At 66.8% G+C, this 455,671-nt stretch carries 453 protein-coding genes, 1 tRNA gene, 10 pseudogenes, 1 riboswitch and 1 other annotated feature (2 of these 466 only partly in view); of the genes and pseudogenes, 182 read left to right on the top strand and 282 right to left on the bottom strand.

Annotated elements, in window-relative coordinates:
• Positions 1–4,161 carry the 3' portion of an ATP-dependent helicase gene (locus tag K0O64_RS07185; protein ID WP_220046492.1) on the top strand. 351 nt of this gene lie to the left of the window's left edge, so only the last 4,161 of its 4,512 coding nucleotides appear in the window; its start codon lies off the left edge, out of view; it ends in the stop codon at positions 4,159–4,161.
• Positions 4,162–4,332: 171 nt separating this feature from the next.
• A protein-coding gene (locus tag K0O64_RS07180; protein WP_096310544.1) for an IS3 family transposase occupies positions 4,333–5,594 on the top strand; the annotation gives its coding sequence in 2 pieces (ribosomal slippage) (positions 4,333–4,636 and positions 4,636–5,594; 1,263 coding nt in all).
• Positions 4,632–4,763: a sequence feature (AL1L pseudoknot), on the top strand. It overlaps the preceding gene by 132 nt.
• A 244-nt stretch (positions 5,595–5,838) precedes the next feature.
• Here the strand turns inward: K0O64_RS07180 and K0O64_RS07175 are convergent.
• The 4 genes and pseudogenes from K0O64_RS07175 to K0O64_RS29840 form a co-directional block, all read right to left on the bottom strand.
• Positions 5,839–6,667: pseudogene (locus tag K0O64_RS07175) on the bottom strand (IS110 family RNA-guided transposase); the annotation flags it as partial.
• 34 nt (positions 6,668–6,701) lie between these two features.
• Positions 6,702–7,634 carry an IS3 family transposase gene (locus K0O64_RS07170; RefSeq protein WP_096310542.1) on the bottom strand — a complete coding sequence of 311 codons (933 nt, stop codon included), beginning with the start codon at positions 7,632–7,634 and terminating at the stop codon, positions 6,702–6,704.
• On the bottom strand, positions 7,631–7,921 hold the full coding sequence (locus tag K0O64_RS07165) for a transposase (RefSeq protein ID WP_096310540.1): 291 nt from the start codon (positions 7,919–7,921) through the stop codon (positions 7,631–7,633). Before K0O64_RS07165 ends, K0O64_RS07170 begins: the two co-directional genes overlap by 4 nt.
• Before the next feature lie 48 nt (positions 7,922–7,969).
• Positions 7,970–8,221 (bottom strand): annotated as a pseudogene (locus K0O64_RS29840) (IS110 family RNA-guided transposase); the annotation flags it as partial.
• 110 nt (positions 8,222–8,331) lie between these two features.
• Here K0O64_RS29840 and nei2 point away from each other — a divergent pair.
• The gene (gene nei2, locus K0O64_RS07160) at positions 8,332–9,099 is read left to right on the top strand and encodes an endonuclease VIII Nei2 (protein WP_096310538.1); all 768 of its coding nucleotides are present in this window, start codon (positions 8,332–8,334) and stop codon (positions 9,097–9,099) included.
• Here nei2 and K0O64_RS07155 read toward each other — a convergent pair.
• Genes K0O64_RS07155 through K0O64_RS07140 form a run of 4 tightly spaced genes read right to left on the bottom strand, consistent with a single transcriptional unit; the run spans position 9,068 to position 13,697 of the window.
• Positions 9,068–9,625: a DUF1269 domain-containing protein gene (locus K0O64_RS07155; protein WP_071947135.1), complete on the bottom strand. Its 558-nt coding sequence runs from the start codon at positions 9,623–9,625 to the stop codon at positions 9,068–9,070. The two genes, nei2 and K0O64_RS07155, sit on opposite strands and share 32 nt — an antisense overlap.
• Positions 9,626–9,657: 32 nt before the next feature.
• Positions 9,658–10,530 carry a pseudouridine synthase gene (locus tag K0O64_RS07150; protein ID WP_096310536.1) on the bottom strand — a complete coding sequence of 291 codons (873 nt, stop codon included), beginning with the start codon at positions 10,528–10,530 and terminating at the stop codon, positions 9,658–9,660.
• Positions 10,527–12,272 (bottom strand): glycerol-3-phosphate dehydrogenase/oxidase, encoded by a 1,746-nt coding sequence (locus K0O64_RS07145; RefSeq protein ID WP_220046242.1) that lies wholly within the window; start codon positions 12,270–12,272, stop codon positions 10,527–10,529. The genes K0O64_RS07150 and K0O64_RS07145 overlap by 4 nt, the downstream gene beginning before the upstream one ends.
• 9 nt (positions 12,273–12,281) lie before the next feature.
• A complete protein-coding gene (locus tag K0O64_RS07140) occupies positions 12,282–13,697 on the bottom strand; it encodes an NAD(P)H-quinone dehydrogenase (protein WP_071950038.1) in 1,416 nt (471 codons plus the stop codon).
• Between the two features lie 100 nt (positions 13,698–13,797).
• Here K0O64_RS07140 and K0O64_RS07135 point away from each other — a divergent pair, with 100 nt between their 5' ends.
• Complete coding sequence (locus tag K0O64_RS07135) at positions 13,798–14,280, top strand: gamma-glutamylcyclotransferase family protein (RefSeq protein WP_071947138.1); 483 nt, start codon at positions 13,798–13,800, stop codon at positions 14,278–14,280.
• On the opposite strand, the gene galE is transcribed toward K0O64_RS07135, so the two are convergent.
• The 3 genes from galE to K0O64_RS07120 are packed head-to-tail and all read right to left on the bottom strand — an operon-like array spanning position 14,277 to position 17,589.
• Positions 14,277–15,236: a UDP-glucose 4-epimerase GalE gene (galE, locus tag K0O64_RS07130; protein ID WP_071947139.1), complete on the bottom strand. Its 960-nt coding sequence runs from the start codon at positions 15,234–15,236 to the stop codon at positions 14,277–14,279. The two genes, K0O64_RS07135 and galE, sit on opposite strands and share 4 nt — an antisense overlap.
• Positions 15,236–16,405: an amidohydrolase gene (locus K0O64_RS07125; RefSeq protein ID WP_071947140.1), complete on the bottom strand. Its 1,170-nt coding sequence runs from the start codon at positions 16,403–16,405 to the stop codon at positions 15,236–15,238. Before K0O64_RS07125 ends, galE begins: the two co-directional genes overlap by 1 nt.
• Positions 16,402–17,589 (bottom strand): M20 family metallopeptidase, encoded by a 1,188-nt coding sequence (locus K0O64_RS07120; protein WP_096310532.1) that lies wholly within the window; start codon positions 17,587–17,589, stop codon positions 16,402–16,404. Before K0O64_RS07120 ends, K0O64_RS07125 begins: the two co-directional genes overlap by 4 nt.
• Positions 17,590–17,626: 37 nt before the next feature.
• Between K0O64_RS07120 and K0O64_RS07115 the strand changes: the two genes are divergently transcribed.
• Positions 17,627–18,412 carry a purine-nucleoside phosphorylase gene (locus K0O64_RS07115; RefSeq protein WP_220046241.1) on the top strand — a complete coding sequence of 262 codons (786 nt, stop codon included), beginning with the start codon at positions 17,627–17,629 and terminating at the stop codon, positions 18,410–18,412.
• Here the strand turns inward: K0O64_RS07115 and K0O64_RS07110 are convergent.
• Positions 18,331–19,443 carry an AbrB family protein gene (locus K0O64_RS07110; RefSeq protein ID WP_071947143.1) on the bottom strand — a complete coding sequence of 371 codons (1,113 nt, stop codon included), beginning with the start codon at positions 19,441–19,443 and terminating at the stop codon, positions 18,331–18,333. The genes K0O64_RS07115 and K0O64_RS07110 overlap by 82 nt on opposite strands.
• Before the next feature lie 86 nt (positions 19,444–19,529).
• On the opposite strand from K0O64_RS07110, the gene K0O64_RS07105 reads away from it, so the two are divergent.
• Together K0O64_RS07105 and K0O64_RS07100 are read left to right on the top strand one after the other, a co-directional pair.
• On the top strand, positions 19,530–19,964 hold the full coding sequence (locus tag K0O64_RS07105) for a MarR family winged helix-turn-helix transcriptional regulator (RefSeq protein WP_071947144.1): 435 nt from the start codon (positions 19,530–19,532) through the stop codon (positions 19,962–19,964).
• Entirely contained in the window at positions 19,961–21,553 is a 1,593-nt protein-coding gene (locus K0O64_RS07100) for a phospho-sugar mutase (protein ID WP_071947145.1), read from the top strand. Before K0O64_RS07105 ends, K0O64_RS07100 begins: the two co-directional genes overlap by 4 nt.
• Here the strand turns inward: K0O64_RS07100 and upp are convergent, their stop codons facing one another.
• The gene (upp, locus tag K0O64_RS07095; RefSeq protein ID WP_071947146.1) at positions 21,554–22,177 is read right to left on the bottom strand and encodes a uracil phosphoribosyltransferase; all 624 of its coding nucleotides are present in this window, start codon (positions 22,175–22,177) and stop codon (positions 21,554–21,556) included.
• A gap of 21 nt (positions 22,178–22,198) precedes the next feature.
• The gene (locus tag K0O64_RS07090; RefSeq protein ID WP_096310530.1) at positions 22,199–22,771 is read right to left on the bottom strand and encodes a YdcF family protein; all 573 of its coding nucleotides are present in this window, start codon (positions 22,769–22,771) and stop codon (positions 22,199–22,201) included.
• Positions 22,772–22,815: 44 nt separating this feature from the next.
• On the opposite strand from K0O64_RS07090, the gene satS reads away from it, so the two are divergent.
• The gene (satS, locus tag K0O64_RS07085) at positions 22,816–24,078 is read left to right on the top strand and encodes a protein export chaperone SatS (protein ID WP_096310528.1); all 1,263 of its coding nucleotides are present in this window, start codon (positions 22,816–22,818) and stop codon (positions 24,076–24,078) included.
• Here the strand turns inward: satS and K0O64_RS07080 are convergent, their stop codons facing one another.
• Positions 24,079–27,171, bottom strand: coding sequence for an MMPL/RND family transporter (locus K0O64_RS07080; protein ID WP_344791486.1), 3,093 nt, complete (start codon positions 27,169–27,171; stop codon positions 24,079–24,081).
• Positions 27,172–27,390: 219 nt separating this feature from the next.
• A pseudogene (locus tag K0O64_RS07075) lies at positions 27,391–29,258 on the bottom strand (heavy metal translocating P-type ATPase); the annotation flags it as partial.
• Between the two features lie 91 nt (positions 29,259–29,349).
• On the opposite strand from K0O64_RS07075, the gene K0O64_RS07070 reads away from it, so the two are divergent.
• Positions 29,350–29,685, top strand: a complete 336-nt coding sequence (locus tag K0O64_RS07070) for an ArsR/SmtB family transcription factor (protein ID WP_096310522.1) — start codon at positions 29,350–29,352, stop codon at positions 29,683–29,685.
• Here the strand turns inward: K0O64_RS07070 and K0O64_RS07065 are convergent.
• The 3 genes from K0O64_RS07065 to K0O64_RS07055 are packed head-to-tail and all read right to left on the bottom strand — an operon-like array spanning position 29,664 to position 32,445.
• Positions 29,664–30,752: an adenosine deaminase gene (locus K0O64_RS07065; protein WP_096310520.1), complete on the bottom strand. Its 1,089-nt coding sequence runs from the start codon at positions 30,750–30,752 to the stop codon at positions 29,664–29,666. The two genes, K0O64_RS07070 and K0O64_RS07065, sit on opposite strands and share 22 nt — an antisense overlap.
• Positions 30,749–32,035 (bottom strand): thymidine phosphorylase, encoded by a 1,287-nt coding sequence (locus K0O64_RS07060; RefSeq protein ID WP_071947153.1) that lies wholly within the window; start codon positions 32,033–32,035, stop codon positions 30,749–30,751. Before K0O64_RS07060 ends, K0O64_RS07065 begins: the two co-directional genes overlap by 4 nt.
• Positions 32,032–32,445, bottom strand: a complete 414-nt coding sequence (locus K0O64_RS07055) for a cytidine deaminase (protein WP_071947154.1) — start codon at positions 32,443–32,445, stop codon at positions 32,032–32,034. Before K0O64_RS07055 ends, K0O64_RS07060 begins: the two co-directional genes overlap by 4 nt.
• Positions 32,446–32,625: 180 nt before the next feature.
• Between K0O64_RS07055 and sdhC the strand changes: the two genes are divergently transcribed.
• The 4 genes from sdhC to K0O64_RS07035 are packed head-to-tail and all read left to right on the top strand — an operon-like array spanning position 32,626 to position 36,049.
• Entirely contained in the window at positions 32,626–33,048 is a 423-nt protein-coding gene (sdhC, locus tag K0O64_RS07050) for a succinate dehydrogenase, cytochrome b556 subunit (protein ID WP_071947155.1), read from the top strand.
• The gene (locus K0O64_RS07045; RefSeq protein ID WP_071947156.1) at positions 33,045–33,506 is read left to right on the top strand and encodes a succinate dehydrogenase hydrophobic membrane anchor subunit; all 462 of its coding nucleotides are present in this window, start codon (positions 33,045–33,047) and stop codon (positions 33,504–33,506) included. The genes sdhC and K0O64_RS07045 overlap by 4 nt, the downstream gene beginning before the upstream one ends.
• 18 nt (positions 33,507–33,524) lie before the next feature.
• Entirely contained in the window at positions 33,525–35,279 is a 1,755-nt protein-coding gene (gene sdhA / locus K0O64_RS07040) for a succinate dehydrogenase flavoprotein subunit (RefSeq protein ID WP_220046240.1), read from the top strand.
• Complete coding sequence (locus K0O64_RS07035; protein WP_071947158.1) at positions 35,279–36,049, top strand: succinate dehydrogenase iron-sulfur subunit; 771 nt, start codon at positions 35,279–35,281, stop codon at positions 36,047–36,049. The genes sdhA and K0O64_RS07035 overlap by 1 nt, the downstream gene beginning before the upstream one ends.
• Here K0O64_RS07035 and fadD1 read toward each other — a convergent pair.
• Genes fadD1 through K0O64_RS07000 form a run of 7 tightly spaced genes read right to left on the bottom strand, consistent with a single transcriptional unit; the run spans position 36,021 to position 42,430 of the window.
• Positions 36,021–37,613: a fatty-acid--CoA ligase FadD1 gene (gene fadD1, locus K0O64_RS07030; protein WP_220046239.1), complete on the bottom strand. Its 1,593-nt coding sequence runs from the start codon at positions 37,611–37,613 to the stop codon at positions 36,021–36,023. The genes K0O64_RS07035 and fadD1 overlap by 29 nt on opposite strands.
• Complete coding sequence (locus K0O64_RS07025) at positions 37,610–38,017, bottom strand: Zn-ribbon domain-containing OB-fold protein (protein WP_096310516.1); 408 nt, start codon at positions 38,015–38,017, stop codon at positions 37,610–37,612. Before K0O64_RS07025 ends, fadD1 begins: the two co-directional genes overlap by 4 nt.
• Positions 38,017–39,219 carry a thiolase family protein gene (locus tag K0O64_RS07020; RefSeq protein WP_096312738.1) on the bottom strand — a complete coding sequence of 401 codons (1,203 nt, stop codon included), beginning with the start codon at positions 39,217–39,219 and terminating at the stop codon, positions 38,017–38,019. Before K0O64_RS07020 ends, K0O64_RS07025 begins: the two co-directional genes overlap by 1 nt.
• Positions 39,216–39,653 (bottom strand): MaoC family dehydratase, encoded by a 438-nt coding sequence (locus tag K0O64_RS07015; protein ID WP_096310514.1) that lies wholly within the window; start codon positions 39,651–39,653, stop codon positions 39,216–39,218. Before K0O64_RS07015 ends, K0O64_RS07020 begins: the two co-directional genes overlap by 4 nt.
• Positions 39,650–40,147 (bottom strand): MaoC family dehydratase, encoded by a 498-nt coding sequence (locus tag K0O64_RS07010; protein WP_071947163.1) that lies wholly within the window; start codon positions 40,145–40,147, stop codon positions 39,650–39,652. The genes K0O64_RS07015 and K0O64_RS07010 overlap by 4 nt, the downstream gene beginning before the upstream one ends.
• A complete protein-coding gene (locus tag K0O64_RS07005) occupies positions 40,144–41,250 on the bottom strand; it encodes an acyl-CoA dehydrogenase family protein (RefSeq protein ID WP_096310512.1) in 1,107 nt (368 codons plus the stop codon). Before K0O64_RS07005 ends, K0O64_RS07010 begins: the two co-directional genes overlap by 4 nt.
• 1 nt (position 41,251) lies before the next feature.
• On the bottom strand, positions 41,252–42,430 hold the full coding sequence (locus K0O64_RS07000) for an acyl-CoA dehydrogenase family protein (protein WP_096310510.1): 1,179 nt from the start codon (positions 42,428–42,430) through the stop codon (positions 41,252–41,254).
• Positions 42,431–42,523: 93 nt separating this feature from the next.
• Between K0O64_RS07000 and K0O64_RS06995 the strand changes: the two genes are divergently transcribed.
• The gene (locus tag K0O64_RS06995; RefSeq protein ID WP_071947166.1) at positions 42,524–43,102 is read left to right on the top strand and encodes a carboxymuconolactone decarboxylase family protein; all 579 of its coding nucleotides are present in this window, start codon (positions 42,524–42,526) and stop codon (positions 43,100–43,102) included.
• Positions 43,103–43,223: 121 nt separating this feature from the next.
• Positions 43,224–44,966 carry an APC family permease gene (locus K0O64_RS06990; protein WP_096310508.1) on the top strand — a complete coding sequence of 581 codons (1,743 nt, stop codon included), beginning with the start codon at positions 43,224–43,226 and terminating at the stop codon, positions 44,964–44,966.
• Here K0O64_RS06990 and K0O64_RS06985 read toward each other — a convergent pair.
• A complete protein-coding gene (locus K0O64_RS06985) occupies positions 44,963–46,492 on the bottom strand; it encodes a gamma-glutamyltransferase family protein (RefSeq protein ID WP_096310505.1) in 1,530 nt (509 codons plus the stop codon). The two genes, K0O64_RS06990 and K0O64_RS06985, sit on opposite strands and share 4 nt — an antisense overlap.
• Positions 46,493–47,995, bottom strand: a complete 1,503-nt coding sequence (locus K0O64_RS06980; protein WP_096310503.1) for a gamma-aminobutyraldehyde dehydrogenase — start codon at positions 47,993–47,995, stop codon at positions 46,493–46,495.
• 206 nt (positions 47,996–48,201) lie between these two features.
• Here K0O64_RS06980 and K0O64_RS06975 point away from each other — a divergent pair, with 206 nt between their 5' ends.
• The 7 genes and pseudogenes from K0O64_RS06975 to K0O64_RS06950 all read left to right on the top strand — a co-directional run.
• A complete protein-coding gene (locus tag K0O64_RS06975) occupies positions 48,202–48,633 on the top strand; it encodes an Lrp/AsnC family transcriptional regulator (RefSeq protein ID WP_096312737.1) in 432 nt (143 codons plus the stop codon).
• Positions 48,630–50,009 (top strand): aspartate aminotransferase family protein, encoded by a 1,380-nt coding sequence (locus K0O64_RS06970; protein WP_071947170.1) that lies wholly within the window; start codon positions 48,630–48,632, stop codon positions 50,007–50,009. Before K0O64_RS06975 ends, K0O64_RS06970 begins: the two co-directional genes overlap by 4 nt.
• Entirely contained in the window at positions 50,006–50,998 is a 993-nt protein-coding gene (locus K0O64_RS06965) for an SMP-30/gluconolactonase/LRE family protein (protein WP_425574776.1), read from the top strand. Before K0O64_RS06970 ends, K0O64_RS06965 begins: the two co-directional genes overlap by 4 nt.
• Positions 50,999–51,065: 67 nt before the next feature.
• On the top strand, positions 51,066–52,301 hold the full coding sequence (locus K0O64_RS06960; RefSeq protein ID WP_071947171.1) for a D-alanyl-D-alanine carboxypeptidase family protein: 1,236 nt from the start codon (positions 51,066–51,068) through the stop codon (positions 52,299–52,301).
• Positions 52,302–52,394: 93 nt separating this feature from the next.
• Positions 52,395–52,748, top strand: a pseudogene (locus K0O64_RS30150) (helix-turn-helix domain-containing protein); the annotation flags it as partial.
• 50 nt (positions 52,749–52,798) lie between these two features.
• Positions 52,799–54,060 (top strand): IS3 family transposase gene (locus K0O64_RS06955; protein ID WP_096311544.1). Its coding sequence is split into 2 segments (ribosomal slippage): positions 52,799–53,087 and positions 53,087–54,060, totalling 1,263 coding nucleotides; the frame shifts between segments, so codons are not numbered across the junction.
• A gap of 46 nt (positions 54,061–54,106) precedes the next feature.
• Positions 54,107–55,012 (top strand): annotated as a pseudogene (locus K0O64_RS06950) (IS30 family transposase); the annotation flags it as partial.
• A 149-nt stretch (positions 55,013–55,161) separates the two neighbouring features.
• On the opposite strand, the gene yhjD reads toward K0O64_RS06950, so the two are convergent.
• Entirely contained in the window at positions 55,162–56,199 is a 1,038-nt protein-coding gene (gene yhjD / locus K0O64_RS06945) for an inner membrane protein YhjD (RefSeq protein WP_071947172.1), read from the bottom strand.
• Positions 56,200–56,219: 20 nt separating this feature from the next.
• Positions 56,220–57,236 (bottom strand): tryptophan--tRNA ligase, encoded by a 1,017-nt coding sequence (trpS, locus tag K0O64_RS06940; RefSeq protein WP_071947173.1) that lies wholly within the window; start codon positions 57,234–57,236, stop codon positions 56,220–56,222.
• Between the two features lie 48 nt (positions 57,237–57,284).
• On the opposite strand from trpS, the gene K0O64_RS29830 reads away from it, so the two are divergent.
• The 3 genes from K0O64_RS29830 to K0O64_RS06930 are packed head-to-tail and all read left to right on the top strand — an operon-like array spanning position 57,285 to position 59,343.
• Entirely contained in the window at positions 57,285–57,962 is a 678-nt protein-coding gene (locus K0O64_RS29830) for an esterase/lipase family protein (RefSeq protein WP_225933647.1), read from the top strand.
• Entirely contained in the window at positions 57,962–58,318 is a 357-nt protein-coding gene (locus K0O64_RS29825; protein WP_225933646.1) for a hypothetical protein, read from the top strand. Before K0O64_RS29830 ends, K0O64_RS29825 begins: the two co-directional genes overlap by 1 nt.
• Positions 58,318–59,343: an esterase/lipase family protein gene (locus tag K0O64_RS06930; RefSeq protein ID WP_083542704.1), complete on the top strand. Its 1,026-nt coding sequence runs from the start codon at positions 58,318–58,320 to the stop codon at positions 59,341–59,343. Before K0O64_RS29825 ends, K0O64_RS06930 begins: the two co-directional genes overlap by 1 nt.
• Positions 59,344–59,354: 11 nt before the next feature.
• Here the strand turns inward: K0O64_RS06930 and K0O64_RS06925 are convergent, their stop codons facing one another.
• Both K0O64_RS06925 and K0O64_RS06920 read right to left on the bottom strand, forming a co-directional pair.
• On the bottom strand, positions 59,355–63,104 hold the full coding sequence (locus K0O64_RS06925; RefSeq protein WP_096310499.1) for a right-handed parallel beta-helix repeat-containing protein: 3,750 nt from the start codon (positions 63,102–63,104) through the stop codon (positions 59,355–59,357).
• A gap of 17 nt (positions 63,105–63,121) precedes the next feature.
• A complete protein-coding gene (locus tag K0O64_RS06920) occupies positions 63,122–68,350 on the bottom strand; it encodes a right-handed parallel beta-helix repeat-containing protein (RefSeq protein WP_125477402.1) in 5,229 nt (1,742 codons plus the stop codon).
• Positions 68,351–68,596: 246 nt separating this feature from the next.
• On the opposite strand from K0O64_RS06920, the gene K0O64_RS06915 reads away from it, so the two are divergent.
• Complete coding sequence (locus K0O64_RS06915) at positions 68,597–68,827, top strand: hypothetical protein (protein WP_071947177.1); 231 nt, start codon at positions 68,597–68,599, stop codon at positions 68,825–68,827.
• Here K0O64_RS06915 and K0O64_RS06910 read toward each other — a convergent pair.
• A complete protein-coding gene (locus K0O64_RS06910; RefSeq protein ID WP_071947178.1) occupies positions 68,824–69,627 on the bottom strand; it encodes an exodeoxyribonuclease III in 804 nt (267 codons plus the stop codon). The genes K0O64_RS06915 and K0O64_RS06910 overlap by 4 nt on opposite strands.
• A 51-nt stretch (positions 69,628–69,678) precedes the next feature.
• Between K0O64_RS06910 and K0O64_RS06905 the strand changes: the two genes are divergently transcribed.
• Positions 69,679–70,518 carry an epoxide hydrolase EphH gene (locus K0O64_RS06905; RefSeq protein WP_096310495.1) on the top strand — a complete coding sequence of 280 codons (840 nt, stop codon included), beginning with the start codon at positions 69,679–69,681 and terminating at the stop codon, positions 70,516–70,518.
• Between the two features lie 82 nt (positions 70,519–70,600).
• Here the strand turns inward: K0O64_RS06905 and K0O64_RS06900 are convergent, their stop codons facing one another.
• Positions 70,601–72,826 carry an NADP-dependent isocitrate dehydrogenase gene (locus tag K0O64_RS06900; protein WP_071947180.1) on the bottom strand — a complete coding sequence of 742 codons (2,226 nt, stop codon included), beginning with the start codon at positions 72,824–72,826 and terminating at the stop codon, positions 70,601–70,603.
• Between the two features lie 176 nt (positions 72,827–73,002).
• A riboswitch (SAM riboswitch) is annotated at positions 73,003–73,121 on the top strand.
• Positions 73,122–73,164: 43 nt separating this feature from the next.
• On the opposite strand from K0O64_RS06900, the gene K0O64_RS06895 reads away from it, so the two are divergent.
• Genes K0O64_RS06895 through K0O64_RS06885 form a run of 3 tightly spaced genes read left to right on the top strand, consistent with a single transcriptional unit; the run spans position 73,165 to position 76,390 of the window.
• Complete coding sequence (locus K0O64_RS06895; protein WP_071947181.1) at positions 73,165–74,514, top strand: bifunctional o-acetylhomoserine/o-acetylserine sulfhydrylase; 1,350 nt, start codon at positions 73,165–73,167, stop codon at positions 74,512–74,514.
• A gap of 11 nt (positions 74,515–74,525) precedes the next feature.
• Positions 74,526–75,659, top strand: coding sequence for a homoserine O-acetyltransferase MetX (metX, locus tag K0O64_RS06890; protein WP_096310493.1), 1,134 nt, complete (start codon positions 74,526–74,528; stop codon positions 75,657–75,659).
• A 5-nt stretch (positions 75,660–75,664) separates the two neighbouring features.
• Positions 75,665–76,390 (top strand): class I SAM-dependent methyltransferase, encoded by a 726-nt coding sequence (locus K0O64_RS06885; protein ID WP_425574753.1) that lies wholly within the window; start codon positions 75,665–75,667, stop codon positions 76,388–76,390.
• Here K0O64_RS06885 and K0O64_RS06880 read toward each other — a convergent pair.
• From K0O64_RS06880 to K0O64_RS06865, 4 genes are all read right to left on the bottom strand, one after another.
• Positions 76,374–77,882 (bottom strand): FAD-dependent oxidoreductase, encoded by a 1,509-nt coding sequence (locus K0O64_RS06880; protein ID WP_096310491.1) that lies wholly within the window; start codon positions 77,880–77,882, stop codon positions 76,374–76,376. The genes K0O64_RS06885 and K0O64_RS06880 overlap by 17 nt on opposite strands.
• A complete protein-coding gene (locus tag K0O64_RS06875; protein WP_071950043.1) occupies positions 77,879–78,487 on the bottom strand; it encodes a TetR/AcrR family transcriptional regulator in 609 nt (202 codons plus the stop codon). Before K0O64_RS06875 ends, K0O64_RS06880 begins: the two co-directional genes overlap by 4 nt.
• Before the next feature lie 133 nt (positions 78,488–78,620).
• Positions 78,621–78,926 (bottom strand): DUF3017 domain-containing protein, encoded by a 306-nt coding sequence (locus tag K0O64_RS06870; protein ID WP_425574752.1) that lies wholly within the window; start codon positions 78,924–78,926, stop codon positions 78,621–78,623.
• Between the two features lie 20 nt (positions 78,927–78,946).
• Positions 78,947–79,795, bottom strand: a complete 849-nt coding sequence (locus K0O64_RS06865) for a bifunctional methylenetetrahydrofolate dehydrogenase/methenyltetrahydrofolate cyclohydrolase (RefSeq protein ID WP_071947185.1) — start codon at positions 79,793–79,795, stop codon at positions 78,947–78,949.
• 69 nt (positions 79,796–79,864) lie between these two features.
• Here K0O64_RS06865 and K0O64_RS06860 point away from each other — a divergent pair, with 69 nt between their 5' ends.
• Together K0O64_RS06860 and K0O64_RS06855 are read left to right on the top strand one after the other, a co-directional pair.
• Positions 79,865–81,064, top strand: a complete 1,200-nt coding sequence (locus tag K0O64_RS06860; RefSeq protein WP_071947186.1) for an NADH:flavin oxidoreductase — start codon at positions 79,865–79,867, stop codon at positions 81,062–81,064.
• Between the two features lie 37 nt (positions 81,065–81,101).
• Positions 81,102–83,675, top strand: a complete 2,574-nt coding sequence (locus tag K0O64_RS06855; RefSeq protein ID WP_071947187.1) for an ATP-binding cassette domain-containing protein — start codon at positions 81,102–81,104, stop codon at positions 83,673–83,675.
• Positions 83,676–83,794: 119 nt separating this feature from the next.
• Here the strand turns inward: K0O64_RS06855 and K0O64_RS06850 are convergent, their stop codons facing one another.
• From K0O64_RS06850 to K0O64_RS06825, 6 genes are all read right to left on the bottom strand, one after another.
• Complete coding sequence (locus K0O64_RS06850; RefSeq protein WP_071947188.1) at positions 83,795–84,346, bottom strand: pentapeptide repeat-containing protein; 552 nt, start codon at positions 84,344–84,346, stop codon at positions 83,795–83,797.
• Between the two features lie 8 nt (positions 84,347–84,354).
• Entirely contained in the window at positions 84,355–84,930 is a 576-nt protein-coding gene (locus tag K0O64_RS06845) for a GTP-binding protein (RefSeq protein WP_071947189.1), read from the bottom strand.
• Positions 84,911–85,267: a DUF742 domain-containing protein gene (locus K0O64_RS06840; RefSeq protein WP_071947190.1), complete on the bottom strand. Its 357-nt coding sequence runs from the start codon at positions 85,265–85,267 to the stop codon at positions 84,911–84,913. Before K0O64_RS06840 ends, K0O64_RS06845 begins: the two co-directional genes overlap by 20 nt.
• The gene (locus K0O64_RS06835) at positions 85,264–85,677 is read right to left on the bottom strand and encodes a roadblock/LC7 domain-containing protein (protein WP_071947191.1); all 414 of its coding nucleotides are present in this window, start codon (positions 85,675–85,677) and stop codon (positions 85,264–85,266) included. Before K0O64_RS06835 ends, K0O64_RS06840 begins: the two co-directional genes overlap by 4 nt.
• Positions 85,674–88,259, bottom strand: coding sequence for a sensor histidine kinase (locus K0O64_RS06830; protein ID WP_071947192.1), 2,586 nt, complete (start codon positions 88,257–88,259; stop codon positions 85,674–85,676). The genes K0O64_RS06835 and K0O64_RS06830 overlap by 4 nt, the downstream gene beginning before the upstream one ends.
• 210 nt (positions 88,260–88,469) lie before the next feature.
• Positions 88,470–89,075, bottom strand: a complete 606-nt coding sequence (locus tag K0O64_RS06825) for a class I SAM-dependent methyltransferase (protein ID WP_071947193.1) — start codon at positions 89,073–89,075, stop codon at positions 88,470–88,472.
• 32 nt (positions 89,076–89,107) lie between these two features.
• Here K0O64_RS06825 and K0O64_RS06820 point away from each other — a divergent pair, with 32 nt between their 5' ends.
• The gene (locus tag K0O64_RS06820) at positions 89,108–89,572 is read left to right on the top strand and encodes a tRNA (cytidine(34)-2'-O)-methyltransferase (RefSeq protein ID WP_071950045.1); all 465 of its coding nucleotides are present in this window, start codon (positions 89,108–89,110) and stop codon (positions 89,570–89,572) included.
• Positions 89,573–89,582: 10 nt separating this feature from the next.
• Here K0O64_RS06820 and K0O64_RS06815 read toward each other — a convergent pair whose 3' ends face one another.
• A complete protein-coding gene (locus K0O64_RS06815) occupies positions 89,583–90,224 on the bottom strand; it encodes a nitroreductase family protein (RefSeq protein WP_071947194.1) in 642 nt (213 codons plus the stop codon).
• 23 nt (positions 90,225–90,247) lie between these two features.
• Here K0O64_RS06815 and K0O64_RS06810 point away from each other — a divergent pair, with 23 nt between their 5' ends.
• Positions 90,248–90,658: a TIGR03667 family PPOX class F420-dependent oxidoreductase gene (locus tag K0O64_RS06810; protein WP_071947195.1), complete on the top strand. Its 411-nt coding sequence runs from the start codon at positions 90,248–90,250 to the stop codon at positions 90,656–90,658.
• Between the two features lie 103 nt (positions 90,659–90,761).
• Entirely contained in the window at positions 90,762–92,045 is a 1,284-nt protein-coding gene (locus K0O64_RS06805) for an HNH endonuclease signature motif containing protein (RefSeq protein WP_071947196.1), read from the top strand.
• A gap of 1 nt (position 92,046) precedes the next feature.
• Here the strand turns inward: K0O64_RS06805 and K0O64_RS06800 are convergent, their stop codons facing one another.
• A complete protein-coding gene (locus tag K0O64_RS06800; protein ID WP_071950046.1) occupies positions 92,047–95,343 on the bottom strand; it encodes an error-prone DNA polymerase in 3,297 nt (1,098 codons plus the stop codon).
• An 86-nt stretch (positions 95,344–95,429) separates the two neighbouring features.
• On the opposite strand from K0O64_RS06800, the gene helR reads away from it, so the two are divergent.
• The 8 genes and pseudogenes from helR (at position 95,430) to K0O64_RS06760 (ending at position 104,146) form a co-directional block, all read left to right on the top strand.
• On the top strand, positions 95,430–97,631 hold the full coding sequence (gene helR, locus K0O64_RS06795; RefSeq protein WP_174714168.1) for an RNA polymerase recycling motor ATPase HelR: 2,202 nt from the start codon (positions 95,430–95,432) through the stop codon (positions 97,629–97,631).
• A 233-nt stretch (positions 97,632–97,864) separates the two neighbouring features.
• Positions 97,865–98,698, top strand: coding sequence for a hypothetical protein (locus tag K0O64_RS06790; protein ID WP_096310486.1), 834 nt, complete (start codon positions 97,865–97,867; stop codon positions 98,696–98,698).
• A gap of 127 nt (positions 98,699–98,825) precedes the next feature.
• The gene (locus K0O64_RS06785; RefSeq protein ID WP_096310484.1) at positions 98,826–99,668 is read left to right on the top strand and encodes a hypothetical protein; all 843 of its coding nucleotides are present in this window, start codon (positions 98,826–98,828) and stop codon (positions 99,666–99,668) included.
• A gap of 195 nt (positions 99,669–99,863) precedes the next feature.
• On the top strand, positions 99,864–100,691 hold the full coding sequence (locus K0O64_RS06780; protein WP_071947197.1) for a hypothetical protein: 828 nt from the start codon (positions 99,864–99,866) through the stop codon (positions 100,689–100,691).
• Between the two features lie 230 nt (positions 100,692–100,921).
• A complete protein-coding gene (locus K0O64_RS06775) occupies positions 100,922–101,776 on the top strand; it encodes a hypothetical protein (RefSeq protein ID WP_096310482.1) in 855 nt (284 codons plus the stop codon).
• A 58-nt stretch (positions 101,777–101,834) separates the two neighbouring features.
• Entirely contained in the window at positions 101,835–102,665 is an 831-nt protein-coding gene (locus tag K0O64_RS06770) for an ATP-binding protein (RefSeq protein WP_096310480.1), read from the top strand.
• 67 nt (positions 102,666–102,732) lie between these two features.
• Positions 102,733–103,424, top strand: a pseudogene (locus K0O64_RS06765) (DUF899 domain-containing protein).
• Positions 103,421–104,146: a VIT1/CCC1 transporter family protein gene (locus K0O64_RS06760; RefSeq protein WP_071947202.1), complete on the top strand. Its 726-nt coding sequence runs from the start codon at positions 103,421–103,423 to the stop codon at positions 104,144–104,146. Before K0O64_RS06765 ends, K0O64_RS06760 begins: the two are co-directional and overlap by 4 nt.
• A gap of 22 nt (positions 104,147–104,168) precedes the next feature.
• On the opposite strand, the gene K0O64_RS06755 is transcribed toward K0O64_RS06760, so the two are convergent.
• Positions 104,169–105,038, bottom strand: a complete 870-nt coding sequence (locus K0O64_RS06755) for a MaoC family dehydratase (RefSeq protein WP_096310476.1) — start codon at positions 105,036–105,038, stop codon at positions 104,169–104,171.
• A gap of 93 nt (positions 105,039–105,131) precedes the next feature.
• Between K0O64_RS06755 and K0O64_RS06750 the strand changes: the two genes are divergently transcribed.
• The 5 genes from K0O64_RS06750 (at position 105,132) to K0O64_RS06730 (ending at position 111,943) form a co-directional block, all read left to right on the top strand.
• The gene (locus K0O64_RS06750) at positions 105,132–105,839 is read left to right on the top strand and encodes a histidine phosphatase family protein (RefSeq protein WP_071947204.1); all 708 of its coding nucleotides are present in this window, start codon (positions 105,132–105,134) and stop codon (positions 105,837–105,839) included.
• Position 105,840: 1 nt separating this feature from the next.
• Positions 105,841–106,248 carry an acyl-CoA thioesterase gene (locus K0O64_RS06745; RefSeq protein WP_071947205.1) on the top strand — a complete coding sequence of 136 codons (408 nt, stop codon included), beginning with the start codon at positions 105,841–105,843 and terminating at the stop codon, positions 106,246–106,248.
• 31 nt (positions 106,249–106,279) lie between these two features.
• Positions 106,280–108,169: an SDR family oxidoreductase gene (locus K0O64_RS06740; RefSeq protein WP_096310474.1), complete on the top strand. Its 1,890-nt coding sequence runs from the start codon at positions 106,280–106,282 to the stop codon at positions 108,167–108,169.
• Between the two features lie 60 nt (positions 108,170–108,229).
• The gene (locus K0O64_RS06735) at positions 108,230–110,842 is read left to right on the top strand and encodes a helix-turn-helix transcriptional regulator (protein ID WP_220046237.1); all 2,613 of its coding nucleotides are present in this window, start codon (positions 108,230–108,232) and stop codon (positions 110,840–110,842) included.
• Between the two features lie 96 nt (positions 110,843–110,938).
• The gene (locus K0O64_RS06730; protein WP_230986027.1) at positions 110,939–111,943 is read left to right on the top strand and encodes a nucleoside hydrolase; all 1,005 of its coding nucleotides are present in this window, start codon (positions 110,939–110,941) and stop codon (positions 111,941–111,943) included.
• Positions 111,944–111,957: 14 nt separating this feature from the next.
• On the opposite strand, the gene K0O64_RS06725 is transcribed toward K0O64_RS06730, so the two are convergent.
• On the bottom strand, positions 111,958–113,544 hold the full coding sequence (locus tag K0O64_RS06725; protein WP_220046236.1) for a DNA polymerase Y family protein: 1,587 nt from the start codon (positions 113,542–113,544) through the stop codon (positions 111,958–111,960).
• Position 113,545: 1 nt separating this feature from the next.
• Complete coding sequence (imuA', locus tag K0O64_RS06720) at positions 113,546–114,232, bottom strand: DnaE2-dependent mutagenesis accessory factor ImuA' (RefSeq protein WP_220046235.1); 687 nt, start codon at positions 114,230–114,232, stop codon at positions 113,546–113,548.
• Between the two features lie 155 nt (positions 114,233–114,387).
• On the opposite strand from imuA', the gene K0O64_RS06715 reads away from it, so the two are divergent.
• Entirely contained in the window at positions 114,388–115,287 is a 900-nt protein-coding gene (locus K0O64_RS06715; RefSeq protein ID WP_217353577.1) for a fructose bisphosphate aldolase, read from the top strand.
• A gap of 10 nt (positions 115,288–115,297) precedes the next feature.
• Here the strand turns inward: K0O64_RS06715 and K0O64_RS06710 are convergent, their stop codons facing one another.
• Together K0O64_RS06710 and guaA are read right to left on the bottom strand one after the other, a co-directional pair.
• Positions 115,298–116,116, bottom strand: coding sequence for a PPE family protein (locus K0O64_RS06710; protein ID WP_125477401.1), 819 nt, complete (start codon positions 116,114–116,116; stop codon positions 115,298–115,300).
• A 72-nt stretch (positions 116,117–116,188) separates the two neighbouring features.
• Complete coding sequence (guaA, locus tag K0O64_RS06705) at positions 116,189–117,757, bottom strand: glutamine-hydrolyzing GMP synthase (protein ID WP_096310463.1); 1,569 nt, start codon at positions 117,755–117,757, stop codon at positions 116,189–116,191.
• A gap of 62 nt (positions 117,758–117,819) precedes the next feature.
• On the opposite strand from guaA, the gene K0O64_RS06700 reads away from it, so the two are divergent.
• The 3 genes from K0O64_RS06700 to K0O64_RS06690 are packed head-to-tail and all read left to right on the top strand — an operon-like array spanning position 117,820 to position 121,977.
• Positions 117,820–118,806 carry an alpha/beta hydrolase gene (locus tag K0O64_RS06700; protein ID WP_096310461.1) on the top strand — a complete coding sequence of 329 codons (987 nt, stop codon included), beginning with the start codon at positions 117,820–117,822 and terminating at the stop codon, positions 118,804–118,806.
• Between the two features lie 40 nt (positions 118,807–118,846).
• Positions 118,847–119,626, top strand: coding sequence for a beta-phosphoglucomutase family hydrolase (locus K0O64_RS06695; protein ID WP_096310459.1), 780 nt, complete (start codon positions 118,847–118,849; stop codon positions 119,624–119,626).
• Positions 119,623–121,977, top strand: coding sequence for a glycoside hydrolase family 65 protein (locus K0O64_RS06690; RefSeq protein ID WP_071947215.1), 2,355 nt, complete (start codon positions 119,623–119,625; stop codon positions 121,975–121,977). Before K0O64_RS06695 ends, K0O64_RS06690 begins: the two co-directional genes overlap by 4 nt.
• 3 nt (positions 121,978–121,980) lie before the next feature.
• Here K0O64_RS06690 and K0O64_RS06685 read toward each other — a convergent pair whose 3' ends face one another.
• The 3 genes from K0O64_RS06685 to guaB all read right to left on the bottom strand — a co-directional run bounded on the left by K0O64_RS06685 (position 121,981) and on the right by guaB (position 126,443).
• Positions 121,981–123,717 carry a GMC family oxidoreductase gene (locus K0O64_RS06685; protein WP_071947216.1) on the bottom strand — a complete coding sequence of 579 codons (1,737 nt, stop codon included), beginning with the start codon at positions 123,715–123,717 and terminating at the stop codon, positions 121,981–121,983.
• Positions 123,718–123,829: 112 nt separating this feature from the next.
• Positions 123,830–124,957, bottom strand: coding sequence for a GuaB3 family IMP dehydrogenase-related protein (locus tag K0O64_RS06680; RefSeq protein ID WP_096310457.1), 1,128 nt, complete (start codon positions 124,955–124,957; stop codon positions 123,830–123,832).
• A gap of 19 nt (positions 124,958–124,976) precedes the next feature.
• Complete coding sequence (guaB, locus tag K0O64_RS06675) at positions 124,977–126,443, bottom strand: IMP dehydrogenase (protein ID WP_096312731.1); 1,467 nt, start codon at positions 126,441–126,443, stop codon at positions 124,977–124,979.
• A gap of 210 nt (positions 126,444–126,653) precedes the next feature.
• On the opposite strand from guaB, the gene K0O64_RS06670 reads away from it, so the two are divergent.
• Positions 126,654–127,058, top strand: a complete 405-nt coding sequence (locus K0O64_RS06670; protein WP_036340680.1) for a DUF5319 domain-containing protein — start codon at positions 126,654–126,656, stop codon at positions 127,056–127,058.
• A gap of 37 nt (positions 127,059–127,095) precedes the next feature.
• On the opposite strand, the gene K0O64_RS06665 is transcribed toward K0O64_RS06670, so the two are convergent.
• From K0O64_RS06665 to K0O64_RS06655, 3 genes are all read right to left on the bottom strand, one after another.
• Positions 127,096–128,361 (bottom strand): anti-sigma-D factor RsdA, encoded by a 1,266-nt coding sequence (locus K0O64_RS06665; protein WP_220046234.1) that lies wholly within the window; start codon positions 128,359–128,361, stop codon positions 127,096–127,098.
• A complete protein-coding gene (locus K0O64_RS06660) occupies positions 128,354–128,932 on the bottom strand; it encodes a sigma-70 family RNA polymerase sigma factor (protein ID WP_071947219.1) in 579 nt (192 codons plus the stop codon). The genes K0O64_RS06665 and K0O64_RS06660 overlap by 8 nt, the downstream gene beginning before the upstream one ends.
• An 87-nt stretch (positions 128,933–129,019) precedes the next feature.
• Entirely contained in the window at positions 129,020–129,829 is an 810-nt protein-coding gene (locus K0O64_RS06655) for a tetratricopeptide repeat protein (RefSeq protein WP_220046233.1), read from the bottom strand.
• A gap of 378 nt (positions 129,830–130,207) precedes the next feature.
• On the opposite strand from K0O64_RS06655, the gene K0O64_RS06650 reads away from it, so the two are divergent.
• Entirely contained in the window at positions 130,208–130,498 is a 291-nt protein-coding gene (locus K0O64_RS06650; RefSeq protein WP_071950050.1) for a WhiB family transcriptional regulator, read from the top strand.
• Positions 130,499–130,549: 51 nt separating this feature from the next.
• Here K0O64_RS06650 and K0O64_RS06645 read toward each other — a convergent pair whose 3' ends face one another.
• Both K0O64_RS06645 and K0O64_RS06640 read right to left on the bottom strand, forming a co-directional pair.
• Complete coding sequence (locus K0O64_RS06645; RefSeq protein WP_071947221.1) at positions 130,550–131,299, bottom strand: SDR family oxidoreductase; 750 nt, start codon at positions 131,297–131,299, stop codon at positions 130,550–130,552.
• Between the two features lie 61 nt (positions 131,300–131,360).
• Positions 131,361–132,998, bottom strand: coding sequence for a CocE/NonD family hydrolase (locus K0O64_RS06640; RefSeq protein WP_220046232.1), 1,638 nt, complete (start codon positions 132,996–132,998; stop codon positions 131,361–131,363).
• A gap of 321 nt (positions 132,999–133,319) precedes the next feature.
• On the opposite strand from K0O64_RS06640, the gene K0O64_RS06635 reads away from it, so the two are divergent.
• On the top strand, positions 133,320–134,972 hold the full coding sequence (locus tag K0O64_RS06635; protein ID WP_220046231.1) for an Ig-like domain-containing protein: 1,653 nt from the start codon (positions 133,320–133,322) through the stop codon (positions 134,970–134,972).
• Positions 134,973–135,002: 30 nt separating this feature from the next.
• On the opposite strand, the gene K0O64_RS06630 is transcribed toward K0O64_RS06635, so the two are convergent.
• Positions 135,003–135,911, bottom strand: a complete 909-nt coding sequence (locus tag K0O64_RS06630) for a DUF4349 domain-containing protein (RefSeq protein ID WP_220046490.1) — start codon at positions 135,909–135,911, stop codon at positions 135,003–135,005.
• A gap of 30 nt (positions 135,912–135,941) precedes the next feature.
• Positions 135,942–136,613, bottom strand: coding sequence for a VldE C-terminal domain-containing protein (locus K0O64_RS06625; RefSeq protein WP_220046491.1), 672 nt, complete (start codon positions 136,611–136,613; stop codon positions 135,942–135,944).
• 116 nt (positions 136,614–136,729) lie between these two features.
• On the opposite strand from K0O64_RS06625, the gene K0O64_RS06620 reads away from it, so the two are divergent.
• From K0O64_RS06620 to K0O64_RS06605, 4 genes are all read left to right on the top strand, one after another.
• Entirely contained in the window at positions 136,730–138,247 is a 1,518-nt protein-coding gene (locus tag K0O64_RS06620) for a PucR family transcriptional regulator (RefSeq protein ID WP_225933645.1), read from the top strand.
• Between the two features lie 134 nt (positions 138,248–138,381).
• Positions 138,382–139,647 carry an NAD(P)/FAD-dependent oxidoreductase gene (locus tag K0O64_RS06615; RefSeq protein WP_220046230.1) on the top strand — a complete coding sequence of 422 codons (1,266 nt, stop codon included), beginning with the start codon at positions 138,382–138,384 and terminating at the stop codon, positions 139,645–139,647.
• A 121-nt stretch (positions 139,648–139,768) separates the two neighbouring features.
• On the top strand, positions 139,769–140,254 hold the full coding sequence (locus K0O64_RS06610; protein ID WP_071947227.1) for a GreA/GreB family elongation factor: 486 nt from the start codon (positions 139,769–139,771) through the stop codon (positions 140,252–140,254).
• Between the two features lie 130 nt (positions 140,255–140,384).
• Positions 140,385–141,134, top strand: coding sequence for a class I SAM-dependent methyltransferase (locus tag K0O64_RS06605; RefSeq protein ID WP_071947228.1), 750 nt, complete (start codon positions 140,385–140,387; stop codon positions 141,132–141,134).
• Here the strand turns inward: K0O64_RS06605 and K0O64_RS06600 are convergent.
• From K0O64_RS06600 to K0O64_RS06590, 3 genes and pseudogenes are all read right to left on the bottom strand, one after another.
• Complete coding sequence (locus K0O64_RS06600; protein WP_071947229.1) at positions 141,131–142,165, bottom strand: zinc-binding dehydrogenase; 1,035 nt, start codon at positions 142,163–142,165, stop codon at positions 141,131–141,133. The two genes, K0O64_RS06605 and K0O64_RS06600, sit on opposite strands and share 4 nt — an antisense overlap.
• Before the next feature lie 34 nt (positions 142,166–142,199).
• The gene (locus tag K0O64_RS06595) at positions 142,200–142,676 is read right to left on the bottom strand and encodes an HD domain-containing protein (RefSeq protein WP_225933644.1); all 477 of its coding nucleotides are present in this window, start codon (positions 142,674–142,676) and stop codon (positions 142,200–142,202) included.
• 128 nt (positions 142,677–142,804) lie between these two features.
• Positions 142,805–143,742 (bottom strand): annotated as a pseudogene (locus tag K0O64_RS06590) (oxygenase MpaB family protein).
• Between the two features lie 138 nt (positions 143,743–143,880).
• Here K0O64_RS06590 and K0O64_RS06585 point away from each other — a divergent pair.
• Positions 143,881–144,447: a TetR/AcrR family transcriptional regulator gene (locus K0O64_RS06585; protein WP_096310450.1), complete on the top strand. Its 567-nt coding sequence runs from the start codon at positions 143,881–143,883 to the stop codon at positions 144,445–144,447.
• Here K0O64_RS06585 and K0O64_RS06580 read toward each other — a convergent pair.
• Positions 144,444–144,995 carry a TetR/AcrR family transcriptional regulator gene (locus tag K0O64_RS06580; protein ID WP_096310447.1) on the bottom strand — a complete coding sequence of 184 codons (552 nt, stop codon included), beginning with the start codon at positions 144,993–144,995 and terminating at the stop codon, positions 144,444–144,446. The genes K0O64_RS06585 and K0O64_RS06580 overlap by 4 nt on opposite strands.
• Positions 144,996–145,112: 117 nt before the next feature.
• Between K0O64_RS06580 and K0O64_RS06575 the strand changes: the two genes are divergently transcribed.
• Complete coding sequence (locus tag K0O64_RS06575) at positions 145,113–145,487, top strand: hypothetical protein (protein WP_096310446.1); 375 nt, start codon at positions 145,113–145,115, stop codon at positions 145,485–145,487.
• A gap of 81 nt (positions 145,488–145,568) precedes the next feature.
• On the top strand, positions 145,569–146,051 hold the full coding sequence (locus K0O64_RS06570; protein WP_225933643.1) for a hypothetical protein: 483 nt from the start codon (positions 145,569–145,571) through the stop codon (positions 146,049–146,051).
• On the opposite strand, the gene K0O64_RS06565 is transcribed toward K0O64_RS06570, so the two are convergent.
• Positions 146,044–146,667, bottom strand: a complete 624-nt coding sequence (locus K0O64_RS06565; protein ID WP_225933642.1) for a hypothetical protein — start codon at positions 146,665–146,667, stop codon at positions 146,044–146,046. The two genes, K0O64_RS06570 and K0O64_RS06565, sit on opposite strands and share 8 nt — an antisense overlap.
• A gap of 17 nt (positions 146,668–146,684) precedes the next feature.
• On the opposite strand from K0O64_RS06565, the gene K0O64_RS06560 reads away from it, so the two are divergent.
• Entirely contained in the window at positions 146,685–147,149 is a 465-nt protein-coding gene (locus K0O64_RS06560) for an OsmC family protein (protein ID WP_096312728.1), read from the top strand.
• Here the strand turns inward: K0O64_RS06560 and K0O64_RS06555 are convergent.
• The 12 genes from K0O64_RS06555 to alr form a co-directional block, all read right to left on the bottom strand.
• On the bottom strand, positions 147,146–147,508 hold the full coding sequence (locus K0O64_RS06555) for an Rv1352/Rv1906c domain-containing protein (RefSeq protein WP_096312727.1): 363 nt from the start codon (positions 147,506–147,508) through the stop codon (positions 147,146–147,148). The two genes, K0O64_RS06560 and K0O64_RS06555, sit on opposite strands and share 4 nt — an antisense overlap.
• Before the next feature lie 30 nt (positions 147,509–147,538).
• The gene (locus tag K0O64_RS06550; protein ID WP_096310444.1) at positions 147,539–149,083 is read right to left on the bottom strand and encodes an adenylate/guanylate cyclase domain-containing protein; all 1,545 of its coding nucleotides are present in this window, start codon (positions 149,081–149,083) and stop codon (positions 147,539–147,541) included.
• Positions 149,084–149,136: 53 nt separating this feature from the next.
• Positions 149,137–149,772, bottom strand: a complete 636-nt coding sequence (locus tag K0O64_RS06545; RefSeq protein ID WP_096310442.1) for a class I SAM-dependent methyltransferase — start codon at positions 149,770–149,772, stop codon at positions 149,137–149,139.
• Positions 149,773–149,905: 133 nt separating this feature from the next.
• Positions 149,906–151,528: a chaperonin GroEL gene (gene groL / locus K0O64_RS06540; protein WP_096310440.1), complete on the bottom strand. Its 1,623-nt coding sequence runs from the start codon at positions 151,526–151,528 to the stop codon at positions 149,906–149,908.
• Between the two features lie 86 nt (positions 151,529–151,614).
• Entirely contained in the window at positions 151,615–151,917 is a 303-nt protein-coding gene (groES, locus tag K0O64_RS06535; RefSeq protein ID WP_036346100.1) for a co-chaperone GroES, read from the bottom strand.
• Between the two features lie 185 nt (positions 151,918–152,102).
• The gene (locus K0O64_RS06530) at positions 152,103–153,119 is read right to left on the bottom strand and encodes an alpha/beta fold hydrolase (protein WP_071947241.1); all 1,017 of its coding nucleotides are present in this window, start codon (positions 153,117–153,119) and stop codon (positions 152,103–152,105) included.
• Positions 153,119–154,159, bottom strand: coding sequence for a tRNA (adenosine(37)-N6)-threonylcarbamoyltransferase complex transferase subunit TsaD (gene tsaD / locus K0O64_RS06525; protein ID WP_096310438.1), 1,041 nt, complete (start codon positions 154,157–154,159; stop codon positions 153,119–153,121). The genes K0O64_RS06530 and tsaD overlap by 1 nt, the downstream gene beginning before the upstream one ends.
• A complete protein-coding gene (gene rimI, locus K0O64_RS06520; RefSeq protein WP_071947243.1) occupies positions 154,156–154,611 on the bottom strand; it encodes a ribosomal protein S18-alanine N-acetyltransferase in 456 nt (151 codons plus the stop codon). The genes tsaD and rimI overlap by 4 nt, the downstream gene beginning before the upstream one ends.
• Positions 154,608–155,246 (bottom strand): tRNA (adenosine(37)-N6)-threonylcarbamoyltransferase complex dimerization subunit type 1 TsaB, encoded by a 639-nt coding sequence (gene tsaB, locus K0O64_RS06515; RefSeq protein WP_096310436.1) that lies wholly within the window; start codon positions 155,244–155,246, stop codon positions 154,608–154,610. Before tsaB ends, rimI begins: the two co-directional genes overlap by 4 nt.
• Entirely contained in the window at positions 155,243–155,716 is a 474-nt protein-coding gene (tsaE, locus tag K0O64_RS06510; protein ID WP_096310435.1) for a tRNA (adenosine(37)-N6)-threonylcarbamoyltransferase complex ATPase subunit type 1 TsaE, read from the bottom strand. Before tsaE ends, tsaB begins: the two co-directional genes overlap by 4 nt.
• On the bottom strand, positions 155,709–156,752 hold the full coding sequence (locus tag K0O64_RS06505) for an alpha/beta fold hydrolase (protein ID WP_225933725.1): 1,044 nt from the start codon (positions 156,750–156,752) through the stop codon (positions 155,709–155,711). Before K0O64_RS06505 ends, tsaE begins: the two co-directional genes overlap by 8 nt.
• A gap of 145 nt (positions 156,753–156,897) precedes the next feature.
• The gene (alr, locus tag K0O64_RS06500; RefSeq protein WP_096310433.1) at positions 156,898–158,085 is read right to left on the bottom strand and encodes an alanine racemase; all 1,188 of its coding nucleotides are present in this window, start codon (positions 158,083–158,085) and stop codon (positions 156,898–156,900) included.
• A 95-nt stretch (positions 158,086–158,180) separates the two neighbouring features.
• On the opposite strand from alr, the gene K0O64_RS06495 reads away from it, so the two are divergent.
• Together K0O64_RS06495 and K0O64_RS06490 are read left to right on the top strand one after the other, a co-directional pair.
• Positions 158,181–158,996 carry a GntR family transcriptional regulator gene (locus K0O64_RS06495; RefSeq protein WP_220046228.1) on the top strand — a complete coding sequence of 272 codons (816 nt, stop codon included), beginning with the start codon at positions 158,181–158,183 and terminating at the stop codon, positions 158,994–158,996.
• 43 nt (positions 158,997–159,039) lie between these two features.
• A complete protein-coding gene (locus K0O64_RS06490; RefSeq protein ID WP_220046227.1) occupies positions 159,040–160,269 on the top strand; it encodes an HNH endonuclease signature motif containing protein in 1,230 nt (409 codons plus the stop codon).
• On the opposite strand, the gene K0O64_RS06485 is transcribed toward K0O64_RS06490, so the two are convergent.
• Positions 160,266–161,006, bottom strand: coding sequence for an HAD family hydrolase (locus K0O64_RS06485; RefSeq protein WP_220046226.1), 741 nt, complete (start codon positions 161,004–161,006; stop codon positions 160,266–160,268). The two genes, K0O64_RS06490 and K0O64_RS06485, sit on opposite strands and share 4 nt — an antisense overlap.
• A 68-nt stretch (positions 161,007–161,074) precedes the next feature.
• Here K0O64_RS06485 and K0O64_RS06480 point away from each other — a divergent pair, with 68 nt between their 5' ends.
• Together K0O64_RS06480 and K0O64_RS06475 are read left to right on the top strand one after the other, a co-directional pair.
• Positions 161,075–161,995: a phosphotransferase gene (locus K0O64_RS06480; protein ID WP_096310427.1), complete on the top strand. Its 921-nt coding sequence runs from the start codon at positions 161,075–161,077 to the stop codon at positions 161,993–161,995.
• 16 nt (positions 161,996–162,011) lie between these two features.
• Positions 162,012–164,468, top strand: coding sequence for a GcvT family protein (locus K0O64_RS06475; protein WP_096310425.1), 2,457 nt, complete (start codon positions 162,012–162,014; stop codon positions 164,466–164,468).
• Here K0O64_RS06475 and K0O64_RS06470 read toward each other — a convergent pair.
• Positions 164,449–164,946, bottom strand: a complete 498-nt coding sequence (locus K0O64_RS06470) for a nitroreductase/quinone reductase family protein (RefSeq protein ID WP_071947251.1) — start codon at positions 164,944–164,946, stop codon at positions 164,449–164,451. The genes K0O64_RS06475 and K0O64_RS06470 overlap by 20 nt on opposite strands.
• Before the next feature lie 79 nt (positions 164,947–165,025).
• On the opposite strand from K0O64_RS06470, the gene K0O64_RS06465 reads away from it, so the two are divergent.
• Entirely contained in the window at positions 165,026–166,426 is a 1,401-nt protein-coding gene (locus K0O64_RS06465; protein WP_096312725.1) for an FAD-dependent oxidoreductase, read from the top strand.
• Between the two features lie 6 nt (positions 166,427–166,432).
• Here the strand turns inward: K0O64_RS06465 and gad are convergent, their stop codons facing one another.
• Positions 166,433–167,812, bottom strand: a complete 1,380-nt coding sequence (gad, locus tag K0O64_RS06460; RefSeq protein ID WP_096310423.1) for a glutamate decarboxylase — start codon at positions 167,810–167,812, stop codon at positions 166,433–166,435.
• Between the two features lie 11 nt (positions 167,813–167,823).
• Positions 167,824–169,245, bottom strand: a complete 1,422-nt coding sequence (locus tag K0O64_RS06455) for an NAD(P)H-hydrate dehydratase (RefSeq protein WP_220046225.1) — start codon at positions 169,243–169,245, stop codon at positions 167,824–167,826.
• A gap of 62 nt (positions 169,246–169,307) precedes the next feature.
• Here K0O64_RS06455 and K0O64_RS06450 point away from each other — a divergent pair, with 62 nt between their 5' ends.
• Complete coding sequence (locus tag K0O64_RS06450; protein WP_096310421.1) at positions 169,308–169,691, top strand: nuclear transport factor 2 family protein; 384 nt, start codon at positions 169,308–169,310, stop codon at positions 169,689–169,691.
• Here the strand turns inward: K0O64_RS06450 and glmS are convergent.
• The gene (gene glmS, locus K0O64_RS06445; protein ID WP_071947256.1) at positions 169,678–171,546 is read right to left on the bottom strand and encodes a glutamine--fructose-6-phosphate transaminase (isomerizing); all 1,869 of its coding nucleotides are present in this window, start codon (positions 171,544–171,546) and stop codon (positions 169,678–169,680) included. The two genes, K0O64_RS06450 and glmS, sit on opposite strands and share 14 nt — an antisense overlap.
• A 54-nt stretch (positions 171,547–171,600) precedes the next feature.
• Between glmS and K0O64_RS06440 the strand changes: the two genes are divergently transcribed.
• Positions 171,601–172,452, top strand: coding sequence for a dienelactone hydrolase family protein (locus K0O64_RS06440; protein WP_220046224.1), 852 nt, complete (start codon positions 171,601–171,603; stop codon positions 172,450–172,452).
• 42 nt (positions 172,453–172,494) lie between these two features.
• Entirely contained in the window at positions 172,495–173,535 is a 1,041-nt protein-coding gene (locus K0O64_RS06435; protein WP_071947258.1) for an LLM class F420-dependent oxidoreductase, read from the top strand.
• Positions 173,536–173,622: 87 nt separating this feature from the next.
• On the opposite strand, the gene K0O64_RS06430 is transcribed toward K0O64_RS06435, so the two are convergent.
• From K0O64_RS06430 to K0O64_RS06400, 7 genes are all read right to left on the bottom strand, one after another.
• A complete protein-coding gene (locus K0O64_RS06430) occupies positions 173,623–174,969 on the bottom strand; it encodes a hypothetical protein (RefSeq protein WP_220046223.1) in 1,347 nt (448 codons plus the stop codon).
• Positions 174,966–175,247: a type VII secretion target gene (locus tag K0O64_RS06425; protein WP_220046222.1), complete on the bottom strand. Its 282-nt coding sequence runs from the start codon at positions 175,245–175,247 to the stop codon at positions 174,966–174,968. The genes K0O64_RS06430 and K0O64_RS06425 overlap by 4 nt, the downstream gene beginning before the upstream one ends.
• Before the next feature lie 48 nt (positions 175,248–175,295).
• Positions 175,296–176,633 (bottom strand): phosphoglucosamine mutase, encoded by a 1,338-nt coding sequence (gene glmM, locus K0O64_RS06420; RefSeq protein WP_220046221.1) that lies wholly within the window; start codon positions 176,631–176,633, stop codon positions 175,296–175,298.
• Positions 176,634–176,786: 153 nt separating this feature from the next.
• Positions 176,787–177,254 (bottom strand): hypothetical protein, encoded by a 468-nt coding sequence (locus K0O64_RS06415; RefSeq protein WP_071947262.1) that lies wholly within the window; start codon positions 177,252–177,254, stop codon positions 176,787–176,789.
• A gap of 307 nt (positions 177,255–177,561) precedes the next feature.
• Positions 177,562–178,065, bottom strand: coding sequence for a 30S ribosomal protein S9 (gene rpsI / locus K0O64_RS06410; protein WP_425574749.1), 504 nt, complete (start codon positions 178,063–178,065; stop codon positions 177,562–177,564).
• On the bottom strand, positions 178,062–178,505 hold the full coding sequence (rplM, locus tag K0O64_RS06405) for a 50S ribosomal protein L13 (protein WP_071947263.1): 444 nt from the start codon (positions 178,503–178,505) through the stop codon (positions 178,062–178,064). The genes rpsI and rplM overlap by 4 nt, the downstream gene beginning before the upstream one ends.
• Positions 178,506–178,694: 189 nt before the next feature.
• Entirely contained in the window at positions 178,695–179,594 is a 900-nt protein-coding gene (locus K0O64_RS06400) for a PaaI family thioesterase (protein ID WP_220046220.1), read from the bottom strand.
• 112 nt (positions 179,595–179,706) lie between these two features.
• Here K0O64_RS06400 and K0O64_RS06395 point away from each other — a divergent pair, with 112 nt between their 5' ends.
• Positions 179,707–180,351, top strand: coding sequence for a GNAT family N-acetyltransferase (locus K0O64_RS06395; protein ID WP_071947265.1), 645 nt, complete (start codon positions 179,707–179,709; stop codon positions 180,349–180,351).
• A gap of 7 nt (positions 180,352–180,358) precedes the next feature.
• Here the strand turns inward: K0O64_RS06395 and K0O64_RS06390 are convergent, their stop codons facing one another.
• The 4 genes from K0O64_RS06390 to K0O64_RS30145 are packed head-to-tail and all read right to left on the bottom strand — an operon-like array spanning position 180,359 to position 186,291.
• Positions 180,359–181,438 (bottom strand): hypothetical protein, encoded by a 1,080-nt coding sequence (locus K0O64_RS06390; RefSeq protein WP_071947266.1) that lies wholly within the window; start codon positions 181,436–181,438, stop codon positions 180,359–180,361.
• Positions 181,439–181,442: 4 nt separating this feature from the next.
• Entirely contained in the window at positions 181,443–182,657 is a 1,215-nt protein-coding gene (locus K0O64_RS06385; protein WP_071947267.1) for a cytochrome P450, read from the bottom strand.
• Positions 182,658–182,669: 12 nt separating this feature from the next.
• A complete protein-coding gene (locus K0O64_RS06380; RefSeq protein ID WP_071947268.1) occupies positions 182,670–183,056 on the bottom strand; it encodes a (deoxy)nucleoside triphosphate pyrophosphohydrolase in 387 nt (128 codons plus the stop codon).
• Positions 183,057–183,066: 10 nt separating this feature from the next.
• Positions 183,067–186,291, bottom strand: coding sequence for an Ig-like domain-containing protein (locus tag K0O64_RS30145; protein WP_220046219.1), 3,225 nt, complete (start codon positions 186,289–186,291; stop codon positions 183,067–183,069).
• A 191-nt stretch (positions 186,292–186,482) separates the two neighbouring features.
• Here K0O64_RS30145 and K0O64_RS06370 point away from each other — a divergent pair, with 191 nt between their 5' ends.
• Positions 186,483–186,767 (top strand): 4a-hydroxytetrahydrobiopterin dehydratase, encoded by a 285-nt coding sequence (locus K0O64_RS06370; RefSeq protein WP_071947269.1) that lies wholly within the window; start codon positions 186,483–186,485, stop codon positions 186,765–186,767.
• Here K0O64_RS06370 and K0O64_RS06365 read toward each other — a convergent pair.
• On the bottom strand, positions 186,742–187,878 hold the full coding sequence (locus K0O64_RS06365) for a mannosyltransferase (RefSeq protein ID WP_230986026.1): 1,137 nt from the start codon (positions 187,876–187,878) through the stop codon (positions 186,742–186,744). The two genes, K0O64_RS06370 and K0O64_RS06365, sit on opposite strands and share 26 nt — an antisense overlap.
• A 251-nt stretch (positions 187,879–188,129) precedes the next feature.
• Here K0O64_RS06365 and K0O64_RS06360 point away from each other — a divergent pair, with 251 nt between their 5' ends.
• Genes K0O64_RS06360 through K0O64_RS06350 form a run of 3 tightly spaced genes read left to right on the top strand, consistent with a single transcriptional unit; the run spans position 188,130 to position 191,293 of the window.
• On the top strand, positions 188,130–188,735 hold the full coding sequence (locus K0O64_RS06360; protein ID WP_125477400.1) for a hypothetical protein: 606 nt from the start codon (positions 188,130–188,132) through the stop codon (positions 188,733–188,735).
• 14 nt (positions 188,736–188,749) lie between these two features.
• Positions 188,750–189,844 carry an Rv1157c family protein gene (locus K0O64_RS06355; RefSeq protein WP_071947272.1) on the top strand — a complete coding sequence of 365 codons (1,095 nt, stop codon included), beginning with the start codon at positions 188,750–188,752 and terminating at the stop codon, positions 189,842–189,844.
• Positions 189,845–189,901: 57 nt separating this feature from the next.
• On the top strand, positions 189,902–191,293 hold the full coding sequence (locus K0O64_RS06350) for a WS/DGAT/MGAT family O-acyltransferase (RefSeq protein WP_071947273.1): 1,392 nt from the start codon (positions 189,902–189,904) through the stop codon (positions 191,291–191,293).
• Positions 191,294–191,366: 73 nt separating this feature from the next.
• Here the strand turns inward: K0O64_RS06350 and K0O64_RS06345 are convergent, their stop codons facing one another.
• Both K0O64_RS06345 and K0O64_RS06340 read right to left on the bottom strand, forming a co-directional pair.
• Positions 191,367–191,513, bottom strand: coding sequence for a hypothetical protein (locus K0O64_RS06345; protein WP_005147085.1), 147 nt, complete (start codon positions 191,511–191,513; stop codon positions 191,367–191,369).
• Between the two features lie 43 nt (positions 191,514–191,556).
• Positions 191,557–192,132: an HhH-GPD-type base excision DNA repair protein gene (locus K0O64_RS06340; RefSeq protein ID WP_071947274.1), complete on the bottom strand. Its 576-nt coding sequence runs from the start codon at positions 192,130–192,132 to the stop codon at positions 191,557–191,559.
• A gap of 40 nt (positions 192,133–192,172) precedes the next feature.
• Between K0O64_RS06340 and K0O64_RS06335 the strand changes: the two genes are divergently transcribed.
• The 7 genes from K0O64_RS06335 to K0O64_RS06305 all read left to right on the top strand — a co-directional run bounded on the left by K0O64_RS06335 (position 192,173) and on the right by K0O64_RS06305 (position 199,621).
• Entirely contained in the window at positions 192,173–193,354 is a 1,182-nt protein-coding gene (locus K0O64_RS06335; protein WP_071947275.1) for a sensor histidine kinase, read from the top strand.
• Positions 193,355–193,362: 8 nt separating this feature from the next.
• A complete protein-coding gene (locus tag K0O64_RS06330) occupies positions 193,363–194,142 on the top strand; it encodes a LytR/AlgR family response regulator transcription factor (RefSeq protein ID WP_071947276.1) in 780 nt (259 codons plus the stop codon).
• Positions 194,135–194,515, top strand: coding sequence for a hypothetical protein (locus tag K0O64_RS06325; protein WP_071947277.1), 381 nt, complete (start codon positions 194,135–194,137; stop codon positions 194,513–194,515). Before K0O64_RS06330 ends, K0O64_RS06325 begins: the two co-directional genes overlap by 8 nt.
• Positions 194,512–196,242, top strand: coding sequence for a sodium/solute symporter (locus K0O64_RS06320; RefSeq protein WP_071947278.1), 1,731 nt, complete (start codon positions 194,512–194,514; stop codon positions 196,240–196,242). The genes K0O64_RS06325 and K0O64_RS06320 overlap by 4 nt, the downstream gene beginning before the upstream one ends.
• Before the next feature lie 129 nt (positions 196,243–196,371).
• Positions 196,372–196,722: a DUF485 domain-containing protein gene (locus K0O64_RS06315; RefSeq protein ID WP_071950056.1), complete on the top strand. Its 351-nt coding sequence runs from the start codon at positions 196,372–196,374 to the stop codon at positions 196,720–196,722.
• Entirely contained in the window at positions 196,719–198,353 is a 1,635-nt protein-coding gene (locus tag K0O64_RS06310; RefSeq protein WP_071947279.1) for a monocarboxylic acid transporter, read from the top strand. The genes K0O64_RS06315 and K0O64_RS06310 overlap by 4 nt, the downstream gene beginning before the upstream one ends.
• Before the next feature lie 65 nt (positions 198,354–198,418).
• Positions 198,419–199,621 (top strand): MFS transporter, encoded by a 1,203-nt coding sequence (locus K0O64_RS06305; protein WP_071947280.1) that lies wholly within the window; start codon positions 198,419–198,421, stop codon positions 199,619–199,621.
• On the opposite strand, the gene K0O64_RS06300 is transcribed toward K0O64_RS06305, so the two are convergent.
• Together K0O64_RS06300 and K0O64_RS06295 are read right to left on the bottom strand one after the other, a co-directional pair.
• Complete coding sequence (locus K0O64_RS06300; protein ID WP_096310413.1) at positions 199,618–199,794, bottom strand: DUF5302 domain-containing protein; 177 nt, start codon at positions 199,792–199,794, stop codon at positions 199,618–199,620. The two genes, K0O64_RS06305 and K0O64_RS06300, sit on opposite strands and share 4 nt — an antisense overlap.
• Positions 199,795–199,815: 21 nt before the next feature.
• Positions 199,816–200,259, bottom strand: coding sequence for a PPOX class F420-dependent oxidoreductase (locus K0O64_RS06295; protein ID WP_071947281.1), 444 nt, complete (start codon positions 200,257–200,259; stop codon positions 199,816–199,818).
• A gap of 31 nt (positions 200,260–200,290) precedes the next feature.
• Between K0O64_RS06295 and K0O64_RS06290 the strand changes: the two genes are divergently transcribed.
• On the top strand, positions 200,291–200,812 hold the full coding sequence (locus K0O64_RS06290; RefSeq protein WP_071947282.1) for a DUF1697 domain-containing protein: 522 nt from the start codon (positions 200,291–200,293) through the stop codon (positions 200,810–200,812).
• Positions 200,809–201,636, top strand: coding sequence for a class I SAM-dependent methyltransferase (locus tag K0O64_RS06285; RefSeq protein WP_071947283.1), 828 nt, complete (start codon positions 200,809–200,811; stop codon positions 201,634–201,636). Before K0O64_RS06290 ends, K0O64_RS06285 begins: the two co-directional genes overlap by 4 nt.
• A 4-nt stretch (positions 201,637–201,640) precedes the next feature.
• Here K0O64_RS06285 and K0O64_RS06280 read toward each other — a convergent pair whose 3' ends face one another.
• Positions 201,641–202,006, bottom strand: a complete 366-nt coding sequence (locus K0O64_RS06280) for an Rv1152 family transcriptional regulator (RefSeq protein WP_071947284.1) — start codon at positions 202,004–202,006, stop codon at positions 201,641–201,643.
• Between the two features lie 37 nt (positions 202,007–202,043).
• Between K0O64_RS06280 and K0O64_RS06275 the strand changes: the two genes are divergently transcribed.
• Positions 202,044–202,760, top strand: a complete 717-nt coding sequence (locus K0O64_RS06275) for an NAD-dependent deacylase (RefSeq protein ID WP_071947285.1) — start codon at positions 202,044–202,046, stop codon at positions 202,758–202,760.
• Here the strand turns inward: K0O64_RS06275 and K0O64_RS06270 are convergent.
• Positions 202,750–203,388, bottom strand: coding sequence for a class I SAM-dependent methyltransferase (locus tag K0O64_RS06270; RefSeq protein ID WP_071947286.1), 639 nt, complete (start codon positions 203,386–203,388; stop codon positions 202,750–202,752). The genes K0O64_RS06275 and K0O64_RS06270 overlap by 11 nt on opposite strands.
• 173 nt (positions 203,389–203,561) lie before the next feature.
• Between K0O64_RS06270 and K0O64_RS30140 the strand changes: the two genes are divergently transcribed.
• Positions 203,562–203,693: a hypothetical protein gene (locus tag K0O64_RS30140; protein WP_096312721.1), complete on the top strand. Its 132-nt coding sequence runs from the start codon at positions 203,562–203,564 to the stop codon at positions 203,691–203,693.
• An 85-nt stretch (positions 203,694–203,778) separates the two neighbouring features.
• Here K0O64_RS30140 and K0O64_RS06265 read toward each other — a convergent pair whose 3' ends face one another.
• Genes K0O64_RS06265 through K0O64_RS06255 form a run of 3 tightly spaced genes read right to left on the bottom strand, consistent with a single transcriptional unit; the run spans position 203,779 to position 206,667 of the window.
• Positions 203,779–204,780, bottom strand: a complete 1,002-nt coding sequence (locus K0O64_RS06265; RefSeq protein WP_071947287.1) for an NAD(P)H-dependent flavin oxidoreductase — start codon at positions 204,778–204,780, stop codon at positions 203,779–203,781.
• Between the two features lie 4 nt (positions 204,781–204,784).
• Positions 204,785–205,537: a 3-hydroxyacyl-CoA dehydrogenase gene (locus K0O64_RS06260; protein WP_071947288.1), complete on the bottom strand. Its 753-nt coding sequence runs from the start codon at positions 205,535–205,537 to the stop codon at positions 204,785–204,787.
• A gap of 44 nt (positions 205,538–205,581) precedes the next feature.
• Entirely contained in the window at positions 205,582–206,667 is a 1,086-nt protein-coding gene (locus K0O64_RS06255; RefSeq protein ID WP_096310411.1) for a CaiB/BaiF CoA transferase family protein, read from the bottom strand.
• A 97-nt stretch (positions 206,668–206,764) separates the two neighbouring features.
• Between K0O64_RS06255 and K0O64_RS06250 the strand changes: the two genes are divergently transcribed.
• From K0O64_RS06250 to tet(V), 3 genes are all read left to right on the top strand, one after another.
• Entirely contained in the window at positions 206,765–207,571 is an 807-nt protein-coding gene (locus K0O64_RS06250; protein WP_096310409.1) for an enoyl-CoA hydratase, read from the top strand.
• Positions 207,572–207,797: 226 nt separating this feature from the next.
• A complete protein-coding gene (locus K0O64_RS06245; RefSeq protein ID WP_096310407.1) occupies positions 207,798–208,148 on the top strand; it encodes a type II toxin-antitoxin system HicB family antitoxin in 351 nt (116 codons plus the stop codon).
• A gap of 49 nt (positions 208,149–208,197) precedes the next feature.
• A complete protein-coding gene (gene tet(V) / locus K0O64_RS06240; protein ID WP_096310406.1) occupies positions 208,198–209,484 on the top strand; it encodes a tetracycline efflux MFS transporter Tet(V) in 1,287 nt (428 codons plus the stop codon).
• Between the two features lie 6 nt (positions 209,485–209,490).
• Here the strand turns inward: tet(V) and K0O64_RS06235 are convergent, their stop codons facing one another.
• The 4 genes from K0O64_RS06235 to K0O64_RS06220 form a co-directional block, all read right to left on the bottom strand.
• Positions 209,491–210,192, bottom strand: coding sequence for a CPBP family intramembrane glutamic endopeptidase (locus K0O64_RS06235; RefSeq protein ID WP_071947293.1), 702 nt, complete (start codon positions 210,190–210,192; stop codon positions 209,491–209,493).
• On the bottom strand, positions 210,189–211,331 hold the full coding sequence (locus tag K0O64_RS06230) for an NAD(P)H-binding protein (RefSeq protein ID WP_096310404.1): 1,143 nt from the start codon (positions 211,329–211,331) through the stop codon (positions 210,189–210,191). Before K0O64_RS06230 ends, K0O64_RS06235 begins: the two co-directional genes overlap by 4 nt.
• A 69-nt stretch (positions 211,332–211,400) precedes the next feature.
• Positions 211,401–211,922: a gamma carbonic anhydrase family protein gene (locus tag K0O64_RS06225; RefSeq protein ID WP_071950057.1), complete on the bottom strand. Its 522-nt coding sequence runs from the start codon at positions 211,920–211,922 to the stop codon at positions 211,401–211,403.
• A 24-nt stretch (positions 211,923–211,946) separates the two neighbouring features.
• Entirely contained in the window at positions 211,947–212,903 is a 957-nt protein-coding gene (locus K0O64_RS06220) for a GlxA family transcriptional regulator (protein ID WP_096310400.1), read from the bottom strand.
• Positions 212,904–212,985: 82 nt separating this feature from the next.
• On the opposite strand from K0O64_RS06220, the gene K0O64_RS06215 reads away from it, so the two are divergent.
• Together K0O64_RS06215 and K0O64_RS06210 are read left to right on the top strand one after the other, a co-directional pair.
• Positions 212,986–214,245, top strand: a complete 1,260-nt coding sequence (locus K0O64_RS06215) for an MFS transporter (RefSeq protein ID WP_096310398.1) — start codon at positions 212,986–212,988, stop codon at positions 214,243–214,245.
• Between the two features lie 120 nt (positions 214,246–214,365).
• Positions 214,366–215,124, top strand: coding sequence for a fasciclin domain-containing protein (locus K0O64_RS06210; protein WP_096310396.1), 759 nt, complete (start codon positions 214,366–214,368; stop codon positions 215,122–215,124).
• Between the two features lie 12 nt (positions 215,125–215,136).
• On the opposite strand, the gene K0O64_RS06205 is transcribed toward K0O64_RS06210, so the two are convergent.
• Positions 215,137–215,733, bottom strand: a complete 597-nt coding sequence (locus tag K0O64_RS06205) for a TetR/AcrR family transcriptional regulator (RefSeq protein ID WP_071947298.1) — start codon at positions 215,731–215,733, stop codon at positions 215,137–215,139.
• Positions 215,734–215,816: 83 nt separating this feature from the next.
• Here K0O64_RS06205 and K0O64_RS06200 point away from each other — a divergent pair, with 83 nt between their 5' ends.
• Positions 215,817–216,686: an alpha/beta fold hydrolase gene (locus K0O64_RS06200; RefSeq protein ID WP_096310394.1), complete on the top strand. Its 870-nt coding sequence runs from the start codon at positions 215,817–215,819 to the stop codon at positions 216,684–216,686.
• On the opposite strand, the gene K0O64_RS06195 is transcribed toward K0O64_RS06200, so the two are convergent.
• From K0O64_RS06195 to K0O64_RS06175, 5 genes are all read right to left on the bottom strand, one after another.
• Positions 216,683–217,480, bottom strand: coding sequence for a crotonase/enoyl-CoA hydratase family protein (locus tag K0O64_RS06195; protein WP_096310392.1), 798 nt, complete (start codon positions 217,478–217,480; stop codon positions 216,683–216,685). The two genes, K0O64_RS06200 and K0O64_RS06195, sit on opposite strands and share 4 nt — an antisense overlap.
• Positions 217,480–218,625, bottom strand: a complete 1,146-nt coding sequence (locus K0O64_RS06190; protein ID WP_096310391.1) for a thiolase family protein — start codon at positions 218,623–218,625, stop codon at positions 217,480–217,482. Before K0O64_RS06190 ends, K0O64_RS06195 begins: the two co-directional genes overlap by 1 nt.
• Positions 218,626–218,694: 69 nt before the next feature.
• Positions 218,695–220,434, bottom strand: a complete 1,740-nt coding sequence (locus K0O64_RS06185) for a DUF3556 domain-containing protein (RefSeq protein WP_096310389.1) — start codon at positions 220,432–220,434, stop codon at positions 218,695–218,697.
• A gap of 67 nt (positions 220,435–220,501) precedes the next feature.
• Positions 220,502–221,017: a DoxX family protein gene (locus K0O64_RS06180; protein WP_096310387.1), complete on the bottom strand. Its 516-nt coding sequence runs from the start codon at positions 221,015–221,017 to the stop codon at positions 220,502–220,504.
• A gap of 41 nt (positions 221,018–221,058) precedes the next feature.
• Positions 221,059–222,315 carry a WS/DGAT domain-containing protein gene (locus K0O64_RS06175; protein ID WP_321189722.1) on the bottom strand — a complete coding sequence of 419 codons (1,257 nt, stop codon included), beginning with the start codon at positions 222,313–222,315 and terminating at the stop codon, positions 221,059–221,061.
• A 26-nt stretch (positions 222,316–222,341) separates the two neighbouring features.
• Between K0O64_RS06175 and K0O64_RS06170 the strand changes: the two genes are divergently transcribed.
• Positions 222,342–223,145 carry an SDR family NAD(P)-dependent oxidoreductase gene (locus tag K0O64_RS06170; protein ID WP_425574748.1) on the top strand — a complete coding sequence of 268 codons (804 nt, stop codon included), beginning with the start codon at positions 222,342–222,344 and terminating at the stop codon, positions 223,143–223,145.
• Here the strand turns inward: K0O64_RS06170 and K0O64_RS06165 are convergent.
• The 4 genes from K0O64_RS06165 to K0O64_RS06150 all read right to left on the bottom strand — a co-directional run bounded on the left by K0O64_RS06165 (position 223,132) and on the right by K0O64_RS06150 (position 225,837).
• Complete coding sequence (locus tag K0O64_RS06165; protein WP_096310385.1) at positions 223,132–224,046, bottom strand: alpha/beta fold hydrolase; 915 nt, start codon at positions 224,044–224,046, stop codon at positions 223,132–223,134. The two genes, K0O64_RS06170 and K0O64_RS06165, sit on opposite strands and share 14 nt — an antisense overlap.
• 15 nt (positions 224,047–224,061) lie before the next feature.
• The gene (locus tag K0O64_RS06160) at positions 224,062–224,670 is read right to left on the bottom strand and encodes an Rv1363c family protein (protein ID WP_096310383.1); all 609 of its coding nucleotides are present in this window, start codon (positions 224,668–224,670) and stop codon (positions 224,062–224,064) included.
• On the bottom strand, positions 224,667–225,284 hold the full coding sequence (locus K0O64_RS06155; RefSeq protein ID WP_096310381.1) for an Rv1363c family protein: 618 nt from the start codon (positions 225,282–225,284) through the stop codon (positions 224,667–224,669). The genes K0O64_RS06160 and K0O64_RS06155 overlap by 4 nt, the downstream gene beginning before the upstream one ends.
• Before the next feature lie 79 nt (positions 225,285–225,363).
• Entirely contained in the window at positions 225,364–225,837 is a 474-nt protein-coding gene (locus tag K0O64_RS06150) for a VOC family protein (RefSeq protein ID WP_096310379.1), read from the bottom strand.
• 109 nt (positions 225,838–225,946) lie between these two features.
• Here K0O64_RS06150 and K0O64_RS06145 point away from each other — a divergent pair, with 109 nt between their 5' ends.
• Positions 225,947–226,804: an alpha/beta fold hydrolase gene (locus tag K0O64_RS06145; protein WP_096312718.1), complete on the top strand. Its 858-nt coding sequence runs from the start codon at positions 225,947–225,949 to the stop codon at positions 226,802–226,804.
• Here the strand turns inward: K0O64_RS06145 and K0O64_RS06140 are convergent.
• The 3 genes from K0O64_RS06140 to K0O64_RS06130 all read right to left on the bottom strand — a co-directional run bounded on the left by K0O64_RS06140 (position 226,801) and on the right by K0O64_RS06130 (position 231,359).
• Positions 226,801–227,712, bottom strand: a complete 912-nt coding sequence (locus K0O64_RS06140) for a 2-hydroxyacid dehydrogenase (protein WP_096310377.1) — start codon at positions 227,710–227,712, stop codon at positions 226,801–226,803. The genes K0O64_RS06145 and K0O64_RS06140 overlap by 4 nt on opposite strands.
• Before the next feature lie 8 nt (positions 227,713–227,720).
• Positions 227,721–230,342, bottom strand: coding sequence for a helix-turn-helix transcriptional regulator (locus tag K0O64_RS06135; protein WP_096310375.1), 2,622 nt, complete (start codon positions 230,340–230,342; stop codon positions 227,721–227,723).
• An 84-nt stretch (positions 230,343–230,426) separates the two neighbouring features.
• Entirely contained in the window at positions 230,427–231,359 is a 933-nt protein-coding gene (locus tag K0O64_RS06130; RefSeq protein ID WP_096310373.1) for a hypothetical protein, read from the bottom strand.
• A gap of 34 nt (positions 231,360–231,393) precedes the next feature.
• Here K0O64_RS06130 and K0O64_RS06125 point away from each other — a divergent pair, with 34 nt between their 5' ends.
• Positions 231,394–232,182, top strand: a complete 789-nt coding sequence (locus K0O64_RS06125) for an adenylate/guanylate cyclase domain-containing protein (protein ID WP_096310371.1) — start codon at positions 231,394–231,396, stop codon at positions 232,180–232,182.
• Here K0O64_RS06125 and K0O64_RS06120 read toward each other — a convergent pair.
• Positions 232,179–232,346, bottom strand: coding sequence for a hypothetical protein (locus tag K0O64_RS06120; RefSeq protein WP_096310369.1), 168 nt, complete (start codon positions 232,344–232,346; stop codon positions 232,179–232,181). The two genes, K0O64_RS06125 and K0O64_RS06120, sit on opposite strands and share 4 nt — an antisense overlap.
• Positions 232,347–232,383: 37 nt before the next feature.
• Between K0O64_RS06120 and K0O64_RS06115 the strand changes: the two genes are divergently transcribed.
• Positions 232,384–233,064 carry a guanylate cyclase gene (locus K0O64_RS06115; RefSeq protein ID WP_096312717.1) on the top strand — a complete coding sequence of 227 codons (681 nt, stop codon included), beginning with the start codon at positions 232,384–232,386 and terminating at the stop codon, positions 233,062–233,064.
• Positions 233,065–233,136: 72 nt separating this feature from the next.
• On the opposite strand, the gene K0O64_RS06110 is transcribed toward K0O64_RS06115, so the two are convergent.
• Together K0O64_RS06110 and K0O64_RS06105 are read right to left on the bottom strand one after the other, a co-directional pair.
• Positions 233,137–233,661: a DUF1942 domain-containing protein gene (locus K0O64_RS06110; RefSeq protein ID WP_096310367.1), complete on the bottom strand. Its 525-nt coding sequence runs from the start codon at positions 233,659–233,661 to the stop codon at positions 233,137–233,139.
• A 9-nt stretch (positions 233,662–233,670) separates the two neighbouring features.
• A complete protein-coding gene (locus tag K0O64_RS06105; RefSeq protein WP_096310365.1) occupies positions 233,671–234,081 on the bottom strand; it encodes a VOC family protein in 411 nt (136 codons plus the stop codon).
• Positions 234,082–234,200: 119 nt separating this feature from the next.
• Here K0O64_RS06105 and K0O64_RS06100 point away from each other — a divergent pair, with 119 nt between their 5' ends.
• Positions 234,201–234,884 carry a class I SAM-dependent methyltransferase gene (locus K0O64_RS06100; RefSeq protein ID WP_096312716.1) on the top strand — a complete coding sequence of 228 codons (684 nt, stop codon included), beginning with the start codon at positions 234,201–234,203 and terminating at the stop codon, positions 234,882–234,884.
• On the opposite strand, the gene K0O64_RS06095 is transcribed toward K0O64_RS06100, so the two are convergent.
• From K0O64_RS06095 to ychF, 5 genes are all read right to left on the bottom strand, one after another.
• On the bottom strand, positions 234,875–235,234 hold the full coding sequence (locus tag K0O64_RS06095; RefSeq protein ID WP_096310363.1) for a hypothetical protein: 360 nt from the start codon (positions 235,232–235,234) through the stop codon (positions 234,875–234,877). The genes K0O64_RS06100 and K0O64_RS06095 overlap by 10 nt on opposite strands.
• Positions 235,235–235,282: 48 nt before the next feature.
• Positions 235,283–236,971 (bottom strand): sensor domain-containing protein, encoded by a 1,689-nt coding sequence (locus K0O64_RS06090; RefSeq protein WP_164520028.1) that lies wholly within the window; start codon positions 236,969–236,971, stop codon positions 235,283–235,285.
• Positions 236,972–237,096: 125 nt separating this feature from the next.
• Positions 237,097–237,654: a dihydrofolate reductase family protein gene (locus tag K0O64_RS06085; RefSeq protein WP_071947317.1), complete on the bottom strand. Its 558-nt coding sequence runs from the start codon at positions 237,652–237,654 to the stop codon at positions 237,097–237,099.
• A gap of 149 nt (positions 237,655–237,803) precedes the next feature.
• Complete coding sequence (locus tag K0O64_RS06080) at positions 237,804–238,400, bottom strand: HNH endonuclease (RefSeq protein WP_071947318.1); 597 nt, start codon at positions 238,398–238,400, stop codon at positions 237,804–237,806.
• A 43-nt stretch (positions 238,401–238,443) separates the two neighbouring features.
• Positions 238,444–239,523, bottom strand: a complete 1,080-nt coding sequence (gene ychF, locus K0O64_RS06075) for a redox-regulated ATPase YchF (protein WP_096310359.1) — start codon at positions 239,521–239,523, stop codon at positions 238,444–238,446.
• Positions 239,524–239,616: 93 nt separating this feature from the next.
• On the opposite strand from ychF, the gene K0O64_RS06070 reads away from it, so the two are divergent.
• Positions 239,617–240,768: a DUF6542 domain-containing protein gene (locus K0O64_RS06070; protein WP_096310357.1), complete on the top strand. Its 1,152-nt coding sequence runs from the start codon at positions 239,617–239,619 to the stop codon at positions 240,766–240,768.
• Between the two features lie 6 nt (positions 240,769–240,774).
• On the opposite strand, the gene K0O64_RS06065 is transcribed toward K0O64_RS06070, so the two are convergent.
• Positions 240,775–241,776, bottom strand: a complete 1,002-nt coding sequence (locus K0O64_RS06065) for a 4-hydroxy-3-methylbut-2-enyl diphosphate reductase (RefSeq protein WP_071947321.1) — start codon at positions 241,774–241,776, stop codon at positions 240,775–240,777.
• 53 nt (positions 241,777–241,829) lie between these two features.
• Between K0O64_RS06065 and K0O64_RS06060 the strand changes: the two genes are divergently transcribed.
• The 4 genes from K0O64_RS06060 to K0O64_RS06045 are packed head-to-tail and all read left to right on the top strand — an operon-like array spanning position 241,830 to position 244,995.
• Entirely contained in the window at positions 241,830–242,399 is a 570-nt protein-coding gene (locus tag K0O64_RS06060; protein ID WP_071947322.1) for a lipid droplet-associated protein, read from the top strand.
• Positions 242,396–243,646 carry an exodeoxyribonuclease VII large subunit gene (gene xseA, locus K0O64_RS06055; RefSeq protein ID WP_096310355.1) on the top strand — a complete coding sequence of 417 codons (1,251 nt, stop codon included), beginning with the start codon at positions 242,396–242,398 and terminating at the stop codon, positions 243,644–243,646. The genes K0O64_RS06060 and xseA overlap by 4 nt, the downstream gene beginning before the upstream one ends.
• Positions 243,630–243,869: an exodeoxyribonuclease VII small subunit gene (locus K0O64_RS06050; protein ID WP_071947324.1), complete on the top strand. Its 240-nt coding sequence runs from the start codon at positions 243,630–243,632 to the stop codon at positions 243,867–243,869. The genes xseA and K0O64_RS06050 overlap by 17 nt, the downstream gene beginning before the upstream one ends.
• A 52-nt stretch (positions 243,870–243,921) precedes the next feature.
• Positions 243,922–244,995, top strand: coding sequence for a 3-beta-hydroxysteroid dehydrogenase (locus K0O64_RS06045; RefSeq protein WP_198044437.1), 1,074 nt, complete (start codon positions 243,922–243,924; stop codon positions 244,993–244,995).
• Here K0O64_RS06045 and K0O64_RS06040 read toward each other — a convergent pair.
• The 5 genes from K0O64_RS06040 to K0O64_RS06020 are packed head-to-tail and all read right to left on the bottom strand — an operon-like array spanning position 244,992 to position 249,017.
• Positions 244,992–245,741 (bottom strand): nuclear transport factor 2 family protein, encoded by a 750-nt coding sequence (locus tag K0O64_RS06040; RefSeq protein ID WP_071947326.1) that lies wholly within the window; start codon positions 245,739–245,741, stop codon positions 244,992–244,994. The genes K0O64_RS06045 and K0O64_RS06040 overlap by 4 nt on opposite strands.
• A 9-nt stretch (positions 245,742–245,750) precedes the next feature.
• The gene (locus K0O64_RS06035; protein ID WP_198044307.1) at positions 245,751–246,386 is read right to left on the bottom strand and encodes a TetR/AcrR family transcriptional regulator; all 636 of its coding nucleotides are present in this window, start codon (positions 246,384–246,386) and stop codon (positions 245,751–245,753) included.
• On the bottom strand, positions 246,364–247,551 hold the full coding sequence (locus K0O64_RS06030; protein WP_220046217.1) for a sulfotransferase family protein: 1,188 nt from the start codon (positions 247,549–247,551) through the stop codon (positions 246,364–246,366). The genes K0O64_RS06035 and K0O64_RS06030 overlap by 23 nt, the downstream gene beginning before the upstream one ends.
• Positions 247,548–248,579, bottom strand: a complete 1,032-nt coding sequence (locus K0O64_RS06025; protein WP_096310348.1) for a DUF1214 domain-containing protein — start codon at positions 248,577–248,579, stop codon at positions 247,548–247,550. The genes K0O64_RS06030 and K0O64_RS06025 overlap by 4 nt, the downstream gene beginning before the upstream one ends.
• 33 nt (positions 248,580–248,612) lie before the next feature.
• A complete protein-coding gene (locus tag K0O64_RS06020; protein WP_096310346.1) occupies positions 248,613–249,017 on the bottom strand; it encodes a hypothetical protein in 405 nt (134 codons plus the stop codon).
• A 60-nt stretch (positions 249,018–249,077) separates the two neighbouring features.
• Between K0O64_RS06020 and K0O64_RS06015 the strand changes: the two genes are divergently transcribed.
• The 4 genes from K0O64_RS06015 to K0O64_RS06000 all read left to right on the top strand — a co-directional run bounded on the left by K0O64_RS06015 (position 249,078) and on the right by K0O64_RS06000 (position 253,265).
• Positions 249,078–250,103, top strand: coding sequence for a hypothetical protein (locus K0O64_RS06015; RefSeq protein WP_096310344.1), 1,026 nt, complete (start codon positions 249,078–249,080; stop codon positions 250,101–250,103).
• A 149-nt stretch (positions 250,104–250,252) separates the two neighbouring features.
• Positions 250,253–251,320: an NAD-dependent epimerase/dehydratase family protein gene (locus K0O64_RS06010; RefSeq protein ID WP_071947332.1), complete on the top strand. Its 1,068-nt coding sequence runs from the start codon at positions 250,253–250,255 to the stop codon at positions 251,318–251,320.
• Positions 251,317–252,090 carry an SDR family NAD(P)-dependent oxidoreductase gene (locus tag K0O64_RS06005; protein WP_220046216.1) on the top strand — a complete coding sequence of 258 codons (774 nt, stop codon included), beginning with the start codon at positions 251,317–251,319 and terminating at the stop codon, positions 252,088–252,090. Before K0O64_RS06010 ends, K0O64_RS06005 begins: the two co-directional genes overlap by 4 nt.
• A gap of 5 nt (positions 252,091–252,095) precedes the next feature.
• Complete coding sequence (locus K0O64_RS06000; RefSeq protein WP_220046215.1) at positions 252,096–253,265, top strand: AI-2E family transporter; 1,170 nt, start codon at positions 252,096–252,098, stop codon at positions 253,263–253,265.
• Here the strand turns inward: K0O64_RS06000 and K0O64_RS05995 are convergent.
• The gene (locus K0O64_RS05995) at positions 253,262–254,167 is read right to left on the bottom strand and encodes a DUF4436 domain-containing protein (RefSeq protein ID WP_071947335.1); all 906 of its coding nucleotides are present in this window, start codon (positions 254,165–254,167) and stop codon (positions 253,262–253,264) included. The two genes, K0O64_RS06000 and K0O64_RS05995, sit on opposite strands and share 4 nt — an antisense overlap.
• Before the next feature lie 53 nt (positions 254,168–254,220).
• Positions 254,221–255,675 (bottom strand): HNH endonuclease signature motif containing protein, encoded by a 1,455-nt coding sequence (locus tag K0O64_RS05990; protein ID WP_071947336.1) that lies wholly within the window; start codon positions 255,673–255,675, stop codon positions 254,221–254,223.
• A 120-nt stretch (positions 255,676–255,795) separates the two neighbouring features.
• Between K0O64_RS05990 and K0O64_RS05985 the strand changes: the two genes are divergently transcribed.
• From K0O64_RS05985 to K0O64_RS05975, 3 genes are read left to right on the top strand one after another with little or no spacing between them, the layout of a single operon-like run.
• Complete coding sequence (locus K0O64_RS05985; RefSeq protein ID WP_071947337.1) at positions 255,796–256,119, top strand: hypothetical protein; 324 nt, start codon at positions 255,796–255,798, stop codon at positions 256,117–256,119.
• A 49-nt stretch (positions 256,120–256,168) separates the two neighbouring features.
• Positions 256,169–257,476, top strand: a complete 1,308-nt coding sequence (locus K0O64_RS05980; RefSeq protein ID WP_071947338.1) for an adenylate/guanylate cyclase domain-containing protein — start codon at positions 256,169–256,171, stop codon at positions 257,474–257,476.
• On the top strand, positions 257,473–257,928 hold the full coding sequence (locus tag K0O64_RS05975) for a pyridoxamine 5'-phosphate oxidase family protein (protein ID WP_071950062.1): 456 nt from the start codon (positions 257,473–257,475) through the stop codon (positions 257,926–257,928). The genes K0O64_RS05980 and K0O64_RS05975 overlap by 4 nt, the downstream gene beginning before the upstream one ends.
• On the opposite strand, the gene K0O64_RS05970 is transcribed toward K0O64_RS05975, so the two are convergent.
• On the bottom strand, positions 257,929–258,726 hold the full coding sequence (locus K0O64_RS05970; RefSeq protein WP_096310342.1) for a dienelactone hydrolase family protein: 798 nt from the start codon (positions 258,724–258,726) through the stop codon (positions 257,929–257,931). It lies immediately after the preceding gene.
• Between the two features lie 13 nt (positions 258,727–258,739).
• Positions 258,740–259,435: a DUF4245 domain-containing protein gene (locus tag K0O64_RS05965; protein ID WP_096310340.1), complete on the bottom strand. Its 696-nt coding sequence runs from the start codon at positions 259,433–259,435 to the stop codon at positions 258,740–258,742.
• Between K0O64_RS05965 and glpX the strand changes: the two genes are divergently transcribed.
• Genes glpX through K0O64_RS05950 form a run of 3 tightly spaced genes read left to right on the top strand, consistent with a single transcriptional unit; the run spans position 259,434 to position 262,985 of the window.
• The gene (glpX, locus tag K0O64_RS05960; RefSeq protein ID WP_071947341.1) at positions 259,434–260,465 is read left to right on the top strand and encodes a class II fructose-bisphosphatase; all 1,032 of its coding nucleotides are present in this window, start codon (positions 259,434–259,436) and stop codon (positions 260,463–260,465) included. The two genes, K0O64_RS05965 and glpX, sit on opposite strands and share 2 nt — an antisense overlap.
• 12 nt (positions 260,466–260,477) lie before the next feature.
• The gene (locus tag K0O64_RS05955) at positions 260,478–261,890 is read left to right on the top strand and encodes a class II fumarate hydratase (protein ID WP_071947342.1); all 1,413 of its coding nucleotides are present in this window, start codon (positions 260,478–260,480) and stop codon (positions 261,888–261,890) included.
• Between the two features lie 39 nt (positions 261,891–261,929).
• Positions 261,930–262,985 (top strand): YihY/virulence factor BrkB family protein, encoded by a 1,056-nt coding sequence (locus K0O64_RS05950; protein WP_096310338.1) that lies wholly within the window; start codon positions 261,930–261,932, stop codon positions 262,983–262,985.
• On the opposite strand, the gene K0O64_RS05945 is transcribed toward K0O64_RS05950, so the two are convergent.
• The 6 genes from K0O64_RS05945 to K0O64_RS05920 all read right to left on the bottom strand — a co-directional run bounded on the left by K0O64_RS05945 (position 262,956) and on the right by K0O64_RS05920 (position 270,210).
• On the bottom strand, positions 262,956–264,167 hold the full coding sequence (locus K0O64_RS05945) for a cation:proton antiporter (protein WP_096310336.1): 1,212 nt from the start codon (positions 264,165–264,167) through the stop codon (positions 262,956–262,958). The two genes, K0O64_RS05950 and K0O64_RS05945, sit on opposite strands and share 30 nt — an antisense overlap.
• Before the next feature lie 13 nt (positions 264,168–264,180).
• Positions 264,181–265,062, bottom strand: a complete 882-nt coding sequence (locus K0O64_RS05940) for a polysaccharide deacetylase family protein (RefSeq protein ID WP_071947345.1) — start codon at positions 265,060–265,062, stop codon at positions 264,181–264,183.
• Positions 265,063–265,108: 46 nt separating this feature from the next.
• Positions 265,109–266,395 (bottom strand): RNA 5'-3' helicase PhoH2, encoded by a 1,287-nt coding sequence (gene phoH2 / locus K0O64_RS05935; protein ID WP_425574751.1) that lies wholly within the window; start codon positions 266,393–266,395, stop codon positions 265,109–265,111.
• A gap of 218 nt (positions 266,396–266,613) precedes the next feature.
• Complete coding sequence (locus K0O64_RS05930) at positions 266,614–267,441, bottom strand: acyl-ACP desaturase (protein ID WP_096310334.1); 828 nt, start codon at positions 267,439–267,441, stop codon at positions 266,614–266,616.
• A gap of 61 nt (positions 267,442–267,502) precedes the next feature.
• On the bottom strand, positions 267,503–268,969 hold the full coding sequence (locus K0O64_RS05925) for a glycine hydroxymethyltransferase (RefSeq protein ID WP_096310332.1): 1,467 nt from the start codon (positions 268,967–268,969) through the stop codon (positions 267,503–267,505).
• 23 nt (positions 268,970–268,992) lie between these two features.
• Positions 268,993–270,210: a DUF885 domain-containing protein gene (locus K0O64_RS05920; protein ID WP_220046214.1), complete on the bottom strand. Its 1,218-nt coding sequence runs from the start codon at positions 270,208–270,210 to the stop codon at positions 268,993–268,995.
• Positions 270,211–270,240: 30 nt separating this feature from the next.
• Here K0O64_RS05920 and coaA point away from each other — a divergent pair, with 30 nt between their 5' ends.
• Positions 270,241–271,179, top strand: coding sequence for a type I pantothenate kinase (coaA, locus tag K0O64_RS05915; protein WP_071947350.1), 939 nt, complete (start codon positions 270,241–270,243; stop codon positions 271,177–271,179).
• Here the strand turns inward: coaA and K0O64_RS05910 are convergent.
• From K0O64_RS05910 to K0O64_RS05890, 5 genes are all read right to left on the bottom strand, one after another.
• Positions 271,176–271,595, bottom strand: coding sequence for a hypothetical protein (locus K0O64_RS05910; RefSeq protein ID WP_071947351.1), 420 nt, complete (start codon positions 271,593–271,595; stop codon positions 271,176–271,178). The genes coaA and K0O64_RS05910 overlap by 4 nt on opposite strands.
• A 10-nt stretch (positions 271,596–271,605) precedes the next feature.
• A complete protein-coding gene (locus K0O64_RS05905; RefSeq protein ID WP_096310328.1) occupies positions 271,606–271,998 on the bottom strand; it encodes a hypothetical protein in 393 nt (130 codons plus the stop codon).
• A 45-nt stretch (positions 271,999–272,043) separates the two neighbouring features.
• Positions 272,044–272,457 carry a hypothetical protein gene (locus K0O64_RS05900; protein WP_225933639.1) on the bottom strand — a complete coding sequence of 138 codons (414 nt, stop codon included), beginning with the start codon at positions 272,455–272,457 and terminating at the stop codon, positions 272,044–272,046.
• 69 nt (positions 272,458–272,526) lie between these two features.
• On the bottom strand, positions 272,527–273,897 hold the full coding sequence (locus tag K0O64_RS05895) for a phosphatidylglycerol lysyltransferase domain-containing protein (protein WP_220046486.1): 1,371 nt from the start codon (positions 273,895–273,897) through the stop codon (positions 272,527–272,529).
• A complete protein-coding gene (locus K0O64_RS05890; RefSeq protein WP_071947355.1) occupies positions 273,897–274,691 on the bottom strand; it encodes a (2Z,6E)-farnesyl diphosphate synthase in 795 nt (264 codons plus the stop codon). The genes K0O64_RS05895 and K0O64_RS05890 overlap by 1 nt, the downstream gene beginning before the upstream one ends.
• 55 nt (positions 274,692–274,746) lie before the next feature.
• Between K0O64_RS05890 and trhA the strand changes: the two genes are divergently transcribed.
• Positions 274,747–275,487 carry a PAQR family membrane homeostasis protein TrhA gene (trhA, locus tag K0O64_RS05885; RefSeq protein WP_071947356.1) on the top strand — a complete coding sequence of 247 codons (741 nt, stop codon included), beginning with the start codon at positions 274,747–274,749 and terminating at the stop codon, positions 275,485–275,487.
• On the opposite strand, the gene K0O64_RS05880 is transcribed toward trhA, so the two are convergent.
• Genes K0O64_RS05880 through mca form a run of 4 tightly spaced genes read right to left on the bottom strand, consistent with a single transcriptional unit; the run spans position 275,488 to position 278,998 of the window.
• Positions 275,488–275,853 (bottom strand): nuclear transport factor 2 family protein, encoded by a 366-nt coding sequence (locus tag K0O64_RS05880; RefSeq protein ID WP_071947357.1) that lies wholly within the window; start codon positions 275,851–275,853, stop codon positions 275,488–275,490. It lies immediately after the preceding gene.
• A 10-nt stretch (positions 275,854–275,863) separates the two neighbouring features.
• Positions 275,864–277,864, bottom strand: coding sequence for a thioredoxin domain-containing protein (locus tag K0O64_RS05875; RefSeq protein ID WP_220046213.1), 2,001 nt, complete (start codon positions 277,862–277,864; stop codon positions 275,864–275,866).
• Positions 277,848–278,129 carry a hypothetical protein gene (locus tag K0O64_RS05870; protein WP_220046212.1) on the bottom strand — a complete coding sequence of 94 codons (282 nt, stop codon included), beginning with the start codon at positions 278,127–278,129 and terminating at the stop codon, positions 277,848–277,850. Before K0O64_RS05870 ends, K0O64_RS05875 begins: the two co-directional genes overlap by 17 nt.
• Positions 278,126–278,998, bottom strand: a complete 873-nt coding sequence (gene mca, locus K0O64_RS05865; protein WP_096310320.1) for a mycothiol conjugate amidase Mca — start codon at positions 278,996–278,998, stop codon at positions 278,126–278,128. The genes K0O64_RS05870 and mca overlap by 4 nt, the downstream gene beginning before the upstream one ends.
• 141 nt (positions 278,999–279,139) lie before the next feature.
• On the opposite strand from mca, the gene K0O64_RS05860 reads away from it, so the two are divergent.
• The 3 genes from K0O64_RS05860 (at position 279,140) to K0O64_RS05850 (ending at position 280,975) form a co-directional block, all read left to right on the top strand.
• Complete coding sequence (locus K0O64_RS05860; RefSeq protein WP_071947361.1) at positions 279,140–279,577, top strand: DUF4307 domain-containing protein; 438 nt, start codon at positions 279,140–279,142, stop codon at positions 279,575–279,577.
• A 231-nt stretch (positions 279,578–279,808) separates the two neighbouring features.
• The gene (gene greA / locus K0O64_RS05855; RefSeq protein WP_071950063.1) at positions 279,809–280,303 is read left to right on the top strand and encodes a transcription elongation factor GreA; all 495 of its coding nucleotides are present in this window, start codon (positions 279,809–279,811) and stop codon (positions 280,301–280,303) included.
• 12 nt (positions 280,304–280,315) lie between these two features.
• The gene (locus tag K0O64_RS05850; RefSeq protein WP_071947362.1) at positions 280,316–280,975 is read left to right on the top strand and encodes a GPP34 family phosphoprotein; all 660 of its coding nucleotides are present in this window, start codon (positions 280,316–280,318) and stop codon (positions 280,973–280,975) included.
• Here K0O64_RS05850 and K0O64_RS05845 read toward each other — a convergent pair.
• The 5 genes from K0O64_RS05845 to K0O64_RS05825 form a co-directional block, all read right to left on the bottom strand.
• A complete protein-coding gene (locus K0O64_RS05845; protein WP_071947363.1) occupies positions 280,967–282,139 on the bottom strand; it encodes a cystathionine gamma-synthase in 1,173 nt (390 codons plus the stop codon). The two genes, K0O64_RS05850 and K0O64_RS05845, sit on opposite strands and share 9 nt — an antisense overlap.
• Positions 282,140–282,166: 27 nt before the next feature.
• Entirely contained in the window at positions 282,167–282,781 is a 615-nt protein-coding gene (locus K0O64_RS05840) for an Rv1078 family RDD domain-containing protein (RefSeq protein ID WP_071947364.1), read from the bottom strand.
• Between the two features lie 13 nt (positions 282,782–282,794).
• Positions 282,795–283,442, bottom strand: coding sequence for an Rv1078 family RDD domain-containing protein (locus tag K0O64_RS05835; RefSeq protein WP_071950064.1), 648 nt, complete (start codon positions 283,440–283,442; stop codon positions 282,795–282,797).
• A gap of 137 nt (positions 283,443–283,579) precedes the next feature.
• The gene (locus K0O64_RS05830; RefSeq protein ID WP_071947365.1) at positions 283,580–284,974 is read right to left on the bottom strand and encodes a cystathionine beta-synthase; all 1,395 of its coding nucleotides are present in this window, start codon (positions 284,972–284,974) and stop codon (positions 283,580–283,582) included.
• 33 nt (positions 284,975–285,007) lie between these two features.
• On the bottom strand, positions 285,008–286,060 hold the full coding sequence (locus tag K0O64_RS05825; RefSeq protein WP_071947366.1) for an alpha/beta hydrolase: 1,053 nt from the start codon (positions 286,058–286,060) through the stop codon (positions 285,008–285,010).
• A gap of 191 nt (positions 286,061–286,251) precedes the next feature.
• Between K0O64_RS05825 and K0O64_RS05820 the strand changes: the two genes are divergently transcribed.
• Together K0O64_RS05820 and K0O64_RS05815 are read left to right on the top strand one after the other, a co-directional pair.
• Positions 286,252–287,217, top strand: coding sequence for an SGNH/GDSL hydrolase family protein (locus K0O64_RS05820; RefSeq protein ID WP_071947367.1), 966 nt, complete (start codon positions 286,252–286,254; stop codon positions 287,215–287,217).
• Between the two features lie 37 nt (positions 287,218–287,254).
• Complete coding sequence (locus K0O64_RS05815) at positions 287,255–288,472, top strand: acetyl-CoA C-acetyltransferase (protein ID WP_071947368.1); 1,218 nt, start codon at positions 287,255–287,257, stop codon at positions 288,470–288,472.
• Positions 288,473–288,603: 131 nt separating this feature from the next.
• On the opposite strand, the gene K0O64_RS05810 is transcribed toward K0O64_RS05815, so the two are convergent.
• Positions 288,604–289,452, bottom strand: coding sequence for a Bax inhibitor-1/YccA family protein (locus tag K0O64_RS05810; RefSeq protein ID WP_096312714.1), 849 nt, complete (start codon positions 289,450–289,452; stop codon positions 288,604–288,606).
• Between the two features lie 208 nt (positions 289,453–289,660).
• Between K0O64_RS05810 and K0O64_RS05805 the strand changes: the two genes are divergently transcribed.
• Genes K0O64_RS05805 through K0O64_RS05795 form a run of 3 tightly spaced genes read left to right on the top strand, consistent with a single transcriptional unit; the run spans position 289,661 to position 293,213 of the window.
• A complete protein-coding gene (locus K0O64_RS05805; protein WP_096310318.1) occupies positions 289,661–290,704 on the top strand; it encodes an enoyl-CoA hydratase/isomerase family protein in 1,044 nt (347 codons plus the stop codon).
• A gap of 7 nt (positions 290,705–290,711) precedes the next feature.
• Entirely contained in the window at positions 290,712–291,494 is a 783-nt protein-coding gene (locus K0O64_RS05800) for an enoyl-CoA hydratase (RefSeq protein WP_096312713.1), read from the top strand.
• Positions 291,495–291,503: 9 nt separating this feature from the next.
• A complete protein-coding gene (locus K0O64_RS05795; protein ID WP_225933638.1) occupies positions 291,504–293,213 on the top strand; it encodes an alpha/beta hydrolase in 1,710 nt (569 codons plus the stop codon).
• On the opposite strand, the gene K0O64_RS05790 is transcribed toward K0O64_RS05795, so the two are convergent.
• The gene (locus K0O64_RS05790; protein WP_096310316.1) at positions 293,197–293,598 is read right to left on the bottom strand and encodes a rhodanese-like domain-containing protein; all 402 of its coding nucleotides are present in this window, start codon (positions 293,596–293,598) and stop codon (positions 293,197–293,199) included. The genes K0O64_RS05795 and K0O64_RS05790 overlap by 17 nt on opposite strands.
• Before the next feature lie 4 nt (positions 293,599–293,602).
• Positions 293,603–294,163: a cysteine dioxygenase gene (locus K0O64_RS05785; RefSeq protein WP_071947373.1), complete on the bottom strand. Its 561-nt coding sequence runs from the start codon at positions 294,161–294,163 to the stop codon at positions 293,603–293,605.
• Between the two features lie 115 nt (positions 294,164–294,278).
• Between K0O64_RS05785 and lpqV the strand changes: the two genes are divergently transcribed.
• From lpqV to K0O64_RS05770, 3 genes are all read left to right on the top strand, one after another.
• A complete protein-coding gene (gene lpqV / locus K0O64_RS05780; RefSeq protein ID WP_096310314.1) occupies positions 294,279–294,722 on the top strand; it encodes a lipoprotein LpqV in 444 nt (147 codons plus the stop codon).
• 166 nt (positions 294,723–294,888) lie between these two features.
• On the top strand, positions 294,889–295,074 hold the full coding sequence (locus K0O64_RS05775) for a hypothetical protein (RefSeq protein WP_071947375.1): 186 nt from the start codon (positions 294,889–294,891) through the stop codon (positions 295,072–295,074).
• 80 nt (positions 295,075–295,154) lie between these two features.
• Positions 295,155–296,207, top strand: coding sequence for a patatin-like phospholipase family protein (locus K0O64_RS05770; RefSeq protein WP_096312712.1), 1,053 nt, complete (start codon positions 295,155–295,157; stop codon positions 296,205–296,207).
• Here the strand turns inward: K0O64_RS05770 and K0O64_RS05765 are convergent.
• Positions 296,188–297,039, bottom strand: coding sequence for a patatin-like phospholipase family protein (locus K0O64_RS05765; RefSeq protein WP_071947377.1), 852 nt, complete (start codon positions 297,037–297,039; stop codon positions 296,188–296,190). The two genes, K0O64_RS05770 and K0O64_RS05765, sit on opposite strands and share 20 nt — an antisense overlap.
• A 189-nt stretch (positions 297,040–297,228) precedes the next feature.
• Here K0O64_RS05765 and K0O64_RS05760 point away from each other — a divergent pair, with 189 nt between their 5' ends.
• A complete protein-coding gene (locus K0O64_RS05760; RefSeq protein WP_096310310.1) occupies positions 297,229–299,094 on the top strand; it encodes a carboxypeptidase-like regulatory domain-containing protein in 1,866 nt (621 codons plus the stop codon).
• On the opposite strand, the gene K0O64_RS05755 is transcribed toward K0O64_RS05760, so the two are convergent.
• The 4 genes from K0O64_RS05755 to K0O64_RS05740 all read right to left on the bottom strand — a co-directional run bounded on the left by K0O64_RS05755 (position 299,078) and on the right by K0O64_RS05740 (position 302,558).
• Positions 299,078–299,713, bottom strand: coding sequence for a TetR/AcrR family transcriptional regulator (locus tag K0O64_RS05755; protein WP_096310308.1), 636 nt, complete (start codon positions 299,711–299,713; stop codon positions 299,078–299,080). The genes K0O64_RS05760 and K0O64_RS05755 overlap by 17 nt on opposite strands.
• Positions 299,714–299,830: 117 nt before the next feature.
• Complete coding sequence (locus K0O64_RS05750) at positions 299,831–300,304, bottom strand: SRPBCC family protein (protein ID WP_096310306.1); 474 nt, start codon at positions 300,302–300,304, stop codon at positions 299,831–299,833.
• A 15-nt stretch (positions 300,305–300,319) separates the two neighbouring features.
• Complete coding sequence (locus K0O64_RS05745; protein WP_096310304.1) at positions 300,320–301,378, bottom strand: NAD(P)H-dependent amine dehydrogenase family protein; 1,059 nt, start codon at positions 301,376–301,378, stop codon at positions 300,320–300,322.
• 79 nt (positions 301,379–301,457) lie between these two features.
• The gene (locus K0O64_RS05740) at positions 301,458–302,558 is read right to left on the bottom strand and encodes a PE-PPE domain-containing protein (RefSeq protein ID WP_220046211.1); all 1,101 of its coding nucleotides are present in this window, start codon (positions 302,556–302,558) and stop codon (positions 301,458–301,460) included.
• A 175-nt stretch (positions 302,559–302,733) separates the two neighbouring features.
• Here K0O64_RS05740 and K0O64_RS05735 point away from each other — a divergent pair, with 175 nt between their 5' ends.
• Positions 302,734–303,930, top strand: coding sequence for a lipid-transfer protein (locus K0O64_RS05735; RefSeq protein ID WP_096310300.1), 1,197 nt, complete (start codon positions 302,734–302,736; stop codon positions 303,928–303,930).
• Positions 303,931–304,173: 243 nt separating this feature from the next.
• Here the strand turns inward: K0O64_RS05735 and rpsR are convergent, their stop codons facing one another.
• From rpsR to rpmB, 4 genes are read right to left on the bottom strand one after another with little or no spacing between them, the layout of a single operon-like run.
• A complete protein-coding gene (gene rpsR, locus K0O64_RS05730) occupies positions 304,174–304,425 on the bottom strand; it encodes a 30S ribosomal protein S18 (RefSeq protein WP_096310296.1) in 252 nt (83 codons plus the stop codon).
• Complete coding sequence (rpsN, locus tag K0O64_RS05725) at positions 304,419–304,724, bottom strand: 30S ribosomal protein S14 (protein ID WP_096310294.1); 306 nt, start codon at positions 304,722–304,724, stop codon at positions 304,419–304,421. Before rpsN ends, rpsR begins: the two co-directional genes overlap by 7 nt.
• A gap of 1 nt (position 304,725) precedes the next feature.
• A complete protein-coding gene (gene rpmG / locus K0O64_RS05720; protein ID WP_071947386.1) occupies positions 304,726–304,890 on the bottom strand; it encodes a 50S ribosomal protein L33 in 165 nt (54 codons plus the stop codon).
• Positions 304,890–305,126: a 50S ribosomal protein L28 gene (rpmB, locus tag K0O64_RS05715; protein ID WP_071947387.1), complete on the bottom strand. Its 237-nt coding sequence runs from the start codon at positions 305,124–305,126 to the stop codon at positions 304,890–304,892. The genes rpmG and rpmB overlap by 1 nt, the downstream gene beginning before the upstream one ends.
• 114 nt (positions 305,127–305,240) lie before the next feature.
• Here rpmB and mrf point away from each other — a divergent pair, with 114 nt between their 5' ends.
• Entirely contained in the window at positions 305,241–306,437 is a 1,197-nt protein-coding gene (mrf, locus tag K0O64_RS05710; RefSeq protein ID WP_096312711.1) for a ribosome hibernation factor-recruiting GTPase MRF, read from the top strand.
• Complete coding sequence (locus tag K0O64_RS05705; protein ID WP_096310292.1) at positions 306,434–306,697, top strand: type B 50S ribosomal protein L31; 264 nt, start codon at positions 306,434–306,436, stop codon at positions 306,695–306,697. The genes mrf and K0O64_RS05705 overlap by 4 nt, the downstream gene beginning before the upstream one ends.
• On the opposite strand, the gene K0O64_RS05700 is transcribed toward K0O64_RS05705, so the two are convergent.
• Both K0O64_RS05700 and K0O64_RS05695 read right to left on the bottom strand, forming a co-directional pair.
• Entirely contained in the window at positions 306,681–308,312 is a 1,632-nt protein-coding gene (locus tag K0O64_RS05700) for a long-chain fatty acid--CoA ligase (RefSeq protein WP_096310290.1), read from the bottom strand. The genes K0O64_RS05705 and K0O64_RS05700 overlap by 17 nt on opposite strands.
• Positions 308,313–308,358: 46 nt before the next feature.
• The gene (locus tag K0O64_RS05695; RefSeq protein WP_164520025.1) at positions 308,359–309,414 is read right to left on the bottom strand and encodes an alpha/beta fold hydrolase; all 1,056 of its coding nucleotides are present in this window, start codon (positions 309,412–309,414) and stop codon (positions 308,359–308,361) included.
• A 62-nt stretch (positions 309,415–309,476) separates the two neighbouring features.
• Between K0O64_RS05695 and K0O64_RS05690 the strand changes: the two genes are divergently transcribed.
• Positions 309,477–309,806, top strand: coding sequence for a YnfA family protein (locus tag K0O64_RS05690; RefSeq protein ID WP_096312710.1), 330 nt, complete (start codon positions 309,477–309,479; stop codon positions 309,804–309,806).
• 49 nt (positions 309,807–309,855) lie between these two features.
• Here K0O64_RS05690 and mbp1 read toward each other — a convergent pair whose 3' ends face one another.
• On the bottom strand, positions 309,856–310,089 hold the full coding sequence (gene mbp1 / locus K0O64_RS05685; protein ID WP_071950066.1) for a microaggregate-binding protein 1: 234 nt from the start codon (positions 310,087–310,089) through the stop codon (positions 309,856–309,858).
• Between the two features lie 250 nt (positions 310,090–310,339).
• On the opposite strand from mbp1, the gene K0O64_RS05680 reads away from it, so the two are divergent.
• A complete protein-coding gene (locus K0O64_RS05680) occupies positions 310,340–310,654 on the top strand; it encodes a hypothetical protein (protein ID WP_096310286.1) in 315 nt (104 codons plus the stop codon).
• Here the strand turns inward: K0O64_RS05680 and K0O64_RS05675 are convergent.
• The 3 genes from K0O64_RS05675 to K0O64_RS05665 form a co-directional block, all read right to left on the bottom strand.
• Positions 310,651–311,037: a nitroreductase/quinone reductase family protein gene (locus K0O64_RS05675; RefSeq protein ID WP_096310284.1), complete on the bottom strand. Its 387-nt coding sequence runs from the start codon at positions 311,035–311,037 to the stop codon at positions 310,651–310,653. The genes K0O64_RS05680 and K0O64_RS05675 overlap by 4 nt on opposite strands.
• A 21-nt stretch (positions 311,038–311,058) precedes the next feature.
• Positions 311,059–312,198, bottom strand: a complete 1,140-nt coding sequence (locus K0O64_RS05670; RefSeq protein ID WP_125477399.1) for a YncE family protein — start codon at positions 312,196–312,198, stop codon at positions 311,059–311,061.
• Positions 312,199–312,688: 490 nt separating this feature from the next.
• Positions 312,689–313,687, bottom strand: a complete 999-nt coding sequence (locus K0O64_RS05665) for an oxygenase MpaB family protein (protein ID WP_096312709.1) — start codon at positions 313,685–313,687, stop codon at positions 312,689–312,691.
• A 98-nt stretch (positions 313,688–313,785) separates the two neighbouring features.
• Here K0O64_RS05665 and K0O64_RS05660 point away from each other — a divergent pair, with 98 nt between their 5' ends.
• On the top strand, positions 313,786–314,382 hold the full coding sequence (locus K0O64_RS05660) for a TetR/AcrR family transcriptional regulator (RefSeq protein ID WP_096310280.1): 597 nt from the start codon (positions 313,786–313,788) through the stop codon (positions 314,380–314,382).
• Positions 314,383–314,396: 14 nt separating this feature from the next.
• Here K0O64_RS05660 and K0O64_RS05655 read toward each other — a convergent pair whose 3' ends face one another.
• Positions 314,397–314,870 carry a hypothetical protein gene (locus K0O64_RS05655; RefSeq protein WP_198044310.1) on the bottom strand — a complete coding sequence of 158 codons (474 nt, stop codon included), beginning with the start codon at positions 314,868–314,870 and terminating at the stop codon, positions 314,397–314,399.
• Positions 314,871–315,036: 166 nt separating this feature from the next.
• Here K0O64_RS05655 and K0O64_RS05650 point away from each other — a divergent pair, with 166 nt between their 5' ends.
• Positions 315,037–315,705 carry a DUF3060 domain-containing protein gene (locus K0O64_RS05650; protein ID WP_220046210.1) on the top strand — a complete coding sequence of 223 codons (669 nt, stop codon included), beginning with the start codon at positions 315,037–315,039 and terminating at the stop codon, positions 315,703–315,705.
• A 60-nt stretch (positions 315,706–315,765) separates the two neighbouring features.
• On the opposite strand, the gene K0O64_RS05645 is transcribed toward K0O64_RS05650, so the two are convergent.
• Positions 315,766–316,215, bottom strand: coding sequence for a cupin domain-containing protein (locus K0O64_RS05645; RefSeq protein WP_220046209.1), 450 nt, complete (start codon positions 316,213–316,215; stop codon positions 315,766–315,768).
• 157 nt (positions 316,216–316,372) lie between these two features.
• Between K0O64_RS05645 and K0O64_RS05640 the strand changes: the two genes are divergently transcribed.
• The 4 genes from K0O64_RS05640 (at position 316,373) to K0O64_RS05625 (ending at position 319,502) form a co-directional block, all read left to right on the top strand.
• A complete protein-coding gene (locus K0O64_RS05640; protein ID WP_425574750.1) occupies positions 316,373–317,782 on the top strand; it encodes an amino acid ABC transporter substrate-binding protein/permease in 1,410 nt (469 codons plus the stop codon).
• Positions 317,779–318,552, top strand: coding sequence for an amino acid ABC transporter ATP-binding protein (locus tag K0O64_RS05635; RefSeq protein ID WP_071947400.1), 774 nt, complete (start codon positions 317,779–317,781; stop codon positions 318,550–318,552). Before K0O64_RS05640 ends, K0O64_RS05635 begins: the two co-directional genes overlap by 4 nt.
• An 85-nt stretch (positions 318,553–318,637) precedes the next feature.
• Positions 318,638–319,063 carry a MarR family winged helix-turn-helix transcriptional regulator gene (locus tag K0O64_RS05630; RefSeq protein ID WP_096310274.1) on the top strand — a complete coding sequence of 142 codons (426 nt, stop codon included), beginning with the start codon at positions 318,638–318,640 and terminating at the stop codon, positions 319,061–319,063.
• Positions 319,064–319,079: 16 nt separating this feature from the next.
• Complete coding sequence (locus K0O64_RS05625) at positions 319,080–319,502, top strand: organic hydroperoxide resistance protein (protein ID WP_071947402.1); 423 nt, start codon at positions 319,080–319,082, stop codon at positions 319,500–319,502.
• A gap of 3 nt (positions 319,503–319,505) precedes the next feature.
• On the opposite strand, the gene K0O64_RS05620 is transcribed toward K0O64_RS05625, so the two are convergent.
• Together K0O64_RS05620 and K0O64_RS05615 are read right to left on the bottom strand one after the other, a co-directional pair.
• Entirely contained in the window at positions 319,506–320,576 is a 1,071-nt protein-coding gene (locus tag K0O64_RS05620) for a sensor domain-containing diguanylate cyclase (protein ID WP_096312708.1), read from the bottom strand.
• A 121-nt stretch (positions 320,577–320,697) separates the two neighbouring features.
• Positions 320,698–321,480, bottom strand: coding sequence for a DUF427 domain-containing protein (locus tag K0O64_RS05615; protein WP_225933637.1), 783 nt, complete (start codon positions 321,478–321,480; stop codon positions 320,698–320,700).
• Positions 321,481–321,586: 106 nt separating this feature from the next.
• On the opposite strand from K0O64_RS05615, the gene K0O64_RS05610 reads away from it, so the two are divergent.
• Positions 321,587–322,342: a dienelactone hydrolase family protein gene (locus K0O64_RS05610; RefSeq protein ID WP_220046206.1), complete on the top strand. Its 756-nt coding sequence runs from the start codon at positions 321,587–321,589 to the stop codon at positions 322,340–322,342.
• A 12-nt stretch (positions 322,343–322,354) separates the two neighbouring features.
• Positions 322,355–322,627: a DUF6295 family protein gene (locus tag K0O64_RS05605; RefSeq protein ID WP_071947406.1), complete on the top strand. Its 273-nt coding sequence runs from the start codon at positions 322,355–322,357 to the stop codon at positions 322,625–322,627.
• A gap of 22 nt (positions 322,628–322,649) precedes the next feature.
• Here the strand turns inward: K0O64_RS05605 and K0O64_RS05600 are convergent, their stop codons facing one another.
• Both K0O64_RS05600 and K0O64_RS05595 read right to left on the bottom strand, forming a co-directional pair.
• On the bottom strand, positions 322,650–322,985 hold the full coding sequence (locus tag K0O64_RS05600) for a hypothetical protein (protein ID WP_220046205.1): 336 nt from the start codon (positions 322,983–322,985) through the stop codon (positions 322,650–322,652).
• Positions 322,986–323,031: 46 nt separating this feature from the next.
• Positions 323,032–324,894 (bottom strand): glycoside hydrolase family 2 protein, encoded by a 1,863-nt coding sequence (locus K0O64_RS05595; RefSeq protein WP_220046485.1) that lies wholly within the window; start codon positions 324,892–324,894, stop codon positions 323,032–323,034.
• A gap of 482 nt (positions 324,895–325,376) precedes the next feature.
• Here K0O64_RS05595 and K0O64_RS05590 point away from each other — a divergent pair, with 482 nt between their 5' ends.
• Positions 325,377–326,414 carry a CobW family GTP-binding protein gene (locus K0O64_RS05590; protein ID WP_225933636.1) on the top strand — a complete coding sequence of 346 codons (1,038 nt, stop codon included), beginning with the start codon at positions 325,377–325,379 and terminating at the stop codon, positions 326,412–326,414.
• A 3-nt stretch (positions 326,415–326,417) separates the two neighbouring features.
• Here K0O64_RS05590 and K0O64_RS05585 read toward each other — a convergent pair.
• From K0O64_RS05585 to K0O64_RS05575, 3 genes and pseudogenes are all read right to left on the bottom strand, one after another.
• Positions 326,418–328,165: pseudogene (locus K0O64_RS05585) on the bottom strand (MOSC domain-containing protein).
• A 5-nt stretch (positions 328,166–328,170) separates the two neighbouring features.
• Positions 328,171–328,809: a pyridoxamine 5'-phosphate oxidase family protein gene (locus K0O64_RS05580; RefSeq protein ID WP_096310266.1), complete on the bottom strand. Its 639-nt coding sequence runs from the start codon at positions 328,807–328,809 to the stop codon at positions 328,171–328,173.
• A 22-nt stretch (positions 328,810–328,831) separates the two neighbouring features.
• Positions 328,832–329,293, bottom strand: a complete 462-nt coding sequence (locus tag K0O64_RS05575) for a nuclear transport factor 2 family protein (RefSeq protein ID WP_220046204.1) — start codon at positions 329,291–329,293, stop codon at positions 328,832–328,834.
• Between the two features lie 119 nt (positions 329,294–329,412).
• Here K0O64_RS05575 and K0O64_RS05570 point away from each other — a divergent pair, with 119 nt between their 5' ends.
• Positions 329,413–329,907: a MarR family winged helix-turn-helix transcriptional regulator gene (locus K0O64_RS05570; protein WP_071947412.1), complete on the top strand. Its 495-nt coding sequence runs from the start codon at positions 329,413–329,415 to the stop codon at positions 329,905–329,907.
• Here the strand turns inward: K0O64_RS05570 and K0O64_RS05565 are convergent.
• Positions 329,898–330,644 (bottom strand): SDR family oxidoreductase, encoded by a 747-nt coding sequence (locus K0O64_RS05565; protein WP_071947413.1) that lies wholly within the window; start codon positions 330,642–330,644, stop codon positions 329,898–329,900. The two genes, K0O64_RS05570 and K0O64_RS05565, sit on opposite strands and share 10 nt — an antisense overlap.
• 150 nt (positions 330,645–330,794) lie before the next feature.
• Between K0O64_RS05565 and K0O64_RS05560 the strand changes: the two genes are divergently transcribed.
• From K0O64_RS05560 to K0O64_RS05550, 3 genes are read left to right on the top strand one after another with little or no spacing between them, the layout of a single operon-like run.
• Positions 330,795–331,580: a prolipoprotein diacylglyceryl transferase gene (locus K0O64_RS05560; protein ID WP_071947414.1), complete on the top strand. Its 786-nt coding sequence runs from the start codon at positions 330,795–330,797 to the stop codon at positions 331,578–331,580.
• Positions 331,577–332,050, top strand: a complete 474-nt coding sequence (locus tag K0O64_RS05555) for a hypothetical protein (RefSeq protein WP_225933635.1) — start codon at positions 331,577–331,579, stop codon at positions 332,048–332,050. Before K0O64_RS05560 ends, K0O64_RS05555 begins: the two co-directional genes overlap by 4 nt.
• Before the next feature lie 11 nt (positions 332,051–332,061).
• Positions 332,062–333,621 carry a radical SAM protein gene (locus K0O64_RS05550; RefSeq protein ID WP_220046482.1) on the top strand — a complete coding sequence of 520 codons (1,560 nt, stop codon included), beginning with the start codon at positions 332,062–332,064 and terminating at the stop codon, positions 333,619–333,621.
• On the opposite strand, the gene sodC is transcribed toward K0O64_RS05550, so the two are convergent.
• From sodC to K0O64_RS05495, 11 genes are all read right to left on the bottom strand, one after another.
• The gene (gene sodC / locus K0O64_RS05545) at positions 333,599–334,438 is read right to left on the bottom strand and encodes a superoxide dismutase[Cu-Zn] (protein WP_071947415.1); all 840 of its coding nucleotides are present in this window, start codon (positions 334,436–334,438) and stop codon (positions 333,599–333,601) included. The genes K0O64_RS05550 and sodC overlap by 23 nt on opposite strands.
• A 39-nt stretch (positions 334,439–334,477) precedes the next feature.
• Complete coding sequence (locus K0O64_RS05540; RefSeq protein WP_174714107.1) at positions 334,478–334,855, bottom strand: hypothetical protein; 378 nt, start codon at positions 334,853–334,855, stop codon at positions 334,478–334,480.
• Positions 334,852–335,607 carry a hypothetical protein gene (locus K0O64_RS05535; RefSeq protein WP_225933634.1) on the bottom strand — a complete coding sequence of 252 codons (756 nt, stop codon included), beginning with the start codon at positions 335,605–335,607 and terminating at the stop codon, positions 334,852–334,854. Before K0O64_RS05535 ends, K0O64_RS05540 begins: the two co-directional genes overlap by 4 nt.
• A 95-nt stretch (positions 335,608–335,702) precedes the next feature.
• Positions 335,703–336,860 carry an outer membrane porin GjpA gene (gjpA, locus tag K0O64_RS05530; RefSeq protein ID WP_071947417.1) on the bottom strand — a complete coding sequence of 386 codons (1,158 nt, stop codon included), beginning with the start codon at positions 336,858–336,860 and terminating at the stop codon, positions 335,703–335,705.
• Between the two features lie 263 nt (positions 336,861–337,123).
• Entirely contained in the window at positions 337,124–337,987 is an 864-nt protein-coding gene (locus K0O64_RS05525; protein ID WP_071947418.1) for a L,D-transpeptidase, read from the bottom strand.
• A 58-nt stretch (positions 337,988–338,045) separates the two neighbouring features.
• Positions 338,046–338,867, bottom strand: a complete 822-nt coding sequence (locus K0O64_RS05520; protein ID WP_071947419.1) for a CbtA family protein — start codon at positions 338,865–338,867, stop codon at positions 338,046–338,048.
• Entirely contained in the window at positions 338,858–339,082 is a 225-nt protein-coding gene (locus K0O64_RS05515) for a CbtB domain-containing protein (RefSeq protein WP_071947420.1), read from the bottom strand. The genes K0O64_RS05520 and K0O64_RS05515 overlap by 10 nt, the downstream gene beginning before the upstream one ends.
• Before the next feature lie 19 nt (positions 339,083–339,101).
• Complete coding sequence (locus K0O64_RS05510; protein WP_071947421.1) at positions 339,102–339,425, bottom strand: nitrile hydratase accessory protein; 324 nt, start codon at positions 339,423–339,425, stop codon at positions 339,102–339,104.
• Positions 339,422–340,042 (bottom strand): nitrile hydratase subunit alpha, encoded by a 621-nt coding sequence (gene nthA, locus K0O64_RS05505; RefSeq protein WP_220046202.1) that lies wholly within the window; start codon positions 340,040–340,042, stop codon positions 339,422–339,424. Before nthA ends, K0O64_RS05510 begins: the two co-directional genes overlap by 4 nt.
• On the bottom strand, positions 340,039–340,776 hold the full coding sequence (nthB, locus tag K0O64_RS05500; protein ID WP_071947423.1) for a nitrile hydratase subunit beta: 738 nt from the start codon (positions 340,774–340,776) through the stop codon (positions 340,039–340,041). Before nthB ends, nthA begins: the two co-directional genes overlap by 4 nt.
• Positions 340,776–341,306, bottom strand: coding sequence for a DUF1097 domain-containing protein (locus K0O64_RS05495; protein ID WP_071947424.1), 531 nt, complete (start codon positions 341,304–341,306; stop codon positions 340,776–340,778). Before K0O64_RS05495 ends, nthB begins: the two co-directional genes overlap by 1 nt.
• A 321-nt stretch (positions 341,307–341,627) precedes the next feature.
• On the opposite strand from K0O64_RS05495, the gene K0O64_RS05490 reads away from it, so the two are divergent.
• Both K0O64_RS05490 and K0O64_RS05485 read left to right on the top strand, forming a co-directional pair.
• Positions 341,628–342,626: a GlxA family transcriptional regulator gene (locus K0O64_RS05490; protein WP_220046481.1), complete on the top strand. Its 999-nt coding sequence runs from the start codon at positions 341,628–341,630 to the stop codon at positions 342,624–342,626.
• Positions 342,627–342,842: 216 nt separating this feature from the next.
• A complete protein-coding gene (locus K0O64_RS05485; protein WP_220046201.1) occupies positions 342,843–343,472 on the top strand; it encodes a hypothetical protein in 630 nt (209 codons plus the stop codon).
• 15 nt (positions 343,473–343,487) lie between these two features.
• On the opposite strand, the gene K0O64_RS05480 is transcribed toward K0O64_RS05485, so the two are convergent.
• Positions 343,488–344,078 carry a DUF4232 domain-containing protein gene (locus K0O64_RS05480; protein WP_071947427.1) on the bottom strand — a complete coding sequence of 197 codons (591 nt, stop codon included), beginning with the start codon at positions 344,076–344,078 and terminating at the stop codon, positions 343,488–343,490.
• Between the two features lie 83 nt (positions 344,079–344,161).
• On the opposite strand from K0O64_RS05480, the gene K0O64_RS05475 reads away from it, so the two are divergent.
• Positions 344,162–344,395 (top strand): hypothetical protein, encoded by a 234-nt coding sequence (locus K0O64_RS05475; protein ID WP_220046200.1) that lies wholly within the window; start codon positions 344,162–344,164, stop codon positions 344,393–344,395.
• Between the two features lie 51 nt (positions 344,396–344,446).
• Here K0O64_RS05475 and K0O64_RS05470 read toward each other — a convergent pair whose 3' ends face one another.
• The 3 genes from K0O64_RS05470 to K0O64_RS05460 are packed head-to-tail and all read right to left on the bottom strand — an operon-like array spanning position 344,447 to position 346,605.
• Positions 344,447–345,241: a glycoside hydrolase family 16 protein gene (locus K0O64_RS05470; RefSeq protein WP_071947429.1), complete on the bottom strand. Its 795-nt coding sequence runs from the start codon at positions 345,239–345,241 to the stop codon at positions 344,447–344,449.
• A 51-nt stretch (positions 345,242–345,292) separates the two neighbouring features.
• Positions 345,293–345,682, bottom strand: a complete 390-nt coding sequence (locus K0O64_RS05465; RefSeq protein ID WP_220046199.1) for a YchJ family protein — start codon at positions 345,680–345,682, stop codon at positions 345,293–345,295.
• A 20-nt stretch (positions 345,683–345,702) separates the two neighbouring features.
• Positions 345,703–346,605: an NAD-dependent epimerase/dehydratase family protein gene (locus tag K0O64_RS05460; protein ID WP_220046198.1), complete on the bottom strand. Its 903-nt coding sequence runs from the start codon at positions 346,603–346,605 to the stop codon at positions 345,703–345,705.
• Between the two features lie 166 nt (positions 346,606–346,771).
• Here K0O64_RS05460 and K0O64_RS05455 point away from each other — a divergent pair, with 166 nt between their 5' ends.
• The gene (locus K0O64_RS05455) at positions 346,772–347,587 is read left to right on the top strand and encodes a mycofactocin-coupled SDR family oxidoreductase (RefSeq protein WP_096310239.1); all 816 of its coding nucleotides are present in this window, start codon (positions 346,772–346,774) and stop codon (positions 347,585–347,587) included.
• A 72-nt stretch (positions 347,588–347,659) separates the two neighbouring features.
• Here the strand turns inward: K0O64_RS05455 and K0O64_RS05450 are convergent, their stop codons facing one another.
• The gene (locus K0O64_RS05450; RefSeq protein WP_220046197.1) at positions 347,660–348,877 is read right to left on the bottom strand and encodes a hypothetical protein; all 1,218 of its coding nucleotides are present in this window, start codon (positions 348,875–348,877) and stop codon (positions 347,660–347,662) included.
• A 714-nt stretch (positions 348,878–349,591) separates the two neighbouring features.
• Between K0O64_RS05450 and K0O64_RS05445 the strand changes: the two genes are divergently transcribed.
• On the top strand, positions 349,592–350,071 hold the full coding sequence (locus K0O64_RS05445) for a hypothetical protein (protein WP_220046196.1): 480 nt from the start codon (positions 349,592–349,594) through the stop codon (positions 350,069–350,071).
• A 6-nt stretch (positions 350,072–350,077) separates the two neighbouring features.
• Here the strand turns inward: K0O64_RS05445 and K0O64_RS05440 are convergent, their stop codons facing one another.
• A complete protein-coding gene (locus tag K0O64_RS05440) occupies positions 350,078–350,623 on the bottom strand; it encodes a hypothetical protein (protein ID WP_220046195.1) in 546 nt (181 codons plus the stop codon).
• Entirely contained in the window at positions 350,623–351,786 is a 1,164-nt protein-coding gene (locus tag K0O64_RS05435; RefSeq protein ID WP_220046194.1) for an NHL repeat-containing protein, read from the bottom strand. The genes K0O64_RS05440 and K0O64_RS05435 overlap by 1 nt, the downstream gene beginning before the upstream one ends.
• Before the next feature lie 2 nt (positions 351,787–351,788).
• On the opposite strand from K0O64_RS05435, the gene K0O64_RS05430 reads away from it, so the two are divergent.
• The 3 genes from K0O64_RS05430 to K0O64_RS05420 all read left to right on the top strand — a co-directional run bounded on the left by K0O64_RS05430 (position 351,789) and on the right by K0O64_RS05420 (position 354,570).
• Complete coding sequence (locus K0O64_RS05430; protein ID WP_220046193.1) at positions 351,789–352,148, top strand: DUF732 domain-containing protein; 360 nt, start codon at positions 351,789–351,791, stop codon at positions 352,146–352,148.
• Between the two features lie 553 nt (positions 352,149–352,701).
• Positions 352,702–354,072 carry an ApeA N-terminal domain 1-containing protein gene (locus tag K0O64_RS05425; protein ID WP_220046192.1) on the top strand — a complete coding sequence of 457 codons (1,371 nt, stop codon included), beginning with the start codon at positions 352,702–352,704 and terminating at the stop codon, positions 354,070–354,072.
• A gap of 183 nt (positions 354,073–354,255) precedes the next feature.
• Entirely contained in the window at positions 354,256–354,570 is a 315-nt protein-coding gene (locus K0O64_RS05420) for a hypothetical protein (RefSeq protein ID WP_220046191.1), read from the top strand.
• A 10-nt stretch (positions 354,571–354,580) separates the two neighbouring features.
• On the opposite strand, the gene K0O64_RS05415 is transcribed toward K0O64_RS05420, so the two are convergent.
• Positions 354,581–354,865 (bottom strand): site-specific integrase, encoded by a 285-nt coding sequence (locus K0O64_RS05415; RefSeq protein WP_425574747.1) that lies wholly within the window; start codon positions 354,863–354,865, stop codon positions 354,581–354,583.
• A 394-nt stretch (positions 354,866–355,259) separates the two neighbouring features.
• On the opposite strand from K0O64_RS05415, the gene K0O64_RS05410 reads away from it, so the two are divergent.
• Together K0O64_RS05410 and K0O64_RS05405 are read left to right on the top strand one after the other, a co-directional pair.
• The gene (locus tag K0O64_RS05410) at positions 355,260–355,622 is read left to right on the top strand and encodes a hypothetical protein (protein ID WP_220046190.1); all 363 of its coding nucleotides are present in this window, start codon (positions 355,260–355,262) and stop codon (positions 355,620–355,622) included.
• On the top strand, positions 355,622–356,473 hold the full coding sequence (locus K0O64_RS05405; RefSeq protein WP_220046189.1) for a hypothetical protein: 852 nt from the start codon (positions 355,622–355,624) through the stop codon (positions 356,471–356,473). Before K0O64_RS05410 ends, K0O64_RS05405 begins: the two co-directional genes overlap by 1 nt.
• 261 nt (positions 356,474–356,734) lie before the next feature.
• Here K0O64_RS05405 and K0O64_RS05400 read toward each other — a convergent pair.
• Together K0O64_RS05400 and K0O64_RS05395 are read right to left on the bottom strand one after the other, a co-directional pair.
• A tRNA-Leu gene (locus K0O64_RS05400) sits at positions 356,735–356,808 on the bottom strand.
• Positions 356,809–356,892: 84 nt separating this feature from the next.
• On the bottom strand, positions 356,893–358,269 hold the full coding sequence (locus tag K0O64_RS05395) for a cation:dicarboxylate symporter family transporter (RefSeq protein WP_096310228.1): 1,377 nt from the start codon (positions 358,267–358,269) through the stop codon (positions 356,893–356,895).
• 104 nt (positions 358,270–358,373) lie between these two features.
• On the opposite strand from K0O64_RS05395, the gene K0O64_RS05390 reads away from it, so the two are divergent.
• From K0O64_RS05390 to mmsB, 5 genes are all read left to right on the top strand, one after another.
• On the top strand, positions 358,374–359,906 hold the full coding sequence (locus tag K0O64_RS05390) for a sensor histidine kinase (protein WP_096310226.1): 1,533 nt from the start codon (positions 358,374–358,376) through the stop codon (positions 359,904–359,906).
• Complete coding sequence (locus K0O64_RS05385) at positions 359,903–360,586, top strand: response regulator (protein ID WP_071947441.1); 684 nt, start codon at positions 359,903–359,905, stop codon at positions 360,584–360,586. Before K0O64_RS05390 ends, K0O64_RS05385 begins: the two co-directional genes overlap by 4 nt.
• 85 nt (positions 360,587–360,671) lie before the next feature.
• Complete coding sequence (locus K0O64_RS05380) at positions 360,672–362,192, top strand: CoA-acylating methylmalonate-semialdehyde dehydrogenase (RefSeq protein ID WP_096310225.1); 1,521 nt, start codon at positions 360,672–360,674, stop codon at positions 362,190–362,192.
• A complete protein-coding gene (locus tag K0O64_RS05375) occupies positions 362,189–363,355 on the top strand; it encodes an acyl-CoA dehydrogenase family protein (RefSeq protein ID WP_096310223.1) in 1,167 nt (388 codons plus the stop codon). Before K0O64_RS05380 ends, K0O64_RS05375 begins: the two co-directional genes overlap by 4 nt.
• A gap of 16 nt (positions 363,356–363,371) precedes the next feature.
• Positions 363,372–364,241 carry a 3-hydroxyisobutyrate dehydrogenase gene (mmsB, locus tag K0O64_RS05370; protein WP_096310221.1) on the top strand — a complete coding sequence of 290 codons (870 nt, stop codon included), beginning with the start codon at positions 363,372–363,374 and terminating at the stop codon, positions 364,239–364,241.
• Here mmsB and K0O64_RS05365 read toward each other — a convergent pair.
• The 10 genes from K0O64_RS05365 to secY form a co-directional block, all read right to left on the bottom strand.
• A complete protein-coding gene (locus K0O64_RS05365; protein WP_071947445.1) occupies positions 364,238–364,747 on the bottom strand; it encodes a MarR family transcriptional regulator in 510 nt (169 codons plus the stop codon). The genes mmsB and K0O64_RS05365 overlap by 4 nt on opposite strands.
• A 39-nt stretch (positions 364,748–364,786) precedes the next feature.
• Positions 364,787–365,818, bottom strand: coding sequence for a pyridoxal phosphate-dependent aminotransferase (locus K0O64_RS05360; RefSeq protein ID WP_071947446.1), 1,032 nt, complete (start codon positions 365,816–365,818; stop codon positions 364,787–364,789).
• Complete coding sequence (locus tag K0O64_RS05355) at positions 365,818–366,840, bottom strand: 3-oxoacyl-ACP synthase III family protein (protein ID WP_071950074.1); 1,023 nt, start codon at positions 366,838–366,840, stop codon at positions 365,818–365,820. Before K0O64_RS05355 ends, K0O64_RS05360 begins: the two co-directional genes overlap by 1 nt.
• An 8-nt stretch (positions 366,841–366,848) precedes the next feature.
• Positions 366,849–367,514 (bottom strand): DUF8713 domain-containing protein, encoded by a 666-nt coding sequence (locus K0O64_RS05350; protein ID WP_071947447.1) that lies wholly within the window; start codon positions 367,512–367,514, stop codon positions 366,849–366,851.
• Positions 367,495–369,204 carry a thiamine pyrophosphate-binding protein gene (locus K0O64_RS05345; RefSeq protein ID WP_096310219.1) on the bottom strand — a complete coding sequence of 570 codons (1,710 nt, stop codon included), beginning with the start codon at positions 369,202–369,204 and terminating at the stop codon, positions 367,495–367,497. Before K0O64_RS05345 ends, K0O64_RS05350 begins: the two co-directional genes overlap by 20 nt.
• Before the next feature lie 133 nt (positions 369,205–369,337).
• Positions 369,338–370,042, bottom strand: a complete 705-nt coding sequence (locus tag K0O64_RS05340) for an anti-sigma factor family protein (RefSeq protein ID WP_071947449.1) — start codon at positions 370,040–370,042, stop codon at positions 369,338–369,340.
• A complete protein-coding gene (locus tag K0O64_RS05335; protein WP_071947450.1) occupies positions 370,039–370,554 on the bottom strand; it encodes a sigma-70 family RNA polymerase sigma factor in 516 nt (171 codons plus the stop codon). Before K0O64_RS05335 ends, K0O64_RS05340 begins: the two co-directional genes overlap by 4 nt.
• Before the next feature lie 140 nt (positions 370,555–370,694).
• A complete protein-coding gene (map, locus tag K0O64_RS05330) occupies positions 370,695–371,492 on the bottom strand; it encodes a type I methionyl aminopeptidase (RefSeq protein WP_071947451.1) in 798 nt (265 codons plus the stop codon).
• Positions 371,493–371,498: 6 nt separating this feature from the next.
• The gene (locus K0O64_RS05325) at positions 371,499–372,044 is read right to left on the bottom strand and encodes an adenylate kinase (protein WP_071947452.1); all 546 of its coding nucleotides are present in this window, start codon (positions 372,042–372,044) and stop codon (positions 371,499–371,501) included.
• Positions 372,041–373,366 carry a preprotein translocase subunit SecY gene (secY, locus tag K0O64_RS05320; protein ID WP_071947453.1) on the bottom strand — a complete coding sequence of 442 codons (1,326 nt, stop codon included), beginning with the start codon at positions 373,364–373,366 and terminating at the stop codon, positions 372,041–372,043. The genes K0O64_RS05325 and secY overlap by 4 nt, the downstream gene beginning before the upstream one ends.
• A gap of 309 nt (positions 373,367–373,675) precedes the next feature.
• Between secY and K0O64_RS05315 the strand changes: the two genes are divergently transcribed.
• From K0O64_RS05315 to K0O64_RS05300, 4 genes and pseudogenes are all read left to right on the top strand, one after another.
• Positions 373,676–374,596, top strand: coding sequence for a class I SAM-dependent methyltransferase (locus K0O64_RS05315; protein WP_083542714.1), 921 nt, complete (start codon positions 373,676–373,678; stop codon positions 374,594–374,596).
• Positions 374,593–375,499 (top strand): annotated as a pseudogene (locus K0O64_RS05310) (class I SAM-dependent methyltransferase). The gene K0O64_RS05315 and the pseudogene K0O64_RS05310 overlap by 4 nt, the downstream one beginning before the upstream one ends.
• A 4-nt stretch (positions 375,500–375,503) precedes the next feature.
• The gene (locus K0O64_RS05305; protein ID WP_071947455.1) at positions 375,504–376,421 is read left to right on the top strand and encodes a class I SAM-dependent methyltransferase; all 918 of its coding nucleotides are present in this window, start codon (positions 375,504–375,506) and stop codon (positions 376,419–376,421) included.
• 8 nt (positions 376,422–376,429) lie between these two features.
• Entirely contained in the window at positions 376,430–377,344 is a 915-nt protein-coding gene (locus tag K0O64_RS05300; RefSeq protein ID WP_071947456.1) for a class I SAM-dependent methyltransferase, read from the top strand.
• Here K0O64_RS05300 and sppA read toward each other — a convergent pair.
• Positions 377,325–379,130, bottom strand: coding sequence for a signal peptide peptidase SppA (gene sppA, locus K0O64_RS05295; RefSeq protein ID WP_096310215.1), 1,806 nt, complete (start codon positions 379,128–379,130; stop codon positions 377,325–377,327). The genes K0O64_RS05300 and sppA overlap by 20 nt on opposite strands.
• A gap of 59 nt (positions 379,131–379,189) precedes the next feature.
• On the opposite strand from sppA, the gene K0O64_RS05290 reads away from it, so the two are divergent.
• Positions 379,190–380,116, top strand: coding sequence for an LLM class flavin-dependent oxidoreductase (locus K0O64_RS05290; protein WP_220046188.1), 927 nt, complete (start codon positions 379,190–379,192; stop codon positions 380,114–380,116).
• A 29-nt stretch (positions 380,117–380,145) separates the two neighbouring features.
• On the opposite strand, the gene K0O64_RS05285 is transcribed toward K0O64_RS05290, so the two are convergent.
• Entirely contained in the window at positions 380,146–380,559 is a 414-nt protein-coding gene (locus tag K0O64_RS05285; RefSeq protein WP_220046187.1) for a hypothetical protein, read from the bottom strand.
• On the opposite strand from K0O64_RS05285, the gene K0O64_RS05280 reads away from it, so the two are divergent.
• Positions 380,540–382,147, top strand: a complete 1,608-nt coding sequence (locus K0O64_RS05280; protein ID WP_220046186.1) for a hypothetical protein — start codon at positions 380,540–380,542, stop codon at positions 382,145–382,147. The two genes, K0O64_RS05285 and K0O64_RS05280, sit on opposite strands and share 20 nt — an antisense overlap.
• Positions 382,148–382,194: 47 nt before the next feature.
• Here the strand turns inward: K0O64_RS05280 and rplO are convergent, their stop codons facing one another.
• The 26 genes from rplO to K0O64_RS05150 form a co-directional block, all read right to left on the bottom strand.
• On the bottom strand, positions 382,195–382,638 hold the full coding sequence (gene rplO, locus K0O64_RS05275; protein ID WP_071947460.1) for a 50S ribosomal protein L15: 444 nt from the start codon (positions 382,636–382,638) through the stop codon (positions 382,195–382,197).
• The gene (gene rpmD, locus K0O64_RS05270) at positions 382,635–382,817 is read right to left on the bottom strand and encodes a 50S ribosomal protein L30 (protein WP_071947461.1); all 183 of its coding nucleotides are present in this window, start codon (positions 382,815–382,817) and stop codon (positions 382,635–382,637) included. The genes rplO and rpmD overlap by 4 nt, the downstream gene beginning before the upstream one ends.
• Positions 382,818–382,819: 2 nt before the next feature.
• Positions 382,820–383,530: a 30S ribosomal protein S5 gene (rpsE, locus tag K0O64_RS05265; protein ID WP_174714106.1), complete on the bottom strand. Its 711-nt coding sequence runs from the start codon at positions 383,528–383,530 to the stop codon at positions 382,820–382,822.
• A 25-nt stretch (positions 383,531–383,555) separates the two neighbouring features.
• Complete coding sequence (rplR, locus tag K0O64_RS05260) at positions 383,556–383,963, bottom strand: 50S ribosomal protein L18 (protein WP_071947462.1); 408 nt, start codon at positions 383,961–383,963, stop codon at positions 383,556–383,558.
• Between the two features lie 3 nt (positions 383,964–383,966).
• Positions 383,967–384,506, bottom strand: a complete 540-nt coding sequence (gene rplF, locus K0O64_RS05255; protein ID WP_071947463.1) for a 50S ribosomal protein L6 — start codon at positions 384,504–384,506, stop codon at positions 383,967–383,969.
• Positions 384,507–384,518: 12 nt separating this feature from the next.
• Complete coding sequence (gene rpsH, locus K0O64_RS05250; RefSeq protein WP_071947464.1) at positions 384,519–384,917, bottom strand: 30S ribosomal protein S8; 399 nt, start codon at positions 384,915–384,917, stop codon at positions 384,519–384,521.
• A gap of 73 nt (positions 384,918–384,990) precedes the next feature.
• The gene (locus K0O64_RS05245; protein ID WP_005143893.1) at positions 384,991–385,176 is read right to left on the bottom strand and encodes a type Z 30S ribosomal protein S14; all 186 of its coding nucleotides are present in this window, start codon (positions 385,174–385,176) and stop codon (positions 384,991–384,993) included.
• A 4-nt stretch (positions 385,177–385,180) separates the two neighbouring features.
• Positions 385,181–385,744 (bottom strand): 50S ribosomal protein L5, encoded by a 564-nt coding sequence (rplE, locus tag K0O64_RS05240; RefSeq protein ID WP_071947465.1) that lies wholly within the window; start codon positions 385,742–385,744, stop codon positions 385,181–385,183.
• A 5-nt stretch (positions 385,745–385,749) separates the two neighbouring features.
• Positions 385,750–386,067, bottom strand: coding sequence for a 50S ribosomal protein L24 (rplX, locus tag K0O64_RS05235; RefSeq protein WP_071947466.1), 318 nt, complete (start codon positions 386,065–386,067; stop codon positions 385,750–385,752).
• The gene (gene rplN / locus K0O64_RS05230) at positions 386,068–386,436 is read right to left on the bottom strand and encodes a 50S ribosomal protein L14 (RefSeq protein WP_014814254.1); all 369 of its coding nucleotides are present in this window, start codon (positions 386,434–386,436) and stop codon (positions 386,068–386,070) included.
• A 249-nt stretch (positions 386,437–386,685) separates the two neighbouring features.
• Positions 386,686–387,603 carry a type IV toxin-antitoxin system AbiEi family antitoxin gene (locus K0O64_RS05225; RefSeq protein ID WP_220046185.1) on the bottom strand — a complete coding sequence of 306 codons (918 nt, stop codon included), beginning with the start codon at positions 387,601–387,603 and terminating at the stop codon, positions 386,686–386,688.
• An 81-nt stretch (positions 387,604–387,684) separates the two neighbouring features.
• Entirely contained in the window at positions 387,685–388,563 is an 879-nt protein-coding gene (locus K0O64_RS05220) for a formylglycine-generating enzyme family protein (protein ID WP_220046184.1), read from the bottom strand.
• 4 nt (positions 388,564–388,567) lie between these two features.
• Positions 388,568–389,272: a hypothetical protein gene (locus tag K0O64_RS05215; RefSeq protein WP_220046183.1), complete on the bottom strand. Its 705-nt coding sequence runs from the start codon at positions 389,270–389,272 to the stop codon at positions 388,568–388,570.
• Between the two features lie 21 nt (positions 389,273–389,293).
• Entirely contained in the window at positions 389,294–391,645 is a 2,352-nt protein-coding gene (locus K0O64_RS05210) for an arylsulfatase (RefSeq protein WP_220046182.1), read from the bottom strand.
• A gap of 131 nt (positions 391,646–391,776) precedes the next feature.
• Positions 391,777–392,073, bottom strand: a complete 297-nt coding sequence (gene rpsQ / locus K0O64_RS05205; protein WP_071947470.1) for a 30S ribosomal protein S17 — start codon at positions 392,071–392,073, stop codon at positions 391,777–391,779.
• Positions 392,073–392,306: a 50S ribosomal protein L29 gene (gene rpmC / locus K0O64_RS05200; RefSeq protein WP_047329110.1), complete on the bottom strand. Its 234-nt coding sequence runs from the start codon at positions 392,304–392,306 to the stop codon at positions 392,073–392,075. The genes rpsQ and rpmC overlap by 1 nt, the downstream gene beginning before the upstream one ends.
• A complete protein-coding gene (gene rplP / locus K0O64_RS05195) occupies positions 392,306–392,722 on the bottom strand; it encodes a 50S ribosomal protein L16 (protein ID WP_071947471.1) in 417 nt (138 codons plus the stop codon). Before rplP ends, rpmC begins: the two co-directional genes overlap by 1 nt.
• Positions 392,723–392,725: 3 nt before the next feature.
• A complete protein-coding gene (rpsC, locus tag K0O64_RS05190) occupies positions 392,726–393,568 on the bottom strand; it encodes a 30S ribosomal protein S3 (RefSeq protein ID WP_071947472.1) in 843 nt (280 codons plus the stop codon).
• Positions 393,568–394,053: a 50S ribosomal protein L22 gene (gene rplV, locus K0O64_RS05185; protein ID WP_220046181.1), complete on the bottom strand. Its 486-nt coding sequence runs from the start codon at positions 394,051–394,053 to the stop codon at positions 393,568–393,570. The genes rpsC and rplV overlap by 1 nt, the downstream gene beginning before the upstream one ends.
• Complete coding sequence (gene rpsS, locus K0O64_RS05180; RefSeq protein ID WP_003892827.1) at positions 394,050–394,331, bottom strand: 30S ribosomal protein S19; 282 nt, start codon at positions 394,329–394,331, stop codon at positions 394,050–394,052. The genes rplV and rpsS overlap by 4 nt, the downstream gene beginning before the upstream one ends.
• A 15-nt stretch (positions 394,332–394,346) precedes the next feature.
• The gene (gene rplB, locus K0O64_RS05175; protein ID WP_071947474.1) at positions 394,347–395,183 is read right to left on the bottom strand and encodes a 50S ribosomal protein L2; all 837 of its coding nucleotides are present in this window, start codon (positions 395,181–395,183) and stop codon (positions 394,347–394,349) included.
• A gap of 35 nt (positions 395,184–395,218) precedes the next feature.
• Positions 395,219–395,521 carry a 50S ribosomal protein L23 gene (rplW, locus tag K0O64_RS05170; RefSeq protein WP_047329104.1) on the bottom strand — a complete coding sequence of 101 codons (303 nt, stop codon included), beginning with the start codon at positions 395,519–395,521 and terminating at the stop codon, positions 395,219–395,221.
• Positions 395,521–396,168, bottom strand: coding sequence for a 50S ribosomal protein L4 (rplD, locus tag K0O64_RS05165; protein ID WP_071947475.1), 648 nt, complete (start codon positions 396,166–396,168; stop codon positions 395,521–395,523). The genes rplW and rplD overlap by 1 nt, the downstream gene beginning before the upstream one ends.
• Positions 396,165–396,818 carry a 50S ribosomal protein L3 gene (gene rplC, locus K0O64_RS05160; RefSeq protein WP_071947476.1) on the bottom strand — a complete coding sequence of 218 codons (654 nt, stop codon included), beginning with the start codon at positions 396,816–396,818 and terminating at the stop codon, positions 396,165–396,167. Before rplC ends, rplD begins: the two co-directional genes overlap by 4 nt.
• 19 nt (positions 396,819–396,837) lie before the next feature.
• Positions 396,838–397,143: a 30S ribosomal protein S10 gene (gene rpsJ, locus K0O64_RS05155; protein ID WP_003883485.1), complete on the bottom strand. Its 306-nt coding sequence runs from the start codon at positions 397,141–397,143 to the stop codon at positions 396,838–396,840.
• Between the two features lie 387 nt (positions 397,144–397,530).
• Entirely contained in the window at positions 397,531–398,214 is a 684-nt protein-coding gene (locus tag K0O64_RS05150; protein ID WP_071947477.1) for a hypothetical protein, read from the bottom strand.
• A gap of 115 nt (positions 398,215–398,329) precedes the next feature.
• On the opposite strand from K0O64_RS05150, the gene K0O64_RS05145 reads away from it, so the two are divergent.
• The 4 genes from K0O64_RS05145 to K0O64_RS05130 are packed head-to-tail and all read left to right on the top strand — an operon-like array spanning position 398,330 to position 401,248.
• Positions 398,330–399,391: an NAD(P)H-dependent amine dehydrogenase family protein gene (locus K0O64_RS05145; RefSeq protein ID WP_071947478.1), complete on the top strand. Its 1,062-nt coding sequence runs from the start codon at positions 398,330–398,332 to the stop codon at positions 399,389–399,391.
• 3 nt (positions 399,392–399,394) lie between these two features.
• The gene (locus tag K0O64_RS05140) at positions 399,395–399,865 is read left to right on the top strand and encodes a VOC family protein (protein WP_269147156.1); all 471 of its coding nucleotides are present in this window, start codon (positions 399,395–399,397) and stop codon (positions 399,863–399,865) included.
• Positions 399,849–400,637: an SDR family NAD(P)-dependent oxidoreductase gene (locus K0O64_RS05135; RefSeq protein ID WP_225933632.1), complete on the top strand. Its 789-nt coding sequence runs from the start codon at positions 399,849–399,851 to the stop codon at positions 400,635–400,637. The genes K0O64_RS05140 and K0O64_RS05135 overlap by 17 nt, the downstream gene beginning before the upstream one ends.
• Entirely contained in the window at positions 400,634–401,248 is a 615-nt protein-coding gene (locus K0O64_RS05130; RefSeq protein ID WP_071947481.1) for a TetR family transcriptional regulator, read from the top strand. Before K0O64_RS05135 ends, K0O64_RS05130 begins: the two co-directional genes overlap by 4 nt.
• On the opposite strand, the gene K0O64_RS05125 is transcribed toward K0O64_RS05130, so the two are convergent.
• Positions 401,245–402,831, bottom strand: a complete 1,587-nt coding sequence (locus tag K0O64_RS05125) for a carboxylesterase/lipase family protein (RefSeq protein ID WP_071947482.1) — start codon at positions 402,829–402,831, stop codon at positions 401,245–401,247. The two genes, K0O64_RS05130 and K0O64_RS05125, sit on opposite strands and share 4 nt — an antisense overlap.
• Positions 402,832–403,008: 177 nt before the next feature.
• Between K0O64_RS05125 and K0O64_RS05120 the strand changes: the two genes are divergently transcribed.
• Positions 403,009–404,259, top strand: coding sequence for a cytochrome P450 (locus tag K0O64_RS05120; protein ID WP_096310188.1), 1,251 nt, complete (start codon positions 403,009–403,011; stop codon positions 404,257–404,259).
• Here K0O64_RS05120 and K0O64_RS05115 read toward each other — a convergent pair.
• A complete protein-coding gene (locus K0O64_RS05115) occupies positions 404,225–404,875 on the bottom strand; it encodes a TetR/AcrR family transcriptional regulator (RefSeq protein ID WP_071947484.1) in 651 nt (216 codons plus the stop codon). The two genes, K0O64_RS05120 and K0O64_RS05115, sit on opposite strands and share 35 nt — an antisense overlap.
• 93 nt (positions 404,876–404,968) lie before the next feature.
• Here K0O64_RS05115 and K0O64_RS05110 point away from each other — a divergent pair, with 93 nt between their 5' ends.
• On the top strand, positions 404,969–406,633 hold the full coding sequence (locus K0O64_RS05110) for an MFS transporter (RefSeq protein WP_220046178.1): 1,665 nt from the start codon (positions 404,969–404,971) through the stop codon (positions 406,631–406,633).
• Here the strand turns inward: K0O64_RS05110 and mftG are convergent.
• The 7 genes from mftG to mftA form a co-directional block, all read right to left on the bottom strand.
• Positions 406,526–407,968, bottom strand: coding sequence for a mycofactocin dehydrogenase MftG (mftG, locus tag K0O64_RS05105; RefSeq protein ID WP_220046177.1), 1,443 nt, complete (start codon positions 407,966–407,968; stop codon positions 406,526–406,528). The genes K0O64_RS05110 and mftG overlap by 108 nt on opposite strands.
• Before the next feature lie 4 nt (positions 407,969–407,972).
• On the bottom strand, positions 407,973–409,385 hold the full coding sequence (mftF, locus tag K0O64_RS05100) for a mycofactocin biosynthesis glycosyltransferase MftF (protein ID WP_071947486.1): 1,413 nt from the start codon (positions 409,383–409,385) through the stop codon (positions 407,973–407,975).
• Positions 409,382–410,125: a mycofactocin biosynthesis peptidyl-dipeptidase MftE gene (gene mftE / locus K0O64_RS05095; protein ID WP_071947487.1), complete on the bottom strand. Its 744-nt coding sequence runs from the start codon at positions 410,123–410,125 to the stop codon at positions 409,382–409,384. Before mftE ends, mftF begins: the two co-directional genes overlap by 4 nt.
• A gap of 126 nt (positions 410,126–410,251) precedes the next feature.
• On the bottom strand, positions 410,252–411,445 hold the full coding sequence (gene mftD / locus K0O64_RS05090; RefSeq protein WP_220046176.1) for a pre-mycofactocin synthase MftD: 1,194 nt from the start codon (positions 411,443–411,445) through the stop codon (positions 410,252–410,254).
• A gap of 3 nt (positions 411,446–411,448) precedes the next feature.
• Positions 411,449–412,618 carry a mycofactocin radical SAM maturase gene (gene mftC, locus K0O64_RS05085; RefSeq protein ID WP_071947489.1) on the bottom strand — a complete coding sequence of 390 codons (1,170 nt, stop codon included), beginning with the start codon at positions 412,616–412,618 and terminating at the stop codon, positions 411,449–411,451.
• Entirely contained in the window at positions 412,615–412,929 is a 315-nt protein-coding gene (mftB, locus tag K0O64_RS05080) for a mycofactocin biosynthesis chaperone MftB (RefSeq protein ID WP_225933631.1), read from the bottom strand. The genes mftC and mftB overlap by 4 nt, the downstream gene beginning before the upstream one ends.
• Before the next feature lie 2 nt (positions 412,930–412,931).
• Positions 412,932–413,027, bottom strand: coding sequence for a mycofactocin precursor MftA (gene mftA / locus K0O64_RS05075; protein ID WP_071947491.1), 96 nt, complete (start codon positions 413,025–413,027; stop codon positions 412,932–412,934).
• Positions 413,028–413,120: 93 nt separating this feature from the next.
• On the opposite strand from mftA, the gene mftR reads away from it, so the two are divergent.
• The 3 genes from mftR to K0O64_RS05060 are packed head-to-tail and all read left to right on the top strand — an operon-like array spanning position 413,121 to position 415,521.
• Positions 413,121–413,744 (top strand): mycofactocin system transcriptional regulator MftR, encoded by a 624-nt coding sequence (mftR, locus tag K0O64_RS05070; protein WP_071947492.1) that lies wholly within the window; start codon positions 413,121–413,123, stop codon positions 413,742–413,744.
• Between the two features lie 41 nt (positions 413,745–413,785).
• A complete protein-coding gene (locus K0O64_RS05065; RefSeq protein WP_071947493.1) occupies positions 413,786–414,301 on the top strand; it encodes an RNA polymerase sigma factor in 516 nt (171 codons plus the stop codon).
• Positions 414,298–415,521: a VOC family protein gene (locus tag K0O64_RS05060; protein ID WP_071947494.1), complete on the top strand. Its 1,224-nt coding sequence runs from the start codon at positions 414,298–414,300 to the stop codon at positions 415,519–415,521. The genes K0O64_RS05065 and K0O64_RS05060 overlap by 4 nt, the downstream gene beginning before the upstream one ends.
• Here the strand turns inward: K0O64_RS05060 and K0O64_RS05055 are convergent.
• Together K0O64_RS05055 and K0O64_RS05050 are read right to left on the bottom strand one after the other, a co-directional pair.
• On the bottom strand, positions 415,518–416,705 hold the full coding sequence (locus K0O64_RS05055; protein ID WP_071947495.1) for an NAD(P)/FAD-dependent oxidoreductase: 1,188 nt from the start codon (positions 416,703–416,705) through the stop codon (positions 415,518–415,520). The two genes, K0O64_RS05060 and K0O64_RS05055, sit on opposite strands and share 4 nt — an antisense overlap.
• A 59-nt stretch (positions 416,706–416,764) precedes the next feature.
• On the bottom strand, positions 416,765–417,211 hold the full coding sequence (locus K0O64_RS05050; RefSeq protein ID WP_220046174.1) for an Rv2324 family transcriptional regulator: 447 nt from the start codon (positions 417,209–417,211) through the stop codon (positions 416,765–416,767).
• 124 nt (positions 417,212–417,335) lie between these two features.
• On the opposite strand from K0O64_RS05050, the gene ddaH reads away from it, so the two are divergent.
• Together ddaH and rocD are read left to right on the top strand one after the other, a co-directional pair.
• Positions 417,336–418,181 (top strand): dimethylargininase, encoded by an 846-nt coding sequence (gene ddaH, locus K0O64_RS05045; protein ID WP_071947497.1) that lies wholly within the window; start codon positions 417,336–417,338, stop codon positions 418,179–418,181.
• Positions 418,178–419,413, top strand: coding sequence for an ornithine--oxo-acid transaminase (gene rocD / locus K0O64_RS05040; RefSeq protein ID WP_220046173.1), 1,236 nt, complete (start codon positions 418,178–418,180; stop codon positions 419,411–419,413). Before ddaH ends, rocD begins: the two co-directional genes overlap by 4 nt.
• On the opposite strand, the gene K0O64_RS05035 is transcribed toward rocD, so the two are convergent.
• Positions 419,410–420,264, bottom strand: coding sequence for a mycofactocin-coupled SDR family oxidoreductase (locus K0O64_RS05035; RefSeq protein WP_096310178.1), 855 nt, complete (start codon positions 420,262–420,264; stop codon positions 419,410–419,412). The two genes, rocD and K0O64_RS05035, sit on opposite strands and share 4 nt — an antisense overlap.
• A 257-nt stretch (positions 420,265–420,521) precedes the next feature.
• Here K0O64_RS05035 and K0O64_RS05030 point away from each other — a divergent pair, with 257 nt between their 5' ends.
• The gene (locus K0O64_RS05030; protein WP_220046172.1) at positions 420,522–420,773 is read left to right on the top strand and encodes a hypothetical protein; all 252 of its coding nucleotides are present in this window, start codon (positions 420,522–420,524) and stop codon (positions 420,771–420,773) included.
• Position 420,774: 1 nt separating this feature from the next.
• On the opposite strand, the gene arcA is transcribed toward K0O64_RS05030, so the two are convergent.
• The 9 genes and pseudogenes from arcA to K0O64_RS04985 form a co-directional block, all read right to left on the bottom strand.
• Positions 420,775–422,022 (bottom strand): arginine deiminase, encoded by a 1,248-nt coding sequence (gene arcA, locus K0O64_RS05025; RefSeq protein WP_220046171.1) that lies wholly within the window; start codon positions 422,020–422,022, stop codon positions 420,775–420,777.
• Positions 422,023–422,040: 18 nt separating this feature from the next.
• A pseudogene (locus tag K0O64_RS05020) lies at positions 422,041–423,483 on the bottom strand (basic amino acid/polyamine antiporter).
• A gap of 3 nt (positions 423,484–423,486) precedes the next feature.
• A complete protein-coding gene (locus K0O64_RS05015; protein WP_071947502.1) occupies positions 423,487–424,341 on the bottom strand; it encodes an SHOCT domain-containing protein in 855 nt (284 codons plus the stop codon).
• A 71-nt stretch (positions 424,342–424,412) separates the two neighbouring features.
• Positions 424,413–424,700, bottom strand: a complete 288-nt coding sequence (locus tag K0O64_RS05010) for a hypothetical protein (protein WP_071947503.1) — start codon at positions 424,698–424,700, stop codon at positions 424,413–424,415.
• A 125-nt stretch (positions 424,701–424,825) separates the two neighbouring features.
• Positions 424,826–426,016, bottom strand: coding sequence for an elongation factor Tu (tuf, locus tag K0O64_RS05005; protein WP_071947504.1), 1,191 nt, complete (start codon positions 426,014–426,016; stop codon positions 424,826–424,828).
• An 85-nt stretch (positions 426,017–426,101) separates the two neighbouring features.
• Entirely contained in the window at positions 426,102–428,204 is a 2,103-nt protein-coding gene (fusA, locus tag K0O64_RS05000; RefSeq protein ID WP_071947505.1) for an elongation factor G, read from the bottom strand.
• An 85-nt stretch (positions 428,205–428,289) separates the two neighbouring features.
• Complete coding sequence (rpsG, locus tag K0O64_RS04995) at positions 428,290–428,760, bottom strand: 30S ribosomal protein S7 (protein ID WP_003881868.1); 471 nt, start codon at positions 428,758–428,760, stop codon at positions 428,290–428,292.
• Complete coding sequence (rpsL, locus tag K0O64_RS04990) at positions 428,760–429,134, bottom strand: 30S ribosomal protein S12 (protein WP_036343468.1); 375 nt, start codon at positions 429,132–429,134, stop codon at positions 428,760–428,762. Before rpsL ends, rpsG begins: the two co-directional genes overlap by 1 nt.
• Positions 429,135–429,453: 319 nt before the next feature.
• Complete coding sequence (locus K0O64_RS04985) at positions 429,454–430,092, bottom strand: TetR/AcrR family transcriptional regulator (RefSeq protein WP_071947506.1); 639 nt, start codon at positions 430,090–430,092, stop codon at positions 429,454–429,456.
• A 93-nt stretch (positions 430,093–430,185) separates the two neighbouring features.
• Between K0O64_RS04985 and K0O64_RS04980 the strand changes: the two genes are divergently transcribed.
• Both K0O64_RS04980 and K0O64_RS04975 read left to right on the top strand, forming a co-directional pair.
• Positions 430,186–430,578, top strand: a complete 393-nt coding sequence (locus K0O64_RS04980) for a DUF3060 domain-containing protein (protein WP_071947507.1) — start codon at positions 430,186–430,188, stop codon at positions 430,576–430,578.
• Positions 430,579–430,597: 19 nt separating this feature from the next.
• A complete protein-coding gene (locus tag K0O64_RS04975) occupies positions 430,598–430,996 on the top strand; it encodes a DUF3060 domain-containing protein (RefSeq protein ID WP_096312697.1) in 399 nt (132 codons plus the stop codon).
• An 11-nt stretch (positions 430,997–431,007) separates the two neighbouring features.
• Here the strand turns inward: K0O64_RS04975 and K0O64_RS04970 are convergent, their stop codons facing one another.
• From K0O64_RS04970 to K0O64_RS04955, 4 genes are read right to left on the bottom strand one after another with little or no spacing between them, the layout of a single operon-like run.
• Positions 431,008–431,808 carry a crotonase/enoyl-CoA hydratase family protein gene (locus tag K0O64_RS04970; protein ID WP_071947509.1) on the bottom strand — a complete coding sequence of 267 codons (801 nt, stop codon included), beginning with the start codon at positions 431,806–431,808 and terminating at the stop codon, positions 431,008–431,010.
• Positions 431,805–432,518 (bottom strand): PaaX family transcriptional regulator C-terminal domain-containing protein, encoded by a 714-nt coding sequence (locus tag K0O64_RS04965; protein WP_220046479.1) that lies wholly within the window; start codon positions 432,516–432,518, stop codon positions 431,805–431,807. Before K0O64_RS04965 ends, K0O64_RS04970 begins: the two co-directional genes overlap by 4 nt.
• A gap of 23 nt (positions 432,519–432,541) precedes the next feature.
• Positions 432,542–433,450, bottom strand: a complete 909-nt coding sequence (locus K0O64_RS04960) for a crotonase/enoyl-CoA hydratase family protein (RefSeq protein WP_071947510.1) — start codon at positions 433,448–433,450, stop codon at positions 432,542–432,544.
• Positions 433,447–435,075 carry an acyl-CoA dehydrogenase family protein gene (locus K0O64_RS04955; RefSeq protein WP_220046170.1) on the bottom strand — a complete coding sequence of 543 codons (1,629 nt, stop codon included), beginning with the start codon at positions 435,073–435,075 and terminating at the stop codon, positions 433,447–433,449. Before K0O64_RS04955 ends, K0O64_RS04960 begins: the two co-directional genes overlap by 4 nt.
• A 62-nt stretch (positions 435,076–435,137) precedes the next feature.
• Here K0O64_RS04955 and K0O64_RS04950 point away from each other — a divergent pair, with 62 nt between their 5' ends.
• Positions 435,138–435,473, top strand: coding sequence for a cupin domain-containing protein (locus K0O64_RS04950; RefSeq protein ID WP_071947512.1), 336 nt, complete (start codon positions 435,138–435,140; stop codon positions 435,471–435,473).
• Here K0O64_RS04950 and K0O64_RS04945 read toward each other — a convergent pair.
• From K0O64_RS04945 to rplJ, 11 genes are all read right to left on the bottom strand, one after another.
• On the bottom strand, positions 435,470–436,303 hold the full coding sequence (locus K0O64_RS04945; protein WP_071947513.1) for an extracellular catalytic domain type 1 short-chain-length polyhydroxyalkanoate depolymerase: 834 nt from the start codon (positions 436,301–436,303) through the stop codon (positions 435,470–435,472). The two genes, K0O64_RS04950 and K0O64_RS04945, sit on opposite strands and share 4 nt — an antisense overlap.
• 2 nt (positions 436,304–436,305) lie before the next feature.
• The gene (locus K0O64_RS04940; RefSeq protein WP_071947514.1) at positions 436,306–437,058 is read right to left on the bottom strand and encodes a deoxyribonuclease IV; all 753 of its coding nucleotides are present in this window, start codon (positions 437,056–437,058) and stop codon (positions 436,306–436,308) included.
• A gap of 41 nt (positions 437,059–437,099) precedes the next feature.
• A complete protein-coding gene (locus tag K0O64_RS04935; RefSeq protein ID WP_096312696.1) occupies positions 437,100–437,747 on the bottom strand; it encodes a dihydrofolate reductase family protein in 648 nt (215 codons plus the stop codon).
• Between the two features lie 128 nt (positions 437,748–437,875).
• Positions 437,876–438,691 carry a type IV toxin-antitoxin system AbiEi family antitoxin gene (locus tag K0O64_RS04930; protein ID WP_225933722.1) on the bottom strand — a complete coding sequence of 272 codons (816 nt, stop codon included), beginning with the start codon at positions 438,689–438,691 and terminating at the stop codon, positions 437,876–437,878.
• A gap of 188 nt (positions 438,692–438,879) precedes the next feature.
• The gene (locus K0O64_RS04925) at positions 438,880–442,833 is read right to left on the bottom strand and encodes a DNA-directed RNA polymerase subunit beta' (RefSeq protein ID WP_096310160.1); all 3,954 of its coding nucleotides are present in this window, start codon (positions 442,831–442,833) and stop codon (positions 438,880–438,882) included.
• A gap of 35 nt (positions 442,834–442,868) precedes the next feature.
• Positions 442,869–446,366, bottom strand: coding sequence for a DNA-directed RNA polymerase subunit beta (gene rpoB, locus K0O64_RS04920; RefSeq protein WP_220046168.1), 3,498 nt, complete (start codon positions 446,364–446,366; stop codon positions 442,869–442,871).
• Between the two features lie 368 nt (positions 446,367–446,734).
• Positions 446,735–449,629: a lipocalin family protein gene (locus K0O64_RS04915; RefSeq protein WP_220046167.1), complete on the bottom strand. Its 2,895-nt coding sequence runs from the start codon at positions 449,627–449,629 to the stop codon at positions 446,735–446,737.
• 102 nt (positions 449,630–449,731) lie between these two features.
• The gene (locus K0O64_RS04910; protein WP_220046166.1) at positions 449,732–452,155 is read right to left on the bottom strand and encodes a hypothetical protein; all 2,424 of its coding nucleotides are present in this window, start codon (positions 452,153–452,155) and stop codon (positions 449,732–449,734) included.
• A gap of 128 nt (positions 452,156–452,283) precedes the next feature.
• The gene (locus K0O64_RS04905) at positions 452,284–453,306 is read right to left on the bottom strand and encodes an ABC transporter ATP-binding protein (RefSeq protein ID WP_071947520.1); all 1,023 of its coding nucleotides are present in this window, start codon (positions 453,304–453,306) and stop codon (positions 452,284–452,286) included.
• A gap of 212 nt (positions 453,307–453,518) precedes the next feature.
• Positions 453,519–453,911, bottom strand: coding sequence for a 50S ribosomal protein L7/L12 (rplL, locus tag K0O64_RS04900; protein WP_047329059.1), 393 nt, complete (start codon positions 453,909–453,911; stop codon positions 453,519–453,521).
• Between the two features lie 33 nt (positions 453,912–453,944).
• On the bottom strand, positions 453,945–454,475 hold the full coding sequence (gene rplJ, locus K0O64_RS04895) for a 50S ribosomal protein L10 (RefSeq protein WP_220046165.1): 531 nt from the start codon (positions 454,473–454,475) through the stop codon (positions 453,945–453,947).
• A gap of 305 nt (positions 454,476–454,780) precedes the next feature.
• Here rplJ and K0O64_RS04890 point away from each other — a divergent pair, with 305 nt between their 5' ends.
• Positions 454,781–455,671 carry the 5' portion of a type IV toxin-antitoxin system AbiEi family antitoxin gene (locus tag K0O64_RS04890; protein ID WP_225933630.1) on the top strand. 48 nt of this gene lie beyond the right edge of the window, so 891 of the gene's 939 nt are visible here — the first part of the coding sequence; its start codon is at positions 454,781–454,783; its stop codon lies beyond the right edge, outside the window.

Below are 455,671 nucleotides of genomic sequence, written 5' to 3'. Positions count from 1 at the left end.
CCGGCCCGGCGCCGTGAGCTCATCAACAAGCCGCCCGACATCCTGATCACCACCCCCGAGTCGCTGTTCCTGATGTTGACCTCGGCGGCCCGGGAAACGCTCACCGGCATCGAGACCGTGATCGTCGACGAGGTGCACGCGGTGTCGGGCACCAAGCGCGGCGCACACCTGGCGGTTTCGCTGGAACGCCTCGACGCGCTGCTGGAGACTCCGGCGCAGCGCATCGGACTGTCGGCGACGGTCCGCCCACCCGAGGAAGTCGCCCGGTTCCTGTCCGGTGCCAGACCGACGACCATCGTCGCGCCGCCGGCGGCCAAGACCTTCGAGCTGACCGTGCATGTGCCGGTGCCCGATATGGCCAATCTGGAGAACAACACGATCTGGCCTGACGTCGAGGCCCGCATCGTCGACCTCATCGAGGCGCACAAATCGACGATCGTGTTCGCCAACTCGCGGCGCTTGGCCGAGCGGCTCACCGCGCGGATCAACGAGATTCACGCCGAGCGGTCCGGGATCGAACTCGATGCGCCGGCCAACCGCCAGGTGCCCGGCGGACCGCCGGCACACATCATGGGCAGCGGCCAGACCTACGGCGCCGAACCGTTGCTGGCGCGCGCACACCACGGCTCGGTGTCGAAGGAACAGCGCGCCGCCGTCGAGGACGACCTCAAGAGCGGCCGGCTCAAATCCGTGGTGGCGACATCAAGCCTGGAACTCGGCATCGACATGGGCGCCGTCGATTTGGTGATCCAGGTCGAAGCCCCACCGTCGGTGGCCAGCGGATTGCAGCGCGTCGGCCGGGCCGGCCACCAGGTCGGCGAAATCTCGCGCGGTGTGCTGTTCCCCAAGCACCGCACCGACCTGATCGGCTGTGCGGTCAGCGTGCAGCGCATGCTCGCCGGGCAGATCGAAACGATGCGGGTGCCGGCCAACCCGCTCGACGTGCTGGCCCAGCACACCGTGGCCGCGTGCGCGCTCGAGCCGGTGAGCGCCGACGAGTGGTTCGACGTCGTCCGCCGCAGTGCGCCGTTTGCGACGTTGCCGCGCAGTGCCTTTGAAGCCACGCTGGATCTGCTGTCGGGCAAGTACCCGTCGACCGATTTCGCCGAATTGCGGCCGCGCCTGGTCTATGACCGCGACAACGGCACGCTGACCGCGCGCCCTGGCGCCCAGCGGCTGGCCGTCACGTCCGGCGGCGCGATCCCCGATCGCGGCATGTTCACCGTGTACTTGGCCACCGACTCCGAAAAGCCTTCGCGGGTCGGCGAACTCGACGAAGAAATGGTCTACGAGTCACGGCCTGGTGACGTGATCTCGTTGGGCGCCACCAGCTGGCGGATCACCGAGATCACGCACGATCGGGTGCTGGTCATCCCGGCACCCGGACAACCGGCCCGGCTGCCGTTCTGGCGCGGCGACGACGCCGGGCGGCCTGCCGAGCTCGGCCAGGCGATCGGTAAGTTCACCGGTGAGCTGGCCGGGCTTGGCCGCGATGACTTCGAAACACGGTGCAATCAACTGGGTTTCGCCGACTACGCCACCGACAACCTGTGGCAGCTGCTCGACGATCAGCGCAACGCCACGGCCACGGTGCCGAGCGACACCACCCTTCTGGTGGAGCGCTTCCGCGATGAGCTCGGCGACTGGCGGGTGGTGCTGCACTCCCCATACGGACTGAAGGTGCACGGTCCGCTGGCGCTGGCGGTGAGCCGTCGGCTGCTGGAGCGCTACGGCATCGACGAGAAGCCGACGGCGTCCGACGACGGCATCGTAGTGCGGTTGCCCGACACCGAGGATGCGCCGCCGGGCGCCGACCTGTTCGTCTTCGCCCCCGACGAAATCGAGCCGCTGGTCACCACCGAGGTCGGCGGCTCGGCGCTGTTCGCCTCGCGGTTCCGGGAGTGCGCGGCGCGGGCGCTGCTGTTGCCCAAACGCCACCCCGGTAAGCGTTCGCCACTATGGCACCAGCGGCAGCGGGCAGCGCAATTACTCGACGTGGCACGCAAATACCCCGACTTCCCGATCGTTCTGGAGGCGGTGCGGGAGTGCCTGCAGGACGTCTACGACGTCCCGACGCTGACCGACCTGATGAATCGGATCGCCCAACGCCGGGTGCGGTTGGTGGAGGTCGAGACCCCGATGCCGTCGCCATTCGCGGCCTCGCTGATGTTCGGCTATGTCGGTGCGTTCATGTACGAGGGCGACAGCCCACTGGCCGAGCGTCGCGCGGCCGCACTCTCCCTGGACAGCACGCTGTTGGCCGAGCTGCTCGGCCGCGTCGAACTTCGCGAACTGCTCGACCCCGACGTCATCGCCGCGACATCCCGCCAGCTGCAACACCTTTCCGAGGACCGCAAGGCCCGCGATGCCGAGGGCGTGGCGGATCTGCTGCGCCTGCTCGGTCCGCTGACCGAGGCTGAGATCGCCGAACGCTGCACTGTCGACGATGTCGGCGGTTGGCTCGACGGCCTGCATGCCGCTCGCCGGGTGCTGCCGCTGTCGTATGCCGGACAGTCCTGGTGGGCAGGCATCGAGGACATCGGCCGCCTGCGGGATGCGGTCGGCGTCGCCGTGCCGGTCGGGGTGCCGACGAGTTTCACCGAGGCGGTCGCCGATCCGCTCGGCGAACTGATGGGTCGCTTCGCGCGAACCCGTGGCCCGTTCACGACGGCCGAGGCCGCCGCCCGGTTCGGGTTGGGCTTGCGGGTTGCCGCCGACGTCCTGGGCCGAATGTCGGTGGACGGCAAGCTGGTTCGCGGCGAGTTCGTGGCCGGCCCGGACGCCGACCAGTGGTGCGACGCCGAGGTGCTGCGCATTCTGCGCCGCCGCTCGCTCGCGGCGCTGCGGGCGCAGGTCGAACCGGTGAGCACGGCGGCGTATGCGCGCTTCCTGCCGGCGTGGCAGCAGGTCGGCAGTTCGGCCACCTCCGGTATCGACGGGCTGGCGGGCGTGATCGACCAGCTGGCCGGGGTGCCGATTCCCGCATCGGCGGTCGAGCCGCTGGTGTTCAGTCCACGGGTGCGGGACTACCAACCGGCGATGCTCGACGAGCTGTTGGCCTCCGGCGAGGTCACCTGGTCGGGAGTGGGATCGATCTCCGGCAGCGACGGCTGGATCGCGTTCCATCACGCGGACACCGCGCCGCTGACACTCACGACGCCTGCCGAGATCGACTTCACCGACACCCACCGCGCCATCCTCGAAGTCCTCGGCGAGCCTGGTGAGGCACGCGGCGCGTTCTTCTTCCGACAACTGGTCAGCGGTTCCGAGGAGACGTTCAAAGCCGCACTGTGGGACCTGATCTGGGCCGGCTGGGTCACCGGCGACACGTTCGCGCCGGTGCGGGCCATGCTGGCGGGTGGGCGCAGGCCCGGAACCCGACGTCCGGCCGCGCCCGCGCATCGGCAGCGGCGCGCACCTCGGCTGAGTCGCTACTCGGTGGCGCACCCGCAGAACCGCTCGGTGGATTCGACGGTCGCCGGGCGGTGGTCGGCGGTGCCGGCTCGAGAGCCGGATTCGACTGTGCGCGCGCACTTTACCGCTGAGTTGCTGCTGAACCGGCATGGCGTGTTGACCAAGGGTGCGGCTGCGACCGAAGGTGTACCCGGCGGGTTTGCGACGCTGTACAAAGTGCTCACCGGGTTCGAAGACGCCGGACGGTGTCAGCGCGGCTATTTCGTCGAGTCGCTCGGTGGCGCGCAGTTCGCGGTGGCGTCGACGGTCGACCGGCTGCGGACCTATCTCGACGGAGTGGATCCCGAGCGGCCGGACTACCGCGCGGTCGTGCTGGCCGCCGCCGACCCGGCCAATCCCTACGGTGCGGCGTTGCCGTGGCCGGCCCGCCCCGACGCCGACGCAAGCCATCGGCCGGGGCGCAAGGCGGGCGCGCTGGTGGTCCTGGTGGACGGTGAGCTGGTGTGGTTCCTCGAGCGCGGTGGACGCTCGCTGTTGAACTTCAGCACCGATGAAGAAGCACAGCGCGCGGCGGCGGGGACGCTCGCCGAACTGGTCAGCAGTGGGCGCATCGGCGGTGTACTGGTCGAAAAGGTCGACGGCGTAGCCGTTTTGGAGGCGAGCGCACACGCCGACCGCAAGGCCACTGCCGACGCGCTGGTCGACGCCGGATTCTCGCGCACTCCCCGCGGGCTGCGGTTGCGCTGAGAACCAACAGGACGCTCGACACCGCATCAGACCAAACTTGTCAGCCCACAGGTGTCTTGAGTCAAGAATTTGGCAGGGTTTTGTGGTTAATGGTGGTTAGGTAGGCCTGCTGCGGTGTGAATCGCCCTGGAAATGTTGGAGGCTCCTGACCTTGGAAACGAGGATGCAGGTATGCCGAAGGAACAGTCGCCCGGGAAGCCCACGACGCGCCGTTACAGCTCAGAGGAGAAGGCCGCGGCGGTGCGTATGGTCCGCACGCTGCGCGAAGAGCTGGGGACCGAGCAGGGCACGGTGGCGCGGGTGGCCCGCCAGCTCGGGTACGGGATGGAATCGGTGCGCTCCTGGGTGCGCCAGGCCGACATCGATGACGGCCACGCACCGGGTGTGACGACAACGGAATCTGCGAAGGTGAAAGAACTCGAGCAAGAGATTCGAGAACTCAAGCGGGCCAACGAAATTCTGAAGCGTGCGGCGAGTTTCTTCGGGGCGGAGCTCGACCGCCAACACAAGAAATAGTGGCCTTCATCGACGCCAACCGGGAGGCGTTCGGGGTCGAGCCCATCTGCACCGTCCTGCGCAGCGCAGGCCTGCAGGTGGCCCCGAGCACCTACTACGACGCCAAGAGCCGCCGGCCATCGGTGCGGGCGCAGCGTGACGCTGTGCTGGGGCCGGCGTTGCGCCAGCTCTGGAAGGACAATTACTGCGTCTATGGAGCCCGCAAGCTGTGGAAAACCGCCCGCCGGGCCGGCCACGACGTCGGTCGCGATCAGGTGGCCCGCTTGATGCGGGCCACCGGCATCGAAGGGGTTCGTCGCGGCAAACAGGTCCGCACGACCAAGCCCGCTCCGGGTGCGCCGCGGCACCCGGATCTGGTCAAGCGCGACTTCACCGCAACCGCGCCCAACCAGCTCTGGGTTACCGATCTGACGTTCGTGCCGACCTGGGCCGGTGTGGCGTATGTGTGCTTCATTGTCGATGCGCATTCGCGGATGATCGTGGGGTGGCGAGTGGCCAGCAACATGCGCACCTCGATGGTTCTCGATGCGTTGGAGATGGCCCGGTGGTCGCGGGGAAGTACGTTGCTGGGCTTGAGATGTCACTCTGATGCGGGGTCGCAGTTCACCTCTATCCGCTACGGCGAGCGGCTCGCCGAGATCGGGGCCGTGCCCTCGATCGGCACCGTCGGAGACAGTTTCGATAACGCTCTCGCCGAGACGGTCAACGGCTATTACAAGGCCGAACTGATCTACGGCCCTGCCCGCACCGGACCCTGGAAGACCGTCGAGGACGTAGAACTGGCCACGCTGAGCTGGGTGTACTGGCACAACACCAGCCGGCTACACAGCTACCTCGGCGACATCCCACCCACCGAATTCGAAGCCGCGTTCTACGATGCACAAAGGACTGACCAACCCCTGGTCGGAATCCAATAGCCCGAGCCTCTGGGAGATCCAGGGCGATTCACCGAGAGGTTTGACGCGGCGTCGTGTCGACGCTGGGTCAGTCTGATATGCGCGGGTTGGCTACCGCAAGACGGGACTTTCGGCGTGAGCGGTTCGCTGGTCTAGGTCGAGGGTGAACCTGTTGTTTCAAACATGTTTCCTCATAGAACGGACGCGTGTCGCTCAGTCAAACGCTTGCCTGCGCCATCGCCTCATCGGGACAGTTTGGGGATATTCAGTCCTCTAGTACCGCCAACGACCAACACCAGCCGGCCAATTCGCGAGCGATGGCCGCGTTGGCGATTACCGGACGTTTATGTCGCTGGTCGAAACGGGCCCAACGGGTGTGCAGGCGGCGATTAGCGGCATGGCTGCGCGCTCGAAGGGCAGGTGTTGCCGTTTCCCAACGCCGCCGAAGCCGCTGAGAGGGCCGATAGGGTTTGCGGTGGTGCCAGGCCGACTCGATGAGCAATCGGCGCACGTGTGTGTTGCCAGTCTTGGTCAGCCCACCTTGATTGCGGGTAGCACCCGAGGAGTATTCGGTGGGGACCAGACCGATGTAGGCGCCGATCGTGCGTCCGGTGAATCGGTGCCAGTCCCCGATCTCGACGGCCAACCCGAACGCCGTCAACGTCGAAATCCCGCGCAGGCATTGCAGACGGTCGGCGACGTCGGAGAACTCTGAGGATGCGGCCATCTCGGCGATCGCCGCATCGAGCCGGTCACGACGATCGACAGTGGCCAGCATGGCGTCGAAAGCGGCGTCGAAGGCCGCCCGTTGACCAAAATTGTCAAACCGCTGTTGGCGCAACCACTTCTCATGCTTAACGTTCCAAGCCTCACCACCTGAATACACAATCCCCTGCCGCAACAGAAGCTTTCGAAATGCGATGCCTCACAGCCATCAGATCACCGCGGCAGTCCTCGCGCGCTCGGACCAGGTCTCGCGCAGCCTCTTGGGCCACCGACGGCACCGCCACCGACACCACTTCGCCCAAGTGAAGCAACCGGGCTAAATGCCGAGCATCACGTTCGTCGGTCTTCACTCGGTCTCCCGAAGGTCGGATCTGTGCTTCCCCCGAAATCGTGGAGGGTTTCCTATGCCGCTTCCGGCTCGGTCTTGGATTCCCTGATCTCGTAGTTGACGGGCGATAACCCGTCTGTCGAACTGTGCCGGCGTTGGTGGTTGTAGAAGGTGTAGCACCAGTCGATGACCACAGCCTGCGCCTGGATAGTATCACGGAAGGTATTGCGGGACAGCACTTCCCACTCCAGCGAGGAGAAGAACGCCTCCGCGGCGGCATTGTCGAAACACGACCCAACCCGGCCCATCGACTGCCGGATACCCAACCGCCGACACACCCTCGTGAAGCTCTTGGCGGTATAGGTGCTCCCACGGTCGGTGTGGAATATGACCCGCTGCGACTCGTCGTCGCGCCAAATCGCCTGACGGCCACCGCGGGCTGTCACGGCCATCTGGATGGCCGCGCACGCCAGCTCGGCGTCGGGGTGCAGGCCCATCGCCGCACCGAGTAGCCGGCGGCTGTAGAGGTCGATCACGGTGGCCAGATACAGCTTCCCGGATTCGGTCGGGATCTCGGTCATATCACCCACCCATTTGCAGTTCGCCGCGGCGGCGGCGAAGTCCCGTTTGAGCAGGTCGGGGAATTTCGGTGCGGTCTTGTCCTGGCGGGTCAGCCCGCCACAGCGCTTGATACGGCGCGCGACCAGGCCCTGGCGGCGCATCGAGTCGGCCACCGTCTTCTCCGACACCGTCCATCCGAGATCGCGCAGGTCAGCCACCAGTCGCGGCGAACCGTGCAGTCCCCTGGCCTTCCCGAACGCTGCCTTGACCGCATCGTCGATCTCGACACGGCGCCGATCAGTATCGGTATGCACCCCATCAACCGACTCCGCACGGCCGATCCACTTGTAGAACCAGGACACGCCGACACCCAACAATGTGCAGGTAAATGTATGAGGCACACGGTATTTGGTCCTCTGGTCGGCGATGAAGCGGGCCACACTCACTTCGTCGCCTCCTTCACCCACAGGACCACGGATCGCTTGAGGACATCACGCTCCATCCGCAACTCCGCGACCTCGCTGCGCAGGCGCTTGAGCTCGTCGAGGTCGTCGCGGGTCAGCTCACCGCGGCCTTCACGGGCTTCCCGCGCCCGCGCGACCCAGTTGCCCAGCGTGCCCTCGTGTACCCCCAGATCACGCGCGACCGCCGCGATCGGCTTGCCCGTCTCCTCGACGATCCGGACAGCACCCTCACGGAACTCCCGGTCGTACTTCTTCCGTTTCTCTGGCATCTCGATCCCTATTGTTGATGCCTCCACGGTCTCGGGGGAAGTTCAGATCAGCTTCGACGGCGCCAATACCCGACACTCGACACCGGCTGAAATCAACGCTCGCGCCAGCCCGAACCCGGTCGGACCAGCCTCATAAACAGCGCTCACCGGTCCCGGCAACGACTGCACCCATCCGAGGATCTCACCGTGCACCGGTGTCATCCGCCGCTCGACCAGCTCACCCGTTTCTCCATCAAGTGCACACCCAACAACCGATCGTGCGTGCACATCCAACCCAACACTCGTACGCTGACGTATCACTGGGGCCTCCCAAATCTGTGGCTCTACCGGCCAGGACCCACTTCCTGACGGCAACCCACGATCACATTTGAGTGAGGCCCCAGCCCACCCATACCGTCTAGGCTGGAACCATGCCCGAAGGCGACACCGTCTTCCACACCGCAGCCAACCTGCGCGACGCGCTGGTCGGTAAGACGCTCACGCGGTGCGACATCCGCGTGCCGCGATACGCCACCGTGGATCTCACCGGTCACACCGTCGACGAGGTGATCAGCCGCGGGAAGCATTTGTTCATCCGCGTCGGACCGGCGAGCATCCACTCTCACCTGAAGATGGATGGCGCCTGGCGGGTGAGCCCGAAGGGCAGACCGACGCGCAACGCCTACAAAATCCGAATCGTCCTGGAAGCCGGTGACATTCAAGCCCTCGGCATCGACCTCGGCATTCTCGAGGTGCTGGACCGCGAGCAGGACGAGGATGCCGTCGCCCACCTGGGGCCCGACCTGCTCGGCGACGACTGGGATCCGAAACTGGCTGCGGAGAATCTGGCCAAGGACCCCGACCGGCCGATCGCCGCGGCCCTGCTGGATCAGCGGAACCTGGCCGGCGTCGGCAACGTGTACGCCAACGAGCTGTGCTTCATCTTCGGTCGACTCCCCACCAGTCCGGTGAGCAGTCTTCCCGACCCCCTCCGCGTGGTCACCAGGGCACGAGACATGTTGTGGGCCAACCGAACCCGAATGAATCGCACCACGACCGGCAACCGCCGAGGCGGCCAAGACCTCTGGGTTTACGGCCGGGCCGGTGAACCGTGCCGCCGCTGCGGCACCCCGATACGACGAGCGGAGTCCTCCGACGAAGACCGAGTCACCTACTGGTGTCCGTCGTGCCAGCGGTGATCGGGTCTACCGGCGGATGGGAGAGCCTCGCCATCTCATCAGCGACCAGTTCATCCAGGCTGTTGATGGTCGAACGATCCATCCGAACAGACCTGATCTCCGACGCCCGATACAGCGTTGACTCGACCGGTCCGCGACCGTTCGGGTAGACCAGCGCAATCACCACTCCCCTACCCACGTCGAGTGCGCCACCGATCTCACGTTGCAGACCGCTGCGCAGTTCGTGCTCGGCGAACGCGCCGACCATGGCGCCTGCCGCGCCACCGACCAGAACCGCCAGGCCCACCGGCGGCAGAAACAGCCCGACCAGAATGCCCAGTCCGGCCCCCATGCCGGCAGCCACCCGACCGTGCCGGTTGTGCGCCTCCAGCACATGCGGCTGCCCCTCGGAGTCCTTGGTGACCAGAGCGGCAGCCCGCAATTCCAGACCGTGCTTGATCCGCTTCTCCAGCTCGTGGAAATCGGTGGCAGCCCGATCGACGTCTGGATATGCGGCTACCAGAACCAGCTCATGATCGTCATCCATACCTCAACAGTGGCGCGACTCACAGCGAACTACTAGGGACCGAAGGCCCTGGCCGCACTGACGAACGACCGCGGCTCACCGGAGAGCGGATCGTCGAACTCCAGTCGCTGCGCCACCAACCGCAGCGGCGCAGAGAAATCATCAGCCGCGACTTCCACGACGCGCGGGTAGAGCGGGTCGTTGTCGATCGGCAGACCGAGTGAGTTCATGTGCACCCGCAGCTGATGCGTGCGCCCCGTGCGCGGAGTCAGCCGATACCAGCCGTCGCCCAACGCCTCGACCCGCGTCTCGGCATTCGGCTCGCCGGGTTCCTCGACAGCCTGTAACACGCCGCGGCGCTTGATGATTCGGCTGCGAACGATCACCGGGAGCGCAACCGAAGACACCGAGGACGAACGCGCCACGTATGTCTTCGACACCAACCCCCGCGCGAACATCGTCTGATACGCCCCACGAACCTCAGGTCGCACCGTGAACAGCAACACTCCCGCAGTCAGCCGATCCAGCCGGTGCGCGGGGCTCAGCTCGGGCAGCTCGAGCGAACGGCGCAGCCGCACCAACGCCGTCTGCGCGACATGGCCGCCGCGCGGCATCGTCGCCAGGAAATGCGGCTTGTCCACGACCACGATGTCGTCGTCGCGGTAGAGCACCGGGATGTCGAATGGCACGTCGACCTCGTCGGGCAACTCCCGATACAAGAAGACGAAAGCGCCCGGTGGCAACACCGACGAGGGCGTGATCACGCCACCATCGGCGTCGACCACCTCACCGTTGAACACCTTTTCGGCAGCGGCTTCACCGAATCGAGAAGCCAACTCGACCAGCACCGCTCCGCCACGCAGCCGCACCCGCGCCGGGCCCACGCCATCGCGATCCGGGAGTGGGGCCGGCCGACGGCGCCTCACGTCAAGGGCACCGGCTCGAGAATCTCGGCGCGAGCCTCCGGCGCCGCCGCGCGCAAGGCATCGGCCGACTCGTCGTCCGGCTGACGCTGGGACAGGACCTCGGCTTCCACCCGTGCCTTATACGTCGCGACCTCGCGGTCGATGTCCTCCTGACTCCAGCCCAGGACCGGCGCAACCACCTCGGCGACCTCGCGCGCACAGTCCACGCCGCGGTGCGGATATTCGATCGAGATCCGCATCCGCCGCGCCAAGATGTCCTCCAGGTGCAGCGCCCCTTCCGCGGCCGCGGCATAGGCCGCCTCCACCTTGAGGTACACCGGCGCATCGGTGATCGGTTCCAGCAGCTCCGGCTTGTCGGCCGCCAGCGACAGCACGTCGCCGATCAGCGAGCCATACCGGTCCAGGAGGTGCCGCACCCGGTACGGGTGCAATCCATAGCGGGCGCCCACGCTCTGAGTCTGGTTGACCAGCGCGAAATACCCGTCCGCACCCATCAGCGGCACCTTCTCGGTGATCGACGGCGCCACCCGCGCCGGGATGTACTCGGCCGCCGCGTCGACCGCGTCCTCGGCCATCACCCGGTAGGTGGTGTACTTGCCGCCCGCGATCGCGACCAGGCCCGGTGACGGCACCGCCACCGCGTGCTCACGGGACAGCTTCGAGGTCTCTTCGCTCTCCCCTGCCAGCAGCGGCCGCAGCCCCGCGTACACGCCGTCGATGTCGTCGTGCGTCAGCGGTGTGGCCAGCACGGTGTTGACGTGACCGAGGATGTAGTCGATATCGGCCTTCGTCGCCGCCGGATGCGCCAGATCCAGGTTCCAGTCGGTGTCCGTGGTGCCGATGATCCAGTGCGTGCCCCACGGGATCACGAAGAGCACCGACTTCTCGGTGCGCAGGATGATCGCCACTTCGGACACGATCCGATCGCGAGGCACCACGACGTGCACACCCTTGGACGCCCGCACCCGGAAACGGCCGCGTTCCTTGCTCAAAGCCTGGATCTCGTCGGTCCACACCCCGGTCGCATTGATCACGACGTGCCCGCGGACGTCCTCGATCGACCCGTCCTCGGAATCCCGGATCTTCACCCCGATCACCCGATCACCCTCACGCAGCAGCGCGACCACCTGCGTGGAGGTCCGCACCACCGCGCCGTAGTGGGCGGCGGTACGCGCGACGGTCATCGTGTGCCGGGCGTCGTCGACGACGGTGTCGTAGTAGCGGATTCCACCGATCAGCGAGCTCCGCTTGAGGCCCGGCGCCAACCGCAGCGCACCGGACTTCGTCAAATGCTTTTGTGCCGGAACGGATTTCGCGCCACCCAGCTGGTCGTAGAGGAAAATGCCCGCGGCGATGTACGGCCGCTCCCACACCCGCTTGGTCAACGGGAACAGGAACGGCAGCGGCTTGACCAGATGTGGTGCCAGGGTGGTCAGGGACAGCTCGCGCTCGTGCAGCGCCTCACGCACCAGCCCGAACTCCAACTGCTCGAGGTAGCGCAGCCCGCCGTGGAACATCTTCGAACTGCGGCTCGACGTCCCGGAGGCGAAGTCCCGCGCCTCGACGAGAGCCACCTTGAGCCCGCGGGTCGCGGCATCCAGTGCGCAGCCCGCACCGACCACGCCGCCGCCGATGACGACGACATCGAACTGTTCGCTGCCCAATCGCTCCCAGGCGTGCGCACGTTCGGAGGGTCCGAGCAAGGTCTGACCGGTGCCCGGTCTAAGGATCGGGTCGCTCATGACCTCAGGCTAGTCGAGATCGTCGTGGGCCATCAGGCGGCGCGCAGCCTCGACGATCGAGCCGGACAGCGACGGGTACACCGACAGCGTCTGCGCCAGATCGGTCACCGAGATGCGGTTTTGCACGGCCAGCGCGATCGGCAGGATCAGTTCGGAGGCGATCGGGGCCACCACCACACCGCCGATGACGACTCCGGTTGCCGGCCGGCAGAAGATCTTGACGAAGCCCCGCTTGAGCAGCGACATCTTGGCCCGCGCGTTGGTGTTCAGCGGCAGCATGATCGTGCGCGCCGGCACCGAGCCGCTGTCGATCGCTGTTTGCGGGACCCCGACGGCGGCGATCTCGGGCCTGGTGAAGGTGGCCGAGGCGACCGTGCGCAGCCGGATCGGGGCCACCCCCTCGCCCAGCGCGTGGTACATCGCGATCCGGCCCTGCATGGCGGCGACCGACGCCAGCGGCAACAGCCCGGTGCAGTCGCCGGCGGCGTAGATGCCGGCCGCCGAGGTCCGCGATACCCGGTCTACCGGGATGTAGTTGCCCGGGCCGAGGTCGATGCCGACCCGCTCGAGGCCCAGGCCGGACGTGTTGGGCACCGAACCGACGGTCATCAGGGCGTGGCTGCCCTCGACGACGCGGCCGTCGGCCATCTTCACCGTGACGCCCTTGTCCGTGCGGGTCACCGAGTCGGCCCTGGCGTTCTTCACCAGCGTCACCCCGCGCTCGGCGAACGTCTCCTCCAGCACGGCGGCGGCGTCGCTGTCCTCGTGCGGCAGGATCTGGTCGCGGCTGGCCACCACGGTGACGTCGACGCCGAGCTCGGTGTAGGCGTTGCAGAACTCGGCGCCGGTGACGCCGGAGCCGACGATCACCAGATGCTCGGGCAGTTCCGGCAGGTCATAGAGCTGGCGCCAGGTCAGGATGCGCTCGCCGTCGGGCACCGCGTTCGGTAGCACGCGGGGGCTGGCGCCGGTGGCGATCAGCACCACGTCGGCCTTGAGCACACCGACCTGGCCGGTGGCGGTGGTGACCCGGACGCGGTGGTGGGCCATGCCCGGGACCGCGTCGATCAGTTCTCCGCGGCCCTGGACGACGTTGACCTTCTCGCGCAGCAGCTGCGTCCCGATGTCGGCCGACTGTGAGCGGGCCAGGGTCTTGACGCGGTTGTTGATGTCGGGCAGCGAGATCTTGGCGTCTTCGATGCTGATGTCGAAGCCAAGACCGGTGGCGCGACGCAGTTCGGTCCGCACGCCGGTCGACGCGATGAAGGTCTTGGACGGTACGCAGTCCCACAGGACGCAGGCTCCGCCGATGCCGTCGGAGTCGACCACGGTGACCTCGGCGACGTCCCGGCCGCGGCCTGCGGCGACCAGGGCGGCCTCGTAGCCGGCCGGCCCCCCACCGATGATCACGATCCGTGTCGTCACCGCCACAACCCTAGTCACCCTCGTCGCTTCGCTCCTGCCCACCGAACCTAGTTGACCGAGTCCCTGCGCTCCCGGCGACAGGACGCTCTAGGCTTTCCCCGTGCCGCTCTACGCCGCCTACGGGTCCAACATGCATCCTGAGCAGATGTTGGAGCGTGCGCCGCACTCGCCAATGGCCGGCACAGGCTGGTTGCACGGCTGGCGGTTGACGTTCGCCGGGGAGGACATCGGCTGGGAGGGCGCCCTGGCCACCGTGGTCGAAGACCCCGACTCCAAGGTGTTCGTGGTGCTCTACGACATGACCACCGCCGACGAGCAGAACCTGGACCGCTGGGAAGGCTCGGAGCTGGGCTTCCACAAGAAGATACGGTGTCGCATCCAGTGCGAATCCACCGACACCACAACTGATCCGGTGCTCGCCTGGCTCTACGTCTTGGACGCCTGGGAGGGCGGTCTACCGTCGGCGCGCTATCTCGGCGTGATGGCCGACGCTGCCGAAATCGCCGGTGCGCCAGCGGAGTACGTGCACGACCTGCGCACCCGGCCCGCGCGCAACATCGGCCCGGGCACCAGCGGCGGCTAGCTCCGTGAGCGGGTGAATTCCCAAGCGTCGCCGACGATCTCGTCGATCGTGGTGTGCTGCGGTTTCCAGCCCAGCTCGGTGATGGCTTTCTCGCTCGACGCGATCAGCACCGCCGGGTCACCCGCCCGGCGCTCGACATCGCGCGCGGCGATCGATATGCCGGAGACCCGTTCACAGCTGGCGATCACCTCGCGAACCGAGAAGCCGGTGCCGTTGCCGAGGTTGTAGATGCGGTGCTCCCCGGGCTGTGCGGTCTGCAGTGCCAGCAGGTGCGCATCGGCGAGATCGCGAACGTGGATGTAGTCGCGCAGACACGTGCCGTCGGGCGTCGGCCAGTCGTTGCCGAACACCAGGATCTCCGGGCGCTGGCCGGTGGCGACCTGCAAAACCAGCGGAATCAGGTGCGTCTCGGTGGCATGACGTTCACCGAGTCCGGCGTAGGCGCCGGCGACGTTGAAGTAGCGCAGGCTCGTGGCCGCCAGCCCGTGCGCGGTGGCATAGGAGGTGATCGCGTGGTCGATCGCCAGTTTGGTGGCGCCGTAGGCGTTGGTCGGCTTGGTCGGCGCATCCTCGGTGATCGGGACCGACTCCGGCTCGCCGTAGGTGGCCGCGGTCGAGGAGAACACCAGCCGCGGCACGCCGGCGAGGCGGATCGCCTCCAGCAGTTGCAGCGTCTTGATGACGTTGCCGTTCCAGTACCGCTCCGGCGCCTCGACCGACTCGCCCACCAGCGATTTCGCGGCGAAGTGCAGGACGCCGTCGAACGATCCGTCGCCGAGTAGGTCCGAGGCGACCGCGACCATGTCGGCCTGAACGAACTGCGCCCCGGCCGGCACCGCGTCGGCGTTGCCCGTCGACAGATCGTCGACGACCACCACCTCATGTCCCTGCTCGACGAGCACCGCCGCGCACACGCTGCCGACGTAGCCCGCCCCACCGGTGACCAGGAGCTTCATCAGTACCCCGCTGACTGCTCGACGATGTTGACCAGTACCCGAACCCCCACCGCCAGCGCCCGCTCATCGAGATCGAAGGTTGGCTGGTGCAGATCCAGTTGCGGTCCGCGGCCGCTCCACACCCCGAGGCGTGCCATCGCACCGGGCACCTCCTCGAGGTACCAGGAGAAGTCCTCACCGCCACCAGACTGACGGGTGTCGGCCAGCGCGTCGGGCGCCACCGCCTCGATGGCATGCGTCATGATCTGCGTCGAGCGTTCCTCGTTGACCACCGGCGGCACACCGCGGTGATAGTTCAGCGTGTGCTCGATGCCAAGCGGCGCGAGCAGGCCCGAAACAATTTCCTGCACAAGGCTTTCCATGCCTACCCAGGTCTCCCGGCTGGCCGTTCGTACCGTGCCGGCCAACGTGCCGGTCTGCGGGATCGCATTGGCCGCGACCCCGGCATTGGCTGCGCCCCACACCATCACGGTCGAGTGTCGCGGATCGACCCGCCTGGACAGCACCCCGGGCAGGCCGGTGATCAGCGTGCCCATGCCGTACACCAGATCCGACGTCAGGTGTGGGCGCGACGTGTGGCCACCCGGCGAGTGCATCACGATCTCGATCGAGTCTGCCGCCGACGTGATCGGACCCGGGATGACGGCGACCCGCCCCACCGCGAGGCGCGGGTCGCAGTGCAGGGCGAAGATTCGCGAAACCCCGACCAACGCACCGGCTGCGATCGCATCGATCGCACCACCCGGCATCAGTTCCTCGGCGGCCTGGAACACCAGCCGCACCCCGACCGGCAGTTCCGGCACCGATGCCAACGCGGTCGCGGCACCGATCAACATCGCGGTGTGTGCGTCGTGTCCGCACGCGTGCGCGATGTTCGGCATGGTCGAGCTGTACGGCGCGCCGGTGCGCTCGGCCATCGGCAGCGCATCCATGTCGGCGCGCAGCGCGATCCGCGGTGCATGCTCGGGTCCGAAATCACATGTCAGCCCGGTCCCACCGGGCAGCACCTTGGGATTGAGGCCCGCCTCGACCAGCCGGTCGGCGACGAACTGCGTGGTGGCGAACTCCTGGCGCCCCAGCTCGGGATAGCGGTGAATGTGGCGGCGCCACTCCACCAATTCGTCGAAGTGTCCGGCGAGCCAGGACTCGCATGCGTCCGCGATGCTCATGCCCGCACCCCCCGACGATCGCGCAACTCCAGCACCCGATCTCGCTCGGCGGGTGTCTGCGCCAGCTGAACAACGGTGCGCGCCAACATGATCGCACCCTCGGTGACGGCACGGTCGCCGCTGGGACTCGCCGCCGCGACGGTGAACCCGGGCTGGTGGATCACCGCACCGTTCGACTCGACGCCGACCACCGGATGGATGCCGGGTAGCAGCTGTGTCACATTGCCCATATCCGTACTGCCCAGCGGCATAACGGCTTCCACCTCCGCGGGTACCGGGCTGCGGCCCATCGTGGTCATCTCCTCGCGGAACACCTCGGCGAGCCAGTGGTCGGGAGTCAGCTCGGCGTACGGCGGTGCGGCTTCGGCGATCTCGTGCTCGCATCCGGTGGCGACCGCACCCGCCGCGAAGCAGCCACGCATCTTGGCCTCCAGGCCCTGCAGCGACTCGGTGTCAGGAGCTCGCATCGTGTACTGCAGCCGGGCCCGGCCGGGGATGATGTTGGTGGCCGACCCGCCCTCGGTGACGATCCCGTGCGTCAGTTGCCCGGGCGCCATCTGCTGACGCAGCAATCCGATCGCCACCTGGGCGACGGTCACCGCATCGGCGGCGTTGATCCCGAGGTGCGGAGCGACAGCCGCATGCGATTCCCGGCCGGTGTAGGTGACGATCACCTCCGAGAGCGCCAGCGAGCGCGCGGCAGCGATGTCGATCGGGCCGGGGTGAAGCATCACGGCCGCAGCGACGTCGTCGAACACGCCGGCTTCGATCAGAAGCGCCTTGCCGCCGCCGGACTCCTCGGCGGGCGTACCGATGAGGGCGACGGTGAGCCCGAGTTCGTCGGCCACCTCGGCCAGGGCCAGCGCGGTGCCGACCGCGGACGCCGCGATGATGTTGTGCCCACACGCATGGCCGATGCCCGGTAGCGCGTCGTATTCGGCGCAAATCCCGACCACCAACGGACCCGAGCCGAAGTCGGCCCGGAATGCGGTGTCCAATCCGCCCGCCGCCGCGGTGATCTCGAAACCACGCTCGGCCACCAGCGCCTGCGTCTTGGCGCAGCTGCGGTGCTCGTGGAAGGCGAGTTCGGGCTCGGCGTGGATGGCGTGCGACAGCGCGATCAGATCGCCACCGCGTGCCGCGACCACGTCTTCGACGCGGGTCGACGCTGTGGCTGTAGGCATCAACGAAGTATCGCATTCACGGCTAGGCTCGCTGGCTGTGAGTCCAGACGCCGAGCACGCCGCAGCGGTGATCGCCGAGCGCAGCGGCGTCCCCCGCCACGACGTCGCCGTCGTGCTCGGATCGGGGTGGGCGCCGGCGGCCGCGGCGCTGGGGACTCCGGTCGCCGAAATCCCGATGTCAGCGATTCCCGGCTTCACGCCCCCGTCGGCGCTGGGCCACCGCGGCCGGGTGCTGTCGGTGCCGCTCGGCGAGCACAACGTGCTGGTGCTACTGGGCCGCATCCATGCCTACGAGGGCCATGAGCTGCGCACCATCGTCCATCCGGTGCGCACCGCGCGGGCTGCCGGTGCACAGGTCGTGGTGTTGACGAACGCCGCAGGCGGTCTGCGACCGGAGTATCAGGTCGGCCAGCCGGTGCTGATCGCCGACCACCTCAACCTCACCGCCCGCTCGCCGATGGTGGGGGCGCAGTTCGTCGACCTGGTCGACGCGTACTCCCCGCGGCTGCGTGCGCTGGCCCGCGAGGTCGACCCGAGCCTGACCGAGGGTGTGTATGCCGGGGTGCCCGGCCCGCACTATGAGACGCCGGCCGAGATCCGGATGCTGCGGACGTTGGGTGCCGACCTGGTCGGGATGTCGACAGTGCACGAAACCATCGCCGCACGCGCGGCGGGCGCCGAGGTCTTGGGTTTATCGCTGGTGACGAACCTGGCCGCCGGGATGACCGGCGAGCCGCTCAGTCACGACGAGGTGCTGGCCGCGGGCCGGGCGTCGGCCACCGCGATGGGGTCGCTGCTGGCGTCGGTGCTGGCGCGCCTGTAGGCCAGCCGCACGAACCCGCGGGCCAGCAGTGGTGCCGCGAACAGCATCAGCAGTACCCGCAGCACCTGCGCGGCGATGATGAAGGTGACGTTGGAGCCGGTTTCGACCGCGGTGGCCAGGACGGCGTAGATGCCGCCCGGGCTGGTGGCCAGGTAGCCGTCGAGCATGCTGACGCCGGCGATCTTGGACAGTGCAACGCCCAGCCCGGCGGTGGCGACGTTGAGCAGCACGATCAAACCGAGCGCGGCCGGCAGCAGCCGTTCGATCGCGCGCAGCGACTCCCGGGTGAACGCCACCCCGGCCTGCCAGCCGATCAGCATGTAGGACACCGACACTGCAACCGCGGGCACGGCCAGCCCAAAGGACACTCCACTGAGCTCGATCACGATCGTCAGCGCCATCGGGCCGAGCAGCCCCGACCCGGGCAGTCGCGCCAACCGCCCCGCCGTCGCACCGGCGACCACCAGGACGACGATCATGCCGAGGCTGAGATACCAAGGCGCGGAATGGGATTGGATGGTCTGCGCGGCGTCGGCGGATCGCTGCGCGTGGTAGACGAGGGTGACGACGACGGGCATCGACGCGGTGATGACCGCGACCCGCAGGTACTGGACGACGGCGACCACCCGATCGTCGCCACCGAGTTCGCGGGCGATTGCGACCAGACCGGATGCTCCGCCGGCCACCAGCGCCAGCGCGCCGGTCAGGGCGCTGATGTCGCGATGCAGGCCGAGCAGTGCCCCGGCGCCGATGCTGAGCAGCAGCGTGATCACGCCGACGCCGAGTACCACCGGCCAGTTCGGGCCGAGGGCTGAGAGCGCATCGGAATGCACCATGGTGCCGATGTACACGCCGAGCACGCCCTGGGCGGCCAGGCCCGCGCGGCGCGGCACACTCGCCGGCGCCAGCCGGGCGATCGCGAGCACGATACCGACCAGCAGGGCGGCGAACAACGCCGCCGACGGGACGCCGAGACGGTCCAGCGGCACCGTGACGCCGATCGTCACCAGTACCAGCAGGATCCATCGCATATAGCAAGTATGCCCTTCCTACTTACTCGCTGTCACCTGCGTTTCGCGCGAGATTTCTCACTTACTAGCAAGGTATAACTTGGAATATGACCGTAAGCGAGCTGCGGGAAGCCATGATGGCGCTGGCCCGCCAACTGCGCAGGCACCGCCCCGACAACGGGCTGACACTCAGCCAGCTCGAAGTCCTCGGCGACGTGAGCCGCGCCGGGGTCACCACGCCCGCCGAAATCGCCGGCCGCCTGCAGGTGCGAGCGCAGTCCCTGACCGACAACATCAACGAGCTCGAGTTGCGCGGGCTGGTGTCCCGCAGGCCCGACGACACCGACCGCCGCAGGCAGCTGATCGAGCTCACCCCCGACGGGTTGGAGCTCCTGCTGCACGACCGGGCCCAGCGCGATGCCTGGCTGCACGAGACGATGCAACGGCAGCTCTCCGAGTTGGAGTCCGATCTGCTGATGCTCACCGCGCCGATACTGCGCAAGCTCGCCAACGCCGACCTCGGGGCACAATCGGAGCCGTGACCCCCGAGGACTGGATCGCCCACGATCCCGATCCGGTCACGGCCGCCGAACTGGCCGCGCTGGATCCCGACGAGCTTGCGGCACGATTCGCCCGGCCGCTGGCCTTCGGCACCGCCGGACTACGCGGCCCGGTGCGCGGCGGCCCGGATGCGATGAACCTCGCAGTGGTCATGCGCGCGACATGGGCCGTGGCCCGGGTGCTGACCGATCGCCGCCTCGGCGGTTCCACGGTCGTGGTGGGCCGCGACGCCCGGCACGGGTCGGTACAGTTCGCCAGTGCTGCCGCTGAAGTATTTGCCGCGCAGGGCTTTTCGGTGATCACCTGGGCGCATCCGGTGCCGACACCGGTCGTTGCGTTCGCGGTCCGACGCACCGGCGCTGCGGCCGGCGTGCAGATCACCGCCTCGCACAACCCGCCCGCCGACAACGGCTACAAGGTGTACCTCGATGGCGGCCTGCAGATCGTCTCGCCCACGGACCGGGAGATCGAGGCGGCGATGGCTGAGGCGCCGCCGGCCGACCAGATCCCGCGCCTGCCCGTGCACCCGGCCGACGAGACGCTGGTCAACGAGTACGTAGCCCGGGCGGCAACGGTGCGGCGTCACCGCCGCGGCAATCCGCGGGTGGCACTGACGGCCATGCACGGTGTCGGCGGTGAGCTCGCGCTGCGGGCCCTGCACGCCGCGGGATTCGACGATGTGCACACGGTGACAAGTCAATTCACGCCCGACCCGGATTTCCCGACCGTATCCTTCCCCAACCCGGAGGAACCCGGCGCGGCCGATGCCCTGCTCGAGCTGGCGACGAAAGTCGGCGCCGACATCGCCATCGCACTGGACCCCGACGCCGACCGCTGTGCCGTCGGTGTCCCCATCCCAGGAGGCTGGCGGATGCTGTCCGGCGACGAAACCGGCTGGCTGCTGGGCGATTACATTCTCTCGACACTCGAGCCGCAGCAGGCGGCCACCAGTGTGGTGGCCAGCAGCGTGGTCTCCTCACAATTACTCGGCACGATCGCCGCCGATCACGGTGCCCGCCATGTCGTGACGCTGACCGGGTTCAAATGGCTGGCCCGCGCCGACGCCGGGCTGCCCGGGTGCACGCTGGTCTACGCCTATGAGGAAGCCATCGGCCATTGCGTCGACCCGGCGGCCGTCCGCGACAAGGACGGCATCAGCGCCGCGGTCCTTGCCTGCGACGTGGTGGCACACCTTGGCGCCCAGGGCGATTCGATTCCGCAGGCCCTCGATCGGCTCGCCTTGCGCCATGGCGTCCACACCACCGCGGCACTGTCACGGCGAGTGGCAGACGCCGACGAGGCAGCGGCGATGATGGCCCGGCTGCGCACCGAGCCGCCCACCGAGCTGGCCGGGTTCCCGGTCACCGCCACCGTCGACAACGATGCGGTGTTCTTCCGTGGTGGGGATCTTCAGACCTCGGTGCGGGTGGTCGTTCGCCCGTCAGGCACCGAACCGAAAGTCAAGTGCTACACCGAAGTTCGCGAGTCTGTGGGTGCGAACCTGGCCGACGCCCGCAGCCGCGCCCACGCCGTGGAACAGTTGGTGTTGGAAACCCTGAAGAGCTGGTAGTCAGCGCGGCCCGAACTGCCGGTCACCGGCATCCCCGAGGCCCGGCACGATATAGGCGACATCGTTGAGACCGTCGTCGATGGTGGCGGTGAACAGCCGCGCCGACGGCGCTACTTTCTCCACCGCCGCGATGCCTTCCGGTGCGCACACCACACACACCAGCGTGATGTCGCGTGCGCCGCGCTCGTGCAGCAGCTTGATCGTGTGCGCCATCGATCCCCCGGTAGCCAGCATGGGGTCGAGCACCATCACCGGTCGGGTGCTGAGGTCGTCGGGCAGGGACTCCAGGTACGGCGTGGGCTGATGGGTGGTCTCGTTGCGCGCCACGCCGACGAAGCCGACCCGCGCCTCGGGGATCAGCGCGTGGGCTTGATCGACCATCCCCAGCCCGGCCCGAAGGACCGGCACCAGCAGGGGCGGGGCCGCCAGGCGGCAGCCCACGGTGTCGGCCACCGGAGTGCGAACGGTGATCTCCGCGCACACCGCGTCGCGGGTCGCCTCGTAGACCAGCATGTGGGTCAAGTCGCGCAACGCGGCCCGGAACGCCGCGTTGTCGGTGCGCTCATCACGCAGGGTGGTTAGTCGTGCTCTGGCCAGCGGGTGGTCGATGACGCACACATCCATGCGCAGAGACTGTATGAGGTCTCAGGCCGGATCGCAGCCAAGAATGAACGCTTTGACGAGTCCACCGAACTGGTAGGCATACTGCTCAGCCCAGTACCACGGCGCGAAGTCGTAGGTCCGTGGCACCGGATGCATGGTGACATCGCCGGTGAAGCACTGATGAAAGATGTAGCGGGCTCGCACCGTGTGGTAGTTCCACGACACCACGATCAGGTGCGTCCAATTGTGTTGCTTGGCAAGCCGAGCCACATACATCGCTTCACCCCGGGTGGTGAACGGGTCGGGGACGAAGCAGATGACGGTGATGGACGCGGTGCCCGACGCGCACGCCTGCTGGAAGGAGGGAAGGTCGGCCGGCTTGTCCAAGTACGAATTCGACAGCACCACGGTGCTGGCGTAGCCCTGTCGGGCCAGGCTCAGGCCGTACTCGAAGCGGCCGTCGTTGTCGCCGCCGAGCACGACGATCGCGTCGGCTTTGGTCAGTGGGTCGCTGTGCGGACGGGTGAACAACAGATACCCCGCGATGTTGAGAACGACGGCGGCGACCAGGCCGACGGCCACCAGAATCGCCAGTGCGCGGCGCGCGCTCCCCACGGGGGGCAGGCTACCCGCCAGCAAGCGTCGTTAGGCTGTGCGGCATGGCTGCTGAGCTCGTTCCGGTCCGCGTCGGCGTGACCGCTGGTGACCTGTACACCCTGTGGGCGCCTCGCTGGCGCGAAGGCGGCGACGAGTGGGAGGCGTTTCTCGGCAAGGACGACGACCTGTTCGCCTTCGAATCGGTGGCGGACCTGGCCGCCTTCGTGCGGACGAACACCGACAACGACCTCACCGACCACCCGGCGTGGGAGGACCTGACCAAGGCCAACGCCCACAAGCTGACGCCGAAGGCGGACCGCGAGGTCGATCTGGTCGGCGTCGAGGAGTTGCTCTCGGAGAAGCCGACCGAGGAGTCGGTGACCGCACTGGCCAACACCATGGCCGTGGTGTCCTCGATCGGTTCGGTATGCGAGCTGCCCGCCGTCACCCGGTTCTTCAACGGCAATCCCAACCTCGGCTTGCTCTCGGGCGGCTACGAGCAGTTCAGCGGCAAGGCGGGCCTCAAGCGCTGGGGCGTGGTCGGTGACATCGTCGCCCGCGGGTGGGACAGCGTGCTGGCGGCGGTCGACGAGGTCATCTCGGTGCCCGACGTCGACGAGCGGGCCGCGAAGCTGGCCGCCGACGAGCTCGACGAGCCGTACGAGGAGGAGATCGACGAGGTCGAGACCGAGACCGACGACGCCGAGGGCGAATCCGATTCGGCTGACGAGGACGAGGTCGAGCGGGCGCCGCAGGATGATGTGGTGCTCGGCGGTCAGGAGGACTTCTGGGCCGAGGTCGGCATCGACCCGGTTCGCATCCAGGCCAGCTCCGGCACGTTCTACACGTTGCGCTGCTACTTCGACGACCGGCCGATCTTCCTCGGCCGCAACGGCCGCATCAGCGTGTTCACCTCGGAGCGTTCGCTGGCCCGCTACCTGGCCGACGAGCACGACCACGATCTCTCGGACCTGAGCACCTACGACGACATCCGTACCGCGGCCACCGACGGCTCGCTGCGCGTCGACGTCACTGAGGACAACATCTACGTGCTGACCGGGCTGTCGGACGATATCGCCGACGGTCCCGACGCGATCGACCACGACCAGCTGGAGCTGGCTATCGAGCTGGTGCGCGATGTCGGTGAGTACTCCGAGGAGGACACCGCCGACAAGCTGCTGGCCGAGGACCGCCCGTTGGGCAAGCTCGTCGACTACGTGCTCGATCCCGAGGAGAACTCGCGGCCGGCCGGCCCGTACACGGTGGCGGTCAAGGAGTGGGACGAGATCGAGCGCTTCGTCGAGTCGCGGCTGCGCCGCGAGTAGTCACTCCCGCGTCGCTCCCCCTTCGGCTTCCCAGGCCGATTCATCGACTGTGGGCTCAGTAGGCCAATCGTGTTCGAGGACGGCGACGGGCGCCGTCACCGCCGCGGCGGACTTCGCCTCCGCCAATGTGGCTGCCTTGTGCTTCACACTCGGGGGTTTGGACGGCCACCAGTTGGCATTGCCGACCAACACGGCTGCGGCGGGCACGGTGAGGGTCCGGACAAGGAAGGTGTCGAGCAGCAAGCCCACGCCGATCACGAAGCCGATCTGCGCGGCGGTGAGGATACTGCTGACGGTCAGAGCCATCATCGAGGCAGCGAAGATCAGCCCCGCGGAGGTGATCACACCGCCGGTCGCGCCGACAGTGCGAATGACCGCCGAGCGCACACCGTATTTGGCCTCGTCGCGGATCCGGGAGATCAGCAGCAGGTTGTAGTCGGCGCCGACCGCGACGAGCACCATGAACGCGATTCCAGGTACCCCCCAAGCCAATTCCTGTCCGAGGATGAACTGGAACACCACGACCCCGATGCCCAGTGCGGCACCGTAGGACAGCACCACCGAAAGCACGAGATACAGCGGTGCCACGATCGCACGCAACAGAGCCACCAGGATCAGGAAGACCACGATCAGAGTCATACACAGGATGTAGACGAAGTCGGAATCGTAGTAATCGCGGATGTTGGCGTTGATCGACGAGAAGCCGAGCATGGCGATGTCGGAGCCGGCGAGCTGGGTATTGGGCGTTGCCGCGTTCGCGGTGCTGACGATCAGCTTGGTCTGATCCATCGCCTCGTTGCTGAACGGGTTGAGCGCCGTTTGGACGAGGTAGCGCGCCGAATGGCCGTCCTCGGAGACGAACAATTTGGCGGCCTTCTTGAACTCCTCCATCGTCAAAACCTGGGGGGGTATGTAAAACCCCGACATCGGCGGGTCGGCAGCCTCGCGCTTCATGGCCAACAGGAACGACGACGCCTGATCGAGGCCCTGTCCGAGGTTGCGGGTTTGGTCGACCAAAGTCTGAACACCCACCGCGAGCTGACGACTTGAATCGGCGAGCGTGTTGACGCCCGTCACTGCGTCGTTGAGCTTCTTCTCGACGCCACCGGGTTGGCCCACACCAAGCGAGCGCGCGGCCGCCGTCACCTTCTGCACGTTCTGACTCAGCTCGTGTGCGGCCTGGTCGAGTCTTTGCGATCCGTCGGTCTTGGAGAGCTCCCGCGCGAATTCCTCGATGGATTTGACCACCGGGGTGTTCGCGGCATCGACGATCTTCTGCAGGTCAGACCGCGAGTTCACGCAGGCCGGATCGGCATCGCACACCGGGCTGACGTTGAGTGCGTTCAACATCGGCGCGGCCCAGTCGCTGACTCCGGTGACCCGCAAAATGCTGAGCCCCAACGCGTCACCCAGTGATCGCATGCTGGTCACCAGTGAGGCGGACTTGTCGATCTGGTCGAGCGTCGTGTTGCCGCCGTACTTCTGCGACATGGTATCCAGCGCGCTGGCCAACCCCCGGACGCTGGCGATCGCCCCTATCACCTGGGTGCGGATCTGGCCGAGGACGTCGGCCATCTTGCCGGCACCGCCCGACAGCAGACTGAGATTGTCGTCGTTGTTGTGGATCAAGGTGGACGCGTCACCGAGCTTGGAGCCCACTTCACCGGCCTGGTACGTGGTCTTGGCTTGCTCAAGCACCTGACCGGTCGGGCGGGTGATGCCGCGGACCATGTCGATGTTGGGCAGTTGGGCGATGCGTGCCGCCATCTGCTCCATATCGGCCAGCGCTTTGGGCGTGCGCAGATCGTTCGGCGACTGAATGAACAGGAACTGCTGCAGCGTGCTGCTAATCGGGAAATGCTTGTCCATGACCTCGTAGGCGCGATTACTGGCCGAGTGTTGCGGCAGGTTCTTGCGGTCGTCGTAGTTGAATTTCATGACCATCGTGGTGGCGGCCAACGCACCCAGAATCACGACGCTGGTGACCAGCAAGAGCCGGGGACGGCGAACGATCATGATGCCGGACCGGCGCCATAGCCTCCCGGTGATATCGCGACGGTGTTTGATCCATCCACGCCGGCCGGCAAGGACGATGAACGCCGGAAGCAGAGTGATGGACGCCAGAAAGCCCACCGCGATCGTCACCGCCAAGGCCGGCCCGACCGTGGAGAAGATGGCCAGCTTGGTGAAGGACATCCCGAGGAAGGTGATGGCGACGGTGCCCGCCGAGCCGGCGATCACCTCGCCGATCGAGGCCAGAGCTTCTACTACGGCGTCGTCGGAGGCCATGCCCCGCTTGGTGAGCTCCTGGTAGCGGCTGTAGAGGAAAATGCCGTAGTCGATGCCGGCGCCCATGATCATGCCCACCATCAGCATCAGCGTCTGCGGGCCCAGCCCCAGTCCCAACTCACCGAGACCGGCAACTGCCTGCTGGGCCACCGCAAGTGAAATGCCGATCGTGAGTAGGGGCATCAGCATTGCGATCAGACTGCGATAGACCAACAACAGGATTGAGAACACCAGCCCTACGGTGGCGATCTCAATCATGTGCTGGTCCTCAGCACCGATGACGTTCAGGTCCTCGAATGTCGAGGCACCACCGACGACATTGACCTCCAGCGACGAGCCCTTCGCCGCCTCTTGGACGTCGCTGATGACATGGCGGTAGGACTCCTGGCCGTCCGGAGTGCCCATCGTGCCGTTCATGCTGACCGGCAAGTTCCAGGCCTTCTGGTCCTTGCTGGTCATCACCTCTTTCAGCTCCGGGGTGCGCACGAAATCCTGCACCGAGCTGACGTACTTCGTGTCGTCCTTGAGCTTGTCGACGATCCGTCGATACGCATCCTCGTCCGCCGAAGTCAGTCCGTTCTCGTTGCTGAGGATGACCGCCGCGAAGTTGCCCGCGTCCGCTTCATGGAAGGCGTCCTGCATCTTCTTGACGGAGACGAGCACCGGAGCGTCTTTGGGCAGGAAATCCGGGGGGTTCCGAGCCGCGACGACGGCCAGCGGAGTGATGAGGAGGTTCAGGGCCCCGGCAAGAATGAGCCAAGCAGCGATGACGAGCAGTGGGTGGCGAACAATGACCCGACCCAAGCCCGTGAGGAGCTTATGTGCTGACACGCCCCTCAAAATGGCGCGCTTGGACATCACACCAAGTTACATCGTGCGACTACCCGTAGACGTATCACGAGGTGACAGGCCGATTCGTGGCGAATCAACGCCCGCAAACCGCGTCGCACGAGCACCGGAGTGCCGGCGCGCGGTGGAATCGCCGCTGCCTGGGCGCAGAGCAAACATTGAGAACTTCTCAACCCGGCGCCAGGCGCGGCCGCGGAGCAGGCGCAGACCGTTGAGCCCGACGAGGATCGTGGACCCCTCGTGTCCGGCGACGCCCAGCGGCAGCGGCAGGTGCCCAAGCAAGTCCCAGGTGACCAGGACGACGATGAACGTCGCCGCGATCACCAGATTCGCCGCGACGACGCGGCGGGCTCGGCGGGCCAGCGCCAGCATGGTCGGTACGGTGGCCAGGTCGTCGCGGGTGATGACGGCGTCGGCGGTCTCCAAGGCCAGGTCGGAGCCCGAGTGCCCCATCGCGACCGCAACATGGGCGGCGGCCATCGCGGGGGCGTCGTTGATGCCGTCGCCGACGAGCATGACCCGGGCGCCGCGGTCCTGATGCTCGCGAACCGCCGTCAGCTTGTCCTCGGGCAGCAGCCCCGCCCGGACGTCGACGATGCCGGTGTCGGCGGCCAGGTGCATGGCGGCCCGCGGGTTGTCACCGGTCAGAAGTATCGGTTCGGTACCGATCAGTGCGCGCAGGCGGCGGACGGCGTCGGCGGCCTCGGTACGGGGGTGGTCGGTGAATGTCAGCACACCGGCCGGCACGCCGTTGACCCGGACCAGGACGGCCGTGTCGCCGGATTTCCCGACGTCGACGACGTCCCCACCGACGCGGGCGCGCACCCCCTGTCCCGGGATGGCGACGAACTCGGTGGCCGGCCGCACGGGAATGCCGGCCTCCCGCGCGGCGGCGACGATGGCCCGGCCCAGCGATGTTCGGACGGATTCTCGGCGGCAGCGGCCAGGCCCAGGAGATCCGCCTCGCTGCGCCCACCATCCACGGGACGGACCGCTGTGAGCCGTGGCGTGCCGTGGGTGAGGGTGCCGGTCTTGTCGAATGCGACGTGCGTGACGGTGGCGAGCTTCTCCAGGACCACCGCCGACTTGATGAGCACACCGTGGCGCCCGGCGTTGGCGATGGATGCCAGCAGCGGCGGCATCGTGGAGAGCACCAACGCGCAGGGCGATGCCACGATCATGAACGTCATGGCGCGCAGCAACGCCGATCGCAGGTCATCGCCGAACAGCAGCGGAATGCCCAGCAGGGCCACGGTGGCCGCCACCATGCCGACCGAATAGCGCTGCTCGACCTTCTCGATGAAGAGTTGGGTGCGCGCCTTACTGGCGCTGGCCTCGGCCACCATCGCCGCCATCCGGGCGATGACGGTATCGGCGGCAGGCCGAGTCACCCGAAGGCGAAGCGTTCCGGTGCCGTTGACCGTGCCTGCGAAGACCTCGTCACCCGGCTTCTTGTCGGCAGGAAGTGGTTCCCCGGTGATGTGCGCCTGGTCGACCTCGCTGGCGCCGTCGATCACGACCCCGTCCCCGCCGATCCGTTCGCCGGGCCGGACCATCAGGACGTCGCCGACGTCGAGAACCGCGGTCTCGACCTGCTCCTCGGCGCTGGACTCGGTCAGTCGGGTCGCGGTGTCCGGCGCGATGTCGAGCAGTCCGCGTACGGAGTCCTCGGTGCGTTTGGTGGCGACGGCTTCCAGCGCGCCAGAGGTGGCGAAGATGACGATCAGCAGCGCTCCGTCGAAGACCTGCCCGATCGCGGCCGCACCGATCGCCGCGGCGACCATCAACAGGTCGACGTCAAGGGTCTTGTCCCGCAACGCTTTCAGGCCGGCCAGCCCGGGCTCCCAGCCGCCGGCGGCATAGCAGGCCAAGTACAGCAGCCACGACCACCAGGACGAGCCGACGGCCAGGTCAACCAGTGCGCCGAGCCCGAACAGCCCGGTGGCCAGGGCTGCCCACCGAACCTCCGGCAGAGACCAGGCGCTCGATCGCCGTCGCGGTACCGGGCGAACGCCAATACGGGTGTCGATGCCTGCGGTCACCCGGCTAGCTTATCTGCATATTCGTGCATATTCGCAGCCATATGTGCAGATATCTGCGCTACCAGGGCCTATGGCAGCTAGAATCGCGAGCGTGCACACGTCGATTCCGGGGTTTTCGATGCCCACCGAGGACGAGGTGAACCAGGCGGCAGACGCGTTCCGGATGCTCAGTGACCCGACTCGGATCAAGGTGTTGTGGGCGTTGTTGCAGGGCGAGTCATCGGTGGCCTGCCTTGCCGAGCTGGCGGGGGCCGCACCCACGGTGGTCAGCCAGCACCTGGCCAAACTGCGGCTGGCGGGCCTGGTGAAGACCCGGCGCGAGGGCACCTTTGTGTACTACTCCCCCGCACCCGACAACGATGTCCTGCGGGTACTCAGCCAGGCCTTGGTCGGGGCGGACGAACCTCAGCCGATCAGCACCGCGTAGCGCGGCTTGATCACCTCGTCGATGATCGCCAACCGTTCGTCGAAGTGGATGAACGCCGACTTCATCGCATTGATCGTGAACCGCTCGAGATCGCTCCACCCGTAACCGAACGCCTCGACCAGTCGGGCCATCTCCTGGCTCATCGTGGTATCGCTCATCAGGCGGTTGTCGGTGTTGACGGTGACCCGGAACCGCAGGCGCGCGAGCAGATCGAACGGATGACTCGCGATGCTCTTCACCGCACCGGTCTGCACATTGGAGCTCGGGCACATCTCCAGCGGAATTCGCTTGTCGCGCAAGATCGCAGCCAGCGGACCCAGCCGAGCCGTGCCATCCGGCAGCACCTCGATATCGTCGACGATGCGCACCCCATGACCCAACCGGTCGGCCCCGCAATAGGCCAGCGCCTCGTGGATGGACGGCAGGCCGAACGCCTCACCGGCATGAATGGTGAAGCGCGCGTTGTTGCTTCGCATGTACTCGAATGCGTCGAGGTGACGGGTGGGCGGGTAGCCCGCCTCGGCGCCGGCGATGTCGAATCCGACAACTCCCTTGTCGCGAAACCGGATTGCCAGTGCGGCGATCTCCCTCGACCGCGCGGCGTGGCGCATCGCCGTCACCAGGCAGCGCACCACGATCGGACGGCCGTCGGCGGCGGCCGCCTTCTCCCCGTCGGCGAATCCGGACAGCACCGCATCGACCACCTCGTCGAGGGACAGCCCGCGGTCGATGTGCAGCTCGGGGGCGAACCGGACCTCCGCGTAGACCACGTTGTCGGCGGCCAGGTCCTCGACGCACTCGAACGCGACCCGGTGCAGCGATTCGGGAGTCTGCATGACCGCGACGGTGTGGGCGAACGGTTCGAGGTAGCGCACCAGCGACCCACTGTGGGCGGCGGTGCGGAAGAACTCCGCCAACCCGGCCTCATCGGTGGCCGGCAGCCCGTCGTAGCCGATCTGCCCTGCGATATCCAGCACGGTGGCGGGCCGCAGACCACCGTCGAGGTGGTCGTGCAGTAGCGCCTTGGGCGCCCGGCTGATCATGGGCAGCGTCAACGGTGTGGTCATCGGGCGATCCGATCGATGATGAGCGGGCGCGGCGTCGGCGGCTCGTCGACGACGGCAAACGCACCGTCGAGCTCGTCGACGGCGGCGGGAATCCGTTCCGGTGTGTCGGTATAGAGGGTGAACAGCGGCTCACCTGCGCTGACCGGCTCGCCGGGGCGGCGATGGATACGCACGCCGGCCCCGAATTGCACAGGCTGGCCCGGGCTGGCTCGGCCTGCACCGAGCCGCCACACCGCCAGCCCCATCGCCATCGCGTCGATGTCACCCATTGTGCCGTCTCGCGGTGCCGACACGGTCTCGGAATGGGCACCGATCGGAAGCTGCGCGTGAACGTCACCACCCTGCGCCGTCACCAGTGCGCGGAACCGATCCATCGCGGTGCCGTCGCGCAGGGTCTCGGCCGGGTCGCGGCGGTCGATCCCGGCCAGATCCAGCATCTCGGCCGCCAGCCGCACGGTCAGTTGGACGACGTCCTCGGGCCCGCCACCGGCCAGCACCTCGAGTGACTCGGCGACCTCCAAGGCGTTGCCCACCGTGCGGCCGAGCGGGACGTTCATATCGGTCAGGATCGCCCGGGTCGGCACGCCCTGGGCCAGTCCCAGTTCCACCATGGTGGCGGCGAGCTCTCGCGACTCGTGTTCGGTCTTCAAGAACGCGCCACGGCCGACCTTCACATCGAGCACCAGAGAGTCGGCGCCTTCGGCCAGTTTCTTGCTCATCACCGAACTGGCGATCAGCGGCAGCGATTCGACCGTCCCGGTGACATCGCGCAGCGCATAGATCTTGCGGTCGGCCGGGGCCAGCTCACCGGCAGCGAAGATGGCCGCGCCGATCTCCGACAATTGCTGGCGGACTTGACTTTTGGAGATCTCCGCGGTGAAACCGGGAATCGACTCCAGCTTGTCCAGGGTACCGCCGGTGTGCCCGAGCCCGCGGCCGGCAGCCTGCGGAACCGCCGCGCCGCAAGCGGCGATGACGGCCACCAGCGGGATGGTGATCTTGTCGCCCACACCGCCGGTGGAGTGCTTGTCCACGGTCGGGCGGCCGAGATCGCTGAAATCCAGACGCTCGCCGGACGCGATCATCGCGAAAGTCCACCGGGAGATCTCGCCGCGGTCCATCCCGCGCAGGAAGATCGCCATCAGCAGCGCCGACATCTGCTCGTCGGCGACAGTGCCGCGGGTGTAGGCATCGATCACCCAGTCGATGGCCTCGTCGCTGAGCCGGCCACCGTCGCGTTTGACCCGAATGACGGTCGGTGCATCGAATGTGAACTGGGTCACGGCTTTTCCCGCTCCACCCGGGCCAGGTCGTCGGGACCGAACGCATCGGGCAGAAGTTCAGCCAGCCGACGCGGGCCCCCGGCGTGGTCGACGAGCACCTCCGGGCCGCCGTGCTCGAGAAGGAGCTGGCGACACCGTCCGCAGGGCATCAAGGCGGCGCCGGTGGCGTCGACGACGGCCACGGCAAGCAGCCGCCCGCCACCACCGGAAATCAGCCCACAGACCACCGCACACTCGGCACAGAGACCTAGGCCATATGAGACATTCTCCACATTGCAACCGGTGATGACGCGACCGTCATCGGCCAGTCCGGCTGCGCCGACCGGGAAGCCCGAATACGGCGCGTAGGCGCGAGCAGCTACCTCAATTGCCCTGTCGCGCAGCAGTTTCCAGTCAATTTCGGTGGTCATTGGTCACTCACCGGACCCGTACTGAATGCATTCACCAACCGCCTCGCGCCACTCGTCGCCACCGGCTACACCGGCCGAATCGGCCGGACAATCGCCTTTTGTCCCTGCACCGTAATTCTTTCGACCCTAGAAACGGAGTTAGAGTCCAATCAAATGCAACGATGGTGTTGGAGGCGCTGAATGAGTACAGCGGCACCGGTTGTGCCTGCCCCCCGCGACAAGTCGGCACGGCGGCGGCGCACCCTGTATCGCGGTGACCCCGGCATGTGGTCGTGGGTTCTGCATCGCATCACCGGTACGACGATCTTCTTCTTCCTCTTCGTCCACGTCCTCGACACGGCGCTGGTGCGGGTCAGCCCGCAGGCCTACAACGAGGTCGTCGAGACCTACAAGACGCCGATCATCGGTCTGATGGAGATCGGCCTGGTGGCCGCCCTGCTCTATCACGCACTCAACGGTGTGCGGATCATCCTCATCGACTTCTGGTGGAAGGGCCCCCGCTATCAACGGCAGATGCTGTGGGCGGTGGCCGCGGTCTGGCTGCTGGTCATGGTGCCCTCGCTGGTGATCATCGGCATGCACATGGCGGAGCGGTTCCTGTGAGCGCGCCCGAAAGCCGGCTCGGCCCGCCGGCCCCGATCCTCGAACGCAGCCACGACCGTCCGGCCGGGCTGGACAACCCGCGCACCCCACGCCGGCGCTCCGGAATGCCGAACTTCGAGAAGTACGCCTGGCTGTTCATGCGGTTCTCCGGCGTCGTCCTGATCTTCCTCGCGCTCGGCCACCTGTTCATCGGGCTGATGTGGGACGGCGGCGTCTACAAGATCGACTTCAACTACGTCGCGCAGCGCTGGGCCTCACCGTTCTGGCAGACCTGGGACCTACTGCTGCTGTGGCTGGCCCAGCTGCACGGCGGCAACGGGATCCGCACGATCATCGGTGACTACGCCCGCAAGGACTCCACGAAGTTCTGGCTCAACTCGCTGCTGGTGATCGCGATGCTCATCACCTTGGTGGTGGGCACCTACGTGCTGCTCACCTTCAACCCCAACATCTCCTAGAAGCTCTTCGAGGCGAAAATGATTACCGAACACCGCTACGACGTGGTCATCGTCGGTGCAGGCGGAGCCGGCATGCGCGCCGCCGTCGAGGCGGGCCCGCGGGTGCGGACCGCGGTGCTGACCAAGCTGTACCCGACCCGCTCCCACACCGGCGCCGCCCAGGGCGGCATGTGCGCCGCTCTGGCCAATGTCGAAGAGGACAACTGGGAGTGGCACACCTTCGACACCGTCAAGGGTGGCGACTACCTCGCCGACCAGGACGCTGTCGAGATCATGGCCAAGGAAGCCATCGACGCGGTGCTCGACCTCGAGAAGATGGGGATGCCGTTCAACCGCACCCCCGAGGGGCGCATCGACCAGCGCAGGTTCGGCGGGCACACCCGCGACCACGGCAAGGCGCCGGTGCGCCGGGCCTGTTATGCCGCCGACCGCACCGGCCACATGATCCTGCAGACGCTGTACCAAAACTGCGTCAAGCACGACGTGCAGTTCTTCAACGAGTTCTATGCACTCGACCTGGTGTTGACCGATACCCCCAGCGGCCCGGTGGCCAGCGGTGTGGTGGCCTATGAACTCGCCACCGGCGACATCCACGTCTTCCACGCCAAGGCCATCGTGTTCGCCACCGGCGGCTCGGGCCGGATGTACAAGACCACCTCCAACGCCCACACGCTGACCGGCGACGGCCTGGGCATCGTGTTCCGCAAGGGACTTCCGTTGGAGGACATGGAGTTCCACCAGTTCCACCCGACCGGTCTGGCCGGGTTGGGCATCCTGATCTCCGAGGCCGTGCGCGGCGAGGGCGGACGGCTGCTCAACGGCGAGGGCGAGCGGTTCATGGAGCGCTACGCCCCCACCATCGTCGACCTTGCGCCGCGCGATATCGTCGCCCGCTCGATGGTGCTCGAGGTCCTGGAAGGCCGCGGCGCCGGCCCACACAAGGACTACGTCTACATCGACGTGCGCCACCTCGGCGAGGACGTGCTCGAGGCCAAGCTGCCCGACATCACCGAGTTCGCCCGCACCTACCTCGGTGTGGACCCGGTCAAGGAGCTCGTGCCGGTCTACCCGACGTGCCACTACGTGATGGGTGGCATCCCGACCACGGTGACCGGACAGGTGTTGCGGGACAACACCACAACGGTTCCGGGCCTGTACGCCGCCGGGGAATGCGCGTGCGTGTCGGTGCACGGCGCCAACCGGCTGGGCACCAACTCGCTGCTGGACATCAACGTCTTCGGCCGCCGCGCCGGGATCTCCGCCGCGAACTACGCCCTGGGCCACGATTTCGTCGACCTGCCCGAGGAGCCCGCCGGCATGGTCGTCGGCTGGGTCGCCGACATCCTCTCCGAGCACGGCAACGAGCGAGTGGCCGACATCCGCGGTGCGCTGCAGCAGTCGATGGACAACAACGCCGCGGTGTTCCGCACCGAGGAGACGCTCAAGCAGGCGCTCACCGACATCCATGCGCTCAAGGAGCGCTACGCGCGAATCAGTGTGCACGACAAGGGGAAGCGCTACAACAGCGACCTGCTGGAGGCCATCGAATTGGGCTTCCTGCTGGAGCTGGCCGAGGTCACCGTGGTCGGAGCGTTGAACCGCAAGGAATCTCGTGGCGGCCATGCCCGGGAGGACTACCCGAACCGCGACGACACCAACTACATGCGCCACACGATGGCGTACAAGGAAGGGTCGGATCTGCTCAGCGACATCCGGCTGGACTACAAGCCCGTCGTGCAGACCCGCTACGAGCCGATGGAGCGCAAGTATTAATGACGATCGCACCTGACGTTAAAGAGCCCCCGCTGCCGCCGATCCCGGACGGGGCGGTGATGGTGACGCTGAAGATCGCACGGTTCAACCCGGAGGATCCTGACAGCGCCGGCTACCAGAGTTTCCGGGTGCCGTGCCTGCCGTCGGATCGGCTGTTGAATCTGCTGATCTACGTGAAGAGCTACCTCGACGGGACGTTGACATTCCGCCGCTCCTGCGCGCACGGCGTGTGCGGCTCGGACGCGATGCGGATCAACGGCGTGAACCGGTTGGCGTGCAAGGTGTTGATGCGCGACCTGCTACCCAAGAAGGACAAGCCGCTCACCATCACCATCGAGCCCATCCGCGGTCTGGCCGTGGAGAAGGACCTCGTGGTGAACATGGAGCCGTTCTTCGACGCCTACCGCGCGGTGAAGCCCTACCTGATCACGTCGGGCAATCCGCCTACCCGCGAACGCATCCAGAGCCCCACCGACCGCGCCCGCTACGACGACACCACCAAGTGCATCCTGTGCGCCTGCTGCACCACGAGCTGCCCGGTGTACTGGAGCGAGGGGTCGTACTTCGGGCCCGCCGCGATCGTCAACGCGCACCGGTTCATCTTCGACAGCCGCGACGAGGGCGCGGCCGAACGACTCGACATCCTCAACGATGTCGACGGGGTGTGGCGCTGCCGCACGACGTTCAACTGCACCGACGCCTGCCCGCGCGGCATCGAGGTCACCAAGGCGATCCAGGAGGTCAAGCGCGCGTTGATGTTTGCGCGCTGACGCGGTAGCTGGTCGCGCGGGCTTCCCGCTCCCACAGCACACCATCGCCTGGGGTCACACCGGCCGCGCTCAGTTCCCGCTTGAGGATTTTGTTGGTGGCCGTCTGCGGTAGGTCGTCGTTGATCCGGACGAACCGCGGCCATGCCTTCGGCGACAGATCGGGCTGGGCGGCCAGGAACTCCTCGAACTGGGCCGGGGTGAGCGAGTCCCCTTGGCGCAGAACAACCGCCGCCATCACCTGATCGCCGACCTGCTCGTCGGGCACCGCGTACACCGCCACCTGATTGATCTGCGGTAACCGCAGCAGGATCCGTTCGATCGGCGCGGCAGCCATGTTCTCGCCGTCGACGCGCATCCAGTCCGAGGTGCGACCGGCCAGATAGATCCAGCCGTCGGCATCGCAATAGGCGAGGTCACCGGTCCAGTACATGCCGTGCCGGATCCGCTCGGAGGTGGCCGCCGGGTCGTTGTAGTACCCGGCGAACGGTCCGGAGCCGGTGGTGTTCACCAACTCCCCGACCGCGTCGTCGGCGTTCATTAGCGCGCCGTGCTCGTCGAAAACCGCGGTGGCGCATTCGGTCACGGTGTCCGGATGATAGATCGCGACGCCGCCCCAGCCCTTGCCGATCGAGCCGGGCGGGGTGCCGTCCTCGCGAACCACCACGACGGCGAACTCGCTGGAGCCGAAGGCGTCGATGACGCGGCAGCCGAAACGCCGTGAGAACTCGGCGATATCGCGCTCGGTGGCCTCGTTGCCGTACATGACGCGCAGCGGGTTGTCGGCATCGTCGGGTTGCTCCGGGGTGGCCAGCACCAGCGCCAGCGGCTTGCCCACATAGTTCATGAACGTGATGCCGTAGCGGCGCAGATCCGGCAGCAGCCGCGACACCGAGAACTTCACCGGCACCATCGCCGCACCGGCGGTGATCGCCACCGAGAAGCCGACCGCTACCCCGTTGGAGTGGAACAGCGGCATCGCCAGGTAGCACACGTCGTCGGCGGTGATGTCCATCTGCGCGACCAGGCTCAGGCCGCACATCACGCTCATCGTGTGGACGAACGGCACGGCCTTCGGATTGCCGCTGGTGCCGGAGGTGAAGATCATCATGAATGGGTCGGTGCCGGTGACCTCCTGCGGGACAAGTGGTTTCGCAGCAGCTACCGCTTCGGCGTAGCGGGGGCCGGTCACGTTCAGCACGGGCACACCCGCGAGGTCCAGCCCGTCGAGCAGCGGCGCGTGCTCGTCGTCTACCAGCAGCAGCTGGCAGTCCGAACGGCGGATGTCGGACAGCAGGCCCTCACCACGGCGGGTGGTGTTGATACCGCAGAGCACGTAGCCGCCGAGCGCGGCGGCGGCCATCGACCGCACATAGGCCGGCGAATTCGTCATCAGCGCACCGACGTGTCTTGGCCGTGTCTGATCCAGAAGCGCCAACAGCGCGGAGGCTTCCGCGGCGGCCTCCGCGAGATACTCGCGCCACGTCCAGGTGCGCTCGGGTGAGATGACCGCGACGGAATCATCGTCGGTGCGGGTCCGCAGCAGCTTCTGGACGGTGTCGATCATGCCGGGCGATACCGCAGCAGGGTCATTCCGGCGCCGGGAAGGTCGCAGAACACCGGGGTGACGCGCATCCCGATCCGGACGTCGTCCGGTGCGACGTCGACCAGCTCGGTGGAGAACCGCGGCCCGACATCCCACTGCACGACGGCAGGCAGCTGCGGCAGCGAATCGACCCACGGCGGTCCGGTCGGGCGGCGTGCCACGGTATAGGTATACAGCGTTGCGGCACCGTCGATTTCGCGCCATTCCAGGTCGTCGGCCAGCGTGCCGGGTGCGAGCGTGCGCGGATAGAACACGTAGCGATCCGCCGATGGCGAGTACTGGATCAGGATCCGGTGTTCGGCGAGGGCATCCCAGAACGGCTGGGACACCGGGGTGGGTTCGGGCACCGGCATCGGTTCGGCCATCAGTCGCCTCCCAACACCAGTGCCACCTGCTCGCTCATGATTCCGCCGGTGCCCGCCACGAAGGCGATGTTGGCGTCGGCGACCTGAGCCGCGGCCGATCGCCCCATCAGCTGGCGGGTGGCGTCCACCACGTGATGCATCCCGCCCGACATCCCGGCCTGCCCGTAGGACAACTGGCCGCCCGCGGTGTTGAGCGGGAAGTCGCCGCGGAAGGTCAGGTCGCGATCCTTGATCCAGGCCATGCCCTGACCCTTCGGGCAAAAGCCGGCGCCCTCCAGGGTCATAAGCACGGTGATCGTGTAGCAGTCGTAGATCGAGGCGACGTCCACGTCGGACGGGCGCAGACCCGCCATCGCGAAGGCGCGTTCGGCGGACCGCGCGATCGGGGTGACCATCGGGTCCTGCGCGTACGTCGTGGTCTTGAAGGCGATGTGCTCGCCGAATCCCTTGATCCATACCGGCCGATGCCGGCTCTTGCGGGCCAGATCGGCATTGGCGACCAATACCCCGGTGCCGCCGTGCACGGGCATGACGGTCTCCAGCATGTGGATCGGGTCGGCGATCATCGGGCTGTCGAGGACGTCGGCCTCGGTGAGGGGTTTGCCGTGGAACACCGCCCCCGGATGTGCGCAGGCGTTGGTGCGCTGATCCACGGCGATCTTGGCCAGCGCGGTCGGGTCGTAGCCGTACTGTGCGCCGTAGCGTTGCGCGATCTGGGCGAACGGCGCGTTTTGCCCGACGTTGCCGTACGGGATCTCGTACTCGGCCTGCGGCGACCCGTAGTTGTTGCTCGACGCCCCATACCAACTCGGCGCCACCGGTTCGCGTCGCGCTGACCGCGGCAGGGCCCGCGAACCGGGCAGCACGGCCAGCACGGCGTCACACAATCCGAGTTCAACTGCGACGGCCGCACGCCACACCATGGCGGCCGATGTCGCGCCGCCGAGGTCCACCCGCTCGCCGAAATCGATCGGAAGACCGAGGTATTCACTCAAGGTGGCCGGGACGAACATGTCCGATTCGGCCAGCCCGTGGGAAATCAGCCCATTGACCACACTCGCGTCGAGACCGGCGTCGTCGAGCACCATCTTGGTCAGCGCGGCGTACTGGTCGAGGGTAAACAGTTCCGGTCGGGTGGGCTTGCGTTCGGCGGGCAGTTCAGCGATCCCGACGATCGCCGCCTCGCCGGCCAGCCGCATCAGGAACCTCCAAGGCGGCGGGGCAGTTCCACGGTCGCGGTGCCCGGCATCAGGATGTCGGCGTCGCGGCGGCCGGCGATCTCCAGGTCCACCAGTGCCCGGTCGTCCTCGATCCGTTTGCCGGTGACCGTGCCGCCGAACGTCAGCGGCTGACCGGGGAATGCGACGCCGCGGTTCTGCACCGAGTACGTCACCAGCCGGCCGCGGCCGCCGATCCAGTCGGTGATCGCGCGGGCCAGCAGCGCGGCCTGCAACGGTCCCTGCACCAGGACGTCGTCGTAACCCTCTGTGTCGCGGGCCCACTCTTTGTCGTAGTGAATGCGGTGACCGTTGTAGGTGGCCGCGCTGAAGAAGAACATCTGCGTCTCGTCGACGGTGACGGTCAGCTCCGGGATCTGGTCGCCCGGCTCCACGTCGTCGTAGAAAACCTGGCTCATGGGCGGGCAATCATCGAGGTGGAGGCCTCGGCAACCAGCTCCCCGCGCTGGTTGCGGTACACGGTATGCCAGGTCACCAGAACGAATCGTCCTGAGCGGCCGTCCTTTTCGACCACGGAGGAGATGGTGCGGACCATCTCGATCTCGTCGCGGTGATACGCAGGCAGGTGGAAGGTGGTGCTCTCGCCACCGGCCATCCGCCGCGGCGCCTTCGGGAAGGCGAGGCCGCCCGACACCGCACCCGAGGATCCGTCCGGGCGCAACCCGGACAGCGGACTGACCCCGAGAATCGCGTACTGCAGATACAGCGGCGGGCAGATGACGTCGCGATAACCGTTGGCGCGGGCGTAGTCCGGGTCGAACCACAGCAGGTTGTCGTCGCCGACGGCGGCGGCCCAGCGTTGCCAGTCCCGCCGGATCACCTCACCGGAGGCGGTGGCCGCGACGGTGCCGACCCGCGCGGCGGTCTCCGCATCGATCAGGCTGTCTGTCACTGGCCGTCCTTGCGCCGCAACCGGTCAGCCACCGCCGCCCGGCTGACGTCGTCCTCGTCGAGCCACGCCGCGGCGATGTCGGCTCCCCCACCCAGCGTGGAGAGCACCCGGGCGCGTTCGGACCACAGGTACAGGTCGGTCTCTACGACGTACCCCATGCCGCCGTGCAGCTGATGGGCGTCGAGGGTGGCCCACTTGGCCGCCGTGGCGGATTGGATTCGCGCGACTGCGGTTTCCCGAACGGCGTTGCGGCCGCGGTCGATGGCGGACACGGCGGACTGCGCGGCCAGCCGGGCCGCCGCCAGCGCGATGTGCATATCGGCCACGATGTGCTGGGCGGCCTGGAACGACGCGATCGGCCTGCCGAACTGCTGACGCATGGTGGTGTAGCGCACGGTGCGCTCGAGCACCGCCTCCCCCACGCCGACCAGGTCGAGCGCCGTCAGCGCCACCGCGGCGTTGGCGGTGCGCCGCAGGTCGTCGCGGCCGAGCGGCGCGCCGTCATTGAGAACGTCGTCGACCGGCACATCGTCGAAGCGCAGTACCGACGCGTGGTGGCCACCCATCAGTGTCAGCGGCCGCAGCGTCACGCCATCGTTGCGTAATCGGACGACGAATCCCACGGTGTTGCCGGACCGGTCGAATCCGGAGACGACGACGATGTCGGCGCTGTCGGCATCGTTGACGAAATCGGCTGTGCCGGTGAGCCGCCAGGTGCCGTCGCGATCCCGGTCGGCCCGCATGGTGGCGGTGACGTCGGATGCGTCGTTGGGATTCCACAGCGCGGTGGTGCCGGCAATGCGTCCGGCGGTCAGGTCGGGCAGCCAGGTGACGCAGGACTTCTCGCCGCCGAGGATGCGCAGGGCGTGCGCGGCGATCGCGGTGCTGTGCACCCGCATCGGACACAGCGCCCGGCCGGCCTCGCGGGCGAAGATCCCGAGATCCGACAGCGATCCGCCGGAACCACCATAGATTTCGGGCAGGCCCAAACCCATCACCCCGGCCGCCGCCAGGTCACCCCACAGATCGGAGCGCCCGGCACCCAGGAGGCCCCGCAAGCTGGTTGCCAGATCGCGTTCGTCTTGGGAGGGAACGAGTTTCATATCACCGTCCGTAGGAGGGCATGCCGTTGCCGCGTTGAGCAATGACGTCTCGGAGCACCTCGTTGGTGCCGCCGCCGAAGCGCATCAGCGGGGCGAACCGATAAAGTTTCTCGAACCGGCCGCCAGCGGGTGCTTCCGAATTGCGATGCGCCAGTAGTCCTTCCGCGCCCAGCAGATCGATACCCAGGTCGGCGATCCGCTGCCGGAGTTCGCTGCTGAAGACCTTCTCGATGCTGACCTCGACGGTCGGGATCACGCCGCCGGCCAACAGCGAGGACGCCTCGTAGCCCATCAGCACGGCGACCTCGACGTCGGCCTCGGCCTGCGCCAGCCGGCGGCGGAAACCCGGGTTGTCGATCGGGACGGTGCCGTCGCGTCGCGGCATCCGCGCAAGCACCTGCAACTCATCGAGCGCGCGGCGCAGGTCTCCGGCATTCGTGAGCGCGCCGCGCTCCAGATCGAGGGCGCCGGTGATGTAGGACCAGCCGCGGTTCTCCTCGCCGATCAGGTTCGTGACGGGCACCCGCACCTCGTCGAAGAACACCTCGTTGGTCCGGTAACCCGACCAGGCGATCAACGGGCGGATCCGGACACCGGGGCTGTCGACCGGGACGACGATCACCGAGATCCCGCGATGCCGCTGCGCCTGCGGATCGGTGCGCACACAGAGCCATTCGTGGGTGGACCGCTGCGCCCCGCTGTTCCAGATCTTGGACCCGTTGATCACCCATTCGTCGCCGTCGCGCACCGCCCGCGTCCGCAGCGACGCCAGGTCGGTACCGGCGTCGGGCTCGGAATAACCCAGCGCGCAGGTCATCTCGCCACGAGCGATGAGCGGAAGGAACTCGCGCTTGTTCTGCTCGGTGCCGTGCCGCATGATCATCGGCGCGATCGAGGTGACGGTCAGATCGGGGCCCGGCGCACCCCAGTACTCGAACTCGGTCATCAGCAGATGCAGGTGCACCGGCCCCAGCCCAAGCCCGCCGTACTGGGCCGGCCAGTTCAGGCCGAACCAGCCCTTGGCGCCGAGCTTGCGACGGAACGCCGCCACCTCGCCGCCAGGGTGCTCGAGATTGTGTTCGGCGATCTCGGCGCGCAGGGCGTCAGTGACGTTCTCCCGCAGGAAATCCCGTACCTCGGCCAACCACGCGCGCTGTTCGGCGTCGAGGTCGAAATCCACAAGTCAGCACCCTAGCGGAGTAGTTAGTCCGTCAACCCAATATTGAGGGGTATCGGGGTGTCACATTTCCGGCCTCGGGAGCATCTTCAGTACATGACCGGAAAAACACGACTGGAACCACTCACCCCCGACCGGGCCCCGCTGCTGACCCGGCTGATGTACCGCTGGGCCAAGCGACGCTTCGGCGAGGTGCCCGAGCCATTCGCCATCTACGCCCATCACACCCGCCTGATGGTGGCCAACGCCGTCCACGAGGGTCTGCTGCAGAACGCCTCGAAGTCCCTGCCCGCCGACGTCCGCGAACTCGCGGTGTTCTGGACGGCCCGCACCGTTGGTTGCTCGTGGTGTGTGGACTTCGGGCAGATGCTGATGCGGCTCGAGGGGCTCAACCTCGAGCGCCTCGAGCACATCGACGACTATGCGACCTCGCCGCTCTACACCGACGACGAGCGGGCCGCGATCGCCTACGCCGACGCGATGACGAAGGATCCGCATACGATCACCGACCAGCAGGTCGACGATCTGCGTCGGCGCTTCGGCGCCGACGGGGTAATCGAGCTGACGTATCAGATCGGCACCGAGAACATGCGGGCCCGGATGAACTCGGCGCTGGGCATCACCGAGCAGGGCTTCAGCTCGGGCGACGCCTGCCGAGTCCCCTGGGCCACCTAGTTACCCGACACGGATCCAGTTGCTTCATTACGTCAATGAAAACAAATCCGTAGTTTCGCCGCACATCTACCACTGAAACCGTACTCTCTCTTCGTTCATATCGGTTCAGGCAGGAGATGTGATGAGTAAAGGCGAGCTCACGCTCGAGCCCGGCGGTCCCGCCCCATCCACGTCCGTCGAGAGCAAAGGGCTCAAGGGCGGTGCGCTGGGCCTGGTGTCCAGCATCGTCGTCGGCATGGCCTCGACCGCCCCGGCGTACTCGCTGGCGGCCACCCTGGGTCTGATCGTCGCCAGTGGCGGTGCACTGCTGGCAGGCGTCAAGGCTCCGGCGATCGTGCTCATCGCGTTCATCCCGATGTACATGATCGCGGTGGCCTATCAGGAGCTGAACAAAGCCGAGCCGGACTGCGGGACGACGTTCACCTGGGCGTCCCGCGCGTTCGGACCGCTGATCGGGTGGCTCGGCGGCTGGGGCATCATCGCCGCCGACGTCATCGTGATGGCCAACCTCGCCCAGATCGCCGGCGCGTACTCCTTCACGTTCGTCGGTGATCTCGGCTGGCACTCCGCGGCCGAGCTGGCCAACAGCACCGTGTGGTCGACGGTGGCCGGGGTCGTCTGGATCATGGTGATGACCTATATCTGCTACCGCGGCATCGAGGTGTCGGCACGACTGCAGTACGCCCTGCTCGGCATCGAAATCGTTGTGCTCGTGGTGTTCTCGGTCGTGGCGCTGATCAAGGTCTACGCCCATCACGCCGAGAGCTACTCACTGCTGCCATCGCTGTCCTGGTTCTGGCCGGGCGGACTGGACTTCGGCACCGTCATCGCCCCCGCCATCCTGACGGCGATCTTCATCTACTGGGGCTGGGACACCGCGGTGGCCTGCAACGAGGAGTCCGATGACCCCGGCACCACCCCGGGTCGTGCCGCGGTCATCTCGACCTTCCTGCTGCTGGCCACCTATGCGTTGGTGAGCGTCGCGGCAATCGCGTTCGCGGGCACCGGAACCGAAGGCATAGGGTTGGGCAACTCGGAGAACGCCGCCGACGCCTTCGCCGCGATCGGGCCCGCGTTATTCGGTGACAGCGTGCTCGGCCACATCGGCCTGCTGTTGCTGTCCGCGTCGATCCTGACCTCGGCTTCGGCCTCGACCCAGACGACGATCCTGCCCACCGCGCGCACCACCCTGTCCATGGGCGTCTATAAGGCCTTGCCGGAATCGTTCGCCAAGATCCACCGCACCTACCTGACCCCCACCACCTCGACGGTAATGATGGGCGTGGTGTCGATCGTCTTCTATGTGCTGTTCACCTTGGTGAGCCCGAATCTGCTGTCGGCACTGATCGGTTCGGTCGGCCTGATGATCGCGTTCTATTACGGCCTGACCGGTTTCGCGTGCGTCTGGTTCTACCGCAAGCACCTCACCCGCAATGTCCGCGACTTCATGATGCGTGGGGTCATTCCGTTGCTCGGTGGCTTGACCCTGCTGGTGGTCTTTGTCTACGGCCTGATGCAGTACGCCAAGCCGGACTGGCTGACCGACGATGACGGGAACAATGTCACGATCTTCGGCTTCGGGGCGGTGGCGGTCGTCGGCATCGGGGCCTTGGTGCTCGGCGTCATCCTGATGGCGGTGTGGTGGCTGATCCGGCCGGACTTCTTCCACGGCAGAACGTTGTCGCGACGCTCGAGCGCCGATCTGGTGCTCGAGCCGGCCACCGCAGTCGAAGCCCACTTCGGTCTGCCGGACTCGGGCGATGTGCCGACGGTGATCGCACGCGACCTGTCGAACCTGCCGCCCGGCGAGACGGCTCTCAACCCCGAGACGGGTGAGGAGTTCACCAAGGGCCCACAGGCCTAGTCGGGTCGCGGGTAGTGCGCGACCACCGCTGCGCCGTCCGCGCGCGGATCCGCGGCCGCGGTCATGCCTCCGCGATCGTCGATGAACACGACGTTGGATTGGCCCATCGATTCGGTGTGAGTCGGGACCACGGTCGGGGTGTAGCCGGCTCGGCGGATTGAGTCGAGCGCGGCCGCGGACACGTCCGCCTCGACCGTGACGGAGTCGGCGCCGCCGCCGATCTGATTGCCGACGATGGCGCGCGGAGCGGCAACCGCGTCGATCGCGCTGGCACCGCTGAGAGCATGCAGGAGGATCTGGCCCAGGATCTGCGGCTGACCCTGACCGCCCATCGTCGACAGCACGTGGGCCACGTGCCCGTCCCGCACCGTCAGCACCGGCATCAAGGTGTGCGCGGGTCGTTTGCGCGGCGCGATGACGTTGGGCGACTGGGCGTCCAACGAGAACCCGCAGCCGCGGTTGTGGAACAGCACACCGGTCGCGGGGTCGATGAGTCCGGAGCCGAAGGCGTAGTACACGCTCTGGATCAGCGACACCGCGTACCCGTCGCCGTCCGCCGCGGCGATGCCCACGGTGTCGCCAGTTGGTCGCCCCGGTGGAGCGGCCGGCGGCATCGGGACGTCGTCGGTCCCGAACCGCGGGTCGGCGAGAATGGTGTCGCGGATCGCGTTGCCGCGCTGGAATGCTTGCAGCAGCTGCCCCAGGCCAACGCCGGTGGGATCGCCGATCGGGTTGTCACGCACCGCGGCGAGCGCGTCCAGCAGCGCGAAACCCTGGCTGTTCGGTGGGCTGGTCAGTACCGTCAGACCGCCGAATTCAACGCGCAGCGGTAACTGCACCTCAGACTGAAAATCCGCGAAATCGGCTGCGGCCAGCGATGATCCGTGACCCCGCAGATAGTCCACCATTCGCGTTGCCAGCTCACCGGTGTAGAACGCGTCCGGCCCCGCGGCTCGGAGTGCGGCGAACGTGTCGGCCAGCGCCGGCTGGCGGAATGTCTCGCCGATACGCAAGGGAGCGGACCCCGGCCGGAACACCCGATCAAAGTCTTCGGTGCCGATGAGGTCGTCGTCCTCGGCGTCGTCGAGGTGATGAGCCAGCGACCGCGGCACCGGCACACCGTCACGTGCCAGTCCTTCGGCATCGCGCAATGTTGCGCTCCACGATATTCGGGATCCGAAGCGCCGCAGGGCTTCCCATCCCCGGACGCTGCCGGGAACGGTGACGGCCGCGGCGCCCCGCACCGGCATCGCGTCACCATGAACCGCGCGAAGCTCGGCGGCATCCACCGCGGCACCGGCCCAACCTGAGGCGTTCACACAGTTCACTGACCCGTCAGGCGTGCGGATCAACGCGAAGAGGTCGCCACCGAGCGCGACGTTGTGCGGATACACGACGGTCAGCACCGCCGCGGCCGCAATCGCGGCGTCGACGGCGGTGCCACCATCGCGCAGCACCCGGACGCCCGATTCGGTCGCCAGGGCGTGCGGAGTGGCCAGGGCACCGACAACCGCGGGACGGCTCACTTAGCGCAGCTTGAAAATGGTTCGGTGCCAGTCCTTTTCGACCACACCGGTGATATCGCTCATCACATGCTTGATGGTGAGGTACTCCTCGAACGAGTAGTCACTCATGTCCTTGCCGAAGCCGGACGCCCCGACGCCGCCGTGCGGCATCTCGCTGATGATCGGGATGTGGTCGTTGATCCACACACAACCGGAGTTGATCTCCCGCGAGGCCCGTTGAGCGCGGTAGACGTCGCGGGTCCACGCCGAAGCGGCCAGCCCGTAGTCGGTGTCGTTGGCCTGGCGCAGCGCGTCGTCGTCGCCGTCGTGGGTGCGCACGGTCAACACCGGGCCGAAGATCTCGTCGCGGTACACCTCGGAGGTCTCGGCGACGCCGGCGATCAAGGTGGGTAGGTAGAACGATCCGGGGAGATCCGGGATTTCACCGCCGGTGACGACGCGACCGCCCTCGCCGGGCGCCCGGGCCACCATCGCCGCGACCTTGTCGCGGTGGGCCGCCGAGATCAGCGGACCGAGGTCGGTGTCGGGATCCTGCGGGTCGCCGACGACCAGCTTGCCCATCAGCTCGGCCACCCCGGCCACGAAGTCGTCATAGAGGTCGCGAGCGACGATCGCCCGGGTGGCCGCCGTGCAGTCCTGCCCGGTGTTGATCAGCGATCCGGCGACGGCGCCGTGGATCGCGGCGTCCAGGTCGGCGTCGTCGAAGACCACGAACGGTGCCTTGCCGCCGAGCTCCAGCTGGGTGCGATGCCCGTGGACCGCGGCCGCGGCCATCACCCGACGGCCGACGGCCGTCGACCCGGTGAAGGTCACGACGTCGACTCCCGGGTGGCCGGCCAACGCGGAGCCGACATCGGCGCCGGCTCCGGTGATGACGTTGAGGACGCCGTCGGGCAGGCCGGCCTCGGTGGCCAGCCGGGCCAGCGTCAGCGTGGTCAGCGGGGTCAGTTCAGCGGGCTTGATCACCACCGAACAGCCCGCGGCCAGTGCCGGGATCACTTTCCACACCGCCATCTGCAGCGGGTAGTTCCACGGCGTGATCGTCGCAACCACGCCGACGGCCTCGCGCCGGATCGACGATGTGTGGTCACCGCTGTACTCAGCGGTGGACTTGCCCTCGAGGTGGCGGGCGGCACCGGCGAAGAACGCGATGTTGTCGATGCTGCCGGGGACGTCGAACTCGGTGGCCAGCCGTACCGGCTTGCCGGTCTGGCTGACTTCTTCGGCGACGATCTCCTGCGCGTGGGCGTCGACCAGCTCGGCGAGCTTGGCCAGCACGGTGGCCCGTTCGACCGGAGTGGCACGCGACCAGCCGACGAATGCTGCGCGGGCGGCGGCCACCGCGGTGTCGACGTCGGCGGGCTCGGCGAGCGCCAACTCCGCGACGACGCTACCGTCGGCCGGATTGATGACCTGGTGAAGACTGCCGCCGGTCGTCAGCGGAGCGCCATCGATCCAGCTACCGGGCACAATTCGGGTCTTGTCAGAGGCGAGTGCGGTCACAGGCCCACGGTAACCGACCAGCCGGGAGACTGCTACGCATTACCGCAGTATGGGTAGGTGGAGACCACCAATTTCATCGATCTTGTTGCCTTAAACAACTGAATCCGTGCACAATCATGGGCATGCGTGACTCCGGTGTACCGGCCACTCGGTTTCCCGTCCGCGCCATCGGGGCTGGTGGGAACGGACCGGTCCAGCTGGACGAGATGTCCAAGGCCATTATCGAGAAGCTGCAGCAGGACGGCCGTCGTTCCTATGCCGCGATCGGTAAGGCCGTTGGGCTCTCGGAGGCGGCGGTGCGCCAGCGGGTGCAGCGCCTGGTGGATTCCGGTGTCATGCAGATCGTCGCGGTGACCGATCCTCTCCAGCTGGGGTTCACCCGACAGGCGATGATTGGGATCCGCTGCACGGGGGACACCACGAAGGTCGCCGAGAAGCTGGCGCAGATCGACGCCGTCGACTACGTCGTGCTGACGGCCGGCACCTTCGACGCGATCGCGGAGGTGGTCTGCGAGGACGACGCCGAGCTGCTCGAGCTGCTCAACACCGAGATCCGCGCCGTGCCCGGGGTGACCTCCACGGAAACCTTGGTATATCTGAAACTCGTTAAACAACAATACAATTGGGGAACACGATGAGTACCACCACGCTCGATCTCACAGCGGGGCTGTCGGCCAAGGCCGACCGCCACCTGTGGGGCCACTTCGCTCGGCACGGTGGGGGGTTGACGCCACCCATCATCAGCCGCGGCGAAGGCGTGTACATCTACGACAGTCACGGCAAGCGCTACTTCGACGGCCTCTCAGGCCTTTTCGTCGTGCAGGCCGGACACGGCCGCAAGGAACTGGCCGAGGCCGCGGCCAAGCAGGCCGAGACCCTCGAGTTCTTCCCGCTGTGGTCGTATGCCACCCCGCCGGCGATCGAACTGGCCGACCGGCTGGCCAATTACGCTCCCGGCGATCTGAATCGGGTGTTCTTCACGACCGGCGGCGGTGAAGCCGTCGAGAGCGCCTGGAAGCTGGCCAAGCAGTACTTCAAGCTGACCGGTAAGCCGGGCAAGTACAAGGTGATCTCGCGGGCCATCGCCTACCACGGCACCCCGCAGGGCGCGCTGGCCATCACCGGCCTGCCCGATTTCAAGAAGCCGTTCGAGCCGTTGACACCCGGCGGTTTCCGGGTGCCCAACACCAACTTCTACCGCGCGCCCGAGCCCTACAGCACCGACATCAAGGCGTGGGGGCAGTACTGCGCCGACCGTATCGCCGAGGCCATCGAGTTCGAGGGCCCCGAGACCGTCGCCGCGGTGTTCCTCGAGCCGGTACAGAACGCCGGCGGCTGCTTCCCGCCCCCGCCCGGATACTTCGAGCGGGTCCGCGAGATCTGCGACGAGTACGACGTGCTGTTGGTCTCCGACGAGGTGATCTGCGCGTTCGGCCGAATCGGCTCGATGTTCGCCTGCGAGGACATCGGCTATCAGCCCGACATGATCACCTGTGCCAAGGGCATGACATCGGGGTACTCGCCGATCGGCGCGATGATCGCCAGCGACCGGCTGTTCGAGCCGTTCAGCGATGGCAAGACGGTGTTCGGGCACGGCTACACCTTCGGCGGGCACCCGGTGTCCTCGGCGGTCGCGCTGGCCAACCTCGACATCTTCGAGCGCGAGGGCATCAACGACCACGTCAAGACCAATGCGCCGATCTTCCGCGCCACCTTGGAGAAGCTGCTCGAGCTGCCGATCGTCGGCGACGTGCGTGGCGAGGGCTTCTTCTATGGCATCGAGTTGGTCAAGGACAAGGCGACCCGCGAGACGTTCAACGAGGACGAGAGCGAGAGGCTGCTGCGCGGCTTCCTGTCCGCTGCGCTGTTCGAGGCCGGCCTGTACTGCCGCGCCGACGACCGTGGCGACCCAGTCGTGCAGCTGGCTCCGCCGCTGATCAGCGGGCCGAACGAGTTCAACGAGATCTACGAGATCCTGCACCGGGTCCTCAGCGAGGCCGGCAGATTGCTGTGAGCCGGGGCGAGAAGCCCCCGGTCGATCCCGTGCGGTGGCAGCCGCCGCCGCAACGGGAGCTGCCGCCGCCGGATCTGAACTCCTCGCTGCGGGTGATCGGCATCCCGGGGCACGCCCCCGAGGACGTCGTCATCGACGCCGACGGCACGGTCTGGACCGGAACCGACAACGGCGCGATCGTGCGGATCCGGTCGGGTCAGGCACCCGAGGTGGTGGCCAACACCGGCGGCCGGCCGCTGGGCCTGGCGGTGGCCCGCGACGGGCGGCTGCTGATCTGCGACAGCCACCGCGGGCTGCTGCGGCTGGATCCCGCCTCCGGCGTCGTCGAGACGTTGGTGAGCGAGGTGGCCGGACGGCCGCTGACGTTTTGCAGCAATGTCGTCGAATCATCGGACGGCACAATCTATTTCACCGAGTCGACGTCGCGCTTCCACTACGAGTACTACAAGGGCGCGGTGCTGGAGGCGCGGGCGAGCGGATCGCTGTTCCGCCGGGACGCCGACGGCACCGTGACGACGTTGGCCACCGGACTGCGGTTCGCCAACGGGGTGGCGCTGACGGCCGACGAGTCGGCACTGGTGGTCGCCGAGACGACCGGGTGCCGGGTGTCGAAGTACCCGCTGACCGGATCCGGGGTCGGTGAGCCGGTGCCGTTGATCGAGCACCTGCCGGGCTATCCGGACAACATCTCGACCGCACCCGACGGACGCATCTGGGTCGCGTTGGTCAGCGAGCGCAATGCGATCGGTGAATGGCTGATGCCGCGTGCACCGCTGGTGCGTCGACTGATGTGGAAGCTTCCCTACGCCTGGATGCCAAGCCCCAAGCCACTGGTGTGGGCGATCGCCATCGACCTCGACGGCCGACTGCAGGCCCAGGTGCGGACCGTCGACCCACGATTCGGGCTGGCCACCGGGCTGGTGGAACACGACGGCACCCTGTGGCTGGGCTGCATCGGGTCCTCCGCCGTCGCATGTCTCGATTTGTAACACCAACCACTTCTGTCACAGCGCGGCTCCCCGGTTTCAGGCCTTCAATCCCCTACTCTGCGAGTCGATGGCGAGCTCGAAAATCTTCACGCGGTGTGCTGCCGCAGTAGCCGCGGCGGTATGCGTCGTCGGCACGTCGGCGACCGCATGGGCCGACCCGGATCCCAACACCTGCCCGTATCGGGTGACCACGCCGCCGGCCGTCGACTCCTCGGAAGTGCCGAAAGCCGGCGACCCGCCGCAGCCCCTTGCCGTGCCCGCCAAGCCGGTGGGCGGCGACGCGCTGGCCGGCTGCGGGGTGATCGTCGCGCCGGGCACTCCCCCGGTTCCCGACGACATCTCGGCCGAGTCGTGGGTGGTGGCCGACCTCGACACCGGCGACATCATCGCCGCGCGCGATCCCCATGCCCGGCATCGGCCCGCCAGCATCATCAAGGTCCTCATCGCGATGCAGGCGATCAACGAGCTGCCGCTGAACAAAATGATCGAGGGCACCCAGGACGACGCGAACGCCGAAGGTACCCGGGTCGGTGTCGACGAGGGCGGCAAGTACACCGTCAACGACCTGCTGCACGGCCTGCTGATGCACTCGGGCAACGATGCCGCGCACGCGTTGGCGATGCAGGTCGGTGGCTGGGATACCGCGCTGCAGAAGATCAACGGGCTGGCCCGCAAGCTCGGTGGGCAGGACACCCGGGCCGCAACACCGTCCGGCCTGGACGGACCGGGCATGAGCACATCGGCCTACGACATCGGCTTGTTCTACCGGTACGCCTGGGAGAACCCGACTTTCGCGAACATCGTCGCCACCCAGAAGTACGACTTCCCCGGGCACCCGGCCAAGCCGGGTGAAGACGGCGACCATCCGGGCTACGAGCTGGAGAACGACAACCAGTTGCTCTACAACTATCCGGGCGCGCTCGGCGGCAAGACCGGCTACACCGACGACGCCGGGCAGACGTTTGTGGGTGCCGCCAACCGCGACGGCCGCCGACTGGTGGCGGTACTGATGCGCGGTACGCGGCAACCGATTCCGCCGTGGCAGCAGGCCGCGCATCTGCTCGACTACGGCTTCGCCACCCCACCCGGAACCCGGGTCGGCAACCTGATCGATCCGGATCCGTCGCTGCTGCCGCCCAAGCCGGATGCGGCTACCGCGGTGAAAGCCAGTGGCACGCAACTGCTTCCCGCGGCCGACGCGGTGCCGGTGCGGGTGGGCGTCGGCGTGGTCGGCACGCTCATCGTGTTCGGGCTGATCATGATGGCGCGTGCCATCAATCGCCGCCCCGCGCGCGGGCGGTAGCGCGGCGGTTCGGCTCGCGAGATTGAAGCCACGCCGACGCCTACTCGCTTGAGTTCAAGGGGTGGTTGCAACACTTCGTAGTTTGGGGTGTTGATGGCTGGTCAGCTGTGGTTGTTGTGTGTGCAGCGTCGGTTTTGGGAGTTGATCGCTGAGGGAGCGTCCACCACCGATGCTGCTGATGGCGCGGGTGTGTCGCGGGGAACTGGCGAGCGTTGGTTTCGCACAGTTGGTGGTGTGAACCCACGAATCGCTCAACCGCAGGGCCTGAAGAAGCCTCGTTTGAGTCATGACGAGCGCGAACAGATCATGATCGGCACCGCGCGGGGTGAGTCGATCCGTTCGATGGCCCGACGGCTGGGTCGGTCGGCTTCGACGATCCATCGGGAGATCAAGAACAACGGGACGATGCGCGAGGCGCCAGGCCGGTATCGGGCGAAGTATCGGTTTGAACCGCCCCGGCATGTCCGGAGACTCCATTTGTTGGGAAGGATGGGGTCATGTCAGGTGGTTCGTCGAGGCGGTATCCGCCGGAGCTTCGTGAGCGGGCGGTGCGCATGGTCGCTGAGATCAGCGATCAGCACGAGTCGGAGTGGGCGGCGATGGGCGAAGTCGCCCGGCTACTAGGGATCGGTACGGCTGAGACGGTGCGCAAGTGGGTGCGCCAGGCCCAGGTCGATGCCGGCGCCCGGGCGGGAACTACGACCGAGGAGTCCGCCGAGCTTAAGAAGCTGCGCCGGGAGAACGCCGAGCTCAAGCGGGCCAACGCGATCTTGAAGACGGCGTCGGCTTTCTTCGCGGCCGAGCTGGACCGGCCACACCACTAGTCTGTCGATTCATCGCTGAGCATCAGGGCCGCCGGGAGGGCCCTGATGGTCTGCGGTGGGGTGTCCAGTCGATCTGTGATGAGCTCGTCCGGCTCGGTGTGCAGATCGCCCCGTCGACGTACTACGAGCATCTCGAGCGTGAGCCCAGTCGTCGCGAGATTCGCGACGAGGAGCTCAAAGCCCACGTCAATCGTGTTCACGCCGCGAACTATCGCGTGTACGGGGCGCGCAAGGTGTGGCTAGCACTGAATCGCGAGGGCATCGGGGTTGCCCGCTGCACGGTGGAGCGGCTGATGGCTGAACTCGGCCTGTCCGGTGCGGTACGTGGTAAGGCCAAACCGACCACGATCGCTGATCCGGCCGCAGTGCGTCCGGCCGATCTGGTCGGTCGGCGCTTCGGTCCGGTCGCACCGAATCGGCTCTGGGTGGCCGATCTGACCTATGTGTCGACCTGGTCGGGGTTCGCCTACGTCGCGTTTGTCACCGATGCCTACGCTCGGCGGATCCTGGGCTGGCGGGTGGCGTCGACGATGGCGACCACGATGGTGCTCGACTCGATCGAGCAGGCCATCTGGACGCGTCAGCAAGACGGTGTCCTCGATTTGAAAGATGTTGTCCACCATACGGATAGAGGCTCGCAGTATACGTCGATCCGATTCACGGAACGTCTCGCCGAAGCCGGTATCCAACCGTCGGTCGGTGCGGTCGGCAGCTCGTATGACAACGCGCTCGCCGAGACCATCAATGGGCTGTACAAGACCGAGGTGATCAAACTGGGCAAGCCCTGGCGCACCGTCGAGGACGTCGAGTTGGCGACCGCGCGCTGGGTCGACTGGTTCAACCACCGCCGGCTCTACGAGTACTGCGGCGACGTCCCGCCAGCCGAGATTGAGGCTGCCTACTACGCTCAACAAGCGAGGCCAGCCGCCGGCTGAGTCCTCAAATCAGAAAATCTCCGGACTCCCCGGGGCGGTTCAGTTCGGGGCTTCTCAGTCGGGTTGGGATGCGAAGTCGGCGTACTCGGCGCGCGTCGCTCAGAGGCGCAGTGAACAGCGTGCGCGCCGACCCAAGACGGGAAAGTTGGGGCGCTGTGCGGTGCTGCGCACCGAGGTGCAAGCGTTGTTGGTCAAGAGGTACAGCCCGGCGCAGATCGCTGGGATCTTGGCCGCGACCTATCCCGACCGTCCGGAGATGCAGGTGTCTCACGAAACCATCTACAAAGCGCTCTACGTGCAGGGACGCGGTGAGTTGCGACGTGAGTTGACCGCTTGTCTGCGCACTGGACGGGCATTGCGCAAGCCTCGCGCGCGAGCCGGGGCGCACAAGGGCAAGGGCCGCATTCCAGGCATGGTCAACATCAGTGAGCGGCCCGCCGAGGCCCAGGACCGTGCGGTGCCCGGCCACTGGGAAGGCGACCTGATCATCGGCAAGAATCAGGCCTCCCAGATCGGCACCCTGGTTGAACGTTCCACCGGATACGTGCGTCTGCTGCACCTGCCCGACACCCGCAGCGCCGATGTCGTCGCCGAGGCCATGATCGCCGCGATCACCGAGCTGCCCGCGACATTGCGGCGCACCGTGACCTGGGACCAAGGCCACGAGATGGCTCAACACGCCCGCATCAGCATCGAGGCCGGCATCGATGTCTACTTCTGTGATCCCCATTCACCCTGGCAGCGCGGAAGCAACGAGAACACCAACGGTCTACTGAGGCAATACTTCCCGAAGGGCACCGACCTCTCGGTGAACTCCGCCGAACACCTCGCCTACGTCGCTGACGAACTCAACGGACGACCCCGAAAACGCTTCAACTGGGACAACCCCACCAACCGCCTCAACGCACTACTGTCAGCCGCGACAGAATCCACTGTTGCAACCAAACCTTGAATCCACCTCGAACTTTCCCTGCGTGAGTTCAATTTGGAGGCGCGACCGAACGATAGCGGCCCTCAATCCATCGAGATCGACGCTGCCGCGGCGTCCACTCGACTTTTCGCGCGCTGACGTCGATCTCGGTGAGGCGCGACCGCGCGAGTTCAATCTCGAGGACCACGGGGCCTACGCCAGAGCCGCGAGACACCCAGCGCGCCAACCGCTCCCACCGCCATCGCGGCCACCGCCTGCCGGGTGCTCAACCCCTCGTCCGGGCCCACTCGCGGCGAGATGACGGCTGGGCCGGGTGCCGCGACCGGGGCGGGCCGCAGGTTGTCCTTCGACGTCGCTGCCCACGCGGTGGCGAACAGCACCAGCCGAGCAGTGATGTAGGCGAACACCATCAGGCCCAGCACCGGCCCGAACGTCGCACCGGCCGGACCGTGCACCACCGACCGCAGATAGATCGAACCGACCAGCTTGAAGATCTCGAAGGCCACCGCGGCCATCAGCCCGGCGCGCACACTGCTGCGAAAGCTCACCGACTCGCGCGGCAACCGCGCGATCATCCAACTGAACAGCAACCAGGACACGGCCCACGACATCACCAGCGAGACAATGCGCAGCACCCCACCCAGCCCGGTGATGTGCGGCACGCCGATCCACTCCAGCACCTTGGTCATCAGCGACGGATCGGCCAGTGCGCTCAGCGCGATCGTCACGATGATTGCGACGAATACCGACAGCAGCACCAACAGGTCGGACAGCTTGGTGCGCACGAAGTTCTGCTCCTCGATGCGCTGATCCCACATCTGGCTCAGCGCCTCACGCAGATTCGCGATCCAGCCCAGTCCGGCCCAGGCCGCGGTCGCCAGACCGATCACACCCACCGACGTGCGGGACTCGATCGCCGAATCCATCAGGCCGATCAGCTGCTGGCCGAAGTCACCGGAAACTGTTGCCCTGATCCGGTTTTCGATATCGGTCAACAAGTGCGGCTGGCTGGCGAGCACGAAGCCGCCGGCCGCGAAGCCGACCATCAGCAACGGGAACAGCGCGAAGATCGTGAAGTAGGTGATGCCCGCGGCGTAGAAATCGCCCTTGACGTTCTGGTAGCGCCCTCCGGCCCGGATCGCATGGTCGAGCCAGTGATGGCGAGCCCGCAGTCGATCCAGGCGACCCGGTTCGGCCGGTTCTGACATGCCCAGCCTCCCCGCAACGTCTATGGACTCGTCGGCAGAAACCCTAACCGCTCGTATACCCGTCCGATGGTCTTCGCAGACACCTCGCGCGCCCGGTCAGCCCCCTTGGCCAGGATCGCCTGCAGTTCGGCCGGGTCGGCGAGCAGCTCGCCGACCCGCTTCTGCAGGGGCTCGACGTAGGAGACGACCGCCTCGGCGGTCTCCTTCTTCAGGTCGCCGTAGCCGCGACCCTCGTAGCCGGCCACCAGCGCGTCGATCTCGGTGCCGGTGACGGCCGACTGGATGGACAGCAGGTTGGACACACCAGGTTTGGCCTCGACGTCGAAGCGGATCTCCCGCTCGCTGTCGGTGACGGCTGAGCGGATCTTCTTGGCCGTCACCTTCGGGTCGTCGAGCAGGCTGATCAGTCCGGCCTCGGTGGCCGCGGACTTGCTCATCTTCGCCGTCGGCTCCTGCAGGTCGTAAATCTTGGCCGTGATTTTGGGGATCATCGGCTCCGGAACGACGAAGGTGTCCGGGAAGCGGACGTTGAACCGCTGCGCGACGTCGCGGGCCAGCTCGAGATGCTGACGCTGATCCTCACCGACCGGCACCAGATCGGTGTCGTAGAGCAGCACGTCGGCGGCCATCAGCACCGGATAGGTGAACAGGCCCACCGTCGTCGCGTCCGCGCCCTGCTTCTGCGACTTGTCCTTGAACTGGGTCATCCGCGACGCCTGGCCGAACCCGGTGAAGCAGCCCAACACCCAGGCCAGCTCGGTGTGCGCGGGCACATGGCTCTGCACGAAGATCGTCGCGCGCTCCGGATCGATGCCCAGCGCCAGGTATTGAGCGGCGGTCACCAAGGTGCGGTGCCGCAGCGTGGCGGGGTCCTGCGGCACGGTGATCGCGTGCAGGTCGACCACGCAGAAGAATGCGTCGTAGTCGTCCTGCAGCCCGACCCACTGCCGGATCGCGCCGAGGGCATTGCCCAGGTGCAGCGAATCGGACGTCGGCTGGACGCCGGAAAAAACGACACGACGAGATGAGCTGTTCATGGTGCTTCAATCCTGTCACGAGGCATCTGCGCACTAGCATCCTGCTTCGTGCGACGACTTGTGGCGCTGGCCGCCGTGATGCTGCTGGCGGGGTGTTCGCATGCCGGGACCGAGCAGAAGCGCCCGGCGTCGACCGCGGTGGTGATCGTCTCGGGCGGCGACGCGACCACGCCCTTCACCGGCCCGGATCAGGCGTGCGCCACCGGGCTGGCTGCGGGTAACACCGACACCGCGCTGCGGGAGTACCTGCTCGGCAAGGGCTACACCGTCTACACCTCCCCCGCGATGGCCGGCCGGGGCCAAGTGGTCGACCAGACCGGGTTCGGGCCGTTCGGGGTCTGCCCGATCACTCTGCCGGAGAACATGACCGTCGATTCGACCGGCAGCATCGACACCGCGGGTGAACATCTGGCCCGGTTTCTCACCTGGCTGCACACCGACCGGGGCGTGGACGAGGTCGATTTCGTCGGCCACTCGATGGGCGGGTTGTACTCCCGGGCTGCCATCCGCGTGCTGGCGTCGACGAACTCGCCGCTGAAGGTCCGCTCGCTGACCACCATCGGCACGCCGTGGCAGGGGTCCTACCTCTCCGACTTCGCCAACGGGCTGCTCCCCCTGAGCGACTGCAAGGGTGACACGTTCTGCGAAACCTCGATGAAAGGCATGTCCGACGAGGTGAAGCGACTCATGTCGGGCTCCGGCCGAGAGGTCAATCGGCGTTCCTGATGGGCAAGGACGGCTGGAACCAGTACCAGTCCGGGGTGCTCGACAAGATCCCGGTGGTGCTGATCGGCGGCAAGAAGTTCACCAAGGACGGGCCGGTGAACCCCGCGGTGTGGCCGAACGACGGCATCGTGGCGTTGCAAAGTGCGCTGGCCAAGGACATCGGTGACCCAGTGCTGCCACACCGCCGCTGCTCCACCTTCGACGACACCCACAGCATCTACGTGTCCAATCTTGCTGGGCTGGAACAGAAGACCGCGCTGACGTGGGATCCGCAGGTGCTCGAGGTCGTGCACAAGGCCATCGAGGACGCGCCCAAGGCGCTCGACGGGCCCAACCGGGAAGGGTGCCCGTCCTAGTGCGGCGAATCCTGGCGCTGGCGGCGGCGCTCCTACTGGCGGGCTGCTCACACGCAGGCACCCAGGCCGGTCCGCCGTCGCGCGCAATGGTCCTGGTCTCCGGACTGGCCAGCACCGCCCCCTATACCGCGCCGGATGCCGCCTGCGGCATCGGGCTGCCGGCCGGCACCGACCACACTGCGTTGCGCGAACATCTGCTGGGCAAGGGCAATTCGGTCTTCACCGCGCCGGCGATGGCAGGCCCCGGCCAGGTGCACGACACGACCGGGTATGGGGCGTTCGTATCCTGCCCGGCTCCGCTGCCTGCGGCCATGACCGTCGACAGCACCGGCAGCGTCGATCTCGCCGGTGAGCACCTGGCCCGCTTCATCGACTGGCTGCACACCGAGAAACACATCGACAAGGTCGACCTGGTCGGCCATTCGATGGGCGGCCTGTTCTCCCGGGCGGCGATCCGAACGCTGAGGGCCGAACGATCACCGATAAAGGTGCGGTCGCTGACCACGATCGGAACACCCTGGCAGGGTTCGTATCTGGCCGACTTCGTCGAGGGCTCCGTTCGAATCGGCGACTGCCTGGGCGACCAATTCTGCGAGAGCCAGATGAACGGGTACGCCAGAGATATTGCCGCCGTTCATGTTTCCGGTTCGGCACGCGAACTCGAACAGTCGTATCTGATGGGGGCGAAGGGCTGGAACAGTTTTCAGGCCGGCGTCCTCGACAAGATCCCGGTCACGTTGATCGGCGGCAACCGGTTCGACCACGCCGGTGGTAATCCGGCGGTGTGGCCGAACGACGGCGTCGTGGAATTGCGCAGCGCGCTGGCCCGCGACGTCGAGGACACCGTACTGCCGCGCCGACAGTGCCGCGTCGTCGACGACACCCACAGCGACTACGTCTCGATGATCGCCAAACTCGCCCGCGATACCGCCCTGACGTGGGACCCGCGGGTGCTCGACGCGGTGACCGCGGCGATCGATGGCGCGGCCACAGCGCTCGACGCCCCCAACCGGCAAGGGTGCTGACCTGCGGCAGGCTATGTGATCACGACAGGCACCGAGAACTCCGAGGTGTTGTCGCCGACGGTTGCGGTGACGGTGACATAGGAGCCCTGCCACAGCGAGCCGCCCGGAACGTTGACGGTGAAGGAATCGGTCGTCTCGGTGCTGTCGCTGAGAAGCTGGAGCCCTTGGACTGGAGGCGCCTGCGCGTTGACCGGTGGGGGCGAGTAGAACACCTGCAGGCGGTAATCGCCCGAGCGATCGGTCAGGCTGCCGGTGACGATCAGTCGTCCGTTCGCAATGACTGCACTGGCGACAGTCGGCGCGGCCTGGTCGTCGTTGCCGCCGTTCTGAAGGCTGATCCCGTCGACGGCGTTCAAGGAGATCGCGTTCGACAGGATCGTGTTGCCGGTGCCTTGATCGACAGTCACACCGTGCTCGCCGTTCCCGCTGATCGTGTTGGTCTCGATGTTGGCATCGTCGGTGGTCAGCGACAGCACGCCGTTGGCGGTATTACCGTTGATGGTATTGCCGCTGATCTCGACGTCATCGGCGTCCTTCAGGTCGATCCCGTCGCCGGTGTTGTTCTTGACGTCGTTGCCTGTCAGCGTGATGTGCTGGGAATTCAGGATCACCGGGTTCGCATAGTTGTACACGGCGATCCCGTCACCATTGTTGCCGATGATGCTGTTGTCGGCGATGTTCACGTCGATGCCACCGGCGATATCGATCCCGTCGCCGCCGTTTGGCGCACCGTTGCCCATCACCGCACTATCGGTAACCGTCAAGCCCGTGACGCCCGCCGCCAGGATGCCGCCGGTTCCGTTGTTGCTGACGATGAAATTCTTGAGCGTCGAATCTTCGCTCTGTTCAAGGACAATGCCGGTCTTCGTAAAGTTTTGAATAAGGCCGCCGTGGCGGAAGTCCACCGTCACCAAGGGCCCTATCGACAGACCATTCTGGTTGGCGAAGCCAAGACTGCCGTCCAGGTTGATCGCACCGTCCGCGGTGACCATCGTCGCACCGGCTCCGGCAGTGCTGGCAAGAACGAGCCCGCCCAACGGATTCTGCGCGCCCACCGCGGCAGCGAGGTGAATGTCCCCGCCGGCGGTGGTCAGTTTGAGGGTCAGGCCGCGCCCGGGCTGCGCGTCGACAGTTCCGGTGAACGTGATGGTGCCGGGACCCCCCGTCTGGATCGACGCCGGGCCGGCCAATTCGGTACTGCCGCTCACCAGGAAGTTGCCGGTGGTGGTTCGGTATGGGCCGCTGAGTGCGACGGTGCCGTCGTTGTAAGTCTGGTCTTTGGTCGTGGTGACAGCTGCCGTTGCGGCTGACCCGCCGGCGTCGGTGGCCAGAGATTTCAGAGCGATGTTCCCGCCGACCTGGCGGACGAATGCGGTTGCGCCACCGGAGTTCACCGCCAGGGTCTGCTGGCCGTTCGCGGCGCCGTCCACGGTGCCGGAAAAGGTGACGTCACCGCTGCCGGCGTTGATCACGGTGTCACCGACGAGTGTCGCCACACCGGTGACGGAGAAGTCGCCGCCACCGGTGGTGTAGCTGCCGTCCAATTGCGCGTTCTGCTGGTACGTCTGGTTGCCGGTGGTGGTAACCGAGTTGAGGTTCACGGTGGATTCACCGCCGTTGGGGCGCAGCCAGATCACCTGGTCTTGCAGGTCGAACATCACGTCGTAGTAGTTGTACAGGGTCAAACCGGTGTTGACGTTCTGGGTGTCCGTCGCCACCGAACCACCCTGATACTGAACCAGATCCACTGAGCCGGTGTTACCGGCGGTGAATTCCCACGTCAGTGGAGCCCGGCCCTGCGTGGTGGGGAACTCCGCGATGAAGGTGACGCCCGGTTTCAACTGGCCGCCGTCGTTGTACGGGTCCCCACCGGGAATGTCTTTGAGCCGGATTCCGGTCGTCGGCGCACCGCTGTCGATCAGGGTGGGCAGGCACTGGGTGGCACACTGCGGGAACTGTTCGGTGCCGATCGGCTGCTTGGCTCCACTCCCGTCCTGTGCGAAATACTGTGGGAAGAACCCGAATTGCTGCAGGATCGGATAGCCCGAGACCGGATAGTCGCCGCTGCCGATGAGTTGGGCAACCGGAATCGCATAGGTGAACTGATCGCGCAGGGCATCGGTGACCCCCATGCTCAGTTGCGGGTCGGTGCCGATGGGACCGAGCTGGACGAGGAAGCCGCTGGACAGGTTGCCGGGCAACTGGAACAGCGGGCTCGTCATCGGGATGGACAGGCCGGTGCCCGACAGGACGGCAAACGACGCGCCGAAGTCGCCGTAGAAGTTGTTTTCGACCGCCGGAACCAGCGGATTGGTGAAATCGAAGACGGCACCAGTTTTGGAATTGCCCCCGGAGAGAATCGCGCCGATCTGTATGGGTTGGGTGGACACGGTCTGGGAACCGGTGCCGAGTGTGATGGGTGTGGTGGACACGACGGAGTTGAAGAAGTTGCCGGAACTGTAGTCGATGGACAGGCCGGTCGTGCTGAGCGGAACGTTCTGCCAGAACGCCGGATTGTAGCCGGCGAAGAAAGCCGTTCCGCCGGTGTCGAATTCGTAGATCTGGGAGGCGTTGTTCCCGATGGCGACATCGATGCCGTACTTCACCTGCGGCTGACCGTTGGCGTTGTAGGTCGGAAGGTAGTGCAGTGGAATGGTTTTGGTGTCGGTGGATTGGGTGATGCTCAACGGAGCGATACCCTGGGTCAGCAGACTCGCCAACGCCGCGTGACCACCCACCGCCGCCTCGAACGTCGTCGTGTTCAACGCCGTCACCGTCAACGACTGCCGACCAGCCCGCGCCGCATCAACCGTGCCCGCGAACGTCGCATCCTGATCGCCGGCATCAACCTGCACATCACTATCGAGCACCACCGCCGCACCCAAACGCACCCCACCCAAACCCCGCACCGCATCACGCACATGCAACGTCCCCGCACTCAACGACGCATCCACCTCACCGGCAAACGCCGCCCCATCAGCGAACCGCAACGCATCAATCCCACTCGTGGACAAACTGCCGTTCACCGTGCCCGACGTCACCACCACACCAGCACACCCAGCATTGCCCGCACCACCCACCGACACCGACACCGGCGCGGCATCACTGACGGTATAAGCCCGAAAAAACGACGGATCCCCCGCAATCTGCACCGACGACCCCACCTGCCGGATATACGCCACACTGCCCGAATTCACCGACACCACCAACGACGAATTCGTCTGCGCGACACCAACTCCCTCCGGCACAAAAAACAACGACCGCCGAACCAACACCAACGCCCCACCCACCAAATCCGACAGCGGACCCCCCGGCAAACCCCCCACCACATCAAACGCCGAATTGAACACATGATTGACCACCGTGCCCACCGCAGCACTCAACGACGGCGCACCAATCCCCCAACACCCCGCACACCCACCATCACCCACCGACACACCCGACACCACCGCCCCAACCGGCACACGACGCGACGACCCAACACCCGAAACCGGCGTCGCGACAGGAGAAGGTGCCAGCCGTGCCGATCTCGGCGCCACCGGCTTACGCGCACCCGTCACACGCGACCGGTGCGCCGCTCGCGACCGCGCGGTACCCGCCGTCGGTTTAAGTGCCGTCGCCGAATCCGCTGCGGAGGTGCGCGGCGCCCCGGGATTGGCATTGCCGGTATCTGCGGCCGCCAGCCCTGCGGGCCCGGCGACCGACAGACCCAGGACGAAGGCCGCGGCACCGACCCGAAGGCCGGTCGTGAGTTCGGACATCGGAGACCTCCGGCTGGTCAGGGTGCGGTGAGCAGAACGGCTATGGAGAATTCAGAGGTGTTGTCGGTGTTCGGTGCACTGTCCGGCGTCGCGGTCAGCGTAATCCAGTCGCCGGCTTGCGCGCCCAGCGAATTGACCTGCCCGGTAAAGGATCCCGATTGCTGGGGCAGGGTTCCGAGGTACTGCCGGCCCTCCACGTCACCGGTGTCGCCGGGCAGCGACCTGAACACCTGAATGGTGTAGGTACCACCGTATCCGGGCACCGGCGGCATCGTGGCCGCGACAGTCACGGTCTCAGAGCCGAGTTGCGCTGTGACGCCGGTCGGCGCAGGTTGTTCACCGTTGCCGCCATTGGAGAGTGCGATGCCGGCTCCGGTGTTGGAGTGGATGGAATTGGCCAGGATCGCGTTCCCGGTCGACCCGCCGCCATTCACCGCGATCCCGGCACCGCCGTTGTCCGAGACCGTGTTTCCGGAGATGGTGAGGTTGCTGACCCCGACAGGCGCGTTCGGATTCGGGTAGTACTGCTTGTCGAGGTGGCCGTCGGCGATGGTGAAGGCTTTCTGCGCGTCCGTGTTGTCAGGAACGGACAGGCCGAGGAAGCCGCCCGCCGCGTCGTAGAGGTAGTTGAATCCGGCGAAGGCCTGCCGCCCGGTGTTGAAGAACTGCTGACTGAGCGGCACCACGTTCTGCGAGTAGGCGCCGGCCAACGGGTTGAACAGGTTGACGCTGTTCGGGTTCATGACGTTGGCGCGGGTGTATTGCCCGTCCTGCTGGGTGATCGTGTATCGAACGCTGCCGCCCGAGTTGAGGAGGTTGACGGTGATGTCGTCGGTGAAGGTCGCCGGCGGCGCGAAGCCGGGCAGCGTGAGTATTCCTTCGTTGAAGCCCATGTCCAGGACGATCGGCCCGGTGTTATAGGTCGTGCCGTCGATCGTCACGGTGCCGGTGGCGGGTTGCCAGTCCGGCGCGGTCTGATCACCCTGAGGCAGACCGGTCGGTGTGAGGTGGGTGTAGGCGTACCCCGACACGCTGCTGTCCAGGCCCAGGATCACGTTGGTCGCTGTCATCACGTAGCCGGCGCGCATTGCGCCGTCCTGCATCTCGGTGAGATTCAGGAATGCGTTGTAGGCCTGGTTGAGGCCGGCACCGACGGGTGCGGTGCCTTCACCGGTGCGGTCGAACCCGACGCCGAAGTTGGCCACCGGAGCCAGTTTGCTTGTCGATACTCCGTTGTTGTCGTAGAAGTTGTTCGGATCCAGATAGCTGGCCCAGTAGCCGCCCGGGATCGTGACGGTCCCGGTCGCCAGCGGCTGACCCTGACTGTCCAGCATCGGCGTGATCGGCGACGTCGTCGTGTGGGTACCGTCAGTGATCGTGATGGTGCCGCTGTTGATCGTGGTGGTGAACGTCGTGTTTGCCTGCGTAACACCGGGCATCGGCGTGGTGGACGCGCCGATCGCGTCTACCGCGAGCACGGGGACGGTGGCCACCGCGTGCGAGTTCGTGTCCTGCAGGCCCGCGGCGGTTTCGTAGTACGACTGGGTGAAGGTGACCGGCACTTCCACCCAGGTGCCGAAATAGAGCCGGTTGGAGCTGTTGAGGTAGATGTGCCCGGGGCCGAGGACCGTTCCGCTGCCCGCGAAGCCCTGGCCCAGTTGCAGCGCATCGACATAGAGTCCGCGCGAACCGGTGTCGAGATTGATGGTGAGCCCGCCGACGTCGCCGATCTGCATGAGGATGTTGGGGATGACGGGCTGGGTGGCGGACGGCGAGTAGAAGTCGGGCTGGTTGTAGTAGGGCAGAACATAGTGGCCGTCGCCGCTGTAACCGTTCAGCGGATTCTCACCCGTCCGCTCACCCTGGCCGATGCCGGCGCCGAGGGATATTCCGCCGGAGGAGTTGGCGGCGATCGTGTTGCGGGTGATCGTGGTCCCGGTGAAGTCGCCGGTGACGAACTCGATTCCGTGAGTCTCGTTGTTGCTCAAGATGTTTCCGGAGATGTCGATGCCTTTGACACCGCCGGCGGCGTAGATACCGCTGCGCAGGTTGTCCGAGATGTCATTCTCGGAGATCGACGTGTTGGAGTACTCCCCCGGCGACAGCACGATGCCGTGGGTATTGGGCCCGTCGCTGCGGTAATTCCAGGGATTGCTCGTACCGGGCAGCCCGATGGTGTTGTGGCTGATGGTGAGGCCGGACACCGGGGACACGGTTTCGATGCCGAACGCGGAGTTGCCGTAGATGAGGTTGTTGCTGATTGAGGTGCCGGTGTAGTCGTAGCCGGCTTGCGTTCCCTGGGTGGCGATCTGGATGCCGTCGTAGACGTTGTCGGCGACGCGGAAGTTACTGATCGTCGACCCGGTCGAGGAACCCTCGAAGACGATGCCACTGGCAGTGAAGTGTCGGACCGACCCCCCGTGTGCGAAGTCGACGGTGACGTTGTCACCGATGAAGATGCCGGTCGACCCCGAATTGCCCATGCTGCCATCGACATTGACGCTGCCGCCGGCGGTGACCGTCGTCTTCTTGCCGTCGGTGGTGACCAGACCGATGCCGCCCAACGGGTGGGTGCCGCCCACGTCACCGTGCAGGGACGTGTCTCCGCCGTTGGTCTGCAGCCTGAAGTCGAACCCTTGACCCTGCTGCGAGTCGATCGTCCCGGCGAAGCTGATGTCGCCGGAATTCGCAGTCACCGCAACGCTACTGGCCAGGGTGGTCGCGCCACTCACAGCGAACGCGCTGCCGGTGTAGTTGCTGGCCAGTGTCACATCATCGCCGTACTGCTGAGTGCCGGTAGTGGTGGCTCCAGCGACGGTGGTCGTTCCGCCGGCATCGGTGCTCAGTTGTTCGAGTGCAACCTGACTGCCGACAGCACGAACGAATGTGGTTGCGCCGCTCGAATTCACCGAAAGCGACTGCTGGCCGTTCGCCGTCCCGTCGACCGTGCCGGCGAAGGTGACGTCGCCGCTGCCGGCGTTGATCACGGTGTCGGCCGTCAACGAGGCGACCCCGGCGACGGAGAAGCCGCCGGCCCCGGCCGAGTAAGTCCCCCCGAGGGTGGCGTTCTCCCGGTAGGTCTGACTGCCGGTGGTGGTGACCGAGCCTGCGATCAGCTGTGACTGACCGCCGTTGGGGCGCAGCCAGATCACCTGGTTCTGCAGATCGAACATCGCGTCGAAGTCGTTGTAGATGTTCAATCCGGTGTTGACGTTCTGGGTGGTGGTTGCCGCGCCGCTGCCCGACGAATAGTTCGCCAAGTTGACCGAGCCGATGTTCCCCGCATCGAAGGTCCATGTCAGCGGTGGCCGACCTTGAGCGGTCGGAAACTTCGCGATGAACGTGCTGCCCGGCACGAGCTGACCGCTGCTGTCGAAGGGATACGGCTGCGGGGCGCCCGGCAGCCGGATGTTCGTCGATGGCGCTCCGCTGTCGATCAACGTGGGCAGGCACTGCTCGGCGCATCCGGGGAATGTCTGCGATCCGATGGATAGCGTGGTGTCACCCTGCTGGGCGAAGTATTGGCCGTTGAATCCGAACTGTTGCAGTACCTGATAACCGGATACCGGGTACGTGCCGCCGCCGGCCAGGGCGTTGATCGGTATGGCGTAAGGAAATTGGGCGCGCAGCGCATCGGTGACGCCGACACTCAATTGTGGGTCGGTGCCGATGGGACCGAGTTGGACCAGGTAACCGCTGGAGAGGTTGCCGGGCAACTGGAACAGCACGCTGGTGAGGTTGTCCTGAACGCCGAACGCTGCGCCGAAATCACCGGCAAAGCTGCCGGCGACAGTCGGTGCGAAGGGATTGGTCGGGTCAGTGGTCAATGCGCCGACCTTGCCGGAGGAGATGATGGCGCCAACGTTGACCGGCTGGGTGGTGGACACGCGGGTTCCGCCCACCGGGCCCAGGGTGACGATCGCGGGTGTGACCAGCCCCTGGTATTGCTCGCCATTGGTGTAAGTGATGCTCGCCGGTTGATCACCGAGAGGAATTCCGGTCCAGAAGCCCGGGTTGTAGTCGGCCCAGAAACCGTTGCCACCGGTGTCGAATACGAAACTGCGGGGCGCGTTGTTGCCGAGGGCGACGTCAATCCCGTACTTGACGATCATCGACCCATCGGGCTGATACTGCGGAACATACTGCAGTGGGATGGTTTTGGTGTTGGTGGATTGGGCGATGCTCAACGGGGCGATACCCTGGGTCAGCAGACTCGCCAACGCCGCGTGACCACCCACCGCCGCCTCGAACGTCGTCGTGTTCAACGCCGTCACCGTCAACGACTGCCGACCAGCCCGCGCCGCATCAACCGTGCCCGCGAACGTCGCATCCTGATCGCCGGCATCAACCTGCACATCACTATCGAGCACCACCGCCGCACCCAAACGCACCCCACCCAAACCCCGCACCGCATCACGCACATGCAACGTCCCCGCACTCAACGACGCATCCACCTCACCGGCAAACGCCGCCCCATCAGCGAACCGCAACGCATCAATCCCACTCGTGGACAAACTGCCGTTCACCGTGCCCGACGTCACCACCACACCAGCACACCCAGCATTGCCCGCACCACCCACCGACACCGACACCGGCGCCGCATCACTAACGGTATAAGCCCGAAAAAACGACGGATCCCCCGCAATCTGCACCGACGACCCCACCTGCCGGATATACGCCACACTGCCCGAATTCACCGACACCACCAACGACGAATTCGTCTGCGCGACACCAACTCCCTCCGGCACAAAAAACAACGACCGCCGGACCAACACCAACGCCCCACCCACCAAATCCGACAGCGGACCCCCCGGCAAACCCCCCACCACATCAAACGCCGAATTGAACACATGATTGACCACCGTGCCCACCGCAGCACTCAACGACGGCGCACCAACCCCCCAACACCCCGCACACCCACCATCACCCACCGACACACCCGACACCACCGCCCCAACCGGCACACGACGCGACGACCCAACACCCGAAACCGGCGTCGGCCGGACCGACCGCGGTACTGCCGTCACCTTGGCCTTCACGCCGCCACCCGACACCGCACCCGCAGGCGGTGCCTGGCGAGCCGATCTCGCGGTCCGAGCGTGGCGGGTCTGGGTATTCTTCGCGGCTACCGATGGTGAATCCGTCTCCGACGCGTCGGCGTTGGCAACGCCGACGGCCTGCGGACCGGCCAATGACATCCCTACCAGGAAGGCAGCCACACCCAGTCGTCGTTTGCGTTGTGCCACTGTGCGCCCCCCGGCCTGTGCAGGAACAACTCCCGTCGGGCTGACAGCGTATCCATAGACTGCCGCCCGCCGGGTGAAATCTGTCGCACGCGTCAGAAGCGCTGGCGGCGCGCTGCGAGCAAAAAGCCGAACACAGCTGTCCCCCGATCGGTGGACACGAAAAGCGGCCATTGAGCGGATCGACTGGAGTGTGGTGAGCGCGAATGATTTGAGTCAGACCGAACGACTTGAGAAAGAGGCAACACGATGACCACGAACCGCTTCAAAGCCCTCATCGCCGCCCCCGCCATCGCCGCCGCCGTCTTGGGCGGCGCCGCCCTCACCCTCGCCGGACCGGCGAGCGCCACGACCACCTTGAACGACTACTCGCCGTACGCGGACAGTTCCACAACCGGCAACTTCTACGCCCCGACCACCTACGCCACCCCGGCCACCACTTACGTCCCGTGGGGCGCGTGGATCAACGGCAGCTACTAGCCGAACTCGACGGTCACCGGCGCGTGATCGGACCACCGCAGCGCATACAGCGCCGGCTTCTCGACACGGGCGGCCAGCGTCCGCGCGGCCAGGCCCGCGGTAGCCAGGTGGTAGTCGATGCGCCAGCCGGCGTCGTTGTCGAACGCCTTACCCCGCCACGACCACCAGCTGTACGGACCGGCGACGTCCGGGTGCATCTGGCGCATGACGTCCACCCAGCCCGAGTCGAGCAGATCGCTGAGCCACTGCCGCTCGCTGGGGAGGAACCCGGCCTTCTTGACGTTGGCCTTCCATGCCTTCAGATCCGCCTCACGATGACAGATGTTCCAGTCGCCACAGATCACCGCGTCGCGGCCGTCGGCGGTCAACTCCGCCATTCGCTTGGCCAGCGCGGCCATGAATCGTTCCTTCTCGAGCTGACGGTCAGTACCGGCTTCGCCGGTATGGACGTAGACGCTGGCCACGGTGTGGCCGCTCGCCAGGTCGGCCTCGACGTAACGTCCGTGTAGCTCGAATTCGGTTGCGGCCAAACCGATCCGGACCGCATCGAACGGTGTGCGGGACAGGATCGCGACCCCGCTGCGGCCCTTCAGGTGTGGGGCCGCCGACGCCAGGTGCCAGCCGTCGGCCAGCGCCGGGGCCAGCGCCTCGGCGATCTGCTCGTCGTCGGAGCGGGTCTCCTGCAGGCACACCACATCGGAGGTGGTGTCAGACAGCCACGCCAGCAGGCCGAGGTTCTCCTCCGAACGCTGGCGCACAGCGGCGCGGACGCCGTTGACATTGATGGTGGTCACGATCACGGTGGAAAACCTATCTTGCGATACCGGCGGTATCACCTTTACGGTCGGGGTGTGGCGACCCGCGAATCCATTCATCTCGGTGCTGGCGAACCGATCCTTCTCCTGCACCCGTTCATGATGTCCTCCTACGTCTGGTCTGACGTCGCACCCGCGCTGGCCGACACCGGCCGCTTCGAGGTGTTTGCGCCGTCGATGGCAGGCCACAACGGTGGCCCGCGCAACCGGTCGTGGATCCTGGACTCGAAGACCCTCGCTGACCATGTGGAGCGCCAGCTCGACGGCCTCGGCTGGGACACCGCGCACATCGTCGGCAACTCGCTCGGCGGGTGGGTGGCCTTCGAACTCGAGCGACGCGGACGGGCCCGGACCCTGACCGGAATCGCCCCTGCCGGTGGCTGGCACCGCTGGTCACCGGTGAAGTACGAGATCGTCGGCAAGTTCGTGGCGGGCCTCCCGGTCTGGCTGACCGCCCGGCTCCTGGGCGAGCGGGCGATGCGACTGCCCGGCGTCAAGGCCGCCGCGACCGTGCCGATCAGCGCCACCCCGAAAGGGGTGACCGAGGTGCAGCTGCTGGAAATCCTCGACGACGTCACCCACTGCCCGGCCTACTACCAGCTGCTCATCAAGGCTCTGCTGATGCCGGGGCTGATGGAGCTCACCGAGCTGTCGGTGCCCACGCACCTGGTGGTCTGCGAACGTGACCGGGTGCTGCCGCATCCGCGGTTCACCAACCACTTCCACAAGCACATCCCGGAACTCACCAAGGTGACGCATCTCGATGGCGTCGGGCACATCCCGATGTTCGAGGCGCCGGAGCGCATCACAAACCTCATCAGCGAGTGGGTCGACGCCCACGTCCCGCCGGTCCGGCAGGTGAATCCTGCCGGCTGACGGCTATCCGGAATTGAGTGAGAGCCCACGCAGGAAACGGTCGAGTAGACCTCTGCGAGAGCGCTCACTCAAAGCATGAATGTCAGCTGAGCGCCTCGTTGAACGTCTTGCTCGGCCGCATCACCGACGTGGTCTTCTCCCGGTCCGGGTAGTAGTAACCACCGATGTCGACCGGGTTGCCCTGCACCTCGTTGAGCTCGGAGACGATGGTCTCCTCGTTCTCGGCGAGGGTCTTGGCCAGCGGCGCGAAATGCTCGGCGAGTTCTTTGTCCTCGGTCTGCTCGGCGAGCGCCTTCGCCCAGTACAGCGCGAGATAGAACTGGCTACCGCGGTTGTCCAGCTCGCCGGCCTTGCGTGACGGACTCTTGTTCTCGTTCAACAACTCTCCGACGGCCGTGTCCAGCGTGTCGGCCAGCACCTTGGCCTTGGGGTTGTCGGTCTTGTTGCCCAGATCCTCAAGGCTCGCGCCGATCGCGAGGAACTCACCGAGCGAATCCCAGCGCAGGTGGTTCTCCTCCACCAGCTGGCTGACGTGCTTGGGCGCCGAGCCGCCGGCCCCGGTCTCGTACAGCCCGCCACCGGCCATCAGCGGCACGATCGAGAGCATCTTGGCGCTGGTGCCCAGCTCCAGGATCGGGAACAGGTCGGTGAGGTAGTCACGCAGGATGTTGCCGGTCGCGGCGATGGTGTCCTGGCCGCGGATGACGCGCTCGAGGGTGTACCGCATGGCCCACACCTGCGGCAGGATCGTGATGTCGAGGCCCTCGGTGTCCTCTTCGGCGAGGTAGGCCTTCACCTTCTTGCGCAGCTCGTTCTCGTGCGGGCGCTCGTCGTCGAGCCAGAACACCGTCGTCATGCCGGACAGTCGGGCCCGGTTGACGGCCAGCTTGACCCAGTCCCGGATGGGCGCGTCCTTGACGATCGGCATGCGCCAGATGTCGCCCTCTTCGACGTCCCACGACAGCAGCACCTCACCGGTGTCGACGTCGACGATGTCGGCGACGCCGTCGACCGGGATCTCGAAGGTCTTGTCGTGGCTGCCGTACTCCTCGGCCTTCTGCGCCATCAGACCGACGTTGGGAACGGTGCCCATCGTGGTCGGGTCGAACTGCCCGTGGGTCTTACAGAAGTTGATCATCTCCTGGTACATGCGGGAGAACGTCGACTCCGGGTTGACGGCCTTGGTGTCCTTGGTGCGGCCGTCGGCGCCGTACATCTTGCCGCCGAGCCGGATCATCGCCGGCATCGAGGCGTCCACGATCACGTCGGACGGCGAATGGAAGTTCGAGATGCCCTTGGCCGAGTCCACCATCGCCAGCTCCGGCCGGTGCTCATGGCATTTGTGCAGGTCTTCGATGATTTCTTCCCGCTGCGACGCCGGCAGCGACTCGATCTTGTCGTACAGGTCGGACAGTCCGTTGTTGACGTTGACACCGAGTTCGTCGAACAGCTTGCCGTGCTTGGCGAACGCGTCCTTGTAGAAGACCTTGACCGCGTGGCCGAACACGATCGGGTGGCTGACCTTCATCATCGTCGCCTTGACGTGCAGGGAGAACATCACGCCGGTCTTGTAGGCGTCGTCGATCTCCTTCTCGTAGAAGTCGATCAGCGCCTTCTTGCTCATGAACATGCTGTCGATGACGTCGCCGTTGTCGAGCTTGACCTCGGGCTTGAGCACGATCGGCTCGCCGTTCTTCGGGGTCAGCACCATCTTGACGGTCCGGTCCCTGTCCAGGGTCATCGACTTCTCACCGTGGTAGAAGTCGCCGCCCTTCATCGTCGCCACGTGGGTGCGCGACGCCTGCGACCACTGCCCCATGCTGTGCGGGTGCTTCTTGGCGTACTCCTTGACCGCCTTGGGGGCGCGCCGGTCTGAGTTTCCTTCGCGCAGAACCGGATTCACCGCGCTGCCGAGAATCTTGCCGTAGCGCTGGCGGATCTCTTTTTCCTCGTCGGTCTTCGGGTCACCCGGGAAGTCCGGCAGGTCGTAGCCCTTGGCCTTGAGTTCCTTGATCGCGGCGACCAGCTGCGGTACCGAAGCGCTGATGTTGGGCAGCTTGATGATGTTGGCGCTCGGGTCCTGGGTCAGCTCGCCGAGCTCGGCGAGGTTGTCCGGCACCTTCTGCTCGTCGGTCAGCCGGTCGCTGAACTCGGCGAGGATGCGCGCGGCCACCGAGATGTCACTGGTCTTGACGTCGATGCCGGCCGCCTCGACGAACGTGCGGAGCACCGGCAGGAATGCGTACGTCGCCAACAGCGGCGCCTCATCGGTAAGCGTGTAGATGATGGTGGGCTTCTCGGCGCTCATGTGCTGTTGTCTCCTGGGCGTTCAGGTGCGGTGGCGGCTATCAGTATCCCGTCGCTTCCGACGCTACGTGATCGCGGTTGACGGATCCGCGCAGAGGTCTACGTCACAGTGCATACCCGTGCTGCAACCGATATCCCGCTGGCCTCGTGTTACGGAGGTGCGCTACGCTTTGTCTCGGTCATGAGTGCCAGCATCAAGCCCCGGCTTGCTGGCCGGCAACCCTCCAACCGCGGTGGGGTGCTCCGGGTGAAGACCAGGTTGAGTAGTCGATAGCGGCTACCGGCAAGCGCGGGTCCGCACGTGACGGGCCCCCAGACACAGATGGAGGTTCGTTTCCCGTGAGCACGCCAGATACCGAAGACCCGACCGCTACCTGGTCTTTTGAGACCAAGCAGATCCACGCCGGGCAGACTCCGGACGTCGCGACACACGCCAGGGCGCTGCCGATCTATGCGACGACGTCGTACACGTTCGACAACACCGACCACGCCGCCGCACTGTTCGGGCTGGCCGAGCCGGGCAACATCTACACCCGGATCATGAACCCGACGCAGGACACCGTCGAGCAGCGGATCGCGGCCCTCGAAGGTGGCGTGGCCGCCTTGTTCCTGGCCTCCGGTCAGGCCGCGGAGACCTTCGCGATCCTGAACATCGCCGAGGCCGGCGATCACATCGTGTCTTCTCCCCGGCTGTACGGCGGCACCTACAACCTCCTGCACTACACGCTGCCCAAGCTGGGCATCGAGACGACGTTCGTCGAGAACCCCGACGACCCGGAGTCGTGGCAGGCGGCGGTCCGGCCGAACACCAAGGCGTTCTTCGGCGAGACGATCTCCAACCCGCAGATCGACATCCTGGACATCCCGGCGGTCTCGAAGGTGGCGCACGACAACGGCGTACCGCTGATCGTCGACAACACCATCGCGACGCCGTACCTGATCCAGCCGATCGCCCACGGCGCCGACATCGTGGTGCACTCGGCGACCAAGTACCTGGGCGGCCACGGCACCGCGATCGCCGGCGTGATCGTCGACGGCGGCACGTTCGACTGGACCAGCGGCAAGTTCCCCGGCTTCACCACCCCGGACCCCAGCTACCACGGTGTGGTGTTCGCCGACCTCGGCGCGCCCGCCTACGCGCTCAAGGCGCGGGTCCAGCTGCTGCGTGACCTGGGCTCGGCGGCGTCTCCGTTCAACGCCTTCCTGATCGCCCAGGGCCTGGAGACGCTGAGCCTGCGGATCGAACGCCATGTGTCCAATGCGCTGAAGGTCGCCGAATACCTGGCCGGCCATGACGATGTGGTGTCGGTCAACTACGCGGGGCTGCCGACCTCGCCGTGGTACGAACGTGGAAAGAAGTTGGCGCCCAAGGGAACCGGCGCGGTGTTGGCCTTCGAGCTGGCCGGCGGCGTCGAGGCCGGTAAGGCATTCGTCAACGCACTCACATTGCACAGCCACGTCGCGAATATCGGCGACGTGCGGTCGCTGGTGATCCACCCGGCGTCGACCACCCACCAGCAGCTGTCCGCCGAGGAGCAGCTGGCCACCGGTGTCACCCCGGGCCTGGTGCGGCTGGCCGTCGGCCTCGAGGGCATCGACGACATCCTGGCCGATCTGGAGCGCGGCTTCGCGGCCGCCAAGTCCATCTCGGATGGGCAAGCGGATCCCCGTGCTGTGGCGGCCTTTTGAGTGAGCCTGACATGACTATCTCGGATGAACGTTTGATCGCCCTGCCCGCCGAAGGCGAGATCGGCGTCGTCGACATCGGCCCGCTGGAGCTCGAATGCGGCGAGGTGCTCGAGGACGTGTCGATTGCGGTGCAGCGCTGGGGTGAGCTCTCCCCCAATCGTGACAACGTCGTCGTCGCGCTGCACGCGCTGACCGGCGACTCGCATCTGACCGGACCGGCCGGCCCGGGCCACCCCACCCCGGGTTGGTGGGACGGCGTCGCCGGCCCCGGCGCTCCGATCGACACCGACCGCTGGTGCGCGGTGGCCACGAATGTGCTGGGTGGCTGCCGGGGCTCGACCGGACCGAGCTCGCTGGCCCGCGACGGTAAGCCCTGGGGTTCGCGGTTTCCGATCATCACGGTGCGCGATCAGGTCAACGCCGATGTCGCGGCGCTGGCCGCGCTCGGCATCACCGACGTCGCCGCGCTCGTCGGCGGGTCGATGGGCGGCGCGCGTGCGCTGGAGTGGATGGTCGGTTACCCCGACCGGGTGCGGGCCGCGCTGGTGCTGGCCGTCGGCGCGCGGGCTACCGCCGACCAGATCGGAACCCAGAGCACCCAGATCGCGGCCATCAAGGCCGATCCGAACTGGCAGGGCGGCGACTATCACGGCACCGGCCGCAATCCCGACACCGGTTTGCAGCTGGCCCGCCGGTTCGCTCACCTCACCTACCGCGGTGAGGTCGAACTGGACAGCCGATTCGGCAATGCCGCCCAAGACGACGAGGACACCCTGGCCGGCGGCCGCTACGCCGTGCAGAGCTACCTGGAATACCAGGGCGCCAAGCTGGTCAACCGGTTCGACGCGGGCAGCTACGTGACGCTGACCGAGACGCTCTCGAATCACGACGTCGGGCGCGGACGCGGTGGGGTGGCCGCTGCCCTGGGGTCGTGCCCGGTACCGACCGTGGTCGGCGGGATCACCTCTGACCGGCTCTACCCGCTGCGGCTGCAGCAGGAGCTGGCCGGGCTGCTGCCGAACTGCTCGGGGCTCAACGTGGTCGACTCGATCTACGGCCACGACGGCTTCCTCGTCGAGACCGAAGCCGTGGGCGCGCTGATCCGTCAGACACTCGATTTGGCCGAAGGTTCCCGCACCCCGTGACCGAGTTGGGGCGGGAACGATCACTGTCCTTCGGGTCCGAGGCCGCCGCCTATGAGCGCGGACGCCCGTCGTATCCGCCGGAGGCCATCGACTGGCTGTTACCGCCCGGTGCACGCGACGTGCTGGACCTGGGTGCCGGCACCGGCAAGCTGACGACCCGCCTGGTCGAGCGCGGCCTGGATGTGGTGGCCGTGGACCCGCTGGCCGAAATGCTGGAGTTGCTCAGCTCGGCGCTGCCCGACACCCCCGCGCTACTGGGGACCGCCGAGCAGATCCCGTTGCCGGACAACAGCGTTGACGCGGTTCTGGTGGCGCAGGCCTGGCATTGGTTCGATCCGGAGCGGGCGGTCGCCGAGGTGGCCCGGGTGCTCCGTCCGGGCGGACGACTCGGCCTGGTGTGGAATGCCCGGGACGAACGACTGGGCTGGGTCAAGGATCTCGGGCGCATCATCGGTCATGAGAACGCCCAATTCAACGACAGCACAACGCTTCCCGAGCCGTTTGTCGATATCGAGCACCATCGTGTGGAGTGGACTAGTTATCTGACGCCCCAGGCGCTGATCGACCTGGTGGCCTCCCGCAGCTACTGCATCACCTCGCCGGCGGACGTGCGCACCCAGACCCTCGACGAGGTGCGCAACTTACTGAACACGCATCCCGCACTGGCGAACTCGACCGGCCTGGCGCTGCCGTACATCACGGTGGGTATCAGGGCTACGCTGGCTGGTTGAACCACCGGCGCAGAGCCGTATGCAGGTTGTGCCAGTCTCGCTGCTCGAATTCGTCTGCGGCCCAGGCAACATAGCCGTCGGGCCGGATCAGGATGGCGGCCGGGCCACCGCTCAACTGCCCTTCCGCGATGTCCAGGCGTTGCGCCCAGGGGTGTGCGGTGGACGCGACCGCACCGCCGCACAGGTCGAGCAGCACCGGCCGGGCATCGTGCAGCAGACTCGCCACCCGGCGCCCGTCGTCGAGCGTCAGGTCCGGTACCAGGTAGCCGGACAGCGGGTGGTCGTCACCGACGTCGTAACGGACATCGGAGCCGGCCAGCAGCGCCGCCATCTGGGCGGTGACCTGTGGAACGGCGAGAAGCTCAGTGAAAAGCTTTCTGAGCTGGGCAATTTCGGGGCCAGGCGCCATCAACGCGATCTGCGACATCGAGTGCATCATCACCCGCTCCCCGACCGGATAGCGCTCGGCGTGATAGGTGTCGAGCAGAGCATCGGGTGCGGTCCCCTTGACGACAGCGGCAAGCTTCCAACCGACATTGAAGACGTCCTGCATACCCAGGTTCAGCCCGGGTCCACCCATCGCGCTGTGCACGTGAGCGGCGTCCCCGACCAGGATCACCCGGCCGGATCGATAGCGCTCGGCCTGACGGGTGTTCTGTCCGTTGATGCGCCGCAGAGCGTGCGGGCCAGGCCCCTGGGGCTCGTCCACCCGCAGTTCAGTACCGAGCACGCGTGTCAGGCTGTCGCGGAGTTCATCGAGCGACATGGGCTCCTCGACATCTGTCGACGTGCCATATTCCATGGTGCCCACCAGAGAGCGGTCCGCCTCGAACGGTGCATAGATCACCATGCCGCGATCGAACCTGTTGTGGCCAAAGGCCACTCGTCCAAAGCCCGGGACGTCCAGACCACCGTCGGCTCGCCGGTATTCGTCGGGCACCACCACGTGTGCCAGCCGGGCGACCGTCGGCGACGTCGTGCCGGGGAAGTCGATTCCGACGCTCTTGCGCACCAGGCTGCGGCCGCCGTCAGCACCTACCAGGTACGACGTGGTCTCGGTGTAGACACCGGATTCGGTGGCGATCGTCAGTCGGACACCGTCGTCGGATGCGTCCAGCCCGGTGAGTTCGTGACCCCAGCGGACTTCGATGCCGAGCTCTCGCGCACGTTCAAGGAGGAAGCGAACCAGCTTCGGCTGCGAAATCGCCATCGCGTACATCGGGTTGGCTTCCATGCCGGCGAAATCCAACGCCATGCCAGAGAAGATCCACCCCGCGGCCGGCTGCGGCGGGTCGTCAACCCCGGCGAACCTGGTATAGAGCCCGCGCATGTCGAGCATCCGAACGACTTGCCCGACAAGGCCGTTGGCCTTCGGCTCATCGCTGGGCCCGGGCAGCGCATCGAGAACGACTGGAGTGACGCCGGCCAGGGCCAGTTCGCAGGCCAGCATCAGACCGTTGGGTCCGGCACCAGAGATGACGACGTCGTTCATGACGACTTCCTTTTCGGTTCGGGCAGTCCGGCGACAACGTCGGCGAAGCCGCGGCGCATCAGGCCGACGATCGGAACCGGTGGGTCGGACGTGATGTAGGTGTCCATGGCGGCTTCCGCGACCGCACGAATGCTGGCGGCGACCAGGCGGGGATACATGTCGCGCACGGGGTCGGTGCCGGTGCGTTCGGCGATCGCCTCGATCCACTCACCCATCAGGTTGTTCGCCAATGCATTACGCACTTCGATGGCCATGCTCAGTTCGACGAGCTGATCCAGCTGCTTGCGCGTCGGTGCGAAGTCCTCGCCCATCTCGGCGACCAGTGGTTCGAGCACCGACCCGGTGATCGCCGTCCACAACGGGTCCTCGGCCGGCCACTCACGAAAGGAGTTCAGGCTGCGACGCATTCGCTCGATTTGACGGTACGCGATGGCCTCGTACTTGCCTGCGAAGTAGTTGTTGAAGGTGCGCAGGGAGACCCCGGCGCGTTCGGCGATGGCCTCGCGAGTGACGTTGTCCATCCCGCGCTCGAAGGCCAGGTGCAGCGCGGCATCACTGAGTGCCCGGCGCGTGTCGGCCTTCTTGCGCTCGCGCAATCCATCCATGGCCACACCGTACGCCTAAAGTTGCACACCGTGCAAGATTGCCCGTCGGGCAAAGATAGGGTGCGTCGACACTGCAGTTGTTTGCACCCCTTCTCGGGCGATGCGTACAACTTCTGCAGTTTCGGCGCGGGATCTAGCTGGTACCCAGCGGGTCGATCGTCGAGGCGACGTACACCATGATCACGCAGACCGTCGTCATCGTCGCGAAGTCGACGCCCCGCGACCGCACCACCAACAGGCCTGCGCGATCCTCGGTGAGCACCAACCGCAGCGCGGCGGCCACCCCCACCGCGATGCCGATCAACAGCGAGCCACGCCGCCAGAAACCGGCGGCGACGAGCACGAAGGCGACCACGAAGATCACCCCGACGGCCAGGATCGGCCACTGCGAACGCACCACGCACCCGGTGAAGGCGACCGCCTCCGCACGGGTGGGCAGTCGGCGCCTCGCGCGAGCCGTCACTGTGCGGCTTCGGCCAGTTCGACGACGTTGGTCAGCAGGAAGGCCCGGGTCAGCGGACCGACCCCGCCCGGATTCGGCGACACATGGCCCGCGACGTTCCAGACGTCGGGATGAACGTCACCGGTGAGCTTGCCCTCCACCCGGCTCACGCCCACATCGACGACCGCCGCACCGGGCTTCACCATGTCGGCTTTTAGCATGTGCGGCACCCCGACGGCGGCGACGATGATGTCGGCCTGGCGGGTCAGTTCCGGCAGGTCGCGAGTTCCGGTGTGGCACAAGGTGACTGTGGCATTCTCACTGCGACGGGTGAGCAACAGGCCAAGCGGCCGACCGACCGTCACACCGCGGCCGATGACCACCACGTGCGCGCCGGCGATCGGCACGTCGAAGCGGCGCAGCAGGTGGACGATGCCGCGCGGCGTGCACGGCAGCGGGGCGGCCTTACCCAGCACCAACCGGCCCAGGTTGGTGGGATGCAAGCCGTCGGCGTCCTTATCCGGGTCCACCCGCTCCAACGCGGCGTTCTCGTCGAGATGCCGCGGCAGCGGCAGCTGCACGATGTAGCCGGTGCACTCGGGATTGGCGTTGAGTTCGTCGAGGGTGTCGTCGAGCTGTGCCTGGCTGACGTCGGCGGGCAGGTCCCGGCGGATCGAGGTGATCCCGACCTTCGCGCAGTCGGAGTGCTTGCCCTTGACGTAGGCGTGCGAACCAGGGTCATCGCCGACCAGGACGGTGCCCAGCCCCGGAGTGCGTCCGGCGGCGGTCAGCGCCGCCACACGATCCTTCAGATCGACAAAAATCTCGTCACGGGTGAGCTTGCCGTCCAAGCTGATAGCGACCACGGACCGTATTGTTCCATTGACCGAACTCGGTCGTTGACAGCACTGTTCAGAGCGTGGTCAGCTGCGGATATGAACAGTGCGCCAGATGTGTTCAGCCCGGCCACACTCGGCCCCATCACGCTGCGCAACCGCACCATCAAATCGGCCACCTTCGAAGCCCGCACCCCCGACGACGTGGTCTCCGATGACCTGATCGCTTTCCACCGAGCCATCGCAGCAGGCGGCATCGGCATGACGACCGTCGCCTACACCGCGGTCAGTCAGGGCGGCCGCACCAACGGCGGCCAGATCTGGATGCGACCGGAAGCGGTTCCCGGCCTGCGGCGCCTCGCCGACGCCGTGCACGCCGAAGGCGCGAAGATCAGCGCGCAGATCGGCCACGCCGGCCCGGTGGCGAACGCCCGCTCGAACAAGGCGACCGCGCTGGCCCCGGTCCGCTTCTTCAACCCACTGTCGATGAAGTTCGCCAAGCACGCCACCCGCGATGACATCAACAACGTCATCGCCGCCCACGCGGCGGCCGCCCGGTTCGCCATCGACTCCGGCTTCGACGCCGTCGAGATCCACCTCGGCCACAACTACCTGGCCAGCTCCTTCCTCTCGCCGATGATCAACCGGCGCAACGACGAGTTCGGCGGGTCGCTGGAGAACCGGGCCAAGGTCGCCCGCGGCATCGTGATGGCCGTCCGCCGCGAGGTCGAACGACTCGGACCGGCCCCGATCGCAGTGACCGCCAAGCTCAACATGGCCGACGGGGTCCGCGGTTCAATCCAGATCGAGGAATCCCTGCAGACCGCGAAATGGCTCGAGTCCGACGGCGGCCTGGACGCCATCGAACTCACCGCAGGCAGCTCGCTGCTCAACCCGATGTACCTGTTCCGCGGCGACGCCCCGGTGAAGGAATTCGCCGCGGCGCAGAAATGGCCGCTGAACTGGGGCATGCGCATGACCGGCAAGAAGTTCATGCGCGAATACCCCTACCGGGAGACCTATCTGCTGCGCGACGCCGAGCAGTTCCGCAAGGAACTGAAAATGCCGCTGATCCTGCTCGGCGGTATCACCAACCGCGAGAGCATGGACCGCGCGATGGCCGAAGGCTTCGAGTTCGTGGCGATGGGCCGCGCGCTGCTGGCCGAACCCGACCTGCTCAATCGCATCCAGGCCGACGGCGACGCGCACTCGGTGAAGTCGCTGTGCACGCACTGCAACAAATGCATGCCGACCATCTACTCGCGCACCCTGTGTGTGGTGACCGGCGGTCCTGCCTGACGGGCCGACGGGGCCGTTACCGATAGAGTTGGTCTCGATGACTCGACCAGCCGCGCCCGATCTGACAGTTCGGTACGACGGGTCGGAGCGTACTTTCGCCGCAGGGCATGACGTCGTGGTTGGCCGCGACCTCCGTGCCGACGTGCGAATCGCCCACCCCTTGATTTCTCGCGCCCATCTGGTGCTCCGTTTCGACCACGGCCGATGGATGGCCATCGACAACGGCTCGCTGAACGGCATGTTCGTGCACGGCCGGCGAGTGCCGTCGGTCGACATCAGCGACGGCCTGACCGTCAACGTCGGCAACCCCGACGGACCGCCGATGAGTTTCGGCCTCGGTCGCCATCAGGGGTCGGTGGGCCGACCGCCACAGACGTCCGGGGTGCGGATGTCCGCGCCGCCGTCGTCACCGTCCTGGCCGGCGAACCCGAGCCGTGGTTCGTCGACGGCCCAACACTGGCCGCCCCCGTTGTCGCAGGCTCAACCCGCCCACCAGCCGCCGGCATATCCGACCAGCGGCTCGCGGGCGCAGCCGACCTACCACCCGCCCGCCGCGACGGGACCGATGGGATCCACGCCCGCGGCGCCGACGCAGATGCGCCCGGCGGTCGGCAAGCCCGCACAGTCGTCGTCGAATCTTGCGACGTCCATGCTGAAGATCCTGCGCCCCGGCGCACCGAGCGATGTGCCGCCGGGCGGGATCAAGATCGGCCGCGCGACCGACAACGACATCGTCATCCCCGATGTGCTGGCCTCGCGCCACCACGCCACGCTGATCCCGACGCCGGGCGGCACGGAGATCGTCGACAACCGCAGCATCAACGGCACGTTCGTCAACGGCAGCCGGGTCGACACCGCGATGCTGAACGAGGGCGACACCGTCACGATCGGCAACATCGACCTCGTCTTCGCGGGCGGCACACTGGCCCGGCGCACCGAGACCGAGGCGGCCACCGCGACCGGCGGCCTGGACGTGCGCGCCGTGACGTGGACGATTGAGAACAACAAGACGCTGCTGGACAACATCTCGCTGACCGCGCGCCCCGGCACGCTGACCGCGGTGATCGGTCCGTCCGGTGCGGGCAAGTCGACGTTCGCGCGACTGGTCGCCGGCTACACCCATCCGACAAGTGGCACAGTCACTTTCGAGGGTCACAACATCCACGCCGAGTACGCCTCGCTGCGCTCCCGGATCGGGATGGTGCCCCAGGACGACGTGGTGCACGGGCAGCTGACCGTCAACCAGGCGCTGATGTACGCCGCCGAACTGCGGCTGCCGCCGGACACCAACAAGGAGGACCGCCAGCAAGTGGTGGCCCAGGTGCTCTCCGAGCTGGAGATGACGCAGCATCAGAACACTCGGGTGGACAAGCTGTCCGGCGGTCAGCGCAAGCGCGCCTCGGTGGCCCTCGAACTGCTGACCGGCCCGTCGCTGCTGATCCTCGACGAGCCGACATCGGGTCTGGACCCGGCGCTGGACCGTCAGGTCATGACGATGCTGCGCCAGCTGGCCGACGCCGGCCGCGTCGTGCTGGTGGTCACGCACTCGCTGACCTATCTCGACGTGTGCGATCAGGTGCTGCTGCTTGCCCCCGGCGGCAAGACCGCGTTCTGCGGGCCGCCCAGCCAAATCGGCCCGGCGATGGGCACCACCAACTGGGCCGACATCTTCAGCACGGTTGCCGGGGATCCCGACGCCGCGTATCAGCGTTATCTGCAGCAGACCGGGCCGACTCCGCCGCCGCCACCGGTGGAGACACCGTCGGCGATGGGCGAGCCGACGCACACGAGCCTGCTGCGCCAGTTCTCGACGATCGCCCGCCGCCAGCTGCGGCTGATCGTCTCCGACCGGGGTTACTTCGCGTTCCTGGCGATGCTGCCGTTCATCATGGGTGTGCTCTCGCTGTCGGTGCCCGGCACCGTCGGCTTCGGGGTGCCCAATCCGATGGGTGACGCGCCCAACGAGCCGGGCCAGATCCTGGTGCTGCTCAACGTCGGGGCGATATTCATGGGCACCGCGCTCACGGTGCGCGACCTGATCGGTGAACGCGCGATCTTCCGCCGAGAACAGGCGGTCGGGTTGTCGACCACGGCCTACCTGCTCGCGAAAGTGTGTATCTATGCGGTGTTCGCGATCGTGCAGTCCACGATCGTCACCGCGATCACGGTGGCGGGCAAGGGCGGTCCGACGCAGGGATCGCTGACGTTCCTGAGCCCGACGATGGAGCTGTTCGTGGTGATGGCCGCGACGACGGTCACCGCGGCGATGGTGGGCCTGGCGCTCTCGGCGTTGGCCAAGTCCAACGAGCAGATCATGCCGCTGCTGGTGGTCGCGGTCATGAGCCAGTTGGTGTTCTCCGGCGGCATGATTCCGGTGACCGGCCGGCTGGTGCTCGATCAGCTGTCCTGGATCACGCCGGCTCGCTGGGGCTTTGCGGCGTCGGCCTCGACCATCGACCTGATCAAGCTGGTGCCCGGCCCGCTGACGCCGAAGGACCGGCATTGGGAGCACACCGCGTCGGCGTGGTGGTTCAACATGGGCATGCTGGGAGTGCTGTGCCTCGGGTATCTGTCGCTGGTGCGGTGGAAGATCCGGCTCAAGGGCGCGTAGGGCTGCTGAGACCAGCCCGACCACACTGAGTGAGAACTCACGCAGACAAATCGTGAGTAGATCCCTGCGAGACTTCTCACTGAATGCAGCTGCTGGTCTGGACGTAGTCGATCCACGCGTCACTCCCCGCTGACGTCGAGACCGTGCGCAGCCGAGTACGCCAGTGCCTGTGCGACGTCGATCCGCGCGCCCCGCAACGCGGCGGTGGTCCACAGCGTGGGATCGATCCGCGCGCCCCGCAGGTCGGCCTGCTCGAGGCGTAGCCCGTTGGTGCGCGCGCCGGTCAGATCCGCTCCGCGCAACACGGCCTTGCGCAGATCGGCCTGCACCAAGCCGGCTTCGCGCAGCCGAGACCCGGACAGGTCCACTTCGCGCAGGTCGGCCCCGCCCAGGACGGCAAGCGTGAAATCGACTTCGTCGAACACGATCGGGCGCAGCCGGCAGTTCTCAAACGTCGAGCCGAGCATGCTGCAGTTGCGGAACGTGCTATGCCACAGCGTGGCTCGCAGGAACCGGCAGTTACGAAAGGCTGACCCCTGGTGCACCGACTCGGACAGGTTTGCGCCGCCGAAGTCGCATTCGGTGAACACCACCTGCTCGGTGTGCAGGCCGGAGAGGTCCTCGTCGCGAAAGTCGTGGCCGACGAATTCGCGATCGGTCCAGTGGTCCACAGGCAGCTCTAGTTGGGTGCCAGGCTTGCCAGCGCGTACTCGCTGATCGCGATCAGTGCATCGGTGGCCGACTTGCGGTCCCTCGCATCGACGGTGAGTACCGGTGTGGTTTCCGGGAGCGTCAGCGCCCGGCGCACCTCGTCGGTGGGATACTTTGGTGCACCGTCGAATTCGTTGACCGCGATCAGGAACGGCATCTTGCGGTGCTCGAAGAAGTCGACGGCGGCGAAGCTGTCCTGCAGCCGGCGCACGTCGACCAGGATGATCGCCCCGATCGCGCCGCGCACCAGGTCGTCCCACATGAACCAGAACCTGCGCTGCCCTGGCGTGCCGAACAGGTAGAGCACCAGATCCTGGTCGAGGGTGATACGCCCGAAGTCCATCGCGACCGTCGTCGTCGACTTGCCCGGTGTGGCGTCCAACGTGTCCACGGCAGTGGAGGCGTCGGTCACCATCGCTTCGGTGCGCAACGGCATGATCTCCGACACCGCCCCCACGAATGTGGTCTTGCCTGCACCGAACCCACCCGCGACGACGATCTTCGTCGAAGCAGATGTTCGCCCCTCAGAGGGCTCGTAGGCCACGAAGGGTCCTTCCTATCAGGCTGCGGCGCTCGTCCGACGTCGAGCGGTCGGTCAAAGTGGTCTCCACCCGAAGATAACCCGCCGTCACGAGGTCACCGACGAGGACGCGCGCGACGCCGAGCGGAAGATCGAGCAGCGCCGAGATTTCGGCCACCGATGGGCGGTCGGCGCACAGTTCGCAGATCCGCCCGCGCACGTCACCCGACGGCCAATGCTGGGTGTTCGCCGACGGCATCGTCTGGATCGGCGCCTCGATGGGAAGTTCGACAGAGGTGTCGGTACGCCCCGCGGTCAGCGTGTAAGGGCGCACCAGGTTCGCCTCGGCGTCACCGGTCACGACGGTTGCGCAGCCCGCCGTGACGACGAGACCACATTGCCCACTCGCTCAACCAGAACTGCCATCTCATAACCGATTTGGCCGATGTCACAGTTCGGCGCGGCCAGCGTGGCCAGATGCGATCCGTCACCGACCCGCATCACCAGCAGGAAGCCCCCGGCCATCTCGACCACCGATTGCAGGACTTGGCCGGCCTCGAAAAGCTGTGCCGCACCCGCTGCCAGGCTGGCCAGCCCCGAGGTCACCGCGGCCAGCTGCTCGGCGCGTTCACGCGGCAGTTGCTCACTGGCCGCGATCAACAGACCATCGACCGACACCAGTACCGCGTGCGAGACACCGGGCACATCACGGGCGAAGTTCGACACCAGCCAGTCGAGTGAATTGTTCTGCGGCCGTGGCGGCAAGGTCATGAGTGGTCTTTTCCGTTCTCTGCGGAACCGGCCTGAAGGTCGGAACGCGCGGCCCGCACACCACCGAAGTGGCTGCTGAACGAGGAGCGGACCGCGTCGGGATCACGTTGCGGCAGAGCAGGCGCCGAGATGGGCTCGGCGGCGCCGGGCACCAACCGGGCGCCGGGATCGCGGACCGGCAAGCCGTGTTCGGTGTGGTCCTGTACCGGCACGTTGTCCACCTCGGCGGCGGTCTCCCAACCGTTGTCCCACACCGACTTCCAGTCCTGGGGCACCGCGATGGTGTGCGGGTCGACCATCAGCTCGTTGAGCATCTTCTGGTAGATGAAGTCGGTATCGGTGTCCTCGAAGTCGGGTGCCGACAGGTCGGCGGCCAACACGTCCATATCGCTGATGTCGAGGTGCTCCTCACGTGCCTCCTCGGCCCGCGCCCGCGCGGTGAAGAAGCGTGAGGTGTCCGAGGCGTGCTCGTTCTCGGCTGCGGATCCTGCGTCGGCGAACCACAGTGAAGGCTGCGGTTCGGGCTCCGGCTCCGGTTCTGGTTCTCGTTGTGGCGGTGGCGCGCCGGTGATCCCGCTGGAACCCGGCGAGCGTCGCGGCAGGCCACTGGCTTCGACTGCGTCCGGCTCGACCACCGCGGCGAACGGTGCGGCGTACTCGTCCTCGTCAACCGAAGTTTCGGAGGGCGCGTCGTAGCGCACTGCGTCGTCCCCGATCGGGGTGGAGTGTTCGAGCAGTTTGGCCGGGATGAAGAGCTCGGCCGTGGTCCCCGACGACGGCTCCCCCTCGACGGCGTTGCGCAGCCGCACCTCCATGCCGTGCATGTGCGCCAGCCGGCCGACCACGAACAGTCCCATGTGCCGGGTGTTGTCCTGGCTGACCTCGCCGCCGGCGTGCAGCCGCATGTTGGCGATCCGCAGGTCGCTGTCGGTCATGCCGATGCCGTCGTCGTGCACCTCGACCAGCACCCCGGCATTGCTGGTGTGCACCGCGCTGACCCGCACCGGCGAGATCGGCGGTGAGTAGCGCAACGCGTTGTCGATCAGTTCGGCGAGCATGTGCACCGCGTTGGCGGAGACCCGGCCGATCAGCGCGGAGTCGGGCACGTCGCCGATCTCCACCCGCTTGTAGTCCTCGACCTCCGAGACCGCGGCGTTGACGGCATTGGCCAACGGCAGAGCCTCGCGGTGGTCGCGGGACACCTGCGCGCCGGCCAGCACCAGAAGGTTGGAGCCGATGCGCCGCATCCGGGTGGCCAGGTGGTCGAGCCGGAACAGGTTGTCGAGCCGCTCCGGGTCCTTCTCGTTCTTCTCCAGCCGGTCGATCAGCGCGAGCTGCTGGTCGACCAGCGAGCGGTTACGCCGCGACATCGTCTCGAACATCTCGTTGATCACCAGCCGCAGCCGCGCCTCGTCGCCGGCGAGCAGCAGCGCCTGGGTGTGCAATTCGTCGACCGCGTGAGCGACCTGCCCGATCTCCTCGGTGGTGTACACCGGCAGCGGGTCGGGTTCGCGTTCATCGCCGGCCCGGACGCGGGCGATGCCCCGCTCGAGATCGGTGTGCGCGACCCGCAGCGCGCTGTCGCGCAGAATGCGCAGCGGCCGAACCAGGGAGCGAGCCACCAGCAGCACCACCACCAGCGCGGCGATGAACGCGGCCAGCACCAGTAGCGAGTCGCGGATGACGGCGTGCTTGCGGTCGGTGGCCATCTGCTGCACCGACGTGGTGACCTCGTCGGTGGTGCTCGCGACGACCTTCTCGGCGATGGCGTCGGTGGCCTGCAGCGACTGACGCAGGTCGGCGTTGCCGGCCAGCGCGGCGTCGGGGCTGGACATGATGCCCATCCGCCTGACCATCTCGCTCTGCAGGGTCTTGGCCTCGGCAGAGCCGACGCCGAGCACCTGGCTCATGCCGAACAACGTCGACGGCTCGGTGCCGGCCAGCGTGATCATCGACGTGCGCAGTTCCGGCTCGGGCAGGTCGCCGCCCTGCTCGACGAGCAGTTCCTGCATCAGCATCTGGCCGCGCGCGCCGACCGCGCGGCTCAGGCCCTGGGTCTGCGCCCGCAGTTTCTCGTCATCGAGGCGCACCGAACCGTTGATGGCGTCTTCCGCGGTCAGCAGGATCGGCGCGTAGCTGGTGATCCGGTCGCGCAGCCCGATGGTGTTCGCCGACACCGCGGCCACCAGTTGCTGGCCGCCGGTGAGCAGGTTGGTCACACCGGTGCGGACGTCGGGCGCGACGTCGGTGGAGTTGAGCTTGTTCTGCAGGGTGGCCTTGCTCTTGTCGAATGTGTTTGCCGCGGACTGGGTGTCCCCGCCTCCCGAGTAGGCCAGCAGCACTCCCTGCAGGGCGCCGACGTAGCTCTCGATCACCGGAATCATCTGGACGCGATCGGCCGCGACCTGCAGATCCCGCGCCGAATTCACCCCGTCCCAGATGCGGGCGCCCGCGAAGGCGAGCGCGAGCGCCAGCGGAACGGCCACGATCGCAAAGACTTTGCCCCGGACCGGCCAGTTGCCCAGCGACCACCGCGACGGCCGCTTCGGCGGCACGGTTAACGGCTGTTGAGTCTGATTCATCCGGACTTCCTGGTCATCGCTGCCCGTGTTGATTCACATCGGAGCTGCGCATAACCCCTGGCAATTCGTCGAGTATGACAGCCATTGCCCAGCACTTCCAGAGTCGTTACTGAACAGAGAGATACCGGTGACACCCGGTCAATTCGCGTTAGGGGGTGTCGAGCAAATTGTGCTGCGGCACAACTGAGATCATCGACTCACACGAATTACCTACGCTGGCTTGAGCAGCGCGACGAGAAAGTCGGAGTCATCGGTAAACGGCCGCACATCCCAGGTGGACAGCAGAAGATCTTGTCCGAACCCGGCTTCGGCGGCGTCGTCGAGGAACTGGCTGTACGCGTAATCGCGGCCGGCGCCGAAGCCGATGACCGCACGTCCGTCGGCGGCCAGATGCGCACGCAGTCGGGACAGCACCTGCACCCGGGTGCTCGGCGCGAGGAACGTCATCACGTTGCCCGCCGAAACGATGATGTCGAACGGTTCAGGGATCCCGCGCGCAGGCAGGTCCAGCTCGGCGAGGTCACCGACCAGCCAGCGGGGGCCGGGATGGTCGTGTTCGGCGGCCTCGATGAGCGCCGGGTCGACGTCGACCCCGACCACCCGGTGACCGACGCCGGCCAGGTATCCGCCTACCCGGCCCGGCCCGCAGCCGGCGTCGAGGATGTGGGAGCCTCGCCGAGCCATCGCGTCGATGAGGCGGGCTTCGCCGACCACGTCGTCACCGGCGCGCTCCATCGCGCGAAAGCGTTCGATGTACCACTGCGAATGTCCAGGATCGGCCGCGACTTTCTGCATCCAAAGACTGGTCTCGACCATGACGCCATTATCCGCATGCCCGGAGGGTGGCCGTGTTCCGGCTGATGTTCTACTCACCGCGGATCGCGCCGAACACCGGCAATGCCATCCGCATGGTCGCGGCCACCGGATGTGAGTTGCATCTGGTAGAGCCGTTGGGGTTCGACCTCTCCGAGCCGAAGCTGCGCCGCGCCGGACTCGACTACCACGACCTGGCGTCGGTGACAGTGCACGCGAACCTGGAACAGGCGTGGGCGGCGGTCGCGGGTGCGCGGGTGTTCGCGTTCACCGCCCATGCCACGCGCTCGTCGTTCGATATCGCCTACGAGCCGGGCGACGTGATGCTGTTCGGCCCGGAGCCGACGGGTCTGGACGCGGCGACGCTCGCCGATCCGCACATCACCGAACAGGTGCGCATCCCGATGCTGCCGGGCCGGCGGTCCCTGAATCTGTCGAACGCCGCGGCGGTGGTCGCCTATGAGGCGTGGCGCCAGCACGGGTTCGGCGGCGGCCGCTAGGCCGGCAGCGTCACCAGCTGTCCCAGTGGGTGAGCTGCTCGGCGGGCAGCCGCTTGGCGGGCTTGAAGTCGGTGCCCTTGGTGTAGGCGATCGGCCACAGGCCGCCCTGGGTGTAGTGCTCGAAGGGGATGCCGAGAAGCTCGGCGGCCTGCTTCTCGCCGTCGCCGATCAGGTGCAACGTGGTGTAGGCCGAGCCGAGACCGCGGGACCGCAGGGCGAGCATGAAACTCCATGCGGCGGGGATCAGGGAGCCCCAGTAGGACGCCTGCATTCCGGCGGGGGCGCCGTCGGGGCGGCCCTCCAGGCACGGGATCAGGAACACCGGTGCCTTCTCGAGGTTTTCGTTGAGGTACTTGGCCGAACTCAGCACCGAATCCATCTGCGCGTCGCGCATGTCGCCGCGCACGGGCGCAGGCAGATTCAGATAAGGCGTGCCGTTGGCGCGGTAGATGTCGGCCAGCGCCTTCTTCTTGGCGGGGTCCTCGACGAACAAGAACTGCCAGCCCTGGGCGTTGGAGCCGGTGGGTGCCTGCAGGGCGAGATCCAGACACTCCATCAGGACCTCACGCGGCACCGGCCGGTCGAAGTCGAGCCGCTTGCGCACCGATCGGGTGGAAGTCAGAAGTTCATCAACGGTCAGATCGAGTGTCATGGGGTGAGACTACATTCGGCCCCATGGCAACTGAACTGGATCAAGAGGTGCGCGATCGGCTTGTCGGCGACAACTTCGGCTGGTTGACCACAGTCGCCAAATCCGGTCAGCCGGTGCCCAAGTTGGTGTGGTTTTACTTCGACGGCACCGACATCGTCGTCTACACCGCGCCCGGCTCGGCCAAGGTGCGCCACATCGGCTCGCATCCGCGGGTCACCCTAAATCTGGACTCCAGCGGCGATGGCGGCGGCATCGTCGTCGTCGGCGGTCCCGCCACCATCGACAGCGAGGATGCCGACCCGCGCGACGACGCGGCGTTCTGGGCGAAATACGGTGCGCTGTCAGATCAAGCCGGCTTGACCGACTCGATGGGCGGGTACAACCTGCGGCTGCGAATCAGCATCGACAAGGTGTGGACGACGCCGACGGAGTAGGGCTGGAAGCGCAGCGGCGCAACGTTTTCCACAGATTCGACTTCATCCACAGATCGATTTCGGCGTCGGACTTTTGTCGGCGACCGCCCGTAAGCTTTCGAACATGGGTTCGATCACTGCAGCCTTGGATGCGCTCGACATCGCAGTCGAACTCTTGGGTGCCGCCGATATCGAGCAACTTCCTGCGCCCGAACGCTTTTCAGCTCTGGAACGTCTCGAGACTGCGGTGCGTCGGCAGGTCGCGGTCTCGCACACGCAGCTGACGCATCTGGAGCGCTACGAGGGTTGCCCGCCGATCCCGATCGTGTTGGCGGACGTCTTGCGGATCAGCCGTAGCACCGCCAAGCGCCGGGTCCGTGATGCCGAACAGTTGGTTCCGCGGCGGTCGCTCACGGGCGAACCGTTGGCTCCGCTGTTGCCGATGACGGGTAAGGCCTGGGATGCCGGTCTTCTCGACGGTGAGCATGTACGGGTGATTCAGAAGTTCTTCCGCGATCTGCCCGATCATGTCGGCACAGTCGAGATCGAAAAGGCCGAACGCACCCTGGCCGAGCATGCCCAGACCATGCGGCCCGACCAGCTGGAGAAGATCGCCGACCGCCTCGCCGTTCACCTCAACCCCGACGGCCAATACTCCGAGGAGGACCGGGCCCGTAAGCGTGGCTTCATGTGGTGTGGTGGTCAGCGCGCCGACGGCATGAGCGTGGGGAAGTTGGTGGCCGATCCAGCACTGCGTTCAATGCTGGATGCGTGGTTGGCGAAATTCGCCGCACCCGAACCAGACGACCCACGTAGCCATGCTCAACGCCAACATGATGCATTGGCGGATTTGGTGCGCGGCCGGCTCGGCGACCCGAAACTCGGCCAGCACAACGGCCTTCCAGTGACCATGATCGTCACGACCACTCTGCAAGAGTTACAGGCCGGTGCCGGCCACGCGGTCACCGCAGGTGGCACCCTGCTCCCGATCACCGACCTGCTTCGGATGGCCACCCCGGCCAATCACTACCTAGCTGTATTCGACGGCGTTACCGGGCAATCACTGTGGCTGGGCCGCAGCAGGCGATTGGCCTCCGCGGATCAACGAATCATGCTGCTGGCCAAATACCGTGGCTGCACGGCACCGGGATGCACCGTCAACGGCTACAACAGCCAGGTCCACCACGCCGCCAAAGACTGGAAACACGGCGGCAGCACCGACATCGACGACCTCACACTCGCGTGCAAATGTGACAACCTCTTGGTCGAAAACGACGGCTGGACCACCCGCCAACTCCCAGGCGGCCAAACCCAATGGATTCCACCCTCCGACGTCCCACTCATCGGCGGCACCAACGAGTATCACCACCCAGAACGATTGCTCCCCAAAGACGACGAAAAGGACTAGCTCACCGGAAGTCCCGCGACCGCGAACCCACCTTCATCGTGATGCGGCCCATCCGCTCGGCCACCACTGTCACTGCTCCCGTGGCGTTTTGAACCTGCCCGCGAATCAGGAGCGCCGCAGCGGTCTGGGCCAGTTTGCGATGCCGGTTCCACACCCCCGGCATGCACAGCACATTGACCATGCCGGTCTCGTCCTCGATGTTCATGAACGTCACTCCCTGAGCGGTGGCCGGCCGCTGCCGGTGCGTCACCGCCCCGGCGATCAGCACCCTGCTGCCATCGGGCACATCCAACAGCCGGTCGGCAGGAACCACTCCCATCGCGTCGAGGTCTTCGCGCAGGAACTGGGTGGGATAGCTGTCCGGTGAGATGCCGGTGGCCCACACGTCGGAGGCGGCCAACTCCACGTCGGTCATCCCGGGCAAGGCAGGCACGTGCGACGACGACCCGACCCCGGGCAGCCGATCGGGACGCTGGGTTGCCGCCGCGCCGGCTGCCCACAGGCCTTCACGGCGGGTGATCGAGAAGCAGCCGAGCGCCCCGCCGGTGGCCAGTGCCTCGGTCTGTGGCACCGAAAGCTGCACTCGCCCAGTGAGATCCAGCAGTGACGCATACGGACCACCGGCATTGCGTTCGTCCACGATGCGTTGGGCCAGCTCGTCACCGATGTGGCGCACGGCGCCCAACCCCAGCCGCACCTCCATCCCGGCATTTTCCAGGGTGGGATGCGCCAGGCTGGCGTTGACATCAGGTCCGTGCACGGTGACCCCGTGCCTGCGAGCGTCGGCGACCAGCGACTGCGGTGAGTAGAAGCCCATCGGCTGGGCGCGCAGCAGCGCGGCACAGAACGCCGCCGGGTGGTACAGCTTGAACCACGAGGAGTAGTACACCAGCGAGGCGAAGCTCAGCGAATGACTCTCCGGGAAGCCGAAATTGGCGAACGCTTCCAGCTTGTCGTAGATCTTGTCGGCAATCTCGTCGGTGATTCCGTGACGTTCGGCCATGCCGGCGTAGAACCGGTCACGCAGCCGCCGCATCTTCTCGGTGGAGCGCTTGGAGCCCATGGCTCGGCGCAGTTGGTCGGCCTCGGCGGCCGAGAATCCCGCGCAGTCCACCGCCAGCTGCATCAGCTGTTCCTGAAACAACGGCACACCCAACGTCTTTCGCAGTGCCGGTTCCATCGACGGGTGGTCGTAGGTGACCGCCTCCTGGCCGTTGCGTCGCTTGATGTAGGGATGCACCGAGCCACCCTGGATGGGCCCGGGGCGGATCAACGCCACCTCCACCACCAGGTCGTAGAACACCCGCGGCTTCAGCCGCGGAAGTGTGGCCATCTGGGCGCGTGACTCGACCTGGAACACTCCGACCGAGTCAGCCTTCTGCAGCATCTCGTACACGGCTGGATCGGCCAGATCCAGGCGAGCCAGGTCAACCTGGATGCCCTTGTGCTCGGCCACCAGATCGATGCAGTAGTGCAGCGCCGAGAGCATGCCGAGGCCGAGCATGTCGAACTTCACCAATCCGATTGCGGCGCAGTCGTCTTTGTCCCACTGCAGAACGCTGCGGTTCTCCATGCGTGCCCATTCCACCGGGCACACGTCGGCGATCGGGCGGTCGCAGATCACCATGCCGCCGGAGTGGATGCCCATGTGCCGCGGCTGGTTCTTGATCTGGACCGCCAGGTCGACCACCGACTCGGGAATGCCCTCGATATCGGGCGAGTCAGCCCCGGAGTGCCAGTGACTGATCTGTTTGCTCCAGGCGTCCTGCTGTCCTTGCGAGAAGCCAAGCGCACGAGCCATATCGCGCACCGCGCTCTTACCCCGATAGGTGATGACGTTGGCGACCTGCGCGGCATAGTCACGACCGTAGCGGTCGTAGACGTACTGGATTGCCTTCTCCCGCAGGTCCGATTCGATGTCGATGTCGATGTCGGGTGGCCCGTCACGGGCAGGCGACAGGAACCGTTCGAAGAGCAATTCGTTGGCGATCGGGTCGACGGCGGTAACCCCGAGCGCATAACACACCGCGGAGTTGGCCGCCGATCCCCTTCCCTGACAGAGGATGTCGTTCTCCCGGCAGAACCGGGTGATGTCGTGGACGACGAGGAAATAGCCCGGGAACTTCAAGGTGGCGATGATGTCGAGTTCGCGTTCGATCTGCGCGTAGGCCTCCGGGGCGCCGGCGCGCGGTCCGTAGCGCCGGGCAGCACCGATCATCACCAGCTCACGCAGCCAGCTGTCCTCGGTTTCGCCGGACGGCACATCCGGGTACGGCGGCAGTTGCGGAGCGATCAAAGCCAGCCCGAAAGCGCACTGCTCGCCGAGATCGGCTGCGGCACTGACGGCTTCGGGGTGTTGTGCGAACAGGCGCGCCATCTCCTCACCGGACCTCAGGTGTGAGCCACCCAGCGGGGCCAGCCAGCCGGCCGCCTCGTCGAGCGACTGGCGTGCCCGGATCGCCCCCATGGCCATCGCCAGCCGGCCGCGACTCGGCTCGGCGAAGTGGGCTCCGGTGGTGGCGACGACTCCCACCCCGAACCGGGGAGCCAGCGCGGCAAGGGCTGCGTTGCGTTCGTCGTCGAACGGATCACCGTGGCTGCTGAGCTCGATGCTGACCCGGTCGCGCCCGAAGCGGTCCACCAGGTCGGCCAGCGCTGCGGCCGCCGCGTCCGGGCCACCGTGTGAAAGCGCCTGCCGGACATGACCTTTGCGACATCCGGTGAGGATGTGCCAATGCCCGCCCGCCGCCTCGGTGAGCGAATCGTAGTCGTAGCGCGGTTTGCCCTTCTCGCCGCCGGCCAGATGCGCGGCGGACAGCTGGCGAGACAGCCGACGGTAGCCCTCGGGTCCACGAGCCAGCACCAGCAGATGCGGACCGGGCGGGTCGGGCACCTCGGTGCGGGCGGTATTGCTCAGCGACAGTTCGGCACCGAAGACGGTGCGCATGTCGAGTTCCTTAGCAGCCTCGGCGAAGCGCACCACGCCATAGAGGCCGTCGTGGTCGGTCAGCGCGATGGCCCGCAAGTCCAGCCGGGCCGCCTCCTCGACCAGTTCCTCCGGGGTGCTGGCCCCATCGAGGAAGCTGTAGGCCGAATGCGCATGCAGTTCGGCGTAGGGCACGGCCGACCGCTGCGGACGGTCGCCGATCGGCTCGTAGGGCTCACGGCGGCGCGACCACGCCGGACTGTCCCCGCCGTCGGCGTGCGGTTCACCAAGCGACAGACCGGGACGGCGGGGCTTGCCGTTGAGCACCCGCTCCATCTCGCCCCAGCTCGGCGGCCCGTTGAACCAACTCACCCGATCCAGTGTATCGAACATATGTTCTATGCGCGGCTCTGTCCAGTAATAGACGAGGATGGAGTCGAGCCATGGAAACGAGGGGTATGCCGAAGAACGCGCACGAGCACGAATTGAAGTCCGAACGGGACTACCTCGACGATCTCTACGACAGGTTGGACGGAAAACGCGCCAAGGTCAAAGCTCAGTACCGCGCCGCGCTCGGTGGGCCGATCGACCTGCAAGACGGCGGAACTCTGGTCGCTCGCGACGCCGAGGTGCGCGCACTGGCCCAACGGGCGGCGCGGTTGGACGTGGCCGACCAGGGACTGTGTTTCGGGCGACTGGACACCCTGTCCGGCGAGCGGCTCTACGTCGGCCGAATCGGCATCTTCGACGACGACAACGACCACGAAGCACTCCTGCTCGACTGGCGGGCTCCGGCGTCCCGCGCCTTCTACGTCGCCACCGGCGCCAACCCCGAGGGCATGCGCCGACGCCGCCAGTTCCACTCCCTCGGCAGGCGGCTGGTCGACTTCACCGACGAGGTCTTCGGTCGTCCCGACCCTGACGCCGGGGACGATAGCCCGTTCAGCAGTGATGCCGCGCTGCTCGCCGCCGTCAACGCTCCCCGCGGTGAGGGCATGCGCGACATCGTGGCCACGATCCAGGCCGAACAAGACGAGATCATCCGGCTCGAACATCCGGGCGTGCTGGTGATCGAGGGCGGCCCCGGCACCGGCAAGACCGTGGTGGCACTGCATCGGGTGGCATACCTGCTCTACACACAACGTCGGCGGATCGAGCGCCACGGTGTGCTCGTCGTCGGACCCAACCAGGCGTTCATGAACCACATCGGCCGCGTCCTGCCGTCGCTGGGCGAATCGGAGGTGGTGTTCTCCACGGTCGGCGATCTGGTTCCCGGAATGCACGTCACCGCCGAGGACATCCCGAATGTCGCCCGCATCAAGGGTTCTCGCGCGATGCTGGCCGTCCTGCGGGCCGCGATCGAGGACCGGCAGCGGACACCCGAGCATCCATTGGAGATTCCGCTGGGCGATGTCACCCTGCAGATCGCCGCCGACACCGCGCAGTGGGCCATCGACGAGGCGCGCGCAAGCGGACTGCCGCACAATGCAGCTCGTGCGGTGTTCCGGGACATCGTCACCTACGTGCTGACCGAGCGCGGGGTCGCCCGGATCGGCCGCGGCTGGCTGACCCGCGACAACAAAGACGCGTGGGCGAAGGTGCGCGCGGACCTGCTCGCCGACCTCGAAGACAACGAGCGGTTCATCGCAGCCCTCGACCAACTCTGGCCTGTCCTCGAGCCCCAGGAGCTGCTGGCCGAGCTGTACACCTCGCCCGAGCGGCTCCGCGCCGCGGGCGCCGACCCGGCGCTACTGCGAGAAGTCGGTGACGCCTGGACGACCTCGGATGTGCCCCTGCTCGACGAATTGGTCGACCTGCTGGGCCGCGACAAAGCGGCCGACGATGCCGCCGCACAGGCGCTCAAGGAAGAAACCCACTATGCCCGAGGCGTTTTGGAGAATATGGTCGCGCACGAGGATCTGATGGACGACGAGGATCTTCTGCTCGCGCAGGACTTGATCGACGCCGAGGCCCTCGCCGAACGCTTCCTCGAGCGTGACACCCGCGACCTCGCCGAACGTGCTGCTGCCGACCGGGACTGGACCTACCGGCATGTGGTGGTCGACGAAGCCCAGGAGCTCTCCGAGATGGACTGGCGGGTGCTGATGCGCCGCTGCCCGAGCCGGTCGTTCACGGTCGTGGGCGATCTCGCGCAGCGCCGCTCGATGGCCGGGGCGACGTCGTGGGCCGAGATGCTGGAGCCGTACGTGCCCGGCCGGTGGGTGTACCGGTCGCTGTCGGTGAACTACCGCACCCCCGCCGAGATCATGACCGTCGCCGCGGCACTGCTCGCCGAGTTCGCACCCGAGGTTCGGGCCCCGGAATCGGTGCGCGCCAGCGGTTTTCGCCCCTGGTCCCGTCAGGTCACCGCGGACCAGATGCCTGCCGCCATCGAGGATTTCCTCGCGGCCGAAGCCGCCCGCGAGGGCACCGCCGTCGTGATCGGGCCGCCCGCCATGCCGGGCGTGGTCGCACCGGCGGAGACCAAAGGCCTGGAGTTCGACGCGGTGCTGGTGGTCGAGCCGGCCGCGATCCTCGCCGACGGGCCGCGCGGTGCGGCAGAGCTCTATGTCGCGCTCACGCGGGCAACCCAGCGCCTGGGCGTCCTCCATCAGCATCCGCTACCGGCGGCGTTGACCGGACTCGACGTCCACGACTGACACCGGGTCACTAAGCAGCAAGCACGGCGCGGGCCAGGTATCACAGCTTTTTGACAACGGACTCACAGTTAAATGCCTTGCCATGTCGCAACTTCGGCAATTTTGCTCGAATATGGCAAATAGTCGTGCGCCGACTCAGACCTACTGCCAAGCTGACGCACGGCGGATTCCCAGCCACGGAAGAGAAGCCGACGAGCCCCGCCGGCACCGCCCTAGCAGGGAGACACTCGCTGATGGAACACGCCGCTCGTCGCCCGATAATCGCTCTGGCCGCGTTGACCACTGCCGGCGCACTCGGCCTGGCACCCGTCGTCGTCACACCACCCGATCTTCACGCACCGACCATCACGCAATCGCAGATCTCTGCGCGGGAACTCCAGCTCACCGACGCGTGGTCCGACCTGTTCGCCGCCACCGGGGCGAACGTCACCGAGTTGGTGAAGCTGTTCGTGGGCGCCGAAAGCGGCGTCCCCCTGCCGAATCCGACGATCTTCCTGGCGCCGATCGCCACCCAGATCGTGCTCAACCAGCTGATCTACGTCGGTCAGCTCTTCAGCGGTCAGGGTGGCCAGATTCCCGGCGAGATCCAAACCCATCTGACCAACGTCGGGAAAGTCATGGGCGAGGTGATCCCCGCCCTGCCCCAGATCCTCGGCCTCTGGGTTCAGACGCCGTTCGCCGCCATTCAACAAGCTCTCGCATCGATCAGCACCGCCGCCAACCCGCTCATCGGAGTGCTCGAAGCGCCCGCGGTCTTCCTGAACTTCGCACTCAACACCACCACCGGACTCCTCGGCGCCGAGGGGCCGATCGGCTTCCCGATCACGGTCCGCAATGTGCTGGCCACGGCAATCGATCCCCCGCTGCCCGGCTGGCTGTCCCACATCCTGCAACCGGGCAAACCGGCCGGCGCGGTGTCGTCACAGATTCCGACACCGAAATCGGCCATTGCCGCATCGTCGGCGCGGGCGGGATCGAAATCCCCGTCGGCCACAGCCAGTAAGGCCTCGCCTGCCAAGACCGCCCACCGCAGCAGCGGCGGCACTGGGCACAGCAAGCGCGACTAGCTTTCTGGCAAATACCTGTGCACACGCTGTGTGGAGCTGGGAAGCTGTGCACGGCGGATTCCCCGTAAGGGAACAGAAGCCGACAGATCTCGTCGGCGCCGCCCCTTACGAGGAAGAGAAGGCCCTGATGGAACCCACCGCCAGTCGTTCCATGCGCACCGCCGCCGCCCTGACCACCACTGGGGCGCTGGTGCTGACCCCGATCGTCATCGCACCGCCAGAACGTCACGCACCCGCCATCGTGGCAACGCAGGTCTCCACCCAAGCCGTTAAGCTCACCGACGCCTGGTCGGACCTGCTCAACAACACGCTGCACAACGTGGAAGTGCTCGGCAAAGTTTTCCTCGGTCTGGATAACGCCTTCCCGTTGCCCACTCCGACGATCCCGTTGGCGCCGATCGTCACGCAGTTGGTACTCAACCCGCTGATCTACACCGTGCAGCTGATCACCGGCCAGGGCGCGACAATCCCCACGGAAATCAAGACCCACATATCGCAAGTCCTCGGCGCCCTGGAGCTCGTTGTCACTCAACTTCCGCCGCTCATCGGCCCGCAGCTTCAGGCCCCGTTCAACGCCATCAGGTTGGCACTCGAATCCATTGCCGGCAGCGGCAATCTGTTGCTCGGGTTGGTCGAGGCTCCGGCGGTGTTTCTCGACCACGCACTCAACAGCGAGTACGGGCTCCTGGGCGGCAAGGGTCCGGTTGCCGTCGCGATCATCGTCCGAAATCTCTTCGCCAACGCCCTCGCGACCCCACTGCCGACCGTGGTGCTGCCCTTCAAGAAAGCGAACGGCGCCGCCCCGAAGACGCTCGCGCCGACGACTGCGACAGCAGCGGCACCGACCGGTGTCGCGGGGTCGGCGCGTACCAAGCCCAAGGCACAACCCACGGCGTCGGCCGGCGCGAAGAAGACCGGCACCGCCAAGGCGGGCACTGCGCGCAAAGGTGTGGCTCACGGCCGGCGATAGACGGTCACAACGAAGCATCGCGTTCACAGGATCAGGCTCACGGCAATCACTTCTGACCGGAATTCGGCGCAGAACCGCAAATAATCGTGCGGCGGTCTCAAGCTACTGGGAAGCTGTTGCACGGCGGATTCCCAGCCGCGGAATTGAAGCCGGCGAGCGTCGTCGGTGCCGCCTCTACGAGGGAGACACTCTCTGATGGAATTCGCTGCCCCAAGCCGACCGGTACGAACCGCCGCCGCCCTGACCACGATCGGCGCGCTTGCCCTGACCCCCATTGCGCTCGCGCCGCCTGCATTGCACGCGCCGGGCGTCACCGCGACGCGCATCTCCACACAGGCCGTGCACCTCACCGATGCCTGGTCCGACCTGCTCAACGGCACCGTCGCCAGCGTCGTCGAACTCGGCGGGCTGTTCGTCGGGGCCAACAGCACCTTTCCCTTGCCCAATCCCATCTTCATCGCGCCTGTCATCGCGCAACTCGTGCTCAACCCGCTGATCTACGGCGTGCAACTGATCACCGGCCAGGGCGGCGCGATCCCCGGCGAGATCGCCCAGCACCTGTCGAACGTCGCCAGTTTCGCCTCGCTCCTCGTCTCCGAGATCCCGCCGGTGATCGTCAAGCAGATCCAGACACCGTTCGTCGCAGCCAGGGATGCGATCGAGTTCGTCGCCAACGCCTCCAACAAGCTCACCGCCCTGATCGAGGCCCCCGCACTGTTTCTCAACGCGGCGCTCAACAGCCAATACGGACTCATCGGTGTCAACGGTCCGATCGCGGTACCGATCATCCTCCGGAACCTGCTGGCCTCGGCGATCTCCACACCGCTGCCCACCATCACGCTGCCGTTCAAGAAGCCGGCCGCGACGGTGACCCCGAAGCTCACGGCGGCGGTGTCGGATCCAGCGGATACGGCCTCCTCGGCGCGGTCGAAGACAAAGGCCCCGTCGGCCAACAGCAAGCGCAAGGCGACGACGGCCAAGTCGGGCACCAAGCCGGCCGGCGCCCGGCACGGCACGCGGTAGATCGTCGCGAGGGCACGCGGCCTGGCCCACCCCGGGCCACCGCGTGCCCTCGCATTCACCGCCGGTTCACCGTCACAGCTAATGAATTCATTGCACGTCTGGACGCAGATCCGCAAATAATGCTGCGACGACCACTAGCGACTGGGAAGCTGTTCCACAGCGGATTCCCAGCCAGGGAAGAGAAGCCGGCGAGACCTCGTCGACACCGCTCCACGAGGGAGAACTCTCCGATGGAAAACATCGCCCGTCGTTCAGTACTCACCGTCGCCGCACTGACCACTGCCGGCGCCCTCGCGTTGACACCCGTGACTGTCGCACCGCTCGACGCGCACTCGCCGACTCGGATTTCCGACCAGACGGTCGCGCTCGCCGACGCGTGGTCGCAGTTGTTCACCGACACCGCGTCGAGTGTGACCGGCCTCGTGACCATGACGATCGGCGCGAACAACAACTACCCGTTGCCATCCCCGACGTTTCCGCTCGCGCCCGTGGTGACCCAGCTGGTGCTGAATGAGTTCGCCTACGCCGGTCTTCTGTTGACCGGACAGGGCGGCCAAGTCCCGGGTTGGATCGGCGCACATCTGACCGAGGTCGGCAAGATCGCCCAACTGGCCGTCAGTGCCGTGCCCGGAGTGGCGTTCGAGCAGTTGAAAGCACCGTTCTTCGCGGCGGCACAGACGCTGGAATTCATCGCCAACAGCGCCAACCCATTGACAGCCTTGTTCCAAGCCCCGGCCGTCTTCTTGAACATCGCCCTCAACAGCCAGTACGGCCTGCTGGGATTCACCGGTCCGATCGGACTGTCACTGATCTTTCGCAACCTTCTGGCGAACGCCGTCTACACACCATTGCCGTCGGTCGTCCTGCCGTTCAAGACAGCGAGTAAGGCTGCGGCGCAACCGAAGGCGGCGGCGACACCGACTCCCGTGAAAACGGCCGCCGCACCGTCCGGCACCGCGTCGTCGGCGCGATCGAAGCACACAGCGCCATCGTCGGCAGCCAGTAGCAAGCGCAAACCATCGGCTTCCGCCAAGACCGATACCAAGGGCGCTGACACCGGCCGCGGGCGCAGCAACCGCAAATAGCTCTGCGCGCCAATCCTTTTCATCACTCCCGCGACATCCTGAAGAAGGAAACTGTTCGATGGACTACGCCGCTCGCCGTAAGCTGCTCGCCATTTCGACCGTGACCGCCGGCACGCTCATGCTGTCGCCCGTCGTCATCACGCCACACGAGACGCCCGTACCGATTCGCGTCGCCAGCGCATCGGTTCAGCTCACCGACGCCTGGTCGCAGCTCGTCAACGACACCATCATCAGTACCTACCTGCTCGGCCAGTTGGCCGTCGGGGCCAATAAGACCTACCCGTTGCCGAACCCGATCTTCATCGCGCCCGTCGCCGCGCAACTGGTGATCAATCCGTTGATCTACGCCGTGCAACTGGTCACCGGTCAGGGCGCGCAGATCCCCACCGAGATCATCGCCCACATCAACAACGTCGCCGTGGTCGTCACCGCCATCGGCAAGGACATCCCGCCCGCCGTCGTCAAACAGATCCAGACACCGTTCATCGCCGCCAAGGACGCGATCGACTCCATCACCACGAGCGGCAACCCGCTGCTCGGCCTGCTGGAAGCACCCGCAGTGTTCCTCAATGAAGCCCTCAACAGCGAATACGGGCTCCTCAGCTTGAAGGGTCCGATCGCGGTCGGGTTCATCATCCGAAACGTATTGGCGACTGCGCTTTACACCGCGCCACCGGCTGTCGTGTTGCCGTTCAAGAAGCCGGCCACCGCAACGCTGACCCCGACGGTCGCGGCCAAGCCGGTCACACCGAAGTTCGCGGCACCATCCGGCGTGGCGGGTTCGGCCCGGGCCGGGTCCAAGAAGGCGTCCGCGAACAGCAGCCGCAAAGCGGGCGCCGCCAAGGCCGGGACCGGCAAGCCCGGGCAGGGACACGGCAAGCGCGGCTAGCCCTCGATGACTATCGGGGGCGGGGCGAGTCAATCCTTGTGACGGAACCCGACGCGAAGGAGTCCCCATGTCCGCCCTGCCTCCGGTGGTTGATCAACAGACCTGGCGCGCCGCACTCGACGAGCTGCGCGCGCGGGAAAAGGCCGCCACCCGTGAACTCGACGCGATCGCCGCGCAACGCCGGCGGCTGCCGATGGTCGAGATGCCCAACTACGTCCTGACCGGACCCGACGGTCCGATCAGCCTGGCCGAGGTGTTCGACGGGCGTTCGCAGCTGATCGTCTACAACCACATGTGGACCGACGGCGCCGAGTGGCAATGCCCGGGCTGCACGGGATTACCTCCCAGTTCACCCGCCTGGAATTCCTGGACAACTACGACGCCCGCTTCGTCATCGTCACCAACGGACCGATCGACGAAGCGTTGGCCTATAAGGCCAAGGTCGGCAACAAGATGGAGTGGTACTCGTCGGCCGGCAGCTCATTCGGCGCCGACGTCGACGCCGCCCCGGGTGAGGGATTCGGAGTCAATGTCTTTCTGCGCGACGGCGATACCGTCTACCGCACCTGGCACACCAACGGACGCGGCACCGAGCAACTCAGCCACTCGTTCGCCCTCATCGACCTGCTGCCGTGGGGCCGGCAGGAGGAGTGGCAGGACTCCCCCGACGGCTGGCCGCAACGACCGACGTACTCCGGCTGGGCCGGGTCGCAGGACATTGCGCGCGCCTACGGGGAAAGTCCTACGCTGCACACGTGACAACGCCTCCGGATCAACCGACCCACCCCTCCGAGCCGCACCACGGCAAGTTCGGTAGCCGACTGAACTGGCTGCGCGCCGGGGTGCTCGGCGCCAATGACGGCATCGTGTCCACGGCCGGCATCGTCGTAGGCGTCGCCGCCGCGACCGTCGAACGCGGGCCGATCTTCACCGCCGGCATCGCGGCTCTGGCCGCCGGCGCGCTGTCGATGGCGGTCGGTGAGTACGTCTCGGTCAGCACCCAGCGCGATTCCGAGGAGGCGATGCTGACCAAGGAACGCCGCGAACTCGACACCGAGCCGGCGGCCGAGCTCGACGAACTGGCCGCGCTCTACGAAGCCAAGGGCCTGACACCGGCGACCGCGCGGACCGTGGCCGAGGAGCTCACCGACCACGACGCGTTCGCCGCCCACGTCGACATCGAGTTGCGCATCGACCCCGACGAATTGACCAACCCGTGGCAGGCGGCCATCTCGTCGGCGATCTCGTTCACGGTCGGCGCGATCCTGCCACTGCTGGCAATCCTGTTGCCTCCGGCCTCAATTCGGGTGCCGATCACCTTCGTCGCGGTGCTGGCCGCCTTGGCGATCACCGGCTGGGTCAGCGCCTGGCTCGGTGGCGCCAACCCGCGGCGGGCGATCTACCGGGTGGTGATCGGCGGTGCGCTGGCGATGGGCATCACCTTCGGCATCGGCCACCTCGTCGGCGGCGCCGTCGGTTAGTCGCAGCGGCGGTGCCGCGCCATCAGTCCGTGTACTCGGCAGTGCCGTCGTCGAGCACGACCCGAGTGTTGGAACCGTCGGGCCCGCTGGCCTCGGTGCGGTAGACCGCCCGACCGGGCTCGGTGCGCCAGATCGAGGTCGTCAACGTCTCGCCCGGGAACACCGGCGAGGTGAACCGTGCGCTGACCGCGGTGAGCTTGGCGGCCTCATTGCCGGCGAGTTCGGCCAGCAGGGCACGACCGGCGAACCCGTACGTGCACAGTCCGTGCAGGATCGGCCTGTCGAAACCGGCCATCTCGCGGGCGAACCACGGATCGCTGTGCAGAGGATTGCGGTCACCCGAGAGGCGGTAGATCAACGCTTGGTCGGCTCGCGTCGGCATGGCGATGCGGGCGTCGGGCTCGCGGTCGGGAAACTCCGGGGCGGCGGGCCGCTGACCCGGCTGACCGCCGAAACCGCCCTCGCCGCGGATGACCGCGGTCGACAGCGTCTCGGCGACGAGTTCGCCGGTCTCGGGATCGGTCCCCTTGCCGCGCATCACGATGATCGCGTTCTTGCCTTGGCCCTTGTCCTGGATGTCAGCCACCTCGGACACCACCGAGAGCTGGCCGGAGGCGGGCAGCGGTGCGTGCAGACGGATCTCCTGCGAACCGTGCAGCAGCATGCCCCAATTGAACGAACCCACCTTGGTGGCGGCCCCGAACGCCGGACAGCAGATGACCGCGAAGGTGGGCAAGACCTGCTGGGGGATGTCGTGGCTGTTGTCGGTGGTGAACGGCAAGTCATCGGTGCCCGCACCGACGCCGAGCGCATAGAGCATCGTGTCGCGATCGGTCCACTGGTAGGGCGCAGGATCGGTGACCGCGCCGATTGCTGTGGGGTCGATGGCCATTGCCGCACTCCTGACGTCGTCGGATCAGAAACATCATCGTCGCACTGACAGAATTCGGGCCCACCACAGCGGTCGACAAGGCAACCTAGAAGGATGCATCTTCTGCGCGCCCGGACCCTCGTCTCCCTGATCGCCGCGCTGTTGGCGGCCGTGCTTCTCGCCAGCTGCAGTTCCGACACACCGCACGACCGCACGATCACGCTGACGTTCATTCGCCACGGGGAGTCGGAGGCCAACGCGGCCGGGGTGATCGACACGTCGGTGCCCGGACCGTCGCTGACGCCGACGGGCGAGCAGCAGGCCGCCGCGGCGGCCAACAGGCTGAAGAGCAATGGGTACGACGGCGTTTACGCCTCGCAGATGGTGCGCACCCAGCAGACTGCCGCGCCGATGGCCAAAGCACTCGGTAAGCAGGTCACCGTACTGCCGGGCCTCGACGAAATCTCGGCGGGCTGGTTCGACGGCGGCAACGTGAAGAACGCCGCGGCGACGTACATGGTCGCCCCCGCCGACTGGCTGCGCGGCGACACCGACTTCGCCATACCCGGCTCGGTCAGCGGAGCCGAGTTCAACGGCAAGTTCACGGGGGCGGTGCAGAAGATCTACGAGAGCGGCAACAACAAGCCCGTCGCATTCTCCAGTGCCGCGTCAATCATGTTGTGGACGTTGATGAATGCGCGTAACGCCAAGGACAGCCTCGCGACGGATCACCCGCTGCCCAATACCGGCCGGGTCGTGGTGACCGGCAACCCGGTGATCGGCTGGACGCTCGTGGACTGGGACGGCATCACCTCGTTCTGAGATGACGTCGATGAGGTTCGGCACGCCGCTGCGCGTGCGGTATGTCGAATGTGACATGCAGGGCCGAGTCTTCAACGGCCACTACCTGACTTGGGTCGACATGGCGCTCAACGAGGCGATTCGGGACATCTTCGGCGACTACCAAGTGTTGCTCGACGGGGGCATCGACTTCGTCGTCGCCGCGGCCGAGCTTCAGTTTCGCCAGCCGGCGCGATTCGACGACGACCTGATGGTCGGGGTCGGCTTCGAGCCGTTGGGGCAGACGTCGATGCGGAGCCGATTCGCCATCCGCCGCGGTGAGGACCTGATCGCCGACGCGACGATGGTCCACGTGTGCGTCGACGCGGTGACGTTCGAGAAGCAGCCGTGGCCGGACTGGTTTCGGGAGCGGATGTCCGTGCACTGTTGACCGCGGCGGGATCGGCGATCAAAGATGATCCATGCGTTATGTCGTTACCGGCGGTACCGGGTTCATCGGGCGCCGGGTTGTCACCCGCCTGCTCGACCAGCGCGATGACGCGCACGTGTGGCTGACGGTCGACGACCCGTCGGCGCAGGCGCGGGTGGCCCTGCTCGCCGCGGACTGGGGTGAGCGGGTGCACGCGTTGTCTGACGCATGCGCGCCGCCGGGTGCCGACCATGTCGTGAACCTACGGGCGGCCGACACCGAGTCGGCTGTGGCGCTCGCCCGGGAGTTGGGCGCGACGTTGCATCACCTCTCCTCGGTGGCGGTGGCCGGTGATTTTCGCGGCGAGTTCACCGAGGACGATTTCGACGTCGGCCAGCAGTTGCCCACCGCCCGGCACCGGGCGGCCTTCGAGGCGGAGCAACTGGTGCGCTCGGCGGATGCACGCTTTCGCATCTACCGGACGGGGGTGGTCGTCGGCGACTCGCGCACCGGCGAGATCGACCGGATCACGGGCCCGTACCACCTCTTCGGGTTGCTGGCCCGGCTGTCCGCGTTGCCGTCGGTCACGCCGGTTCTCCTGCCGGACATCGGCCGGATCAATGTCGTGCCGGTCGATTACGTCGCCGACGCGTTGGTGGAACTCATGCATGCCGACGATCGGGACGGGCAGACCTTCCACCTGACCGCGCCGGCACCTGTGGGCCTGCGCCAGATCTATCGGGGTGTGGCCCGGGCTGCGGGGCTGCCGCCGCTGCGCGGTGGGCTGCCGCGGCAGGTCGCCGAGCCGCTGCTGGCGGTCCGCGGGCGCGCGAAGGTTTTGCGGGACATGGCCGTAACGCAGCTCGGCGTGCCGCCAGAAGCCATCGACACGTTGGAGACGTCGGCCGTGTTTCACTCCGAATGGACCCGAAAGGTGTTGCTTCCCAGCGGAATCGAGCCGCCAGAGTTTTCGGACTGTGCCCCCGCGCTGTGGCGATACTGGGCGCAGCATCTCGATCCCGAGCGCGGCGATTCCGACTCTGCGCCGCTGGCGGGCCGACACGTGATCATCACCGGCGCGTCCAGTGGTATCGGTCGGGCGTCGGCGGTCGCGGTGGCGGCACGCGGCGCAACCGTATTCGCATTGGCGCGCAACGGCGAAGCACTGCAGGAGTTGGTCGACGAGATCACCGCCGACGGCGGGCACGCCTTCGCGTTCAGCTGCGACGTGACCGACACCGAATCCGTCGACACGACGATCGCCGAAATCCTCGGTCGGTTCGGTCACGTCGACTATCTGGTGAACAACGCGGGCCGCTCGATTCGCCGGTCGGTGAGCGCGTCGACCGACCGGTTGCACGACTACGAGCGGGTGATGGCGGTCAACTATTTCGGCGCCGTGCGGATGGTGCTGGCGCTGCTGCCGCACTGGCGGGCACGGCGGTTTGGTCACGTGGTGAACGTGTCGAGCGCCGGCGTGCAGGCACGCAATCCCAAGTACAGCTCGTACCTGCCGACCAAGGCCGCGCTCGATGCCTTCACCGATGTGGTGGCCTCGGAGACGTTGTCGGACAACATCACCTTCACGACCATCCACATGCCGTTGGTGAAGACGCCGATGATCGCACCGTCGGGCCGGCTGAATCCGGTGCCGCCGATCAGCGCCGAACATGCGGCGGCGATGGTGGTTCGGGCGCTGGTGGAGAAACCGGTTCGCATCGACACCCCGCTGGGCACGCTGGCCGACGCGGGCCAGTACTTCACTCCCAAGCTGGCCCGCCGGGTTCTGCATCAGCTTTACCTGGGCTACCCCGATTCACCGGCGGCCCGTGGCGAAGTCCGACGCGCTTCGTTTTCTGGCCCGCGTCTGCCGGCGATCCGGCTGCGCGCCCCGCGCCCCGTCAAGCAAGTCGTGCGACTGGTGCCCGGCGTGCACTGGTGAACTCAGTCGAATCCCACAAGACACACAGCGGCACGGCGGGCAGGCACTTAGGCTGACCCCATGGGGACGGGCTGGCAGCTATTGGAGCGCCCGGCCAAGTACGAGGTCATCAAGTCGGCGCTGGCCGACAGCGAAGCTTCAGGCGTCGTGATCACCGGCGCGGCGGGGGTCGGCAAGACGACTCTGGCACGTTCGGTCACCTCATCGCTGCCCGGTCGCGCCCGGTGGGCCGCCTGCACCGCGTCGTCGAGCAGCATCCCGCTGGGCGCTTTCGCGCAGTGGGTCCAGCCCACCGAGGCACGCGATCCGATCGAACTGCTGGTGTCGGCACGCCAATCCCTGTTGGCCGACGGGCCCGCGGTGATCGGCGTGGACGATGCGCACCTCCTGGACCAGTTGTCGGCCACGCTGCTGCACCAGATCGCTGTCGAACGCACGGGGTCGATCGTCGCGACGGTGCGCAGCGGCGAGCCCGTCCCGGATTCGGTGATGACGCTGTGGAAGGACGGCTACCTGAGGCGCATCGACCTAGAGCCATTCAGCAAGGACGAATGCATCACCCTCGTCGAATCGGTGCTCGGCGGCACCTTGGAAGAGCTCAGCGCCAACATCATCTGGTCCCAGTCGGGCGGCAACCCGCTGTTCCTGCGCCACATTGTGGAGGCGGCGCTGGAGGCCGGCACCCTCAGCGAGGTCAAGGGCGTCTGGCAGCTGCGCGGCGCGACGACGGTGTCGCCCGGTCTGGCCACGCTGCTCGAGAACCGTTTCGACAACGCCGACCCCGCAGCCGTCACGGTGCTGCGGCTGCTGTCCCTGTGCGAACCGCTGGACCTCGACGCGCTGGTGGAACTGGCGGGCGAGCAGGCGATCGATGCCGCGGAGAAGGAGCAGTTGATTCGGATCGACCGCGACGGGCCGACGCTCAACGCGCGGATCAGTCATCCGCTCTACGGCGACGTGGTGCGGCGCCAGATCGGCACGGCATCGGCCCGGATGTTGCGCGGCCAGATCGTCACGGTGCTGAAGAGGCAGAAACCCACATCGGCGGCCGGCCGGATCAGGCTGGCCGAGCTGTATCTGGACAGTGACCAGACCGCCGAGACCGGGCTGCTGGTGGCGGCAGCCAAGGACGCGGTGTCGCTGGCCAATGCACCGTTGGGAGAACGCCTGGCGCGCACCGCATTCGAGCGGGAAGCTGACATGCGATCGGCGCACCTGCTGTCGCGGGCACTGATGTGGCAGGGCCGGCCCGCCGAGGCTGACGAGATCTTGGCTCGCTTCGACCCCGACGACCTCGACGAGGTTCAACTGCTGCTGTGGGGTATCCCGAGGGCCTCGATCGTGTTCTGGTCGCTCGGCGAGGTGGCGCGCGCCAACGCGGTGCTGGAGCTGCTGCGCGGCCGGGTCAGCAACCCGATCCTGCGGCCGATGCTCGACGCCGCCGACGCTGCGTTCACGGTTTTCGAGAACAGGTTGCCCGACGGTATGGCCAAGGCCGAGGCGGTGCTGTCCGACCCCGTGGCTCCCGAACAAGCCCTGGAGACCGCGGCTTTCGCGGCCGGTATGGCGATGCCGCTGGCCGGGCGTGGCGACGAGTTCACCGCGATCGTGGCGCGCTGTTTCGAGACTCAGAAATCGACCGATGGTCTGATCCGGATGCTCGCCCGCTATGGCGAGGTGCTGGCGCTGGTGCACACCGGTGAGCTGGACAAGGCCGAAACACACGCCGTGAACTACGCCGAATTCTCGTCGTCCGGCGAGTTTCTCGGCTGGGCGATCGCCAAGACGATGGCCGGCTTAGTGGCAAGCTATCGAGGCCGGTTCGCCGACGCGATTCCGACACTCGAGCAGGCACTGGCGGCGTTCAATGCGGAGAACTCGCTGCCATGGCGATTGCCCGGGCGGCTGTTGCTGGCCCGCGCCTATGCCGGTTTGGGCAGGCCCGATGAGGCCGAGCGGGTGCTGGCCGAGGCCGCCGAGCACGTCGGCCCGTCGGTGGCATTGTTCGACCCGCAGGTGTTGGTCGCCAAGGCGTGGATCGCCGCGGCCCGCGGCGGCGGGCGCCGAGCCGTCGAGCTGTCTCGCGCGGCCGCCGACGCCGCCCACCGCACCGGGCAATTCGCGGTGGAGGCCGAGGCATTGCACGACGCCGCCCGCTTCGGTGACCGCAAGTTGACGCATCGGTTGCAGTCGCTGGTTGCACGTGTCGAGGGTCCGCTGCCGCAGTTGTATGCCCGGCACGCCGCCGCCGTGGCGCAGGCCGACGGTGATGCGCTGGACGCGGTCAGCATCGACTTCGAACGGGCCGGTCTGCTGTTCTCGGCCGCCGATGCCGCCGCGCAAGCGGCCGCCAGCCACGAGCAGCGCAGCGCTCGCCGCAAGCAGATCGAATCACTCACGCGGACAATGCGTCTGGTGTCGTCGTGCGGAGGCGTCTCCTCCCCCGCGATCCGAGCCGCGGCAAGACCGCTGCCGGTGACCGCGCGTGAACTCGAGGTTGCCGAGCTGGTTGCCGCCGGCCAGTCGAACCGCGAAATCGCCAAGCACCTGTCGGTTTCGGTCCGCACCGTGGAGGGTCACGTGTATCGGGCGTGCCTCAAACTCGGCGTGTCCGACCGCGACGGGTTGGCCGCCATCATCCGCCCACGCGGGACGCGCGGTCCGGAGAGTTGATGCGACGACAGGTATCGTGACCGCGTGACTGTCGGGGATGACCAGGCCACTGCGCTACCCGTTTTCGCCGATGTGGACACCGGCGTCGACGACGCGATGGCGCTGGTGTACCTGCTGGCCAGCTCCGACGCGAACCTGGTCGGCATCGCCTCCACCGGTGGCAATGTCGACGTGGATCAGGTGTGCCGCAACAACCTCGGGCTGCTCGAGCTGTGCGGGGCCACCGCGATCCCGGTGTCGCGGGGCGCCGACCAACCACTGAGCACAGAGATGCGCACGGCCGAAGACACCCACGGACCCGCCGGCCTGGGCTATGCCGAATTGCCGGTGCACGAACGTGAACTCACCAGTTATGACGCGGCCGAGGCGTGGGTGCGCGCCGCCCACGACCTGCCCGGCGAGCTCATCGGTCTGGTCACAGGACCGATGACCAACCTCGCACTGGCCGTGCGTGATGAGCCGAACCTGCCGTCGCTGTTGCGCCGACTGGTGATCATGGGCGGGGCGTTCGACTACCGCGGCAACACCACCCCGGTGGCCGAGTGGAACATCAGCGTCGACCCGGAAGCCGCAGCCGAGGTCTTCGACGCCTGGGGGCGGGCCGCGGATGCCAATACGATTGCCCCGCATCAACTTCCGATCGTGTGCGGATTGAACCTGACCGAGAACATTCAGCTGACGCCGAAGATCCTGAGCCGTCTGGCCGTCGCGGCGGACACCGTCAGCACCGCGATGAGTGTGCTCGACTCCCGGGGCACCCGGTCGACGGCCGACAACGGGCTGATCCGCGCGCTCGAGGATGCGATGCGGTTCTACTTCGAGTTTCACTTCGACCAGGGCGAGGGCTATCTGGCGCACCTGCACGATCCGCTGGCGGCGGCGGTCGCCTTGGATCCCGGCCTGATCCAAACGCGGGCGACGACGGTCGACGTCGAACTCACCGGAACGCTCACCCGCGGCATGACGATCGCCGACTGGAGCCGCCGGTGGGGCCGGGAACCCAACGCGCACGTCGGGATCGGCGTCGATCCGGAGGCGTTCTTCGATCGGTTCATCGAACGGGTGGGCCCGTTCGCACATCGGCTGAAAGCCGATAGATAGCCTGTGTGGCTCGCTCATTCGTAGACGCCTTCCAGATACCACCGGCGCTGCCGATAGCACAGCAGCAGCGCGGTTCCCGGCTCACCGGGCCGGCTGTCCACCAGCACCTGAGCGCGGGCCGTCCGGCCTGCCCTGGACTGCTGACCCTGATCCCACCACCGTTCGTCCACCGACCACGGTCCGGCCCACCAGCTCAGCGCACCCCGGTAGTGGTGACCCGCACCATCCAATCGCGCCGGCTCGGCCGTGAACATCCCGCGACCGGTAACACGTACCGGATTGCCTTGGGCATCAAGCAATTCCACCGGGTCATCGAGGATCACCACCGGGGCGGGCTCCGGCAACCGCCCCGGCCATGGCCGATCTGGGTTGGCCCTGGGTATCAGCTCGTCACCGAGTGGAGTCAGCGTGATGCGCTCGGCCGGACCACGACCACCGGACAACACGGGCATCTGGACGGCTTCCTGGCCAAGTAACCCCTGCACCCGAACCAGCGCCCGGCGGGCCCGTAACCGGTCTTCCTCACCGACCCCGCCCCACAGCGGCAACTGAAGTGCTTCTGCGGAAACAACTTCCACCGGCTGCAGCCGAAGCATCGTCACCGGCGAGTTCGGGCGGTCGTCGGGCCGGCGCCTGTTGAGCCAGCCGTCGAGCTGCCAGCGCACCCGGTCGGCGGTGGCGTCCTCGGTCAGCGGTTCGGCGCAGCGCCACACCCGGGTCAGCTCACCGCCGTTCGCAGTGACGGCGTGGATGGCCAACCGGGTGCATCCCACACCGGCCGCCTCCAGACTCCGATGCAGGGCACCGGCCAGTGTCCGGCCGGCGAACGCGGCCGCGTCGACCCGGTCGACCGGTGGGTCGCACTGCAGCACCGCCTCGAGGTCGGCCGCCGGTTCGCGACCGGACGGGCCGCGTACCGGCTCCCCACGGGCGAAGCGGTGCGCGGCCACCCCGTCGGCCCCGAACCGGGACGCGACATCGCTGCGCGACAATGCCGCGAACTGGCCGAGGTTGCGAATACCCATGCGCCACAACAGATCGGCCAGCTCCTCGCGGCCCGGACCGGACAGGCTGGGCTCACCGGACAGCTGACGGATCGACAGCGCCGACAGGAACCGGGCGTCCCCGCCGGGCTCGATCACCCGGCCTGCGCGGGCGGCGAAGACCGCCGTCGGCAACTGGTCGGCAATGCCCACCTGACATTCGGCACCGGCTGCGGCGACAGCGTCGACCAACCGCTCGGCGGCAGCAGGCTCGGAACCGAAGTAGCGGGCGGCCCCGCGAACGGACAACACCAGCAGCCCCGGCCGCAGCACCTCGGCGCGCGGCACCACCTCGTCGACGGCCGCCGTCACTCCTTCGAAGTAGCGGGCGTCCCGCGCCGGGTCGGCGGTGACCACATGCAGCTGCGGGCACCGGGCCTGCGCCTCGCGCCGACGCAACGTGCGTCGCACCCCGGCTGCGCGGGCAGCGGCCGAACAGGCGATCACCCGGTTGGCCAGGGTGACGGCGACCGGGGATGTCGCCGGCAGTCCGGCCGCCGCGGCCGCCGCGACCGCGGGCCAGTCCATGCACCAGATCGCCAGCACCCGGCCGGTCATGTCAGCTCACCCTGGACCGGGCGGCGCGACCGTGCGCCCTGACCGACAACCGCACCCGACTGATCCGGCCACACCCCGATACCGGGACATCGCCGCGACCCGCGGTGATCTCATATCCGCGCACCCGAGCGTCCAAGCGCATGGTTGCGCCTTGCCAGTCACCCCGGGCCACCAGCAGGGTGCAGCCCTTCTGCCGGGCCCGGGCCACCACCGCACGTGCCCGGGTAGCGGTCACCGTCCGGCCGGCCAGCCCGAGCACCACCAGATCCATCCCGTCCATCAGCACCGCGGCCACCTCGACGGGATCGGTGCCCGGGTCCGGGATCACCGCCAGCCGGCTCAGATCCGCACCCATCTCCGCGGCGGCCAGCAGACCGAAATCCGGCAACCCGACAACGGCCACATGCCCGCCGGCCGCCGTGACCGCCGCGGCCATACTCACCGGCAAGGACAGTGCCCCCGATGCCACTGCCACGGCACCCCGCGGCAACCCCGCAGGCAGCAGTCCGGCCAGCGATTCGGGGACTGGCAGCAAACTTTCAGAGGCAGGAATCACCTCATTCGCCACTTCCGTAACAGGCCGGGTGGCGCCCACCTTCCCCGAGACCGCCGCCATCTTGCGCCGGAGTTGTTCTAGCTGCTCAGCGCGGTTAAGCTGACGATCCTCCAGGGCAATCGACGCCGTCATCGCCCACCTCCAGCTGCGGTCCCGATTCACTGTGTTCGAATGTATGTTCGATACCCCGAGTAAACACCCACCCACCGACAGCGTCAAGCGTGGAAATCGCCCCGCTGTGCACCCAAGCCGATGGTGGTGACGGGGCCGAAATCGCACCTGGCACGATGCAGGGCATGACGATCAACCGCGAACAAGCTGACAAGGTTGCCCACGGAGCCGGCTTCATCGCCGCGCTCGACCAGAGCGGCGGCAGCACCCCCAAGGCGCTGAAGCTCTACGGCATCGCCGAAGACGCTTACTCCGGCGACGAGCAGATGTTCGACCTGGTGCACGAGATGCGCACCCGGATCATCACCAGCCCGAGCTTCAACGGTGATCGGATCATTGCCGCGATCCTGTTCGAGATGACCATGGACCGCGAGATCGAGGGCCGTCCGACTGCCGACTACCTGTGGAACGTCAAGAACGTCGTGCCGATCCTCAAGGTCGACAAGGGTCTGGCCGCCGAAGAAGACGGCGCTCAGGTGATGAAGCCCATCGACGGCCTGGACGCGCTGCTGGCCCGCGCGGTCGAGAAGGGGATCTTCGGCACCAAGATGCGTTCGGTCATCAAGTTGCCCGGCGGTGGCCTGGACGCGGTCGTCGAGCAGCAGTTCGCGATCGCCCGCCAGATTCTGGCTGCCGGACTCGTGCCGATCATCGAGCCCGAAGTCGACATCCATAGCCCGGAGAAAGCCGCCGCCGAAAAGCAGCTCAAGGCAGCGATTCTCAGCCATCTCGGTGAACTCGGCGAGGATCAGCAGGTGATGCTCAAGCTCACGCTGCCCGACACCGACGACCTCTACCGCGAGCTGGTCGAGCATCCCAGGGTGATGCGGGTGGTCGCACTGTCCGGCGGCTACGACCGCGCCGGAGCCTGCGAGCGGCTGGCCCGCAACCACGGCGTCATCGCCAGCTTCTCGCGCGCGCTGACCGAGGGGCTGACCGCTCAGCAGAGCGACGACGAATTCGACAAGACCCTGGACGAGGCGATCGGCGAAATCGCCGCTGCCTCAGCGACGTAAGGGACGGGGCTCAGGGCTTCGAGGCGGGGTGAAAATTCAGCATCCCGCCGACGTCCTGAGCCCACATTCCCGCGTACATCGCTTCGGTCGCCACGATCGCGGGAAGATTGCCCGAGAACACGTTGACGGCGGCCAACTGAGCCAACTGCGCCCGGTTGGCGGCGACCACCGCCGGCGGCACGCCTGCGACAAAGGCCGATTCGTAAGCCGCCGCCCCGGCCGATGCCTGAGCCGCCGCGTTCTCGGCTTGCCCGGCCCGTGCGCTCAACCATCCGGCGTAGGAGCTCGCCGCATTCGCCATCACCGTGGACACCGGCCCAGCCCACGTCGCCGAACTGAGTCCATGGGAGGCTCGATCGAAGCCCTGCGCCGCGCCGTTGAGGTCGTTGGCCAGGTTGTTCCACGCCGATGCGGCGTCCACCATCGCGCTTGCACCCGAACCGCTGTAGAGCCGATTGGAGTTGACCTCGGGCGGTAGCGTGGCGAAGTTGAACACGGCGATTCGCGCGTTGTTGTCGATGGCCTTTTCCTGTAGGGCGATCGCCTTGTCCTGTTCGGCGATGGCCTTGTCCTGCTCGGTCAAGGAACTGTCACCCGCGGCATTCGCGCGCACGCCGGCAACGGTGCGGCTCTTCGGCTTTGCAGTGCCCGACGGCTTCGCAGATCCCGCTGTGCGCTGCTGGTGATTCTGGTGATGAGCCACCCCTGAGTGACCCGTCCCGGTACTGTCCGCGTGCGCGGTGCCCGACCCGCCGGCCAAGGCGGCACCCATACCCAAGGCAAAGATTCCGGCACCCAACCAGATGTACGCCCGTAACGGTCCGTTCACCGTGAAAACCTCCCCGACCTGCACCGCGAATCAGCGCAGCAAACTGCACGCTAGCACGTCAGGGACGACTAGTTACTCCCATTCGATGGTGCCGGGTGGTTTGCTGGTGACGTCGAGGACCACCCGGTTCACCTCGGGCACCTCGTTGGTGATGCGGGTGGAGATCCGCTCGAGCACCTCGTACGGCACCCGCGTCCAATCGGCGGTCATCGCGTCCTCACTGGACACCGGCCGCAGCACGATCGGATGGCCGTAGGTTCGCCCGTCGCCCTGAACACCGACGGAGTGGACATCGGCCAGCAACACCACCGGGCACTGCCAGATCTGGTTGTCCAGACCGGCCGACGTCAACTCCTCGCGGGCGATCAGGTCGGCTCGGCGCAGCGTGTCCAGCCGGCTGGCCGTCACTTCGCCGACGATCCGGATACCCAGGCCGGGCCCCGGGAAGGGCTGGCGCCCAACGATGTCCTCGGGCAGACCCAACTCGCGGCCCACCGCGCGCACCTCGTCCTTGAACAGAAGTCGCAGCGGTTCGACGAGCTTGAACTTCAGGTCCGACGGCAACCCACCGACGTTGTGGTGACTCTTGATGTTCGCCGTTCCCGTTCCGCCACCGGACTCGACGACGTCAGGATAGAGCGTGCCCTGCACCAGGAATTCAACCTCGTGGCCGTCAGAGTCGTTCTCGGCCAACAAGTCTCGCACCGAACCCTCGAATGCCCGGATGAACTCCCGGCCGATGATCTTGCGCTTGCCTTCGGGGTCGTGCACACCGGACAGCGCCTGCAGGAACCGTCCCTCGGCATCCACCGTCACCAGGCGGGCACCGGTGGCGGCCACGAAATCTCGTTGTACCTGCTCCCGTTCACCGGAGCGCAGCAGTCCGTGGTCGACGAACACACACGTGAGCCGATCACCGATGGCACGCTGCACCAGCGCGGCAGCCACCGCCGAATCGACACCGCCGGAGAGCCCGCAGATGGCCTTGCCGTCGCCGATCTGCTCGCGAACCTGCTCGATCAGGGTCTCGGCGATGTTGGCCGGGGTCCAACTCGCACCGATACCGGCGAAGTCGTGCAGGAACCGGCTGAGCACCTGCTGCCCGTGCGGGGTGTGCATGACCTCCGGGTGATATTGCACCCCGGCCAATCGACGGGCGCGGTCCTCAAAGGCAGCGACCGGCGCACCGGAGCTGACGGCCACCACCTCGAACCCCTCCGGCGCCGAGGTGACCGCGTCGCCGTGGCTCATCCAGACCGGCTGCGAACCGGGCAGGCCCGAATGCAGTTCGCCGCCAAGGACTTCCAATTCGGTGCGGCCGTACTCACTGGTGCCGGTGTGAGCTACCGTGCCGCCGAGCGCCTGCGCCATGGCCTGGAACCCGTAACAGATGCCGAAGACCGGCACGTCGAGATCGAACATGGCCGGATCGAGCTGCGGGGCGCCGTCGGCGTACACGCTGGACGGCCCACCGGAGAGCACGATGGCCTGCGGATCTTTGGCCTTGATCTCCTCGACGGTCGTGGTGTGCGGGATGACCTCGGAGAAGACCCGGGCCTCCCGGACCCGACGGGCGATCAGCTGGGCGTACTGGGCGCCGAAATCGACCACCAACACAGGGCGAGGCGAGGGGGATGTCACGCATAGAGTCTAGTGCGCGCAGATCGCCCAACCGCGCGCCAGGCGCAGGTAGCCTGTCGCTGATGAAAGCCCTGACGGCGGCCCTGGGAGTCACTGTCGCCGCGTCGGCCGCCGTCGCGCTGCGCCGCTACCTGTCGGTGCGCGACGGCCTGGCCGCGGTGCCCGCCGAACTGCGCAGCCCGCTTCTGCCCGTGCTGGCCCGCGACACCACGATGCGCTCGCTGAAAACCACCAGGCTCGCCGCCCGCATCAACATCCCGCCTGGGCACGGCGTCACGATGGCCAGACGTCAGGTCGCGGGGCGACTGGTGCTGGTTTTGACCCCGCCGAACCGTGGCACCGCTGCGCTGCTCTATATCCACGGCGGCGGCATGGTGGTCGGTTCCCCGCAGTCCGAGGTCCGGGGCAGTGCGGCGCTGGCCCGTCAACTGGGAGTGCTCGTCGCGTCGCCGGATTACCGGCTGGCACCCGAGCATCCCTACCCGGCCGCGCTCGACGATTGCATGTCGACGCTCTACTGGATGCGCGACAACGCTGACGAGCTTGGCATCGATCCGGACCGCATCGCGGTCACCGGGTCCAGCGCCGGCGGCGGGCTGTCGGCGGCGGTCGCGCAGCGGGCACACGACGAGGGAATCCCGTTGGTGGCGCAGGCGCTGGCGTATCCGATGCTCGACGACCGCACCGTATTGCGGCGCGACCACAACGGCCGGGGCCGGTTCCTGTGGACCCCGGAGTCCAATCGGTTCGGCTGGACGGCGTATCTCGGCCATGCACCACGGGAATCGGAGGCGCCGCCGTACGCCGCGCCGGCCCGGCGCGAGTCCCTGTCCGGCCTGGCTCCGGCGTGGATAGGTGTCGGTGACCTGGACTTGTTCTACGACGAATCCGTCGACTACGCGAATCGGCTGCGCGCCGCCGGTGTCCCCTGCGAGCTGGTCACCGTGCCCGGGATGTACCACGGGGCCGACGGACTCGCCGCCAAAGTACCTGCGATGCAGGATTTCCGCAGCAGCCTCTCCGATCACCTCCGCCGCCACCTCGCGTAGCTTCGCGGCCGCCCAGGAATGTTCTGCGGTAAGAACGGGAATGGACAGCGGGGGGATCGGACAAAGGAGACCGCGCGTGCTGGGACTGCCAGACGAGGTACACGCCTGTTTGTTCGACCTCGACGGCGTCCTGACCGACACGGCCCGGGTGCACACCCGGGCCTGGAAGTCGATGTTCGACGGCTACCTCGAGCGACGGGCGCAACGGGCTCACAGCGCGTTCGTGCCGTTCGACCCGGTGAACGATTACCGCACCTATATCGACGGCAAGAAGCGGCAAGACGGCGTCCGCTCGTTCCTGGCCAGCCGCAACATCGATCTGCCGGAAGGCGACCTCGACGACCCGTCGACCGCCGAGACAATCAACGGGTTGGGCAACCGCAAGAACGCCTTGTTTCAACAGATCCTGCAGAAGCAGGGCGTCGAGGTGTTCGACGGGTCGCGGCGCTACCTCGAGGCGGTGCATGCCGCGGGCATCCCGGCGGCGGTGGTGTCGTCGAGCGCCAACACCGAGCAGATCCTCGACATCACCGGGCTGGACCGCTTCGTGCAGCAGCGCGTCGACGGGGTCACGATCCGCGACGAGAACCTGCGCGGCAAGCCCGCACCCGACTCGTTCCTGCGCGGGGCGCAACTACTCAACGTCGAGCCCGCACACGCGGCGGTGTTCGAAGATGCCCTCGCCGGGGTGGCGGCGGGCCGGGCCGGGAAGTTCGGTTTCGTCGTGGGCGTCGATCGGCTGGGTCAGGCTGATGCCTTGCGGGACAACGGCGCCGACGTCGTCGTCACCGATCTCGCCCAGTTACTGGATCCGCAGTGATCAGAGGTGAAGCGTTTCCCATCGAGCCCTGGCAAGTCCGGGAGACCCACCTGAACCTTGACCAACTGGCGCAGTCGGAGTCGCTGTTCGCATTGTCCAACGGGCACATCGGATTACGTGGCAATCTCGACGAGGGCGAGCCGTTCGGTATTCCGGGGACATACCTGAACTCGTTCTACGAGACGCGACCGCTGCCGTATGCCGAGTCGGGGTTCGGCTACCCCGAGGACGGCCAGACGATCGTCGACGTCACCAACGGCAAGATTCTGCGACTCCTGGTCGACGACGAACCCTTCGACGTCCGGTACGGCGACCTCGACGAGCACGAGCGCATCCTCGATTTGCGGGCGGGAACGCTGACGCGCCGGGTCCGGTGGCGGTCACCGGCGGGCAAGCAGATCAAGGTGGTGTCGACACGACTGGTGTCGCTGGTGCAGCGCTCGGTCGCGGCCATTGAGTACGTGGTCGAGCCCGTCGACGAATTCACCCGTGTCACTGTGCAATCCGAGCTGGTCGCCAATGAGGACCAACCGGAGCAGTCCGACGATCCGCGGGTGTCGGCCGTCTTGAAACATCCGCTGGAGGCGATCCAACACGAGGCCAGTGAAGAGGGTTCGCTTCTGGTACACCGCACCAGGGCGAGCAAGTTGATGATTGCGGCCGCCATGGATCATCTCGTCGAAGTGCCGGGCCGGGTGGAGATTGACGCCATCGCGCACCAGGACATCGCGCGCACCACGGTCATCTGCGGGCTGCGGCCGGGCCAGAAGCTGCGCATCGTGAAGTACCTGGCGTACGGCTGGTCGAGTCTGCGATCTCGGCCGGCGCTGCGCGATCAGGTGGCCGGGGCGCTGGCCGGGGCTCGCTACACCGGATGGGACGGTCTGCTGAAAGCTCAGCGGACATTCCTCGACGAGTTCTGGGATTGCGCCGATGTCGAGGTCGACGGTGACCCGGACGTTCAACAGGCGGTGCGGTTCGGCCTGTTCCACGTGATCCAGGCCAGCGTACGAGCCGAGCGGCGGGCGATCCCCGGCAAGGGACTCACCGGACCCGGCTATGACGGCCACGCCTTCTGGGACACCGAAGGTTTCGTGCTGCCGGTGCTGACCTACACCAAACCCGATGCGGCCGCCGACGCGTTGCGCTGGCGCGCTTCCATACTCGATCTGGCCAAGCAGCGGGCTCAATTGCTCGACCTGCAGGGTGCGGCGTTCCCGTGGCGGACGATTCGCGGAGAGGAATGCTCGGCCTATTGGCCTGCCGGTACCGCAGCCTGGCACGTGAACGCCGACATCGCGATGGCGTTCGAGCGGTACCGCACGGTCACCGGAGACCACTCACTCGAATCCGATTGCGGGCTATCGGTTCTCGTCGAGACTGCGCGGCTGTGGATGTCCCTGGGTCACCATGACCGCGACGGCGTCTGGCACCTCGACGGAGTCACCGGACCAGATGAATACACCGCCATCGTCCGCGACAACGTGTTCACCAATCTCATGGCTGCGCACAACCTCCGCAGCGCCGCTGACGCCTGCGCCCGCAACGCCGAAACCGCCTACGAGATGGGCGTCAGCACCGAGGAGACCGCTGCATGGCGAAATGCCGCTGACAGCACCCACATTCCCTACGACGAGCACCTGGGTGTGCACCAGCAATGCGAGGGCTTCACCAAGCTACGGGAGTGGAACTTCACCGCCGAGACCGTCTATCCGCTGCTACTCCACCAGCCCTACGTCCGGCTCTACCCATCGCAGGTGATCAAGCAGGCCGACCTGGTGCTCGCGATGCAATGGCAGAGCCACGCGTTCACCGACGACCAAAAGGCGCGCAACGTCGACTATTACGAGCGCCGCACGGTGCGCGACTCGTCCCTGTCGGCCTGCACCCAGGCCGTCATGTGCGCCGAGGTCGGCCATCTGGAACTGGCCCACGACTACACGCAGGAAGCGGCGCTGATCGACCTTCGGGACCTGCACCACAACACCCGCGACGGGCTGCACATGGCGTCGCTGGCCGGCACGTGGACCGCGCTGGTCGCCGGCTTCGGTGGCCTCCGCGACGACGAGCACATCCTCTCGCTGGATCCTGCTCTGCCAGAGGAGATCTCACGGCTGAAGTTCGGGCTGCACTGGCGCAAGTATCGCCTGGCCGCCAACGTCACCCACGATGAGGTCACCTACACGCTGCGCGACGGGCCGGACGGGAAGCTCACCATCCGGCACGCCGGCGAGGAGCTGACATTGACGACCCGCAACCCGACCACGGTGACGCTGCGGACGCGCGAGGCCCTGCTGCCCGCTCCCGAGCAACCTCCCGGGCGCGCGCCGCGCAGGCACAGCGCGGAGTGAGCGTTATACCCCGGTGTTGATCGGCTCGATCGGCAGATTACGCAGGCCGCCGGGCGCTTCGGTGGGCACCACCGGGTTCTTCGGCGCGATCGGTGTCAGGCGCCGGTAGGGCTGCCCCTGCGCCGGGCGCAGATCCTCTTCACCCTTGTTGGGCCACAACGATGTTGCCCGCTCCGCCTGGGCGGTGATGGACAGCGACGGATTCACACCGAGGTTGGCCGACACCGAAGCGCCGTCCATGACATGCAGCGTCGGGTAGTTGTACACCCGCTGATACGGGTCGATGACACCGTTCTCGGGTTTGTCGCTGATCGCGGCTCCGCCGAGGAAGTGTGCGGTCAGCGGGATGTTGAACAGTTCGCCCCAGGTCCCACCGGCCACCCCGTCGATCTTCTCGGCGACACGGCGAGTCACCTTGTTGCCCACCGGAATCCAGGTCGGGTTCGGCTCGCCGTGGCCCTGCTTGCTCGTCATCCGGCGCCGGCCGAACGCCCCCTTCTTCGTGTAGGTGGTGATCGAGTTGTCCAGGTGCTGCATGACCAGCGAGATCATCGTGCGCTCGCTCCAGCGGCGCGGGCTGAGCATCCGGATCATGCCCTTGGGATCCTCGCCGGCGTTGGTCAACAACTGCTTCCACCGCGGCACGTCGGAGCCCTCGGGACCAGGCCCGTCGGTCATCAGGGTCTGAAGGAGACCCATCGCGTTGGAGCCCTTGCCGTAGCGGCACGGCTCGACGTGGGTGTCGGCACTGGGATGGATCGACGAGGTGATCGCCACTCCGTGGGTGAGGTCGAGATCGGGACGGGCCTCCAAACGTCCTGCGCCGACAATCGATTCGGAGTTGGTGCGGGTCAGCACCCCCAGCTTGTCCGACAGTTTGGGCAGCGTGCCGGTGTCGCGCATCTTGAACAGAAGCTTCTGTGTGCCCCAGGTACCCGCCGCCAGAATGACCTGGTTCGCGGTGAACGTGCGGGGGTTCTTGCGCGCCACCCGCCCGGTGCGCACGGTCTTGATCTCCCACACACCGTCGGGCCGCTGGGCGAAGCCGGTCACCGTGGTCATCGGAAAGACCTGTGCGCCAGCACGTTCGGCCAAGCCGAGATAGTTCTTGACCAGAGTGTTCTTGGCGCCATGGCGGCAGCCGGTCATGCATTCACCGCACTCGATGCAGCCGGTGCGGGCCGGGCCGACACCGCCGAAGTAGGGGTCCGGCACCGTCTTGCCGGGCGTCTTCTCCCCGCCCACCCCGAAGAACACGCCGACCGGCGTGGGGGTGAACGTGTCGCCGACACCCATCTCCTCGGCCACTTCCTTCATGATGCGGTCCGCGTCGGTGAACGTCGGGTTCTTGACGACCCCCAACATCCGCTGCGCCTGGTCGTAGTGCGGCATCAGCTCGGCGCGCCAGTCGGTGATGTGCTTCCACTGCGGGTCGTTGAAGAACGGGTCCGGCGGCACGTAGAGGGTGTTGGCGTAGTTCAGCGATCCCCCGCCGACGCCGGCGCCCGCGAGGATCATCACGTTGCGCAGCAGGTGGATCCGCTGGATGCCGTAGCAGCCGAGCCGCGGCGCCCATAGGAACTCGCGCAGTCGCCACGAGGTCTTGGCGAACTCGTGGTCGGCGTAGCGGCGGCCCGCCTCCAGAACGCCGACCTTGTAGCCCTTTTCGGTGAGCCGCAGCGCGCTGACGCTGCCGCCAAAACCCGAACCGATGATGAGAACGTCGAAATCCGGTTCCATAGGATCCAGTATGAACTTACCGATCGGTAACAAGCTAGCGAGGTGCGCCTAATTCTTCGAGCGTCACCCTAGTGTCACGTTCGGCGCCGACCGTGACGCTCGCGAAGAAACGTCAGCGGCCGACGGTCAGGCCGACCTTCTGGAACTCCTTGAGATCGCAATACCCGGCCTTGGCCATCGAGCGGCGCAGGCCGCCGACCAGGTTGAGCGAGCCGAACGGGTCGTCGGACGGGCCGTTGAGCACCTTGTCGAGCGAGGGCCGCTCCCCCGCCGCGATCTGCAGCAGCGCACCGCGTGGCAGCGACGGGTGCGCCGCCGCCACCGGCCAGAACCAGCCGTCGCCGAGAGCTTCGGCGGACTCGGCCAGCGGAGTGCCCAGCACGACGGCGTCGGCACCGCAGGCGATCGCCTTGGCGAGGTCACCCGAGGTGTGGATGTCGCCGTCTGCCAGCACGTGGACGTACCGCCCACCGGTTTCGTCGAGGTACTCCCGACGGGCCGCGGCGGCGTCGGCGATCGCGGTGGCCATCGGCACGCTGATGCCCAGCACCTCGTCGCTGGTGGTCACCCCGAGCGTCGAGCCGTAGCCGACGATGACGCCGGCCGCGCCGGTGCGCATCAAGTGCAGCGCGGTGCGGTGATCCAACACGCCGCCGGCCACCACCGGAATGTCGAGCTCCGAGATGAACGTCTTCAGGTTCAACGGCTCACCATCGGATGCCACGCGCTCGGCGGAGATGATCGTGCCCTGGATGACCAGCAGCTCGACGCCGGCCTGCACCAGCGCAGGGGTCAGTGCCTGGGCGTTCTGCGGGCTCACCCGTACCGCGGTGGTGACCCCGGCGTCGCGGATGCGGGCCACCGCGGCACCGAGCAGCTCGGGGTCCAGCGGCGCGGCGTGCAGCTGCTGCAGCAGCCGGATCGCCGCCGACGGCTCGGGCTCCTTCTCGGCCGCCTCGATCACCTGGGCGATCTTGGCCTCGACGTCGGCGTGCCTGCCGATCAGACCTTCGCCGTTGAGCACACCGAGCCCACCGAGGCGGCCCATTTCGATGGCGAACTCCGGGGACACCAGGGCGTCGGTCGGGTGGGCCACGACCGGTATCTCGAACCGGTAGGCGTCGAGCTGCCAGGCGGTGGAGACATCCTTCGACGACCGCGTCCGCCGGGACGGAACGATGTTGATGTCGTCGAGTTCGTAAGTGCGACGGGCAGTTCTGCCCATGCCGATTTCAACCATGTCACGCACGAGTCGACCCCTAGCGGGCGTAGTAGTTGGGAGCCTCGACGGTCATGGTGACGTCGTGCGGGTGGCTCTCCTTGAGTCCCGCGGCGGTGATCCGCACGAACTGCGCGTGCTGCAACCCCTCGATGCCCGAGGCGCCGGTGTAACCCATGGCAGCGCGCAGGCCGCCGGTGAGCTGGTGGATGACGGTGGACAGCGGGCCGCGGAACGGGACGCGGCCCTCGATGCCCTCGGGCACCAGCTTGTCCTCGGAGAGCACATCGTCCTGGAAGTAGCGGTCTTTGGAGTACGACTTCGCCGCACCGCGACCCTGCATCGCACCGAGGGAACCCATGCCGCGGTAGCTCTTGAACTGCTTGCCGTTGACGAAGATCAGATCACCCGGCGCCTCCGCGGTACCGGCCAGCAGCGAGCCGAGCATCGCGGTCGACGCACCCGCCGCCAGCGCCTTGGCGATATCGCCGGAATACTGCAGACCGCCGTCGGCGATCACCGGCACACCGGCCGGCGCACACACCGCGGTGGCCTCCAGAATCGCCGTGATTTGAGGGGCACCGACACCGGCCACCACGCGGGTGGTGCAGATCGACCCGGGGCCGACCCCGACCTTGACTGCGTCGGCGCCGGCCTCGACCAGGGCGGCGGCGCCGCTGCGCGTGGCGACGTTGCCGCCGACGACCTCGACCCGGTGCCCCACCTCGGCCTTGAGCTTGCCGACGGTGTCGAGCACCCGGCGGTTGTGGGCGTGCGCGGTGTCGACGATCAGCACGTCCACTCCGGCGTCGACGAGCGCCATGGCGCGCTCCCACGCGTCATCGCCGACGCCGACCGCGGCGCCGACCAGCAGCCGCCCGTCGCTGTCCTTGGTGGCCAGCGGGTGCTGTTCGGTCTTGACGAAGTCCTTGACGGTGATCAGACCGGTCAGCCGCCCGTGTCCGTCGACGATCGGCAGCTTCTCGATCTTGTTGCGGCGCAACAGGCCTAGCGCGGCGTCAGCGGTCACGCCCTCCTGCGCGGTGATCAGCGGGGCCTTGGTCATCACCTCGGAGACCGGCTTGCTCATGTCGACTTCGAAACGCATGTCGCGGTTGGTGATGATCCCGACGAGTGAGCCCTGCGCATCCACCACCGGCAGACCGGAGATGCGGAACCGCGCGCACATCGCGTCGACCTCGGCCAGCGTGTTCTCCGGCGAGCACGTCACCGGGTCGGTGACCATGCCCGCCTCGGACCGCTTGACCATCTCGACCTGTCCGGCCTGCTCGGCGATCGACAGGTTGCGGTGCAGCACGCCCATACCGCCCTGACGGGCCATCGCGATCGCCATCCGGGCCTCGGTGACGGTGTCCATCGCGGAGCTGACCAGCGGCACCTTCAGCCGGATCTTCTTGGTCAGCTGGCTGGAGGTGTCGGCGGTGGCCGGAACCACGTCGGAGGCGGCGGGAAGCAGCAGCACGTCGTCGAATGTCAGGCCCAGCATCGCGATCTTGTTGGGGTCGTCACCGCCGGTGGGAACCGATTCCCCCAGCAGGCCATTCAGATGCGCGGTCAAGCCGTCGATGCGGCCGGTGCTGCCTTCGGCAATGGTCATCGGTGGGGCTCCATCAGCTGGCGGAATGTGGACACCATCCTATCGGCTCACGGTGGCGTTCCCTGGCGCGATACCCGCCGCGTTACGTAGTGTGGACTCGTGCGCGACCACCTCCCACCAGGCCTGCCACCAGATCCGTTCGCCGATGACCCGGCCGACCCGTCGGCTGCGCTGGATGCATTGGAGCCCGGGCAGCCCCTGGACCCCCAGGAGCGCGCCGCGGTCGAAGCCGATCTGGCGGACCTGGCGGTCTACGAGGCACTGCTCGCCCACCGCGGAATCCGTGGGCTGGTGGTCTGCTGCGACGAATGCCAGCAGGACCACTACCACGACTGGGATATGTTGCGCGCCAACCTACTTCAGCTGTTGGTCGACGGCACCGTCCGTCCGCACGAGCCGGCGTACGACCCCGAGCCGGACGCCTACGTCACGTGGGATTACTGCCGCGGATACGCCGACGCCTCACTCAACGAAGCGACGTCGGACTACGACGGCTTCCGCTGAACCGCGGAGTTGATTTTCTGCTGAGCGCGAAAACCGCTCAGTGCCCGCTGCCCTGACCGCCGAAACTCGGCAGCTTCGGCAATTGCGGTAGCTGCGGCGCCCCCGGCATCGGGAACATCGTCGTGGTGGTGATCACAGCGGCCGGCGGCTGCGTGCGAGGCGTCTGGAAAGCAGTCGACGGCACCGAGGCGATCGTCTGCGGCGCAGTAGCCGGGGCCGATGACTGCTGCTGCTCGACGACGGCCGTCGACGTGGTCGCTGCGGCGGCCGGTGCCTCCGGCGCAGCCGCCGTCGTCGTCGCGAGCGCCGGCGACTGGGCGGCCGAGCTGACACTGGACGTCGCCCCGGCCAGCGTGGTCGTCGTGGTGGTCGTGGTCGGCAACCGCGTCGTGGTCGTGGTGGCACTCGTCGGAGTGGTGGGCGGCGTCGTCGTGGTCGGCGCGACGGTGGTGGTCGTCGGGACCGTCGTCGTGGTCGACGGATCCGTCTGCTGGGTCGGCGAGGTCGGAGTCTCCGACGTCGAGGGACCGGACGTGCCGGTCCCGTCCGAGGGCGTCGTGGAGATCGTGATCGACGGCAGATCCGGGACGCTGGTGGGCGGCACCTCGGGTCCGTTGGACGGCGTGATCACAGCCGGGACCAGCTGCTCGGGGGCCGACGCCGGAACCGTGTAGGTGATGCCCGGTGGCACGGTGGCCTCCGGATCCTTCTGCACGACCTTCGCCGACAGCTGGTTCCACTGCTCGAGGACCTGCGCCTTCTCCGGCTGATCAGCCACTGTGCTCACCTGGCTGTTGACCTCGACCAGCTTGGCCTGGGCCCCCTCCCAGTCGCCCTTGGCAACTAGCTGCTGGACCTCGGCGAGCTGCTCTTTGGCCGAGGCCAGGGCCACTTGGTCGTCGCGGACCTGCGTCGGTGTGCCGAACAGCATCGTGCGCAGCCCGTAGAGGGAGTCACCGGGCCCGGCACCGGCCACGACCGCACCGAAACCGCCGAGGGCCAGCACACCGGCAGCCGCTGCGCCGACAATGCTCAAACCGCGCCTGCTGCGTCCGCTGCTCTGCTTCTCCGCCAACCCGGCGCGCAGCGCCGTGACGGCGTCGCGTTCGGTGATCAGCCCGGTCGCCGGCGGCCAGCGCATCTCGTCGCGCCAGCCGCCCAAAAGGTCGGCCAGCTCGGCGTCGGCTCGGTCCTGCGGGGCCACCGGATACCCGGCGGCCAGGGCGTCGATGAAGCGCTCGCTGGCCAGGATGGCGTCGAGCGACGGATCGTCGTTGCGAGAATTTCGTCCGAAGTCAGGCATAGCCGTTACCTGCCGCGGTGATCTCGGTCTTCAACTTGGCCAAGGCTCGGTGCTGGGCGACCCGCACCGCACCCGGTGTGCTGCCGACCGCGTCGGCGGTCTCCTCGGCGGACAACCCGACCACGATGCGCAGCATCAGAATCTCGCGCTGCTTCTCGGGCAGGATCTCCAACAATTTGGTCATCCGCGCGGCGGAGTCCGACTGCATCGCCATCTGCTCGGGGCCAGCGTCGAGCGAGAACCGCTCCGGCACCACATCGGTGGGGTCGGAACGGTTACGGGCCGCGGCGCGATGCGCGTCGGCGACCTTATGAGCAGCGATGCCGTACACGAAGGCCAGGAAGGGGCGACCCTGATCCTGATAGCGCGGCAGCGCCTGGATGGCGGCCAAGCAAACCTCCTGAGCGACGTCGTCGGCAGAGAGACCGACCCGCTCCGTGGACCCCAGGCGAGCCCGGACATAACGGACCACGATGGGGCGGATGGTCTCCACAACTTCCCGGAGGGCATCCCGGCTGCCGGCCACTGCCTCAGCAACGGCGGCGTCGAGACGTTCTCCTGGAATTGTCATCGACGGCGATATCTCCAACGTTACGTACGGGACGCTTCCCGGCAGCCATTCAGCTAGACAATATCGGCCCGAACTGCCGATCGGGTGTTAGCGGCTACTCCACCGGCCGCCGCGCCGTGTGATAAGGCCTGCACAGTCGTCTCGGATGGCCGAGACCTGCTGTGACGTAAGCGATGCACTACCGATATCGGCCAGCAGACACGCCAGCGCCCAGCGCAGCGGAACCAGGCTATAGGTCTCGGTGTCGCGCAGCGCGGCGTCGGCGACCGCACGGGCGGACTCGAGGTCTCCGGCACAGCACAGCGCGGCGGCGAGCACCACGTCACTCTTGACCCTATGGCGCCGCAAAGCGGGCAGCATCTGCTCGGCAATCTTCACCCCGCGGCGGGCGTGGGTCACGGCATCCTCGCCGTGCCCGCCGGCCATCGCTAGTTCAGCGTTCACCCAGGCCCGGCGGACGACCAACCGCGGCATCTCGTCCTCGCGGGTCAGCTCGCCGGCACGCTCGAGCAGTCGCGCCGACGCCGCGAGCCGCCCCACCCCGAGGGCGTCGGCGGCCAGACCCACCACGGCATCGGCGCGAGCCTGCACGGCGAGCGGGCCGTCGCCTGCGGTCTGTGCCACCGCCAGGGCGCGGCCGTCCCACCCGGCCGCGAGCCGATGTCCGCCGAGTTGCCGCAGCAACGACGCCTCGGTGCTCAGCGAGAGCGACGCCAGGGCGCCGGCGGGTTCGCGGCGGCGCAGCGCAGCGAGGTCGGTTCGCGCGCTGCTGTATCGGCCCTGGCCGGCGGCTGCGACGGCCCGCAGCCACAGCTGTTCGGGCGTATGCGCGGCGGGCAGCGGCCAGCGGTCCGGGCTGTCACCGAAGGCGGCGGAGGTCAATGCAGAGGCGTCCATCTGCCCCGGCACGCTATCAACCGACGACGGAAAAGATCTCAGTTAACAGTTCGTGGTCGCCGTGTTACGGCTGTGTTTACTACCTATTGGGTGAGCGGAAATCCGGTGGCGATTCCGGAGGCGTCGTCCTGCGCAAATCACAAAACCATCACGATGAACGCGCATCGAATAGCACCTCACCCGGCGGCGGTGGGTCGCAATGATGAACGTGATGTAAATTCTCGAGCTGCGATTATGTGATTGCGCACATGGTGCGGCTATTGACGCGCTTTGCGAGGCGCCCCTAACTTTGTTCCCACGAGTAGTCACCGGCGACAGTGCTCGGATCGGTTCCACAACTCACGCATGTGAAAGATGTGCGGAGAGAGGGGTTTTCCAATGCCACAGCCGCAGCAGCTACCTGGCCCGAACGCCGACATCTGGGATTGGCAGATGCAAGGCGTCTGCCGAGGCGTCGATTCGTCCATGTTCTTCCACCCTGACGGCGAGCGTGGCCGCGCCCGCGCCCAGCGCGAGATGCGCGCCAAGGAAATGTGCCGGAGTTGCCCGGTGATTGCTCAATGTCGTTCCCATGCCCTGGCTGTCGCCGAGCCGTATGGCATCTGGGGTGGATTGAGTGAATCGGAGCGTGAGTTGTTGCTCAAGCGCGGAATTCGCCGATCCGCCTGATCCTCAGCAAACATGTGAAGAGGCCCATCCCGCGAGGGATGGGCCTCTTTTCTACTGCGCGCCGGCTGCCAGCCATTGTTCGAACGTCGTCGGGGCGATGCGCGCGCCCTCGCCGGGAAGCAGGACATTCCCGGCCAACTCCTCGCCCAGCGGACCGGCCCAGGACGGGACCAGCTTGACCGAGCGGCCCAGCACCGCGTGGGTGCGCCGGGCCATGTCGACCAGATCCTGGGTCTCCGGGCCGACGACGTCGACGTAACGGCCCTGCGGCTCGCCGGCGGCGACCTCGGCCAGCACCGCGGCGATGTCGTCAGGCGCGATCGGTTGGACGAGCAGCGGGGCGATGACCGCGACGCCGTCCTGCTCGGTCCAGCTGGCCGCCATCGCGGCGAAGTCGTGGAATTGGGCGGCCGGAACGATCGTCCACGGCACCGGCCCCGTCTCGATCAGACGTTCCTGCTCCCGCTTGCCCTCGTAGTGGGCGGTACCGCCGTCGATTCGGTTGATCCCGACGATCGAGAGCAGCACGTGATGACGCACGCCGGCCCGTTGCTCGGCTTCGAGCAGGTTTGTCGTCGTTGTTGCGAAGTACTCACGGGTCTCGTCGGGACCGATGGGCGGGGCACTGATCGCGTCGACCACCGCGTCGACGCCGGCGAGCGCCGCATCCAGACCCTCGCCAGTCAGTAGGTCGATTCCCTGCGAGCGGCTGATCCGCACCACGTCGTGCCCGTTGCGTTCGAGGGCCGCTACGGTGCGAGCCCCGATATTGCCGGTCGCGCCTGCTACCGCGATACGCATGGAAGAACCTCCGGAAGTTGTCGTGGTGCCTAAAGGTCGGAACGCCGAGGCCACAACATTCTCATCCGGGTATGACAGGAATCGTCAACGTCGAGGCGCCCGGTCCCCAGTGCACGACGGCGCTCCCGCGACGGCTGGGCGAGTACCGCGCGGGCAGGTGGCCGAACAGTGGATTGAACGGCTCGAGGTAGCGGCCGGCGATCAGCAGCCGCAGCTCGTCGCCGGCGCGGAACACTGTCGACGACGCACTCAACGCGATGTCGGCATCGACAATTTCACCCGGCCGCACCGGGTGCGCGGCGTCCAGGGATTCGCGCAACGCCAGCCGGAGCCGGCCGTCGGCGATCCGGTCCCGGCCGTAACCGTAGGAGCCTTCGAACGGTACGTAATGGCCGTCGCTCCACTTCTCGACGCCGACGAACAGGTGCGCGTCGTCGGCGCCGTGCAACGAAACCCGCAGCCGCAGGCTCATCGGGCCGGTGAGCTCGACGTCGCGGTCGAAGCGGTGCGAGAAGGCCACGGCTTGGCGACGCAGCCGAAACGTCGCGGTGCCGGTGGTGGCGGGTTCGGATCCGGTGAGCGTGCCGTCGTCGCCGAGATGCAGTGTGGTCCAACGAGTTCGGGCCAGTGGCCACTCGTGCTCGTCGCGCACCGTGACCACCGCGTCGCGGCGTTCGCGAACTTCCAGCCGGACGCGCGGCAAGGCGGGCACGTCGAGATTCTTCAGATGACGGTCAAAGAAGGCCGCCTGGGCCCGTTGTGCCTCGACGCTGTAGAAGACGGCCCACTTGCCACCGCGGTGCGCGTAGGCGCTGCGCTCGTGCGAGCCGGCCTCCTCGACGAGCCGCCACGAGCCCTGACTGTGCAGGTTGTGGTCGGAGAAGCTGGCACAGGCCAGGATCGGCACCTCGATGCGCGCCAGATCCGGGGTGATGGATTGCCACCACGCATCGCGCAGCGGATGCCTGCGGCGCTGCTCGGCGAGGTCGACCGACAGGCGGGCAACGCGGCGCGTCAGGGTCTGCCAGATCACCGAGAAGCCGCGTTCGGGGACACCACCCGGCGTCATGAAATCGCGGTAGGCGTCGGTAAAACCCTCCCAGGGGCAGATCGCCGCGAGGTGCGGCGGATGCAGTCCCGCCGGCTTGTATTGCGAGAGCGCCAGATACGACACACCCAGCATGCCCACCCGGCCGCTGGACCAGGGTTGGGTTCCGGCCCATTCGATCAGATCGTAGGTGTCACAGGCCTCGTCGTCGGTCAACAGCGAGCCGGTCCCGTCGGAGGTGCCCGCACCCCGCGCGTCGGCGTTGATCACGACGTAGCCGCGACCGACCCACGCCACGGGGTCGGGCGCCTCCCACCCGGTCTCGCTCGAAATCCGCACGGGCTCTGGTTGATTCATGATCCGGAATTGGAAGTTGAGCCGCCAGCCGCGACGGGTCCGCCGCGGCAGCGCGTCCTTACCGTACGGGTGCACCGACATGATGACCGGGAAGGGGCCCTCACCCGGCGGGCGATAGACGTTGACACGCAACGTGACTCCGTCGCGCATCCGCACCGCGACGTCGTGGTCCTTGATCAGATCGGCAGGCGCGGGCACGACGGTCACCGGCGGGTGCAGGAAGGTCCGGATCCGGCGTCGGGCATAGGCGGCCGCGCCGGGCCGTCGCCACGGCCGGTCGTATCGAGTCGCCATGTCAGCTGGGCGGGCGGATGTCGTTGACTCCTCTACGCCGGGTGAACGCCAGCGTGGCAACGCGCCAGTCGTTGCGGTGTTGCTGCTTCAGCAGCCGTACCTCCGTCATGTCGCCTGGTCGTGGGTCGCAGTGGAAACCTAGCACCGCGAGTTGACCCGGGGCGTGTTCGTAGACCCGACCGCGCCGTCTCAGCGAAGACGGCGCGCCGCAGATTAGACGCGATTACGTCAAACACTCGCCGTACAGCGTTCCCACAGTTAATATCCACCTCGCTCACAGTTTCGCGCGGATGCGAAACCTCGATGACGGGGGAACAACAGATGGCGGCTGCCAATCCTGAGAACACGTCGGTTTGGCCTTTTGGCAAATCCACGAAAGCACATCGGAGCACGTCTGCTGAATGGTTGCGCATCGCGGTGGTGAGTATCGGCCTTGGCGCGGCGCTGGCGACCTGTGGGCAGGGCGTCGCGACCGCGGCACCCGGCACCGCTACGAACGCCAACAGTGTCGACTCCAGCAGTAATACAGCTAAGAGCTCGCGCAGTAATCAGAACCTGCCGAGCAAGACCGTCGATCAGGGCACAGTTCGGTCGAGGAGCTTGAACAAGCCGACCAAGCCGACGGCAAGGAATTCACCGTCGGCTCGACTGACCACGCACACACCGACGTCCGAGCCGGGAGCGGTCGCTTCGGATTCCACCTCAGCATCTATCACTGCTGCCGACCGCGTCCTCGGCGAGATCAAATTCGGCAACCAAGCCCTCACTCCAAAACTGCCGGTTCTCCCACTTGGTGGTCTCGTCGAAACGGTGTGGCTGTTCGCCAGACAGAGCGAAAGCACGCGCATAGACCACCGCCCATCGCTACTGACGGCATCAGCGGCCGGTGGATCCCCGGACACTGAAATGCCTGGCACTGCAGTAGGTCCGGCCACCGGAGCGCCCGCGACACGAACCGCTATCGCCTCGACAGCACGAGCGGTCGCAAAAACGGAATCGGAACGGGAAGCGGCCGACGCGGCGGTCAATGGATCCCTGGGCTGGGTGCCAGTGTTCGGAACCCTTTACAACGGCTTGAGCCTCGTGCAGGATTTCGTCGAATTTTCATCCGCGGTCACGCGAGGTGACGTCGCCGACGTGCTGGATGAGATCGGCGACATGACGAAAGATGTCATCGGAATGGTCCCGGTCATCGGTGGCCCAATCGCTGCTCTGGTCTACCACGTTCTCACGGCGGTCTCCACTCCGGTAAACCACCTTCCGAACGCGGTAACCGACAACTACACGATGAACGAAGACACATCGCTCACAAACAACCTGTTGGCCAACGACACCGACGCCGACGGCGACCCCTTGACCGCCGCTCTCAACACGCTGCCGGCCCACGGCAGCGCCAGCGTCAACGCCGACGGAAGCTTTACCTACACCCCCGCGGCGAACTACTACGGCACCGACAGCTTCAGCTACACCGTCGGCGACGGCAGCGGATCCGTTTCGGTCGGCACAGTGAACATCACCGTCATAGACGTCGCCGAGCCCCCGCCGCCAAGCCCATTCACCCGCCCGGTGAACGGATATCGCATCACCCAGGAGTATGGCAACGGACACACCGGAATCGATCTGGCGGTTGCATCTGGGACACCCGTCTACGCTGCCGCCGACGGAGTCATCTACTTCGAAGGCTGGGGAACCGATGGGAACAACGGAGCACGATCCAATTGGATGGGATCCTCGGCTGGGATCAGCGTCCTCGTGCAGCACAACGGCCTTGGCATCATGACGGGCTATGCGCACTTGTCTCGGACGATCGTGGATCAGGGCCAGACTGTCTCGAAGGGACAGGTCATCGGGTACGTGGGATGTACAGGGACCTGCACCGGGCCGCATCTGCACTTCGAAGTGCTCCCAATGCCACTGAATAGCCGGAATGGGATCTCGGGACGCGTCAATCCGAGGAATTACCTATCGCTGTAGGAGTTCGCACTCCGTCGGCCAGGCGCCATGTCAGCTGGGCGGGGTCTCGTCTTCGCGAGGGGCACCGACCGGCGCGGGCTGCGGCTGCTGCGGAGGTTGCGGCTGCTGCGGTGCGGGCTGTCGCGCCTTCGCCCACCGCACGATGACGTAGATGATGGCGGCGGCGACGGCCAGCACCGCCAACCAGGGCAGCAGCAGACCGAACAGCAGCACGAGGTTGCCGGCCACCGAAACCAGTGTGTCCCAACCCCGTTCGATCTGGCCGAAGAAGCCTCGGTACTCGGTGGGCGCCGGTCCGCCGATCTCCTGGGCGATGAAGGTGACGTCGACGGTGCTGTAGTCAATCTGGTCGCCGAGCGCCTGACGCTGGGCCCGCAGGCTGTCGAGATCAGCCTGCCGCTCGGACAGCGCACTTTCGGCTTTGATCAGGGCGTCGGGGTCCCTGGCGTCGCGCATGATGCCCAGCAGCCGGTCCACCGACGTCTGCAATGCCGTGATCCGGGCGTCGAGGTCGACCCGCTGGGCGGTGACATCGTCGGCACTGACCTGTACGTGTTCCACGGTGCCCAGCGTCTTGAGTTCCCGCAGGGTTTCGTCGAGCTTGGCCGCGGGCACCCGCAAGACCACCGTCGACCGAGCCCGTCCCGTGCCGGAACCCGCGTCCTCAGAGCGGCTGTCGACTCGGCCCTCGGCGTTCTCGACGATCACGGCGGCCTTGTCCGCGGCCTCTGCCGGGTGAGCCACCGAGATCGACATCGACGCGGTCTTAACCACATCGCGTTTGGCCGTCGGCGGTTGACCGGGAACGTCCTGCGGCATCGGCGCCCCGGCGGCCTCCCCCGAACTGGCCGGCGGTGCCGGCGCGGTCGCGGGGCGCGGAGTCGATCCGGCGCACGCGGTCAGCGGACTCAGGACGGCCATGCCTGCCACAGCCAGCATCGCCACGCGTGTTTTCGCGGTATGCACCTGTCAGGCCGGCTCTGATCGCATGGACCCGAGGAAGTACGTCTCGTGTCCGGTCGGGTATCCGCCACCGTCGGTGGCGATGTGGACGTGGTCGTAGTGGTTGGCGGTCTCGTTGCCGTAGTCGGCGGTCCAACTCGGCGCCCCGATGCCCGGGTAGAAGCCTTGGCGCCAGATCACGTGCAGCACGCCCCACCGCTTGGCGTTCGCCAGGGCGAAGCCGGCGATCTGGTTGCCGAGCTCGATGCCCTCCGGGGTGTGGTAGTTCGGGATCATCACGTCGATGGCCAAGCCGTTGGGGTGCCACGGCAACGGATCCTGCCGGTAGCCGCCGATGGTCTTGATTTCCAGGAACATCACGCTGATCGCGCGGGCCACCCAGATGGTGTGAACCTGCAATCCTGCCTCGGGGGCAATGCCCTTCGGCAGGGCCAGCTGGAAGTCGGCGCCGGCGACGGGTGCACTGGCCGCCAGCAGTTCCGCCTCGGTGGGCTGGGCGATGCGCGGCATGTCCGCCGCGATCGAGGTCTGGGCGGCGGGCGAAACTGACGGCGCCGCAACGCAACACTTCGGGCTTTCGGTGCTCTGGGCATAGAACATGCCCCCGGCGACGGTCAGCGAGGCGGCAACCGCCAGCCAGCGACCTCGGGCGCCGGCGAACACGTTGACCACGAGCAGCACTTTACTGCTGTCAGCGACCTGGTGTGGCAACCTTCGTCCGCAGGGTCATCGTGACTTCTGGGGCATGCTGGCTAGGCTGGTTGATCGGCGGCGTCGGGAGAAACAGTGTCACGTTGGACCGGCTGGTCAATGTGCTGGGCAATTACGGGGCACGCCTGCGGGTTTGCCCGATCCCGCGGTCTACGCAACTGCGCAGCGTCGCCATGCCCGCCACCGTAGAGGGGCACACCGTCATCGGCGACGTGCTGCTCGGCCTCGGAGCGCGTTCGGCGCAGGAAGCTGTGCACTGGGCCGCCACGGCGCGCGCGCTCGTCGTCCTCGCACGAGACGACCAGGATGACGCCGCAGCTGAAGGCGCGGCCGATGGTGTCGCGGTGGTGATGATCGATCCGTCGATGTCGTGGAGTGAAGTGGCGGCCGTCGTGTACGGCCTTGTGTTGGAGGGCCGCGAAACCGAGTCCGGGCGCGGCCCGACGGACCTGTTCGCGCTTGCCGACAGCTTGGCGGAGGCTACTGGCGGGGCGGTGACGATCGAGGACCGGCTCTCGCGGGTATTGGCCTATTCCACGATGCAACAGCACGCCGACCCGGCGCGGGTGCAGACCATCATGGATCGCCGAACTCCCGAGCGACTACGCGCGTTCTTCGACGACCAGGGCGTGTCGCAACATCTGGCCGATTCCGACGAACCGTTGTTCGTGGGCGAGGACAGGGACCACGGCCTGACGGGGCGCATGGTCGTTGCAGTGCGTTCTGGACGCGAACTCATGGGATCGGTGTGGGTGGCGTGTGACGCGCCACTGACGGGCACAGCCCTGACCGCGCTGGCCGATGGGGCGCGCACCGTCTCCTTGCATCTGCTGCGCTCTCGTGCCAGTGCCGACCTCGAGCGACAGGTGGAGTCGGATCTGGTGATCAGATTGCTGGAAGGCAGCGCAGATGCCGCGACCGCGGCCAGTCGACTGGGACTGCCGCACAGCCCATTACGAGTAATCGCGCTGCAGGCGTCCATCGGGGGACAACGAGATGCCGCACTGTTGTTGGCGTTTGAACGCGCCACCACCGGGTTCGGTTGGTCGCGGCCGGGTCGAAGTGCCTTGGCGGGCAGCACGGTCTACACGGTGCTGCCCGGCGATTCGTCTGCAGGGGCACGGCGTTGGGTGGCCGATCTGGCCGCGGCGCTGCCCGAGCGGGTTGCTGTCACAGCCGGTATCAGCGGGGTGGCCGGGACGGCCGATCTGGTCGCGGCGCGGCACGAGGCCGACGAGTGCCTGGCGCTCAACGGGATTGGATCTGAGGACAATCCGCCGCCGGTTTACGACGAATCCTGCGACGACATCCTGTTGCAGCGGCTGAGAACTGCGGCCGGCTCGGGCCGGTCACCCGACCGGGGACCGCTCGCCGAACTTCGACGGCACGATCAGGCCCACGGCACCAACCACGTGACGACTCTGCGGGCTTGGCTGGCATCACAGGGCGACCCGGCAGAAGCAGGCCGCCTCTTGGGGGTGCACGAGAACACGGTGCGCTACCGCTTGCGCAAGATGAACGAGATCACCACTCTGCCGCTCGGTGATCCAAAGAAGCGGCTGGCAATGATGATCGAACTGGCCGCCACCGACACCGCATAGCTGCCCGCCGACCACTGGGGCTTTTGTCGGAAACCGACAGTCTTTCGCTGGGCACCTGTCGAGATTCGACGACCGGTTCCAGCGGCCGACAGCCACTGTGGAGGCATCAGCAGTTTCGAGTCTGGAGGTGTGTGGTGGGCGGCGCAGGACGCATCGACGGCGGACCGCGATCGGCGATCGTGGTCGGTGCGGGGATCGTCGGGTTGTCGACAGCGTGGTTCTTGCAGGAGCGCGGGGTCGAGGTGACGGTGGTGGACCGCATGGGCGTGGCCGCCGGCGCTTCCTGGGGCAACGCCGGTTGGATCTCACCCGGATTGACCCTGCCGCTGAACTCGCCGTCCGTTCTGCGCCGCGGTTTGAGCTCGCTGCTCGACCCCGCTTCACCGCTGCACATACCGCTGCGAGCCGACGCGTCGCTGGCGCTGTTTCTGCTGCAATTCGCCGCGAATTGCCGGCGGTCGTCATGGAACCGCGTGGCGCGGGCCAACGCTCCGCTCGATGAGGAGTGCATCGAAGCGTTCGATGTCCTGGTCGCCAACGGTGTCGATGCCCCGGTCACCGACGCCCCTGTCACGGCGTTGTTCCGCACCACCGACGAGGCCGACGCGATGATCCGTGAGCTTCGCAAGTTCGAAAAGAGCGGCCACCCACTGTTCATCACCGGATTGAGCGGTGCGGCACTGCGGGAACAGGTGCCGCTGGCATCGGCTGCCGTCGGCGCCGGACTGAACATCAACGGACAGCGATTCGTCGACCCGGGCAGGTTCGTCCGCAGCCTGGGCCGCGCAGTCGAGGAGCGCGGCGCGACGATGCGCATTCTGGAGGTCAGCGACGTGGTCTGCATCAGCAATGGCGCGAGCGTCTACCCGCGCAGCGCTCCGCCGTTGCGCGCGGACGTCGCGGTCATCGCTACCGGGGCGGGTCTCGCGAGACTCGCGGGCCACCGGGTCCGGGTGCCGGTGCGGTCGGCCCGCGGGTACTCGTTCACCGTGCCGGTCGACCGGCCCGTTCCCGGACCGATCTACCTACCGGATGCGCGGGTGGCGTGCACGCCGTACAAGGGTGCTCTGCGGGTAGCCGGCACCATGGAGTTTCGCGAACCCTACGAGCGGCCACGGCCCGAGCGAGTGGCCGCGATCGTCGACTCGGCCGGTCCATTACTCCGGGGAGTTCGATGGAGCGAACGCACCGACACCTGGGTCGGTGCGCGACCGGTCACCCCTGACGGACGAGCCCTGATCGGAGAGACGTCGCCCGGAATCTATGTCGCCGGCGGCCACGGCATGTGGGGATTGGCGCAGGGCCCGGTGACTGGGCGACTACTGGCGGAATACATCACCACCGGAAAGCAGCCTGAGGTCCTGCGCGAGTTCGATCCGCTGCGTCGCGTCGGCCGCTGACCACCCGCCGCGACCACAAACCAGCCCCGACCGGGGACACCGAGTCGTCAGGGGCGGAGCACATGCCACAGCCCGCCCCTGACGACAACCTTTGTGACGCCTTGTTTGGAAGGAACACCCGATGATCACGACCCAACGCGTCTGGATATCGCCACAGGCCTACGAGCGGCTCCAGCAGGAATTGGCAACGCTGCGCCGACTCTCAGCCGCCGGGGCGCTCAACGGCGACACCGACGAGAACGCAGCGGCCGTTCAACGCGGCTGGTGGAACCGAATCCAGCAGATTCACGACTTGCTGGTCACCGCTGTCGTCGGTGAGGATCCGCCCGACGACGGCATCGCCGAGCCCGGCATGGTCGTGACCATCCGGTACGACGACACCGGCGACATCGAAACCTTTCTCTTGGGGATCCGGGGCGCCGAGTACGGCGACTTGGAGGTCTACTCAGTGCAGTCGCCGCTGGGCGCTGCAATCACAGGTGCGCGCCCGGGTCAGCGACGCGACTACGAACTGCCCAGCGGTGCAGTACTTTCCGTCACCGTTCTCAGGGCCGTGCCCTACGGCATGCACACCGCGAAAGGACACGAACATGCCGAAAGTCGATGAATCCATCTGGCTGCAGCGTTGGGAATCCGAGGGCGGGGCGTTGCCGACGTGGTGGACTGGCGCGGCCGGGAACTGGAATCCGACCCTGAGTGACTAGATCGTTGCCGCACAACCGAATAGCATTGACCGGGTGAGTTTTGTGGTCCCGCCCGAGGACTACGCCCGGTTCATGGGCCGTTACGCCGAACCGTTGGCGTCGGTCTTCGCTTCATTCGCCGGGGTCGGTCCCGGCGACAAGGTCCTGGACGTGGGGTGCGGAACCGGCGCCCTCACCGCACATCTGCACTCGGCTGGAGCCGACGTCACCGGGATCGACCCGTCACCGCCGTTCGTCGCCGCACTCGCGAAGCGGCTGCCGGACGTCGACGTGCGGCTGGGGGTCGCGGAGGAGTTGCCCTATGAGTCGGCATCATTCGACGCGGCACTGGCGCAGCTGGTGGTGCACTTCATGACCGACCCGGTGGCCGGCCTGCGGGAGATGGCACGCGTAACACGCCCCGGAGGCGTCGTCGCGGCCTGCCTGTGGGACGGTGCGACCGGCGCTCTGGCGCCGTTCTGGGACGCGGTGCACACGATCGACGCGGACGCTCAGGACGAAGCGTTCCAGTCCGGGGCGTCTGCAGGGCACCTCACCGAACTATTCGGCGACGCCGGATTGAGCGACGTACGTGAGGAATCCATCTCCGTGCGAGTCCTGCACGCGACGTTCGACGAGTGGTGGCACCCATACACATTCGGTGTCGGCCCCGCCGGCGAATACGTGCGGCGACTCGAGCCCGACGCCCTCACCCGTCTCGAGTCTGCGGCTCGCGAGCGGCTGGGCGACGGCCCGTTCCCGGTCACCGCGACCGCGTGGGCCGCTAGAGGTACATCAGCCTAGGGCTGGATCAGCACCTTCAGGGCTTCACGGTCGGCCATCGCGCGGTAGCCGTCAGGCGTCTCGTCGAGGCCGATGGTGCGGTCGAAGACCCGGCCCGGTTCGATGGCACCGTCGAGGATGTCCGGCATGAGTTCCTCGATGTAGGCGCGGGCCGGCGCGGCACCACCGGTGAGGGTGATGTTGCGCATCATCATGTCGAATCCCATTGGCCCCTGGCGGTATTGGGCCACCCCAAGCCGGCTGACCGCGCCGCCGGCGCGGACAGCACCGAGAGCCGTGACCAACGCCTGTTCCGTCCCGACACATTCGATGACCGCATGGGTACCGTCGCCGCCGGTGAGTTCGCGAATCTTCTCGACGGCTTCGTCGCCGCGTTCGGCGACCACGTCGGTCGCGCCGAAATCGCGACCCAGATCGGTCCGGGTCGTATGGCGGCCGTTGAGGATGATCTGCTCGGCGCCGAGGCGCTTGGCGGCCAGCACCGCGCACAACCCAACCGCACCGTCGCCGATGACGGTCACCGACGACCCCTGCCGCACCCGGGCGGTCACCACCCCGTGGTGGCCGGTACAGAAGACGTCGGACAGGGTCAGCAGCGACGGCATCAGCGCCGAGTCCTCGGCGACCGGCAGCTTCACCAGAGTGCCCTGCGCCTGGGGCACGCGGACGGCTTCACCCTGGCCCGCGTCGACCCCGCGGGCTCCCCAGCCGCCGCCGTGGCGGCATGAGGTCTGGAGACCCTCGCGGCAGAAGTCGCAGGTGTTGTCGGCCCACACGAACGGCGCGACGACGAGATCTCCGCGCTGCAAGCCGCTCACGTCGGTGCCGACGTCCTCGACGATGCCGATGAACTCGTGCCCCATCCGGCGGCCGCCGTCCTTATGCGGCATGGACTGGTACGGCCACAGATCGCTGCCGCAGATGCACGCGCGGGTGACGCGCACGATCGCGTCGGTGGGGTCTTTGAGGACGGGGTCGGGAACCTCTTCGACGCGCACGTCGCCGGCTTCGTACATCACGGTTGCTCGCATGCCTCGACGATATGCGCCGCGAAATTTCGCACGCCTACTGGTCGAGCGGATTCGCCCTGATTCGCGCGGCACCATTGCTCGCGACGGCGGCTGCCGCGGCGCCGTCCGGCTTGCGTCGGGCCTGGTCTTCGAAGCAGGCCAGAAACTCCTCGCCGAATCCCAGCCGGGGATACTGCTCGAGGACTTGGGCTCGCACCTCTGAGGCGAACTCTTCCGGGCGCCGCCCGGCGACGTCCCACGCGGTCGCCACCTGCAACAGGTGAGACTCGGGATCGACGTCGGCGGCGACGTCGTCGCGCATGTGCAACACGATGATTTCCTCTGCCCGGGCCGCCCGATCGACTGGCCACCCGGCCGCCACCGCGAACACCCAGGCGAGGTCGCCGCCGGCTTCCTCAAAGGCGATTCGATGACTGTCGAAGGGGGCCGTGAGCGCAAGGTCGTGCAGCATGGCCGCTACGAAATACAGCTCGTCATCGAAGGTGATGTCATGTGCGGCTGCGTATTTCATGCCCCACACATACGAACGCGCACAGTGGTTGAACAACGCCGGCGTGTAGAAGCGCGTCGCCACAGAGACTGCGGCCGTGGCCGAGGGTGTCGAGGGGAACATGACTTCAGATTGTCCCCGCCCACGCTCTACTTCGGCAGGTTGTAGGCGAATGACTTCTGTTGGCGCTGCTTCATTTTCTCGAGGCACTTGGGTGCTTGCGCGCGTGATACGCCAACGGGAAGTAGGTCAGCCGCTCGGGCAGCACCCGGTAGGCGGTCCGGATCGCCGTATACCTGCGGGTGAGCTGCCGCTCCTCCTCGTCGCTCCAGGTGACACCGAGTTTCTCCCGCAACCGCGGATCCAGCAGTCCGACGATCGAGAGGTAGTTCAGCCGCAGCGCGGGCTTGAGCGCGGTGCGCACCGCGGCAGCTACCGGCTTCGGCGTCGACGGCGGCACCTCGACCCTGCCGTTCTTCAGGTCTTCGATCAACGACAGCGCCTGCGGCGTGCCCTGCAGTGTGTCGATCATCGCCTCGTAATAGGCGGCCATCTCCCGTTGCGTCTTGGGATAACCACGCATCGGCACGTGGAGCAGCCGAGCCAGACGGCGGTTATCTCGCAGCAGCTCATCTTTTTCCGCGTCGGTGAACTCCCGGCCGATCATCAGCCGTCCGGCTTGTGCGTTGACGATGTATCCGGTGGCGATGACCCATTGATAGGCCTCGGGGTTCAACGCGCTGATCTGCTTGCCGGTTTCGGCGCTCTTCATCGTGATCGGCTTGTGCAGATCACGAACCCGGTCGCCTTCGGCGGCGGCTTCCGCTCCCCCGTAGGTCCAGCGCAGCACGGAGTCGACGGAGCGGATCGCACGGCCGCCCGGGTCGCCGTGGAAGGCTGCGGAGTACTTTCCGGTGACCTCGGCGATGACGGGGTGCATGGCCTGCATCATGAATGCCGCGCCCTCGAGGATGAGGAACGTCCAGTGCCCGGTGTGCTCGGCGGTCAGCGAGTCCGGCGGTACGAGTTCGATCGGCCCGGAGTCGGCGAGCTCCTGGTGGACGTCAAGGTCCGGTGTCGCGGTCATCGGTGACCCTCCTGTCGGTTGGCCAGACGCTAACCTGACTGTCAGGTCGCATTCAAGTCGCGTCAGGAGCGTTCCGTGAGCACAGCTAAGCCCAGGTCAGAGCGTCGCAAAGCGCCGCAGCAGGCACGCTCTCGTGAGATGGTCGCAAAAATAGTCTCCACGACCGCGACACTGCTGCATCGCCACGCTCCCGAGGAGATCACCACCAACCTGATCGCGGACAAAGCCGGAATCAGCAAGGGGTCGATCTACCAATACTTCGAGAACAAGGATCAGATGATCAACGCCGCGGTCGAGCAGCTCGCCGCAGAGCAGGCCCCCGCGATCGAGGAAATGCTGCGAGCGCACACCCTCGAGCGGCCGGAGTCGGCGATGGAGTCGTCGATCGACATGCTCATCGACTTCACGATCGCCAACCGTCGGCTGATCCGCTACCTCAACGAACGCCCCGAGCACGTCCGGACATTCGAGAGCGTGTCCGGGCTCAACGCCACCCTCCTGGCAATGACCCGACTGCACATGACGCATTACCGCAGCCACTATCGCGACGAGCTGAGCACCAGCGCCTTGGCATGGCTGTTCTTCAACATGGCCGTCGCAACGACCATGCGCTACATCGAATCTGACGACCCTATTTCACTGGACGAGCTGCGGGCCGGGCTGAAGTTCGCCTCAGCCGGCCTGCTGGCCGGTGGTCGCGACTAACCGTCGGCTCGGACCGCCGGCCAGAAGAGCTCGAAGAGCCGCTCGCGCCAGCCGTCGGCCACCTGCCCGGTACGGGCGCGCTCGGCAATGTAGGCGCCGACGATCGCGTCGATCAACGTCGCGTTGTCGATGTCGGCCCGCATCGAGCCGCTGGCTTTCGCGCTGTCGATGACGGCCGACAGTTCGGCCCGCTGGCCGGTAAGGATGGCGCGGAACACGGCAGTGAATTCCGGGTCATCGTCGGTCAGCATCGCCGCAAGACCGCCGAAGCCGATGCCGCTGTCGATGGTTTCGACAGCATGGTCGATGAGCCACCGAAGCTGATCGGCGGCGTCGGCCCCCGAGCCCGGCGGCTCCGGCGATGCGACCGCCGACAGTGCACTCGACAACATGTCCCGACGATTCGGGTGCCGACGGTAGATCGTTGTCTTCGCGATTCCGGAGTGTGCGGCGACGGCCTCGACGGTGACGGCACGCGGTCCCCCAGCGCGCAATAAGTGCAACGTCGAATCGGCGATGCCCTCCTCGACGCGGTGGCGGGATGCCATCGCTCTCCTCTCTCACCTGCACGGGAATAACCCGACGCCTGCTTACGCTACGCTATACGTAGCGATCGCTACGCTACGCGTATCGTTTCTTCTGGTGATATTTTGGAGATGAGATCTATGAGCACTGACCGGCGCACTTCCGCCTCGACTGCTTCCGCCGTCGGCTACCTCCTTCTGTTACTGGCCTTCGCCACGCTCGGACTCTTCGTCGCCGCCCTGGCGACCGGTACCGCCTCCGCAGCGGTGGTGTTCGGAGTGGGACTGATCGCCTGCCTTGGCGGTTCGGTGGCAGGTTTCCGCGCGGCGTCACGACGACTGTCGGAGTCCGGTGTCTTCATCGAGGCGACCAGTCCGGTGAGCATCTTCTCCGTGCCGCTTCGTCAACAGCAGGTCGACGACTATCTCGACAGCTATCGCCCCCATCCTCGGGCGGCCGTCGTGCCAATAGCTGCCGCGCGCGGCCGGGACGAGCACGAATTGCTCTCGGCGTAGGTAACTCCCACGCCGAACGGACCGAATACAGTTCAGAGACGCGAAAGGGGGACCGCCATGCGGAACCGGCACGGTCGTGCATTGGTCGCCGTCGGCGTGACGGTCTCAACTTTCGCGATGTCCGCCGCTGCGGCACATGCCGACCCGCTGCCGGCTTCGTGCATGCCACCCAATGTCGTCGACAACGTCTGCACCGCACGTCTGGCGTCGGTCACGGCCGATGCCGTCAACGGCACCACCACCGGCACGCCCGTCGGTGGCAGCACAGCGATAACCCTTGCGGGACAGGGCGATGTGTATTTGAAGTCGACGGGCTTCGGCGATGCGGCACCGGAGGCCGTCAAGCAGTGGGACGCCACCATCGACAGCGTGAGCAGCCTCAGCGTCGACCCATCCGATCCGAACTGGTACGGCAATGCCAAGTCCCGGGTGTTCATGCCGAGGACGCTGAATGAACTTGCCACGCATTTCCCACCGAACACTCTGCTGGTCAGCTTCACGCCGGATGACGCTTCGTCCGACACCTTCCGTCTGGTGTCGATTCAGCCGACGCCGGTCAGTTGAGCCTGCGGACGTTCTCGGCGCGCACAGTCAAGCCGTCCCAGCGCAAGTCGGCGGCCATCTGAATCGACGGGCAGCATTCACCATCGTTGGGGCCATTGGCCAACCAGTGCACGCGAACTACGCCGTCGCTGATGGACAGATCCGTCACCACTTCGCGGCTGTGGGTGATGTCGCCGAGGTCCACACCGCCCAACCGGGTGGGCCCGGCGGTGTAGAGCTGCACGGTTTCCGGCCACGGCACCCCGCCGGCGCTGCAGTCGGTCACCATCGCTGCGTCGATGCTGTCCGCGCCGGTCAGGCTGCCGAACGCAACCTTGTAGGGCTCGCCCGGTTGGTCGTATCTCCTGGCGATTCCCACATGTCCGCGATGTGATTCTTGTTGTGGGAGTGTGCCGTTCACGAGGTCACCGGGGTCGTGCTCACACAGTGCCGGCACCGGCGCGGACAGCAGCTGCTGCAGCGTGACCACAGAGCCGGTTGTCGGGTCGGCGCTGCCTGTGGGTGACGCCGTAACGCCTCCGATCACCACTGCGGAGACCACGCAGATCATCGACCACCGGCTGCTGTTCATATGTGCCTCACTTGTGCGGGACGGGACGAAGCTGTTCTCCGCCATGGTGTTGGATGGCAGCCATGACGGCAGACACCTCCGACGGTCACGCTACGTCGACCGAAGGCACTGTGACCGTGACCGAGACCGGCACGGGGACCTACACACAACGAATCACCGCTGGGCCGCATCAGTTGTTCGCGGACGAACCACTGCCGATCGGCGACGACGAGGGGCCGACGCCCTACGACCTGCTGCTGGCCGGTCTTGGGGCGTGCACCTCGATGACGGTGCGAATGTACGCGAACAAGAAGGGCTGGCCGCTTGAGCGGGTGGAGGTGAGCTTGCGGCACAAGCGGATTCACGCCGAAGACTGTGCGGAATGTGAAACCAAGAAGGGGTGGATCAGCCACATCGATCGGACCATCACCTTGGTCGGGGACCTCGACGACAGCCAACGCGAACGGCTGCTCGCGATCGCCGAGCGGTGCCCGGTGCATCAGACGCTCACCTCCGAGGTCGACATCGCGACGTCGCTCGCGGTCTAGGTCACCCGTGTCCATGGCTCACAGTTGTGTGACTCGAAGGCCTTCACCGTCGAATTGATCGCCACGTTCATCGGGCCGATGGACATGTTCGTCGCGACGACGTGGTCCTTGTTCGCGTCCGGCGTGCTGTAGGTGAACCACACGCACATCGAGCCCTGCGTCGGCACGTCGTTGATGTAGACCGCCCAGGCCGACGCCGACCCGCTCGTGTTGTACACCCCCGGTGCGATGTCGGCTCCGACGAGGAAGAAGCCTTCTCCCGGAATGGGATCGAGCGGATCAGCATGGGCTGGTGCGGCACCCGCGATCACAGCTGTGGTGGCAACGATCAACGCCCAAGGCAGAGCCCGCTGCGGCATCGTTTCCTCCTTCGACTGGCGTGAGATCACTCAGTGCACAGGCCCGGTGCGGCTACCGATCCCAACAATTCCAGCCGTCGCCGGGTCGAGACCGAAGACGTTCATGGGCGCCGATTTGCCCTTCAATGCGTGTGCACCTCGGTCGGCCAATCCCGGCGGCCGAGAGACCAAGGCGTCGACGGTCTGCTGGGTGAGCAGGATCGCGTCCCCGGTGGTCTTGGTGAGCTGCTCGACGCGCGCAGCGACATTCGTGGTGTCGCCGATCAACGTGAATTCGAGATGGCTTCCGGCACCGATGGTTCCGGCAATGACCTTGCCGGTGTTGATCCCGATGCCGATGCGAAGCTCACCGCCGAAGCGCTCGGCGACGAGGCGGTGAATCAGCACGGCCGCGGCCACCGCGGCGTCGGCATGATCGGGCAGATCGTTGGGCGCACCGAACACCACCATCGCGCCGTCACCGAGAAACTTGTTGATATGCCCGCCGGCGTCGAACACGGCCGGAACCACGATCTCGAACAGGGAATTGAGCCGGGCGACGGTGTCTTCGGCGGTGTTGGCCTCGGCGAAGGGAGTGAAATCACGAATGTCGATGAACATCACTGTCACCTCACGACGTTCGCCGGTGAAGATGTCGTCACCCTGCTCGAGCAGCCGAGCCGCCAAGACCGGGTCGACGTATGTCCCGAACGCCGCCTGAAGTCGTCGCCGCTCAATCAAACCGGCCTGCATCCGGTTGAACGAGGCCGAGAGTGCACCGAGGTCGTCATCCTGCACCACCGGCAGTCGTTGGCTGAAGTCGCCGGCGGCAACTCGCTCAGTTCCAGCCGCGAGATCCCGGATGGGTTGCAGCAGTGGCGAATACGCGGCCCAGAGCGACGGCCCGACAACCAGTACCAGCACGCCACCGATGAGCATTGCGAGGATTGGGCCGTGTGCCGCCACGTCCAACACTGATCCGAGAATGGCTCCCACAACGGCGAACGCGAACCCCACCCCGAGCATGGCCGCATTGGTCCAGGTGCCGAAATCGGGACGAGGGCGCGGGAGGTAATCGCCGATCTCGGTGTCCGAGACGATCGCAGCCCGGGCAGGCCGCAGAGTCGATTCGACGTAGCTGTGGTTGGTGATCAGCTGGCCGGCGGTCCCGGCAATGGCACCGATGACCGCATATTGGATGAGCCGCGACCCGCTGGCTCCGGCGATCATCCCGACAACGATGAATTGCACTGCCACCCAGGGAAAGGTGAAAGACAGTCCTCGGACGATCAGTTTGCGGCCATAGTCGTAGGTGGCGCGCAGTGCGGCTTCTCGGTCAACGTCTTCGCCGGCGGCCCAACGCTCAATGATGCGGGGGTCCTTACCCCCGGGAATCACCACAGTGAACAAGTATGCGAGCACGATGACCACGGTCACCGCGGCGGCCGCAAGGTAGCGATCAGACTTTTCGAACGCGACGATGCTCAACGACCAGGCGACATAAACCGGGTACGCCAGAAGGAACGTGAGCAGCCATGCAGCCCACGAATACCTGGACTTGTACCGATCCCAGGCCCACTGCCAGATGCGTTCCATGCCGATAAAGAAAACACCCCCGGCCTGTTGGCCGGGGGTGTATCGCGAGAGAACTACCGTGCAACCAACACATGGTGTGGGATTGCCACGTCGTTCAGGCGTCGCTGCTCCACGTTCTCGAGTCCGGCTCTCCTCAAGGAGGCGACGATCTCGGCGATCGGGCGAAGCGCGAACCCGTAGGCGGTGAAGGGCAAGCGGGCCATCGCGTCAGGATCGCCGACGCCCAGGACGGCCCGGCCACCGGGTCGCAGGACGCGCGCGAGTTCGGCGCAGGCCGCGTCGAGGTCGGTCACGAAGTACACAGTGTTGACCGTGATCGCCGCGTCCAGGGATTTGTCGTCGAGCGGCAATGCGGTCAACGACCCACGTTCAAGCACCAGTGAGCCCGCCGCGATCTGCCTGTCAAAGCGCGCACGGGCACGCGCGAGCATGTCGTCGGCAATTTCGACGCCGTGGACCGTTCCCTGCGGGGCGACTCGCCGTAGGAGCAGTTCAAGGCCCAGCCCACCACCGAATCCGATGTCGGCCACGGCATTCCCGGCTGTGGCTTCGGTCGCGTCGACGGCGCCGGCCACCGCCTGACGATTGCCGCGATTGAGGAGTAACGCCACGCCGCGACCAACTAAGCCATGCGGCCTTCCGAGCTGCCCGGCAACCGCGGTCAGCAATGCCGTCCGTAATCCCGACACGGTATACCTCAGATCTGAATCGCCGTTTCCCCGAGTATTCCACCGTCACCCATCGACGGTGGGCTGGCTGCGGCATAGCACGACGAAAACACCCCCGGCCCAACAGGACCGGGGGTGTTTCGTAGCTAACTACTTAGTGCGCGTGCCCGTGATGACCGTGGCCGGCATGCTCGTCGACCTCGACCGGCTTGTCCACGACAGCGGTCTCGGTGGTGAGCACCATGCGGGCCACCGACGCGGCGTTGAGCACCGCGGAGCGGGTCACCTTCACCGGATCGATCACGCCGTCGGCGATCAGATCGCCATAGGTCAGCGTCGCGGCGTTGAAGCCGTGCCCGACCGGCAGCTCACTGACCTTGCTGACCACGACGGCCCCGTCCAGACCGGCGTTGGTGGCGATCCAGAACAGCGGAGCCGACAGCGAGGAAGCGAATACCTCGACGCCGAGCGCCTCATCACCGGACACCGACGCGCGCAGCGAGTCCAGCGCGGCACGAGCCTGCACCAGCGCACTGCCGCCGCCGGCGACAATGCCTTCCTCGACCGCAGCCTTGGCCGCCGCAACGGCGTCCTCGACGCGGTGCTTGCGCTCCTTGAGTGCGGTCTCGGTGGCCGCACCGACCTTGATCACCGCGACGCCGCCGGCCAGCTTGGCCAGCCGCTCCTGCAGCTTCTCGCGGTCCCAGTCGGAGTCGCTCGCCTCGATCTCGCTCTTGAGCTGCTTGACCCGACCGGCGATCGCGTCAGCGGTACCGCCACCGTCGACGATCACGGTGTCGTCCTTGCTGACCACCACGCGGCGCGCGGTGCCGAGCACCTCGAGGCCGACCTCACGCAGCAGCAGGCCGACGTCGGGGTTGACGACCTGGCCACCGGTGACGACCGCCAAGTCGTCGAGGAACGCCTTGCGGCGATCACCGAAGAACGGCGCCTTGACCGCAACGGCCTTGAGCGTCTTGCGAATTGCGTTGACGACCAACGTCGACAGCGCCTCACCCTCGACGTCCTCGGCGACGATCAGCAGCGGCTTACCGGCCTGCGCGACCTTCTCCAGCAACGGCAGCAGGTCGGGCAGTGAGGAGATCTTGTCGCGGTGCAGCAGCACCAGCGCGTCCTCGAGAACGGCTTCCTGCGAGTCGAAATCGGTGACGAAGTAGGCCGAGATGAAGCCCTTGTCGAAACCGACACCGTCGGTGATCTCCAGCTCGGTGTTCAGGGTCGAGGACTCCTCGACGCTGACCACACCATCGGCACCGACCTTGGTCATCGCCTCGCCGACCATCTCGCCGACTTCCTCGTCACGCGAGGAGACCGTGGCGACCTGGCCGATGGCGACCTTGTCCGACACCGACTTGGCCGAGGCCAGCAGCGCCTCGGACACGGCGTCGGCCGCCCGGCCGATGCCGGCACCCAGCGCGATCGGGTTGGCACCCGCGGCCACATTGCGCAGGCCGTTCTTGATGATGGCCTGGGCCAGCACGGTGGCCGTGGTGGTGCCGTCGCCGGCAACATCGTTGGTCTTGGTGGCCACCGACTTCACCAGCTGCGCGCCGAGGTTCTCGAACGGATCCTCGAGCTCGATTTCACGCGCGATCGTCACGCCGTCGTTGGTGACCGTCGGGCCGCCGAACGACTTGGCGAGCACCACGTGCCGGCCGCGGGGACCCAGCGTCACCTTCACGGCGTCGGCGAGCTTGTCGACGCCGACCTCCATGGCCCGGCGCGCAGTCTCGTTGAACTCAATCTGCTTGCTCATATGTCAGTCCTGATTTCGCTTAAGCGCGTTCCGCCCCGGACACCACCCGCACGAATGACGGGGATCTCCGGGGCGGTTCACGGCTGCTACTTGTTGACGACCGCCAGCACGTCGCGGGCCGAGAGGATCAGGTACTCCTCGCCGTTGTACTTGATCTCGGTGCCGCCGTACTTGCTGTAGATGACGGTGTCGCCCTCGGCGACGTCCAGCGGGATCCGCTTCTCGCCGTCCTCGTCCCAGCGGCCGGGGCCGACGGCAACGACGGTGCCTTCCTGCGGCTTCTCCTTGGCGGTGTCCGGGATGACCAGACCCGACGCGGTGGTCGTCTCGGCCTCATTGGCCTGTACGAGGATCTTGTCCTCGAGTGGCTTGATGTTCACGGCCACGATGGAGTCCTCCACTTAGTTAACTTGCGGCCGGGGCGAGTGCGCCCGGACCAGTCGGAATTACCAGGTGTTCGGCATACGTCCGTGCCCTCGCGTCGTCGTCGCGGGTGCCGACGAGAGGAGTGTTGTCCGCAAGCCACCTAGCACTCTATACATGCGAGTGCTAGCACTCAAGGGTGGCCCGCTGCCTATTCGCCCAGAGCGGAAGCTGCCGGTCGCCCGGCCAGCTCATGACGCACGCGTAAGTCCCCGAAAAATGCCGCTACCAGGGCATTGAACACGTCGGCACGCTCCCATTGGAGGAAGTGCCCGGCGCCGGGCAGCACGACCGGTCCGGTTCGGTTCGTGAACGCCACCTCGCAGAAGTGAATGAACTCCGGACCGACGACGTGGTCGTCCATGCCGTAGAGGATGAGGGTCGGAACGTCGACCTTGCGGTCCATGATCGGCGGCTCGCTGACCGGCCGGCCATGCGCCAACTGGTAGACGGCCCATCCCGCCCGCAGCCGCTCCTCACTGCCGAACGGTTCGGTCATGAAGTCGACGTCGTCGGCACTGAACGTGCCCGGCGACGCCCACAGCCGGTGGCCGTACATCTCGCCGATGTAGCGCCGCCGCTTGTCCTCGGTGTCGAGCTCGGCGGCCAGCTCGTCCGGGGTGGCGCCCTGGCGCTGGCGGTAGTCGCCGGTGGGCCCGTCGCTAAGGATGCCCATCGGGTCGAGCCCGGCGGCGACGTAGTCGTCGAAGACCAGCGGCGGAACGGTGTCGAAGAAGACGAGCTTTTCGACGAAGCCGGGATAGCGGTGCAGCAGATCCACCGCGACGACTCCGCCGACGTCACCGCCGACGACCCCACACCGCTCGTGTCCCAGGGAACGGACCAACAGATAGACGTCCCGGCTGTAGGCCGCGATGTCGTACACGTCGTCGGCCGACGCGTCGGAGTCGCCATGCCCGCGCAGGTCGGGCGCGATCACCTCGTAGCCGGCCTCGACCAGGGCGGCGATGTTGCGCCACCAAATGCGCTTGGTTTCGGGATAGCCGTGGAGCAGCAGTACCGGATACCCGCCCCTGCCTTCATGGAGGTAGGCCAGCGTCAGTCCGTCGCGCCCGGGACTGGGCGGCACCTCAGCCCGGTGGATCGTGAACGCGTCGGGCGCCGGGGTGGCCGGCTGCGCGGGACGCAGCCGAATGTCGTAGTGCATCAACGACCGGCTCGGCTGGTGGCGACCTGGCCCGCGACGACCGGCAGGCCCGGGTCGCTGGGCACGTCCAGCGGCGACGGCGCCGCACCGGCGGCGATGAGGTGCGCGGCGAAGGAGGCGATCATCGCCCCATTGTCGGTGCACAACCGCGGTCGCGGAATCCGTAGCGTCAAACCCGCTGCCGCACAACGCTCTTCGGCCAGTTCACGCAGCCGCGAATTGGCCGCGACCCCACCGGCGATCAGCAGGGTCGACACCCCGAGCTCCGTGGCGGCCCGCACCGCCTTGGCAGTCAGCACGTCGGCGACGGCCTCCTGGAAACCGGCGGCCACATCGGCGGTCGGCGCGTCGGGATGACTTTCGACGTAGCGGGCGACGGCGGTCTTGAGCCCGGAGAACGAGAACGCGAACGGTTCGTCGCGCGGGCCGGTCATGCCGCGCGGGAAGACGATGGCGTTGGGGTCGCCCGTGCGGGCAAGTTCATCGAGCGGCCGCCCACCGGGATAACCGAGACCCAGCAGGCGGGCCACCTTGTCGTAGGCCTCCCCCGCCGCGTCGTCGACGGTGGTGCCGAGTTCGATGATCGGTTCACCCAGTGAGCGCACGTGCAGCAGATGGGTGTGCCCGCCGGACACCAGCAGCCCAACGCATTCCGGCAGCGGGCCGTGGTCGTAGACGTCGGCGGCCAGATGCCCGCCGAGGTGGTTGACCGCATAGAACGGCACACCCCATGCCGCGGCATACGCCTTGGCGGCGGCCACTCCGACCAGGAGGGCGCCGGCCAGCCCCGGCCCGATCGTGGCCGCCACGACGTCGGGCTTGTCGATACCGGCGACCGCCATGGCCCGGCGCATCGTCGGCCCGAGCGCCTCGAGGTGAGCGCGGGACGCGATCTCGGGAACCACCCCGCCGTACCGGGTGTGCTCGTCGACGCTGGAGGCCACCTCGTCGGCCAACAGTGTGACGGTGCCGTCGTCGTCCAGTCGAGCGATACCGACTCCTGTTTCATCACAAGAGCTTTCGATGGCCAGAATGATCATTGCGGATCCCGTCGCATCGTGTAGGCATCGGCGCCGCTGGCCTGGTAATAGCGCTTGCGCACACCCATCTTCGTGAAGCCGAGGCTGGTGTACAGCCCGATCGCCGGCTCGTTGTCGGTGCGGACCTCCAGGAACACCGTCGACTTCGGGCCGACCTCGCTGAGCAGCTCCACCATCATCTGCCGCCCGATCCCCTGGCCCTGATAGGCGGGATCGACGCCGACGGTGTGGATTTCGTATTCGAACGGCGGAATCCGACCCAGCCGCGAGATGCCGGCGTAACCGACCAGCTTGTCGTCCACGCGAGCCGCGACATACCGATTGTGTGGGGCGGCCAACTCACGGACGAATGCGAAGTCCGGCCAGGGGTCGTCGCCGTCGAACAGCATGCTTTCCAGCTCGGCACAGCGGGCGGCGTCGGTCTTCTGCAGCGGGCCGTACTGGATGTTCATCGCGTAACCCCGCGTTCGGCGAGCGTCTTGGCGTCAGGGCGGCGTAGGTACAGCGGGATCAACGGCTTGGGTTCGGCATCCCAATCCGCAACGGCAGCAACCAGACCCGCCGCCGTCGGGTAGGCCGGACCCATCACGGGCAGCCCGAAGAGCTCGGCGTGATCCGGGGACCCAGCCACACACTCGGCGCTGCCGATCGGCACATCAACCGCCGCGGCGACATCGGGACCCTCGACGCGAACCCCGTCGCGATACTGCGCCCAATACACCTCACGGCGGCGGGCGTCGGTGACGACCAGGACCGCTCCGGTGGTCTCAATCCCGATGGCGTCCAGGCTGCAGACGCCGTGCACGGGCAGGCTCAGCGCGTGCCCGTAGGCCGCGGCAGTGGCCATCCCGACTCGCAAGCCGGTGAAAGGCCCTGGGCCACAACCGACGACGACCGCATCGAGATCGGCCATGGCCAGACCGGCATCAGCCAGTGCGGCCACCACATTGGGCGTCAAGGTCTCGGCGTGGGCGCGTGCGTCAAGGGTGATCCGCTCGCCCGCCACCTCGATGCCTGCGTCGCGCACCACCACCGCCGCGGTGACCGCAGGCGTTGCGGTGTCGATGACCAAAACGTTGCGGATCATTCGTGATTCCACTGCCATATCGCGGTGCGCACCTCACTGTCGGCGCTGCGCTCGAGCCGGATGTCGAGGTGGTTATCCGAAAGCCGCTCGGCCAGTCCCTCACCCCATTCCACCACCACGACGGCGTCGTCGAGATCGGCGTCGAGATCCAGCGAATCCAATTCGGCCAGCAGGTCGGCGCCGGTGTGTTCGAGCAGCCGGTAGACGTCGACGTGCACCAGCTCCGGCTTATCGGGCTGGCGTGCCCGATGCACGCGGGCCAATACGAACGTCGGCGACGTTACCGGGCCGTCGACGTCCATGCCGAGCGCGATTCCCTTGGTGATAGCGGTCTTTCCAGCCCCCAGCGGACCGGACAGCACGACCACGTCACCGGCCCGGAGTTGCCGGCCGAGCTGCTCGCCCAGCGCGATCGTGTCCTCGACCGTCGGCAGTTCGCGGGTGCCGCCCTGCAACTGCGTGCTATCCACGAGTCCGGTCCTTGAGCCGCCGCGCGAAGGCCACCAGCTTCGATGGGGTCGCGCGTTCAACGAGCTCCACCAGCCCGTCGTTGATCAGCTCGGGCCGTTCGAGCTGCACCAGATGCCCTGCGCCGCCGACGATCAGCAGGTCGCTGTCCGGTAGCACGTCCGCCATCTCCTCGGAATGCACCATCGGCGTCAGCACATCGTGGTCACCGCACGCGATCAGTGTCGGGATCCGGGCCAGCACCGGCAGTGCGGCACTCTCGTCGTGAACTTCCAAGGCGTGCAGGAACTCCACCAATGTCGCGATCGGCGTGTCGTGAATCATCTCCTCGGAGAACGCGACAACGCGCGGGCTCATGTGTTCGTCACCGTAGGAGGCCGCCCGCAGAATCGGGCGAATCGCCGCGCGGGCCGCGCCGCGGGTGCGGTGGACCAGCTTGGGCGCGTACCGGGCGGCGAAGCGCACCGCTTCCAGTGCGGGGTTCTGCAAGATCTCGCCGACCGGTGAGCGGGACAAGCCCTCAGCCGCCGACGAGATCAGCGCGGCGCCGACGATGCGGCTGCCGTAGTGCTTGGGAAATTGGCGAGCGTGGGACAGGACGGTCATCCCACCCATGGAGTGGCCGACGAGGACGATCGGCCCGCGCGGAACCATCACTTGCAGAATGGTTTCCAGATCCTGCCCGAGCTGCGACACGGTGTAGGTCTCGACCGGCGCGGCACCGGACTGGCCGTGGCCACGCTGGTCGTAGAACACCATCCGAACCTGATCGCCCCAGCGCTCAGCCAACGCCGCACGCTGGAAGTGAAACGACCCCATCCGCAGACAGAATCCGTGGGCGAACACCACGGTCAGCGGAGCGGTGATCGGACCGACCTCGCGCACCACCAGCGGAACACCGTCCGGCGTCGTCACCACGCAACCGCGGTCGGCGTCGAGCAGCGCGAAATCCTCACCCCGGTAGGCGTCTTCGATGTACGACCGGTGCCCGAACGCCCTGGCCGCCGAGAGCCCCGCTACCGTGCCGACCGCACCCAGCCCGGCTACTCCGGCGAGCAGACCGGCCCGTTTACCCGCAGCAAGACCAGGGTGGTCCGCTTTGTGGGCCAACCGCTCGGCGGTCTTCTCGGCCCGGCGCGCCAGTCGCGCATCGATCCCGCGCGGCTTGGGATTCGTCTCGTCGTTACTGCCCACCGGCGTCGACCTCCCGGTAGGTACGCACCACCCGTCCGCGCGGGCTGGTGACCACCTCGTAGTGGATTGTGCCGAGCAGGTCGGCCCAATCTTGAGCGGTCGGCTCACCGGATGTCCCGGGGCCGAACAAGATTGCCTCGTCTCCCTCAGCGGCGCCGGGGTCGCCGGGGCCGAGGTCGACCACGAACTGGTCCATACACACCCGCCCCACGCTGCGGCGCAATCGACCGTTGATCAGCACATCGATGCGTCCACCGAGCGTGCGGTACAGCCCGTCGGCGTACCCGACCGGCAGCAGGGCCAGATTGGTATCTCGCTCGGCGATCCACGTGTGCCCATAGGACACACCGTCGCCGGCCTTGACCGGTTTGACCATCGCCACGGTGCAGCGCAGCGTCATTGCCGGACGCAGCCCCATATCGCCGCGCTCCGGAATCGGACTCAATCCGTACACCGCAATGCCGGGGCGCACCATGTCGAATCCGAGGTCCGGCCGCGTCATTGCCGAGGGCGAGTTGGACAGGTGTGCGACGTCGAATTCGATTCCCCGCGAACGCGCTTCGGCGATCATGTCGGTAAAGCGTTGCGCTTGACGATCATTCAGCGGATCGTCGGGCACGTCACCGTTGGCCAGGTGCGACATGATGCCGCGCAGCCGGAGTGCACCGGCGGCCACACCGCGCTGCAGTTCGGCCAGCAGCGCCGGGTAGTCGGCGTGACTGACTCCGTTGCGATTGAGCCCGGTGTCCACCTTGACGGTGACCTCAGCGGTGTTCCCGGTGCGCTCCACGGCGTCGAGCACGGCGCCGACCTGACGCACCGACGACACGGCGACCTGCACGTCCGCCGACAGTGCCGGCGCGAAGTCGGTGCCCGGCGAATGCAGCCACGACAGCACCGGCGCGGTGATCCCGCCACGGCGCAGCGCCAACGCCTCGTCGATCGTGGCCACACCCAGTTCGGCCGCACCGGCGTCGATCGCCGCCTGGCCGGCTTGGACCGCGCCATGGCCGTAGGCGTCGGCCTTGACCACCGCCATCACCTGCGCGGTACCCGCGTGCTCGCGCAAAACGCGCACGTTGTGGGCGATCGCCCCGAGATCGACGATCGCCTCGGCGCCGGGGCGCCAAACCTGGGTGTGCGTCGACGGGGTCAACGAAGTCGTGTGCATAGTCATGTCACCGCCGCCAATTGTCCCAGAAACCGACGTGCGCGCCCGCATGGGGCGGTGACCTGTCCTTTCGCGGGGGCAAGGGCGGTAGAGTCGGCGACATGCGGGTGCTGTCGATGGACGACGCCGTGCTGGCCGAGCGGCCGGACCTGGCTGAACCGTCCGAGCAGCCGGCTCACTCCCGGATCGCTATCTGGCTGGAGAAGCTGATCGTCTCGGGGCGGCTCGCACCGGGCGACAAGTTGCCGGCCGAGGTCGAGATCGCCGGAGCGCTGGGCGTGAGCCGGATGACGCTGCGGCAGGCGCTGGCAGCCATCGAAGCCAAGGGGCTCATCCGGCGCAGCCGGGGACGTTTTGGGGGCAACTTCGTCGAGACACCGCGACTGGAGTTCGACCACAGCGGCCTGCCCGGGTTCACCGAGCAGCTGCGCAGGCTGGACATGGCCGCCGGCGCGCGGGTGATCGGGGCCGCGACCCGACCGGCGACGGCCGTCGTCCGTCAAGCCCTACAGCTCAAACGGGGCGCCCAGGTGCACAAGATCGTTCGCATGCGCTCAGCCAACAACACGCCGGTGTTGATCGAGGAAACCTATCTGCCTGCCGCCCGGTTTCCGGGACTGCTGGACGCCGACCTGACCGGCTCGGTGTACGCGCTGATGGCCGACGAGTTCGACACCCCGCTGTACTCGGCCGATGAACACATCGAGGCGGTGCTGGCCGGCGACTCCTCGGCCCAGCTGCTGGGCGTGGCGGTCGGCGATCCCCTGCTGCTGGTGACGCGAACGGCGTACGACGGCAACGGCGTTCCGGTGGAATTCTCCTACGACTACTTCCGCTCGGACCTCACGCGCATCCGGGTGAAATCCGGCGTCGACCGCGGGCCCGACGCCGAAGTGGAGACATCGCCGGCGTCCTGACTCACGACCCATTTTTGTCGGACCCCGCTGCGATGATGGGGTCATGTCGTCGGCCGCCGTGCTCACCCCGAAGGAGCGCCTCGAGGAGGTGTTCGAGGAGTTGGCGGAGCTGGCCGGGCAGCGCAACGCGATCGACGGACGCATCGTGGAACTCGTCGCCGAACTCGACCACGGCAACCTCTGCGGCATGACCGGGGCGCGCTCCGTCGCCGCGGTGGTGGCCTGGAAACTGGGCACCTCGACGGCCAACGCCAACACCATTTCCGCAGTCGCACACCGACTACCTGAATTCCCGCGATGTGTGGCGGCATTGCGCGAGGGCCAGCTCTCCGTCGATCAGGTCGGCGTCATCGCCGAACGCGCCGCCGACGGATCCGACGAGCACTGCGCACAACTGGCCGCCGTTGCCACCGTCAGCCAACTACGCAAAGCCATCAAACTCCAACCCCGACCACCCAAACCCGGCCCCCAACCCGACCCGCCACGCTCCATCCGCAAAACCGTCGGCGACGAGGCGACCACCTGGAATATCACTCTTCCCAACGTCGAAGCAGCCACCTTCGACGCCGCCCTGCAGTCCCATCATGATGCGCTGATCGCCGACTGGAAACGCGACCACGACGCCGACTCCCCCGACAACGCACCACCCCTGCCCAGCACCACCGATGCGTTCATGAGCCTGATCGAGGCCGGCTGGGACACCGACGTCGAGCGCCGCCCCCACGGACAACGCACCACCGTCGTCGTGCATCTTGATGTCGACAAGCGCATCGGGGAACTCCATCTGGGTCCCCTGCTCACCCAGGCCGACCGCCAATACCTCACCTGCGACACCACCTGCGAAGTGTGGTTCGAACGCAACGGCCAACCCCTCGGCGCCGGGCGCAGCACCCGCACGATCAACCGGCGACTCCGCCGCGCCCTCGAACACCGCGACACCACCTGCGCCGTCCCCGGCTGCGGCGCCACCCGCGGACTACACGCCCACCACATCCAACACTGGGAAAACGGCGGCCCCACCGAACTCCACAACCTCGTCCTGCTATGCCCCTACCACCACCGCGCACACCACCGCGGCGACATCACCATCACCGGACCCGCCCACCACCTCACCGTCATCGACAGCGACGGCGACCCCCTCACTTCGCGATCACTGGCACGCCCACCCAACCATCCACCACCACACGTCCCACCCTGCCGCGGACCCATCGGCGAACGCGCCCAATGGAAGTGGTACCAACCATTCGAGCCGAAGGCACCGCCCGAGAATTAGCGTCCTGGCGAGGGCGGCAAGACGTGTTCGACGAGGTCGGTTGACAGCCGCTCGACGATGGCCGGCGCCACCGCCGCGAGGTCGTCGGTGGGCGTCGCCGCAACGGCGAGGCACCGCATTCCGGCCGCGAGCGCACCGCGGACGCCGGGTACCGAATCCTCGAAAACAATGATTTGCGTTGGTGCACAACCAAGTTGGTCGGCACCGGACAGGAAGCCTTCCGGATCCGGCTTGCCGCGGGCGACGTCCTCCTCGGCGACGACCACCCGGATCAGCTCACCGACCGGGCTGCTCTCCAACACGGCGCGGACGTCGTCGCGCTGGGCTCCGGTCACAATCGCCATCGGCACGTCGTGTTCGGCGAGCAGCTGCACCAGCAGCACGGTGTCGGGTCGAATCGGGTTGTCTCCCGCGACGAGCTCGCGGTAACGCCGTTTGCGTAGTTCGAGCAGCGCGTCGACATCGTGCCCCTGGGCACCGGTGATCTCCAACGCCTTCTCGACGATCTCGCGGTCGCTGTGACCCAGCAAGTGGCGGTCGTAGTCCTGCTGGGTCATCGTCCAGTCCAGGTGTTCGGCGAACAGCTCGCTGAAGATCCGGAACAAGATCGGTTCGTCGTCGGACAACGTTCCATTGAAATCGAAGATCACCGCGGGGCGCGGGGCAGCCGCCCAGTCGGTGATTATCTCGCGGGCCAGACGGGCATCCGGATACAACGGCACGGCCGAGTGAATCATTGGCACCGCTACAAGTCAATAGTCTAGTCTTTTAAGCGCGACACACTTTCCTGCGCGAGGATGTATCTATGCCGTTCATTTCCGATCCGGAACTGGATGCGCTGCTGGATCAATTACCGGCACTCGCCGGGCAACCGCGCCAACTCGAAGAACTTCACGGCGGCCTGACCAACCGCAACATCAAGATCACAACGCCGGCAGCAACTTACGTCGCCCGCTGCAGCGTCAACGCCACCACCATGCTCGGCATTGACCGCGACAACGAGTACTACAACAGCAAGGCGGCCGAGCAGGCCGGCGTCGGCGCACCGGTGATCGACTATCGGCCCGATCTCGGCATCCTGCTGGTCGGCTTCCTCGAGGGCACCACCCTGACCAATGCCGACCTGCAGTGCCCGGACGTCCTGGCCCGCGTGGCGGAAGGCTGCCGCACCCTGCACGCCGGTCCGCGCTTCCGTGACCGCTTCAACATGTTCGAGCTCCAACCCGCCTATCTCAAGGTGGTTCAGGAGCGCGGGTTTCGGATACCGACCGACTACCTCTACTTCACCCGCGAGTTCCAAGCGGTGAAGCGCATTCTCGGGCCCGACGAGCACGCGACGGTGCCGTGCAACAACGATCTGCTCGCGGGCAACTTCGTCGACAACGGCAGCAAGGTCTGGTTGATCGACTACGAGTACTCCGGCAACAACGACCCCTGTTTCGAGCTCGGCAACATCTGGGCCGAGTGCGGGTTGTCCACCGACCAGCTCGACGAACTGGTCAGCCTCTACTACGGCCGCCGACTGCGGCACAAGACGGCGCGCGCCCGGCTACAGGGCATCATCGGCAAGTACGGCTGGACGTTGTGGGGATGTATTCAAAACGGCACCAGCACATTGGATTTCGACTTCTGGGAATGGGCGATGGAACGCTACGAGTCCGCCGTCGCCGAGTTTCGTGGCCCCGAGTTTCCGCGCCTGCTCGCTGACGCCCAGGCACCTGACTGACGACCGATAGGAACCCATGTCGCTCCCCTCCCTGCCCGACCGTGCGCAGATTGTCATCGTCGGCGGCGGTGTCATCGGCACCAGCGTCGCCTATCACCTGACCAAGCTGGGCCACACCGACGTGGTGCTGCTCGAGCAGGGCCAGCTGTCGTGCGGAACAACCTGGCACGCAGCCGGTTTGGTGGGCCAGCTCCGCGCATCGGAGAGCGGCACCCGCCTGGTGCAGTACTCGACTCAGCTGTACGCCGAGCTGGAAGCCGAGACCGGGCTGAGCGCAGGCTACAAGCAGTGCGGCGGGGTGACGGTGGCCCGCACCGAGGACCGGATGACCCAACTGCGCCGCACCGCCGCGAATGCGGCCGCCTATCAACTCGATTGCGAACTCTTGAGTCCCGAGGAGGCATACGAGCGGTACCCGGTGATGCGGGTCGACGATCTGGTGGGCGCGATCTGGCTGCCCGCCGACGGCAAGGCCAATCCGACCGACCTGACGATGGCGCTGGCCAAGGGGGCGCGTCAGCGCGGCGCCAAGGTGATCGAACACATCCGCGTGCTCGATGTGCTCACGGCGGATGGCCGAGTGTCCGGTGTGCGCACCGATGCCGGGGACATCGAAGCCGAAATCGTGGTGAACTGCGCCGGGCAGTGGGCCAAGGCCATCGGGGCGCTGGCCGGGGTGAACGTGCCGCTGTATTCGGCCGAGCACTTCTATGTGGTCACCGAGACCATCGCCGGTGTCCATCCCGATCTGCCGATCCTGCGGGATCCCGACGGCTACACCTACTTCAAGGAGGAAGTCGGCGGACTGGTCATCGGGGGTTTCGAGCCGGAAGCCAAACCGTGGGTGGCGCCCGACAAGATCCCCTACCCCTTCGAATTCCAGCTGCTCGAGGAGGATTGGGAACACTTCGAGATCCTCATGGACAACGCGCTGCTGCGGATCCCGGCACTGGAGCACACCGGACTGAAAAAGCTGTACAACGGCCCGGAGAGCTTCACCCCGGACAACCAGTTCATCCTCGGTGAGGCGCCCGAGTGCGCCAACTTCTTCGTCGGCGCGGGCTTCAACTCGGTCGGCATCGCATCAGCCGGCGGCGCCGGCCGCGCACTGGCCGAGTGGATCGTCAACGGCTCCCCCACCACCGATCTCACCGGCGTCGACATCCGCCGGTTCGCTCCGTTCAACGGCAACGTGGCCTGGTTGCACGACCGAGTGGCCGAAATCCTGGGCGTGCACTACGAAATCCCCTGGCCCAACCGGGAGCTGAAGACCGCGCGGCCGTTCCGGCGCTCCCCGGTACACCACCTGCTGGTGGCGGGAGGAGCGAACTTCGGCAGCCGGATGGGCTGGGAGCGGGCCAACTTCTTCGCCCCGCCGGGTACCGACCCGGTCATCGAATACTCGTGGGGCAAGCAGAACTGGCTGCCCTGGTCGGCGGCCGAACAGGTCGCCACCCGCACCGCGGTCACGGTCTTCGACCAGACGTCGTTCTCCAAGTACGTACTTGCCGGGCCGGGAGCCGAGGCGGCGCTGCAATGGTTGTGCACCGCGGATGTGGCTGTGCCGGTGGGCAAGTCGGTGTACACCGGGATGCTCAACGAACGTGGAACTTACGAGTCCGATGTCACGGTCACCCGCACCGGTGCGAGTGAGTTCCTGATCGTCAGCAGCGCGGCCACCACCGAACGGGATAAGGACCACATCCGCAAGAACATGCCGCGCGGGGCGCACGCCGAACTGGTCGACGTCACCTCGTCGATGGCGGTGTTCGGTGTGATGGGCCCGAAGTCACGTGAACTGCTCAGTGAGCTCACCGACGCCGACCTGACCGACGACGCCTTCCCGTTCGCCACCAGTCAGGTCATCTCGCTGGGCTACGCGACCGTTCGGGCGACACGCATCACCTACGTCGGCGAGTTGGGCTGGGAACTCTACGTTCCCGCCGAGTTCGCGGTCGGAGTCTACGAGGATCTACTGGCCGCCGGTGAGAAATACGGCATCGCTCGCGGCGGCTACTACGCGATCGAATCCCTGCGACTGGAGAAGGGCTATCGGGCGTTCGGGCGGGAGCTGACCCCCAACGACAGTCCCGTCGAGGCCGGTCTGCTGTTCGCCTGCAAGCTTTCCTCCGACATCGATTTCCTCGGGCGCGCGGCGGTGGAGAAGGCCAAGGCCGACGGTCCGCGCCGACGGCTGGTCAGCTTCGCCGTCGACTCGCCCGACCCGATGCTGTGGGGCGGTGAGTTGATTCTGCGCGACGGCGCGGTCGCCGGGCAGGTCAGCTCGGCGGCCTGGGGCGCCACCGCCGGAGCGTGCGTCGGGCTGGGCTACGTCCGTTCGCCCGACGACGCCGTCGTCACCCCCGACTGGGTGCGGGCGGGTTCGTACACCGTCAACGTCGGCGGCGAGACCTATCCGATCACCGTGTCGCTCAAGGCAATCTACGATCCGGCTAATCAGCGGGTGCGCTGAACCGTTCGGTCGGGCGCAGCAGACTCAACATGACGAGCGGAATGCGCCGACTCGTCGACTGCTGATAGACGATGTACGGCGGATACAGGTGACACATGTACTCCCACACCTGATGTCGCTCATCGCCCTCCGGCTCGCGCCATGTGGCCTCGAACGCCTCGGTAGCGATCTGCACTTCGAGCGTTGCCCTCGACTCGACGTTCAGATACCACTCCGGGTGACTGTCGGCGCCGCCCTTTGACGCGACGATCACGATCTCACCGCCGACGTTGCCGTAGATCAACGGCTTGATGTAGCGCTGACCCGACTTGCGACCGGTATAGCGGATCAGGCAGTGGGTGGTGAACGAGCGGCCCCCAACCTCACTCAAGTCGAGGATGTGGCCTTTCGCCCCACCGCTTTCGAGGTAGGTCGCGAGGTGTTGCGCGGCCCAGTCGGCACGGTCTGCGCGTAGTGCTGCGGCGTCAGCGTCAGCCATCGAACCTCTTCCGGTCGGTAATCGCCCAAGGGATTTCGACGCTAGCATTCGTCCCGTAGTCGTGAGGATGGAGTCAGGTATGCCGTTGAATGTCGATCGCATCGAGGCCGACCTCGCGGTCATCGGTTTCGGTAAGGGCGGCAAGACACTGGCCGCCACGTTGGGTCGCCAGGGCCAACGTGTCGTGATGATCGAGCAGTCGGCGTCGATGTACGGCGGCACGTGCATCAACATCGGCTGCGTGCCGACAAAGTCGATGGTCTACCGGGCTGAACATCTCACGCCAGGCGGTGTCTACGACGACGCCTACCGCTCGGCGGTGGGAGCGACAGCCGAACTCACCACGGACCTACGCGCGGTGAACTTCGCGATGCTCGACAACCTCGACTCGGTCACGGTTCTCACCGGGCATGCCCGCTTCACCGATCCGCACACCCTGCAGGTTCAGACGGTCGGCGGCACGACGATCACCGTGGCTGCACAGACGGTCGTGGTCGGTACCGGATCGCGTCCGGTGCTGCCCGACATCGCTGGGCTGTCCACCACACCCCAGGTCATGACCAGCACCGAATTGCTCAGCCTGCCTGAGCTTCCGGCGCGGTTGGCTGTCCTCGGCGGCGGCTACGTCGGTCTCGAGTTCGCCGCGATGTTCGCCCGATACGGATCCGAGGTGACCGTGCTGGAACACGGTCCGCAGATCCTCGGTCGCGAGGATGCCGACGTCGCGGGCTGCCTGCAGGACATTCTTCGTGACAGCGGCGTCGAGATCATGACCTCCGCCGAGGTCACCTCCGTGCGTGAGGACGATCAGGCGGCTGCGGTGACCTATCGGACCGGGGGCACCGAGCACACCGTCGAGGCCGACGCCGTGCTGGTGGCGCTGGGCCGGGAACCCGTCACCGACGACCTCGGTCTGACCGAGGCCGGTGTCGAAACCACCAGTGCGGGTGCGATTGTCGTCGACGAGTATCTGCGCACCAGCCAACCGCACATTTTCGCGGTCGGCGATGTCAACGGCGGCCCGCAGTTCACCTACATCTCATTGGACGACTACCGCGTGGTGTTGTCCCAGCTCACCGGCGACGGATCACGAAGCACTGCCACCCGCACCGCCGTCCCGTACGTGCTGTTCACCTCGCCGCCGCTGGCGCGTGTGGGCCTCACCGAATCCGCAGCCCTGGCAGCCGGGATGGACATCCTGGTCGCCACGATGCCGGTTGCCGCCATGGCGACAGTGCCACGGGCCCGCATCGTCGACGAAACGGCAGGACTCATGAAGGTCGTCGTTGATGCGAGCACTGACAAGATTCTGGGCGCAGCGCTTCTCAGCTACGACTCCCACGAAGTCATCAACACCGTCGCGCTGGCTATGCGCCACGGCATCACCGCCACCGAGTTGCGCGACACCATCTACACGCACCCGTCCATGACGGAGGCCTTCAATCAGCTGCTCGGTGCGCTGGCCCCAGCGCGCGGCTGATCGCGGCTAGTGCGCGAAGTGTTCCTGGGTGAAGTGACCCTCGGGCTGGATCGCGTCGAGGTGACCGAGCACAGCGTTGAGGTCCGCCCACAGCGAGCGCGCCAAGTCGGCGGAGAACCCTTCGCGCACCACCACCCGCAGCACCGAAATGTTCTCGGCGCCTTCGGGCATGGTGTAGGCGGGCACCTGCCAGCCGTAGGAGCGCAGCGCCGCGGACACGTCGAACTCGGTGTAGCCGAGGTCGCCCTTCAGCCGGAACGCCACCACGGGGATCGCCGATCCGTCGGAGATCACCTCGAAGTGCTGGCAGGCCTCCAGCTGATCGGAGAACCACCGGGCTGTCGAGGCCAAGCATTGCATCACGTGGGTGTAGCCGGCCCGGCCCAGTCGTAGGAAGTTGTAGTACTGACCGACGACCTGATTGCCCGGCCGCGAGAAGTTCAGCGTGAACGTCGGCATGTCACCGCCGAGGTAGTTGACCCGGAACACCAACTCCTCGGGAAGGCAATCGGCGTTGCGCCACACCACGAAACCGATGCCCGGATAGGTCAACCCGTACTTGTGACCGCTGACGTTGATCGACGCCACCCGCGGTAACCGGAAGTCCCACTTGATGTCCGGGTGCAGGAACGGCACGACGAAGCCACCGCTGGCCGCGTCGACGTGCACAGGGATGTCGAGTCCCTTGTCCTGCTGCAGTTTGTCCAAAGCTGCACAGATTTCGGCGATCGGCTCCAGCTCGCCGGTGTAGGTGGTGCCGAGAATGCCCACCACACCGATGGTGTCCTCGTCGACATAGTCGAGGACCTGCTCGGGGGTGATGACGTAGCGGTCCTCGGCCATCGGGATGTAGCGCGGCTCGACTTCGAAATACCGGCAGAACTTCTCCCACACCACCTGCACGTTGGAGCCCATCACCAGGTTGGGCGTGCGGGTCTTCCAGCCGTCGCCGACGCGGGCCTTCCAGCGCCACTTCAGCGCCAGGCCGCCGAGCATCACCGCTTCCGACGATCCGATCGTGGACACCCCGACCGCGGTGGAGGCGTCGTCGTCGCGCAGGTTCTCGGCATGAAACAGGTCGGCAACCATTGCCACACAGCGTGATTCGATCGCCGCGGTGGCCGGGTATTCGTCCTTGTCGATCATGTTCTTGTCGAACGTCTCGGCCATCAGCTTCTCGGCCTCGGGGTCCATCCAGGTGGTGACGAACGTGGCGAGGTTGAGCCGTGAGCTGCCGTCGAGCATCAGTTCGTCGTGGATGAACCGGTATGCCGCAGTGGGTTCCATCGCCTCATCCGGCAGCCGCAGCGACGGGATTGGGTCGGTGGACAGGCGCCCGGTGTAGGCCGGTGCGATCGACGGGGATCGGTACTTGACGTGGGGCACGGGCGTCCTTTCTACAGTTCTGCGACGGCTTGACGGATGTGGGCGAGGATGCGCGACGCCGACGTGGGAACCGGCGCCGGGCCGGGGTCGGCGGCGGAGGCGTTGGCGGCGCGGGCATGGACGAACGCCGCCGAGGCTGCGGCTTCGGCCGGCGGCAGACCCGAGGCCAGCAGCGCGCCGATCATGCCGGACAGCACGTCACCGGATCCGGCGGTCGCCGCCCACGAGCCGCCGGCCGGGTTGAGGTACACCGTGCCGGACGGCTCGGCGATAACCGTGACGTTGCCCTTGAGCAGGACCGTGGCGCCGAAGGCCTCGGCCAGCCGGCGGGTGGCTGCCACCCGGTCCTCACCCGGCGGCCCGCCGGCCAACCGCGCGAACTCACCGGCGTGCGGGGTCAGCACCGTGGGGGCATCGCGGCCCGCCACCAGATCCGGTTGGGTGGACAGGATGGTCAGCGCGTCGGCGTCGACGACCACCGGCAGACCGGAGCCCAGTGCGAAATGCAAAGCCGCGAAACCGCTCTCGTCGGTACCGAGGCCCGGTCCGACGACCCAGGACTGCACGCGGCCGGCGGCGTGCGGGTTCGGCGCCGCCACCACCTCGGGCCAATGCGACACCACCTCCGCCGCGGCCGATCCCGCGTAACGCTTCATGCCCGAGGTGGTGGCGACCGCGGCGCCGGTGCACAGGATCGCCGCACCGGGGTACGTCGACGAACCGGCGAGAATGCCGGTCACGCCCTGGGAGTACTTGTCGTCGTGCACATCGGGCACCGGCCAACGCGCCTTGACGTCAGCGGCCTCCATACCCAGCACATCGGTGGACGGCAGGTCCAGACCGATGTCGACGAGTTCGACGCGGCCGCAGTCGGCCAGTGCATGAACGGGTTTGAGGGCGCCGAACGTGACGGTGAGGGCGGCGCGCACGGCAGGTCCGGTAACTGCACCGGTCTGCACGTCGACGCCGCTGGGGATGTCGACGGCCACCACCGGGATACCGGCCTCCTCGACGGCGGCGAACACCTCGGCGGCCGCCGGACGCAGCGGGCCACTGCCGGAGATGCCGACAACGCCGTCGATCACGAGGTCGGTCGACGAGGGGACGGCGGGCACCACCCGGGCGCCCGCGGAGCGAAACGCGGCCAGCGCCTTGGCGTGGGTGTGTTCGGGGTTGAGCAGCACAGCGGTTGCGGCCACGCCGCGGCGCCGCAACAAGGTCGCCGCCCACAGCGCGTCACCGCCGTTGTCTCCCGAGCCAACCACGGCACAGACACTGCGACCGGTCACCGCTCCGGTGCGCGCCCGCAGTTCGCGGGCGATCGCGGTGGCCAAACCGTAGGCGGCACGGCGCATCAGCACACCATCGGGCAGGCTGGCCAACAAGGGCGCCTCGGCGGCGCGGATCGCGTCGGCGGTGTAGTAGTGCCGCATCGGCACCAAGGTTACGTGCTCGAGCGCGGATAGCAGTCAAGTCCGCGTGGGTATTCACGCTTATGACCGATCGACAGTTACTCGATGAACTCTTGGATATCGAACGCGCGGGGTGGCGATCGTTGTGTGAGTCCACCGGCGATCGCTTCTACGGCGACCTGATGACCGAGGACGCGGTGATGGTCTTGGCGAACGGTTCCGTGATGGACCGCTCCGCGGTGACCTCGGCGCTCGGCCAGGCACCTCCGTGGAAGAACTTCGAACTGTCCGACGAGCGGGTGATCTCCGCCGGAGACGACGCCGCGGCCCTGGTGTACGTCGGCACGGCGGAGCGTGACGGCGCCGACCAGCCGTTCGTCGGAGCAATGTCATCGGTGTACCACCGCGTCGACGGCCGATGGCGGCTGGTGCTCTATCAGCAGACCGCCGTAGCTACTCGACCGTGACGGACTTGGCCAGGTTGCGCGGCTTGTCCACGTCGAACCCGCGGGCCCGAGCCACCGCGGCGGCGAACACCTGCAGCGGGACCGTGGACAGCAGCGGCTGGAAAAGCGTTGACACAGCCGGTATTTCGAAGATGTGGTCAGCGTAGGGCCGCACCGTGTCGTCGCCCTCCTCGGCGATCACGATCGTGACCGCACCGCGGGCCTGGATCTCGCGGATATTGCTCAGCAGCTTGGCGTGCAGGGTCGCGGCATTCTTCGGCGACGGCATCACCACGATGACGGGCAGGCCGTCCTCGATCAGCGCGATCGGACCGTGCTTGAGCTCGCCGGCGGCAAAGCCTTCGGCGTGCATATAGGCCAGTTCCTTGAGCTTGAGCGCACCCTCGAGCGCCACCGGGTAACCGACGTGGCGGCCCAGGAACAGCACCGTCGGCGACGACGCGAACTGCTGCCCCAGCGTGGTGATGGGTCCGATGTGCTCGAGCACCCGGCTGACCTGGTCGGGCATCGACTCCAGCTCGTGATACTCGCGCTCGACCTCATCGGGGTACTTGGTGCCGCGGGCCTGCGCCAGCGCCAGACCGACCAGGTAGTTTGCGGCGATCTGGGCAAGGAACGTCTTGGTGGCCGCCACCCCGATCTCGGGTCCGGCGCGGGTGTAGAGCACCGCGTCGGCCTCGCGCGGGATCTGGCTGCCGTTGGTGTTGCAGATCGCCAGAACCTTGGCCTTCTGCGTCTTGGCGTGCCGAACCGCCTCGAGGGTGTCCGCGGTCTCACCGGACTGGGAGATCGCGATCACCAGGGTGCCGCGGTCCAATACCGGGTCGCGGTAGCGGAACTCACTGGCCAGCTCGACTTCCACCGGCAGGCGGGTCCAATGCTCGATCGCGTACTTGGCCAGCAGCCCCGAGTGGAATGCGGTGCCGCAGGCGACGATGAACACCTTGTCGACCTCGCGCAGCTCCTGATCGCTCAGTCGCTGCTCGTCGAGGACGATGCGGCCGTCGACGAAGTGGCCGAGCAGGGTGTCGGCGACCGCCGCCGGTTGCTCGGCGATCTCCTTGAGCATGAAGTAGTCGTAGCCGCCCTTCTCAGCGGCCGACAGGTCCCAGTCGATGTGAAATTCGCGGGCATTCGCGGTGTCGTCGTTGCCGTCGAAGTCGGTGATCGAGTAGCCGTCTGCGGTGATCACCACCGCCTGGTCCTGGCCCAACTCGACCGCGTCCCTGGTGAACTCGATGAACGCCGCGACGTCGGAGCCGATGAACATCTCGCCGTCGCCGATGCCGACAACCAGCGGAGTGGACCGCCGGGCGGCGATGATCGTGCCCGGGTCGTCGGCGTGGGCGAACACCAACGTGAAGTGACCTTCGAGCCGACGCAGCACGGCCAGCACTGATGCTTCGAAGTCGCCCGCCGTCGGGCCCTGCTTGTAGGCCTGGGCGACCAGGTGAACCGCGACCTCGCTGTCGGTGTCGCTGGCGAACTCCACACCGTCGGCCTCCAACTCGAGGCGCAGTGGGGCGAAGTTCTCGATGATCCCGTTGTGCACGACGGCGAACTTGCCGGCCGCGTCGCGGTGCGGGTGGGCATTGCGATCGGTGGGACGGCCGTGGGTGGCCCACCGGGTGTGGCCCATCCCTGCGGTGCCGGCCAGAGCGTCGGCGTCAGTCTCGGCCAACGCCTCCTCGAGATTGGTCAGCCGGCCGGCCCGGCGACGCACGGTCAGGCCGCCGTCGCCGTCGAGCAGGGCGAGCCCGGAGGAGTCATAGCCGCGGTATTCCATCCGCCGCAGTGCGTCGACCACGACACCGCGGGCAGGGCGATGCCCGACGTAAGCCACGATTCCGCACATGTTTACCCAGGGTAGTGCAGCGGGCGGGTTCGCTTCGTCCGCTAGGTTCATGGGGTGGCCCGGACACGCAAGCTCTTCGCGGCGCTGACCCGCCGCGGCCCCCATCAGGTTCTGCGCGGTGACCTGGCCTTTGCCGGGTTACCCGGCGTCGTCTACACCCCGGCGTCGGGGTTCAATCTGCCCGGTGTGGCCTTCGGCCACGATTGGCTCACAGATGTCGATCACTACGTGAAAACGCTGGAACACCTCGCGTCGTGGGGCATCGTCGCCGCCGCCCCGAACACCGAGCGTGGCTTCGCCCCCTCGGTGCTGAACCTCTCGGTCGACCTGGGCACCACACTCGACATCATCACGGGTGTGCGGCTCGGCCCCGGCGAGATCAGCGTGCACCCCACCAAACTGGGCCTGGCCGGGCACGGCTTCGGTGGTTCGGCGGCGGTGTTCGCCGCGGCGGGTCTGTCCGGGGCGGCCTCCGGCGCGCCCAAGGCGGTCGCGGCACTGTTCCCGACGGTGACCAAGCCTGGCGCCGAGCAGCCGGCGGCATCGTTGAAGGTGCCCGGCCTGGTGCTGAGCGCGCCCGACGATCTGCACTCCCTGCGGACTGATGCCCTGCACCTGGCCGAAGCGTGGAAGGGCTCGGTGCTGCATGTCGTCAGCAAGGCGGAAGCGTCCGGGCTGGCCGAGAAGCGCCGCTTCGCCAAGGTTCTCGGCATGCCGGGTTCGGACAAGAAGACGCAGAAGACGGTCCGCGCGCTGCTGACGGGCTTCCTGCTGTTCCACCTGACCGGCGACAAGACCTACCAGGAATTCGCCGACCCAGAGGCCGTCCTGCCCAAGACCGAGGTGCCCGATCCCGATTCCGTGCCGGCGACGACCGAGGAGCGGATCGTCGCGCTGCTGAAGTAAACCGACACCGCCCAACCAACTGGTTGGTGATTTACTGTGCCAATGCGCACCGGAATCTTTCTGGACTATTCAGGCGGCTTTCGTGAGGCCGTCGAGCACATCGTGGTGTTGGAGAAGGCCGGGGTCGACATCGCCCTCGTCGCGGAGGCCTACTCCTACGACGCGGTCAGCCAGCTCGGCTATCTGGCGGCCAAGACGTCGACGATCGAGCTGGGCTCGGGCGTCTTCCCCATCTACACCCGGACACCGTCGCTGCTGGCAATGACCGCGGCCGGGCTGGACTTCGTCTCCGACGGCCGCTTCCGGCTCGGTATCGGCACCTCCGGCCCCCAGGTCGTGGAGGGCTTCCACGGTGTGCCGTTCGACGCGCCCCTGGGCCGCACGCGCGAGGTCGTCGAGATCTGCAGGCAGGTCTGGCGCCGCGAACGCGTCCAGCACCAGGGCCGCAGCTACCAGATCCCGCTGCCGGCCGACCAGGGCACCGGGTTGGGCAAGCCGCTGCAGCTCATCAATCATCCTGTCCGCGAACGTATTCCGATCACCATTGCCGCGCTCGGCCCGAAGAACGTCGAGCTGACCGCCGAGATCGCCGAGGGTTGGCAGCCGGTCTTTTTCTACCCGGAGAAGGCCGATGACGTGTGGGGCGAGGCGCTGCGGGCCGGAAAAGCCAAGCGCGACAGCGCGCTTGGCGACCTCGACGTGATGGTCGGGGTATCGCTGGCGATCGGCGACGATGTCGAGGAACGGCTGAACTGGGCCAAGCCGCATCTGGCGCTCTACATCGGCGGCATGGGCGCGAGGGGCCAGAACTTCTACCACAAGCTGGCCACCCGGTACGGGTTCGGCGAGGTGGCCGATCACATCCAGGACCTCTTCCTGTCCGGCCGCAAGGCCGAGGCGATCGCCGCGGTGCCCGACGAGTTGGTACGCCAGGTGAACCTCATCGGCCCGCGTGGCTTCGTCAAGGAACGCATTGCTGCCATGGCCGAGGCCGGTGTGACCACGCTGCTGGCCACGCCGACCACCACCGACGCCGCCGAATACATCAGCTGGGTCGAGGAATTGCAGCAGCTGCTGCCCTGATCACCGGTGGGCGCGCGGCGCGTTGTTCGTCCGCCGGGCGCAGCAGGCGGCGTTGCGATGCCGGTACGACGGGTCGTTCACGATCGGTCATTGACCGACCTGCGGTAGTTCGTCGGCGGCGATCTCACACGGCGTCCGCTCGTCGGTCGGCTCGACGACCGGTGGCGGCGGGGGCGGTGTTGGTGGCGGCGCCGGTTCCGGTGACAGTGTCGGCGGTGGCGGCCCGGGTTCGGGTTCCGGTTCGGGTTCGGCGGGTTCGGCCGGGGCAGGCGGTTCTTCGGCCGCCACATCCTCGACTGGCTTCTCCTCGACAGCCGGATCTTGCTCCGGCACACCGTCCTTCGCCGGGTCCGACGGTTCGGGGTCCTTCTCGTCGACGGGGTCGTCGGGCTCGGGTACCCCGGTGTCCACCGCATCATCCGGCATGTTGTCGAACAACCCGCTGAGCGCGTCGGTGATCTGGCCCACCAGCCCGGACAGGCCACCACCGACATCGGGCATGGTCGGTAGGGCGGGCATGCCGGTGGCCGCAGGTGTATCGAGCGTCGGCGCCGGCGGTGGTTCGACAGGTGACGCGGGTGGAAGTGGTTGAGCCGGTGCGGTATTCGTCGCCACTTGCGGCATCAGTGGTTCCGGCTCGGCGATGGGCGGCGGCGCGACGGGCGCATGAGTCGGTGACGGGGCACGTACCGACGCAGCCGCAGGTGCGGTCTGAGCCGGCGGCACCGGACTGAAAGGCGGCGGCGCTCCCAGCGATCCCGGCACCTCGAAATGCACTGTCGGGGAACTATTCAGCTGCCGTAGCGCATCCTCGTAGGCGGCCGAGACCGCTGAGGTCGTCGATCGCATGGCGGTGAGCCAGTCGCCACGGATATCGGCGTCGACGTACGGGGTGATCTGTCGGGTGACGACCTCGACGGCCTGCTCCCGCTGCACTCCCCCGCCCGTCACCGTCGCCGCAGCGGCCAGCCATGCCGGCCGCTCACCGGCGCGGCGATCGTCGATCGACACTGCCGCGCCGACCTTGTCGTCGATCCGGCGTCCCAGCTCATCGCGCAACACTTCACACGCTTCGGCAGCTGCGCGCAGTGCCGCCGCCACCACCGCCCCGGCAAAACAATGGCGACCGACGAATCCGACTGCAACAGAACCCGACTCGCCCTCCCACGCCGCCGTCAGAGCGGCCAGCCCGTCACGCGAGAGTCGCACGGCCTCGTCGGCGGCGGCCGCCGCAGTCCGCAACGCGGCACAGTCGGCCTCCAGCACGGCCAAATCCAGACCGTCGTCGCAGGAGAACCACTCGACGATCTGTCCCGGGTGTGCGGTCAGGTCTGGATGTTGGTATCCGACAGCGTGGCAGCCGGTGACGTAGGCCTGAGTGTTGTCCACCGACGGCCGCCCTGCCGCCAGCCGTGCGGTGACATCCAGTGTCATCGGATCACCGCGCGCAACTCCGCGTCACCGTAGCGGTCGGCGGTTACCCGCAGCGCGGCGGCGACCTCCTCGGCCGCCCGTGACCACTGCACCACCGCAGCCGTCAGCCGCTCCAGCGCGAGACGCACCGCGTCGCCGTGAGCGGTATGTAGCCGTCCGGCAACAGAGCCGTCGAAACCGAACCGGCTCGTCGCCGCACCGTCGAGCAAGCCTGCGGCAGCGTCGAAACGTTGTGCGGCAGCGCGTACCGCGACACAGTCCACGCGCGTATTACCCATACCCGGGTATGACGCACGAACGCCCGATCCGGTTCCGGCTGCGTCAGATTATTTTTGCGCGCTGACGGATTCGGCGATCCGCACCGCCAGCAGACGGGCGGTGTCCTCGTCGGCGGCTTCCACCATGACGCGAACCATCTGCTCGGTTCCAGAGGGGCGCAACAGGATTCGTCCGGTGTCGCCGAGTTCGGCCTCGGCTTCACGCACAGCGCTCTGCACTTCGGGCGCCTCCGCCACCGTCGCCTTGTCCGCGACCTCGACGTTGATCAGCACCTGCGGCAGTGTCTGCATCGGTGCGGCCAACTCGGCCAGCGACAAGCCGGTCTGCGCCATCCGCGCCATCAACCGCAACCCAGTCGCGATGCCGTCACCGGTGGTGCCCAGGGCCGGCATCACGATGTGACCCGACTGCTCACCACCCAGGCTGTATTCCCCGGCGCGCAGTTCCTCCAGGACGTAGCGATCGCCAACACCGGTGGTGCGCACCGTAATACCGGCCTCACGCATGGCGATGTGCAACCCGAGGTTGCTCATCACGGTGGCGACCAGCGTCTCGGAGGCCAGCTCACCGGCCTCCCGCATGGCCAGTGCCAGGATCACCATGAGGGCGTCGCCGTCGACCACTCGGCCGGCCGCGTCCACCGCCAGGCAGCGGTCGGCGTCGCCGTCGTGCGCCAAGCCGAGATCAGCCCTGTGTTGGAGGACCGCGGCCTGCACCTGCTCCAGATGCGTGGATCCGCAGCCCTCGTTGATGTTGAGGCCGTCCGGTTCGGCGTTGATCGCGATGACCCGGGCACCGGCGGCGTGGTAGGCGCGGGGCGCGGCCTGGAATGCGGCACCGTTGGCGCAGTCGACCACCACGGTGAGGCCGTCCAACCGGACCGGCGCCGCCGCACGGACATGGTTCAGGTACCGCTCCAGCGCGTCGCGGGCGTCGAGGACGCGCCCGATGTCGGCGCCCACCGGTCGCAGCCCGGGACCCTGGGCGACGAGTTCTTCGATGCGGTCCTCGGCGTCGTCGTCGAGCTTGTGGCCGCCGGGGCCGAAGATCTTGATGCCGTTGTCCGGCATGGCATTGTGCGAGGCGGAGATCATCACTCCGAAGTCAGCGCCGTAGGCGGCGGTCAGGTGGGCGACCGCCGGGGTGGGCAAGACCCCCACGCGCAGTACGTCGACACCCTCACTGGTGACACCGGCGATCACCGCCGCCTCGAGCATTTCGCCGCTGGCCCGCGGATCGCGGCCGATCACCGCGACCCGCCGACCCGAGCTTCGCACTGGGGCCAGGCGGCGCGCCGCCGCCGCTCCCAACGCCAAGCCCAGCTCAGCGGTCAGTTCCCGGTTGGCGACGCCGCGGACACCATCGGTCCCGAACAGTCGACCCATGCGGACAAACCTCTCACAAATGGCCGCCCCTGACACAACCGACGAGGTAAAACACCGTGTCGCTGCGCAACCGCAACTGCTCCGAGACGACTGACAACGAACACTGCCCGCACCCAGTGCGGGTGCGGGCAGTGCGCTGCTTGTACTAACTGATTACCGGGTGCCGGTCATCGGCGTCTCGGCCGGCGCGGGCGTCGGGACCGCACTCGTGGTGGGCGAACCGATGCTGCCGTTGCCGTGACCCTGACCCTGGGCGACCTCGGAGTTACCCGGGCCGTTCTGGGTGAAGGTGTAGCTCAGGCCGGCGGTCGCGCTGGCGCACACCGGAAGGGTCTGGATCTGGTTGGTGTCCAGCTCGCCGAGACGCGAGGCCAGGTCATCACCCGGGCACACCGCGGTCGCGAGGGACTCAGCGTTGGTCAGCGTCACATCCTGGATGACGCCCAGCTGCTGGCCGTTGACGGAAAGCGTGACGTTGACCTTGCCGTCACCCACCACCGACTGGGCCTGGGGCTGGGGCGCAGGGGCCTCCGGAGCCGCGCTCGCGAGTCCGAAACCACCCGCGACGAGCAGCGACCCGCCGAGAACCGCACCAGCGGCCGTCTTCGTGAACGTGTTCATGTTCGCTCCTTTTCTTCCTGTATTGGCAGGGAGTCAAGGCTGCGGGAGTCATCACCTCACAGCCCCGAAGGAGGACACCGACCCCCCGAAGGGTCCCGCCTCCTACCTCGGGCAGCCGACGTTGCCGCCGGCCTCCCACAGGCTTTCCGAACGACCATGCACTCAAACCAAAACTTAATAATTGATCGCGACACGCACGCTGAGCAGGCCACACATCGTGTGAGCCAGGCCACAAACGACGCACCGGGCGCCGCCAGCGGTGAAGCTGGACGACGCCCGGTGGGTCGTTGCGTAGATACGCGGCAGATCAGCGCTTGCTGTACTGCGGCGCCTTGCGGGCCTTCTTGAGGCCGTACTTCTTGCGCTCGATGGCACGCGGGTCACGCGTGAGGAAGCCGGCCTTCTTCAGGGCCGGGCGGTCCTCCGGCTGCACCAGGATCAGCGCGCGGGCGATCGCGAGGCGAAGCGCACCGGCCTGACCCGAGGGGCCACCGCCGTCGAGGTGGGCGTAGATGTCGAAGCTCTCCAGCCGATCGACGGTCACCAGCGGAGCCTTGATCAGCTGCTGGTGCACCTTGTTCGGGAAGTACGCCTCCAGGCTGCGGCCGTCGAGGTTGAACTGGCCGGTGCCCGGCACCAGCCGAACCCGCACCACAGCCTCCTTGCGGCGGCCGACGGTCTGGATGGGTCGGTCGATGATGACCGGCGCACGCGGCGTGCTCTCGGCAGCGGCCTCGGGGGCTTCGGTCACCTCACCTGCGTCGGAGACCTCGGTCACCTCGACCTCAGTCACGTCTGTCGTTTCGCTCACTGGGCCACCTGCTTGATCTCGAACGGAATCGGCTGCTGGGCGGCATGCGGATGATCCGGGCCCGCGTAGACCTTGAGCTTCTTCTGGATCTGCCGGCTCAGCTTGTTGTGCGGCAGCATCCCGACGATGGCCCGCTCGACCACACGGTCGGCATGCTTGTTCATCTCGTCGCCGAGCGTGCGCGCCCGCAGACCACCGGGGTAACCCGAGTGACGGTAGGCCATCTTGGTCTGGAGCTTGTCGCCGCTGACGGCGATCTTGTCGGCATTGATGACGATGACGAAATCGCCACCGTCCACATTCGGCGTGAATGTCGGCTTGTGCTTGCCGCGCAACAGGTTTGCTGCCGCGACGGCGAGCCGGCCGAGCACCACGTCGGTGGCGTCGATGACGTACCACGAACGCGTGGTGTCACCCGCCTTCGGCGTGTACGTAGGCACAGCGCTACCTTCTTTTCTTCTCGGGTGAGTCCCGGTATGACCCGGGTGCCGGTCGGAGCGCGACGGTGGGGGTTGCTTCTCGGCGACCAACACTGACCCGAGATCCCGGCTTACCCCGCGGACGAATCCGCGACGTACCGCACGCCAACGTGGCAGCTTACCTGCGACGATCCTGGCAGGTCAAAACGCTCACGCTCGCTCGTAGGCGATGTTGGCGACGGCCCGGACGTAGCGGGTGCCGTCCGCGTCGGTCATCGCGGCCTCGACCGTCGCCATCCTGCCGCCGACCCGGTCAGTCGAGGTCGTCAACGTGAGGGCGCGGCCGTCGACCGGCGGCGACCGGAAATAGAAGACGCTGAGGTCAGCCAGGGTGTAGCGGTCGCCGGGGGCGGTGTGGGCCTGGCCGGCCAGCGAGCAGGCCTGGCCGATGATCGAGGCGATGACGCCGCCCTGGATGGCACCGAGCGGGTTGGCCATCCACGACTGCGGCTCGACGGTCATCGTCGGGTCGTCGCCGACCTCCACGGTCATGGCCAGCAGTTCGCACAGCGGTCCGCGGGCGATGTCGCCGCGGCTGATCGCGGTCAGAATGCGCCGGCCGTCCCAGTCCGGGTCGATGGCCGAGACGGTGGTGTCGACGTCGGGCGGCGTGGGCAGCTCGTCCGGTTCGGCGACGACGCGCTTCTCCACGGCTCGCAGTGCCTCGGTGGTGCGGCCGACCCGCACCGCGCGGGCCACGCCCGAGCAGACCACGTCGTGCGCTCCGTTGGTGACGGTCATCGTCGCGGTGCCGTGGGCGGCGTCGTGATGCGCGAGCACCGACACGGCATGCAGCCGGTCCCCCACCCGCGGCCGCGCGCCGGCGGTCAACGCCAGCCAGGACTGGACGGTCGCAACCGGCTCGTCGAACGAGTACCAGTAGGCCCCGCTGGTCACCGACTCGGCCATCACCGCGTACGCCGGCATCTCCACCAGGCCGCGGTGGTCGACCAGCGTCGAGCTCACCTGCTGCTGCAGGGAGATGCCGGCCTCACTGACCCCGGTGAAGCCGACGCAGAAGGCCCCTTGGGGTCCGTTAGGTGTGCTCATTACCCGGCATCTTGCCGCACGTCAGGACGCGAGGTCGAGCGCGGCGCCGATCAGGGCGAGATGTGCCGATAATTCGCTTTCTGATCCAACGCCGTCCGTGGTCCGATTGGTCGTGGCTGACCTCTGGCCGCTGGCCGATCTACAGGTGGTGACACCACGATTGGTGCTGCGCTACGTCAGCGACGAGTTGGGTGAACAGCTGGCTGCGTTGGCGGCCAAGGGCATTCACGATCCGGCGACCATGCCGTTCAGTGAACCGTGGACTGATGTCCCGTCGCCGCAGCTGGAACGCAACGCCTTGCAGTTCTACTGGCGCAACCGCGCCGAACTGCCGCCTGCGCGGTGGAACCTGGACCTCGCCGTCCTGGTCGACGCCGATGTGGTCGGCATGTGTTCGGTTCACGCCGAGGCGTTTCCGCAAAACCGCAGTCTGACCACCGGCTCGTGGCTGGGTCGCGCATATCAAGGTCGGGGCCTCGGCAAGGAGATGCGGCAGGCGGCTCTGCATCTGATCTTCGCCGGCTTTGATGCCGACCTGGCCGTCACGCGCGCCTGGCATGACAACACCGCCTCTTTGGGGGTGACGCGCTCGCTGCCCTACATCGAGACGGGGACCACGGTGGAGACCCGCCGGGACCAGCCCGACACGATGGTGCGATTCGAGATGACGTCGGGCCGGTGGGCCACGATCCGCCGCGACGATATCCGACTGGTCGGTATCGAGGCAGTGCGCACACAGCTGGAGACTGCGCGATAGCCGGTGCTCACGGGTAGGACAGCAGCAGCATGACCCGTCCGCCCGGTGGTGCCGCGCCGAACGCCTGCGGGTCGAAGCCGTAGTAGGTGCGCTGATCCGGCGTGATCTCGTCGACCACCTTGCCGGTGGCGTTCAGTCGGCCGCTGCCGGTGTCTTTCATGACGCCGCGGAAGTCGGGCACCGACATCGACTCCGCAAGCAACAGTGCCTGTCCGCCGTCATCGAGGTCGACGAGAATCCCGGCGCCGGCGTAGTTGTTGCCGCCCCGGCCGGTGCCGCGGGGCGCCCAGTAGACGGGGTCCGAGGCCGGCGCGCCCTGCACGCGGCGATAGTCGCCGACGTGGTCGCGGGCGTCGGCCACGGTCACTTCGGGCAGGTGCGCGATTGTCCGTTTCTCGGCCAGCCACATCCAGCCGAGCGGGAGGCAGACGATCCCGTACATCAGCACCATCAGCATCAGTACGGGTTTCCAGGCGATTTCCCAGCTGAGCTTGCGCGGCGACACCGGCCGAACCGAGAGCTGGTCGTCGAGCTGCTTGCGGCCGAATCTGAAGACGTACCAAGCCAATACCCGCGCGCACGCCATCAGGGCGAGGGTGACCAGCCCGACGATACCGGTGATGCGCCAGTAGAAGGTGCTGTCGCCCTGGTTGGCGGTGGCGGCGACCATGACGGCGGGGATGGGCGCGGTGAGCAGGAGTAGCAGCGCGTACGACGGGTGGCTGCTCAGGTAGACGTAGTCGACCCGGGCCCGGCTGTTGGTGGCGTACAGGGTGAAGTCGCCGACGTCGGCTTTGACCACCGGCGCCCATGAGCCTTTGACGATGCGCGGTTTGACCAGTGACCGCACGAAGAAGAACCCGGCAATCACGGCGATCACGAGTGCGGCCCAGAACGTCCCGGGCATGGACTCTCCGGTGCCCGGAACCCCGAACGCCCCGTGGATGTCGATGGCCTTGCCGATGAAGAACGCCAGCGGCAACGCGAAAAACAGTTCCAGCAGCCAGATTTGGATCAGCTGCGGGATGCGGGTTCCGATCCGGTCGAACGCCAGCACCCGCTGCCAGATGAATCGGAGGACGCCCACGATCTCAGCGCGAAACCGGTGCGGTGGGCGTGAATTGCACGGGCATGGTCTCCAGCCCGCTGACGAAGTTGGCCGGCCGCAACGGCAACTCGGCGCCGTCGGCGAGTCGCAGATCCGGTAGGCGCGCCAGCACCCGGCGGGTCATCGCCGTCAACTCCAGGCGGGCCAACTGGTTGCCCAGGCAGAAATGCGTGCCGAAGCCGAAGCTGACATGGTTGTTGGGGTTGCGGTCGATTCGGAAGGTGTCGGGGTCGCCGAATACCGTCTCGTCGAAGTTCGCCGACTCGAACAGCAGCAGGATCTTCTCGCCCTTGTACAGATCGGTGCCGTGAAAGGTGGTGTCGGCGGTCAACATTCGGCACATGTTCTTGATCGGCGACGTCCAGCGCAGCATCTCCTCCACCGCGGCGGGAAGCAGGTCGGTGTCGTCGCGCAATGCCTGCCACTGGTCCGGATGGCGGCTCAGTTCGGCGATTCCGCCGGACAGGGTGTGGCGGGTGGTCTCGTCACCGCCGATGAGGATCAGCAGCGTTTCGGCGAAGATCTGCTCGTCGGTGAGCCGCTCGCCGTCCACCTCGGCGGCGATCAGGACGCTGACGAGATCGTCGGCGGGTTCGCGACGGCGTTCGGCGACGAAGCCGGCCATGAACTCGTTGTAGGCGGTCAGCGCGTTGGCTGCTGAGGTGAGCGATTCCTCGGTGGCCACCGAACTCAGGGCCACCACCATGTCGTCGGACCACCCCAGCAGCGTGTCCCGGTCTTCGGGTGCCACACCGAGCATGTCGCCGATGACGGCCATCGGCAGCGGCGCGGCGAGGTCACGGACGAAGTCGCACGAGCCTCGCTCGCAGATCGCGTCGATCAACGTATCGCACAGCGCGTCAATGGATTCCGCTTTGTCCCTGACCCGCTTGCGGGTGAACCCGGAGTTGACCAGCTTGCGCCGCAACAGATGCTCGGGATCGTCCATGTCGATCATGTGGGGCAACGGCGGTGTGGTGGGCCGGATGCCGCCGGTGTTGGAGAACAACTCTGGCTGCCGCTCGGCGTCTATCACCGCCCGATAGGTCGCGGCGGCGGCCAGCCCGTTGCGGTCGCGAAAGACCGGCTGGTTGGTGCGCATCCAGCGGTAGGCGTCACGCGCCTCGCTACTGGCGTAGAACCGGCCGTCCATCAGATCGACGCCGGCGGTGACGTCCGTGAGCACGCCCCAGATCATAGGGCGGCAGGCTCACGCGCCAAGGCGTTTCGAGAGCTCCGGCAGCCAGGCCCGATCGGCGGGCACCCAGTCCAGCGAGTCCAGTTCATCGGCGCCGACCCACCGCAGCGCGCGGTGATCGTGCGGATGGACGGCGCCGCCGGTGTGTGCGACCAGGTAGGCCCGCAGGATCAGGGACTCGCCAACAGCAACGTCGGCGCCGAGCCGGTCGCCGACGACCACGTCGACCCCGAGCTCTTCGCGCAGCTCCCGCACCAGAGCGTCGGGCTCGCTCTCCCCCGGCGCGACCTTGCCGCCCGGCAGCTCCCACAGGCCTGCCAGCTCGGGCGGGCGCTGCCGCTGCGCCACCAGAAGCGTCGCGCCGGAGATCAGCGCTCCGGCGACGACGATCTGGCTCACGCGAGTGAGCCTATGTCGTGGCGGGTTTCGCCTTCACGATGGTCAGCTCGTAGTCGTTGCTCTGCCAGCCGTTGAGGAACGCCCCGATCGGAACGGCCATGTCCTTGCCGTAGCCCGGGCCGCTGTCGTTGAAGTACACGGTGCCGCCCACGAGGTCGACGGCGATGACCACCGCCTCGTGGTTGGCGCGGGTGTAGTTCGGCGTCGCCGACGTCTGGTACTCCGGCTGGGTGCTCCAGACGGAGTCGGTGTTGATCGTGACCATGGTGGCGTTGCCGACGGCCAGCGCCGCCGCCAGATCATTCAGGGCGATCTGAGCGTCGGTGGCGGTGGCGCCGCTGATCCGGTTGCCGGCCTCGTCGTAGACGCCGTACCGCTTGGTGGAGGCGGTGACGCCGAAACTGTCCGTGGTGTTCATCAGCTGGACCGCGTCCTTGACGGCCACCCCGTTGGCGATGTCCTCATCGAGATACATCCGCCGGCCCGGGTACACCACGCTGGCGGACGTCTTGGCCAGATCGACCATCGTCGCTTCGTCGGGTTTGGTTCCGGTGACCTGGCCGATCGCCATCGCTGTCGCCATCAGGGTGCAATTCGAGTAGCTCTGCTTCACCCAGTAGACGTCGTTGGCTCGATTGCCGTAGTAGCCCGTGCCGGGGACCGTCACCACGATCTCGCGCTCGACCGTGTCGGGTTTGGCGACACCGAGCCGGACCGCGATGGTGTGCAGCGCCTGCTGCAACATGCCAAGCGCGCCAGGCAAATCCGCGGCCGTGCCGTTGTCGACGCGGATCGTGAAGCGGTCGGTGATGCCCGGTGTGACCAATTCGGCGTTGGGCGTGTACCGGTAGGTGCCGGTGGCTGCATCGAATGTGACCGTGCCGTGCGTCGGTTGGACGCTCACGCCGTAGGTGACGGGGTAGCCGTTGTTGCTCACCCCGTTGGCGTCCACCCGAATCGTCTTGCCGGTGCCCGACGGGAGATACCACGTGGGCGACAACGTCGGCGTCCGGTTGAAGAAGATGTAGGTGAACTGGCGGGAGAGGTCGCTCCACATCGATTGGAGCGTCTGCATCGGTGCGGCCGATGCCGCCGCCCGCAACGCGACGGTGTTGTCGGCGACCGCCGCCGCCGAGGCCGGTGCGCCCGGGTCGCCGTTGGTTCCGGCGACGCCGTTGGTGCCGCCCTTCCCGGCGGTGCCGCCGCTGGCGAGACCACCCCAGCCGCCGCTGGCGCCGTTGCCGGCCGCGCCGCCGTCACCGCCGCCCTGGCCACCGTTGCCGCCATTGCCGCCGTTGCCACCGATGGCGCCGTTGCCGCTGTTGAAGCCGTTGCCGCCCGAGCCGGCCGCGCCTGCCCATCCGCCGTCGCCGCCGTCACCACCACCGGCGCCGCCCTGACCACCATTGCCGCCGAAGCCGCCGTTGCCGCCGTCTCCGCCTGTGCCGCTGGTGAATCCGCCGAGGCCGCCACGGCCGCCCGCACCGCCGCTGCCACCACGACCGCCCGCGGCGCTCGCGCCGCCGGCACCACCGTCGCCGCCAGTACCGCCGTAGCCACCGAGGCCCCCGTTGCCGTCGGGATCGTTCGTCCAACCGCCGGACGAGCCGACACCGCCGTTGCCGCCGCGGCCGCCCGCCCCGCTGCGACCGGCGGCCCCGTTCGCCGCAATGACGAACAGATACCGGCCGGCGCCACCGGCTCCACCGTTGGCACCGCCGGCACCGCCGAAGCCGCCGTCGCCGCCGTTTCCGCCGGGCGCTCCGTCACCGTCGTCGACGGTGCCGGGGTATCTGGCGTTACCGCCTTGGCCGCCTTGGCCACCCTGGCCGCCGACGCCGCCGTTGCCTCCACTGCCGAAGACGAAACTCCCGTTGCCGCCGTCGCCGCCCTTGCCGCCAGGACCTCCGTCACCGCCGGTGCCGCCGTCGACGTTGGGTCCGACGACCGGGCTCGTACCGGGCACACCGGTCTGTCCGGTACCGCCGTTGCCACCGGCGCCGCCGCTGCCGAAGACCGACAGCAGACCGACATTGCCGCCGGCACCGCCGTCACCCCCGCCGAATCCACCGGCACCGCCCGCGCCTCCGTTGCCCGACCACAAGCCACCGCTGCCGCCGTGTCCACCGTCGCCGCCGTGATCCCCGGTGGCTCCGTAGTACGGGCTGGTGCCGCCTGCTCCGCCGGCGCCGCCGATCGCGAACACCGAGAATGTGCCGCCGCTACCGCCGTCACCACCCCTGCCGCCGTTGGTGGATGCGCCGCCCGCGCCACCGGCACCGCCGTAACCCCACACCGACATCAGTCCGGTGTTGCCACCGTGCCCGCCGTCGCCGCCCTTGGCGCCGATCGGGATCGCGTTGCCGCCGGCGCCCGCCGCACCGCCGTTGCCGAAGTAGAGGCCGCCGGTGCCGCCGTCACCACCCTGGCCGCCGGTGCTGGTGACCTCCGCCTCGCCGGCCAGGACGCCGCCCGCACCGCCCTTGCCGCCGTTGCCGAACATGCCGGCACTTCCGCCGTTGCCGCCCGCGGTCCCCTGCGCGAATGCCTCACCGCCGGCTCCGCCCGCGCCGCCGTTACCGGCGATCAGTCCACCTCGACCGCCCCTGCCGCCGCTGCCGGCTTCCAGGCCCGCCCCGCCGGCGCCACCGTTGCCGAACCAGCCCGCCGCGCCGCCGTTCCCGCCGTTGAAGCCGGCGCCGCCATCGCCGAACATTCCGCCGTTGCCGCCGCGGCACACCGTGCTGCCGGTGCAGGTGTCGGCCGTCCATGAGTAGCCGTTGCCGGCGATGATGCCGGCGTTGGGGTGGTTGGCGGTTCCGTTGCTGAAGAAGATCGCGACGACGTCCTGGGGAGTCGGCAGTGCCGGTACCGCTGCCGCTCTGGGCAACGTTGCGCGTGCTGCCGCAGGGGCTTTCACGGTGGCGTCCGTCTCGGCGACCGCGGTGGCCGTCTTGGCGGCCGGTTTCGACGACTTCGACGCGGCCGGCGGCTTCGAGCGCGTGGCCGGTCGGTGCTGGCCGGTGGACTTTGTACTACTGCTGGACGTGCTCGGACCCGCCGTGCCGGCCTGGCTGCCGGTGTCGGCCGACGCCGTCGCCGGCATCGAGGCCAGTGCCGCACCGATGCCGATGGCTACCGCAGACGCACCGAGCCATCCGCCGAATTCCGCGGGAAGCGTTCGCAACCAGAAAGGCCGACGATCGTCGGGATGTGCATGGGTGAACGTAGGCATGGCAAAGGAATTCATCAGCTCCCCGAAAGTTGATGTGCGAATCGCCCCTGACGCCGCCCCGCTTTTTGAGACGGAAATGTCGAGCAACGCTCGCAACGTAGCACCTCCTGGCAAACACGTCCCGGATTTGAGACAGATGTCCCGGTTTCTCGGCCTTCCCCTCGGACGTCAACCGGTGAAGACTCGGACGCATGCCGTTAACCGACGAAGAAGTGGATGCCGCCGTCACGAATCTGGACGGCTGGGAGCATGCCGACGGCGCACTGCGCCGCTCGGTGAAGTTCCCGTCATTCCTCGAGGGAATCGAGGGCGTGCGCAAGGTCGCCGAACACGCCGAGCGCAAAGACCATCATCCCGACATCGATATCCGCTGGCGCACAGTCACTTTCGCACTCGTCACGCATTCTGAGGGCGGGATCACCGACAAGGACGTGCAGATGGCCGCCGAGATCAACGAGGTCCTTGGCGAGGTCTAGCCGCGATCCAGGCCAGCGTCGCCAGGGTCACCACGATATAGATCAGACCTGTCCACGCCAGATACCAGGGGCGGCTGATCTGCCAGATCGTGGGCTGCGCGAAACTGAGTAACCACGGCACCCCGACCAACGTCAGCGTCAGCCAGCCGTAGCCAAGTAGCTTGGCGCCCAGTTCATTTCGCCACGGACCGTGCAGTAGCCAGATCATCAGCGGGACCAACCACACCCAGTGATGGGTCCACGAGATCGGCGAGATCAGCAGGCCGAACAGCTGCACCACCAGCAGGCAGCCCAGCCGGTCGGAGTCCAGCGCCCGCCACGCCAGCAGCGCGAGCGCCGCCGTCACCGCAATCCCGGCCAGCACCAGCGGTCCGTAGCCGGCGTCGTGGCCGAGGATGCGCGAGATCGCGCCGCGCCACGATTGGTTGAACGACGTTCCGATCGGTCCGACGCGCCGGGCGTCGCCGAGCAGATCGGTGAAGTAAAACCGCGCCTGCTGCCCGATGACCGCCACCGAGAGCGCGACCGTGCCAAAGAAGACCACCGCAGAGAAGATCGCCGCACCCCAGCGGCGCATGCCCAGGAAGTACAGGCCGGTGACGGCCGGCGTCAGCTTGATCCCGGCCGCCACGCCGACCAGCAGACCCGACAGCCACCACCGGCTGCTGTAGGCCGCCCACAGGACAGCCAGCACCAGGATCACGTTGATCTGCCCGTAGTCGAAGTTGCTGCGCAGCGGTTCGAGCCAGATCGCGACTGCGGTCCACACCATCGCGACGGGGCGGCCGTCAGTGGCCGGCGTGCCCAGCAGTCGCTGGCTGACCCGCACCACACCGTAGAGCGCGGCGATGATGCCCAGTTGCCAGCAGAACGCCACCAGCCCGAACGGCAGCAGGTGCAGCGGATAGAACACCAGCGCCGCGAACGGCGGGTAGGTGAAGGGCAGCGGGAAGTCGGGCGTTTGGTCGGCGTAGACGTAGGAGTACAGCGTGCCGGGATGGTCGAGCGCCGCGGCGCCGCCGAGGTAGACGTGGAGGTCGACGAAGTTGGCGCCGTTGGGCGCCAGGTAGGTCCAGCCCAACCGCGCGGCCACGCTGAGGATCAGCAACATCGGGCCCAGCCACGCTGACCGCGCCGCCCAGGCCTTCGTGTCCACCGTGCGACTGTAGCGACGGGGCGATTTCGGCGCGGTAACCGGCGCTGTACCCCGGTAATCGCGCCGAACCCATATCGGGCCTGGATGGCCATTCGCGTCACCATCGGCCATCACTGCCGTAACGGTTGAATAAACACCACACGTGTCACTTGAGTAACTCTAGTAACGGACTACCTTCGGGTTAGACCTGCACTCGAGGGATTGGGATGACCATGCCACGTATATCGAAGTTGTTCGCCGCCAACGTAATTGGCGCTGCCGGGCTGTGCTCGGTCGCGCTCGCACTGAGCCCGTCAGCTGCCGCCGACCCGGGCGTCTCTCCGGCCGTTCCCGGTGTGCCCGCGCTCAACATGCTGCAGCAGTTCGTCACGAATCCGGCCGCCGCCGCAGGCGTGCTGCAGAGCGCCGCGACGGCTCTGTCCGGCGCGTCGGCACTGACCGGCACACCGTCGACGCTGCCGGTCTCGCCGATCGCCGGCGCTCCGGCCCCCGCGACCCTGCCCGGTGCAGCGGCCCCGGCCGCAGCCCCGGTCGCTCCGCCGGCGGCCAGCAGCATCACCGGGCCGATCCTGCCGCTGCTGAACCAGCTCGGTGTGCCCGGCGACCTGGCCAGCCTGACGCCGTCGAACATGCCGTTCCCGGTCAAGGTCGGCGACAACCTGGCCGTCGGTAACCCGGCGCCGGTAGCCCCCGTGGCCACCGGAGTCGCCGGACCGGCCGGGGTCCCGCCGGCCAGCAACCCGGCGATCGCGCCGACCACCCCGGGTGGCGCCGGCCTCGGCCAGCTGCTCCCGCTGTCCGCTCTGCCCTGACCAACCACTACCCGATGAGGGAGTTCACCGTGCCGCAGATCGCCAGATTGGCTATCGGGCTGACCACCGCCGCGCTCGTGGCCGTGACCAACCTGGGCTTCGGCCCGGTCGCGGCCGCGGACCCGGCCATCCCGCTGGATCCCGGCCAACTGCCCGGCCTCGACGCCATGCAGATGCTCGGACCGGTTGTCCAGCAGGCCGCGGGGAACCCCTCATCGGCGCAGTCGCTGCTTCTCGCGGCGGCTTCGCAACTCGCTGGTGGCGCCACCACGCCCGGCGGCTCCGCCGCCCTGGCCCAGCAGGTGACCAAGTTCGTGCAGGAGGGCGGGGCCGCCGGTCCGGCGGCCGCACTCCCCGCGGCGGTTCCCCCCGCCGCCGCGGCAACCGGCGTCTCCCACGGCACCACGCCGTTGCTGACGCCCGGCCCCGGCAATGGCCCCGCCCCCCTGCCTGAACACCTGCCCGATGGCGCCGCACCCAGTTCGATCTTCGGCACCGAGGCACATCTGCCCACCGGGATCGACCCGACGCACGCCGTCGGCCCGGCGCCCGAGGCGATGCCCGAGGTTCCCACTCCGGTGACCGTCGTGAACCCGGCCGCTCCGCCTGCCCCGTCCGCGACGCCGGCGGGTAACTCGATCAACGTCGCGACGCCGGCACCGGCACCCGCGGCCGCTGCCGCCCCGAACTACGATCCGGCGACGCCGCCCACGCAAGACTTCATGTACCCGTCGATCAGCAACGGCTGCCTCAAGGACGGCGGCAACGTGATCGCCACCGCGATCTCCGTCGCCGGGCCGGCGAAGATCCCCACCCCGGGACCGGCCGCCGGGCAGACCGCCTATGTGTTCACCGCGGTGGGCACGCCCGCCCCGGCCGCCGAGCAGAAGCTGCCGCTCAACGTCACTTGGGTCAACCTGACCACCGGCAAGTCGGGCAGCGCCACGCTCAAGCCGAATCCGGACATCAACTCCGCAGGCCCGACCACGCTGACCGCCATCGCCGACACCGGCTCGGGCAGCATCATGTCGACGATCTTCGGCCAGGTGACCACTGTGGACAAGCAGTGCACCTTCATGCCGACGATCGGTTCGACAGTCGTGCCCTAAAGCTCGAAAAGCCGCGCTAGGGTTGGGAAATCGTTCCCGACGCTAGGGCGGTGCGGCATGCAGACACTCGACCCCTTGGACGCGATGCTGCTGACGGCGGAGCTGATCTCCAGTCCGATGCACGTCGCGGTCGCGCTGATCATGACCCCACCCGAGGGCACGACGGGCGCGGCCTTCATGGCCGAGATGTACGAGCAGGCGATGACCTCCCGCGACCCGGTGGACCCGCGCCTGCGCCGGCGCCCGCACCGCGGGGTGGACACCGGCGGTCTGTGGATGTGGCGCGATGTGACCGATCTCGACCTCAGCCACCATGTGCACCGGCTGACCTTGCCGAGCGGATCCAGCATCGAGGATCTGTGGGCGCTGGTGTCGGAGTTGCACGCCGAGCCGCTCGACCGGTCCGTCCCGATGTGGATGGCGTATCTGATCGACGGGCTCGATGGCGACCGGTGCGCCCTCTACATCAAGATTCATCACATCGTCGTCGACGGTGTCGCGGGCCTGACGATGATCGGCCACTCGCTGACCGACGATCCGAATCGACGCGGGATGCCGCCGTTCTATGCCACCACCGCACCCGACGAACCGTCGAAACCCCGCAGCCTCAACCCCTTGTCGATGGTGCGTGACGTCGCAGGAGTCGCCACCTCCGGGCTGAGCCTGGCCCGCCACGCCGCGTCTGCTGAGCTGGCGAACATTGTCGGCGGATTGATGACCTCCACGGTCGCGACGCCGTTCGGTGCGCCGCAGACCCGGTTCAACACCAAACTGGGCCCGCGCCGGGTATTCGCGGCAACGAGCTTGGATCGCAAGCGGATTCGAGCCATCCAGGATGCCGCCGACGTCACCGGCAATGACGTGGTGACGGCGTTGGTCACCGGTGTGCTGCGGGACTGGCTGACCAAACAGGGCGAGCTGCCCGACGAGTCCCTGGTGGCCCTGTGTCCGGTGACGGTACGAGGTCACGAGTCCGCGGGCGACGACGGGCACGGCAACCAATTCGGTCTCGGTCTGTGCCCGCTGCCCACCGTCGTCGAGGACCCGGCCGAGCGGCTGAGCCTGGTGCACTTCGCGATGTCGAACGTGAAGCATCAGGTCGCGGCGAACGGCCCCGGCGCGATGTTGCTCGTGCTGATGCCGGCCGTCTTGCCGACGGTGGTCTCCCCGATGCTGCCGTTCGGCTCACGGGTGAAGCCGAGCTACAACCTGCCGATCTCGAATGTGCCGGGCCCGCCGAAGCCGAGCTATTTCAACGGCGCCAGCATCGACGAGATCTATCCCGTGTCAGTGGTGTACGACGGGATGGCACTCAACGTGACGCTGTGCTCCTACGCCGACCAGATCGGCGTGGGGTATGTCGCCGACCGCGACGTGATGGCCGACGTGAACGACCTCGTTCCGCTGACCGAAACCGCTCTCGCGGAACTCGAGGCCGCCGTCCTCTAGATCTCTGCGTTGATCCAGAACTGGGAGCGAAGTCTCGGGCGAATCGTCGCTCTCAGTTCTGTCTCGATGCCAGCTAGTAGGCCATGAACAGGATTTCGTCCCGTCCGTAATCCATGCCGGGGTGAGCCGCCGCCAGGTGCTGCTTGGTCAGGTCGACCAGTTCGTCCTCGTCCTTGGCGCTGATCGCCTCGCCACACGGACAGTTGATGTGCGTCTTCATGGTTCCTCCGTTATCCAGCCTTCGCCTTCGCTCACCCTATGACTCAGGCCTTCGCCTTCGCCGCGGCCTTCACTTTCTTCTTGTACGCCCTGACTTCTTCCAACGACCCCTTGTCGACCACATCGGCGATCGACATGTGGGTACCGGCCTTGCCGTAATCACCGGCCGCTTCGCGCCAACCCTTGGGGGTGACGCCGTACTGCTTGCCCAGCAGGGCCAGGAAGATCTTGGCCTTCTGCTCACCGAAACCGGGCAGGGCCTTCAGCCGGCGCAGCACCTCGGCGCCGTCGGGGTTGCCGTCGAGCCACAGCTGGGCAGCGTCGCCGTCGTAGCGGTCGACGATCTCGCGGGCCAGATCCTGCACCCGCTTGGCCATCGATCCCGGAAAACGGTGCACCGCAGGCGTTGTCGAGAACTTCTCGGTGAACTGGTCGGGGTCGTAGTCGGCCACCAGCCGGGGGTCGATCCCACCGATCCGCTCGACGATCTTGCGCGGCCCGGCGAAGGCCGTCTCCATCGGGATCTGCTGATCCAGCAGCATTCCGGTCAGCAAGGCGAACGGATCCTCACTCAAAAGGTCATCGGACGCGGGATCCTGGGTGAGTTGCAGTCTCGCCATGGCGACAGTCTAGGCAGAAGCAGTAGGACAGGAGAGGCAGATGTCGGGTGCGGTAGCGCTCGCACTGGCGGTCGCGCTGGCCGCGGTTGCGCTCATTGTCGGCGCCGTCGCCGTCCTGACCCGCCGCGTGGTCAGCACCCCGGCCGAACGCACCGTGCACGCCGCGCTGCACACCGCCTCGCTGGCCGCCCGCTCGCTGCGCAAGGGCCTGGACGCCGACTCCGCGGCAGGCGCCGCCCCGCACCTGCGCGGCCTCACCGGATCCGACGGCGTCGCCCTCTACAGCGGCGACGGCGCCTTGCTCGCCATCGACCCACCCGGCGACGCGTTGTGGACGCCGGCCGCCCTGGAGATCTGCCACCACACCGCCCGCGACGCGATCGCCGGCCAGCGCCGGGTGCTGGCCCGCGAACAGCTGCCCGCCGTCGTGGCCCAGCCGATCCTCGACGACGACGGCGTCGTCATCGGTGTTCTGGTCGTGGTCAACGCCGACGAGCCCTCCCCGGGCATGCTCGGCGCCATCGCCGAGGTCGCGCGCTACGCCGCCAGCCAGCTCCAGCTCGCCGAGCTCGACGCGTCGCGGGCCCGCCTCGACCGCGCCGAGGTGCTGGCGCTGCGCGCACAGATCAGCCCGCACTTCATCTACAACGCGCTCAACACCATCGCGTCGTTCGTCCGTACCGACCCCGACCGGGCCCGCGACCTCATCCTCGAATTCGCCGACTTCACCCGATACTCGTTCCGCTCCGCGGGCCCCTACACGGTGCTGGCCGACGAGCTTCGCAACATCGACCGCTATCTGACGCTCGAGCGCGCCCGCTTCGGCCCGAATCTGTCGGTGGCATTGCAGATCGCCCCCGAAGTGCTGACGGTCGTGGTGCCGTTCCTGGCGCTGCAACCGTTGGTGGAGAACGCGGTTCGGCACGGTCTGGCCGGGCGCCAGGGCGGGTCCATCGAAATCACGGCACGTGACGAAGGTTCCGACTGTGTGATCAGCGTTGAGGACGACGGGATAGGCATGGATCCTCAGGCCCTGCGTTCCGGGCACGGTGACGTCCTCGGCGAGGGCGAGCAGAGCGCCCATGTCGGGCTGAGCAATGTCGACCATCGACTGCGCGCGGCGTTCGGCAACGATTACGGTCTGGTGGTCGAGACCGCCCCGAATGCGGGCACGAAGGTGATCATGCGGGTGCCGAAGTTCCGCACGGGCGTGAGGGTTTAAGGAGAGCCATGGCAGGGCTGTGGGTGCTGGCGGTCGACGACGAAGCCCCCGCGCTCGACGAGCTCACCTACCTGCTCGGCGAGCACCCCGACGTCGCCGAGGTGACCGGCGCAGGCGACGCCACCTCGGCGCTGCGCATCATCAACGAACGCACCGTCGACGCGATCTTCCTCGACATCAACATGCCCGGCCTGTCCGGCCTCGAACTCGCCAGCGTGCTGGGCAATTTCGCGCACCCGCCCGCCGTCGTCTTCGTCACCGCGCACGACGACAAGGCACTGGCAGCCTTCGAGGTCGGCGCCCTGGACTACCTGCTCAAGCCGATCCGCAAGGAGCGTCTCGACGAGGCCGTACGCCGGGTGATGTCCGCGCGAACAGCCGAACCTGTCCCCGCGGCCGACGAACCGCAGGCCGACACCATTCCCGTCGAGCTCGGCGGCGTCACCCAGCTGGTGCGCTGCGACACCATCGGCTGGGTGGAGGCCGAAGGCGACTACGCCCGGCTGCACGCCGCGTCCGGCTCGCATCTGGTGCGAATTCCGTTGAGCACGTTGGAAGATCGCTGGCGCAACCGCGGCTTCCAGCGCGTGCACCGTTCCTACCTCGTCGCACTGAATATGGTGACCGGCCTGCGCACGTCCGGCGCGTCGACGATGGTGCGGATGCGCGCCAACGGCGCCTCGGCCGCCATCGAGCTGCCGGTCAGCCGCCGTCAGGCCCGCGAACTGCGCGACCGCCTCATCCGCGACCCGATGCGGACCTTCCGGCCCGGGACCACCAATGACTAGGCCGAGCCGCCCGCAACGCGAACGCGTCGTGCTGGCCCACCGTCGCGGCACCCGGGTGGTGCACACCCGCGTCGAGGTCCAGGAACAAACCGAGATCGGCGATGCGCTGGTGCGCGGTCTGGTACGGGCTCAGCTCGGGCTGGCGCTGCGGCTGGCCGCATTGGTCGCCGGCGGTATGGCCGCGCTGCCGTTGCTGAATGCGGTGTTCCCAGAGCTGTCCAACGCCAGCGTGTTCGGGATGCGGCTGAATTGGCTGACACTGGCGGTCCTGGTCTACCCCGCGCTCTACGGAATCGGCCGGCTCTTCATCCGGCTGGCCGAACAGGGCGAGCGCGACTTTATGGGCGTGGTCGACGACGAGAGTCCGCCATGAGTGGATCGACCGCGACGGCCTTGACTGCCGGTGGCCTGCTGGCCGCCGCGGTGGCAACGGTGGCCGTCGGCGCCTACGGGGTTCGGCTGTCGCGCACCACATCCGACTTCCTGGTGGCCTCCCGCACCGTCGGCCCACGGTGGAACGCCGCTGCGATCTCCGGCGAATACCTGTCGGCCGCTTCGTTTCTCGGTGTCGCCGGGCTGATCGCCAAGTACGGAGCCGACGCGCTGTGGTATCCGGTCGGGTTCACCGCAGGCTATCTGGGCCTGCTGCTGTTCGTCTCCGCCCCGCTGCGCCGCTCCGGCGCCTACACTGTGCCCGACTTCGCCGAGTTCCGGCTGGGGTCGCCGCGAGTGCGCCGGGTCGCGATGATCGTGGTCGTCACGGTGTGCATCCTCTACCTGATCCCGCAGTATCAGGGGGCCGGAATCGCGTTGAAAGCCCTTCTCGGCGTGCCCGTTTGGCTGGGCCCCCTGGTCGTCGGCGGGATCGTGATCGTCAACGTCGTCGGCGGCGGGATGCGGTCGATCACGTTCGTGCAGGCGTTTCAGTACTGGCTGAAGCTGACCGCGGTCGCCGTCCCCGCACTGGTGCTGTTGATGCACTTCGGCCACGATCATCCTCAGGTTGGTGGCCCACTGCCACCGACCGTGGCCCAGCAGACCGTCGTCACCGTCGAGACCGACGTCGTCGTCACCGTCGTCGATCCGACCGGGCTGACGGTAAACGGGCCAGGCCTGAACGGGCCGCTTCCAGGCCCGGGCCGATACGACCTCCCGCAGGGCACCACGTTGACACTGGCCGCGGGAGCCCAGACTCCCGTCGTCGCCGGGACACCGGCCACCGGCACCACGTGGATCCAGAGCGGCGGCGGCCTTGGCGGTAATCACCCTCTTTACCAAGTCTTTTCGATCATGGTGGCAACATTCCTCGGCGCCATGGGTCTGCCGCACGTGCTGGTCCGCTTCTACACCAACCCCGATGGGCGCGCCGCGCGCCGGACGGCCCTGACGGTGATCGTGCTGTTGTCGTTGTTCTACCTCTTCCCTGTCCTGCTCGGGGTGTTCGCCCGGCTCTACGTGCCCCAACTGCTCGTCACGGGTAAGGCCGACGCGGCCGTGCTGCTGCTGCCGTCGGCGGCCATCGCGGGGTTGCCGGGCGAATTGATCGGTGCGTTGGTCGCCGCGGGCGCCATCGCGGCATTCCTCGCCACGTCCTCGGGTCTTCTGGTCAGCATCGCCGGCGCGCTGTCCACCGACGTACTGCGCGGCCGGGTCAGCGACTTCCGGCTCGTGGCACTGGTCGCCGGGCTCATCCCGATTCCGCTCTCGCTGGTCTCCCCCGTGTTGGACCTGTCCCGCGGCGTCGGCCTGGCCTTCGCCGTCGCGGCCTCCACCCTGTGCCCACTGCTGGTGCTGGGTATCTGGTGGCGCGGGTTGACCGCCGCCGGCGCGATCGCGGGGTTGACGGTCGGCGCGCTGGCCTCCGGCGTCGCCATCCTGGTCGCGGTCACCGGCTGGGTGGACGACGACGTGCTCGGCGGCTGGCTGACGACGCTGATCGGCTATCCCGCCGCCGTCACGGTTCCGCTGGCGTTCACGACGATGGTGGTGGTCAGTCGCCTCACCAGACGGGAACTGCCACCGGACGTGGCGCGCATCTTCGCCCGCATGCACGTGCCGGAACGCCTCGGCATGGGCGTGGAGCGCCTGCCCCGCGGCTAGACGCGACCGTTCAGCGCCACCCGCCAACCGTTCACCGCACCGCCCGCGCAGGGCCCTAGGGCTGTGACGCACCTCTCAATACCCTGTGAACACGATCGGAGTTCACAACTTTGAGCTGAGGAGCACGTGGTGTCCACAACCGACCTGCCGCCGCAGGAAACTCACCCCAGCGGCGCCCAATACCTGGCCGTCCAGGCCAGCCCCGAATTTCAGGAGCTGCGCCGCACGTTGCGCCGCTTCGTCTTCCCGACGACGGCGTTCTTCCTCATCTGGTACGCCACCTACGTCATCCTCGGCGCGTTCGCCCACGACTTCATGGCCATCAAGGTGTGGGGCAACATCAACCTCGGCCTGATCATCGGCCTCGGCCAGTTCTTGACGACGTTCCTCATCACCGGTCTGTACGTGCGGTTCGCCAACCGCGAGCTCGACCCGCGGGCCGAAGCCATCCGTGCCGAGATGGAAGGCGCCGCGAAGTGACCACCACCCTGCTCGCCGAGGCCAGCCGGATCGGCAATCCCGTCGTCAACATCAGCATCTTTGTGGCCTTCGTACTGATCACGCTGTTCATCGTGATCAGGGCCGGCCGCTCCAACACCAACGCCACCGAGTTCTTCACCGGCGGTCGGGCGTTCTCCGGTCCGCAGAACGGTATCGCCATCGCCGGTGATTACCTCTCAGCGGCAAGCTTTCTCGGGATCGCCGGCGCCATCGCCGTGTACGGCTACGATGGCTTCCTGTATTCGATCGGCTTCCTGGTGGCATGGCTGGTAGCCCTGCTGCTGGTAGCCGAATTGCTGCGCAACACAGGCAAATTCACGATGGCCGACGTGCTGAGCTTCCGGCTCAAGCAGCGGCCGGTCCGCGTGGCCGCAGCCACCTCCACGTTGACGGTGTCGCTGTTCTACCTGCTGGCCCAGATGGCCGGTGCCGGTGGCCTGGTCGCGCTGTTGCTCGACGTCCACGGCCGCACCGCCCAGTCCGTCGTGATCGCGGTGGTCGGTGTGCTGATGATCGTTTACGTCCTGGTCGGCGGAATGAAGGGCACCACCTGGGTGCAGATCATCAAGGCCGTGCTGCTGATCGCCGGCGCGGCGATCATGACGCTGCTGGTGCTGGTCAAGTTCGGGCTGAACTTCTCTGACATCCTCGGTTCGGCGCAGCAGATGGTGCACGACGCCACCACCAAGGGTGTCGCCAGCCGCGATGTGCTGGCGCCGGGCGCGCAGTACGGGGCCAACACCACCTCGAAGATCAACCTGCTGTCGCTGGGGCTGGCACTGGTTCTCGGCACGGCGGGCCTGCCGCACGTGCTGATGCGCTTCTACACCGTGCCGACTGCGAAAGAGGCTCGGCGGTCGGTGGTTTGGGCGATCGGGTTGATCGGTGCTTTCTACCTGTTCACCCTGGCGCTGGGCTACGGCGCAGCAGCCATGGTCGGACCCGACAAGATCCTGGCCGCTCCCGGCGGGCAGAACTCGGCGGCACCGCTGCTGGCGTTCGAGCTCGGCGGGGTGATCCTGCTCGGCATCATCTCGGCCGTCGCGTTCGCGACGATCCTGGCCGTGGTGGCGGGCCTGACGATCACTGCATCGGCGTCCTTCGCCCACGACGTCTACGCCAGTGTCCTCAAGAGCCACAAGGTGACTGAGGACGAACAGGTGCGGGTCTCGCGGATCACCGCAGTGGTGCTCGGCATCGCCGCGATCGGGCTCGGCATTCTGGCCAACGGCCAGAATGTCGCGTTCCTGGTGGCGCTGGCCTTCGCGGTCGCGGCATCGGCCAACCTGCCGACGATCGTGTACTCGCTGTACTGGAAGCGGTTCAATACCCGCGGAGCGTTGTGGAGCATGTACGGCGGCCTGATCAGCTGCCTGGTGCTGATCGTCTTCTCCCCCGCGGTGTCGGGCAACAAGACGGCGATGATCCCCGGCGCGAACTTCGACTGGTTCCCGTTGGCCAACCCGGGCATCGTGTCGATCCCGCTGGCGTTCATCCTCGGCATCGTCGGGACGCTGACATCCAAAGACACCGGCGATCCGGAGCTCAACGCCGAAATGGAGGTGCGGTCGCTGACCGGCGTCGGCGCCGAGAAGGCCACCCACCACTGAAATCGAGGTGAGAAACTCGCCGGGCGCGGGAATGGTGTGTAGGTGCCAATGAGTTTCAGCACCACATGAGCCCCACCCGGCGAGGTCTCCCCTTCGCGCTGCTGGCCTACGCGTTCGCCGCGATCATGGTCGGCACCACGCTGCCCACCCCGCTGTACGCGCTGTACTCGGACCAGATGCACTTCGCGGTGCTGACGACCACGGTCATCTACGCCACCTATGCCGGCGGAGTGCTGTTCGCGCTGATGGTGTTCGGCAGATGGTCGGACGCCATCGGCCGACGTCCTGTCCTGCTGGCCGGTGTCGGCTGCGCGCTGATCAGTGCCGGGGTGTTCCTGGTCGCCGATTCGGTGCCCGAGCTTCTGGTGGGACGGGTGCTGTCCGGCCTGTCGGCGGGCATCTTCACCGGCACGGCCACCGCAGCGGTCATCGAGGCGGCCCCGCCGAGTTGGAAGACCCGGGCCGCGGCGGTGGCCACCATCGCCAACATCGGCGGGCTCGGCACCGGACCGGTGCTGGCCGGCGTGCTGGCGCAGTACGCGCCGAACCCGCTGAAGCTCACCTACATCGTGCACATCGCGCTCATGGTGCTGGCCGCCGTCGCCATCCTGCTGGTGCCAGAAACCTCCAGTCGCACCGGAAAGCTCGGCCTGCAACGGCTCTCGGTGCCTCCCGAGGTGCGCTCGGTGTTCATCACCGCCGCGCTGGCCGCGTTCGCCGGTTTCGCCGTCACCGGCCTGTTCACCTCGGTGGCGCCGTCGTTGCTGACCAACATCATCGGGATCGGCAACCACGCGCTGGCCGGCGTGATGGCAGGCTCGATCTTCGGCGCCTCGGCGGTCGCCCAGATCGCCGGAACCCGCATCCCTCCGCAACGGGCCGTCGCACTGGGCTGCGCGATCCTCACGGTCGGTATGGGCATTCTGGTTGTCGCACTGCATTATTCGTCACTGGCCGGGCTGATCATCGCTGCCGTGGTGGCCGGCATAGGTCAGGGCATCAGCTTCAGCCGCGGGCTGGCCGCCGTCGCCGAGCGCACCCCGGCGGAGCGGCGGGCCGAAGTCAGTTCCACCTATTTCGTGGTGGCCTACATCGCGATCTCGATCCCGGTGATCGGCGAGGGATTCGCTGCGCAGGCGTGGGGGCTGCGCACCGGCGGCACCGTGTTCGCAATCGCGGTCGGAGTGCTGGCGCTGGTCTGCCTGACGGCCATCCTCCGGCAGGAATCACGCCCTGCGGCAGAGCTTTCCGAGCACGCAGCCGGTTAGCCGCTCTTGCGACGGAATTCCCGTCGGTTGCCGACCGCCCCGTGCGAACGCGATTGCTTGCTGCCGGCGTCGGTGTGCGCGGATCCGCCCGCCGCCTTCGCCTTCTTGCGCTCGAGTGCCTCGCGGAACTTCGCCTTGGTGTCGTCCTGCGGCTCGGACTCTGATTCGGCCATGCGGTCAGACTAACCGGTGAGTCAGCGGATGCCGGGCGGCATTCCGTACAGGTGCGAGATCGGCAGCTTCAGCAGCACGCGGCGGTCGTCGACCATCGCGCGGCGGTAGTCGTCCCAGTCGGGATGCTCACCAGCGACGTTGCGGTAGAGCGCGATGAGCGCCTCGACGGTGTCGTCGTTCGGAGACGCCGCGGGTGGGCTGAGGATCGCATTGCCCTCGGCAACGGCATACGACCAGCCGTCGTCGGAGGACACCAGGATCGAGGCGCGCGGATCGCGACGCAGATTGCGCGTCTTCGCACGCGGCTCGGTGATCGACACTTCGACCACGAGGTTGCGCGGGTCGAAGTGGTACGTCACGTTGGACAGCTGCGGGCGGCCGTCGCGTTTGATGGTCGCCAGCACGCCGAGTCGGTTGCCCGCGATCACCGCCAGGAGCTTGTCGTCGAACACATGACGGGACATCCTTCGAGACTACGTCGCTAACATCGAGAACATGACCCGCTACGCGGCTTTCCTGCGCGGTGTGAACGTGAGCGGAACGACCATGAAGATGGCCGACGTCGCCGACGCCTTCTCCGACGCAGGGTTCAGAGGAGTCAAGACGATCCTCGCCAGTGGCAACGTGTTGCTCGACAGCAGCGCGGCCGCCAAGACGGTGCGCACGAAAGCCGAAGCGGCACTTCGGGATGCGTTCGGCTACGACGCCTGGGTGTTGGTGTACGACCTCGACACCTTGCGCGCCGTCGCCGACGGCTATCCGTTCGAGCCCGAGGTCGAGGGCCACCACTCCTACGTGACGTTCGTCAGCGATCCCGCCATCCTCGACGAGCTCGCCGGCCTGGCCGACGACGCCGGGCCGCAGGAGAAGATCGAACGCGGCGACGGTGTCCTGTACTGGCAGGTGCCCAAGAGCTCGACCCTGGACTCGGCCGTCGGCAAGACGATGGGCAAGAAGCGCTACAAGTCCTCGACCACCACACGCAACCTGCGCACCCTGGCGAAAGTATTGAAATGAGCAGCCCCAAGATCGACGCCAGCCAGCTGGGCGGCGTCTCCGAAACCGCGTTGATGACCCTCAACGGCCGCGCCCATCAGGCGAGCCTGCCCGGGGCGATCCTGCACGACCCGATGGCCATCGAACTCGTCGACTCCATCGACTTCGACTTCGACAAATTCGGTCGCAAGGGTCAGGAGATGGCACTGCGCTCGCTGGCCGTCGACGCCTGCGCGGTCGCCTACCTCACGCAGCACCCGAGGGCCACGGTCGTCGCGCTGGCCGAAGGCTTCCAGACCAGCTTCTGGCGGGTGAGCGACGCCATCGCCGACCCGCAGTTCCACTGGGTGTCGGTGGACCTGCCGCCGGTCATCGAGCTGCGCCAGCGTCTACTGCCGTCGTCCCCGCGGATCACCTCGCTCGCGCAGTCCGCTCTGGACTACAGCTGGATGGACACCATCGACACCGGCGAGGGCGTGTTCATCACCGCCGAGGGCTTGCTGATGTATCTGCAACCCGCCGAGGCGATGGATCTGATCGTCCAGTGCGCCAAGCGCTTTCCGGGCGGCCAGATGTTCTTCGACCTACCGCCGACGATGGTCAAGAAGCTCGCCCCCAAGGGAATGCGGTCCTCGAAGCACTACCGGGTGCCACCGATGCCGTTCAGCCTGAGCACCGTTCAGCTGGCCGATCTGGTCAACACGGTGCCGGGAATCAAAGCGGTACATGACATTCCGATGCCGAAAGGCCGCGGGTTCTTCTTCAACAGGGTGTGGCCGGCGATCTGGCACTTCGGGCCGACGAAGCGTTTCCGCGGCGCATACACGCTGCTGGAGTTCGGCTGACGGGTCAGCCGAACGCGCTGTCCAGGTACTCCAGCGCCTCCTGCTTGCCCAGCCCGAGGGCGCGCGCCGCCTCCACGTAGGCGTTGGCCGCGGCGGCCATCGCGGCGTCGGCCGGATCGGCTCGTGCCACGAACGTCCCGAACCGGCCGCGGGTTTCGACGATCCCGGCGGTTTCCAACTCCCGGTACGCCCGCGCCACGGTGTTGACGGCCAAGTTCAGCTGACCGGCCAGCTCACGCACCGTCGGCAACCGGGCGCCGGGCGACAGCCGCCCGTCGCGGATACCCGCGATGATCTGAGTTCTCAGCTGATCAAAGAGAGGACGCGCGGCCTGTCCGTCGACGCGTAACCAGACCCCCAAATCCGACACATGCTAAGTATCGCCTAGACCGGCTATTTTGGGGTGTGTGCGTATCGCGGTACTGAGCGGGGCGGGGATCTCCGCCGAGAGCGGCGTGCCGACGTTTCGCGACGACAAGACGGGTTTGTGGGCCAAATACGACCCGTACGAATTGTCGAGCACAGACGGTTGGCAGAACCATCCCGAGCGGGTGTGGGCCTGGTATCTGTGGCGGCATCACCTCGTGCAGGAGGTCGAGCCCAACGACGGGCACCGTGCGGTCGCTGCCTGGCAGGACCACGCCGACGTCACCGTGATCACCCAGAACGTCGACAACCTGCACGAGCGGGCGGGCAGTAAGGCGGTGCACCACCTGCACGGCAGCCTGTTCGAGTTCTGGTGCGACACCTGTGGTTCGCGCTACCACGGTCTCCTGCCGGACATGCCCGAGCCCGAACTGGAGAAGATGCCGCCGCAGTGCGAGTGCGGTGGGCTCATCCGACCGGGCATCGTCTGGTTCGGCGAGCAGCTGCCCGACGAGCCGTGGCAGGCCGCGGTCGAAGCGGCGGCCACCGCCGACGTTTTGGTGGTCGTCGGCACGTCGGGGATCGTCTATCCGGCAGCCGGCCTACCGGATGTGGCGCTGGCCCGCGGCGTCGTCGTCGTGGAGGTCAATCCCGAGCCGACCCCACTGTCGTCGAACGCGACGATCACGCTTCGGGAGTCGGCGAGCACCGCGCTGCCGAAGCTGCTGCAGCAGCTGCCCGAATTGCTCAAGCACTGACTTTCTTCGCCCGTCCCAGCGCGACCTCGTGAACGGGCAACGGCACCCACGCCGGGAACTGCGCCTCGCGACGTGCGGTGTCGATGACGAACCCGGCCCCGGCGATCGAGCGCTCGGTATCGCGATGGGTGTGGCAGTTGCCCGCGAACCGCGGCCAGATCGTCGCGTCGGCCACTCGCTGCAATCGGCCGCGCCAGCCGCCCTGGGCGATGTGCTCGAAGTAGCGCAGCTCGCCGCCCGGCTTCAGCACCGCGTTGAGCTGACGCAGCACACCGTCCGGGTCGGCCACCGAGCACAGCACCAGTGAGCACACCACCGCGTCGAAGGGCTCGGTCGCGGGCATCGTCTCGACAGTCGATTCGATGACCGTCACCGGAACCGTGGCCGCCGCGGCGGCCTGTTTGGCCAGTGGCGCCAGGCGCGTCTCGGGTTCGAGCGCGACGACCTCGGTCACCGAGTCGGGGTAGAAGGCGAAGTTGGTTCCGGTGCCCGCGCCCACCTCCAAGACACGCCCGTGCAGGCCTGAGAGATTCTCGCGCCGGAGCCTTCGCATGGCCTCGGACTCGTGGGCGGAAAGCACCGTCCAGAAGCGTGCGAAAAACGGATTGTCGACGGTCTGCTGTGACATGGCTGTGATGTCCTCCCTGCTCAGAGCCACCCTAGTCGCACGGGGTTTTTGGGTTCACCCGTGACCAACCTGACTCTTGAGTAACCAACTACCTGACTCGGGAGTAAGAATTGCCAGGAAACTCCGAATCGCGGCTCAAAGATTCCTTAATGGCGACTCATAGAGTCCTCGGTATGTGGATCGACGACACCAGTGCCGATGTCATCAAAATCGACTTCGACGCGCTGTACCACGGGGACTTCCTCGTAGAGGGCGACACCTCGGAGCAATTCGAGGACAAGCCCCCGCTCGCTAACGCCAGCTGAGCGCAGCGCCAAAAGGCGCCACCACCGCTGAGTAGCGGCGTGGCGCCCTTCGGACCTTCTGAACGCGTTGAGTGCCCGCCTGTGATCAGGCGGGCACTTTCGCGTCTTCACTAGGTTCGACCATGCCGGCCAAGCGTCCGGCGATGATGTCCTCGGCCTCGTTGACGATGCGGCTGATGAGCTCGCCACAAGTCGGGATGTCGTTGATCAGACCCATCGCGGTGCCCACGGTCCAAATGCCGGCGTCGATGTCGCCGTCGTCGAACACCTTGCGGCCACGCACGCCGGCGACCAGATCCTTGACGTCCTCGAACTGCCCGCCACCCTTGAGGATCTCCACCACCTCACGCGAGACGACATTGGAGGCCACCCGGGCGGTGTTGTGCAGGCTGCGGAAGATCAGCTCGGTGCCGCGCTCGTCGCCGGCCACGATCGCGTCCTTGACGTTCTGGTGGATGCAGGACTCGACGGTGCACATGAAGCGTGAGCCCATGTTGATGCCGTCGGCCCCCAGCGCCAGCGCCGCCACCAGGCCGCGGGCGTCGGCGAAGCCGCCGGAGGCGATCATCGGGATCTCGATCTTGTCGGCGGCCGCCGGGATCAGCACCAGGCCCGGGATGTCGTCCTCACCCGGATGGCCCGCGCACTCGAAACCGTCGATGCTGATGCCGTCGACGCCCAGGCTCTGAGCCTTGACCGCATGCCGCACGGAGGTGCACTTGTGCAGCACCTTGATGCCGTTGTCGTGGAACATCGGCAGGTGCGGGGCCGGGTTGGAGCCCGCGGTCTCGACGATCTTGATACCGGCATCGACGATCACCTGGCGGTACTCGTCGTACGGCGGTGGGTTGATCGCCGGCAGGATCGTCAGGTTCACCCCGAACGGCTTGTCGGTCATGTCCCGGGTACGGGCGATCTCGTTGGCCAGATCGGCCGGCGTCGGTTGGGTGAGCGCGGTGATGAACCCGAGCCCGCCCGCATTGGCAACGGCGGCAACGAGTTCCGCGCGTCCGACCCACTGCATACCGCCCTGGGCGATCGGGTGCTCGACGCCGAAGGCCTCGGTGAACTTCGTCTTGATCGTCATCTGTCTACCTCGGCGCCATCCGGATCGCCCCGTCCAGGCGGATCACTTCACCGTTGAGCATCGGGTTCTCGACGATGTGGGCGGCCAGCGCACCGTACTCGTCGGGGTCGCCGAGGCGGGCCGGGTGCGGCACCTGCTTACCGAGGGAGTCCTGTGCCTCCTGCGGCAGCGAACCCAGCAGCGGGGTCTTGAACAAGCCCGGCGCGATGGTGACGACGCGGATGAGTTCACGGGCGAGGTCACGCGCGATCGGCAGGGTCATGCCGACGACGCCACCCTTGGACGCGGAGTAGGCGGCCTGGCCGATCTGCCCGTCGAACGCCGCGACCGATGCCGTGTTGATGATGACGCCACGCTCTTCGCCGACCGGCTCGGTCTTGGCGATCCGCTCGGCGGCAAGGCGCAGCACGTTGAAGGTGCCGATCAGGTTGACCTGGACGACGGCGTTGAACCAGTCCAGCGGGAACGGCCCGTCCTTGCCGAGGGTCTTGACCGCGTTGCCGATACCGGCACAGTTGACGTTGATGCGCAGCGGCCCCATTTCCTCGGCGATGTCGAGGGCGGCCGACACAGACTCGGGGTCGGTGACGTTGGCCTGCGCGAAGCGGGCGCGCGGGCCGAGCTCGGCCACCACGTCCTCACCCTTGAGATCGATCACCACGACGGATGCGCCCTTGTCGAGCAGCCGCTTGGTGGTGGCCAGGCCCAGGCCCGAGGCACCGCCGGTGACGACGGCTACGGCGTCCTTGATCTCCACGAAATGCTCCCTTTCGATAGGTCGACCTACTGGTTGGTTGGGGACTATACCCAGTCCCGCAGGACGGCTTCGTTGTCGGCTCCCGGAACGCCGGGTGCGGTCGGAGTGTCGAGCCCGGTGCGGGAGAACCGCGGGGCCGGGGCGGGGAACGTCGAGCCCGCCTCGGTGTAGAAGGTGTTGCGCTCGGTGTTGTGCGGTTCGGTGTCGACTTCGGCGAACGACAGCACAGGCGTGCAGCAGGCGTCGCTGCCGGCGAAGACCTTGGCCCAGTGGTCGCGGTCGTGAGCGGCGAAGGTCTCGGTGAGCACCGCGCGCAGTTCCGGCCAGCGGGTGATGTCGTTCTGGTCGGGCAGGTCGGCGGCGTTGAGGCCGAGCTTCTCGATCAGTTCGGCGTAGAACTGCGGCTCGATCGCGCCGACCGCGACGTAGCGGCCGTCGGAGCATTCGTAGGTGTCGTAGTAGGGCGCGCCGGTGTCGAGCATGTTGGTGCCGCGCACGTCGTTCCACATGCCCATGTGCCGGAAGGCCCACATCATCTGGGCCAGCACGCTGGAGCCGTCGACCATCGCCGCGTCGATGACCTGTCCCTTGCCGGAGCGCTCCCGCTCCCACAGCGCCGACAGGATGCCGACCAGAAGGAACATCGAGCCGCCGCCGAAGTCGCCGGCGAGGTTCAGCGGCGGGACGGGACGTTCGTTGACCCGGCCGACGGCGTGCAGCAGGCCGTTGAGCGAGATGTAGTTGATGTCGTGGCCGGCCTGCTGGCTGCGCGGGCCTTCCTGGCCCCACCCGGTCATGCGGCCGTAGATCAACCGCGGGTTGACCTTGGCGCAGTCCTCCGGGCCCAGCCCGAGTCGTTCGGTGACGCCGGGGCGGAAGCCTTCGATGAGGACGTCGGCCTTGGCGATCAGGCCCAGCACCATGTCGCGGTCGCCCGGATCCTTGAGGTTGGCGCCCACTGAGCGACGGTTGCGCAGCAGGTAGTCGTTGCTGGGCGCCCCGGTGCCCTTGCCGAGCCGGTCGATGCGGACGACGTCGGCGCCCAGGTCACCGAGGATCATCGCGGCGTGCGGGCCGGGGCCGATTCCGGCCAATTCGACGACGCGCAAACCGTGCAGTGGTCCCGCCATAGCTGTCTACCCTCCAGTTGATTGATCGCCGCCTTAACTATTTACACCTGGCCTGACCCGCCGCGGGCTGCGCCCCCGCCGGGGCTAAGGTGCAGCCATGACGACCATCGATGCTTACACCGGTGTCCCGGAACTGACCGTGTCGCTCGACGGCGGAGTGTTGTCGGTGACGTTGAACCGGCCGGACAGCCTGAACTCGTTGAACGCGATCATGTTGCGCACGCTGGCCGACGTGCTGGAGCACGCCGCCGACGACGCGTCCGTGCGCGTGGTGCGTCTGGGCGGGGCGGGCCGCGGGTTCAGCTCGGGTGCGGGCATCAGCGCGGAGGATCAGTCGAACCGACGACCGGATACGCCGGACGAGGTGCTGCTCGAGGCGAACCGCGCGGTGCGGGCGATCGTGAACCTGCCCAAGCCGGTGGTGGCGGCGGTGCAGGGACCGACGGCCGGGGTCGGGGTGTCGCTGGCGCTGGCGTGCGACATCGTATTGGCTTCGGAGAAGGCGTTTTTCCTCTTGGCGTTCACCAAGATCGGGCTGATGCCCGACGGCGGTGCGTCGGCGTTGGTGGCCGCATCGATCGGCCGCGCCCGCGCGATGAAGATGGCGCTTCTGGCCGAACGGATTCCGGCTGCCGAAGCACTCGATTTCGGTCTGGTCAGTGCGGTCTACCCGGCCGACGAGCTGGAGGCCGGCGTCGCCGCGGTGATCGAGAAGCTGAAGTCCGGCCCGGCAGTGGCGCTGCGCAAGACCAAGCAGGCGATCAATGCCGCGACGCTCACCGAGCTGGACGCCGCGATCGGCAGGGAGGAAGAAGGCCAGCGAATCCTGCTGGGCTCCAGTGATTTTCGTGAGGGCACTAAGGCGTTCCAGGAGCACCGCTCCCCCGTCTTCACGCAGGATTAGGTCTGCGGACCTCTCCCTAGAGACCTCACTTTCTCGGAACTCGATATCACCCGCGATATCCCGTTCCGGAAAAGTCACCCACCAACACACAGGCCTCTCGTAGACCTCACTTTCTCGGAACTCGATATCACCCGCGATATCACGTTCCGGAAAAGTCACCCACCCCGACCGAGCCAGGCCCCGAGATCACGTCGGACATGTCGGACCTTGTGGGCACCATGGGGCGATGCCGAACTACACCTACCGTGCCGAGTGGTCAGACGACTACTGCCAGTACCTCGGGCTGTGTCTGGAATTCAAAGGCCGTTACGCGACAGCACTAACGCCGCATGAAGCAATCGAGCGCGTCGAGAAACTGATCGCGCGAGAACTCGAAGAACTGGCCGACCTCGGCATCGATCCGCCGGAGTCGCTGACGGACCACCACTACAGCGGCAAGTTCGCGGTGCGCACGTCTCCCGTGCTGCACGAACGGCTGATCGTCGAGGCCGCCGAACAAGGCATCTCGTTGAACCAGTGGGTGAGCTACAAGCTCGCCGGCCGCCCTGCGCCCACCCTCGACGACCTTTTCGGTTGACCCGAAATTCGTTGGACGTGACCTCGATCCGTCAGCGACCATCAATGTCATGAGCACGCCATGCGACATCGACGAGCCGGTGAGGACCACCGGCCGCTGGCGCGTGCTCGCGCCCTTCCAGTACCGCGAATTCCGCCTGCTGATCGCGGCGATGTCGATCTCGCTGTTCGCCGAGGGCATGTGGGCGGTCGTCATGGCGCTGCAAGTCATCGCACTGGCCGACGATCCGGCTGCGCTGTCCCTGGTTGCCGCCTGCCTGGCCACCGGCATGTTGGCCTTCATCCTGGTCGGCGGCATCGCGGCCGACCGGGTATCACAGCGCGCCATCATCATCGCCGTCGAGATCACCAACCTCGCCGCGACGGGCGCTGTCGCCATCCTCGGCATGCTCGGCGAGCTGCAGCTGTGGCATATGGCAACAGCGGCAACGATTCTCGGCATCGGCGCGGCCTTCTTCTTCCCCGCCTACAGTGCCTATCTGCCGCGCATCCTGCCAGCCGAGCAGTTGCTGGCGGCCAACGGTGTGGAGGGTGCGGTCCGCCCGACGTTGCAGCAAGCCATCGGCCCCGCCGTGGCCGGCGTGCTGGTCGGGCTCACCTTCCCCGCCCTGGGCTCCGTCACGGTGGCCGTACTGTTCGCCGTCGCGCTGACCCTGCTGGTGGCCATGCGACCCGGCGACGGTGAGCACATCGTCATGGCGGTCGAACGCGAAAAGCCGCACATCTTCGTCGATCTGAAAGAAGGTTTGCGTTTCGTCGTGCACACCACCTGGCTGCGCTGGACGTTGCTGTTCGCCTGCACGTGGGTGCTGCTGGCGATGGGGCCGATCGAGGTGCTGCTGCCGTTCATCGCGCGCGAGCGGTTCGCCGACGGTGAGCAGGTCTACGGGCTCATGCTCGCGGCGTTCGGGGTGGGCAGTGCCATCGGCGCCGTCGTGGTGTCGTCACGACCACTGCCGCGTCGCTACCTCACGGTGATGATGACGATGTGGGGCGCGGGGTCGCTGCCGTTCGTGATCGTCGGCGTGACGTCCTCGCTGCCGGTGATCCTGGGCGCGTTGTTCGTCATCGGACTCGGCGAGGGGGCAGGCGTCATCTGGGGCACGCTGCTGCAGCGCCGGGTACCGCCGGAGATGCTGGGCCGGGTCTCGAGCCTGGACTTCTTCGTCTCACTGGCATTCATGCCGGTGTCGATGGCGGTCGCCGGTCCGCTGTCGAAAGTGGTTCCGGTGGAAGTCATTTTCGCGGTGGCCGGTATCGGGCCGGTCCTGCTGGCTGCGATCGCGCTGATCGCGGCGCGCATGCCGCGCGACGAGATCGCCCACCCGCTGGCCTAGGCCGGCCTAGTGCCAGACGCCGAACATCGGCGGCAGTGCGAGCACCATGATCAGCCCCCACACCACGTGGGTGAGGACGGGTGCGAGCACTCCGCCGGTGGCTCGGCGTTCCAGCGCGCACACCGTGCCGAGGATGATCGCCGCGAAGCCGAGCATCCAGTTGCCGCTGGCACACGTCGCGATGGTGTACAGCAGCGTCGAGATCACCACCGGATGGAAGGCACCCAACGCGGTGTACAGCGCGCCGCGGAAGAACATCTCCTCGGCCAAACCGTTCACCAGGGTGATCACCACGATCAGCAGCAGGCTGCCGTGGTTGGCGTACTCCAGCACCCGGGTGATGGCCTCGGCCACCGGCGGGATCTCACGGGTCACCAGACCGCCGAGCACGAAGACGGCCCCGAGGAGCAATCCGATCGTGAGCCCGGTGAGCACCGGGCGCTGGTTACGCCCGCGCCAACGAATACAGCCCAGATGCACCGGGCCGGAGAGCAACGCGCCGAACGCCCACGTGGCCGCCAGCGCCATCGTCAACCAATAGAACGATGCGTCACCGGGCCTACGGGTCAGCGAGACACCGAGCAGCACCGCACCGACCACCAGCACCACGCAGACGGCAATCCGCCGCCGGCGAATCACCGACGGCCACTCTTGGTGTGGCACAGCCACATTGGCGGCGACTGAACGAATCTCGGTCAGCATCGTCATAGAAAGCGAACTTTCGCCAGCAGTAGGTCCAGGCCCGTCCGCAGCACGCCGGCCAGCGGACCCGGCACCGAGTTGAGCAACCGCAGCGCCGGGCGCGCCACCCCGGGCGTCACGGTCGCGGCCACACGTCGGAGTCGTAGCGTATCCCCGCCAGCCCAGAGCGGATCGCTGTCGGCCAGGTGATGCGGGTCGGCCAGCTGATCGACCGGACGCGGCCGCGGACTGGACACTGCGGCGGCGACGGCGTCTTCGATGGTGGTGAGCCCACCGGGCGGATCCGGGACGTGGTCACGTAAGACAGTGTCCGAGGCCGTCATCGGATGGTCCAGTGATTCGATGAGATCGGCGGCCAACCCGGAGGGAACCGGCACCGCCGCACCCGCCACCCGGCCCACCACGGCGTGCGGCACGATGTCGCGCACCGGCAGCCCGGCCCGGACTTCACCCGCCGCGTCGATGTAGGCCTGCAACAGCTCGCGATAGGTGGTGACGTCGGGCCCGACGATGTCGTAGGACCCGGCCGGGACGACGGCCGGGTCGGCCGCGGCCACCAGGTAATACAGCACATCGCGAATCGAAATCGGTTCGATGTCGTGATCCGCCCATGGCGGCAACGGGATGACCCAGAACCGGTCGCCGACGTAGCGGACCATCTCGAACGACGTCGAGCCCGCGCCGATGATGACCGCCGCACCGAGCCAGACCAGTTCCGCCCCGCCCTCAACATTGAGCGCCGCGGCGACTTCGGCCCGGCCGGCCAGATGCTCGGACAGCGTGTCGTCCTCGGGGACGAACCCGCCGAGGTACACGATGCGCCCTACCCCCGCGGCCGCCGCAGCTTTCGCCACGTTGGCGGCCGCCGCGTTGTCGCGCTCGCGGAACCCGGGCTGGCCGATCGCGTGCACGAGGTAGTAGATGACGTCGACGTGGCCGGCGACGGTGAGCGCGGTCTCGACCGACGTCGGATCGTCGGCGTCGAAGACGACCGCCGTGACCCGGTCACACCACCCGAACCGGCCCAGCTTCTCCGGGTTGCGGGTCGCGGCCACCACCTCGTGCCCGTCGTCGAGCAACGCGGCGACCAGCCGGGAACCGACGTATCCCGTGGCGCCGGTGACCAGGATCCGCTTCGACTTCACGGTAGGACTTATCGGCAGTCTGGCCGAAGCGCAAACCTGACCGCGGTGTGAGATCGATCCCGCCGGGACCTACTGCGACTCGCGATGCAGGTCGATGAGGTGTTCGTAGACCGCGGCGTTCATCCGGTTGCCGTCGAGCTCGGCGTCGACCAGTTCGCGCCGAACCTTCGCCGGGACCCCGGCCACCAGCGAGCGGGGCGGCACGATCATGCCCTGCGGCACCACCGCGCCGGCGCCCACGATCGAACCCGCGCCGATCACCGCCCCGTTGAGCACGATCGAGCCCATCCCGACCAGCGACCCGTCTTCGACGGTGCAGCCGTGCAGCACCGCGTTGTGCCCGACGGTGACGCCGGCGCCGATCCGCGCCGGGAAGCCGGGGTCGACGTGGACGGTGGCGCCGTCCTGGATGTTGCTGCCCTCGCCGACGTCGATCCACTCGGCTTCGGCGCGCAGCGTGGCCGAGTACCAGACGCTGACTCGCGACGCGAGCCGAACCTGACCGATCACCGCCGCGTTGGGCGCAACCCAGGACTCGGCGTGCAGATCGGGCGTGTGTCCGCCAACGGACATGATCAAAGGTTCGGCCATGGCCGTCATCGTAGGCAGACCGGCTCAGGAGCCCTGAAACACCTTGCGATAGCTCGACGGCGACATACCGAGCCCTCGGCGTAGATGGTGGCGCAGGTTCCCGCCAGAGCCGAGGCCGGCGCGGCGGGCCACCTCGTCGACGGGCAGGTCGTGGGTCTCCAGGAGTTCGCGCGCCCGCTCCACCCGCCGGCTGCGCACCCAGCCGCCCGGCGACTGCCCGGTCTCCTCCCGGAACCTGCGGCAGAAGGTCCGCTCGCTCATGTTGGCGTGACCGGCCAGTTGTTCGATCGACAGCGGCTCGTCGAGATGGTCCAGGGCCCACTGCCGGGTGGCCGCCGTCGACGCGTGCGGATCGGCGGGCATGTGCCGCTCGATGAATTGGGCCTGGCCGCCTTCACGCCACGGCGGGACGACGCAGTAGCGGGCCACCTCGTTGGCCACCGCGGCGCCGTGGTCGCTGCGAATGATGTGCAGGCACAGGTCAATTCCCGCGGCCAGGCCGGCGGAGGTCAGTACGTCACCGTCGTCGACGAAGAGCACGTTCTCGTCCAGGCGCACCTCGGGATGCAGGGCGCGCAGGTCGTCGGCGAAACGCCAGTGCGTGGTGGCCGGTCGACCGTCGAGTAGGCCGGCGGCGGCCAGCACAAACGCACCGGTGCAGATCGACACGATCCGGGTTCCGGGCCGGATGGCTGCCAGCGCGGCGGCCAGCTCGGGTTGCAGCACTCCGTCGGAGCGGGCCGGGGCGTAGCGCGTGCCGGGGACGACGACGGTGTCGGCGGTGGCAAGCGCCTCCGGACCGGCCGCGGGCAGCAGGGCGAAGCCGTTGGTGGTGGTGACCGCGGCCCGGCTCAGCCCACAAGTCACGACCTCGTAGAGCGGGGTGCCGTCGGCGTCAGCGGCCGCACCGAACAGCGTCGGCGCGATCGTGGCGTCGAAACCGACGACCGGCTCGACCAGCAGGACGGCGATGCGGTGCATTCCCCGAGTCTGGCATGTTTTTGACGAATAGTGTCATTCTTGCCACTAGCCGATCCGCCCACCGACCCAGCAGAGTGATGCGGTGACCACCACCTCCACCCCGACCACCCGCACCGGCCTGCACTGGGCCTGGGTGGTGGCCGGTGTCAGCTTCGTGGCAATCCTCGGCGCGGCCGGCTTCCGCTCGGTACCCGGCGTGATGATGAACCCGCTGCACCACGAGTTCGGCTGGTCGCACGGCGTGGTCGGGCTGGCGATGTCGGTGAACATGACGCTGTTCGGGCTGACCGCGCCGTTCGCGGCCGCCCTGATGGACCGCTTCGGGGTACGCCCGGTGCTCGCGGCCGCGCTGACGATGATCGCGACGGGTTCGGCGGCCAGTGTGCTGATGACCGCCAGCTGGCAGCTGGTGGTGCTGTGGGGTGTGCTCGTCGGTGCGGGCACCGGCGCGATCTCGATGGGCTTCGTCGCGACGATTTCGGTGCGCTGGTTCGAGCAGCGCCGCGGTCTGGTCACTGGAGTGCTCACCGCCGCGAGCGCGACCGGGCAGCTGATCTTCCTGCCGGTAATCGCCGAGGTGACCACCCACTACGGCTGGCGGTGGGCGTCGCTGATCGTCGCCGCCGCGGCGCTGGCCGTCGTCCCACCGGTGCTGCTGTTCATGCGCAACTATCCCGCGGACAAGGGCCTTCTTCCCTACGGCGCGACGGAAGCCGAAGCGCCGCAAGCGGTTCCGGCCTCGAGCTTCCGCGCCGCCTTTGACGGGCTGCTGATCGGCGCGCGGGTGCCCGCGTTCTGGTTGCTGGCGGGCAGTTTCGCGATCTGCGGCATGACCACCAACGGGCTGATCGGCACGCACTTCATCCCCGCCGCCAACGACCACGGCATGCCCACCACCGTCGCGGCCGGACTGCTGGCGACCGTGGGCATCCTCGACGTCGCGGGCACCATCCTGTCCGGCTGGCTCACCGACCGTGTCGACCCGCGGCTGCTGCTGGTGGTCTATTACCTCGGCCGCGGACTGTCGCTGCTCGCCTTGCCCGCGCTGCTGTCACCGCACGCCGAACCGGGTACCTGGGTGTTCATCGTCTTCTACGGTCTGGACTGGGTGGCCACCGTGCCGCCGACGATCGTGCTGTGCCGTGAGTACTTCGGCACCCGCTCGCCGGTGGTGTTCGGCTGGGTGTTCGCCGCCCATCAGGTCGGGGCGGCCGTGGCGGCCGCCGGGGCTGGCCGGTTGCGCGATCTGCAGGGCACCTACGACCTGGCGTTCCACCTGGCCGCCGGACTGTGCGCAGTAGCCGCGTTGCTCTGCTGGCGGGTCCGCCGCGTACCGCTCTGACCTGCGGATACATCGGCCGTTTTGAGACTGAAGCTTTGCTGCCAGTACGATTCGTCGCGGCGCAGCGGTAACGGGGACCCGCATTTCGCCGACTCCACTAGAGACTCAAAAGGAGCCGAAGTGAGCACTCGTACCAAGTCCCTGGGCGTCGCCGCGGCGTTCGCCGCCATCGCGATCGCGATCCCGACCGCCGTCCAGGCCTACGCCGATCCGACCACGGAGCCCACCACCCCGGCCGCGCCGACCACGACGCAGATCCCGGTGCCCAGCATGAGCACGCTGCCCGATCCGCAGGGCTCGGGCTGTGACGCCTACAAGAACCGGATCCCGGCCGGCGCCGGTTCGTTCACGAACATGGGCAGCCAGAACGCGACCGCGGCCATCGCCGCCAACCCGGATCTGAGCACGTTCAGCGCGGCGATCTCCGGCGGCCTCAACCCCGCGGTCAACATCACCAGCGTGATCGACGGTGGCCCGTACGTGGTGTTCGCGCCGACCAACGACGCCTTCGCCAAGCTCGACGAGGCGACCCTGGCCCAGCTCAAGAGTGACCCGGCCGCGCTGACGTCCACGCTGTACTACCACCTGGTGCTCGGCTACCTCGGCCCGGACGACCTGCACGGCAAGATGCCGACGCAGCAGGGCAGCCCGATCAACGTGACCGGCAAGGGCGGCGACATCAAGGTCAACGACACCGCAAAGCTGGTGTGCGGCTACACCGCTCGCGGTGCCTACATCTACATGATCGACACCGTGCTCAGCCCGAGCGATGCGCCGGCTCCGAACACGTCGACCAGCACGACGAGCACGACGCCGACCACCACGACGTCCGAGGCGCCGTCAACCACGCCGACGACGACCAAGCCCGCCCAGGCCTGATCCGCACTAGCCTCAGCGGGTCGCCCCGCGCATGAACGTGGCGAGTGCGCGGGCGGGCAGCGTCGAAGCCAAGGACTTGTTGGCCGCCCGTTGCAGCGCCAGTCCGTGCGACAGTGCGACCTGGGCGACGCCGAATTCGTATGGCGTGAGGGTTGATTCGATCCCCAGGCGATCGAAGTGGGTTGCAATCAGCTCGCCGAGCCGCTGCCGGTAGGACTCGTAGATGGTCGTGAATTGCCCGGCCATCTTGCCGCCGCGCATGGCGTACAGCTGGAACTCGGTGGTCAGTAGGCACCAGCTGCTGTCCTCACCCAGGACGCGATACCGACGCTCGATCGCCGGTGCGAGCTCGTCGGCGGTTCTGATCCGGTCCAGCGCGCGGCTGAGGGTCTCGACCTCAGCGTCCAGGTGCCCGCTGAGCAGGGCGAGGAATAGTTCGTCCTTGGATTCGAAGTTGGAGTAGAACGCCCCGCGGGAGAAGCCGGCCTCCTCCGCGATGACATCGATGGGCGCGGCCTCGAAGCCCAGGCGACAGAAGACCTTCGCCGCCGACTCGATCAGCCGCCGGCGGGTCTCCTCCCGCTGTTCGGCCCTGGACAGTCGGGGCATGTGCACTCCTGTTGACACTGGGCTTATCCGCCTGCACTGTGATACACAAGCGTATCTGAATGTAGTCGTGCATCGGAGGAGTAATGGCCACGAATGTCCCCAGCGCCTCCGAGTGGATAGCTCAGTGCGAACAGTTGCATACCCGCCGCGGCCACAGGATCGCCTTCAGGCGACGTGGCTCAGGACCGAGTGTTCTTCTGCTGCACGGATTTCCAACGTGGTCCTATGACTACGCCGCGGTAGCGACCGACCTGGCCCGTGATCACGACGTCATCACCATCGACTTCCTCGGCTACGGCGCGTCGGACAAACCCAACCCGTACGCCTACTCGGTCGCCGAATCCGCTGATGTCGTCGAGGATCTGATGGCCCATCTGGGACTGGCTTCGGTTCACCTCGTCGTGCACGACTACGGCGGCATCGTCGGCCAGGAAATCGCCGACCGTCAGCTCGCCGGGCGCCTGCCCTTCACCGTCGACAGCCTCACCATCTTGAACTGCGGCATCGTCTACAGCGCCTATCGCCCAACCCGGCTACAGAAGTTGCTCAACACGCCCATCCTGGGCCAGCTGATCGCCGGACGGATCACACCAGCGACACTGAGAAAGGGACTCGCGGCGGTCTGGGGAGACACCAAGCTGACCGACGCCGAGTTCGAGGAACTCTGGCAGGGCATTTCCCGAGACGATGGACACAAGCTGGCGCACTTGCTGATTCGCTACAACACCGAGCGCGCCAGCCACCACGGCCGATGGGAGGCGGCGCTGGCCGCGTGGGATCGCCCGCTGCATCTGATCTGGGGACTGTCCGATCCGGTATCGGGTCGACACGTGCTGCAGGAGGCCACCCGCCTGCTCCCGCAGGCCACGGTCACCGAGCTCGTCGGTGTCAGCCACTTCCCGCAGACCGAAGCTCCGGACGCGGTGGCAGCCGCCATCCGCAGCGACAGCTAGCGGGCCTTCCAGACCGGCTCGCGCTTCTCGGCGAAAGCCAACGGGCCTTCCTTGGCGTCCTCGGACTTCATCAGCGGGCCGATCTCGCGCATGGTGCGGGTCCAGCCGGCTTCGTCGGCGGTAATGGTGCCGTCATCGACACCGACCGCGACGCGCTTGCTGGCCTGCACGGCCAGCGGCGCGTTGACGGTAATGCGTTGCGCCAGAGCCAAAGCCGCGTCGACGACGGTGCCGTCCGGCACGACCTCGTTGATCAGGCCCCACTTGAGGGCCTCGGCCGCGGTGATCGGCTCACCGGTGAACAACAGCTGCATCGCGACCTTGCGGGGCAGCTGCTCCACGATGCGGAACACCCCACCGGCCGCAGCGACCAGGCCGCGCTTGACTTCCGGCAGCCCGAACTTGGCGCTCTCCTCGGCAACCACCAGGTCACTGGCCAGCGCCAGCTCGGTGCCACCGCCCAGTGCGGTGCCGTTGACCGCGGCGATCGTGGGCTTGTCGATGAAGTGTCGGACGTAGCCGGCGAAACCCCACTCCGGGTGTTGCGGGTGAAAGAGGTTCTCCCGCTTGTAGATTGCCTTGAGGTCGGCACCGGCGCAGAACGACTTGTCACCGGAGCCGGTGATCACCACCGCCCAGACGTCGGCGTCGTCCTGAGCCTGCTGGAGCAGATCTCCGACGGCGGTGCTGACCGCACCGTTGACCGCGTTGCGCGCCTCCGGCCGGTTGATCGTGATGAGCAGGACGTTGCCCCGCCGCTCTCCGAGAGCGGCGGGGGCTTGCACGTCGGTCACTACAGCAGCTCGAGGATGGTGGCGTTGGCCTGGCCGCCGCCTTCGCACATGGTCTGCAGACCGTAGCGAATCCCCTTGTCCCGCATGTGGTACAGCAGCGTGGTCATCAGTCGCGCACCGGAGCCGCCGAGCGGGTGGCCCAGCGCGATCGCGCCGCCGTTGGGGTTGAGCTTCTTCTCGTCGGCGCCGATCTCCTTGAGCCAGGCCATCGGAACAGGCGCGAAGGCCTCGTTGACCTCGAACACACCGATGTCGTCCACCGTCAGACCGGACTTGGCCAGCGCCTTCTGGGTGGCCGGGATCGGGCCGCTGAGCATCATCACCGGGTCGGAGCCGGCCAGCGTCGCGGTGTGCACGCGGGCGATCGGCTTGAGCCCCAACGACTTCGCTTTCTCCGCGGACATGAACAACAGTGCCGCCGAGCCGTCGGAGATCTGCGAGGAATTGCCGGCGTGGATCACGCCGTCCTCGGAGAACGCCGGCTTGAGCTGCCCCATCTTCTCCAGCGTCGTGCCGCGGCGGATGCCCTCGTCCTTGAGCACCACGGTGCCTTCGGCATCCTTGATCGCCACGATCTGGTCGTCGAAGGCGCCGGAATCCTGTGCGGCAGCGGCCTTCTCGTGCGAGTCGAGAGAGAACTGGTCGAGATCGGTGCGGGTCAGCCCCCACTTGGTGGCCATCATCTCCGCGCCGATGCCCTGGTTCGGGGTGCGGTCGTAGCGGCCCTTGAAACCGGCCGAGTAGGGGTTGCCACCGTTGGCCAGCGAAGCGCCCATCGGGGTCCGCGACATCGACTCGACACCACCGGCGACGACGACGTCGTAGTGGCCGGCCACCACACCGGCGGCGGCGAAGTGCACCGACTGCTGGCTGGAACCGCACTGGCGGTCGACAGTCACACCGGGCACCGACTCGGGCCAGCCGGCGGTCAGCACCGCGGTACGCGCGATGTCGAGAGCCTGCTCACCGGCCTGCATGACGCAGCCCCAGATGACGTCGTCGACGATTTCGGGGTCGATGCCGGCACGCTCGGCCAGGCCGTTGAGCACCTGGGCCGACAGCTCGGCGGGGTGCACACCGGACAGACCACCGTTGCGCTTCCCGACTGGTGAACGCACAGCTTCGACAATGACGGCTTCAGCCATCGGCCTACTCCTTTACGACGGGTTGATCTTTGGATCAAAACACACGCCGTTTGACGTCCGTCAAGCGGGTCAACCAACCGTTCGGTCAGCCCCTGACGTGACGTGTACCGGCAGCGTGTCGTCCCAGGGCTGACGGTTCACCATGTCGGCGACGTTGACGTAACCGGTCTCGAACTCACCGGTCGCCGCGTCGACGAGCCGGTACTCCTGGCGCTGCCGGTGCAACGGCTGGCCGTCGAGCAGCACGACGCGCACCTCGCCGGGTTCGAAGTGGCAGCGCTTCTGCATCGCCGCGATGAGCTGCTCGTTGTGCATGTGCCCGTCGCCGAAGTTCCAGCCGATCGCCATGCTGCAGATGCGCTCGCCGTCGGTGATCGAGTAGTCGTCTTCGTTCTGGCCCGCCATCGCGCGGTGGGCGAGGGTGAACAACGCCTTGCCGTGGGTGTTGAAGGCGCGGAAGGCATACCCCATGAAGATCGGGATCTGCGCGGCTTCCTTGCTGCCGTAGAACTTCTCCAGCTGGGCGGCCGGCATGTTGGCGATCGTGACGAGGTTCTGCTCGATCTTCGCCTCGGCCGACGGCTTCACGCACCAGAGGGTGGTGTCCCAGTTGCCGGCGTAGTAGCGCATGCCGGGCAGGAAGGACACCTTGCGCGGCACCGTGTTTCCCAAAAATACGGTTGTGGCGAGCGCGAGGAACAGCAGGATCGGCCACGGTGTGGTGATGTCGGTGATTCCGATCTGGGCGTGCGCGACGAACAGCGACAGCACCGAGAAGATCATGAAGACGTTCCACTCCAGCGGCACGCCCATCGGGATCGCCGACAGGATGCCGAGGTGGAAGCACACCATCACGATGGCGGCGATCGTCGTCGGCCACCCACCGTGAGAGAAGAACAGCGCCAACGGAATCAGCATCTCGATGGCGGTGCTGATGTGGGCCAGTGTGTGCGACATCGGGCCGGGCCGAAGGTCTTCGGGGAACTTCTTGAAGAACATCCGCTTGAGGAAGCGGGGCCGCACCACCGGGCTGTTGGACATCATCGTCGAGATGACGAACGGGAAGTGCCGGGTGAGCTTGGAGGTCGCGGCACCGATCCAGATCGCCATGCAGACCAGCTTCGCGGCCAGGATGATGTCGGTTCCGCTGAACAGGAAGGCCACCGCGAAGGCGCCGTACACCTCGCCGCGGGCGGCCAGGAAGATCACCTTGTCGCGCAGGCCGGCCAGCGCCAGCAGCGCAACGACCGTCGCGATCTGCCAGGTCGGCAGCAGACCGACGTCCGTCCCCAGCTCCGGGATGGGCCCCGTGCCGTCGGAGAACAGCGCGATCAGAATCATCACGATCAGCGCCGCGTAGAGCGCGATGTCGACGGGGCCCCGGTTGTCACCCTTGGTCAGCGGCACCAGCTTCGGCCACGGTGGCAGCCGGATCGTATTGGGGCGCAACCAATAGATGATCGATCCCATCGGCGGCCAGAACCGGTTGTTCAGTGGGCCGAAGCCGCAGCCGAGGCCGACGACCTCGAAAAGCATCGTGTACAGCACGGCCTTCTCGTAGACGATCGGCTCCGACCACCACGAGCCGATGTCCGTCAGCCCGCCGATGCCCTTGGTGGCCAGACCGAACAGCGCTCCGACGAAGACGTAGAGCAGGATCTTGATGACATAGAACAGGTGCAGGGCGACCGGCGTGCCGAAGCCCACCTCGGCCCAGTGCCGTGCCATCGGTTTGATCTTCTCCGCGCGCGTGCCCTTACTCCACGTCTCGAAGTCGATGACGGGCACTTCCTGCTTCAGAAATCCCATGGCAAAAAGACTAGAACGTGTTCTAGTCCGGCGGGCGCGAATTCCCGCGCGGCGGGACTCGCGAGTGTCAGGCCTTGGCGGGCGGGCGGTAGAAGATCGCCAGCTGGCCGATGCCGCCGGCCAGGCCGAGCACCACGGCGATCAGCAGACCCCACCACCCGCGTAGATAGTGGTAGACGTCGGTGCCGTGGAACAGCAGGTAGTCGAGGCTGAACCGGCCTGCGCCGGTCGCGGCGATCGCGACCGCGGCGGTGGCCAGGATGAGGTTGTACTCCCAGCCCTCCTTGACGATGAAGAAGCCGTTGTGCCGGTGCACCGTCCACGCGGCCACCAGCATCAGCGCCACGAAGCCCGCGGCCGGGATCGGGGTCAACAGCCCCAGCGCCAAGCCGATGCCCGCGGCCATCTCGGTGCTCGCCGCCACCCGCGCGTGGAAGGTGCCGGGCTTCATGCCGATGCTCTCGAACCAGCCGGCCGTCCCCTTGATCCGGCCGCCGCCGAAGAACTTGTTGTAGCCGTGTGCGGCCATGGTCACGCCGAGCACCACACGAAGGATGAGCAGTCCGACACTGTAGGCAGTCACGAACTCAAACCTAGAGCATCGGCGGCTGTCGGCGTTACACCTCAGCGGCCAAACGCAACGCGCAACCGGTCAACGTAGTCGTCGACGTCGACGTTGTCCGGGTCGGCGTGCACGCTGAGCGCGATCGTGTCGCCGAGGCCGTGCACACCATGGGTCAGGCTCATCATCGGCGAGAGCCCCGACCACCCGGCGGCCAGCAGTACCGGGAATCCGCCGAAGGACAGATCCGCGGGCCCGCGGTTGACGCTGGACACCACGGTGTTGCCGGTGACCGTTGCGGACCGCACGCTCGGGTCGAATTGCTGCACGCCCCACCGCAGCAGCGCCGCCGGTATCGCAGCGGACGCCGCCGCCGAGGCCCGCATCGCCGGGTGCTCGCCGCGCCGGCGCTGGGCGGTCAGCTGCGCGCCGATCAGCTCCGCCCGTCGGGTACGGTCGGCTTCCGGATGCAACCGGATCCCGACGTTGCGAAAGTTGTTGTGGCTGCCGGAATCCTGCTGCCCGGCCATGGTGACTTCGGCCGCCAGCGCCGCGGTGTCCTCGCCGCGCGCGGTGAGATAACCGCCGAGCGCCTCGGCGATCACCACCAGGGCTCCGATCGTCACGGTCGGGTTGGCGAGCTGATCGCGCCGCAGCACCAGCGTCCGCAGCACCGGCGTCGTCCGGGGGCGCTGGTTGATGCTGAGCAGCGGACTGCCTGCAGTGGCAGGCGGCACCAGTCCGGCCTCGGTGTCGCGCACCAGCTGGCGGTGCGCCCGGGCGGCGGCCACCCCGCGCGCAGGCAGGAACCCCCGCCGACCGGCAACGGGCACCGGCACGGGCTGGCGCCGGCCGAGCAGCGCACCGGCCAGCGCGGTGCCCCGGCTGCCGTCGGCGAACGCGTGGCCGGTCTGCAACACGACCACCGAACCCACACGTGTGGACCCCGGAACACCCGACACCCGCGGGAAAACATGTGCGCACCAAGCCATTCGATGTAAATCAAGCGGCTCGCGACGGAACCGGGCCGCGATGTCGAGGCAGCCCTGCCAGTCCACTCCCCCGGTCTCGCGCAGGACGAACTGATCGGCGCCCACGTCACCGTGGCACCAGCGCGGGTATCGCCACCAGCCGGCCTCGACCACCCGCAGGCGCAGCTCGTCGCACGCCTCGGCCCGGCAGCGCAGCTCCTCGACGGCGGCGTCCGGTGACTCGGGTGAGCCGTCGAAGGCGAACAGCACCAACTGATCGATGGGGACCACGGCCGACATCCAGAACATCTGCGCGTCAACCGCGGTCATCGTTCTGCTGGCAGGCACGGCAGCCATTGTCCTAGGCTGGCCAGGTGCTGCCGACGCCCGGTCCCCATCGCGCCGCGCTGATCACCGGAGCCGCCTCCGGTATCGGCGCCGAAATCGCCCGGGTGCTGTCCGCCCGCGGCCATCACGTGGTGATGGTGGCCCGCCGCACCGAACAGCTCAACGCACTCGCCGAATCCCTTCCCGGCCCGAGTTCCGTTGTCGGCGCTGATCTTTCAGATCCCGCCGAGCGGGCTGCGCTTCCCGGCCGGGTCGCCGAACTGGGCCTCGACGTCGACATCCTGGTCAACAACGCGGGCCTGTCCACCATGGGTCCGGTGGCCGGCGCCGATCCCGGCGCCGAGCTGAACGTCGTCGAGGTCGACGTCGCCGCGGTGGTCGATCTGTGTACTCGCTTCGTGGCGGGCATGGTGAGCCGACGTCGCGGGGCCGTGCTCAACGTGGCGTCGGTGGCCGGCTTCGGCCCACTGCCCGGGCAGGCCGTCTACGGCGCGGCCAAGGCTTTCGTGCTGTCCTACAGCCGAGCGCTGGGCCAGGAACTCAAACCGAGCGGCATCGCGGTGACCGCCCTGTGCCCCGGTCCGGTGCACACCGGGTTCGGCGAGGCCGCCGGATTCTCGACCGAGGACGCCGAGGCGGCGCTGCCCAAGCCACTGTGGGTGTCGCCGCAGGACGTCGCCGTTGCGGCGGTGGACGGGCTGGCGGCAGGCAAGCCGGTGGTGGTGCCGGGCCGCCTCAACCGCGCGGCGTCCGCGGTGTATCACCTGACACCGCGACGACTGCTGCTGCCGTTGCTGGCCAGCCGGCATCCGGCGTTCAAGAAGAAGTAGCGCCCAGAAAGTCGACGATCTGGCGGCCGACCACGTCAGGCTGTTCGAGCTGCAGGAAATGTCCGGCGTGCTCGACGACCGCGACATCACTGCCCGGCGGCAGAACCCCCGCGACCCACGGCGTGAATTCCGGTGTCATACAACCATCGTCGGCTCCGTGCAGGTACAGCGTCGGCAGCCGCGGCGGCTCGAGCCAGAGCTTCTGCAGCTCGGCATAGCGGGCCGGCGGACGTGTGTTGCGGATCGTCGCCCGGTAGGTGCCCAGCGCGGCGCGCCAGCGGTCCGGTGAGCCGATCGCGGCGTCGACGTGCCGCAGATCCTCGGCGGCGTTGTAGCCCGGCGACCACCGGCGCCACAGCAGCGGGACGATCCACGACGAGGACCGCTCCGGCAGGAACGGCAGCTGGAAGTAGCTGATGTACCAGCTGCGCAGGAACTGCACCGGCAGGAGACGCAGCAACCGGCCACGATTGGCCAGCTTTCGGCCGCCGCCGGGGCGCAGCGCCGCCGAGGGCGGCACCGACATCACGACGGCTTTCACGAACGGGCTGTCCGGCATCGCGGCCAGGCCGGTGGCGGCGATCGCGCCCCAGTCGTGGCCGATGACGACGTCGCCACCGGTGGGATTGCTCGCGGCGAGCACCTGCAGCGCGTCGTCCATCACCGCGCCGATGTGCTGGCTGCCGTCGGCAGGAAGCGAAGACGGCACGTAGCCGCGCATGAACGGTGCGATCACCCGGTAGCCGGCGGCCACCAGATGGGGCGCCAGTTTCCGGAAACCATATGCGGTATCGGGAAAACCGTGCAGGCACAACGCGATTGGGCCCTCATCCGGGCCCCAGCTGAGCGCGCGCAGCTGCACGGCCGGCGCGGAGACGTCAATCCAGCGCGGCTCGGTCATCGAACCCCCTCTTCGCTAGATCGGGTCGAATCCCGAGATGAGCCAGCGATCTTTGATCTTCTCCAACGTCACCCGGACGCTGGAGGCGGTGTTGGTCGGGGCGTCCGCACCGACGACGACGGTCTGGTCGACGAACAACAGCACCACCGCGTGATCCGACTTGGCCGACACCGACGCCGCAGCCGGGACCGCCGCCAGCGCGGAGATCTTCTTCTCCTTGGCGCCGGGGATGACCACGTTGTTGATCAACTGGGTATAGGCGTCCAGGAAGCTTCCGGTCAGCCGGTCGCGGGCCGCGCCGAGATCCTTCTCGACCGTCTCGGGCTTGTAGCTCAACAGCGCAACGGTGGAATCCTTTGCAGCCTGGACTGATTCGTTCGCGGTGGTGGCGGCGTCCCGGCGCGACGAGTCCTCCCACCGCAGATAGCCGGCCGCGGCCGCGAGCAGCAGCGCGATGATCGGCAGCACCCCGAAGGCCACCGCGCGCGCGAAGCTGAACCCCTTCTTCGGCGCAGCCTCGGCTGCGGCCGGAGTCTCACCGGCGGCGTCGGAGTCGGTGAGTTCGACCGCGGTGGTCTCCTCCTCGATGACTTCCGGGTCTGGCTTGTCGTCGTCAGTCGTCACGGTACGAACTCCACTTTCGAGACCTTCGCTTCGTCATCGCCGGTCTTCTTGACCGACAGACGCATCCGCCAGGAGCGCTTCGGCTGATTGGGGGCACCACGGTTGGAGGTAGTGACGGTGACGGCCGCCAGCACCTGGCCCTCACTGTCCGACATCGACTCCAGTCCCGCCTCGGTCACCTCACCGACCGACTTGGACTGGGCCTGCTTGACCACCTCGATGAAGGGCTGGGACCGCTTGGCGAAGTCGTCGTAGAACGCGTCGGTGGCTGAATCAAGGATGCGCTGCACATCCTTCTCGGCCTCGGCGGCGTCGATCGTGGTCAGGTTGATCGCGCCCTGGCGCCCGACGCCGACGTACAGCTCCCGCAGCTGGGCGGTCTGCCGGGACTCGTACGCCCGGTACCCGAGCCATCCCGTCAGCGCGGCCAGCGCGACCACGACGACCGTGCCGACGATCAGCGCCAGCTGGACATGCGAACGCAGCTGCTTGGCCGCAGCCGGTTCGGCGTCGGTGGTCTCTTCGACGGTCTCGTCGCCGTCGAGGACCGTCGTCGTGACGGCCTCCTCTGGCGTGGCGGCCTCGCCCTCGGGCTCGGCAGGCTCGTCGGCCATGATTCTCCCTCTGCGGCGCTACGGGCTCCGATCACCCGCACTTGGGGCGAAAGGCTACCGGTAGGCGCTGTGAGGGCCGTCACGGGTGGGCTACGGCGGCCTCCAGATCGGCGATCACGATTTTGCGCATCCCGAGCATGGCCGCAGTGGCGGCGACCGCCCTGGCCTCGTCCGGATCGGAGAGCAGCTCGTAGAGCCGGGAGGGCACAACCTGCCAGCTCAACCCGAAGCGGTCCTTGAGCCACCCGCACTGCGATTCCTGGCCGCCGGCGACCAAAGCGTCCCAGTAATAGTCGACTTCGGCCTGGTCAGCACACTCGATCAGGAAGGACACCGCTTCGGTGAACGAGAACACCGGGCCGCCGTTGATCCCGACGAACCGGGTGCCGTCGAGGGTGAAGCCGGCCGACAGGACCTCGCCCGGGGTGCCGGGGCCTGCCTCGGTGTAGCGGTTGACGTAGTCGATGGACGAGTTCGGGAAGATGCCGGTGTAGAAGCGCATCGCGTCCTCGAGGTCGTTGTCGAACCACAGCGACGGGGTGATGGTGGGCACGGGTGGTCTCCTCTCCAGGGCTGTCGAAAGGATTGACCGGCCGGGGTGCCGAAAGTCATCGATAGCACCGCTAGGTAACGTGCTGTTCAGGTTCGTTGAGAGGATGCCCGTGAGCAGCACAAATACCGGTGAGACGGTCGAATTCCGAGGTACCAGCGAGCTCTCCCTCGTCGGCGACGAATGGAACCGCGGCGCGGAGTCTTCGGCCGACCGTCCGACGATCCTCATGCTGCACGGCGGCGGGCAGAACCGATTCTCCTGGAAGAACACCGGACAGGTGCTGGCCGACCATGGCTTCCACGTGATCGCCCTCGACGCCCGCGGACACGGCGACAGCGACCGCGCCCCCGACGCCGACTACAGCGTCGACGCGCTGTCGGCCGACGTGCTGGCGGTGCTCGAGCAGATCGGCCGCCCGGTGGTGCTGATCGGCGCCAGCATGGGCGGGCTGACCAGCATTCTGGTCGCCAAGGAGGCCGGGCCCGACGTGGTGACCAAACTGGTGCTGGTCGACGTGGTGCCGCGCTTCGAGAAGGACGGTAGCGCCCGGATCCGGGACTTCATGTTCAGCAATGTGGACGGCTTCGAGAACCTCGAGCAGGCCGCCGATGCCATCGCCTCCTACCTGCCGCACCGCAAGCGGCCGAAGAATCTCGATGGCTTGAAGAAGAACCTGCGCTTCCGCGACGGCCGGTGGTTCTGGCATTGGGACCCGGCGTTCCTCACCGCGCCGAAGGACGATCCGTTCGGCCGGGTCGAACGCCTCGAGCAGGCGGCCATCGATCTGACCATCCCGATCCTGTTGATCCGCGGCAAGCTGTCCGACGTCGTCAGCGCCGAAGGGGTGCAGGACTTCTTGTCGAAGGTGCCCGCGGAATTCGTCGAGCTCTCCGACGCCGGCCACACCGCAGCCGGTGACGACAACGACGCCTTCAGCGAGGCCGTCGTCTCGTTCGTCACCCGCTAGACCGGCGTCACCAGCCGACCGCTGGCGAGGAACTCCTCCAGGTTGCGCATCGCCAGAGTGGCCATGGCCGTTCGGGTTCGGGCTGTGGCGCTGCCCATGTGCGGAAGCAACACCACGTTGTCGAGTTCCCATAACCGAACGGGTACGTCCGGCTCGGCCGCGTAGACGTCCAAGCCGGCGCCGGCGAGGCGACCCTGCTCGAGAAACTCGATCAGGACGTCCTGGTCGACGACGCTGCCGCGGGCGACGTTGATCAGATAGCCGTCCGGTCCGAGCGCAGCGAGCACCTCGCGATCCACCAGATGCGTGGTGTCGGGGCCGCCTGCAGTGACGACGACCAGAACGTCGACTCCGGCCGCCAGTTCGGCCGGCGACGCGGCGTACCGGTACCGACTGTCGGCGATCTCGTGGCGGTTGTGATAGGCGATGGCACAGTCGAATCCGCGCAGACGCGTGGCGATCGCCGAGCCGATCCGGCCGAGCCCGAGGATGCCGACGCGGCTGCCGGTCAGGTCGCGGGTGTAGGGGAACGGCCCGTCGGTGGCCCATCGGCCCGCCCGCACATACCGGTCGGCGGCGGGAAATCGGCGCAGGGTGTCGAGGATCAGACCGAGCGCGGTATCGGCGACGGTGTCGTTGAGGACGTCGGGGGTGTTGCTGACCCCGATCCCCCGTTCGCGGGCCGCGGTGACGTCAATGGCGTCGTACCCGGCGCCGAAGTTCACGATCGCGCGCAGCTGTGGCAGCGAATCCATCAGCGCGGCGTCGACACCGGGACGTCCGTTGCACACGATGACGGTGACCTCGTCGGCCTGCTCGGCGTCCACCGGTAGCCGCAGCGGAGTGTGCCTGTCCGTCAGCTGCTTCTCGAGAGACGGTTCGAGCCTGCCGACGACGAGGATGGCCATGCCGCCAGTCAACCAGGCCCGTCGTCCTCGAGGGCGCGACGGATGATCTCGCGCAGCTCCTCGCGGCTGGTCACATTGAGTTTGAGGTACATCCGGTACAGGTGTCCCTCGACGGTGCGGGTGGACACCACCAGCCGCTGTGCGATGTCCCGGTTGGACAACCCACGCACGACGAGCTGCGCGATCTCGCGTTCCCGCCGGGACAGTGGCAGTGGCTGAGAGGTGGCCATCAGCGCGGGCGTCTGCAGTCCGCCGCATTCCTTGCCCAGCCGGTCGGCGGCGGCGGCCGCTTCGAGCGAGTGCCGTCGCTGCCCAGCGGCGTCGAAGAGTGCCGCCGCCTGCGCCGCGGCGTCCGCCGCCGACAGCAGGGCACCGATCCGCTCGAACTCCTGCGAGGCCGAAAACACCGCTGCTGCATCGTCGTTCATCAGACCGGTGGCGTGCGCCGCGTCGACCGCCGCCAGAGGTCCCCCGATTTCCGCGGCGACCTCGACGATGCGCGGCAGACAGCTCTTGTCGCCGAATCGCGCGGCCGCGTGTAACGCCATCAGTTCGATGGCCCGCTGGCCCGACTCACCGGCGAGGTCGGCGGCGTGCAGGGCCATCCTGACCGCCCCGCTGACGTGGCCCATCGCCGCGGCCAGCCACGCCTCCGCGATCCGGACGGCCGGTTCGAACATCGTGGCCGCACGGCCGGCCAGTTCCCGCAGTTCGGTCACCAGGGGGGCGGCGGCCTCGTCATAGCCGAGGCCGCAATAGCACTGCGCAAGAAGCAATCTGGCGGGGACGTTCCAGCTCGCAGCCGCCTCACCGCTGAGCGCGGCCAGGGTTTCCTCGAGCCGGGCCATCGCGACCCGCAGTTGGCCTCGGCCCAGTTCCACGGTGCCGGCCAAGACGTTGGCCATCGCACGGACGCGGTACTGGCTCGGTGAGGTGATGCGCACGACGTCACCCGAACGAGCTTGGGCCGCAGCGAAATCACCGGCCAGCGTCAGAGCACGAACCTCACCCAGTGCCAACAGGAAGCGCAGCAGGCCGTCGATCTCGTCGTAGACCTCCCGGCCGCGAGCGGCGAATCGTGCCGCATCAGCGGCACACCCTCGCATGGCGGCCGCCATACCGCCGCCGAACACCGCCCAGCCGACGGCCATCGGCGTTGCGGTCGGATCGGCGAGCACCTGATCGGCGAGCGTGGCCGCGTCGTCGAGCCGATTGTCGAGGACGGCCAGCGCCGCCGCGAGGCCGTCGACAGACAGGCGAAGGCGTGGATGAGTGATGCGCTGCTGCAACATCTTCAGAATCTCGGCGGCCGCTTCGGCGTCGCCGATCGCCCACTGCAGATTGGCGATGCGTGCCATGCCCCACCGGGCCAACTCGAACTCCGAGAGCGTGTCCGGGTCGAACGCCTCCAGGATCGCCTCGGACTCCGGGGCTCGGCCCTGCCAGCGCAAGGCCCGTGAGAGCAATTCGGAGGCCACCAGACCGTCATTCTGGTCGACGGCGGCCTGGGCCAGCCGCTCGGCAAGCGTGATGTTCATCAGCGCGATCGCGTCTTCTGCTGCGCGGCAAAGGAATTCGGTTTCGACGGCCGCGTCGGCCTGCAACGCCAGTTCGGCGCGGCGCAGGCGTTGAACAGGCGAATGCGACGGATGTCGGTCCATCGTGCCCAACAGCTCGGTCCGCAGCCGCCGGCTCGCGACTTGGCCCAGGCCCTGCCGGATGACCTCACCGATCACCGAGTGGGTGAAGTGGATATCGGCGGTTCCGGTGACGTCGACGACGCGGATCAGCCCGCGTCGCTCGGCACGTTCCAGCGTCTCGGAGTCGACGAGCTCGGACATCACCTCCAACGTCAGTGGTTCCGACACCGCAAGCAGCTGCAGAGCCCGCTGTTCGTCGTCGGGCAGCCGGTCGAGCCGACTGCTCAGCAGTGGAGCCAGCTTCGACGCCACCGCCGCTTCACCTCTGAGCTGCCAGACGCCGTTGACCTGTCGCAGGGTTCCCGCTTCCAGCGCCCCTTCGACCAGATGTCGGACGAACAGCGCATTGCCGCTCGAGGCCTCCCACATCAGATCGGCCGAAAGTCGTTCCAGGCGACCGCCGAGCGCCGTCTCGACGAGCGCGACCGCCTCGGCCTTGGAGAACGGCGCGACATCCAACCGGGCGAGGTAACCGTCCTTCCACAGCGCGGTGATCGTCTCGGGGATCGGCTCTCCGGTGCGCGCCGTCGCCACGATCCGGACCGCGCCTTCGACGGCCAGCTGATGCAGCAGCGTCGCCGACAGATGGTCGACAAGGTGGACGTCGTCGACGCCGATGAGGGCCACCTTCTCGCGGCGGACGGTGCGGAACGCGTCGGCGAGCATCGCGACCGGGTCGGCGGGCATCGGGCTGGCCAGCAGGTGGGCGAACACCCCCAACGGCACCTCGCGTGCGGACTCGGTTCCGGCCACCCACACCGCGGCGGTGCGCAGTGCATGGGTGGCCATCCGCGCCAGCGTCGTCTTGCCCACGCCGGCATCGCCCAGGAGCAGGGCGCCGCATTGGCCCGGCCGACCCTGCAGGGTCGCCTGGATCGCAGCGAGTTCCTTGCCTCGTCGCATGACGGGCCAGGTGCGGCTCTCCCCCACGGCCGAAGTTTACGCAGGCGAAAGCGCTGATCTGGGCGAATTGCTCAACGTTTGGCGGCCCTCTCGAGGTGCGGTTCGCGCCCGCTATGCCAACAGCGGTACGTCGCCAAGCCGGTGATCGGTGAGGATCTCGAACATCGCCCGTCGGGTCGCGGTCAGTTCGGTGTCGATGCCGTTGCCGGACAGGCTGATTCGGCAGTCCGCCAACGCAGAGTTGTAGCAGTACTTGGTCGCTGCGTTGGTGTCGGTGTAAGTCAGCCCGATGACGTCGCGGGGTTCGGCACGAATCTCACCGTGCAGCTCGAATCCGTCGGCCCGTCCGCCGAACGACCACCTAAACGGCTCATACGAACCGTGGGTGCGACGGGCGGCCAGCACCGAGCGCACGGCGACCTCCCACCCGGCGTGACGCAGGACGAACAGGGTGGCGGCAGGCAACCGCAGCGGCCCGACGGCGGCGCGGGCGGTCACGACCTCGAGGCTGGAGTGCGGGTGGTCGTCGAAGCCGCACACCTGACCGAAGGCATACGCCGGCGTGTGCTTGCTGCCCCAGTTGTGGTTGACGCTGCCCGTCCACGAGTCGACTGCCACCGTGGCGTCGCCGACCGTGACGGTGCCGTCGAATCGGGCCAGCGGATGACGTACCGATGTCTTGGCCGTCGGGAACTTGGCTGTATACGAGCGGTCGGTGAGCAGCTTGACCGTTGGTTCGTCGCCGGGGGCGATAGCCAGATCGCACGATGCGCCGTCGAGCGCCACGCGGGCGTGCACGTCGTCGATCACGCTGTCGGCGATCCTGGCCGACCAGGGGTTGGAGAGGTAGTCGGCGTCGGTCAGCGGATGAGGGACCTTGACCGCGCTGTTACCGCCGCCGTCGGGGTCGAACAGCATCACCCACACGTCGGCGACCGCGTCGCCGGGCTTCGGCAGCAGCAGCGTCCAGCGCAGCCAGATGGCCTGCGCGCGTCGGGGGTGATTCGCACGGATGAATCTGCTCTCGTAGTAAGGAGGCATCATCTGTTCAGGATCGCGGACAGGAGGGCGGCGCACAGTGGGTTGGACGATCGCGGCATCGGTGTTGGCGGTGCTGGTCGTGGCCGAGGCCATCGCGCTGGTCTTGATGCGCAAGCAGCTGGAGGCCAGCGAGCGTGAGGTCGAGGAGCTGCGCGGGCGCCTGGACACCCGCAACATGTTGTGGACGGGCGGCCGCGAGGCGGTCAAGCAGGTGTGGCAGACCGCCAACCTGGTACGCACCCAGGGCCTGGGCGGGGCGGTGCGGTCCTCGATCGAGGAGCTCGCCGACTGGGCCGACGTCGAGCGTCCCGACCTGGCGCGGCTGGCGCCGGACGGCAAGGTGGTGGTGATGTTCTCCGACATCGAGGAGTCCACCGCCCTCAACGAACGCATCGGCGACCGAGCGTGGGTCAAGCTCATCGGCAGCCACGACCGGATGGTCCGGCGGTTGGTCACCAAATACGACGGCCACGTGGTCAAGAGTCAGGGCGACGGGTTCATGGTGGCCTTCGCCGATCCGGCCGCTGCGGTGAACTGCGCGGTGGCGATGCAGCGCGAACTGGTACGGGACGCGAAACGCGCCCGCCACAACAGCATTCGGGTGCGGATCGGCATTCACATGGGTAAGTCGGTGCGCCGCGGCGACGACCTGTTCGGCCGCAACGTGGCGATGGCCGCCCGAGTCGCCGGCCAGGCCGACGGCGGCGAGATCCTGGTGAGCGAGCCGGTGCGGACCGCGGTGGGCGATCAGCAGGCCTTCGACGAGGGACGCGACGCCGAGCTCAAAGGCTTCAGCGGCACCCACCGGCTCTACGCGGTGGCTTAGCTTTTCGGCGCGGCCGCGGCCTCGGTGTGGCGCTGGTGTAACCGGGCGCGGATCTCGTCGGGCGTGTAGGCCGTGCGGCGCCGCTGGTCCCGCGCGACCAGTACTCCGCCCGCGACGACGCCGGCCGCACCGGCCAGACCGATCCACTTCCAGATACCGCGCATGCGATCACATTATGCTGCGCTGGTGAGCGAGCACACCGTGTCGTTGACACAGGCGCTGAATGAGACCCGCACCGGTGACGTCTGGCTGTTCCGCGGTGGATCCGGTCCGGACCGGGCGATCCAGACGCTGACCAACGCACCGGTCAACCACGTCGGCATGACGGTGGCGCTCGACGATCTGCCGCCGTTGATCTGGCACGCCGAGCTCGGCCACAAGCTGCTGGACTTGTGGACCGGCACCAACCACCGCGGGGTGCAGCTCAACGATGCCCGGGAGGCGGTCGAACAGTGGTTGCATCACTACGGCCAGCGGTGCTGGCTGCGTCAGCTCACTCCGGATGTCAACCGCGAACACGAAGATCAGCTGCTGAAGGTGATCGCCCGGATGGACGGCACCCCGTTCCCCTCCACCGCGCGGCTGACCGGCCGCTGGCTGCGGGGCCGGCTCCCGACCGCCGGGGACTGGACTCGCGGAATCCCGTTCGTGCACAAGAAGGTTCGCGAGTCTGCCGAACGCCGTAAGCTGGCCGAACGCGAAGTCGGTCTGCAGACGGCGTATTGCGCGGAAACCGTCGCCATCACCTATGAGGAGATGGGGTTGCTGTCGACCCACAAGCACGAGAACTGGTTCGACCCTGGTCGGTTCTGGAGCGGTGACACCCTGCCCCTGGTCGGCAGCTACCGACTCGGTGACGAAATCCAGGTCATCGCAGACTGATTCGCGACGGCGTCAGAATCCGATGCCGACGCCGAAGCCCACCGGGACATGCGGCGCCTCCCCGGGTCGAATCTACGTCGCACCCCAGACCGCGAGCACCTTTCCTTTCGGACCGCGGAACAGGATCGCGGTGATGGTCTGACCCTGCGGGACGTCGTAGGCGACGTGGCCGGCGACCTGCTGGCCCTGCGCAAGCTGGCCCGAGGTGATACCCGGCTGGACGGAACCGACGGCCGGTGCGATGTTCGACCCGTCGGCGCCGCGGGCGACGATGTAGAAGCCGTTGTACGTGGGTGTGCCGCTCTTGGCGACGATCGTCACGTCGACGGCGTACATCACGCCCTTGGCCGGGACGATCTGGGCTTCCCGCGGCACGGGCTGCAGGTTGTCGATCGTGTAGGCGGCGGTGCCGTCCGATGACGCGATGTCGACCTTGGTGCCGAACGCGACCGCCTCCAGGGTGGCTGCCGCCGTGGAGCTGGCCGGTGTGCTGGCGCTCGACTGCCCCGCGGTCGAGCCCGAATTCCCGCACCCGGCGCTGAGCGATACGGCGAAGATCACGCCGAGAAGCACCCCGAACACTCGTTTTGCGCGCATTGGCGGATATTAGCGCGACGCGGCGGTTCCGAACTTCGCGCGGGCCTCGTCGGTGACCGGGGTGAACAGATTGACGAGGTTTCCGTCCGGATCGCGAAACAACAACGCCCGATTGCCCCACGGCATCGTCGTGGGTTCGGTCACGACCTCCGTGACGTGCCCACGAAGCCGGCCGAACTCGGCATCGACATCCTCGACGAGGAATTCCAGAATTGCACTCCGGTTGGACGCCGGTTCCGCTGATCCGATCCCGAAGAGGGGTACCGTCTTGTCGCTGCCGATAGCGAGTGTCCCAATGGCGGTGGGGATTTCAGCGAACAGCTCGTTGGCCCACACGGCGGTGATGCCGGTGACCAGTTCATAGAACTCGACCAGCCGTGTGACGTCGGCTGTGATGATGCGGGTTGATATGAAGTTCATCCCGGCAGGCTAAGGGCACCCACCGACAACGCCGGCCGGTGAAGGCCCGCCACCCGGCGCACTTGCCTGATCGGCAAATCGCCTTGCCGAACCTGGTCCAACGCACTCACGATCGGAATGTGACGACAACTCTGAACCCGTTCGACGATCCACAGCACGTAGCCAGGTACGCCGACCGCGCGGCTCAGATGGTGCCCGCCTACCGCGATATCCATCGGATGGTCGCGGTCCTCATTGCCGAACGCGCGCCGTCCGATGCCCGGATCCTCGTCCTCGGTGCGGGCGGAGGCCTCGAGACCAAGGCCTTCGCCGAAGCGCACCAGGGGTGGACATTCGACGCCGTCGACCCGTCAGCCGCGATGCTGGATCTCGCCGAGCGCAACCTCGGCCCGCTGGCGAAGCGAGTTCGCATGCACCACGGCTACGTCGATGACGCGCCGGCCGGCCCCTTCGCCGCCGCCACGGGCCTGCTGACACTGCACTTTCTGCCCTACGAAGAACGCCGTGCCGCCGCAACGCAAGTACGACGGCGGCTCGCACCTGGTGCGCCATTTATCGTGGCGCACATGAGCTTTCCGCAGCGTGACGGCGAACGAGAGCTGTGGCTGAGCCGCCATGTCGCCTATCTCGTCGAGTCGGGCATCGATCCCGCCGATGTCGACCGGGCGCGCACGGCCATCAGCACGCAGGTCCCTGTCCTGTCGCCGGCGGCAGACCGCACCATCCTGCAGGAGGCCGGTTTCAGTGACGTCACCGAGTTCTTCTCGGCGTTCACGTTCCGCGGTTGGGTCGGCTACGCCTGATCGGCCTGCTGGTCGGCGATCCGCCGCCGTGTTTCGGACACCGCCCGCCTGATTTCGGCGTTGTCGCGTCGTTCCGCGGCTGTCTCGCGGCTGGCCCGCTCCTCCAGGCGCTGCAGACGCTCCAGCTCCCGTTGTGCGGTCGCACCTTCGCGCTCATCGGCACGCGCCTCACGCTCGTCAGCGGCCATCTCACGATCGTCGGCGACCTCGTCGCGCTCGTCGGCGATGCGATCTCGTTCGTCGGCCACCGATTCGCGTCTCGAGACCTCTGCCTCGCGGTGCACAAGACGCTGCTCGCGGCCGTCGAGCTCAGTTTCACGCCGATCGTCGGCGCGCGTGTCACCGATCACTAACTCACCCTAACCCTCCGGGCGGCGCCGCGAAACAACGAGATGCACTCAGTCGGGTGATGAGAAGTGGCCGCGATGTTCGCGCTTGGCTCGGTACATCGCTTCGTCGGCACGCGAAAGTAATTGTGTCGCAGAAAGATCCAAGCCGACCGCACTGCCGACGCTGGCGCTGATATTCAGCGTGTGGGTGTCGACCTCGAAGGGCGCCGCCAGGCTGTGAAGGATTTGCTGACCCAGATCTTCCAGCTGGCCGACATCATGGAGGTGTTCGCGGACGACGACGAACTCGTCACCGCCCAGCCGGACGACGGTGTCGGTGTCGCGCACTGCGGCGGCTAACCGAATTCCTATCTCGCACAGCACTTTATCGCCGACAGCATGCCCGTGACGGTCATTGACGGTTTTGAAATGGTCGAGGTCGATGAACAACACACCCACGAGAGTGTCGGTGAGCCGGGCCCTGGCAAGGGCTCGGGTGAGCCGATCTTCCAGAACGGTGCGGTTGGACAGTCCGGTGAGCGGGTCGGTCAACGCGGCCTGCTCGAGCTGGGCAGCCGCTCTCTTCTGTTCGGTGATGTCTTGCAGCTGCACCAGGAAATAGGTGACGGCGCCGGACTCGTCGGGCAGGCCGACGATGGTCTGCAGACCCCACACCAGCGTCCCATCCGGACGGCGGAACTGACGCTCACCCTCATGGTGGCTGCGCGTCCCGGCGTACACAGCGGCCACAGCGTCCTCGAAGGCCGTGCCGTCATCGGTGGCGAACTCGCGCAGAGAGTGCCCGATCAGCTCGTCGGTGCGTCTGCCGAGAATGCTGCACATCGCGGGGTTGACCCGGGAGAGCGTGCCATCGCGCCTACGCCAGCCGACGCCGATCGTGGCGTGGCTCATCGCCAGTTCGAACATCCGCACTGCGGCATCGCGGGCGCGTTCAGCATTCACGCGATCGCTGACGTCGCGGTGCGCGGTGATCATCTGCTGCGGTCGGTCGCCGTCGGAGGGCAGGACGTGCGCGGTGGTCTCGATCCATCGGTAGTCACCGTCCGCGTGCCGCATGCGCATCGTGAATCTGGTCAGCGCACCGCTGGTGGTGCGCCAGGACTCCGCCAGAGACGCACGTTCGTCGGGGTGGACGAGATCGATGCCGCAGGTGCCAATCAGTTCGTCCGGCTCGAAGCCCAATACGGTGCGCGACGCGGGAGATACCCACAGGAACGTGGTCTCGTCGACCAGCTGCCAGGCCACCATGTCGGAGCTGTGTTCAGCGATCATGCGAAACAGTCGCTCGGATTCGCGCAGCTGCAGAGCTTGCAACGGCTCGCCGCTGACCGGCCGGAACGCAGCCACCACCGCCCACGGGTCGGGGTCGTCGGCACGAAAGATCGGTACGGCGTCGACGTAGAGCCACACGTGGCGGCCCGCGGCGTCACTGCCGGGGCGGTGCACACCCATGATTCGGTTGCGCACCGCGACGCCGGTGCGCCGCGCGACCATCGCGGGGGCCTGGGCGCCCTCGAGGAATCGGCCGTCCTCGTCGACCGCGGCCCAGCGGGGGTCCTGCGACGTCCGACCCAGCATCTGGCCGAACGACAACCCCAGAATGTCCTGTGCCACTTCGGACGCGGCCACAATCTCGCCGTCGGCGTTCTGCACGACAACGCCGGCGTCCGGCGGCAGCGCGACGAAACCCGCCTCTTCTGCCATCGCGTCGACGGAGATCTGTGCACCGACGTCCACCAGGCCCCCCTCGGTCGCTGCTGACCTTGTCCGAGTGAGTCTAGATTTTCCTCCCCCGCTTCCGGCGCCATTGCGGAACATCGAATTCCGCTGCCCGACATAGGGTTGCCTTGCTTAACGTCCCCTCAGCGGGGGACGTATCGGAGATGCGCGGTGCCGTTGTCGAAGACCGTGTGCTCGGCGAGCGTCAGGTCGAGGTGCACGCCGTCGGGCAGCGCACGCAGGCCGCCGCCCACCATCTTGGGGACGACGAAGAAGTGAAACTCCTCGACGAGGCCGGCCCGGATCGCGGGGGCCGCGACCGTCGGCCCGAAGATCTCCACGACGCCGGTGGCGTCGGCGACGATCCGCCGCAACTCGTCCAGGGTCAAATCGGGCACCACGCGGTGGGGTCCGACCTCCCCAGCCGTGAGCGTCGACGACGCCACCACCTTCTCGATGCCTCGCCAGCGCCGGGCGAACTCGTGTTCGGCTGCGGTCCAGGCATCGCCATCGGGATCGGTCTCCCAGTACTGCATCAACTCGAACGTCTTGCGGCCCAGCACTTCAGTGGATACCGCCGCCATGCGGTCGACGTGGACGTCGAACACCGCCGTGTTCGGGGCGGACCACTGGAAGTCGCCGTCAGCGTCGGCGGCATAGCCGTCGATGGACACAGTCGCGGTGAAGATCAGTTTTCCCATGCCGATACAGACTTCCCGACTCGACTGAACTCATCGATTGCACTACGTCGGGCGTTGAGTGAGAACTCACGCACACAACGTGCGAGTGCGCACAGACAACGATTCACACTCAACGACCGACCTGCACGTTGAAGCGGAACTCGACCACGTCAATCATCCGCTGCTAACGCCGCCTTAGTGGCGGTGAGCCATCGTTGGATGTAGCCACGGTGGGGCTCAGCTGCCTCCGCCAATACGGTCGCGTTCGCCGCGAGATAGTCAATCAGCCACCGCGACAACCCGTCCCACTCCTCCGCAGCACCACGCGGATGCAGCTTCCAGCCGAGGTCGTCCACCGACCACTGAGCCTTTGCCTGATTGCTCAGCATCGACGCTGTAACCCAGTTCGACTCGTCGTCGCGCCCACCTCGGCTGACCGGCACGAGATGATCGACCGTCGGGAACAACTCCCAAAAAGCGGGGTGCGTCTCTGAGACCTTCCAGTTCGGATGTGCCGGGAAGTCGTCCCCGAGCACAACATGGAGCAGGCGGAGAACGCCGGGGTTAATGAGCCGATTGCCCGTGTAGCGGTCGATGAAGCCATCACGCATGAACAGGTCCATCGACTGGCGTTCCGAGTACCGGCGGACGATCTTCTCCACCCGCACGAACGGGTAGTGCTTCCTAAGGGTGTCCGTGGCAGAACCCGTGTCCCCGACGCGAAGAGCAGCGCATACAGCGGCCAACACGCCAGCATTTGCGTCCATCCGCACACCTCTCGGCTACTTGGTAACAGCCTTGCCGCCCGACCTACACGTTGAAGCGGAACTCGACCACGTCACCGTCGACCATGACGTAGTCCTTGCCTTCCATGCGCACCTTGCCTGCCGCCTTGGCCGCGGCCATGTTCCCGGCCTCGACCAGATCGTCATAGGACACGACCTCGGCCTTGATGAAGCCCTTCTCGAAGTCGGTGTGGATGACACCGGCCGCCTTCGGGGCGGTGTCGCCCTGATGAATCACCCACGCGCGCGCCTCTTTTGGCCCGGCCGTCAGATACGTCTGCAGCTTCAACGTGTGAAAACCGGCTCGCGCCAACGCATCCAGACCGCGCTCGGTCTGCCCGATCGACTCCAGCAGCTCGGCCGCCGACTCATCGTCGAGCTCCTGCAGCTCCTCCTCGATCTTGGCGTCCAGGAACACCGCGTCGGCGGGCGCTACCATCGCCTTGAGCTCCGCCACCTTCTCGGCATCGGTGAGCACCGACTCGTCGCAGTTGAACACATAGAGAAACGGCTTGGTGGTCAACAGGTTCAGCTCGCGCAGCACCGCCGAGTCCACCTTCTTGCCCGCGGCGAACAGCGTCGTACCCCCGTTGAGCACCTCCTGGGCAGCCACGGCGGCCTCGTGCACCGGCTTGCGGTCCTTGTTGTTGCGGGCTTCCTTCTCCAGCCGGGGTACGGCCTTCTCCAGCGTCTGCAGGTCGGCCAGGATCAGCTCGGTCTCGATGACCTCGATGTCGGACTTCGGGTCCACCTTGCCGTCGACGTGCACCACGTCGTCGTCGGCGAACACCCGGACCACCTGACAGATAGCGTCGCATTCACGAATGTTGGCCAGGAACTTGTTGCCCAGGCCCGCCCCCTCCGAGGCACCCTTCACGATGCCGGCGATATCGACGAAGGTGACCGGCGCCGGCAGGATCCGCTCGGATCCGAAGATCTCGGCCAGCTTGGCCAGCCGTGGATCGGGCAGCGGAACGACACCTTCGTTCGGCTCGATCGTGGCGAACGGATAGTTGGCTGCCAGCACGTTATTGCGGGTCAGCGCGTTGAATAGGGTCGATTTCCCCACGTTGGGCAGACCGACGATTCCCAGGCTCAGGCTCACAGAGAAGACAGTCTAGGAGAAAGCGCCGGACGACCCCTCGGCTCGCGGCCCCGCCGACGGTCCACATTCAGCCGGAGCCGGTACGGTCTACGTGTGTCAGCACAGCGAGCCAGGTCCTCAGTGGCCCCCGCGAATCGCTCGGCGCACCCGAACCTTCCCGGCGTGCCCTGGTGGGCCGCCGTCCTCATCGCTGTGATCGCCACCACTATCGGCTTCGCCTTCGACGCCGGCTCGGGCAACAAGGAACTCGGCAGCGTCTTCGCCGCCATGTACGTCCTCGGCTGTGTGGCGGCGGTTCTCGCGGTGCGCCATTCAAGTATTTTCACCGCCGTCATCCAGCCGCCGCTGATCCTGTTCGTCATGGTGCCCGGCTCCTACTTCCTGTTCCACGGCGCCTCGTTCACCGGCGTCAAGGACACCCTGATCAACTTCGGCTACCCGCTGATCGAGCGCTTCCCGCTGATGCTGTTCACCTCGGCCGGCGTCCTGCTGATCGGATTGGTGCGCTGGTATTTCGGAATGTCGGCCAAATCGTCGGCGGCGGCCCGCCCTACCGACGACGACGACGCTGAGTCGGGGCCCGGCTTGTTTGCCGGACTGGCAGCCAAGCTCAGTGGCCTTCGCCGCGGTGACGTCGACGACGAGGACGACGTCGAGGACACCCCCAAGCGCAAGCACAGCATCGACCGCCCCGCGACCGCGGCGAAGCGGCCCCGGTCGGCACGGCCCGCCAAGCGCCCGGCACCCACGCGCTCGCGGCATGCCCGTCCCCCGCTGGAGGACATCACCGAGACGCCGGAACGCCCCCGCCGTCAGTCGTCGCGTCGTCGCCCGGCCGACGCCGATGCCGACGTGGCCGACTATCCCGACATTCCGCGGCGCCGGCGCCAGCCGCGCGACCCCGGCGCCCGCACGTCGTCGTCGCGCCGCGAACCACGCGAACCGCGGGAGCCACGCGAAACCCGCGAGCCGCGTGAGCGCCGGGATCCCTACGGTTCTCCGTCGCGGCGCAGCAGTCGTTTCGAGCCGTATGAGGCCTACCCGTCCTATGAGCCGTATCCGCCGTACGAGCCGCCGACGCGCCAGCGTCCGCCGGGGCGGGCCAACGGCGACAGCGAGACTCATCACCCGGTGTCGCGGGTGCGTTATCGCGGGGAGGGTGAGGCCGAGTCGGGTCGCCCGTCGCGGTCGCGTCGTCCGAGCGCGAACGACTGGGACGCCGAATCCTGGCGTTCCGACCGCTGAGCTGACCTACGCGCGCGCGGGACGGATCTCGCGCGGCAGCGCGAACACCAGCGTCTCGTTGGCCGTCGTCACCGATTGCACGGTGCCGTAGCCGTATTCGGCCAGCCGCTCCAGCACCCCGCGCACGAGGATCTCGGGCACCGACGCGCCGGACGTCACGCCGACGGTGTTGACCCCGGACAACCAGGCCGGATCGATGTCGTCGGCGTAGTCCACCAGGTAGGAGGACTGCGCACCGGCGCCCAACGCCACCTCGACCAGTCGCACGGAGTTCGACGAGTTTCGCGAACCGACCACGATCACCAGATCGCACTCCGGGGCCATTGCCTTGACCGCACCCTGGCGGTTCTGGGTGGCGTAGCAGATGTCGTCGCTGGGCGGATCCTGCAGCGTCGGGAACTTCTCCCGTAGGCGGCGCACCGTCTCCATGGTCTCGTCGACGCTCAGCGTGGTCTGGGACAGCCAGATGACCTTGTTCGGGTCGCGCACGGTGACGTTGTCGACCGCGTCCGGGTTGTCGACGACCTGGACGTGATCGGGCGCTTCACCGGCGGTGCCGACGACCTCTTCGTGGCCCTCGTGGCCGATCAGCAGGATGTCGTAGTCGTCGCGGGCGAACCGCTTGGCCTCGTTGTGGACCTTGGTGACCAGCGGACAGGTGGCGTCGATGACCTGCAGGTTGCGCTCGGCGGCGGTCTGGTGGACGGTCGGGGCGACGCCGTGGGCCGAGAACACCACGATCGCGCCCTCGGGCACCTCGTCGGTCTCGTCGACGAACACCGCGCCGGCCGCGGCCAGCGTTTCGACCACATGCTTGTTGTGGACGATCTCGTGGCGGACGTACACCGGCGCGCCGTGCTTCTCCAGGGCGCGCTCGACGGTTTCCACGGCGCGGTCCACGCCCGCGCAGTACCCGCGCGGCTCGGCCAGCAGCACCCGCTTGCCGGTGACGGGTCCGGCGGCCGAACTGGCGGCACCAGGAATCCCCATGTTGACGGTAGGCGGCATGCTTTCAGGGTACGTTCCCGCAACCTAAGGGGGCCAGCCGTAGGCTGGGGCCCATGGCAACTGCACCGTACGGGGTTCGTCTGCTGGTCGGCGCCGCCGTCACCGCACTCGAGGAAACCCGCAAGCTGCCCCAAACCATCCTGATGTACCCGATGACGGTGGCCAGCACCGTCGCGCACATCGTGATGAAGGTGCAGCAGGACCTGGCTGACCTGGTGATCAAGGGCGACTCCGCCCTGGAGAACATCTTCCCGCCGAAGGACGAGCAGCCCGAGTGGGCCACGTTCGACGAGGATCTCCCCGGGGACGAGGACGCGCCGGCACGGGACTCCGAACGCCTCACCGAGGGGCGGTTCGCCCTGTACAGCGAGACCGACGGCGTCGAGGTGAAGGCGCAATCCGCAGCGCAGCCATCGAAGCTGGCAACCGCCACCAAGAGTGCCCCGCCGATCGCCGAGGAACTCGACTACGAGTCGCTGACGCTGGCGCAGCTGCGTGCCCGGTTGCAGTCGCTGAGCGTCGCCGACCTGGAGGCGCTGCTGGCCTACGAGGAGACCTCCAAGGCTCGGGCACCGTTCCAGACTCTGCTGGCCAACAGGATCACCCGCGCGTCCGCCAAGTGACCAGCGCCCAGGGCAACTCTGCGGAGAACCCGTACCCGGTCCGCGCGGTGGCCATCCGCGTTGCCGGGTGGATCGACAAGCTGGGCACCGTGTGGGTCGAGGGTCAGCTGACCCAGATCAACGTGCGCAACTCCACGGCGTACATGGTGCTGCGCGATCCGGCGGCCAACATGTCCCTGGACATCAGTTGCTCGCGTGACCTGGTGCTCGCCGCTCCGGTGAAGCTCACCGAAGGCACCCAGGTGGTGGTGTGCGGCAAGCCGAGTTTCTACACCGTACGCGGCTCATTCTCCTTGCGCGTCAGCGATATTCGCGCCGTCGGCGTCGGCGAGCTGTTGGCCCGCATCGAACGATTGCGCCGGCTGCTGGAAGCCGAGGGGCTCTTCGATCCGCGGCTCAAGCGCCCGCTGCCGTTCCTGCCGTCGACCATCGGCCTGATCACCGGCCGGGCCAGCGCGGCCGAACACGATGTGACGACGGTGGCGGCGGCCCGCTGGCCCGCGGTGCGCTTCGCGATCCGCAACACCGCCGTGCAGGGCGTGAACGCTGTGGCCCAGATCGTCGAGGCGCTGCGCGAACTCGACGCCGACCCCGACGTCGACGTGATCGTGATCGCCCGCGGCGGTGGCAGCGTGGAAGACCTGCTGCCGTTCTCCGACGAGACGCTGTGCCGCGAGATCGCCGCCTGCACCACACCAGTGGTCAGCGCCGTCGGCCACGAGCCAGACAACCCGCTGTGCGACCTGGTCGCCGATATGCGGGCGGCCACCCCGACCGACGCCGCCAAGAAGGTGGTGCCCGACACCGCCGCCGAACTGGCGCTGATCTCCGAGCTGCGGCATCGCAGCGCACAGGCGCTGCGCAACTGGGTCGGCCGCGAGCAGCGCACGGTGACCCATCTGCGCAGCCGCCCCGTACTCGCCGACCCGTTGGGCGCGTTGACGCATCGCCATGAGGAGATCGAGCGGGCACGCGCCTGTATCCGCCGTGACGTCAAGCGGCTGGTGGCGGCGGAGTCCGATCGCGTCGGCCACTTGGCGGCGCGGTTGGCCACCCTCGGCCCGGCGGCCACGCTGGCCCGCGGCTACGCCGTTGTCCAGGTGGTCAGCCAACAAGGCGAGGCTCAGATTCTTCGCTCGACCGCCGACGCACCCGCCGGAACCCACCTCCGCATCCGGGTGGGCGACGGCGCAATCGGCGCAAGCAGCACTGGCCCGACGGACGGAACGCATGACACAGCCACCTGAACCAGACGAAACAACACCCATTAGTCAGCTTGGCTACGAAGATTGCCGGGACCAACTGATCGAGGTGGTCCGGGTGCTCGAGCAAGGCGGGCTCGATCTTGATTCGTCGCTGAAACTGTGGGAACGAGGCGAGGAACTGGCACGACGCTGCGAGGAGCACTTAGCCGGGGCGCGCAAACGCATCGAGGACGCGCTCGCCTCCCGCGACGACGACGAGGATTGAATCAGCTAGGGCGATAACCTGCGATATTGGAAAACTGGAACGTGTTTCAGTTATCCTCGCCGCCATGAGTGATGCCACGCTGACCACCGAGCTGGGCCGCGTCCTGGTGACCGGCGGCGCCGGATTCGTCGGCGCCAACCTGGTGACCGAGCTGCTCGAGCGCGGACACTTCGTCCGCGCCTTCGATCGAGCGGCATCGTCGCTGCCCCCGCACGAGCGCCTCGAGGTGCTTCAAGGCGACATCTGCGACACCGCAACGGTGGCCGCCGCGGTCGACGGGATCGACACAATCTTCCACACGGCGGCGATCATCGACCTGATGGGCGGAGCGTCGGCCACCGAGGAGTACCGCAAGCGCAGCTTCGACGTGAACGTCGGCGGCACCAAGAATCTGATCCACGCGGGACAGGCCGCCGGAGTCAAGCGCTTCGTCTACACCGCGTCCAACAGTGTGGTCATGGGTGGGCAGACGATCGTCAACGGTGACGAAACAATGCCGTACACAGAGCGTTTCAACGACCTCTACACCGAGACCAAGGTGGCCGCCGAGAAGTTCGTGCTCAGCCAGAGTGGCGTCGACGGCCTGCTGACGTGCTCGATCCGACCGAGCGGCATCTGGGGCCGTGGCGATCAGACCATGTTCCGCAAGCTGTTCGAGAACGTGATCGCCGGACACGTCAAGGTTCTGGTCGGCAATAAGGACGCCAAGCTGGACAACTCGTACGTCCACAACCTGGTACACGGATTCATCTTGGCCGCAGAGCATTTGGTCGAGGGCGGTTCAGCTCCCGGCCAGGCGTACTTCATCAACGACGGCGAGCCGATCAACATGTTCGACTTCTCCCGGCCGGTGGTGGAGGCCTGCGGCGAAAAATGGCCGAGCTTCTGGATCCCGGGAAGCTTCGTCCACGCGCTCCTGACCGGCTGGCAATGGCTGCACTTCAAGTTCGGGTTGCCCAAGCCGCCGCTGGAACCGCTTGCGGTGGAACGGGTGTCGATCGACAACTACTTCTCCATCGAGAAGGCCCGCCGCGACCTGGGTTACGAGCCGCTGTTCACCACCGAGCAGGCGCTGAAGGAATGCCTGCCGTATTACACCGACCTCTATGCGGAGATGAAGGGCTAGGCTTTGGCGCGCAATCTGCGCCACGCTGCTTGAGCCGCAACGGGAATCCGGGACGCGGCGAACATGCCATGGAAGAGCCAGCTGTCGTCTCGAGGCAGCACTCCCCCGCGCTGCAAGCCGTCGAGAATGTCGTAGAGGGTCTCCCCTTCGGCCATCAACCCGTCGGCGTTGAAGTGGTAGCGGTCGACGGCCGGCGCCTGGATGAACCGGCCGTTGCCGTAGATGCAGGGCGCCGACTCGTCGTAGGGATAAAGCCGTAGCGGTCCGGTCCAATGGCCGCTGCCGATGTAGCGGATCACGGTGCGCACGGTGCCCTCCGGCGTCACGTCGAGGTAGACCTGGTCGGGCAGTGGGTCATACCGCCAGTCCGGGATCGCGTCGAAGAACGCAAAGTTGTACGTCACGAAGTCGTCGATCCCGACGATCGTGCGGCCGAAGGTCGTGACGTCGGTGTAGCGGATGTCGGGGGCGTACAGCTCGTGGTTGAGGTCCATGTCGCGGACCAGGAAGCTCCACCAGTACTTCTTGGCCCACGTCATCACCCACGACAGGTCGGTGTCGAAATGCGTGCTGTAGTGCTCTAGTTTACGGTCGAAGTCGACGAACCACTGCTTGGTCATCGCCTGCAGTTCGGGTTCCTGGTACACCCGAATCGGTTCGGCCCGATTGGAATCGAGGAATCGCGGCACGTGGCCCTTCAGGCGTGGCCGGTTCAGCGCCTGCTGGAACATCTCCTCGTCGAACATTCGATCCCCTCATTCGGTTGGCGCAGTGGACATCAGCGTCAGGCTCGCTGTCGTGCAGTAGGACACGAGTTCGTCGCGAGTGAATCTGCCTGAACCGGAGAGCCATTCCACGAAGACGGCGGCCAGTCCGCCGGATAGCAGCGTGGCTTCCAGATGCCGATAGGGTGCCGGGACGGGAGCCCGTCCAGGCTCGGCAGCCATCGTGCGCACCGCGCCCAGGAACGCGGGCAGCGTGATCACCCCGCGGGTACGCAGGATGTCATTGGTCAGCGCCTCTCGGAAGATGATGCGCCCGGATTCCGGATGAGCCTCCAAGTACCCGGCCGCGGCGTCGAAGACTGCGCGTAACCGCTCCTCGAACGGGCCGTCCATACCGGTCAGCGCCGCACTGACGGCGTCGAGAAGTTGTTGTACGGCACGTTCATACGTGGCGAGCAGCAGCGAGTCGGTATCGGGGAAGCATTCGTAGAAGTGGCGCGGGCTGACGTTCGCCGCACGGCACACCCCGCGGACCGCCAATGCGGAGGCGCCCTGTGTGCCGACGATCGCGTAGCCTGCCGCGAGCAGCCGCTCGCGGCGCTCATCGGTCCGCTCGTCCGACGATGTCCCGCGCCAGCGGTCGTCAGAGGAAGGAGAATCGCTCACGTAACTCATCCGGGTTGAGGCCGAAACCCTCTGGCGTACAACGCTGGTAGGCGTGCGCAGTCCGCGGATGCGCAGCATGGTAGGCCGCGACGAAGCGGTCCGGGTGCTCGACCGGCTCCATATCGGCCGCGGCGTAGATCTTGGCCAGGCACGAGGCGGTGTCCTCGACCAGCGTCGAGTAGTCCAGGTCGACGAACGTCACGGGCGCGTCCGTCGCGGACGTCCGGAACTCGACGGCCCTGCGCAGCCACAACTCGCTTTGGTCCACCTGCTCACGTCCGACGTCAACGGCGTCGACATGGTCGCTGTAGGTGGACCGGTAGACGCCGAAGAGCGTGGCCCCCGACGTCAGCGTCTCGACGATGTCGCGGTGGATCTGGACGATGACCGCACCCGGAAACGCCTCCACCAGGTGGTCCAGCTCCGCGGTGTGCGCGGGGGCCTTCAGCACGAACCGCCGTTGGTCACCAGAACCGATCAGCTGCAACACTTCCCGATACCGCGCGTAGGAGCCGGCGAAATCCTGCCCGGCGAGCCAACCTGCGTAGGACGGGAGCCGCATCATCGAGGTGAAGCCCCAGTTCCGCAGGTCCGTCCCCATCGCGAGCACACATTCTTCGGGCAGATCAGGCCCTGACGGGTGCACGAGCGCCATATCGGGGTTCAGCGTGTGCAGCAGTTGGCTTGCCGCAGAGGTCGTTTCCGGATCTCTGCAGGACATCCAAGGTGCGACGAGTTCGACCGGCAGCGGGGCGTGCAGTCGTGGGTCCCGGCCCAGCAGGCGAAACAGAAATGTGGTGCCCGTTCGCCAGCCGCCGAGGATGACGATCGGTGGTGCGAGCGGGGTGTTTCGCAGGTCTGGGTCCTCGCGGAACGCAGTGGCGATGTGAGCCCCCGCACTCAACCTGCCGGTCGCTGATTGCAGCGCCATTCGGATGCCGACGGCATTGAGCGCCGCGTCCTCCTCGGCCGACCGGAGGAACGTCTCGAGCCCGTCTTCCCAGCCGTCGGCGAAATCCTCAACGCCTGCACCACGTTTGGCCGCCCGCTGGACAACCGCGTCGGCGTCGAACCGGTAGTGCTCGGGACGCTCGGCCCGGTCCTTCTCCGCCGCCGCGTAGATCTGCTGTGCGACCGGCCCCCGAACGGGTGGGGTCCAGGTCATAACTCGGCCAACCGAATCCGGCGAACCGAGGGTAGCTCCGGCTCCCGCGTCGGTTGCAGGAACCGCATCACGAACAGGCCGAACGTTCGGCCTTCGGTGTCCAGCCAGTCGTACCCGGCGATCTCGGGATTGCGGGCTGCGAGCACGAACCGAAAATGTCCGTCCGACAGTGTGCTGGTCGCGCCGGTACGGCAGACGACTCGATGCCGGTAGTCGAGAGAGTTGAGAAATCGGCTGTACAGCACGATGTTCCAGTGCCGGCATTGCGGCACCGCCCCTTCGATCACCAAGGCCTCGCCGTCGGCGAGTTCCCAGGCGCCACGCAGATAGTCGATGCCCGGCTCGGTGAAGGCCGCACCGCCGGTCATCGCCGCCCAGCGCCGCATGGTGTTCGGGGACTTCATGTCTTCGGCAACTGACATCCCGAAGACCGCGGGGATCTGGGACACGAACGCGCCGAGTCCGGAAAGCCGGCGCTTCAGGTCGGCAGGGTCCAGCGTCGGCGGCGCAGCCGGCGGACCCAGGGTCTCGATCCGGCACCAGCCCGGTCGCTCGGGCTCGACCACATCGTGGATGTAGCGCACCCATAAGGACGTCGCGCCCTGCGGGGCATCCACTGTCGTTTCGAAGGTGCCGTCACCGTCGATCGCCAGAGTGTCGGTGTCGATGCGTGTGACCGCAATGGCGTTCGCGACGCTGGTCCCGGCATAGATCGTGATCGACTGGTATGTCGAATCCCCCACGTTGCCGGTGACCCGGTACCTGCGGCCGTCCCGGATGTCGGTGATCCAGTAGCGATAGTCGGGGTTGTCCATGAAGAACTTGTCGCGCCACCCGTTGAAGGGCATCAGTCCCGGTGTGTCGGGATCACCCTCGAGCCGGCCGGTCAGGTTGTTCACGGCGCGCAGCAGCGCGCGGTATCCATCGGCGCGTTCGCGCGGATCGAGATCGTTGGTCAGCTCATCGAGCTTCTGGCCGGCCTCGCGCAAGCCTTCGACCATGCGTGTCCAACCGACTGCCGCGTCCATCGGAAACGAGTGTTACCTATGGGCTGCGGGGTGTCAACGCATCGAGTCCTTGACGACCCGACCGTAGGCAGTTTTCTGCTCGTTGGTCAGCGTCGGAGCGAAGACGATCACGAGGTCTTCGACCTGCAACATGTCGGGCACCGCGGCGGCGTAGAGCTCCGCACGCCCAGTGCTCGGGAACTTCAGGATCGACACCGTGTCGGTGCTGGTGGCCTCCAGGCAGCCCGCCGTCGGGCACGTCGAGGCCGTCGCGTCACGGGCGTTGACTGCGGGCAGCTTGGCCTTCGTGATGGCGTCGAGCACCTGCGCGACGGAGACGTTGTTCAGCATCACCGCGCCGGCGGTCGTCGGGGTCGGATGCGTGTTTCGAGCGCCGCAGCCTTGGACTGCCACGGCCAGCGCGACCGCCGCCACGAGCAGTGCGCATCTGGCAGGCATGGACCGAGCCTATCGACAGCGTCGACCGCACCCAGGGTCGCTTCCGTACACTCGCTTGCCGTGCACATCCGCCGCAGACTCCTGGCGCTGTCAATGGCGATCATGCTGTTGGCTGTGGTGGGTTGTTCGACCGGAGTGCCAGACCGCCGGGCCGATGCCGAAGCACTCGCAGGGCGGATCCGTGCTCTGCCCGGTGTCGTCGCAGCGACCAGCAACTCCGCGCACAGCCAGGCCCAGGGCCTGATCTATGTTCGCATCGGCGTTGAGGTCACAGACGACATCACTGCCGATCAGGTCGCCGACATCACCACGCACTATCTCCACGGCATCGCCACCGGCACATTCACCGGGTATCAACTCGAACTCGACGTCCGGCGGGGGTGGAACGTCTTCGCCGTCGACAGCGGCAGATTGCCGATCATCAACGGTGGGCAGGTCGTTGCTCAAGCTCGAGACTGGGTGATGCTGCGGAGCGAATTCGCCTCTGCCACAGTGACTCTGCGCGCCACGATCGAGCACCCCGCCGGGCAGACGACCGAGCGGGAAGCCGGGCACTCCAACCTCGCGACGCTTGTGTTCGACGATCGCGCCGACTACCGCACGGTCAGCGCCGCAGTCGGCACGTTGTCCCAACGATTCCCGCGACTCGGCGGACTGGACTGGACGATCGACGCCGGGAGGGACAAGCCGGCAGAGATCAAGACCTCGCGGCGACTGCCCACGGCCGCCGAACTGACGGTCTTCGACCGGCTCAATGCCGACCAATCCATCCCTCACATCGTCCGTCTTCGGATCAACGGTCCGGTGACGCCGCCGGTCTGGTTCTCCGAGAAGACGATCGGGTCCCGCGATGTCGAGGTCGCCCTGCAGCTGGCGCGCGCACATCTGCCGCTTGTCGCGACCCTGCCGGCACCGGTGCTCTACACCGCCAGCGACCACCTGTCGGGTCATATCGGTGGCAGCGGCTTCGCCCGCGGTCCGGTCGCGATCACCGTCGGCGGATGCACCAAACACGATCCGCTGGTGTATGTGCCGATCGCTGCCGAACAGCAATTGATAAAGCAGTACGAGAAGTGCTCATCGTGAAACTGCTGCCGGCTTTCGCGGCGTGCAGTGTTGAGGCAGAACCCGGAGCGAATTCTGCACGATTTTCTCGCACTGAGTTCTGGATCAACGCCCGAACCTAGATGTCCGGCGTGCTTCACTAGAACGCGTTCCAGACTGGAGGGAGTTCGATGTCCGACGCTGTGCTGGTAACCGGCGCGTTCGGGTTGGTGGGAAGTGCAACGGTCAAGCAGCTAGCGGCCAGCGGCCGGCGCGTGGTCGCCACCGACCTCGAAACCCCGGCGACCCAAAAGGCGGCCGCCGACTTACCCGCCGGAGTGCAGGTGCGCTGGGCGGATCTCACCGACCCGGCCGCCGTCGAGATGCTCCTGGCCGAGGTCTCCCCCGCTGCGGTCATCCACCTGGCCGCCGTGATCCCGCCGCTGTGCTACGCCAAGCCCCAGCTCGCCTACAAGGTCAACGTCGGCGCTACTGCCAACATCGTGAAAGCCCTTGAGGCTCATCCGAATCCGGTCCGCCTGGTGCAGGCCTCCAGCATCGCGGTGTACGGGCCGCGCAATCCGTATCGGATCACCGATGTGCTGACCGCACAGACTCCGGTCAACCCATATGACAACTACGGCAAGCACAAGGTCGAGGCCGAAGGGATCGTGCGGGCCTCCACGCTGGACTGGGTGATCCTGCGCCTCGGCGGGGTGCTGACCACCGAACCCAACCTCGGCATGGACCCCAATCTGATCTTCTTCGAAGGAGTGCTGCCCGCCGACGGCCGGCTGCAGACCGTCGACGTCCGCGATGTGGCGTTCGCCTTCGCCGCCGCCACCACCGCCGACGCGCTGGGCCAGACATTGCTGATCGGCGGTGACGACAGCCATCGACTGCGGCAGAGCGACATCGGCCAGTCCACGGCCGCCGCGATGGGTTTGGTGGGCGCCCTGCCCACTGGGCGCAAGGGCGACCCGAATGATGACAACGGATGGTTCGCCACCGACTGGATGGACTCGGCCACCGCGCAGCAGGTGCTCAAGCATCAGCACTACTCGTGGCCGGACATGCTGGCCGAGACCGCGGACAAGGTCGGCTGGAAGCGCTACCTGTTCCGGGTGATCGCGCCGCTGGCCCGCGAGTACCTCAAACGGCAGTCGCCCTACTACGGTCAGCCGCCGGGGTACGGCAACCCGTGGGAAGCCGTCCGGCGCAAGTGGGGTGCCCCGGAGAACGACGGGAAGGTGTCATGACCGAGCAGGTAGCCGTGATCGTCGGTGGCGCCTCCGGGATCGGCTGGGCGACGGCCCAGACGCTGGCGGCCCAGGGCGCACGCGTGACGATCGCCGACCGCAACACCGAGCTGGCGCGCGAGCGCGCCGCCGAGCTCGGCGATCCGCACACGTGGGCGGAGGTCGAGGTCACCGACGAAACAACTGTCGCAAGGCTTTTCGATGATGTGGTGGCCCGCGAGGGCGCACTGCACGTGGTGGTCAACTGTGCGGGGTTCAGTGGCTTCGGGGTGATCACCGAGCTCGACGCCGAGCAGTTCCGCTCGGTGATCGACGTCTGCCTCACCGGGGCGTTCCTGGTGATCAAGCACGCCGGCAGGCATTTGCGCGAGGGGGGCGCACTGGTGTCGCTCACATCGCTGAACGCCCGCCAGCCCGCGATCGGGATGAGCGCCTACTGCTCGGCCAAGGCCGGCCTGTCGATGCTGACCCAGGTGGCTGCTCTGGAGTTGGGGCCGCGCGGTATCCGCGTCAACGCCGTCGCGCCCGGGTTCGTGCACACCCCGCTGACCGAAGGCGCCGCAATGGTCCCCGGTGTCGTGGACGAGTACGTCGAGAACACCGCGTTGGGCCGGCCGGGGACACCGCAAGACATCGCCGACGCGGTGGCCTTCCTGTGCTCACCGCAGTCCTCGTGGCTCACCGGCGAGATCCTCGACCTCAACGGTGGCGCACACCTCAAGCGCTACCCCAACATCGCGGAGCACCTCAACCGGCTGATGGACCCGTAGTTGGCGTGAACACCGAATTCACCGTCACCCAGAAGCGCGCGCTGGCGATCGTCACCCTGGTCGCGGTGCTGCTGGGTGCCTACTTCCTGCGGCACTACTTCATCCTGGTCGTGATCGCGGCGATCGTCGCGTATCTGTTCACCCCGCTGTACAACCGGTGCCGACGCCGGTTTGGGTCGGGGTTGTCGGCGACGCTGACGGTGCTGGCCGCGCTGGCCACCGTCATCATCCCGGTGGGCGCACTGGTAACGCTTGCGATACTTCAGATTTCGCACATGGTGGTGCACGTCGCAGACTGGGTGCAGAGCGCCGACATGTCGACGGTCGGCGACCAGGCATTGGCCTACGCCAACCGGGCGCTGGCGAAGCTGCCGTTCGGCCACTTCTCCGTCACGTCCGACTCGGTGCGCGGCACGATGGTGAGCGTCTCCCAGAACCTCGGCCGGTGGTTGCTGCACGCGTTGCAGGGAGCCGCCGGCGGGGTGATCGGCGTCGTCACCTCGGCCATCATTTTCCTGTACGTCCTGGTGTCGTTGCTGACCAATCAGGAGCAGCTGCTCACCCTGATCCGCCGGCTCAACCCGCTGGGCGAAGAGGTCACCGACCTGTACCTGGCCAAGATGGGCGCGATGGTCAAGGGAACGGTCAAGGGCCAGTTCATCATTGCGCTGGTTCAGGGCCTGCTCGGGGCGGCGTCGATCTACATCGGCGGATTCCACAACGGGTTCTTCATCTTCGCGATATTCCTGACCGCGCTGTCGGTCATCCCGCTGGGCAGCGGCATCATCACGATCCCGTTCGGCATCGGCATGATGTTCTTCGGCAATATCGGCGGCGGCCTGTTCGTGGTGCTGTTCCACATCATCGGCGTCACCAACGTCGACAACTTCCTGCGCCCGATCCTGGTTCCGCGCGAGGCCCGGCTGGATCCGGCGCTGATGCTGCTGGCGGTGTTCTCCGGCATCGCGATGTTCGGCTTCTGGGGCATCGTGCTGGGGCCCGTCCTGATGATCATCATCGTCACGACGATCTCGGTGTACCTGGCCGTGTACAAGGGCGTCGAGATGACGGCGCACGAGCCACCCGAGAAACGCCGCCGGCTGTTCCGGCGGCGGATCAAGGAGGAGATCGAGGAGACGTCGGCCGCCGCGGACGGCGAGCCGGCGCCGAGTTAGTCGACCTGCTTGTACCAGGAGATGACGACCATCACCATGGCGGCGACCAGAGCGACGATCACCCACAGCACGAGACTGACGTCGATCCAGGCGCCCGGCGGCGGCGCCCCGGGCAGGATGTTGCGCAGCGGCACGATCGCGAAGAGCATTGCGGCGTACCACGTTGCGAACGGCATCTGGAACTGCTTGCGACGGGTGATCACCAGCACGGAGGTGAAGATCGCGATCGTCGGCAGAGTCAGCAGAACGACCACGATGCCGAGGTCGAAGGCCAGCGGGCCGAGCGCTCGGCTGAACGTCACCTGCGTGGCGTCACCGTCACCCTTGGCGGCCGGGGCGGGCGCAACCTCTTCGCTGGACAGGTCCCAGCCTTGCAGGGCGCCGGCGATCTGGACCTTGGCGGGAACGATCTTGCGATCCTCGCCCTCGCCGATCAGCAGATCGGCGCTGATGCCCTCGGTCTTGTAGCTGTCGAACGGCCAGGTGTTCACATCGCCGTTCACGTCGATGGTGGTCGTCACCTCAGCCGGTGCCGCGCCGGCCGGAAATTTCAAGTCGCCCAGCGAGTTCCACGGGTGCAGCCGGACCGAGATGTCCTCTTTCAGGACGTCGAGCTTGCTGTCGACCAGCGAATCAGCCGGAACGACAAGCACTTTGGCGTCGGCTTTGTAGTCGACGGTACGCAGGGCCTGCAAGGTGATGAGGACGACGGTCTCCGAACCGTTGCCCTCATTAGCCGCCTCGAGTTCCTTGGCGGAACCGGACAGCCACCAGTAGCCGAACAAGGTGGCGAGGTAGGCCAGGATCACGACCAGCACCGTGACGATGGCGGCCTTCTTACCCCGCGGCGCTGGCGAGGCGGCAGGAGCGGGTGTCTGCGGCTCAGCTGGGGTCGTGGTCACGCGGGCATCGTATATTGACGCACGCGTCCGCGCTGGCCTTTGCTTAGGCTTGCCTAGAACGGCGGCTCGTCGACCGATGGCGGCGCGGGTCCGAGCAGCGCACCGTGGCGGGCTCTTCGCTCCGCGCGGTTGCGGCTGCGTTCGGCCGCGATGTATTTCGCACGGTTCTGCGCCCGGGTGGTCTTTCGGCGCGGCATGAACAGGGTGCGATCACCGGGTGTCTCGACCTCGGCGAGTCGGTGCAGCGGCGGCAGCGTCGGCGTCATCATACTGGGGAACAGCAGAGCGCTGCCCGGAGTCGTGACATAGGTGTGGCCTCCGGGCAGTTCCCAGATGACCGTGCCGTCGGCCAATTGTGTGTCGCGCCAACCCCAGAACGTTTTCAGGATGTGACAGCGACGGCATAAGCATTTGATGTTGCCCGCATGGGTGGGGCCGTACGGATACGGGATCGTATGGTCCAGGTCGCAGTGCGTCGCCGGCTTGTCACAACCCGGCGCCCGGCATGTCAGGTCCCGGGCTCGCACAAAATCGGCCAATGCGCGCGATGGACGATAGCCGCGCTCCGCCGGTGCATCGATCGGGTGGACCAAGGGACTCAGCTTGGCGTTCGCAGCCAACTCGGCCACCACCTCAGCCGGGATCACCGCATTGGTACCCAACTGGTAGCCGGGTTCGTCGGAACGCCCTTCCACGGTTGCCTGCTCGGCCACGACGTGGATCACCACCGGACCGGGCGCCGGCTTCTGGGTCGCAGAGCAACTCGCGTCACCGCACTGACAACCCAGCCGATCGGCGCTGACCGACATTGCGCCAAAAGCATCGGAACGGCGCTGATCGGCGGTGCGCGGGTCGGCTTCGCACACCGAATTGGCCAACGACTCGACCCGTTGCTTGAACGCCTCGGCATGGGTGGACGTCAAGCGCGCAACCACTTCGACGCACCCATCCTCCTCGTCGCCGAAATCCACGCCGCGATCGCGGGTTTTCGCACGTGTTCGGCGCACAGCGTCAGGGTCATGCTTGCGCACGATGCGGTCGATCTCAGAGGCCAGCCGCCCTCGCGTCATCGACGGCCATCGCTGCGCTCGCTGAGCCAACCGCCGATCAACCTCGGCCAGAACACCGTCATCGGCGATCAAGGCAGTGCGATAGACGACCGTCTGGAACATCTGCACGTCGATATCGCCCGCGATAAAGACAGCGGCGACCGCGGGCAACTGCTTCATGGCCAAGCCGTAATTCATGTAGCTGCCTGCCTTGGCCGCGCTGATTCGCAGTGCCGCAGCGATTTCCGCACCGACCGCCGCCCAGGTGTCGACCGCCCAGTCCTCGCGCTCGCCGCGCTCGTGACGACGAAGCTCGAATAGTTCGGCGACAGCAGCCAGCCGCCGGGCCGCGGTTTGATTCTCCGCCCGCGCGGATGCACAGATGCTCGTCAGCAGCGCACGCGACTCGGCCGTATCGGACGGCTCGAAATAGTCGTGGTACCGACTCCTGGCGAACATGTGTTCGATACTACGTCGGCGCGGTGACAGAAATTGGAATCGGTAGCAGCGCGCTCGACGTCTGCTTGTCGCGTGAATCGAAGGCCACAAACCCTCAAGCGACTAGTCGTTGGACTGGCGATGACCGCGCTGGCGTCCGGCGGTGCAGGCATGACCGCCGCAGCCACGGCCCACGCAGATCCGGGACCCATCGGACCACGGCAGTGGTGCCCCGGCCAATCGCTGTGGATCACCGGCAATCACGTGACCAACCCCGTGATTTGGGACAACAACATCTGCCACACGTACTACATCGTGGACTTCGGCCAGGGCAACGTCGCGCAGAACATCTGGGATGGCCCGGATCCGCCGGCCGCGATCCCTCCCCCGCCGCCACCGCCGTGGGCCATCACCACCCGCGAGCAGTGCGAGCAGATCCTCGGGATGTTCTGCCCCAAGGCGTGACCTGCGCGAACACCGCCTCACGCGCTGAACCCAGAACTAAGCTTTCACCGTGTTCTCCGAGACGCGCTATGCGATGAACGGGGACTTGCGGGTCGCCTATCGCGCGTCGCCCGCGGGCGCGCGGGACATCGTGCTCGTCCCGAACTGGTTCACGAACTGCGAGGTCTTTCCCGAGCTACCCGGTGTGGCGGGCTGGTTGGAGGCGATGACGTCGCTGGGCCGCGTGATCCTGTTCGACCAGCCGGGCAGCGGAGCGTCCGATCCTCTCGCGCAGGGTGCCATGCCGACGTTGGAGCAATGGACCGACAGCATCACGGCGGTGCTGGACGCTCTCGAGATCTCGGAAGCAACACTGATCGCGTACGCGGGTGCCATCCACACAGCTGCGTTGTTCGCCGCGACGTATCCGTCCCGCACGACCGCGCTGGTTCTGCCGGAGAGCACGCCCGATGGGGTGAACCGCACGGATTCGATGCAGGATGTCGTGGCCAGTGCCGCCGCCGTGTGGGGAACCGGGGAGTTGGAGCATGTAATCAATCCAGACATGCCGTGGAATGAGGAAATCCGGGCTGCGTGGGCGCGACACGAACGCCTCGCGGCGAGCCCACACACCGCTGAAGTTATGTTGCCACTTCTCGCCGAGGCGAACGCGCACGCCATCTTTCCGACTGTCCGCGTGCCCACCCTCCTCCTTCACCACCGTGACGATCCGTTCATTCCGCCGGAGAAGGGCCAGGCCGTGGCCGACTACATTGCGGACTCGGAATTCGTTGAGCTGCCGGGCCGCAACGTCTACCACGTCGTCGAACCATGGCGTGATTCCTTCGATGCGATCGCCGAATTCCTCACCGGTGAACAGCCGGCCGTCGCCGACGATCGCGTGCTGGCCACCGTCCTGTTCACCGACATCGTGGACTCGACCCGCCGCGCGGCCGAGATGGGCGACCGCGACTGGCACGCCCTGCTCGACGCCCACGACGCCATCGTGCGATCACAGCTCTCCCGCTTCCGCGGCCGCGAGGTCAACACCTCCGGTGACGGATTCCTCGCGATGTTCGACGGACCGCAGCGAGCGATCCGCTGCGCCATGACAATTCGCGACGCGGTGCACACGCTCGGTATCGAGATTCGCGCCGGATTGCACACCGGGGAATGCGAGGTCCGCGGCGACGACATCGGCGGCATCGGCGTGCACATCGGTGCGCGGGTGAGCGCGATGGCGGGACCCGACGAAGTGCTCGTCTCGAGTACGTTGCGCGACTTGGTGATCGGTTCGGGGCTCGAGTTCGAGGACCGGGGCGCACATCAACTCAAAGGTGTACCCGGCGAGTGGCGGCTGTCGGCGGTCACCTCATGACGACATGGCGGGATGTCCAAACGGCCGCACCCGAATTCGCCGCGCGCGTGCAGCGATTGTTCGACGCACGCAAGCACAAGACGATCGCGACGCTGCGGGCCGACGGGTCGCCCCGGATCTCCGGTATCGAGGCAACGTTCGACAACGGCGAGCTGACCTTCGGCTCAATGCCCAACGCCCGCAAGGGCGCCGACCTCCGGCGCGATCCCCGGTTCGCTCTCCACAGTGCGACGGTGGATCCGGTCGAGGGCGCCGAAGCGGAGTGGCCGGGCGAGGCGAAGATCGCGGGGCGAGCAATCTATTCCGGAGCGATCACCGACGGGCCCGACGGCGATCAATTCGGCACTGACATCACCGAGGTGGTGCTCGTCCACCTCAACGACGCCGCGACGCTGCTCGTCGTCGAATGGTGGACGCCTGAGCACGGCCTGCGCAGCGTTGAGCGCGAATAGCTAGGTCAACCGTTCCTTGAGGAACTGCACGACCCGCTTGCGTGCCTCGTAGGCCGGATGCCCGTCCTGCTCGCGCACCTCGAGGGCGAGCACCGAATGGGCGATCCGGCCGAAGCCTCCGGTGTTGCCCTTCGATGAGTCGATCTCGATGACCTCGAAGGCGTCACCGAGCCGGTCCTTGAGCGTCTTGAACCGTTCGGCCGGCGCCATCGGGTCCTCGCTGAATCGCAGGCCCAACGCGCACAGGCCCTCCTCGGCGGCGCGCTTCTCGATCACCTGCAACTCGCCCTCGGACATTCCGGGGTCGCGCTTGTGCTTCAGCGTCAACCCGATCGGCACCGACGGCTGGCTGAGCACCGAGGCCAGCACGCTGTCGTCGACGGCGGCCGCCAGCGCGAACCCGCCGGAAAAGCATTGGCCGATCACGCCGACACCCTTACTGCCGGTCTTGGACTTCAGGTCCCGCGCCAGCGCCCGCAGGTAGTGCGACACCGGCCGATCCTTGTTCGTCGCGAACGCCGCGAACTCCTTCGTCACACAGGCGCGCGCCAACGTCGGCACCATCATCGGCCCCCGGGCCGGCGCACCGGGGGTTCCGAACAACGACGGCATTGCGACGGTGAAACCGTTGTCCACCAAGTAATTTCCCAACGCCAGCCCACCCGGGTGGATGCCGGGGATCTCCGGGATCAGCACCACGCCGGGACCCTCGCCCTTGCGGTAGACGTCATGGGTGAAACCGGCCGCGGTGAACGGCTCCTTGACCCAACCGGTCAGGTCTGCTTCGGGTCCGGGCATCGACGTCTCCTTCTCAGCCGCGCGGCAGGGGCTTCTGTGTCTGCGTCGCGACGGCCAGCGTACGGAAGTCGCCGGTGCTTCCGGCACCCGTTATGGCGAGCTGAGCAGGCCCGGCCTGGCTGTCCAGACGAGTGGTCCACACCGGTTCAGTGTCCTCGCCGCCCTCGTAGACGATCCACTTCACGCCGTCGACGTCCTGCGCCCCGGTGGGATACATCGACCGGTGGATCGAATTCACCAGCGGCTGCTCGTCGGCGTTGCTCTGGGTGAGACTCACGTACATCTTGGACGCGGCGAGGTAGCCCACCGTCGCGGTGACGGCGCGCTGCTTTTGTCCATTGGCGTCGGTGCGGCCGGCGTCGATGCCGCCGCGGCTGCCGGAGTTGGCCTGCCAACCGGCCGGGACCTGCGGCAGCCGAATCGGGATCGGCAGCGCCTCGGCGTCAGCCTTGAGCGCTGCGGCGGCGTCATACGGCGGCGGCACCCCGTCACGGGGGCTGTTGGGCCGGGCCGAGCACATCCCCACCAGCCCGGCCAGGGCGATGCAGGCCACGATCAGCGGGGCCAGCGACCAGAACATGTCGCGACCGTCCTGGAGCAGCCTGGGCTTGGGTTCCCTGGGCGGTATGCCGGTCTCGGACGGGGTACTCACGCCAGCCAGTATCCCAGGTCTGGACGGCTGACCGGCTTCTGGGACAATCTCAGCCATGCCAGACGCCCGTCGCCGTGAAGCGCCCGATCGCAACCTTGCCCTCGAACTGGTTCGGGTCACCGAAGCAGGCGCCATGGCCGCCGGCCGGTGGGTCGGCCGAGGTGACAAAGAAGGTGGTGACGGCGCTGCCGTCGACGCCATGCGTGAGCTGGTCAACTCGGTCTCGATGCGCGGTGTGGTGGTCATCGGCGAGGGCGAGAAGGACAACGCCCCGATGCTCTACAACGGTGAAGAGGTCGGTAACGGCGACGGACCGGACTGCGACTTCGCCGTCGACCCGGTCGACGGCACCACCCTGATGAGCAAGGGCATGCCCAACGCGATCTCGGTGCTCGCCGTCGCCGAACGCGGCGCCATGTTCGACCCGTCGGCCGTCTTCTACATGCACAAGATCGCCGTCGGCCCGGACGCCGCCGACGTCATCGACATCACCGCGCCGATCGCCGAGAACATCAAGCGCGTCGCCAAGGTGAAGAACTCCAGCGTCGCCGACCTGACCGTCTGCATCCTGGACCGGCCGCGGCACGCCCAGCTGATCGCCGACGTCCGGGAGGCGGGCGCGCGCATCCGGCTGATCTCCGACGGCGACGTCGCAGGCGCCATCTCCGCGTGCCGGCCCAACTCCGGCACCGATCTGCTCGCCGGTATCGGCGGCACCCCCGAGGGCATCATCGCCGCCGCCGCGATCCGCTGCATGGGGGGCGCGATCCAGGCCAAGCTGGCCCCCACCGACGACGACGAGAAGCAGAAGGCGATCGACCGCGGCTACGACCTGGACCGGGTGCTGCTCACCGAGGACCTGGTCTCCGGGGAGAACGTCTTCTTCTCCGCCACCGGTGTCACCGACGGCGACCTACTCAAGGGCGTCCAGTACTCCGGCGGCGGCGCCACCACCCAGTCGATCGTGATGCGATCCAAGTCCGGCACCGTCCGGATGATCGAGGCCTATCACCGGCTTTCGAAGCTCAACGAATACTCCGCGGTGGATTTCACCGGGGACAAGACCGCCGCATATCCACTCCCCTAAGAAAGGCGTTTGATGACCGACAGTGCTGTCGAGGGCGAATACCGCATCGAGCACGACACCATGGGCGAGGTCCGGGTTCCGAAGGACGCCCTGTGGCGCGCCCAGACCCAGCGTGCCGTCGAGAACTTTCCGATCTCCTTCCGCGGTCTCGAGCGCACCCAGATCCGCGCGCTGGGCCTGCTGAAAGCAGCCTGCGCCCAGGTGAACAAGGACCTCGGCAAGCTCTCCGCCGAGAAGGCCGACGCGATCATCGCCGCCGCCGGTGAGATCGCCGACGGACTGCACGACGACCAGTTCCCCATCGACGTGTTCCAGACCGGTTCGGGCACCAGCTCCAACATGAACGCCAACGAGGTGATCGCCTCGATCTGCGAGCGCAACGGCGTCACGGTGCACCCCAACGACGACGTCAACATGTCGCAGAGCTCCAATGACACCTTCCCCACCGCCACCCACATCGCGGCGACGGAAGCCGCTGTGCGCCACCTGATTCCGGCGCTCGAGGTGCTGCATGAGTCGCTGGCGGCCAAGGCCCGCCAGTGGCGCACGGTCGTCAAGAGCGGTCGCACCCACTTGATGGACGCGGTCCCGGTCACCCTCGGCCAGGAATTCGGTGGCTACGCCCGCCAGGTCGAGGCCGGCATCGAACGGGTCAAGGCCACGCTGCCCCGCCTGGGTGAGCTCGCCATCGGCGGCACCGCGGTGGGCACCGGCCTCAACGCCCCCGACGGATTCGGCGCCAAGGTCGTCGACGTGCTCGTCGAGCAGACCGGCCTGGCCGAATTGCGCACGGCGAAGGACTCTTTCGAGGCCCAGGCCGCCCGCGACGGGCTGGTCGAGGCGTCCGGCGCACTGAAGACCATCGCGGCGTCGTTCACCAAGATCGCCAACGACATCCGCTGGATGGGCTCGGGCCCGCTGACCGGTCTGGGCGAGCTTCAGCTGCCCGACCTGCAGCCCGGTAGCTCGATCATGCCGGGCAAGGTCAACCCCGTCATCCCCGAGGCCGTCACCCAGGTGGCCGCCCAGGTCATCGGCAACGATGCCGCCATCACCGTCGGCGGCCTGTCGGGCGCGTTCGAGCTGAACGTGTACATCCCGATGATGGCGCGCAACCTGCTGGAGTCGTTCACGCTGCTGTCCAATGTGTCGAAGTTGTTCGCCACCAAGTGCATTGACGGCCTGATCGCCAACGAGGAGCACCTGCGCGAGCTGGCCGAATCCTCTCCGTCGATCGTGACGCCGCTGAACTCGGCCATCGGCTATGAGGAGGCCGCCAAGGTCGCCAAGCAGGCGCTCAAGGAGAAGAAGACGATCCGGCAGACGGTCATCGACCGCGGCCTGATCGGCGACAAGCTCTCCGAAGAGGAGCTCGACAAGCGCCTCGACGTGCTCGCGATGGCGAAAGTAAAAGACGGCGACTAGGAGTCGTTTGCTGCCATGCCCACCCGGGTAAGGGTGGGCATGGACCAGAACACGTCGACGACGGCGGTGTCGCCGGATGCCGATCCCGACGACCCCCGCAAGCCCGAGTCGCCGACCGACCTGACGAAACCGTCGGCGTTCTACGTGCTGCGCAAGACGGCTCGGGAGTTCACCGCCGATCAGTGCACCGATCTCGCCGCCGCACTGACCTACTACGCGGTGCTGTCGCTGTTCCCGGCAGTCGTGGTCGTCATCTCCCTGCTCGGCGTCGTCGGCCAGGGCCAGCGCACCACCGAGACGGTGCTGGGCATCGTCGACGACGTGCTGCCCGGCTCCGCGATCGACTCGCTGCGCCCGACCATCCAGCAGCTGGTCGAAAACCCTTCGGCCGGACTGGCGTTGGTGCTCGGCATCCTCGGTGCGCTGTGGTCGGCGTCGGGCTATGTCGGAGCATTCGGCCGCGCCATGAACCGCGTCTACGAGGTCGAGGAAGGCCGGCCGATCTGGAAGCTGCGGCCGCTGCAGCTGTTGGTCACCGCGATCGGTCTGGTGATGGCCGCCGCCGTCGCGTTCATGCTTGCGATCAGTGGGCCGGTGGCCAAATCGGTGGGCAACCTGATCGGCGCCGGCGACGTGGCGGTGACCCTGTGGACGATCCTGCGCTGGCCGGTGATTCTGGTTCTCGTCACCGCCGGGGTGGCCATCCTCTACTACATCGCCCCGAACGTCCGTCAACCCAAGTTCCGGTGGATCAGTGTCGGCGCCGGACTTGCCATCGTCGTGTGGATCTTGGCCTCGGTGCTCTTCGGCGTGTACGTCGCGAACTTCTCCAGCTACAACAAGACCTACGGGACGCTGGCGGGGGTCATCGTCTTCCTACTGTGGCTGTGGATCACCAACGTGGCCTTGCTATTCGGGGCCGAACTCGACGCCGAGCTGGAACGGGGTCGTCAGCTGCAGGCCGGCCTGCACGCCGAGCGCGACCTGCAGCTGCCACCGCGCGACACCAAAATGGTGGAGAAGAACGAGGCCAAGGAGCAGGCCCTCATCGAGGAAGGCCGCAAGCTACGGCGCAGCCGGGGCCGACCCGACTGACCCGTAGCGGCGGATGCCCAGCGGCGCACTGATGCTGTGCACAATCAGGCTCAGCGTCACCGCGATGACCCCGGCCTGAGCGAGCACATCGGGATGCTGGATCTCCCCACGCTCGATGACCAGAAGCGCGAGCACCACGGTGCCGATGCCCCTCGGCCCGAACCAACCGATGAACAGCCGGCTGTAGGCGGGTAGGTCGGTGCGGATCAACGCCACCAGCACCGCGACCAGTCGCACCCCGAACAGCGCGACGACGCAGAACACCACCACTCGCCAGCTCGTGTGCTGCCAGGCGTCGATCACCGCGAACGCACCGAACATCGCGAACACCAACAACTCCAGCAGCTGCGCGGTGGCATCCGAAACCTGGTTCGACACTTGGGTATTGCTGCGGCGCGCCACCACCGCGAACGCCAGCCCGCCGGTGAACGCGGCGACGAACCCGCTGGCGTGCACCCGTTCGCCGAACTCGAAGCAGATCAGCGCGACGGCCAGCGTGGCCAGCTGCGCCCAGGTGTCGTTCATCCATTCCCGCCGCCGCGACCATGCGATCACCACCGCGCCGAGCAGTCCGACGCACGCACCGATCACCAGCGATACCACCTCGGTGCGCACGACGAACCAGGTCCAGTCCCGTGGGCGTTCGTCGGTCTGCGCCGACGCCAGCGCGAGTGCGGCCAACAGCACCGCCAACGCAAAGCCGTCGTAGAAACCGCTTTCCACCGACAGCGCGTTGCGCACCCGCTCCGGGATCCGGTGATCCTCGATCAGCGCCTCGATGAGCGCCACCTCGGTGGGGGCGACGATCGCCGCCAAGCACACCGCCTCCCACCACGGCAGCACCGGCAGCAGCGCCGCCGCGGTCAGCGTGCCGAGCACCAGGGTCAGCGGTATCCCGATCACCAGCAGCCGGAAGGTGACATGCCCGCGCCGAAACACCTTGCCGGGGTCCAGCTTTGCCGCCTGATTGAACAGGATCACGGTCAACGCGAGCTGCGCCAGCAGCGTGTAGCCCTCGGTGCCGGGACCGGCCTGTAGCAGGTTGAAACCGAAGGGCCCGAGCAGCATTCCCAGCCCGACGAAGATCAGCGCCGGGGCGACGTACCACCGGGCGACCAGGCCGGACATCACGGCGTAGCCCAGGACCAGCAGGGTCAGGACAAACGGGGTGGCGGTGTGCACCTAGGCGCCAGCGCTAAGCACCGTTGTTGGAGCCGCCGGAATTGGCCCCGGGGATGTCGGTGATCGGGATGTTCGGCATCGGCTTGGGCGACGGGGTGTTCGGCAGGGTCGGGATGTCAGCGACCGGGATGTCTTGCAGCTGGTTGGCCGGCGGCCCGTTGTCCCGCGACCCGTACACGCTGCCCGGCGCGCGCGGGCCCAGCATCTGGCTCACGGTGACCAGGTGGTAGCCGTTGGCTTTCAGCACCGGGATGAACTGTTCGACCAGATCGACCGTCGACGAGTAGGTGTCGTGGAACAGCACCACCGAGTTGGGCTTGATCTGCGTCATCAGCATGTAGCGGGTGGCGTTGGTGTTCGAGTCGTTCATCCAGTCGAACGGGATCACGTCCCACAGGATCGCGGCGAGCCCGTACTGGGCGGCGACCTTGTTGACCGCATCGTTGGTCAACCCACCGGCCGGCCGCCACAACACGGGTGTCTGCCCGGTGGCCGCCTTGATCGCGTCGTTGGCCTTACTGAACTGCGCCGGCACGTCCTCGGCCGGGATCGTCGTCATGTTCGGGTGTTCCCAGGTGTGGCTGCCGAGCTCCATGCCGGCGTCGACGACCCGCTTGGCTCCCGCCGGGTTGGCCGCGACCTTGTTGCCGATCTCGAAGAACGTGGCCTTGGCATCGGCCTTCTCGAGGATGCCCAGCAGCCGGTCGGTGTAGGGCGACGGCCCGTCGTCGAAGGTCAGCGCCACACACTTGACCACCGAGCAGTCGACGGCATCAGCCTTGGCCACCTTGACGTGACCAGTGAAACCGCCGATGACGACGACGGCGACACCTGCACAGACCCCGATGGCGGTGCGCAAATAGGACCAGGACAGGCTGTCGGGTCGGCGCGGCACGCCAGTGAGTTTACCGGCCCAGCCTGTCCGGTCCCGTCCACGCGCGTCAGGGCAGGGCGCCGGGGCTGATCTCCTCGAGCATCTCGGTGACCAGCGCGGCGATCGGTGAACGTTCGCTACGCATCAGCGTGATGTGCGCGAACAGCGGGTGGCCCTTGAGTTTCTCGATGACCGCCGCCACACCGTCGTGGCGTCCGACGCGCAGATTGTCGCGCTGCGCGACGTCGTGGGTCAGCACCACCCGCGACCCGCTGCCCAGCCGCGACAGCACGGTCAGTAGCACGTTGCGCTCCAGTGACTGCGCTTCGTCGACGATCACGAACGAGTCGTGCAGCGAACGACCGCGGATGTGGGTCAGCGGCAGCACCTCGAGCATGCCGCGGGAGAGCACTTCCTCCAGCACGGCCGGTGACGCCAGGCCCTCGAGGGTGTCGAAGACGGCCTGCGCCCACGGGCCCATCTTGTCGCTCTCACTGCCCGGCAGGTAGCCCAGATCCTGGCCGCCGACGGCGTACAGCGGCCGGAACACCACGACCTTGCGTTGGGTGCGCCGCTCCAGCACCGCCTCCAGACCCGCGCACAGTGCCAGCGCCGACTTGCCGGTGCCGGCCTTGCCGCCGAGGCTCACGATGCCCACCGATTCGTCGAGCAGCAGATCGAGGGCGACGCGTTGTTCGGCGGACCTTCCCCGGAGGCCGAACACTTCGCGATCGCCGCGCACCAGCTGAACCTTCTTGTCCGCGTTGACCCGGCCCAGCGCGCTGGAGTTGGCCCCGAGTAGCCGAACGCCGGTGTGGCACGGCAGGTTACGGGCTTCCTCGAGATCGATCTCGCCGTCGGCGAAGATGGTGTCGATGTCTTCGCCGGCGACGTCGAGCTCGGTCATGCCGGTCCAGCCGGAGGTGATCACGTCCTGGGCGTGGTACTCGTCGGCCAGCAGGCCGACCGCGCCGGCCTTCACCCGCAGCGGAATGTCCTTGCTGACCAACGTGACTCGCTTGCCCTCGGCCGCGAGGTTGGCCGCGACGGTCAGGATGCGGGTGTCGTTGCTCTCGGTGCGGAAGCCGGACGGCAGCACCATCGGATCGCTGTGGTTGAGTTCAACATTCAGTGTCCCGCCTTGCGTCCCAATGGGAATCGGCTGATCCAGACGACCGTGCTCCAAGCGAAGGTCGTCGAACAGCCTCAGCGCCTGCCGGGCGAACCAGCCCAGCTCGTGGTGGTGGCGCTTGGCTTCCAGTTCACTGATGACCACGAGCGGTACCACCACTTCGTGTTCGGCGAACCGGGTGCACGCCCACGGATCGGACAGCAGGACAGAGGTGTCGAGCACATACGTCCGAATGGGCGACTGCGAATCGGTCACTGGGCGCTCCTCAGGTTCACGCGGTCCCCGCGAACCCCTCGGCGGACACTGCGGCACCAGGACCGGGACCGGTCCTGTCGTAGTCGAAACGATAGGTACCGCCCGGACAGCAGAGCATGTCGCTAGCCATCGAAAGTGACGCTACTCCCGTAGCGGCGTGCGCGCCGATCAGGCGCGCGGGCGTGTTATGAGCGAACGATTTTCTTCAGCGTCGCTTCCTCGCCCAGACCCCACGCCGCGATGCGGTCGGTGACCACCTTCCGCGAGGTTTCGTAGTCGAAGATGCCGGCCTTCGCGACGTTCTGCAGCTTGTCCTGGTACTCCCAGATGTCGCCGCCGACCAGACCGAAACCGGCCGCGCGGCGGGCGATCGCGTTGATCGTCGAGTCGCGGTGAGTTTGCAGGCAGTGCGCGACGAGGTTGGCGAAGAACTCTTCGTGCCGCTCCTCGTCCGCGGCGATGCGGCCGACCAGACCCTTGAGTACCGGCTCCTCGATCTTGGCCTCGAGGTTGCGGGTGAACACCGCGTGGGCGCGCTCGTTGAGCGCCATGAAGACCAGCGTCTCGATCTGGGTGAAGTTGTCGGCCCGGTAGCCGCGCATGACGTGGTTGACGCGCACGTCCTCGTTGGCGGTCGGGTCGAAGTTGCGGGTGACCACGAGGTAGTTCCGCAGCGTGATGGCGTGCAGGTTCTCCTCGGCGGTCCAGCGGCCGATCCAGCGGCCCCACTTGTCTTCCAAGATGAAGTGCTCGACGACCTCGCGGTGGTATCCGGCCAGGTTGTCCTTGGTGATCAGCAGGATCTCCAACGCGTCGACGACGTCGGCGGGCAGCGTCACCTGGGATGGGTCCCAGTCCTTGCCGCCGAGGAAGGCGAAGTTCTCGCCCTGGTCGAACGGGACGTAGTCATGCCCGTACCACTCGTCAGCAGAGGCCAGGTAGCGGGCCAGATTGTCAGCGACAACCGGCTCAAGTTCGAGCGTCAGCGCATTCGCGACAGGTTTCTGTGCCATGAAGTAACTGTAACTCAAAGACACGGATGTCCAAAAGCGCGGCCACCCGGCGTTTCGCGGGTTAGAGAGTGAGGCCCGGATACAGCGGGTTGGCGGCCAGCAGCTCGGCGGCAGCGGCGTGCACGCGCTCGGCGGTGCCGTCGGCCAGCTTGTACTTGGCCTTCGACGTGCCCTCGGCCTCGGTGTTGGTGAGCACCTCGACGACCAGCTCGGCGACCCGGTCGAAATCGTCCGGCCCGAATCCGCGGGTGGTCAGTGCCGGCGTGCCGAACCGGATGCCGCTGGTGTACCAGGCGCCGTTCGGGTCGGACGGGATCGCGTTGCGGTTGGTGACCACGCCGGAGTCCAGCAGCGCCGACTCCGCCTGCCGGCCGGTCAATCCGTAGGACTGGACGTCGAGCAGCACCAGGTGGTTGTCGGTGCCGCCGGTGACCAGCTTCGCGCCGCGCTTGAGCAGCCCGTCGGCGAAGGCCTTGGCATTGTCGGCGATCCGCTGGGCGTAGGCCTGGAACGAGGGCTGGCGAGCCTCGGCCAGCGCGACGGCCTTGGCCGCCATGACGTGGGACAGCGGTCCGCCGAGCACCATCGGGCAGCCCTTGTCGACCGCGGGCGCGTACTCCTCGGTGGCCAACACCAGGCCACCGCGCGGCCCCCGCAGCGACTTGTGCGTGGTCGTGGTGGTGACGTGGGCATGCGGCACCGGATCCTCGTCGCCGGTGAAGACCTTGCCTGCCACCAGCCCGGCGAAGTGCGCCATGTCGACCATCAGGGTGGCGCCCACCTCGTCGGCGATCTCCCGCATCGTGGCGAAGTTGACCCGTCGCGGGTAGGCCGAATATCCGGCCACCAGGATCAGCGGCTTGAATTCCTTGGCGGCCGCGCGGACAGCGTCATAGTCGATCAGCCCGGTCTCGGCGTTAGTCCCGTAGCTGCGCTGGTGGAACATCTTGCCGGAGATGTTGGGCCGGAAACCATGGGTGAGGTGGCCGCCGGCATCGAGCGACATGCCCAGCAGCCGTTGGCTGCCCAGCCGCGCGCGCAGCCGTTCCCACTCGGCCTCGGAGAGGTCGTTGATGTGCTTGACCCCGGAATCGGTCAGGGCCGGGGCCTCGATCCGGGTGGCCAGGATGGCCCAGAACGCGACCAGGTTGGCGTCGATCCCGGAGTGCGGCTGGGCGTAGGCGTACGGGGCGCCGAACAGTTCGCGAGCGTGCTCGGCGGCCAGCGACTCGACAGTGTCGACGTTCTGGCACGCGGCGTAGAAACGGTGCCCGACGGTGCCCTCGGCGTACTTGTCCGAGAACCAGGTACCCATGGTCAACAGCACAGCGGGTGAGGCGTAGTTCTCGCTGGCGATCAGTTTGAGCGAATCCCGTTGATCGGCAAGCTCTTTGCGGGTCGCATCAGCGATTCGCGGCTCGACGGTCTCGATGACCTGTAACGCCGCCCGGTAGGCCTCACTGGCGGTGGCGGCGTAGTCGGCACCGGGAGCGGCGGCCGAGGGCGAAATCGTCGAGTCTGCGGTCATGGCCCAAGCCTATCCGCCCCTGTTCAGGCCGCGTCCACCCGCAGCGCCGACGGGATCAGCGGCTCGTCGAGCAGCCGGCCGAACCGTTCGGTGAGGCCCACCTCGGCAGGCCGATCATCGAGCCAGCCCCGCAGCAGCCGGTATCCCTCAACGTAGGTGCTGGTGTAGGCCCGCCACAGCGGCGAGGACAGAAAACGCAGCATCTGGCGAGCCCGGGTGTCGTCGACCAGCAACCAGCGCTGCAGGAACGCGACGACGTCGTCGACGTCGCGGTGCTCGTCGTGCAGCATCAGCGCCGCGTCCTGGCGCACGTCGGCCAGCGCCGCCGACGCCTCCGACAACGCCTCGGCGCGCGTGCCGTCGAACCGCAGTCCCAGATCGGCGTAGATCTCCGACGCCCAACTCCCCCAGCCCGGTCCGACCGCGGCATACAGCGCCAGGTCGGCCAGCCCCTCGGCCATCAGGCACTGCGGGGTGTTGACCAGAAAGATGGTCTGTTCCTGCTGATCCTGGCCGGCCACCAGCCCGGCCTCCTTGCGGCAGTGCTCGGTGTGGTGGCCGGGATAGGACTCGTGGGCCACCAGGCGCGGCAGATTGGACATCTGCTGCTTGAGGTCGGCGTTGACCGCGACCGTCGAGGTGTAGTTGCCGTTGTAGTAGTTGAACCCCGACCACGGCTTGTCGGTGACGACCTCGTAGACGATGGTCTCGGTGTCGGGCAGGGGGTACGTCGCGCGGACTTTGTCGCGCAGCGCACTGGAGAACGCGTGGATGCATTCCTCGAGCCGCTCGGGCGGGATCTCGTCGGACTGGCGGTGGGCGTCCATCCGTTCGGTCAGCGACCCGCTGCCGGCGAGCACCTCGTCGATGCGGGCGTGGGCGGCGCGGTAGCGCTCGGGGTCGCCGCGGCTGATCTCGACGTCGAAGTAGTTGCGCACCTCGTCGACGAAGCCGACCTCCTCGCCGGCGAACTTGCGCGCGGAGACCTGCAGGGCCCGCAGGTGTGCGCCGATGAAGTCGGCGCGCTGGTCGGTGAAGCCTGCTTCGCGAGGAACCTGAGGCAATTCGGCCAGCAGCCGGTCGGCCTGCCGCACCAGGTCAGCCGGCTCAGGCGCGGGCTCGTCGGCGACTGCGCGGCGCAGTTCGGGATCGCCGGTGAACGAGTCGACGTAGCCTTCCTCGATACGGTCGAACCGCAAACCGAGGGTTAAGTAATCGCGGATAAGGGTGCCGGGCTGCATGTCAACCAAGCTAACTGCAAGACTGGCACGATGGCGCGGCTGAGTGAACCCAGCCCTTACGTCGAGTTCGACCGGAGTCAATGGCGTTCACTGCGCATGTCGACCCCGTTGAAGCTGACGGAGGACGAACTGGTTGGGCTGCGCGGTCTGGGTGAGCAGGTCGATCTGCTGGAGGTCGAAGAGGTCTACCTGCCGCTGGCTCGGCTCATCCATCTGCAGGTCGCCGCGCGCCAGCGGCTGTTCGCCGCCACCTCGGAGTTCCTCGGCGAGCCGCAGCAGAACCCGGACCGGCCGGTGCCGTTCATCATCGGCGTCGCCGGGAGCGTGGCCGTCGGCAAGTCCACCACCGCCCGTGTGCTGCAGGCACTGCTGGCCCGCTGGGAGCATCACCCCCGCGTCGACCTGGTCACCACTGACGGCTTCCTTTACCCCAACGCCGAGCTGACCCGCCGAAACCTGATGCACCGCAAGGGTTTTCCAGAAAGCTACAACCGCCGCGCGCTGATGCGGTTCGTGACGACGGTGAAGTCCGGCGCCGACCAGGTCTGTGCGCCGGTGTACTCACACCTGATCTACGACATCGTGCCCGGCGAGAAACACGTCGTCACCCATCCGGACATCCTGATCCTCGAGGGGCTCAACGTCCTGCAGACAGGCCCGACCCTGATGGTGTCGGACCTGTTCGACTTCTCGGTGTACGTCGACGCCCGCATCGAGGACATCGAGCAGTGGTACGTCGACCGCTTCCTGGCGATGCGGCGCGGCGCGTTCGCCAACCCGGCCTCGCACTTTCACCACTACGCGGGCCTGACCGACACCCAGGCCGTCGCGGCCGCCCGCGACATCTGGAGTTCGATCAACCGGCCGAACCTGATCGAGAACATCCTGCCGACCCGGCCGCGGGCGACACTGGTGCTGCGCAAGGACGCCGACCACGCGATCAATCGGCTGCGCCTGCGCAAGCTCTAGTTCGGCACTCCGGTGAGCGGGTTGAGCCGCAGCACCGGCAGCGGGAACGCGAACTCCGCCTCGCCGGCGTCGGGATCGGAGAAGATCCCGATGGTGTAGACGCCCGCGGAGTAAACGGTCATCGGCAGGTGGTGGGCGAAGACCCGGAACTTGACCGGAACCCCCGGGTTGTCGGGCCACTGCCAGGCGAACTCGAGAAGCCCGACCCGCTCCCCTTCAGGCGATTTCGCGACGATGTAGCGGCGCGGCTCGTAGTCGGTGCCGCCCGGCGCATGGACGGCCAGCACCAGCGGCACGGTGATCTGCGAAGGCAGGCTCTCCACGTAGCAGCTCGTCATCGGGAAGCCTTCTGCGGTGACCCCGCCGGCCTCTTCCAGGACCGCCTTGCGCGCGGCGGCGAACGCTACGACATGCATGCCGCAGACCCTATTTGATGCGGCGCACCCCGAGGTACTGCAGGTCGGCGAACACCAGCGTGTACACCCCACTTGCCAGCGTCACGACCACACCCGTGGTCGTGAGGTCGAGCTCGATCACGGCGACGACCGCCGCGACGGTGAAGAGCAGGTTCGCGATCGCAGTGGCGATCCCCGCGGTACGCACCCGCTTCAGCCCAGCCGCCAGGAACACCACGATGGCGTAGACGAGAAAGACCGCGCCAGTGGTGAATTCGGCTGTCTTCGAGAAACCGGTGAACCCGGAAATCGGTCCGGCAGCGGCCATCAGGACGATGCCGCACAGGCCGGACAGGACGGCGTCGACCCGCATGGCCATGCGCAGCAGCGAGTCCGAGGTGGTGGCGGGAAGGGTGGTGGTCATTGTTGTTCCTTTCGTGGTGGGTTGGTACTCAGGCCTATTGGGGAGTCACGCCAGACGGCGCACTCCGAGGTACTGCAGAACGGCGAAGGTCGCGGTGTAGAGCGCGGCGGCCAGTGCGGCGATGGAGCCGACGGTGGTCAGCGGCAACACCCCGGCCTCGGCGACGACGATGAAGCCGACAGTGCTGGCGGTGTTGAACAGGACCAGGCCGGTGCCGACCCGGCGAAGGTCGGGCGATGCGGCCAGCGAGTAGACGACGAGTCCGCAGAGCACGAACGCCGCACCGGCGATGTAGCCCTGCGCCGCGGTCAGTCCGGTCAGCCGGCCCAGCGGGTCGGCCATCACCGCGATGGCCAAGCCGAGAACGCCAGTCAGGGTGGCGTCCACGCGCATCGCGAAGCGCAGCAGTGAATCTGTCGAATCAGAGAACGGGTGGTTCCTGGTGATCATGGCGGTCATGTCCCTGAGGCTGCTCAGGACGCACTGCCAGATCGAGACGTGCCGCTGCCATGCACTGCCAGCCCCAGGTCAGGAGTGTGCGACTGCCTGTTGCGACCGCAGGTCTGCGGCGATCAATCGGGCCGCGGCGTTCTGCCAGTTGTGCAGCGAACGCTGCGGAACCTCGGTGACGAACCACTGCCACGCCTGCCGCGCCACCGGATCCAGCCCGGCGGCGGTGGCGTTCTGCGCGTACGCCCGAACCCCGACGACGTACGGGAAGTACAGCGCGTTGTAGTAGCGCCAATGCTCGGTGGTGCCGAACGAACCGCCGCTGCGCGGCTTCAACCGCGCGATGTGTTCGGCCAGCACGGCCTTGAGTTCGTTGGCCCGCTCCAGCGGCTGGTCGGGCGCCCCGCGGGCGGCCAGCCGCTCGTCGATGACGGGCAGCTGGGTCAGCGGGCTGGCGACGAGTTTGGACAGATCGCCGTAGTGGCCCAGCGCGCGGCGGGTCAGCCGCGCGAAAGCCTCGTCGTCGAGGGCGTCCAGGGGGTTGGCAGCGACCAGTGGCAGCGCGGCTTCCGCGCCGCGCAACGCGGCGCGGTCGGCGCGCAGCCGCGGCGAATGCGAGAACGCCAGCCGGTCCAGCAGGCCGGCCAGCGGGTCGGCCAGCACGTTGATCGCGATCGCGACGGCCAGGCTGGTGAACAGCAACACGGTCAGCGCGGTGCGGCCGGGCCCGTCGGCCCCGGTGACCGCCATCCCGATCAGCGCCTGCCCGCCGAACAGCACCGCCACCACCACCGTCGCGATGAACGACCGCAGCATGTCGGCCCGCAGCGCCTGACCTTCGTCGAAGGCATCCCACAGCGCGACCGCAAGCCCCAGCAGCAGCACGTCAAAACCGGTGGAGGCCAACGCCAGCCAGCTCGGCACCAGACCCAGCGGGATCACCAGGATCGCGTTGCCCAGCGCGAAGAACAACGTCGCGATAACCACCACCCCGGCCACCCGACCGGGCTGCGCGGCCCGGCGCACGGCGGCCACCATCGCGGCCAGCGTGGACACCGAGATCACCGCGAACATCACCCAGTGGCCGGTGCGCAACGGGCCCTCGACCGACCCGGCCATGACCGCACCCACCAGCGTGAGCGCGGCGACCACGGCGATCAACGCCCATTCGGTGGCGCGGCTTCGCCAGGTGTCGGTCGGCCGGGCCAACTCGAGCACGACGGCGAACCAGGCCACTCCCGGCACCGCGACAAGGTAGATCTCGATCTGGCCCAGCAGGTCGGCGTGCGCGATGCTGACCACTCGCACCGCATCCAACGCCACCACGCCGGCGAATCCGCACAATCCGATAGCGGCCAGTGCCAACACCGGCTTACGCGGATCGCGCGCCAGCAGATACAGGCCCAGCCACCAGCTGAGTGTGAAGACGACCGCCGACAGCGCAGACATCACATGCCGAATCGCCGATGCCTGCGGCTGTAGGCGCGCAGCGCGCGCAGGAAGTCGACCCGTCGGAACGCCGGCCAGTGCGCCTCGGTGAACCACATCTCCGAATAGGCGCTCTGCCACAACAGGAATCCGGAGAGCCGCTGCTCCCCCGAGGTCCGGATCACCAGATCGGGATCGGGCTGCCCCGAGGTGTAGAGGTTCTCCGAGATCCCCTCGATCGTGACGGCGTCGATGAGCTGCTCCGGGGTGGCGCCGTTGGCCAGCTGCTTACTCAGCAGCGCCCGGACGGCATCGACGATCTCCTGCCGCCCGCCGTAACCGACGGCGACGTTGACGTGGAACGAGGCGGGCGGGAGCCCCGCGGTGCTGTCCACGGCGTCACGAAGACGGCGGGCGGGCTCTTCGCCGAGCAACTCGAGATCGCCGACGGTGCGCACGCTCCACCGGTTCGTCGGCGCGCAGATCTCCTCGACGACCTCGGTGATGATCTCGATCAGACAGGAGAGTTCGTCGGGATCGCGTTGCAAATTCTCGGTGGACAGCAGGTAGACCGTCGCCATCTCGATGCCGGATTCCGCGCACCAGCGCAGCATTTCGGCGATCTTGGCCGCACCCATCCGGTAGCCGTACGCGACGTCGTCGTGACCAGCATCACGAGCCCAGCGCCGGTTGCCGTCGCACAGCACAGCGATATGGCGGGGTAGCTGGGACTTGGAGCGCGCCAGCTCCTGGCGCAGCCGCATCTCGTAGAGCCGGTAGGCCGGATCCTTGAGGCGAGGCGGAATGATCTCCACGACAAACCAGACTACTGTGACGAGCAGATGCCCCCGGTCGCGAATTGGAGGTGACATGACCGCAAGAGTCGAGATCGCCGACGAGGCTCAGCAGCCATCGCCCCGTGATTACGCCGAAGACTTCCCCGAAGCAGTCGTCGACGCCGCCGCCCAATTCCTCGGCAAGCCCCGGGCCCGCGGCTGGATCCACGTCTACGCCGCCGTGGTCGCCTTCATCGCCGGCGCGGCCCTCATCTCGGTGTCGTGGGCGATGGAAGGTCTGCGCGCGGGACTCTCGACATTCGTCTACACGATCACGATCGTCGCGATGTTCGCGGTCAGCGGCACCTATCACCGGGTGAACTGGAAGTCGCCGACGGCGCGCAAGTGGATGAAGCGCGCTGACCATTCGATGATCTTCATCTTCATCGCGGGCAGTTACACGCCGTTCGCGATGCTTGCGCTGCCCGAGCGCAGCGGCATTGTCCTGCTCGCGATCGTATGGGGTGGGGCGCTGGCCGGCGTGCTGCTCAAGATGTTCTGGCCGTCGGCCCCGCGCTGGGTCGGCGTGCCGCTGTATCTGCTGCTGGGCTGGGTGGCAGCGTGGTTCATCGGGCCGATCATGCAGGGGGCCGGCGTCGCCGCGGTGGTGCTGCTGATCGTCGGCGGTGCGCTGTACAGCGTCGGTGGCGTGCTCTACGCACTGAAGTGGCCCAACCCGTGGCCGACGACGTTCGGCCATCACGAGTTCTTCCACGCCTGCACCGCGGTAGCGGCGATCTGCCACTACATCGCGATGTGGTTCGCGGTCTTCTAGCTAAAGCTGGGTGACGTTCTCCGGGCCCCAGTAGGCCTTCATCGACGTGACCAGACCGTCGCTGTTGAACGTCATCACCTCGATGACCTCGATCCGCATGGCGCCGGCGACGGTGAGGGCGAACATGAACGCCGCTTCGCTGCCGCCGTTGCGGAACGTCAGCAGTTCGGACTTCACCTCGGCGCCCTCGATGTTCTTGTAGAAGCCCTCGATAGCCTGCCGGCCGATGTGGACTTCGCCGCAGCCGACCGGGTCCTCCAGCGTGGCGTCCTCGGCGTACAACGCGGCGACGTCGGCTGCCTTGCCCGCGGCGACGGTGTTCAGGTAGCGGTTGACCAGGGCTTCGAGATCGAGGGCATCGCTCATGGCCGGAACGCTACACGGACACACCCAGTGCGTCGGCGAGTTCCCTGGCACCGGTGACCGGCAGGTCGCAGGTCCGGCCACGGCAGACGTAGGCGGCGTCGTTGCCGCCGATGCGGTCGCGGCCTTCCAGCAGCGGCGAGGAGTCCACCGCACCGCCGACGACGATGGCACCGCCCGGCACCAATTGCCGTGCAGCCGCGAGCAATTCGGAGTCCGGGCGGTCAGTGGCGACGGCCACCTGCAGCGGTCCGCGTACGGCAGCCTCGGCGACCGCCAGCCAGTGACCTGCCGAACGCGGGGCGCGCGCCAGCAGCGGCGAGTGGGCCCGCAACGTGGCTTCCGCGGCCTCGCCGTATCGGGTGGCACGGTCAGCGTCGACAAGGTGCGCGGCGGTCAGCAGCGCCTCGGCGATCAAGGACGCACCCGAGGGCGTCGCGTTGTCCAGGGGGTCGGCGGGACGGACCATCAGCTGCTCGGCATCGTCGGCGGTGTCGAACCAGCGGCCCGGCCGCTGCGGGTCGGCGAAATGCCGCAGCGCGATGTCGAGCAGGTCGGTGGCGCTCGTCAACCAGGCCGCGTCGCCGGTGAGCTGGTAGAGCGTCAGCAGCCCGGTGGCCAGCGCGGCGTGGTCCTCGAGGATGGCCGCGCTGTCACCCACCACCCCGCCGAGGCTGGCCCGCCGCAGCCTGCCGTCGACGATGTGCAGGCCCAGCAGCGCCTCTGCACACTGTGCCGCCGCGGTCAACAACGGTGGAACACCAAGGGCCACACTGGCTTCGGCGAGCGCGGTGATGGTCAAGCCGTTCCAGGCGGTGACGATCTTGTCGTCGCGGGCGGGCCGCACCCTCCTCGACCGGGCGGCCAGCAGTGCCGAGCGAACCCGCTCGAAGCGCTCCGCGTCGTCGGGATCGGTCAGCAACTGCAGCACCGAGGAACCGTGTTCGAAGGTGCCGCGCTCGGTGACCTCGAAAAGGCTTGCCGCCCAAGCTCCGTCGTCGCCGCCGAGGACCTCGTTCAGCTGAGCCGGCGTCCACACGTAGCTGGAACCTTCGATTCCCGCGGCGTCGGCGTCCAGCGCGGAGGTGAACATGTCACCGTCGGCGAGGTCGCCGAGCAGGAATCCGGCAGTCTCGGCGGCGATCCGCAAGGCCAGCGGATCACCGGTGCGTCGGCCCCAGTGCGCGTACGCCCGCAGCAGCAACGCGTTGTCGTAGAGCATCTTCTCAAAATGCGGCACCACCCAGTCGGCGTCGACGCTGTAGCGCGCGAAGCCACCGGCCAGTTGGTCGTAGATGCCGCCCCGGGCCATCGCGGTTCCGGTGCGGACCACCGGGTCCAACGGCAGCGGTGAGCCGGTCCGCTCGTAGGTGCGCAGCAGCGCCTCCAACAAGGCCGACGGCGGGAACTTGGGTGCCCGCCCGAAGCCACCACGCTCGACATCCTCGTCGCGCAGCACCGCCATGACGGCGTGGTCGCACAGCGCGGGCTCGATCTCCGGTCCGCCGTCGGGCAGCCCCGCGGCCATCCGCCGCAGTTCCCCGGCCACCTGATCGGAGGCCTCCTCCACCTCGCCGCGACGCGTCCGCCAGGTGTCGGTCACCGCCGCCAGCAGCTGCAGGAATTGCGGCTTGGGGTAGTACGTGCCGCAGAAGAACGGCCGTCCGTCGGGGGTCAGGAAGCAGGTCATCGGCCAGCCGCCCTGCCCCGTCATCGCGACCGTCGCGTTCATGTACACCGCGTCGAGGTCCGGCCGCTCTTCGCGGTCGACCTTGATGCAGACGAAGTCGGCGTTCATCGCGGCGGCGACCTCGTCGTCCTCGAACGACTCGTGGGCCATCACATGACACCAGTGACACGCCGCATATCCGATCGAGAGCAGGATCGGCACGTCGCGGCGGCCGGCCTCGGCGAGCGCGTCGGGAGTCCACTGCTGCCAGTGGACGGGATTGTCGGCGTGCTGACGCAGATAGGGGCTGGTCGCGCCGCCGAGGGTGTTAGCCGCCGGGCTCATGCGGGGGTCGCTGTGCGTCACCCTCGGACGCCGCACCCTCGTCCGTCGTCGCCGCGCCGACGGCTTCGCCATCGGCCGGCTCCTCATCGAAGCTCTTGGGCAGCTTCTTGAGGTGCTTGTTCATCGACCACACCAGGACGAACACGCAGATCAGCAGGATCACGACGATCAGCAGGCCGAACGGGCTGGCCTTGCCGAAATCCGGGCCGGTGTTCTTGGGCGGATCAGCCAGCACCGACACGGCGGTCGTGAACAGGTCTCTCACTCAAAAATCTCGATTCCGGTGAACAGGTCGTCTTCGGGCAGCTTGGCGGGCACCCGCGAACGAGCCAGTTCGAACTCCTCGGTGGGCCACAACCGCTGCTGCCACTCTATTGGCGTCGCGAAGAAGAATCCGTCCGGGTCGATCTGGGTGGCGTGCGCCTTGAGCGCCTCGTCGCGCTGGTTGAAGTACTCCGAGCACAACACCCGGGTGGTCACCCGCCCGGCGAAGATGTCGATTTCGGGATCCCACTTCTTCAGCCAGTCTGCGAACGGGCCTTCCTGGCCGTGCTTGGCGAATTCGTCCTGCAGCAGTTGCAGGCGAGCCCGCAGGAAGCCGTGGTTGTAGTAGAGCTTGCTGACGGCCCAGGGCTCGCCGGCGTCCGGGTACAGCCGGTAGTCGGCGGCGGCTTCGTAGGCGGCCACCGAAACCTGGTGGCAGCGAATGTGATCCGGGTGCGGGTAGCCACCGTTCTCGTCATAGGTGGTCATGACGTGCGGGCGGAATTCGCGGATGAGCTTCACGAGCTCGCCGACGGGCTGCTCCAGCGGAACCAGCGCGAAGCAGCCGTCGGGCAGCGGCGGCGGCGGGTCGCCCTCGGGCAACCCCGAGTCCACGAACCCCAGCCAGTGGTGTTCGACGCCGAGGATTTCGGCGGCCCGGGCCATCTCGTCCTTCCGGATGTCGGCGATCCGGCCGCGCACCTCGGGTAGATCCATCGCCGGATTGAGGATGTCGCCGCGCTCGCCGCCGGTCAGTGTCACCACCTTGACCCGGTGGCCTTCGGCGGCATAACGGGCAAGGGTGGCCGCGCCCTTACTGGACTCGTCGTCCGGGTGGGCGTGCACGGCCATCAACCGCAGTTCGGTCACTTCTCCCCTGTACTCACTGTGTCGTCATCGGGTCTTACGTGCAGATGCAACAGCGCCGGCACGCCCTATAGTCCAATAGTTCCATTCGGGGCGTGGATACCCGTAATCGAAGCCTGCTGACGAGAGACGCACCTGCAACCCATGACCGACAGTCCCCCGCCGCTCCCCCCGGAGTCGCGCTACGGGCGCCCGCGCCTGCCCGCGGCGACCCGGCGCCGGGTGGCGTTCGCGCTGGGTGTCCTCGTTTTGGCGGCAGGCGTCGTGCTCGCCCTGATCGCCTACCAGCGGTTCGAAGGCAACGACGTCGAGGGCAAAATCGCGGCGTATGAGGTCACCGACGACCACACCGTTTCGGTGACGATCAGCGTGACCCGAAAGGATCCCTCGCAGCCGGCGCATTGCATTGTCCGAGTTCGTTCTCATGACGGCGACGAGACCGGCCGCCGGGAAATTCTGGTGCCACCGTCGCAGGACGCAACGGTGCAGGTCACCACATTTGTGAAGTCGTACAAACGACCGTTCGTCGGCGATATTTACGGGTGTGGAAATGACGTTCCCAGCTATCTCGTCGCGCCCTGACCGGCGACGGAACAACTAACACGGAACTGCGAAAGCATTAAGGGCGACTGTCCTCGCGGTGGTAGACTTGCTCGATACACGGTTCCTGCTGGGAGCCGTGTATTGCTTCATTAGCGCGTTTGATCGCAGCTCTTCGATGGCAATACACGCGGAACCATCCGCATGCTCCCAGCAGCGACAACAGACTGCAACGCGAACATCGCGGAACCAACGAATGAGGAGCGCGGCGAGATGACCGATACCCAGGTGACCTGGCTGACCCAGGAGTCATACGACCGGCTCAAGACCGAGCTGGATCAGTTGATCGCCAACCGTCCGGTCATCGCCGCCGAGATCAACGACCGCCGCGAAGAGGGCGACCTGCGCGAGAACGGCGGCTACCACGCCGCCCGCGAGGAGCAGGGCCAGCAGGAGGCGCGCATCCGCCAGCTGCAAGAGCTGCTGAACACCGCCAAGGTGGGCGAGGCGCCCAAGCAGTCCGGCGTCGCACTGCCCGGTTCGGTGGTCAAGGTCTACTACGACGGCGACGAGTCCGACACCGAGACCTTCCTGATCGCTACCCGCCAGGAGGGCATCGATCACGACAAGCTCGAGGTGTACTCGCCGAACTCCCCGCTGGGCGGCGCTCTGCTCAACGCCAAGGTCGGCGACACCCGCGAGTACGCGGTGCCCAGTGGCAAGACCGTGAAGGTCACGCTGGTCAGCGCCGAGCCCTACCACTCGTAGGCTCCCTCGCGCGTGGCGCGCATCGCCGAAGACCTTCTCCTGCTGCTGCTCGACAACGGTGCGGCACAGCCCGCTATCGAGCCGAGCCTGCTGCAGCGGCTGCTGGCCGCCGCGGTGTTGTTGGATCTGGCTTATGACTGCCGGGTGCGGCCGGCAGTGCCGGGCGAACCCGTACCGCCCGATCACCTGGTCGCGCTGGCCGGACCACCCCCGCTGGATCCCGTGGTACGCCCAGCACTCACGCTGCTCCAGGAAGCACCGGTCACGCCCAGCGCGGCGATCGCCAAGCTGCGCAAGCACACCGAGGACCGCGTCATCGACCAGCTGCTGCGCACCGGCCAGCTACATCAGATCTCGTTGTCGCAGAACCGATTTCGGCGCAACTCCTACGCCTGGCCGCTGGCCAGCCGGACGCGGGTGGATGCGGCACGGTCGGCGATGTTGTCGACATTGTTCGACGGCAACTGCCCCAATCCCGTGACCGCGACGATCGTCTCGCTGCTGCATACCGTTGGCGGCCTGGGCGCAGTATTGAGCCTCAACGACCGCGGCTCACAGTGGGTGGGCGACCGTGCCATCGAAATCGCAAGCGGCACATGGGTTGACGACAACAAGTTGGCCGAGGTCAACCTGGCGGTGACCACCGCCGCGGTACGGCCAGCGCTAGGTTAAGGCCTGCTCGAGGTCGCCGAGCAGATCGGCCGGGTCCTCGATACCCACCGAGAGACGAACCAGGTCGTCGGGCACCTCGAGTTGCGAGCCGGCCGTCGACGCATGGGTCATGGCACCGGGATGCTCGATCAGCGACTCCACCCCGCCGAGCGACTCGGCGAGGATGAAAACCTCAGTGCGCGAGCACAACCGGCGCGCCGCCTCGATACCACCGCGCATCCGCACCGACACCATGCCGCCGAATCCGCTCATCTGCCGGGCGGCCACCTCGTGGCCGGGATGCGACGGCAGACCGGGATAGAGCACCGCACTCACCGCCTCGTGCTCGGCCAGAAATTCGGCCACCTTCGCGGCGTTGGAGCTGTGCCGCTGCATCCGCAGTTCGAGTGTCTTCAGACCCCGCATCGTCAGATACGCATCGAACGGGCCGGGCACGGCGCCGGCACCGTTCTGCAGGAAGGCGAACTTGGTGTCGAGTTCCTCGTCGTTGGTCACCAGCGCGCCCCCGACCACGTCGGAGTGCCCGCCGATGTACTTCGTCGTCGAGTGCAGCACGATGTCGGCACCGAGATTCAGCGGCTGCTGCAGAGCCGGTGAGGCGAAAGTGTTGTCCACCAACACCTTCTGGCCACCGACCGCGGCGATCTCGGCGATCGCCGAGACGTCGGCGATCGACAGCAGCGGATTCGTGGGGGTCTCCACCCAGATCAGCTTGGTGGTGGGGGTGATCGCCGCGCGCACCGCGTCGAGGTCGGACAGCGCCACCGGCGTGTGCTGCACCCCCCACTGGGTGAACACCTTGTCGATGAGCCGGAAGGTACCGCCGTAGGCGTCGTCGGGAATGACGACGTGATCACCGGGACGCAGCACCGCCCGCAATGCGCAGTCGGTGGCCGCCATCCCGGAGCTGAACGCCCGCCCGAACGTGCCGGCCTCGACCGCGGCGAGCACCGCCTCCAGCGCCGCGCGCGTCGGGTTGCCGGTGCGCGCGTATTCGAACCCGCCACGCAGGCCGCCGACACCGTCCTGGGCGAACGTACTGCTCGCATAGATCGGCGCATTGACGGCACCGGTCGCTGGGTCGGGACGGTAGCCGGCATGGATGGCCCTGGTCGCGAACCCCTGGGCCCGGTGCCGATCTGCTGCGCTGCGTTGCTCACTCATCGGTTTCGAGCCTATCGGCTCGAGACGTCAGAGCGGCACGCACACCGTCGTCATGATTTTATCGGCGAGCGTCTGCCGCTTGGCGTCCCACAACGGGAACAGGTAGCCGATGTAGCAGATGATCGCATCCACGAAGTGGGCGATCTGGCGCACGATCGACAGCCCGAAACCGATCGGCTGGCCGGTCTTCTCGCTGATCACCTTGAACTTCAGCACCGACTTGCCGATGCTCGACCCGGTGGTGCCCTGGCGGTAGCCGTAGTTCCAGAGCGCGAACGCCAGGCTGGCGAGCCCGAACACGAACGACAGGATCAGCCCCAGGGCCGACGGCTGCGACGTGCAGTACACGCCGTAGCTGTTGTCGACGCTGCTGGAGGTGCAGTTGTTCTCACCGGTGGCCACCATCAGGCCCTGTCCGACTCCGGACAGGATCGCGATCGGGATGACGTCGATGATCCAGGCGCCGACCCGCTTGATCCACGGGGTGTAGGCCTCCTTGGCCAGCACTCCGGCACCCGGCGGGGGCGGCGGCGGGTAGTTGCCGGGCGGCGGCGGGTAATTCCCTCCCGGCGGAGGCGGCGGTGGGTAATTCCCCGGCGGGGGCGGCGGGTAGTTACCGGGCGGAGGAGGAGGCTGCGTCATCGAAAGTCCTTGTCTACAGGGGAAGACAGACGGTCGTCATGATCTTGTCGGCGAGGGTCTGGCGCTTGCTGTCCCAGAGCGGGAACAGGACCGCGATCAACCACACGATGCCCAGGCAGATGTACGAGGCCACCAGGTAGAGGATCTCGCGGACGAGCGACAGGCCGAAACCGATTGGCAGGCCGGTCTTTTCGCTGACCACCTTGAACTTCATCACCGACTTGCCGATGCTCGACCCGGTGGTGCCCTGGCGGTAACCGAGGTTCCAGACCACGAACGCGATCGCAATCAGGCCGGCGATGACCAGCACCAGCGTGCCGGTGGTCGAGGTATCCGAGGCGCAGTAGGTACCGGTGTCGTACTCCGAGGTGTCGGTCACACAGTCGGTGTTCGAGGTGCCGATCAGGACGCCGTAGCCGATACCCAAGATGATGTAGGCCGGGATGTAGTCGATGAGCCAGGCGACGACTCGGGTGAACCACGACGTGTAGGCGCTCTGCGGCAGCTGGGGAACGGGCTGGCCGGGCGAGGGTGGTCCGCCGAAGCCGGCGCCAGGCGGCGGCGGCGCGTATCCGCCCTGTGGCGGTGGTGGCGGCGGGTAGTTCCCGGGAGGCGGCGGCGGGTAGTTCCCCGGCGGGGGACCTGGTGGTTGTTCGGTCATGGCGCCTTCCAGTTCGACAATGATCACCTGGGATAAAGCGGCCTAAATGTACCTGAGAAGAACCTGCGTATCGCGACAACGCGCAATCTTCATCTGAGCGCAATACGGCGCTCAAAGAATTTGCGCGCGTAACTACTTCAGCGGCGGCGCGGCCCGTCGGACAGGAAGCCCAGCAGATCGTGGCGGGTGATCACGCCGACGGGCTTGCCCTCCTCGACGACCATCAGCGCATCCCGTTCGCCCAGCGACTTGGCCGCCGCGCTGACCAACTCCCCCGCACCGATCAGCGGCAGCGGCGGGCTCATGTGCACCGACACCGCGTCGGCGAGTTTGGCCCGCCCCTCGAACACCGCGGACAGCAGTTCGCGCTCCGACACGCTGCCGGCCACTTCACCCGCCATCACCGGCGGTTCGGCGCCGACGACCGGCATCTGGGACACGCCGTACTCGCGCAGGATGCCGATGGCGTCGCGCACGGTTTCCGACGGGTGGGTGTGCACCAAATCGGGCAGCGCCCCGGACTTGCCGCGCAGTACGTCGCCGACGGTCGGCTCGGCGATCGAGCCGTCCAGGCGGGTGCGCAGGAAGCCGTAGGACGACATCCAGCCGTCGTTGAAGATCTTCGACAGGTAGCCGCGGCCGCCGTCGGGCAGCAGGACCACGACCACCGAATCCGGCCCGGCCTCCTGGGCGACCTTGATCGCGGCGACGACGGCCATGCCGCAGGAGCCGCCGACCAGCAGCGCCTCTTCGCGGGCCAGGCGTCGGGTCATGTCGAAGGAGTCGGCGTCGGAGACCGCGATGATCTCGTCGGGCACGGCCGGGTCGTAGGCCGCGGGCCAAAAGTCTTCGCCGACGCCCTCGACGAGGTAGGGGCGGCCGGTGCCGCCGGAGTACACCGAGCCCTCCGGGTCGGCGCCGATGATCTTCACCTTGCCGCCGGAGACCTCTTTCAGATAGCGCCCGGCGCCGGTGATCGTGCCGCCGGTTCCGACGCCGGCGACGAAGTGCGTGACCTTGCCTTCGGTATCGGCCCAGATCTCCGGGCCGGTCGTCTCGTAGTGGCTGGCCGGCCCCATCGGGTTGGAGTACTGGTCGGGCTTCCACGCGCCCTCGATCTCGGTGACCAGCCGGTTGGAGACGCTGTAGTAGCTGTCCGGGTCATCCGGCGCCACGGCAGTCGGGCAGACGACGACCTCGGCGCCGTAGGCGCGCAACACGTTGCGCTTGTCTTCGCTGACCTTGTCCGGGCAGACGAAGACGCACTTGTATCCGCGCCGCTGTGCGACCAGAGCCAAGCCGACGCCGGTGTTGCCGGAGGTGGGTTCGACGATCGTCCCGCCGGGCTTCAACTCGCCGCTGGCCTCGGCGGCGTCGATCATTTTCACGGCGATGCGGTCCTTGGCACTGCCGCCGGGATTGACGTACTCGATCTTGGCCGCGACCACCCCCGAACCCTCCGGAACGACGGAGTTCAGTTGGACCAGTGGGGTGTTCCCGATCAGCTCGCTGATGTGCGACGCGATTCGCATACCTACATCGTGTCAGGCCGCGAAAGCGCGCGGCTAGCCGGTGGCTTCGCGGATGTACTCCCCGATTTGCCGCAGCGAACGTTTGGCCTCCGGAATGATCGGCGAGGCCAGCTGGAAGTCGTGGATCTGGCCCGGCCACACCCGCACTTCAGTGGGCACACCCGCCGCCGCGAGCCGGCGCGCGGCCAGCCGCGCGTCGTGCAGCAGGACCTCTGACCCGGACACGTGAATCAGCGTGCGCGGAAGGCCCGGTTCGATGTGGTCGAGCGGCTCGTAGACGCCCTCGGGCTCGCCGTCGACGATCTGCTTGGCCGCCGCCCGGGCGACCAGCGCGACCAGGGCGTCGAAGGCTTTGGGCGGGAACATCGCATCGGTGCGGATGTTCGGGTGGGTGAGCTTCTGCTCGTGGTCGAGCTGCAGCAGCGGCGAGATCGCGACCAACGCGGCCGGCTCCTCGCCGAGGGCCTGCAGCCGCTGCGCCAGCGTCAGGGCCAGATAGCCGCCCGCGGAGTCGCCGGCCAGCACGATCTGGTCGGGTTCGTAGCCGCGGGTGCGCAGCCACTGGTAGGCGTCGTAGCAGTCGTCGATGGCGTTGCCAATCGAGTGCTTGGGGATCAACCGGTAGTCGACCACCAGAACCGGCGAGTCGGCGAACTTCGACAGCGCGACGGAGATCCGGCTGTGCGAGTTGACACCGCAGGTCAGGAAGGCGCCGCCGTGCATGTACAGCACGACGCGGCGGTTGCCGTCGGCGGGCAGCACGCCGGGAGCGCGGACCAGTTGCGCGGAGGCGTTCGGTAATCCGACGGTGGCGCGGACGGTGCCGGGCGTGGGAAGCAGCGCCCGTGCGACGAAGTCGACCAGGCCGAACGGCCACGGCCAGTGCGGTACGTGGCTGAGCACGGCCAACGTGGGCCACATGGTGACCCGGGTGCCCATCGAGACGAGTCGCGCGGCGATGCTGGGGCCACTCTCGACGACCTCGACGGGCGCGCCGTCGGAGACCGGATACCGGCGCGGGCGACCACCGCTACCAGCATGGACATGATGAGGGGCCGAAGCCCGAACCTTACTGGGTGCGGTCATGGTCAACACTCCCTACGCCAATGTAGATACGTGTTCCGGGCGTTTGAGTTAAGCCCGGTAACTTAGCTTGCCACCTGCGTTATCTATAACAACTAACGATCTGATTTCTTACCGGATCCGATACCTGTCTGTAATCGCGGGGCCACTGTTGCGACCCGAATTCCCGCCGGAGCAGCACCTAAACTGAAGTCGTGGGGATACGCACTCCGCGGAAGTCGACGGCCGCGCTGGCAGCGGCGGGGGTTCTGGCATCGACCGGGACCGCCGTGCTGGGTGCGCGCAGTTTGCTCACCGGCCAGGCCGACCAGGTTCGTAACGTGATCCCGAAGTCCTGGGACATCCCGCCGCGCGCCGACGGCATCTACGCCCCGGGTGGCGGGCCGGTCCGCCGCTGGGAGCGCGGCGTGGAGTTCGACCTGCATCTGATGGTCTTCGGCGACTCGACAGCCACGGGGTACGGCTGCCGCACCGCCGACGAGGTACCCGGGGTGCTGCTCGCCCGCGGCCTCGCCGAAGAGTCCGGCAAGCTGATCCGGCTGTCGACCAAGGCGATCGTGGGCGCGACGTCGAAGGGTCTGTCCGGTCAGGTCGACGCGATGTTCGTGGCCGGTCCACCGCCCGACGCGGCGGTCATCATGATCGGCGCCAACGACATCACCGCCCTCAACGGCATCGGCCCGTCGGCGCGCCGGCTCGGCGCGGCGGTGCAGCGGCTGCGCGCCTCCGGTGCGGTGGTGGTCGTCGGGACGTGCCCGGATTTCGGTGTCATCAAGGACATTCCGCAGCCACTGCGGTGGACCGCCCGCAACCGTGGACTGCGGCTGGCCCGCGTGCAGGCTGCCGCGGTGCGGGCCGCGGGCGGGGTGCCGGTGCCGCTGGCCGACCTGCTGGCGCCGAACTTCCTGCAAGCCCCCGAGGTGATGTTCTCCGAGGACCGCTACCACCCGTCGGCGGCGGGATATGCGTTGGCCGCCAACCAATTGCTGCCCGCCTTGTGCCACGCCCTCGGCGAGTGGACCGGCAAGACCGTGCCCGACCTGCCGTGGGTCACCCGGTCCGAGGTGCGGGCGCTGACCGACCGGCTCGGGCCGCTGACGCGGCTGCTTCGCCGCAAAACCACCGGGGTCCCCGCACCGATCGTGGTGACCGCGAGCTAGGTTCGTGTGCAGTCGTCCTGCAGACCAAGGAGTCGTCATGCCCGAAGCCGTCATCGTTTCCACTGCCCGCTCGCCGATCGGCCGCGCGATGAAGGGGTCGTTGGTCGACATTCGTCCCGACGATCTGGCCGCGCAGATGGTCCGCGCCGCACTCGACAAGGTGCCCTCGCTGGACCCGCGCGAGATCGACGACCTGATCATGGGCTGCGGCCAGCCTGGCGGTGAGTCCGGTTTCAACATCGGCCGCGCGGTCGCCGTCGAACTGGGTTACGACTTCCTGCCGGGCACCACGGTCAACCGGTACTGCTCGTCGTCGTTGCAGAGCACCCGGATGGCCTTCCACGCGATCAAGGCCGGCGAGGGCCACGCGTTCATCTCGGCCGGCGTCGAGACGGTGTCGCGCTTCGGCAAGGGCAACGCCGACGGCTGGCCGGACACCAAGAACGCGCTGTTCGCCGACGCCATGGCCCGCTCCGAGCAGGCCTCGGCCGGCGCCGACGAGTGGCACGATCCGCGCGAGGACGGCCTGCTGCCCGACGTGTACATCGCGATGGGCCAGACCGCCGAGAACGTCGCGCTGCACACCGGCATCAGCCGGGAGGACCAGGACCACTGGGGCGTTCGCTCGCAGAATCGTGCCGAGGAGGCCATCAACAACGGCTTCTTCGAGCGGGAGATCGTTCCCGTCACGCTGCCCGACGGCACGGTTGTCTCCAAGGACGACGGCCCGCGCGCCGGCACCTCCTACGAGAAGATCAGCCAGCTGAAGCCGGTATTCCGGCCGAACGGCACGATCACCGCGGGCAATGCCTGCCCGCTGAACGACGGCGCGGCGGCGTTGGTCATCGTCTCGGACACCAAGGCCAAGGAGCTCGGGCTGACCCCGCTGGCGCGCGTGGTGTCGACGGGCGTGTCCGGCTTGTCGCCGGAGATCATGGGCCTCGGCCCCATCGAGGCCGTCAAGAAGGCGCTCGCTCAGGCGAAGATGTCGATTTCCGACATCGACCTCTACGAGATCAACGAGGCCTTCGCGGTGCAGGTGCTCGGCTCGGCGCGAGCGCTGGGCATGGATGAGGACAAGCTCAACGTCTCCGGCGGTGCGATCGCACTCGGGCATCCGTTCGGCATGACGGGCGCGCGCATCACGGCCACGCTGCTGAACAACCTGCAGACGTACGACAAGACGTTCGGCATCGAGACGATGTGCGTCGGCGGTGGCCAGGGCATGGCCATGGTCATCGAGCGGCTGAGCTGATTGCGCCGAGCCTGTAGTTGGCGCGCCAAAACGCGAGTGGACGTGTCGCCAACTACAGCCTCGCTACGACACTGATCGCATACGACAAAGCCCCGGCCATTCAAGGCCGGGGCTTTGTTCGTTGAGTACAGCTAGCGCTGCTGGAAGTAGCTCAGCAGTCGCAGGATCTCGATGTAGAGCCAGACCAGCGTCACGGTGAGGCCGAGGGCCACGCCCCAGGCCGCCTTCTCCGGCGCACCGGCGCGGATCATCTGGTCCGCGGCGTCGAAGTCGATCAGGAAGCTGAACGCCGCGAGCGCGATCACGAACAGCGAGAAGGCGATCGCGATCGGACCACCGCTGCGCAGGCCGAGGCCTTCACCGCCGCCGACACCGAACATCGCGAGCACGAAGTTGCCGAGGATCAGCACCAGCACGCCGACCATGCCGGCGACGATCATGCGGGTGAACTTGGGGGTCACCCGGATGGCGCCGGTCTTGTAGACGACGAGCATGCCGAAGAACACGCCGATGGTGCCGAGCACCGCCTGGCTGATCAGCACGCCGGCGTTGGCGCCGGACACCACGACGTTGGCGAAGATGAACGACACCGCGCCGACGAACAGGCCCTCGAGCGCCGCGTAGCTCAGCACGATCGCCGGGTTGTCCTGCTTGCGGCCGAAGGTGGCGATCAGCACCAGGACCAGCCCGCCGAGCCCACCGATCAGGGTGAGCGGCATGGCCAGCGCCAGGTTGGCCGACACCAAGAAGTAGGAGATGACCGCGACGACGGACAGCACGGCAAGGGTGATGCCGGTCTTGGTGACGACGTCGTCGATCGTCATGGGCCGCGAGACACCGGTCTGCGGCTGGTAGGCGCCCGCGTACGGGTCGGCCTGGTAAGCCACCTGCTGGGCACCGGCTACGCCGGTACCGAATTGTGCGTATCCGCCCTGCTGCTTGGGCAGCGAACGAAATACCGGGTTGCTGGTCTCCCGCACCGTCGGAATCCTCTCCTGGAAGTCGAGTAACACACCGTCAACGAACGGCTACCGGAACCGGTTCCCAGGAAGTCCACAACGTTCTTCCCGGCGTGTCCGGTGCTACCAAGCCTGACCTTACCTGTGAGCGGTATCCGGCGGGTCACGATCTTTCGTCGACTGGTAAAACTAGGACATCCAACTAACTGGACGGAAGGACCTCGCACCCGTGACGGCTGACTCCGACGAAGTCTTGACCCGGGTCGACGGCGGCGTCGGCTTCCTGACGCTCAACCGCCCCAAGGCCATCAACTCGCTGACCCACACCATGGTCACGATCATCGCCAACGCGCTCACCGAGTGGGCTGATGACGACGCCGTCGCTGCGGTGGTCCTGGCCGGCGAAGGCGAACGCGGACTGTGCGCCGGTGGTGACGTGGTGGCGATCTACAACAGTGCCCGCGCCGACGGCGGGTCCGAAGCGCGTCGGTTCTGGTTCGACGAGTACCGCCTCAACGCCCAGATCGCCGAATACCCGAAGCCGTACGTGGCGATCATGGACGGCATCGTGATGGGCGGCGGGGTCGGCGTCGCCGCCCACGGCAGCGTCCGCGTGGTGACCGACACCTCCAAGATCGCGATGCCCGAGGTCGGCATCGGTTTCATCCCGGACGTCGGCGGGACGTATCTGTTGTCGCGGGCGCCCGGCGAGCTGGGACTGCACGCCGCACTGTCCGGCGCGCCGTTCTCCGGAGCGGACGCCATCGCGCTCGGATTTGCCGACTACTACATCCCGCACGTGCAACTCGAAGGGTTCGTCGCCGCGATCGTCGCCGACGGCGTGGACGCCGCCGTCACGGCGTTCGCCGTCGAGCCGCCGCCGAGCCAGCTTCTGGCGCAACAGCATTGGATCGACGAGTGCTACGCCGGTAAGACCGTCGGCGACATCATCGACGCCCTGCGTGGCCACGACGAAGACGACGCCAAGAAAGCCGCCGACGTGATCGCCTCCCGCTCCCCCATCGCGGCCTCCGTCGCGCTGGAGTCTGTGCGACGCGCAGCCAAGCTCGAAACACTGGAAGACGTTCTGGTGCAGGAGTACCGGGTGTCGTCGGCGTCGCTGAAGTCCCACGATTTCGTCGAAGGCATCCGCGCGCAGATCGTCGACAAAGATCGCAACCCGACGTGGAACCCGCCCTCACTGGCCGCGGTGACCGAGCAGGATGTGGAACAGTACTTCGCGCCGGCAGACCCGGACCTGACGTTCAAGTGAGGACATGATGAGCCCCGAAAACTTTGAAACCATCCTGGTCGACCGCGACGAGCGGGTCGGCACCATCACGCTCAACCGGCCCAAGGCACTCAACGCACTCAACAGCCAGGTGATGGTCGAGGTCACCACGGCCGCTGCGGAATTCGACGCCGACCCCGGCATCGGTGCGATCGTCATCACCGGCAATGAGAAGGCGTTCGCCGCCGGCGCCGACATCAAGGAGATGGCCAGCCTGTCGTTCTCCGAGGTGTTCGACGCCGACTTCTTCGCAGCCTGGGGCAAGTTGGCCGCGGTCCGGACCCCCACCATCGCCGCGGTGGCCGGCTATGCCCTGGGCGGCGGGTGCGAACTGGCGATGATGTGCGATGTCCTGATCGCCGCCGACACCGCGAAATTCGGCCAGCCCGAGATCAAGCTCGGCGTGCTGCCCGGCATGGGCGGCTCGCAGCGACTCACCCGGGCGATCGGCAAGGCCAAGGCGATGGACCTCATTCTGACCGGCCGCACCATCGACGCCGCGGAGGCCGAACGCAGCGGCCTGGTCTCGCGGGTGGTGCCCGCCGACGACCTGCTCGCCGAGGCCAAAGCCGTTGCCACGACGATCTCGCAGATGTCGCGCTCGGCCGCCCGGATGGCCAAGGAAGCCGTCAACCGCGCCTTCGAATCCACGTTGACGGAGGGTCTGCTCTACGAGCGTCGGTTGTTCCACTCGGCGTTCGCCACCGACGACCAGACCGAGGGCATGGCCGCCTTCACCGAGAAGCGCCCTCCCAACTTCACGCACCGCTAAGGTGCTGACGTGACCGTCACCGAGCCGGAGCCGACTGAAGCCACCGACTCGGAGGCGGCCGCCCCCGAGCAGGCCGACGAGTTCAAGCCGGACTGGTGGCAACGGCGCTACACGTTCACCGGCACCGCCGTCGGTCTCCTGTTTCTCGGCCTGTCGCTGAGTCCGTCACTGCTACCGCGCGGACCGCTGTTCCAAGGTCTGGTCAGCGGCGCCGCCGGCGCAGCCGGTTACGGCCTCGGCGTCTTCGCTGTCTGGCTGGTGCGCTTCATGCTCTCGCGGCCCGCCAGCCCACACCCGCCGCGGTGGGCGTGGCCGGTACTGGTCGTCATCGGAATCATTTGGCTGGTCTTCACGATCTACTGGTTCCACGTCTGGCAGGACCACGTCCGCGACCTGATGGGTGTACCGCGGTTGAAGTGGTACAACTACCCGCAGGCCGGGCTCATCGGTGTGGTGGTGCTGTTCCTGTTCGTCGAAATCGGTCAGCTGGTCGGCAAACTCGTCAGATTCCTGGTGCGGTTGCTGAATCGCTATGCGCCACCGCGTGTTTCGGCCGTGGTCGTGGTGGCACTGCTGCTGAGCCTGACCATCGCGATCCTCAACGGCGTGGTGGTCAGGGGCGGAATGAGTTTCCTGAACAGCACATTCGCCTCGGTCAACGACGAGATGGATCCCGACAACCCGGCGCCCACCACGCCGCTGCGCTCCGGTGGCCCTGGCTCGCTCGTTCCCTGGGACACCATCGGCCATCAGGGACGCACCTTCGTCGCCGGCGGTCCCACCGTCGAGCAGCTGACCGCATTCAACGGCGCCCCCGCGGTCGAACCGATCCGGGCCTACGCGGGCAAGAATTCCGCCGACGGCATCAAGGCGGTCGCCGCTCTCGCCGCGCGAGAGTTGGAGCGTACCGGCGGATTCAAGCGCAAGGTCATCGCTGTCGCGACGACGACGGGCACGGGCTGGATCAACGAGGCCGAAGCATCCGCCCTGGAGTACATGTACAACGGCGACACCGCGATCGTCAGCATGCAGTACTCGTTCCTGCCGAGCTGGCTGTCGTTCCTGGTGGACAAGGAGAACGCCCGCCAGGCCGGTCAGGCCCTGTTCGAAGCGGTCGACGCGCGACTGCGGGAGATGCCCGAGGCGCAGCGGCCCAAGATCGTGGTGTTCGGCGAGAGCCTGGGATCGTTCGGCGCCGAAGCACCGTTCCTCAGCCCGAACAACATCATCGCCCGCACCGACGGGGCTTTGTTCTCCGGCCCGACGTTCAACAACACGATGTGGGACGACGTCACGGTCAACCGCGACGCCGGCTCTCCGATGTGGCTGCCGATCTTCGACGAGGGCCAGAACATCCGGTTCGCCGCGCGCCCGGACAATCTGGGCCGCCCCGACAAACCGTGGGGTTATCCGCGCGTGGTCTACCTACAGCACGCGTCGGATCCCATCACCTGGTGGAACCCGAATCTGCTGTTCGCCGAACCGGATTGGCTTCGGGAGGCCCTCGGATACGACGTATCGCCGGATATGTACTGGATTCCGATCGTGACGTTCCTGCAGGTGTCCGCTGATATGGCGGTGGCCGTCGATGTGCCCGACGGGCACGGGCACCGCTATGTGCGTGACGTCGTCAACGCCTGGGCGGCGATCCTGCAGCCGCCGGGGTGGACGCCGGAGAAGACCGACCGGCTGCGCGGGATCGTCACCGCACCGGAGTGAGTTCGTCCAGCTCCCCGAGTACGCCGGCTTCGACCAGGGCGTGATAGCCGCCGACGACGTCAGTGGCTCGGTGCAAGCCCAGGTCCTGCAGAGCGGCGGCCGCCAGGCTCGACGTGTAACCCTCCGAGCACAAGATCACCCACTCGACGTCGTCGTCTGTCGCTTGGGGCAGCCGCGCGTCACTGGTCGGGTCGCACCGCCACTCCAGCACATTGCGTTCGATGACCAGCGCGGCCGGGACGTCGCCCTCGGCGGCGCGCTGGGCGGCCGGGCGGATGTCGACCAGGACGGCACCACGCCGTAGCGCCGGCGGGATCTCGTCGGCCGCCAGCCTGCGCAGCTGGGCCCTGGCATCGGCCAGGACACGGTCGATTCGGCTGCTCATCGGATCAGATTCCTTCCGGCGCGTCGGTCAGCTCGGTGCGGGTGCGGCGAAGCGTATTGCGTTCGGTCACTTCGTAATACGACATCGCCGTCAGCGGGGGCGAGTAGGCGTGCACGCTCAGTGTGGCAGACGCGGGGGCCGCGACCGCAGGTGCGCCCACCACGTCGTGCACCCAGCCCAGCGGGAACGCCGCCTGGTCCCCGGCATCGAGGCGTCGGCGGTGCAATCGTTCACCGTCCCAACGGTATTCGTGCAGCGCACCGGAAAGCACGGTCAGCGCACCCAGCGATCCGCCGTGGTCGTGCAGTTCGGTGGTGTGGCCGGGCACCCAGCTGATCAGCCAGACGTCCAGCTCGTCGTCGGCATGCAGCCGGGTGAACCACCGCTGGTCGGCCGGTGGACCACCGGCCGGCAGCAGCTCGTTGAATCGGCCGCGCAGCACGTCATCGGCGTACTGGTCGGTGGCGTGCAGCAGGTCGGGCAACCGCAACCGGGTGGGTGCGGAGACAGCTGGTGCGATCGACGGGAATGTGGCAAGTGAAAGGGCAGCGCCCGAATACGGCATGACGAGGAACTTTCCGCACGTTGCAGGGTCAGATCGAGGGGTCGGTCAGAACCGACAACACTCTCCAGACCTGATGCGCTCCGTCATGGCCGCCAGTGTTGCATAGATTGAGATCATGCGCCCCTACCGATGTCGTCCTCTGTCCAGCGCCGCGGCGTGTATCGCCGGCTTGGCGGCCGTCCTGACGGCCTGCTCGTCGGGCGGCGGCGGGCACGCCACTTCGTCCACCGCGGCCCCCTCCGGCAGCGCGCAGCAGTCGACCGAAACGGCGTCACCGTCGGGCACGATCGGCGTCTCACCGGGCGGGGTCACCACCCGAATTGACGCGCCCGCCGAATCGACTGAAGAACAATATGCGCAGGCCTGCATGGCCACCAAGAAGTGGATGGAAACCAAGGGCGGCGACCCGGCGACGTTGGTCGAACCGTTCCTCAAGGAAGTGCAGAGCAACGCCGACCCGGGACCGGCGACGTTCAACAGCACGTGGGGTCAGTTGTCGACGGCGCAGCAGGCGGCGGTGATCGTCGCGGTGAAGGCGGCCGCCGAGGGCGGCTGCTGACCGGTTTGCAATCACGGGTAGTAAAAGTCCGGTGCAGCGTTGGATTACTGCCAGCCGTCGATCAGTTGCTGCCAGTGGAATTATTTGTCTGACCTCGCGGTTTACCTCCTTGTAATCGGTCTGCGCAGTAGGCCGGAAGAGGAAACCGAAGAAGAGGCACATCATCATGACCAAGTACGCGGTCGCAGCCCTGCTGGGCACTGCGATGAGCGCGGTCGTCATCGGCCTGGCCGCCCCTGCGGTCGCCGCCCCCAGCGGGTCCGGTGACGCCCGCGACACCACAATCGACTCGCTCGGATACACCGTTGGTGGCGACAAGCTCGGCACCATCGACGTGATCCAGCGCGACTGAGCGCAAGCGCGGTGACGCGCACCATAGAAGGGCACCCCGAAAGGGGTGCCCTTCCGCTTGCGATGAGCAGAATGGACCCCATGGCCGATCAATCCCCCTCCCGCCGAGTCGCACTGGCGCTCGGTAGCGGCGGCGCGCGGGGATACGCGCACATCGGCGTCATCGACGAACTGCACAGTCGCGGCTACGAAATCGTCGGTATCGCCGGCTCCTCGATGGGCGCTCTCGTCGGTGGCCTGCACGCCGCCGGCTCGCTCGACGAATTCGCGGACTGGGCGCAGACTTTGACGCAGCGGGCCGTGCTGCGACTGCTCGACCCGTCCATCACCGCCGCCGGCGTGCTTCGCGCCGAGAAGATCCTCGACGCGGTCCGAGACATCCTCGGCGAGGTCACCATCGAAGAGCTGCCCATCCCCTACACCGCGGTCGCCACCGACCTGATCGCAGGTAAGTCGGTGTGGCTTCAGCGCGGGGCGGTCGACGCTGCGATCCGCGCCTCGATCGCCATCCCCGGCGTCATCGCCCCGCACGTGCTCGACGGCAGGCTGCTGGCCGACGGCGGCATTCTCGATCCACTGCCGATGGCGCCGATCGCGGCGGTCAACGCCGATTTCACCATCGCGGTCAGCCTCTCCGGACCCGACCCCGAGAGCAACCAGGACACCGCCGCGGATCCCGAGACCCGAGCCAGCACCGAATGGCTCAGCCGACTGCTGCGCAGCACATCTGGATTGCTGGACACCAACGCGGCGCGCTCGATTCTGGACACCCCCGCCGCCCGGTCGATGCTGAGCCGGTTCGGTACGAGTTCGGTAGAGGATGCGGTCGACACCGTCGAGCCGAGCAGCGCCGAGCAGCTGATCGACAGCTCACGTGAAACCGCGATCCCCAAGCTGGGCAGCTTCGCGGTGATGAACCGCACCATCGATATCGCACAGGCCGCGCTCGCCCGCCATCAGATGGCCGCCTACCCACCCGACCTGTTGATCGAGGTGCCCCGAACCGCTTGCCGCAGTTTGGAATTCCATCGCGCGGCCGAAGTCATTCAGGTCGGCCGCGAGCTGGCGACGAAGGCCTTGGACGGGTTTCGCAACCTCGGTCCGGAGATCATCATCACGCCAGAAACTCCGTGACGGCGGCCGCCACCCGGCGACCCTGTTCGCGTCCGGCCAGCGCCGACGGAATTCGGCAGCGCGGGTCAAGCGGATTCGGTCCGAAGGCTGCCAGCGACGCATCGTCGGCGAAGACGGTGAAGGTTCGGGCGCCGAAGGCGGCGATCTCGGCTGCGGTGCCGCTGCTGAACGGTGACGGCGCCGATTCGCTTGCCGGCACCAGGATCACCGCCGTCGCGCAGTCCGCGGCCACCCCGGTATGGACCGAACTGCTCACACCGCCGTCCATGTAGCGCCGGTCGCCGATCGTCACCGGCGGCCAGGTGCCCGGGACCGCGCAACTGGCGGCCACGGCGTCGACGAGTTCCACTCCCGACGATGAGTCGAACACCACCAGCTCACCAGTTGCGGTGTCGATGGCCGTGATTCGCAGATCTTGTGCGGGCCAGTGATGGTCGGGCAGCCGCGCTTCGATGACCCGTCTGCGGATCGGCTCGCCGACGGTTGGCGTGTCCAGGGCGATCGCGCCGATGCGCCGCAGTTTCTCGGTCAACTCTCCGGGTTGCGCCATCGCCGTCAGGAACAGCGCCGAGATCGCCTCGATGTCGACGCCGGAGTCGATCTCCGAGGACGTGTCGCCCGTCTGGCGTTCGAAGAGCTCCTCCAGCGACAGCGAACTGCTGATCTGTGCGGCCACGGTGGAGCCGGCCGACGTACCGACCAGGACGTCGGAATTCAGCAGTGCCCGCGCGGTATCCGGCGACTCGTCGGCGATCCCCCGCAGAACGCCGGTCTCCCAGCCGATGCCGGCGATGCCACCGCCGGCCAGTATCAGGGCCCGTTTGGTCGTCACAGCCTGCGAGTCTGCCAGGAACCGGCCGGCACGCCGCTCGCAGGTAACTACGTTCTCATGAGTAGGTAAATGGACGGCGCAAAACCGCTGTTGGCAATCTTGATACGGCGCGCCTCCCTGAATTAACGGTTTAGATACGTTCAATATCGTATGTAACATTATCGAGTGATCCGAAGGCGAGACGTCCTGATGTTTGCCGCTTCAGCCCGCCGCAGGCTGCTCTCGCTGTTTCTGGTCGTGACCACCACGATCGCGGCCGGCGCGGTCGTCGTACCGCCCGCCGCGTCGGCGGCTGCATCGCCGTCACTGGAACCATTCGAAGTCGAACGAGTACTGAGCTTTTCGGTGCCGTCGGGAGTCACCGTCGATTCCGCCGACGTCGCGCCTGACGACCAGCACCTCGTCGTCGAGGTGATGATGTCGGGCAACTCGCAGATTGCGACCACCAACCTCAACGGTGGTGATTACCAATGCATCTCGTGCGGCGTCGCAACGAACGCGACGAAGATCAAGGCATTGGGCGACAGCAAGCGAGTCTGGTTTGCCAACACCTCGGGGCAACAGGGCGGCGGAGCCGGTCACATCGACTATCAGATTCTGGAATGCGCGCCCTCGATATACGACTGCCAGACCAAGACCAGCAAGAAGGTGCAATTCCCGGCCGGCGGCAGCCTTCTCACCGGTCAGAACCGGGAAGCCAAGCCGGACTGGTACGGCGAATACGTCACCTGGAACGAGGTCAATCCCATCGAGGGAACGCGCATGAGCATCGCACGGCTCACGCTCAGCGGCGACCACTACGTTCTGGCCGACCAACGCATCTTCAATCCGTCGTGGGTCAAGAAGACCGACTACGCCGAGGACTTGGCGAACGCGGCGCACTTTTATGAGGGTGCGAGTTGGAACAACGGGGGCCGGACGCTGAAGTACCAGACCACGAGCACCGGCTTGAATTACGACATCTGGCTGCTGGACACTGCAACCGGTGATCGACGACCACTGACCAGCGACCTGGACTACAACGAGGCCGGCGAGATCGCACCCGACGGCAGGACGACGTACTTCAGTTCGGCGCGCGGGTTGAACCGGATGACGGTGTTCACTCAGTTGGTGCGGCCTGCGCTGATAGACAGCGCCAGCTTCGGCCAGATCGGCCGGGTGAGCCTGTGGAACAACCGGCGCTGCATGAACGAACCCTGGCTGATGGACACCGCGATCGGGCAGCAGGAGGGCGGCTACTCCGGTCAACCGATCGTGATCGACCCAGCGTGGACCATCCGCGGCTGGAGCTGGTTCGACGATTCCACCAGGGCCCTGGTGAATGAGCAGCCCGGGCCCGGCAGCTCCGAAAAGCAAACGCGGATAAGCATTCTCAAGTTCCCCGCCCGGACGCCGACCGCCCCGCAAACCCCGGTACACCAAGATCCGGCGAAGATCGCCCAGTGGTCGGTGCCCGTCAAGGATTTCAACCCGTTGATGGGTCGGATCAGGCCGGTCCGGCTATTGAAGGGCAAGTACTCGGGTACGGCACTGCTGTCTTACTTCGGCGCGTACGCCTCCGGCAGATTCTCTGTGTCGTATGCGAATTACTCCGACGACGGGGCAACGTTCCTGGACGGTGTCGAGACGATTCTCGTGGTGCTTGCCCCGCTGACCGCGACATGGAGTGCGAACCTGACCAGTAGAGGGGCGCGCCACGGCTATCTGCGCGGGCTGGTTGTCGTCGGGCCGGACAACACCTACCTGGGCGGCGCGGAATCGGTGATCAACGGCGTGAAGTTGGCGGGCATACCCACTCAGAAGAACTGTCCCGCGCGGTCGCAACCACCGCTGTCGATCTCGTTTCCCGCGGGAGGCGGCAGCGTCTTGATCACCGCCACCATCCCTGAAGATTCCCAGGCGCGGCCGGTGCGTGGCGCGACAGTGTCGGTGGGCCCCGTGACGACCACGACGAACGACGAAGGCGTCGCGGCGATCCCACTCATCCCCGGCGCTACGGTGACTGCCGTGGCGGGCGGATTCCAATCAGCGACCCGCGTTATCGGGGGACCGTGACCTCGGCGGTCAGGCCGTCGGACAGATTGAGGTTTCGCTCCGCGAACCGCATCGCAATCTCGTAGGCCACCTCGGAGTCGACTTCTGGATCCTCAAGTGCCACTTGGATCGACAGACCGTCGAGCAGAGCCGAAAACTCAAGCGCGAACATCTTCGCGTCGTCTGCGCCCAGTTCGTCCGATTGCACGGCCTCGACAATCATCCGGCGCCAGCGCGCATCAAGCTGGGCTCGACCGACCTTGACGTCGTCATGCCGAAATGCCTGCGCCCACAGATCGAACCAGAGACCCCAGTAACCGGGAATCTCATCTTCGGCCTCGGCAACACAGGTCCATCGGATCAGCAGAGAGAGCCGGTCACGCACCGACGGAACCTCGGACAGCATCCGTTCAGCCGCCTCATAGAACGAATCCTCCGCGTACCGCAGTGCGTCCACGAGCAGCCGGTCGCGGGCGCCGAAGTAGCAGATGACTACCGCCGAGCTGACGCCGGCCCGTTTGGCGACATCAGAGATCCTCGTCTCCGAAAAGCCGCGTTCGCAGATGAGCTCCGCTGCGGCGCGCAACATTTGGGTGCGCCGCGCCTCATTGTTCTCGGTCGCGGGTGCGGGATCTGCCATCTCGTCGCACTCTCCTCTGCGCCTGTGCCGCGAAGCCTAACACTCGACTGAACTGTCAGACAGCGTGCGAGCGAATGGCGAAGGGCAACAGCCCGCTTCAGCACCGCACTCGAGTCTTCAGCGCAGGAGGTAATCGGACAACGTCGCCAGGGCTTGATTGGCATAACCGCGCCAGATCCGGGCGAACACCGGTAGCGCCGGGGCCGTGAACGCCGACTTCGGGTGCAACGTCCACTGCCACGTCACCAAGGTGCCAGTGCCATGCTCGTCGAACTTCCAGAGTCCCTCGACGTGGTCGATCAGCGGCGCCATCGCGCCCTTGACGTCGGTGAGGGTGTAGCCGAAGGCATGCGGCGCATCCACTCGGGTCAGCGTCTCCCGCATGCCGCCGCCGCCGGTCAGGGCGATGGATCGGGTCTGCCCCACCGCCGACCAGTCGCCGGTCTGGCCGTGCACGGCCTTGATCGGCGGGATCGGTCCGTACCAGCGGTGGAACAACGTGGGCAGCAGCATCGGCAGCGTCTTGGCGAACGCATCCGGCACCGCGACGGGAATGGCGCGGGACTGCTCGACGACGACGGGATGGGCCACAACAAGAAATGATAGTCAGCGGGCCAGCTGAGGTGCCGCGCGTCCGGTGATCAACGGCAGGTCGAAGAAGGTGGCGATGCCCGGCTCGGCGGCACACGTCGCCGGAATGCTGTTGACGCAGTGCGCGGCGGTGGCCACCACCCCGGGGTTGCTCAGCAGCCCTTCCTCGACGCTTTCGGGTTGCCAGCCCTTGACCGTGACGAAGGTGTTCGGGTTGCCCCGCACCTCCATCTCGTAGCGCTCCCCCGCCGGCCCGAAAGACCATGCGGGATCGAGGTTTTCCTCGCCCATGAACCAGTTGACGGTGATGCGCACGACGACCGTGTTCGTCACCACCGCATCCCAGTGGAAACGCCGGCCGGCGACCTGACCGGGTTCGATCACGCCGATCGGCGAGTCGATGGGTGCGGTGGCGACCGCGACTTCCTGCGAGGTGCGGATCAAGGGTTCGGCGGCGAACCCCAGGCGGTCGACGATGAGCCGAACCGATTGGAAGAAACCACCGTTGAGCAATTTCTGCATGGGTCCGGTCAGCGCACTTTCCGGTGTACCGCCGAAGCCCATCACGTGCCGCAGCACGTCGGGTGCGCCGTAGGTCCGCAGATCGGAGAACTCTTCGGCGCGCACATAGGTCACCCCGGTGGACATCACCGACATCAGCAGCGGGAACAGCTCGGTGGCCGCACCCGGTCCGATGCCCGCGCCGTGCAGGGTGGCGTTGCCATCGCGGGCGGCGGCTTCCAGCGGGGCGGCCTCGGATTCACTCGGGTAGAACCAGCCCAGCGGACTGACGACGTTCTTGCCCGAGCGCAGCAGCGCGGTCACCTCCTCGACGTTGGGCAACAACGGCGCATAGATCACCGCGTCGGCGTCCAGCGCGAGGATGTCGTCAAGGCTGTTGGTCGCGGTCACGCCCAGCGGCTCGGTGCCGACGATCTCGCCGACATCATTGCCCGCTTTGCCCTCGGAATGCACCCAGCACCCGACGAGTTCGAGTTCGGGATGTTCCAGCACACCCTTGATCGCAGCCACCCCGACCGACCCGGTTGCCCACTGCACGACTCGCAACGCCATTGGTGCCCCTCTGCGGAAAACTAGAACGTGTTCCAAGCGGGTCTACAGTAGCGGGATTCGCTCCGGAGGGTGGGCGCTCTCAGTGCGGCTGGCGCCCGCTGCCCGCCTTGCCGGTGGTCTTCGCCGCCGGCTTCGCCGACGTTGTCTTTGCGGCCACGGCCTTGGTTCCCGATCGCTTGCTCGACGCGGTCGCCGTCGAGTTGACGGTGGCGGCCGGGACGGGCCGAGGTGGCCGCCAGTTGATGTGGGGATCGTTGCGGTAGTAGGCCGAGTCGACGATGGGCCGGAGCACCGCGGTCAGGCCGTCGATGACGGGCTGCGGCCAGCCCATTCCCTTGAGCGGGCGCAGCAACGGCAGATCGGCGGTCCGCATCAGGTAGGTGGTCGTGGTCCCGCCCAACGCATTCGTGGTGGTGGTGATGTTCCTCGCCGGCACTGTCGACGGGTCGACGAACATCGCGTCTTTGTGCACGGAACCCCAGCTCTCCAGCGAGAATTGCTTCACGATTTCTTCGGGGATGATCTGCTGGAGCAACCCGCTGGCGGCCAGTGCGTTGAGATCGGCCAGGAGATTCCACGACCGGTCGGGCCAGTCTCCGATGGCGTCGTATTCGCCCTTGATCACCATGACGTCGTACTTGGTCTCCGGGACCACGGGCGTGTAATCGAAGATCGGGAGCTTGACTCCCTGGAATGCCTTGAATATCCCGCGGTTGGCGTCGCCCATCACGACGAACGACAGTTCGTCGGCCGGCGGGGCGGTCGGGTCATTGGCCAGGCGCCGCATCTCCTCGTCCACGACCACCGTCGTGCCGGAGGCGCCCATGACGATCTTGGGCCCCGGGGTGGTGCGGATCGCGGCGTCCATGTTCACCAACCCCACGGCCATCGACTCGCCCAGCGTCAGATCGCCGTTCCAGGGTGCCATCTCGCCCGGCCACGGCAGGCCTTTGATGCTGTCCGCGTTGGCGAAGTAGCCACCAAGCACCTTCTTGATGAGTTCCGGGTCGACGTCTTCATAACCCAGCCCTCCCATGGCCAGCACAGTGGTGGTCAACGCCACGTCCGATGTGAGCACCGTGGCGGGATGTACTGGGCTGACCACGGAGGCCGTGACGGTGGCAGTGACAGCGACGCCTGCGAGAAGCGCCGCGGTGCGCTTGACCATGTTGTCGGCCATGATGGGACCCCCTTCGCTGGTGGCCTCTGCTGGCCACCTCGAGCAGCTAACTCGAATCTGCCCAATCAACCGGTTGAACCCTAGGGACTTTCGACCCCGGGTGTTCCCAACGTCGGTCCGCATGATTTGGGCCGGTTAGGCTGCCGGAAGAGGACAATCCGAAGGGAACTGCCACATGGGGTCCAAGCAGCGCGTTTTCGTCGTCGGGGTCGGAATGACCAAGTTCGAGAAGCCGGGCCGCCGCGAAGGCTGGGATTACCCCCAGATGGCCAACGAGTCGGGCACCAAGGCCCTCGCCGACGCCGGCATCGACTACGCCGAGGTGGAGCAGGGTTACGTCGGCTACTGCTCGGGTGATTCCACCTCCGGGCAGCGCGCGCTCTACGAGCTCGGCATGACCGGCATCCCGATCGTCAACGTCAACAACAACTGTTCGACCGGCTCGACGGCGCTCTACCTCGCGGCGCAGGCCATCCGCGGCGGGCTCGCCGACTGCACGATCGCGCTGGGCTTCGAGAAGATGCAGCCCGGCTCCCTCGGCGGTGGCGCCGAGGACCGCGAGTCACCGCTGATGCGCCATATCGTCGCCTTGAACGAGACCGACTCGATGACGTTCCCGGTGGCGCCGTGGATGTTCGGTGCGGCCGGCCGCGAACACATGAAGAAGTACGGCACCACCGCCGAGCATTTTGCAAAGATCGGCTACAAGAACCACAAGCATTCGGTGAACAACCCGTACGCGCAGTTCCAGGAGGAGTACACCCTCGACGACATCCTGGGCGCGAAGATGATTTCCGATCCGCTGACCAAGCTGCAGTGCTCGCCCACCTCGGACGGCTCCGGCGCGGCAATCGTGGCCAGTGAGGCGTTCGTCGACAAGCACGGCCTGGCCGGCCAGGCCGTGGAGATCGTGGGGCAGGCGATGACCACCGATTTCGCTTCCACCTTCGACGGCAGCGCCAAGAACATCATCGGCTACGACATGAATGTGCAAGCCGCTCAACAGGTTTACGACCAGTCCGGCCTCGGGCCGACCGATTTCCAGGTCATCGAGCTGCACGACTGCTTCTCGGCCAACGAGCTGTTGCTGTATGAAGCCCTGGGTCTGTGCGCCGAAGGCGAGGCGCCCAAGCTGATCGACGCAGGCGACACCACCTACGGCGGACGCTGGGTGGTGAACCCGTCGGGCGGGCTCATCTCCAAGGGCCATCCGCTGGGCGCAACGGGCTTGGCGCAGTGCGCCGAGTTGACCTGGCAGCTGCGCGGCACCGCCGACAAGCGTCAGGTGGACAACGTCAGCGCTGCGCTGCAGCACAACATCGGCCTCGGCGGGGCGGCCGTGGTCACCGCCTACCAGCGCGCGGAGCGCTGAGCTCGATCCACCGCGCGGGGCCGACCGGCGAGCGGTCGGCACGGCACGGCTGGAGCATGGCGACCGCGGCCTGGCCGCGGTGCGCCTGACAGCCATCGGGGCAGCCATCGGGCCCGAGCAGGCACGGCGTGGACACCAGCATCCCGCCTGAGTTTTCGCGCACCATGGTCCGCAGTGCGTCGAAGACGGACGTGTCCGGCGGAGTGCACCCGGCGCAGACGACGAGCGTGAACGGCGTAGACCTCATGTCCGCCCGGGGTACGGCAACAGCGCCATCTCTCTGGCGTTCTTGATCGCGGTTGCGACCTGGCGCTGCTGGCGCACCGTGAGTCCGGTGACCTTGCGCGACCGAATCTTTCCGCGTTCGGAGATGAACACCCGCAAGGTGGCGGTGTCTTTGTAGTCGACGTCCTGCAGCCCCAGGCCGGTGAGCATGTTGCGCCGGGGCTTGACCGGCGGCGCTGGGCGCTGGTGTCGTTTCGCAGCTTTCACCAGCTGGCCTTCCGAACTCCGGGGAGCTGCCCCTGATGGGCCAGCTCGCGCATGCGGACCCGGGACAGCCCGAACTTGCGCAGATGTCCGCGAGGACGGCCGTCGACGGCATCGCGGTTGCGTACCCGCACGGCACTGGCATCGCGCGGCTGTCGTGCCAATTCGTGCTGAGCGTCCAGCTTCTGCTCGGCCGAACTGCGCGGAGAACGGATGATTCGTTTGAGCTCGGCGCGCCGCTCGGCGTACCGGGCGACGATCGCGATGCGCTGGTCGTTCTTGACGATCTTGGATCGCTTGGCCATGTCAGCGCTCCTCGCGGAACTCGACGTGGCGCCGCAGCACGGGGTCGTATTTGCGCAGCACCATGCGGTCGGGATCATTGCGGCGGTTCTTCTTGGTCACGTATGTGTAGCCGGTTCCAGCGGTCGACCGGAGCTTCACGGTCGGCCGAATCTCGTTGCGTGCCATCAGATTTTCTGTCCTTCCCGGCGCAACCGCGCCACCACTGCTTCGATCCCGTCCCGATCGATGACCTTGATGCCCTTGGCGCTGACGCGCAGCCGGATCCGACGACCCTCCGAAGGCAGGTAGTAGGTCTTGGCCTGGATGTTCGGTAACCAGCGCCGGCTGGTGCGCCGATGTGAGTGCGACACCGAATTTCCGAAACCCGGTGAGCGACCGGTGACTTGGCATCGTGCGGACATTCAACACCTCCTGCGTCCGTTGCTTGTTATTGAAAATGGTTTTCGACAAGAGCCGCTTCGCACTGTAGCGTGTGCACCGAGCTAATGGAAATCGTTTTCAATACGGGAGGTGCTGTGCGGACCCCGGTACTGCTCGTCACGGGACAAGGTGACACCAACGCCGTGGCCAGAATCCTTCTGCGCCAAGAGCGAACCCTGGTCGTGCGCCATGACTTCGACGGCCATGTGGTGCACCGGATGCTGACCAACGTCTGCAACGGCGTTCCCACCCACGCCGACTACGTCCTCGAACTGGAACACGGCTGCATCTCGTGCACGGTGCGCAACGACCTGCTGCTCCTGCTGCGCAGGCTGCACCGGCGCGCCGATGTCGACCGGATCGTCGTGCACCTGGCGCCGACGTCAGAACCCGAGCCGATCTGCTGGGCGATCAACCATGTTCGCACCCGGCTGGGCCCCGGTTATCTCGATGGCCCCGCGGCGCGCGACGTCGAAATTGTCGGCGTCATCACGTGTTTGGATCCGAGCACCTGGTTATGCGACGCCCTCAGTGACGACGAGCTCGACGACGGGCGGACCGCGGCCCAGGTGGCGGTCGGACAAACCGAATTCTCTGACGTCGTCGTGGCACCGAGAGTGGACCGCACCACCGTGGCCGCTCTGCGCCGGCTGGCTCCCCGAGCGTGGATCGTCCAACTCCCCGAGCACGTCGAGGAGGCACTGGGAAACCTGGACTCAGGCGCGCGTCGTGGCCGCAGTGACGATCCGCACGCACCGCTGCTGGCCGGTGAGCCGCCACTGGAGTTCGACGGCCAGGTCGGCATCGTCGAGTTTGAGGCGGACCGGCCGTTTCACCCCGAGCGCCTCCATGATGCGCTCGATGTCCTGTTGACCGGAGTGCTACGCAGCCGTGGCCGGATCTGGCTGGCCAATCAGTCCGACACAGTGATGTACCTCGAGTCCGCCGGCGGCGGCCTGCGGGTCAGCTCGGCCGGAAAGTGGTTGGCGGCGATGAGCGATTCGGAGATCGCCTACGTCGAACCGGAAAGGCGGGTGTTGGCAAGCCTGGTGTGGGACGACCGCTATGGCGATCGCCGAACGTCGATGACCGCACTGGTGTGCGGAGCCGCGCCCGCCGCCATCGAGGAGGCACTGCGCGATGCACTGCTGACCGACGACGAGATGAGCGGACCCGAAGGCTGGCCCGACTATCCCGACCCGTTCGGCGACTGGCACGAAGAGCCGTGCGGCGATGCTGTCCCGACCGGCGAGATACCCACGCCCACAACGTTTTATGGAGAAGACCGATGAAGCCCGATAGCCATCCCCACTATCGTCCGGTGGTTTTCCAAGACGCCACCACCGGCAAGACGTTCCTGACCCGTTCCACAGTCACGACGTCGCGCACGATCGACCTGGAGACACCGGCAGGTGTGCGCACCTACCCGCTCGTGGTCGCGGAGGTCACCGCGGATTCGCATCCGTTCTGGACCGGTGAGCGCCGGATCATGGACACCGCCGGGCAGGTCGAGAAGTTCCGCAGGCGCTACGGCCCTAGCCGAGGTAGGTGACGTCGTAGGCGTCGTCGGCGTGCCGGGCGCGGATGGTCTTCTTGTCATACTTGCCCACGCTGGTCCGGGGGATCTCGTCGACGAACGTCCACCGCTCCGGCAGCCACCACCGGACGACCTTGTCGGACAAGAACGTTCGCAGTTCCTCCGGCGAGGCTTCGGCGCCGTCATGGAGCACCACCGCGGCCAGCGGACGTTCCTGCCAGCGCTCGTCGGGCACCCCCACCACGGCGGCTTCCCGTACCGCCGGATGGGCGATCAGGTGGTTCTCGAGGTCGACCGACGAGATCCACTCGCCGCCGGACTTGATGACGTCCTTAGCGCGGTCGGTCAGCGTGATGTAGCCCTGCGCGTCGATGCGCCCTACGTCGCCAGTGCGCAACCAGCCGGACTGGAACTTCGAGTCGTCGGTGTTGCGGTAGTAGGAGCCGGTGATCCACGGCCCGCGGACCTCCAGCTCACCCACTGCTTCACCGTCGTTGGGCAGCACCGCACCCTCGTCGTCGACGATGCGGGCTTCCACACCGCACATCGGCCGGCCTTGAGTGCCTCGGATTTCCCACTGCTTCTCGACAGGCAGACCCGGCGGCGGCCACGCCAGCGTCGCGATCGGCGATGTCTCGGTCATCCCCCACAATTGGCGGATCTGCACGTCGAACTTTTCCTCGAAGGCCTTCATCAGCGACACCGGCACGGCCGACCCGCCGCACGACACCAGCCGCAGCGACGAAATGTCGTGACCGGGGTTGCGGTCCAAATAGTTCATCACGTCGTTCCAGATCGTGGGCACCGCTCCGGCCACCGTCGGACGCTGGGTTTCGATCAGGTTCACCATCGACGTGGGATCCATGAAGCGGTCCGGCAGCACCAGGTCTGCTCCGGCCATCAACGCCGCGTATGGCAGACCCCAGGCGTTGGCGTGGAACATCGGGACGATCGGTAAGGCCTTGTCCGAGAAGCCGAGTCCGAGACCGTTGCCGCTGCAGACCGCCATCGAATGCAGGTAGTTCGACCGATGCCCATAGACCACACCCTTCGGATGGCCGGTGGTTCCGCTGGTGTAACACATTGCGGCGGCAGAGTTTTCGTCGATTTCGGGCCAGTCGAACTCATCGGACTCGGCGGCGGTGACCTCGTGGTAGCGCACGACCTTCTTGCCGGATGCCTCGAACGGGGCCAGATCGCCCTCACCGACGGCGATGACTGTGTGCACCGTCTCCATCTTCGGCAGCACCGGGGCCAGGATCGAGGCCAGCGAGAGATCGGCGATCACCACCCGGTCCTCCGCTTCGTAGGCGACGAACTCGATCTGCTCGGGGAACAACCGGATGTTCAGTGTGTGCAGCACCGCCCCCATCGACGGCACCGCCACGTACGCCTCGAGGTGCTCCTGGTTGTTCCACATGAACGTGGCGACGCGATCGTCACCCTCGATGCCCAGGCGCCGCAACGCATTGGCCAGCCGCGCGGCTTGCTGTCCGACTTCGCGGTAGGTGGCATGCCGGTAACCGCCCTCCCCGGTCGCGGTGGTCACCGTCCGATCGCCATGAACGGTCGAGGCGTAACGCAAGATCGCGGCAACGGTCAACGGGAAGTTCTGCATCGTGCTCTGCATAGGCCCGAATCTATCGCGGCGGGCAACACAGCAGGTCTGGGATTGCCTACCCGGTCAGTGCCACCGGCACCCGGCGGCGCGCCGGCCACCGGAAGGTGAACAGACGCCGTTGCGGCCTGCGGCGCGACACCGGGGATCGGAGCAGCTCGAGCTCTACCGGATCGAGCTCGTCGGCGGCAAGCTCCGGTGTGGTCCGATACCCGAGCGCGAGCGCTCGGCCGAGCTCAGCACCGAGCAGCTGGCGCATCATGTCGGCGGCCTGGCGCGGGTGGGCGAGCATCCACGAATGGTGCGCGCCCGGCACCCGGTAGAGCGCCGCGTCGGCACGCTCGGCCATGTCGAGGGCATTCTCGAACGGCACCACACCGTCCTTCTCGCCATGCACGACGATGGTCGGTACCTCGTTGTCTGCCATCGCGACGAGCTTGGCCGCGAAGTCCCCGGAGCCGAGCAAGGCGCGCAGCGCTGCGGTCAAGCCGAACGGCGCACGCGCGTTTCGCATCAGGGCACCCGCCATCAGCCGCACGTACCCGGCCATCTCGGTGACCGGCAGCCGTCTCGGGTCGCCCTGGGCGTCGACGGCAACGGCCAGCAGGCGCTCGGCCACGGCACGCGGTGAGCGGCGTCCCGGTGAGATCGACTCGTCGAACGGCGCGCCTGCCGCCGCGTTGAGCAGCACGGCGGCCAGCACCCGCTCGGGCGCGCGGGCCGCCAGGTCGACGATCATCCGGCCGCCCATCGAGTGACCGAGGAACACCGCCTTTTCGATGCCCAACGCATCCAGCGCGCGCAACGTCAGATCGACCCGGCCCTCCAGCGTGGCCTCGGCGGGCAGCGTCGGCGTTCCGCCATGGCCCGCGGCGTCGAGGGCGATGACGGTGAATCCGAGGCCGCCCACGCGGCTCAACAGCCGCAGGTACGCCCGCGCGTTCAGGCCATAGCCGTGCAGGAAGACCAGCGGCACGCCCCGACCGCCGATCGAGACGCCGACGCGGTGCCCGTCGTCGAGGCACAGCACGTCGTGGCTGAGCCGGACTCGGGAGCGAGACGGCAATTCAGTGGTGGACACCCGCGTGGTGTTCACCGCAGAACCGGTTGGCACACTGTGTCCTTTACAACTGCTCGTCCGGTTTGTGAGCGACTCGCGCGTGCGATGCTGAGCCGGTGGTGCTGAAGTCGGTTGCTCTATTCGTCGCCGCCGCGGTTCTGGAGATCGGTGGTGCCTGGCTGGTGTGGCAGGGCGTCCGCGAGCACCGCGGCTGGCTGTGGGTTGGCTTCGGCGTAATCGCCTTGGGGGCTTACGGTTTCGTCGCGACACTCCAGCCCGACGCGCACTTCGGCCGGATCCTGGCCGCCTACGGCGGCGTATTCATCGCAGGATCGCTGCTGTGGGGCGTGGCGGCCGACGGATTCCGCCCGGACCGCTGGGATGTGATCGGTTCGTTGATCTGCCTGGCGGGCGTGGCACTGATCATGTACGCCCCTCGGCGTTGAACGTGACAAGGGCCCGATCGGTATCTCCGACCGGGCCCTTGCGCGTCTGTTATTGATGCGACTCTTGTCGCTTCTCCTGGGTCTTGGCCTCGCCGCGGGCCTTTTCGGCTTCGGCTTCCTTGGCCGCGGCGTCACGCTGCGCGTCGGCCTTGTCCTGCTGGGCCTTGCCCTCTTCGGTGAGGTCGCCCCGGCCGGTCACGGTGCCGACGGCTTCCTTCGCCTTGCCCTTGACGTCCTCGACGACGCCCTTGATGCCCTCTTCGGGTCCGCTGTTGTCTGCCATGGGTCCTCCTAGATGGCTGTTCATGCTGTGCGGGACCAGGCGCATGTGCACCGATACATCCCGTGAGCGGGCGATGTCTGTGTCGCACCGGTCCTCGTCGACCGAGCTACTCCCATGTCCGCCCGGTGGTTCGGTTTCCCCACACCGCATCGGTTAAACAACCCCCAGGCCGGAGCCGGTGCGGAACGTTTTCGACAGCAACAACGATGTAAATGGAGGATCATTGGGTCGGAAAAGAGGAGGCGCGATCATGCGGACCGCATTTGCGCTCGCCGCGGCGGCGGCAGTGGGTGGCATCATCGCCGGGCCGGCCGCGACGGCATGGGCCGACAGCGGAGCACAGGCCACGATCAGCCAACTGCAGAGCCAGGGCTACACGGTCAACATCGATCGCATCGGCACCGGCCCGATGTCGAAGTGCGTTGTGACAAATGTGCGCAACCCGCAGACCGTCACCCAGTGGGTGCCCTACACCGGCCCCGGTCGCGGCAACGATCGCACCATTTTGGTGCCGGTCGTCACCAGTCAGACGATCTCGGTGTCATTGGACTGCAGCGCGCACTAGTCGAAGTCGACGCGGATGGTGAGCAGGTTGTCTCCCATCGCGCGCACCGCGGCGCTATTCATTCGCGGAAGCTCGGCGAGTCGTGCCCGCGCGTCATCCTCGGGTAGCAGCACGGCGGTTCCGCTGTGCCAGCGCCCGCGGATGCGGACCCGCACCCGCGGATTGGCCGCGATATTGCGGACGTATTGAGACCGGTCGCCGAATTCGGACACCAGCCAGAACGTCCGCCCGTCCAGCCGTCCGCCGATCGGGGTGGTCCGCGGTTGGCCGGACTTTCGCCCGGTGGTCTCCAGCAGGGTTTGGATCGGGACAAGCCGCATCATCGGGTTGGCGAACCGACGCTGAACGAAGTTGACGACGCGCTGCCGTGGGGTCGAAGTCATGACCCCATCGTGGCAGGCGGATCAGGAGGCCGCGACGACCATCTGCGGCTTCTGGGCCGCCGGGTCCAGCCGAACCGCGGTGACCGCGCCCTTGTAATCCGCCGCGTACAACCGGTTACGTGTCGGGTCGGCGGCCAGGCAGGACAGCTGCGGGCCGATGATGACGCTGTCGACGATTTCGGTGGTGGCGGTACACATCACGGCGATCTCGTCACGGTCGACGATGTAGGCGGATGCGCCGTTGCGGCTCAGCACGAGCTGCGTCGGGACACCGCCCATGCGGATGGTGTCGGTGACGCGGGCACCGACGACGTCGATGACATGGATGGCGCCACCGAATTCGGTGTCGCAGCCGGTGGCAAAGACGGTGCGGCCGTTGGGCATAACGGCGATGTCACCGATGGATCCGGCGATCGAAACGGACGCCCGGACCGTGCGAGCCCGAGTGTCCACGATCGCCAGCATGGCGCCCACCGGAGTGGTCAGCGCGGCGAACAGGCGGGTGCCGTCGGCGTTGATCCGCACCGCCTCGATGGCAGCGCCGGGCGCGGCGGGGATGGCGATGCTGCTGACGGATCCGGACTCGATGTCGATGACGGCGATGTCGACGGTCTCCTCGCCTGCGCGTCCGACGTAGAGCACATCGCCGGCCGGGCCGACGGCCATGCCGCCGATGGTCATGTCGAATGTCTTGGCGGCCAACGGCACCGCGGTCTGGGTGTCGACGGCGACGACGGCATCCTCGGCGTTTGAGGCCGCGCTCACGTAGGCGCGGTCACCGGCGATGACGGCCGAATAGGGCTCGCTGATCCCGTCGATCGTGGCGGTCACCGACAGCGTCTCCGTGTCGATGAGGCACACCACGTCGGCGCCGTAGTGGGCGGTGACGAGGTAGCGGCCATCCACGCTGACGGACAGGTCGCTGACGGGTCCGTGCCCGACGGCAAGCGTGCGCGCGACGGTCATGACCGGCGCGGCGATCGGCTCAGTCAGTGGTTCGAGTTCAGCGCCGCCCAAGAGCTGCGGCAGCATGTCGCTGATCGGTGCGCGGCGGATCGTCGGCAGCGACGACAGCCACAGAGAGTGCTCAGCGGCGACCCGCTCAGCCACCGCAACACCGGCGACTTTCGACCCTTCCGTAACTCCCGTTGTGTTTGCCATGATCTCGTACCTCCAGCGGCCTGGAGAGCGCCGCACATTGTCATTAGTCGTTTTCGCGTTACCTGCCGGTAACCGCCTTGGTCGAGTGTAGCGAGTCAATTCACGGAGAATTCGCGGCTTTTCAGAACCCATTACCAAGCGACCCAAAGATCTCAGCAGGCACTTAGGCGGCGATCGTTATCAATTCGTTGCAATAGTTCAGCTGTCGACCAAAAATGGTTCTTGACGTGCGAATCTGTTCGGGTTCAAGATCGCAAACCGAGCAACGGAACGTGCCGCCGGCTTAGATTTTCTTACCGGCGCCGCGCCGAAAGAGGCAGAAATCACAATGCCTCAGTCGCGTCTAAATTCTTAAGGAAATTCCTTAAGTTATTGACGCCGACGGTGGTTCAGGGCGGCGGGGAGAGCCAGGTGCTGATCTTGAACCCGAACATGTTCGCTGATCGGCGCGGTTAGCGAGCGCGTCTCAGCAATTCGCCAGTGGTCCAGATCACACCATCTGCTCGACGGTTTCCCGGCTGCGAACCGGATCGCTGCCCACCACGTAGGACGGCTCGGTGTGGGCGACGGTGGTCCCCTTCGCGACTCGTCGGCACGCCTGCCGAAACTCCGGTAGTGGGTCCAGTGCGAGATGTGCGCCGTTGAGGGCAGCCCAGGTAGCGGCACGCCGCGCGGCGCGTTCGACCGGATGCGGCGGCTGGTAGCCGAGCATCTGTGCCGCCCAGTCGGGCATGCTGTCGCGGATCGCCCAGTCGAAGAATTTGGCCTCCTGCGGAACGTCCGGATTGTTCTGCAGATTGGGCCCGGTGAACATGGCCGCACCATGGGTCAGGGCCAGCTTCGGCAGGTACGACCGCAGGCAGTCCAGCGTCTCGGCCTTGGTCGCAGGCAGGTCGGTACCGCCGAGTGCGTGCCCGACCCGGACGAACTCGCCGTAGTACCGGTCGATGTTGCGCAGCGGCGCCGGGTGATAGAGCTCGTGCCCCGTCGCGATCCCCCACACCACGGTGGCGTAATTCCACCGCAGCCAGTCCGGGTCGTCGGCGTCGTAGGGCAGGCCGTCGGGGCGAACGCCTTTGATCGTGTGATGCATGGCCCGCACGGTCTGAGCGACTCGTTCCGCGGTGGCGGTGGAGCCGTAGGCGGTTCCGATGAAGAAGGCCACGGAGTGCGCGAGCCGCACTCCGGATCCCTTGAGGTCCAACCGGCCGGTGGGATTGCCGTCCTCGTCGTGCTCGACGACACGGGAATGGTCGGAGCCCATCCAGAAGATGCTCGGGTCGAAGCGTTCGATGAACGCGGCGCACTGCAATCCGAATATCAGCGCGGAAGTGTGTGAGTGGACGTGCCAGACGGCACTGCCCGGCCCGAACCAGCCGGGGTCGCCCTCGGGTTCGGCGAATTCCAGCCCGCGAAAGAACTGCCCGCGAATGTTCTTGTCGAAGTCGCCTCGGATCTTGCGCTCGAGAAGTTGGTGCGGCAGCAGCACTTTCATCCGGGCCGGCTCCTTTCAACGGGCACGCGATTTTGGATACGCCCGTAACCAAAATAACACGCCATCGGCCGGGCGGCGTATATCCTCTGCCCATGCCGAGTGCCACCCGGTGGGCGGGAGTGTCCGCCGCCGACCGCCAAGCCGAACGGCGGGCGCTTCTGATCAGCGCCGCTTTCGCGTTGTTCGGCGACGGCGGTGAAGCCGCGGTGTCGGTCCGGTCGGTGTGCCGTGCCGCCGAGCTCAACACCCGGTATTTCTACGAGAGCTTCGCCGACACCGACGCGCTTCTCGGCGCCGTGTACGACGACGTGGCCGGAGAACTCGCAGGCATCCTGACCACGGCGATGGCCAGTGCCCGCGACGGGCGGTCCCGGCTGCAGGCAGGCATCCGGGCGGTACTCGAGTTCAGTTCCGCCGACCCCCGACGCGGCAGAATCCTGTTCACCGAGGCGCGCAGCAACCCGGTCCTGGCCGCCCGGCGCACCCTGGCTCAAGACCACGTCCGCGAGCTCGTCCTCGACGAGCATCGCCGCACCGCACCCGAATCCGACCGCGTGGCAACAGAAGTCGGTGCCGCGATGTATGCGGGAGCGATGGCTGAGCTGGCCCAGCAGTGGCTGGCAGGCACCCTCGGCGATGACGTCGACGTCGTCGTCGCCCACGCCGTTCGGCTACTGCTCCCGAACTGATTCGCCAGCCATACCTAGGCGGCGAGGCGGGCAGGCCGAAACGCGACGATGGGCAGCTTGTGCGCCAGGTCGACGTGGGCCGCCGGACTCCCGTCGTAGTCCCGGCAGAGCAAGATCCCCATCACCCGGTAGACGAGGGGACGGATCAACCAATGGCGCCGTTCGTAGTCGGCGATCACCGCGACCGCCTCCGGCTCACCGAGCACTCGGTGATCGGCGGGGAACGTGGTACCGCCGAGTTCAACGGACACCGGTGCGCCGGAGTTGATGTCGCGGAACCATTCGCAGGACGGCCCGAGACCGGCGATGACCATCACCTCGTCGCCGTTGGCACCGATGACTTCGAGCACCGTGCGGCAGTCGCACGTGTCGGATCCGCCGTGAGAGAGACGGACGAAGCGCTTGCCGAGCAACCGGCCGAAGCCGTGCTCGTAGATCTCGACCGGCGCGTGCAGCGCCAGCCGGATGATGGGATGCGGCCGAACCATGTCGGCAGATACCCTGCCCTGCCTGCGATGAAACGGTCATTTTCGACATCAAGCACCGACCGTTTCGAGGTCAAGCAAACCGCTGACAAAATCCGGTCTCATCAAGCCCCGGACAGGCCCCGGTGGGCAATAGTCTGTCGGAAACCGGAACGAGGAGCACGCCGCGATGAACCCCGAAGACGATCCCGAAAAAAGGATTCAGCAACTCGAGCGCCCACTGACCGAACAGGCGCACACCAGCGAGCTGGGAACCACCGTCCCGCCGGGCAGTTGGTCGCCACCTCCACCGCCCCCGCCGCCGTACTACGGCCCACCGATGTCTCCGCCGCCGGTTCCGTCATCCGGATCGGGTCTGCGCCTCGGATGGATTGTGTTCGTACTGTTGATCCTTGGGCTCACGGTCGGCGGCGGCGCGATCTTGGTCACCAACCACCTCAACGCCGGCCGGACCTCACCGGGCCTACCGACCATCTCCGGCGGCGGCGGCACGTTCACCACTGCCACCCGGCCCAGCCGCAGCACCCCGACTCCCCCGTCGAACTCGGCCGCCACCGTGGCGCCCCCGGAGTCAGGAAGCAATCTCAGCGTGTCGGGTGTCAACGAGAACAAGCGGCTCGCCTGCAGCGACAGCGTGGTCACGATCAGCGGTATGGACAACACCGTGGTGATCACCGGGCACTGCAAACGCGTGCAGGTGTCCGGGATGAACAATGTCGTGACCGTCGATGCGGCCGACACCATCGAAGCCTCCGGGATGGACAACAAGGTCACCTATCACGGCGGTTCACCGAAGGTCGACAAGTCGGGCTTCTCGAACACCATCGAGCAGGGCTGACGTCAGCGCGGCGGTGTTGACGAAAAGCGACCAGCCGCAGAGCAATACACGGCGGTACGCCTAGGTCGGGCAGGCGTCCGGAGCATCCGCGCGTACCGGCGCGTCGACGGCAAGCGTGTAGGTGAGCACGACCTGCGCTTCGGCGCCCGAGGTGTTGACGACCTGATGCGGCACACCCGCCGGTATGAAGACTGCCTGTCCCGCACCGTAAGTCACCGGCGTGCATGCGGTGGCCGTCTGCAATGACACCGACCCACTGGTGATGACCGACAATTCGGTGCCGGCATGGCTGTGCCAGCCGCTGCTGGCGCCCGGCTGCATCACGAGGCTCTGCACCACGACCGTCGCCGGCCCGTCGGTGGTGATGGATATCGGAGTCTCGGTGGTGCCCTTGGCCAGGTCGGTGCGTGCGGCATCGCCGTCGGGTGGCGTCGCCACGGCGGTCGCGGCGGGCATCGCGGCGCACAGCACCAGCAGGATCAGGGCGACGGTCAGCACTCGCACAGTCATGACACTCCTCGTTGAAACGCGGTTACCCGGACACGCGGCGAGTCTTGACGTTAGCGTGAAGTCCACGCGCACAATCACCGAATTGGGAGGGCAGCGCATGCCGACCGGATGGTTACGCCGACATTCTCACCGAGGGACCGTGCGCGCGTTCGCCACTATGGCCGCCGCCGCGATTCTGGCAATGCTCACAACGGGACTCCTGACGCCCGCTCGGGCGTCGGCCGACGGTGAGACCTATACGATCGCCACCGACACGACCTTCGCCCCGTTCGAATTCCAGGACAAGCAAGGCAATTTCGTCGGAATCGACATGGACCTGATCCGTGCGATCGCCGAGGACCAGAAGTTCACGGTCGACATCAAGCCCCTCGGCTTCGACGCCGCACTGCAGGCCGTGCAGGCCAATCAGGTCGACGGCGTGATCGCCGGCATGTCGATCACCGACAAGCGCAAGCAGGTGTTCGACTTCTCCGAACCGTATTTCGAGTCCGGTATCCAGATGGCGGTGCTGAAGACCAACAACGACGTCAAGTCCTATGAGGACCTGCGCGGCAAGCGAGTGGCGGTCAAGAACGGCACCCAGGGCGCGACGTTCGCCAACTCCATCAAGGACAAGTACGGCTTCGAAGTTGTCTCATTCGCGGACTCGTCCTCGATGTTCGACGAGGTCAAGACCGGTAACTCGGTTGCGGTATTCGAGGATTACCCGGTCCTGCTGTACGGCATCGCGCAGGGCAACGGATTCAAGACCGTCACCCCGAAGGAAGAGCCGACCGGCTACGGCTTCGCGGTCGACAAGGGCCGCAATGCCGATCTGCTCAAGAAGTTCAACGCCGGCTTGGACAACCTCAAGAAGTCCGGGCGCTACGACAAGATCATCAACAGCTACCTCGGCGAAGGAGCCGCCAAGGACGACAACTCGTTCCTCGGCCTGATCAAGAGCACCTACCCGATCTTGCTCGAGGGCCTGAAGATGACCGTCATCCTGACGGTCATCTCGATCACCATCGCCCTGGTGCTCGGTGTCATCTTCGGCTTGTTCCGGGTGTCGCGGTCGATCGTGCTCCGAGGTATCGGCACGACGTTCGTCGACATCTTCCGCGGCACCCCACTGCTGGTGCAGGCATTCTTCATCTACTTCGGCATCCCCTCGGCACTGGGCTTCCAGATGAGTGCGCTGACCGCTGGCATCATCACCCTCTCGCTGAACGCCGGCGCGTACATGACCGAGATCGTCCGCGGCGGCATCCAGTCCGTCGACAAGGGACAGATGGAAGCGGCCCGCAGCCTCGGCATCGGCTATCTCCCGACGATGCGCAAAGTCATTCTGCCCCAAGCTATCCGAACGATGATCCCGTCGTACATCAACCAGTTCGTGATCACGCTGAAGGACACCTCGATCCTGTCGGTGATCGGCATCGCCGAGCTGACGCAGACCGGGCGCATCATCATCGCCGGCAACTTCCAGTCGTTCAAGATGTGGCTGATCATCGGAATCATCTACTTCATCGTCATCATGGCGCTCACCAAACTCTCCGACCGCGTCGAGAAAAGGATCGTGAAATGACAGACCTCGTTCCCGATTCCGCGGACGCGGCACCCGCCGGAACCGTCATGATCCACATCGACGGGCTGAAGAAGTCCTTCGGCGAATTGGTCGTCCTCGACGGCATCACCACCGACATCAAGCAGGGCGAGGTGGTGTGCGTCATCGGCCCGTCCGGGTCGGGAAAATCGACCTTCCTGCGATGCTTGAACAAGTTGGAGGACATCACCGCCGGCAAAGTGGTGGTCGGCGACTTCGACCTCACCGACCGGAAAGTCGACCTGGACAAGGTCCGTCAGCACATCGGCATGGTGTTCCAGCACTTCAACCTCTTTCCCCATATGACGGTGCTGCAGAATGTGACGCTGGCGCCGGTGACGACCAAGAAGATGGACAAGGCCGCCGCGGAGAAGAAGGCCCTTGCTCTGCTCGCACAGGTCGGTCTCGCCGACAAGGCGAACGTCAAGCCGGCCACGCTGTCAGGCGGGCAGAAGCAGCGCGTCGCGATCGCCCGCGCCCTGGCGATGGATCCATCGGTCATGTTGTTCGACGAGGCGACCAGTGCCCTGGACCCGGAGATGGTCGGCGACGTGCTTGCGGTGCTGCGCGATCTGGCCGAGGGCGGTATGACGATGGTGGTGGTCACCCATGAGATGGGCTTCGCCCGGGAGGTGTCGTCTCGGGTGATCTTCATGGCCGACGGCAACATCGTCGAGGACGACACTCCCGACGAAGTCTTCGGTAACCCGAAAAGCACTCGGCTGCAAGAGTTTTTGTCGAAGGTTCTCTGACCGCACCGGACATCGCAGGAGCTCGGCTGTCGGCCGCTCCCGCAATAGGTTGTGCACAATCAAATTGTGCACTATAGTTCTGGTCGTGACCACTCCGCGCTTGGACGACCAGCTCTGCTTCGCGCTGTATTCGGCGTCGCGTGCGGTCACGGCGGCGTACCGCCCGCCACTCGCCGAACTCGGCCTCACCTACCCGCAATACCTGGTCCTGCTGGTGCTGTGGGAAGAAGGCCGCGCCAGCGTGGGGCGACTCAGCCAACGGTTGCACCTCGATTCAGGCACTCTCTCCCCACTGCTCAAGCGGCTCGAGGCCGTCGGCTACATCACGAGGGAGCGCTGCGAGGACGACGAACGACGGGTCGACATAGTGCTGACCGAAGCCGGTAATCGATTGCAGGCCAAGGCTTCCTGCGTTCCGGAGCGGCTGCTGTCGGCATCGGACATGACGCTCGACGAGATCGTCGCGCTGCGTGATGCGGTGCTGCGCTTGACCGACACACTCAACCAGTGAACACGAAGGGATTGACATGAACGTTCTGTACACCGCCGAGGCGCTGGCGACCGGTGACGGTCGCGACGGACACGGCCGCACCTCCGACGGCAAGGTGGATGTCGATCTGAGCATCCAGAAGGAGCTCGGCGGGACGGGTACCGGAACCAACCCCGAGCAGTTGTTCGCCGTCGGCTATGCGGCGTGCTACCACTCCGCCCTGCGGCTGGTCGGCAGGCAGGAGAAGGCCGATGTCACTGATTCGGCTGTGGGAGCCAAGGTTTCGCTCGGCAGCAATGACGCCGGCGGCTTCGTCCTGGCGGTCGAGCTCGAGGTGGTGCTGCCCAACGTCGACCATGAGACGGCAGTCGCGCTGGCCGACAAGGCGCATCAGGTCTGCCCGTACTCCAACGCCACCCGCGGCAACATCGACGTGAAACTGACTGTCACCGACGACTGAGGATCAGGCCGGGCGCCGGGAATCCGGCTTGCCCTTCTTCTCCTCGTACATGAGTTCGTCTGCGCGAGCGAGTAGTTCGTCGACGGTTTCGGTTTCGGCGGTGTGCACCGGCACCTGCACCATTCCGATGCTGGCCGACAGCGTGTACGGCCGGTCATGGGCGTCGTTGAACCGGTCGAATCCCTCGCAGATGCGTTCGCGCAATCGCACCGTATTGCAGTCCGGGTCGATGATGAACGCGCAGAACTCGTCCCCGCCAACGCGGGCCAACACGTCGGACTGCCGCAAGGTGGACTGCAGCACCGCGGCGACATCGGCCAGCAGGCCATCGCCGATATCGTGACCCTGCTCGTCGTTGACCGTTTTGAGGCCGTCCACGTCGAGGAACACCAGCACGCACGTGGAGCCCTGCCGGTGTGCTGCCTGCAGCGCAGCCTCGGTGCGCAGGTAGAAGCCGCGGCGGTTGTTCAGGCCGGTCAGCTCGTCGGTGATCAAGAGCTTGTGGATCTCCTCGTTGGCCTTCTCTAGTTCCAGGGTCCGATCCCTGACCCGCTGTTCCAACTCGGAGTACAGCGCGACGTTTTCCATCGCGATCGAGGTCGAGTCCGCCAGCGCTTGCAGCAGGAACACTTCCTGGTCGGTCGGCTGGCGCGTGAATGCCCAGTAGTTGCCGATCGCGCCGATCGGGTCGAGCTTGCGGATGGGGACCATGACCATGCTTTTGACGAAGGTGGGTCGGTAGGCGTCCGTCGGGACGCGCTCGTCGTTGTAGATGTCCGGGATGACCACCGATTCGCGGTGGTTCATCGCCCAACCGCTGACACAGCTGTCCATCGGGAAGCGGCTGCCTTTCCACAACGGCGCGATCGCGTCCTCGTCGGCGTAGTAGCAGTAGCCGTTGTCCCGAAGCACGAACGACGCCCCGTCGCAGCCGGTCAGCTCGCGGGCGGAGGTGCGCACGATGGCCTGGACGTCGGCAAGGCTGCGGGCCAGCGACAGGTCCTGGACGGCCTGCAACAGCCGTTCCATGCCTTGCGTGTGGTCGGTGGCCTCGTTCGCCAGGTCAGCGGTCATGTGCACCTCCGGCGGCCCCCGTCGCACCGCCGTAGCGCAAGTGATGCCTTGGCTCGGCGGTCTGTTCCTTGCTGGAGACATAGTAAGCCCACTCCATCTCCGAGAGCGGACAACGCACAACCTACGAAAAATGCGTGTGCGCCCGCGGCAGCACGACCCCGTCGACGATGATGTCGAGCTTCTCGTTGTAGAAGGCGACCAGGTTGGCGATCGGCGCGACGGCGGCCAGCGGGGTGTTGTAGGTCCAGGCCAGATCCGCATGCACCGCGTCCCCGACCCGCACCGACCAGTATCCCGACGTGACACCCTTGTACGGGCAGAGGGTCTGGGTGTCCGACGGCTCGAGATGCTCGAATGCGACATCGGTGCGGTCGATGTAATACCTTGTCGGCAAGCCAGTTTCGAACAGCAGCACGGGGCTGTGGGTGTCGGCCAGCACCACGCCGTCGAGTTCCACCCGGACGTGACGATGGGAACGCAGCGCATCGATTCGCGCGTACGGGTTGCGCGGGTGGCCATAGATCGGCTCGTCCTCTTCGAACCAGGTCAGCGCCGACCACTCGAAACGCACCAGTCCCGCAACCGGGCCGTCGCCCTCGTCGAACACCCGCGCCGCCGACGGATGTGTTGCTGATCCACCGACCAGGGTACAGGTGCGCGACGCCCCGAACTGCACGTGCTGTGGATGGTCTTCGTCGCGCAGCAATTCCGACCGCACGTCAGCCAGCGGGATGTAGTACTGGGGGTAATACGGGACCTCCCACACATACCGCGCCGCGGTGGTGTCGAAGACGAGCTCGCTGCCGAGGAAGCCGCGGACCCGGCGGGGTGAGGGTTCCACGCGGCCGCGAGCCGCAGCCGATTGCGGATAGTCGGTCGCCGGCTGCTCGGATGCTGTGCTCACACTGGACTCCTTGCCGTTTGATCCCGTCACCTTCCATGATGACGAGCGGCGGGTCGGGTGTATTCCAGCGACGGCCGAATCGGCGGTCAGACAAGGAGCGGTGCGCATGACACGAGCGGGTTCCGACGCGATCCGCGCGGAGACGATCATGATCAACGGGTACGGCGGCGACGAGATCGAGGCGTACTGGGCCGGACCCCTGACCCCGGGCTCCCGCGGCGGGATCGTATGGATCCATCACATGCCGGGCTACGACCGCGAGACCAAGGAGTTCGTGCGCCGGCTGGCCGTCACCGGCTATCACGTGGTTTGCCCCAACCTGTATTCGCGGGAAGCGCCCGGCGCCGATCCCGACGATGCCGCAGCAGCCTCGCGTGCCGCCGGGGGCGTGCCGGACGAGCGGCTGGTGGGCGATGTCGCCGGCGCGGTAGCCCACCTCGGCGGATTGCCCGGGGCGAACGGGAAGTTCGGGGTGATCGGCCACTGCTCGGGTGGGCGTCACGCGTTCCTGGCGGCGTGTTCACTGCCGTTCGATACGGCGGTGAACTGCTACGGCGCGTTCATCGTCGAGGATCCGCCCGAGGGCATGCCCAAGGCGATGAAGCCGATCCTCGACTTGGCGCCGACCCTCAGCGCTCCGATGTTGGGGCTGTTCGGGGCCGAGGACAGATTCCCGACGCCCGAGGCGGTCGCCACCCTCGACGCCGAGCTGACCCGGCTGGGCAAGTCCCACGAGTTCCACAGCTACGACGGCGCCGGACATTCGTTCTTCTCCGTCGATCGGCCCTCCTACCGCGTCGAAGCCGCCGTGGACGGGTGGCGGCGCATCGACGCATTCTTCGGCACTCACCTGAAAGGCTAGGACCGGCAACACATGTGCACCTATCTCACCGAACGCGTGGTCATCGAGGGCAGCGGCAAGGGCGCCACCGGATGGTTCGGCGCCGACCGGGCCACGGTCTACATCGATCATCCTGTGCACGCGCCGTACACCCACACCGTGAACATCGACGTGCTCAACCCCGCGCTGGGACCAGCCGCCCGGGTGGCGCTCGAGTTGACCGAGGAGAGCGCGCTCGCGCTGGCCGACGCCATCCACCGGGCGATCGGACACGCTCCCGCCGGGCTGGCATCACGCGACCAGTAGCGGGGACGAATCGGCTGTTTGCTCAGCAGAATTCGTACTGAACATCCCAGAAGCCGGGCACCGGATTCCACCACGCCGAGAAATGCCCGCCCAGTGCCGGATTGGCGTCGTTGATCATCCCCTGACCACCTACTCCGGGGATGAATCCGGGCGGATCCCAGGTGATCGACTGTGGATCGCCCGCAGTTTCCGGGGTGCATCCGATCTGCTTGACGAAATAGCCGTCGGTGACGGTCCATTCGGCACTCGCCTGATCGGGGCTCGGCGGTGGTGGTGCAGCGTGCGCAGTGCCCGTGGCACCGGCGATCAGCGCGGCGGCAATGCCGGCGGCCGGTCCCAAGCATCGTCGATAAAGCATCGCACCACGGTAGACCACCTCGGGCGGTTGCCGGGACCGTTCGCCGTCACCGGCGATCTTGCGGCGCCATCCCCGGCGTACCCGCGGCGATGACCGCGCGGTTCCGTTCGGCAACAACAGGAACCGGCATCTTCATCTGCCAGCGGTCGTAACTGAGAAATCCGTTGACCTCGTTCTCGACGTCGGTGGTCTGGGTGTAGATGGCACCGGAGAGACCGGTCCTGCGGACGATGTCTTCCAGTCTGCGGCTGACCTGGACATACCGCTCGGTGAGTCGCGCCGGGCTGTCGGCCATTTCATACGCTTCCGGCCGCCCCGGCCAGCGGTTCTGGTCCAGCACCAGTCCGAGTCCGCCGTATTCACCGTCGACGCGCACTCGATTGTCCACCGGGACCGGGCCTTTCGAGTGGGCCTTCATCAGGTCGTCGTGGATCTGGGGTTCACCGGGACCGACATAGGTGTGATCGTCGTAGACGTCACCGGCCAAGGTATCGCCGCGAGACTTGCAGCAGTTCACCCCGCTGTTGGCGTCCACCATCCGCGTCGGGTCCGCAGCCTTCACGACGCCGGCGATCCTGGCGGTGTCGAACTCACCCCAGCCCTCGTTGAACGGCACCCAACCGACGATCGAGGTGACGCTGCGCAGTTGGTCGATCATCGCCAGCAGCTCTTTTTCGAAGTTGACCTTCGCAGCGGGCGGCGGCTCGGGGGCCGGGCCGACCGGAATGTCCAGGGACACTTCGAGTGAGGGCATGTCCTGCCAGACCATCAGACCCAGCTTGTCCGCCCAGTAGTACCAGCGCGCGGGCTCCACCTTGCCGTGCTTTCGCACGAAGTTCATGCCGAGGTCCTTGATGCGCAGCAGGTCGGACTTCAGCGCGTCGTCGGTGGGCGCGGTGTAGATGCCGTCCGGCCAGTAGCCCTGGTCGAGCGGGCCGTGCAGGAACGTGATCCTGTTGTTCAACGCGATTCGTGGCCTGCCCTGCGGGTCGGGCATCGTGCCGATCGTGCGCAGTCCGGCATAGCTGGAGACCACATCGACGACTTTGCCCGACGGGTCCACGAGCGCGACCTTCAGGTCGTACAGGTACGGGTCCTCAGGTGACCACAGGTGCGGATTGGGCACCGGCAGACGAATCGTGTCGCCGGCACCGGCGGAGCCGACCGCCACCACGCGGCCCCGGTTGGGCTCGACGGCGAACACCACGGCACGCTGGCCTCGCGTCCCGGCGATGCGGGGGGTGACGGTCAGGGTCGTCAGGTCCGTGCTGATGTCGACCTTGTTGATGTAGGTGGCGTGTACGGGCTCTGCCCACACCGTCTGCCAGATCCCTGACGCGCCGGTGTAGAACAATCCCTTGGGCGCGTTGCGTTGTTTACCGATCGGGAACGGGTTGGCGTCGTTGCGGTCCTGGACGCGCACCGTGATCTCCTGGGGGCCCGGCCACCTCAGCGCCTTGGTGATGTCGGCGCTGAATTCGGTGTAGCCGCCCTCGTGGTGGGCCACCTCCTGGCCGTTCACCCACACCGTCGCGATCTGGTCCACCGCGCCGAAGTGCAGCAGCACATGCTGTCCCACCCAGTTGCTCGGCATTTTGACCACCTTGCGGTACCACATCTCGTCGTCGTGACGCTGGATACCGGACAGGGCCGACTCGACGGGATAGGGGACGAGGATCTTCTCGCGGTAGGCCTCCGGGGCCGGCGGCGCGGGCAGCACGGTTCCTGCCGAGCGGCCCATGTAACCCCAGACGCCGTTGAGGTTCAGCCAGGCCGAGCGCGCCATCTGTGGCCGGGGATAGTCGGGCAGCGCGTTCTCCGGCCCGACCAGCTTGGTCCACGGCGTGGGCAGCGGCGCAGCCTTCGGATGCCACATCACGACGGCGTTCGCGGACGGGCTCCCGATCATCGCGAACACAAGCAGGGTCAAGGCGACCACCGCACCGCGGCCGGCCCACACCCGGGGGTGACGGCGACGTCCGCGGGACGGCCGCGCAATGTAATGGGTGAAGATGTTTCCCCCCGAGCTAGATCTCGACCTCGGCGCCCCCGTCCGCGCGCACGCCGATTTTAGGCACAGCAAACGAACCATTCCGGTAGCGACACGACGTGATCGGCGGCACTGCGCGGTGGACCCGCGACTGACCGGGAAGATGTGATTGCCAGAGGCACTCTACGCCCGCGAAAACGCGGTTGGACACTATCTTTCGGCCCTAATACGGCAGCAATGTTTCAGTCGTCACCCGGGATGAATAGCGGCCTGCGGCAAGGCTTTACGCGGCCGCTGCAACCTCGGCTTTTGTCCATCACCGGATGACGGATTCATAGCTTCCAGCAAACTATCTTTGGCGCGTCGAGCCAGCGGTCGGTCGGTATGGCACCATCGGCAAGGTGGTGTCCCGGCCTGTCAGCGGTACGACGATCCCGGTGATCGCGCTCACCGGCTATCTGGGCGCGGGGAAAACGACTCTGCTCAACCACGTCTTGCGCACCCCGCAGGCCCGAATCGGCGTGGTAATCAACGACTTCGGCGAGATCAACGTCGACGCCGGTTTGATCAGCGGACAGATCGATGAACCGGCGTCGATCGCGGGCGGCTGCATCTGCTGCCTTCCCGACGCCGGCCAGCTGGACACCGCACTGGCTCGGCTGGCCGATCCCAAACTCCGGCTGGATGCCATCATCGTGGAGGCCAGTGGCCTGGCCGACCCGGCAGCGTTGGCCCGCATCATCGGTTTCAGTGAGATCGCCGGAGTCCGCGACGGTGGCGTCGTGGACGTGGTCGATGCTGTGCGGCACTTCGACACCGTCGACTGCGGCGGGGTGGCGCCCGCCCGGTACGGCGCGGCGACGCTGGTGGTGGTCAACAAGCTCGATCAGATTCCGGACAACGACCGCGACGCGACACTGGCGCGGGTCGAAGCCCGGGTGCGGGAACGCAATTCGCGGGCCCACGTCGTCGGTGCCATCGGTGGTCGAATCGATCCGGCTCTGCTGTACGACGTCGCGGCGGCGACCGATGAGACCGGTCAGCTGTCGTTTCGCGACGCACTGTTCGCCGAAACCGAGGATGACCACGACCACGTGCACGCTGCATCGGTGACCGTGACCGCGGAGGAGCCGATCGACCCGGAGCGGGTCATCGAACTCCTCGAGTGGCCGCCTGCCGGCGTGTACCGCATGAAGGGTTGCGTCTCGGTCCGCCATCGTTCTTCGGTGCGCGGATATGTGGTGAACGTCGTCGGGCCATCCGTTCATATCGCGAAGACCGCCGCCTCGGCAGCCGCCCGCAGCCACCTGGTCGCGATCGGAACGCAGTTCGACACGGCGACGGTCCGGACGTTGCTGACCGACGCCCTGCGTCCGACGGACGGACCAGCGTCGGCGACCGCGCTGCGGCGCTGGCAGCGTCATGTCACCCGCGCCTGACGGCTACAGATCGACGACGACGTCCTCGGCCGGCGCGGCGACACACAGCAGGATGTTGCCCTCGGCAGGCGGTTCCAGGGGCTCGAGGTCGTAGCGCACTCGGCCGGCCAGGAGTGCCGTCTCACACGTGTGGCAGACCCCGGTGCGGCACGACCATTGAGTGGGTACGTCGCAGGCTTCGGCGAACTCGAGCAGGCTGGTGTCGCAGTCCCGCCACCGCGCAGACAGTGCGCTGCGCGCGAATTGCACGCTGGGCCCGGAACCCGGCGGCCCATCGGGTGCATGCGGCGCTCTGGTGGCCGCCCCCACGATGCCGGGTGTGATCGCCGTGTGCGCGCCGAACCGCTCCGAGTGGATAGTGCGTGTGTCGAACCCGTATGCGACCAGGGCGTCACTCACCGCATCCATGAACGGCTCGGGCCCACAGACGAAGACCTGCGACTCGATCGGTAGGCCCAGGTCCCGCAGTCCCTGCGGGGACAGGCGCCCCCGCTGGTCGTAGTCGGCACCAAGCCGGTCGGCCGCGTCCGGACTGCTGAAAAAGACGTGAGATCGGCTGTGTGGCAATCGTTTCAGCAGGGCCAGCACCTCACCCGCGAACGGATGCTCGGTACCGTTGCGGGCACCGTGTAGCCACCAGATGGGCCGCTGCGACGCAGTCTCGGCCAGCGAGTACAACATCGAGAGCACCGGCGTCACGCCCACCCCGGCCGAGATCAGAATCACCGGCTGCGGGCTGTCGTCGAGGAAGAAACTCCCCCGCGGCGCCGCCACCTCGATGAGGTCGCCGGCCTTCACGTGATCGTGAATGTATCGGCTGACGGCGCCCATCGACTCCCGCTTGACGGCGATGCGGTACTCGGCGGCACCCGGCTGGTTGGACAGCGAGTAATTGCGGACGAGCGGCGGTCCGTCGGGGTCAACGGGCAGCCGCAGCACGATCGATTGACCGGCAAGCCATTCCGGCAGCGCTGCACCGGCGGGGTCGGCGAGCGACACCGAACGGACCTGGTGGCTCTCGTCATGCACCGCGGTCACCGCAAGCGTGCGGAAGCCCGGCCACGCCGGTGGTGGCGCGAGCCCGGTCAACCCGCTGTTACCGGTTCCCGCGTCTTGCTCCAGCAGACTCTGCAGCGAGGTCTTCCATCCTGGACTCAGCGCCGGGATGGAAGCGGCGCGTTTCAGCGCGTCGCGGGGATGTCCGGGAAGGTAGAGCAGGGCGTCGATCTCGGCGACGCTGACCTGGTGCGGGCCGTCTTCGATCTTGACGATGTCCTGGCCGGCGACGACCTCCCCTTCGGTCAGCACACGGCAGTAGAAACCGGGACGGTGATGCGATACCAGAAGCACGGCCATGCGCGGTTCACCCAGCCGCATTCCGACGCGGTAGCAGGTGACGCGGGGCTGGGTCACCTCGAGGACCACGTCACCGATCCGGTACCGATCGCCGATGCAGACCTCGTCATCGGGCAGCCCGTCGACGGTGAGGTTCTCCCCGAATGCACCGGGGGTCAGATCGTCGCGGCCGAGCACCGTCGCCCAATGGTCATAGGAGGCAACCTGATACACCAGCACAGCGCGGTTCTCGCCGCCGTGCCCGCCGAGGTCACCCTGTCCGTCGCCGTCGATGTTGGCCGGCGCACCATTCGCGGGCCGGTCACCGGGGCCTTCCACGCACCGGTGTGCACGGTTCGGCCGTTCCACAGCACATCCTGGGGCTGTCCGACGTTCACCGACACCAGCGTGGCCATCGCAGTCAGCGCTCCGGATCGTCGAGTTGTGCACGCAGCTGGTCGTTTTCGGCCTGCAGAGCCGCCAGTTTCGCGCGCAGGGGCGCGAGCGCGGGTTCGAGTTCGGCGGCGCTGAACCGCGGGGTGATGTGCTGCTGGCAGTTCCAGTCGTAGGCCTCGACGTCGACGAGGACGGCCCGCTCGACGACCGAGTCGTCGGTGTCGTCGGTCAACGATTTCAGCAGCGCGGGATCCTCGTCGGCGGTCACGATGCGGGCGTGCCCGAAGATCTTCAGCCGGCGCTGGTGGGCATAGTCCAAGGCGATGATGGCCACCCGGTCGTCGCCCGTCACGTTGCCGGTGCTGATGTACTGCAGGTTGCCCCGAAAGTCGGCCCAGCCGATGGTGTGGTCGTCGAGGACGTGGATGAATCCCGGGTTTCCGCCGCGGAACTGGACGTACGGCCAACCGGTTTCGGAGACCGAGGCCAGGTAGAAACCGTCACGCTCGCTGAGGTAGTCCTTCTCGTCCTCGGTGAGCGGGTCGCGACCCGGCGACGACTTGCCCGCCGCCAGCTTGCGTCCGTAGAACGTGTCGCTGCCGTGTTCACTTTGGACGGCCTGGACGTCGTCGGTGAACGCGATGGACGCGTAATGCTTGCTCATCAAGGTCTCCTCGTGCGCGCAGTCACTGCAGCGGAATATCGCGGCCCCGCTCGCTTTCAGAGCGTGGCCCGAAGTAGCGTCGCTCGGATTCGTCGATCGCGACGTCATTGATACTGGCTTCACGCCGGCTCATCAGCCCGTTGTCGGCGAACTCCCACAGCTCGTTGCCGTAGCTGCGCCACCACTGGCCGCCCGCGTCGCGGCATTCGTATTGGAAGCGAACCGCGATGCGGTTACCGTGAAAGTCCCACAAGCTTTTTCGTAGGGCATAGTCGAGTTCACGCTCCCACTTGGCGGTCAGAAACTCCACAATCTGATCGCGGCCGGTGACAAACCGATCTCGGTTGCGCCAGACGCTGTCAGTTGTGTACGCCAAGCTAACGCGATGCGGGTCACAGGTATTCCAGGCGTCTTCGGCGGCTTGGACCTTCTGCATCGCGGCGTGCAGGTCGAACGGCGGGAATGGTGGTCGCGAGTCCGTCACGTCTGGCCCCTTTCTTGGCGCAGGAACAGCGTGCGCCAGAAATGCTCAGTTCACCAGTGCTCGAGCCCACCGCCGTAGGATGCGTGACATATCACCCATGCGCAGGGAGGAGAAGGTTCGTGGCGGCACGCCGTAAGGACTATCCGCTCAACGCATCCCAACAGCGCACCTGGCTGAACTATATGCGGGTCTACCACCGGCTCGAGTATGAGATGAACCGGCAGCTGCTCGCCGACTGCGCGCTGTCGCTCAGCGACTACACGGTGATGAACGCGCTGTCCCAGGCGCCGGGCCGGCGTACGCGACTGACCGCGCTGGCGACCACGATCGGGTGGGAGCGCAGCAGGTTGTCCCATCATCTTCAGCGGATGACCGGCCGTGGCCTGGTCGATCGAGTGCGATCGGAGACTGACGGCCGCGCCACCGACGTGGTGCTCAGCGACGCCGGGTGGAACGCCCTGCGCTCGGCGGCCCCGCTGCACGCCGAGTGGGTCCGAACGCTGTTCTTCTCCGACCTCGACACCCGCCAGGACGAACAGTTGGCCGACATCCTCGCCACGGTCTACGAGAGCATCCTGCGGGAGGGCACCCTGCCCCGCCCGGATCAGACCTGAACCGATCCCCCGTCGACGAAGATCTCGGAACCGGTCATGAAGCTGCTCGCGTCGGAGGCGAGAAACACCACGACGGAAGCGATTTCATCGGGATGACCGATCCGGCCCATCGGCACTGTCGCGGCCTCACCGTCGAGCAGAGCCTGGTGCTGTCCACTGGGAGCCAATCCCTTGAGTCCCGGCGTCTCGATCGGTCCGGGGACGATGGTGTTGACCCGGATCTTGCGGCCCACCAATTCCGCCGCCCAGGTCCGGCCGAACGAGCGGATAGCCGCCTTGGACGCGGCATAGGCGCCGAACGACGGCACGCCCCGACTGGCCGCGGTCGAACCGGCGAGCACGATCGAGGCCCCCTCGTTCAGCAGAGGCAGCATCTTCTGCACCGTGAAGACGGTCCCGCCGACATTACGGTTGAAGGTGTCGGCGAGATGCTCGGGTGTCTCCTCCTCCAGAGTGGCGAACTCGCCGCCGCCGGCATTGGCGAAGACGACGTCCAGCCCATGGCCGTGCTGCCTGATCACGTCGGCGAGCCGATCGAGGTCGGCAATCTGGGTGATGTCGCTGGCGACCCCGGTGGCGCCGTCGCCGATCGTGGCGGCCGCCGCGTCGACCCGCTCCTGGGTGCGTCCGGTGAGGAAGACGTGGGCGCCTTCGGCTGCGAGGCGTTGCGCCGTGGCCAGTCCGATCCCCGATGTGCCGCCGGTGACCAGGGCCGTCTTACCGCTGAGTTGGCTCATGACTTCTCCTCTTGATGTGGAACCGATAGCCAGAACAACTACGTGACATGTCACGTTATTCCATCGGCGGCACGCGGGCCAGGGCCGCGCAGCCACCGTCACCGAGCAATCACATCTCGCACGCACAGGTTTGCCGATAGGTTTTCGCACATGGTCCCCGTGTGGCATGTCGGACCGGTGGCAGTGCCGGTGCACAGTCTGTTCGTCGGACTCGGGGTGTTGACGGCGATGGTGGTTTTCGTGGTCGAAGCGCGCCGGCGCGGCGCCGTCAACGATCAGTCGCTTGTCGCGGTCACCGGCGCACTCGTGGGCGGCGCGATCGGTATGCGCCTGTCCGGCTGGACACGGCACCTGGATTTCGCCGCCAACCCGACTCTGACCCGCGCGTGGGAGTACGGGTCCAAAAGCATCCTCGGCGGTCTGCTCGGAGCGTACGTGGGAGTGCTGATCGCCAAGCGCATCGGCGGGTACCGGGGCAAGACCGGTGATCTGTTCGCCCCCGCGGTGGCGCTCGGGATGGCCGTCGGGCGGATCGGGTGCTCTCTCACCGAGGCTCCCGGGCGTCCCACCTCGCTGCCATGGGGTGTGCACGCCGCCGCCACGACGCCCGAATGCCCGGGATGTCTGACCGGCCAGGCGATGCATCCGTCTTATCTGTACGAGATCGTGTTCCAGCTGGCGGCTTTCGCAACGCTGCTGTGGCTGCGATCCCGCATCACCCGGCCGGGCGAGCTGTTCGTGCTCTATGTCGCGGCCTACGCCGTATTCCGGTTCTGTGTCGAGTTCACCCGCGCCAACGAGACGGTGTGGCTGGATCTGACTCGGCCGCAATGGTTTCTACTGCCCTCGCTCGCCCTGATCGGCATCCGGATGTGGTACGGCTATCGTCGCGGTTACTATCGCGACCCAGCGCTGCGGCAGGAGGTACCCGCATGACGACTCCCCCACCGGGCGACGACCAGAACGGCGATGACGTCCCGCCCCCACCTGATCAGCCGCTGCCGCCCGCCTATCTGCCGCAGCCGCCTTGGAATCCGCCACCCGCGGGGTACCCGCCGCCTCCGGGATACCCGCCGCCCGGCCAGTACGGGTACCCGCCACCGGTGCAACCACCCACCCCACGCATCTCGGTCGGGATGGCGTTCCTCGGCGCGTTCTTGTACATGCCGCTGAATTTCGTCATCGGTTTCGCCGTGCTGGCCATGTCTGAAGGGCGTGGACACGGTGCATTGGTCGCCGGTGCAGTGTTGTTGGCGCTCATCGCTTTCGGCGGCGGCGCCGCACTGCTCGCCACCTCGAACGCGAACGGCAAGGGCTTCGGGCTCGGCCTGATGATCGGGTGGGCCGTACTCACCGTCGTCTCGGTCGGCTTCTGCACGGGCATCAACCCGGAGCTGTACACGTGACGGACGCCGGGATGGGGTTGCGTGGCGACCGGTTGTTGCGTTACGTCACCGCCTTCTGTCCGGCCTGCCACACCGAGGCTCCCGAAAGACCGCTGACCGAGGTGGCTCGCCTGAGCGGTCGGCTCGTCGCGCGCGACGACCGGGTTTGGCTCGAGCGCGGTTGCCCCGCACACGGATTGGTGCGCACTCTCTACGACGAGGATCCGGAGATCCTGTCCTATTTGGAGGAGTGGACCGCGCCGACCAAGGCCCACACCCCCGATGTGGCCGGCAACTTCGATCCCATCCCGTCGGCCTACTTACGCGGATTACCGGAGATGCAGACCCAGCACACCTGCATCCTTCTCCAAGACATCGCGGAGACCTGCAATCTGCGCTGCCCGACCTGCTTCACGGGTTCGTCGCCCGACCTGCGCAACGTGGTGTCGGTCGCCGACGTACTGGCCAATGTGGACCAGCGACTCGCCCGCGAGAACGGCCGGCTCGACGTGCTGATGCTCTCCGGTGGCGAGCCGACGCTGCACCCGGCGCTACCCGAGTTGTTGTCCGAACTGACCTCCCGGCCCATCACCCGAATACTGATCAACAGCAACGGTATTCGTATCGCCGGGGATGACGATCTTCTGGATTTACTGACCCAGCACCGGGAGCGCGTCGAGGTATATCTGCAATACGACGGCCTCACCGAGATCGCTCACCGCCATCACCGCGGTGGCGATCTGCGCTCGATGAAGCAGCTTGCACTGCAACGGCTCTCCCAGCGCGAGATCTTCACCACGCTGGTGATGACTGTTGCCCTCGGAGTGAACGACGACGAGATCGGCGACATGGTCCAGCTGGCTCTGGACACGCCGTACGTCGGAGGTATCAGCATTCAGCCGCAGTTCGGCTCCGGCCGATCCGGGCGCATCGATCCGTTGAATCGACTCACCCATACCGGAGTCCTCAAGCGGCTGGGACCGCAGACCGACGGCATGGTCACCTGGCGTGACCTGACCGCGCTGCCGTGTTCGCACCCGCATTGCTGCTCGGTCGGCTACCTGGTGCGCGACGATGCCGGCGCGTGGCGCTCACTGGTGTCGATCCTCGGTCATGACGGGCTCAAAGCCAGGCTCGGGTTGGTGTCGAACCGGATCGCCGACACCGAACTCCCCGCGCAGCTGCGCATCGCGGTCAAGGAATCCCTGCTGGGATTGTTATCCGAACAGTCGTCGCTCTCGCACCCCGATATCGGCGATGTGTGGCGAACCATCTGTGAGAGTTGTGATCTCGGCATCAGCACGCTGCTCGCCATGGCGGCATCGGCACTGCCCGGGCGGCGGCGTACGCTCCGCCGACTGCTCGGGGAACGCATCGTGCGAATCACCGTCAAACCGTTCATGGACATGTCCACCATGATCGAAGAGCGGTTGGTGCAGTGCTGCGTGCACGTGGGCACCAGTGCGGATCAGCACCAGTGCGCGCCGTTCTGCGCAGTGCAGGCATGGCCGGCCTTGAGCCGCCAACGCATGTCGATCGCGGCGGGCCGACAGCTGCCGCTGCTCGCGGTCAGCCCCCTGGGCGGGGAGTGACCGGCGAGGTCGTCGTCGAAACCGTGGTCGAGGTCGTCACCGTCGTCGTCGGACTTACCGTCGTGGTGGTCGTCGGCGAAGCAGACGACGTCGTGGTCGGGCTGGTCTCGGCGGGAACCGCAGTGGCTGTCGTTTCGGTGACCGTCGAGGTACTCGTGGTCACGGATGTGGTCGTGCTGGCGCTCGCGGGCGCGAGTACCGCACAGGCCACCCGCGCGCCGGCGTCGCCGGTGGCCAGGGTCTCCGCGTCGGGACCCGGGACGCCGCCGGCGGTGTACCGCTGCGGGATGTTGGCGAAGTTGTCGGCGTCGGCATGGATGATCAGCGCGCTGCCCTCAGGACCCTTCAGGTCGTCGAGCTTGAACGCGTCGGTGGTGGCAACGACCTTGCCGGAGCCATCCGAGCGCACGAACAGAGGTGTCAGGTCGCCGCTGGCCGGGTGTTCCGTCCGTCCGCCGACCTGCAGATGACCGCCGGCGGACAGGAAGTTGCCCGGCGCACCGCCCGACGGCGCGACGGAATCGGTCTCGCATTTGCCCACGGAGTGAATGTGCATGCCATGGCTGCCCGGGGAAAGGCTTCCGCCGGAGACGGTCTCGACCGTCACGGTCGCAAACCCGCCCGAGAAGTCGATGGTCGCGTTGGCGACCGGCTTGCCGTCGGGTGACTTCAGCTCGGCCTTGATGGTTTCGGCACTCGAACCCGATGACGTGGTCGTAGTGGTTTGTTGGCTGCCGTTCTGCGCGGAGTTGCAGCCTGCCAAGACGAGTGCGGGTGCCGCAATGAGCGCCGCGGCCGCGGTTGCGCGATTCAACATGCGGCCAGGGATACCCGCAATCCGGAATTTGTACCGGGGTTAGTACCCGTTGGCTTCTTTCCGATACCCCATGCCCTCGATGGCGATCGCCTCGACCGGGTCACCGACGTCGATGGTGACGACGTCGTCGGTCGCAACGAACGGTATCCGGAGTAGCCCGTAGAAGCTGTCGGTCTCGGCGAAGGTGTGGGCGCGAGCGAACAGCGGCTGCACGTCGAAGACCCGGACCCGCAGCTTCTCGCGGCTGAGTCTGCCCAACTCGCGGCCGGATTCGGGATCGGTGATGACCTGCCCCGTGCCGGAACTGACCGCGAACACCATGCCGGCGACCACCCCGGCTTCGGTGCCGCGGTTGATCACCAGCGTGTAGTCGTCCTCAACGAGGGCCACCTGCCCTGTGATGGCCGGCGGGGTCACGATGCCGCCAGTGAATTGCTTTCTGGCAGAGCAGAAGCCGACCCGGCGCGGATCCGCGGCCGCAGGGCGTAATCCTCGGCGCGCAGCGACAGGTCGACGTGGCTCGCCGGATCCTGCTCCGTGCCCAGCGTGAGCTCGACGGCCGTCTTGGCCTGGACGAGAGCGATCACCGCCTGCTGATGGTGATCGGTGCCGAGCGAGCCGAGCGCCAGCGCGAGCTTCTTGTCGACGTACACGACCGACCGCTGCAGGTCGGACTGTGTCGGTTCGGCGTCCCGGGTTTGGCGCGGCGCTTCGATGCCGAGTCCGCTGTACCAGCGATGCCCCAGCGCACCCAGGATGCCGGCGCACACCGGGATCACGACGACGGTGCAGACCAATCCGACGGTGGAGTGCAACGTGATCGCGCCGACGACGCCGAGCAGCATCCCGATGCCTGCGACACCGAACAGTTGCACCGGTGCGGGCACCGCTTCGATGACGCGCCAGAGTTGCGTGACGGCGCGTGCACCGTGTCGGGCTGCGACCACGACGGCGTGGGCGAGACCGGTGATCGCCTTGACCGCGAAGCGGCCGATGTCGTCGGCCTGTGTGCGGGTGATCGGCGACTTCGGCATCGACCAGGTGCGGCGCTGCGCAGCCGGAGCGGGAGCAGGTTCAGCCGGCTGCTCGGTGGTCTGTGGCTCGGCTGCGGCGGGTTGTGCAGCAGGATCCTCGACCGGCGGTTCACCTGTCGCTCCCTGCGCAGTCACATCTGCATCATTAGCCACATTTGTATCATCGCCTGAGAGCGGGTGAATCGCTCTCGTGGCGCGCCGAAAAAGACGAAGACGCGGAGGCCGACGGACTAGCCGGCGGCCGCCTTCGCCGGCGCCTTCGCCCTCGCGCTTTGCCCCTTGCCGGAACCGGCAGCCGCCGGAGTGCGCTTGGCGGTGGTGGTGTTGGTGCGCGCTGCGCCAGCGCTGCCCTTGCCCGCCTTCACATCACGGCTCGTGGTGGCCTTCGGGGTGACAGGTGCAGTCAGCGTGGGGGTTTCGGAGTTCACCACCGAACGAGGCACCTCGTTGGCCGCGGCCAGTGTGGTCTTCGTCGTGACGCTCTGCGCGGTAGCCGCACTCGCCGGAGGCGTCCACCCGATCGCCTTGGCGATCGTCCTGGTGAAGTCCATGAACGCGCCGATCGGCCCGACCCCGGTTCCCGTCGCGAGCGGCACGTGGATGTGCAGCACGCCGAGAAGGTTGTTGTCGTAGGCGAAGTCGAGGGCGTTGAAGATCGAGCCGCCCGGACTCAGCAGGCCGCCAAGCGCGATGCCGACCTCGACACCGTCGGGGAAGCTCACGCCGATCGCCGGGCCGAACGTCTTGGCCAGCGCCGTCAGGTCGACGTGCTGCCCGCCGTTGAGAAACGCGTCGGTCATGGCGGCCGGGATGCTGCCCAAGGTGCTCAGTGCACCCGCAACATCGGGCGTTGCGGCGGTGAGGTCGGTGCGCACGGCGTTCAGACCGGACGACAAAGCGATCAGCGGGCCCAAGACAGGACCGGCCATGCCCAGGATCAGGCCGCTGAGCGCGGACGTCGAAAACGCCAGCAGCTGCTCTCCGGTGGGAGAGATGACGAGATGCAGAAGATCCGGCACGCCGGGCAGCTGCAGAACGGCGGGAAGCAGGTTGTAGAAGGTCCCATGGGTGGGGTCCAGGGTGCTCAGATTCGGCGCCAGCGGTGCGGCCAGCGCGGCTTGGAAGTTGTGCTGAATCTGGGTGGCGATGCCGGCGAGGTCAGGCAACTCCTGGAGGTAGGAGATCTGGTTGGCGATGATCTGCTGCAGGATCGGGGCCGGCGCCTGCTGCCAGGTGTCGAACAGCGCCTGCGCGTTCTGACCCGCCCTGGTGAAGATGTCGGCCCAATCGGTGCTTGCCGCCAGCTCGATTGCGGGCGAAACTGTGATGTCCGGCGGCGTCACGGATACCGGGCTGATGGCGATGGCGGTGGCTCCGACTAGTGCCACACCGGCGGCAGCAAAGGGCCGAGGGACTGCATACATAGTGATTCCCCGTCGTCGTGTCACCCCTGACCCAAGAGCAACCTACCTCAGGTACGAGGGCGGAACGGTGAATTCACCAGGGATTGGCCGAGATTGGGCCATGCGGCCCGTCCGGTTGCGCTCTCTATGCCGACTTCTGGCAAACCTGACCGCGACCCCGCCGACGGGGGCGTTGCCGCAACTCTCCCCCGGCTCGGTCACGGGAGCGAATTACACCGTGATACGGATCAACGCTGCCAGTCGCTGGAACCGTCAACCCTGGTGTAGGTGCCGGTGGAGTTCTTCACGATGATCGGGTCGCCAGCGCCGAAGTTGTCGTAGAACCATCGCGCGTTGGCCGGGCTGATGTTGATGCACCCGTGGCTGACATCGCGCTTACCCTGATCGTCGACCGACCACGGCGCACTGTGCACGAAGTTTCCGCTGTCGTCGAATCGGACGGCCAGTTCGACGGTCGTCTTGTATCCGTATGTGGAGTTGACCGGGACCCCGTAGGTCGAGGAGTCCATCACGACCGAGGGCATCTTCTCCTGGACGTAGTAGGTGCCGTTCGCGGTTTGGTGGCCCCCGGCGGCCATGCCCATCGACATGGGGATGACCTTCTCCACGACTCCGTTGCGGGTGACCGTCAGTTGATGGGTGGCGTCGTCGGCGGTCGCCAGCAGGGTGTCCCCGGTACGGAAACTGGAGATCGTGCCGCCGGCGTCCACGGTCACCGTGGTGTGCGCGGGCCAGAAGCTCAGCGGACGCCAGCGCAGCTGCGTCGGGGTCATCCAGTAGAACTTGCCGGGAACCGGCGGGACCGACGAGACGTGGATGGCGTTTTCGGTGGCGCCGGCGTCCTCGACCAATCCGGGGAAGTCGATGATGATCGGCTGGGCTACGCCGACCGTCGAGCCGTTGGCGGGTGCGATCCTGGGTGGCCCGAACGGCGCGGCACCGACGAACGGCGCCGGGTCCTGACCGGGGGCAGCCGGATCCGGATCTGCCAGTGCGGGAACCACATTCGCCGCGAACATCACACCGACTATCGACACCAACTCGGCTGCCTTGAGTGCGGCGACGCGAGTTCTCCCAGCCCAGCCCACCATTGCTTCCTCCCATCGGCTGGAAGCCAGTGTTGCACAGCGCCGCCGTGCGCAGGTGGAGCTAGTGCCGAAGCGACACCGCCGCCGGCGTCGAGCTCTCGCCGCGACGCGTGGCCAGCGCCGACAGGCACGCCCAGGTGGCGCCGATCGTCGCCCACAGCAGGGCCTGGTTCAGCAGAGAATAGGTCCGGAAATCGGCCAGCACCTGCGCGGGGAATCCGTCGATCACGATTCCGTCGGGCCCGCTGATCGGTCCGGGAACTTCGCGGAAGCCGGGTAACCACGCACAGGCCACCAACATCGCGACCAGGTAGCCGCTGACTGCCATCGCCGTCGCCGGCCACGTCCCCCGCCGCCGCGACCACGCCAGCCCGACCGCTGCCGCCAGGCATGCAGCCAGCACGGAGATGACGGTGATGGTCAGGAACGCCGAACTTCGCGCTCCGATGGTCTCTTCCACCCCGACAGTGGGCGGATTCGGCGGATACTTCAGGCTCGGCACCAGCGCGATCGCCGCGAACATCCCCGCCGACACCAGCAGCGCCAATCCGGTGGGATCAACCGTGCCACCACGCCGTTCGATCGCGGTACGAATCACCCTGTAGGACAACGCAAACAGTACCCCCATCGTGACGGCGAAGGCGATGATTCCCACTGCGGCACCGAGGTTCTCCTGCACCGAGCGGCTGAAGAGTTCATGACCGTGCTCATGAGCGTCTCCGGCAAGCCGAGATTCGGCGTGTTCACGGGCTGCTTCATACTCCACCGCTGCCCCGATCAACGGCTCGATCAGCACGCGGCTGAAGGCGAAGCAGACGATGCCGCCTGCCACCCCTGGCGCCAGATACCGTATCGCAGCGGGCAATTCGGCGTTCAGTGGCACGGGAACCCCAGCAGGTGACGTGCGTCGTGCAAGAACTCGTGGATGTGGGTGTCCGAACCGAACACCGACACCGCGCCCTGGTCATAGCCGACGAAGTAGTAGAGGATCAGCGCAAGCAGCGTCAGGACAGTCAACCGAAGCGGGGCGGCGAGACTTGCGGCGGCGGCCCGCATATCAACGCGCGGCACACCGAGGGTGGGGTTGGCATCGTTCATCTCAGGTCTCCTCGCAGTTCTAGTGGTCGTGGTCGTGGTCGTGGTCGTGGGCAAGTGCGTGATCATTGGCGTCGGTGAGTATCGGCGCGGTGAGCAACTCGTGGCGATCGACGAGCTTCTCGAGGGTCGCGACCCAGTGGTCGTAGTACTCCCATTGCCCCCGTTCGGGTTCGGGCATGCGCTCCCACTCCCCGATCGTCGCGATGAGCGTCTCCTGGAACTCGCTCCACGGATAATGCCGGAACTCCGAGAGCGCGAGCGCCAATCCGAACGCGCGTCGCTGCCACTCGTGGTCGAATTGCGGTGCAGCCTGATCGGTGGTGCACGTGTCGTGCAGCTTCATGACGTTTGCCCCGCCAACGCCACACCGATCATCGACTCGGTGGTGACCAGAACCATCAGCATCTCGTCAGTGAAATCCTCTGTCCCAGAGGGGCGTTCGGGGATGACGAACCACCGCGAGTGACCACTGGAATCCCACACCTTGATCTCGGTATCGGCCGGCAACTCAAGCCCGACCTCGGCGAGCACCTTGCGCGGTTCGCGGGCGGCCCGGGACCGGAACGTCGGGTCCTTGTACCAGTACGGGGGCAGCCCCAGCACCGGCCACGGAAAGCAGGAGCACAGCGTGCAAATCACCAGGTTGTGCACTCCGGCGGTGTTGGCCACCGCCTGCAGGTGCTCACCTTCGGCGCCGGCCATACCTTCGGGCAGGTCCAGTTCGGCGACCGCCGCGGGGGTGTCCACGACGACCTTTGCGGCGAATTCTGGATCAGTCCAGGCCTTTACGACGATTTTTTTGCCGTTGAGCGGCGTCATCTCCGTCTCGAAATAGGCCAGCACCTTGTCCACGGTCTGCGGTGTGATGACGCCCTTCTCGATCAGCAACGCCTCGAGTGCGGCCGCCTTCTTGGCACTGGCCTCTTCGCGGTCGGGCGGATAGGCGAACTGGCCGGTCATGATTCCTCCTCGATGGGTGCCAGATAGGCTTCGAATAGTTCGGCGTACAGCTTCAGTGGGCCGCCTTCGGCTCGCGCGCCCCAGATTTCAGCAGGGTCGAATTCGACGATGTAGATCGGCATCGGATCACCGATCCCGTCGCCGGTGTGGGTGAAGTAGCCGTAGTCACCCTCGAATACGCGTTCCACGGTGCCCACCCGGCCGCGCAGGTATCCCGGCAGACGGCTGTGGGCGTCGGCGGGCACATTGGTGATCCGAACGTCCTCTCCGACCGCGAATTTCGGGTGTGCCACATCGCGGCGCGGGCTGTCGCCGAGCCGGAGGTAGGCGATCACCTGATCGTCGATCGCGGGCACGACGTCGGCCTCGGCATCCGGAGCGAGCGCGGTGATCCGTTGGGCGAGTTCCTCTTCGGTGACATAGCCCTTGTCGATGAAGAACTGCGTGATGCCACCCAACCACTTCTCGTAATAGCGAAACTTGAAGTAGTCGAAGGGGTTCATCGCCTCGGCGCCGGTACGCAGGTCGGCCCAGGTCCACTCGTCCTTGAACGCGGTGGGCACCTCGTCGATGGGATAGCCAGGCAGGGCCGCGCCGAGATGGTTCGACAACCCCATCATCGCGACATGGATGCCGAAGATGCGCTTCTCCCACTCCTCGACAAAGACCCGCTTCTCCAGGGTCAACGGCTCGGGCAGACCTTCGAGGCCACCGAGATAGTGCTGCAGTTTCATCAGGCTGGGCTTCCTTCCGTGTGCGGGGGTGCGGTGTCGACGGCCGGCTTCTTCGTCATCGCGGTCGCCAGATATTCGGAAAGCAGCCCGAACGATGCTCCGAGGATGCAGGCCACGGCAGCGACCAGGCCGGGGTGCGAGATGGTCGTGACGGTGATGTCGTTGCCTCGCCCGGCGACCGTCGACACGGTGGAGGCGAATCCGACGACGACGGCGGGCGTGGTGGCCAGCAGCGGTACCCACGACGCCTGCACCATCACCGCACTGCCGACACCCACCGCGATGGCGGTGACCAGCAGGCTGCCACCCATCAGATAGGCGGCATAGAGGCTGGCCGAGGCGATCACCACGCCGACGAGGTTCGATGACACCGACCGAATCCAGCCGGCAACACCGCCGCCGACAAAGAAGAACGAAGCCCAGGCCAGGAAGACCACCCAGATGGGCACGGTGATGACTTCGGCAGTGAATGCGACTGCCACGCCGCCGAGCACGCCGATGCTCAGCGTCAGGGCTGTCCGAGAATCCATGGCACACCTTCTTCGAAAGGGTGATCACCCGCTTCGACATCGGAGCGGAGTACGGTGAATTCACCTTCGCCCCAGCCGGTTTCGCCGGTGTTACAGCGTCATTGCTCTGCCCGTCAGGTCCGGACATGAATCGTGCAATTTCGGACGTCGAGGCGCTGATGGTGCGTTCGCGTTGCCGCCGGGCCGGAGTGCCGCTACGTTGACTTCACCTCGGATGGGGTCACGAGAGGACAGCACCGGGAGTCGGACGAGCAGAGATCACAGCGGCCACCGGCCGCGGGGCGCCGGCCCGCGAACGCGCCGGGATCCACGACGCCCAAGATCGTCGTGTTCGCGTTGTACGACAAGGTAACGCTGCAAGACGTCGCGGCGCCGTTGGAGATCTTCGCGCGCGCCAACGATTTTGGCGCGCAATACCGGGTGATCTTGGCGTCGTTGACCGGCGATGCCGTCGATACGACGTCGTTCGTGACGCTCAAAGTCGACATGCCGCTGGCCGATGTGCCAGAGCGGTTCGACACGCTGATCGTTCCGGGCGGTGTGCCGCCCGACTTCAACTTCACGCCGGGCGAGCACGACATTCCCGAAGAGCAGACACCCGACGTGGTGGGGGCGGCGTTGGAGATGGTGGGCGAACTGGCCCCCCGGGCCCGCCGGGTCGCCACGGTCTGCACCGGAGCATTCGTCCTGGCGGCGTTGGGGTTGCTCGACGGCCGGCGCGCGACCACGCACTGGGCGCATTGCCAGGAGCTGGCCCGGATTTATCCGCACGTCGAAGTCGACCCGGATTCGTTGTTCGTCCAGGATGGCCCGTTCGTCACCGGAGCGGGAATCAGCGCGGGTGTAGACCTCGGGCTGGCGATGGTGGAGAGCGACTACGGCGCCGACGTCGCCCGGCGGGTAGCGCGTTGGATGGTGGTGTTCCTCCAGCGCCCGGGCGGTCAGGCGCAATTCAGCGTGTGGACTGAATCGGCGTTGCCGGTATCGCGCGGCCTCCGCGAAATACTCGACGCCGTGGTCTCCGACCCGGGGGCCGATCACTCGCTGGCTGCGATGGCCGAACGTGCTGCCGTGAGCGAGCGGCATCTGGTTCGCATGTTCCATGATCAAGTCGGGCTTACGCCGGCGCGGTTCGTCGAGCAGGCCAGGCTGGAGGCGGCGAAGGTATTGCTGGCGACCGGGGATCACGGACAGGAGGCGGTCGCCCGGCGGGCCGGATTCGGGTCGGCCGACACGATGCGGCGTACTTTCCGCCGTGCACTGGGGGTTTCCCCGAGCTCCTACCGAAGCCGATTTCGCACGACCGGCATCCACCGTTAGCGGTGCCCAACTAGCGGCTTGAATGCAACACAGCAACCGTGTTGGTATTTGCTTATGCGTCAACTCGTGACTACAGTCACAGCCGGGTTGGGATCTACCTCGGCAATTAAGGATCTCGTTGTGAATTCGAGCTTTAGCCCCTCGTCGACAGCAAAGGTTTGTGCGGTCTGTGTCGGCGGACCGCTGATAGCGCTCAGTATCGGTGCGCCCGTCGCCTTGGCCTCGCCGTCCGACGGCAGCGCCACTGGCGGTGCGCAGAAACAGACATCGTCGAACGACAAGCCCAAGGCGGGGCCGCGCAGTCAGCTTTCCGCCGCGCGCCCTCGCGCTGCTGACGAACCACAACCGAGTCAGGACTTCGCCCTGTCGTTCAACGGCCGCACCGTGGTCCAGTCCGGCAGTGCCACAGCGACTTCGGATCCGGGTTTCAACTTCGCGGTGGCAGGGGCGGGCAGTAGTGCGCACGCCGGCGGTGGTTTCTTCAATATCGCGGTTGCCGACCACAACAGCACGGCCACTGCCACTGGCGGGATCCTGAACTTCGCCAGCGCCGACAACGACAGTACCGCGACCGCCCAGGACGGCATCTTCACCGTGGCGCAGGCTCAAAATGGCAGCACGGCAACGGTTTCCGGAGGAAAGCTCAACATTGCCGATGCAAACAACGGCAGCACCGCCTCGGTGAGCGGCGGCGACCGCAACCAGGCTATCGCCGACGGCAGCGGCAGTACAGCCTTCGCGGGCAACGGAAACAACAACGAGGCCACTGCACTCTGCGGCTCGCACGCCGACGCCAGTGGTGGCGACAACCTGCTGGTCACCACGCCGGTCGGCGGCTGCCAGTAGCCCGACCGCGCCGTCTCAATCGACCGAGCTGACGGTCGCGTCGCAGATCGGCACGTCGACGCTCATCGCGTGCGGCACAGTGTCATTCGGCGCGGTAACGACCAAGGCGCCCCACCGCGGACACGCCTTGCCGGTCGTGGCGTCGATAGCGGAAGCCGAGACGTCGGCGGTAGCGGTGTCACCAGGGTTTAGGGTGAGGCGGTGTGCCGCATTGGCAGGACGACGCGGCACATTGATCAGCACGCCACCGGCGGGTGTGACGAGGTCGGCTCCGGGATAGCCGACGAGCGTGCAGGGTCGTGCGGATACGTTCGTGAAGGACACGGTGACGCGACGTTGGGTATCGGCGGACTCCAGGGGTCCAGCGGTGACGGTGAGGTCATTGCCGGCGCACTGACCTGAGGCCGTCGGGGCCGACTGCGGCGGCGAGCTCGGGGTGGCGGTCACCGTCACGGTGGCCGGCGCAGTCGGTGGCGGCGTTGCCGCCGTCACCGTCGTGGTCGCCGGCGCTGTTGTGGTCGACGCCGCCGGAGGGGTCCGCTCGGTCGAACAACCGGCGAGCAGAACAGCCGTCAGCAGAAGTAGTGCGGTTCGTGCGGATGTCATGTCGCAATCACACGCCGTTGGCGGCGCTACCGATTCCAAATCGGCCGGTTTTCCGGCAACTGATCGTGGGCATTAGAGGACGCATGAGCAAGCTGGCCCGACTTCGGCACGCCGAGAAACGCATCGTAAAAGTTCAGCGGCGGGTTTGGCTGGCGCAGGTACTGATGTGGCCGACGATCATCGTGGGCGCGATCGTGTCGGCAGGCGCGCTGGTGTGGTTCCTGCAGCGCCGTTCCGGCGGTGGTCGGCACGAGATGCCGGAAATACCGGGAGCGCACGAAGCAGGCGTCGTCCATCCGGAGGGCGGCGCACCCTAGGGACGTCGGTGAGTGGTCAAGCGCCGCAATCGTTCCGAGCTGGTCGGGCCGCTACCAGATGCGGATCCAGTCGATGAGCATCGCCGCCGGCCAGGTGCCCAGCGACGGATCACCGCCGCCGGGCCCGCCGACCGCCAATGTGAACATCGGCGCCATCCAATAGCCGGGGTTGTTGAACGGCCAGCGCAGGTCAGTGGGGTTGCCGTGGACCGGGATCGGCTTCGGCGGCACCGTGAAGTACGGCTTCGCGCCGTCGACATAGTCACGCCAGAACTTGAACCCGTCGGCGTCCCAGCGCATCCGCCAGGTGTGCCATGCGCCGTCGACCAACCCGGCGATCGACTTGCTTTCCCATGTCTTGCCGTTCGATGCGGCGTGGACCGTGGTGCCCGGGGCCCAACTGCGGTTGCCGTAGAACTCGAAGATGTCGACCTCGCCGTCGGGCAGCGGGTCTTCGTTGACCGCCCAGTAAGCCGGCCACGCTCCCGAGGTCAGGCAGTCGAGCTTGGCCCGCGCCTCCCAGGTGTGGCCCATCGGCACCCGCCAATTACCGCGCACCTTCCCGCTGAAGAATTGGTCGTCTTCATGCGTGGCCAGCAGTACGAGGTTGGAGTTTCCGTCAAGGAAAACGTTGCGCCGGTCGTCGCGGTACTGGCTCTCGACCGGCGGCCACACGTCGTCCTGCCAGTTCTGGATCGACCAATTCGCGGGATTCGGCGCCGACCCCGCCGGTCCGTCGAAGTCGTCCTGGAACAGGTAGGGCGCTTCCGCTTGGGCGCTCGGGAGCGGGATTGCAGCGGCCAGCAGGCCTAGTCCCGACATCAACATCATGCTTCGGCGGTCCATTTCGGGCACGGCTCGACCATAAAGCAGTCACCGCCCGAAGGCGCGGATTTGTCAGCCGAAGATGTCCCCGTCGACATAGAACCACCGACGGGCGCGCACGGCGAAGCGGGAACGCTCGTGCAACATCCCAGGTTGGTGGCCGTCTCGGTATTGCGCCCGGAACTCGACTTCGCCGGATTCATCACCCGGTTGACCGTCGAGCGTGTCGACGATCTCCAGCCCGACCCACGTCAATCCGTGGTCCGGGGTCATCGCGCTTGGCCGAGTTTTCGGATGCCACGTCCGCCACACGTAGTCGAGGTCGCCGACGAAGTAGGCGCTGTAGCGGGAGCGCATCAGCTGTTCGGCGGTGGTCGCGTGCGTCTCGCCGCGGTGCAGTGGCAGGCAGCAGTCACCGAACGCTGAACCGGAACCACAGGGGCACGCATCGATGGGCCGCACCCTCTCAGTGTGGCAATCGGCTAGGCGCCGACCAGCTCCGGGTGGAACTTGGCTGCCATCCTTCGCATTCCATCGCGCCAGTCCACCGTCGTGGTCCCGATCAGCTCATGCATCTTGGTGACATCCAACGGGTTTCCGCGCAGCGTCTGCTCGGTCTCCTCGAATACCGGTTCCTTGCCGACGAGCGAGCCGAGAAAGGTGCACCACTCCTGCAGGCTGACGTATTGGTCACCGCCCCAGTTGACGGTGGTCGCCGGAACCGAGGCCACCTCAAGGAGTTTGGGGATCATCGCGATGATGTCGTCTTCGTGAATCGGGTTGTAGACGGCAGGCCCGCCGGGCGGAACGGGGATGGGCATGCCGCCGAGCATCATGTCCATGTGGAAGAGCGGCCATCCACCGTTATCCCCATAGGGGACGTTGAGCCGCGCAATCGTGGTCGGGACGCCAAGGGCGCGCGCCATGGTCGCGACGACGACCTCCCCGGCGATCTTGGTGATCGAATACGTCGGCAGCAGGGGCTTGTGGTTGTCGCCGAGAACCGTTCGCTCCGTGCGTAGTTCGTCATCCGGCGGATCGTAGACGGCGCCGGATGAGCAGTGCAGGAACGCCTTCGCGCTTCGGCAATGCGCCATGAGAAGGCCCGCCGATTCCGCGTTGGCCGCCATGTCCTTGTCCCAGCGCCCGCTCTTGGCCACCGCCAGGTTGAGGACGTAGTCGAAATCGGAGGGCAGTCCGGTGAAGTCCCCGGCCGCCATATTGACGGCCTCGCACCGGACACCGGACTTCTCGAGCTGGTCCCGTGCAGCGGGGTCGGTGAAGCGGGCGATGCCCCACACCTCGTTGTCGGCCGCCAAAGCTTTCGCGACAGGGACAGCGACCTGGCCGCTCGCACCGGTGATCAAAATCTTGGATCCGCGCATCGGCTGATGGTAGGCAGGCCAACCGGTCCTGACAGCGATTTGTCCCAGTGCCGATATGGAGGCCGCCGGGGCGACCGATTTGGTCCTTGCAGAATGCTGAGCAGTCGCTCAAACTATGAGCGTCCAGCCTCGGAACAGGCCGGCACCCATCCGAACAGGAGCAATCATGGGCAAGCTCGACGGCAAGGTCGCATTCATCAGTGGGGCTGCCCGGGGCCAAGGCCGCGCGCATGCGGTGCGCCTTGCCGAGGAGGGTGCGGACATCATCGCGATCGACGTGTGCGCGCAGTACCCCACCGTGGTCTACAAGATGTCGGAACCGGACGACCTGGACGAGACCGTGCGGCAGGTTGAGTCCCTGGGCCGACGCATCGTGGCGCACCAGGCCGACGTCGTGGATTTCCCTGCGCTGCAGAAGGCGTTCGACGACGGGGCGGCCCAGCTCGGTGGAGTGGACATCGTCGTCGCCAATGCCGGGATCGGCCCTGGCGGGCAGAGCACCGACGACGAGCAATGGGATGACGTCGTCAACGTCAACATGAAGGGCGTGTGGAACACCGTGCGCGTGGCGGTGCCGACCATGCTCACCCAGGATCGGGGCGGCTCCATCATCCTGACCAGCTCGACCGGTGGCCTCACCGGCACTCCCGTGGTCTCCGGCGGGATGCTCGGCTACACGGCCGCTAAGCACGGCGTCATCGGAATCATGCGCACCTACGCAAATTATCTTGCGCCGCACTACATTCGCGTTAACAGCGTGGCGCCGACGACGGTCGCCACACCGATGGCCAACAACGGTGACCTCAGCATGCTCAAGAAGTACGAGCCGGTCATGGCGCGGGCGTTGGAGAACGCGATCCCGGTCGATTATGTCGAGGCGCGCGATGTCGCGAATGCCGTTGCGTGGCTCGCCTCTGACGAGGCGCGCTACGTCACGGGCACCGTTGTGCCGGTCGACGCCGGCCTGCTCAACAAAGTCTGACAGTCCACATCAACGCCGAAGCGCCAGCCGGCCCCACCCTCGTCGGGGCCGACTGACGCTGTCGGGTCGAACTTACTTGCCGGCCTTCGCGGACCTCGCGGACTTGGCCGTCGAGCCCTTCTTGCCGGAGCCGGCCTTGCCGCCGGTGGACGATCCCGCCTTGGTGTCGCTCGACGAGGAATCGGAACCGCCGGTGGCCGAATCGGTCACCGAAGCGGCCGTCACGGCCGGGGTGGCCTTGGTGCTGGCCGTGGTGGAACCGGTTCCGCCAGTCGAGGATTCGCTCGCTTCAGCAGTCGCCTCGGTGGTGTCGGTGGCACTCTCCGACGCCGCCTTGGTGGCACCCTTGGCGCTCGACGCCGTGCCGTCAACCTGCGGGGCGGTCGACAGGGTGACCGTCGTGGCGGCGGCGGGCACCTTGGCCGCACTGATGGCAGCCGTGGGCGGGGCGGGGGCTCCGATGGCCTGGGCGATGACGTCGCGCAGTGCGATCAGGCTGGCGATCGGTCCGCTGGCCAGGAACCCGAAGTTCGGGTCGTAGGGCGTCAGAAGGCCCGGGGCATTGATGAATCCGAGGATCGTTCCCGAACCGTTCAGGAAGCCATCGACCAGGTTCGCGGGGAGATTCACCAGAGTGTTGACGACGGCAGCCGGGTCGCCGGCGACCACTCCGTCGTAGAGGTCCTGCGTAGCCTGCACGGCGGCGTTGATGGTCGACACCAGCGGGAACGTCATCGGCAGGATGATCTGGAACACCGAGTCCGGCAGTGTGGCGAACGCCTTGGCGAAGTTGTTCACCGTGCTGACCAGTGGACGCGTCAGATCCGAGATGGCCGTGACGCCCGCCAATGCCAGTGGGATCACGATCTGGTTGTTGAAGGTGTCGAAGGCACCGACGATGTTGCCGCTTTGGAGCTGGCCGCGAGCGGTGGCAATCGTATTCGGGGCGCCGTCGAGGATCTGCTTGACGACGGTCGCGTTGGAGTCGAACCGCGTCTTCAAGTCCTCGAAGGCGGCCATCTGGTTGAGAACGATCTGCTTGAGGATCGGGGCGGGACTGTCACCGATCTGCTGGCCGATTGCACCGAGATTTGCTGCGGACCTCTGGAAAACCTGAATCCAGTTCTCGATCGGGTTCACCGCGGCGCTGAGCTCGACGCCGACCGACGATACCGAGCGCTGCACAGCCTGGAGGTCGGGCATCGGCGGCGCCAGCGGCGAAATCGCGATGACACTCGCTCCCACAAGCGCAACACCAGCGGTGGCGTACGGACGAACAGCAGCGTTCATGACTCTCCTTCGACACAAGTTGGCCCCCTGGCGTCAGAACGTACCCCAACTTACTCGTCGGTAATAAGGGGTTCCGGAAACTTTTGTTCGCCTGGAAAGCAACTCAGATAGCTGCGCTACATTCTGAATCGGTGCCGGGAACGCGCAGTTCACGTACTTTTTGACCGTGCCGACACGTTGCCGGTGCGTGAACGGCAGGGGTTGACCAGCTACCGCTTTCCACTTGTTATCTTACCTGTGGGTAAGATAACAAGTTTGCTGCGAGTGTGTCCTAACTTACTTTTCAGTAGCCTAACTGTGCTTATGTAATTTTTCAAATGTTTGCGCGCCTAACGGACCGCGCAGCGGGCGCCGCGACCGTCGCCACGGTGAGCGCGGCGCACACGCAGGCTTGGACGCCCCGTCGGGCCAAGCCGTTCCCCTGAACCGACATGCATTCATTGTCGAGTTTGCTGAGTGGCCGGAAATTGGTTGCGCGACGCGTCCAGATGGCGAGATGCTCGACTGCGAGCAGTCGGAATCGGGAGGATGCGTGACGGGCCGGCCACCGCGCGACGTCGGCTGCCCGGAGTTTCAACGGCCCGGCGACGGGTACCTGACGAATACTTGAATGATGCATTAATTTGTCTGGTACGAGCCTTGAAGGCTCGCTCAAGCCGATCGGGTCATAGCCGCCCCACCAGGCCAACGTGCAAGTCGGGAACGGAGCCACGATTGAACGCCCGTATCTGTCTTTCACTGTGCGCCACGCTGCTTGCCGCGGCATTCCTCTTCGCACCCGGCGCGCACGCCGAAGCCATACCCGGAGCGGAGGAGGCCATCGCCAAGGCCGAAAGTGCGCTGGGCACAGACGCGTTCGGTCCATACGGATGTGAAGCCTTTGTGGCCTACGCCTACGACGTGCCGCAGGCCAAGTACGGCTGGGACGGCGCCGCCGAAACCATGTACCAAACACTGCTTCGACAGGGTCAGATCCACACCGCCATGGATGCCCCGCGGGGAGCGCTCGTCTTCAGTAAGAGCCCCTATGGCGCGCACATCGATATTGCGCGCGGGGACGGGACATACATCTCTGGCGGCGTCCAAGGACTCAAGCGTGGATACGGCGACGGGCACAACATCCAGATCCTGCCGAGTCCCCATGTTGGGTCGGGCGCGACGTACCGGGGCTGGAGTCTGGGCTATCCGCAATAGCTCTGCTCAACCAAAGCGCGGCACGACCTCGTTGGCGAGTTCGATGTCGTCAGCGCGGTCCTGATCGGTCCACGCCCCAATGATCTGCGCCACCTTGATGCCGATTAACAGTCCGTCCTTTACCGCCACGATGCTTTCGGCCGGGCCGAACCAATAAGCCTCGAACTCGACGCCCTCAACGCGGTTGTCCGCGCGGATCACATGGAAATGGTTGACGGGCGCGGTGGGGTCGGTCGGCATCGGGTAGATCAGAACGGAAACCTCGCGTGTGCTGCCGGTGTAGTAGCAGCCGTCGTCGCCCACCGGCAGTGGTGGTGTGGCGTCGAAAAAGAGCTGACGCTGAGCGTCAGCGCCCGCGTACTTCTTGGCGACTTCCGGAGTAAGCAATTCGCACGCCTGGCGCGTCAGCGCGGCGCCGGTAGGTGCTGCGCTGACCGGAGCTTCGCTCGTCGCGGTGATCACCGGCGGCGGAGAGCTCGGTCGCTGGCAGCCCGTGAGGGCCGTGACGGCCGCAGCACTCATAAACGTGGCCAACAGGATTCGGGTGAACATCAGACTCCCTCGAGCTTGACGATGCGGCGGTTGCCGTCATCGGCTACGTATACAGCGCCTTTGGCGTCGACAGCGACGCTGACGGGACGTTTGAGTCCGGTGAACGGCAGCACCGTTGGCGTGTCCGATCCGGGGTTGAGTTTCAGTATCCGATCCCGTTGTGCATCAATCACATACAGCGCACCTTTCGCATCGACGGCGATGGCAATGACGCCGTTGAGGCCGGGGAACGGCACCACCGACGGACTGCTCGCCCCCGGTTCAAGCTTCAGCACACGCTTGCCCTGGCCGTCTCCGACGTAGAGGTTGCCTGCGGCGTCGAGAGCCATCCCCGCGACTAGGTTCATGTGCTGGAACGGCAACAGTTCCGGTGTTTTCGACTCGGGCGCCGCCTTGGCCACCTGAACGGGCAGACAGCATCCGCCACCCGAGTCCACTCCGCCGTCGTTCACGCCGTAAACAGTGCCTGCGTCGTCCACCGCCCGAATCGCACTCCACTTGCCAAGATTGGGCAGCGGCACCACGGTCTGCTCGTCGGCTCCATGCGCCAGCTTCACCAGTCTGCTCGGCTCCTGCCCGCCATCAAGGACCCATACCTGGCCGGAAGGATCAGCCATCACGGTGGCGCGCGTGAACGGCAATAGCTTTTGGGTAGTCGAGCCGGCAGGTAACTCGAGCACGCGATTGGATCCGTTCCTGGTCGCGGCGACATCGGACACGAACACGTTGCCCTCAGCATCGACAGAGACATCGTAGGGCCCATTGAGGTCCGAGAAAGGGAGCACTGACTGGATGGGCGCCGGAGCCGGCACCTCGCTCAGCCTCGACGGGGCGGACGCGTGATTGCATCCGGTGACGCCAACTGCGAGCACGAAAAGCAGTGCGATCAGACGGTGGTACGTCGGTGTCGAGTGGGGTTCATGCGCACAGCGCCGGGCGAGGGCCGCGGTTCCCCTCAGTGCGAGCTTCGAGATTCTCATGCCCTTGTCCTTGGTCAGCGAAAATGTCTGCGCACAGACTGCGGTGCCCTCCTTGGCGTTTTCTTGGTGACGTCGACCGTGGTGCGCGACGGAGGCCGGGCCAGGGTGGTCGGCACCAAGAATCTGCCAAGCGTCGCCATGAACTGTGTTTCCAGCACCACCACCGAACGCAAGGAAACCCACACATGTTCACCTCACGCATCACCAAGCCGGCCATCGCAGCGGGCATGATCGGCCTGGCCGCGCTGCTTGCCGCGGGCACCGCCAACGCCGACCCCGCCGACGATCAGTTCCTCGGCGCGCTGCACCAGCAGGGCATCGGCTTCGGCAGCCCGGAGTCGGCAATGAAGGTCGCCCACCACGCGTGCGACGCACTCGGCGCGGGCATGGAGCCCAGCGACATCAGCGCCAACATTGCAGGCGCGAACAGCCACATCGATCGACAGACCGCCGTGGTCATCGTCGTCGACGCGGCGATGGCGTACTGCCCGCAGTTCGTGCATCAGATGGCGAATGGCGCGACAGTCGTCGGACCGAATCGCTGACGTACCAACGTATAGGCCCCGGAAGTGTCCGGGGGCTGTCGCGTGCAAACCGGGCTTTGAAGCCGCCGCGTCCAGTTCCACGATTTCGTTGTCGGACGTGCTGATCGCGGCACAGGTCCTCCGACCTTTCGGTCTTGCGGGTCCGGCGCTCGAAGTTTAGCCCGCACGCGGCTGGCGCCATTTCCGCGTACACGAGGCAACCTCGGGCTGCGCGGTAGCCGGTCGATCGGCCCATAAACGGCCCCTGCCAGCTCGACCACAGCGCCCCCAGTGAGACTCGAACTCACAATTGGCGGATTCTTAAGAAGGGGCAAGCCGAGTTTCGCGACCTCGGGGTTCGCTCGCCCGAATAGGCTATATCGGCTGTAGGACAGCGCTTTTGAGTGCTGCCGGTACGGGTCGGGTTCGACGCTGATTCGCCCTGAATCGCCCCCGGTCGCCGCGTTCCCGCCGCGACGAGAGATGCGAGCGGGTGTTCACTACTGCGGGCGGGCTGGAGCGTATCGGTGTGTCGTGCGAGCCGCCGTTGGCCTCTTGGTGCAACGATCCCGTCATGGGCGACCGATTGCGCGACACGATGGACGGGACCCTCGGTCACTTTTGGATGAATTTCGCCGATGTGTACAACCTCGATAAGGCGGACGACGGCCACGTTCGATTAGCCGACGATGACTTATTCCACATAGGCACGCTACGCACTCGCAAGTTCAATAACGGATTTGGCACCAGCCGCGAGCGCCTTCCTATGCCCGACGCGATCTACGCAATGACCAACGTCACCCGTTCAATTTTTTTCGACATCGCGGGCGTCTCTCAGTCGAACGTGATGGGGGAACGAGCCTCGACCCAGACCGTGCGGACACGCGGTGTGATCGTGAACGTCCCGCTCTCAGCGCTCAAGGACGACAAGTTCCTCACTGTGGAGCTTGAAATTCCGCAAGTAACGAGATGGGCAGGGTTTACCACTATTCGCGAGGAATCCGTTCCCCCAAGCGGCAATACGGGCAAGCAGTACCGGGCTCAGACGGTGGAAGTAAACCCCCTTGAAGTGGAGATTCGACGTGGTTTTAGTGTGAAGCTGGACTCGACGTGGCACGTGGACGGTCCTGACGATCGGCGAACGATCAACGCGCCTCTCGTCGTTGGCACGTCAAGCCGCACACCGCGTAGGTGGCACGACCACCTTGTACCGCTGCTGTCCGTCCAAGATCTGATCAATCTCGCTCATGAAGGTTTCGTGCCGGCAGAGCAAGCGAGAGTCGAGTTCAAGATTGAAGACGATGGCAGACCCCGCGATTCCGCCAGGCTATGGAACTCACGATTGATGGCCCTGCCTCGCCGAGGCGGCGTATCAAGCCCAGAATCAATGACCAGGGTGCCGCTGTTCCAGCTAAGCCACATCGGCGGTGTTCGGGGGCTGCGCAACTGGATTCGCCTCGACCACGATCACGCGCGAGCTACCGGACCGATCACGAACGCCTATCGATACGGGACTCCCGGCGTCGAAGTCCATCTGATTGAGATCGCCACCGGCATGGAGTACTGGACGAAAGTCCACCGCGAACTAGGGCGAGCCTGGGCAGAACCAAGACGTAGAAGCAGACGCGTTTGGGAACCGCTGCCGATGTCGATCGGCCGCCACGTCGGCCCCGCGTTCGCAGAGTTCGTCGGGGACTTGGGCGGGTGGAGCCGGATGTTCTGGGATACCTATAACAGCTTGAAACACGCTCCCAATTACGAATACGACCCCGCCGTGGTGCAGCTTCTTGGCGAGACCGGGGAGCTTCTGCTGCTCGGCGCTCTGCTCAATAGGGTTGCCAACAACAGGATTCCAATGGATGCGCTCTGCCAGAGCCACAGAACTCACATGATGGGGTACAAAATGCGCAAGCTGCTTGGCGCGGGCGAGTTTTCGCCGCGATAGGGGCTGCACGCCGGCCGCGTGCTGGCGTGGTGGGGCGCTGTCGCGGGCATGCGTTATAGGCCGCTCAAACGAACAGGAGCGGGCGAAATCGCGGACTCCTACCGGTTCTACGTCCATAGTGCTAGGTTGTACATACAGCTTGATCTACTGTACGTAGAGCGCAATGGAAGAACGGGAAAGCCCATGTCGAGAGGACCAAATCGAGATTTCGAGCGCGTCGAACTGCCCGAGGACCTGTATTCGGGCAAGTATCGCGGTTGCTACCTGCTGCTGTACTCCGATGGAACGGTCAAGCTGTCTGGCTATGACCGCCGCGTGGAACTTGTCGAAATGCTGAACCGTGGCGGCAACACGACCAACGGTGGCCATGTATTCGCGAAGCTGGACGTTCGCGAGGGAGTCGACGAACCACGCGCGATCCAGCCCCGTCGCGACGATCTCGTGACGGTGCGCCGCGATACTTGGGAGGCTCTGATGCGAGTTGGGCGCGGCGCGTAGGCTGTGCGGCCTAAACCGACTGCCACCCGAATAGGTTGACGACGTTGTCGACCCGTTCCGCGGTGCGCACCGGGGCGGGTGGCTCGGGTAGGTTGTTGAGCGCGCCGCCGTCCTGCTTCGGAATGTAGTCGCCGTAGGTATCAAGCGTCAGAGTGAAGATGCTGTGCCCCAACCACTTCGACACCTGCACGAAGTGAGTGCCGGCCGACGGCTGAAGGACGGCGAAGGTACCTCTGAGTTTGGCTTCGGTCCAGGCCTCATGCCAGTCCGCAAGGAGACCGCGCCGGCCTGTCAAGGCGGGATGTTTCGGGCGAAATGTCCACCGGTCGGGTTCACGAGTAGCGACGGCCTCAGCGTGCGCGTGCGGGAAACAAGTTTGCGACGTGGCGACTCGCCGCGCGGCTATCCGGGTGAACGCGTCGAATGACGGGCCAAAACAAAATCCTGGTACCAGGGGCTGCGCACAGTTTGCAGCCTGGCCACGCGGCTTCCAGTCTGATCCCCTGCTGCACTGGGACGCGCGCGAACGCGATCGAGCACCGCTTCGACGGACACCGCGGCCCGATAACAGTCCCCGTTCCCGGAGCGCGTTGGTGCGAGCCGACGTTAAGGTTGCAATCACTTTTGGGCTAACATCTGGCGGTCGGTTGTAAGGGGGCGATTCTGAATATGATCACGGTGGCTAGCTGATGACGAACAGCCCAAATCTATCCGCAGGTGGCCAAGACGCTATCGACAAACTAACTGAGAAATTTCAAGCAGACCTACTGCAAGAAGCTGATCGATTCGAATCAGCGGCGCGGGCGAGCGGGGCCGCTCAAGAAATCACTGCTCAGCACCTGCACCAAGCTGATCTCGTGATCCGTCAAGCGCTATTGCCCCGTAAGCGGAAAAAAGCTGACATCTTTCTCGCGCTGGGGTCGCCTGGCGGCGCTGCGGTCGCCGGATACGCCTGCTCGAATCTAGATAAAGGGTGGGGGCCGATAGCTGTGGTTATCGCCACGGTAATCACTCTCGGCTGTGAGGCCATCCGCTTCGTAAGGGGACAATGATGGCCGACCACAAAATCACTGAAGCCGGGCTACGGGAGCTAGAGACCCACCTTAGTGATGAGCGGCGCGAGATTTTGAGCCGTGCATATGAAAAGCATTACGCGGATAAGAATCCAGGCCCGTTTGATGCAGAAACGATCGCCGATGCCATAGCGGAAATCCACAGCGAGTCTCGGGTTAGCTCTAATGTCATCGAACCACTAATAGTGAGCCGCCAGGTGAAACTGCGTAGGTTACGCCTGATCCTGGACCTATATCAGCTCGCTGGAGTATTGGTTGGCGTGACCGGAATAGGCTATCTTCTCTATGGCCTTCTCGGCCAGTGGCTTCGCAAGTCTGTCGACGGGAGTTATTCGTCATATTTTGCAAGCACTTACTACCCGCCGGCATTTCTAGCCTCGTATCTCGGATTCGTGATCGCCTATGCCACCTGGTTCTTGGGCCGCCGCCTGCTCGCCTACCGAGAGTTTCTGTTCGGCGCGGAGCAACTTGCGGCTACCGATGCGGTTGCCCGTCGTAGTTCCGTACCTAGAAGCGCCGAAGTTGCAACTCGCTTTCTTTATGAGTGGACAACGCTCGAGAGGATTTTAAGGACCGTCTACGAGGACCAGTTCAATCAGGCGACGCCCAATCTGAGAGATGCGCTTCGACGGCTAGAAGACGAGGCACTGCTGTCGAACTACGAGACGGCCAAGGTTGTTGAGAACCTTCGCCTACGTAATTTGCTAGTACACGGAGATTTCCCTGAGAACATCCCTGTTTCTGAACTTGCTAAGGCCACAGACGAAATCAGACAGATTCGACGAAAACTCGAAATCCGCGAGCGCGAGCGCCCAGAGCGGGAAGTCTAAACGCGCAGCAATTCAAACGATCCGGCCAGGAGTCGACGCGGCCTCCAACGCTCCACGCGGGCGGTCGCGTCACCCTGGCCACCGCCGCACGTGGGCATTCACCTCGGTGTCGTGGTGATCTTTGCGTGTCCCATGAACCGTGCGACCCCAAGCGGCCCGCCATCCGGGCGAGTTAGCTACGGAACTGCACTCGCCGCCGCGACGAGATCCCTTCCGAGCCGAGCCGTTCGACCCGAAGGCCCACCTACCAGACCTTTACCGTGCCCCCACTGGGACTCGAACCCAGACTTGACGGATTTTAAGTCCGCTGCCTCTGCCAATTGGGCTATGGGGGCCCACCGGTGCGAACCGGCACAAGCACCGTACCCACAGCACGACACCCCGGGGGAAGGGCTCCCGGGGTGTCGTGAGTTCTGGGGTCAGGCAGCGACCGCCTCCGGCTTCTCCGAAGCTGCGCGGCCGTCGTCGAGCATGGTCACCTCGTCGAACGGGTCGCGTCCCGACAAGACGTCGTTGACCTTCTCGTTGTCCACTGTCTTCGTCCACGAACCCACCAGCAGCGTGGCCACTGCGTTGCCGGAGAAGTTCGTCACCGCACGCGCCTCGGACATGAACCGGTCGATCCCGACGATCAGTCCCACCCCGTCGAGCAGCTCCGGCCGATGCGCCTGCAGGCCGCCGGCCAGCGTCGCCAACCCGGCTCCACTCACTCCGGCCGCGCCCTTGGACGCCACGATCATGAACACCAGCAGACCGATCTGCTCGCCCACCGACAGCGGGTCACCCAGCGCGTCGGCGATGAACAGCGACGCCATCGTCAGATAGATCGCCGTGCCATCGAGATTGAACGAATATCCCGTCGGCACAACAACACCCACCGTGCTCTGCTGCACCCCCAGGTGCTCCATCTTGGCGATCAGCCGCGGCAGCGCCGACTCCGACGACGACGTCGCGAAGATCAGCAGGTACTCCCGCGCCAGGTAGCGGACCAGCTTGAAGATCGACACCCCGGCCACCATCCGCAGCAGCGCGCCCAGCACCCCGAACACGAACACCACACACGTCAGATAGAAGCCGAGCATCAGCACCAGCAGATTGGTCACCGCGCTCCAGCCGGTCTGGCCCACCACGTTGGCCATCGCCCCGAACGCGCCAATCGGCGCCAGCCACAATACCATTGCCAGGATCTTGAACACCAACCGCTGCAGATGCTCCACCCCGCGCAAGATCGGCTCGCCTTTGGCGCCCATCGCCTGGATCGCGAACCCGACCAGCAGCGCCACGAACAATCCCTGCAGCACATTGCCATCGGTCAGAGACGAGAACAGGGAGGTCGGGATGATGTGCTGGATGAAGTCCATCAAACCGCCTGACTCGTGCGCCTTTTCGGCCAGCTCGGCACCCTTGGCTGCGGTCGAATCGGACAGCTTGAGGCTGCTCCCGGGATGCAGCAGGTTGCCCACCAAAAGACCGATGCCCAGCGCGATCGTCGACATCACCAGGAAGTAGCCGAACGCCAACCCACCGACCTTGCCGACGGTGGCGGCTTTGCGTACCGATCCGATGCCCAGCACGATCGTGCAGAAGATCACCGGAACGATCATCATCTTGATCAAGCTGACGAACATCGTTCCGAGGACGCCGACATCCTTGCCCACCGACGGGGCGGCCAGTCCGACGACGACGCCGGCGACCACCGCGACGATGACAGCCAGGTACAGCCAGTGCGTGCGATCCCGGCGCTTCGGCGGCGCCGGCTTGTCCTCGCCGCCTGGGCGATCCACAACCGTGGTCATGACGGTTTCCTTCCGGTAATGCAGCAATGGGTCTGGAAAGATGATTTACCCGCACGTGACGCAGGTCACGCTTTAGTTCATTTCGTTCAGCGCGGAGGTGAGCAGTGCCCGTTCTCCCCCGCTCGTTGGCCGGGCAGGCCTTCGCGCTGCAGGCCGCCGTCATCGTGCTGGTGGTGGTCGCCGGCAGCGCTCTGGCCCTGTTCGACGCCAAACGACATGGGGACGAGGCCGCCCGCCAGCAGGTGACCGCCATCGCCGTGGCCCTGGCCGACTCGCCGTCGACGGCGAAGGCCATCGAAAGCGGCAACGCGGCACAGGTTCTGCAGCCGGTGACCGAGGCCGTGCGCAAGTCCACCGGCATCACGTTCATCACGATCATGGCGCCCGACCGCACCCGGTTCACCCACACCAACCCCGAACAGATCGGCCAGAAATACATCGGCACCATCGAGCCGGCGTTGCGCGGCGAGACCTACACCGAGGTCTACACCGGCACCCTCGGCCCGTCGGTGCGCACCATCGCGCCGGTGCGCGACGCCGGCGGACAGGTGATCGGTCTGGTCGCCGCCGGCATCACCCTGGAGAGCCTGGCCGCCCGATGGCGTTCGCAGTGGCCGATGATCGTCGGCGTCGGGATCGGCGCGCTGGCTCTGTCCTTCGTCGGCATCTGGGCGATCAGGCGGCGCGTCCTGAACCAAACCCACGGGCTGGCCCCGGACGAGTTGCGGGTGATGTACGACCACCACGACGCGATCCTGCACTCGGTCTCCGAAGGTTTGGTCGTGCTCGACCGCAACGGTGTCGCCCTGGCCAACGACGAGGCCCGACGGCTGCTGGCCCTGCCGGCCGGACCGATCACCCGCGCCGACCTACCAGAGTTCCTGCGGGGCAACGACCCCGGCGTCCGCGACGAGGTCCGCCTCACCGACGATCGGGTGCTGGTGGTCAACCGCTCCCAGGTGAGCGCCTCGGACTCCGAGGTGGTCACCATCCGCGACCGCACCGAATTACAAGGCGCGCTGGGTGAATTGAGCTCACTGCAGGGATTCACCGACTCGCTGCGCGCCCAAGCCCACGAGTCGGCCAACAAGCTGCACACCGTCGTCACGCTGGTGGAGATGGGCCGCCCCGAGGAGGCCGTCAAGTTCGCCACCCAGGAACTCGCGCTGTCCCAGCAGCTGGTGGACCGGGTGTCCGACGCCGTCGGCGAACCCGCACTGGTGGCGCTGCTGCTCGGCAAGACCGCCGAGGCGGACGAGCGCGGCATCGAACTAACCATCACCGAGGAGACCCACCTACCCGCCGAAACCCTTTTGACCGCACAGGAAATGGTCACCGTGCTGGGCAACCTGATCGACAACGCGATGGACGCCTGCGACCGCGACAATCCGTGGGTCGAGGTCACCGTCAACCAGGACGACGAGCGGCTGCAGATCCAGGTCGCCGACAGCGGCGCCGGCATGGACCCCGAAACGTTCCAACGCGCCATGCAACGCGGCTACTCGACGAAGTCCGGCAGCGACGCCGGCCACCAGGGCCTCGGGCTGGCGCTCGTCGCACAGATCGTCAACCGCCACGGCGGCACCTTGACCGCTGACATCACCTACGGCTCGGTCGTGACGGTGACCATCCGATGATCAACGTGTTGATCGTCGAGGACGAGCCACTCATCGCCGAAGCTCACCGCACGTATCTGACTCGGCTGCAAGGCTTTACCGTCACCGGAATGGCCACCACCGCACGCGACGCGATGCGGATGGCATCCGAGGCCGCCACCGACTCCCCCGTCGACCTGGTGCTGCTCGACCTCGGCCTGCCCGACGCCAGTGGGATTGCGTTGGCCTCGGCCCTCTCCGGTCTGCGACCCGCACCCGACATCATCGCGATCACCTCCGAGCGCGATCTGGAGATGGTGCGTGCCGCTGTCGCGCACGGCGCCCTCGCCTATCTGCTCAAGCCGTTCACGTTCGCGGCGTTCCGCGACCGCCTCGAGCGCTACCGCCGCTACCGCGAGGCGCTGCCTGCCGGCACCGAGGCGGCCAGCCAGGCCGAGGTCGACCGGGCGCTGGCCGAGCTTCGCAGCACCGACAAGTCGGTAGCCCCCAAGGGTGCTGCGCCGGGGACCACCGATGAGATCGCCCGTGCGGTGCGGGACCGCGCCGACGGGCTGACCGCCGACGAGGCCGCCAAACAGGTTGGGGTGTCGCGGGTGACGGCCTGGCGCTACCTGGAACGACTGGCCGACGACGGCACCGTCACCCGCCTGACCGAGTACGGCAAGACCGGCCGGCCCAGCACGCGCTACCAGTGGCGCTGACCCGCCCGAGGCCCCCTTGCGAACCTGCTCACAGCGTTACTAGGATGTCCTAGTATTCAGCCGCCAGGTCAGCCAAGGGGCAGTCATGAGCACAACCATTCAGCACTTCATCGACGGTAAGCGCAGCAACCTCAGCAGCTCGCGCACCGCGGACGTCTTCAACCCCAGCACCGGTGAGGTGCAGGCCCAGGTGCTGTTGGCGTCGGCCGCCGACGTCGACACCGCAGTGGCATCGGCCGTCGAGGCGCAGAAGGAGTGGGCCGCCTGGAACCCCCAGCGCCGGGCCCGAGTCCTGATGAAGTTCATCGAGCTGGTCAACGCCAACGTCGACGAGCTCGCCGAGCTGCTGTCCATCGAGCACGGCAAGACCGTCGCCGACTCCAAGGGCGACATCCAGCGCGGCATCGAGGTCATCGAGTTCGCGATCGGGATCCCGCACCTGCTGAAGGGTGAGTTCACCGAGGGCGCCGGCGGCGGCATCGACGTGTACTCGATCCGCCAGCCGCTCGGTGTGGTCGCCGGCATCACCCCGTTCAACTTCCCGGCGATGATCCCGCTGTGGAAGGCCGGGCCCGCGCTGGCATGCGGTAACGCCTTCATCCTCAAGCCTTCCGAGCGCGACCCCTCGGTGCCGGTGCGCCTGGCCGAACTGTTCCTCGAAGCCGGCCTGCCTGCGGGCGTGTTCCAGGTCGTTCAGGGCGATAAGGAAGCCGTCGACGCGATCCTGACGCACCCCGACATCAAAGCCGTCGGCTTCGTCGGCAGCTCCGATATCGCGCAGTACATCTACTCCACCGCGGCGGCCAACGGCAAGCGCTCGCAGTGCTTCGGCGGCGCGAAGAACCACATGATCGTGATGCCCGACGCCGATCTCGACCAGGCCGTCGACGCGCTGATCGGCGCCGGCTACGGCAGCGCCGGTGAGCGGTGCATGGCCATCAGCGTCGCTGTCCCGGTCGGTGAAGAGACGGCAAACCGGTTGCGCGGCAGGCTCGTTGAGCGGATCAACGAGCTGCGCGTCGGACACAGCCTGGACCCCAAGGCCGACTACGGCCCGCTGGTCACGAGCGCCGCGCTGCAACGGGTACGTGACTACATCGACGCCGGCGTCGCCGCCGGTGCCGAGATCGTGGTCGACGGCCGCGAGAAGACCAGCGATGAACTGACTTTCGACGACGCCAGCCTCGAGGGCGGGTTCTTCATCGGCCCCACGCTGTTCGACCACGTCACCACCGACATGTCGATCTACACCGACGAGATCTTTGGTCCGGTGCTGTGCATCGTGCGCGCACACGATTACGAAGAAGCTCTGCGGCTGCCGACCGAACATGAATACGGCAACGGTGTGGCGATCTTCACCCGCGACGGCGACGCCGCCCGCGACTTCGTCTCCCGCGTGCAGGTCGGCATGGTCGGCGTCAACGTGCCGATTCCGGTTCCGGTGTCCTACCACACCTTCGGCGGCTGGAAACGCTCCGGCTTCGGTGACCTCAATCAGCACGGGCCGCACTCGATCCTGTTCTACACCAAGACCAAGACCGTCACCGAGCGGTGGCCGTCGGGTATCAAGGACGGGGCCGAGTTCGTCATCCCGACAATGCAATGAGCTTCCTGACGCTGGACGACGACGATCGTGTGATCGCCGAGACGGCGGCCGCGTTCGCTGTCAAACGTCTTGCGCCGCATGCCTTGGACTGGGATCACTCCAAGGAGTTCCCGGTCGAGGTATTGCGAGACGCCGCCGAGTTGGGGATGGCCGCAATCTACTGCGCCGAGGATGTCGGCGGTAGCGGGCTGCGGCGCCTGGACGCGGTGCGGATCTTCGAGCAGTTGTCGACCGCCGACCCCGCGCTGGCGGCATTCCTGTCGATCCACAACATGTGCGCGTGGATGGTCGACACCTACGGCACCGACGATCAGCGCAAGTCGTGGATACCCCGGCTCGCGTCGATGGAGGCCATCGCGAGTTACTGCCTCACCGAGCCGGGTGCGGGATCGGATGCCTCGGCATTGCGTACCAAGGCGGTTCGTGACGGCGACGCCTACGTCCTCGACGGGGTCAAGCAGTTCATCTCCGGCGCGGGCAGCTCGGACGTGTACATCGTGATGGCCCGCACCGGCGCCGACGGCCCCCGCGGCATCTCGGCGTTCATCGTCGAAAAGGACACCCCCGGGCTGAGTTTCGGCGCCCATGAGGAGAAGATGGGCTGGAACGTTCAGCCCACCGCCCAAGTGATCCTCGACGGGGTGCGCGTACCCGCCTCGGCGATGCTCGGCGGACCCGAGGGCGAGGGCACCGGCTTCGGGATTGCGATGAACGGCCTCAACGGCGGACGACTCAACATCGCGGCCTGTTCGCTCGGCGGCGCGCAGACCGCCTACGAAAAGGCCGCAAGCTATCTGGCCGACCGGCAGGCATTCGGCGGTGCATTGCTCGACGAGCCGACCATCCGATTCACGCTGGCCGATATGGCCACCGCGCTGGAGACGTCGCGACTGATGCTGTGGCGCGCGGCCGTCGCCCTGGACAACGACGAGCCGGACAAGGTCGCGTTGTGCGCGATGGCCAAGCGCTATGTCACCGACGCGTGCTTCGAGGTGGCCGACCAGGCGTTGCAGCTGCACGGCGGCTACGGCTATCTGCGGGAGTACGGGATCGAGAAGATCGTCCGCGATCTGCGCGTGCATCGAATCCTGGAGGGCACCAACGAAATCATGCGCGTGGTGATCGGGCGAGCAGAAGCCGCCCGGGCACGCGCATCGGCATGAGGCAAAGGAGCCATACATGACGACGATCGCGTTCCTGGGGCTTGGCCACATGGGCGGGCCGATGGCGGCCAACCTGATCAACGCCGGCTACACCGTGCGCGGCTTCGACCCGGTGCCCGACCTGCGTGCGGCCGCCGAGCAGAAGGGCGCGACGGTGTTCGACGCCGGCGGTGCTGCGGTGTCCGAGGCCGACGTCGTCATCACCTCGCTGCCCAACGGTGCGATCGTGAAAGCTTGCTACGCCGAAGCACTTCCGGCCGCGAACCCGGGCACGCTGTTCATCGACACCTCGACGATCTCCGTCGACGACGCCCGTGAGGTCAACGCGCAGGCCGCCGCTGCCGGGATGGCTCAGCTCGATGCTCCCGTCTCCGGCGGTATCAAGGGCGCGACCGCCGGCACATTGGCGTTCATGGTCGGCGGCGAGGCCGACGCCTTGGACCGGGCGCGACCGGTGCTGGACCCCATGGCCAGCAAGGTGATTCACTGCGGTTCGTCCGGGGCGGGTCAAGCCGCCAAGCTGTGCAACAACATGGTGCTCGCCGTGCAGCAGATCGCCGTGGGTGAAGCCTTCGTTCTGGCCGAGAAGCTGGGCCTGTCCGCGCAGTCGCTGTTCGACGTCATCACCGGTGCCACCGGCAACTGCTGGGCGGTGCACACGAACTGCCCTGTGCCCGGCCCGGTTCCGACCTCACCGGCCAATAACAACTTCCAGCCGGGCTTCGCCACCGCGCTGATGAACAAGGACCTCGGTCTGGCGATGAACGCGGTGTCCTCGACCGGCGCCACCGCGCCGCTGGGCACGCACGCCGCCGAGATCTACGCCAAGTTCGCGCAAGAGCACGCCGACCTGGATTTCAGCGCGGTCATCGAAACCCTGCGCTAGAAATCCCCCGCGTGGTGGCGCAGGGTCTCGATCGATGCCACCAACGCACGGGCTTCCGGTGCCGCCATGCCGATATCGGCGAACACCTGCTCGTTGAGCGTCGCGGTGGCGTCCTCGACCGTCGAGCGGCCCAGCTCGGTGATCTCGACCAGCGTGGTGCGCCCGTCGGTGGGATGTGGCACCCGCTTGACCAGCCCGTCGGCCTCCAGCCGGCGAATGGCATGCGTGACGCTGGTGACGTGCACCTGCAGGCGGTCCGAGGCCTTGGTGATCGGCAGCGCGCCGGTGCGGCTGAACGCCAACAACCGCAACAGCTCGAACCGCGAGAAGCTCAGATCGTAGGGCCGCAGCGCGTTCTCCACCCGGGCCAGCAGGATCTGATGCGCCCGCATCACCGAGGTCACCGCCACCATGCCCTCGGCGACATCACCCCACCCGGCGCGCTCCCAATTGCGCCGCGCCGCGGCGATCGGGTCCGGCTTGGGGGACGGAAGTGATTCGGCCATCCGCCCATTCATACCGCATCGACGTACCCCCGTAGGGCACTACCGTCGTTCGGCCACCGCCCCGAGCACCGCTCGGGTCGACCACCGGTCCCCCACCGTGATTCGGACGCCGCCGTCGGCGTAGTGACGGACCCGCAGACCGGCAGGGTCGAAGACCTCTCGCCACGGGCGGTGGGCGGGCGGCAGGTACACGAAGTTGGCATGCCCTTCGGTGACGTATACGCCCATCGCGCGCAGTCGCATCCGCAGGTAGCGTCGCTCGGCGGCGATCACCCGAATTCGGCGCTGCAATTGGCGTTCCGCGTCGTAGGATGCCGCGACGGCGACCAGGCTGGTGCTGTCCATGCCGAACGGCAGCTGCATCCGCCACAGCCGGCTCGTCAGATCGGCGGAGCCGAAACCGTAGCCGATCCGTAGCCCGGCCAGACCGTACGCCTTGGAGAACGTCCGCAGCACCAGCACATTCGGGTACTTGCGGATCAGCATCCGTGCGTCGAGCCGGAATCCGGGTGCGACGAACTCGATGTAGGCCTCGTCGAGCACCACGATGGTGTCGCTCGGTACCGCGGCGAGAAAGCGATTCACCTCGAACGTCGACTCGATCGTTCCGGTCGGATTGTGCGGCCGGCACAACACCACCACCTTGGCGTCGGCCGCCGTATCGGCCAGCGCATCCAATTGGTGACAGCCGTGCTGATCGAGCGGCACCATCACCGGCTGCAGCCGGGCCATGCCGGCCATGATCGGATAGCCGTCGAAGGTCGGTGTGGCCATGGCGATCCGATCGCCCGGTTCGGTCACGGCGTGCAACAGCTGCATGGCGACGCCGGTGGCACCCGGACCCAACACGACCTGTTCCTCGGCCAACCCGATCCGGGTGGCGATGAGCCGTCGGAGGCGCTCCGGCAGGAACTCCGGATACCTGTTCGCCGAATCGATTGCGCTGATCAGCGCCGAGCGCACCGCAGGCAGCGGCGAGAACGGATTCTCGTTGAGCGACAACGCCAGTGGGTCAACAGCGTCGGGCAGGGCGGCAACCGTGTCCTCGGCGACCCTGATCATGGTTGTCATCAGGCAGCCCGACCGCCCCAGCGGACCGCGGCCGCGCCGGCGAAGTCACCGGCGTGGGCGAACGCTGCCATCAACACGGTGTCGCCGGCCGAGATCCGGCCGTCGCTGATCGCCCGGTCGAGGTTGATCGGAATACCCGCGCCGAACAGGTTGCCGCACTCATCAAAAGTGTCGACGTGCCGCTCGGCGGGCAGCTCCAACGCTTCACGCCAGTTGCGCAGGAACACCCGGTTGGGCTGGTTGGTGACGAACAGATCGAGATCGCGCGATTTCATGCCGATCCGATCGCAGACCGCCAGCGCCACCTCGGGCACCTGACGGTTGCCGCGGGCCAGCACTTTGGTGATTTTGGATTCGGTGAACCCGATGTACCCCTCGGCTTCTCCGGGCTGCCACCACTTGCGGGGTGGGTCGAAGGCGATCGTCATGTCCCCGGCGAATTCACCGTATGTGCGCGTTTCGACTTCAAGGATCGGCGACTCGGCGGACACCGCGACCAGGCCCACGGCAGCACCGTCACCCGGCACCGCGGCCTGGGCCTTGCGGCGTACTGTCGGCTGCTCGAAGACCTGGCCCGCGGCGTTCTGCGCGATCGCCACCAGTGCGGTCTGCCCTGCGCCCGAGGACAACAGCTGGCGAGCCACCTGCAGTCCCAGCACGAACGCGGCACAGCCGCCGTTGTGCAGATCCAGCACCCAATTCGGTCGCATACCAAGCCGATGCGCGACTGCGCCGCCGCCACCGTAGAACGGCATGTCCGGCATCTGGGTATGCGTGATCAGGATGTCGGCGCCGGTGATCACGTCCTCGCCGTGCCGCTCTATCAGCCCGGCGGTGGCGCGCTCGATCATGTCGGTCGCGGTCTCGTCGGGAGCGACGTGGTGGCGGAACTTGGGCGCCCGGAACATCAGGTTGTCGCGGAGTTCGTCGGAGTCGGCGAACTGGGCGTAATACTCGGCCGGGATCGGATCGCCCGGCAGGTAGCTCGATACGTCGAGCAGGCTGACGTTGGGATGGCTCATGGCAGTGCTCATTTCATCCACTCGGGGGTTATCGGCAAGCCGTTGCGATGCCGATACTCGGCAATGGCTTTGAGGTTCTGCAGCTCCAGCGCGTGACCGGCGCCGAACATGTCCCAGAAGTCGCCGACCCACACCGGACGCTCCGGGGGTGCTGTCTCCGGGTAGGGATTGTCGTCATAGAACGGGTGGTGGCAATTCGTCCACAGCACAACCGAACCCGGCTTGTTCAACACGACCTGCGCGTCGACCACCCGCATCAGGTAGATCATCCACAGATGCTTGCCCTGATCCCACGCGCAGTGATAGTCCACGGTGCGCGCTTCCGGGTTCGCCTCGGTGCGGGTGAAAATCTCTGTCTCCGAGCCCAATCGGTCATAGGCGACCCACAGCCCCGGCTCGTCGGTGGTCTCGAAGCCGCGCAGGCTGTATGTCCACTCCTCGAGCGAGCGGGTGTCGGAGAGGTATTCGTAGAGCTCGTCGGGCGGGCAGTCGACGTAGTCGTTGACGGTGCAGTATGGGCCGAAGACCTCGTCATGCGGGTACACCGACCGCATCATCTCCATGATGATCGGGGTGGCCTGTTCTCGCGGAGAGGTCTCAATTCTCGTGACTCCCTCGATGGGGTCGACGGATCCGGTGTGGACGACGATGTCGTCAAGCGCGGGCAGCGACATGGGTGGTGCTCTCCTCCGCAATAGGGCTTTCGGATTGCCGCAACGCGGCCAGAAACGGCGCGAAGGGCGGGATTTCGTCGGCGGAGCATTCGATGCTGACGACCGACGGTCCGTCGCTCGCCACAGCGGAGCCGAGCGCGGCGTGCAGTTGCCCGGGCTCAGCGACGTCGACCGAGGGCAGTCCCGGGAACATGGCCGCGAGCCCCGCGCCCAGGTTGCTGGCACGGAACCTGTTGTAGCTGTACAGGTCCCGGTAGTACAGCTGCTCCCGCGTCACACACATGGCATGGGCGTTGTTGTTGAACAGCACGAAGGTGATCGGCAACCGATACTGCCAGGCGGTGTGGATCTCCATGCCATGCATGAAGAACGAGCCGTCGCCGGCGACCACCACGACCCGCCGGCCCCGCCCGAACGCCATGCCGATCGCAGCTCCGAAGCTGTATCCCATGCCACCCATGCCCAGGGCGACGACGAATCGGCCGGATCTGCGCACCGGCAGGGTGTGGATGGCCGCCGCCCCGGTGTTGCCCGCGTCGATAACGATGTCGACATCGTCGGGAAGCACGGCGTCGAGCGCGGAAACCGCGTCGCGGTACCGGATTCCGTCCCCGGCGAACTGCGGCGGGATCAGCTCCCGGTGGCCGACGGTCTCGGGCACCGACAGTCTATGCGGCCGACCACCGCCGGACAGCATCATCGCGAGTTGTCCCAGCGATGCCCGCAGATCGTCGGTGCGGATATGGGTGCACGCCAGGTACGGCGCTGTCGAGCCGAGCGACATCACCGGCACCGACGTCATCGCCTCATCCAGACCGCTGCGTGCGGTCACGGTGAAGCGGGTGCCCACGATCAGGCACAGAGCACTGTCGCGAATGGCATCGGCAATCCCGGGATGACCCATCACCCCGGTCACGCCCAGCGAGGACGACGAGCCAAGGCCGGGCGAGCCGCTGACGTCCTTGGCATCGGGAACGGTCGCGACCCGGGCGCGCAACAGGGCACGCAGCCGCTCCAGTTCCAGGCGGGCATCGTCGCGCGCCACCTGTTCGCCGGCGATGATCGTCACCGGTCCACGGGCCCGGCGCAGCGCGCGGGCGATCGGCCACGGATCACCCACCACCGGCAACTCCGGGGCCGACGACAGCCGACTCCGGACCGGGATCAACGCCTGCTGAATGTCTTTGGGCAGCAACACGACCGCCGGTCCACCACGCCAGGCTGCGGCGATCGCCTCAGGCAGCGCGGTGATGATCTGGTCGGCCGACGTGATGCGCCGGCAGTACACCGACACCGCCGAGAACAGCGCGTGGGCGTCCAGCGAACCGTTACGTCCACTGGTGTCCTGGAAACTGCCACGCCCATCCATCGCTATCGGCGGCTGGCCGACCAGCGCCAGCACCGGCACCCGACTGGTCAGCGATTCGCCGAGTCCCGGAACAAGATTGAGTGACCCACCGCCCGAGGTGGCCATGACGACCCCGAGACCGCAGCCGGACCTGCTGTAGCCGTCAGCCATCGTCGCCGCGGAGAACTCGTGTTTGGCCAGCACCACGGTGACAGAGGAGTGGAAGTGGGCGGCGTCGTAGAGATCCTCGATGTTCGCACCGTCGACTCCGAACATGTGCTCGACACCGGTGGCCGCGAGTTGGTCGACGATGTAGTCGACCACGCGTTGGCGCTCGTCCATCTCAGATCACCCATCCTCCCCGGCCCTGCCATTGACACGAGGGCTGGATCGGTTCGGTTCACGGAACCGCGCACTGATCGATCGAAAAGTGCTTGTGGGTAAGGCTTTTGACTGATCGACAGATCAGTGCGGACTACAGACTTCGCTGTAGCAGCACGTCGCCGGTCTCGACCTTGACCACCTGCACCGCGGAGATCTTCTCCATCGGCATCGAGGTGCTGCCGGTGGGTGAGGCCGATTCGCCTTCACGGGCCATCCACGTCGCCAGCTGGACTCGGCTGCCGTCGCGGCCGACGGCATACATCGCCAGCTTGTCCGCGTCCTCGTGTGCGCCCGCGCCGAGCTCCTCGCGATAGGTGCACGTCATCTCGATGTGAGTGCCCCACCCCATCGGAGTCACCTGCAGCGTCGCCTCGAACGACGACGGCATCACCGGCGTCATGCTGACCGTCGCAGCCGACACCTGCGGCGCGGGCGTCGGCGTACCGAACGGCGCGGGCTTGATCGCGACGAGGATTCCGACCGCCAGCACCGCGGCGGCCGCGGCGGCCACCGACCAGGTGACCCAGCGTCCCCGGCGCCGGCGCCGGCGCACCTCGAACAACACCCCGTCCAGCAGTTGCGGACGCAGCGGCGGGGGTTCGATCCCGCCGGTGTCGATGGCGGTCACCTCGTCGGGACTGAGCATGGCCAGCAGCGCGGGCATGCCACTGAGCTCACCGACCGATGTCCGGCAGGGCACGCATCCACTGAGATGCGCTTCGTACTCGCGGCGCTCGGTGCTGGACAGCGACCCCAGCACGTAGGCGGCGTCCCAGGTTTCGTACGGATCGTTCATCGGGTCACCCCCATCTCCTGCAACGTCAGCCGAAGCGCGCGCACCGCGTAGTGCAGCCGCGACTTGACCGTCCCCTCGGCGATCTGAAGGTCGGCCGCGATCTGCGCCGTGGTCCAGCCAAGATAGTAAGAGCGGCGGACCACCGCGCGATGATCGGGCGACAGCTGAGCCAGCGCATCCCCGATGAGTAACCGGTCGAGCGCGGTGTTGACCTCGTCGGGTCCGGCGGGCTCCGGCGCCCCCTCGGTGTTCAGCGAGTCGGTTTCCCTGCGGAACCGGGCGCTGCGCCGTTCGTCGATGATCATGTTGCGGGCGACGGTGAACAACCACGCCCGGGCGGAACGCTCGGCGTCGCCGGCCACCTCGGGGTGTTGCCAGGCCCGCAGCAGCGTCTCCTGGACCACGTCCTCGGCGCGCGCCGGATCGCCGGTGAGCCGCAGCGCGTAGCGCCACAATGCGGCCGCGTGCTCCTCGTAGAGCACCCGCACCAACGCCGCCTCCGGGTCGTCCATCATCAACCTCCCGGTTGAGACACGTAACCGGTGACTGTCTGGTTCACAGTGTGCGCCGCAGCGGGCCGCCCAGCCTCGAAATCGACCTCAGGGTCGTGATCCGGGCCGGTTCACAGCCATGGCGTCGATCTCGGCGCGGATTACGCAGTGAGGATGCGCGGGCCGTCGTCGGTGACCGCGACGGTGTGTTCCCAGTGCGCCGCGCGCGACCCGTCGGCGGTGACGACGGTCCACTCGTCGGCCAAAATCCGGGTCTTGGTGGTGCCCAGCGTCAGCATCGGTTCGATCGCCAGGACCGAACCGGCCACCAGCATCGGTCCGCGGCCGGGCTCGCCCTCGTTGGGCAGGAACGGATCCATGTGCATGGCCCGACCGATCCCGTGGCCGCCGTAGCCGGCGACAATGCCGAATCGGCGTCCGTAGGTCTGCTCGGCGGCGCGGGTGCCGGTCTCGATGGCGTGCGAGACGTCGGTGAGCCGATTGCCCGGGATCATCGCCGCGATACCGGCTTCCATCGACTGCTTCGTCGCGGCCGACAGCGCTTCGTCCATCGCGATCAGCGGCCCGATCCCGAAGGTGACCGCGGCGTCGCCGTGCCAGCCGTCGATGATCGCACCGCAGTCGATCGACACCAGGTCGCCGGCCGCGAGCTTCTCATCCGGCGTCGGAATGCCATGCACCACACGGTCATTGACCGACGAGCAGATGCTGGCCGGGTAGCCGTGGTAACCCAGGAACGACGGTGTGCCGTTGGCCTTGCGGATCACCGACTCGGCGACGTCGTCGAGATCCTTTGTCGATACCCCCGGTGCGGCCGCGGCCTGAACAGCGCGCAGGGCTGCGGCCACCACGGCGCCCGCAGCCGCCATCGCGTCCAATTCACCCGGCGTGCGGGCGGGAACGGTCTTGCGGTTACGCAGCCCGGGCAGGGAAACCATCGAAAATCAGCGACCGAGGGCGTGCAGCGCCCGGGCGAACACCTCGTCGAGGCTGCCGACGGCGTCGACGGTCTTGAGCTCGTCGGAGTAATAGTCCAGCAGCGGCGCGGTCTCGTCCCGGTACACCTTGAACCGGTTGCGGATCACGTCCTCGGTGTCGTCGGCGCGGCCACGGCCCTTGAGCCGCTCGACCAGCTCGTCCTCGGGCACCCGAAACTCCAGCACGGCGTCGAGCTGCAGGTCGCGCTTGGCGAGCATCTGCTTGAGCGCCTCGGCCTGCTCCACCGAACGGGGGAAGCCGTCGAGGATGAAGCCACCGGCGACATCGGCATCGTTGAGCCGGTCGTCGACCAGTTCATTGGTCAGCGATGCCGGGACCAGGTCGCCGGCGTCGAGGTACTTCTTGGCCTCCAGCCCCAGCTCGGTGCCGGTGCTGATGTTGTGCCGGAACAGGTCACCGGTCGAGATCTGCGGTACCCCGAGCTTGTCCGCCAGCTTGACCGCCTGAGTTCCTTTGCCCGCGCCCGGCGGTCCCAGCAGAACGATTCTCACTTCAGGAACCCTTCGTAGTTGCGCTGCATGAGCTGGCTCTCGATCTGTTTGACCGTATCCAAGCCGACACCGATCATGATCAGAACCGCGGTACCGCCGAACGGCAGGTTCTGGACGCCGCCGCTATTACCCATCTGCAGGAACACGTTCGGCAGAACGGCGATCACACCCAGGTAGATCGAGCCGGGCAGCGTGATCCGGTTCAGCACGAAGCGCAGGTAGTCCGCGGTCGGCTTACCCGGCCGGATACCGGGGATGAACCCACCGAACTTCTTCATTTCGTCGGCACGCTCGTCGGGGTTGAACGTGATCGACACATAGAAGTAGGTGAAGAAGATGATCAGCCCGAAGTAGATGCCGATGTACACCGGATCGGCGGGGTTGGTCAGGTAGTTCGCGACGAAGCGATCCCACCAGCCGTTGCTCGGGGTGGTGCGCCCGCTTTGGATCAGCTGAGTGATCAGGTGCGGAATGTAGATCAGCGACGACGCGAAGATGACGGGGATGACGCCGGCCTGGTTGACCTTGAGCGGCAGATAGGTCGACGTGCCGCCGTACATGCGGCGGCCGACCATGCGCTTGGCGTACTGCACCGGGATACGGCGCTGACCCTGCTCGACGAACACGACGCCGATGATGATCAGCAGGGCGGCCGCGCAGACGGCGGTGAAGATCAGGCCGCCGCGGCTGTCCAGGATGCTCTTGCCCTCGGCGGGGATACGGGCCGCGATACCGGCGAAGATCAGCAGCGACATGCCGTTGCCGATGCCGCGCTCGGTGACCAGCTCGCCCATCCACATGACCAGCGCGGCACCCGCAGTCATCACCAGCACGATGATCACCAGCGAGAAGATGCTCTGGCTCTGCAGGATCTGCAGCGTGCAGCCCTGCAGCAGACCGCCGTTGGCGGCCAGCGCCACGATGCTGGTGGCCTGCAGGATGGCCAGCGCGATCGCCAGGTAGCGCGTGTACTGGGTCATCTTGGCCTGGCCGGCCTGACCTTCTTTACGCAGCTGTTCGAAGCGCGGGATCACCACCGTCAGCAGCTGCACGATGATGCTGGCGGTGATGTAGGGCATTACGCCGACCGCGAACACCGTCAGCTGCAGCAGCGCGCCGCCGGAGAAGAGGTTGATCAGCGAGTAGATCTGTCCGCCGGCGCCACCACTCACCTGCTCGATGCATTGGTGGACGTTCTTGTAATTGACCCCGGGGGACGGCAGTGAGGCGCCGACCCGGTACAGAATCACAAGGCCCAGCGTGAACAGGATCTTTCGCCTCAGGTCGGCCGTCCTGAGCGAAGAGATGAAAGCCGAGAGCACTCTTCCTCCTGGGCAGCCGGACGTGAATCTCAGCGTGCCAATGGGGCTGGCCTGGCCAGCGTTCGGGTAATCCTGCCTAGCGCCGATCGCCGCCAGGTTTCCTCCCGCGGCACCGCTCGCTCAAACAGTCTACGAGAGTAACAGTTGGCCCAGGCAGGGCGGGAATCCGCGGATCGGCTCCACCCGGCAGGCTGGGGCGCAGCGATACCGCGGGCGCCTCGCGCTCACAGCGGTCCCACAGCGGGAACACCGTACAGTCGGTAGTGGTTATATTGGCTAAGTATAAGTTGCAGCAGTAAGGGCCTGACGATGACGCGTACCGACAATGACACCTGGGACCTGGCATCCAGCGTGGGAGCCACCGCGACTCTGGTCGCCGCCGCCCGCGCCGCGGCGAGCCGCGAGGACGAGCCTCTGATCGACGATCCGTTCGCCGAACCCCTGGTGCGCGCCGTCGGCGTCGACTTCTTCACCAAGATGGCCAGCGGAGACCTGGCGATCGCCGACGACGAGGCGGCGATGGGCGTGACCCGGATGACCGACAACATGGCCGTGCGGACCAAGTTCTTCGACGAGTTCTTCCTCGCCGCGGCCGAGGCCGGTGTGCGCCAGGTCGTCATCCTCGCCTCCGGTCTGGACTCCCGCGCCTATCGGCTCGACTGGCCGGCCGGCATGGTCGTCTATGAGATCGACCAGCCCGAGGTGATCGCGTTCAAGACGCAGACCCTCGCCGAGCAGGGCGCCTCACCGACGTGCGACCGCCGGACCGTGGCGATGGATCTGCGCAACGACTGGGCGACCGCGCTGCGCGAGGCCGGCTTCGACCCGCAGGCCCCGACGGCCTGGAGCGCCGAAGGCTTGCTGGGCTACCTGCCCCCGGAGGCGCAGGATCGCCTGCTGGACACCATCACCGACTTGTCCGCCCCCGGCAGCCGGGTCGCCATCGACACCGCGCCACCGTCGAACCCGGACGAGCAGGAAGAGTCGCGGGAAAAGATGGAGAGCATCTCCCAGCACTGGCGCGACAACGGCTTCGACCTCGACTTCGGCTCACTGGTGTATCTCGGCGAGCGCAATGAGGCCAGTGACTACCTCGAAGGCCACGGCTGGAAGACCGATCGAGCCGCAGTCAACGACCTGCTGGCCGCGGGCCGCCGCGGAACCTTCGGCGAGCACGAGCCGATGGGCAAGCTCTACTACCTCAGCGCTGTCTACGGCGGCGACCGATGAGCCGCAGCGATTCGGACTCCTGGGACCTGGCCACCAGCGTCGGCACCACCGCCACCATGGTGGCCGCCGCCCGTGCAGTGGCCAGTCGGGAAGAGAACGCCCTCATCGACGATCCGTTCGCCGCACCCCTGGTGCGCGCCGTCGGCATCGACGTCTTCACCAAGATGGTCGACGGCGACCTCGATCTGCGTGAAGTCGAGTCCGAGAACACCGCCCGGGTGATGACCGACGTGATGGCGGTGCGAACCCGCTTCTTCGACGACTTCTTCCTCGACGCGGCCGCGGCCGGAGTGCGCCAGGCGGTGATCCTGGCCTCCGGCCTGGACTCGCGGTCGTACCGGCTGGATTGGCCGGCCGGCATGGTGGGTCTTCGAGATCGACCAGCCCCAGGTGATCGACTTCAAGACCGAGACGCTGGCCGCTCTGGGCGCCTCCCCCACCGCCGAGCTTCGCTCGGTGAGTATCGACCTGCGCGAGGATTGGCCGGCTGCCTTGCGCGCCAACGGTTTCGACGACACCAAGCCGACCGCATGGAGTGCCGAGGGCCTGCTGGTCTATCTGCCGCCGGAGGCTCAGGATCGGTTGTTCGACAACATCACCGAGCTCTCCGCGCCGGGCAGCCGGATCGCCACCGAATACCACCCGGACGGCGGCGCCGGCCTGGCCGCGCGCTCCAAGGCGATCAGCAGCCAGTGGCGTGAGCGGGGCCTGGATCTCGACATGGCCGATTTGTTCTACGCCGGCGACCGTAATCCGGTCATCGGTTATCTCGAACAGCAGGGCTGGCAGGTCAGTGCCCGGGCCCGCGAGGAGATGTTCGGCGTCTACGGCCGGCCCTTCCCCGAGACCGAATTGACCGAGTCCCTGCGTAATTCTGTCTCCGTCACCGCAATTCGGAAGTAACACCATGTGCCAAACCCACATCCGCTACGAGGGCGACACCTGGGACCTCGCGTCCAGCGTCGGCGCCACCGCGACATCGGTGGCGGCATCGCGCGCGCTGGCGTCTCGAGGTCCGGACGCGCTGATCAACGACCCCTACGCCGAGGCACTGGTCAACGCCGTCGGCGTGGAGTCCCTGATTCGAGTTGCCAACGGCGAAGCCAACATCGAAGACGATCCGATGCTCAACCGGCGCCGCATGACCGAGCAGATCGCCGTGCGAACCCGGTATTTCGACAACGTCTTCACCAATGCGGCCCGCGACGGTATTCGGCAAGCGGTCATCCTGGCCTCGGGTCTGGACACCCGCGCCTACCGGATGAGCTGGCCGGCCGGCTCGGTGGTGTTCGAATTGGACCAGCCGCAGGTCATCGAGTTCAAGACCCGCGTGATGGCCGACCTCGGGGTGTCCCCCACCGCCGATCGCCGCACTGTCGCCATCGACCTGCGTGATGACTGGCCGACGGCGTTGCGGGAGAACGGTTTCGACGTCGACCAGCCGACGGCGTGGATCGCCGAGGGCCTGTTGATCTACCTGCCGCCGGAGGCGCAGGACCGGTTGCTCGACAACGTCACCGCGCTGTCGGCTCCGGGCAGCCGCTTCGCCACCGAGTTCATGGCCGCGGGAACGACGCTGCCCGACAGCTGGCGCGACCGATTCAAGAAGTATTCGTCTCAGATCGGCTCGGACATCGACCTGCCCGCGTTGTTCTACGACGGCGAGCGCAATCCGGCCGGTGACTACCTCGCCGAACGTGGTTGGCGGATCAGCACGCTGACCACCCGGGAGTCGTACGCCGTCAACGGATTCGAGATGCCCGACGACGAGACACTGGTGCAGTTCAGTGACAGCACCGGTTATCTGACCGCCACCCTTTCCTAGGAGCACGCATGGCTCGCACCGATAACGACAGCTGGGACCTGACCTCGAGCGTCGGCGCCACCGCGACGGCGGTCGCCGCCGGGCGCGCTCTGGCCACCAAGGACCCGCGGCGCCTGGTCGATGACCCGTTCGCCGATCCCCTCGTCCGGGCGGTTGGCATCGAGTTCTTCGTCAAGCTGATCGACGGCGACGTCGACACCTCGGCATTCGGCGAGCTCGCCCCCGAGCGCATGCAATCGATGATCAACGGAATGGGCGTGCGCGCCAAGTTCTTCGACGACTACTTCGCCGCCGCGACCGCCACGGGCATCCGGCAAGCGGTGATTCTGGCCTCGGGCCTGGACGCACGCGCCTACCGGCTGCCCTGGCCGTCGGGCACCACGGTGTTCGAGATCGACCAACCCGACGTCATCGAGTTCAAGACCGGTGTACTCGCCGGAATCGGCGCCGAGCCCGCCGCGCAGCACCGCACCGTGGGCATCGACCTCCGCGAGGACTGGCCCGCCGCATTGCGCGCCGCCGGCTTCGATCCCAGCGTGCCCACCGCGTGGGTGGCCGAGGGGCTGCTCGTCTACCTGCCGCCGGAGGCGCAGGACCGGTTGTTCGACACGATCACGGAATTGAGCGCGCCGGGCAGCATGGTCGCCACCGAATTCGTGCCCAGCATCATGGATTTCGACCCCGAGAAGGGCACAGCGATGACGGCCCAAGCCCGCGAACAGGGTCTGGATATCGACATGGGGTCACTTGTCTACGCCGGCCCGCGTAGCCACGTCATCTCCTACCTCGGCGAGAAGGGCTGGGATGTCACCGGAATTCCCAGTGACGAGCTGTTCGCACGCAATGGTGTGCCCGCCCCATCCGAGCGGGGCGACAACGATCCGTTCGGCGAAATCGTCTACGTCAGTGCCACTCTGGGCTGAACCCCAGCCACAGCGCGCTGGTCCCGGTCAGCGCACGCTCACCCTGATCGACCACTCCCCTGATCGACTGGCCCATCAACACCGCGATGGCTTCGGGCAGCGACGCAGCGGCAGGTTGCGAGGAGGGCTTGGGGCGCAGGAAGTCTCGCAGTGACGAGCTCGGATAGCTGACCAGTTCAGCCTTGGTGTCGGCGTCGATCCCGGCGAGCACCTTGGCCCGCCGCACCGCGGTCCGCAGCCCACCGAGTTCGTCGACCAGGCCGCGCTCGAGAGCGTCGGCTCCGGTCCACACCCGCCCCTGCGCGACCTCCTCGACGGCCTCCACCGACATGTGCCGGGCCTGCGCCACCCGCTGCACGAAATCGGTGTAGAACAAATCCGCCTCGGCTTCCACCAGGGCCTGCTGCTCCGGGGTGAACGGCGCATTGACCGACCAGGCGTCCGCATTGTCATTGGTGCGCACACTGTCCGAGCCGACACCCAGACGCTCCTTGAGTCCGCGGGCCACCAGCTTTCCGGTCAGCACTCCGATCGACCCGGTGATCGTTCCCGGGTTGGCGACGATGGCATCGGCGGCCATCGCCACGTAGTAGCCGCCCGACGCGGCGACCGCACCCATCGAAGCCACCACCGGCTTGCCCTTCGCGCGTACCCGGGCGACTTCCCGCCAGATCGTCTCCGAGCCCGTCACCGATCCGCCCGGGCTGTCCACCCGCACGACGACGGCATCCACGTCATCATCGGCGGCCACCTCGCGAAGCGCCGCGCCGATCGTGTCGCCACCGGCACTGGACCGCCCGAACGGCAGGCCCTGCGGACCGCCGCGACCGCTGACGATCGAGCCTGCGACGGTGACCACCGCGATCCGCGGGCGCTTCTTGCGGCCCGGAACCGACGGCATCGACAGCTGCGGGCCACCCTTACCCGCCTGTGCGTAGCGGGACAGGTACAACCGCGGCGGGGCGTTGTCGCTCGCGTCGGCGTCGCCGGATTCTGGTGAAATGCCTTCAGCACCAACGAGTTCAGCGATGCGGCTGTAGGCCTCGTCGCGGAAACCGATCCGGTCGACCAGATGCCCGTCGACGGCCGCGTCGCGCAGCAACGGCGCCCGGTTGGCGAGTTCGTCGACCGCCGCCACGTCGATCTTGCGGGACTCGGCGATGGCCTGCCAGACCTGGCTGTGCAGGCTGGCGATCAGCCGGGAATCGGCCTCCCGGTGGGCATCGGTGTAGTGGTCCTGGGTGAACAGGTTGGCCGCCGACTTGTATTGGCCGCGGGCGACGAACTGGGCTTCGATACCGGCCTTGTCGAGGGCGTCACGCAGGAACAGCGCGTTGGTGGCGAACCCGATCAAACCGACGGTGCCCGTCGGCTGCATCCACACCTCGGAGAACGCCGAGGCCAGGTAGTAGGACAGGGTGCCGGGATAGGTCTCGGCCCACGCCAGCGAGGGCTTGGTTTCAGTGAACGCGGCGATGGCGGCCCGTAGTTCCTGCACCGGCCCGGCCGGGGCGGCCGAAAGCTGCACTCGCGCAATCAGTCCGGCCACCCGTGGATCCTCTGCGGCGCGATGGATCGCGGCGACCGCGTCGCGCAGCAGCATCGTCCGGCCGCCGCCGGTGATGAAGGTCAGCGGATCGAAGCTGCTGGACTCCGGCGGCACCGTGTGCAGATCGAGCTCGAGGATGCAGCCGTCGGGAACCCCGTGGTGGCGGGCGGTGTCAATGCGCCGCAGCGCGTCGCGAAGGTCGTCGGCGCCCGGAACGGCGGGCAGGAAGGCGAACATACAGTCGAGGTTACCCACGCCGACGCGGGTGCCCGCGGTTGCGCTCGTACGGTGGAGGGGTGAGGTACTCGATCTCGATACCGCAGCTTGATGCCGACGGCTTCGACGGCGAGGGCCTGCACAGCTATCTGACGCGCGCCGAGGAGCTCGGATTCGAGGGCGGCTGGACCATCGAGCAGATCATCGGCCCGACGCCGATGATCGCACCGATGGAGCTGCTGGCTTGGGCCGCGGGGTGCACCACCACCCTGCGGCTCGGGGTGGCCGTGCTCATCACGTCCCTGCACGACCCGCTGCAGCTGGCGTCGACGGTGACCGCCGTCGACCGGCTCAGCCATGGCCGTCTCGACCTCGGCGTGGCGCCCGGCGGTGGCCGTCGCAAATTCGAGGCGTTCGGCGTCGACCCGAAGACCTTCATCAGCAGCTTCACCGAGGGCTTGGAGTTGATGAAGGCGGCCTGGTCCGACGAGCCGCGAGTGACGTTCCACGGCCGCTTCCGCGACGTCGACGATCTGCCGATCTCTCCGAAGCCGGTGCAACGCCCGCATCCGCCGATCTGGTTCGGCGCCAACGCCCCTCGCGCGATCGCCCGCGCGGTACGCCACGGTGATGCGTTCATGGGAGCGGGATCGTCGACGACCGAGAACTTCGCGACCGCGGTGCAGACCGTGCGTGCCGAACTGGCCGAGCAGGAGAAGGATCCACACACCTTCCGGATCGGCAAGCGGGTGTACCTGATCGTCGACGACGACGACGCGCGCGCCCGCGAGCGGGTGCTGAGCGGGCTGCGTCGGATCTACGGCTCAATGCCGGGCGTGGACGCGGTCCCGGTGTCGGGCACGGTGTCCGATGTCGTGCGCGGTCTGCGCGAGGTGATCGATGCCGGCGCGCAGACACTGCTGCTCCATCCGGTCGGTGCGAGCCTGGCCGAGGATCGGGAGCAGATGGAACGCCTTGCCGCAGAGGTCATTCCGCAGTTGAGCTGACACTTTCGAAAAACTTTCGCGATAGCGGGCTACGCGCCCGACTTGCCAGCTAACATCCTCCCCGGCAGAGGCGTCAATAACTTTCTAGTCGGGGGCTGGTCGATGGCAACGCGCGCACGTGAGACCGATCCGATCGAAGGCGTGAAAGCACAACGCACGCACAACACGCGGCTGTGGTTGAACGCCGGGGCGGTGACGCTGGGCGTCGGCGCGGCCATGGTATCGGCGGCGGCCGTCGCCTCCGCCGACACCGGATCGTCATCGGGCGCCCACTCCTCCGCCAGTTCGACCTCGAACACTTCAACGTCGAAGTCGACGACACCGGGTAAGGCGAAGAGCGCGCGCAAAGTCGCGAACAAGCCCGCCGGCCCCGCCCGCAGCGCCACAACCGCGAAGTCGTCGACACCGCCGAGCGCGATCTCCTTGGCCGAGAGTTCGACCACATCAGCGGCAAGTGTCGCCGCGCTTGCCACGCCGACACCGAACAAAATCGTCCAGGATCTGGCGGAGTTCGGGCACAACGTCTACCTGACCGTCGCGAATCAAGTCGCCGGTACTCGGGCCAACCTCGACGTGCTCCGCGACGACCTGGCCAACGTTTTCGGTATCTCCCGCGTCACCATCACCACACCCGGCGTCTACGGCAACCCGACGCTCAACAAGCAGTACTACGTGGGGATGCAGGACTACTATGCTGCCCCGCTCTCCACGGTGGCGATGGCATACGGACAGCTAACGGGGGCGGCGCCCGATCTCCCGGCCTTCATCACCGCTGCGTTGAACACCGAAAGTGTTGCCTATCCCGGTTATAAGATCTACCGCGGGTCCGACGCGAAGTGGTTCGTCAGGTGGACGGACAGTTATGAACTATTGCAGGACAAGGACGTTCGAATCACGTCGAAGTCCTACAGTCAGCAGACCAAAGCCATCAATGCGTTGGCGGCAGGGCTGCAAGACCCGACCAAAGTGATAATCGCGGCCATCAATGGCCCGGTCGACGGGGTCACCGGTGCGGGCGAGAAGACCGTGATCGTGATCGGGCTCGATACCACCCAGAACCTCGTCACGATCAACGACCCAACCCAGGCCGGCGGCCAGGGACTCCAGATGAGTCTCGAGGACTTCACCGACCAGTGGAGCAAGCAGAGCTTCAGACTCGTCACCGCGCAGCTGGCCTCCTCGTCCTCGACTCCACTCCCTGCACCGGCGACCAAACTGGTCTGGTCACTGCCTGCACCCAACGACATCGGCCGGGCTCTGGACAGCGCCGGGAAGAACGTCGCCCTGCTGGTCGTGCATCAAATCCAAGGCGCTCAGGCCAATCTCGGCGATCTCGCGAATGACCTCAGCTACGTGTTCGGGGTTGCCGATCCCAACATCGCCCCGCCGTCGCCGGACAGCGTCGAGTACGGAAATTACGCCAAGAACTACCCGTACTTTGTCTACCAAGGCAATTACCCGACCTGCCTGCTCATGGCAACCGCGGCGATCATCGGTCAGCTCAGGGGCGGCGCGATGCCACCGGATCTTGGCCAGCAGATCCTCGCCCAGGCGACCTCCACACCAAGTGGTGTCTATCCCAACCAAATGATCTATGAGCCCGACGGTACCGGGGACAACGGCTTGCATTGGGGCACAAACACCGCGGATGCGCTCAAGCTCCTGAACATGAATGGCGTCAACGCCGACTGGACCACATATCTCAAGGGCGAAGGCGACGTGGCGATGGACGCCATGACCGCAGCCCTGAGCCAGAACCAAGGGGTGATCGTCTCGGTTGCCAGCAATGTCATCTGGAACGCATACACCCGGCGCTACTTCGACCGCACCACCTTCCAGCCGGGGCCCAGGGGTGTGCAGCGCGACCACGACGTCGTGGTTATCAGCGTCGACCTGACCAAGAAGGTTGTGTTCATCAACGACAGCGCTATGCGCAACGGTCAGGGATTCCCCGTGCCGCTCGATGAGTTCATGAAGGCCTGGCAATACAGCGGCTACAGCACGGTGACCGCCGAACTGCAGACCACCTGAGAACGAAAAAGCCCCCGCCGAGGCGGGGGCTTTTTCGTTGTGTGCCTTTACAGTTCGGTGGCCGAACCGCCTGCGGCGGTGATGGCCTCGCGGGCGCTGCCGCTGAACTTGTGGGCGGTGACGTCGACCTTGGCGGTCAGCTTGCCGTCACCAAGCACCTTCACGAGCACGTTCTTGCGAACCAGGCCCTTCTCCACCAGGTCGTCGACACCGACGGTGCCGCCCTGCGGGAACGCCTTGTTCAGGTCGCCGACGTTGACGACGGCGTACTCGGTGCGGAACCGGTTACGGAAACCCTTGAGCTTGGGCAGCCGCATGTGGATCGGCATCTGCCCACCCTCGAAGGTCACCGGCACGTTCTTACGGGCCTTGGTGCCCTTGGTGCCACGACCGGCCGTCTTACCCTTGGAGCCCTCACCGCGACCGACGCGGGTCTTCGCGGTCTTGGAGCCGGGAGCCGGCTTCAGGTCGTGCAGTTTGATGACGCTCATTTGACTTCCTCCACCTCTACGAGGTGATGCACGACGTTGATCAGTCCGCGCGTCTGCGGGTTGTCCTCGCGAACCACCGACTGGCGAATCTTCTTCAGGCCCAGGGTCCGCAGGCTCTCACGCTGCTTCCAGCGGGTACCGACGATCCCGCGCACCTGGGTGATTTTCAGCTCTGCCATGGTTATGCGCTTCCTTCACGCGCGGCTGCAGCAGCCAGCGCTTCGCTCTCCCGACGGGCGCGCAGCATGCCGGCCGGCGCGACGTCTTCGATGGGCAGCCCACGACGGGCGGCCACCTCTTCGGGACGCTGCAGCAGCTTGAGCGCGGCAACGGTGGCATGCACCACGTTGATCGCGTTGTCACTGCCCAGCGACTTGGCCAGAACGTCGTGCACGCCAGCGCATTCCAGCACGGCACGGCACGCGCCACCGGCGATGACACCGGTACCGGGGCTGGCCGGACGCAGCATCACGACACCGGCTGCGGCCTCGCCCTGCACGGGATGGGTGACGGTGCCACCGATCAGCGGGACGCGGAAGAAGTTCTTGCGAGCTTCCTCGACACCCTTGGCGATCGCGGCGGGCACCTCTTTGGCTTTGCCGTAGCCGACGCCGACCAGACCGTTGCCGTCACCGACGATGACCAGGGCGGTGAAGCTGAAGCGCCGACCACCCTTGACCACCTTGGAGACTCGGTTGATCGTGACGACGCGCTCGAGGTAGTTGCTCTTCTCGCCGCCGTCGCGGCCACCACGTCCACCGCGGTCGCCACGGTCGTCGCGACGGCCACGGCCGCCACGGTCGTCGCGTCCGCCGCGCTGGGTGTCGGTACGGGTGCCGGCTGAGGGGGCGCCGGTATCCGGCGCGCTGCCGGCTGCGGTCTGCTCCGCCATCATGCGGTCCTTCCGTTGTTCGTCATTAGAATTTGAGTCCGTTCTCGCGAGCCGCGTCGGCCAGCGCCGCGATGCGGCCGCCGTAGGTGTTGCCACCGCGGTCGAACACCACAGCTTCGACGCCCGCCGCCTTCGCGCGCTCGGCGATCAGCTGACCGACCCGCACGCTGTGGGCCTTCTTGTCGCCCTCGACCGCACGCACGTCAGCCTCGATGGACGACGCCGCGGCGATCGTGGTGCCGTTGCCATCGTCGATGAGCTGAACGTGGATGTGCCGCGAGGAGCGGTTGACCACGAGGCGGGGCCGCTCGGCGGTGCCGACGACCTTCTTGCGCAGCCGGTTGTGCCGACGGAGGCGCGAAACCCGGCGTGCGGCCGAGACACTCGTGCCGACCGGCTGGCGATCGGTGGCTGCCTTCTGTGCTTGAGCCATGGCTTACTTACCTGTCTTTCCGACCTTGCGGCGGATCTGCTCACCCTCGTAACGCACGCCCTTGCCCTTGTAGGGGTCGGGGCGGCGCAGGCGACGGATGTTCGCCGAGATCTGGCCGACCTTCTGCTTGTCGATACCCGAGATCGAGAACTTGGTGGGCGTCTCCACCGCGAAGGTGATGCCCTCCGGAGCCTCGATGACCACGGGATGGCTGTACCCGAGCGCGAACTCGAGGTTGCTGCCCTTGAGCTGCACACGGTAACCGACGCCGAAGATCTCCATCTTCGTGGTGTAACCCTGGGTCACACCGGTCACCAGGTTGGACACCAGCGTGCGCGACAGCCCGTGCAGCGAACGGCTGCGCCGCTCGTCGTCGGGCCGGCTGACCACGATCGCGCCATCGTCGTTGCGCGACACGGTGATAGGCTCGGCGATCGCCAACTCCAGCGTGCCCTTCGGGCCCTTGACCGACACGTTCTGACCGTCGATCGTCACATCAACTCCGGCGGGAATGGCCACCGGCTGCTTACCAATACGCGACATGTCTTCTCCCCCTTACCAAACGTAAGCGAGGACTTCGCCGCCCACGCCCTGTCGGGACGCCTGGCGGTCGGTCAGCAAGCCGGAGGACGTGGAGATGATCGCCACGCCCAGCCCGCCGAGAACCCGCGGCAGATTGGTGGATTTCGCGTACACCCGCAGACCGGGCTTGGACACCCGGCGCAGACCGGCGAGGCTGCGCTCCCGGTTGGGGCCGTACTTGAGCTGGACAACAAGCGACTTACCGACCCGAGCATCCTCGGTGCGGAAATCGCTGATGTACCCCTCGCTCTTGAGGATCTCGGCGATGTTGGCCTTGATCTTCGAGTGCGGCAGGGTCACTTCGTCGTGATACGCCGAATTGGCGTTGCGCAGACGTGTCAAGAAGTCTGCGATCGGGTCCGTCATGGTCATGACTGGGCCTGTCTACCTTCCTCGCAGCGGTTCCCGGTCTGGGCCTGCTGCGCACCTGTTCTGTAGGGGTCTGTTACCAGCTGGACTTCTGCACACCGGGCAGTTCGCCGGCATGGGCCATCTCGCGCAAGCAGATTCGGCACAGGCCGAACTTGCGGTACACGGCGTGCGGACGTCCGCACTTGTTGCAGCGGGTGTAGGCCCGCACGGCGAACTTCGGCTTCTTATTGGCCTTGTTGACCAGTGCCTTCTTTGCCATCTGCTCAGTTCTCCTTGAAGGGGAAGCCCAGCGCGCGCAGCAGCGCCCGACCTTCGTCGTCGTTGGTCGCCGAGGTGACGACGGTGATGTCCATGCCGCGCGGACGGTCGATCGAGTCGACGTCGATCTCGTGGAACACCGACTGCTCGGCGAGCCCGAAGGTGTAGTTGCCGTGGCCGTCGAACTGCTTGCCGCTCAGGCCGCGGAAGTCGCGGATACGCGGAAGGGCGATCGACACCAGCCGGTCGAGGAACTCCCACATGCGATCGCCGCGCAGGGTCACCCGCGCACCGATCGGCATGCCCTCGCGCAGCTTGAACTGTGCGATCGACTTGCGGGCCTTGCGGATCTCGGGCTTCTGGCCGGTGATCAGCGCCAGGTCGTTGACTGCGCCGTTGATCAGCTTGGCGTCGCGGGCGGCGTCACCGACACCCATGTTGACGACGACCTTGACCACGCCGGGGATCTGCATGACGTTGGCGTAGTTGAACTCTTTGTTCAGCGCGTCGCGGATCTCTTCGCGGTAGCGCGCCTTCAGCCGGGGCTGAACTTTTTCTGCGGTAGTCATATCTCTCAGAGGTCCTTGCCGTTGCTCTTGGCGATGCGGACGTTCTTGCCGGTCTCCTCGTCGCGGCGAACGCCGACGCGGGTCGGCTTGCCGTCGGAGTCGACCACCATCACGTTGGAGACGTGGATCGGAGCTTCCTGGGTGACGATGCCGCCCGAGGATGCGCCGCGCTCGTTCGCCGACTGCGCGGTGTGCTTCTTGATCCGGTTGACGCCCTCGACGAGGACGCGGTTGCGGGACGGGTAGGCCTGCAGGACCTTGCCCTTGGCGCCCTTGTCCTTGCCGGCGATGACGAGCACGGTGTCGCCCTTGTGGACCTTCATTTACAAAACCTCCGGGGCCAGCGAGACGATCTTCATGAAGCGCTTCTCGCGCAGCTCACGGCCGACCGGGCCGAAGATGCGGGTGCCTCGCGGGTCGTTGTCGTTCTTGATGATGACGGCGGCGTTCTCGTCGAACTTGATGTAGCTGCCGTCGGCGCGGCGACGCTCCTTGACGGTGCGCACCACGACGGCCTTGACCACGTCACCGCGCTTGACGTTGCCGCCGGGGATGGCGTCCTTGACGGTCGCCACGATGACATCTCCGATGCCGGCGTAGCGCCGCGACGAGCCACCCAGAACACGGATGCACAAGATCTCCTTGGCGCCCGTGTTGTCGGCGACCTTGAGCCGCGATTCCTGCTGAATCACTAGATCTCCTCGACCTGGTTAACTGTGTGCACGCAGGATTACCGACCCTGACGTGCGCGGTCTTGTTCTTGCTACCCAAAGAGCACGCGGGGTTTTCTCACGCGGAGATAACCGAGGTCTGCCCTAGGCAACCCCCACATGCTAGGTGACGAGCGGAAAAGCTCCAAATCCGCGCTGCTCACCGCACCCGGGAGCGTCACTGCCGAGGCTGTCGTTAGCGACACGAAACGCGAGTGGACGTGTCGCCAACTACAGGCTCGCTGCATCGCCCAGCATGGTCGGTGGGCGCCACCAGCGGTTTCGTCGGGACGGACGCAGCCGACCATCCCATCCCCGTCGGACGAGGGCCACGTACGTCCGGTCGAGGATCTCTGCGTCGCGATCCTCCTTGATCGCCCGGACGACCTCCCACCCCAGCCGCGCGACCTTGGGCATCAGCCGTTGGTCCCGGACGTACTGCACCCGATCGGTCCGGTGTTGATCGCCGTCGTACTCCGAGGCGACCTTGAAGTCCTCCCAGCCCATGTCGAGCCTGCGGATGACCTTCCACTGCCCTTCGAAGACGGCGATCTGAGTGCTCGGCCGGGGAAACCCAGCGTCGAGGTACAACAACCGCAGCCTCGTCTCTTGCGGCGAGGCTGCGCCGCCGTCGACAAGCGGTAGCAATTCGAGCAGCTGCCGGATGCCCCGCGCACCCTTGTGCCGCCGGGTCAGCTCGAGCACCTCGTCATCGAGATAGGCCGTCGCCCGCTTGAGCGCGTCCAGCCGCATGAGTGCCTCGCCCCGCGGAAGGTGCCGGCCGAGGTCGTAGGCGGTCCGAGCCGGCGTTGTGACCGCAATGCACTCGCACGTGGTGACCTCGTCGTCGTCAAGGCGTTCGGCGCGGGCGATGACCCCTTCGGGTGGCCGGGTGTTGTTCCAGATGAGCTCGACAGGAGAGTTGGCGTCAACCCAGGACGCACCGTGCAGCGCCGACGCGGAGACCCCTGCGACCACGCCTTTACGACCGGATCGCAACCACGCACCGTCGATGACGTCCACCAAGTCAGGCGAATATCCCTTGGGCACGTAGACATTCCGGTGCATTCGTACGTATCCCCGCCGCAGCTCGTACTCCGTCACGGCGCCTATCTGCTGGGCCTGACTGCCGACGATGAGCTTCCTCATGGCCGAATGCTCGCAGCGCATGCCGACAATTCCGCCGAGGCTGTCGTTACCGCGAAGAATCGCGAGTGGACGTATCGCTAACTACAGTCTCACCACGCAGCGGAAGCCGATGTGCGTGGTCGAGGTGTCCTGTGACTGAGGCGACCGCGCGGCAGGCCGGTACCGGTGGCAGTACTCCGGCGCGCACAGATGCGAGCCGCCTTTGAGCGCCTGGCTGATGCTCGGGTCGGGCTCCGCGGGCGGGGGGCAGCATCCGTTTTTCTGCTCGAGCACGTGATGTGCCGAAAAACGCGTGGTCGTCCACTCCCAGACATTGCCGATCATGTCGACGAGACCGAACCCGTTCGGCGGGAAGACACCCACCGGTGAGGTGCCGGTCCATCCCAGCGCCCCGTCGTTGCGGTACGGGAACCGGCCCTGCCAGGTGTTGGCCATCAGCGATCCACCGACCGTCGGCTCATCACCCCACGCGTACGCGCTCGTGCTGCCGGCCCGGGCCGCGTACTCCCACTCGGCTTCCGTCGGCAGCCGACGGCCGGCCCACCGCGCGTACGCGGCCGCGTCGGGATAGGCCACCTGCACGACGGGATGGTCGGCCTTGTCGGCGATGTCGCTGCCGGGGCCGAACGGCGCGCGCCAATTCGCACCGGGCGCCCAGTCCCACCACTGTCGCCAATCCGCCAGGTTCACCGGACCGGGCGTCGGCCGGAACACCAGTGCGCCCGGTTGTAGATCCGCTTGGGGCACACCGGGATACAAAGCCGGATCGAGTGCCTTCTCGGCGACGGTGACATGCCCGGTGTCAGCGACGAATTCGGCGAACTGCGCATTGGTCACCGGGTGTCGTTCGATCGCGAAGGCGTCCACGGCCACCGTGTGGATCGGCGCCTCTTCGGGATAGAAACTGGTCGACCCCATCCGGAACGCGCCGCCCGGCACCTCGACGAGCTCGGTGAGCATGGCTTCAGGGTATGACGATGCTGAACTTGTCGGTCAGCACCGAGGCGGCCTCGTCGAAGCCGGCCACGCCCGACGGCGCCTCCACGTGAACCGCAACCAGATAGTTGCCGCTGTTGGTCCAGATGTGGGCAATGCGGTCGTGGTATTCGAGCGACTCGTCGGGGTCCTGCGCCCACGTGCCGATCAGCTTCTGTCCGCTGAATCCGCAGAAGTCGCCGGGCAGCAGGCTCAGCGTGCTGATCGGATACCTGGCCATCAGGTCGTCGCCGTAGCGGGTGAACGCCGCCGCCGGATCCAGCGGCGTCGCCGCGATGGTCACCTTGCCGACCATGTCGTCGGGACCGGACAGCAACGCGCCGACATCACCGCTGCCGGGCGTCACCGACCATCCGGGCGGCACCCGCACCGTGATCTGCGGCGCCGCCGGGTCGGCGACGGTCGCTACTGCCGTCTGGCCGGGCTGTTCCTGTCGGCACACGACGGCATTCGGCGGAACGGACACCTTGGTGGTCTCCACGACGCCGGGTTGCGACGACTCAGGCTCGTCGGTCACCTTCGTCGTCGGCGACGCCGACGTGGGGGTGGCGCTGGTCGTCGGTGTCGACGCCTCAACCCGGACCGCCGTCCCGGCACTGTTACGCGCGCAGGCGGCAACACCTGGAACGGCCAGCACCAACACCGCCGCAGCGGCACATACCAGCCGAGTCACCGCTCCAGTATGACGCTGCGCTCAGTCCCTGGCGAAGGCCGCAGCGAGTTCACGCTCCGCATCGACGTACGGCGTGCCCGAGACGTCGACGACCACCTGGGCGATCGTTCCTCCCGTGAAGCTGAAAGGTGCCTGGTAGGCCGACGTGACCGGCTGGCCGAGATTGCGGCCGACGCTGACCCCGCCGCCGGCCAACCCGAACGTGAACGGGTGGGCTTTGACACCGGTCAGCGTGGCCACCGCAGCGCCGTCGACGTAGAGGGTGGCGTCACCCAGTGGCGTGTGGCTGCCGTCGACCGTTCCGGTCCGGGCGTAGCCCACCCCCAGGATGTGATCACCGAGCGGCACCGGGTCGGGCGCGATCACCCGCTGTTCGTCTTCGCCGAAGAAGTTGTAGACGAACTGCAGCCGGCCGTCGTCGACGAACAAGACGTAACCGCCGTGACCGGCGCCCTGCTTGAGCAACACCCCGCGGACGTCCGGGCTGCTGACGTTCACCTCGGCCAACACCGAGAACGAGCGGCCGACGATGTTCACGCAGGCGCCCATCCCGACCGGCGCGGTGTTCGGGTAGTAGACGTAGCGCGGTCGGTCACCGGCCAGCGTGGGCCGCCAGCGCCCCAGCATCTCCCCCACGTTGAGGTCGGTCAGCGGCAGGCCGTTGTACTTCTCGGCCTCGCTGAACCACAGCTTCTGCAACTCGGCGAGCTTGTCGGGGTGTTCGGCCGCCAGGTCGTGACATTGGCTGCGGTCGTTCTCGATGTGGTACAGCTCCCAGCGGTCGGCGTCGAAATGCGACCAGCCCGACGGCGACGCGGGATGCACGCTGCTGGCGAACCAGCCCTTGTGCCAGATGCCTCGGGTTCCCAGCATCGTGTAGAACTGGGTTTCTTTACCGGTGTCAGCCGTCGAATCGTCAAGTGCTGCTTTGAAACTCACTCCGTCGAGGGGTTTCTGGGTGATGCCCTTCACGGTGTCGGGTGCGCCGATTCCCAGCAACTCGTAGATGGTCGGCGTGACGTCGGCGACGTTGACGTAGTTGTCTCGGACTTCACCGTGGGCGGCAATTCCGTTGGGCCAGGAGATGATTGCGGTGTCGGCGATACCCCCCTCGTGGGAGGCGTAGCGCTTGTAGAGCTTGTAGGGCGTGTTGAACGCCATGGCCCACCCGATCGGGTAGTGCTCGTAGGTGGTGGGTCCGCCCAGTTCGTCGAAGAAGCGCATGCTGTCCTCGACGGTGTCGATGTAACCGTTGAAGAACTTGCCCTCGTTGACCGACCCGTTGGGCCCGCCCTCGCCGCTGGCGCCGTTGTCGGAGATGACGACGATGATGGTGTTGTCCAACTGCCCGGACTCGTCCAGGTAGTCCAGGACTCGGCCGATTTGGGCGTCGGTGTAGGACAGGAAGCCGGCGAACACTTCGGCCATCCGGGTGAACAGCCGCTTCTCTTCATCGGACAGCGAATCCCACGGACGCACCGTGTCCTGCTCCGGCCACGGCTGGCCGTCGGGTCCGGTGACGTCGTTGTAGGGGTTCACCGCGGACAGTTCGGTGTCGGGCGGCACGATGCCGAGCTTCTTCTGGTTCTCCAGCACGATCTCGCGATAGCGCTCGTAGCCCATGTCGAAGGTTCCGGAGTAGCGGTCGGCCCACTCGGAGAACACATGGTGCGGCGCGTGGCCGGCCCCGGGGCACAGATAGGTGAACCACGGCTTGTCAGGGGCGATCATGGTGGAGTCGCGGATGAATTCGATTGCCTTGTCCGCCAAGTCCTTTGACAGGTGATAACCCTCTTCGGGGGTAGCCGGCGCCTCCACGGGGTGGCTGTCGTACACGAGCTCGGGGTACCACTGGTCGGTCTCGCCGCCCATGAAACCGTAGAACCGCTCGAAGCCGCGCGAGAGCGGCCAGTGCCTGCGGGTCGCCGCGAGGCTGGACTCTTCGATCGGGGTGAGGTGCCACTTGCCCACGCAGTACGTGTTGTAGCCGCGTTCGGCCAGCACCTCCGAAATCAGCGCGGTGTCATCGGGAATGCGGCCATTGATACCGGGGAAACCGTCGGTGAACTCCTCGATGGTCGCCATGCCCACCGTGGTCGCGTTGCGGCCGGTCAACAGCGACGCCCTGGTCGGCGAACACAGTGCCGTGGTGTGGAACTGCGACAGCCGAACTCCGCGCTCGGCGATCCGCGACATCGCCGGCATCGACACCAGCCCACCGAAGCAGTCCCAGGTCGCGATGCCGATGTCGTCCCACACCAGATACAGCACGTTGGGCGCGTTCTCGGGTGCAGTCGGCGCCGCGTACGGGCCCCAGTCCGCTTCGGAATCGCGAATGTCCAGTTCGATCTTGCCGTTGAACTCCGTGGTCATGCGGACAGACTTCCATGCGGCGGACCAGTTGTGCACGGTTCTGCGACTGCTCGCAGCCGAGTCGCAGAACCGGCACACAAATGCGAGCCGCGGCTTATCAGCCGCGGCTCGCGTTTGCTAAGACCGGAGTTTTACTTGGCGCGCTCGAGAACCTCGACGAGACGCCAGCGCTTGGACGCCGACAGCGGGCGGGTCTCCATCAGGGAGACCCGGTCGCCGATACCGGCGTCACCGTTCTCGTCGTGCGCTTTGACCTTCGTCGTGGTCCGGATGATCTTGCCGTAGAGCGGGTGACTCTTGCGGGATTCGAGCTCGACCACGATGGTCTTCTGCATCTTGTCGCTGACCACGTAGCCGATGACCGTCTTGCGACGGCCACGCGCCTCTTCGGTGCGCTCAGTGTGCTTGGGGCCCTTTGTATCTGCCATTACGCTTCCTCACCAGCGGGTCCGGCGGCCAGACCCAGTTCACGTTCGCGCAGCACGGTGTAGATGCGCGCAATCTCCTGACGCACGGTGCGAAGCCGGCGGTTGTTGTCCAGCTGCCCGGTGGCCATCTGGAAGCGCAGGTTGAACAGCTCTTCCTTGGATTCCCGCAGCTTGTCGGTCAGCTCTTCGTCAGTGAGCTCACGCAGTTCGCCGGCGCTGATGCCAACAGCCATCAGAACTGCTCCTCTCGGGTCACGATGCGTGCCTTGATCGGCAGCTTGTGGATCGCACGGGTCAGAGCTTCCCGAGCAGTCTGCTCGTTGGGGTAGCTCAGCTCGAACAGCACGCGGCCAGGCTTGACATTGGCCACCCACCACTCGGGCGAACCCTTGCCGGAACCCATACGAGTTTCGGCGGGTTTCTTGGTCAGCGGGCGGTCCGGGAAGATGTTGATCCACACCTTGCCGCCACGCTTGATGTGCCGGTTGATGGCGATACGAGCGGACTCGATCTGCCGGTTGGTGATGTAGGCGTGCTCCAGTGCCTGGATGCCGTAGTCACCGAACGTCACCGACGTGCCACCGCTGGCAATACCACGCTGCTTGGGGTGATGTTGCTTGCGGTGCTTGACTTTACGGGGAATAAGCATGAGTTAGCTCTCCGTGGTTTCAGCGGCGGGCTCGACGGCCGGCGCCTCCGTGGTGACGGGAACCGCAGACTCTGCGGTTTCTTCACTGGCGGCGCGACCGGCTTCGGTGCTCGTCGCGGTGGTGCCTGATGCACCGCTGCGACGCGGGCGGGTGCCCGACGGACGCTCGCGGCGCGGACGATCGGCGGCGGGTGCGGCGGCGGACAGCTCACGCTTGCCACCGACGATGTCGCCCTTGTAGATCCACACCTTCACGCCGATGCGGCCGAACGTGGTCTTGGCCTCGTACAGTCCGTAATCGATGTCGGCGCGCAGGGTGTGCAGCGGCACACGGCCTTCGCGGTAGAACTCCGAGCGGCTCATCTCGGCGCCGCCGAGGCGACCCGAGCACTGCACGCGGATGCCCTTGACGTTGGGTTGCCGCATGGCCGACTGGATGGCCTTACGCATCGCGCGGCGGAACGCCACCCGGTTGCTCAGCTGCTCGGCGACACCCTGGGCGACCAGCTGGGCCTGGCTCTCGGGGTTCTTCACCTCGAGGATGTTCAGCTGAACCTGCTTGCCGGTCAGCTTTTCCAGGTCGGCGCGGATGCGGTCGGCCTCGGTGCCACGACGACCGATCACGATGCCCGGGCGCGCGGTGTGGATGTCAACGCGAACCCGGTCACGGGTGCGCTCGATCTCCACGTCGGCAATGCCGGCGCGCTCCAGACCCGTGGCCAGCAGCCGGCGGATCGCCACGTCTTCCTTGACGTAATCCGCGTACTGCTTGTCGGCGTACCACCGGGACTTCCAGTCGGTGGTGATACCGAGCCGGAAGCCGTGGGGGTTGATTTTCTGGCCCACTACTCCGAGCCCTCCTTCGCTTCGGCCGAAGCCTTGGTCTTGGGAGCCGCTCTCTTGGTGGCGGCCTTGCTGGCCTGAGCGCGACGGGCGCGGGCGGCACTAGCCGACTTGCCCGCTTCCTTCTTGCTCGGACGGCTTTCGACGATCACCGTGATGTGGCTGGTGCGCTTGCGGATTCGGTACGCGCGACCCTGCGCGCGCGGCCGGATGCGCTTTGCGGTCGGGCCCTCGTCGGCGGTGATGGTGGCGACCACCAGCGTCGCCGGGTCCAGACCGTTGTTGTTCTGCGCGTTGGCGGCAGCGCTCGCGATCACCTTGGCGACCGGCTCACTGGCCTGCTGCGGCGCCCAGCGAAGGATGTCGAGGGCGTCCTCGACGCTCTTGCCGCGCACCAGGTTGATGACGCGGCGCGCCTTGGTGGCCGAGATCCCGATGTGGCGCGCTTTGGCTGTCGCAGACGGGTATTCGGTGGTTGCAGTCGTCATCGCCGCTTACTCTTCCGGTCGTCCTTGATGTGACCCTTGAACGTGCGCGTCGGTGCGAACTCGCCCAGCTTGTGGCCGACCATCGCCTCGGTGACGAACACCGGCACATGCTTGCGACCGTCGTGGACGGCGAAGGTGTGACCGATGAAGTCCGGGATGATGGTCGAACGACGCGACCAGGTCTTGATGACCTGCTTGGTGTTCTTCTCGTTCTGAACGTCGACCTTCTTGAGCAGATGGTCGTCGACGAACGGACCCTTCTTCAGGCTGCGTGGCATTGTCTACTCCCCTGCCTAGCGCTTCTTGCCGGTGCGCCGGCGTCGGACGATGAGCTTGTCGCTCGGCTTGTTGGGCTTGCGGGTGCGGCCCTCGGGCTTGCCCCACGGGCTGACCGGGTGGCGACCACCGGAGGTCTTGCCCTCGCCACCACCGTGCGGGTGGTCGACCGGGTTCATCACCACGCCACGAACGGTGGGACGCTTGCCCTTCCACCGCATACGGCCGGCCTTGCCCCAGTTGATGTTGGCCTGCTCGGCGTTGCCGACCTCGCCGACGGTGGCGCGGCAGCGCACGTCGACGCGGCGGATCTCACCCGAGGGCATACGCAGGGAGGCGTAGGTGCCTTCCTTACCCAGCAGCTGGATGCTCGAGCCGGCCGAACGGGCCAGCTTGGCTCCGCCACCGGGACGCAGCTCCACGGCGTGGATCACGGTACCGGCGGGGATGTTGCGCAGCGGCAGGTTGTTACCCGGCTTGATGTCGGCGTTGGCGCCCGACTCCACGATGTCGCCCTGCGAAAGACCCTGCGGCGCAATGATGTAGCGCTTCTCGCCGTCCAGGTAGTGCAGCAGTGCGATGTTCGCGGTGCGGTTCGGGTCGTACTCGATGTGTGCGACCTTGGCGTTGACGCCGTCCTTGTCGTTGCGCCGGAAGTCGATCACCCGGTAGGCACGCTTGTGCCCGCCGCCCTTGTGGCGGGTGGTGATTCGGCCGTGCGCGTTACGACCGCCGGTTCCGTGCAGCGGGCGGATCAGCGACTTCTCCGGAGTCGAGCGAGTGATCTCGGAGAAATCGGAGACGCTGGCACCGCGGCGACCGGGGGTCGTCGGCTTGTACTTGCGAATTCCCATTATCTATTCCTGAGTTCTATCTGCAGTCCCGCCGATCAGGCGGGAGCTCCGAAGAGGTCGATCGGCTTGCTGCCGGCGGCCAGGGTCACTATCGCGCGCTTGGTGCTCTTGCGCTGTCCGTAACCGGCGCGGGTGCGCTTGCGCTTGCCCTGCCGATTGGCGGTGTTCACCGAGTCGACCTTCACCTTGAAGATCTTCTCGATCGCGATCTTGATCTGCGTCTTGTTCGAGCCGGGTGCGACGATGAACGTGTAGACGTTGTCCTCGATCAGGCCGTACGACTTCTCGGAGATGACCGGGGCCAAGATGATGTCGCGGGGGTCGGTAATCGTTGCCATCAGACCGACGCTCCTTCTTTGGTATTCGCGCCGATGTAGGCGTTCAGGGCCTCGACCGAGAACACCACGTCGTCGGCATTCAGCACGTCGTAGGTGTTGAGCTGATCCGGCGAGATCACATGCACGCCAGGCAGATTGCGCACGCTCTTGGCGCCGACCTCGTCGGTGCGGCCGATCACGACCAGAACCTTGCGGCGGTCGGTCAGCGTGCCCAGGAACGCCTTTGCGCTCTTGGTCGACGGCGTCTGCCCTTCGAGCAGCTCGGTCACCGCGTGGATCCGCTCGTTGCGGGCCCGGTCCGACAGCGCGCTGCGCAGGGCGGCGCGGATCATCTTCTTGGGCGTCCGCTCGCTGTAGTCGCGCGGCTGCGGGCCGTGGACGATGCCACCGCCGGTGAACTGCGGAGCGCGGGTCGAACCCTGGCGGGCGCGACCGGTGCCCTTCTGCCGGTACGGCTTCTTGCCACCGCCGGAAACCTGGGCGCGCGTCTTAGTGGCGTGCGTGCCCTGCCGCTTGGCGGCCAGCTGCGCGGTCACCACCTGGTGCATCAGCGCGATGTTGGGTTCCACATCAAAAAGGTCAGCCGGCAGTTCCACCGTGCCGTCCTTCTTGCCGTTCGGAGTGCGAACGTCAATCTTCAGAGTCACTTCTCACCTCGTTTGACTGCCGTGCGAACCATCACGAGCCCGCCGGTGCGCCCGGGAACCGCGCCCTTGATCAGCAGCACGCCGTTCTCGGCATCGACCTTGTGCACCACCAGGTTCTGTGTGGTGACGCGGTCGTTACCCATGCGGCCCGACATCCGGGTGCCCTTGAAGACGCGGCCCGGGGTGGCGCAGCCACCGATCGAGCCCGGCCGGCGGTGCACCGCCTGGGCGCCGTGGCTGGCGCCCTGGCCGCGGAAGCCGTGGCGCTTCATCGTGCCCGCGAAGCCCTTGCCCTTGGACGTGCCGGTGACATCGACGTAGGCGCCGTCGGCGAAGATCTCCGCCGTCAGCTCCTGGCCGACCTCGTACTCGGCGGCCGCGGCCTCGTCGTCCAGCCGCAGCTCGGCGAGGTGCCGGCGCGGGTTCACCCCGGCGGCGGCGTACTGACCGGTGACCGGCTTGTTCACCTTGCGCGGGCTGATCTCGCCGTAGGCGAGCTGAACGGCGCTGTAGCCGTCACGCTCGGGCGTGCGGATGCGGGTGACCACGTTGGGTCCGGCCTTGACGACCGTGACGGGGACGACCCGGTTGTTTTCGTCGAACACCTGGGTCATGCCCAGCTTGGTGCCCAGAATGCCTTTTCGTGCCATTTGTTCGTCGACTCCCCTACTACTGGATGTTCACGTCGACGCTCGCCGGCAGATCGATGCGCATGAGTGCGTCAACGGTCTTCGGCGTCGGGTCGAGGATGTCGATGAGTCGCTTGTGCGTGCGCATCTCGAAGTGCTCCCGCGAGTCCTTGTACTTATGCGGGGAGCGGATGACGCAGTACACGTTCTTTTCCGTCGGCAGCGGCACCGGACCAACCACGCTCGCACCGGTACGGGTGACCGTCTCCACGATCTTGCGCGCCGAGGCATCAATGGCCTCGTGGTCGTAGGCCTTGAGCCTGATGCGGATCTTTTGTCCCGCCACGCTTCTCCTACCTTCATTCCTGCTTGGTCCCACAGAGGGACACGGTGGTCTTTGCGCTAGCACGCCGGCTATTGCCGGAGTTACAGCGCTGGCTGTCGCCGCCGCTCTTTACCTGTCTCTGGTGCTCCGACCCCCGCGGTCGGGTGTGTCGCCCTCACGCAGGCCCCGAGACGCGATTGATCTCTGTCGCGCTCCGAGGTGGGGACCGGACGCGCCCGTACGGGCGCCGGTCGTTAACCTTGGGCGGCACGCTCCCGTATGGGGGCGAACCCGGCTCAAGGCAACCCGAACAGTATGCCCTAGATCTGGGCGCGATCCAAATCCCTGCTCTGCCTGCTCAGCGGGGTGAAGACCGCCCGCGGCGCAGGCCGTGAAACCAGCGCGCCGCTACCCGAGCGGCTGCTCAACGGGGTTGCGGGTGCGGAACAAGGCTACCGAGACACCGAGGTACCACACCGCGGTGAACAGCCCCGGCAACCACGTGGTGAGCAGGTTGCCCTCGATGGAAAAGACGCCGGTGCGGAAGAACACGCTCGTCGTCCCCGCCAGGTTGATCACCGCGGCGACGATCGCCAGCCAGGCCGTCCACCGCGGAAATACCGGTTCGGGAAGTACACAGGCCGCATAGACCAGCGCTGCGGCCGCGACGATGAAGCCCTCCAACGAGAGCAGGGCCAGGCTGAAGTCATAGCCGACCGCGCGCACCGCAGAGGCCGACAACTGGTCGGCCGCCGCAGCGGTGACGATGCGGATGGACATCGAGACGAACGACAGCGCAGCCACGGCGGCGGTCGATACCAGGAACAGATCGCCCAGGTGCTTGCCGCCGGACGCTGTGTAGAGGACCCGCCGCACGACGACGGCGAACCAGAGGATCAGCGAGGTGGCCAGAGCGTAGAGCCAGCCCTGCGCGATCACCGTGTCGCGGTGCTCGATGAAGAAGGTCTGGATTTCCTTGTTGCTCGAATCCCAGGCGGGGGGTTTGCCGTTCAGACTCGCCGCGATGGCGGAGGCCACGACATACGCGATCCCCGCGATGCCACCCGAAACGTTCCAGTGCGCGTCCTTCATCTCTGCCCCCGCAGCTAGTTCCTAGCCGGACGATACGACGGGAACCGGCAGCGCTTGGGCATATCTGCCATCCATTTTGGTGACAGTGACTGCCATATCGACATAGGATGCCGCCATGTATCGCGTCATTCAGTGGGCAACCGGCGGTGTGGGCAAGGCGGCAATCCAGGATGTGCTGCGTCACCCCGAACTCGAACTCGTCGGCTGCTGGGTTCACAGCGCCGACAAGCACGGCCGCGACGTCGGCGACGTGATCGGCGAAGCCCCAATCGGGGTGGCGGCCACGACCGATATCGACGAACTGCTCGCGATGGACGCCGACTGCGTCATGTACTCCCCGCTGCTGCCCGACGACGATGTCGTCGCCAGGATCCTGCGCTCGGGCAAGAATGTGGTGACTCCGGTCGGCTGGGTCTACCCGGACCGGCAGAACCCGGGTGTGCAGGCCCTCGAGGAGGCGTGCGCCGCCGGCAACGCCACACTGCACGGTTCCGGTATCCATCCGGGCGGGATCACCGAACGCTTTCCGCTGATGATCTCCTCGCTCAGTTCGGCGATCACGCATGTGCGGGCCGAGGAGTTCTCCGACATCCGCACCTACAACGCGCCGCTGGTGGTTCGGGAGGTGATGGGCTTCGGACTCACTCCGGAGCAGGCGATGAGCGGGCCGATCGCCGCCCTGCTGGAGGCCGGTTTCAAACAGTCGGTCCGCATGGTCGCCGACCAATTGGGTTTCCGCGCGGAACCCCGCATCCGGTCCACCCAGGAGGTGGCGGTCGCCGTCACCGGTACCGACGAGCTCGTGGTGCCGATGGAGGCAGGCACCGTGGCCGCACGCCGGTTCCGCTGGGAGGCCATCGTCGATGACCAACCGGTGGTAACCGCCGCGGTCAACTGGCTGATGTGCGAGGTGGAGCTGGACCCGCCCTGGACGCTCGGCGAAAAGGGCGAGCGCTTCGAGGTGGAGATCACCGGCGATCCCGACGTGTCACTGACTTTCAAAGGGCTGCAACCGGAGACGGTCGAAGAGGGGCTCAAACGCAATCCGGGGGTGGTGGCAACCGCCAACCATTGCATCAGCGCCATCCCCTATGTCTGCGAAGCCGGCCCCGGGATCAAGACCTATCTCGACCTTCCGCTGATCGCCGGCCGGGCCGCGCCGCACCTGGCTGGCTGAGAAGTGGAAAGCCTTGGCGATCTTCGGTTTTCCCATCTCGTGGTCGGTGTCAGCGACATGGATCGGGCGCTGGAGTTCTACCGTGGGCTGCTCGGGATGGATGTGGTGTTCGATCAGACCCTGACAGGTGAATCGTTCGACCACGCGCTCGGCGGCGGTGACGGGAACCAGGGCCGGGCGGTCGGCGGCGTGATCGGCGGAGTGATGGTCGAGCTGCTGTCGCTCGGCCCCGACAGCCGTCCGGCCAGGCGGTCTTTCGTCGGCAATCAGAACATCTCGCTGTCGGTCACCGACCTCGACGACACGTACCGGCGTGTGCAGGCGGCCGGCTATCAGCCGGACCAGGCCCCATTCGAGATCGCCGATGTCCGGATGTTCTTCGTTAAGGATCCCGACGGCACCGCGGTGGAATTCATCGAATTCCCCGGCACCGCAAGAACATCGGAGGAGCTGCACCGTGGCGCCCAGCGCTGAGACAACCTATTGGCATCCGAACTCCCTGAGCGGCCACCGGGTGATCGTGACGGGAGCCGCCCGCGGAGTGGGCCGGGGAATCACCGCAGCACTGCTCGAACGCGGTGCGTCGGTCTTGCTGGTCGACCGTGACCCCGGGGTGATCGGTGTCGCGGGATCCCTCGCCGATGACCATCACGCGGTGCCGCTGGTCGCCGACCTGTGCGACCACTCCAGCTATCAACACATCATCGACGTCGCGGTCGAAAGACTGGGCGGCATCGACGCTTTGATCAACAACGCCATCGCCACCGACGAACCCAAACCATTCACCGACATCACCATGGCCGACTACGACCTCGTGTTCGACATCGGCCCCCGGGCCACCTTCTTCCTCATGCAGGCCGCCTACCCGGTGCTCAAGGCCGGCGGCGGCGGGTCGATCGTGAACTTCGGGTCCGGCAGCGGCACCGGCGGCCAGAAGTCATTCGGGGCCTACGCCGGCGCCAAGGAGGCCATCCGCGGCATGTCGAAAGTGGCTGCGCTGGAATGGGGTGTCGACAACATCCGGGTGAACGTGGTGTGCCCGTTCGCCAACTCCGCCGGCGTCGCGGGCTGGAGCGAATCCTTTCCCGACGTCTACAATAAGATCGTCAAGGGTGTCCCCTTGCGCCGCATCGGCGACACCCACGCCGACATCGGCGCGGTGGTGGCATTCCTGGTCAGCCCCGACGCGTCGTACATGACGGCCCAGACCATCAACATCGACGGTGGGATGGGAACGTTCCGGTGACCAGCCCGCCCGCGCAGCGGCCGCCGACCCTGCGGGACCGGCAGCGGGCGCAGGTGCGCGCCGACATCCACGCCGCGGCGTACCGACTTTTCGCCGCACGGGGATTCGGCAATGTCACCACCGACGACATCGCCGCCGAGGCATCGGTGTCACCGCGAACGTTCTTCCGTCATGTGGCCGCCAAGGAGGACCTGCTCCTCGGGGCGGTGCAGCGCGGGAACGCCGCGATCGCCTCGCTGCTCATGCGCCGCCCGCCCGACGAGGCGCCCGACGCCGCGTTGGCCGCCGCAATCGTCAGCCGCGTCGAGTCATTCGACGATGTCGATCTGGAGAATTGGCGGGCAGCGATCCTGACCGCACCTGAGTTGCTCGACCGCGCGACCCTGCTGTCCACCGCCGACCGCGACCAGATGGTCGAGCTCGTCGCCGCGCGGATGAACGCCGACCCGACCGATGACGCCCGCCCCGGATTGCTGGTCCAACTATCCTTCGCCGCAGCCGATTTCGCGTTCCAGCGGTGGGTCAAGAATCATGGAGTGCGGAGCCGGCCGTTGGCGTCGGACGTGGCGGAGGCGCTGGCGGTGGTCGCCCACCCGCGCTGGAGCGGCTAGCGCGCGCCCTTCATACCGGCCCAGAACGGGCATTGATGCCGAGCGCTGAAGTCGGTGGTGATCGTCGATTCCCCGGTCTGCAGCGACATCCGCTTCCCGGCGGCTCCGTCGGCCCCGAACTGCGGCCAATCGGGCAGCCCCGTCACCTCCGGCGTACCGGTCTTCACGAACTGGCTCCAGTAGGCCACCATCTGGTCGGAGAGCATGCGCTGCGCCGGATCCAACGGCCGCGCGCCACCGACGTCGAACAGATACCGTAACTCGAGCGAGTGGCTGGCGCCGACCGGGAAGGGGGCCGCGCGCAGCGGATCGGGAGCCGGCGCCGTGCGATCATTGAACTCGTAGGCGTACACCGGCCCGGTGTGCGCCAGGCCGGACGCGATTCTGTCTGCCGGACAGGCGAATACGCTATCGGTGACCGCCGCCGAATAGGCCAGCCCCTCACTCCCCCCATACCGGTCGAGCGGATAGTGCTCGGCAACCGCGGCGGCATCCGGGCCGAACGTCTTCGCGATCAGTTCCGGATATGGCGGCAACCGCCCGTCCTTGAGGTATTGGATCGCGGCGAACATCGCGAATTCGTCGCCGTTGCTGCCGACCAGCACGGGCAGTCGGGGCACCCGGTTCGAGGCGATGGCGGTCATCGGGTCGGCCGGTAAGCGGTCGGTCCCGGTGACCGGGCCGGTCAGCTTGTCGGGCCCGAATCCGACATACAGCGGCGCCCGCTGCAGGGTCTCGGTCGGCAGTGCTCGCAGGCAGGCGGCGACCGCGGCGGGGTCGGTGCAACCGGCGGTGGTCGCGTAGTCAGTGCTCACCTGCTGGCCGGTGGCCCGGTCCGCTTGTGCCTCGCATGGCCCGCTCTGCATGATTGCGGCGCGGAACAGCCCGGCCGACTCGGGCGCGACCAGGTGATCGCACACCGACATCGCGCCGGCCGACTCCCCGGCGATCGTGACTTTCGTTGCATCACCGCCGAATTCGGTGATGTTGTCGCGCACCCATCGCAGCGCAGCCTGCTGATCGGCCAGACCGTAGTTGCCGATGTCGCCGTCGGGACTCAGCGCCGGATGCGCCAGGAACCCGAGAGTGCCGAGCCGGTAGTTGACGGTGACGACGACGATGTCGCCCTGGGTCGCCAGCCACCGCGCGTCATAGATGTCGGCGCTGCCGTTGAGGAATCCGCCGCCATGAATCCACACCATCACCGGCTTCGGGTGGGACGGGCTCGCGCCGTCGGGTGTCCAGACATTGAGGTTCAGGCAGTCCTCGCCGGTGGGACGCCCGTAGTCGGGGTCGTTGGTGGTGTCCTGGATGCAGCGCAGACCCGGCTTCGTGGCGTCGCGCACGCCCTGCCACGGTGGGGCTGGTTGCGGCGGCTGCCAGCGCTGCGCCCCGACCGGCGCGGCCCCATAGGGGATGCCGTCGAAGACCCGATACCCCGGGGCGACCACACCGCGGACCGCACCGCCCGCGGTCTGCACCACCGCCGGCTCCGGCTCGGCCACCGCGGCGGTCCGCGGGTGCGATTCGGTGTTGCTGCGCGAACACGCGACGACTGTCACCAAGGTCAGCAGCAGCACCATCGCGCGCCGACGTGCTCGGCTCCTCGATCGGTCTCGCACGAGAACCGAGCCTACGCGGCGGCTCGGCCGAGCATGACCTGCCAATTCGCACCAATTGCCTGCGACCTGGCAGAATCGCCGCCAAACTAGGAACCTGACACCCGTCAAGTTTCTGGATTGAGTGAGCAAGGAGACCCGATGACCCCACGGATCATGGACAAGGCGGCCCGGGTGCTGGCCAGTCCGATGGGCTACACAGACGAGAAGCGGATGCACGAATCGCTTGCTCATCTGCGTGCGCATGCTCCGGTGTCGTGGGTCGAGGCCGAGGGATACCGGCCGTTCTGGGCGATCACCAAGCACGCCGACATCATGGACATCGAGCGGCAGAACGACCTGTTCACCAACGATCCGCGCCCGCTGCTCGCGATCGCCGAAGCCGACGACGTGCTGCGCGCACAACTGGAAGCCGGGATCGGCCTGCGGACGCTGATCCACATGGACGACCCGCTGCACCGCGACATGCGCAAGATCGGCGCCGACTGGTTCCGTCCGAAAGCCATGCGCGCCTTGAAGGCTCGCTGCGACGAGCTGGCCAAGATCTACGTCGACAAGATGCTCGAGCAAGGTCCCGAGCTGGATTTCGTCCAAGAGATCGCGGTCAACTATCCGCTCTACATCATCCTGACGCTGCTGGGTCTGCCGGAGTCGGACTTCCCCCGCATGCTCAAGCTCACCCAGGAGATGTTCGGCGGTGACGACCAGGAGTTCCAGCGCGGCGGCTCGACCGACGACATGCTCGCAGTGCTGCTGGACTTCTTCAACTACTTCAATGCGTTGACCGCCTCGCGCCGCGAAACGCCCACCGAGGACCTCAGCTCGGCGATCGCCAACGCCACGATCAACGGAGAGCCGCTGTCCGACATGGACACCGCGTCCTATTACGTGATCGTCGCCAGCGCCGGCCACGACACCACCAGTGCCGGCATCGCCGGCGGGCTACTGGAGCTGATCCGCAACCCTGGCGAATTGCAGCGGCTGCAGAACGATCCCGGCCTGATGGGCACCGCGGTCGAGGAGATGATCCGCTGCGTGGTTCCGGTCAAGGAGTTCATGCGTACCGCCCAAGCCGACACCGAAGTCCGCGGCGTCCCCATCGCCAAGGGCGAAGCCGTTCTGCTGTCCTATGTTTCGGCCAACCGCGACGAAGACGTCTTCGACGACCCGATGCGCTTCGACGTCGCGCGCGATCCCAACAAGCACCTGTCCTTCGGCTACGGGGTGCACTTCTGCCTGGGCGCGGCGCTGGCCCGGATGGAGATGAACAGCTTCTTCACCGAACTCGTCCCGCGCATCAAGTCCATCGAACTCGCCGGCGAGCCCGAGCTGATGGCCACCACCTTCGTCGGTGGTCTCAAACGCCTGCCGATTCGCTACTCGCTGAAGTGATTTCGCGGGTCCGGTGGACGGCCAGAAAACCGTCCACCGCGGCGCGCGCGCATTCGCGGTAGTCGAAGTCGGCCAACGTGCTGATCCGACCGGCCACCAACGGACCGATCAGCAGCATGATGGCTTGCGCCCGGTCGACCTCGCCGAGCTCGCGTTGCGCGTCGGGGCTGTCGAAGATCGCGTCGAACGGTGCGCCGTACTGCTGGGCGACTCGCTCGCGCAGCGTGCGCACCTCGGGGCTGTCGGAGCTGCCGCCCCGTTCGGGCATGTGCTCCATGTCCGGGCCCAGCGCCAGCCAATAGGTCGCCGACAGCAGGGCCGGGGTTCCCGAGATGAGGTCGGCTTGCGCGTGCATCAACGCCAGCAGGCGCTCCCGCAGCGTGCCGGTTTCCGGCGGCATCGGCGCGGGCGGAATGAGGCTGTGAAAGGCGGCGGCCAGCAGATCGTTGCCACTTGGGAAATGCCGGTACAGGGTGGCCCTGGCGACGTTGGCACCGCGAGTGACGGCATCGACAGTTACCGCGCTCGGTCCGCCGCTGCGCAGCAATGCCGTTGCGGCGTCCAATAACCGCGCGCGCGAACGCGCAGGTCTGGGGTCGCTACGCCGGCTTGCCATGTCCTGAATCTCCTCCGGTGACGCTTCGCACGTTTCAAACTTTTCGAGACGGATAGTCCCAAACAGGACCTGCGACCGAAGGAAGGCCCCTGCGTGGACACCTTGATCCGGCCCGACAAGGGTACCGATACCCGGCTGCGTGACGTCTCGACTCTGCAGCGGACGTGGACTTTGACCGTCGCCTGCCTGGGTGTGGCGCTGGTGATTTCCTCGATGATCGCCCTCAACACCGCGCTGGGCGACATCGCGGTCACGACCTCAGCCACCCAGTCGCAGTTGACCTGGGTAGTCGACAGCTACACCTTGGTGCTGGCCTGCCTGCTCCTCCCGGCCGGGGCCCTCGGCGATCGATACGGCCGACGCGGCGCACTGCTGATCGGCCTGTCGATCTTCGCGCTGGCCTCGTTGGCTCCACTCTTCTTCGACTCGCCGATCCAGATCATCGCCGCCCGCGCTGTCGCCGGCGCCGGAGCCGCGTTCGTCATGCCGGCCACCCTGTCGCTGCTGACGGTGGTATATCCGAAATCGGAACGCACCAAGGCCGTCGGCATCTGGGCGGGAGTCGCGGGCTGCGGCGCGGTCCTCGGAATGCTGGGTTCTGGCCTGCTGCTGCGCTTTTGGCCGTGGCAATCGATCTTCTGGGCGCTGGCCGGTGCCGGTGTGCTGCTGTTCATACTCACCTGGACGGTCAGCGATTCGCGCGACGCCGATGCCCCTGCGGTGGACTGGCCCGGCGCCGCGCTGATCGGCGGGGCCGTCGCGGTGTTCGTATTCGGCATCGTCGAAGCGCCGCAACGCGGCTGGGCGGATCCGCTGGTGATCGGCTGCCTGTGCGCGGGTGTCGTGCTGGCGGTGGCCTTCGGTGTGTTCGAGGTTCGGCGACGTCACCCCTTGCTGGACGTATCTCTTTTCCGCCGAGCCGATTTCGCCACCGGGGCAGCCGCCATCGCGGTGTTCTTCCTGGCCAACTTCGGGTTCATGTACCTGGTCATGCAATACACGCAGCTGATCCTGGGCTATTCGGCGCTGCAGACCGCAATGGCCTTCACCCCGTTGATGTTGCCGATGGCGGTGCTGTCGGTGACGTCGTCCTGGTATCTGCCCCGACTGGGTCTGCGCGTGGTCATTTTCTCCGGGCTGCTGTTCATCGCGGCCGGGTTCGTCTGCCTGCTGACGCTGCGCGTCGATTCGTCCTACCTCGGCTTGGCCTGGCCGCTGCTGGTGCTCGCCACCGGAATCGGGCTGTGCACCGCGCCGACCACATCGGCGATCATGAACGCCGCACCCGACGACAAGCAGGGGGTGGCCTCGGCCGTCAACGACACCGTCCGGGAAGTCGGCGCCGCGCTGGGCATCGCCCTGGCCGGCTCGATATTGGCCGGGCAGTACACCCACCGCCTCGGCGACCAACTGGCGGCATTCCCGCCTCCGGTGCGAGACGCCGCAGGAGGGTCACTGGCCGAGGCGCTGGCGGTGTCCACCCGGCTGGGCCCGGCGGGCGCGCAACTGGCCGACATCAGTAAGTCGGCATTCCTGCACGCGATGCAGAGTTCCATCACCGTGCTCTCGATCCTCGTCGCGATAGCGGCTGTGCTGATCGGTCTGTGGGCGCCAGGCCGTGACGGCCGCCAACTGCGTCTGGTGCGAAACCTAACCCGCCGAGACGAATTCGGCCGCCCGGTGTCCGATCATCGCGATGGTCGCGTGGGGGCCGCGGCCGGTGATGCGGGGAAGCACCGAGCCGTCGACCACCCATAGGTTGTCGATTCCCCGCACTCGGCATCGCGGGTCGACGACCGCATGTTCATCGCTGTCGACACCCATCGGGGCGGTGCCGCACAGATGCTGGGAGGTCGACCACATCGGCTCGCCGAGTTGCGTTGTCGTTCCGAGCATCTCGGCGGCATACTCACACCCGCTCCGCAATGCGGCCACATCCTCGGCGGCGCTGTCGTAGTGGTGTTCGATCCACGGAGCCACCATGGGATCGCCCGACACCAACGAAACACGGCCGTGCGTACGCGGCGCCATCAATGCCACCCCGAGATGCGGCCAGTCCGGGCGGCCCAAGGTGCCGTCACCAACCATCGCGATGAAACCGCCCGTATAGGGCCGGATCTCGACGCCATCGGCCACCAGCACCACCTCGAGCACCGGCCGCTGCGGGACGACGGTCCACGTGGTCGGCAGCACCCACTCCGGGTGGTCCCAGGTCCGCTGCCCTACCGGAAGGTCGGCCGCTACCGTGATGCCGAGCCCGCCCAGCGCTGCGGCCGGCCCGATTCCGGACAGCATCAGCAGGTGCGCCGATCCGATGGCGCCCGCCGACACCACGACCCGGTCGGCCTCCTGAACGGCCGGCCCGTTCGGACCCGCGGTCTCGACGCCGACCACCCGGCCGCCGGACAACCGCAGCCGCAGGACGCGGGTGCGCGGCAGCACGGTCAGGTTCGGCCGGGGCATGGCCGGTTCCAGGAAGGCCGCACCCGGCCCGCTGCGTACCCCGTCGACGATGTTCAGCGGCACCGCCCCGATCCCGGGCGGTGCGTTATCCCCGGTCGGCTCCGCGTTGAGGTCGGGTAACCAGGGCAGACCGAAGGCCTGGGCGGCGTCGACGAAAGCTGCTGTGCTGCCGACGAGTTCATGTGTGCGGCGGATCGCGATGGGACCACCGTCGGCGCGGTCGGGAAAATCGAGGTCGGTCTGGATGGCTCGGTAGTGCGGGACGACCTCGTCCCACGACCAACCGGGCACGCCCGGCCCGTCGAAGTCGATGGGCAGGGCCCGGCAGAAGTAACCGCCGTTGACTGCGCCGGAGCCCCCCACGGTCAGACCGCGTACCAGGTCGGCGCCGCGGGGTGGCTCGTCGGTCAGCTGCGCGCGATAGCGCTGGGCAAGCGGACTCGCAGCGCCGATCGGCAACTGCAGGCCGTTGCGGGTGAGCTCTCGGACTCCCGGCTCGTCGGGCCCGAGGCCGGCTTCCACGACCGTGACCCGGCACGCCGGGTCCGCCGAGACACGTTCGGCCAGCACGGATCCGGCGCTGCCGGCACCGACGATCAGGACATCGCTGTGCGCTATGTGGTCGACCACCAAGTCAGGTTTTGATCTGCGGCTTCAACGGCCGCAGCGTGCGCTCGCGGACCACACCCGTCCACAGCCCCGCCCCGTAGGCGAGGTCGTCGAGGCGTTTGAGCAACAGGTAGGCGAGTAGGCCGATCGGCTTGCCCTCGACGTCGGCGCTGCGGTTGCGGCGGATCCAGTCCTGCACTCCGTCGAGCACCGCGGCAACCAGGATCGCCTGCCTGCACCGCCGGGACACCAGGGCCGCCACCAAGGCCAGCGGCCAGTAGTGCCGGCAGACCGCCGCCGACAGTTGCAGCGCGGCGGCACCGATGCCGCGCAGGGCCAGCAGCACCACGTCGGAGATCCCGGCGTCGGTGTTCTGCATGGCTTTGGCCGTGCGCCGGGTGCTGACCCCGGCGAACACCAGCGAGGCCAGATAACCGGACACCGAGCCCAGCGCCATCAGCAACCACACCAGCAGGCTCCACGCCGAGATCACCACCGGCGCCGTCTTGTCCGGATGGCGGATCGAGAGCGGAGCGGCCGAGCTGCCATAGAATGCCTTGCGGCCCAGCCACTCCCGCATCTGGGTGCGGTGCTCGTGAGCCACCAGGGCGATCGGCTCGTAGCGCAGCCGGGAGCCCGATTCGATGAGCCGCCAGCACAGGTCGACGTCCTCACCCGACGGCAGCGTCTCGTCGAAGCCACCCACCTCGAGCAGTGCCGAGCGCCTTCCGATGATCGCCGCGCTGGGCACGTAGGACACCGGGCCGTAGGGCACCACCGGCGCCTCCCGCTCGCCGAGGTCCAGCGATGAGCGCACCGCCTCGTACCGGGCGACCAACTGATCGCTGTGGCCGAGCCCGACGATCCGGGGCGCGACCAACGCCACCGCGGGGTCGCAGAAGTGACCAAGCAGGGCCTCCAGCCAGCCGCGCCGCGGCACCACGTCGGAGTCCAGGAAGGCGACGAAATCCGTTGTGCAGGCAGCCAGTCCGGTGTTGCGGGCGGCCGCGGGGCCTTTGCTGCGCGGGTGGCGCAGCACTTCGACCTCACAGCGGGCGCCGGCGAAGTCGTCGGGCGCAACAGGGGTTTGCGAGCCGTCGTCGACCACCACCACCCGCATGCCGCGCAGCGACATGACCAGACGATAGAGTCCAAATGGGTTGTCGCGCACCGGGATGACGATCGTGACATCGCGGTGTGATGGGCCGCCGGCCGGTCGCGGGTGGGCCACCGTGGCGTCGAGCAGCGTGCGGGCCAGCTGGGCGCTCACCGCGTCGCGTACCTCGAGTCGACCGCCGTCGAGCAGCGTCTGGGCCGACGGCGCCAGGCGCAGCAGCCGGGTCGGTGAACCACCGAGCAGGGCCGAGCCCTCGGCGAGGGTGCGCACGCGACGGTCGACCTGTACCGCGAAGCCGTCGGGCAACCGCGGCTGGGTCATATCAACATCCCGTCATCGGCCGGGCGCCACCGGCCGATACGTCGCGAACAGTCGGCGACCATCTCCTCGAAGATGCGCTCACCCTCGACCGGGGTCGCCGTCGTCGGGTCACCCAACACGCCCACCTCACTCACCGCAGCCACCCCCCCGTGACGCATCTGCGGCAAAAGGGTAGCCAGTGGTGCCCTGTTCCCGCTACACCAGGCGTCGGTGTCGACATCCGCCGGTGAAATATGTAGCAATACAGACGTTTCCGTATGGCCGGCGTGGGCGTCGCCGCCCTCGGCGAGGCACGGGCACCAGGCGGCGTCGCGGCCCTCGGACCGCAACAGTCGCACGGCCGAACGCATCGCCTCCAGGTTGCCGCCGTGGCCGTTGACGAAGACGAGCCGCCGCGCCCAGCCGCAGGCCGACCGGCCGTATTCGACCAGCAGGGTCGTCAGCGCCTCGGTGCCGATCGAGACCGTCCCGGCGAAGCCCTCGTGCTCGCCGGAAGCGCCGTAGGCGATCGCAGGCGCGAGCAGATACTGATCGTGATGCGGACCGTTGAGGTCCTCGGTCGCGGTCCGGGCGACCGCGGTGGCGATGCGGGTGTCGGTGTCCAGCGGCAGGTGCGGACCGTGCTGCTCCGTCGAACCGACCGGGATCAAGATCGTGGGCCAGGTATCGCGAAGCTGCCTCGATGTCGAGTTGCCCAGCTCGCTCCGGAAAGCCACGCGCCGATGGTAGGCCGAATTCACCTGCCGTGCGCCAATTGTTCGAGGAGAAGACGGATTTCTTTCGCAATCGGGACGGCCCGATCCACCCGGAGCGTTCACCGTCGTCCCGTCAGTCACGCCAGTACCAGAGGCCCGCTTATGACGGCCTTAGTGCGCGTCGCCGCCTGGCACTCCGAGCGCCCGGACGAAGCCGTCCGGCACCAGGATGTCCTCCGGGGTCAGGTCGTGGACGGACGCCTTGCCGAGCCCCCGCAAGGCCGAGTCGATGCCGCCGGTCAGGATGTCGAGGACGTTCTCCACACCCGCCTGGCCGTTGGCTGCCAGGCCCCACAGGTAGGCGCGCCCGATCATGACCGCGCGGGCACCCAGCGCCAGGGCTTTGACCACGTCACTGCCCCGGCGGACACCGCCGTCCAGCAGCACCTCGACCTGGTCGCCGACCGCGGATGCGATGGCTGGCAGCGCCCTGATCGACGCCGGCGTGCCGTCGAGGTTGTTGCCGCCATGGTTGGACACCGAAATCGCCGAAACGCCAGCATCCACAGCGCGTTTGGCGTCGTCGATGCGCATGACGCCCTTGAGCATGAAAGGACCACCCCACAGCTCGCGCAGCCAGGCGATGTCGTCCCACGTCGGCGGGGGCGTGCCCATCCACTGGCCGTAGGCGTCGAAGAACGCCGGACCGGCCTCCCCCTTGCCGGCCTGGTTCGGCACCGACAGCGTCGGCGGTCGCAGGGTCTTGGCCCACTGGTAGAACCAGCGCGGTTTGGTCAGCACCTCGGGACTCATCTTGACCATGGTCTTGAGGTCCATCTTCTCCGGGATCTTGGGACTCCCCCAGTCCCGCCCGTGACTGAAGCTCCAGTCCGTGGTCACGATCAGACCGACGGCCCCGGCGGCGCGGGCCCGCTCGGCGCGCGCGGCGATGGCGTCCCGGTCGCCCAGCCAGTAGATCTGGAAGAACGTCTTTGGGTTGGCCGCGACGACCTCTTCGACGGGCTTGCTGGCAAACGACGACAACCCCATCGCGGTGCCGCGGGCCGCGGCGGCGCGGGCGACGGCCACCTCCCCGTCAGGGTGAACGGCCTGTACGCCGGTCGGCGAGATCAGCACGGGCAGCGACACATCCTGGCCCATGACAGTTGTTTCCATGTCTCGCTTTTCGAGCGCGCCGATGACGTGCGGCGCGAAGCCGAGCTCGTTGAAGGCCTCGTTGTTGCCGTTGACGGTGAGGCCCTTCTCACTGCCACCGATGAGTGCGCCGTACGCGGACTTGGGGAGACGCTTTTTCGCGCGCTCCTGTGCGATGGCGACGGTTTCGAACCAGGTGTCGCGTGCCATGAATCAGATCGGACTTTCGTTGCAGGGCTTGGCCGGCGGCCGGGTGGACAAGGTCAGCATGATCGGCTTGCCGCGGGAGTGGTCGGCGCTCGGGCGGGGCTTGTCCCGCTCGGTGGCCAGGGCGGGCACCCCGTAGCCCTCGACGCACTCCGGGTCGGGGCCGTCCAGTGGCAGGCCGGTGAAGAACTTCGCGGCCATGCAGCCGCCGCGGCAGGCGTCGTAGTGCCCGCAGCTGCCGCACGCGCCGGCCGACTGCGGCTCGCGCAGCTCGCGGAACAGGGGCGCGTTCTTCCACACGTTGTCGAAACCGTTGTCGCGCACGATGTTTCCGGCCAGGAAGCGGTCGTGGATGGCGAACGGGCAGGCGTAGACGTCACCGACCGGGTCGATCAGGCAGACCACTCGCCCGGCACCGCACATGTTCAGGCCGGCCAGCGCCCCCGGGGCGCCCAGGCCGGAGAGGTGGAAGAACGAGTCACCGGTGAGCACGCCCTCGCCCTTGGCGACCAGCCAGTCGTAGAGCGTCACCTGCTGCTCGGGAGTCGGGTGCAGTTCGTCCCAGACGTCGGCTCCACGCCCGGACGGACGCAACCGGGTGATGCGCAGGGTGGCGCCGTAGCGGTCGGCGAGAGCTTTGAATTCATCGAGCTGGTCGACGTTGTGGCGGGTGACCACCACGGAGATCTTGGCGTCCTTGAACCCGGCCGCGGCGAGGTTCTCCAGCGCGCGGGTGGCCATGTCGAACGAGCCGGGTCCGCGGACGGCGTCGTTGACGTCGGCGGTCGCGCCGTCCAGCGAGATCTGCACGTCGACGTAGTCACTGGCCGCCAGCCGCCCGGCGACCTCGGGAGTGATGCGCACACCGTTGGTGGAGAACTTGACCCCCACATGGTGCTCGGTGGCGTAGTCGACGAGCTCCCAAAAGTCCGGGCGCACAGTGGGTTCGCCGCCGCCGATGTTGACGTAGAAGACCTGCATACGCTCGAGCTCGTCGATGATGGCCTTGCACTGCGCCGTGGACAGCTCGCGCGGATCGCGCTTACCTGAGGACGAAAGGCAGTGCACGCACGCCAAGTTGCAGGCGTAAGTCAGCTCCCAGGTCAGGCAGATCGGCGCGTCGAGGCCTTGCTCGAACTGCTCGATCAGCCGGGGTACCGGTGCCACCGAAGTCATTGGGAATCCTTGCAAGTCAACATGTTCGAGGTAGCCAGCGTGCTCAACGCGTGCAGATAGGGCGCCTCGTCGGGCTCGTCGACCCCGGCGGCCCGCAGGGCGGAGCGCGCATCGGGATGTTCGTCTAGCGAGTTCACGACGGCGAGGAGGGTGCGGTTCTTCAAAAACGACAGCTTCCGGGTGCCGAAGTGGTACAGCAGCGCGCCGAAGGGCTCCGGTCGCACGGCCACCTGCGGATGCAGGCGCCAGCTGAGTGCCGGGTCGAAGGCCGACCCGGCCACAGCCGGATCGCCCACAGCGTGGGCGGGCACGGTCAGTAGACCCCGCACATCCCGTCGATGGAGACCTCTTCGACCAGCGTCTCGGTCACCAGTTCGGTTTCGGTCTCGGTTGCCTGGCTCGGCTCCATGAAAAGCACCCTTTCGTCGGCCTAGGTTCTCGACAATTGTGATCGAGATCGCAAGAATATGGCATCGAGTGCCGAAAAGAAAGAGGTGGGTCGATGACGGCTAGGGCCGGGGGTCCTCCGAGCGCCCGCGTAGGCCGGCGCCGGTCCACCACCCAGGACCACATCACCGACGTCGCACTCGACCTGTTCGCGAACTACGGGTTCGGCTCGGTCAGCGTCGACGACGTCGCCCAGGCATCGGGCATCGCGCGCCGCACCCTGTTCCGGTACTACCCGTCGAAGAACGCCATCCCGTGGGGTGATTTCGACGCCCACCTCCAGCACTTCCGCGATCTGTTCGCCCAAGTCGGCGACGATGAACCACTCAGCTCGGCATTGCGGTCAGCCTTGTTGGCGTTCAACACTTTTGACCCCTCCGAGACCGAGCGGCATCGTCAGCGGATGCGGGTCATCCTGCAGACCGCCGAGCTGCAGGCACACTCGATGACCATGTACGCCGGCTGGCGCGGTGTGGTCGCGGACTTCGTGGCCGAACGCACCGGCAGAAAGCCCGGTGACCTGGCCCCCCAATCGGTCGCCTGGCTGATGCTCGGGGTCGCGCTGTCGGCCTACGAGTACTGGCTGGCCGACGAGACCGTGTCGCTGCCGCAGGCAATCGGCGACGCGTTCGACATCGTCGCGCACGGGCTCGACGACCTGGACGGCCGAACTCGCTGAAAATTGTGCGTAGTTGAGCCTCGCGCGACGACGATAGGGGTGTGAGTGCGGATCCGGAACCACCCGATGCTCCGTACCGGCTGCTAGAGCTCTACGACGACGCACTACCGGTCGTCTACGGCTACTTCGTCCGCCGGTGCGGCGATCCGGCCACGGCCGAGGATCTCACCTCGGAGACCTTCCTGGCCGCAATGGACGCCGCCCGCCGATCGGCTCCCCCGCCGCTGGCCGTCCCGTGGCTGCTCGGCGTGGCCCGGCACAAACTGGCCGACCATTACCGGCGCCGCACAGCCAGATCCACCGTGCCGGTCGCCGACGTGCCGGAACCGGAGGCGGCCGACGAGTGGGACGCGCAGCTGGACCGCATCGTCGCCGAAAGCGTGCTCGCCCGGTTACCCGAACCGCACCGCGTCGTGCTTGCGCTGCGCTACATGGACGACTGCTCGGTACCGGAGTGCGCCGAGCTGATCGGACGCAGCGTGCACGCCACCGAAGCGTTACTCGTGCGCGCCCGGCGCGCTTTCAGGAAGCTCTATCCGGAGGGAGGTGTCTCATGACCGATCCACTACGGGTCCTGACCACCGAAGACCTTCCCGTACAACCTGATCCGTCCTTCGCGGCCCGGTTGCGAGCGCGACTGGAGGCCGTGGCGTCCCTGTCCGACACGACGAAAGGATTTGTGATGAGCGTCAGCACAGTCACCGAACCTCCCCGGCCCGCGGCCCTGCCCTACCTGACGGTGGCCGACGCCCGCGCTGCCATCGACTGGTACCGCGACGCCTTCGGCGCGGAACTGATCGGTGACCCGATCGTGATGGACGACGGTCGCATCGGCCATGCCGAGCTGGCGGTGGGCGGCGGTGTCCTGTACCTCGCCGACGAATTCGCCGACCTCGGACTGCGGGCCCCCGCGCCGGGGGTCAACTCGGTGAGCCTGATGCTGCACGTCGCCGACACGGACGCCGCACTGACCCGGGCGCGTGCCCGTGGCGCCGACGTGCAACGCGAACCGTACGAAGGTCACGGCGCCCGCAACGCCACCGTCCGCGACCCGTTCGGTCATCGCTGGATGCTCAGCGGGCCGGTCCGCGAGCCCATCCGGCACGGTGACATCGGGTTTGTGTCGGTGCGGACCCCGGATACCGCCCGAGCGGTCGCGTTCTATTCGCGCGTGCTGGGGTGGGCTTGCGACTCGACCGGCCGCGTGACCAATACCGTTGAGGCCATTGATATCTCACCCGCTGACCGGTCGACGCTGTTCTGCTGCTACGCGGTGGACGACGTGGACGAGTCGGGCGCGGCGATCCGTGCCGTCGGCGGCCGAATGGGCGTGACACGCGAAACCGCGGTGGGCACCGTCGTCGACGCCGTCGACGCCGAGGGCACCGCCTTCGCGGTGTACGTCCCCGACCCGGGCCAGCGGCGACCGCTGCTCAACGGGGCGGGTCCCGGTGAGCTGTCGTACGTGACATACGAGGTCGCGGATGCGACGACGTTCCGGGAGTTCTACGGCCGGGTTCTCGGGTGGACGTTCGAACGCGGTCGCGTCGCCGACGGCTGGGCGGTGCAGAACACACAGCCGATGTCCGGGGCCGCCGGCGGCTCGCAGGCGCCCAGCATCGTGCCGATGTGGACAGTCTCGGACATCGACGCGGCAGTCGACCGGGTCCGCGAGGCCGGTGGGACTGTTCTCGCCGCGCCCAGCCGGCAGCCCTACGGACTGATGGCCGAGTGCACTGACGACCAGGGCGGCCGGTTCTACCTCGGCGAGTTCTAGGACGCGGGAAGGACGTCGGAGATCGGGGCGCCGGAGGCGATCTTGCCGCGGGTCTTCATGACCTTGCCGGGCATACCGCCGCCGACCACACCGGCCACCACGCCGTCGCGTTCGTAGAAGGCCAGGAACTTGCGGCCGTCGTCCTCGACGATGTGCACGATGTCGGTGGCCTCCGGTTCGCCGAGGCACTGGATCTTGACGTCGTACTGGTCGCTCCAGAAGTACGGCACGACGATCACCGACGGCGCGTCCTGCCCCAGCATCGACGGCACGATGACGCGGGCCTGCTCGGCCACGTTGCTCCAATGTTCAACGCGCGCTTGATGTCCGGTGGCGTCACGCCAGGACGCGACATCGCCGAGTGCCCACACGTTGGGTGCGCTGGTGCGCCCGGCCTCGTCGCACACCACACCGTTGTCGATGGTGACGCCGCTGCCCTCCAGCCAGTCGGTGGCCGGGCGCGAGCCGATGCCGACCACCACGAGGTCGGCAGGCAGCTCACTGCCGTCGGACAACACCACGGTGCTCACGTGGCCGTTCTCGCCGCGCACTTCGGCCACCCCCACGCCGGGGCGCACGTCGACGCCCTCGGCGCGGTGCAGGCGGGTGACCAGATTTCCGACCTGCTCCCCCAGCACCGAGGCCAGCGGCGCGGGCTGCGGCTCGACCAACGTCACCTCGACGCCGAGCTTGCGCAGGCTCGCCGCCACCTCGCAACCGATGAAGCCGGCGCCGATGATCACCGCCTGCCGCGCCGATCCCGCGTGGGCGCGCAACGCCAGTGCATCGTCGAGGGATCGCAGGACCCGGATGCCCTCCAGGTCGGGGAACGACGGAATGCGCTTGGGCACCAACCCGGTGGCGATGACGAGTTCGTCGTAGCCCAGCACCGAGCCGTCGGCGAGCGTCACCGTCTGGGCGGCGGTGTCCAGCGAGGTGACCGCGCTGCCCAGCCGCAGGGTGATGTTGTTGTCGGTGTAGAACTCGGCGGGCTTGAGCGCGACATCGTCAAGGTCGGCGTGCAGCACGTCCTTCGACAGCGGCGGGCGGTCATAGGGCAGGTGCACTTCGTCGCTGACGATGGTGACCGGGCCGGTGTACTCGGACTTGCGCAACTGCTCGGCGGTGCGGGTGGCGGCCAGGCCGCCGCCGACGATCAGGATGCCGTTTTCACTCGTGCTCACGTGGTGTTCTTACACGATCGCCGCCACGAACTGCGTGCCAGCCTGCGCCAACCGACCGGTTAGGCGGGTGAGCGGTCGATCAGGTTGGACAGCACCACGATGCTTTCGCTGCGCTCGATATCGGCACTGGACCGGATGCGCTCGAGCGCCGCTTCCAGGTGACGCATGTCCCGGGCCAGCACATGCAGGATGGCGTCCGAGGTGCCGGTCACCGTGGCGGCGCTGATGATCTCCGGGATGTCAATCCAGGCCTCGCGCAACCGATCTGGCGCGATGGTGCCGTGGCAGTACACCTGAACGTAGGCCTCGGTGTTCCAGCCCAGTGCGCTGGGATCGATGACCGTGGTGAAGCCGCGGATCACGCCGGTGTCCAGCATCCGGTCGACGCGCCGTTTCACCGCAGGCGCCGACAGGTTCACCCGCTCGCCGATCTCGGCGAATGTGGCCCGCGCATGCTCGGCGAGTTCGGCGCGGATGCGCTCGTCGGTCTCGTCCAACCGGTCCATCGGCACCCTTCCCGTCCTGTACACAACAAATCACCGCAATGTTAGCTCTCACGCAATAGATCGTTCATAGACACGCAATAGGTGTCGATTGATTGCGTCCGGAGCCGCTTCTATCGTTATTTTCATGACGATATCCCCTGATGTCGCCGCCGAGTCGACGAGGACACCGCGCACCCAGCGACTCCGTCACTACGCCATGACCCCGCCGACGTACTTCACCGTCGAGTACGCGATCAACCCCTGGATGGACACCAGCACACCCGTCGACGCGCGGCTGGCGCTGGCCCAGTGGGAAAACCTGCGCGACACCTACGTTCGGCTCGGCCACACCGTCGACCTCGTCGCGCCGGTCGCCGGCCTGCCGGACATGGTCTATGCGGCCAACGCCGGACTGATCATCAACGGCACCGCGGTCGTCGCCCAGTTCAAGCACGCCGAGCGCTATGGCGAGTCAGTGGCCTATGCCGCCTGGATGGCCGAGCGGGGACACGACCCCGTCGCGACCCGCCATGTCAACGAGGGTCAAGGCGACCTTCTGGTCGTCGGTTCAATGATTCTGGCCGGCACCGGCTTTCGCACCCATCCGCACGCGCACGCCGAAATCGCCGACCTCACCGGTATGCCGGTGATCTCCCTGGAACTCGTTGATCCGCGGTTCTACCACCTCGACACGGCGTTGAGCGTGCTCGACGACAGCACGATCGCCTACTACCCGCCGGCATTCACCGACCACGCCCGCGCCCAGCTGCGCAGGCTGTTCCCGGACGCCATCGAGGTGGCGAGCACCGACGCCTACGTACTGGGACTCAACGCGGTGTCCGACGGCAAGCATGTCGTGCACCCCGCCCAGGCCACCGGATTCGCCGAGCAGCTCTATCACGCCGGCTTCCACCCGATCGGCGTCGATCTATCCGAACTGCTCAAGGGTGGCGGTTCGGTCAAATGCTGCACGCTGGAGGTGTTCTCATGACCGTCGCCGACACTCACACCATCGCCGGCGCGACCGCCGATGCCATCGCGCTGGACAACACCTATGCCGCGCACAACTATTCGCCACTTCCGGTGGTGGCCTCACACGCCCGCGGAGCGTGGATCACCGATGTCGAGGGCCGCCGCTACCTCGACTGCCTGGCCGCGTATTCGGCCGTCAACTTCGGTCACCACAACGACGAGATCGTCGCCACCGCCCACCGCCAGCTCGACGCGGTGACCTTGGTGAGCCGGGCATTCCACTCCGATCGACTCGGCCCGTTCTGCGCCGCACTCGCCGGGCTCTGCGGCAAAGACATGGTGCTGCCGATGAACAGCGGTGCCGAGGCCGTGGAGAGCGGACTCAAGGTCGCCCGGAAATGGGGAGCCGACGTCAAGGGCGTCCCGGCCGGTATGGCGAATATCATCGTGGCGGACAACAACTTTCACGGCCGCACGATCAGCATCGTCAGCTTCTCGTCCGACACGACCGCACGTGGCGGATTCGGTCCGTTCACCCCCGGCTTCCGGTCCGTACCGTTCGGGGACGTCGACGCCGTCGCGGCCGCCATCGACGAGAACACCGTCGCGGTGCTCATCGAGCCCATTCAGGGCGAGGCGGGCATCATCGTGCCGCCCGACGACTACCTGCCCCGGCTGCGCCAGGTGTGCACCCAACGCAACGTGCTGCTGATCGCCGACGAGATCCAGTCCGGCCTGGCGCGCATCGGCCACACCTTCGCCTGCGACCACTGGGGTGTGGTGCCCGACGTCTATCTGCTCGGTAAAGCGCTCGGCGGAGGCGTGGTGCCCCTGTCGGCGGTCGTCGCCGACCGCGACATCCTCGGCGTGCTCCATCCCGGCGAGCACGGCTCGACGTTCGGCGGGAACCCACTCGCCGCCGCCATCGGCTCCACCGTCGTGGGTATCCTTCGACGCGGCGAATTCCAGTCTCGCTCAGCCGAACTCGGACTCCATCTGCACGCGCGCTTGCGCTCGCTGATCGGCCGGGGTGTTCTCGCGGTGCGCGGCATGGGCCTGTGGGCCGGTGTCGATATCGACCCACGCCTGGGGACGGGCAAGCAACTCAGCCTCGCATTGGCCGAACGTGGTGTGCTGGTCAAAGACACTCACGGGTCGACGTTGCGGTTCGCCCCACCCTTGGTGATCACCAGCGACGAGATCGACTGGGCGGTCGAGCAGTTCGCATGCGTACTAGCCGCAGCGGGCTAGTACTTCATCACGCCGCGGTCGACGCTGATCTGCGAACCCGACAGCGTCGCGGAGTTGTCGCCGGCCAGCCAGACCACCACGTCCGCGACCTCGTCGACGCTCATGAAGTCGGACCGCTTGCCGGTCGCGCTCTGGCCGACCGGAAGGTAGGGCATCGGGGCGAAGCCGTGAAGGTAGCTGGGGTGTGCGGCGAAAACGCCCATCATGGCGTCGTTTTCGGTCATCGGCGTCGCCACCGAGTACGGGTGGATGGAGTTGACCCGGATGCCGTACTCACCCGCTTCGAGAGCCAGCGAGTTCGTCAGCGCAGTCAGGCCGTGCTTGGAGGCGGCATAGTGGCTGTTTCCGGGCGTGGCCTTCACACCGGCCGATGAGCTCACCACGATGATCGAGCCACCGTTGCCCGCCTCGATCATCGCCGGAACGACGGCCCGCAACGTGCGCCACGTGCCGGTGAGGTTGGTGTCGATGACGGTGTTCCACTGTTCGTCGGTCAACTCCCACAACCGGCCCCAGGACAGCACGCCGGCGTTGGCGACCAGGATGTCGAGCCGGCCGAACTGCTCGACACCGTCGGCCACGAGTTGGCGCACCGCGGCGTCGTCGCGGACGTCGACCGCACGGGCCAGCACCTTGCGCCCCTCGGCCTCCACCAACCGGACCGTCTCGTTCAGATCCTCGGCAGTGGTCCCGGGATAGGGAATGGTGTCACTGACGGACGCGCAGATGTCGGAGACAATCACGTCGGCGCCTTCGCGAGCCAGCCGTACGGCATGGGCCCGGCCCTGGCCGCGTGCGGCGCCCGTGACGAATGCCACTCGCCCTTCCAGCGTCCCCGACGGTGTTGTCATCAATGGTCCTTTCGTTCCGCTCAGGCCAGGCTAGCAAGAGAACTGGAACGTGTTCTAGATACCGCTCGGGACAGATTCCCCGAATATGACGTTGTGTTTGCCCGTCAGCCCGTCGGGTATTGCTGCTTGGCGGGTCCACAGGCCTTGATTGCCGAGAGACGCACCGGATTTCGAACCGCATCGCGCAGACCCGCGTCACAGCTAGCCCCTAGCCACGGGGTAGCGACATCCCCTCAGTACGGAAGTAGGGAAGATCCATGCCATTGACCATTCGTCGCATCGCACCCGCACTGCTGACCGGCGCGGCCGCCGCACTCATCGCGGCGCCGATCGCGTCCGCCACACCGCAGGACGAATGCACGGTTCCGCAGACCTCCACCTCGACGTGCCAGACGTCCGGCAACGTGGCGGTTCCGCAAGACCCGGCCGGGGGCGCGGGCAACGCCAACGACCAGAACGGGGCCTACGGGCCGAGCGGCAACACTCCCCCGGTGGGCGGCGGCCGCTGAGTCAGTAGTCGACTGGGTCGCGGACGATGGGGCAGGTCATGCAGTGCCCGCCGCCGCGTCCGCGGCCCAGCTCAGCCCCGACGATCGTGATGACTTCGACACCGGCCTTACGCAGCAACGAATTGGTGTGGGTATTGCGGTCATACGCAAGCACCACGCCCGGCTCGACGGCCACCAGGTTGTTTCCGCTGTCCCACTGCTGGCGCTCGGAGTCATACGCGGTGCCGCCGGTCTCGACCACCCGCAACGCGCCCAGACCCAGGGCGTTGGCGACGACCTCCACGAACGGTTTGGTCTCCTCGATGACATCCAACCCGCGCGGCGAATCGCTGGGCAGCAGCGTGAAAGCTGCGATGTTGTCCACGATTTCGGGGTAGATCGTCACCACGTCGCGATCGGCGAACGTGAACACCGTATCGAGATGCATGGCCGAGCGCAGCTTCGGCATCCCCGCCACGATGATCCGCTCGGCCGCACCGCTGTCGAACAGCGTCGCCGCCACCTGGGTGATGGCCTGGCGCGACGTGCGCTCGCTCATGCCGATCAGCACGACGCCGTTGCCCGGCACCAGCACGTCGCCGCCCTCGATTGTGGCCATCCCCCATGACTTTTCGGGGTCGCCCCACCACACCGTCGACCCGGTGAAGTCCGGATGGAACTCGTAGATGGCCTTCATCAACAGTGTTTCGTCATGCCGGGCCGGCCAGAAGAGCGGGTTGAGCGTCACCCCCGAATATATCCAGCACGTGGTGTCGCGGGTGTAGAGCGTGTTCGGTAGCGGTGGCATCAGGTATTCGGTGATGCCGGCGTGCTCGCGCGCCAAGGCTCGATAACCGGTGCCGAGCTCGACCGGTAGGTCGCGCGTGGACAATCCGCCGATCAGGAATTCAGTCAGGCGTCGGGTGGGCAGCTCGTCCAGAAATGATCGGGTGTCATCGACCAGCCCCATGCCGACCTCGTTGGCGACGATCTTCCGGTCGAGCAACCAGGTCCGGGCCTCGGGGATGTCCATCGTCTCGGTGAGCAGATTGTGCAGTTCGACCACTGCGACACCGCGGTCGCGCATCTTGTCCATGAAGTCGAAGTGATCCCGGCGCGCGTTCTGCACCCACAGCACGTCGTCGAAGAGCAGGTCATCGCAATTGGTCGGCGTCAATCGTTCGTGGGCCAGACCGGGTGAACACACCAGAACCTTGCGCAGCCTTCCGACTTCGGAGTGAACGCCATAGTCGGCAGAAGCATTCGTCATGTCGGTCCCCCTCTTGCGTCAGATGTCGATCGCCCCACTGGCCAAGGACACCACAGCGGCGATCGCCCCGATGACGATCACACCGAACAGCACCGCTTCAGCGGGCCTGAATATTCGCAGACCGCGTTCCCGCCGCGCCGTGAAATACAGCGCGGCAGCGGGTGCGTACAGGACACAGGACAACAACAACTTGTCCACACCCGCAGCACTGACGAGGAACAACGTGTATGCCGTTGCCACGGCGGCCACGATCATGTCCGGCACGCGGGATTTTCCATCGTCGTACGTCTCGCGGGTAACCGTCAGCTTGACCGCGTAGGCGGCCGCCAACAGGTAGGGAATCAGCGACAGTGCAGCGGTCAGGTCCAGCATGAAATCGAGTGCGTCAGCGGCGAACAACAACGCCACGAGCAGAATCGAGATCAAGCCGGCCGCCATGATCAACGCCGCCACCGGCGCACCGTGGCGGTTGGTGCGGGCCAGGAACCGCGGCATGTCGTCGGTTTTGGCGGGGATGTAGAGAACTTCGGCTGCCATCAACGTCCACGCCAGGTACGCGCCCAGCACCGAGACGATCACACCCACTCGGATGAGAATCGAACCCCACGTTCCGACAATCGATTCCAGTACCGCGGCCATCGACGGCTGATCGACACCGGCTAAATCGCCCTGCGGCATCACGCCATACGACACCAAGGTGACCAACGCGAAGACGCTGAGCACGCTGAGGAACCCGATCACCGTGGCCCGCCCGACGTCCTATCGCTTGCGGGCCATCCGGGAGTAGACACTGGCGCCTTCGATACCGAGGAATACGAAGACGGTGATCAGCATCGTGCCCTTCGCCTGCTCCCATACCGAGGCTGACGAATAGGCTTTGTCACCCCAGAAGTTATCGGCGAAGACATCGGCCTTGAAGGCGATGATCGCGATCACGATGAACATCAGGATGGGCACGACTTTGGCGATGGTGACGATGTAATTGATCACCGCGGCGTCCTTGACACCGCGCATCACCAGGAACGCGAACAGCCAGACCCCGACTGCGGACACCACCACTGCGAGCACTGTGTCGCCTGCGCCGAACCCCGGGATCAGCGCGCTTGTGGTCGCGGTGATGACGACCCAGTACGACGTGTTGCCCGCACAGGCGGAGGCCCAATAGCCGATGGCCGAGTTGAACCCGACATAGTCGCCGAAGCCGGCCTTGGCGTAAGCGAAGATACCGGCGTCGAGGTCGGGCTTACGGGTGGCCAGTCGTTGAAATACGAAGGCCAGCATCAGCATTCCTGTGCCGGCGATCGCCCAGGCGATCAGCGCTCCGAGCACGCCGGTCTCGACTCCGAAGCGCCGCGGCAGCAGGAAGACGCCCGATCCGATCATGGACCCGACCACCATGGCTGTCAGCGTCGGCAGGCTGACTTTCCCGTCAGCCTGCGTCGGCGCTTCGGTGGCCGCCATCAGCTACAGATCGGCGAGAATCTGTTGTCGCTTGGTGGTGTACTCAGCCTCTGTGATCGAACCGGTGGCCCGCAACGTCTCGAGTTCCTGAAGCCGTTGTGCGGTGGTCACTTCCGGTGCCGGTGGTGCGTATACCGGCGGCGGCGCCGTCTGGACCGGAGCCGCTTGCGGCGGTGCGGCGGCGGCCTGCTGTCCGGCTGCGGCCCGGCGGACCACGTCCATCACCTGTTGGCGCACAACCGGGTTGGACCGGATGTCGATGGTGCCGTTCATCGGAACACCGTTGGCCCGCAGGATCTGCATGATCTCCATCAGCGGGCCGGCCTGGCCGCGCAGGTCGTAGGTTTTGTTGTCCTCGGCGAGGGTGAACTGCGCAGGCACCACCCCGGCGATCAAAGCGCTGGCATTCCAATCGATTTCGTACTTCTGGGTGCCCGGTTCGACGAGCGCCACCAGTTTGTGGCTGTTGAGGATCTGCATGCGGGTCGGGCTCGACGCCATGGATTCCTGGGTGTCGAAGCCCTGATAGCCCGGCACGTCGAAGTGCAGGTTCACCTTGATCATCTGCTGGTCGTTGACAAACCAGTTGGTATCGGAGATCCCGGTGATCTGTGCCAGCACCAGGACACCGCGCTGATTCAGCTCCTCATGTCGCGCCGAGGATTTGATGCCGGCGTTGGTCAGCCAGAGCGCGGCCAGCACGTCAGCCGCGGTGATCAGCAGACCGGTCCAGAACATCCACCCGATATAGGGCCGCGCGAACGGACCGAGCGCGAAGTACACGATCAGGAAGATGGGACCGACGAGGCCGCCGAACAGCAGCACGGTCAACTGCGCTTTGATATACCGCCCCAACACTTGGCACACCCCTTCTCGGCCAGCAATGTCGGGATCAGACTAACGCCAAGACACTGCTGCTGACAGCCTTGTCAGGGTTCCTTCAGCAACCGGTCCAGGCCGGGCAATTGCGGGGTCAGTCGATTCACGACCACCTCGAGGTTGTTCTGCGCCGCGGGCGCAGCGGGCGCCGCGGGGGCGCGCACCGCGGGGGCGGCCTGCTGGGTGCGGGGTGCCGGGGGCACGTGATGAATGTCGACACTGTTCGCACTCACGATCAGGACCGCTGCGACGATCCCGCCGAGTACAGCGACCAGTGCCGCGCCGCCGAACAGAACCGACGGCGGGTATGCCGGCTGGTGAAAATCGTCGTCGTCCATGGCCTCAACCCCCGCGCTGAGATGCCGAAGCGTAGCACCGCACCACCGGCGCGAGGGCGGCTTGAACACAAACGAAAGCGGCGCCCACCCGAAGGTGAGCGCCGCTTCGCGACTGCTGTGTCAGATCACTTGAGGATCTTGGTGACCCGGCCGGCGCCGACGGTGCGGCCACCTTCACGGATCGCGAACCGCAGGCCCTCGTCCATGGCCACGGGCTGGATCAGCTTGACGGAGATGTCGGTGTTGTCACCGGGCATCACCATCTCGGTGCCCTCGGGGAGGGTCACCACGCCGGTCACGTCCGTGGTACGGAAGTAGAACTGCGGGCGGTAGTTGTTGAAGAACGGCGTGTGCCGGCCGCCCTCGTCCTTGGACAGGATGTAGACGCTGCCCTCGAACTCGGTGTGCGGGGTGGTGGTGCCGGGCTTCACGACGACCTGGCCGCGCTCGACGTCCTCACGCTTCACACCACGAACCAGCAGACCGACGTTGTCACCGGCCTGGCCCTGGTCGAGCAGCTTGCGGAACATCTCCACACCGGTGACCGTGGTCTTGGTGGTGGTGGGGCGGATGCCGACGATCTCGACTTCCTCGTTCACGTTGATCACGCCACGCTCGACACGACCGGTGACCACGGTGCCGCGGCCGGTGATCGTGAAGACGTCCTCGACGGGCATCAGGAACGGCTTGTCGGTGTCGCGGACCGGGTCCGGGATCGACTCATCGACGGCGTCCATCAGGTCCTCGACGCTCTTGACCCACTGCGGGTCGCCCTCGAGGGCCTTGAGCGCGGAGACCTTGATGACCGGGGCTTCCTCGTCGAACTCCTGGGCGGCCAGCAGTTCGCGGACCTCCATCTCGACGAGCTCGAGGAGCTCCTCGTCGTCGACCATGTCGGCCTTGTTCAGCGCCACCAGGATGTAGGGGACGCCGACCTGGCGGGCCAGCAGCACGTGCTCACGGGTCTGCGGCATCGGACCGTCGGTGGCGGCGACCACCAGGATCGCGCCGTCCATCTGGGCGGCACCGGTGATCATGTTCTTGATGTAGTCAGCGTGACCGGGGGCGTCGACGTGCGCGTAGTGACGCTTCTCGGTCTGATACTCCACGTGGGAGATGTTGATGGTGATACCGCGCTGACGCTCCTCGGGCGCATTGTCGATCTGGTCGAATGCGCGCGATTCGTTCAACTCCGGGTACTTGTCGTGCAGAACCTTGGTGATTGCTGCAGTCAGCGTGGTCTTGCCGTGGTCAACGTGACCGATGGTCCCGATGTTGACGTGCGGCTTCGTCCGCTCGAACTTCGCCTTCGCCACTTCTGTGTCCTCCTGGACTTGTTGGTGCTTTGGTTAAGCAGTTTCGATGTTTTCAGTTGTGGTCCGCCAAGCCGGCGGGCCAGGATTACTGGCCCGTCGCCTTCGCGATGATCTCCTTCGACACGTTCGCCGGAACTTCGGCGTACGAGTCGAACACCATGGAGTAGTTAGCCCGGCCCTGCGTCTTCGACCGAAGGTCGCCGACATAGCCGAACATCTCCGACAGCGGAACCTGTGCCTTGACGACACGCGCACCGCTGCGCTCCTCCATGGCCTGGATCTGACCACGGCGGGAGTTCAGGTCGCCGATCACGTCACCCATGTAGTCCTCCGGGGTGGTGACCTCGACGGCCATGATCGGTTCCAGGATCACCGGCTGCGCCATCGCGGCAGCCTTCTTCAGCACCTGGGAACCGGCGATCTTGAAGGCCATTTCCGACGAGTCGACGTCGTGGTAGGCGCCGTCGAGGAGCACGACCTTCAGGTTCACCAAGGGGTAGCCGGCCAGCACGCCGTACTGCATGGCGTCTTGGGCACCGGCATCCACCGACGGGATGTACTCACGCGGGATGCGACCACCGGTGACCTTGTTCTCGAACTCGTAGGTCGCACCGTCCTCGCCCTCGAAGGGCTCGAGGTTGATGATGACCTTCGCGAACTGGCCGGAACCACCGGTCTGCTTCTTGTGCGTGAACTCGACGTTGGTGGCCGGCCGCTTGATGGTCTCCTTGTAGGCGACCTGCGGCTTGCCGACGTTGGCCTCGACCTTGAATTCGCGGCGCATGCGGTCCACCAGGATGTCCAGGTGCAGCTCGCCCATACCGCCGATGACGGTCTGGCCGGTCTCCTGGTCCAGGTGCACCTTGAAGGTGGGATCCTCTTCGGCCAGCTTCTGGATCGAGAGGCTCAGCTTCTCCTGGTCACTCTTGGTCTTGGGCTCGATGGCGACCTCGATAACCGGATCGGGGAACGTCATCGACTCGAGCACGATCTGGTTGTTCGGATCGCTCAAGGTGTCACCGGTGGTGGTGTCCTTGAGGCCGATCACCGCGTAGATGTGACCGGCGGACGCCGACTCGACCGGGTTCTCCTTGTTGGAGTGCATCTGGAACAGCTTGCCCAGCCGCTCCTTCTTGCCCTTGGTCGAGTTGATGACCTGCGCACCGGAGTCGACCTTGCCCGAGTACACCCGGACGTAGGTCAGCTTGCCGAAGAACGGGTGCGTGGCGACCTTGAACGCCAGCCCGGAGAACGGCTCGTCGGCCGACGGCTTGCGCGAGATGATCTCGTCTTCCTTGCCCGGGACGTGGCCTTCGGCGGCCGGGACGTCCAGCGGGGTCGGCAGGTAGTCGATGACCGCGTCGAGCATGGGCTGCACGCCCTTGTTCTTGAACGCCGAACCGCACAGCACGGGGTAGCCGGCGCTGGTGACGGTGAGCTTGCGCAGACCGGCCTTGATCTCGGCGACCGTGAGCTCTTCGCCGCCCAGGTACTTCTCCATGAGCTCGTCGTCGGTCTCGGCGACGGCCTCGATCATGGCGGTGCGGTACTCCTCGGCCTTCTCCTGCAGCTCGGCCGGGATGTCGACGACGTCGTACTTCTCGCCGAGCTTCGTCTCACCGCGCCAGACCTTGGCCTTCATCTCGACCAGGTCGACGACGCCCTCGAAGTCACCTTCGGAGCCGATCGGCAGCTGGATCGGGACGACGTTGGCGCCGAGGCGGTCCTTCATCGTCTGCACCGAGAAGTAGAAGTCGGCACCCAGCTTGTCCATTTTGTTGACGAAGCAGATGCGCGGCACGTCGTACTTGTCGGCCTGACGCCAGACCTGCTCGGACTGCGGCTCGACACCTTCCTTGCCGTCGAAGACGGCTACGGCACCGTCGAGCACGCGCAGCGAGCGCTCCACCTCGACGGTGAAGTCGACGTGGCCCGGGGTGTCGATGATGTTGATCTGGTTGTCGTTCCAGAAGCAGGTGGTCGCAGCCGAGGTGATCGTGATACCCCGCTCCTGCTCCTGCTCCATCCAGTCCATCGTGGCGGCACCGTCGTGCACCTCACCGATCTTGTACGAGATACCGGTGTAGAAGAGGATGCGCTCGGTCGTCGTCGTCTTGCCGGCATCGATGTGCGCCATGATGCCGATATTGCGGACCTTGTTCAGGTCGGTCAGCACGTCCTGTGCCACGGCTAAATTCCCACTCTTTCGCTTGCTTGTTTGGTGTATTCAATGCGCCGCGCATGCCGCAACACTGCGGCCGCCGGCGTTGCGATCACCAGCGGTAGTGCGCGAAGGCCCGGTTCGCCTCGGCCATCTTGTGGGTGTCCTCACGCCGCTTGACTGCAGCACCCAGGCCATTGCTGGCGTCGAGGATCTCGTTCGCCAGCCGCTCGATCATGGTCTTCTCGCGGCGCGCCTTGGAGAAGCTGACCAGCCAGCGCAGGGCCAGCGTGGTGGAGCGATCAGGGCGCACCTCGACGGGAACCTGGTAGGTGGCGCCACCGACACGACGGCTGCGCACCTCGAGGGCGGGCTTGACGTTGTCGAGAGCGCGCTTCAGGGTGACGACCGGATCGGTGCCGGTCTTGTCACGAGCCTGTTCGAGCGCACCATAAACAATGCGTTCTGCCAGCGATTTCTTCCCGTCCAGCAGGACTTTGTTGACGAGCTGGGTGACCAGCTGCGACCCGTAGACCGGGTCGTTGACCAACGGGCGCTTCGGTGCGGGACCCTTGCGCGGCATCAGCTCTTCTCCTTCTTCGCGCCGTAACGGCTACGAGCCTGCTTGCGGTTCTTGACACCCTGGGTGTCCAGCGAGCCGCGGATGATCTTGTAGCGAACGCCGGGGAGGTCCTTCACACGACCACCGCGCACCAGCACCATCGAGTGCTCCTGCAGGTTGTGGCCCTCACCGGGGATGTAGGCGGTCACCTCGACGCCGGTCGTCAGCTTCACGCGCGCGACCTTGCGAAGTGCCGAGTTCGGCTTCTTCGGGGTGGTCGTGTACACGCGGGTGCACACGCCGCGGCGCTGCGGGCTGCCCTTGAGGGCCGCGGTCTTCACCTTCGCGACCTTGTCGGTGCGACCCTTGCGGACCAGCTGCTGAATGGTTGGCATCTACCGGCTTTCTTCTCTCGTACGTCTTTCGGCAATTCTCAAGTCTCTGTACTGCTGTTTTCGCCCCGCCGCGTACCCCGCTGCCGGGCGTGTCGCACGCACTGCGCACCGGTCGAACCCGATGCATACTGGACATGCGAATTGGCCCGGCGTGCGCGCATGCGTCCCCGCAAGCGCCCCTATCGGCCCGGCACGAGCTTCTACGATACCAGGCGCGGCACGCCCCTCCAAACTCGGCGTACGGCGCCTTACTGCAGGTCAACGCGTGAATGTCGGCGTCGGTTCCCGATGGGCCGGTCAATCGGTGCCCGTCAGGTGGTCAGTCGCGCGCCCCGCTGCGGTGGGCCATTCCGGCGGCCAGGCGCAGCACCATGTCGGAGAACACGACGTCGGTGTCGACCATGTCCATCACACCGGTCATCTCCAGCAGAACGAACCCGTGCAGCGCCGCCCAGAACTCCAGCGAGGCATAGAACGCGTCGTCGCCGTCCAGGCCGTAGGACGCCAGCACCTCGATGACCGGGGCGGCCGCGGCGTGCGAGGCGGCGGTGAACTCGGGGTCGTCGCCGCCCAGCGGCATGCGGGTGAACGCCGAGTACCGGCCCGGGTGGTGATGGGCATAGCTGCGGTAGGCGCTGGCCATCGCGGTGACGGCGTCGTCGCGGGTTCGCCCCTGCCCGACGGTCGACAGCATCTGCAGGATGTCGTCGATGACGTGCATGCGGACTGTGCGGCGCAGGTCTTCCAGGCTGTGCACGTGGTTGTACAGCGACGGGCCCTTGGTGCCCAGCTGGGTGGCCAGTGCGTTGATGGTCAGGCCGTCCCAGCCCTCGCGGTCGAGGAAGGTCAGGGCCGCGTTCACGATGACCTCGCGGCTCAGCTTGGCTGACCTCGCCGACGACCGGTTGCCGGCGCGCGGCCGGTCGGCCGCCGGGTCCGGTTCCGGCTCAGATGTCATCACGAGGCCCTTCGATGGTGGATCGACGAAGAACTCTAGTTGACCGACCGGCAGCCACGTAGGCTCCAACTCGGGTTGGGTGGAAAGAGAGGCATGTCGGTGAGCTGGGGACACCGCGGCTGCGCGTTCATCACGACCTGCGTAGCCGCTCTGACGGCGGGGATCACCGGCACGGTCGCATCGCCGGTGGCGCATGCGAAGAACGGCGACACCCACATCGTCGGCATCGGCATTGTTCAGACGATCGACTGCAACGGCTCGACGTTGTTCATCAACGGGGCCGAGAACCAGATCACCGCGTTGGGCTCGTGCTGGGCGGTCACCACGCAGGGGTCGTCGAACACCGTGATCGCCGATAACGTCGTCAATGACATCACGGTCTACGGGTGGGACCAGACGGTCCTCTACAAGAGCGGCGAACCCTTCGTCCTCGACCGCGGCCGCGAGTTGGGAATGACGAACCGGATCGACCGCGTTCCGGCGTAATCGCGAAGGACGGATGCCGATGCACTCCCCCACCCTCATCGCTGGGATCGGCGTTCTCGCCGCCATCGTCGTGGCCGGCTGCGGATCCACCAGCAAGGATTCACCGTCGCCGACGGCCACCGCCGGAAGCTCAGGAGCTCAGGTGGAGGTGGGCAACACCATCAACTACGGCTCGTTCGGCACCACCGCCGAGATCGATTGTGCGGACGGCAAATCCCTGAACGTCGGTGGCTCGAACAACACGCTGACCGTGAAGGGAACCTGCGCGTCGGTCAACATCGGCGGCGCGGACAACAAGATCACCTTCGACAAGATCGACAAGGAACTGTCGGTCGTCGGCCTCAACAACACGATCAACTACAAGGGCGATCCGAAGGTGAACAATCTCGGCTCGGGCAACACGCTCAACAAGTCCTAGTTGCTGCAGCCTCAGGCTTTCGCGCCGTGCCGGCCGGCCCCCTGCGCGAATCGCTGTGCCCCGGCAAGGGATTCGGCAGCCACCCGCGACAGGCTGCCGAACTCGAAATCCATGGCCTCTGCTTCGGATTGACCCCACTGGTTGAGCATCGACGTGCGGTCCGAACGCAGACAGAGCTGGGGTAGCTGCGCAAGCTCGGCGGCCAGCTCCTCGGCAGCCTGACGGGCCTGCCCCGTGGGCACCACCCGGTTGGCCAGGCCGATGGCCAACGCCTCCTGAGCGTCGACGGCGCGGCCGGTCAGGATCAGGTCCATCGCCCGGCTGTGCCCGATGAGCCGTGGCAGCCGCACGGTACCGCCGTCGATCAACGGCACTCCCCAACGGCGGCAGAACACCCCGAACACGGCGTCTTCTTCGGCGACCCGCAGGTCGCACCACAACGCCAGCTCGAGACCGCCGGCGACGGCGTAGCCGCTGACCGCGGCGATCACCGGTTTGGAGAGCTGCATGCGGCTCGGCCCCATGGGGCCGGGCCCATCACGGTGGGTGGGGTTCGTGTCAGATGTGCCGATGGCTTTGAGATCGGCTCCTGCACAGAAGGTTCCGTTGTCACCCCAGAGGACGGCCACCGATGCCGAGTCGTCTTTGTCGAATTCGTCGAAGGCGTTGAACAGCGCCATCGCGGTGGGACCGTTGACGGCGTTGCGGGCCTGGGGACGGTCGATGATGACCGTGGTCACCGGTCCGTTGCGTTCTACCCTTACCGGTTCCCGGGTCGCTTCGCTCCTGCCCTCCGAATCCGGTTCTGTCATGTCGCCTCCACCAGTCGTCCCTCATCCCGCCGCGCGACCAGTTCGGCGGCGAAGTCTGCATAGGCGCGCCGAAGCTCGGCGCCGGGCCAGCGCGCCGGCAGCAGCTCGTTCGGCAGAACCGGATCGGTGAGCAAATGCCGCACGATCGCCGCCGCGGCACGAAACCGCGCGGGAATGTCGTCGGCGGCGGCGATCTCGTCCAGCAGCCGCTGACCGGTGGCCGCCCAGTCGGGAAGATCCCACAGCTGCCCGGCCAACCCGGTCGGGTCGGCGTCACGGGCGCGCAGCACCCGCACTCGTTCGGCGATCTCTGCGGGTAGATCGTCGTCGAGGTTGTCCGGACGCATCCAGACCCCTTCGCGAATCTCACCGAACCGCTTGATCTGCAGGGTATTTCGCAATGCAGCACGGGCCCGGGCGTCCATACCGACCGCCGTGATCAGTAGGGTGACCCACTCGCCGCCCCAGTCGCGGGTGCGTGGATAGAGCGCATCGTCCTGGCGACGCTGACGGGTCAGCAGCCGCTCGGACAGCCGGTAGCCGTCATCGGAGCGCACCAGGTCACCGGCGGTGACCATCCGCGTCAGCGCCACCCGCAAGGTCTGCTCGCGGATGCCGAAATCCGATGTCAGCTGCAGCAATTCGGCCGAGGTCGCCCACGCCGGGTGGGCACCGAGCAAGACGCTCAGCACCACCGACCGGGCGGTCATCTTGGCCAACGACTGCGGCACGGTCACACTCCCGAGGCGCGGCGCCCGTGATCACCGAACGGTTCATCGCGGTGGCGCACCGCCTCCCGGAAGCCGTGCTCGCGGGCGTCGGCGACGAACGCGTGCCCCTCCGGGGTGTGCCGGGCGATGCCGTCGAACACCGTGCTGACCATCCGGCTGGTCGCCACACCCTGCTGATACAGCGCGGTGTTCATGGCCAGCTTCACCATGATCAACTGGTTGACCGGTACCGCGGCGATGCGTTCGACCAGCCGTTCGGTGCGCTCGTCGAGGTCGGCCGGGTCGGGCGCCTCAATCGCAAGCCCCCACTCGGCGGCCTGCGCGCCGGTGATGCAATCCCCGGTCAGCAGAAGGCGTTTGGCGCGTTGATCACCGAGCCGGTGCGCCCACAGGCCGGCGGCCGGGACTCCCCACACCCGGGTGGGCGGATATCCGATCTTGGCATCGGATGCGGCGATCACCTGGTCGGCGTGCAGCGCGATGTCGGTGCCGCCGGCCACGCAATAGCCGTGGATCTTCACCACGGTCGGCTTGTCGGCGTGCATCAGGCTGGAGAAGCCGCGCACGAAGCGGCTCATCATCTGATAGTCGATCATCGGGTCCCACGGGCGGTCGGCCTTGTGATTGACCGCCTGCGTCTTGCCGTCGAGCACCGTGCCCTGGCGGTCGCCACCACCGGCCGAGGATGAGCCGTCGGCGTAGGCACCGAGGTCGAAACCGGCGCAGAACCCCTCGCCGCGGCCGGACACGAGAATCACGTGCACATTCGGGTCCAGGTCGGCCCGCTCGACCAACGCGGCCAGCTCCAGCGGAGTGTCCGCGACGATCGCGTTGCCTTTCTCCGGGCGGTTGAAGGTAATGCGCGCAACACGATCGGTGACCTCGTAGGTCATCGTCTTGAGCTCGGTCATCCCTTCACCAGGCAGCGCTCGATGATCGGCGCGAGGTCGAGCCCGGCAGGCAGCGTGCCGAACGCGCCGCCCCAGTTGCCGCCGACCCTGGTGGCCAGGAACGCCTCGGCTACCGCGGGATGGCCGTGACGGACCAGCAGCGAACCCTGCAGCGCCACCGTGATGTCTTCGGCGATCGTGCGCGCGCGGTACTCGATGGCGTCGAGGTTCTCCAGTTCCGACCGCAATTCGGACACGTGGGCGTCCAGCCGGGCATCCTCACCTGCGGTGGTGGCCAGCTCGTCGAAGAGCACCTCGACGCACTCGGGCCGGGTTGCCATGGCGCGCAACGTGTCCAGTGCGCTGACGTTGCCCGAGCCCTCCCAGATGCCCATCAACGGCGCTTCGCGGTAGAGCCGCGGCATACCGGACTCTTCGGCATAGCCGTTGCCGCCCAGGCATTCCATGGCCTCGGCGGCGTGCGGGGTGGCGCGCTTGCACACCCAGTACTTGGCGGCAGCCAGACCGATCCGGCGCAGCATCGCCTCCCGGTCGTCACCGCGAACCACGGCGTCGGTGGCCCCGGCCATCCGCATCGCGACGATCGTGGCCGCCTCGGCCTCGACGGCGAGGTCGGCGATCACGTTGCGCATCAACGGCTGGTCGATCAAATAGGCGCCGAACGCCTTTCGGTGTTGGGCGTGGTGTACGGCGTGGGTCAGGCCGCTGCGCATGCTGGTGGCGCTGCCCAGCGTGCAATCCAGTCGGGTGAGGTTGACCATCTCGATAATGGTCGGGACACCGCGGCCTTCCTCACCGACCAGCCAGGCGATGGCGCCGTCGTACTCCACCTCACTGGAGGCATTGGCGTGATTGCCGAGCTTGTCCTTCAAGCGCTGCAAGAACATTCGGTTGCGGGTGCCGTCGGGCAGCACCCGCGGCAGCATGAAGCAGCTCAAGCCGCCAGGAGCCTGGGCCAACACCAGGAAGATGTCGCTCATCGCCGCAGAGGTGAACCACTTGTGGCCGGTGAGGGTGTAGCTGCCGTCGCCGTTGGGGACGGCTTGGGTGGTGCCGGCGCGGACATCGGAGCCGCCCTGCTTCTCGGTCATCGACATCCCCGCGGTGATGCCGACCTTGGTGGCAGGCACCTTCAGTTCGGGGTCGTACTGGCGGCTGGTCAGCAGCGGCTCGTAGATCTTGGCGAGCTCGGGGTTGTGGCGCAGTGCGGGGACGACGGCGTACGTCATCGAGATCGGGCAGACGTGGCCGGGCTCCGGAGTCCACACCCCCATCTTGGCCGCGCGGACCACGTGGGCGCCGGGACGGTCGTCGGCCCACGGTGCGGCGTGCACGCCGTGGGCGATGGCCGTGCGCATCAGCTCGTGATAGGCGGGGTCGTACTCGATCTCGTCGACGCGGTAGCCGTAGCGGTCGTGGGTGTGCAGGATCGGCTGATTGCGGTCGGCCAGCTCGCCCCAGCGCTGGGCCTGGGCGCTGCCCGACAGCGCACCGAGCTCGGTGACCTCGTCGACGCCCCACTGGCCACCTTCGCGGATCAGGGCCTCGATCAGGACCGGCGAGCTGGCCGGGTTGTGGTCCACCAGCGGCGGGACCTGGTTGGTGACGATATGCGTATCCGACATGACACCACTGTTACATTTCTTCGACAATCGCACAAGATACGTAATATGGCAGGCTGGATGGTGTGAAGCCGAACTCCGTCGTCCACGCGGCCACTCAGTGGCTCGAACACCAACCCGTGCCTGCCGACCAGTCCCTGGGCGGTGAGCCGCACACCGGGACAGCCGAACTCGGAACCTTCGGCGGGCTTGAGGTCGGAGTGTGGGAGATGACGCCCGGGACGATGCGCGACGTCGAGGCCGAGGAAGTGTTCGTCGTGCTCGCCGGCGCGGCGACCGTCGGATTCGAGGACGGCACCCCCATGATCACGCTCAGCGCCGGCGATGTGGTGCGCCTGGCGAAGGGCACCAAGACGGTGTGGACGGTCACCGAGACACTGCGAAAGGTCTATCTGACCTAGCTCGGCCGCCCGGGGTGCGCGGCGAAGAAATCCCACATCTTCTCTGTGGCGAACGATGGCCAGTCGTGCTCGCCACCGGCGACGGTGATCAGCTCGACGCTGCGCGCGCTCGGACAGCTGGCCACCGACGTCGTCAGGTCTCCGTCGACGGTGGTCGTCGGCTGTTCGCACTGATCGACGTTGCGCCAGAAGGCGTTGGCATCGGGCGGCGTCATGGTCTGGATCGGGAGCACGGTCCCGGGCCGGCCGTCGTAGCGCACCAACCGGTCATCGGTGCCGTGGATGTGCAGCACCGACGTCGGCCGCGCCGCCGGGCACGGCGAGAGCATCGTCGCGGCGTCCGGCCCGATCGCCGCGAAAAGACTTGTGTTGCAGGCCAATTTGTAGGCCATGATCCCGCCGTTGCTGATCCCGGCGGCATAGATGCGCGATGTGTCGATGTTCAGGTTGTCGGTGATGTTGTGGACGGCGGCGGTGATGAAGGCGACGTCGTCGACCTTGTCGTCCCTGGCCTTTCCGCAGCAGCTGTCGACGTTCCACGACTCACCCACGCCGTCGGGGTAGGCCACCACGAACTTGGCGGAGTCGGCCTTACCGTTCCAGCCGTACTGCCGCTCCGCCTGCTCGGCGCTGCCGGTCCAGCCGTGCAGCATCACGACCAGCGGCGCCGACGGCGGCAAGCCGTCGGGAACGTAGAGCCGATAGACGCGATCCACACCGCCGACGTTGATCCGGTGCAGGCTGGCGCCCGGTGCAAAGCCGGTCGCGACGGGAGCGCAGGCCGCCACCAGGCACAGCGCCAGCAGCAGCGCGACTCGACGAACCCACACGGTCAGGAGAGGTGCTCCCGCAGGAAAGCGATGTCGTCCTTGCGCCCCTCGTCGGCGGTCTCACAAATCACCGGCGCATCGGCTGCCTGAACCACCGCGACCAGAAGTTGCGGATCTATCTGTCCGGTACCGAAATTCGCGTGCCGGTCGGCACCGGATCCCTTGGCGTCGCGGGAATCGTTGCAGTGCACCAGGTCGATGCGACCGGTGATGGCCTTGATGCGCTCGACGGCGTCGATCAACTCCTCGCCCGCCGCCCAGGCATGGCAGGTGTCGAGGCAGAACCCGATACCGGTGTCGGCGATGCGCTCCCACAGCCGGGCGATGGTGTCGAAGCGGCGGGCCATCGCGTGATCGCCGCCCGCGGTGTTCTCCAGATACACCGGGACGTCGCTTTCGAGGTACTGCAGAGCCTTGACCCAGCGCTCGAAACCGGCCTCCATGTCGTTGTCGTCGGCGTGGCCGCCGTGCACGATCACCGCGGTCGCATCGATCTCGGCGGCGGCATCGCAGGTGTCCTGCAGAATCTTGCGCGACGGGATCCGCACCCGGTTGTTCGCCGACGCCACGTTGATCAGATACGGCGCATGGACGTACAACGGGACCGACGAGGCCTTGAGCGTCTCGGCGTCCTCGCGCGGCTTGGGCTTCTTCCAGCTCTGCGGATTGCCGAGGAAGAACTGCACCACCTCGGCGCCGTCAGCCGCCGCGGCGGCCAGCGGATCGTCGCCGTGGACATGGGAACCAATGAGCACGTGTCGAGTCTAGGCGCGCGTACCGACGCCGCGCACAGCCGTCATCTCCGCCAGAACAGGTGATGGGTGACCCCGCTCGGGCTGGGCACCACCTCGTGATGGAACTCGTCGTCGAGCTCGTCCGGGGACTCCCAGAGCCGCGATCCGGCGCCGATCTCCACGTCCGCGACGGCGACGTGCAGGGTGTCGACCAGACCGGCATCGAGGAATTCACGAACCGTGGCCGCACCGCCACCGAGCCGGACGTCCTTGCCGCCCGCGGCGGCCTTCGCCTGCTCCAGAACGCTCGCCGGGTCATCGGAGACGAAATGAAAAGTGGTCTCCCCCAACGTCAGCGACGGTCGCTCGTGGTGAGTCATCACGAATACCGGTGTGTGGAAGGGCGGCTCGTCACCCCACCAGCCCTGCCACTCCGGATGGTCCTCCCACCGCCCGCGATAGGGGCTGAACTTGTTGCGGCCCATGATCTCCGCGCCGATGTTGTTGAAATAGTCGCGAGTGAAGTAGTCGTCGAGGCCGCGCGTCCCACCCGGGTCGCGGCGGCCCACCCAGCTTGCTGTCGCACCGACCCAGGCGAACAGGGCGGGCTGGTCGGCGTCGCCGAACGGTCGATCCAAGCACTGATTAAGTCCCGCGCCGAAGCCGTCGCGCGACAGCATGAAGTTGTGGACTCGAAGCAGCTGGGTCACGCGATCCTCCTGGAGTTCGTCGACAGTCGCCAAGGTAGACCTCACCCGGCCGCCAAACTCATCGCTTTTCACGCGAGCAGACACAAAGGCCCCCGACACGCCGCGCATGCGGAGGCCTTTGCGTCTGCTCAATTCGCGATAGGAAAACCGTCGATGCACTTGCCCACCCTGCCGACCAACTCGACCGGGTACCGGCGCACGTCGTCGACGACGAAGCGCACCAGCGTCCAACCGATGTCCCCCAGTCGCGCCATCTTGACGCGGTCGCGCTTCCAAGCTGTCGGATTGGCGTGCCACTCCATGCTGTCGTACTCCGCGGCCACCATGGCCTCGGGCCACGCGAAGTCGACCCGCCAGAGATCACCACAGCGATCGACGATCTCGTACTGGAGTGTCGTTGGCGGAATGCCACCGTCGATGAACACCAGTCGTGCTTCGCTTTCCATCGCCGACTCGGAGCGGGCATCGACGTACGGCAGCAAGTCCCGGACATTGACGATCCCGCGGCGGCCCGTCTGCTCACGCACCGCGGCCACCAATTCTGCCTGCGTACAGGCGGTGCTTCGTACGGCCGCATCAAGAACCGCAAGCGCCCGCGGCCGTCGTAATGATCGCGCCGTCTCGATGGCTGTCCACGCCGGTGCGGTGACAAGCCGCCCTTGTATCCGGCTTAATGGCGCGCCTATTCGCTGGTGCACCATCAAACCCGCCGTCGGGCGTACCCGAACGCCCGGATCGAGCACGTGGATGCGCCTATCCTTTTCGATATCGAAGCCATAGAGAGCGGCTGCGGTGCTCATGCAAGCAACCATCTTCTTGCCAGTCATGAGGTCAAGTGCCGCCAGCCGCGTGATGGTGTCAGGTTCTGACAAGGCGTAGACGCCGTGCCAGACCCGGATGAGTGCACCCGCCTTGACGTGGGCGGCCAGCGACTTACGCGACATCACGCTGAGCAGTTGCCCGGTCGTCGCGAGCCCGCCATTGGCGGCGAACAGTTCGTTGATGAACACGCCGCGATGCTGCAAGGTGGCCTGGGAGTTGCCAATTCACCGCTGGGTATAACTGGCGAACAGACACAAAGGCCCCCGACACGCGGTGCGTGCGGGGGCCTTTGCGTCTGCTCGCGCAGAAACTACCGGTAGTCGCTGTATCCGTAATCGTCCAGCGGCACCGCAGCACCGGTGGCCTGGCCGAAGTCCGGGCTGTAGTACTGATCCTCGTAGGACGGGATCGTGTACGCCGCGGCCCGAGCCTCTTCGGTCGGCTGCACCTGGATGTTGCGGTAGCGGTTGATACCGGTACCGGCCGGGATCAGCTTGCCGATGATCACGTTCTCCTTCAGACCCTGGAGCTTGTCGCTGCGGCAGTTGATCGCCGCATCGGTCAGCACGCGAGTGGTCTCCTGGAACGACGCCGCCGACAGCCACGAATCGGTGGCCAGCGACGCCTTGGTGATACCCATCAGCACCGGGCGGCCCGCCGCGGGCTCGGCGCCCTCGGCGACGACCCGACGGTTCTCCGCCTCGAACTCGCTGCGCTCGGTCAGCGATCCGGGCAGGAATTCCGTTGCGCCCGAATCGATGATCGTCACGCGACGCAGCATCTGCCGAACGATGACCTCGATGTGCTTGTCGTGGATCGACACACCCTGCGCGCGGTAGACCTCCTGCACCTCCTTGACGAGGTGGACCTGCACCTTGCGCGGGCCCTCGACACGGAGCACCTCGTGCGGGTCGGCCGAGCCCTCGAGGAGCTGCTGACCAACCTCGACGTGGTCACCGTCGACCAGCAGTCGCTCGGAACCGTCGTCGTGCTTGAACACCTTCAACCGCTGACGCTTGGAGAGCTTGTCGTACACGACCTCCTCACTCCCGTCGTCGGGAATGATAGTGATCTTGTAGAACTTGTCGGTCTCCTCCAGCTGGACGCGTCCGGCCACATCGGCGATCGGTGCGCGGTTCCGCGGAATGCGCGCCTCGAACAGCTCCTGCACGCGCGGCAGACCACCGACGATGTCGGCGCCACCGGTAACACCACCCTGGTGGAAGGTGCGCATGGTCAGCTGCGTGCCGGGCTCACCGATGGACTGCGCGGCCACGATGCCGACAGCCTCGCCGATGTCCACCAGCTTGCCGGTGGCCATCGAACGGCCGTAGCACATCGCACACACACCCGAGGCGCTGGTGCAGGTGAGCACCGAGCGGACCTTGACCGAGGTGATGCCGGCTTCCAGCAGGGCGTCGATCGCCGGGTCGCCGAGATCGTGTCCGGCGTTGACGATGACGTTGCCTGCCGCGTCGACCGCGTCGGCGGCCAGCGTGCGGGCGTACGCCGAGGTCTCGACGTGCGGATCCCGGATGAGGGTGTCGCCCTGCACCTCGGCGAGATCGACGATGATGCCGCGCTCGGTGCCGCAGTCGTGCTCGCGCACGATCACGTCCTGGCTGACGTCCACCAGACGACGGGTCAGGTAACCCGAGTCAGCGGTACGAAGTGCGGTGTCCGCCAGACCCTTTCGGGCGCCGTGGGTGTTGATGAAGTACTCCAGCACCGTCAGGCCTTCGCGGAACGAGGACTTGATCGGGCGCGGGATGAACTCACCCTTCGGGTTGGTCACCAGACCCTTCATGCCGGCCAGCGTGCGGGTCTGGGTGAAGTTACCCGTCGCACCGGAGTCCACGATCGTGATGATCGGGTTGTCCTCCGGATAGTGCGCCCGCAGCGCGTTACCGACCTCTTCGGTGGCTTCCTTCCACAGCTCGACGAGGGCGTCGTTGCGCTCCTGCTTGTTCAAAGCACCGCGCTGGTACTTCTTTTCGACGCCGTCGGCCTCAGCCTCGTAGCGCTCGAGGATCTCCTGCTTCTCCGGCGGCACGATGACGTCGGCCATCGAGACCGTGACACCCGAACGGGTGGCCCAGTGGAAACCGGCGTCCTTGAGCTTGTCGACGGTCTGCGCGACCACGATCATCGGGTAGCGCTCGGCCAGATCGTTGATGATCCGGGCCTGGACCTTCTTGTGCATCTGCTCGTTGACGAACGGATACCCCTGCGGCAGAAGCTCATTGAAGAGCACCCGGCCCAGCGTGGTCTCGGCGGTCCAGGCATTGCCCGGACGCCAGCCGTTCTCGCCGAACAGCTCGTTCTCGACCTCATGCGGCGGACGCAGCTGCGTCAGACGCACCTTGATCTGAGCGCGAACACTCAACGCACCGCGATCCATCGCCATGATGGCCTCGGCCGGCGAGCTGTACACACCGGTCTCCGGCGCATCCTTGGCCGCGGGGGTGTACTCACCCTCGTCGCCCGGAACCAGCGTGGTCAGGAAGTACAGACCCGTGACCATGTCCAGACGCGGCATGGCCAGCGGCTTACCCGACGCCGGCGACAGGATGTTGTTGCTCGACAGCATGAGGATGCGAGCCTCGGCCTGCGCCTCGGCGCTCAGCGGCAGGTGGACTGCCATCTGGTCACCGTCGAAGTCGGCGTTGAACGCCTCACAGACCAGCGGGTGCAGCTGAATTGCCTTGCCCTCCACCAGCTGCGGCTCGAAGGCCTGGATACCGAGGCGGTGCAGCGTGGGTGCGCGGTTCAGCAGCACCGGGTGCTCGGCGATGACCTCTTCGAGGACATCCCACACCTGGGGACGCTGACGCTCCACCATCCGCTTGGCGCTCTTGATGTTCTGCGCGTGGTTGAGGTCAACCAGACGCTTCATCACGAACGGCTTGAACAGCTCGAGAGCCATCAGCTTCGGCAGACCGCACTGGTGCAGCTTGAGCTGCGGGCCGACCACGATGACCGAACGGCCCGAGTAGTCGACGCGCTTACCGAGCAGGTTCTGACGGAACCGGCCCTGCTTGCCCTTGAGCAGATCGGACAGCGACTTGAGCGGACGGTTGCCGGGCCCGGTGACGGGCCGGCCGCGACGGCCGTTGTCGAACAGCGCGTCCACCGACTCCTGCAGCATGCGCTTCTCGTTGTTGACGATGATCTCGGGCGCACCGAGGTCGATCAGTCGCTTCAACCGGTTGTTGCGGTTGATCACGCGGCGGTACAGGTCGTTCAGGTCGGAGGTCGCGAAGCGGCCACCGTCGAGCTGAACCATCGGACGCAGCTCCGGCGGGATCACCGGGACGGCGTCGAGGACCATGCCCATCGGCGAGTTGCCCGACTGCTGGAACGCGGCAACGACCTTCAGGCGCTTGAGAGCACGAAGCTTCTTCTGCCCCTTGCCATTCCGGATGGTGTCGCGCAGGCTCTCGGCCTCGGCGTCGATGTCGAAGTTCTCGATGAGCTTCTGGATCGACTCCGCACCCATCGAGCCCTGGAAGTACTCGCCGTAGCGGTCGACCAGCTCGCGGTACAGGTTCTCGTCGACGATGAGCTGCTTCGGAGCCAGCTTGGTGAAGGTCGTCCAGATCTCCTCGAGCCGGTCCAGCTCACGCTGTGCCCGGTCGCGCAGCTGGCGCATCTCACGCTCGCCACCGTCGCGCACCTTGCGGCGCACGTCGGACTTGGCACCCTCGGCCTCGAGCTCGGCCAGGTCGGCCTCGAGCTTCTGGGCGCGGGCCTCCAGGTCGGCGTCACGCTGATCGGCGACGGCCTTCTTCTCGACCTCCATCTCGGCTTCGAGAGTGGAGAGCTCGTTGTGGCGCATCTCGTCGTCGACGGCGGTGATCACGTAGGCGGCGAAGTAGATGATCTTCTCGAGATCCTTCGGCGCCAGGTCGAGCAGGTAGCCCAACCGCGACGGCACACCCTTGAAGTACCAGATGTGCGTGACGGGCGCGGCCAGCTCGATGTGGCCCATCCGCTCACGACGCACCTTGGCGCGAGTGACCTCGACGCCGCAGCGCTCGCAGATGATGCCCTTGAAGCGGACGCGCTTGTACTTGCCGCAGTAGCACTCCCAGTCGCGAGTCGGTCCGAAGATCTTCTCGCAGAACAGGCCGTCCTTCTCCGGCTTCAATGTGCGGTAGTTGATGGTCTCCGGCTTCTTGACCTCGCCGTAGGACCACTGACGAATGTCCTCAGCGGTGGCAAGGCCGATCCGGAGTTCATCGAAGAAGTTGACGTCTAGCACGTAACTCCCTTTCCCCTTTCGGGACTAGATAAATATCAGGCGAGATCTTCGACAGAGGCAGATTCGTTGCGCGACAGGTTGATTCCGAGGTTGGCAGCAGCACGCTCCAGGTCCTCGTCGTCACCGTCCCGCATTTCGATTGCCGCGCCGTCCGAAGACAGCACCTCAACGTTCAAGCACAGCGACTGCAGCTCCTTGAGCAGCACCTTGAACGACTCGGGAATACCCGGCTCGGGGATGTTCTCGCCCTTGACGATCGCCTCGTAGACCTTGACCCGGCCGACGGTGTCGTCGGACTTGATGGTCAAGAGCTCCTGCAGCGTGTACGCCGCGCCGTAGGCCTGCATGGCCCAGCACTCCATCTCACCGAACCGCTGACCACCGAACTGCGCCTTACCACCCAGCGGCTGCTGGGTGATCATCGAGTACGGACCGGTCGAGCGGGCGTGGATCTTGTCGTCCACCAGGTGATGCAGCTTCAGGATGTACATGTAGCCGACCGTCACCGGGTACGGGAACGGTTCGCCGCTGCGGCCGTCGTAGAGCACGGCCTTGCCGTCACCGTTGACGAGAACCTCGCCGTCGCGGTTGGGCAGCGTCGAGCTCAGCAGACCCTGCAGCTCCTCTTCGCGGGCACCGTCGAACACCGGCGTGGAGACGATGCTGTTGGGCTCCGCCTCCAGCAGGTCCTCGGGCAGGTTGCCCGCCCACTCCGGGTTGCCGTCGACCTTCCAGCCGGCCTTGGCCACCCACCCGAGGTGGGTTTCCAGGATCTGGCCGATGTTCATACGACGCGGCACACCGTGGGTGTTGAGGATGATGTCCACCGGGGTGCCGTCCGGAAGGAACGGCATGTCCTCGACCGGCAGGATCTTGCCGATGACGCCCTTGTTGCCGTGGCGTCCGGCGAGCTTGTCGCCGTCGGAGATCTTGCGCTTCTGGGCCACGTAGACGCGGACCAGTTCGTTGACGCCGGCGGGCAGCTCGTCATCGTCCTCGCGGGAGAACACCCGGATGCCGATGACCTTGCCGGACTCACCGTGCGGCACCTTCAGCGACGTGTCGCGGACCTCGCGCGCCTTCTCACCGAAGATCGCGCGGAGCAGCCGCTCCTCCGGGGTCAGCTCGGTCTCACCCTTCGGGGTGACCTTGCCGACGAGGATGTCGCCGTCGCGGACCTCGGCGCCGATGCGGATGATGCCGCGCTCGTCGAGATCGGCCAGCACCTCATCGGAGACGTTCGGGATGTCCCGGGTGATCTCCTCGGCGCCCAGCTTGGTGTCGCGGGCATCGATCTCGTGCTCTTCGATGTGGATCGAGGTGAGCACGTCCTCTTCAACCAGACGGTTGGAGAGGATGATCGCGTCCTCGTAGTTGTGGCCTTCCCACGGCATGACCGCGACGAGCAGGTTCTTGCCCAGCGCCATCTCACCGTTTTCGGTGCACGGCCCGTCGGCGAGTACCTGACCCGACTCGACACGCTGCCCGGCGTCCACGATCGGACGCTGGTTGGCGCAGGTGCCGTGGTTGGAGCGGGCGAACTTGCGCATCCGGTAGGTGTGCCGGGTGCCGTCGTCGGCCATCACGGTGATGTAGTCGGCCGAGACCTCCTCGACCACGCCTGCCTTCTCGGTGACGATGACGTCGCCGGCGTCGATCGCGGCGCGCAGCTCCATACCGGTGCCCACCAGCGGTGCCTCGCTGCGCACCAGCGGAACCGCCTGGCGCTGCATGTTGGCACCCATCAGGGCGCGGTTGGCGTCGTCGTGCTCGAGGAACGGGATCATCGCCGTCGCGACCGACACCATCTGGCGCGGCGAGACGTCCATGTAGTCGACCTCGGTCGCCGAGACGAACTCGACCTCGCCACCCTTCCGGCGAACCAGGACGCGCTCCTCGCTGAAGCGGCCCTTGTCGTCGGTCGGCGAGTTGGCCTGCGCCACGACGTGGCGGTCCTCCTCGTCGGCGGTCAGGTAGTGGATCTCGTCGGAGACGACACCGTCGACGACCTTGCGGTACGGGGTCTCGATGAAGCCGAACGGGTTGACCCGTGCGTACACCGAGAGCGAACCGATCAGACCGATGTTCGGACCTTCCGGGGTCTCGATCGGGCACATCCGGCCGTAGTGGCTGGAGTGCACGTCGCGGACCTCGAGGCCGGCGCGCTCACGGGACAGACCACCCGGGCCCAGCGCCGACAGACGACGCTTGTGGGTCAGACCCGACAGCGGGTTGTTCTGGTCCATGAACTGCGACAGCTGGCTGGTGCCGAAGAACTCCTTGATCGCCGCCACGACGGGACGGATGTTGATCAGGGTCTGCGGCGTGATCGCCTCGACGTCCTGGGTGGTCATCCGCTCGCGGACGACGCGCTCCATACGGGACAGGCCGACCCGGATCTGGTTCTGAATCAGCTCGCCGACGGTACGCAGACGACGGTTGCCGAAGTGATCGATGTCGTCGACCTCGACCGGGACCTCGACGCCGCCGGGGGCGGTCATCGTGGTCTGGCCCTCGTGCAGGCGCACCAGGTATTCGATGGTCGCGACGATGTCCTCTTCGGTCAGCGTCGAGCTGGTGATCGGCTGGCCGGCGTTCAGGCCCAGCTTCTTGTTGACCTTGTAGCGACCCACTCGGGCCAGGTCGTAGCGCTTGTCCTTGAAGAACAGGTTCTCCAGCAGGGTCTGCGCCGACTCCTTGGTCGGCGGCTCGCCCGGACGCAGCTTCCGGTAGATGTCCAGCAGCGCCTCATCGGTGCCGGCGGTGTTGTCCTTCTCCAGCGTCGACATCATGATCTCGGAGAAGCCGAAGCGCTCCCGGATCTGCTCGTTGGTCCAGCCGAGCGCCTTGAGCAGCACGGTGACCGGCTGACGGCGCTTGCGGTCGATGCGCACACCCACGGTGTCGCGCTTGTCGACGTCGAACTCCAGCCACGCACCGCGGCCGGGGATCACCTTGACGCTGTGCAGCGTCTTCTCGGTGGACTTGTCGATGCTCTCGTCGAAGTACACACCCGGCGAACGGACCAGCTGGGACACCACGACACGCTCGGTGCCGTTGATGATGAAGGTGCCCTTCTCGGTCATCATCGGGAAGTCACCCATGAAGACCGTCTGGCTCTTGATCTCACCGGTGTTGTTGTTGATGAACTCGGCCGTGACGAACAGCGGGGCCGCGTACGTCATGTCCTTGTCTTTGCACTCGTCGACCGGAGCCTTGACCTCGTCGAAACGCGGGTCGGAGAAGCTCAGCGACATCGAGCCCGAGAAATCCTCGATCGGCGACAGCTCGGTGAGAACCTCTTCGAGGCCACCCACCGGGTTGACGTCGCCACGCGCCTCGGCGATCTCACGCCAGCGCGGCGAGCCGATCAGCCACTCGAACGACTCCGTTTGGACGTCGAGCAGGCCGGGTACCTCTAGCGGCTCGCGCAGCTTTGCGAAGGAAATTCGTTTTGGTGCTCCGGGAACGGAGTTAGAAGTAGTAGTCGTTTTGCTCTGGCTAGAGACTGCCAAGATGCATCCTTCCAGCACCTAATGCGACAGACCGGAATCAACCGGGAGGTCGCGATATCTGCATCGGTTCGGCTGGCCTACTCGAGGCCCGGCCTTTTTCCCCGACGCACGCGACATGCAAACAGGTCTCAGAGCTGGGATGTCTTAACTCAGACTTGAGGACCGGCGGTGTCAGGTGCAGGTTGAGGTGGGCAGGAGGCAGCCAGCGCAACGTCCAACAATAGCGCAAGACGGCGCATTCCTCAACAAGCTCATGCCGGGCGGGCTGGCGCTGGCTGGCGATCTAGCTACCCATGCACACATGCTGGTGAACAGACTGACCCGTTTGTGCCTTTCCGTCAAGGGATGACGCGGCGTTTGGTGTGGAAATTGCCCGCTACAGCGCCTCAGACGGCGTACTGGCGGGTCCGGGTGATCGGACCCCACACCCCGAGTTGACGCGCCCGAGTCACCAGCGCGCTGTACTCGCTGGCCGGCACGGTCTGATCGCGGGTGAGGATGTAGCCGGAGAAGCCGGTCGGATCGCTGACGATCACCCACTGGTAGGCGGGGTCGTAGTCGAGGATCCAGTAGTTGCCGGGTTCTGAGGTGCCGGGCGTCATGCCGAAGAAGGCGACGTCCAACCGGGTGTTGGAGGCCGGGTTGACCGACACCGCGGTTCCCGTGATCTGACTCTTCGGGCCGTTGGGCGCGAAATAGTTACCCGAGTTCTGCACCCGCACCGAGCCGTCCGCGTTCAACGTGTAGACCGCGGTGGTGTTGACCAGCCCCCACGCGAACGGCAGCTTGACGCTGCCCTGCTCATACCAGGGCTGGCCGTCGGCGTACTGGGTGACGTCGACCGGCGGTGGGGAGGGCAGCGTCGCCGTACCCGCCTGCCCCATGACGATCGGTTGGTTCGGCACGTAGGTGCCGTCGTTGGGGCTGCCGTAGATGCCGTAAAGCGGATCGGTCGGCCCGCGGCCGGCGTAGATGTCGTTGATCCAGCCCGAGGCGAAGGTGCGCACCGCCGTCTTGGCGCCCGGCGGGGATGGTTTGACGATGATCGTGCTGAGCAACTCGCCGAGCCACGCGAACGGGTTGTCGCCGGCGATGACGTCGGTGTGCGAGCCGTTGTCGATCTGCACCCCGTAGAACTGGTTGCCGTAGAAGGCCTGCATCAATTCGGTGGCCACGCCGAAGGCGTTCCAGCGCTGGGGCGGTGCAGCGATCTGGTAGTCCGGGATGCCGGCGCCGGCCAGGGCGGTCAGCGAGTCGGTGAACAGCGGGTCGCGCGAGACGCCGTCGAACATCACCACGCCGAGCAGGTTGTCGACCTGGTCGGTTTGGGTGATCAGTGCACCGACGGCGGTGGCGAAGTTGCCGCCTGCCGAATGCCCGGTGAGCAGGAATTTGTCCGGGAGAGTGCCGCTCAGGCCCGCGGCGTTGGCGCTGATGTTCAGCGCCGAGCGGCTGCCCTGGAACATCTGCGCGACGGCCTCACGCATCTGCTCGCCGCCCAGGTAGCAGCCCGGGCACAGCGGGGTGTCGAACCAGAAGATGTCCGGGACGACCACGATGCTGTTGGTCTGTTGCGCCAGCTGCTGGGCCATGTCGCCGTACCAGTCGTTGAAGCCGAGGAACCCGTGCTGCAGCCAGATCACGCCGTTGGCTTGCACGGTGCCGTCGGCCTGGGTCGGGAAGTACCAGTCGGCCGGGGCGGCGTAGCCGTTCGGGCCGCACGGGATGTCGAGCACGGCATATCCGGTCCGCACCCCGGTGACCCCGTTGCCGACCGAGACGACGGGAGTGTTGGGGTCGAGCCCGTTGTCACCGCTGTTGACCGGCGGCGGCAGCGGGACGCCGAACAGTCCGGCGACGGTATCGACCAGTCCCTTGACGAGCCGGTTGACGAACCCCAGCTGGTTGGCCTGCGCCGCGGGCAATCCGACGGCGGCCGTGGGTCCCATGATCAGCTGCTGGTTGGCGGCGGGATAGAAGCCGTATTGCGGAGCCTCTGGGGTGGCGCCGGCGTACATGTCGTTGATCCAGCCGTTGCTCAGCGTGTAGACCGCCGCGGTGTTACCGGCCGGCACCCGCTGGGTCACCAGTTGCAGCACCGCATCGAAGAGCGGGTTCACCCCCAGCATTGAGTCGACGTGCGAGCCGTTCTGCAGCACGACGCCGATGAAGGAGCCGGGAAGCGTGGCACCGAGCACGTTCGTGGTCGCGCCGAAGAGGTTCCAGCTCTGCGCCGGTGCGGCGATCTGGTAGATCGGCTTGTTCGCTGCCGCGAGGTCGGCGACCTGACCGGCGAAGGATCCGTCCAGGGCCCCGTTGGACACCCCGTCGAACATCAGCACGCCGACCAGATCGTTCGGGTCGTACTGGGCGTCGTCGCCGCCCAGGTAATCGTCGGCGACCGCGGCCGCGAAGCCGCCGCCTGCCGAATGCCCGGCCAGCACGAACCGCTCCGGAAGGGCCGCCCCGGCGAAACCTGCCGTGACGGCGCTGCTCAGCAGCGTTGCGCGGTCGGGTCCGAGCAGTGCTGCCGCATCCCGCTGGGTGACCTGGCACGTGAGGCAGCCGCCCGAGAACGTGATCGGAAGAGAGGACAGCGTCGGTGACACCACGATGCTGTTGGTCTGCTGCGCCAGGTCCTTGGCCAGCGCCGAGTAGAAGGTGTTGGTGGCCCCGAACCCGTGCTGGAGCCAGATGACGCCCTGGGCGTCGACGGTGCCGTCGGCCTGGGTCGGGAAGTACCAGTCGGCGGCGACGGTGTTGCCGATGAACGCGCCGGGAAGGTCCAGCCGGGAGTGCCCGACCAGCACACCGGTGACGCCGTTGGTCGGCGCGACGGGCAGGGTGGTGGTCGTCGTGGCGCTCGCTGCCGTCGTGGTCGACGCGGTCTGGGTGCGGGTGGCCGACGCCATCATCGACAGCACGTCGAGGGCCGCGGCCATTGCCGCGCGGCGGGACGTGCCGAGGCCGGTCTTCGGCGCCGTTGCGACCGCGTCCTGGGGCGCCGCCTGCGCGACGCTGCGCGCCGCAGCCGCGGTGGGTGTCGGCCGGCCGAGCGGCACCTTCGCGGACCGCCGATCCTGCACGCCGTTCGCCTTCGCCGTCGACGAACGCTTGCTTCCCGCGGTGGGCTTGGCACTCGCCGACGAGGAGTTCGCCGACGCCTGCTGGCTGCCGGAGCCCCCCTCGTCGGCGTTGGCAACGCCCGCGCCGGTCAGTAGGGCCGCACTCAGGCCGGCGACCACCGCTCCGGTACCCAACAAGACCTGCCGCTGCGTCATCGCTGACCCGCCTCCCCGAAATTGACGATCGGGCAAAGGTACTCAGTGCCAGACCCGGTCGGGACGGAAATCCCATCCGCGGACCGGGATGTCATCGATTCGTCAGGCGGCGATGGACGTCGCTGCCGCCGCGGCTGGCTCGGTCGGCAGGACGATCGCGGCGGTGGGCCCCATGATGATGGGTTCCCCGGCCGTCCCGTAGAGCCCGTACTGCGGTGCGTCGGGGCCGGCGCCGACGTAGAAGTCGTTGATCCAGCCGGCGGCCAAGGTGTGTACCGCGGAGGCGTTACCGGGCGCGGACGGCCGGACGAAGATGGCGGCGAAGAAGTCGAAGAACGGGTCGGAGCCGATCACCGAGTCGGTGTGTGAGCCGTTGACGAGTTCGACGCCGACGAACTGATCTGGACGGTCTGCAATCAGGTCCGTGGTGGTTCGGCCGAAGGCGTTCCACGGCTGCGCGGGCGCGGCGATCTGGTAGACGGGAATGCCGTCGAGGGTGGTCAGCGCATCGGCCAGGTTCCCGTTGGCGACGCCGTCGTACATCACGATGCCCAGCAGATGGTTGTCGTCGCCGGGCGCCAGCGCTTTGAGGTAGTCACTGCCCGCCGCCACCGCCAGTCCCCCGCCCGCGGAGTGTCCGGTGAGCGTGAAGTCTTGCGGGAGGGTGCCCTGAAACCCGGCGTTGGCCGCGCTGATCGTCAGTGCGGCGCGGCCGCCGAGGAACAGGTCGGCCACCCCCTGCTGCATCGCGGGGTTGTTGATCGTGCAGGTCGGGCAGCCCAGCGGCGCGAATGACGGCAGCGTCGTCGCGACCACGATGCTGTTGGTCTGCTGCGCCAGCGACCGAGCCAGCACGGTGTAGAAGGACTTGGTCGCCAGGAATCCGTGCTGCAGATAGATGATGCCGTTGGCCTGCACCGAGCCGTCGGCCTGCGTCGGGAAGTACCAGTCCGCCGGCGCGTTGTAGGTCCGCGAGCCGACCTGGATGGTCAGCGTGGTGTTGCCGGTCCGCACACCGGTCACCCCGTTGGGGGTCGGCGACGTCACCGTCGACGGAGGCGTGGCAGGGCTGCCGGCCCCCGGGGTGACCGGCACCGAGGTGGGTGCACCGCCGAAGATCAGCGGCATGACGAGGGCGGTCCACTTCTTCATCAGCGTCTCGATCGGTCCGAGCTGGCTGGCCAGCGGTGTGGGCAGCACAACCGCGGAGGCGTTGCCCATGATGATCGGCTGGCCTGCGGCGCCGTAGATGCCGAACTGCGGGGCGTCGGGGCCGGCGCCGACGTAGAGGTCGTTGATCCAGCCCGCGCTGAGGGTGTCGACCGCGGAGGTGTTCCCCGGCGGCGAGCGCTTGGTGACCAGCTGGGCGAAGAAGTCGATGACCGGGTTGCTGCCGAGCATCGCGTCGACGTGCGACCCGTTGACCAGGACGACGCCGTCGAACTGATCGGGCCGCAGCGCCAGCAGCTCGTCGGTCGTGGTGCCGAAGGTGTTCCACATCTGGGCCGGCGCCGCGATCTGATAGACGGGAACGTCGAGGGTGTCCAAGCTGGCGATGGCCTGCGGCAGGGTGCTGTTCATGTTCACGCCGTCGTACATCACGACGCCGAGCAAATGGTTCTGGTCGCCGGGCGCCAGGGCGTCGACGTAGTAGCCGCCCACCGAGGACGACCACCCGCCGCCGGCGGAGTGTCCGGCGAGGATGAAGTCTTGCGGCAGCGCCCCCTGATACCCGGCCTGGCTGGCGCTGATCGTCAGTCCCGAGCGGTCGCCGAGGAACATCGTGGCGGCGGCCTTCTGCATCGGCACGCCGTAGAGCGTGCACCCACGACAGGTCAGCTGCGGGAACGACGGCAGCGTCGGCGCGACGACGATGGAGTTGGTCCGCTGAGCGAGCTGGGTGGCCAGCGCCGAATAGAACGCCTTGTCGGCCAGGAATCCGTGCTGCAGCCAGATGACGCCGTTGGCCTGCACCGAACCGTCGGCCTGGGTCGGGAAGTACCAGTCGGCCGGCGCGTTGAAGCCGCCGTTGACCGGGATCGTCAGCGTCGAGTGGCCGACCTTGACGCCGGTGACGCCGTTGGTGGCCGGCGGGCTGACGACCGCGGTCTGCGCGGGGCTGGACCCCGCGGCGGGTCGCGCGCTGGTGCCGGTCGCCGGCTGGGAAGTTGTGGCGATCGCCGGCGGCGGGGTGACGCCGAGCGCGGACAGCACGCTGGTCAACAGTTTGGCGGCCGGCCGGCCGGTGGTCTGCTGGCCGGCCGCGGCCTTCGGCGCTGCCTTGGCAGTCGGCTTCGGGGCGCGTGGGCCGGAGACGACGGCGGCGACCGCGACGCGGGGCTTGCCGGTCGTCGCGACCGACGACTTGGTCTGCGATGGTGCGGCCTGGGAGGTGGACGTGCCGGTCGAATGCTCTGGGCTGCCGCCGGTCTCGGCGGCCGCGGTGGCGCTACCGGTCAGCAGGCCCGCGCCGATTCCGGCGAAGACGGCAACCGCCCCCCACCAGACCCGCCGGTCGCGTAGCACCTAGCTGACCCCTCCTCGGCAATCGAGCAAACGGTATCCGAGCAAACGGCCGAGGCGGGGCGAATTGACCAAAGCGAAGGGCCCCAACCGCTTTCGGTTGGGGCCCTTCGCTTGATGCTTAGCTCAGGTCAGTTGCCGTCTTCGCCGGCGAACGTGTGCGACCGCAGCTTGTGGGTGCCGTCGAGGTCGTCGCGGATGGCTTCCTGGGCGGCCGGCGGCAGGGTGTGCAGGATCTGGCGCACCCGGTCCTGGCGGCGGTGCACCGCCTGGCGCTCCGGGATACCCGGGGTGACCGTCAGCTGCGGCGGCACGCCTTCGATCTCTTCGACACCACCGTCGTGGTGACCGGCGTCGACCATGGCCTGCTCTTCGGCCATCGTCGCCTCGTCCTTCTCCTCCGACATACCGATCGGACCGATCCGGCGGCCGTTGAGGAACTGACGCACCACCGGCTCCTCGGAGGTCAGCAGCACCTCACGCGGACCGAACATCACCAAGTGCTTGCGGAACAACATGCCGATGTTGTCGGGCACCGTACGGGCGATGTTGATGTTGTGCGTCACGATCAGGATCGTGGCGTCGATCTGCGCGTTGATGTCGATCAGCAGCTGGGACAGGTAGGCGGTACGCACCGGATCCAGACCCGAGTCGGGCTCGTCGCAGAGGATGATCTGCGGGTCGAGCACCAGCGACCGTGCCAAGCCGGCACGCTTGCGCATACCGCCGGAGATCTCACCGGGGAACTTGTTCTCGTCGCCACCCAAGCCGACCATGTCGAGCTTTTCCATGACGATCTGGCGGATCTCGGATTCCTTCTTCTTCGTGTGCTCACGAAGCGGGAAGGCGGTGTTGTCGAACAGGTTCATCGAGCCGAACAGCGCGCCGTCCTGGAACATGACGCCGAACAGCGTGCGGATCTCGTAGAGCTCCTTGGCCGAGCACTCGATGATGTTGGTGCCGTCGACGATGATCTTGCCGCGCTCCGGGCGCAGCAGGCCGATCAGCGACTTCAAGAACACAGACTTACCGGTACCCGACGGACCCAGCAGCACGCTGACCTCACCGGCGGGGATGTCGAGGGTCACGTCTTCCCAAATTCGCTGGGAACCGAACGACTTCGTCAGCCCCTCGACCTGAACAGCAATACCCACGCCAGATCCTTCCGCCCACACCGGTCAGCCACCGCCGCGATGGCCTGTGGTTTGAGTCACTGTAGCGCACGCGGATTGGCGCCACTGAGTTTGTGTACCTAGCCGTTATTGACGATCCCGGCAGCTTGTAGCCACGTCGTTGCCCGTACGGCGCGGGACAAGAAAATCCCCCGCGGGCGCGATGCCCGCGGGGGATTTCTGTGGAGCCAGACTTACTTGACGGTGACCGTCGCGCCGGCGGCCTCGAGCTTGGCCTTGGCGTCGTCGGCGGCCTCCTTGTTGACCTTCTCGAGCAGCGGCTTGGGAGCGCTGTCGACGAGGTCCTTGGCCTCCTTGAGGCCCAGGCCGGAGACGATCTCGCGGACGACCTTGATGACGCCGATCTTCTTGTCGCCGGCACCCTCGAGGATGACGTCGAACTCGGACTGCTCTTCGGCGGCCTCGGCGGGGGCGCCACCGGCGGCGGGGCCGGCAGCCGCGACGGCGACCGGAGCGGCGGCGGTGACGTCGAAGGTCTCCTCGAACACCTTCACGAACTCAGAGAGCTCGAGCAGGGTGAGCTCCTTGAAGGCGTCGATCAGTTCTTCGGTGGACAGCTTTGCCATGGTGATTCCTTATCTATCGGTTGGTGGTTGGTCTCAGGCGGCGGAGTCTTCGCCGGCCTTCTTCTCTTGCAGAGCTGCGGCCAGGCGGGCGACCTGGGACGCGGGCGCCACGAACAGCGCCGCGGCCTGGGACTGCTTCGCCTTCAGTGCGCCGGCGACGCGCGACAGCAGCACCTCGCGCGACTCCAGGTCGGCGATCTGCTCGACCTCGGACACGGACAGCGCCTTGCCGTCCATGTAGCCGCCCTTGATGACGAGCGCCTTGTTGTCCTTGGCGAACTTCTTGATCGCCTTGGCGGCGTCGACGGGCTCACCGCTGATGAATGCGATGGCGGTCGGGCCGGCGAACAGTTCGTCGAGACCCTCGATGCCGGCCTCGGACGCCGCACGCTTGACCAAGGTGTTCTTGGCGACGGTGTACGACGTGCCCGCGCCCAGCGACCTGCGCAGCTCGGCAAGGTTGGACACCGTCAGGCCGCGATATTCGGTGACGACGGTGGCCGTCGCCTCCTTGAACTTCTCGGCGATGTCGGCGACCGCGGTGGCCTTGTCAGCCTTGGCCATGCTTGCCTCCTCGTGATGGTTGGGACGTCCACCAACCGACGAGCGCAAAAGTCCTGGAATGCCGAACGCCCCGACACAGGACAGGTCGGGGCGTGCAAATGCCGCTGACAACAGCGGTCGAGCCTCGTCCTCCTGCGTGGGCCGCCCGGTGATCCGGGACCTTCAACCGATTGCTCGGTGACCGACGGTCTTCGGTGGAACCGGCAAAGAATAGCGTGCACTCGCGTGTATTCCTAATCGGCGAGCAGGCGCACAATCGCACAGATCGGACCTTCTGCGTGCGAGTCTGCGTCTGCTGGCGAGTTATGCACAGCGTCGCGGGCAGGCAGCACACCAGAATTCCGGTGAACCTCGACGCTACTTGGGTGAACGCCGCCGTCACCGCTTTGCTCGACCGCACTGGCGGCATCGCCACCACTGCGCAACTTCTGACGGTGATGACCCGCCAACAACTCGACGTGCAAGTCCGCAGGGGCGGATTGGTCCGCGTCTGGTACGGCGTTTACTCCCGAGCGATGCCGGACCTCGTCGGGCGTCTGGCCGCCTTGGACGTGTTCATGGGCCAATGGGCAGTGGCCTCAATGGGCACCGCCGCCGCACTGTATGGCTTCGACACCGAGAACACCGCCGCGATTCATGTCCTCGATCCGGGCATTCGTCTGCGCTCCACCGTCGGCCTGGTGGTCCATCAGCGGATCGGCGCGCCGGTGCAATGGGTCGCAGGCCGCCCGGCGACCTCTCCGGCGTGGACGGCCGTCGAGGTGGCGCGGCAGCTGAACCGGCCACGAGCACTGGCCACACTCGACGCGGCGCTGCACTCGCAGTGGTGCACGCCCGGCAATCTCGACCAGGCGGTAATCGCTCAACGCGGCCGACGAGGCATCAGAGCCGTCCGTGACCTTCTGCCATTCGCCGACGCGCGGTCGGAATCGGCAATGGAAAGCGAAGCACGGCTGGTCATGATCGACCATGGGCTGCCTGCTCCTGAGTTGCAATACACCATCAGCGCTCCCGGTGGGCAACGATGGCGGGTGGACTTCGCCTGGCCCGAGGCCCGCATTGCAGCCGAATACGAAAGCATCGAATGGCATGCTGGCCGCGCCGAAATGCTCAGGGATAAGGCGCGATTCGCAGGTGTGCAGGAGCTGGGCTGGACCGTCATACCCATCGTTGCCGACGATGTCCGTCGACGGCCG

Origin of the sequence: Mycolicibacterium pallens (assembly GCF_019456675.1) — a bacterium.
GTDB lineage: Bacteria > Actinomycetota > Actinomycetes > Mycobacteriales > Mycobacteriaceae > Mycobacterium > Mycobacterium crocinum.
The sequence above is the reverse complement of the archived record's forward strand: the minus strand, read 5'-3'. Positions and strand labels throughout refer to the sequence as shown.

Bases quoted from the DNA above. Each gene is read 5' to 3' on its own strand.
- K0O64_RS07165 (WP_096310540.1), bottom strand. From the start codon at position 7,921: ATGCCAGAGAAACGGAAGAAGTACGACCGGGAGTTCCGTGAGGGTGCT.
- nei2 (WP_096310538.1), top strand. From the start codon at position 8,332: ATGCCCGAAGGCGACACCGTCTTCCACACCGCAGCCAACCTGCGCGAC.
- K0O64_RS07155 (WP_071947135.1), bottom strand. From the start codon at position 9,625: ATGGATGACGATCATGAGCTGGTTCTGGTAGCCGCATATCCAGACGTC.
- K0O64_RS07145 (WP_220046242.1), bottom strand. From the start codon at position 12,272: ATGAGCGACCCGATCCTTAGACCGGGCACCGGTCAGACCTTGCTCGGA.
- galE (WP_071947139.1), bottom strand. From the start codon at position 15,236: ATGAAGCTCCTGGTCACCGGTGGGGCGGGCTACGTCGGCAGCGTGTGC.
- K0O64_RS07125 (WP_071947140.1), bottom strand. From the start codon at position 16,405: ATGAGCATCGCGGACGCATGCGAGTCCTGGCTCGCCGGACACTTCGAC.
- K0O64_RS07120 (WP_096310532.1), bottom strand. From the start codon at position 17,589: ATGCCTACAGCCACAGCGTCGACCCGCGTCGAAGACGTGGTCGCGGCA.
- K0O64_RS07110 (WP_071947143.1), bottom strand. From the start codon at position 19,443: ATGCGATGGATCCTGCTGGTACTGGTGACGATCGGCGTCACGGTGCCG.
- K0O64_RS07105 (WP_071947144.1), top strand. From the start codon at position 19,530: ATGACCGTAAGCGAGCTGCGGGAAGCCATGATGGCGCTGGCCCGCCAA.
- upp (WP_071947146.1), bottom strand. From the start codon at position 22,177: ATGGATGTGTGCGTCATCGACCACCCGCTGGCCAGAGCACGACTAACC.
- satS (WP_096310528.1), top strand. From the start codon at position 22,816: ATGGCTGCTGAGCTCGTTCCGGTCCGCGTCGGCGTGACCGCTGGTGAC.
- K0O64_RS07065 (WP_096310520.1), bottom strand. From the start codon at position 30,752: ATGACCACACCGTTGACGCTGCCCATGATCAGCCGGGCGCCCAAGGCG.
- K0O64_RS07055 (WP_071947154.1), bottom strand. From the start codon at position 32,445: ATGACCACCGAAATTGACTGGAAACTGCTGCGCGACAGGGCAATTGAG.
- sdhC (WP_071947155.1), top strand. From the start codon at position 32,626: ATGAGTACAGCGGCACCGGTTGTGCCTGCCCCCCGCGACAAGTCGGCA.
- sdhA (WP_220046240.1), top strand. From the start codon at position 33,525: ATGATTACCGAACACCGCTACGACGTGGTCATCGTCGGTGCAGGCGGA.
- K0O64_RS07035 (WP_071947158.1), top strand. From the start codon at position 35,279: ATGACGATCGCACCTGACGTTAAAGAGCCCCCGCTGCCGCCGATCCCG.
- fadD1 (WP_220046239.1), bottom strand. From the start codon at position 37,613: ATGATCGACACCGTCCAGAAGCTGCTGCGGACCCGCACCGACGATGAT.
- K0O64_RS07025 (WP_096310516.1), bottom strand. From the start codon at position 38,017: ATGGCCGAACCGATGCCGGTGCCCGAACCCACCCCGGTGTCCCAGCCG.
- K0O64_RS07015 (WP_096310514.1), bottom strand. From the start codon at position 39,653: ATGAGCCAGGTTTTCTACGACGACGTGGAGCCGGGCGACCAGATCCCG.
- K0O64_RS07005 (WP_096310512.1), bottom strand. From the start codon at position 41,250: ATGAAACTCGTTCCCTCCCAAGACGAACGCGATCTGGCAACCAGCTTG.
- K0O64_RS06995 (WP_071947166.1), top strand. From the start codon at position 42,524: ATGACCGGAAAAACACGACTGGAACCACTCACCCCCGACCGGGCCCCG.
- K0O64_RS06990 (WP_096310508.1), top strand. From the start codon at position 43,224: ATGAGTAAAGGCGAGCTCACGCTCGAGCCCGGCGGTCCCGCCCCATCC.
- K0O64_RS06975 (WP_096312737.1), top strand. From the start codon at position 48,202: ATGTCCAAGGCCATTATCGAGAAGCTGCAGCAGGACGGCCGTCGTTCC.
- K0O64_RS06970 (WP_071947170.1), top strand. From the start codon at position 48,630: ATGAGTACCACCACGCTCGATCTCACAGCGGGGCTGTCGGCCAAGGCC.
- K0O64_RS06960 (WP_071947171.1), top strand. From the start codon at position 51,066: ATGGCGAGCTCGAAAATCTTCACGCGGTGTGCTGCCGCAGTAGCCGCG.
- yhjD (WP_071947172.1), bottom strand. From the start codon at position 56,199: ATGTCAGAACCGGCCGAACCGGGTCGCCTGGATCGACTGCGGGCTCGC.
- trpS (WP_071947173.1), bottom strand. From the start codon at position 57,236: ATGAACAGCTCATCTCGTCGTGTCGTTTTTTCCGGCGTCCAGCCGACG.
- K0O64_RS29825 (WP_225933646.1), top strand. From the start codon at position 57,962: ATGGGCAAGGACGGCTGGAACCAGTACCAGTCCGGGGTGCTCGACAAG.
- K0O64_RS06925 (WP_096310499.1), bottom strand. From the start codon at position 63,104: ATGTCCGAACTCACGACCGGCCTTCGGGTCGGTGCCGCGGCCTTCGTC.
- K0O64_RS06915 (WP_071947177.1), top strand. From the start codon at position 68,597: ATGACCACGAACCGCTTCAAAGCCCTCATCGCCGCCCCCGCCATCGCC.
- K0O64_RS06900 (WP_071947180.1), bottom strand. From the start codon at position 72,826: ATGAGCGCCGAGAAGCCCACCATCATCTACACGCTTACCGATGAGGCG.
- metX (WP_096310493.1), top strand. From the start codon at position 74,526: ATGACTATCTCGGATGAACGTTTGATCGCCCTGCCCGCCGAAGGCGAG.
- K0O64_RS06880 (WP_096310491.1), bottom strand. From the start codon at position 77,882: ATGAACGACGTCGTCATCTCTGGTGCCGGACCCAACGGTCTGATGCTG.
- K0O64_RS06875 (WP_071950043.1), bottom strand. From the start codon at position 78,487: ATGGATGGATTGCGCGAGCGCAAGAAGGCCGACACGCGCCGGGCACTC.
- K0O64_RS06860 (WP_071947186.1), top strand. From the start codon at position 79,865: ATGAACAGTGCGCCAGATGTGTTCAGCCCGGCCACACTCGGCCCCATC.
- K0O64_RS06855 (WP_071947187.1), top strand. From the start codon at position 81,102: ATGACTCGACCAGCCGCGCCCGATCTGACAGTTCGGTACGACGGGTCG.
- K0O64_RS06835 (WP_071947191.1), bottom strand. From the start codon at position 85,677: ATGACCTTGCCGCCACGGCCGCAGAACAATTCACTCGACTGGCTGGTG.
- K0O64_RS06830 (WP_071947192.1), bottom strand. From the start codon at position 88,259: ATGAATCAGACTCAACAGCCGTTAACCGTGCCGCCGAAGCGGCCGTCG.
- K0O64_RS06825 (WP_071947193.1), bottom strand. From the start codon at position 89,075: ATGGTCGAGACCAGTCTTTGGATGCAGAAAGTCGCGGCCGATCCTGGA.
- K0O64_RS06815 (WP_071947194.1), bottom strand. From the start codon at position 90,224: ATGACACTCGATCTGACCGTTGATGAACTTCTGACTTCCACCCGATCG.
- K0O64_RS06810 (WP_071947195.1), top strand. From the start codon at position 90,248: ATGGCAACTGAACTGGATCAAGAGGTGCGCGATCGGCTTGTCGGCGAC.
- K0O64_RS06805 (WP_071947196.1), top strand. From the start codon at position 90,762: ATGGGTTCGATCACTGCAGCCTTGGATGCGCTCGACATCGCAGTCGAA.
- helR (WP_174714168.1), top strand. From the start codon at position 95,430: ATGCCGAAGAACGCGCACGAGCACGAATTGAAGTCCGAACGGGACTAC.
- K0O64_RS06790 (WP_096310486.1), top strand. From the start codon at position 97,865: ATGGAACACGCCGCTCGTCGCCCGATAATCGCTCTGGCCGCGTTGACC.
- K0O64_RS06785 (WP_096310484.1), top strand. From the start codon at position 98,826: ATGGAACCCACCGCCAGTCGTTCCATGCGCACCGCCGCCGCCCTGACC.
- K0O64_RS06780 (WP_071947197.1), top strand. From the start codon at position 99,864: ATGGAATTCGCTGCCCCAAGCCGACCGGTACGAACCGCCGCCGCCCTG.
- K0O64_RS06775 (WP_096310482.1), top strand. From the start codon at position 100,922: ATGGAAAACATCGCCCGTCGTTCAGTACTCACCGTCGCCGCACTGACC.
- K0O64_RS06770 (WP_096310480.1), top strand. From the start codon at position 101,835: ATGGACTACGCCGCTCGCCGTAAGCTGCTCGCCATTTCGACCGTGACC.
- K0O64_RS06755 (WP_096310476.1), bottom strand. From the start codon at position 105,038: ATGGCCATCGACCCCACAGCAATCGGCGCGGTCACCGATCCTGCGCCC.
- K0O64_RS06750 (WP_071947204.1), top strand. From the start codon at position 105,132: ATGCATCTTCTGCGCGCCCGGACCCTCGTCTCCCTGATCGCCGCGCTG.
- K0O64_RS06745 (WP_071947205.1), top strand. From the start codon at position 105,841: ATGACGTCGATGAGGTTCGGCACGCCGCTGCGCGTGCGGTATGTCGAA.
- K0O64_RS06740 (WP_096310474.1), top strand. From the start codon at position 106,280: ATGCGTTATGTCGTTACCGGCGGTACCGGGTTCATCGGGCGCCGGGTT.
- K0O64_RS06735 (WP_220046237.1), top strand. From the start codon at position 108,230: ATGGGGACGGGCTGGCAGCTATTGGAGCGCCCGGCCAAGTACGAGGTC.
- K0O64_RS06730 (WP_230986027.1), top strand. From the start codon at position 110,939: ATGGCGCTGGTGTACCTGCTGGCCAGCTCCGACGCGAACCTGGTCGGC.
- K0O64_RS06725 (WP_220046236.1), bottom strand. From the start codon at position 113,544: ATGACCGGCCGGGTGCTGGCGATCTGGTGCATGGACTGGCCCGCGGTC.
- imuA' (WP_220046235.1), bottom strand. From the start codon at position 114,232: ATGACGGCGTCGATTGCCCTGGAGGATCGTCAGCTTAACCGCGCTGAG.
- K0O64_RS06715 (WP_217353577.1), top strand. From the start codon at position 114,388: ATGCAGGGCATGACGATCAACCGCGAACAAGCTGACAAGGTTGCCCAC.
- K0O64_RS06700 (WP_096310461.1), top strand. From the start codon at position 117,820: ATGAAAGCCCTGACGGCGGCCCTGGGAGTCACTGTCGCCGCGTCGGCC.
- K0O64_RS06695 (WP_096310459.1), top strand. From the start codon at position 118,847: ATGGACAGCGGGGGGATCGGACAAAGGAGACCGCGCGTGCTGGGACTG.
- K0O64_RS06685 (WP_071947216.1), bottom strand. From the start codon at position 123,717: ATGGAACCGGATTTCGACGTTCTCATCATCGGTTCGGGTTTTGGCGGC.
- K0O64_RS06680 (WP_096310457.1), bottom strand. From the start codon at position 124,957: ATGGTTGAAATCGGCATGGGCAGAACTGCCCGTCGCACTTACGAACTC.
- guaB (WP_096312731.1), bottom strand. From the start codon at position 126,443: ATGCTGGGCCTGACATTCGACGACGTGCTGCTGCTTCCCGCCGCCTCC.
- K0O64_RS06665 (WP_220046234.1), bottom strand. From the start codon at position 128,361: ATGCCTGACTTCGGACGAAATTCTCGCAACGACGATCCGTCGCTCGAC.
- K0O64_RS06660 (WP_071947219.1), bottom strand. From the start codon at position 128,932: ATGACAATTCCAGGAGAACGTCTCGACGCCGCCGTTGCTGAGGCAGTG.
- K0O64_RS06655 (WP_220046233.1), bottom strand. From the start codon at position 129,829: ATGGACGCCTCTGCATTGACCTCCGCCGCCTTCGGTGACAGCCCGGAC.
- K0O64_RS06650 (WP_071950050.1), top strand. From the start codon at position 130,208: ATGCCACAGCCGCAGCAGCTACCTGGCCCGAACGCCGACATCTGGGAT.
- K0O64_RS06645 (WP_071947221.1), bottom strand. From the start codon at position 131,299: ATGCGTATCGCGGTAGCAGGCGCGACCGGCAATATCGGGGCTCGCACC.
- K0O64_RS06640 (WP_220046232.1), bottom strand. From the start codon at position 132,998: ATGGCGACTCGATACGACCGGCCGTGGCGACGGCCCGGCGCGGCCGCC.
- K0O64_RS06635 (WP_220046231.1), top strand. From the start codon at position 133,320: ATGGCGGCTGCCAATCCTGAGAACACGTCGGTTTGGCCTTTTGGCAAA.
- K0O64_RS06630 (WP_220046490.1), bottom strand. From the start codon at position 135,911: ATGCTGGCTGTGGCAGGCATGGCCGTCCTGAGTCCGCTGACCGCGTGC.
- K0O64_RS06610 (WP_071947227.1), top strand. From the start codon at position 139,769: ATGATCACGACCCAACGCGTCTGGATATCGCCACAGGCCTACGAGCGG.
- K0O64_RS06600 (WP_071947229.1), bottom strand. From the start codon at position 142,165: ATGCGAGCAACCGTGATGTACGAAGCCGGCGACGTGCGCGTCGAAGAG.
- K0O64_RS06595 (WP_225933644.1), bottom strand. From the start codon at position 142,676: ATGAAATACGCAGCCGCACATGACATCACCTTCGATGACGAGCTGTAT.
- K0O64_RS06585 (WP_096310450.1), top strand. From the start codon at position 143,881: ATGGTCGCAAAAATAGTCTCCACGACCGCGACACTGCTGCATCGCCAC.
- K0O64_RS06580 (WP_096310447.1), bottom strand. From the start codon at position 144,995: ATGGCATCCCGCCACCGCGTCGAGGAGGGCATCGCCGATTCGACGTTG.
- K0O64_RS06575 (WP_096310446.1), top strand. From the start codon at position 145,113: ATGAGCACTGACCGGCGCACTTCCGCCTCGACTGCTTCCGCCGTCGGC.
- K0O64_RS06565 (WP_225933642.1), bottom strand. From the start codon at position 146,667: ATGGCGGAGAACAGCTTCGTCCCGTCCCGCACAAGTGAGGCACATATG.
- K0O64_RS06560 (WP_096312728.1), top strand. From the start codon at position 146,685: ATGACGGCAGACACCTCCGACGGTCACGCTACGTCGACCGAAGGCACT.
- K0O64_RS06555 (WP_096312727.1), bottom strand. From the start codon at position 147,508: ATGCCGCAGCGGGCTCTGCCTTGGGCGTTGATCGTTGCCACCACAGCT.
- K0O64_RS06550 (WP_096310444.1), bottom strand. From the start codon at position 149,083: ATGGAACGCATCTGGCAGTGGGCCTGGGATCGGTACAAGTCCAGGTAT.
- groL (WP_096310440.1), bottom strand. From the start codon at position 151,528: ATGAGCAAGCAGATTGAGTTCAACGAGACTGCGCGCCGGGCCATGGAG.
- K0O64_RS06530 (WP_071947241.1), bottom strand. From the start codon at position 153,119: ATGCACTACGACATTCGGCTGCGTCCCGCGCAGCCGGCCACCCCGGCG.
- tsaD (WP_096310438.1), bottom strand. From the start codon at position 154,159: ATGATCATTCTGGCCATCGAAAGCTCTTGTGATGAAACAGGAGTCGGT.
- rimI (WP_071947243.1), bottom strand. From the start codon at position 154,611: ATGAACATCCAGTACGGCCCGCTGCAGAAGACCGACGCCGCCCGCTGT.
- tsaB (WP_096310436.1), bottom strand. From the start codon at position 155,246: ATGATCCGCAACGTTTTGGTCATCGACACCGCAACGCCTGCGGTCACC.
- alr (WP_096310433.1), bottom strand. From the start codon at position 158,085: ATGACTATGCACACGACTTCGTTGACCCCGTCGACGCACACCCAGGTT.
- K0O64_RS06495 (WP_220046228.1), top strand. From the start codon at position 158,181: ATGCGGGTGCTGTCGATGGACGACGCCGTGCTGGCCGAGCGGCCGGAC.
- K0O64_RS06490 (WP_220046227.1), top strand. From the start codon at position 159,040: ATGTCGTCGGCCGCCGTGCTCACCCCGAAGGAGCGCCTCGAGGAGGTG.
- K0O64_RS06485 (WP_220046226.1), bottom strand. From the start codon at position 161,006: ATGATTCACTCGGCCGTGCCGTTGTATCCGGATGCCCGTCTGGCCCGC.
- K0O64_RS06480 (WP_096310427.1), top strand. From the start codon at position 161,075: ATGCCGTTCATTTCCGATCCGGAACTGGATGCGCTGCTGGATCAATTA.
- K0O64_RS06475 (WP_096310425.1), top strand. From the start codon at position 162,012: ATGTCGCTCCCCTCCCTGCCCGACCGTGCGCAGATTGTCATCGTCGGC.
- K0O64_RS06470 (WP_071947251.1), bottom strand. From the start codon at position 164,946: ATGGCTGACGCTGACGCCGCAGCACTACGCGCAGACCGTGCCGACTGG.
- K0O64_RS06465 (WP_096312725.1), top strand. From the start codon at position 165,026: ATGCCGTTGAATGTCGATCGCATCGAGGCCGACCTCGCGGTCATCGGT.
- K0O64_RS06455 (WP_220046225.1), bottom strand. From the start codon at position 169,245: ATGCGGCACTACTACACCGCCGACGCGATCCGCGCCGCCGAGGCGCCC.
- K0O64_RS06450 (WP_096310421.1), top strand. From the start codon at position 169,308: ATGACCGATCGACAGTTACTCGATGAACTCTTGGATATCGAACGCGCG.
- glmS (WP_071947256.1), bottom strand. From the start codon at position 171,546: ATGTGCGGAATCGTGGCTTACGTCGGGCATCGCCCTGCCCGCGGTGTC.
- K0O64_RS06435 (WP_071947258.1), top strand. From the start codon at position 172,495: ATGCGCACCGGAATCTTTCTGGACTATTCAGGCGGCTTTCGTGAGGCC.
- K0O64_RS06430 (WP_220046223.1), bottom strand. From the start codon at position 174,969: ATGACACTGGATGTCACCGCACGGCTGGCGGCAGGGCGGCCGTCGGTG.
- K0O64_RS06425 (WP_220046222.1), bottom strand. From the start codon at position 175,247: ATGGGTAATACGCGCGTGGACTGTGTCGCGGTACGCGCTGCCGCACAA.
- glmM (WP_220046221.1), bottom strand. From the start codon at position 176,633: ATGGGTCGACTGTTCGGGACCGATGGTGTCCGCGGCGTCGCCAACCGG.
- K0O64_RS06415 (WP_071947262.1), bottom strand. From the start codon at position 177,254: ATGAACACGTTCACGAAGACGGCCGCTGGTGCGGTTCTCGGCGGGTCG.
- K0O64_RS06400 (WP_220046220.1), bottom strand. From the start codon at position 179,594: ATGAGCACACCTAACGGACCCCAAGGGGCCTTCTGCGTCGGCTTCACC.
- K0O64_RS06385 (WP_071947267.1), bottom strand. From the start codon at position 182,657: ATGATCTGGGGCGTGCTCACGGACGTCACCGCCGGCGTCGATCTGATG.
- K0O64_RS30145 (WP_220046219.1), bottom strand. From the start codon at position 186,291: ATGCCTACGTTCACCCATGCACATCCCGACGATCGTCGGCCTTTCTGG.
- K0O64_RS06370 (WP_071947269.1), top strand. From the start codon at position 186,483: ATGCCGTTAACCGACGAAGAAGTGGATGCCGCCGTCACGAATCTGGAC.
- K0O64_RS06365 (WP_230986026.1), bottom strand. From the start codon at position 187,878: ATGTTGCTGATCCTCAGCGTGGCCGCGCGGTTGGGCTGGACCTACCTG.
- K0O64_RS06360 (WP_125477400.1), top strand. From the start codon at position 188,130: ATGACCATGCCACGTATATCGAAGTTGTTCGCCGCCAACGTAATTGGC.
- K0O64_RS06355 (WP_071947272.1), top strand. From the start codon at position 188,750: ATGAGGGAGTTCACCGTGCCGCAGATCGCCAGATTGGCTATCGGGCTG.
- K0O64_RS06350 (WP_071947273.1), top strand. From the start codon at position 189,902: ATGCAGACACTCGACCCCTTGGACGCGATGCTGCTGACGGCGGAGCTG.
- K0O64_RS06345 (WP_005147085.1), bottom strand. From the start codon at position 191,513: ATGAAGACGCACATCAACTGTCCGTGTGGCGAGGCGATCAGCGCCAAG.
- K0O64_RS06340 (WP_071947274.1), bottom strand. From the start codon at position 192,132: ATGGCGAGACTGCAACTCACCCAGGATCCCGCGTCCGATGACCTTTTG.
- K0O64_RS06335 (WP_071947275.1), top strand. From the start codon at position 192,173: ATGTCGGGTGCGGTAGCGCTCGCACTGGCGGTCGCGCTGGCCGCGGTT.
- K0O64_RS06330 (WP_071947276.1), top strand. From the start codon at position 193,363: ATGGCAGGGCTGTGGGTGCTGGCGGTCGACGACGAAGCCCCCGCGCTC.
- K0O64_RS06325 (WP_071947277.1), top strand. From the start codon at position 194,135: ATGACTAGGCCGAGCCGCCCGCAACGCGAACGCGTCGTGCTGGCCCAC.
- K0O64_RS06320 (WP_071947278.1), top strand. From the start codon at position 194,512: ATGAGTGGATCGACCGCGACGGCCTTGACTGCCGGTGGCCTGCTGGCC.
- K0O64_RS06305 (WP_071947280.1), top strand. From the start codon at position 198,419: ATGAGCCCCACCCGGCGAGGTCTCCCCTTCGCGCTGCTGGCCTACGCG.
- K0O64_RS06300 (WP_096310413.1), bottom strand. From the start codon at position 199,794: ATGGCCGAATCAGAGTCCGAGCCGCAGGACGACACCAAGGCGAAGTTC.
- K0O64_RS06295 (WP_071947281.1), bottom strand. From the start codon at position 200,259: ATGTCCCGTCATGTGTTCGACGACAAGCTCCTGGCGGTGATCGCGGGC.
- K0O64_RS06290 (WP_071947282.1), top strand. From the start codon at position 200,291: ATGACCCGCTACGCGGCTTTCCTGCGCGGTGTGAACGTGAGCGGAACG.
- K0O64_RS06285 (WP_071947283.1), top strand. From the start codon at position 200,809: ATGAGCAGCCCCAAGATCGACGCCAGCCAGCTGGGCGGCGTCTCCGAA.
- K0O64_RS06270 (WP_071947286.1), bottom strand. From the start codon at position 203,388: ATGTCACAGCAGACCGTCGACAATCCGTTTTTCGCACGCTTCTGGACG.
- K0O64_RS30140 (WP_096312721.1), top strand. From the start codon at position 203,562: ATGTGGATCGACGACACCAGTGCCGATGTCATCAAAATCGACTTCGAC.
- K0O64_RS06265 (WP_071947287.1), bottom strand. From the start codon at position 204,780: ATGACGATCAAGACGAAGTTCACCGAGGCCTTCGGCGTCGAGCACCCG.
- K0O64_RS06255 (WP_096310411.1), bottom strand. From the start codon at position 206,667: ATGGCGGGACCACTGCACGGTTTGCGCGTCGTCGAATTGGCCGGAATC.
- K0O64_RS06250 (WP_096310409.1), top strand. From the start codon at position 206,765: ATGACGACCATCGATGCTTACACCGGTGTCCCGGAACTGACCGTGTCG.
- K0O64_RS06245 (WP_096310407.1), top strand. From the start codon at position 207,798: ATGCCGAACTACACCTACCGTGCCGAGTGGTCAGACGACTACTGCCAG.
- K0O64_RS06235 (WP_071947293.1), bottom strand. From the start codon at position 210,192: ATGACGATGCTGACCGAGATTCGTTCAGTCGCCGCCAATGTGGCTGTG.
- K0O64_RS06225 (WP_071950057.1), bottom strand. From the start codon at position 211,922: ATGGCCGAACCTTTGATCATGTCCGTTGGCGGACACACGCCCGATCTG.
- K0O64_RS06220 (WP_096310400.1), bottom strand. From the start codon at position 212,903: ATGCACCGCATCGCCGTCCTGCTGGTCGAGCCGGTCGTCGGTTTCGAC.
- K0O64_RS06205 (WP_071947298.1), bottom strand. From the start codon at position 215,733: ATGCCCCGACTGTCCAGGGCCGAACAGCGGGAGGAGACCCGCCGGCGG.
- K0O64_RS06200 (WP_096310394.1), top strand. From the start codon at position 215,817: ATGGCCACGAATGTCCCCAGCGCCTCCGAGTGGATAGCTCAGTGCGAA.
- K0O64_RS06190 (WP_096310391.1), bottom strand. From the start codon at position 218,625: ATGGCTGAAGCCGTCATTGTCGAAGCTGTGCGTTCACCAGTCGGGAAG.
- K0O64_RS06185 (WP_096310389.1), bottom strand. From the start codon at position 220,434: ATGGGATTTCTGAAGCAGGAAGTGCCCGTCATCGACTTCGAGACGTGG.
- K0O64_RS06165 (WP_096310385.1), bottom strand. From the start codon at position 224,046: ATGACCGAGCCGCGCTGGATTGACGTCTCCGCGCCGGCCGTGCAGCTG.
- K0O64_RS06155 (WP_096310381.1), bottom strand. From the start codon at position 225,284: ATGGCCGACGAGCCTGCCGAGCCCGAGGGCGAGGCCGCCACGCCAGAG.
- K0O64_RS06140 (WP_096310377.1), bottom strand. From the start codon at position 227,712: ATGGCCATCCTCGTCGTCGGCAGGCTCGAACCGTCTCTCGAGAAGCAG.
- K0O64_RS06130 (WP_096310373.1), bottom strand. From the start codon at position 231,359: ATGATGCCTCCTTACTACGAGAGCAGATTCATCCGTGCGAATCACCCC.
- K0O64_RS06120 (WP_096310369.1), bottom strand. From the start codon at position 232,346: ATGCGCGGTATCTGGAAGTGGATCGGTCTGGCCGGTGCGGCCGGCGTC.
- K0O64_RS06110 (WP_096310367.1), bottom strand. From the start codon at position 233,661: ATGCGCGCAAAACGAGTGTTCGGGGTGCTTCTCGGCGTGATCTTCGCC.
- K0O64_RS06105 (WP_096310365.1), bottom strand. From the start codon at position 234,081: ATGAACTTCATATCAACCCGCATCATCACAGCCGACGTCACACGGCTG.
- K0O64_RS06085 (WP_071947317.1), bottom strand. From the start codon at position 237,654: ATGGGAAAACTGATCTTCACCGCGACTGTGTCCATCGACGGCTATGCC.
- K0O64_RS06080 (WP_071947318.1), bottom strand. From the start codon at position 238,400: ATGGACGCAAATGCTGGCGTGTTGGCCGCTGTATGCGCTGCTCTTCGC.
- K0O64_RS06065 (WP_071947321.1), bottom strand. From the start codon at position 241,776: ATGCCGCCTACCGTCAACATGGGGATTCCTGGTGCCGCCAGTTCGGCC.
- K0O64_RS06060 (WP_071947322.1), top strand. From the start codon at position 241,830: ATGGCAACTGCACCGTACGGGGTTCGTCTGCTGGTCGGCGCCGCCGTC.
- K0O64_RS06050 (WP_071947324.1), top strand. From the start codon at position 243,630: ATGACACAGCCACCTGAACCAGACGAAACAACACCCATTAGTCAGCTT.
- K0O64_RS06040 (WP_071947326.1), bottom strand. From the start codon at position 245,741: ATGTTCGACGAGGAGATGTTCCAGCAGGCGCTGAACCGGCCACGCCTG.
- K0O64_RS06030 (WP_220046217.1), bottom strand. From the start codon at position 247,551: ATGACCTGGACCCCACCCGTTCGGGGGCCGGTCGCACAGCAGATCTAC.
- K0O64_RS06025 (WP_096310348.1), bottom strand. From the start codon at position 248,579: ATGGACGCGGCAGTCGGTTGGACACGCATGGTCGAAGGCTTGCGCGAG.
- K0O64_RS06020 (WP_096310346.1), bottom strand. From the start codon at position 249,017: ATGCCTGCCAGATGCGCACTGCTCGTGGCGGCGGTCGCGCTGGCCGTG.
- K0O64_RS06010 (WP_071947332.1), top strand. From the start codon at position 250,253: ATGTCCGACGCTGTGCTGGTAACCGGCGCGTTCGGGTTGGTGGGAAGT.
- K0O64_RS06005 (WP_220046216.1), top strand. From the start codon at position 251,317: ATGACCGAGCAGGTAGCCGTGATCGTCGGTGGCGCCTCCGGGATCGGC.
- K0O64_RS05990 (WP_071947336.1), bottom strand. From the start codon at position 255,675: ATGTTCGCCAGGAGTCGGTACCACGACTATTTCGAGCCGTCCGATACG.
- K0O64_RS05985 (WP_071947337.1), top strand. From the start codon at position 255,796: ATGACCGCGCTGGCGTCCGGCGGTGCAGGCATGACCGCCGCAGCCACG.
- K0O64_RS05975 (WP_071950062.1), top strand. From the start codon at position 257,473: ATGACGACATGGCGGGATGTCCAAACGGCCGCACCCGAATTCGCCGCG.
- K0O64_RS05970 (WP_096310342.1), bottom strand. From the start codon at position 258,726: ATGCCCGGACCCGAAGCAGACCTGACCGGTTGGGTCAAGGAGCCGTTC.
- glpX (WP_071947341.1), top strand. From the start codon at position 259,434: ATGCCAGACGCCCGTCGCCGTGAAGCGCCCGATCGCAACCTTGCCCTC.
- K0O64_RS05965 (WP_096310340.1), bottom strand. From the start codon at position 259,435: ATGGCTGAGATTGTCCCAGAAGCCGGTCAGCCGTCCAGACCTGGGATA.
- K0O64_RS05955 (WP_071947342.1), top strand. From the start codon at position 260,478: ATGACCGACAGTGCTGTCGAGGGCGAATACCGCATCGAGCACGACACC.
- K0O64_RS05950 (WP_096310338.1), top strand. From the start codon at position 261,930: ATGGACCAGAACACGTCGACGACGGCGGTGTCGCCGGATGCCGATCCC.
- K0O64_RS05930 (WP_096310334.1), bottom strand. From the start codon at position 267,441: ATGGCACAGAAACCTGTCGCGAATGCGCTGACGCTCGAACTTGAGCCG.
- K0O64_RS05925 (WP_096310332.1), bottom strand. From the start codon at position 268,969: ATGACCGCAGACTCGACGATTTCGCCCTCGGCCGCCGCTCCCGGTGCC.
- K0O64_RS05920 (WP_220046214.1), bottom strand. From the start codon at position 270,210: ATGCAGCCCGGCACCCTTATCCGCGATTACTTAACCCTCGGTTTGCGG.
- coaA (WP_071947350.1), top strand. From the start codon at position 270,241: ATGGCGCGGCTGAGTGAACCCAGCCCTTACGTCGAGTTCGACCGGAGT.
- K0O64_RS05910 (WP_071947351.1), bottom strand. From the start codon at position 271,595: ATGCATGTCGTAGCGTTCGCCGCCGCGCGCAAGGCGGTCCTGGAAGAG.
- K0O64_RS05905 (WP_096310328.1), bottom strand. From the start codon at position 271,998: ATGACCACCACCCTTCCCGCCACCACCTCGGACTCGCTGCTGCGCATG.
- K0O64_RS05900 (WP_225933639.1), bottom strand. From the start codon at position 272,457: ATGACCGCCATGATCACCAGGAACCACCCGTTCTCTGATTCGACAGAT.
- K0O64_RS05895 (WP_220046486.1), bottom strand. From the start codon at position 273,897: ATGTCTGCGCTGTCGGCGGTCGTCTTCACACTCAGCTGGTGGCTGGGC.
- trhA (WP_071947356.1), top strand. From the start codon at position 274,747: ATGACCGCAAGAGTCGAGATCGCCGACGAGGCTCAGCAGCCATCGCCC.
- K0O64_RS05880 (WP_071947357.1), bottom strand. From the start codon at position 275,853: ATGAGCGATGCCCTCGATCTCGAAGCCCTGGTCAACCGCTACCTGAAC.
- K0O64_RS05875 (WP_220046213.1), bottom strand. From the start codon at position 277,864: ATGAGCCCGGCGGCTAACACCCTCGGCGGCGCGACCAGCCCCTATCTG.
- K0O64_RS05860 (WP_071947361.1), top strand. From the start codon at position 279,140: ATGACCGACAGTCCCCCGCCGCTCCCCCCGGAGTCGCGCTACGGGCGC.
- greA (WP_071950063.1), top strand. From the start codon at position 279,809: ATGACCGATACCCAGGTGACCTGGCTGACCCAGGAGTCATACGACCGG.
- K0O64_RS05845 (WP_071947363.1), bottom strand. From the start codon at position 282,139: ATGAGTGAGCAACGCAGCGCAGCAGATCGGCACCGGGCCCAGGGGTTC.
- K0O64_RS05840 (WP_071947364.1), bottom strand. From the start codon at position 282,781: ATGACGCAGCCTCCTCCTCCGCCCGGTAACTACCCGCCGCCCCCGCCG.
- K0O64_RS05835 (WP_071950064.1), bottom strand. From the start codon at position 283,442: ATGACCGAACAACCACCAGGTCCCCCGCCGGGGAACTACCCGCCGCCG.
- K0O64_RS05830 (WP_071947365.1), bottom strand. From the start codon at position 284,974: ATGCGAATCGCGTCGCACATCAGCGAGCTGATCGGGAACACCCCACTG.
- K0O64_RS05825 (WP_071947366.1), bottom strand. From the start codon at position 286,060: ATGACCGCACCCAGTAAGGTTCGGGCTTCGGCCCCTCATCATGTCCAT.
- K0O64_RS05815 (WP_071947368.1), top strand. From the start codon at position 287,255: ATGCCCGAAGCCGTCATCGTTTCCACTGCCCGCTCGCCGATCGGCCGC.
- K0O64_RS05800 (WP_096312713.1), top strand. From the start codon at position 290,712: ATGAGCCCCGAAAACTTTGAAACCATCCTGGTCGACCGCGACGAGCGG.
- K0O64_RS05790 (WP_096310316.1), bottom strand. From the start codon at position 293,598: ATGAGCAGCCGAATCGACCGTGTCCTGGCCGATGCCAGGGCCCAGCTG.
- K0O64_RS05785 (WP_071947373.1), bottom strand. From the start codon at position 294,163: ATGCCGTATTCGGGCGCTGCCCTTTCACTTGCCACATTCCCGTCGATC.
- lpqV (WP_096310314.1), top strand. From the start codon at position 294,279: ATGCGCCCCTACCGATGTCGTCCTCTGTCCAGCGCCGCGGCGTGTATC.
- K0O64_RS05775 (WP_071947375.1), top strand. From the start codon at position 294,889: ATGACCAAGTACGCGGTCGCAGCCCTGCTGGGCACTGCGATGAGCGCG.
- K0O64_RS05770 (WP_096312712.1), top strand. From the start codon at position 295,155: ATGGCCGATCAATCCCCCTCCCGCCGAGTCGCACTGGCGCTCGGTAGC.
- K0O64_RS05760 (WP_096310310.1), top strand. From the start codon at position 297,229: ATGTTTGCCGCTTCAGCCCGCCGCAGGCTGCTCTCGCTGTTTCTGGTC.
- K0O64_RS05755 (WP_096310308.1), bottom strand. From the start codon at position 299,713: ATGGCAGATCCCGCACCCGCGACCGAGAACAATGAGGCGCGGCGCACC.
- K0O64_RS05745 (WP_096310304.1), bottom strand. From the start codon at position 301,378: ATGGCGTTGCGAGTCGTGCAGTGGGCAACCGGGTCGGTCGGGGTGGCT.
- K0O64_RS05740 (WP_220046211.1), bottom strand. From the start codon at position 302,558: ATGGCCGACAACATGGTCAAGCGCACCGCGGCGCTTCTCGCAGGCGTC.
- K0O64_RS05735 (WP_096310300.1), top strand. From the start codon at position 302,734: ATGGGGTCCAAGCAGCGCGTTTTCGTCGTCGGGGTCGGAATGACCAAG.
- rpsN (WP_096310294.1), bottom strand. From the start codon at position 304,724: ATGGCCAAGCGATCCAAGATCGTCAAGAACGACCAGCGCATCGCGATC.
- rpmG (WP_071947386.1), bottom strand. From the start codon at position 304,890: ATGGCACGCAACGAGATTCGGCCGACCGTGAAGCTCCGGTCGACCGCT.
- rpmB (WP_071947387.1), bottom strand. From the start codon at position 305,126: ATGTCCGCACGATGCCAAGTCACCGGTCGCTCACCGGGTTTCGGAAAT.
- K0O64_RS05705 (WP_096310292.1), top strand. From the start codon at position 306,434: ATGAAGCCCGATAGCCATCCCCACTATCGTCCGGTGGTTTTCCAAGAC.
- K0O64_RS05700 (WP_096310290.1), bottom strand. From the start codon at position 308,312: ATGCAGAGCACGATGCAGAACTTCCCGTTGACCGTTGCCGCGATCTTG.
- mbp1 (WP_071950066.1), bottom strand. From the start codon at position 310,089: ATGGCAGACAACAGCGGACCCGAAGAGGGCATCAAGGGCGTCGTCGAG.
- K0O64_RS05680 (WP_096310286.1), top strand. From the start codon at position 310,340: ATGCGGACCGCATTTGCGCTCGCCGCGGCGGCGGCAGTGGGTGGCATC.
- K0O64_RS05675 (WP_096310284.1), bottom strand. From the start codon at position 311,037: ATGACTTCGACCCCACGGCAGCGCGTCGTCAACTTCGTTCAGCGTCGG.
- K0O64_RS05670 (WP_125477399.1), bottom strand. From the start codon at position 312,198: ATGGCAAACACAACGGGAGTTACGGAAGGGTCGAAAGTCGCCGGTGTT.
- K0O64_RS05660 (WP_096310280.1), top strand. From the start codon at position 313,786: ATGCCGAGTGCCACCCGGTGGGCGGGAGTGTCCGCCGCCGACCGCCAA.
- K0O64_RS05655 (WP_198044310.1), bottom strand. From the start codon at position 314,870: ATGGTTCGGCCGCATCCCATCATCCGGCTGGCGCTGCACGCGCCGGTC.
- K0O64_RS05650 (WP_220046210.1), top strand. From the start codon at position 315,037: ATGAACCCCGAAGACGATCCCGAAAAAAGGATTCAGCAACTCGAGCGC.
- K0O64_RS05645 (WP_220046209.1), bottom strand. From the start codon at position 316,215: ATGACTGTGCGAGTGCTGACCGTCGCCCTGATCCTGCTGGTGCTGTGC.
- K0O64_RS05640 (WP_425574750.1), top strand. From the start codon at position 316,373: ATGGCCGCCGCCGCGATTCTGGCAATGCTCACAACGGGACTCCTGACG.
- K0O64_RS05635 (WP_071947400.1), top strand. From the start codon at position 317,779: ATGACAGACCTCGTTCCCGATTCCGCGGACGCGGCACCCGCCGGAACC.
- K0O64_RS05625 (WP_071947402.1), top strand. From the start codon at position 319,080: ATGAACGTTCTGTACACCGCCGAGGCGCTGGCGACCGGTGACGGTCGC.
- K0O64_RS05620 (WP_096312708.1), bottom strand. From the start codon at position 320,576: ATGACCGCTGACCTGGCGAACGAGGCCACCGACCACACGCAAGGCATG.
- K0O64_RS05610 (WP_220046206.1), top strand. From the start codon at position 321,587: ATGACACGAGCGGGTTCCGACGCGATCCGCGCGGAGACGATCATGATC.
- K0O64_RS05605 (WP_071947406.1), top strand. From the start codon at position 322,355: ATGTGCACCTATCTCACCGAACGCGTGGTCATCGAGGGCAGCGGCAAG.
- K0O64_RS05600 (WP_220046205.1), bottom strand. From the start codon at position 322,985: ATGCTTTATCGACGATGCTTGGGACCGGCCGCCGGCATTGCCGCCGCG.
- K0O64_RS05595 (WP_220046485.1), bottom strand. From the start codon at position 324,894: ATGATCGGGAGCCCGTCCGCGAACGCCGTCGTGATGTGGCATCCGAAG.
- K0O64_RS05580 (WP_096310266.1), bottom strand. From the start codon at position 328,809: ATGAGCAAGCATTACGCGTCCATCGCGTTCACCGACGACGTCCAGGCC.
- K0O64_RS05565 (WP_071947413.1), bottom strand. From the start codon at position 330,644: ATGAGCCAACTCAGCGGTAAGACGGCCCTGGTCACCGGCGGCACATCG.
- K0O64_RS05560 (WP_071947414.1), top strand. From the start codon at position 330,795: ATGGTCCCCGTGTGGCATGTCGGACCGGTGGCAGTGCCGGTGCACAGT.
- K0O64_RS05555 (WP_225933635.1), top strand. From the start codon at position 331,577: ATGACGACTCCCCCACCGGGCGACGACCAGAACGGCGATGACGTCCCG.
- K0O64_RS05550 (WP_220046482.1), top strand. From the start codon at position 332,062: ATGGGGTTGCGTGGCGACCGGTTGTTGCGTTACGTCACCGCCTTCTGT.
- sodC (WP_071947415.1), bottom strand. From the start codon at position 334,438: ATGTTGAATCGCGCAACCGCGGCCGCGGCGCTCATTGCGGCACCCGCA.
- K0O64_RS05525 (WP_071947418.1), bottom strand. From the start codon at position 337,987: ATGGTGGGCTGGGCTGGGAGAACTCGCGTCGCCGCACTCAAGGCAGCC.
- K0O64_RS05515 (WP_071947420.1), bottom strand. From the start codon at position 339,082: ATGAACGATGCCAACCCCACCCTCGGTGTGCCGCGCGTTGATATGCGG.
- K0O64_RS05510 (WP_071947421.1), bottom strand. From the start codon at position 339,425: ATGAAGCTGCACGACACGTGCACCACCGATCAGGCTGCACCGCAATTC.
- nthA (WP_220046202.1), bottom strand. From the start codon at position 340,042: ATGACCGGCCAGTTCGCCTATCCGCCCGACCGCGAAGAGGCCAGTGCC.
- nthB (WP_071947423.1), bottom strand. From the start codon at position 340,776: ATGAAACTGCAGCACTATCTCGGTGGCCTCGAAGGTCTGCCCGAGCCG.
- K0O64_RS05495 (WP_071947424.1), bottom strand. From the start codon at position 341,306: ATGGATTCTCGGACAGCCCTGACGCTGAGCATCGGCGTGCTCGGCGGC.
- K0O64_RS05480 (WP_071947427.1), bottom strand. From the start codon at position 344,078: ATGACATCCGCACGAACCGCACTACTTCTGCTGACGGCTGTTCTGCTC.
- K0O64_RS05475 (WP_220046200.1), top strand. From the start codon at position 344,162: ATGAGCAAGCTGGCCCGACTTCGGCACGCCGAGAAACGCATCGTAAAA.
- K0O64_RS05470 (WP_071947429.1), bottom strand. From the start codon at position 345,241: ATGGACCGCCGAAGCATGATGTTGATGTCGGGACTAGGCCTGCTGGCC.
- K0O64_RS05460 (WP_220046198.1), bottom strand. From the start codon at position 346,605: ATGCGCGGATCCAAGATTTTGATCACCGGTGCGAGCGGCCAGGTCGCT.
- K0O64_RS05455 (WP_096310239.1), top strand. From the start codon at position 346,772: ATGGGCAAGCTCGACGGCAAGGTCGCATTCATCAGTGGGGCTGCCCGG.
- K0O64_RS05450 (WP_220046197.1), bottom strand. From the start codon at position 348,877: ATGAACGCTGCTGTTCGTCCGTACGCCACCGCTGGTGTTGCGCTTGTG.
- K0O64_RS05440 (WP_220046195.1), bottom strand. From the start codon at position 350,623: ATGTTCACCCGAATCCTGTTGGCCACGTTTATGAGTGCTGCGGCCGTC.
- K0O64_RS05430 (WP_220046193.1), top strand. From the start codon at position 351,789: ATGTTCACCTCACGCATCACCAAGCCGGCCATCGCAGCGGGCATGATC.
- K0O64_RS05425 (WP_220046192.1), top strand. From the start codon at position 352,702: ATGGGCGACCGATTGCGCGACACGATGGACGGGACCCTCGGTCACTTT.
- K0O64_RS05420 (WP_220046191.1), top strand. From the start codon at position 354,256: ATGTCGAGAGGACCAAATCGAGATTTCGAGCGCGTCGAACTGCCCGAG.
- K0O64_RS05410 (WP_220046190.1), top strand. From the start codon at position 355,260: ATGACGAACAGCCCAAATCTATCCGCAGGTGGCCAAGACGCTATCGAC.
- K0O64_RS05405 (WP_220046189.1), top strand. From the start codon at position 355,622: ATGGCCGACCACAAAATCACTGAAGCCGGGCTACGGGAGCTAGAGACC.
- K0O64_RS05395 (WP_096310228.1), bottom strand. From the start codon at position 358,269: ATGACCACGGTTGTGGATCGCCCAGGCGGCGAGGACAAGCCGGCGCCG.
- K0O64_RS05385 (WP_071947441.1), top strand. From the start codon at position 359,903: ATGATCAACGTGTTGATCGTCGAGGACGAGCCACTCATCGCCGAAGCT.
- K0O64_RS05380 (WP_096310225.1), top strand. From the start codon at position 360,672: ATGAGCACAACCATTCAGCACTTCATCGACGGTAAGCGCAGCAACCTC.
- K0O64_RS05375 (WP_096310223.1), top strand. From the start codon at position 362,189: ATGAGCTTCCTGACGCTGGACGACGACGATCGTGTGATCGCCGAGACG.
- mmsB (WP_096310221.1), top strand. From the start codon at position 363,372: ATGACGACGATCGCGTTCCTGGGGCTTGGCCACATGGGCGGGCCGATG.
- K0O64_RS05365 (WP_071947445.1), bottom strand. From the start codon at position 364,747: ATGGCCGAATCACTTCCGTCCCCCAAGCCGGACCCGATCGCCGCGGCG.
- K0O64_RS05360 (WP_071947446.1), bottom strand. From the start codon at position 365,818: ATGACAACCATGATCAGGGTCGCCGAGGACACGGTTGCCGCCCTGCCC.
- K0O64_RS05355 (WP_071950074.1), bottom strand. From the start codon at position 366,840: ATGAGCCATCCCAACGTCAGCCTGCTCGACGTATCGAGCTACCTGCCG.
- K0O64_RS05350 (WP_071947447.1), bottom strand. From the start codon at position 367,514: ATGTCGCTGCCCGCGCTTGACGACATCGTCGTCCACACCGGATCCGTC.
- K0O64_RS05345 (WP_096310219.1), bottom strand. From the start codon at position 369,204: ATGGACGAGCGCCAACGCGTGGTCGACTACATCGTCGACCAACTCGCG.
- K0O64_RS05340 (WP_071947449.1), bottom strand. From the start codon at position 370,042: ATGAACGATCCGTACGAAACCTGGGACGCCGCCTACGTGCTGGGGTCG.
- K0O64_RS05335 (WP_071947450.1), bottom strand. From the start codon at position 370,554: ATGGACGACCCGGAGGCGGCGTTGGTGCGGGTGCTCTACGAGGAGCAC.
- map (WP_071947451.1), bottom strand. From the start codon at position 371,492: ATGGTTTCCCTGCCCGGGCTGCGTAACCGCAAGACCGTTCCCGCCCGC.
- K0O64_RS05315 (WP_083542714.1), top strand. From the start codon at position 373,676: ATGACGCGTACCGACAATGACACCTGGGACCTGGCATCCAGCGTGGGA.
- K0O64_RS05305 (WP_071947455.1), top strand. From the start codon at position 375,504: ATGTGCCAAACCCACATCCGCTACGAGGGCGACACCTGGGACCTCGCG.
- K0O64_RS05300 (WP_071947456.1), top strand. From the start codon at position 376,430: ATGGCTCGCACCGATAACGACAGCTGGGACCTGACCTCGAGCGTCGGC.
- sppA (WP_096310215.1), bottom strand. From the start codon at position 379,130: ATGTTCGCCTTCCTGCCCGCCGTTCCGGGCGCCGACGACCTTCGCGAC.
- rplO (WP_071947460.1), bottom strand. From the start codon at position 382,638: ATGAGCGTCATCAAACTGCACGACCTGAAGCCGGCTCCCGGCTCCAAG.
- rpmD (WP_071947461.1), bottom strand. From the start codon at position 382,817: ATGGCAGAGCTGAAAATCACCCAGGTGCGCGGGATCGTCGGTACCCGC.
- rpsE (WP_174714106.1), bottom strand. From the start codon at position 383,530: ATGGCGGAGCAGACCGCAGCCGGCAGCGCGCCGGATACCGGCGCCCCC.
- rplR (WP_071947462.1), bottom strand. From the start codon at position 383,963: ATGGCTCAAGCACAGAAGGCAGCCACCGATCGCCAGCCGGTCGGCACG.
- rplF (WP_071947463.1), bottom strand. From the start codon at position 384,506: ATGTCGCGTATTGGTAAGCAGCCGGTGGCCATTCCCGCCGGAGTTGAT.
- rpsH (WP_071947464.1), bottom strand. From the start codon at position 384,917: ATGACCATGACGGACCCGATCGCAGACTTCTTGACACGTCTGCGCAAC.
- K0O64_RS05245 (WP_005143893.1), bottom strand. From the start codon at position 385,176: ATGGCAAAGAAGGCACTGGTCAACAAGGCCAATAAGAAGCCGAAGTTC.
- rplE (WP_071947465.1), bottom strand. From the start codon at position 385,744: ATGACTACCGCAGAAAAAGTTCAGCCCCGGCTGAAGGCGCGCTACCGC.
- rplX (WP_071947466.1), bottom strand. From the start codon at position 386,067: ATGAAGGTCCACAAGGGCGACACCGTGCTCGTCATCGCCGGCAAGGAC.
- K0O64_RS05225 (WP_220046185.1), bottom strand. From the start codon at position 387,603: ATGAGGAAGCTCATCGTCGGCAGTCAGGCCCAGCAGATAGGCGCCGTG.
- K0O64_RS05220 (WP_220046184.1), bottom strand. From the start codon at position 388,563: ATGCTCACCGAGCTCGTCGAGGTGCCGGGCGGCGCGTTCCGGATGGGG.
- K0O64_RS05210 (WP_220046182.1), bottom strand. From the start codon at position 391,645: ATGACCACGGAGTTCAACGGCAAGATCGAACTGGACATTCGCGATTCC.
- rpsQ (WP_071947470.1), bottom strand. From the start codon at position 392,073: ATGGCAGATACAAAGGGCCCCAAGCACACTGAGCGCACCGAAGAGGCG.
- rpmC (WP_047329110.1), bottom strand. From the start codon at position 392,306: ATGGCTGTTGGCATCAGCGCCGGCGAACTGCGTGAGCTCACTGACGAA.
- rplP (WP_071947471.1), bottom strand. From the start codon at position 392,722: ATGCTTATTCCCCGTAAAGTCAAGCACCGCAAGCAACATCACCCCAAG.
- rplV (WP_220046181.1), bottom strand. From the start codon at position 394,053: ATGACGACTGCAACCACCGAATACCCGTCTGCGACAGCCAAAGCGCGC.
- rpsS (WP_003892827.1), bottom strand. From the start codon at position 394,331: ATGCCACGCAGCCTGAAGAAGGGTCCGTTCGTCGACGACCATCTGCTC.
- rplB (WP_071947474.1), bottom strand. From the start codon at position 395,183: ATGGGAATTCGCAAGTACAAGCCGACGACCCCCGGTCGCCGCGGTGCC.
- rplW (WP_047329104.1), bottom strand. From the start codon at position 395,521: ATGGCAACGATTACCGACCCCCGCGACATCATCTTGGCCCCGGTCATC.
- rplC (WP_071947476.1), bottom strand. From the start codon at position 396,818: ATGGCACGAAAAGGCATTCTGGGCACCAAGCTGGGCATGACCCAGGTG.
- K0O64_RS05150 (WP_071947477.1), bottom strand. From the start codon at position 398,214: ATGAAGGACGCGCACTGGAACGTTTCGGGTGGCATCGCGGGGATCGCG.
- K0O64_RS05145 (WP_071947478.1), top strand. From the start codon at position 398,330: ATGTATCGCGTCATTCAGTGGGCAACCGGCGGTGTGGGCAAGGCGGCA.
- K0O64_RS05125 (WP_071947482.1), bottom strand. From the start codon at position 402,831: ATGGTGCTGCTGCTGACCTTGGTGACAGTCGTCGCGTGTTCGCGCAGC.
- K0O64_RS05120 (WP_096310188.1), top strand. From the start codon at position 403,009: ATGACCCCACGGATCATGGACAAGGCGGCCCGGGTGCTGGCCAGTCCG.
- K0O64_RS05115 (WP_071947484.1), bottom strand. From the start codon at position 404,875: ATGGCAAGCCGGCGTAGCGACCCCAGACCTGCGCGTTCGCGCGCGCGG.
- mftF (WP_071947486.1), bottom strand. From the start codon at position 409,385: ATGACCCAGCCGCGGTTGCCCGACGGCTTCGCGGTACAGGTCGACCGT.
- mftD (WP_220046176.1), bottom strand. From the start codon at position 411,445: ATGGCACGCGACACCTGGTTCGAAACCGTCGCCATCGCACAGGAGCGC.
- mftC (WP_071947489.1), bottom strand. From the start codon at position 412,618: ATGACTTCGGTGGCACCGGTACCCCGGCTGATCGAGCAGTTCGAGCAA.
- mftA (WP_071947491.1), bottom strand. From the start codon at position 413,027: ATGGAGCCGAGCCAGGCAACCGAGACCGAAACCGAACTGGTGACCGAG.
- mftR (WP_071947492.1), top strand. From the start codon at position 413,121: ATGACGGCTAGGGCCGGGGGTCCTCCGAGCGCCCGCGTAGGCCGGCGC.
- K0O64_RS05060 (WP_071947494.1), top strand. From the start codon at position 414,298: ATGACCGATCCACTACGGGTCCTGACCACCGAAGACCTTCCCGTACAA.
- K0O64_RS05050 (WP_220046174.1), bottom strand. From the start codon at position 417,211: ATGGACCGGTTGGACGAGACCGACGAGCGCATCCGCGCCGAACTCGCC.
- ddaH (WP_071947497.1), top strand. From the start codon at position 417,336: ATGACGATATCCCCTGATGTCGCCGCCGAGTCGACGAGGACACCGCGC.
- rocD (WP_220046173.1), top strand. From the start codon at position 418,178: ATGACCGTCGCCGACACTCACACCATCGCCGGCGCGACCGCCGATGCC.
- K0O64_RS05035 (WP_096310178.1), bottom strand. From the start codon at position 420,264: ATGACAACACCGTCGGGGACGCTGGAAGGGCGAGTGGCATTCGTCACG.
- K0O64_RS05030 (WP_220046172.1), top strand. From the start codon at position 420,522: ATGCCATTGACCATTCGTCGCATCGCACCCGCACTGCTGACCGGCGCG.
- arcA (WP_220046171.1), bottom strand. From the start codon at position 422,022: ATGACGAATGCTTCTGCCGACTATGGCGTTCACTCCGAAGTCGGAAGG.
- K0O64_RS05010 (WP_071947503.1), bottom strand. From the start codon at position 424,700: ATGGACGACGACGATTTTCACCAGCCGGCATACCCGCCGTCGGTTCTG.
- rpsG (WP_003881868.1), bottom strand. From the start codon at position 428,760: ATGCCGCGCAAGGGTCCCGCACCGAAGCGCCCGTTGGTCAACGACCCG.
- rpsL (WP_036343468.1), bottom strand. From the start codon at position 429,134: ATGCCAACCATTCAGCAGCTGGTCCGCAAGGGTCGCACCGACAAGGTC.
- K0O64_RS04985 (WP_071947506.1), bottom strand. From the start codon at position 430,092: ATGACATCTGAGCCGGAACCGGACCCGGCGGCCGACCGGCCGCGCGCC.
- K0O64_RS04980 (WP_071947507.1), top strand. From the start codon at position 430,186: ATGTCGGTGAGCTGGGGACACCGCGGCTGCGCGTTCATCACGACCTGC.
- K0O64_RS04975 (WP_096312697.1), top strand. From the start codon at position 430,598: ATGCACTCCCCCACCCTCATCGCTGGGATCGGCGTTCTCGCCGCCATC.
- K0O64_RS04970 (WP_071947509.1), bottom strand. From the start codon at position 431,808: ATGACAGAACCGGATTCGGAGGGCAGGAGCGAAGCGACCCGGGAACCG.
- K0O64_RS04965 (WP_220046479.1), bottom strand. From the start codon at position 432,518: ATGACCGCCCGGTCGGTGGTGCTGAGCGTCTTGCTCGGTGCCCACCCG.
- K0O64_RS04960 (WP_071947510.1), bottom strand. From the start codon at position 433,450: ATGACCGAGCTCAAGACGATGACCTACGAGGTCACCGATCGTGTTGCG.
- K0O64_RS04955 (WP_220046170.1), bottom strand. From the start codon at position 435,075: ATGTCGGATACGCATATCGTCACCAACCAGGTCCCGCCGCTGGTGGAC.
- K0O64_RS04930 (WP_225933722.1), bottom strand. From the start codon at position 438,691: ATGTCGCGTAAGTCGCTGGCCGCCCACGTCAAGGCGGGTGCACTCATC.
- K0O64_RS04915 (WP_220046167.1), bottom strand. From the start codon at position 449,629: ATGACGCAGCGGCAGGTCTTGTTGGGTACCGGAGCGGTGGTCGCCGGC.
- rplL (WP_047329059.1), bottom strand. From the start codon at position 453,911: ATGGCAAAGCTGTCCACCGAAGAACTGATCGACGCCTTCAAGGAGCTC.
- rplJ (WP_220046165.1), bottom strand. From the start codon at position 454,475: ATGGCCAAGGCTGACAAGGCCACCGCGGTCGCCGACATCGCCGAGAAG.